A 408333-nucleotide genomic window follows, 5' to 3' on the forward strand; every position below is an offset into this window, starting at 1 on the left:
TTGGGGGGCAGCAAGCCAAAGGCGCAGCGTGGGGGCTTCCCTTTACCGCCGGGCCGCCCCAAGGTAAAAACGCCCCCTGGGGGGGCAGCAAGCCAAAGGCGCAGCGTGGGGGCTTCGACCCATTGTATTAAAGGTCTCTTTATGCCTGTAGATGATCCACTGCTCATCAGCCTGCAAGCCCTGCTTCACAGCGAACGCACGGCATCGCTAGGTACACTCAGCAACCAGGGCTTGCCGGTGGTATCCCGCGTCCCGTTTGCGATCTGCCCCGAACAGTCCAGCATCATCATCCATATCAGCAAAATGGCAGCCCACACGCGCTATTTGCTACAGCGCCCCGATGCCAGCCTGATGATCAGCCAAAGCGAACATGGACAAGAGGCCGTCCATGATTTGCCCCGCGTGACCTTCCAAATGCTGGCCCGCCGTCTGGACCGCGATCATCCGGACTGGGAGCATGCCCAACACGCTTATACGGCCCGCTTCCCTGACATGGAGTTTCTAAGCAGCTTTACGGACTTCCATTTCTTTGCGCTGGATTTAGTGCGTGTGCGCCATATCGCGGGTTTTGCGGCCGCACGCACCCTGAAGCCTGAACTGGTACGTGCTTTGCTGGCCGAGCCAGCAGCCATCTGAAACCCGACGCCTATCAAGTAGCACGCACGCCTTGAAACTGAGGGAGCTGTAGCCCAGCTACGGCCTCTTTACGCAGCGTAATACAGCGGCAAGTCATAACTTTCCTGCCCCTTGCAGACCCCAGGAATCGCCTCTTATGTTGCAGGTCCTGCAACAAAGTCGTCACTAACTGGTTTTCTGGCAAAGAAAATCAGACCTCAATTAAACGCCCCTCTTGCTAGAGAAATCACCACGCCCCCTTTTTCTGCTCCGAAAACAGCTACGCGTTTTCGCACATCTCAAACGCCAAGCATGACAAAACGTAAATTCAGCCGCTATAAGATTCAACGGCCACGACGTTAAATACGCCGAAAGGCACTCGACAGCGAGCCCTCAAAACGAGATGCCGCCGAGTAGAAAAAACACCCAGGAGAGCAAGAGATGTCGAACAAGAAACGCAGCACCTATGTGCTGGTGCAAATGGCCTTACTGAGCCTGGTTTTACCAGGCTTGGCTCATGCCGAACCGGATAGCTCTCTGGAGCAATGGCGCACTAAGGAATACAAACGTCAGCCTGGCCTGGACATGATTAATGCCGCCAAAGCCTATTCGCTGGGCTTTACAGGCAAGGGCGTTACTGTCGGTTATCTGGACTCGGGCATTGAGGCTAAACACCCTGAGTTTGCCGGCGCAATCGCGGGCGGTTTTGACTTCACCACGAATACTCCCTATGCCAACGGCCAAGGCATAGACTCCGATCCTCCGGCAGGTCACGGCAGCCACGTTGCTGGCATTATTGGGGCCCGTCGCGACGGTGCAGGCATGCATGGTGTCGCTTTTAACAGCCAGCTTTTTGTTGCCGCCTACGAAAACAATGACGACGACGATGATGATGACGCCCTTGGCAACGATCCCTTTGAACCGGACCCGCGTGACCAAGCCGCCGAATTCGACCGTGTCGCCTCGCAGGGCTGGAATTATCTGGCACAGTTCAAGCTTCCCATCATCAACAGCAGTCTGGGGGTCAACGGCTGCAACAATGCCAGTTCCCCTCCACCGTGCAATGTCCTGGACTATGGCTCGCCTGATGGTGTCTTGGATTGGCAACCACTGATTATCGACGCCTTCAAAAATAGCGTGGAGGCGGGTTCCCTGATGGTGTTTGCCACAGGCAATGAATCTCAGGATCACCCAGATTTGCTGGCTGGCTCCCCCTATTGGTTTCCCGAGCTAAAAGACAACTGGTTGGCCGTCACGGCCTTGGGCGAGGACGGCTCTCTGGCCTCCTATGCGAATAAATGCGGTGCGGCCGCCGAGTGGTGTCTAGCCGCTCCTGGTGGAGACGACAACCCAGGGATTAATTCGGTTCAGTCATCGGGCGGCTATGTAGCCTTTAGCGGCACCTCCATGGCCTCTCCACACGTTGCCGGGGGTGCTGCTCTGGTCAAAGAAGCCTTCCCCTACTTCACGGCCTATCACCTACAGCAAACGCTGCTGACTACTGCTACCGATATGGGCGACCCGAGCATTTACGGCTGGGGCCTGATGAATGTGGGCAAGGCTGTGCAAGGTCCTGGTCAATTTACCCGTCTGTTCGATGTAGACACGCTGGGCTACCACTCCACCTTTGCCAATGACATCAGTGGTACGGGCGGGCTGCACAAGCGCGGTTCTGGCTCTCTGGAACTGAGCGGCAACAATAGCTACACCGGTGACACCACCGTCAGCGGCGGCCGTCTGGCCGTCAATGGCACCTTGGCCTCTGCCGTTACGGTCGAGCGGGAAGGCACCCTGGGTGGCGCTGGTACGGTTGCCCAAGTCGATAACTACGGCACACTGGCTCCGGGCAACTCAGTCGGCACGCTGACCGTCAGCGGCGACTACACCGCTTACGCGGGTTCGGTACATGAACTGGAGGTAGGCCCTGCAGGCGTAACAGATCGTTTGGTCGTAGGCGGTGCCGCCCATATCGACGGCACACTGAAACTGGCTGGCGGCCCCTTCCGCCAGAACGTAGCCTACTCTTTCCTGGATGCTGCCAACGGCGTAACCGGACAGTACAGCCACATCACTTACGAGATGGCCTTCCTGTCACCTACGCTGATCTATGGACCCAGCCTGTCCTTGATGATCAAGCGCAATGACACGCCATTTGCTTCCTTTGCCAACACCGGCAACCAGAAGGCCGTCGCCAGTGCCTTGGATACTGGCTCGGATCAACCGCCAGCCGCGATGGCTGAGCTGTATGACACGGTACTCAATGCTCAGTCCGGCAGCGTGGCAGGCTATATGGAACAGCTACAAGGTCAAATCCATGCAGGCACCACCTCCGCCCTGCTGAGCAATGGCGACCTGCTCCCACGTACCTTGGGCAAGCAAGCCTCCGGCGCTCGAAATACTACCGGCAAAGACACCGTGTTGTGGGCCGAAGTTATCCATCAACAACGTGATCTGGACGGGAATGGCGACAGCCAGGATGTACGCCACAAAGTAGGCGGCCTGTTCCTGGGCGGGGATACCGCCGTGGGTGAGCAAGGCTGGCGCATGGGTGCTTCTCTGGGCTATCTGGAAAACCGCATCAAGCTGGATGATCGCCGTCAAACCTCCCGCAGCAATAGCTACAGTGCAGCCTTGTATGGGACCCAGGCTTGGGAAATGGGATCGGGCAGCCTGAACTTGTTGGCCGGTGGTGCTTACACCCGCCACAGCCTGGACAGCGAGCGTTCCATCTCCGTTCATCAGAGTGAAACGCTGAAAGCGGATTACAAAGCCCACAGCATCCAGGCATTTGCTCAGTTGGGTTACCGCGTGCCGGTCAGCCCTCGTTCCAGCGTAGAGCCTTATGCAAGCGTGAATTGGCACCAGCTGCGTCAGGGTTCCTTCAGTGAATCGGGCGGTCAGGCGGCCTTGCGTGCAGACTCGCAACGCCAGAATCTGAGCACCGTGACACTGGGTTTGCGCGGCACGACGGAGCTAGACCTGTCCAAAACCACGCTGTCCTTAAGCGCCGGTTTAGGTTGGCGTCATGCCATGGGTGACACCACACCCGAGCGTCAACTGGCCTTTGCCGCCCTGCCCGGCAGCAATTTCCGGATCAGCGGTGCACCTATCGCCAAGAACGCCGCCGTTGCCGAATTGGGCGCAGAGCTGAAAGCTGGCAAGAGCACTGCATTCGGCTTGAGCTACCAAGGGCAGTTCGGCCGCAACCAGGACCATGCCGGTTCTTTGTTCATGAAAGTACGTTTCTAATAAGCAGAACGACAAAAAAACGGGGCTGGCAATACACCGGCCCCGCTCTCTAACAAACAGACAGGCATGAAAAATCCCTGCGATGCAAGCAGCATGGCAGGGACACAGGCTCAATCACTAGCCAACGTGAAGTCGGCCTGAAGCGATCAGCGCTCCGCTTCGTTAAAGCTACAGACGGTGTAAACAGACAGACCGGAATCAACAACGGCTTTAGAGCCACCCAGCTCGGGCAGATCAATAATGGCTGCAGCTTCCACCACATTGGCACCCAGACGCTGCAACAGTCGTGCAGCAGCCAACAAGGTACCGCCAGTGGCGATCAGGTCGTCAATCAACAGGACGCGCTGTCCTGGACGCACCGAGTCCGTGTGCATTTCCACGCTGGCATTCCCGTATTCCAGGGAATATTCCTCTGCGACGGTATTGAAAGGCAGCTTGCCCTTCTTGCGCACGGGTACAAATCCCAGATTCAGCTCATAAGCCAGAACCGAACCCACAATAAAACCACGGGCATCCACACCGGCCACCAGATCCAGCTTTTGTCCCATATAGCGGTAGACAAACAGGTCAATCAACACCCGAAACGAACGCGGATCTTGCAGAACCGGAGTGATATCGCGGAAGGTCACCCCCGGTTTGGGCCAATCCGGCACATTGCGAATGATTTGACGGATGTACTGGGTGGGGTCAATTTGCATGTCAAAGCTTCTACAACAAAAAATCCTGACGCGAAGGGCGCTCTTGGATACGTTGCAAGTGTACACAATTGGGCAGCAGCAACAAGGGCTCGCCCGGCTTGTGCCCGTAAGTTGTACTAATACGACGCGATTGGCTTGAAATCACCCAAAACTTGACCCAAGCCACCTTTTAGTTTGGCCCTAAAGCATTTATTCAGCTAGTCGTTTTAGCCTCTAAACGCCCCATCTCAAACTGGTAAACGCGATCCACCATGGGCAACAAGCGGGTATCGTGGGTGGCCATAATGACTGTCTTTCCGCGTGCCGCGGCCAGAATATCCTGCATCAAGGCCTGGCTGGTAGGACCATCCAAACTGGCTGTCGGTTCGTCCAGAAACCAGATCTGGGCGGGCGCCAGCAGGACACGTGCCAGACAAAGGCGGCGTTGCTGCCCTAATGACAATTGCTGTCCACCTTCACCCAGCCAAGTGTCCAGGCCTTGTGGCAAATCCCGTACCACTGTATCCAATTGAGCGTCGTGCAGCACCTGCCAGATGCGCTGCTCTGACACATCCGGATCAGCCAGCAGCAAATTGTCTCGTACCGAACCCAGAAAGAGCGGTGAATCCTGAGCCAGCAAGGCGCAATGATTAAACCAGCTGGCACGTGTCCAGCTTTGGGCTGCTTGCCCTTCTATTTGGTAATGCGGCTCTGACACCGGAAATAGCCGCATCAGAATCGCCAATAAAGTCGATTTTCCTGAACCGCTAGGGCCAAATAGGGCAATGTGCTCCCCCGGCTGTACACGCAAATCCAGATGTTCCAGCACTGCTTGCGAGCCATAAGCGAAACTCAGGTCCTTCACTTCCAGCAATGCGGGCTGGCTCAGTACCAGAGCCTGGCCTTGATCCTGTGATCTGTCTTCAGGCTCATCCAAAATCGTCAAGAGGCGATTGCTGGCCGCCTGCACTTCACCCAGCCTTGAAGCACCACGCATCATAGGGGCCATAATCTCAAACAGCCCCAGCAAGGCCAGCACCAAGCCAACCCACAAAGGGCCACTCATCGCCTGCACATTGACCTGTTGAGCACCCACCAGCAAGCAGATCATCAAGGCCAAGCCCATCAAAACCTGTTGAGCAAATTGCCCCGCTATCCCCCAGCCATTGCTGCGCAAGCGCGCCTGACCCAATTCCCGGCTAAGTTGGTCCACTTGTTTCTGTACTTCATCAGCAGCAGCGAAAACTTGAATATCGGCATAAGCGCGAACCGCTTGATGCACCAGCACACGCTGACGGTTCTCCAACAGATGGACTTGTTGGGCCGCACTGCTGGCACCCCGGGCGCATAGATAGGGAATTAGACACGCCGCCATTAACAGGCAGGCCAGAATCAACCAGGCCCACCAGGACAACCAAGTTTGCAGCACCAGGCTAAAGACCACGCCTGCCACCACCGCTGTGCTCAAAGGCACCAGTATCAGTAGCAGCACCAGATCCAGTATCGCCACATCGGAAGTCAAACTGGAAGCCAACTCCCCATCACGAAACTGCGCCAGCCGGGACTGGCTGAATCGGCTCAAGCGGCCAAACACCAGACTGCGAATGCGGACCTGCAAATCCAGCGTCAACGCATGGCCAACGACGCGCTCCAGATAACGGGAGGTGATGCGCCAGAAGGACAGCCCCCGAATCATGGCCGAAGGACCAAACAGATTGAAGACAATGCCCAGAGTCGCCAAAAAGGCGCTGGTCAAAAACCAGCCGGCCACACCTAGCAAGCCAACGCCTGCCGCAACCGTACTCATGGCCAGCAATAAGGTAAACAGAAGCGCTGCACGTCGTGCACGCAAGCTTTCACCCAAGAGGCGAAACCACGCTTTCATGCCGTCAGCACTCCCTGCTCTATACGTAGCTGGTTGGAACACATCGCCGCCAACTGCTCGTCGTGAGTGACCAAGATCAAACAGCGGCCCTGACAGAAACGCAAAATATTGTGCATGACACGATCCCGAGTGGCCGCATCCAGGCGGGAGCTGGGCTCATCCAAAAGCACCACATGGGGATCTGTCAGAAATAGGCGAGCCAAGGCCAAGCGTTGAATTTGTCCGCCAGACAAACCGAATCCGCCCTCTCCCAAGGACGTTTGCAGACCATTGGGCAAGGACCGAACGAACTCGGCCGCACAGGCTTGCTCCAGAGCCTGCCACAGTTGTTCATCACTGGCTTGGGGAGCAGCAAGACGCAAACCATCGGCAATTGTGCCCATCGCTAAAAATGCCTGCTGCGAAATCAGTACCACTCCGTCGTGACGGGTCAACAAACGTCCGGCGGTATCGCTATTGCGCAGCAGAATTTCACCTTGAGCCAAGGGACGCAAGCCAATCAAACTTTCTAAAAGGCTGGTTTTTCCAGAGCCACTGGCCCCCAGAACAGCATAGGACTGGTCAATGTAGAGCTGTAAACCAGGCACCTCCAGCAAAGTCCCCTGTCCACTCAGTTGCGGCAAACGCAGTTGACGCAGCACCAGAACGGGCAAGTTGGGGAAAACGGCTTCAGCATCGCCACTGGGGGCAGCCGGAATCAAATCCTGTCCCAGGCCGGACCACAATCTATCCACCTCCAGCGCTGCCGCACGGGCGGCCGCCCGATCGTGATAATTGGCCGCCAGCTGACGCAGCGGTTGATAGGCCTCGGGAGCCAGAAGCAAGCAAAACAAGCCCTGCTGCAAACTGATGCCCGAAAAGGACTCCCCCAGATAGCCCAGGTAACCCAAGCCTATATAGACAGCGATACCGGCCACACCCAAAGCGGCGAAAAACTCCAGCACGGCAGAGGACAAAAAGGCGATACGCAGCACTTTCATCGTGCGTGTGCGCAGTTCCTGGCTGGCCAGTTCCACCCTCTTTAACTCATCCTGGCCTCGGCCCATCAAGCTCAAGGTAAAAATGCCGCGTAACCGGTCCGCAAAAAAACCGGACAAGCGCAAGGTAGTCTGTTGCTGTTCACGACTGGCCGCTTCCGCCCCCCAACCCACCAAGGCCATGAACAGCGGAATCAAAGGTGTGCTGAGCAGCAAAATCAAGGAAACAATGCCGTCTACCGGCAAGACAGCCAACACCAATGCCAAAGGCACCAACGCGGCAGCCGCCATACAGGGGATGTAGCGCGTAACGAACCCATCCAGGGCTTCGATCTGCGTAATCAGGCTGGAGGATAGCTCGCCACTATTGCTGGCCCGCAAACGGGGCACAGTGCTGCGAAACAGCCGGGAGAATAAATCGGAACGCAGCCCTTGCTTCAGTTGTTCTGAAACTTTCTGGGCACGGCGCTCGCCAAATGCGGAAACGGCGGCCCGCAACAACAAGAGCGCCGCCACCATGAAAATAGGGAAAAGCTGCCCCGTCCAAGGCAAGCCGTCCACCACAATCGCCTGCACTATCTGCGCCAGCAGCCAGGCTTGCGGAATCAATAATGCGCCAGCCAGCACCGGAGCGAGCATCGAAGCCCGCAAAGCCGTGCGGGCGCGGCTGGAAAATTGCTCCAGCCACTGTTGCGCCGACGAACTTTGCGGGGTCAATCAGGCCTCGATATCGGAATTGGCCTGAGAAGAAGCGGTGTTTTGCAACGCACTGGTCTCACGCAACTCGAACCACATCGCATTCAAGATAGAAAACGCGCAGGCCAGACCCAAACCTAAAGCCCAAGAAAAGTACCACATATGCTTTGGCCTCCTTAGTAAGAGTGAGAGGAATCGTTTACGCTGGCCACCGACACCTTGCCACGCATCACGCTATACACCCACGAGGTATACAGCACGATGATGGGCAGGAAAAACAGAGTAATCAGCAGCATCAACCACAAGGTCAGATGGCTGGCCGAGGCATCAAACAAAGTCAGGCTGGAACCCGGTGTCAAAGAGGACGGCAGCAGGAAGGGGAACACGGCAAAACCAAAGGTCAGGATGATCCCGGTCACTGCGACAGAAGACAGGATGACGGCCAGCAAACCACGGCCACGTCCTGCCAGCAAGGCACCCAGCAACAAACCCACAAAACCCAGCACAGGAGCCAGCCACAAAGCAGGCCACTGACGATAGTTGGCCAACCAGCCACCCTCCACCAACTCCACCGTTTTGCCGATCGGGTTGGACATGGCGTGAGAGACTTCCGGCCAGCTCATGCTGTAGCCATTCATGGCAGTGATCCACCAACCACCGGCGGCAAACGCCACGATGGACAGCAAACCAAAGGGCACCGCCCAGGCACGCGCCCGTCGGGCCACGTTATCACTGGCTTTCCAGGCCAAGACCACCGAACCCTGAAAGGCCAACATCAAGATACTGAGCAGTCCGCACAAGATGGCAAAGGGCTGGAACAAGCCGAAGAAATTACCTTCGTACATGGGGCGCAGCGTGGTTTCGTCAAAGCCAAAGGGCACGCCCAACATGACATTGCCGATAGCCACCCCAAACACCAAGGCACACACAATGCCGGACGCCGTCCAGATGTGGTCCCAGGTACGACGCCAGCGCTCAGACACCAGCTTGCTGCGGTATTTGATTGCCACGGGACGCACAATCAAGGCCACCAGCACCAACATCATGGCCAGGTAAAAGCCAGAAAACGCCATGGCGTACAACAAAGGCCAAGCCGCAAAGGCAACACCCCCGGCAACAATCAACCACACCTGGTTTCCTTCCCAGACAGGGCCGATGACGTTATAGAGCACTCGGCGTTCATTATCATTGCGAGCCACCAAAGGCAGAACCATGGCCACGCCCAGATCAGCGCCGTCCATGACCGCAAAGGCGGCAAGCAAGACACCCAACAGCAGCCACCAGATGACCCGTAGAGTGTCGTAATCGAGAAGAATCAAGCTATCCATGATGGTTCCCTCTCCTTAACCACGCAGCAACGGGGCGTTGCGCGAACCATAAGACAAAGCGGAAGGCGCAGGCGGCTCACCGGGCTCGTCAGGACCTTTACGTATCGAGTGCAGCATGACCTTGATACCCACCACGGCCAAAGACGCATAAAGCAACAGGAAAATAGTCATGCTGATCATCAGGTCTGTAAAGGACAGACCCGAGGCTGCATAGTAGGTGGGCAAGACCCCTTCAATCGCCCAAGGCTGACGCCCGAACTCGGCCACAAACCAGCCACATTCAATAGCGATCCAAGGCAGGGGAATACTCCAGACCGCCATTTTGAGCAAGCGTGGGTGACGCTGCAAACGATCCCGCGAGGCCAGGAAAAAGGCAACGGCAAAGAACAGGATGAAATACACACCCAAGCCCACCATGATCCGGAAACTCCAGAACAGTGGCGCAACCTGAGGCACGGTGTCCCAAGCGGCTTGCGCAATGGTGTCCGTATCAGCGCTGCTGATGTCGTTGGTGTAACGCTTGAGCAGCAAGGCATAACCCAGATCCTGCCAGTTCGCATCAAACACGCGACGTGCTTCCACATTGCCGGCATCGGCACGCACTAGCTGCAAAGCCTCATAGGCTCGCAAACCGTTGGCAATACGGATCTTGGCGTGTTCGACCAGCTCATTGATGCCCAGCATGGGAGTGGTCAACGATCGGGTGCCGATCAGACCCATCACCCAGGGAATTTCAATGGCGAAGCGGTTTTCACGAGCCTCTTGATCTGGCCAGGCCAGCAGATTGAAGTTGGCGGGGGCCTCTTCGGTCTCCCACATCGCTTCCATGGCGGCAATCTTCATTTGCTGGTGTTCAGTTGTCAGGTAACCGCTTTCGTCGCCCAGCACCACCACTGACAAGGCGGCAGCCAAGCCAAAGCTGGCGGCTACCGTCATGGAGCGTTTGGCCAAGTCGATATGTCGACCACGCAGCAAATACCAGGCGCTGATCCCCATGACGAACATGGCGCCCAGCACATAACCGGCACTGACGGTATGAACGACTTTGGCTTGGGCAACAGGGTTCAGAATGACCGCAGCAAAGTCGGTCATTTCCATACGCATGGTGTGGGGGTTAAAGATGGCGCCGACCGGGTTTTGCATCCAGCCATTGGCAACCAGAATCCACAGGGCCGACAAGTTGGTGCCGATGGCAACCAGCCAGGTCACGATCAGGTGACCAATCTTGGAGAGCCGATCCCAGCCGAAAAAGAACAGGCCGACAAACGTGGCTTCCAAGAAAAAAGCCATCAAACCTTCAATGGCCAAGGGTGCACCAAAAATATCGCCCACGTAATGACTGTAATAGGCCCAGTTCATGCCGAACTGAAATTCCATCACAATCCCGGTGGCTACACCCAAGGCAAAGTTAACGCCAAACAGCACGCCCCAGAACTTGGTCATGCGGCGCCAGATGGGTTTGCCCGTCATGACATAGACGCTTTCCATAATGGCCAGCAAAAACGACAGGCCCAGCGTCAAAGGGACAAACAAAAAGTGAAACATCGCGGTGGATGCAAATTGCAGCCGCGACAGCGTAACAACATCCAGATCAATCATGACGACCCCCAGTTTGATCAGCTTTGCGAATCTTCCCGGCGAACCCCAACACCTTCTGAACTTTGCTGCCTAAACGCATCAGATTTTGCAGGGTTTCGGGCGGTAAATGATGTACCTCGTCAAACCAAGCACAAGCTAACTCGATCAATTCCAGCATCTCGTTTATGCGCTGCTGCCCATATGCCTCTTCGTCATTGACGGGCGCTTCCATTAGGATACTTCGCAATAAAGTCAGTGTGGGATCTATCTCGCGCTTGCGCTTTTCCTCGACCAAAGTACGAAAAATCTCCCAAACATCCTTGGGGGATTCGAAATACTCACGACGCTCGCCGATCTTGTGCGTCATGCTGACCAGTCGCCAGGACTGCAGCTCGCGCAAGCTCATGCTGACGTTGGAACGGGAGATGCCTAGCGTTTCAGCGATCTCGTCGGCGTGGAGGGCTTCGGGGGCAATAAATAGGAGCGCATAGATCTGGCCCACCGTACGGTTGACCCCCCAGCGCCCGCCCATTTCCCCGAAGTGCAGAATAAAACGCTCTGCCTGTGGTCCTAGGTTCATGACTTCCTGAGCTTTCAGTAATTACTGAAATTACAAAACAGGCTGTATCTTAACCTTAAACTATTCAGGCCGCTACTGGTCCAAGCTCATCACACCTTACAATTTGCCTGCTGCAAATCTGCATGCCAAGCGCACACTTCACGTTTACAATTTCGCCATGAATACACCGGCACTTTTCGATCCCGAACACATCCTGCCCTCGGCACGTCGCACCTTCGCTATTGAAATTCAGGCACTGCAAGCGCTTGGCGAACGTCTGGACCACAGTTTTGTAGAAGCCGCCCAGTTGCTGGTGAACTGCCAGGGCCGCGTCGTGGTCACTGGTATCGGCAAGTCCGGGCATGTAGCCCGCAAAATCGCGGCCACCCTGGCCTCTACCGGTACACCGGCTTTTTTCATGCATGCCGCCGAAGCCCTGCACGGCGATCTGGGCATGATTACCAAACAAGACGTGGTCATTGCCATTTCTTATTCAGGACAGGCTCAAGAGCTGGTGACCATTTTGACGGTGCTGCGCCGCATGGGTGCCAAGCTGATAGCCATCACCGGCAATGCCCAGTCAGAACTAGCTCAAAGCGCCGACCTGCATCTGGACGCCCATGTCGAGCACGAGGCATGCCCATTGAATCTGGCTCCCACCGCCAGCACCACAGCAGCGCTGGTATTAGGGGATGCACTGGCCGTGGCCTGCCTGGAAGCACGCGGATTTAGCCGTGAAGATTTCGCCCGCTCGCATCCTGGCGGTGCCTTGGGTCGTCAATTGCTGACATTTGTGCGCGACATCATGCGCCGTGGCGAACAGTTGCCGGTCGTAGCCGCTGACACCCTGGTTCCCGATGCGCTGGTCGAAATGTCCAGCAAAGGGATGGGCATGACCATCGTGACGGACTCGCAAGGCCGCCCGATCGGCATGTTCACGGATGGTGACCTGCGCCGCCTGATTGCACGCGACGGGGACATCCGTAATCTGCCAGTATCTGCTGGCATGTCGCGTGAGCCTCGCAGCATTGCTGCCGAGGCGCTGGCCATAGAAGCCGCCGAGCAAATGGATGCCCTGCGTATCAGTCAAATGCTGGTACTGGACGCAAACGGGCTACTATTGGGAGCTCTGCACATGCATGACCTGTTGGCTGCAAAGGTAATCTGACCATGATGAATACGCCCACTATTCCACTCCACCCCGCTGAGGCCCAGATTCTGGCCAAGCTGCCCGAGAACGTACGCAATCAATTACGTCAGTTGCGCATGATGGTGTTTGACGTGGACGGAATTCTTACCGATGGACGCCTGTGGTACAGCGAGCATGGCGAAGAATTTAAAAGCTTTCACGCTCTGGATGGTCATGGCCTGCGCATGCTGGGTGAAAGCGGCATTGGTGTTGCGCTGATTACCGGCCGGGAAAGCGGCATTGTGTCGCGCCGCGCTGCCGAGCTGGGCATTCCCTTCGTCCACCAAGGTGTACGCGACAAGGTTGCCGTGCTGACGCAAATTGCTCAGGAAAACGGCCTGTCTTTAAGTGAGATGGGCTATATGGGTGATGACCTGATCGACCTGCCTGCCATGCAGCGTGTCGGTTTTTCGGCCAGTGTGCCCGACGCCCCCTTCTATATCAGTCAGATCGCCAGCTGGGTGTCCAGTCTGCCGGCTGGTCAAGGTGCCGTGCGCGAATGCTGTGACGCCATTTTGGCCGCACAAGGTCGGCTGGCTCCCTTCATTACAGGCGGACCGCTGAAAACCACGGGAGTCATTCAGTAATCATGCGCGACCGTTTACCCACCGCCATTTCTTTGTTGCTCTTGGCCCTGCTAGTGGTAGCAACACTGTGGGCGGTCGATTACACCCAAAGTTCGGTTGCCATTGATCCGCCGCGCCGCATGACCCATGAACCGGACTCCTGGGCGCGAGACTTCACCATGATCAGCACCGATCAGACCGGCGTGGCGATCAGCCGCCTGGATGGGGTGATTGCTTACCATTTCCCCGATGACGACTCCCACGACATCACGTCCCCACGCGCAGTCAGCAACCGTGCCGACTCGCCCTTGACGATAGCCACGGCCGACACCGCTCATATGAATGCGGGCGGCGACACCATCACCATGAAGGGCAATGCCCATATCCACCGTCAGGCGACTGAAGAAGATGCCGCGCTGGACGTGCGCAGCGAAGTGCTGATTATCTTGCCTGAAGAAGACGTGGTGTACACCAATGAACCAGCACTGGTCGTGAACGGCCAGTCCACCATGCGCGGTACCGGGATGCGTTACGATAATCGCGTTCGCCAATTGAACGTCATGTCGGAATCCGACGTTAAAATCTCGGGCCAACAAACACAAAAAGCGCGTTCTTCCAATAGTTCTAAGGATTCCCCTCCATGACCACGCCTGACAGCGCCCGCCTGGGCCACAAGCCCAAGCTCTCTTTTAGCCTCTTGCGTGGTGCTCTGGCCCTGTGCCTGAGTACTGCCGCCCTGGCTTTGCTGCCAACGGCCCCTGCCATGGCTCAGGCAAGCACCGAAGCTGCTGCAGAACCGGACACCTCCGTGCTGTCCGACACCCTGACCTACGACGATATTGCCAAGCAAACTATCTATAAAGGCAACATCATCCTGACGCGTGGTGCCATGACTTTGATGGCAGACCAATTGGCTATCGAACAAGACGCTGAAGGCTTCCAGCATGGCACGGCTACCGTCAGCGAACGCGCCCGTGTGACCATCCGCCAGGAAGATCCGGCCCGTTTTGAACTGATGGTCGCTGAAGGGGTCAAAGCCGTCTACAACGGCAAGACCGAAGAGGTCGAGCTACTGGGCAAGGCTGTCGTCAATCGCTACGTCTGTGGCAAATTGCAGGACACCGTCCAAGGGCAGCGTATTATTTACCGTCAAAAAGACGGTACCTATCAGGCCTTTGGTGGCTCGGACTCCGCTACCCGCGATGGCCGAGTACGCTCCGTGGCTCGTCCACGCTCCAATGCCGATGCTGCCATGGCCGAATGCCAACGCAAGTCCTCTCCTCGAAAATAGCCAGGACACCACCGAATCATGGTTGCTCCTCACAACCCGTCTACCCCTACCCGTGCCAGTCACTCGACCAAAGGCAGTCTGATTGCCGAGGGATTACGTAAGACCTACGGCAAACGCACCGTCGTTCAGGATGTCTCTCTGAATGTGGAAAGCGGTGAAGTCGTCGGTTTGCTGGGCCCTAACGGCGCCGGTAAAACCACCAGCTTTTACATGATCGTGGGCATTGTGCCCGCCGATGCAGGCCGCATTGAAATTGATGGCACGCCCATCACCGCCATGCCCATGCACAAGCGGGCGCGCCTGGGGCTGTCCTATCTGCCCCAGGATGCCTCCGTCTTTCGTCGCCTGACCGTAGAAGAAAATATCCGCGCCGTTCTGGAGCTGCAACTGGACGAGAACGCTCGTCGTATCAGCAAGCAAGACATCAACGAACGCCTGGAAACCTTGATCAGCGAGCTGCAAATTGATCACATTCGTCAAAATACCGCCCTATCCCTGTCTGGTGGCGAGCGCCGCCGCGTAGAAATTGCCCGTGCGCTTGCCAGCAACCCGCGTTTCATCCTGCTAGATGAGCCGTTTGCCGGGGTGGACCCGATTGCCGTGATCGAAATCCAGCGCATTGTGCAGTTTCTGAAAGGCCGCAATATTGGCGTGCTGATTACCGACCACAACGTGCGTGAAACCCTGGGTATTTGTGACCGTGCCTACATCATCAGCGAAGGTACGGTGCTGACCAGCGGGCACCCGTCCGAGATCATCGATAACGAAGCGGTTCGTAAGGTTTACTTAGGTTCCAACTTCCGAATGTAAGCAGGTTTTTGGCCCCGTTACGGGGCCTGCCAGGCCAAGGGTTTTCCTGCACAGGGCAGATTGATCCAAGTCATGTTATCTGGCCAACATATAGGTATACTGGACTATCCAGCATCATTAATAAGGAGCCTACAGACACCAGATTTTGCCCTTCTTGAACAAGTTGTTTGACTACTACGGAGAGCCTATATGAGCCTTAATATCACTGGCCGTAATCTTGACATAACTCCTGCTATTCGCGACTACGTCAAAAGTAAAATTGGTCGAATTGAAAAGCACTTCGACAACGTGGTTGACACCCAGGTTATGCTTTCCATCGAACGTCTGAAGCACACTGCCGAAGTGACCGTCCGAGTCCCAGGCAAAGATATACATTGCGCCTCTTCAGATGAAAACTTGTATGCCGCTATTGATCTGCTGGCCGATAAAATCGACCGCCAGGTGCTGAAATACAAGGAAAAGGCAAACAGCCATGCGCATGAGCCCGCCAAGCGGCTCGAAGTTCCGGCAGTCTAATCGTGCCGAACTAGTACAGTGGGCATAAGCCTACCAACAAACCCCGTACTTTTATGAAGTTCGGGGTTTTGTGTTTCATGGCACACTGCCCATGTGTTGTTCGCTATCCAAAAAAAGTTTAGCTAAAAAACATTCCCCCCTATAATGGCCGTCATGAATCTCTTGTCGCGTATTTTGCCTTTGTCCAACGTGGTTCTGGATCTTGCTGTTACCAGCAAGAAGCGCGCTTTTGAACAAGCCGGACTGATTTTCGAGAACCATCACGGCATTGCCCGGACAGCCGTTTTCCACAGCCTGATTGCTCGCGAGCGTCTGGGCTCTACAGCCCTTGGTCACGATGTTGCCGTCCCGCATGGCCGCATCAAGGACTTAAAGGAGCCTTGCGCTGTCTTCATGCGTCTGGCCGAGCCTGTGCGCTTTGATGCCAGCGACGGCCGGACTGCAAGCTTGCTGTTCTTTTTACTGGTTCCCGAAACGGCTACTCAAATCCACTTAGACCTGCTTGCCGAGATCGCCCGTTTGATGGCTGATCAAGACATCCGCCAGGCTTTGGCCCACGAAACGGACCCCGTTCACATTCACCAGATCTTGACCCAGACCCCTGATCTCAACGCGGAAAACTCCGATGCTGACAGTTCAAGAACTGGTCAATGACAATAATGACAAGCTCGAGGTGAGCTGGGCGGCCGGAAAACACGCCGCTCAGCGTCCTATACCCGATCTTGGCGCCTCTGCCGCCGATCTGGTTGGTCACTTAAACCTGATCCATCCAGGCCGTATTCAGGTCTTTGGTCCTGAAGAACTCTCTTTCTACAACCGCTTTGACGTCAAACGTCGCCTGCATCATCTGGACGATCTCAGGCAAGGCGGTGTCCCCGCGCTCTTCATCGCTAACGATGCGGTAGCGCCCGATGACCTGATCCAATTTTGCGAAGCCAACGGGGTTCCGTTGCTCTACACCCCGATCGATGCGGCTCAACTGATAGACCTGTTGCGCATTTATCTGGGCAAGCGCCTGGCCCCCAAAACCACCATGCACGGCGTTTTTATGGACGTACTGGGCTTGGGTGTGCTGATTACCGGCGAATCCGGCCTGGGAAAAAGCGAATTGGCGCTGGAGCTGATCTCTCGTGGCCACGGTTTGGTCGCTGACGATGCGGTCGAGCTGTCACGCACGGCTCCGAATATGATCGATGGCCAGTGCCCGCCCTTACTGCAGAACCTACTGGAAGTGCGTGGACTGGGACTGCTGGACATACGCACCATTTTTGGCGAAACCTCCGTTCGTCGTAGAATGAAGCTTAAACTAATTGTGCACTTGGTCCGCTCCAACCCGGATAGTTTCGAGCGTTTGCCAACGCAGGACCAGACCCAGGAAGTGCTGGGTGTCGACATCAAACGCGTCATGCTGCAAGTGGCGGCTGGCCGAAATCTGGCTGTGTTGGTAGAGGCGGCCGTGCGCAATACCATTCTCGCTTTCCGCGGCATTGATACGATGGGTGACTTCATCGAACGCCAGGCACTGGCTATCATGAACAGCCGCGAAGACTAGGTACCCTGACGGCTTGCCTTGTTTCTTATAAACCGCTGCCCGACGTTTGGGCAGCGACACGGAGCCCTTTGCCACGATGCTGAAAGTTGTTTTGATTACCGGCATATCCGGTTCGGGAAAATCAGTTGCCCTACGCCTGCTGGAAGATACCGGCTACCTGTGCATAGACAATCTGCCACCCCGATTTCTGGCCGAATTTGTCGAACGCTCTGCCGAGCAAGGGCTGGAGCGTTTAGCCGTTGCCATTGATGTGCGCGGCGCAGGTGATCTGGACACGCTACCCGGCGTCATCAGCAAACTGACCGAACAAGGCTACGCCCTGCGTGTGCTGTTTCTGAACGCCAGCGATCACACTTTGATGCAGCGTTACTCGGAGTCACGCCGCCGCCACCCACTGACTGACCGGCTGCGACAGGATGGCCGCTCGCCCTCTTTGCAAGAATGTATTGAGGTCGAACGCGAAATGACAGCCCCATTGCGCGAGCTTGGGCACATCATCGACACCACCGACCTGACACCGGGGCAACTGCGCGCCTGGGTTCGTGATCTGGTTCAGGCCGATCGCGCCAGCGTCGTGCTGACCTTCGAGTCTTTTGCCTACAAGCGCGGCGTACCCGGTGATGCCGATCTGGTGTTTGACGTGCGTTGCCTGCCCAACCCCCACTACGACCCTGAACTGCGCCCCATGACAGGACGCGATGAGCCAGTTGCCAAATGGCTGGCCCAGTTCGGCTCGGTCGAAACCATGGTGGACGATATTGCGGGCTTTGTACGTCGCTGGTTGCCTTTGTACATGCAGGACACACGCAACTACCTGACGGTGGCCATTGGTTGCACCGGCGGCCAACATCGCTCTGTTTACGTTACCGAACAACTGGCACTGCGTTTTGCCGATTACGCCCCCTTATTGGTGCGTCATCGCAATCAGCCGCCTATCAATCCAGTCCCATGAGCCTTTCCTCCCTACACAAACTAGGCGCCGTCTTGAGCATTCTGGCCATCTTGGCCGGATGCTCTTCCAGCCCCAAGCGTAGCAAGCAGGGGGCCACAGTTTCCGCCCCACGGGGTGGGGGCTACTACAAAGATGATGGCCCTGACGCTCGAATCCCTGCCAATCTTCAGTCCACACCGGACGCCGTCCCCCGAATAGAACCCATCGCCCGCAGCAACACCCGTCCCTATACCGTGCTCGGCAAAAGCTTTGTACCCCACACTTCACACAAAGCCTTTTCCCAGACCGGCACTGCTTCCTGGTACGGACGAAAGTTTCATGGCAAGAAAACGGCCAATGGCGAAACCTACGATATGTACGCCATGACCGCGGCTCACCCCACGCTGCCCATTCCCAGCTACGCCCGCGTCACCCGACCCAAAACGGGTAAGTCCGTGGTTGTGCGCATCAACGACCGTGGGCCCTTTCACAGCTCCCGCATCATCGACTTGTCCTATGTGGCTGCTGCCAAGCTGGATTTGATTGCTCCCGGCAGTGGGACGGTGATGGTTGAATCCATCACCCAGGAAGAAATACGTAGCGGCAGCTTTACGCGTGGCGAGACCCAGGTTGCCGAAGCGCCTGCACCCCAACAAGCACCCGCCCCTGCTGCACCGAAGTCCACACTGACCATTACCGAAAAGCTGGAACCCACACCCGATGCCTTGGCCGCCCTGGCTGAAGGTGAACTGACGGTAGAGCTGGACGACTCCCCCAGCTGGAGCAGCGACGCCAACGACCAGCAGCTGATTGTGCCCTCTAGCTCGACGACAGCCAGCAAGCCTCAGGCGCCCTCGGGCCAGAGCCGGGTCTATTTGCAGTTTGGCGCTTTTTCCGCACGAGAGAATGCAGCGGCCCTGGCACAACAACTCAACCGCCAAATCGCACAGGTGGAATATCGCAATGCTCAGGTTCAAATGCATAACGACTTGTACCGCGTGCAGATTGGCCCCTATCAAACTCGCACAGAAGCAATCAATGCCGCGTATCGCATCCAGCAACAAACCGGCTTGAACCCTTCAGTTGCCGTACGCTAAAAACAAGAGTTAACTCACGTCAAAGGGGCCGGTAAAAACCGGCCCCTTTGTGTTTCTGACATTGCTAGAAACGACTACTTGTCTTTAGGCGAATTAGCCAATCCCCAAGCGTAAAGCACATCCCTGGGTACACCAGTGGCCTGGCTGCCTATCCTGGCCGCATCACGCAGCGATACCTGCTCCAGCATGGCCTTCATCCAGCGCTCGGTCACCGCGTCCAACGCCGGAGCATCCTCGTCAATTTCCTTGAGTGCATCGTGCAGGATCAACACGAACTCGCCTTGCTCGCGGTGGCTGTCTTCATCCAGCCAAGCCTGTGCCTGCCCCAATGGCAGCGTATGGATCTGCTCGAAACGTTTGCTCAGTTCACGTGCGAACGTCAGCTCCCGCTCCGGCCCACACACTTCCTCCATATCGCGCAACGCAGCGCGCAGGCGATGGGGAGACTCGAACATCAGCACCGGCATGCCCAAACTGGACCAATGCTGTAACCATTTACGGCGTGCCACTGTTTTAGGCGGCATGAAACCGGCAAAAGCAAAAGCCGGGTTCTCGTCACTGGTGGCCCCGCTACCCATCAGAGCTGCAATCACAGCAGAGGGGCCAGGCAAAGGCACAACCTGAAAACCTGCCTCTCGTACTGCACGTACCACCCGCGCTCCTGGATCGCTCACGGCAGGCGCACCGGCATCGGACACCAAGGCGACACGCTGCCCTTGCTCCAGACGCTCAATAATGGATTGAGCAGCTTGCGCCTCGTTGTGGCGGTGGGCCGCCATCAGGGGCGTCTGTATGCCCCAGGCTTGAAGGAAAGGACGGGTCGCGCGCGTGTCTTCTGCCGCAATAATGTCGCACAGCTCCAGCGCCTGCCAGCCGCGCAGGCTAAGGTCACCCATATTGCCAATCGGAGTGGCCACCACATACAGGCAAGCCGCAGGCCAGCTCTGGCCTTTCACCTTGTCCATCATGTTTTGCCAGACCCCGACAGCCAGCGGTCGGTTTTCGGTATCACTCATGCTTGATCCTGCTCTCTCATCATCGTGTATCCCTATGAATCCCTTTGAATACGCTCGCCAGGCCCAACATCGGCAACTGCGCCGTCAGCAGCGCATTCGGCCCGCGGCCAAAAAAACCAACCCCAGGCGTTCACCCAGCCAGAAGGCGGGCGACCGTGCCGAACAACGCGCTTGCGATCATGTTATTGCTCATGGCGCACAGGTTCTGGCCAGACAGCTTGCCGCTCGTTTCGGGGAAATTGATCTGGTGCTATGGCATCAGGAGCATCTTGTCTTTCTGGAGGTGCGCCAGCGCAGTCAGAACGGCTACGGAGGGGCGCTTGCCAGTGTAAACCGGGACAAGCAGCGCCGGTTGATCCTGAGCGCCCAACAATGGCTGCCCACTCTGCGCCAACGCTACTTCCATGGGAAACAGCCCGCCTGCCGTTTTGATGTGATCGCTATCGAGGGCGAAACCCTGATCTGGATACAAAATGCTTTTGAGCAGCACTGACTATCCCTTTTTAGCCGATAAAAAAGCCGCTCAAAGCCCTGATTTCACCTGGGAGACTGCATATCGTTTCAATACCGTGGCGTTTTTTTCAACATGACACGATATGCCTGCCCCACAGCGAAATTGTCCGTGCGATAATGCGCGCTATGGACCTTATCGCCTTAATGACTTCGCATTTCGACGATTCCGTCGATACTCTCAAAGCCAGCACACGCGAACTGGCCGAACCTTTGGCCGCCGCTGTCGAGCTGTTGTTTGCCACTTTGGCCAACGACGGCAAGATCCTGGCTTGCGGAAACGGCGGATCAGCAGCCGACGCCCAGCACTTCATTGCAGAGCTGGTGGGCCGCTTTGAGCGCGACCGTTTGCCCCTGGCCGGCATTGCTTTGAACACCGACACCTCTATCATGACGGCGGTGGGTAATGACTATGGCTTTGACTCTATCTTTGAACGTCAGGTCAGTGCCCTGGGCCAGACCGGTGACATTCTGGTAGCCATCTCCACCAGCGGCAATTCGCCAAACGTCATCCGTGCCATTGAAGCGGCTCGCGAGCGCGATATGGTCATTATTGCCCTGACGGGTAAAGGCGGCGGTCAAATCGCCAGCCTGCTTTCGGATACCGACATTCATTTGTGCGTACCTCACGACCGAACCATGCGTATTCAAGAAGTACACATTGTTCTGTTGCATGCCATGTGCGATGGCATTGACGCGCTGCTGCTCGGAGATCCGCTATGAAACACCGTTTGATTCTAGCCGCCTTGCTGGCCAGTACCACCTTGACCGGCTGCGGTCTGTTAGTGGTGGGCGGCGCTGCTGCCACCACTGCCGTGGTAGCTACCGACCGCCGCACAACCGGCGAACAGGTCGAAGACAAAACCATTGTCATGAAAGCCGGTGCTGAAACACGCCGTCTGCTGGAAAACAAGGAAGGCCGCATCAACACCACCTCCTACGCCGGGGTTGCCCTGCTGACGGGCGATGTGCCGACTCAGGCGGACAAAGAAGAAGCTGCCCGCCTGGTTTCCAAAGTGGATAAAGTAAGCCGTGTCGTTAACGAGCTGCGTGTGGGCGAACCTACCGCTTTGGGTGTGCGTTCCAACGACTCCTGGATTACGACCCGCGTCAGCACTGCTTTGCTAAACGCCAAAGAAGTGCCTAGCCGCACGATCTCCACCACCACAGAACGTGGTGTGGTCTACCTGCTGGGCCGCGTCACCCGTGAAGAAGGTGAGCGTGCGGCAACAGCCGCCGCCAGCGTGCCGGGCGTGAACAAAGTAGCCAAGCTCTTTGAGTACGTCAGTGCCGAAAGCCTGGCTCAACCTTTGAGCACCAATAACAAGCAAAGCCCTGCCTCGGAGGCAGCGGCACCTGCGGCTGAGCCTGCGCCGGCCTCCTCTGTAGAAGTTATGCCAGTCCAATGAAAAAAGTTGTCATCATTGCCCTTGTTGTTGCTGTAGCCGTTGGGCTGGGCGTCTGGACCATGTCCGGCGGCTCCAAATCCAGCGCACCTGATGTGGCCTTCACTGATCTGAATGGCAAGCACTTTGAAACCAAAGACTTGCAAGGTAAGGTCGTGCTGGTCAAATTCTGGGCAACAGACTGCACCACCTGCGTGGCGCAAATGCCGGACAACATTGAAAACTTCAATGCCATGTCCGGTAAGGGCTTTGACATTGTGGCGGTTGCCATGAAGCACGACCCTATCAATTACGTGCGTAACTTCACCCAATCCCGCCAACTGCCGTTCACGGTTGTCCATGACGACAAGGGCGAAATCGCCAAGGCCTTTGGGGATGTCCGTTTGACACCCACCGCCTTTTTACTCGACAAACAGGGCAACATCATCAAGCGTTACCTGGGTAACTACGACAAGCAGGACTTTATTGCTACCGTCGAAAAAGCCCTGGCAAGCAGCTAAGAACCGGTTTCTGCCCCCAGCCACATAACCCCGGGTACCAGCAGTGGACCCGGGTTTTCTTCAAGTGAGCGCATCAATGAGCACCACAGATCCGCAGAATTATCCCTCGACCGTCAAAGCAGAAGTTTTGTCCGAGGCCCTGCCCTATATTCGTCGCTTCCACGGCAAGACCGTTGTCATCAAATACGGTGGCAATGCCATGACCGAAGAAGCTTTGCAGCGCAGCTTTGCCCATGACGTCGTCTTGCTCAAGCTGGTTGGCCTGAACCCCGTTGTGGTGCACGGTGGCGGCCCCCAGATCAATGACGCCCTCAAGCGCATTGGCAAGGAAGGCACCTTCATCCAGGGCATGCGCGTGACAGACGCCGAAACCATGGAAGTGGTGGAATGGGTCCTGGGCGGCCAAGTGCAGCAAGACATCGTCATGATGATCAATGAAGCCGGTGGCAAGGCAGTGGGCCTGACCGGTAAAGATGGCGGCATGATTCGTGTCACCAAAAAAATGCTGCCCGATGCCGAGCATCCGGGCGAACTGCTGGACATCGGCTTTGTAGGCGATATTGAAAGTATCCAGCCTGAAGTGGTCAAAGCCCTGCAGGACGATCAGTTCATCCCCGTCATTTCCTCTATCGGTTACGGCGAAGACGGCCAGGCCTACAACATCAACGCCGATGTGGTCGCTGGCAAGATGGCTGAAGTGCTCAGCGCAGAAAAGCTGGTCATGCTGACCAATACCCCCGGCGTGCTGGACAAGGCTGGCCAATTACTGCGCCGCCTGTCGGCTCAGACCATTGACGAGCTGTTTGCTGATGGCACGATCTCTGGCGGCATGCTGCCCAAGATTTCCTCGGCTTTGGAAGCGGCCCGCAACGGCGTCAATTCCGTACATGTTATTGACGGTCGTGTCCCCCACTGCTTGCTCCTGGAAATCCTGACTGATCGTGGCGTCGGTACCATGATCAGCTCTCACTAATCCGTGCGCGCTCCTATCCGTGCCCATGCCTGGGCACGGCCTTTGTCTGCCTGTCGCCCGGACGAGCCCATCTGGCTGTTTGATCTGGATAACACCCTGCACAATGCCTCCAAGGGCATTTTTCAGGCGATTGATGGGCGCATGCGCATCGGCGTAGCGGAAACGCTGGGTGTGGATATGGAAATGGCGGACGAGCTACGGGTGGAATATTGGCGGCGTTACGGCGCCACCATGATCGGCCTGCAGCGTCACCATGGTGCAGACCCGGCCGCTTTTCTGGAACATGCGCACGACTTTGACGTGCCTTCCCTGCTTAGTGCCGAGCGCGGTCTGGCAAGCCAGTTGCGTCGCCTACCCGGCTACAAGTTGCTGCTGACCAATGCACCCATGGACTATGCACGGCGTGTGCTCAAAGCCCTGAATCTGCTGCCCGTCTTTGATGGTCTCTGGTCCATCGAGCATATGCAGTTGCAAGGGCGATATCGCCCCAAGCCCTCCCCAGCCTTGATGAAGCAAACTCTGGCCGTACTCAAGTCCCAGGCTCGCGACGTTATTCTGGTGGAAGATACCCTGCGCAATTTGAAAAGTGCCCGCCAGATCGGGATGCAAACCATCCATATCTATAACGCAGGCACTCCGTTCAGCGCTTTGTATCACGGGCGCAGCTCCTATGTTGACCAGCGCATCAACCGGATCGCGCAGTTGGTCAAAAATTGGCCGCGCCCCTGAAACGGTTTAGAACGCCAGCTGACGCTCACCTTGCTGGATGGTGACCCATTTCAGCTCGGTCATGTCAGCAATCGAATAGCGGCCGTTTTCCTTGCCATAGCCACTATCTTTAAAGCCACCAAAAGGCGCGTTCGGGTCATCATCAAACGAGTTGTCGTTGATATGAACCGAGCCTGCCTCAATGCGTTCGGCAAAATCCATGGCTTTTTGCAGGTCGTTGGTCAGAATGGCTGAAGACAAACCATAAGAGGTGTCATTGGCCATTTCCAGCGCGTGTTCGTAGTCGCGCGCCTTGTAGATGGCAGCGACTGGGCCGAAAGTCTCTTCGTGGTACAGGTGCATGTCCGGGGTGACGTCGCACAAGGCGGTAGGCTGGATCACATTGCCTTCACGCCCACCACCGGCCAACAAGGTTGCGCCCTTGGATACGGCATCTTCAATATGGGACTGCACAAAATCCGCCTGCTCACTGCTAATCAGTGGGCCCACTGCCGTTTGCGGCAATCCAGGATCGCCCGTCGGAATACGGGCCACCTGCTTGGCAAAGGCCTCGCAGAAAGCGTCGTAAATACCTTGTTCCACAATAATGCGGGAGTTGGCCATGCAGACCTGACCCTGGTTGAAGTAAATCCCAAAGGCAGCGGAGCGTACGGCGTAATCCAGAGTGGCATCATCCAGGACAACCACCGGGCTTTTACCCCCAAGCTCCAGCACAATCCGCTTCTGATAACGACCGGCCAAGTCAGCCAGAATACGGCCCACGCGGGCCGAGCCCGTAAAGGTCACCAACTTGACGCGCGAATCGGAGAACAAGGTGTCTCCCAGCGCTTCGTCCGTTGTCAGCAACACGCTTAGCACACCAGCTGGCAGGCCTGCTTCTTCCAAAATCTCGGCAAACATCAAGGCAGCCATAGGCGTGTGCGGCGAGGGTTTCAGGATAAAGCTGTTGCCTGCCGCCAAAGCGGGAGCCAGCTTTTTGCCATTGAGCAGCAAGGGAGCATTGAAGGGGCCAATCCCGGCCACAATGCCCAATGGGCGGCGAATGCTCATTGAAATGCGGCCCGGCAGATCAGAGGGCATGGTCTCGCCACGAATGTCGCGGGTCTGGCCAGCCGCAATACGGAAGGTGCTGATGATGTAATCACACTCAAACATCGCCTTGCCGTAGACGTTGCCGCCCTCCTCCACCAGCACGCGTACGATGTCTTCACGACGGCGTTCCACAATATCGGCCGCGCGGCACAGAATCGCTTCACGCTCACGGGCTAAAGTCTTGCCCCAAGTACGCTGCGCACGCTCGGCACTGTTCAGGGCTTCTTCAATATCCTGTTTGGTCGCCAGGAAAACACGCGCCAAAGGCTTACCGGTGTAGGGATTGACCAAATCTTTGTAAGGCTGCCCTTCCGACTTCCAGGCTTGCCCATTGATATAGGGGTAGATCTGCTTTAATTGTTCACTCATGACTGCTCCTTTCCTGTGTTGTCTCCGGGTGCGCTGCAGGCCACCCTTCATGGTTAAACCCGATAGCCACCGAGGTGCGCCATAGCCCACCATGCAGTACTGTCTTAGATACTATTCTTGAGCCGATTGCCTCTCTGTGTCGTGGACTGGAACGCAGGACCCTCTGGACAATGACGCAGAAGACTGAAAAAAACGCATGAGCACGAACTACCACTGGGACACACAGACTTCGCCACCGGGACAAGGCGCCAAGCTTTGGACCCAAGCCATCTCTCAGTCTTTTCAACATGTGCAAACGCAATGCCACGGACAAAGTTTTCATGGCACATTGCGTTCACAACGCTTGGGAGATGTGGCCATCAACAGGCTGACGGCGCAGCCCTATCGGGTCAGCACCAGCAAACCGCAAACTGACCAGCCCTGGCTCTTTTTGAATGTGCATCAGCAAGGCCACTGCCGCCTGATCCAGAACGGGCGTGAGCAGTGGCTGCCGGCCGGCAGTTTGAGTTTGAATGTCGGCACTAGCCCTTTCACGCTGGACTTCGTGGATGAGGTCATCATGACCACCCTAAGGCTGCCTCTGGAAGGCTTGCTGCCGTATACCGGGCCTTTGAATGACGTGGTCGCCCAGCCCCTGGCTACGGGAGCCAGCCTGCCCCTGCTGGAGCATTACCTGCAAGGTCTCTTGCTATCCGCCGACGGCTTACGCGCCCATCAACACGATCAGGCTTGGCGATGTTTGCGTGACCTGCTGGCAATGAGCATTAATGAGCGGCGCACAGCACCGCTCGCGCCTACAGCAGCGCGCTTTGAGGATGCTCTTGGCTATTTGTCCGACCGCTTGGGTGATCCGGCCTTGAATATTGCGGCCCTATCCCAGCATCTGGGCATGGCGCCCCGAACCGTACAAGAGCTATTCAAGACCCACGGCACGACCTTTACCGCACAACTCATGAATTTGCGCCTGGAAGCGGCCGCGCAACTATTGCAGCGAACACCGTCCAATACGGTAGGCCAAGTTGCCTACTCGGTCGGATTTTCTGATTTGTCTTACTTTCACCGCCAGTTCCGACGCCGCTTTGGCAAAACGCCGGGCCATCTTCATCGCAATGGCCCGGAGCTGTCGTCTTAGCTAATCAACAAGTAAAAGCTCAGGCAGGATGAGAATGCTCTGCCGCCGGTCCGCATACCGGGCAAGCCGGGTCTTTGCGGAAACGAACCGTGTGCCAATTCATGGTGAAGGCATCCACACTAAGCAAACGGCCCACCAAGGGCTCTCCGAAGCCGCCTAAGAGCTTCAACGCCTCCACTGCCTGCACACTCCCAACCATACCCAGCAAAGGCGACAGAACGCCTGTGGTTGCGCAGCGCAACTCTTCGACATCATCGGCTTCAGGAAATAGGCAGTGATAGCACGGGGCTTCTGGCTGACGTAAATCGTAGGTGCTGATCTGACCAGAAAAACGAATTGCTGCACCAGACACCAAGGGCTTGCGCAGCGCCACGCATGCCCGGTTGATAGCGTGGCGGGTCGCAAAGTTATCGCAGCAATCCAAAACCAGATCCACTTGCTGGACCCAGTGCATCAGGCTTTCCTGATCCAGTCGCTGGACCACCGGAGTAACCTGAACTTCAGGATTGAGCTGTTCAATATGCAGACGGGCAGATTCCACTTTGTCCCAGCCCAGGCGATCCGTGGTGTGAGCAATCTGACGTTGCAAATTGCTCAACTCCACCTGATCGTCGTCCACCAGAATCATGGAACCCACACCCGAAGCGGCTAGATAAGCCACCACGGGGGAGCCCAGCCCCCCGGCGCCAACCACTAGAATGCGGGAGGCCAGCACCCGCTCTTGCGCCTCTACCCCGAACTCATCGAGCAGTATATGCCGCGCATAGCGCAGTAATTGCTGATCTTCCACGTCAAGAACCTTTACTTAAGGCTTCACCGGTTCGAGACCCTTGGGGGTGATTCGGAACCGCTCAACGCTGGGTTGTTCATTCAAGGGACTTTTTTTTTCAGTCGACTCGTCGCCAACTTCCTTCTCGCGCTTGGCAGCAGCTTCCTTGGCGGCAGCGACTTTGGCGGGATCATTCTTGATGACAGGGCGACCTGCCAAATGATTCAGCGCTTGCTGCAACTGGAAGTCGTCATCACCACCGAATTCAAACATCTTGAAATCCGGGCTCATGCCGAAATCAGTCTGTTCTTCTTCCGTGGTTTCCTCGACCTTGCTGTTGAGCAAGTGGCGCTTCAAGTCCACTTCACGAGGCAGACGGAACAAATTACCTTGCGCGGTATCGTCCACCACCACATCCGGCTCCACACCCGTTACCTGGATGGACGTGCCGCTAGGGGTGTAGTACAGCGCAGTGGTCAATTTCAGGCCAGCGTCTTCAGACAGCGGCACCACACTTTGAACCGAGCCCTTACCAAAGGTACGGTTACCGATAATGGTGGCACGCTTGTGATCCTGCAAAGCACCCGCCACAATTTCCGACGCCGAGGCAGAGCCTACGTTAACCAACACCACGATAGGTACGGTCTTGAGCCAGCCCAGCTTTTTCAGAACATCCGCGTCCGTATCCAGTTCACCCAGGACGGACTGCATGGATTTGACGTAGTACTCGCGGTTAGACGAAGGAATGCGGCCTTTGGTCGACACAACCAGAGCCCCGGAATCCAGGAAGGCAGAGGACACGCCAATCGCGCTTTCCAGCAAGCCACCCGGATCGTTACGCAGGTCAATCACCAAGCCCTTAGGTGCGCCTGGGCCTTTGTTCACTTCAGCCAACTGCTTGACCACGTCCGCAGCCGTGCGTTCCTGGAACTGGGCAATACGCACATAGGCCACATTGTCGTCCAGCATCTTGGAGCGCACACTGCGCACCTTGATGACGTCGCGCACCAATGTGAATTCCAGAGGTTTGTCCCGGCCTGCTCGACGAATAGTCAGCTTGATGGAGGTGTTAGGTTCACCCCGCATCTGCTTGACGGCATCGTTCAGGCTCAGATCTTTGGTGGGTTTGCCATTGATGTGCGTGATGATGTCGCCCGCCAAAATACCGGCACGGGCAGCAGGCGTGTCCTCGATGGGCGAGATCACTTTGGGCATTCCATCTTCACTGCCAATCTCAATACCCAGGCCGCCGAAGCCGCCTTGAGTCATCGCTTCCATTTCTTTGAAAGCGTCAGCATCCAGATAAGCCGAGTGCGGGTCCAGATCGGTAAACAAGCCTTTGATCGCGTTATTGACCAAAGCCTGATCCGTCAAAGGCTCCACGTAAGTATTCTTGATGGCAGCAAACACATTGGCGAACTGCTGCAGTTCGCGCAAAGGCAATGGCTCGCCGCGTTGAGCGACCGCAGTAATGCCCAGGCTGATCAAAATACCGCCCACAGCACCTGCTGCCACTAGACCTATGCTGCCAATCCTTCGAGTGCTCATGCACATTCCCATTATTTTCAGATTCAAGACGGGGCAAGCTCTGGGAGCTGGCCCGACCATGCATTATAAGAGTAGCGTAAAGCGCGTACCAGCGTGAACTGGCTTGTAGTCGCTACCCTGCGCTACAAATGCGAGCAAACGTAAATGCGTAAGCATCCACCGGGGACAAAAACAGGGTCAAGAACCCAGCCAAACCTCGGGATTAATCGGTTTGCCCTGATGGCGCAGTTCGAAATACAAGCCAGGCTCAACCTGCCCGCCCGTTGCCCCTACCCGCGCCACTGCTTCACCACGACCGACCACATCGCCAACCTGCTTGAGTGTGCTCTGGTTATAGGCATAAACGCTCAAGTATTCGCGACCATGATCAATAATCATGAGATTGCCAAAACCGGCCATCCAGTTGGCAAAGACCACCCGACCAGGAGCCACGGCCCGCACGGTCGTACCAGCTTGCGCCCGCAACACGATACCTCGCCAAACACCGCCGTCAGGGCGTTCCGCACCAAACTTGCCTTGTTTCTCGCCACGCACCGGATATGGCAAGCCACGCTTCAGACCTGGAAATCCACCTTCTGGTTCCAAAGCGGGCGCCGCGGGCTCATTGGCAGGCTCTTCCAGAGCTTGCACTTCGCGCACTTTGGGCGCGACGGGCTTGGCAATGGGTTCGCTAGGCTCTGAGCTGGCTTCCAGACTGTCTGACAGCAGGCGCTCGTTCGTAGTGGGCGGCGTGTAAGTTAAGGGCGGCCGCGGAATGGGCTGCTCAGGCTCGGGTTTCTCTGGCGTACTGCGGGGCAGAGCCGGTGGCAAAGGCGGCTGGGTGGCACGAGCCCGCTCCAGCAGTTCTCGCTCGCGCTCCAGACGCGCTTGTTCTCGGGCGGCCTGTTCCTGCTGGGCCTTGCGTTGCAACTCTTGCTGACGCGCCAGCTCGGCCTTGCGCGCTTCTTCCGCGCGCCGCGCCGCTTCACGACGACGTTGTTCTTCCGCCCTACGGGCCAGCTCGGCCTGACGGGCAATTTCTGTTTCCAGACCGGAGATCAAATCCCCCAGCCGTTTGTCATTATTTTGCAAATTGGCGGCCTGGCCACGCTGGCGTTCCAGATCCGCACTGATATCCGCGACCACTTTGGCGCGTTTTTCTTTTTGTTCTTCCAACGCCTCTTTCTGGGCAGCGGCATCTTTAGCTAACTGCTCTTGCTCTTTTTCGCGGGCAGCAACCTGAGTCTGCAAACGATCCAACCGCTCTACCGTGCGGCGTACTTTATGAACCTGCTCGGTCTGCTGGCGCGACACATAGCCTAAGTAATGCAGTTCGCGATTAATGACATTGGGGTCGTCCCCTGATAACAGGGCAGACCAGGGCGACACGCCATTGGCGTACTGCGCCCGCAACTGCTCAGCCAATTCCTGCTGGCGCTGCTCTTTAATGATGTGCTGTTCACTGATTTGCTTGCCCAGCGTTCCCAACTGCTGGTGCAACTGCTCTTGGCGCTGCTCAATCTGGGCCAAGGTGCGATCAATATCCGAGATAGCTTGCTCGGATTCCCGCAAGGCATTGGCCGCATCACGACGCGAGCCTTCGCTGGTATCAATGGTTTTACGCAGCGTTTCAATTTTTTGGCGCAGCTCTGCCTGCTGCTTTTGAGCCTGTGCCTGACGCGCGGCCAGATCAGGATCAGCAGCCAGGGCCGGAATGGTCCAGGCTGCCAGCAACAGACAAACGCTGTAGCGCCACATTTTTACTGCGCCTTGCCCTGATTGGCTACGGCTTGCATCTGCGCCTCAATGGCTGCCTGGTCACCCAGGTAGTAGTGGCGGATAGGACGCAGGTTCTCATCCAGTTCGTAAACCAGAGGCTGACCGGTTGGGATGTTCAGGTGAACGATATCCTCGTCCGAGATGCCGTCCAGGTGCTTGATCAAGGCGCGCAGGCTATTGCCGTGGGCAGTCACCAGAACACGACGACCGGAGCGGATAGCAGGTGCAATGGACTCGTCCCAGAAAGGCACCACACGCGCCACGGTGTCTTGCAAACACTCGGTGCGAGGCAACTGATCGTCAGCCACGCGCGCGTAGCGAGCATCAAAACGCGGGTTGCGTGGATCGTCCACGGCCACGGGATCAGGAGCGATCGCGTAGGCACGACGCCAGATCAGCACTTGATCTTCACCGTACTTTTGTGCAGTTTCGGCTTTATTTAAGCCTTGTAAGGCACCATAATGGCGTTCGTTCAAGCGCCAGCTCAGGCCTACAGGGGTGTGCATGGCGTCCATCGAATCCAAGGCGATCCACAAGGTACGGATAGCGCGCTTGAGAACCGAGGCGAAAGCCAGGTCGAACTCAAAACCGTTTTCTTTGAGCAAGTCACCGGCTTGCTTTGCCTGTTGACGCCCGGTTTCGGTAAGATCGACATCGGTCCAGCCAGTAAACCGGTTCTCCAGGTTCCACTGGCTTTCGCCGTGCCGCATCAGTACAAGTTTATACATGGTAAAAACAGCCTCGAGGTTGAAAAATTGGCGCCACTCTATAATCGTGTGATCTTGCCCTTTTTTCTTGCTTTTCTTGGTAATCAACAGGATTTAACGTGGACTTCATCTTAAGTCAGAATAACCTTCTAATTTTAGCAATTGCGCTGCTTGCCGGCATTATGCTGTTAATACCCAGCTTTTTCAAAGGCCGTGCGGGGCGCGCAGTTTCAAGCTCAGAAGCGGTACAGATGGTAAACCAGAAAGACGCCATCATGATTGATCTGCGTAGCGCGGATCAGTTCAAAGCGGGTGCGATTCCACAATCGCGCAACATTCCTGCCGCCGACCTTGACGGTAAAGCCAGCAGCCTGCCTAAAGACAAGCCTGTCATTCTGGTATGCGATACCGGCCGCAGCGCTTCGCGCAGTGTAGCCGTCCTGCGCAAGCATGGCATTACCGAAGCTTTCACGCTGCAAGGCGGCATTCAGGCCTGGATGCAGTCGAGCCTGCCCGTCAAAAAATCGTAAGTTCCTACTTCCCCGAGGTTCTCATGGCAAAAGTCACGATGTACTCCACAATGGTGTGCCCATTTTGTGTGCGTGCTGAAATGCTGCTCAAGCAGCGCGGCGTCACTGAAATCAATAAAATCATGATTGATCGCGAACCTGAACAGCGCGCTCTCATGATGGAGCGCACCGGCCGGCGTACCGTTCCCCAAATCTACATTGGTGACACCCATGTAGGTGGCTATGATGATCTGGCCGCATTGGACCGCGAAGGTGGCTTGTTGCCACTGCTCGCTGCCTGATTTTTTTTCTAACAATTTTTTTATCCCATAGGATGCCCCATGGCCGACCAGAACACTCCAGCCGCTGCCGAACAAGAAGCACAACAGCCTAGCTTCAGCTTGCAGCGCACCTACATCAAAGACCTGTCCATCGAAATGCCCAACGCCCCCCAGATCTTTCTGGAGCAAGAGGCCCCTTCCGTGGAAGTGTCCATCAATGTGGGCGGCCAACGCTTGGCTGACACTGTTTACGAAAGCACCGTGACAGCTACGGTTACCACTCGTATTGGCGACAAAGTCATGTACTTGGTGGAAGCCACCCAGGCCGGTATTTTTGAAGCTGCCCACATTCCTGAAGAGCAGCTGGAGCCCCTGCTGGGCATTGTGTGCCCAACCATGCTGTACCCCTACTTGCGTGCTGCCGTGGCCGATGCCATCAACCGCACCTCCCTGCCTGCCCTGCACCTGACGGAAGTGAACTTCCAGTCGCTGTACGAGCAGCGCCTGGCCCAGCAACAAGGTGCTGGTCAAGCTGACGGCCAACCTTTGCAGGCCTGATGATGCCGCACGCACACACCTCTACTCGTGTTGCAGTCCTGGGCGCAGGTAGCTGGGGTACGGCACTGGCCGCTCTGGCCAGTGTCCAAGCTCCTACGATGGTGTGGGCGCGCAAAGCTTCGACGGCACAGGCCATCGGACAGGATCATCGCAATCCTGCCTACCTGCCCGATGTCCTGCTGCCTGAATCGCTGCAAGCCAGCGATAGTCTGAAACAAACCCTGGATTTCGCCCTGGCTGACGATACCGGCCCCGCCCTGCTGATTTTGGGCGTCCCTGTACGGGGTCTGGCGCAAACCTGCCAGGATCTGGCCCAGCACCTGCCCACCACACGACGTCATCCCGTGTTGCTGGTGTGGACCTGCAAAGGCTTTCATCAGGAAAGCGGTTTATTGCCCCACCAGATTGTGCGAGAAAACCTACCCGACCATCCCTGGTTAGGCCGCGCCGTCTTGTCTGGCCCCTCGTTCGCACTGGAAGTGGCCAAAGGCCTGCCTGTTGCGCTGACACTGGCCTGCGAGCCTGCCGATATGGCTGGCATTGCCCTGGCGGCATTGCATGGCAAACAAGCCCGTCTCTACACCAGCACCGATATGATCGGCGTGGAAGTAGGTGGCGCTGTCAAAAACATCATGGCCATTGCCTGTGGCATTGGCGACGCATTGGGCCTGGGCCACAACGCTCGTGCAGCCCTGATAACCCGAGGCCTGGCTGAAATGCAGCGCCTGGGTGTCGCTCTGGGCGGTCAGGCAGAAACCTTCTCCGGTCTGGCCGGTTTGGGCGATCTGGTCCTGACAGCCACTGGCGAGCTGTCTCGCAACCGTCAGGTAGGCATGGCACTAGGTGCGGGTGAGAGCCTGGACAGCATTCTGGCCACTGGCATCACTGCCGAAGGCGTACGCTGTGCCCGTTCTGTGCTGGAAATGGGCCGCGCCCACAAAATCGAACTGCCCATTACGGCTGCGGTGTGCAAAATCCTGTTTGAAGGATTGTCTCCCCGTGAAGCCGTTCATGGCTTGCTCAGCCGCGAAGCCAAACAAGAAGGCCACTAACACCTTCCCGTCTGCTCAGCCTGACTCGTTACCCCGAGCTGCCAGGTCTGTAGTCAACCGTCTTATTATTCAGAATCAAAACAATGTCATTGCTTGCTCGTTCTCGTGATCTGCTGATCCGCTCCGTACTGGGGCTGGCCTGCACTGGTTTGCTGGCTCACTCGGCTCAAGCTCAATCCAGCTGGCCTGAGCGCCCGATTCAAATGGTTGTGCCATTTCCCGCTGGCTCCTCGCCTGACGCCCTGGCCCGCGCCATCTCCGAGCCACTGTCCCAGGCCCTGGGACAGACTGTCATTGTGGATAATCGCCCCGGCGCTGGCGGCAATATCGGCACTCGCTTTGTGGCGCATGCCAAACCAGACGGCTACACCCTGCTGCTGACCATCAATGGTCCCATGGTGACGGCCCCTACCCTGTACAAGACCTCCTTGGGCTACGATCCACTGCACGATCTGCAGCCTATCTCCATGATTGGCACCAGCCCCAACGTATTGGTGGTACCCGCCAACTCGCCCGCCAACACAGTGGAAGAATTCATTGCACTGGCCAAATCCCGCCCTGGCGCGCTGAACTACGGCTCCGTAGGCCCAGGCAGCTCTGCTCACCTGGCGATGGCCATGCTGGAACATGCAGTAGACATCCAGCTGGAGCAGATTCCGTACTCGGGCTTCCCTCAAATCCTGACCGCGATTATTGGCGGCGACATTGATGCGGCCTTTATGGTCCCCGGTATTGCCATGCCTCAAGTCGAAGCTGGCAAGGTCAAAGCGCTGGCCGTCACATCCTTGCAGCCCAGCGAACTGCTCCCCGGTCTGCCCACCATGCCGCAAGCAGGGCTGGAGAATTTTGAGGCTATTTCCTGGGATGCTTTTTTTGTACCCCACAACACCTCGGACGATGTGGTTAAGCGCCTGAATCAGGAAATCACCACGATCTTGCAGCGTGACGACATCAAGGCCAAGCTCAATGCCTTTTACTTCTCGGCCGAACCGTCTACTCCGCAAGAGCTGACCGACAAAGTAATTGCCGACAAAGCCCGTTGGGATGAAGTTATCGAACGCCTGAACCTGTCGCTGGAATAAGGACAAGGCTCAATAGAACAAACGGCTCTGCAAATTGAAGATTTGCAGAGCCGTTTTAATTTAGGTCCCACTACTAGCAATAGCTCAAGCCCAACTGCTACTTCTTCAAAAAATTGTCCTCTCAAGCTACAGCGAAAACTAAGCAAGGTCTTCACAAATACCGTTTTGCACGGGACGGATCCACCCAGGTCACCTTAGCAAGCCCCACCTTGCACCAAACAGCGGCCAGACCCGCGTAAAAGACTAGCCCCCACCTGCTGCGCACTATCAAGCGTCGGGCTGACTGAGAGCCTATACGCCCCCTTCATACCCTGCTTGCCGCCACGCATCAAACACGCAAATCGCTACAGCATTGGACAGATTCAAGCTGCGCTGACCGGCCATCATGGGCAAACGTATCCGTTGCTCGGTGGGGAAAAGCGCCAGTTGCTCGGCTGACAATCCAGCAGTTTCGCGGCCAAACACAAAGACATCACCGGGAACAAAGCTTTGCTCAGCCAGCAAGTGGCTACCGCGTGTAGTCAACGCAAAAGCGCGATCGGGCGAAGACCCGGTGGCTTGCAAGGCTTCTTCCAAGCTGTCATGTACCTTCACCTGTGCCCACTCGTGGTAATCCAGCCCGGCACGTCGCAGCTTGCTGTCCTCCAGCTCAAAGCCCAAGGGCCGCACCAAATGCAGGACACAGCCTGTATTGGCCGCCAGACGAATGACATTACCCGTGTTGGGAGGGATCTCGGGCGAAACCAGGACGATATGAAACATGAAGAACCTAAAAAGTGCAGAGAAAAGTGCAGAAAAAGCCGCGGGCAAGCGGCGAAGTATACAAGGCTAAATTAGCTATAGTTTCCAAGGTGCACGGGCCGCAACCAGCGCATAAACGGAACGGGCACCGGCCAGCCGACAAGCTCGTGCCAAAGCATCCAGCGTGGCACCCGTGGTTAATACATCATCAAGCAAGAGAATGTCTCGCCCGTCCAGCCGTTCTTGCAGGCTGAACACCCCACGCATGGCTTGCCTGCGTGCCTGCCGCCCCAGAAACTTTTGAGCCTGCTCCTGACGGGGCTGCGCAGCCACTACATGCAAACGAGCTGACAGGCCCAATTGCCGCGCCACCCGTTTTGCCAACACAGCAGCGGGATTAAAACCGCGCTGCTGCAAGGCTTCTGGCCGGGATGGCACCGGAATCACCCAGGTCTGCTCACTCAAGCCTGGTCCCCGTTGACGCCACTGTTGCACCATAAGCTCACTCAGGACCGCCGCCATTTCCAGCCGACGGGAAATTTTAAACGCATGGATCAACATATCGCCAGGATGTTCGTAATCAAATCCGGCCACCGTGGCTTGCAAGGCCAGCTGCCCCGCCCCGCAGTCCGGGCAAGCCAACAAGGCCAAAGGCGGCAACGCCAAGGCACAGCGTGGGCAACGGAAAACTTTTGCCGGTGTGGCCAAGGCCTGTCTGCACAATAAGCACAATGCGCCTGTACGCGAGCGCAGGCCACACAAGATACAGGGGCGGGCCGGCCTATGTAGCCCTACAAGACGATCGGCCGACTCGCGCCGGAACAGGGGATGCGCCATAATAGATCATTACCTTTCAGAGCCAGGCTGATCCGATCACAGCACACGCTACTGATCCACGCCAGCAACGTCCGCGCAACTATGTCCCAGTTACCTTCTTTACCTATCAACTCCGCCCACGTCGAGCAGCAATTTAATCGCCGCGCTCCCTTGGACCACGCTCAGTTTCTTTACGGTGAAGTGGCACAGCGGATGTTGTCCCGACTGGCCTTGGTGCGTTTGCAGCCCACCCATATTCTGGATGCCGGCTGCGGTGCCAGTCATGCATTGGAACCCCTGCGTTCACGCTATCCCCAGATGCATTACACCGGTCTGGACCGCAGCGATAAACTGCTGGAAGTTGCCCGTGAACGCTATCAATCCAAACCCAGCCTGTGGCAAAAACTACGTAACCAGCCAACTCCTGCTGCCAGCTGGGTGCATGCTGATATGGCTGAAAGTGGCCTGCCTGCTGAAAGCCAGGAACTGATCTGGTCGAATATGGCCCTGCACTGGCACCCAGAGCCCCATCGGGTATTGTCCGAATGGAGCCGTCTGCTCAAGCCTGAAACACTGGTCATGTTCTCTTGCCTGGGCCCCGGCTCTTTGGCCGAACTGCGCAGCGCCATGGTCCAAGCCGACTTGGGTACTCAAGCGCTGGATTTCGTGGATATGCACGACTTCGGTGATTTGCTGCTGGAAAACGGTTTTTCTGATCCTGTCATGGACCAAGAGGTCGTCACGCTGACCTATCGCAGCGCTGAAAAACTGCTGGATGATCTGCGCTTACTGGGCGGCAATCCCCACCCACTTCGCAAAGCTGGCTTGAGCACCCTGCACTGGCGTCAGCGTTTGCTCAATGCCCTGGAAAAGCAGCGCCATATGGATGGAACCCTGCATCTGAGCCTGGAAATTGCCTACGGACACGCTTGGCGTGCCCGTAGTCGTCGCAGCACTCAGGGCGAGGTCAGCGTGCCAATTTCTACCATCAGCCGCCGCCCCAAACCCCAAGAGTAAAACTAACGCTTTAGAAGCGATATTCTGCCTGCAGCCAAAAGCGTCGGCCGTCTTCCGCATAGGAATAGGCTCCGTCCGTACCAGAGTCGCGACGGCGATCGGTTAGGTTATAAACGGCTGCGCTCAAGCTCAGGTCTTTTCTGGCACGCCAGCTAGCTCCCAGATCAAGCGTGGCAATCGTCCCCATGCTTTCGCTGACTGCGCCGCCCTGCCCCCAGGAAATATTGGTTTCACGGCCCCGTACGCTCAAAGTCGAAAAGGCTGAAACAGCGTCATTGGGCGTCCAGTCCAGCGTCAGGCTGCCCATATTGCGGGGGGTTGCCACCAGGGCCTGGCCTTCAGACTGCGGGTAACCAAAGCCCAAAATAGTGGCGCTGCCATTACGAACTTTCGAATCTGTGAAGGTATAGCTACCACGCAACTTCCACTGTTCGTTGAATCGGTAAGCCAGCCCTAACTCCAGACCCTGCACGCGCGCTTCTGTGATGTTGAAATAGGTGCTGTACATGCTGTTGGTGTAAGGGTCCGGCGGCACAGGACGACCATCAGGGTAGTAGAGCTGACGCGAGCCCGTATTGGCGATCTTGTTCTTGTAGCGTGTGTGGAACAAGGTGGCGTTGCCACTCAGTGGGCCACCATCATCAAAGTACAGTCCCAGCTCTACGTTGGTGCTGACTTCAGGTTCCAGATCCGGATTCCCCCAGGTATAGGCACCCCCACGCTGCGGCAAGCCAATCTGCGGATTGCTCTGCATAATCGTGGGCGACTTGAAGCCCTTGGCAACCCCGCCTTTCAAAGTCCAATCATCGTTCGCACTCCAGACTCCGTACAGGCGCGGAGTCCAATGACGCCCATAAAATTCGTTATCGTCCATGCGCACGCCAGCGGTCAACGCAAAGCTTGGCGTCAGGCTCCATTCATCTTCTAAAAACAAAGAGTACTCACGCACAGAGGTGTCCACCCCAGCCCCGTTGGGATTGGCATAGTAGCCATCCGCTTTTAGCTCGCTCTTGCGCCACTGGAAGCCCCCCACCAACATGTGATCCGCCAAGGGCAAGGTCACCTTGCCATCAATCACCGTGTTCCGGATATCGGGACGTGCCGTCTGTGTCGGGCCGTCGCGGTAAGCCTGTTCCCGATTCAGGCTTAGCTCTGTATCGAAGCCCTGCCAGCGTCCTGTATGAGCCAGGGTGTAGGTATCGCGCACATACTCGTTTTCATTCGCCTTACCCGTCAGGGCCAGAGACTTGCCGGGCGTAGTCCAGAAATGCTGGGTGGTGCGACCGGCTTCAAACATGAATTCGTGATTGGCATTAGGCGTGGCCCACAAACGCACGGTGCCATTTTGCCGCTTGGCGCGTGCAAAACCATTCAGCACCTGGTCCTCCTGACGCTGCTTGTGATAGCCCCAGAACTGTAAACCCACCCGGCCAGGCACGATGGGGCCCGACAGATACAAATCAGCTGAGCCACTATTGCCTGCCGAACCGCTGTCTTGCAGGGTGTAGCCTCCCGTAACCGAGCCGTGCCACGTATCGGCCACCTTGCGCGTGACGATATTGATTACCCCGCCCAAGGCCTCCGAGCCATACAAGGTAGACATAGGGCCACGCACCACCTCGATGCGCTCGATCGCTTCCAGCGGTGGAATCCAGTTCATGTCCAGGCCTTCAGACACCCCGCCTTTCATAGTGATCTGACGCATATTCTGGCGACGGCCATCTATCAGGATCAATACATGCTCGGACTCCATGCCCCGGATAGAGATTGCCCCTTTATCGCCCCCCAACACACTGACGCCCGGCACAAGCCGCAAGGCATCAGCCAAGGACTCGAAGCGTTTTCCCTCTAACTCCTCCCTCGGAATAACCGTGATGGAAGCTGGTGCGTTCACTACTTCCTGAGCAAACCCTGAGGCGGTCACTGAGATGCTGCTTAACTGCTCAACCTCGTTACGTTCCTGAGCCCAGGCCGACATGCACGCCAAGGACAAGGTAGCCAGAGGCCAACACACTCCCATTTTCATTTTCATCACGGCTTCTTCCATTACTTATAATAAGAACCAAACTCATTTCGATTTACCCTTATCATGAGCCCGGTTCCTGACCGTAGTCTGATGAAAAACATTCTGATTATTGAAGACCATCGGCCTTTACTGAGCCTGCTGGCAAGCCATCTGCAAGGACAGGGCTATTCCATCCGCACCGCTACCACCGGGAGGATTGGCTTGGCCTTGCTGCAAGAGCACAACTTTGATGCCCTGATTCTGGATCTGGGATTACCGGATATGGATGGCATGGAAATTCTGGCGCTGCTGCACAACCCGGATCGAAGCCGTCGCCTGCCCTGCCTGATTCTAAGTGCCCGCGATGCTGTTCATAGCCGCATCCAAGGCCTGCGCAGCGGCGCGGACGACTACCTGCTCAAGCCTTTTGATTTGGTGGAGCTGGAGGCCAGACTGAGCGCTATCTTGCGTCGCGCAGCACCGCAGCGTTATCAGCAGCTACTGATTGCCAATTTGCGTTTTGAACCTGAAGTACGCCAGGCCTGGGTGGATGATCAGGCTCTGATGCTGCCCCGGCGGGAAAGCGTTTTATTACAAGAGCTGATGCAGGCCAGCCCGCGCTTGCTGGTCAAGGACTACTTGCTGGAGCAACTGTATAAAAGCCAGACCGATATCAGCTTGAACGCAATCGAGGCCTTGATTTCCAAACTGCGCCGCAAGCTGCGAGAACAAAACGCACACGTGTGCATAGATACCATCCGTGGTGTTGGATACCGGCTGCGCTCATTGTGAAAAAACGTGCCTTTAGTCTGCGCCGCAGACTGCTGATCAGTTTGTTATTGATGCTGGCGCTGGGGTTTTGTGCGCTGGCGCTGTCCTTGTTCGACACGCGCGATGAGTTGCGTCGCATCAGCCTGTTTCTACAAGCAGAGGAGATTGCCCGGGGTTTTCAAGCCGATGATTCGCTGGACAACTTGCCGCTTCACTATGCTGGCGGAGAAATGTCCTATTCGCTGTACAGCGCCCAAGGCCAGTTGCTTCAGGCCTCCTCCCATCTGCAAAGCCCACGGCGTCTGCGCCCTTCCCAGCCTGAGGATGAGCTATCGCTGTTTAAACAGTCACATCGAAGCGGCTTTGTTGTCTCAGTTTCCGTCACCCTACCCACGGGGGAAATTCTGATGGTCGCCAAGCGTGACCAACGGGAACGGGAATTAATTGGTGCTTTGCTGGAAACACGCATGTGGCGCTCTTTGCTGCTGTGGCTGCCTGTATGTGCAGTGGGTATGCTGCTGATTGCCTGGCTCATTCATTGGACCTTGCGACCGGTCAGGCAGGCGGCAAGCCTGGCCAGCACATTAGGTCCCTCCCAGCCGGAGCTACGCCTTCCCGTTACCGATCTGCCTAAAGAAATCCGCCCTTTGGCACTGTCCGTTAACCACAGTCTGGACCGACTGATGCAGGCCTATTATCATGAGCAGCAATTGGTCGCAGATGCCGCTCACCAACTACGCACGCCGCTCGCTGTCATGTCTTTGCGCCTGCAAACCAGGGCGCAACCCACAGACCAAGACTGGCACCTGCTGCGCGAGGACATCGCCCATTTACAGCGGCTGGTTACCCAATGGCTAAGCCTGGCTCGCAAGCAAGAACAGTCCACTGAGCTTGTTGATCAGACCGCACTGGCCCCTTTATGCCGCCGCGTCATGGGAGAGGTCTGGCCGCTTTTTGAAGAGGCAGGCCGAGACATTCAATTCCAGCAAGATTGCACACAAGATATCGTTCAAGCTTGCGAGGCCGACTTGGCCGAAGCCCTTATCAATGCCTTGGATAATGCCCTGACCCATGGTTCTGGCAAGGTGACACTGCACCTGCATAGACCGCAAGCCGACCATTGCGCCATCGACATCAACGACGAGGGCCCCGCCCTGTCACAAGAGCTGGCAAAACGCGCTTTCGATCGCTTTCACAAGCAAGACAGTGGCAGCAAGGGCGCCGGTCTGGGGCTTACCATAGTGCGTCAAATCTTGCTGCGCCACGGCGGTCAGGCCCAGTTTTTATCCGGTCCCTACTGCCGCTTGCGCTTGCTTTTACCCCTGTCGATTCAGGCCCAGCCCTGCTCTGACAAAACAACGGTTTAGGGGTACACTTCTCAGGTTGGCCTCTCCGGCCAGCTACGTTCTCAGGGCGGGGTGCAAGTCCCCACCGGCGGTAATGGCACAAGCCTAGCCCGCGAGCGCCTGACCTTCTGGTCAGGGACAGCAGATCCGGTGTGATTCCGGGGCCGACGGTCATAGTCCGGATAAAGAGAGAACGGGATACCCTCAATGACCTGTACGGGTGTGATTCCCCTATGGGCTTGATCTATCCTGCTTCCTGCATGCCCTGTTTGTTGTCTTAAAACAGGAAACCGACATGAACAGCATCACCCCAGCCAATCTTTTGGCTCCCCGCATCGCTTTTATTCAAGCTTGTTGGCACAAAGACATTGTGGATCAAGCCCGTCAGGGTTTTATCGACGAGGTCCAGGCTTTGGGTCATGACACCAGCCTGGTCGACTTTTTTGAAGTAGGCGGCGCATTTGAAATCCCCCTGCACGCACAGCGTCTGGCTCAGTCAGGGCAATACGCTGCGGTTGTGGCTGCCGGCTTGGTTGTTGATGGCGGTATTTACCGCCACGACTTCGTGGCCACCGCCGTGATCCAAGGTTTGATGCAAGTACAACTGAGCACTAACGTGCCTGTGTTTTCGGTCGTACTGACTCCGCATCATTTCCACGATGGCAAAGAGCACCACGATTACTTCCACCGACACTTTGTGCTCAAGGGGCAGGAAGCAGCACGTACCTGCATGGATACCGTCACTAAGCTGCAGGCACTGCCTGTGGCATCGGTAGCAGCTCTGTAAAATGCCAAGCGGCCGAAAACGGCCGCTTGGTTTTGCGCATCCTTGAAGCTGTGTTCAACCGCAGCTTCAAGGGGCAGACGGGCCGTGATAGGCCACGCATTTAGTAACTACTGTATCAGGACTGGTTACGCTTGCGCGAAGAGTCAATCCCCAACTGCTTCAGTTTGCGATACAAGTGGGTGCGCTCCAAACCGGTGCGCTCCGAGACTCGCGTCATGCTGTGATTTTCGCGGCGCAGATGGTATTCAAAATAAATGCGCTCGAACTCATCACGGGCTTCGCGCAAAGGCAGATCCAAAGAGATACTGCCCAACAAAGACTCATCGCGTTCAACTTCAGGCACAGCCATGGCGGGTGCCATGCCGGGCATCGCTGCCACCGCTTCCGGACGACGCTCACCACCAGTAGCCGCTGGGCGGGCTGCCGCTGCTAGCGTCTTGGGCGCGACGGTGCGCTCCAGACCCGAGGCCACGGTTTTCAGCAAGCGCTGCATGGTAATGGGCTTTTCCAGGAAATCGACCGCGCCAATTCGAGTAGCCTCTACCGCGGTGTCTACCGTGGCATGGCCGCTCATCATGACTACAGGCATATCCAGCAAGCCTTGTGATGCCCACTCTTTGAGCAGGCTGACACCATCGGTGTCCGGCATCCAGATATCCAGCAAGACCAGATCGGGGCGGCCCCGCAGGCGTGCCTCGCGAGCCTGCGCGGCATTTTCTGCCAATTGCACGGTGTGCCCTTCGTCGTAAAGAATTTCCGACAAAAGTTCCCGAATGCCGATTTCGTCATCAACTACCAGAATTCTGGCCATAAAACGTCACCTACGTGATTTTTACGCATTATCGTTTGCTCGCCGCCCAGAGTCCAGACGAATATGCTGGCCAGCAAGCCGGGTAAAGAGGATGGAAATGCGAGCCCCCCCCTCACGACGATTGGAAACATCGATTCTGCCGCCGTGCTCCTCGATGATTTTCTTAACTATAGCAAGTCCCAGACCCGTGCCGGTGGGCTTGGTGGTTACGTAAGGTTCAAAAACACGCACCAACATCTGGGGATCGAAACCTGGCCCGTTATCTGACACCACGAAACTGACCGTGCCAGAAGAATCGGAACCTTCAACCCCTGCAATCATGGTTTTAACAAATACGTGGGCCTGGTCAAGTGATTGATCCTGAGCAGCGGCTTCGCGAGCATTAGCCAGCAGATTATGGATCACTTGGCGTAACTGTGTGGGGTCCCCCAGCACCTCAGGCAGCTGCGGGTCCAGCTCCACATCAATCGCTACACTGTAGCCGTCATCTCGCACCATACCCTCTTCAGGGTCCCAACCATATAAAGTCAGCACTTCGGTAATCAGCTCGTTCAGATTCAAGCTTTGCATCTGAGTGGCCGGCTTGCGAGCGTATTCACGAAAATCTTCCACCATCTTTTTCAGTGAACTCACCTGATTGACGATGGTATTGGTATAGCGCAGCAACATGGCGGCATGCACATCGTCCAGCTGCGACTCCAGCTTCATCGCCAGGCGCTCCGCAGATAACTGGATGGGCGTCAGCGGGTTCTTGATCTCATGTGCCAGACGTCGAGCCACTTCGCTCCAGGCCACCAGACGGCTGGCGGAAATAACGTCAGTAATATCGTCAAACACCACCAAATAACCGGTAGGCTGACCATCCACGCGCAGCAAAGTACCACGGGCAAGAACGGTGACGATAGTATCACGCGCTTCGTTCCCTTCTTTCATTTCCAGCTCAAATTGCTGCTGCCAATATGGATGATCTGACCCCATGGCCTGATGCGTGGAGAACGCTTCGCGTATGACAGAGGCAAAGGTCATCGCCCCTTCCAGGGTTTCCAGCGGACGGCCCTTAATGGAACGCAAATCCACCTGCAAAATACGCTGCGCCCCTTGGTTGAACATGGTCACGCGGAACATCTCGTCAAAGGCGAGCACACCGCTGGACAGATTACTGAGCACAGACTCCAGATAGACGTTGGAGCGCTCCAGTTGCAAACGGTTTTTCTCCACCATGCGTCGGGCTTCATCCAGCTGCCGAGTCATGGCGTTAAAAGAACGGGTTAACTGGCCTACCTCATCTTTGGCGGGCGGTTCCGGCAAGGGCCGATAATCCCCCACGCCCACCGCTTGCGTACCCGCTGCCAAGGTCAGCAAAGGACGAGTCAGACGACGCGACAAGGCCAATGCGGCCGCCACTGCCGTGAATACGGCCAGTATCAAAGCCAGTGTCAGCGTAATACCGTAGAGCTTGCGCAGCCCCTGCCGAGACAGCGCTAATTCTTGATAGTCCCTGAAGCCTTGCTGAACCTGATTGGCATTGCGAGCAATTTTTTCCGGCACAGGCTGGATAACCTGCAACCAGCGCGTGTCTGCCGCCCCCGTCAAAGTAGCGGAAAAACGATTCGGATCAGCCAGAGGCAATACCGTGCGCAAACGCAGGCCCGTGGACTCGGCGGGCAAGCCCCCTTCGTCCAGATCAGTGCCGCGGGCAGGAGCATCATCATCGACTTCCGCCGCCGCATAACGGCCTGCAATACGCAGCTGATTCATCACGCTGGAAGGCGGCATATCGGGCAGCAAGGTGTCGTAACGGCTAGAAGAAAAAGCGATCAGGCGACCATTGCCAGAGAACACCATGGCCTCGGTCACACCGCTGTTTTCACGCAGGGAAATCAACAAATTGCTGTACTGCGAGTTATCCGCTTTATTAAGTGCCGACACCATCTCATTGGCACGACCCTCTAATTCATTCAGTTGCGAATCCAGCGCCGCCCGACCCAGGCTCAAGCCTGACTCCAGCGCTGAATCCACTCGCACGTTGAACCAGGACTCAATGGAGCGCGACATAAATTGCACCGACAGCAGATAAATCAGTGCGCCGGGAATAATGCCGATCAAGGTGAAATAAAAGGCAAAGCGTGCCGTCATGCGAGCGCCAAACTGGCGGCGACGTATTTGCCTGAACAGGCGAATCGTCAGCAGCAGCACCCAGGAAATCAATGTGGCCGCCAGCACTCCGTTAAGCACCAGCAGCAAGTCATATTGCTGCGCGTAGCGCGAGGCGTTACCCGTAGACCAGACCAGCAAAGAAAACAGCGCCAACGCGCTGACACCCGCTCCAAACAGAGCGGTACGCAAGACCCAGCGAATCAAGGTTGGGGCTCGTCGACGGAGACGGAAAAGGAAAATGTTTTCCATGGAGTAGCCAGTGTCCAGGCAGAACTATTGATGGCGTCCACCTGAAATGGACGGGCCAGCAAAGAGGTATCCAGGCGTAGACGCACACGACCTTGGTATTCCTGGTCGTGATCCAGATCGGCCACGTACGCCACGGCCCAGCCGCGGATATGCCGCAGCATGGCCAATGCATCATTCATGGAAGATTCGGGCAAAGAGAGATCCCCGGTACCCACGCGCCACTGACGGGTCAGCGCGTTATACACGACTCGCCACGTTTGTTGTTCTTTAACAACGTTTTTATCGAACCACCACCAACGGGGCTGTGCCAATTCCACTTCAACCGTGAAATACAGCGGCACTCCTTTTTCAGCGGCGGTACGCAGCTCGGGACTAAGTTCGAACTCGATATCGGCATCGATATAAAGTTTTTCGTCCCGAATACGAGGCTCGACCTTGACGACCCGCTCTCCTGACGTAGCGACCGGCACAATCGTATTGGCCGAGCTTAGCGCGCAGTTGGCAATCAGCAGAAAAGACAGAAAAACGCGCCACATCGTGATTAACCGCAAAAAGGACAAAGTCAGAGCCCTAATTGTGACAAGTCAAACCGGGCGCGTAAATAAGGCATAGAAAAAACCGTCGCCATCTGCCAGTGATCGTCCGGCAACACCGGGCAAAATCTGGCCAGGAGAGTCCAAGAGACGGGCTTCAGGGTGACGCGCCAGGAATGCTTCGACCTGTTGCTGCCCTTCGGCCGGAAAAATCGAGCAAGTGGAATACAAAAAGTGACCACCAACCTTCAAGGTGGACCACAAGGCATCCAGTATAGAGCTTTGCAGACGGGCGGTATCGGCAATGTCCGATTCACGGCGCAGCCAACGAATATCAGGGTGACGGCGCACAATACCCGATGCCGTACACGGCACATCCGCCAAAATGGCATCAAAAGGCTGGCCATCCCACCACTGTGCGGTTCGCGCCGCGTCACCACGCTTAAGTTCGACCTTGTCGCTTTCCAGACCCAGACGACGCAAGTTATGACCCACGCGCTCCAGACGCTCACCATCGGTATCCAGAGCCAGCAAGGACAAATCCGCTTGTTCCAGCAGATGAGCTGTTTTGCCGCCCGGTGCCGCGCAAGCATCCAGAACTCGCATCCCATCTTGCACCGGCAAGAGCAGGCCTGCTTGCTGGGCTGACCAGTCCTGAACCGACCACCATCCCAAATCAAAACCGGGTATAGCCTGCACAGGCATGGCTTTATCCAGGGTAACGGCTCCTGCGCCTGGGCTGCTGGACGCAATGCCAGCTTCCGTCAGGACAGCCTGCAAACGTTCTACCGAGCAGCGGCGCTGGTTAACGCGCAAGGTCAAAGGACCCGGGCGATTAGCCGCTTGCAACAACGTTTCCCACTCACGAGGGTAAGCGCGACGCAACTCTTTGACCCACCAACCGGGGTGGTTCCAGCGAGCTTCCGGACGGCTTTCCACTTGGGACAAAATCATCTTGCGCTCGCGCGTGAAGCGACGCAGCACACCGTTGACCAAGCCCTTGGACAGACGTAAAGCGGCTTGGCTATCTGCCGCCCGTACAGCCTGATCCACCACCGTATGCACGGCATATACCGGCACATCAGGACGATCATCAAAGGTTTCAGCGTCCTCTTGAACGCGCATAGCCGTATCCAGCAAAGCCAGCGACACCAGCAATAAGGCATCCAGCCAGGTATTGCTGGGCTGACGTGGCACCAGCGTGATACGGATCTGACGAGCATGGCCTAAACGGCGCAAAACATGGAAGCTGACAGACTGAACTGCCGCACGGGCAGGAGCTGGCGTGGCGGCCAGACTCTCTGTCAAGGATTTGCCTGCCAGCACGCCTTCAATATTGCGCGCGCTCAGCAGCATGACTTCAGACAGGGGCAAGGATGGGGAAAGATGTGTGTCGGACACAGGACAACCGCTAGAAAAGAAAAATATGACTGCGACTGTAGCACTATTTGTCACACAAGCCGGGTCTGGACGTGCAAGATACACACGCATCCGCGCATGGGGCGGTAAAATCAAGCCTATTTCCCAATTTCGAGCCCTCAAGCTCCAGAAGGACCCTCTATGAGCGCCCCCAAAGTCGGATTCGTGAGCCTGGGTTGTCCCAAGGCCCTGGTCGATTCCGAACGAATTCTTACCCAGCTGCGTACTGACGGCTATCAGATCACCCCCAGCTACGACAATGCTGATGTGGTGGTGGTCAATACCTGTGGTTTTATCGACAGCGCCAAGGCCGAATCGCTGGAAGCGATTGGCGAGGCCCTGGCTGAAAACGGCCGCGTCATTGTCACCGGCTGTATGGGTGTGGACGAAGGCCTGATCCGTGAGGTTCACCCCTCTGTCCTGTCGGTCAGCGGCCCCCAGCAATATGAACAAGTACTGCGCGCCGTGCGTGAAGCCGCACCACCTTCGCTGGATCACAACCCCTATATAGATCTGGTGCCACCACAAGGCATCAAGCTGACCCCGCGCCACTACGCATACCTGAAGATATCTGAAGGCTGCAACCACAGCTGCAGCTTCTGTATTATCCCGTCCATGCGCGGCAAGCTGGTAAGCCGCCCGGTAGGCGACGTGCTGGGCGAGGCCGAGCGCCTGGTCAAAGCAGGTGTTAAAGAGCTGCTGGTGATCTCTCAGGACACCAGTGCCTATGGCGTGGATATCCGTCAGCGCACCGGTTTTTGGAATGGCCGCCCCGTCAAGAGCAGCATGCTGGATTTGAGCGCTGCCTTGTCGGAACTAGGTGCCTGGGTGCGTCTGCATTACGTCTACCCTTATCCCCACGTCGACAACATCATTCCTTTGATGGCCGAAGGCAAAGTGCTGCCTTATCTGGATATTCCTTTCCAGCACGCCAGCCCCTCAGTGCTGCGCGCCATGAAACGCCCGGCTTTTGAAGATCGCACCCTGTCGCGCATCAAACAATGGCGCCAGGACTGCCCGGACCTGACCATCCGCTCTACCTTTATTGTGGGTTTCCCCGGCGAGACCGAAGAAGACTTCCAATACCTGCTGGACTGGATGACCGAAGCTCAGCTGGATCGCGTTGGCTGTTTCCAGTATTCCCCCGTCGAAGGCGCCTCTGCCAACAAACTCGATGGCATCGTCCCCGACGAAGTCAAACAAGAGCGTTGGGAGCGGTTCATGGAGCATCAACAAGCCATCTCCACTGCTCGCCTAGCTGCCAAAGTTGGCCGAGAAATGGATGTGCTGATTGATGAAATCGACGAAGACGGCGATGCTGTTGGCCGCTCCAGCGCTGACGCCCCCGAAATCGACGGCAATGTCTTCATTACCAGCGAACAGAAACTGGAACCCGGCCAGATGGTGCGCGTGCGCATTACGGATTCCAGTGAGTATGACTTGTTCGGCGAAACAAGCTAAGCTCGAACGTCCCCTAGTTCATTTGACAGCCGCCCGGCCCTCAAGCCGGGCGGCTTGTTTATTACATGATCAGAACACGACTAATCGATCTGGCTGTTGTTATTGCGCTGGGATATTTCCAGCATCACATTCTGCAAAACCATCTGGATTTCCTATTTCTGGATGAAACAGGGAAGTACCGCTGGTTGGCTTTGGGCTTATCCATGGCCCCACTTTTCGCATGCTATTTCCTGCTACGGGTGCTATTACCCTGTTCTGTGGCTGGAGCACTGACGGCTGGAGCCACCCTGTTACTGACTGAAGTCAGCAACACCAAGCAAGCGCTTACTACAGAGCCACTAAGCTGGACGGACATAACACGCACTGACAACCTATCCGTCATACCTCACTACATCGACCAATCCCACATAATCTATGCGTTGCTTATCATCCTCGGGATTGCGCTGTTAATTCGCCTGGATAAAACCGCACGCTTAAAAAAAATGGGCCTTACCCTGGCCATCGTTTTTTCCCTGCTATCTCTTCACCCTTATTTAAACAGCGTTGACACAAAAATAAGTCACACAGCTCAATTTGAGCTAACGCGCCAAGATGTCAGTTATATCGTCTGGGACTGGCCTCAAAATGTTCGAAAAAATGGCCTGCTCACACACTTGATCCAGACAAGTCAACGCCGTATCCCCTCAAAGCCGTCACTAGCACAACAAGAGCAATTTCGTATTTTGAAGGCCTCCTCGCTTGAGTCATCGGCCCGGCCCTCCAACATCATCGTTATCCTCTGTGAAGCGTGTTGGCATGACGATAAGCACTTTAAAACCGCCTTTGATCCTTTAGAAAAGATGGGGTTTCAAGCCTTCCGAGCTATCTCCCCAGTCTATGGCGGTGGAACAGTCAACGCTGCGTTCGAACTACTCACGGGGCTGCCAGCCAATGGCGCGCTCAACGGTGTCATCTACCAGGAATACGTGGATCTGCTATCTCCCCAAGCTTGGAGTTGGCCTCGTAGCCTTGAGCACGCAGGCTATACCAGCGTTTCATTACACAATCACAACGCCACTTTTTGGAATCGACACATCATTAATCCAAAGCTTGGATTTCGACGCTTTATTTCTCTGGAAGACATGAACTACGACGGCCCGATCTGGGCCAGCGATCAAGTGCTTTTTGAAGCGGCCGCCCAAGAGCAAAGCAACAGTGACAGACCCAGCTTTCAGTTCCTTACCACCGTATACACCCATGGCGCCTACTATCCCCAAGATGGGGACAATGGTGAGCGGTATTACTTGGATAACTTGACTCAAAGTCTGAATGAAGCAGCTGACTTCTCGGCTCGACTCCTGGCCGAGAATCCAGACTCTCTAATTTTGCTGGTGGGTGATCACAAACCCGCTTTAACACGCTTCTTCCACCAGGAGAATATCTTCCCTGATGCATTCTTTATGCACATGGGGGAAAAAAACGATGACTATATGTTCGCCCCATCAACGCCGAAAGAAATACTGGGTGACGTACCGGGCTATATTTATTATCGCGACCAGAGCTTGGCTGCCCGCCTAGAGAATCAGCCTTTTTTCTGTCTTACCCAGATTATTAATGAGGCTATCACTGGGGTTATATTGCCTGCTTTCCAATACGCTCAGCATCATGATCTTTGTTCTTCCAAGCCAAAGCTCACTTATACACAGCGCAGTGATTCCTACCCAGGCTGGCTGTATTCAGCATCCCTCTTTGACTTCTGACTTCTGTACACCCTTATGCCCATTTACCAATTAGACGACCACAGCCCCACAATCCACGACAGCAGCTTCGTTGCCGCAGAGGCCACCCTGATTGGCAAGGTCGTACTGAAAGAAAAAAGTAGCGTCTGGCCCGGCGCCGTTATCCGTGGAGACAACGAAACCATTACGGTAGGCGTAGGTTCAAACGTGCAAGAAGGCGCTGTCCTTCACACAGACCCCGGCTACCCCCTGGACATCGGTAACCACGTCACCATTGGCCATCAAGCCATGCTGCACGGCTGTACCATCGGCGAAGGCTCCCTGATCGGCATTCAGGCTGTGGTTCTGAATGGCGCTGTCATTGGCCGCGACTGCCTGGTTGGTGCGGGTGCGCTGGTCACTGAAGGCAAAGTATTCCCCGAACGCAGCCTGATCATCGGTTCGCCTGCCAAAGCCGTGCGCACCCTGAGCGACGAAGACATCGCCAAGCTGCGTCAGAACGCATCGGTCTATGCCGAGCGTGGCGGCCACTACAAAACCGCTTTGAAGCGTGTGGATTAACCACTCTTTTCAACCTGCTTTTAACTGGAAAGACCTATGGCCCAAACCATTCTTGTAACTGGCGGTACCGGCTTTATCGGCTCTCATACCTGTGTGGAGCTGATCGAGCACGGTTATCAGGTGTTGATCCTGGATAATTTGAGCAATAGCCAGAAAGGCGTCTTGAGCGCCATCAAGGCAATTACGGGCACACAGCCCGATTTTATCGAAGGCGATATCCGTGATCGTGCCCTGCTTGACCGTATTTTCCAGCAGCGCAGCATTTCAGCCGTTATCCATTTTGCAGGTTTAAAAGCAGTTGGCGAATCAGTAGCCCAGCCGCTTAAGTATTACGACAACAACATCACCGGCACACTAACACTCTTGCAAGCCATGCAAGAAGCTAATGTACGTAGTTTGGTGTTTTCGTCCTCCGCAACCGTCTATGGCGACCCTCAGCAACTGCCCATTCCAGAGACGCATCCCCTGTCGGCAACCAACACCTATGGCCATACCAAACTCGTGCTGGAACAGGCCATGGGCAATCTTCATCACAGTGAATCTGGTTGGCGCATCGCCCTGTTGCGCTACTTCAACCCTGTGGGCGCCCATGAGTCCGGACTGATTGGTGAGGCCCCCCAAGGCATCCCCAATAATCTGATGCCTTATATCGCCCAGGTCGCAACCGGGCAGCGCGAACAAGTACAAGTTTTCGGCCACGATTACGACACGCCCGACGGCACTGGCGTGCGCGACTACATTCATGTGACCGATTTGGCCAAAGGCCACGTTGCGGCTCTGGAGTATCTGGAGTCCAAAGACAGCGAGCTGCTCACCGTCAATCTGGGTACCGGCCAAGGCTACTCCGTGCTGGACATGATTGCCGCTTTCGCCCAGAGCTGCGGCCGCCCTATTCCCTATGCACTGTCGCCACGCCGCCCGGGCGACATCGCCGCCTGCTGGGCTGATACTCAAAAAGCCCGGGAGACCTTAGGCTGGCAAGCCGAAAAAGGCATCCAGGAAATGTGTGACGATGCCTGGCGCTGGCAGTCCAGCCTGGCCTGATCAAGACCATTGTGCCATCGCCGTTGGCGATGGCACGTTGACAGATGATTGATTTGCAAGGGAGAAAACGCGCCCTAGAATAAAGGCGTCAATCTAAAAATCACCTTCCCGAGACAGATCGCTATGAAAACTTACCGCATCGGCCAGATCGTTCCCAGCTCCAACACCACCATGGAAACCGAGATTCCTGCCATGTTGCAGGCTCGCTATGCCGAGTTTCCTGAAGAGCGCTTCACCTTCCACTCCTCGCGCATGCGCATGATGCAGGTGAACCCTGAAGAGTTGAAGGCCATGGACATCGCCAGCGACCGCTGTGCCGTTGAACTGAGCGACGCCCGCATGAGCGTGATGGCCTACGCTTGCCTGGTTGCCATCATGGCCCAAGGCGACGGCTACCACCGTGCTTCGCAAGCTCGCTTGCAAAACACCGTTAAAGAAAACGGCGTGGAAATCCCTGTGTTGAGCTCGGCCGGTGCCCTGGTCGATACGCTGAAAGAATTCGGCTACAAGAAAGTTTCCATCATTACCCCTTACATGAAGCCGCTGACCAAGCGCGTGGCTGACTACATCGAAGCCGAAGGCATCGAAGTGCAAGACTCCATCAGCCTGGAAGTATCGGACAACCTGGAAGTGGGCTTGCTGAACCCTGAAAACCTGCTGGAGCACGTCAAGCGCTTGAACCACGACGGCGTGGACGCTGTGATTCTGTCCGCTTGCGTACAGATGCCCTCCCTGCCTGCTATCCAGCGCGCCCAAGACCAGATCGGCAAACCCGTTCTATCCGCTGCTGTGTGTACCGTGTACCAAATGCTCAAGACCCTGGGTCTGGAGACCCGCGTTCCTAACGCTGGTCACATCCTGTCGGGTGCCAAGCCACAAGCCTAATCAAAACAGGCTTGCAGTACATAGCCCTGCTGACCTTGCGTCAGCAGGGCTTTTTCATGCTCTAACGCTGGCAAGTCATACATCATCATCCGCAGCTCTGAATCGACCAATAAACTTCGCTCCATCAACTTGAGTTCTTGGCGATAAAAAAAGACGATATGATGCGTGCATGACTTTGGATCTCCTGACCCTCAAGCTGTTTGTCCGCATATTGGAAGAAGGCACGATCAGCCAAGCCGCTGAGCGTGAGCATATTGCTGCCGCCGCGGTAAGCCGGCGGATTGCTGATCTGGAGCAGTCCCTGAACACCACGTTGCTGCTGCGCACCAATAAAGGGGTCAGCCCTACCGCCGCAGGTCTGGAGTTGCTGTATCGATCCCGCGCGCTCTTGAACAGCGCGCAAGAAATCGAAACGCGACTACAAGCGTATTCGCAAGGCCAACAAGGTCTGGTGCATATTCTGGCCAATACGTCAGCCATTTCGCAGTTTCTGGCAGAGCCCTTAGGGCAGTTTGGTCAACTTCACCCTGCCATCCCCCTGCAGCTGGAAGAACAAACCAGCCTGGACATCATTCGGGCTTTAGCAGAGGGCAAGGCTGATCTGGGTGTCTTTACCCGCTTGCCCTATGCCGCCGACATCGAGGCCTATCCCTTTCGCAGCGACAAGCTCGTCGTCTTGGTGCCGAGCAATCATCCATTGGCTATACACGAACGCGTGCGTTTTGAGCAGACGCTGGAGCACGAACAAATTACCTTGCTGACCGGAACGCAGCTGCATTACCAGATCACCAAGACCGCCATGGAAGCCAACCGTTCCGTGCGTATCCGTACCGAAGTTTCGGGCTATGACGCCATGTGCCTATTGATTAACGCAGGTATGGGTATTGGGATCTTGCCGCGCAAAAGCGCCAGCATCTATCAAATCCCGAATACACGCGTCATTGAGCTGGATGAGGAATGGAGCCAACGCGAAATCCTGATCGGCGTACGTCGCCGTAGCGACTTGCAGCCCAGCGCCGAAACCTTGCTGAGCTTTCTGCTGGAAAGTGGCGCGTAAAGTACTGCACACAGGCCCTTGCTGGGACCATGGCATTATCCAATAAACACAGCCAAGCCTCTGTCAGAAGCTTGGCATTCAAACGCGGCTCAATAAGCCGCGCCCGGCTGGACTACAGGCACCTGGACCTCATCCTTGAACTGGCTAAGCAAAGTGCTTGCCGCCTGCCGCAATAACACTGCATCTACGCCCACGGCCACGAATAAAGCCCCCAAGGACAAGTAGTGGTGCGCCGCTTCTACATTGGCCTGCAAAATCCCAGGGGCTTTACCCGCCTTGCGAATTCGCACAATCGCGTCCTCTATTGCTGACAAGACCTCTGGGTGGCCGGGCTGCGTCAGATACCCCATGCTAGCGGCCAAGTCCGCCGGGCCAATAAACACCCCATCCACGCCTTCCACCGCCAGAATCTCGTCCAGATTTGCCATGGCTTCTTGTGTTTCCACCTGACAGATCACGCACATTTCCTGATTGGCGCGCTCTACGTAATCGGTGGTAGCGCCCCAACGAGCAGCTCGTGCCAAGGCTGCGCCTACACCTCGGATGCCATGCGGCGGGTAACGTACCGCAGCTACTGCCGCCCTGGCCTGCTCCGCATTCTGCACCATAGGAATCAGAAGGTTCTGCGCTCCCATGTCCAGCAGCATCTTGATCTGTACCGGATCATTCCAGCTGGGGCGCACAATCGGCGTAATCGGGTGAGCGGCCACAGCCTGCAACTGGGCCAATAAAGTCTGCACCGTATTAGGGACATGTTCGCCATCCAGCAAGATCCAGTCATAGCCCAGACCAGCACATAAGTCCGCTACATAAGGGCTGGCCAAGCCATGCCACAAACCGATCTGGGTTTTGCCCTGCTTCAAGGCTTGCTTGAACTGATTTACCGGGTGCTTCATGTCTTCTCCTTTCTTATCCTTAGGCGTCAAACCAGCAGTGTAAGGCGAACCTCTTTCACAAACGCATTAAACAACGCCCTCAGGACTTGAGCATTAACTGCCCTACTCTTTTGCGCCGATGAAAAGTCAGTACGGCGCTCAAAGAAAGGCCGGATACCAACAAGGCTGCAATCGGCAGCAAAGTCAGTGACTGCTGGGGGAATACATACGCTAATAGAGGGAAAGCATAGACAGCGGGCATACGCATATTGAACAGTCGCAGCAACACCCACATCAGAAGCATATCAATCACCACTACCGCCACCCAATTAGGAATCAACAGGAAAAGCCCCACTCCTATTGCCGCCGATAGGGTCAGCACAGCGGTTTGCTTGAACACCATTCGCCACGAATACATCTTCATGTGCAAGGACTCGTACACCACCACCGCAATGGGGGGCAATACGGCCAAATGTATGTGCCCTATCGCAGCAGCGATGCCGATGCTGGCCAAGACAATCGCCCCATAGACGAGCAAGATCTGGGGTTGGACAACGGTCGTGCAATCCGCTTTACTGCGTAATTTTCCAAACACCACCGCCAGCATCAGCAAGAAGGTCGTCACCAAGATTGCCGCGACAAAGGAAAGCTCTGTCGCATTGGTCACCACAGGTAAAAAGCCAGTAGCCAGTGCGGGCGCAAGACTGTAGCGGAACAGAGCAAAAAACAGCAGCATCCCTACAAGCACCAGTGCCAGCTTTAGCGCAAACGGTATGACAAGCAGATTGATACCGAAACCCAGCAAGGCGGTGACGGTGGGCCATAGAAAGATTTTCTCTGGATGACGCATCCAGCTTTGCTCACGGTAGGCGAACAAAGCTACGGCCATCGCCGCAATTTCTGGCAAGACGATTTCACGATCGTCCCAAAAGCTCGCTGCCGCTACCATCGCCACAATGAATACGAACGCAGAAAAGTACGAGATGCTTTCCTGACGTGGCGTGAGTTTGGCTGATTGCATGATTAAACCCTTACAGAACAACGTCCTGCAACACTGTCGTCAGGAAGTTGTTATATCGAAAGCTGTAGTCTCAAGCTTCCCCTCATAGGAAGGTCAAGCCATGCGCTTTTCATGTGCGGATTAAGCACACTCTGGTCAGTACACAGGCCATGCAAGCAATGGAACCGGGGGCTGCCTAAAAAGGGCCCAGGCCCGGAAAGCAAAGGCCACGGCAAAAATGAAATAAGCCCTCTTGCTGATGCTAGAGGGCTTATTAGCGGTGAGTAATTAGAAAGTCTACAAGGCCTGGCCGACCTCTTTAACCAACTCTCCAAAGCGCGGGGCCGTGCGGTCGCGAGGACGTGGCAAATCAATTTCAATACGAGCACTGACACCCGCTGGACTACCGCCTAGCACAATAACGGTATCAGCCAAAAACACGGCCTCGTCGATATCGTGAGTCACAAACAGCACCGCAGCCGAACTGCGCTGCCACACTTGCACCAGCTCATCCTGCAAAGCCTGGCGAGTCAACGCATCCACCGCAGAAAAGGGCTCATCCATCAACAGTAAATCAGGTTGCACTGCCAGCGCGCGAGCTATCCCCACTCGCTGCACCTGCCCACCGGACAATTGATGTGGCCAACGATCTTTCAAATGTGCCAGACCCACCTGACTTAAAGCCGCATCCACGCGCTGCTCACGCTCTTGACGCGACAGACCCAAACCTTCCAGGCCATAAGCCACGTTGGAGGCGATACGACGCCAAGGCAATAAGCGGCTGTCCTGAAACACGAAGGCATTCGCACGACGGCCCGGGCTGTCTTGCAAGTTGGAGCGCAGATGCCCAAAACTAGGCTGACTCAGACCAGCAGCAGCTCGCAACAAAGTGCTTTTGCCAACACCCGAACCACCCACAATCGCCACAAAATGCCCTGCCTGAACTTCCAGATTCACATCTCGGATTACTGGCGCCGGTGCACCGGGGTATTGAAATCCAAACCCCTGAAACTGAATCAAGGCTGCCACTGGAGTATCCATTTATTGAAGGTCAGAAAAAGCATGTCGCAAAAGGTATAGACCACAGAGATGATCAGCATATACACCACCACTGCGTCATAAGCGCCCACCCCCGCTGCTGCATTCATTTCCTGCCCCATGCCAGGAACACCTAGCAACTCGGCGGCAATCAAGGTCATCCAAGCCTGACCGATACCCGCGCGCACACCGCTGAGCAAGCCGGGGCTAATCGCTGGCAACACCACGGTCCAGGCTCGCGAAAAATAAGAGGTATGCCCAAAAGCGGAGGCCAACTCGTAATAACGGGGGTCAACTGAACGTACTGCGCTATACGTGGCAAAGTAATTCAGCCAAAAGACGCCAATCGCAATCACAAAAGCGGCGCCGGTATGGCTGACTTTGAACCAGGCAATCGCAAAGACCACCCATGCCAAAGGCGGGATGGGACGCAGCAAACGCACCAAATACGCTTGCAGCAAATCAAAGCGATGCAAAGTCGCCGCTGCCAAACCAAAGACAATACCCAAGATGGTGCCAATGCCCAGGCCCCAAAAGTAATGCACCAAACTGGATTGAGCAGCCGGCCAGAGACGGCCAGATTCAATTTCCAGCAACAAGGCCGAAGGCAGGCTTAAAGGATCAGGCAAGGTTCCGCGAGGCGCCCAGCCATACGCGTAGGCCAAACGCCACACCAGAATAAACAGGGCCAGCCCCGCCAGCCCGTAAACAACCCGCTCCAGGCCACGACGCCATAAGGCATCCACCAAGGCGCCAGCAGGAGCTGACGCCGGTGCATTGGGCAGGCTTGCTTGCTTTGCAACGCTCATTACGGGGCAGCCTTCTCATAAAAACGGACATCAAACAGGCTTTGGACATCATCCAGCTTGGTCGCCAGTGTGCCTAAAGAAACCTGGAAGTCCTGCAACTGAGCAGTACCGTCAATAATTTTGCGTGGGTCTGGCTGGAACTGATCATGAGAGCGCTCGATAGCGGCTTGCACGATATCCTTGGGCAAACGGCCACCGCCCACATACTTCTGCACGTAAGGCGTTGCCTTGGCCGGTTCGTCACGCAACATGGCCGTCGCACGCAAATGGGCATTAACCAAGTGTTGAACCAGTTCAGGTTTGGATTCGATCAAGGATTCGCGAACCAGCAGCACAGAGCCAGGCTCATTAGGGAAAAGCTCGCCACCATGAGCCACCACCTTGGCATCAGGCTGACGCTGCAAAATCTGGCTGACGGTAGGCTCCAGGATAGCGGCGGCATCCACAGCATGATTGCTCAAGGCCTGCTGAATCTGGGCTTCACCCTGATAGATCACCTCAACCACATCAGGATCAACTTTGAGCATATTGCGCAGCCAGTACTGCAAAGCCGCCTCCGGTACAGCTCCCTTGGGGTAGCTGGCAACCTTGGGCTTATGGCCTTTTTCCTGAGTGAATTTAGCAACCGCAGCCGCAAAATCGGGCTTGTCCGCATCCAGATAAGCAGCCAAATCACCAATCGCCAAGACGCTGACCTGCTCAACAATATTGGAGGCCACCACCTTTACATCTGCCTCTTTGGCTTTCGCAACCAAGGCAGGGCCAATGCCCACGTAAGCCACATCCAACTGACCGGCGATCAAAGCCTGGGTCAGAGCGGGCCCACTTTGAAACTGGACCAACTTGGGCTCTGGCTGCCCTTCAGGCAATAAGTCACCCGACCCTAAGCTGACGAACAATTGAGCGGCAGGCATGATGGGCAAATAGCCGATCTCCAAAGCCTGCTCGGCAGCCTGTGCGGAGAAGGTAAGGGAGAGAGCCAAAACAGTGGGGGCTAAATAACGGGAAAACATAACGATCTCGGGAAACAGGCTAAAACTGAAGCTTAAACCTGTTGGAGAGACGCATCTTTATTTGCTTATAACTAAAAAGAATGAAAAATGAATTCTTTACACCACTGCTACTTCCTCGACTGCTCAACAGGGACCAAGCTCATAAGCCATGCTAAGGCTCGAGGAGGGTAGTATGCGACACCTACAAATACAAGCTCAGGTTTGTATTCGATCAAAGCCTCGCGAATCAGCAGCACACAGCCAGGCTCATCCGAAAACAGTTCGCCACAATGAGCTACCACCTTGGTATCAGTTGACACTGCGAAACATGTCTAATTGTAAGCATCAAAATAGCGCATATATCCACAGCATAATTACGAAAAACCTGCTGTGTTCGGACTTCACTCTTATAAATCACTTCGACCACACTAGGGTCCACTTCCAGCTATTGCGCAGGCAGTACTGCGAAGCCGGCCAGACACAGTCCCTTGAGGTAGCCAGCAACCTTGGGCATGCAGCAAAAACCGCTACAATTGGAGTGCCTTTCGCTAAGATCGGAGCTACGTCAAAGTAACGAAGATCTCGTTGCGATGCTCACTTGTAAGGTTTGGTTTAAGTTCGAAGCTAATGTGTTGACATTCCGCGATTAGTATAAAGGGAAGGTTACCCAGTCGATTGGGATTGATCGGAATGTCCTTTTTATCAACAGCCAAAGTATATGACCGAGGCTTTGGATCGAGATATGATCCTGTTCGGAATTCCATGACACTTACTACTCCTGACACTGCGTTTACCAGGACCCACCTCATCTGCGTCAATCTGACCGCCGCATGGATTGCTTTAGCAACGTCATGTATAGTCTGGCCCTTTTCTTGGGCTGGATTTTCCAGCCAGATTGTTGGCGCCTGTATGCTCCTGCCCTGCTTGGCAGGAGGGCAAAACTGGCCTGTGGCTGCCAAGAAATTCTTCGGTTTGGCCTGGCTACCCTATCTGCTGCTGTGCGGCATTCTGTTGCTCCACCTGATGCAAGAGGGCGAGCATTCTGAGTTATTAGTTTTCATGGCATACCTGCTCAAAATCCCCGTGCTGGGCTTGCTAACTTACGGTGCCATGCACACGCTGCAGCGCTTGGGTTTCAGTTCGGGAGCGACCATGCAGGTATTCTGGCTGGCTGTGATACTCCCGCTCATTGTGATGCTGCTCCAGCTTCTCATCCCGTCGTTTCATGAATGGAGTATCGAACAACTGGGTGGCTTCCGAGTTGAGCAAGTCATCAGCGGCAACCATCATGGTCATCCATTCCGATTTCTCGGGCCCAATGGCTTTCTTTTTTCCTCCCATGGTGTAGCCTTCGCCTTTACTGCTCTTGGTATGCTTGTCTGGCGCAGCGCCACAGGTTCTCGAGCTGTAACATATTCGTTTTTGTGCATAGAAATCGCCTGCCTGCTGGCGGCGTTGCTCAGTGGCCGCAGCGCTTTACCCCTAATAGGTATTTACATACTCGCCAGCCTGTTTCTTGCACATAGCCTACGCCAGCGGCTGTCGTTGTGTCTCGTCTACGTGGTCATCGGCTTGCTGCTCGCCCTGCTTCCTAGAGTCTCCAAGGACGGGCAGCAGCTGATCACATGGTTGCTAGAACCGATCCAGACATCACTGGAGCGAGGCACACTCGCTTCCGCATCGCTAGACGTTACGCTCGAGTCTTACCAAGGACTTTCCACCAACAGTCCTCAAACTACCAGCCAGCAGCCCAGCAGCCCTCAACCCACAAGCCAGCAACCCATCAACGAGCAATCCTTTTCATTTCATGCCGGAGACCTCCTTAAGTCTTCGTCGCTCGTTGGTCAGGGAGTTTACTTCAGAGATAATGAGCAGTACGAAGAAAGAGGGTTGGCCTACAGTGACTCTGGATTTGTACGTTTGACCTATCTGGTTGGATACCTCGGCTGCATGCTGTTTATCCTGTTCTGGTTGCTTCTTTTCGTCTCTACGTGGCGACGCTCGCGGCATTCGCGTCTGCTATCTCGGACTTACCTTACACTCTTCACTGTTTACAGCCTGATGTTTTTTGTGAAATCCGAATGGCTGTATCAAAATTTTTTCATATTCTATTTTTTCCTTCTATTCCATCACTTCGATTCGGCGGCAAATCAGAACCATGCATATCACATTCGTCAGAGCGTTGCTGCCACAACTTGATGCTCGCATGAGTAAGTATGCTCATGCCTTGAAAGCACGAGGGGACACAGTCAGTTTCATAGGATGGGATCGTGATCAGGCCAATATTCCTGCCGGCGAAGACAAAGTGTTTCTGTACAACAAAGTTGCCGCTTTGGGTGCGCGTTGGCGTAACCTGGGGGGGTTGATAGGTTGGAACATATTTATTCTCCGCACCCTCTTTCGTCAAAGGCGGCAGATCTCTGTGGTCCACTCTGTGGACCTTGACAGTACCCTAGCGGCGTGGATCTTCTGCCGTCTGTTTGGCAAACCACTAGTTTTCGACATTTATGATCACTATGCTGATTCACGTGCCATCGGCGGCCCAGTGCGCCGGCTCTTCAATAGCATCGAGGGTTTCTTGGCCCGCCATGCTGATCTGACTTTGCTGGCTGACAAATCTCGCTATCAGCAGCACTCGCTCGCTCCGGCACCCAACATCATGGTCGTGGAGAACGTACCCGCCAGTCAATTGCCTGCTCAACCACTTGATCCTCTTGAACCTGGACCCATTCGTATTGGCTACCTAGGCATTCTGGAAAAACAACATCGGGGTTTGGAAAATCTGCTGGCTGCCTGCGCGGGCTGTCCCGACGTAGAGTTGCATGTTGGAGGCTACGGGCCGTTATCAAGCCGCGTCGAGGCCGCCGCACGCGATCATGACAATATCATCGCACACGGCCCCCTTAGCCACGAAGCAGGCCTGGACATGCTGTCCGGCATGCACTGCGTCGTCGGGTTTTATTACTTGAGCATACCCAACCACAGGTATGCTGCTCCCAATAAATACTACGAACACTTGCTTCTGGGGCGAGCCTTGCTGACCACGGCAGGTACTCCGCCCGGTAAGCGCGTAGTAGAAGAACAGACCGGATGGGCGCTGGCCGAAACTACCGACGCAATTCGTGAATGGCTCGCCAACGTTACCAAGGCCGAGCTTGTGGCTCGTGGTACGCGGGCAAGGGCACTATGGGATCAACACTATCGGCAATATGCCCACGACGTGTACTCATCCCAGTACCGCAATCGATTGGAGACATTGATCCAACATGCTTGAGTCTCCCCGGGTTTCAATTGTTATGCCGGCCTATAGCGCGGCCCGTACGCTGACCATTACCAAGCGTATTGCGGATCGTGCTGCGCATATGAAGGTTTGGGCGTACCAAACTAGTCAAGGCACCTCCAAGGCACATAATCTGACCCTGGAGCACACGAAAGGTAGTTATCTTGCCTCTCTTGATGGCGATGACCTCTGGCTGCCGACGAAGCTTGCAAAACAAGTGACCTTCATGAATGCAACAGGCACCGCGATTTTTTATACGGCCTACCTACGTTTCAAAAATATCGGTCATGCATACTATCTAATTTGGCTTTTGGCACTGTCGCGTATTTCAATTGACCGCCGCATGCCAACAACCAATCCGATAACCTACTATCGTGCACAACTTAAATCCTGTTCATCGAAGAAAGTCCGGGATCTGCAGTGGCGCATCCATCTCAATGGACTAAGCTTGCCTACTCTGAAAAATGCTTGGTTGATGATGCTTTACGGGACCAGGGCAGTGTGCAAACGCCTTGACTTTTCTGCCGGCTTAGATCGCGCTGACTCACGATGAGAGTACTGCCTTTACGTCTGCGCCAGTTGTTAGCCCGTCGGGAACTCTCCAGCCTGATCTGGCTAGTTTTAGAAAAAGTGCTTCAGCTTGCATTCTCAGCGATATCAGTAGGTTTAATTGCGCGTACGCTGGGTGTTCATGCCTTCGGTGAATTCCAATATGCACTCGCCTTACTGTTTTTGTTCTCCGCCATCAGCCTTATGGCTGGCTCTGAAACAGTCGCTCCGCAACTGGCTTCAAGTAACGACCCTGCCAGCCGGAAACGCTTACTAGGCTCAGTGTTCGTCCTGCGCCTGTTAGTAGGCTTGTTAGCCAGTATCAGTATGATGGTTTGGACCGTGCTTGCAGAACCTGATTCACGACAACCGCTTCTCTTTATTCTGGCTGCATCCCTGCTCGTCGCAGAGCCCTTTAATACACTGCGTTTGATTAGAGAAGTTAGTCAGAACACCCGTGTCATCACTGCTGTCAGGCTGGTGATTTCCTGCCTGAAACTGATCTGTATTGCTGCACTGTACTTCTTGGATGCTTCTGTCACTTGGTTTATCTTGATCTACAGTGCTGAGTACTTCGCCATCGCCGCATGGTACGTCTATGCCATCCGTGACGACGGGCCGCCATGGCGTTGGCACGCATGCCAAGAATACATGACTTGGGTACTCAGCAGAGGCTTCGTTGTCTGGGTTGGCGTGTTGGCCCTTGTGTTGATCCAACGCCTAGACCGGGTCGTGCTGGAAACTCGCCTGAGTGCCGTTCTCTATGGGCAATACACAGCTGCCTTTGGGTTGATCGATAGTGGTTGGTTTTTTGGCCCAGTTGCCATTGCAGCCTTGGCGCCGTCCCTCGTTTATCGCCGGGAGTCGGCGACCCATAAGGCCTCCCCTCTTTTCATACCTGCCCTGATCATGCTTGGATTGATTCTGACCGCGGGCGTCAACATATTTGCTCCGTTACTCATTCCGTTGATTTACGGCCCTGCATTTGACCCAGCCATTGGTATTATCCGCTTGGGCTCACTCATATTGATTCCGGGATTTGCCGCTCTCAGCCTAGATGCCATCCTCATACGAGCTGGGCTGCATTATGCCGTCACAATCAAATGGCTAGCAGGTCTAGCAACGGCCGCTTTAATCCTTTTGCTAGACTTGCCTCTTTCCTGGAAACAGGGACCACTAGCCATCGGCGCAGCCTACTCGATAAGTTTCGTGATCGGTACATTGCTGCTGTATTACTCACGCGTCACACCTCAAGAGGCCGCTACACCATGAAAATCGTCCAACTATATGACAGCTATTTCATCAAAGGCGGCGTTGAGCGTGTGCTGGCGCTACTGTTGAACAGCTGGGCTGCGGACGGTCATGATGTTTCTCTACTTGTACGAGAGGGACAAGTCACCGATGTGTATCCCTTGCATTCCGACATCAAGCGCAGTAGCTTAATGCATGCCACCCAGCCTGGTCGCGGGCGGCGCTTGCTCAATTATGTACGGGATATCTTTGCTATCAGACGCCAGTCAGACGTACGCGGAGCTGACATACTGATCGCCAATGGCCCTTGGTGCGCTCTGCTATCTATTCTGGCGCTGAAGTTCCCATTCAGGCTGCGAGGCGCTCCTGCACTCATCGTATGTGATCACAACAACCCGGCTGCATTTGGCTCCCTGACCCGCTTTACTTGTCGCCTGCTGTATCGACATGCAGACTGCGTACTCTCACTGACGCAGCCCCAGGCAAAGCTCTACCAAGAGTTCGTGCACCGCATTACAGTCATTTCCAATCCAGTAAATCTGCCTACACCTGAGCAAGCGATTGACGCAGGACCCGACAATCAGGTGCTAGCCGTTGGCCGTTTAGCTTATCAGAAAGGCTTTGATTTTCTGCTGCAGGCCTGGGCATTGGTAACCGAACAACGGCCGGACGCGCACCTGACCATCATCGGTGAAGGCCCCGAACAGAGTGCATTGCATGCCCAAGCCGATCAATTAGGCATTAGCGCCCAGCTCACTTGGCTACCTTTTACTAATCAGATTTTCCAGCATTACCAGAGAGCAACCTTGCTGGCAGTCAGCTCACGCTACGAAGGCCAAGGCCTAGTCTTACTGGAAGCTCAGGCCTGCGGCCTGCCTATAGTATCTTTCGACTGTGATTTTGGTCCGCGTGAGATAATTTCTGACGGGCAGGATGGCGTATTGTGTGATCCTGCCGACCCGGCGGCCCTGGCCAAGGGGATATTGCAACTGCTCAATGATCCTGAATTATGTACTGACATGCGGAACAATGCGCGGGTTGCTGCGGCCAAATATATGCTGCCTCAGGTTCTGCAACAATGGGATGCGCTCTTTGAAAAATTGGTTACTTCTCAGAAAACAACCACCCCATAAAAAGGGCATCTTGTTCGGCTTGGCCTTGATCACCTTGTACCGCTTCGTTTTGCTTCAGACCTCAGCAGTGCGCTTCTGTATCGCATTTCATCCCTGATCTACGGGGTGGCTGCCATCACTTAGCCCAAGGCCATCCTCGTCACTGCGGCTTTCGTGATTTCTTATCGACTTGTTCATACAGGCCGCTTTAACTAACTACAGTATGGTTTTCTCTGTTATTGGCTAATCGCGATTAGAATTTCCTCACTCAGATAAAACGGGCCGTAATAAAGAAAATCCTCGCCAATCTGATCGCTACTCTTTTGTACCGATGCTCTTTTTATATCGCAGCTTTGTAATTGAAGAGCATTTGTTTATCAGCCCCTTTTTGCCTTATAAACTGCTATTTTAATTTATATGAAAATACTGTATCTCATCACGCGTGGAGACGAAATCGGCGGCGCCGGCATACATGTACTTGATCTTGCTGAACAGATGCAACGGCGTGAACATGATGTCCTAGTCCTGGCAGGAGGCAAAGAAGGAGAACTTTTCGATCGGGCTCGACAACGAGGCATCCCCATACAAAATCTGGCGGAGCTGGTGCACCCTATTCAAGTCAGATCTGACTACCATTGCATACGCCAACTCAGGCAGATACTTAGGCAGGTCAAACCTGACCTGATTCACTTGCATTCCTCGAAGGCAGGCGCAATTGGTCGCGTGGCAGCGCTATTGGCTGGTATCCCTAGCGTCTTTACAGCCCACGGATGGGCTTTTACAGAAGGGGTATCGAAAAAGAAACGAATGCTATATCTGAGCATTGAGTACAGCCTCGCTTTTTTTGCTAAAAAGATAATTACCGTTTCACAGTACGATAAGGACCTTGCTTTACGTTATCGTTTCCCCCGCCATAAGCTGCAGGTTATCCATAATGGAGTAGTAAATCAGAACCCACGTCTACCAGTGCGTTCGGCTTCGCTGGAGGCAAGGAGACCAGTCCGACTGCTTATGGTGGCACGCTTTTCACAACAAAAAGACCACAGCACGTTACTAAAGGCTCTCCACCTAATCTCCTCACTCAACTGGCGGTTGGATCTGTTAGGGACTGGCGAAACCCTAGGACAAATGCAGGAGTTGAGTCAACGCTTGAATTTGTCAGATAAAATTTATTTTCACGGTGCCTCGGATAAGGTAAACCAGTATCTGGTGGAAGCTGACATATTTGTATTGAGCACTAACTGGGAAGGACTACCGTTAAGCATTTTAGAGGCCATGAGTGCAGGCTTGCCAATTGTAGCTACCGATGTAGGCGGTGTAGCCGAGTGCGTGCAACATCAGCGTAATGGCTACCTAGTTCCCCGCCAAAATCCCCAAGCTTTAGCCGAGCACCTGGCCACGTTGATTGAGCAAGATAATCTCCGACAAAGCTTGGGAGAAGCAGCAAGACAAGATTTCCTTGCACACTTCACTGTCGATGCTATGGTGGATAAGACAGAAAAGCTGTACGAAGAATGCCTAACGCGCTCCAAACCCCGTTAACATCGTACGTAACGTTAACAAAACAATATAAAAATCCATCCTGAAAGAGCAATGCTTGATGTAGAAGAAGTCGTATTCAATTTTGATCTGCGTGGTATCAGCGTCAGCAGCATAACCGTGCCGGACCTGTGCCCAGCCGGTAATACCAGGTTTGACTACATGCCTATAACTATAGAATGGAATTTTCCGGTCAAACTCTTCTACAAAAACAGGTTGCTCTGGACGGGGTCCGATCAAGCTCATGTCCCCTTTCAAGACATTAGCAAATTGTGGTAACTCATCAATACGCAGTTTTCGAATAATACGACCAACTCGCGTAATGCGTGGATCATTCTCTCCAGCAAACTGTGGCGGAGCATCTATATCAAAACGCATGCTACGGAACTTATAAATTCGAAAGGGACGATTCCCTTTACCTATGCGTAACTGCGAATAAATAACCGGCCCTGGACTCTCCAACCTAATCAACAAAGCTGTGACTAGCCCAATCAGAATACAGAATGGAGCGGCCAACAAAACCAGTATCGTATCAATGCACTGCTTGACTCTTTCGAATACGGGTGATGGCAGAAGTGCCCCGATAGAGTTCTCTGACATACGATCTATTTTTACACGACCTGTAATAGACTCATAAATCTGCTTAGCGTTATATACTGGCACCCCTTGCAAGGCACAAGAGGTTAAAAACCGCTCTTCTTCAGCACTCAAAACTCCGAAATCTGCAACCACACCGTCATAACGCACCCCCCCCAAGACTAGAACGTTCAGAGGGCGAGCATCTACTTCAGAAAGACCTAAGAGATTCAAAGCGAAACCCTTAGGTAAAATGGCTAATTTACTGCGGTAATATATCTGAGCAACACGAAGCTCAAACAAAAAGAATAACATAGCCAATACTGCTGACATTAATAACAAAGCCCGTGAAGCTTCCACCCTAAGAAATAGAGTAATAAAAAACACAGACAGATAAATAGTAAAAACTTGTGTTAACACTAAACCGGCAGAGCGTCCTCCAGGAAAAGGCATCAGCCAATGCTTCAAACTGAAGTTAGTGCCCCAGAATGCCATTGTACTCGCCAACAAGCCTACATACTGACCTGTACTTGGGCTGAGTAAAGCATCAACATTCCAATAAATCACTGCAGGCAAAAAAACCGTGAGCAGCCACCCGATTATAAAAAACAAAATACGTGACAGCAAAATTTGCTCATACAGCCTTTTAAATCGTCGGGCCGGGATATTAGTCATGCAGAAGCAGTTCCTACTTAATAAAACCTGAAATAAAGAAAAACCCAGTAAAACACCCGAAAAACAAGAGAATAACACTAACTCTCAATCTTTTCTTTGCAATATAAAAAAATAAGAATCAGCAATAAAGATCATATCCAATCAATAATTAACTAAACATTCTTTAACTGACGCTGCCGCATAAGACCTATCAGAACGGCTAAAGTGCACAGAAAAAATAACAATGTATTATTGCGCGATAGCATGATTTGAGTTTGTCCATAAATGGCATACCCACCTACCAAGCACGCACCACTCAATGCATAACTACGTAATACTGAGTCCTCATGTCGAATATAAGATAGAAAATACCAAACTGCACTTAACATCATCGCTAACAACGCTAACAACGCCAATAGGCCATATAACACCCAAAACTCCAAAAAAGCATTATGTGTGTTAGCTAGACTTGCAGGTACGGCCCCCACTAGGCCAACTTCACTCCTCAGTTGCAGAGCTTTCCTATACTCCACCTCCCCGAAACCAAGGATAGGACGCTCTTTGAGCAACTGCCAAGAGGCTTCCCAAATCGCGAAGCGTGCTCCCAGAGAGCTCGAGCTGCTTGTCCCATTCACCTCATATTCAGCCAACTCTTGATGAACTAAAGCAATCCGCTCAGCTACTAAAGGAGACTGAGACGCAAGAAGCCCCATACCGGCTAGAAGAGCCAGCAGTACTACGCCACAAGCTAGAAAATTACTACGACGAGCATAGGCAAGCAGGAACAGCAGAACGAATAAAGGAATCGCCACCCATCCACCACGAGTGCCAGAATAATAGGAGCCTAGTAGACCACAAACCATCCCTAGCCCCAGAATCGTGAACCAGAGGCGACGGTATGTATTCGGGTGCTTTAGTAGCCAGCACAAGGCCACCATCAATAAGACAGCCATACTCAAAGCCAAGTTTCCGAACTGGATAGCACCAGTAAAACCAAATGCTTTGAAATCCCCCACCTGCCACATTTTCCACAAGGCGACAGCGAAGCCAGTAATAGCTCCAGAGCAGACCCCTAACCAGAAAACGCCTGGTTTAGGAGGAAACTTGATCATGCACAGGACTAACAGGACACCAAAAATGAATTTTACCGGAACCTCAAAACTGCGCATGTACGATCCGTGCAAGACCGTCACTACGATACTGATACCAGCAAAAGCCAGCATCGAACTTAGAATAAGTTTTTCTTTTTTTTCAAGATCTATATTTCGTAACTCAGGTATCTTCCATAAAGAGAATAGAACTAATGCTCCTGCTCCGTAAGAGTAAATGCCCTTAGTCGACAATAAAGTGGCATAGAATATAAATACCAGTATCGATACCGGACGATTACCTGGACCAAATAAAAGTGTAGAAAAAGCCATATGCAGTGTGGAGAAACGACACAAAAGAGAGCAGCACCTATGCAGTTGGAGCCGAAGATGGCGCAAGAGTCAGCATGTCGGTCCAGAGCGCGGCCCGCCAAACCTAGAGAACAAGAGCTGCCTAACTGACTACAACCAGCACAGTACAAGTAAGGGTTTTAAATATAACTTCTTCGCGTGTAACGCACGAGCTGATAGCTAGCCTGCGGCAGCCAAACAAGGTCCTGATCGTTAAGAAAGTTAGCCATACTCCTTACTTAGAAGCTGCTGCCATCCTTCTATCCAGGTTAAGGTAGGTGCTTCGCAACCAGCCGTCCAACACGGACTGCCCATCACCCCCTGTGCAAGTCTCAACAAAAACCGACGCTCATACCTAACTATGCGTATTCTTGTTACCGGAGGAGCCGGCTTTATCGGTTCTGCTCTTATCCGGCACCTGCTCCAAACTAGCGATCATCTCATCTTAAATGTTGATGTTTTGAATTATGCTGGCAACCTGGAGTCCCTGACTCGGACACTAGAGCACCCACGGTACTCGTTTAGCCAGACCAACATTTGCGAAGCTGAAGAAATATCCACGCAACTTAAACGATTCCAGCCGGATATCATCATACACCTGGCTGCTGAGTCGCACGTTGACCGCTCTATTGACGGCCCGGCTCAATTCATTCAAACCAATATTGTGGGCACCTGTACCCTGCTTGAGCAATGCCGTCAATATTGGGAAGGCCTGGTCCCACAACGCAAGCAAAACTTCCGCTTTCACCATGTGTCAACGGATGAGGTATACGGCGACCTGGGGCATACCGATGCCCGTTTCACGGAATCCACCCCCTACAGCCCCAGCTCCCCGTACTCCGCCAGCAAGGCTAGCGCTGACCATTTAGTCAGGGCTTGGCATCGTACTTATGGCCTACCGGTTGTCATTAGCAACTGCTCCAATAACTACGGTCCTTACCAATTCCCTGAAAAACTCATCCCTCACATGATTCTCAACGCTCTCAGTGGCAAGCCTCTACCCGTTTACGGTAATGGCGAGCAAGTGCGAGACTGGCTCTACGTGGAGGACCATGTCCGCGCTCTAGTTGCCGTTGCGACTCATGGCCGCATAGGGGAAACCTACAATATTGGCGGCAATCAAGAACGAACGAATCTAGATGTGACTCAAGCCATCTGCTCTATTCTTGAAGACTTACGCCCCGGCAAGCCGGCCGGATTAAACCGTTACTCTGATCTGATTACGTTTGTGGAGGACCGTCCCGGTCACGATCAGCGCTACGCAATTGATGCCAGTAAAATAGCGCTGGAACTTGGTTGGAACCCACAAGAGAACTTTGAGACAGGCCTGCGCAAGACTGTATGTTGGTACCTTGAAAATACATCGTGGTGGCAGCGCATTCTTAGTGGTGCCTACCGTCTGGATCGTTTAGGAAAACAAGCTTGAAAGGAATAGTCTTAGCAGGAGGGTCCGGTACTCGGCTACATCCCATCACCATGGGTGTCTCAAAGCAGTTGCTGCCGGTCTACGACAAACCCATGATCTACTACCCCTTATCGGTGCTGATGCTGGCCGATATCAGGGAAATTTTGATCATATGTACCCCTGAAGATCTACCCAGTTTCCAGAAACTCTTAGGAGATGGCTCCCAATTTGGTATTGAGCTGTCCTATGCCGAGCAAGCCTCCCCTGAAGGCCTTGCCCAGGCTTTCTTGATAGGGGCAGACTTCATTGGCTCTGACTCGGTTTGTCTGATATTAGGAGACAATATTTTCTACGGCTATGGTTTCAGCCAAATGTTGCGCGCTGCCCGAACAAATCCTCATGGGGCGACTATCTTCGGCTATCCCGTCAATAATCCCCAAAGCTTTGGCGTAGTGGCCATGGATGACTCTGGCAAAGCCTCTTCCATCGAAGAGAAACCAGTAAAACCAAAATCCAACCTAGCAGTGACTGGCCTCTATTTCTACGACAACCGGGTTATTAATATAGCTCGCAAGGTCCAGCCATCAGCCCGGGGCGAGTTGGAAATCACTGATATCAATAACGCCTACCTAAGCCTTGGTGAGTTGCACGTTTCCATCTTAGGCCGTGGCTTTGCGTGGCTAGATTCGGGCACACATGAAAGCCTGATGGAAGCAGGCTCATTTATCCGCACTATCGAGCACCGCCAAGGCCTGAAAGTGGCCTGCCTGGAAGAAATTGCATTCAATCAAGGCTGGCTGTCACGAGAAGGCTTGGCAAAACAGGCTGTCGCTATGGAAAAGACAGGCTATGGTCAGTATCTGGCAAAACTGCTGCAGAGTTGATATGCATACCTACACCACCAAACTTCCCGGCGTACTTATTATTGAGCCCAACTGCTTCCAAGACAATCGCGGCTCTTTCAAAGAAAGCTTCAGCGCCGAACGCTACAAAAAAATAGTCGGCATTGACACCCTGTTCGTCCAAGATAACCAGTCTTACTCGAAAGGCCCTGTCTTACGCGGCCTGCACTTTCAGAAACAACATCCACAAGGCAAGCTCATCAGCGTCACTAGAGGACGTATCTTCGATGTCGTCGTAGACATTGACCCCACGTCCCCAAGCTTTGGGCAATATGTAGGGCTGGAGCTCAGCGAAGAGAACAATCGGCAGCTGTGGGTCTCCCCTGGGTATGCTCACGGTTTTTGTGTTCTGAGCGCAGAAGCAGACGTCAGCTATAAATGCACCGACTACTACCAAGCTGATGACGAAGGTGGATTGGCATGGGACTGCCCTCGTCTGGCCATAGAATGGCCAATCAAGAATCCTATTCTTTCAAGCAAGGATAGGGCTCATCCAGGGTTAGAACAGTTCCTGCAACTATGACCTGCATCTTGGTAAGCGGAGGGGAAGGCCAACTGGCCCAAGCCCTACTAGCGGTCAGCAAGGGCTCTCTTAATAGTTCAGCTCTACCTAACTCTCCCATATCGCTAAAGCTTCCAGAGCGTAAGTTACTTGTAATCAAAAGCCGTCGAGAGCTGGACATTACTAACCCAGAATCTATTGCCAGCGCCCTGGCTCAACACCAACCAGATATCTTAATCAATGCAGCGGCTTACACCGCTGTTGATCGTGCGGAGTCTGAGCCAGATCAAGCACATCTCATTAATGGAACAGGGCCCGGTCTGCTGGCTCAGGCCTGCTCGCAGTCAGGCACAAAGCTCATCCACATATCGACAGACTTCATATTCGATGGCCAATCTGAACAGCCTTATGCAGAAGAGGCTACGGCAAGCCCTATTAATGTATACGGTCGCAGCAAACTAGAAGGCGAACAAGGTGTACTAGAGGCTTTGCCAGAAGCTGTGATTTTGCGCACTAGCTGGGTGTTCAGTCAGTTTGGCAACAACTTCCTAAAAACCATGCTCCGCCTTGGGCGAGAACGCACAGAGCTGAGAATGGTGGCCGATCAGGCGGGTGGCCCAAGCTACGCTCCGCATATAGCTCAAGTCTTGTTGCAGTTGGCGGAAAGACTGAGCGAATCAAAAAAAGGCATCGGCACGCAGCAAGCCCCTATCGGTATTTACCATTTTGCTGGGCAAGCAAGTGTCAGTCGCTATGAATTTGCACAGGAAATCTTTACTCAGGCAGTCAAACTTGGCCTGCTGTCCAAAGCACCTGTACTGATCCCTACACCTACTAGCCTATACCCCACACCTGCGAAGCGCCCCAGACAGACAGGTCTACAACAAGACAGGCTGGATGCCTTACTGGGCCAGGACAACATAGAACGAGATTGGCGCAAGGGTGTCGAAAATAGCCTTTTGTCTCTCAAAGAATCGCAGTAAGTCACAGGAATACCTCCTTGCAAGGCATCACAAGGGCAGACGTAGTAAAGCCGTCTCTGTGCGGGATCGGCTAGTCACCACAGACACACAAACTCCAGTCTCTATATCTCCTCCTCCGATGCAGCCAAAAGCAACGGCTGCTATTACTGCTGCACGTATTTCTTTCAGCAAGCTCCGGCCTACTCCCTAGAGCCTCCTGCCAATCCCCAAATGCAAAAAAGCCACCCCTAAGGGTGGCTTTTTCACGGATGCTACCGACCTGAGATTAGTGCTTGCGCACGCTACGCAGGCGTCGTGCTGCGGCAGCTTGAGCGGCCAGCATGGCCAGCTCGGCTTCCACAACAGCGATATCGGACTTGTCCTTGGTGTTGCGCAGGGCTTCTTCCGCATGTTTGCGGGCTTCAAGTGCCTTTGCTTCATCCAAGTCGTGTGCGCGAATCGCGGTATCCGACAATACAGTGACTTTCCCTGGCTGAACCTCGAGTATGCCGCCAGCGACAAAGATATGCTCTTCGCTGCCATCGACCATAACGATCTTCAGCGTGCCGGGACGAATCCGCGAGATCAATGGAGTGTGACCGGGCAAAATACCCAGCTCCCCAGCCTCGCCGGGCAGCGCCACGAACTTTGCTTCACCAGCAAAGATCGATTCTTCGGCACTGACCACGTCAACATGAAGCTTAGCCATGAGCAATCCTTATTACTGAATAGTCTTGGCTTTTTCGAAAGCCTCGTCGATGGAACCGACCATGTAGAACGCCTGTTCTGGCAGAGCATCACACTCGCCGTCGACGATCATCTTAAAGCCGCGCAGTGTTTCGCTCAGCGGTACGTACTTACCAGGCGAACCGGTAAACACTTCTGCCACGTGGAAAGGCTGCGACAGGAAGCGCTGGATCTTACGAGCACGGGCCACGGCCTGCTTGTCTTCTGGAGACAGTTCGTCCATACCCAGAATAGCGATAATATCGCGCAGTTCTTTGTAGCGCTGCAGTGTTTGTTGAACACCGCGAGCCACTGCGTAGTGCTCTTCACCCACAACTTGTGGATCAAGCTGACGGCTAGTGGAGTCCAGAGGATCCACAGCGGGGTAAATACCCAGAGCAGCAATGTCACGCGACAACACAACGGTGGAGTCCAAGTGCAAGAAAGTCGTAGCAGGCGATGGGTCAGTCAAGTCATCGGCTGGAACGTAAACGGCCTGGATGGACGTAATCGAACCTGTCTTGGTGGAGGTAATACGCTCTTGCAGCTTACCCATTTCTTCAGCCAGTGTAGGCTGATAACCCACGGCCGAAGGCATACGACCCAGCAGAGCGGAAACTTCGGTACCGGCCAAGGTGTAGCGGTAGATGTTGTCCACAAAGAACAGGATGTCACGGCCTTCGTCACGGAACTTCTCAGCCATTGTCAGGCCGGACAGTGCCACACGCAGACGGTTACCTGGAGGCTCGTTCATCTGACCGAACACCATGGCAACTTTGGACTCGCTCAGGTTGTCCAGCTGAATAACGCCTGCATCAGCCATTTCGTGGTAGAAGTCGTTACCTTCACGGGTACGCTCACCCACACCAGCAAACACGGACAGACCGCTGTGTGCCTTGGCGATGTTGTTGATCAGCTCCAGCATGTTCACGGTTTTGCCCACACCGGCACCACCGAACAGACCAACCTTACCACCCTTAGCAAACGGGCAAACCAGGTCAATCACTTTAATACCGGTTTCCAGCAGTTCCACCGAAGGCGACAATTCGTCGAACTTAGGGGCTGCCTGGTGAATAGCGCGACGCTCGTCAGACTGGATAGGACCAGCTTCGTCGATCGGACGACCCAACACGTCCATGATGCGGCCCAATGTGCCCAGACCCACGGGTACGGAGATCGGTGCGCCGGAACCGGCCACTTCCATACCACGACGCAGGCCGTCGCTGGAACCCATGGCGATGGTGCGAACTACACCGTCACCCAATTGTTGCTGTACTTCAAATGTCAGGCCTTTTTCTGCGAAAGCCGAACTTTCGTCAACGAGCGTCAACGCTTCGTAGACTTTAGGGATGCTGTCGCGGGGGAACTGAATATCCACCACGGCGCCGATGCACTGAACGATGGTACCGTTGCTCATGTTGAGTCCTTGCAATATAACTTTGATGGTGTGCCTTGCCGTGATTACACAGCAGCGGCACCCCCCACGATTTCAGAGATTTCTTTCGTAATCGCTGCCTGGCGGGTCTTGTTATAGACCAGCTGAAGATCACCGATAACGGTCTTGGCGTTGTCCGAAGCGGCTTTCATGGCCACCATACGGGCAGACTGCTCAGAGGCCATGTTCTCGGCAACGGCTTGATACACCAAGCCCTCTACGTAACGCATCAACAAGTCGTCAATAACTGACTTGGCATCGGGTTCGTAGATGTAATCCCAACCGTACTCGGAAGAATTAGCCGACGCTTCAGCTTCTACAACTTGCTCACCAGCCTGGAAAGGATCTTTCAGACCGGAAGGCAGAGGCAGCAAGCGGATGAAGGTTGGATCCTGCTTCATCGTATTGACAAAGCGACTGGCAGCCAGATAAACCGCATCAATACGGCCTTCGACGAAATCGTCGATCTGCACTTTGATCGCGCCAATCAGACGTTCCAGGTTAGGCGCATCGCCCAAACCAACTTCCTGGGATACCAGATTGGCACCCACACGTGCCAAGGTACCAGCAGCTTTTCCACCCAAGGCAGTTGTCTGAACCTTGATACCTTTGTCTTCAAACTCACGCACACGCGCAAGTACCAGACGCAGAATATTGGTGTTCAAGCCACCGCACAGACCTTTGTCGGTGCTGACAACCACAATACCAACCGCTTTAACTTCGGTGGGCTCAACCATGTAGGGGTGAGTGTAGTCGGGGTGCGCCTGCATCAGATGCGAAGCAATCTCGCGCACCTTGTCTGCATAGGGACGGCCTGCACGCATCCGTTCTTGCGCTTTGCGCATTTTGGATGCCGCCACCATCTCCATGGCTTTGGTGATCTTGGACGTGTTTTGCACGCTCTTGATCTTTGTACGAATTTCCTTGATTCCGGCCATCACACTTTCCTGTAAGGGCATTGTCGGGAGCCAAACTAGGCTGTCGACTCCCGCTAATCATGACGCCGGGGTTTCCGGCGTCTGCCAACAATGATTAGAAAGCGCCGTGCTTTTTGAAGTCCTGGATAGCTGCAACCAGCTCAGCCTCGTCTTCTTTACTCAGTTCCTTCTTGCTTTCGATACGCTCAACCAGAGCAGCAAACTTGCTGCGCAGGTGATCTTTCAGACCTTTCTCGAAAGGCAGAATCTGAGCGACTTCCAGATCGTCGAAGTAACCGTTGTTCACAGCGTACAGGCTCACGGCCAGTTCCCACACAGCCAAAGGCTGGTACTGGGGCTGCTTGAGCAGTTCGACCACGCGCTTACCACGCTCCAGCTGGCGACGGGTTGCGTCATCCAGGTCGGAGGCGAACTGAGCAAACGCGGCCAATTCACGGTACTGAGCCAAGTCGGTACGAATACCACCGGACAGTTTCTTGATGACCTTGGTTTGAGCAGCACCACCCACGCGGGACACCGAAATACCGGCGTTAATAGCGGGACGAACACCAGCGTTGAACAGGTCGGACTCCAGGAAGATCTGACCGTCGGTAATCGAAATCACGTTGGTTGGAACGAAAGCGGAAACGTCACCGGCTTGCGTTTCAATGATAGGCAAGGCGGTCAAAGAACCGGTTTTGCCTTTCACTTCACCATTGGTGAATTTTTCTACGTACTCAGCGTTCACACGAGCAGCGCGCTCGAGCAGACGGGAGTGCAGGTAGAACACGTCGCCAGGGTAGGCTTCACGGCCTGGTGGGCGACGCAGCAACAGGGATACTTGACGGTAGGCCCAAGCTTGCTTGGTCAAGTCGTCGTAAATGATCAGGGCGTCTTCGCCACGATCACGGAAGTATTCGCCCATGGTGCAACCGGAGTAAGGAGCCAGATATTGCATGGCAGCGGACTCGGAAGCCGAGGCAGCCACAATAATCGTGTACTCCAGAGCACCGTGCTCTTCGAGCTTGCGCACCACGTTACTGATCGTGGAGGCTTTTTGGCCCACGGCAACGTAAATACATTTAACGCCATTGCCCTTTTGAGCAATGATGGTGTCCACAGCCACGGCAGTTTTACCGGTCTGACGGTCACCAATGATCAGCTCGCGCTGACCACGGCCAATTGGCACCATGGAGTCCACGGCTTTCGTGCCGGTCTGCATGGGCTGGGAGACGGACTCACGGGCAATAACGCCAGGAGCCACTTTCTCGATGACGTCAGTCATCTTGGCATTGATTGGGCCTTTGCCGTCGATAGGCATACCCAGGGTATCAACCACACGACCCAACAGTTCGGGGCCGACGGGCACTTCCAGAATACGGCCAGTTGTTTTAACTGGATCGCCTTCGGAAACACCTGTGTACTCACCCAGAATCACGGCACCGACAGAGTCGCGCTCGAGGTTAAGGGCCAGACCGAACGTGTTGTTCGGAAATTCGAGCATTTCGCCCTGCATCACATCGGACAAACCGTGGATGCGCGTAATACCGTCGGTCACGGATACGACCGTGCCTTGTGTACGAACGTCAGTCGACGCACCCAGGCCTTCGATGCGGCTCTTGAGCAGTTCGCTGATCTCGGACGGATTAAGTTGCATGTTCAGACTCCTGAAATCCTGTTTACTGAATCGCGCTTATGCGGTCAGCGTATCGCGCATGCTGGCCAGCCGGGCCTGCACGGAAGTGTCGAGCACCTGGTCACCAACGATCACCCGAATACCGCCGATCAAATCAGCGTCGACGGTCACAGTCGGTTTTAGCTTCAGGCCAAACTTTTTCTCCAGCCCGGCGATCAGCTCAGCAACCTGAGCATCATCCATTGGGAAAGCACTGATAATCTGTGCCTGTGCCGTGCCTTCGAATTGGTGTTTCAATAGATCAAACTGTTCTGCAATCTGTGGCAGCAGCAAGATGCGCTGGTTATCCACCAACAATTGGAGAAAGTTACGAGCTTTTTCGCAGACCTGTGACTTAACCAGGCCTGTAAAGAGTTCGAGTCGCTGCCCGTTATTCAGGCGCGGATCGTTCAATGCCTCGCGCACATCGTGGAGACCGGCCACCTGAGCCATTTCGGACAACAGGGCCGACCACGATTCGAGACCCTGGCTATCGTCGCGTACAGCGGCGAACAGGGCTTCGGCGTAAGGTCTGGCAATAGTCGATAGTTCAGCCATGGCCTGCCTTGATGTTAAAGTTCAGCCTTGAGCTGCTCGAGCAGCTGGGCGTGCGCATTTGCGTCAACTTCGCGTCGCAAGATTTGCTCGGCACCTTTGACAGCCAACGCAGCGACTTCGCTACGCAGACCTTCACGTACACGTTGCACTTCTTGACTAGCGTCCTGCTGGGCCTGAGCAATAATGCGGGCTTTTTCGGCTTCAGCTTCACGACGAGCCTGCTCTAAAAGAGCAGTCGCCTGTTTTTCAGCGTCAACAATGCGTTGATGGTTGTCGGACTTGGCCGAAGCGTCCATCAAGCTGATACGCGCTTGGGCCTGTGCCAGATCGGCTTTGCCCTTATCGGCAGCAGCCAAACCATCAGCGATTTTCTGACGACGATCATCGATTGCTTTCGTCAGTGGCGGCCATACGAATTTCATCGTAAACCAGGCCAAAACGAAAAACACGATCATCTGAAAAAAGAGAGTCGCGTTTAAATTCACGGTCGTATCCCTTCAAGACCACGTGTGTAGGAAGCGGTATGCGTCCTGACACATGTATGTTCAAGTCGACAAGCGGTGCATGATCAAATCGAGCAACACACCGCTAACGACGACTGCCTGCCCGTCTGCCAAAAGCGACAACGGGCTCGCCTCATTACCCAACAAATGGGTTGGCGAATGCAAACAACATGGCGATACCGACACCGATCAGGAAAGCAGCATCGATCAGACCGGCCAACAGGAACATCTTGGTTTGCAGAGCGTTCATCAGTTCTGGCTGACGAGCGGATGCTTCCAGATATTTACCACCCATCAGGGCGATACCAATGCAAGCGCCAAAAGCGCCCAGACCGATGATGATACCGCAAGCAAGAGCAACGAAAGCTACGTTGGTCATGACAACTCCTTGGTTAAAAATCAGGTGTAATTCAAAAAAATCAAAGCGTTAGCAGGCTAAGCCTGCTCCCCCCAACCAGACACCATTGTCCAGTCGGAATCGGATTAATGGCCTTCGTGTGCTTGTCCAATATAGACAAGGGTGAGCATCATGAAGATGAACGCCTGCAGCAACACAATCAGAATGTGGAAGATCGCCCACACAGAACCGGCCAGAATGTGACCGATACCCAGTCCCAGGCTGGCGCCATTAAACCCTGTCCATGCGCCACCCAACAGAGCGATCAGCATGAAAACCAGTTCACCGGCAAACATATTGCCAAACAACCGCATACCCAAAGACACAGACTTGGCCGCGTATTCGATGCAATTGAGCAAAAAGTTAAATGGTGCAAGCACGACGGCCATCAGGCCACTTGCGGCGAACGGTGCAGTAAACAGCTCTTTGACAAAGCCGCCTGGGTGCTTGATCTTGATGCCGTAGTAGAACATCAGCAGCAGCACGCCCATGGACATGCCCATTGGCACGTTCAGGTCAGCGGTAGGCAAAATACGGTGGTAGTACAGGGGGTCGCCGTGTTCGGCAGCCAGACCGGTTTGAATGAAAATCCAGCCCAGACCATCAACGGGCAGCAAGTCCAGCACGTTCATCATGATGATCCACAGGAAAACGGTCAGCGCCAAAGGCGAGACAAATTTCCGGGACTCAGCGTTAGGAACGATGGATTTGGCTTGATCCTCAACCCAATCGACCAGCATCTCTACGAAAGACTGCAAGCGGCCTGGCACACCTGCTGTTGCGGCCGAAGCGGCGCGCCACAGAAAGAAGACCACAACCAGACCCATCAACAGGGACCAGAACATGGAGTCGTAGTTAATGACACCGAAGTTGGCCAGAACATCCTGTTTTTCACCCACGTTATTCAAGTGAACTAAGTGATGCTGGATGTACCCTGACTGAGGCGAAATATCACTAGCAGCAGCCATCTGTATTTACCCTGTGATTTATACGTTAAGGGACAAGCCCGTGAAACAAAAATTCGTTATGGCAGCTTGCGAAAAAACAGCAGCAGCACATAGCCCTTCAAGACACACAGCAAGCCAAAGAGCAATGCGGGCCAAACCAACCAACCCGTGTTTGCAATGGCAGCCAAAGCCAGTGTCAAAACCGCAAAACCAAGTTTGAATGCTTCTCCCCAGAAAAAGGAGAGTGCGCCAGCATTGCCGCCGCCCATCAAACCCAGCAAAAGACGCAATGCGAACAATGCGTTAGGCACAAAATAAGCAGCCGCACCGATGAGTGCTGAGGCTGCTGCATATGCGCCGGAAATCCATGCCGACAGTCCTATCGCCAACAGGCCCATAAACGCCTGGGCAACAAGTGTGCGCACAATTCCTTGCCCTGCCCGGCGAGCCATGCGGCTACGTTGCTCGGGCGTAAGTACTACGGGTTCGGGAAGTGGCGGCGTGTCACCTGCTGCCTGCACCGTGGCTGTGGTGCCTGTCTGCTGATAAATCGGCTGATTCATAGTAGGAAACAATCAGATAACGTTGTGTGGGTGGATGTACTGCAAAGGCAAAAGCCAATCCATCCGCGCAATATTATCGGCCCCTTTCAAAAGCCGGTGTCGTCAAACCCATAAAGTATAGCGTCTTTTTTTTGTTGTAAGCAAATTCAGCCTTGCTTGTTTGATACTTAATGCAAGGCTGATAAACGCAATCTCAATGGCATCAAGGGGTAAGCTTATTTTGTAACATTGCAGCGCAGCAATTTTACAACACACCCCTCGTTTTATTGACTACTGAGAAAATTAGCGATGCTTGAACTCGGGCTTGCGCTTCTCAACGAAGGCACGCATGCCTTCTTTCTGGTCGTCCGTGGCGAACAGACCGTGAAAGTTACGGCGCTCAAACAGCAGGCCTTCTTCCAGAGAGGACTCAAATGCACGGTTCACGCACTCCTTGGCCATCAACACCGACGGCAAAGACATGCTGGCAATGATCGTCGCGGCGTCCAGAGCCTCTTCAAGCAGCTTATCGGCAGGCACCACACGGGATACCAGGCCGGAGCGCTCGGCTTCTTCGGCATTCATCATGCGAGAGGTCAAGATCAGATCCATGGCCTTGGCTTTACCCACGGCGCGCGGCAAACGCTGCGTGCCGCCAAAACCCGGGATCACGCCCAGCTTGATTTCTGGCTGACCAAAACGTGCGGAATCAGCAGCAATGATGATGTCGCACAACATGGCCAATTCACACCCACCGCCCAAGGCATACCCGGCAACCGCCGCGATGATGGGCTTGCGGAAACGACGCAGCTCTTCCCACTGGCCGCCCAGATAATCCTGGGAGCTGACATCGTGGTAGTTCCAGTCTTTCATGGCGCCGATATCGGCGCCGGCCGCAAAGGCTTTTTCGTTACCGGTCAGCACGATGCAACCAATCTCGTTGTCGGCATCGTATTTCTTTAACAGGGCATACAACTCGGCGATCAGCTCGTTATTGAGCGCATTCAAAGCCTTGGGCCGATTTAATGTCAATAAAGCAACACGACCATGCACCTCTGCTTTGACTAAGGGTTCGTTCATGCTGACTCCCAGAAAAATTAAATAGAATAGGGGAATGGAACCTACACCCGTACTTTACCGCGCCGAGCCAGCTGATCTTGCCGGCCACCGCCTGACTGTCCAGATACAGATCACTTCCCCCCAAACAGATGGCCAGATTCTTAGCCTTCCGGCCTGGATTCCTGGCAGCTACCTGATCCGCGATTTCTCGCGTCAGATCGAGAGCATAGCCGCCTTCTGCAATGAGCAACCGGTTTCCATCCGCAAACTGGACAACCACCGCTGGCAGTGCGAACCCTGCCAGGGACCGTTGAGTGTGCAGTATCAGGTCTATGCCTGGGACTTGTCCGTACGCGGCGCCCACATCGATCAGACCCACGCGTTTTTCAACGGCACCAGCGCCTTTCTGGCCGTTGAAGGCCAGACCGAGCAGCCTTGCCTGCTGGAGTTGATCTCTAACGAAGAAATCGAAGATTGGCAGATCTACACCAGCCTGCCTGAAGCCACTGGCTTGCCCGGTGCGGCAGAGCGTTATGGCTTTGGCCTGTACCGCGCCAGCAATTACGACGAGCTGATCGACCACCCGATTGAAATGGGCACTCCACAGGTCATCAGCTTCTTTGCACACGGCGCTGAGCACGAACTGGTCTTTACCGGTCGTGTACCGAATTTGGACTTGCCACGTATCGCTCGCGATGTAGAAAAAATCTGCGCCGAACAAATCGCGTTTTTTGAACCCGAAACCCGCCGTGCTCCATTTCTGGATTGCAGCTCGCGCTATGTCTTTATGACCATGGTCACCGAAGATGGCTATGGCGGGCTGGAGCATCGTGCCTCTACCGCCTTGGTCGCCTCGCGCCAAGATTTGCCCACCCAAGGCCAAGATAAATCAGTCAAGAGTGCCGGCTATCAAACCTTTCTGGGTCTGGTCAGCCACGAATACTTCCACACCTGGAACGTCAAACGCATCAAGCCAGCCGCCTTTGCCCCCTATGATTTAAGCCGTGAGAACCACACTCGCTTGCTGTGGGTGTTTGAAGGCTTCACCTCGTACTACGACGACTTGATGTTGCTGCGCTCCGGCGTGCTGGACGAGCCCTCCTACCTGAAACTGCTGGCCAAGAACATCAACGCCGTTCAACGTGGCCCCGGCCGCTTCAAGCAGTCCACCGCACAAAGCTCTTTCGACGCCTGGACCCGCTACTACAAGCAGGACGAGAACTCGCCTAACGCGCTGGTCAGCTACTACAGCAAAGGCGCCTTAATCGCGCTGGGGTTGGATCTGTGCATCCGCACGCACACACAGCAAGCCAAGGGCCTGGACGATGTAATGCTCTTGATGTGGGAGCGCTATGGCCGCAACTTCTACCAAGGCAATCCCCAAGGGATTCCAGAAGAGGCCATGCCCGCCTTGATTCTGGAAGCAACGGGCTATGACGCCACGGACTTCATCGCCCGTTACGTTGAAGGGTGTGAAGACCTGCCTTTGAAGCCCTGGTTGGCTGAACAAGGACTGAAGCTGGAGTGGCAAACCTCTTCCAAGCTGCCCAGCCTGAATGCACGTCTGCGCCAAAATGCAGGCCAGTGCCTATTGGCAACGGTCTTTACCGATGGCGCAGCACATCAGGCTGGCTTGTCCGCGGGTGATGCTCTGGTTGCCATTGACGGGCTGCGTGTTAGTGACACCGCTAGCCTGGAGCATTTGCTGGCCGCATACGAACCCGGGCAGACGGTTCAAGTCCACGCCTTCCGCCGCGATGAACTACACTGCTTCACGCTGCAGTTAGCGCGCCCCGCCCTGGACGAATGCGTATTGAGCCGCCCGTCCTGACCTTCTTCACAGGCCCGCCCCATCGGGTGGGCCTGACATCTTGCTTTTGCCATGACTACTCGCCGTATATTCATCAACAATCTGGTGGTTCAAGCCTCGATTGGCATGCTGGACCACGAATTGGTTCACCGCCAGCCTTTGCATATTGATGCAGAGTTCGACACTCCCATCACGCAAGACGTGCAGGACAAGGATATTGGCACTGTGCTGGACTATCGGCTGCTGCGCGAGGCCTTGATCGAGGTCAGCACCACGGAACACACTAATCTGCTGGAAACGCTGGTCGAGCGCTTGGCCGAGCGTATTCAGAACCAATTTCCGACCATAGAACGCGTTAAAATCCGGGCCAGCAAACCCGAAGCCTTTGCCGACTGCGACTGTGTCGGCATTGAAATCGAGCGCTACCGCTAAAGCACCGGCTGCGCCCATGGCGCCGCTGCGATGACACCTTTACCTGCTTTTCCTTATGTCCCAAGACACCAGCACCCTACCCGCCTCCGAATCCGATACGCCCGTGTTTGCCACCAAGGCCGAACGCAAACAACGCGTCCATGACAACAAGCTGAGCAAGCGCATCATGCGTGAAGTGGGCCGTGCCATCGGCGACTTCAACATGATCGAGGACGGCGACAAGGTCATGGTCTGCCTGTCCGGCGGCAAGGACTCCTACGGCCTGTTGGACGTGCTGATGACCATGCAAAAACGCGCCCCGATCAAGTTCGACATTGTTGCCGTCAACCTGGATCAAAAGCAGCCTGGTTTCCCGGACCACATCCTGCCCGAATATCTGGAAAAGCTGGGTGTGCCCTATCACATCGAAACCCAGGACACCTATTCAGTGGTGACACGCGTCATCGCTGAAGGCAAAACCATGTGTTCGCTGTGCTCGCGCCTGCGTCGTGGCATTTTGTACCGGGTCGCCAAAGAGCTGGGCGCTACCAAAATTGCGCTGGGCCACCATCGCGACGACATCCTGGCCACCTTCTTTCTGAACCTGTTTTATGGCGGTCGAATGAAGGGTATGCCGCCCAAACTGATGTCGGACAATGGTGAACATATCGTGATCCGCCCCTTGGCCTATGTGCCAGAAAAGGATTTGATCGCGTACGCCAAGCTCAAAGAATTCCCCATCATTCCCTGTAATTTGTGCGGCTCGCAGGAAAATCTGAAGCGCCAGGAAATCAACCGCATGATTGCTGACTGGGACAAGAAATTCCCGCACCGTTCCTGGAACGTCTTTGGCGCACTGACCCGTGTGGTGCCTTCGCACCTGATGGACCCTAAACTACACAATTTTGCGGAATTAAAAGTTACCGGCCAAGCTGACCCCGAAGGGGATAAGGGCTTTGACCAGGACTACTTTGACGACCATCTGCCAGAAGCCCTCCTAGCAGCCGGTTTGGGAGAAGACGAGCCCCCTGCCCCACGCCAGGACGCGTTTACAGCCGCTCAACCCGCTACCGCTGGCGAACAGCAAATTGTTTTCATGAGCAAGCGCCGATCTGGTCAATAAACTGCGATACGCCGTTGATGGTAGGCAGCGAACAGGCTTGAACGCAGGCTGATGCTCACACAGTGAATATTGCTTCACCGTAAAAGCAGTTCAAACAGACAATAAAAAAACCCGATGTGTGAGCATCGGGTTTTTTCATCTAGGCAACAGGCCTGCACCATAACTTAACTAGGTTTCTGCGACCCATCCCAGCGTTCGCCCGGAACCTGAATATCAAACAGTTCCAGAACCCGCATTACCGTGTGATCGACAATATCGTCGATGCTCTTGGGACGCAGGTAGAAAGCGGGCATAGGCGGGAAAATAATCCCACCCATTTCCGTGACTGCCGTCATATTGCGCAGATGCGCCAGATTGAACGGCGTCTCGCGCACCATCATCACCAAACGGCGACGCTCCTTTAAGGTAACGTCGGCCGCCCGTGTGATCAGGTTATCGGACAGACCGTGCGCGACCGCTGCCAAGGTGCGCATCGAGCACGGCACCACCACCATACCGGCTGTAGGAAAGCTACCACTGGCCAGCGTCGCGCCTACATCACGGAAACTGTACACCTGGTCGGCCAGAGCCTGGATATCGTGTCGTCCGATATCCAGCTCGTATTTAATGTTCAACACCCCGGAAGGCGAGATCACCAAATGGGTTTCCACGTCCGGACAGGATTGCAGCACTTGCAGCAAACGTACGGTGTAGACCGCTCCGGTGGCCCCGGTCATACCAATGACCAGGCGTCGCTTGGTGCTCACTCCAGAGCCCCAGCCTCGCGCAACATGGTTTCCAGTTCGCCGTTTTCGTACATTTCGGACACGATATCCGAACCACCGACGAATTCACCCTTGATGTACAGCTGAGGGATAGTAGGCCACGTGGAAAAATCCTTGATGCCCTGACGCACTTCAGCGTCGTCCAGCACGTTGACCACAACCACTTGGCTTAGGCCAACAGCGCGCAGGATTTGCACTGTACGAGCGGAGAAACCGCACTGAGGTGCCTGGGCAGTGCCCTTCATAAACAGCACAACGGGGTTTTCCGTAACCGTTTCGCGGATGAAATCTTGAACTTCACTCATGACGTTCTCTTAAGAAAAGAATTAACATTGACCACCTGTGACCCGCCGGATTCCTGCCAGATCTTCATAACTGACAACCTGCTTGAATCCTGCCTGCCGCAGCATATTTTGCACATGGTCGGCCTGATCCCAGCCGTGCTCCATGAGAAGACTAGCACCAGGGCGTAAATACGGCCCGGCTCCCTGAACTATTGTACGCAAATCCGTCAAGCCGTCAGAACCGTCTGTTAGCGCCTGACGCGGCTCGAACCGCACATCACCCTGATCCAGATGCTCATCATCCACAGCAATGTATGGAGGGTTGGACACGATCAGGTCAAAAGGTTCCTGGCCAGCCAAAGCATCGTACCAACTCCCCAGGCAAAACTCGACTTTCCCACACAAACGCTGAGCATTTAAGCCAGCCTGCGCCAACACCAGGGTACTGATATCGCTGGCCACCACCTGGGCATCAGGACGCGCCAAAGCAAGGGAAACGGCAATCGCACCACTGCCACAGCCCATATCCAGAATGCGGGGAGACTGGATATGTTCCACACGTTCCAGGGCGCGCTCGACCAGTGTTTCGGTATCGGGACGGGGAATCAAAACGGACGGCGACACCAAAAATTCGTGCCCCATGAACTCACGTACACCCACAATGTACGCCATCGGCTCACCTGCCAGTCGGCGGGCCTCCAAAGCCAGGTAAGCCTGAATTTTGTTCAGCGGCAGCTCGTCCGTATCGTGCGCGATCAGCCAGGTGCGGCCAACACCCAGCACCTGCATCCAGAGCATGTCGCGCTCCAGACGGGGCAAAGCGCTTAACGGCTGCAAGGCCCGCAAAGTACGCGGCAAGTCGGCAGACGCCAGGGCTACAGGCTGCACGTGCTCACCGGATAAGCTCATGCTCACGCCTGCGCCAGATCAGCCAGCAGACCTGCCTGATGCTCGGACAACAAGGCCTTGATCAGCTCGTCCAGATCACCATCCATGATGTAGGCCAGCTTGTACAAAGTCAGGTTGATGCGGTGGTCTGTCATGCGACCCTGCGGAAAGTTATAAGTCCGAATGCGCTCGGAACGGTCGCCCGTACCCACCAGGCTTTTACGCTCCGCCGCTTCCTTATCGGATTGCTCGCGCTGTTGCTTGTCCTTAAGGCGAGCCGCCAAGACCTGCAAAGCCTTTTCGCGGTTACGGTGCTGGGAGCGGTCATCCTGGCACTCCACCACCAAACCTGTTGGTAAGTGGGTCAAGCGAACCGCAGAATCTGTTTTGTTCACGTGCTGACCACCCGCACCACTGGCGCGGAAGGTGTCTACGCGCAAATCGGCAGGGTTGATGACAATCTCAGTCAAGCCCTCGGCTTCGGGCAACACCGCTACGGTACATGTGGAGGTATGGATGCGCCCTTGCGCTTCCGTCTCGGGCACACGCTGCACTCGATGCGCACCGGACTCAAACTTCAATCGGCCATAAACATCCTGCCCTTCGATACGCACGATGACTTCTTTGTAGCCACCCACTTCCGAATCACTGGCAGACATGATTTCCGTACGCCAGCCGCAGTTTTCTGCATAACGCGTGTACATGCGCAGCAAATCCCCGGCGAACAAGGCGCTCTCATCGCCACCGGCACCAGCACGAATTTCAATAAAGACGTTACGGGTATCGTCCGGATCACGCGGCAAGAGCAGAATCTGCAGATCATCTTCCAGCTGAGCAATGCGCTCTTTACCCAGCTTGTATTCTTCCTCGCCCATTTCTTTCAATTCAGGGTCGGACATCATGTCTTGGGCAGCTTGCAAATCACCTTCGGCGGCCTCGTAGGCTTTGAAGGCTGTCACAACGGGATCAAGCTCGGCACGCTCGCGCGACATTTTGCGAAATTCGTCCATATTTCCGGCAATTTCAGGCTCGGCAAGCATGGCGTCAACTTCATGCAGACGGCGAGCCAATTGCTCAAGCCGACTGCGCATAGAGTCTTTCATAGGGAACAGCCTAAAGGGAAAATCAGAGGGTCTGGGTGCAGTTCATGGCCATCAGGCTGCACCGCAGAGAGGCGGTGAACAGACAGAAGCCCAGACGCTAACGCCGACGTGTGGTCGAGGGCAGTAAACGAGGCAATAAATTCAGCAGTTGCTCGCGCTCGGAACCTTCGCTGCGCGTCAATTCGGCCATAGGGCCGTGCATGTATTTCTGAGTCAGGCCATAGGCCAGCATTTCAATCACTTCGGCTGGATCGTCGCCACGGGCCAGCATGCGGCGCGCACGTTCCAGCTCGTGCTGACGGACTTTTTCAACCGACTGCTGCACATCCATGATGGCCGGCACAATCGCACGGGTGCTAAGCCAGTGCATGTAGTGCTGCACCTGGGTGTCGATAATAGCCTCGGCCTGAACCACGGCGGCTTGACGCGCATCGGCGCCGCGCTGCACAAAGCGCCCCAGATCGTCGACGGTGTACAGATACACGTCATCCAGGCGGCCTACTTCGGTTTCAATATCACGTGGCACAGCCAGATCGACCATGACCACAGGGCGGTGGCGGCGCGAGCGCACAGCACGTTCCACCATACCCAGACCCAAAATGGGCAAAGTACTGGCCGTACAGGACACCACCACATCAAAATCAGCCAGACGCTCCGGTACATCAGCCAGCTTCATGGTGCTGGCCATAAAGCGGGACGCCAAAGTTTCAGCCCGTTCCTGGGTCCGGTTGGCGACCACGATGCTACAGGGGTTCACGGCAGCAAAGTGTGTGGCGCACAGCTCGATCATTTCGCCTGCGCCAATGAACAGCACCTTGGCCTGGCTTAGATCGCCAAACACACGCTCAGCCAAACGAACAGCCGCTGCCGCCATTGATACCGAATGGGCACCAATTGCAGTTTGCGTTCGAACTTCCTTGGCAACCGAGAACGTGCGCTGAAACAGTTGGTGCAATAACGTACCCAGCGAACCGGCCTCTGTGGCGGCACGCACGGCATCTTTCATTTGCCCCAGAATTTGGGGTTCGCCCAGCACCATCGAATCCAGACCACTGGCCACACGAAACGCGTGACGCACAGCCTCGTTCTGGTTGTAGCGATACAAGTGAGGGGTCAGCTCAGCAGAGCGCAGGCTATTGAAGTCTGCCATCCATTCGGGCAGGCGTTCAGCCACGTGCGGCTCGGCCGCACAGTAAATCTCTGTGCGGTTACAGGTAGACAGAATGGCCGCTTCCCGCACACCAGTGCCAAAGGTGGCACGCAAAGTGTCCAGCGCAGGCTTTAACACATCGATCGGAAACGCAACGCGCTCGCGCACGGCAACCGGCGCGGACACATGATTCAGACCGAAGGTTAGAACATCTACAGACATGAGCAGTACAGGCTATAGCCCCGAAAAGACCAATACAGGCGACCTTGCCTTAGCAAAGCGCATGAAACTAAAGTGATTTTACGCCGCAAGCGGTGGTTTTGCCAAAAATGTTACTTGAATTGCCTTTTTGTGATTACAATTGCTCTCCTTTATGCAGCCAACTTTTCGCTGAGAAGGGCCTGCCCCTAGGGACACGACCTATTTGAAGTCGAAAAGATGCATAAAATTTTTGTTGTTCTATGCGCACAAATAAAAAAACGTGGTATAGTTCTATTTTTACCGAGCAGTACATGATGGCCTGGTAGCTCAGTCGGTAGAGCAGAGGATTGAAAATCCTTGTGTCGGTGGTTCGATTCCGCCCCAGGCCACCAACCAAATTCAAACAAAAAGCCCAGTCAAACGACTGGGCTTTTTGTTTTCTGCTCTAGCTTGATGACTACAAGCTAGAGCAGCAAGACTTATACGTAGGCAGATTCATGGCGCTTCAGCCCCAAGGTTCAAAGCGTCAAGCCAGCAATAGTAAGAGCTAAGCCACCCTCCCTACGCTTCGCACCCTTTTAGCTGCGCTGATACTGCAAGCAACGTCCCTTGTAAGACATTTCCTTGCCCTCGGGCGACATGATGGGTCTGTCCCCCAAGCACACTTGCTGCACAAGCTCGAAACCATAGCGTGCCATTTCCTGGGTGAATTTACTGCGATGCCCACGATCCGGATCAACCATCCAGACCTCGGCCCGCTCTTTGGCTCGCACATTCACCAAGTCCGCCAATTGCGCGGGGGTGCTGCGTTCATAAAGCAAATCGCTGCCCACGATCATGTCATAACGTTGATGGGCAGCACTCAAGCCTAAAGACAGCAACAACTCGGGACTGGACTGTGCGCCCCACTGTGCGTGAACATACGGCAAGTCCGACAAGCCATTCAAGGCCTGATTCAGCTTCAAGAAATGGGGAACCATAGGGTGACAATCGCTGGCGTGAATCTGCACGCCGCGCTTATGCATCAACAAGCTAGTCAGGCCTAAGCCACATCCCAACTCCAAAATGATTTCACCTGCCCGGACAGGGCGGTTTTTCAGCTTGCGCGCCAACTGAATGCTGGAAGGCCAAACCAGGCCAAATAAAGGCCACACAGCTGGATCTATCCCCAGCGCCTGTGCATGCCCCAATGGATCTGCATACTGCATATGATCGGCCAAAGAACGAATATGCAAAGATTCTTTGGGGGAGATTCGTATATGCTGAAGACGCGTTTTCAGCGTAGAAGAACTGGATGAGGTAGAACCATTTAAGTCAGACATAATCCGATGATCGGCTATATCCAGACAAAAAGCGAATTTTATTGAATTTTGCAGTGGTTTAAACTAAAGATGGCAAAAATTAAACGAATTTCGAATTTCCGCTTCATAAGGATGGCTATTGTTCAAAGACCTGATTGACGACCTGAACGACCACTCTATCGTGGAACCCGACATCTTTCTGGACGTCCCCTTCGTCCCCAGTGATGACCTGGTTATCGACACCATGTTGCAACTGGCCGGCGCCGGACACAAAGACGTGCTGTATGACTTGGGCTGCGGCGATGGCCGCATTGTCATCACGGCTGCCAAAAAATATCGCTGCACCAGCATCGGTGTGGAATTGGACCCGCTACGCATTGCAGACGCCATGGAGCAAGCCGGCCAGGCAGGCGTAGAGTATCTGGTGGATTTTGTCGAAGAGGATCTGTTCACTGCAGATTTCAGCCAAGCCAGTATCGTCACGCTCTACTTGATGGACACCATTAACGCGATACTGCGCCCCCGGCTATTGCAAGAACTGCGTCCAGGCGCCCGCATTGTGTCGCACGCCTTTGATATGGGTGACTGGCAGGCAGATGAGATTCTGTATGTGGGCGGCATCAAAATCTACAAATGGATTGTGCCTGCCCAGGTTGCGGGCGAATGGGAATGGGAAGGGCTGGACGGAACGGCTTATAGGCTGGAACTCAAGCAGCGCTATCAAAATGTTCGCGGAAAGATCTGGATGAATGACAAACCCGCCTTGATCGATAGCATCGACCTGTCCGGTGGCAGTCTGGAACTGGGCGTACAAGCGACAGAATCATCGCCGCTAATTTGGTCCACTTTGTATTTTGACCACCAAGAACTGCTCTCCGTAGAAGAGGCTGCCTGAAGACCTCAGGCAGCCTCTTTAGAAAGTCATGCCCTGGCAAACTGCCAGGGCGAATGATTTAGAACTGGTATTTCATCGTCAGCATGATCTTTTGCGGCGCACCATAAAAGCCCTGCGAATCCGACACCAAATCTACATACTTCTTGTCGAACAAATTATTCACATTCAGCTGAGCCGACAAACTAGGCGAGAAGCGGTAGTTGGCCATCACATTGGCCAATAAAACAGAACCTTGCTCACGGCGAGCCTCTACATTTGGGGCCACCGTTCTATCCACATACACGTGACTACGCCACTGCAGGCCACCACCTACGGACAATTTGCCTTCGGTGCCCGGCACCACATAAGACGTCTGCAAATGAGCTAAGTTCTGTGGACGGAAGGGCTGAAACGCTCCACCCTCGGCATTGCGCACCAAAGTGCGGCTAAAGCCCGCCGATACCTGCCAGCCTGGCTGAATTTCACCGGACGCTTGCAACTCAAAACCTTCACTGGTGATGCCTTTGGCCCCACGATAGGCAAAGTCTGGGGAGCCGGGTACGGTTTTGTCACCATCCTTCTCTGCCACATTATCTTGCTCGATACGGAACAAGGCGACCGACGTGTTGAGCCTGCCCTCAAAGTGCTCAGCTTTCAGACCTAACTCGTAGCTCTTGCCTTGTACCGGGTCCAGGTAACCACCACTGGCATCCCGATAGGACTGCGGCTGGAAGATATCGGTATAGCTGGCGTAGGCCGTGTAGTTCTCATTAATGTCATACAACAAGCCCGCATAGGGCGTAAACACATGATGATTCATGGTGTCGTTACCCGCTATGCGCTTCCAATTGGTTTGTCGGCCACCCACAATCAGTTTCAGCGAATCACTTAGCGACAAGCGCAGTGCCCCATAGACTGCATTCTGGCGGGTTTCCTGCTCTCCCAATGCCTGAAAGTCTCCCCATGCGGGCTCTGGATAAGAACCATCCCATTGGTAGATATTACCGACCGGCGTATTGCCTAGCGGCGCGTGATTGCCAAAGCTATAAAAGGCTTTGCTGCCCATCAGCCCAACAAAGGCCTCATGCTCCTGACCGAAGGCCTGAAACGGGCCAGACAACTCCAGCGAACCGCTGTTCTGGTCGAACTCTTGGTGCGAGTTATTCAACAGGCTGCTCATCCCTAGCCCGGTGACGGGGTCAGGATGTCCCATCAAATAAATCAGCTTGGAATCGTATTTGCTTTCCAGCCGGCTCACAGTGGCCTTCAAGGACCAGCCGTTCGCAAAGCGATGATCCAGACCGGCATAAAAAGTATTGCTGGTGGTGTCCCAGCGGGTCCAGTCCGCACCGATGCTGAACGAACGACGCCAATCCAGATCTTGCCCCTTGTTATCCAGAGTAGGCAGCCCGCCCCAAGTCACGCCCGTAGGACGTTTAGCCTGATGCTCTACACCCACACGGAAGGTTGTGTCAGGCGTCAGATCAGCCTCTGCCGTCGCCAACCAGGCGCGATTGCGGGTGTGGTAGCGGTCGATATAAGAATCACGCTCTTCCATCATCCCGGCCACGCGTGCCCGTACGGTGCCGTCCTTATTCAGCGGCGTAGAAAGATCAATTGTGGCGCGGTGGTGATCCCAAGAGCCAATGCCCACCGACGCCGAGCCCGTGAACACATCACTGCTGGCACGCTTGCGCACCATATTGACCGAAGCACCGGGGTTGCCAGCACCGGTCATCAAGCCGGTAGCGCCACGCACGATCTCAATACGGTCGTACAGAATAGGGTCGAAATTAGAGGTTCCAAAAAAGTCGTTTTTTGTCTCAATCGATACCCCATCGTATTGATAGTTATCGACGTAGAATCCGCGCGAGTAAATGTCCGTACGGTCAACATCCGACATCGTGGAGGCAATCCCCGTCACGGTGCGGAAGGTGTCACCCAAGGTGGTCAGATTCATGTCATCGATCTGCTGTCGGGTCACAACACTGACGGACTGCGGAGTCTCGCGAGGTGACAGCCGCAAACCTGTTGCAGCTGCTGTCGCCTGCACGGCGTAAGAACCCGAGCCCTCTGTAGACAAAGTACGACCCACTACGCGTACCGGTGCCAATTGAGTCGTATCCCCCTGCTGCGGGCGCGACAAGGACACATTACTGCCCTTGCGACGGAACTCCAGACCCGAGCCTGCCAGCAAACGGCTCAATGCCTGATCGGCCGTCAAACTACCGGCCACATTGGGGGCACTCATGCCTTTGACCAGCTCAGGCAGATAGAAAATCTGCAATCCTGCCTGCGCCCCCAGCTTTTCCAGCGCTGCATCTAAAGGCTGGGCGGCAATACTGATCGCAACCGGCGCTTCTTGCGCCTGAACACTGGGTGCGTGCAAGCCAAAGGCAAGAAACAAAGAGAAGGCGAGCGTATTTAGGCCAATCAAAGTTGTGCCTCGGCGCGTCGAGGCGGTGGAGATAGCGTGCTTGTCCAGCATGAATGGAGTTCCAAAAAATTAGTACGCGCAGGTGCGCAGATGCCCTTGGCCAAGGCTCAAAAAGGCCTTATTCCAGCGCTGGAACAGCAGGCCCCCATAAGTAAGACGCTGTGGGCAAAAAATTTCCGGAATGATTCTCACTGCCCTTTTTGATACAAAATGTATCTAAGACATGCCGCAGCAGATTGGGCTTGCAGTAGGGGCTCTAAGAAAAGACGAGTACGCTGGGACGATCAGATGACCATCAATGATTGATCTGGCTTTCCTGCTGCCAGCTTAAGAGGCAGCCAAACGCAATGCCCTAGCAACCGACATCACACACTATTGCGCCATTAACAAGGCACTGCCATCAGCCTGACGAACGACCTGTACAGGGGCAATGTCCGGCAAGATATCCAGCGCCGCAGCTGGCTCTTCAATGCTGAGCGTGCCGGAGATACGCAATTTGGCAATTTGCGGGTCAGCCACACGCAAAGCGTGGTCCAGATAACGGTTCAGCTCAGAGGCGACGGTAGACAAAGGCACATCACGAAAAACAATCCGTCCTTGCTGCCAAGCGGTCATTGCTTCAACACGCTCCTGCGGCAAGGCGGTCAGGCCATGGCTTGATGCGCGGCTTATTTGCCCCGCGCTCAGCAAGACCTTGTCCCGTCGCCACCAAGGCCCCGTAGACAATTGCACCGCCCCTTCCCGCACGGCCACCGTCACACGATCAGGGTCGCGTCGAACATTGAATTGCGTTCCTGTCACCAGCACCTGTGTCTGTCCTGCGTCCACAGAGAACGGTCGGCTTTTGTCAGGTTGCACCTCAAACAGCGCTTCACCACGCAACAGTTCCACAGTACGACTCGACTCATAAAACGCAATGTGCACTTTTGTATCGGTATTCAGATCCAGCGTAGAGCCATCGGGTAGCTGAAGCTGCCTGCGCTCTCCCCGGGCCGTGACGAATTGCTGTGAAAAAACAGGTTTTTCTGCCCACAAAGGGCGGCTGATCCAGGCACCAGCGGCCACGCTTGCGAATGTCGCTCCTGCGCCCAGCAAGACGCGCCGCCGCGTAAAGCGCTGCGGTTCCTCTGCCCGGCTATCCATAATGGCCCGCATCTGATCTTCTGGCAGGTAATCAGCCACCAGCCAGACCTGTTGCAAGGAACGATATTCACGTTCGTTCGCCGGATCTCGCGCTAACCAGACGTCCCGCTCACGCTGCTCGTGCGGCGCCAAGGCACCCAGCTGCTCCCTGGAAAACCAGTCCAGGGCTTGTTCTCGCGGCAGGTTAGAGGCAGTGACGTTATCGTTTTTAGGCATGGCTCGCGTCGCAAAGGACACAGGGCAAGAAAACGAGCCCTTCACTAATAAGACGTTTTGACATAGGGAAATCCGGAATCAATGGGGGGCATAGTTTTGTAACTTTTCTTGAAGATGCCTCAAGGCCCGTTTCATATATTTTTCCACCGAGCTGGGCGTCAGATCCAGCCTCTGTGCGATTTCCTTTTGTGTATAGCCCTCTATTTTGTTCCATAAAAAGACTTGCTGGCACTTCAAGGGCAATTCCTGCAGAGCTTGCTGCATGGCGTGGCTAAGCTGGGCCATACGCAAGTCACTGTCCGGGCCGGACTGCACCGGGTGCTCGTCCTCGCGCAAGTCGTGCAGCGGCAAAACCTCATGGCGCGCCTGCCGACGGATTTCATTAATCAATTGATTTTGCGCACTGCGGTACAGATAGGCTTTTTGATCCAAGGCCGCCGCATGCTCACCACGCAGCAAACCCTCGATCGAGTCCTGGGCTGCATCTTCCGCATCCTGTGGCACAGAGCTTTTTTTCGCCCACGACCCGATCAGCCCGCTGTACAGAGCGAGCCAGCCTTTTTTGGACGTGGGTTGGCGGGACATGGCAAATGCGAAAGACAAATATCGGATGAGTCGAACATATTAACAATAATTCTCATTTCGATATAGAAAAGTGCGTGCTATTTGCTCATCCGCCTCACTCCTCAACTGTCCTGTCTGGGGCAGCGGATACAAGGTGCCTGAAGCTGGCTCTGCCCATGTTGAGCCACTAACAAAACGAGAAGTAAGAAGCCCTCAACAAGCCTGCTTTCAAACTCAAAAAAAAGCCCTGAACCGGTGCAAACCCATCCAAACGCACTTTACTGACAAAGGGAAACGTCTCTTAACGGCAGACTGCGCATGCAATGCTAGGCTGGTCTAACACTGTTTACTCAGCAAAGGAGTCAGCCTAATGCGTTTTTCCTCCCTTCAAGCACGATGCGCAGCGGCCTTGGTCGCCGTGGGCGCGACCCTTGCCTTGTCCGCCCCGTCCTTGGCCGATGTCATCATTCCCATGAATTTGGCCAATCAAGATGGAGCCGGTGAACAGATCGGCCAAGTCTCGGTGCGTCAGACAGAACACGGTCTGGTCTTCACCCCGGATCTGAAAAAACTTAAGCCGGGCGTGCATGGTTTTCACGTCCACGAGAACCCCAGTTGTGAGCCTAGCGAGAAAGACGGCAAAGTGACCCCTGCCGGAGCGGCAGGCGGCCATCTGGACCCTGATAAAACAGGCAAGCACGGGTTCCCCTGGGGTAATGGACACCTGGGAGATTTACCCGCCTTGTATGTACAGGCTGACGGCAGCGCGGATACACCTGTGCTGGCTCCACGCCTGAAGTCTTTGGATCAAATCAAAGGGCGCGCCCTGATGATCCACGAAGGCGGTGACAACCACTCCGACCACCCTGCTCCGTTAGGCGGCGGTGCCGGGCGCGTGGCCTGCGGAGTGATTAAGTAAGCAGTCTTAACACCTCAACCCTCTCAAGGAGATGCTATGAACGAAACAACTGAGTCTTCCTTTGAACATCTGCAAGAGATCATCAAGGACATCCGTTTTGCGATGTTTGTCACCCATGCGGCCAACGGTGAACTGCACGCCTGGCCCATGACAAGCCAGAAAGCCAAAATGGGATCGGAACAAGAAGGCTACGAGCATGACAAGCTGTGGTTCTTCATGTCTCGCAGCAGTGATGCGGTCAGCAATCTGACCGCCAATCCACATGTGAATGTGAGCTACGCAGACCCTAAAAATGACACGTATGTATCGGTGTCGGGCATGGCCAGATTGGTCGATTCCATGAACCAGAAAGAACGCTTCTGGAACAGCATGACCGAAGCCTGGTTTGCCGAAGGCATTACCGACCCGGATCTGGCTCTGGTATGCGTACAGATCGACGGCGCTGAATACTGGAGCGTCAAGGAGGGCAAGCTGAACCAGATGGGCAAAATGCTCAAAGCCACCCTGATGGGCGAGTCCCTGACGGAAATCGGCGAGCATGGCAAGATCAGCCAAGGCCATAAACCCACCTTGTAGGTCGCTGCCAACCTGCAAAAACAACAAGCCCGGCCTATGTGCCGGGCTTGTTGTTAAGCCGTTTTTTTACCCCGCCAGCGCTCCAGCCTTTTGTATAAAGGCCCGGTCAAGATCAGCACACAGACCATGCGTGCCACCTGAAATGACGTCACAATCGGAGCACCCAGCTGCAACACTTTCGCGGTGATGGCCATCTCGGCGATCCCGCCGGGGCTAACGCCCAATACCAAGGTCGGGTAGGCAATATCCGACAGTCGATACAGGCCATAAGCAAAACCAAACGCCAGGCAAAGATTCAATAGGTTGCTGACAGCAACTACCGCCAAATAACGCGGCGCGCGACGAAAGAAATCCGGTCCGAATTTATCACCCAAAGCCCAGCCAATACACAACTGACCCAGGCTGGAAATCTCCATGGGCAGGCCCGAAAGCACGACATCGTTGAAGGTCAGAATACCGACCATCACCATAGGGCCCAGAACCCACGGGTTGGGCAGACGCAGGAACTGAAATAGCCAGCCCGCTGCGGCACTTAAGAGCGCCAGCAATAACAAGCCAGGAACATGTAGAAAGTCGGCCCGCGCCAGATGCCCCGCCTGCTCCCCGCTAAAGTCCAACCATTCAAAAATAAAGGGGATGCTGACCACAACCATCATCACCCGCAAACCATGGGCGGAGGCCACAAGATCAGGACGGGCACCGTAGCGTTCAGCCAGTTCGGTCATCTCGCTGGCACCACCCACCGCGCTAGCGAACCAGGCCGTCTTGAAGTCCGCATGGGTAAAACGGCTAAGTGTCCAGGCGCCCAAAGCCCCTAACAACAAGGCAAACAACACACCTAGAACAATCAGACCTGCGTTGTGACCAATCAAACGCAACATCTCGTGAGTGAAGTACAGACCCAGCGAGGTGCCAATCACCCATTGCCCGGCATTGCGCGCAAATGGGAGGCACACGCCCGGGCTGCCCGCCACTTTAGTGATGGCCGTGACAATCAAGGGCCCCAACATCCAGGGCAAAGGGATATGCAGCCAGCTGGCGCCTTGCGCGCCTGCCAAGGCAATGGCAAAGCCTATGGCAACTCGAAACCAGGTAGTCATCAACAAAAAAATAAAGCCAGTCCGTAGACTGGCATGTTCCTAAAGCACCGCTTTGTGCATCGCCGGCAAACAGGCTGGACGCATCGGTGACGGAGATTAAAAAGGAATCGGCTCTAGCGAAATAGTACACCCTCTGGCGAGGCACCCTGGCCGGACCGCCCGTTAATCTGCTCGGTCAGCTCCAGAACGAAACGTCGCAGCCAGCGGCTTTCTTCATCGTGCTCCTTATTGATGTCCCAAATCATGGACACAATAAAAGACGGCACCCGCAGCGGTACGGGCGATACAGCCAAACGGCTATTGCACTCGGCAAAAGAGTGAGCGGCATAGTCCGGCATGGTCAAAACCAAAGGCGTGTCGATCACCGCATTGATGGCCCCCGAAAAATGGGTGAAAGAGGCTTTCACCTTGCGCTGCATGCGCTCGGCATCAAAGAGCTCATCCACAAAACCTCGCAAACCATCAAACGACACCCGTCCGTGCTGGGCATGAAGGTACTCCTGCTTGCTGATCGGCGTAGAAAAACAAGAAGACTGCTTGTCGTAGACGCAGATATACGAGGCCGAAAACAGCACCTGCGATTTATGCATGGAACTTAAAAACTTGGGGCTGGAACAGATCACCAGATCGGCCCCATGTTCCACCATGCTTTGCGGCCACAGATAGCTATTGGTTTGATAGAAGGAAAAGCTGATCGTCCAGCCTTGCTCGTCCGCCATGCGGATCATGCGTTTGGCCAGCATTGTTTCCAGATCGTCAGACAAGGCGATGCGAAAAACCCGGCTGGAGCGCGCAGGATCGAAGTCTTGCTCGGAGGTAACCAGCGCCGAGATGCTTTTCAAGGCTTCGGAAATTTGCGGCGCAATCTCCAGGGCTCGGTGTGTCGGCGTCATGCCGTGCGAGCCACGCGTGAACAACTCATCGTTAAAGGCCAATCGCAACTTGCGCAACGACGCGCTGACCGCACCCTGGGTCAGGAATAAAGCATTGGCGGCCTTGGTCACACTGCGCTCGTTCATCAAACACTGAAACACCAGCAGCAGGTTCAGGTCCATTCGCCTGATATTAGCAATATTGATTGAAGCCATTTTTATAATTAGTTTGAATAATTATTTGGCTTAATTAGACTAAAAACCAGCCACAACCACAATAAGGGTCAGGTTTTGACCTGCCCTGCTCGAGGAGATAACTATGGGCACTGCTACCGTCGCCCCCTTGCATGCCAATGCAGCACCCCCAGGCCCAAAGGGCTTGAGTCGAAAACAAGTCGTTGCCGTGGGCATCGGCAACTTCATGGAATGGTTTGACTTTGCTATCTACGGCTACTTTGCCGCCGTCATCGGTAGTATCTACTTTCCGTCTGACGCCACCGGCGTTTCCCTGCTGTCGTCGCTGGCCGTGTTTGCGGTTGGCTTTATATCGCGCCCCTTTGGGGCCCTGATTCTAGGCCCGATTGGCGACCGTTTTGGCCGCAAAACCGTCTTGATGATTACGGTATTTGGCATGGGCGTTTTCACCACCCTGATTGGCCTGCTGCCCGGCTACAACACCATCGGCATTACCGCACCCATCCTCTTGGTTGTGCTGCGCTTTTTGCAAGGCATGATGGTGGGAGGAGAATGGTCCGCTGCCGGTATTTTTCTGGTGGAAAGCGCCCCCTCCAACCGCCGTGCCGCCGCTGCCAGTGTCGTGACCTTTACCGCCGGTATCGCTTTCCTGCTGGGCACCGCCACCGCTGCTGCAATCAACGCGACACTGACCGAGGCCCAAGTCTATAGCTGGGGCTGGCGCGTACCCTTCGTACTGTCCATCGTCATGACCTTCATTGCCGTGTTTATTCGCCGCAAATTGAACGACACACCGGTCTACCACGAGCTGCAAGAAAAGAAAGCCAATAACACGTTGGAGCGCGTTTCATCCAAAGACAAATTCAACGCCTTTGTACTGTCCTTCGCATTTTCCGCACTGTTTCTGGTGTCGCTGTACTACTTCATCACCTACGCCAACAACCACTTGGTTTCCGTTCTGGGCATGAGCAAGACCTCCGCCCTGTGGCTGTGCAGTGCTTCACTGGTGGTGTATTGCATCCTGCACCCGCTGGTTGGTCGCTTCTCGGACCACTATGGCCGTCGCAAACTGGCGCTATTCGCCGCTGCCGGCCTGACGATCATGGCCTACCCGATTTTCCTGATGATGAACTCCGGCAAGCCTGCCCTGATCCTGCTGGGCCTGATCATCATGGCCTTTCTGGTGGCAATTTCTGCTGTGATGAACGTGGTGTTGCTGGTGGAAGTCTTTCCCGCCTCCATCCGATCCACAGGCGCGGCCCTGGGCCACAACGTCTCGTCAGCTTTGCTGGCTGGCCCCGGCCCCTTCATTGCTGCTGCCCTGATCCAGTACACGGGTAACCCCAACGTGCCGGCCTGGTACTTGGCCGCTGTATCTCTGGTGTGCTTTCTGATCCTGTATACCCGCCTGCCCGAAACCAAAAACGTGGACTTGTCCGCAGGCTGACCCTTCAAGGAGACCTAGTTATGAGCAAAGTTGCTGTTATACAAGCGGCATCCGTTCCTTTTGACTCTGCCAGCAGTGTAGAAAAAGCCGCTGCCATTTTGCAGCGCGTTGCCGCCAACGGAGCCACCTTGGCTGTCTTTCCTGAAGCCTTTCTGGGCGGTTACCCCAAAGGCATCAGCTTTGGCAGCGTGATCGGCAACCGCCGTCCCGAAGGCCGTGCCCTGTACCAGATGTATGTGGAAGGCGCGGTTACCCTTGGCGGCCCTGAACTGGAAGCACTGGCCGATGCCGTCACCCAAACCGGCGTGTACACCGTCATGGGCGTAATCGAAAAAATGGGTCGCACCCTGTACTGCACCGCTCTGACATTGGCTCCCGGCAAAGGCGTTGTGGGCATTCACCGCAAACTGATGCCTACAGGCCAAGAACGTCTGGTCTGGGGCTTTGGTGATGGGTCCACGATGGGCACGGTGGATACCCCAATGGGCCGAATCGGTAATGTGATTTGCTGGGAGAACTACATGCCGGCCTTGCGCCAGACCATGTACGCACAAGGCACAGAAATCTATTGCGCCCCCACAGCAGACGACCGCCCTACCTGGGCCTCGTCCATGATTCACATCGCCGTTGAAGGACGCGTTTTTGTGCTGTCCGCTTGCCAGGCCATCCGCCTAGACAACTACCCCGAATCTTTCCAGAAAGAATTTGCCCTACCCGGTGAATTCGCCCCAAACAGCTACGTCATGCGCGGCGGCAGCATGATCGTCAGTCCAACAGGTGAAGTGTTGGCCGGCCCGGTGTTCGACGAAGAAACCGAGCTGTATGCAGAGCTGGACATGGACTTGCTCAAACAAGCCAATCTGGACTTTGATGTCTACGGCCACTATTCACGCCCTGACATCTTCTCGCTGCATGTAGACACCCGCGCCAAGCAGGTTGTGAAACTGCAAACCGAAGACTCGGCAGAAGAAAACCGCTAAGCCCACACCTCAAATCCTGCAAAACGGCCCCGATATGCCTGCCAGCTATCGGGGCCTAAATTTTTACTGAGTACCTGCGCATCCACGAAAACACTGTCTGAACACCGCAAGATACGCCCTGAACCCAAGATCAGGCTGGGCTAAGAGCCATAGGCTCCAACACACTCTGATAGATAGAAAGCTGCAGCTGACTTTCATCCAGCCCCATCCCCTGTGCCACCTTGCTCAATAAGATCGGGGTCAATGGCACCAGCTCTTTCTCCAGCAATCTGTATTCGGCGACGGTCATCCCCAGGCGACCTGCCAGGCGCTCACGCTTGATTTCCAGAAATTCACGCCAGGACCGGATCAAGGTCCAACGATGCTTGTGCATGTCCTTCAGCACGGCATACGGAATGCCCCGGTCTGAACGCACAAATCGCGGTGCGGCCATCAATCTGCGCACGCATTTATCCTTCATGGCATCACGCGTCAGCAAATGGGCATACAACACCGCCTGCTCGGGCAAGGAGCGAGGATCAAAATCTTCTGTGGTTAACAGGTATGTATTCATCATGGGCGAACACCCTTACGGTTTGTGAATGCGATCAATCACAAAGTACCGTTGCCGCCCAGGCCTGTCTGTCAGACTATTCTTAAAAGGGCCACTACCCCGATTCAGGTCATGAAAGCTGCTGTTCGCAAGCCTTCAAACGGCTAACACCGCGAACTCAGAAATCAAAAAATGAGAAAACCTGCTGTGAACCCCTGCGGGCCACAGGGGCGTCTTCAGTGAGGTGCCTGCATAAGCCACAACCCATGAAGACTGCCCATTAGCCATCTTCTGAACGCTATGGTCAGAAGTTATATTTCACGCCGCCAAAGAAGCTTCTTCCATTTCCCGACAAATAGGTAGGCATGGCCGCCGTTGCCGAGCGTCGAATCACATAGCTGCTGGCATACGTCTTATCGAAGATATTGTCGGCCATCAGGTACGCACTCCAGTGCTTGTCATACTGATACGCCACTTTGAAGCCCCAGATGGCATAGGCATTCTGATGCGTGCCTTCCACATTCTGATGATTGGTCGGTGTATCTGAAGCCAGCCAACGCACGTTCGGCCCCACTCGCCAGCCGCCACGGCGATACATCAACTCTGCCGCCAGCAAGTGCTTGGGCACACCGGCAATTCGATTGCCATCGTACTCGCCACCCCGGAAGCGGAAATCGCTATAGGTGTACGACACACGGTAGTCCCAACGCCCTGCTGCCGGTGCAGGGAAAGAGCCGCTCAAGCCTGCTTCCAGCCCTTGATGACGAGTACGATCGCCATAATTGAACGTCACCGACGAGGCACCCGTTGCATCACTGACTGCCATCAGCTCATCTTTGACATTGCTGCGATACACCGCCAAAGACCAATCCACTGCCGATTCGCCACTGCCCAACCGCCCTGCTCCACCCAACTCAAAACTTGTCGCTTTCTGCACGTTCAGTTCAGTCAGGCTGGTCGTTGCCGAGCGCACGTTCATCGGCTGCGTTACTTCGGCGCTAATGATTTCCCAATACGTGGGTGCCTCGTGACTGCGGCTGACATTGGCAAACACGCGCAGATCATCAGACGGTTGCCAGACCAGGCCTAATTTCGGGCTGGCATATGACCACTTCTGATTCAAGGTATCGCCTCCGCCCAAACGGTTGTTTGCATCTCGCAGTGCTTGGCTGTATTTAAGATCGCCCACCACAGTCCACTGAGGAGCAAAATTCCAGCTCAATCCCAATAGGGCATTACGGTTTTCAGCACGCAAGCGGTAGTCACCAAAATACAAAGCCCGGCTGCCATTGGCTGGATTTACCGCATACAGTTCCCGGTCCATATCGCTGCGCGCCCAATCCAGGGCAACACGGTAATCCAGCGTCCCTTCACGGCCCGCCACCTGCCATTGAGCCCCATAGGTATGGCCTTTTGTAGGCGAAGAAACCTGGGGGTTGGTAAAGGTGTCATCCACCGTCTGCCAATACAGTCCCACCGTCTGGTTAAAGTCTTCCGTGCCCCAATAACTGCGGTTGGCCAAACGGAACTGCGTGGCCTTGCGGTTCGGATCACGGTTGTAGACATTGGCCGCCATATCCTGTGGCGTACCGTAGTCGCCCATCACACTGCGCGGATCGCTATACAGCCGTTCGCGCGGAATCACGTTGGGAATATCAAACTTTAAATCCACGTAGGACAGATAGGTTCTGTTTTCGAACTGACCCCGTTTGAAGCCAATATTGCCCTGCAAATTCGTGCGTTTCGAATCCGAATGATGTCGATAGCCATCAGCCTTGTCGTGACTGATCGCCAAACGGCCATCAAATTCGTCCGTTTGAAACCCTTTGCCCGCATACATGCCCAAACGACCAAAGCTGCCACCTTCCACACTGATGGTATCGCCCTGCGTGCCGCTCATAGAGCGGAAGTCCAGTTCACCGCCCAAAGTCGTCGCCCCGGCTGACAAAGCATTGGCACCTCGTCGCACGCTGATCAAAGCACTATTGCGAGGTTCCAGAAAGCCAATCACAAAAGAGCCATCGGCCTCGTTCAACGGCAGGCCATCTTGCAAGAGCAACACACCCCGGTTGACCGGGTTGCTTTGGATACCCGAGCCTCGAATGTTCAGGCGTGGCTGGTCAATACCGCCAAAAAAATCCTGCACCACAAGGCCGGGCTGATAATCCAGCGCATCACGCAAAGTCACCAAGCGCACTTCTTCCTGTGGCTGGATCAGGTTGGTGCCTCCAGGCACCGCATCCAGCCGTGCTTTTTCTTGCCGTAAATCGGCCTGCAACACGCTTTGAGCAAGGGGTGCCTTGATGACGATGGGAGACAAGGTGGACGGAGACGGGTCGGCCCAGGCGGCGCCGGACCACAGTCCTCCCAGCGCCAGGCTGAGCGTCAACCGGCGCAATACAGGAACGTGTGACATCAATATTCTCGATAGAAAGTGAAATTACCAGTGCAGGTAGAACATGGTCTTGGCCAGGATCACGATCCCGACCATGTGACAGAACACACTCAGGTGAATGCGTTTGAAATGAATGGACTTCATGCGTCCGGTGCGCCGCAGTGTCATAGCGGTCAGGAAGTGAGCAAACACACTGAGCGCCAACAGAATCTTGATGGTCAGAAATAGGCCCAAGGTGTTGTCAAACGGATGGGCAAGAGCAGCGCGGTGATGCCAGGCCAGACCTATCCCGGCGCTGTACAGAACCAGCAAGACCCAAGGCATGATGCGACGTGCCCGATCACCAATGGCGATCTCCAGAGTACGCATGGCTTCTCGTGGAACATGCTTGCGTATGCCCTCCAGCATCAGGACTTCAAAGAACACCGTGCCGATGAAAAACAAGGCGGCAAATAGGTGGAAAAGCAAGATCACGGGATAGGCAGTCATGGCGTCAAAACCTCTTGAGTTAACAGTTGTGCATACAAAGAATCCGCCAGTCGCTCGCGTGCAGCCGCATCGCCAGGGGCTTGCGGCTCAAAGTGCTGGCCGTGCCCTTTCTGCAGTAATAGGCAAGAATCGGCTACCCGCATCAGTTCACGCGGTTGATGGCTCACATACAGCAAAGCCGCGCCGGTTTCTTCCAGGCACCGCAAGCAAACTTGCGCCAGGCTATTGCGCAAGGCCGGGTCCAGTGCACTGAACGGTTCATCCAGCAACAAAAGATCAGGCTGCAGAGCAAAGGCACGCGCCAGCGCCACCCGCTGGGCCATACCGCCCGACAATTCCCCCGGCCAGGACTGAGCCACATCGGCCAACTCAACTTGCCCCAGCCAATACAGGGCACGCTCTTTCGCTTGCTGAGCCGACAAGCCTTGCGCACGCAAGGGGATTTGCACGTTGTCCAGCACCCGCCGCCAAGGCAATAGGCGTGGCTGCTGGAAGACCAAGACCGGATGACGAAACTCGTTTCGGATCTGGCCGCTGTCAGGCCGAATCAACCCGGCCACCAGACGTAACAAGGTACTTTTCCCCTCGCCGCTAGGCCCCAGAACGCCCAGGCGCTGTCCGGCCTTCAGGGTGAAGCTCAAGTCCTGCAAAACCGGTTTTTGCCCGAACTGAAGCTGGACATGGTTTAACTCAAGCATGGGACTCCTCCCGCCACTGGCCCAAACGACGCTGCAAGGGTTGCAGCAGGATGAACTCAATCGCAGCCACCAAAGCCAGAATCAGCACCACCCAGGCATATAGCTCGGCACTGTCAAAAGTGCTGCGGGCATTGGCCAAGGCATAACCTGCTCCGCTCTCGGCGCCCAATACTTCGGCCATCACCACCAAGCGCACACCACCACAGCAGGCAATCAGCAAGGCGGCGGTCAAGGGGGCCGTCAAAGAAGGCAGATACAGGTGACGCAGACGACGCCACCAGCCCAGCCGATAAACGTGGCTCATCTCGATCAAATCCCGGTCCACCTGCAACATGCCTTTGACGGTATTGACGTACATGCCCGGCACCATCATCAGCACCGTCATGAAAATCACCATGCCCGAGCCCAGACCAAACCAGAGCATGGCGAGGACGACCACCACCACCGGCGGGATCGCCATCAGCAACCAGCGCAACGGTTCCAGCAAGCCCCGTAAGCGTGGGCTGTGCGCGGCCAGAATTCCCAGAGTGAAGCCGATCGTGCAGCCCACGCTGACACCAATGGCTACCCGCAGCAAGCTGGCGCCGGCATCGTTCAGGAAATGCCCTGATGTCACCAGGCGAGGGACGGCGCGGGCGGTTTCCAAAGGCGAAGCCATCAACAAAGGCCCCAGAAACATGGCACTGATCTGCCAGCACAGCACAATCAGCAGCACTCCCACTACCCCCCAGGCGCGAGAGCTATGGGCTGACAAATGTGGCTTGGTTTTCATGGTCCATAAAATCCGGCAGCTGGCAGACCACCACCCAAAGCCTGGGGATGCTGAGCGGCCAGCAATTGGTACAAGGCTTCCAGTTGCGGACGGATTTCGCTGGCTGGGCGGCTGTCCAGACGAGTCTGTTCAATCGCGGTTTGAATGGCAGGAACCGGGAACTGCGGCAGATACTGATGAACCATCTGCGCGCAGTCTTGCGGCTGTTGGCTGCACCAACGGGCGGACTGAGCATAGGCGCGCTCTACGGCCTGATTCAGTTCCGTGTCGTGAGCCACAGTGACATTGGCCATAACGCCTGCTTGCGGTAAAGCCTGTTGCTGCGGAAACGCTTCTCCCCAAGCCTGCTCCAGACTTTTTCCGCGATGCAGCTCCACGTTTTTCTGGCCCGCCTGCCAAAGCAGTAAGGACGCAGTGGGCTCCACCAGCAGGGCCTGATCCCCTTGTCCGGTCAACATCAGAGCAATCGCATCCTGGGCATCACGAGTGCGGCGCAGACGCACCGCCTCATTGCCGGACTGCGCTTGTTTTGCCAGCAAGGTATCCAGCAGCACGGCAGGCAGATCACGCTGGAATGGCACCAGCAGCTCCTTACCCGCCAGATCCGCAAAGCTCTTGACCGCAGGATCGCGGCTGACCAGCCACAAAATCCCCCAGACTGAAATATTCAGCTGTTTAACGGCCTGGCCCTTATTGAACATCAGGGCGGACAGATTGCTGGGCGCGGCGCTGTAGTCCACTTCCTTTTTTGCCAGCAGCACACGCAACTGATCCGGGTTCTGCCACAGGCGGAACTCCAGCTTGTCCGTGTATTGGCTAAGGGCTTGGGTTTGGGCCATATGCATCAGCGGGTACGACACCACAGCGGCGGGACCGGCCAACGTCAGCGACTCATAGCGGGTAGCGGCCTGCGCGCCTGCCGAGCAAAGGCCAATCGCCAACAGGCCCATACCCAACAACGCGTGCAATTTATGCTGGCGGTCCCCCAAAGAGGCGCTTTTTGTCTTGGGGCGGCCCGGCGATGAAAAAGACCCCCACGCTGCGCGGGCTGCTGCCCGCTGGCTGCCCCCCGCGGGGGCGCTTTTTGTCTTGGGACGGCCCGGCGACAAAATCCATCGATAGATATATGGCATGAAGATTCGTATAATGAGAACTATTATCAAGTGGGAATTCTCCCATCTTCATTCCGTCCTCCCAATGACAAAAGTCAACATGCCCGGCCCGCGTCCATCTCTGCATGATTTGCTCACCCGCCATCGTCTGCTGCAAGGCTTGCCCGCTCAGGCCGTGCTGCATCTGTGTCAGGACGCTCAGACGCAACAAGCCAGCGCCGGACAAATCTTGTTCAACGAAGGGGACGAAGCCCGGTATTGCTTATTGATAGACAGCGGCCAGGTTGAAATCCTGCGCTACAGCCAAAACGGGGACGAACGGGTCTTTAATGTGTTCGAACCCGGTCAACTGGTCGCTGAGGCGGCCATGTTCATGACCCACGGCCGCTACCCCATGTGCGCCCGGGCCAAGGGCACGGTGCAGGTATACAAGTTGTCGCGCAGCAGTCTGCAAGAGGCTTGCCGACTCTGGCCTGAACTGGCCATGAATATGATGGCTGGCCTGAGCAGCGCCTTGTATGCCCAGGTCAATAAGGTGGACTGGATTTCAGCCAGCTCGGCGGCGGAGCGCCTGGCGAATTACTTGCTGAACCTGCAAGCCCGCCAAGGAACCAATATCCAGTTGCCGTTGAATCAACGTCAGTTGGCCGCTCACTTAGGCATCCGTGCCGAAACCTTAAGCCGCCTGTTTACCGACTGGCAGGCACGCGGCTACGTCAGTGGCAAGCGCTGCGACTGGCAAGTACACGATCAAGCTCACCTGCGCCGTCTGGCCAGCCCCGCTCAACGCTCTTTTTAAGCCGTTCACCAAGCAAAGACCGACAAGTTCCACGCCCTTGTTCGGGCGGCACTCATGACTTTTGTCATTGGTAGACCCTGTCAGCAGACCGAGAATGCCGACTTCCGCTTCTCTGGTTTTTCTTGCCCCCATGACAGACTCCCACGCCCTGCCCGATTACACCGAAACCGATATTCGCCAACTGGTTACGCGCTTTTATGCCCAGGTACGGCAAGATGAGCAGATTGGACCTATTTTTGAAACCCATGTGCAGGACTGGGACGAGCATCTGGATATGTTGTGCGACTTCTGGTCTGCTATCTTGCTGGGAACTCGCCGCTTCAAGGGAGCGCCGATTGCCCGTCACGCCGCGCTGCCAGAACTGGCCTGGCCTTTGTTTGAACGCTGGCTGCTCATCTTCCGGCAAACAACGGCAGCGCTGAACAACTCAGCCCTTCAAAGCAAGGCAGATGCTATGGCAGAACGCATCGCCGCCAAACTATGGCAAACCTATCAGGCGCAAAGCAATCAACCGCGCTTGCCTGATACCTTGCCACCGGGCCTGGAACGCTACAGCCAGTCCCCTGTCTTTACCCCTGACAATCTGCCCGATGCCCTGCGCCGCGCTCACAACACCAAAGTGGGGACCTGGGGTCTGCTGCGAGTTCAAACAGGCGTGCTGCGCTTTGCTCTGGACCAAGCGCCTTTCACCGAGGTAGTCCTAACCGCGGGCCAGTGTGTCGTGATCGAGCCACAGGTTCTGCACCATGTGGAATTTGAGCTGCCAGGCAGTTTTCAGATCGAATTTCACAAACAAACTGTCTAAACAGACAAATTCCCTTACAAATAATAGGTGAATACCCGGAGCACAGGCCGGCTAGTCGTTTACGGGGTGAAAACATCAATAGAATCAAGTTGTTCTTGATCAATAAGACACGCCCTTTTGCCAGATCCCGATAAGTTCAACGCTTATACTGTTCAACTATAAAACAGGGGGCCCGCTCATAAGGCGCTCCCCCACCAATTTCAAACACGAAAACACATCCTATTGGAGAGCCGCATGGTGAACATGAATCGGCGTCAGTTCTTCAAAGTGACGGGGGCCTCGCTGGCCAGTTCCAGCATGGTTTTGCTGGGCGCTGCGCCCACCCCCGCCATGGCGGAAGTCAGGCAGTACAAACTGACCCGCATGACAGAGACGCGCAATACCTGTCCTTACTGTTCTGTAGCCTGTGGGGTGCTGCTGTACTCCCGTGGTGACGGGGCCATGAATGCTGAACCCAGTGTGGTTCACATTGAAGGCGATGCCGATCACCCCGTGAACCGCGGCACACTCTGTCCGAAGGGCGCAGGCTTGGTGGATTTCATCAAGAGCCCCAACCGACTCAAATACCCCGAATACCGTGCCCCTGGTTCGGACAAGTGGGAACGCATCTCTTGGGAAGACGCTTTCACGCGTATTGCCAAGCTGATGAAAGAAGACCGCGACGCCAACTTCCAGGCAAAGGCTGAAGACGGCACCGTGGTGAACCGTTGGCTGACCACCGGCATGCTGGCTGCTTCGGCAAGCAGCAATGAAGTGGGCTATATCACCCATAAAGTCGTCCGCAGTATGGGCGTATTGGCGTTCGATAACCAAGCACGTGTCTGACACGGCCCGACGGTGGCAGGTCTTGCCCCGACGTTTGGCCGTGGAGCGATGACGAACCATTGGGTCGACATCAAGAACGCGGATATTGTGCTGATTATGGGCGGCAACGCAGCCGAGGCGCACCCCTGTGGGTTCAAATGGGTGACCGAGGCCAAAGCACACAACAATGCAAAACTGATCGTTGTGGATCCACGCTTTACGCGTTCGGCATCCGTGGCGGACTTTTACGCGCCTATACGTACTGGTAGTGACATCACCTTCTTGGGTGGCGTCATCAAGTACCTGCTGGATAACGACAAGATCCAGCACGAATACGTGCGCAACTACACCGATATGCCCTATATCGTGCGTGAAGACTTTGACTTCGTGCAGGGGCTGTACTCGGGCTACAACGAAGAAAAACGCAGCTACGACAAGTCCTCCTGGGACTACGAGCTAGGCGAGGACGGTTTCGTCAAAACCGACCCCACCATGAAACACCCCCGCTCGGTGTATCAGCTGCTGCGCAAGCACTACGAGCGCTACACACCCGAAATGGTGGAACGCGTCTGTGGCACCCCCAAGGACAAGTTCCTGAAAGTCTGTGAAATGCTGGCATCGACGGCTTCGCCTGATCGCGCCGGCACCATTCTGTATGCACTGGGCTGGACGCAACACAGCATTGGTTCGCAGATCATCCGTACCGGTGCCATGGTGCAATTGCTGCTGGGCAATATCGGTATTGCTGGCGGTGGCATGAACGCGCTGCGCGGACACTCCAACATTCAGGGCCTGACTGACCTGGGCTTGATGTCCAACCTCTTGCCTGGCTATCTGACTTTGCCTAACCAGGCCGAGAAAGACTTCGACGGCTATATCGCCTCGCGTGCCCAGCAACCGTTGCGCCCTAACCAACTGAGCTACTGGCGCAACTACAAGAAGTTCCACGTCAGCCTGATGAAGGCCTGGTTTGGTGATGCGGCCCAAGCGGACAATAACTGGGCTTTCGATTACCTGCCCAAGCTGGACAAGCTCTACGACATGCTGCAAGTGTTCGAGCTGATGGACGAAGGCAAGATGACGGGCTACATCTGTCAGGGCTTTAACCCCCTGGCAGCGGCACCGTACAAGGCCAAGCTGCTGCGTGGTTTCTCCAAGCTCAAGTACATGATCATCATGGACCCGCTGGTCACGGAAACGTCAGAGTTTTGGAAAAACTATGGCGAGCACAATGATGTTGATTCCGCGTCCATCCAGACCGAAGTCTTCCGTCTGCCCACCACCTGTTTTGCCGAGGAAGAAGGCGCACTGGTGAACTCGGGCCGTTGGTTGCAATGGCACTGGAAAGCCGCCAACCCTCCGGGCGAGGCCAAGAGCGATATCGAGATCATGAGTACGCTGTTCACGCGTATCCGCTCGCTGTACCAGAAAGAAGGCGGAGCCTACCCTGATCCGATCCTGAACTTGTCCTGGCCCTACTCCAATCCGGATGATCCCACCGCCGCCGAACTGGCCAAGGAATACTCTGGACGCGCACTGGTGGATCTGGTCGATCCCAAAGATCCGACCAAAATCACCCGTAAAGCAGGCGAACAAGTCGATGGTTTTGCCGAATTGCGCGACGACGGCACCACGCTAAGCGGTTGCTGGATCTACGCCGGTGCCTGGACGCAGCAAGGCAATATGATGGCTCGCCGTGACAATAGCGATCCAACCGGAATCGGCCAGACGCTGAACTGGGCCTGGGCCTGGCCAGCGAACCGTCGTGTGCTGTACAACCGCGCATCCTGTGACTTGGAAGGCAAACCCTTTGACCCGCGCCGCAGCCTGATTCACTGGGACGGCAAACGCTGGGGTGGAGCCGACATTCCTGACTACAAGGCCGATGAAAATCCGGCCGATGGCATGGGACCGTTCATCATGAACCCCGAAGGGGTGGCCCGCTTCTTTGCCCGCAAGGGCATGGCAGAAGGTCCGTTCCCCGAGCACTACGAGCCCTTTGAAAGCCCGCTAAGTTACAACCCCCTCAGTCCTGACGAACCACGTGCAATCACCAACCCGGCTGCCCGTATCTTCAAGGACGACTTGGCGGCCATGGGTACGGTAGACAAATTCCCCTATGTGGGCACGACCTACCGCCTGACCGAGCACTTCCACTACTGGACCAAGCACGTGAAGCTGAACGCTATCGTGCAGCCCGAACAGTTTGTGGAAATTGGCGAGGAACTGGCCAAGGAAGTGGGCATTGTGCAGGGTGACCGCGTCAAAGTGTCCTCCAACCGTGGCTACATCAAGGCCGTGGCGGTGGTGACCAAACGCATCAAGGCCCTGAACGTGGACGGCAAAGTCGTCCACCAAGTGGGTATCCCGCTGCACTGGGGTTTTGTGGGTCTGGCCCGACCTGGATTCCTGATCAATGCGCTGACACCGCCCGTGGGCGATGGCAACTCGCAAACGCCGGAGACCAAGGCCTTCCTGGTTCAACTTGAAAAGATTAAGGAGTAAGCCATGGCCTTGCAATCACTTGATATCAAACGGCGCTCCGCAACCACCACCCCCATGCCCAGCGTGCGCGAGCCCGTGGGCGGGGAAGTGGCCAAGCTGATCGACACCAGTAAGTGCATCGGCTGTAAGGCCTGTCAGGTCGCCTGCATGGAATGGAACGATACGCGGGACGAAATCGGTCACAACGTCGGGGTATATGACAACCCCGCCGACCTGACCGACAAGTCCTGGACCATCATGCGCTTTGCGGAGTATGAAAACCCCGCTGGCGATCTGGAATGGCTGATTCGCAAAGACGGCTGTATGCACTGCGAGGACCCGGGCTGCCTGAAGGCCTGCCCCTCGCCGGGCGCCATCGTGCAGTACACCAATGGCATTGTGGATTTCCACGAAGAAAACTGCATTGGCTGCGGATACTGCGTCACCGGCTGTCCTTTCGATGTGCCCCGCATCTCGGAAAAGGACAAGAAAGCCTACAAGTGCACCTTGTGTTCGGACCGCGTGGCGGTTGGACAGGAACCGGCCTGCGCCAAAACCTGTCCTACCGGCGCGATCGTCTTTGGTACGAAGGAAGATATGCAGCACCACGCTGCCGAACGTATCGAGGACCTGAAGTCGCGCGGCTTTGAAAATGCAGGCCTGTATGACCCGGCTGGAGTGGGCGGCACTCACGTCATGTACGTGCTGCATCACGCCGACAAGCCCGAGCTGTACAGCGATCTGCCCAAAGACCCGCAGATCAGCCCCATGGTCTCGCTCTGGAAGGGAGTGGCCAAACCCCTGGGTGTCGCTGCCATGGCACTGACCGCCCTGATTGGTTTCTTCCATTACATCCGGACCGGTCCTAACGAGACCGACGAGGAGGATGAGCGCCGCGCCGACGAGGAAGCACGCAAGATCCAGGAGACTCACCATGACTGATCGCAACCGCAAGGGCTTGATTCAGCGCTACACCACCAGCCAGCGCATTAATCACTGGATCATTGCCATCAGCTTTGTGCTGCTGGCCTTGTCTGGGCTGGCGCTGTTTCATCCGTCAATGTTCTGGTTGACCAACTTGTTGGGTGGTGGCCCGTGGACACGCATTCTGCATCCGTTTATCGGTGTAGTGATGTTCGTGTGCTTTTTCCTGTTTGCAGCCCGTATGGTCCGGCACAATATGTTCACCAAAGGGGACGCAGCCTGGCTGCGCCACTTTAAAGACGTACTGGATGCCAAGGACGAGCGCATCCCCGAAGTAGGCCGCTACAACGCCGGACAAAAAATCCTGTTCTTTGCCCTGGTGTTGTTCATGCTGGGCCTGCTGGCAACTGGATTGGTGATGTGGCGCGAATACTTTTCCGCCTTCTTCCCCATCTGGGGCATTCGCCTGGCCTCGGTGCTGCACGCTGTCTTTGCCCTGCTGATGATTTGCGCAATTATCGTGCACATCTATGCAGGTATCTGGGTCAAGGGATCAGTCAAAGCCATGACCCAAGGTACAGTGACTCGTGCCTGGGCCTGGAAGCATCACCGTTCCTGGTTCCGTGAGGAAATGGAAAAAGGCCCTAGCCGTCCGGCTGAATAAGCTCGTATCCGGTTCATTACCGACCCGGCTGCCATGCGCCAATTCGGGCATGGCAGCCTTGTTTTCAGGAGTCTGTCTTGCAACGCATCCTTCCGCGCGGCGAAATCGAAAGTCTGGACCACACCTCCATCCCCCGACTGCGCCTGCCAGTGCGAGCCAGCGTATTTGCTGACCGCGCAGCCCGTCTGCGTCAGCTGGCGACGGATAATCCAGCCGGAGCCTACCTGCTCTTGATGGCCCATCTGGTTCAGGGACAACACAAACAATTGAATGCTCTGCCCCCGGCAGAGCTACCCGCCGATGTCTTGGCAACGGCCCAAACCCACGGCATGCCTCCTTTACTGGCATCCGGCTGGAAACGTGATTCCCAATGGCGCCAGATTCTGGAAAACCTGCTCAATCACATGATCAACACGGCCGATGTTCCTGCAGCGGCCCAACAGGTCTGTCAGGATTTACTGACCAAGGCGCAGTCCGAACCGCAAAAGCTGGAAGACCTGGCCGATGCCATTCTGACCGAGCAACTGCCGGATCAAGATGGTGCCTATGCGCCCTTTATCATGGCGGCCTTGCAGGTGTATTGGACGCATCTGGCCTGCTCTTTGACCGAAGGCCAATTGGCGGTCAGCAGCCCCTTTGGAGTTTGCCCATCCTGCGGTAGCCTGCCCGTCTCCAGCGTCGTGCGCGTAGGTGGCCGTGAAGATGGCTGCCGTTATATGTGCTGCCCGCGCTGCAGTGTGGAATGGCACTTGGTGCGCGTCACATGTTCGCATTGTGAAAGCACCAAAAACGTGGCTTACCACGCCATTGAAGATGGCCCGGCAGGTATCAAGGCGGAGTCCTGCGACAACTGCCACACCTACCGCAAAATCTTCTATCAGGAAAAGCAATTGGGCCTGGACCCGGTCGCAGACGACCTGGCCAGTTTGGCTCTGGATGTCTTGATGGGTGAAGAAGGCTATTCCCGCGCCAGCGGCAATCCACTTCTTTGGCACCAGTCTTAAGCTAAGATTCCCCTACGCCTTGTTGCTTCATGCACAGGGCGTAGCTGACGGACCCTGCCCATAGACTCAAATGCCTGCCTTTGAACAATGAGCCCCACTCCTGATCTCTCGCCCGCCCACATTCCTTCGCTGGACCGCCTGCTGCGCTCGCCGGACTTCGAGCCTTTGCTCACGCAATTCGGCCACACCCGCGTCAGTCAAAGCGCTCGCGAACATCTGCAAGAACTGCGCCAAGCCGCCTTAGGCGGGACACTGAGTCCCCAGACGATAGAAACCGCTCAGTTGGCCTTGACGCTGCAAACTCGCTTGAGCGAAGCATCTCGTTTGCAACTGCGCCCGGTTTTTAACCTGACCGGCACCGTGCTGCATACCAACCTGGGCCGGGCCCTTTTACCCGACGAGGCCATACAGGCCGTGATCCAGGCGATGCGTTCGCCCGCCAATCTGGAGTTTGATTTAGGGACAGGAGGCCGAGGGGACCGGGATGATCTGATCAACCCCTTGCTGTGCGAGCTGACCGGCGCTGAAGCGGCCACCGTCGTGAACAACAATGCGGCCGCTGTGCTTTTGATGCTGAGCACCTTGAGCCCACGACGCGAAACCGTGGTGTCTCGTGGCGAGCTGGTTGAAATTGGGGGGGCTTTCCGTATCCCCGACATCATGAAACGCGCCGGTGCCCGTTTGCACGAAGTGGGCACCACCAACCGTACTCACCTGGCCGACTACGAGAATGCCATCAACGAGCGTACCGCCATGTTGATGAAGGTGCATTGCAGCAACTACGCCGTCAAAGGTTTTACCAAAAGCGTATCGGTGGAAGACGTGGCGCGGATCGCCAAAAAACACGGCCTGCCCACCAGCGTGGATTTGGGTAGCGGCACCTTGGTGGACCTGAGCCAATGGGGCCTTCCCCCTGAGCCTACCGTCCGCGAAACGATTGAAGCTGGTGCAGACATCGTGACCTTCAGCGGCGACAAGCTGCTAGGTGGCCCCCAAGCGGGCCTGATCGTAGGCCGTGCTGACCTGATTGCCAAGATCAAGAAAAACCCGCTCAAACGCGCCCTGCGTGTCGGCAAAATCACCTTGGCTGCCTTGGAGCCGGTGCTGGCCTTGTACCGATCCCCCGAACGGCTGCCCGAACATCTGACAACCCTGCGCCTGCTGACTCGCCCTGCTGCTGAAATGCGCGCCCAGGCACTGCGTCTGGCCCCCGCCCTGCAAAAATGGGTGGGAACGCTTTTTACCGTTGAACCCACTGCCATGCTGAGCCAGATCGGTAGTGGTGCCTTGCCCGAGGACGTACTGCCCAGCTTTGGACTGCGCTTTGCCTACACGGGTACAGGTCGCCCGGGCCGTCATCTGACTCAATTGGAAAAACGCCTGCGTACCTTGCCCCAACCCGTCATCGGGCGCATTGCACAGGATGCTTTCTGGCTGGACCTACGCTGTCTGGAGGAACAATTTGAGTCCGCATTCAGCGCACAACTGATTTCCGAGCAAGCATGATTGTTGGCACGGCAGGACACATCGACCACGGCAAAACCACCTTAATCCGCGCCCTGACCGGCGTGGACACAGACCGCCTGGAAGAAGAAAAGAAACGCGGCATCTCCATTCAGCTGGGCTATGCCTATACACCTCTGCCCGATGGGCAGATTCTGGGTTTCATCGACGTGCCGGGCCACGAACGCTTGGTGCACACGATGGTGGCGGGCGCCACCGGGATCGATTTTGGTCTGCTGATTGTGGCGGCAGATGATGGCGTCATGCCACAAACCCGCGAACATCTGGCCGTTCTGCAACTGCTAGGCCTGGATGCGGGCGCAATTGTATTAAGCAAGGCCGACCGTGCCGATGCAGCACGTATCGCCGAAGTCAAAGCCGAACTACAAGCCGTCTTGCACGGCACTTTTTTGGAAGATGCTCCGCTCTTTGTGGTGGATGCCTTGTCAGCCGACAAGCCCGGTCTGAACGCCCTGCGGCAACATTTGCAAGATCAGGCCATGCAGTCCAGCAGACACGATGGACAAGGCTATTTCCGTCTGGCGATTGATCGTGTGTTCACCCTGCAAGGCCACGGCACTGTAGTAACTGGAACAGTGCATGACGGCACTTTGGATCTGGACGGCCCAGCGCTAGACCTGCGCCTGATGCCCCGTGGAACTCCCGTCCGGGTGCGCAGCATTCATGCCCAAAATCAAGCTTCCCGCTTAGCCCGTGCTGGCGACCGTTGCGCCTTGAACCTAGGGGGTATTGAAGTACAAGATATCGCTCGGGGAGACTGGCTGGCCGACGCGCGCTGCTTTGTACCCTCCACCCGCGTGGATGTGGAGTTGAGCCTGCTCGACAAAGACATGCCTGCTTTGCGCACCTGGTCGCCCTGGCATATTCATATCGGTGCCGCCCACCTGACGGCACACGCCGTGCCGCTGGAAGGAGAATCCTTGCAAGCAGGCCACACCGGCAAAGTACAACTGGTATTCGAACGGCCGATCTGCACCATGACGGGCGAACGCTTTATTGTGCGTAACGCCCAGGCCAGCGAAACCGTGGGCGGCGGCATTGTATTGGACCCCAATGCGCCAGACCGAAAACGTCGCTCCGCCACCCGACTCGCTTGGCTGGACGCACTGTCCCAATGGACGCGTGGTGGGCCTCTGGAACACTTGCTGGCTCAAGCCCCCTTTGGTTTGGACGAGTCCACCCTGCTGCGATTATCAGGCGGTTCCAAAGAGCGCCTGCAGGCCCCGGCGGATGCCCGCTGGCACACCGGCACACGAGCACAAAGCCCGGCAATTTTGCTGAGTAATACACGGCTGGAGTCACTGTGCCAGCATGTCGAAAACGTCATGCTGCAGTTTCACGAACGCAATCCTGACGAGCCCGGCTTAGCCCTTAGCCGTTTACGCCGCATGGCGGCCCCCACCATGCCCGATGGCCTTTGGCAGATTCTTATCGACTCTCTGCTGGCCGAGGATCGTCTTAGTCGCCAAGGTGCCTGGCTACATACTCCTGGTCATCGCATCAGTTTGAATCCGGAAGATGAGGCCCTGGCCCAAGCCCTCCTCCCCCTGATTGAGGCCGGTGCCTTTGACCCTCCCTGGACTCGCGATCTGGCCGCACAAGCGGAGCAAACGGAAGAGCGCACACGTACCGTGCTAAGACGTTTAGTGCGTCAGGGAGAACTGTTCCAGGTTGTTCATGACTTGTTCTACCACCCACGACAAATCGCAGTCCTGGCCGATATTGTTCAGGACTTGAACGGAGTCCAAGGGCTGAGTGCAGCGCAGTTTCGGGACGCTACCGGCTTGGGGCGCAAGCGCGCCATTCAAATCCTGGAATTCTTTAATCGCATGGCGTACACACGACGCGTGCGGGACCGGCACGTACTGCGTGGCGAGCCTTGGTCGCCTAACGACAGCCTGCCATCTTGATGATGTGCAGTGTCACGGGCCGTATCATTGAAGGGTAAACAGCCCTATCGTATGATAGGGCCTTCATGGAAAGCATCCGTGCCCGGTGGCACGGCCGGGCTTCAAACCCGGTTGGGGGCGTCAGACGTTCCCAGGTAGGTTCGACTCCTGCTGCTTTCCGCCAATCTTTTGGACTACTGCCCGCCTTGGCTGCCCGTCGTACCCTAATTGCAAGGACGATATAGCTATTGGCTACGCCTGCGTATCAGGCGCTGAGCGACGTCCTGCTGTCGGCCCCTTATCAGAGCATGTCACCGCCAGTACCTGTGCCTGCTGCCCCCCCAAACTAAGCACGCTGTGGGGTAGTTCCGAGTCGAAATACACCGAATCGCCTGTCTCCAAGGTCATGCTGTGCTCCGCAATCGTGACTTGCACTTGCCCTTGAATCACAAACAGAAATTCCTCTCCCCCATGCGGGAAGGTAGGCGCTGGCTGCTGTTGATCATGGGGAGGGTAGATGACGAAGGGGTCCATCAAACGAAAGCGCCGCCGCCCCGCCATGCTCTCATAGCGGTAAGCACTATGCCCCGCCACGCTGGGCAAGGGCATACGATCGTGCCGACGCACCACACAAACACTTTCGTCCTGATCCAGATCTGCCTCGCCAATCAATTGCGACACGCCCATGCCATAAGCCTGAGCGAGCTTGACCACGGTTGAGATGGACGGCGCACTAACTGCCCGTTCCAGCTTGGACAGATAGCTTTTAGTCAAACCGGTACGCTGGGCCAATTGCTCCAACGACAAGCCATGTTGGCGGCGCAGGGCACGCAGACGAAAGGGAAGATGGATCATGGATAAAACAAGAGGTGTAGCGTCCGAGGACAGCCCCGGAACGCATATGAAAAAGCAGCCCCTTATTCTACTCAAAAACATCCGTATGGCGCTTCAGTGCTTTCCGGGCGTAGTATTCAAAGCCAATCTGTGATCGACGCGGCCTTAAGATCCAATCATGCGCTTCACGCCCCAGCTCCGGCAAAATTGGCTTAATCTGCCCGGCCGACATGGCCAACAACTGCATACGTGCAGCGCGCTCGAACTGCAAAGCCAACACGCAGGCTTCCTCAATCGAACTGGCTGCGATCAGCATGCCGTGATGCGCTAATAGAATTGCCCGTTTGTTACCCAGCGCCTTGGAAATAATCTGGCCCTCCTCGTTGCCAACGGGCACGCCGGGCCAGTCCTTCAAAAAAGCGCAATCTTCGTACAAGGTGCAGTTATCCATGTGCGAGACCTCCAGCGGCACCCCCAGCATGGATAACGAGGCCACATGCAAGGGATGCGTGTGGATAATGCAGTTGACGTCCGGCCGCGCGCGATACACCCAGGAATGAAAGCGATTAGCCGGATTAGGCATACCTTGCCCTTCCAACACGTGCAAATCCTCGTCTACCAACAGGATATTGCGTGACGTGATCTCATCAAAACCCAGCCCCAGCTGCTGCGTAAAATACGTGCCGTCCTGCTCACCACGTGCGGTGATCTGACCAGCCAGGCCGGAGTCATGACCACCGTCAAAAAGGATACGGCAAGTTAGCGCCAGCTTCTCGGGAACACTACGCTCGGGAAGGTCGAAAAGGGCTTGCATCTGGTTCTGCGCCTGCTCAATCAGCACGGACTTGGGCAAGCTCATGGTGTCACTCATATCAACTCCTTTTATCAATTAATAGTCTGCTTACAACAAGGGGACATAGCCCTCGAGGGCCTGCATACGTTCCAGCCAATGACGTACTGATGGATAAGGCTGAAGGTCGTACCCCCCCTGTTCCGCCATGCAGGTATAGGGAAACAAGGCGACATCAACAATGCTTGGCCTGCCTCCGACGAAATATCGATGTGACTTCAAATGCACTTCCATGTGCGCCAAGGCTTTATTACCTTGCTCGCGCCACGCCAGCACCGCTGGGTCGTCAACCGTCATCGTTTTTCGCAGCTCCACCCAGAGCCTGGGCTGTGCAAGGTTGACCATGTGCTGAGTCTGCTCGAAAGACAGCCATTGCAGCACCTGGGCCTGCTCGATCGGGGATTCGGGCAGAAAATTCGTACCCTGCGCCAGGTACCACAGAATGGCGGCGGATTCCGCCAGCCAAGGCCCTTCTCGAGTTCGCAATACCGGCACCTGCCCCCAAGGGTTGATGCGGCGGAATGCCTCGGTATCCAGGTCACCATCCACGATAGACAAACTGCGTCGCTGCAGCGCGACTCCTAAATAAGCGCACAGCAACCGTACTTTCCAGCCATTGCCGGTATATATCGTGTCGATCAGTTCCAGAACAGGTTTAGTCATTGTCTGCCCTTCATTCAAGACTGATTTCTGCGATCTGAACTATGCGCTGCCACTTGCTGCGCTCTGCCGCAATAAAGCTTTGATATTCATCCTGGGTGCCTGTGTAGACTTGACTGCCTTGCTGCTCCAGATGAGTTTTGAACTCTGGGTGAGCCAGTGTCTTTTGCAGCGCCATCTCCAACACAGCAACTACCTCCGGCGAAGTACCAGGCGGTGCCAACAAGACGTTCCAGGAACTGATGCGCAGTTCAGGGGAGCCAAGCTCCGTACTGGAGGGCACCTCGGGCGCTGCCGAGGAGCGTTGGCTATCGGCCAAGACCAGGGCATGGAGCTTGCCCGCCCTTACCTGCGGCATGATCACGGGAATTGCATCCATCACCATGTCAGAGTGACGGCCAACCACAGCGCTGACGGCCTCTCCACCACTTTTGAAGGGGATATGCCGCACATCGACCTGCTCAGTCAGCTTGAAAAGCTCTACTCCTAAATGCGGCGAACTTCCTATGCCCGCTGACCCAAAGTTAAGCTGCCCCGGCACTTGGCGAGCGTGGGCGACAAGCTGTGTATAGCTATCGACGCCCAAGTCTGAGCGAACTGCCAGCACATACGGAGAACCGGTCACCATACCGATGGGCACAAAAGCCTGCGGGTCATAACTAATCTTGGGAAGAATCAGGGGGTTGACCACCTGAGTACCTACAGTCCCCATAAATACGGTGTAGCCGTCCGCTTTAGCATTTTGTGCAGCCTGAGCCGCAATCATTCCTCCGGCACCTGCCTTGTTTTCAACGATTACGGTCTGCCCTAGTTCCTTGCCTAACTGCTGGGCAAGCAAGCGTGCCACCAGGTCCGTAATACCTCCGGCCCCAAAGGGCACGATCAAGCGCACTGGTTGAGTTGGAAACGTAGTGGCTTGAACCCCGGCGGTCATCATCATCAAAGTCGCCCACCCGACTATTTGCACCCAAGCTGTCTTTCTCATTAGATGTCTCCTGAACTTTTTAAATTTGAATTGTTCAGGACAAATTCTTCACGCAAAGACCCATCGTGTCAATCAGGATAATTTAGGACACGAAACAATTATCGCCTAGTGAGTAAATCGCCAAATAAATCCCACAAAAAGCTTATGCAGATGGATTTCTATGCAGGCCCGCACATCACGAAAAAATAAATAAGACACTAAAAAAAACCAAAGGACACTAATTGTCCCCAGCAATCAACAATCGCCTTTTTTTGCAATGTGTTTGTGACACAACACTTCCGTCAGGCTTCTCGACACGCGTCACATTTTTAAACACAATCCGTATCGCGAACAATTCTCATTTTGTTTATCGTTTACAGGAAAGTGATTATGACTTTATTGGCGCCTTCGGCTCGCCGCCCGGTATTTACATTGGGCCTGCTCGCCACGGCTTTGGCAGCCAGCTTCAGTGCTCACGCACAAACCTCCAACGTGCGCGGCGGCGTGACCTCACTGGAAGAAATTCGCGTGCTGCCTTCTGCAGAAGAAGCCGTCAAGCAAGCTCCCGGCGTATCGACCATCACCGCCAAAGATATCGAAAAGCGCCCCCCGGCGAATGACCTGTCTGAACTGATCCGCACCATGCCCGGTGTAAATCTGACCGGTAACAGCCCCTCGGGCTCTTACGGTAATAGTCGTCAGATTGACTTGCGGGGTATGGGACCGGAAAACACTCTGATCCTGATTGACGGTAAACCCGTCAGCTCCCGCGATTCGATTCGCATGGGCCGTGATGGTGAGCGAAACACACGTGGTGACAGTAACTGGGTACCCGTGAACGCTATCGAACGTATTGAGGTTCTGCGTGGCCCGGCCGCCGCTCGTTACGGTTCCGGCGCCGCTGGTGGTGTCGTCAACATCATCACCAAAGCACCCACTGACACCTTCTCCGGTTCGGTCACGGCCTACGGCCTGATCCCCGAAGATAGTAATTACGGCTCGACTCGCCGTACCGGCTTTAACCTGTCCGGCCCGATTGCCGACAAGCTGTCCTTCCGCGTGTACGGCAATATCGCCAAGACCGATGCCGACAAGCCAGCCTTGAACGCAAAATCTTCCGGGATTGAAGTCAGCGAGAAAAACGTCCCTCCAGCAGGCCGCGAAGGTGTACGCAACAAAGACATCAACGGCCTGGTGCGCTTGGACATCAACCGCGACCACCGCCTGGAACTGGAAGGTTCGTTCAGCCGCCAGGGCAATATTTTTGCGGGTGAACGCCTGTTTTCCAACGCCAATGCCACCATTGCCTCGCTGGCCGATGAAGGCGCTGAAACCAATATCATGTACCGCCGTGCCGGCTCGCTTAGCCATTATGGGGACTATGGTCAGGGTCGTCGCTCGCGCTTGACTGTCGCTTACGAAGGCACCACCAACTCCCGCCTGAATGAAGGCATGGCAGGCGCTGGTGAAGGCAGCATTTCCAACCCAGGTGCAGGCTCTGTTTCGGAACTGCGCTCGCTAAACCTCTCGGGCGAATACAACACGCCCGTCCAGATTGCCAACAAACACGTTCTGATGACTGTGGGCTTCGAGCATCGCGATCAAAGCCTGGATGATGATTACGCCACTCGCTCTGGCCAAACCATCAACAAGAATACGGATTCCAAGAGCAAAGCCAAAACCACCGCCGCCTATCTGGAAGGCAATATCGAGCTGACGGATGCCCTGACCGTCACCCCCGGCGTTCGTTTTGATCATCACAGCAAATTTGGGGATAACTGGAGCCCCAGCCTGAACGCCTCCTACTTCATTACCGACACCATTACCTTGAAGGGCGGTATTGCACGCGCCTTTAAGGCCCCAAACCTGTATCAGTCCAACCCCAACTACCTGTATCAAACTCGCGGTAATGGTTGCCCGTACGACCCCGTCACAGGCCAACGCGTCAGCGGTCCTTGCTACATCTTTGGTAATGATGATCTGTCGCCGGAGCGCAGCATCAACAAAGAAATTGGACTGGCCTACGACAATGCAGGTTGGGCGGCCGGCATGACTTACTTCCAAAACGACTACAGCAACAAGATTGTGGCCGACATGGGGGACCAGACGATTCCTGACGCTATCTATATTGGTGGTTCGCTGGTGCGTCCATTCCAGTGGGTCAACTCTGGCAAGGCTGTGATTCGTGGCCTGGAAGGAAACCTGACTATCCCAATTCTGGGCGAGAACGGTGAAACCTTAAGTCTGAGCAATAACCTGACTTATATGATCACCAACAAGTCCAAGGAAACCAATCAGCCTTTGACGGTCATCCCTCGCTACACCCTGAACAGCACGCTGGACTGGCGCATCAACGACAAGCTGTCGATGCTGGCAACCGCCACCCTCTACGGCAAACAGAAACCACGCTCGCACAACCTGTCCAACAACTCGGAAGTGCAAGGCGAGGGGCTACGTGAGCGCGGCTCCTACGCGATCTTCGGTCTGAGCGGTGCCTACCAGGTCACCAAGTCCACCAACGTACGTCTGGGCGTGAACAACCTGTTCGACAAGCGTCTGTACCGGGAAGACTCGGGTAGCGGACAAGGTGCCAACACCTATAACGAACCCGGCCGTCAGTACTACGCGACCTTAACTGCCAGCTTCTAAACCGCCCCCCACAACTCCAGACTTCTAACGGAAGTCTGGAGTTGGTGTAGGACTTAACGTCTCTTTTTTGCAACCAATATGAGAATTCGTCTCATTGTTATTCAAGATATGGGAGATCAGCATTGAACAGATAATGAGAATCGGTATCATTATCTTCGCTGTAAGGAGAATACTGCCATCAAGAGCAAAGCAACCACAGCACAGGCTAAAAACAGACACAAATTGGAAGTCATCAATGAAATCTCTATTTACCGTAAAGCGCTTGCCGCTCATTTTGGCAGGCGTTTTTGTTGCTAGTGGTGCCGTTGCTCAAGAAAGCACGCCCGTTCAACTGAGCCCTGTTGTTGTTACCGCTTCTGGCTTTGAACAAGACATTAAAGAGGCTCCTGCCTCAATTACCGTCATTACTCGCGAAGAGCTGGAAAACAAGTTTTATCGCGATGCCTACGATGCTCTGCAAGATGTACCTGGCGTAATCGTGACCGGTGGTGGTGACCGCCGCGACATCACCATTCGCGGCATGAGCTCCAAATACACCCTGATTCTGATCGACGGCAAACGACAAAGCTCCGCCGAAACGCGTACCAACTCGGACTCTTCGGGTGTAGAAGGCGGCTGGACTCCTCCCCTCTCCGAAATTGAGCGAATTGAAGTCGTTCGTGGTCCTATGTCATCCCTGTATGGCTCGGATGCCATGGGTGGTGTGATCAACATCATTACCCGTAAAGTCCCCAAGGAATGGGGCGGTTCCATTCGTCTGGATAGCACCTTGCAATCGCACAGTCGCTCGGGCGATATTTTCCAGGGTAACTTCTCGTTAGGTGGCCCAATCAAAGAAGGAGTGCTGGGTTTACAGGTCTATGGCCAGCAAACCAACCGTAGCGAAGACGATATTTACAATGGATATCGCAAACGCAATGCCTTTGAAGTCGGCGCGAAATTGAGCTTGAACGCTACACCTGACCATACATTTATTCTGGAAGGAAGCTCCAAACGTCAAAAGTACAACTCCACATTGAATAAATCCGTGGATCCTTATGCACCAAGCTGTGGAAGTGCGGGGTGCGAAAGCTCAGAGACTGACTATCGAGGTGAAAAAGTCTCTTTGACACACAACGGCAAATGGGGCTTTGGTACCTCTGATACGTATGTCCAACAGGAAGACTTCAACAACAAGTCTCGCGCTATGCGTATCAAAAACACTGATGCACGTACTTCTTTGGTAATGCCTCTTGGAGATCACCTGCTGACGGTGGGAGGTACGTATCAACACCAAAAGCTTAATGATGAAACAGGCAATAAGCTAAAAACAGGCATACAACGCATCAAACGTACGCAGTGGGCCCTATTTGTGGAAGATGAGTGGAGCCTGACTAACAGCTTTGCCTTGACGGGCGGTCTGCGTTACGACGATGACGAGAACTATGGCGAACACTTCAGTCCTCGTGTTTATGGCGTGTGGACTGCCAACGATAACTGGACCATCAAAGGTGGTGTTTCTACCGGTTTCCGCGCACCCGATTTACGTCAAACCGTCGCAGGCTGGGGTCAAGTCAGCCGGGGTGGCAATATGTACGGAAACCCCGATCTGAAGCCAGAAAAATCACTCTCCCAAGAGTTTGGAGTGATGTATGACACGCTGGATGGTTTCTCGGCTGGAGTCACCCTGTTCAACAACGACTTTAAAGACAAAATCACTCGTATTGCGTGCCCACTCAGCAAGTGTACTGATGGTCTCAACCAGTTTGGCGCCCCCCCGACCACCTACGAAAACGTAGATAAAGCGATTACTCGTGGTATTGAGACGAACTTCAGCTGGGATTTAGCTCAAGATTGGACATTAAAAGCAAACTATACCTACACGCACTCCAAGCAAAAGAGCGGCCCCAACGAAGGTCAGCCTCTGAACCAGATGCCCAAGCATATGGCCAATGTCAGCCTGGATTGGCGTGCAACTGAGCAAATCAGCACATGGGCACGGGTGAATTTCCGCGGTAAAGAAAGTGAACCCGTAGCCACTGCCTCTTCTTCGAATACAAAAGCCCCCTCCTACACCTTCGTGGACTTGGGCGGCACCTACAAGCTGAACAAGAACGTAGACCTGTACGCTGGTATCTACAACATTATGGATAAACAAATCCGCTACGAAGACTACAGCTACGTCGAAGATGGCCGTCGCTACTGGTTGGGCGTAGGCTTGCGTTTCTAAGCCTTAATCCCTAAGGGAAAAAAGCATGCAGCTGGTCTGCATGCTTTTTAACGTCATGAGCCTGCCTGAAGGGGTACGTGGTGGCCAATGCCATGGCTCACAATCAGTTCGATCGGCAGATGGGTCTGACGCTGAATGTAAACAACGTCTTTGACCGTAAATATCTGAGCTCCATCGGCACCGTGTTTAATACCGGTTATTACGGTGAGCCGCGCAACGTGCGACTGAACTTGAGATACTCGTTCTAAACAGCGTGCGTGTTTGATTTTGGCTAGTGCTCTACCGCGCTAGCCACCGCTTGAACGCTCGCGATTGCGCTCCACAGCCCCCTCCCAAGAGCGCTAGACTAAAGCCTGTTGCTATCCATCTAGCTGGCTATAGCCTCACTACTTCGGGAGCTGATTTTGTCGTCCACTGAGCCTGACCTCGCGATCTACGCAGGCCCACGCGCCTATCGTCATATTCAACGCAACGGCCTGCACGCCAAAGACATAGACACGCTGATTGGCAGCGCAGGAGGGCCCAAAGCCTTGACTTTGACCGGACTGGATCAATATCTGTTTGGGGAATGGCTCAACACCCACGATGAGCCGCTTTGGCTGTTTGGCAGCTCCATTGCCTCCTGGCGCTTTGCGTGTGCGGCACAAGCAAATCCCCATCAGGCCTTTGCAGACTTTGCGCAGCTATACATCCACACCCCGTTTCTGCCGAAATCCACCGTGGCTGACATCACCCACTCCATGCAAGGCATGCTCCGAACGCTGCTGGGCGATTCAAACACACAAGCGGCCATTCTGAATCACCCGCGCTATCGCTTCGCCATCACGGTGGCACGCAGCAAAGGCTGGGCAGGCTCTAGTAATCAAAAGCAGCTCAGCGCGGCGTTACTGAGCTGTATGGTCGGCAACTATCTGCATCCGGCTATTCCGCACTGGTTTTTCGAGCGGGTGATTGTGCACGATAGCCGCAGCCCCCTGCCTATTCACAAGAAACATCAAACGCAGGCCCGCTACGCACTACTGGATCAAAACAATTTATTTGAAACGCTGGCTGCCAGTACTGCGATTCCTCTGGTGATTGATGGCATCAGTGCCGCCCACAATTGGCCTGCTGGCTTGTATCGTGACGGGGGCCTGCTTGACTACAATTTCTGCGCGCTGGATTTAGACGGACCCGGCTTGACCCTGTTTCCCCACTTCACCCAGAAAATTAGTGCCAGCTGGTTCGACAAATATCTGCCACGCTGGCAGAAGGCTCGCCGCCCCCATCATCTGGACAATCTGATTTTGCTTTGCCCCACCACGCGCTTCTATGAACGCTTAAAAGGCCGCAAAATCCCTGATCGGTCGGACTATAAGCGCTATTCAGATAGAGAACGCCGTCTGGCCTGGCAGAACTCCGTCGAGCAAAGTCAGCGTTTGGGTGAGCAATTCGCCCACTGGGCCACATCCGATCAGTTCGCTAAAGTCGTCCGGCCCTTGCCTTTTCCCTAAGATAAAAGCAGAGTTAGGGCGCAAGCGGTTTAGTATTATTTGATCTTCAACTTACTTTACGGGACGCGCTCATGGATACACCGATTCGTCTGACCCAGTACAGTCATGGAGCCGGTTGCGGCTGCAAGATTTCCCCCAAAGTGCTGGACATTATCCTGGCCGGCAGCGGCGCCCAGAACGTGGACCCAAACCTGTGGGTAGGCAATACCTCGCGTGACGATGCGGCCGTCTATGGCCTGGATGAAGAACGCGGCGTCGTCTCCACCACAGACTTTTTTATGCCCATCGTGGATGACCCCTATGACTTTGGCCGCATTGCTGCGACTAATGCCATCAGTGACATCTACGCCATGGGCGGCAAACCGATTATGGCGATTGCCATCTTGGGCTGGCCCATCAATGTGCTGCCCCCCGAAGTTGCCCGCGAAGTTGTACGCGGGGGCCGTGCTGCTTGCGATGCAGCAGGAATCACATTGGCAGGCGGCCACTCTATTGACGCCCCCGAACCTATTTTTGGCCTGGCCGTGACAGGCGTCGTCGATAAAGCTCAGCTAAAGCGCAACGATACCGCCACTGAGGGCTGCCAGCTTTACCTGACCAAACCCTTGGGTATCGGCGTGCTGACCACCGCCGAGAAAAAGGCCAAGTTGCGTCCCGAAGACCAAAACCTGGCTCGCGACTGGATGTGTACCCTGAACACCCCCGGCAGCCGCTTTGCGCAGCTGGCAGGCGTCAAAGCCATGACCGATGTCACTGGTTTTGGCCTGCTGGGACACCTGATCGAGATGGCCGATGGCAGTGGCCTGACGGCCCGCCTGAATTTGGATCGCGTGCCCTTGTTGCCGGGCATTGAACACTATTTGCAAGAAGGCTGTGTTCCCGGCGGCACACAACGTAACTTTGACAGCTACGGCCACCGCATCGCCCCGATCAGCCAAGATCAAATCAATATCTTGTGCGACCCGCAAACTAGTGGTGGCCTGCTGGTTGCCGTGGAGCCTTCCGCCACTGCGGAGTTTTTGGCTGCCGCCGCACAGTTGGGCCTGACACTTGAAGCCATTGGGGAATTCATCCCCGCTAAAACCCACGCTGTCGAAATTGCTTGATGCGCTCTGACACTGACCAGTACCGCGAGTTGTTCCTGAACGATGTACCTTTAATGGACGCTCGCGCCCCCATCGAGTTCAACAAAGGCGCTTTCCCCGGAGCCCTTAACCTGCCGCTGATGAACGATGAAGAACGTCATCAAGTGGGTATTTGCTATAAGCAGCGAGGCCAAGACGCCGCAATTGAGCTGGGCAACAGGCTGGTCAGTGACTCGCTCAAAGCAGAGCGCCTGCAAGCCTGGGCCCAGTTCACACAAGATCACCCCAACGGCTACCTGTATTGCTTTCGCGGTGGCCTGCGCTCTCTGATCACACAAACTTGGTTGCGCGAAGAACTGGGCATCAACTATCCGCGTGTGGTGGGTGGTTATAAGGCGATGCGCACCTACTTGATGGACAAGCTGGAGCACACCGTCAGCCGTGCCCGATTTCAAGTACTGGGTGGCATGACAGGCACCGGGAAAACAGATGTGCTGCACCAATTGAGTCACAGCCTGGACCTGGAAGGCTACGCTCATCACCGGGGCTCCAGCTTCGGTAAACATGCCATTGGCCAACCCACCCAAATCGACTTTGAGCATCGCCTGTCCATCGCCATGCTCAGGAAAGCCGCGCAAGGCCACCAGGACTTTATTCTAGAAGATGAAAGCCAGACCATAGGACGCTGCAGCCTGCCACTTAGCTTGTACCGAGGCATGCAGCAGTGGCCCATCATCTGGCTGGAAGACAGTCTGGAAAACCGTATTACACGCATCGTTCGCGACTATGTAGAAAACCTGCATGCCGAGTTCACTGAACAACACGATCCGCACACCGGCTTTGCTCTCTTTGCCGAACAACTTCGCCTTAGCCTGTCCCGTATCACCAAGCGTTTAGGGCACCAACGCTATCAGCAGCTAGCCGCCATCATGGATGCCGCCTTGCTGGAGCAAGAACGCAGCGGAGTGCTGGACGGTCATCGTGAATGGATTGGGGGCCTGCTGACGCAATACTACGATCCCATGTACGCCTATCAGCGAGAACAAAAAGCCGGGCGAGTAATTTTCCAGGGCGATGCGGCCGCGGTACTGGATTATTTGCGCTGCCAGAACTGAGGACTTACCTCAGACGCAAACCACCCATCCCCGCATTACACACAGTACAAATTGACAGACTCTGACAGAACCCGCGCGCACGGGCGTCAGAATCTGTCCTTGCGCTGACACAACGAGCAAACAAAGGGTAAGCCCTACCATCTTGCAAGAATCTTGTTGCAGGTGGTAAGAAATGACGTCCCTAGTACGCTTGGCCCGACACCTTCAGTGGCACACCTTCTGGCTTCTGTTGGTCTTTCTGGCAGCCTGTTTCAGCAGCGCCCCTGCACACTCAAGTTCACGCATTGCTCACTTTCTGCCGAACATTGCGCTTAGCGAAATCTATCCCGGCGCAACCCATGCCGGCGATCCCCAAGGCACCTTGCCTGTCGTCAAAGTTTTCAAAGATCAAGAGCAACTGGGGTGGGTGTATGTCACCAGTGACATCGTCAATACACGCGGCTACTCCAGCTTCCCTATCGACACCCTGGTCGCCTTAAGTATGGACGGCAGCATCATGGCTGCCAAACTGCTTGAACACCATGAGCCTATTGTGCTCATCGGTATCCCGGAGGCCCGGGTCGAAGCCTTTATTCAAGGCTATATCGGACAGAACTACATCAAGAATCGCCCCAAACCCGGCGCGCCTCCACCCGTAGACATCATCAGTGGTGCCACGGTGACCTTGATGGTGGTGGGGGACAGCATTATGCGCTCCTCCCAACTGGTGGCTCGGCAAGAAGGAATAGGTCAAAGTGCCACGCCAGCAATCACCCAGGCCCCTGTACAACGCAGCATCGATACCAGCAATCAGACTATTGCCAGTTGGGACGAGCTTATCCAAAGCGGTGCCATTCAGCGTTTGCACGTCAGCGTGGCTGACATCAATCAAGCCTTCATTGATAGCGGCCGCACAGAAGCCGCTGACCACCCCCAGGAAGGCGATCCACAAGATACCTTTATCGACTTGTACGCCGCCTTGGTCAGTGTCCCCAGCATCGGTCAAAGCCTGCTTGGCGAGGCGGATTACAACTACTTGCAGCAAGAGCTCAAACCCGGCCAGCAAGCTATGCTGGTCCTGGGGAATGGGCTGTACTCCTTTAAAGGTTCTGGCTATGTACGCGGCGGTATTTTTGACCGCATCGAAGTCGTCCAAGATCTGGACAGTTTTCACTTCACCGACCTGGATCACCAGCGTCTGCCCGGCGTCAAAGCAGCAAATGCACCGGACTTCAAAGAAGCGGCCCTGTTCAAGGTTCCCGCAAGCGCCACCTTTGATCCAGTGCAGCCCTGGCGACTTCAATTGCTGGTGCAGCGCGTCCTTAGCGTCAAGGACAAAGCCTTTGTCACGCTCAATCTGAATTACCAGCTGCCCGACGCCTATTTGACTGCGCCCCCTGCTGCTGCGCCGCCCCCTGCCGTCGCTGAGCTCGACGATATAGAGCCTGCCAACGCGCTCTACAAACAAATCTGGGCCGGTAAAAAAATACAGATTGCCGTGCTGGTGCTGTCGCTACTGGTCTTGGGCGGCGTGTTCTTCTTTCAGGACACGCTGACCAAGCACGAGGTTTTCTACCAGCGCTTTCGCATCGGTTTTCTGCTGTTCTCGCTATTCTGGATTGGCTGGTATGCCTCCGCGCAGTTGTCTGTTGTCAACGTGCTGACCTTCTCGCACGCCTTGCGCACGGATTTTCGCTGGGAATACTTCCTGATGGACCCGCTGGTCTTCATCCTGTGGGTGGCCACAGCGATTTCCATGGTGTTCTGGAACCGGGGTGCCTTCTGTGGCTGGCTCTGCCCCTTCGGCGCTTTGCAGGAGTTGGCCAACAAGCTGGCCCGCTTCCTTCGCATTCCCCAGATCAAGGTAGCCTACAGCGCCCATAAGCGACTGGTAGCGCTGAAATACGTGCTCTTCATTTTGCTCTTTGGCTTTGCCCTGTACGACATGGCATTGGCCGAAAAAATGGCCGAAGTTGAACCCTTCAAAACCGCCATCATCCTGAAGTTCATCCGCGACTGGCCCTTCACGATCTTTGCCGTGTTGCTCTTGATCGCCAGCCTGTTCATCGAACGCTTTTACTGCCGCTATCTCTGTGCCCTGGGTGCTGCCCTGGCTATCCCGGCCCGTCTTCGCATCTTTGACTGGCTGCGTCGCTACCCCATGTGTGGCAACCCTTGTCAGCGCTGCGCCACCGACTGCCCGGTACAGGCTATCGAGCCCGAAGGCCCAATCAATCCCAACGAGTGCATTCAGTGTCTGAACTGCCAGATGCTCTATCACCACGAGAAAAAATGTCCGCATCTGATTCAGAAAATCGCCAAGCGCAAACGCGGTAAGGCGGCACCTGTTGCGGTCGCCAGCTCGCTGCAGGACGACTCTGCTACTCGCCCTACCGTGCGTCCCCGCAAGCTTGATAACTCCGATTCCACGCCAGCCACGCCGTGAGACGGCTGGGCGCGCACCCAGCGCCAGTCGGCCACGTCATCACACACAAGGAAGATCACACTATGTCCGAGAACACGCAGGATAAACAGGGCCTGAGCCGCCGCGCCTTTCTAGGCACCGCCGCTTTATCGGGTGCTGCTGTGGTAAGCGCCACTCATATTGGCAGTGCTTTGGCCGATACCAAAAAATCCCCAACTGGCTTGAACGCCCACATTGAACCGGGAGAGCTGGATCAGTACTACGCCTTTAACTCGGGTGGTCAGTCCGGCGAAATCCGCATCATGGGCCTGCCCTCCATGCGCGAGCTGATGCGTATTCCTATCTTCAATATTTGTAGCGCCACCGGCTGGGGGATTACCAACGAAAGCCGCCAGATCATGCGGGCCAATCTAACCCCGGAAACACTGGCCTTTGCCGACACCCTTGGCGGCATTTTGCCCAACGGCGATGCCCACCACCCTCATATGTCCTTTACCGACGGGACCTACGACGGGCGCTTCATCTACATCAATGACAAAGCCAACAACCGGGTAGCACGCGTACGTTGTGACGTGATGAAGTGCGACAAGATCATCGAGATCCCTAACGCCGACGGTATTCACGGCCTGCGTCCCCAACGCTATCCACGCACCGGCTATGTGTTCTGCAATGGCGAACACATCGTTCCCTTGCCCAATAACGGCACCATCTTTGGCAATCCCAAAGAAAACTACTTCTCCGTCTTTACTGCAATCGACGGCGACACCATGGAAATTGCCTGGCAAGTCATCGTTGATGGCAACCTGGACAACTGCGACGCTGATTACCAGGGAAAATACGCTTTTTCCACCTGCTACAACTCCGAAAAAGGCCTGGATGTCGGCGAAATGAGCGCCAACGAGCAGGATTGGGCCGTCGTGTTCAACCTCAAGGCCATTGAAGACGGCGTCAAGAAGGGCGACTTCAAGGAAATGCAGGGCGTCAAAGTGCTGGATGGCCGCAAAGGCTCGCGCTACACCCGCTACATTCCCGTGCCCAACTCCCCACACGGCTGCAACGCCTGCCCCGATGGCATCCACGTTGTGTTCAACGGCAAGCTGTCGCCCACCGTCACCATGATTGACGTGCGCCGCCTGGATGATTTGTTCGCGGACAAGATCAAGCCGCGCGACTGCGTAGTAGCCGAACCCCAATTGGGCCTGGGCCCCTTGCACACCGCCTACGACGGACGCGGTAATGCCTACACCACCCTGTTCATCGATAGCCAGATTGTGAAGTGGAATATGGCCAAAGCCATTGAGGCCTACCAAGGGAAAGACGTAGACCCCATCATCCAGAAATTGGATGTGCACTACCAGCCTGGCCATAACCACACCACGATGGGAGAAACCAAAGAGGCCGATGGCAAATGGCTGGTCTCGCTGAACAAGTTCTCCAAAGACCGCTTCTTGAATGTAGGCCCGCTCAAGCCAGAGAACGATCAGCTAATTGATATCTCCGGCGACGTCATGAAGCTGGTCCACGACGGTCCAAGCTTTGCCGAACCCCATGACATGCTTCTTGTTGCGGCCGATAAAGTGCGCCCCAAGCGCGTCTGGACGCGTGATGATCCGTGGTGGGATCAGGCCCGGAAAATGGCTGAAAAAGATGGAGTCACGCTGGAAGGGGCCTCCAAGGTCATACGCGAAGGCAATAAGGTGCGGGTCTATATGACAGCTGTCGCGCCCGTGTTCTCCGTCCCAAGCTTTGAGGTCAATCAGGGTGATGAGGTCACGGTTGTCGTCACCAATATGGAGATGATCGAGGATTTGACCCACGGCTTTACCTTGTCGGGTTATGGCGTAGCCATGGAAATCGGCCCGCAGCAGACCAGCTCAGTCACCTTCACCGCTTCCCGTCCAGGCGTGCATTGGTACTACTGCCAGTGGTTCTGCCACGCACTGCACATGGAAATGTCCGGTCAGATGAACGTGAAACCCAAAGCCTGATGGTGACATGAAGCCTTTCCGCCTCCACCCTTTTCTTGCTCGCAGCGTCAGCCCAGCCCCTGGGCAAAGGCTGGCGCTTGGGCTGCTCACGGCGCTGGCCTTCATGGCGGCTAACCCTGCCCATGCTGCCATCATCCAGGTGCCTGCCGATAGCGCACTGCAAGCTGTCATCGAAGCAGCGCAGCCCGGCGACACCTTGATGCTGGCTCCTGGCAACTATCAGGGCAACATCGTCGTGAACAAGCCCTTAACGCTACAAGGACCCAGCGACCGGCAAGCGGTACTGATCGGCGAGCGTCAGGGACGCACAGTCTGGGTGCAGGCGGAAGATGTGCAGATACGCCAGATCACGGTACGCAATTCCGGCTTGAGTCTGCCGGACATGGATGCCGGTATCTTCTTGGACAAGCCCGCCCATAACGCCCTGATTGAACAGAACGACATCCTAGACAATCTGGTGGGCGTATATGTGTGGGGCCCCCACAATGCGCTGGTGCAGAACAACACCATCGTGGGCAATAAAGAGCTGCGTCTGAACGAACGCGGCAATGGCGTCACCCTGTGGAACTCCCCCGGCTCACGAATCTTGCACAACGATATTTCCTGGGGACGCGACGGCATTTTTTCCAATACCAGTCGTGACAATGTCTTCAGCCACAACCGGTTTACCCAGCTGCGCTATGCGGTGCACTACATGTACACCAACAACAGCGAAGTCAGCAGCAACCTGTCCATCGGTAACGACATTGCCTATGCCCTAATGTTTTCGCAGTTTCTGACGGTGCGCGAGAACATCAGCATCAACAGCACCCATCAAGGGCTGATGCTCAATGCTGCCCAGCAATCGACCATTACCGACAATATTGTGGACGGAGCTGAAAAAGGCATCTTTCTCTACAACGCCAACTTCAACAAGATCCGCGGCAACCTGATTCAGAACACAGAGATCGGGGTTCATTACACCGCTGGGTCCGAAGGCAACGAGATCACGCAAAACGCCTTTATTCAAAACCAGAATCAAGTGAAGTATGTTGGCACGCGCTTTCTGGAATGGTCCAGTGAAGGACGCGGCAATTATTGGAGCGATCACAGTGCCTTTGATCTGAACGGAGACGGCATTGGAGACACCGCTTATCGCCCCAACGGTTTGATTGAACAACTTGTCTGGCGTGCCCCGTCTGCACGCGTGCTCTTGAACAGCCCTGCCGTGTCCGTCGTGCGCTGGGCACAAACCCAATTTCCTGCCATTTTGCCCGGTGGAATCATAGATAGCGCCCCCTTGATGCGTGCCCCTGTGAATCCTGCCTGGGAGCGCTACAAGGCCACCCATGAATCCATCCGCTAAACCCACCGCGTCGGCCCCTGTCGCGCTAGACAATGTCAGCAAACTGTATGGCTCGCAGCGTGCCGCCAATGCCGTCAACTTTGAGTTGTATCCCGGTCAATGCACCGTTCTGGCAGGCCACAATGGCGCAGGCAAAAGTACCGTTATCAAGCTTATTTTGGGCCTGATCCGCGCCGACGAAGGCAAAGTTACTTTGCTGGACCATGACGCCAGTTCAGCACAGGCCACACGGCTACGGGCCCACATTGCTTATCTACCCGAAACCGTAGCCCTGCACCCGGCTCTGACCGGGACCGAAACCCTGGCTTTTTACGCCCGCTTGAAGGGATTGCCTGTTCAAGACAATCAGGCTCTGCTGGCCCGTGTCGGGATTGCTCAGGCTGCCCATAAGCGCGTTGGCACGTACTCCAAAGGGATGCGCCAACGGCTGGCGCTTGCTCAAACCTTGCTGGGCAAGCCCCGCGTGCTGCTTCTGGATGAGCCCACCACCGGCCTGGACCCCGCCTCCCGACTTCTGTTCTACGACATCGTGCAGGAACTGCGCGATGCGGGTGCCACCATTTTGCTCAGCACTCATGCGCTGGCTGAAATGGAACGGATAGCTGACCGCGTCATCGTGATGCAGCAAGGAAAAAAGATTGCAGACGGCACCTTATCCGAATTGCGCCAACATGCTGGCTTGCCGGTACGTATCCGCTTAACCGTGGAACAAATCCCCGACCCTGTACCACAGCACTGGGCTGTGCTCGGCACAAACCGCCTGGAACGCCATTGCATGGAGGCAGAAAAAATCCAGATTCTGCGTGATGCCCACACCCTGCCCGGTCTACTCGACCTGGAACTGGAGTCTCCCGGCTTGGACGAGCTTTATGCGCACTTTTTAAAGCGCGAGGACTACTAATCATGAACCCCGTCCTTATCATCATCCAAAAAGAAGTCCGCGATGGTTTGCGTAACCGCTGGGTGCTGGCAGTAACCCTCTTGCTGGCTGCACTGGCCCTGTCACTGGGTTTTTTAGGCAGCGCCCCCACCGGCAGCGTCAAAGTAGACCCTTTGACCGTGACGGTCGTCAGCCTGTCCAGCCTTTCTATTTTCCTGATCCCACTGATTGCCATGCTGCTGTCCTACGACGCCATTGTGGGGGAGATTGAACGCGGCACCATGTCCTTGTTACTCAGCTATCCCGTCCACCGCTGGCAGGTACTGGTGGGCAAGTTTCTGGGGCATGCCTTGATTCTGAGCCTGTCTACCGTCATCGGCTATGGCTTGGCAGGCATCACTTTGCAGCTGGCACACGGCGGTTTGGACTTCAGCGTCTGGACACCCTTTCTAGCCATGATGGGGGCCAGTATCTTGCTGGGAGCCAGTTTCTTATCTATGGGCTATCTCATCAGCACGCTGGTCCGGGAACGCGCCACCGCGGCCGGCCTGGCGATCGGCATTTGGCTATTTTTCGTTGTGATTTACGACATGGCTCTGCTGGGTATTTTGGTGGCCGACCAAGGGGCCACCATTACGGCCTCCTGGCTGAACTTCATCTTGCTGTTCAATCCCACCGACGTATACCGCCTGCTGAATCTGACGGGCTATGAAAATGTCGCCATGTTCTCAGGCATGGCCGGTTTGAGTGAACAAGCTCGCCTTCCTGTCAGCGTGCTCACGGGCGCTTTAGCTCTGTGGATCACCGTTCCTTTTTGCCTGGCAAGCCTGGTATTCAAAAAGAAAGCCTTATGAAAAAACTGCGCGCAATCCTCTTGCTCAGCATAAGCGCCCTGCTGAGCGCCTGCAGCCAAACCGAGCAAGTGCTGGCACCTCCGCCCCCAGTCACACAAATCCCCGAAACTGCGGTAGGCCATTACTGCGGCATGTACCTGTTCGAGCATCAAGGCCCCAAGGGCCAAATACTTTTGCGTGAGCGGGCCACTCCGCTTTGGTTCACCACCATTCGTGAAGTATTCGCCTACACCCTGCTTCCCGAAGAGTCCAAGGCCGTGGCTGCCACCTATGTTCAGGACATGGCACAGCGAGACAAGCAAGGCCAGTTTCCAGAGCAAGCATGGATACCCGCGCATGAGGCTTGGTATCTGATTCACAGCCGCTACATCGGTGGCATGGGGACTATCGACGCCCTGCCCTTTAGTCAGGAGCAGGCCGCACAGGCATTCCAAGAACAATATGGCGGCCAGTTGGTTCGCTTTAAGGACATGCCCGAAAACTACATCTTTGGTGCTGTCGCGCTGCCTTAAGCAGCTTGTTTTCCTGAATCCAGGTATCTGCCATGACCTCTACTCCAGTTTCCCGCCGTCGCTTTATTGGCATCGTGGCCGCAACCAGCGCCTTGTCCTGCCTGCCTTGGGCAGCAAAAGCGGCTACTGCCCCCACTTCCCTGACTCAATGGCAAGGCGTCGCCTTGGGGGCGGATGCCCAACTACACATTCATCACCCAGACCCTGTCTTTGCACAGATGCTGATCGATCAGGCGCTGACCGAAGTAAGACGACTAGAACGTATCTTCAGCCTTTACCAAGAAGACAGCGCCCTGCGGCGTTTAAACCGAGATGGCTATCTGGAGCACGCTCCCGGAGACCTGACGCGCCTGCTTCAAGAGTCAGAGCGCCTTAGCGTTCTAACGCGCGGAGCTTTTGACCCCACGGTACAAGTCTTGTGGGATCTGTACAGTGAGGCCGCCCAGCGTAGCGGCGCTCCCTCGAACCCACCCACTGCGACCGAATTAGAGCAGACCTTGCAACAGGTGAATCACCGCGCCATCCTGCTGCAGGACAACGCCATCCGTCTTGCCAGACCGGGCATGGCCTTGACTCTAAACGGCATCGCCCAAGGCTACATTACCGACCGCATCACTGAGCAGCTGAAACAGGCTGGACTGGAGCACGCCTTGGTGGATATGGGAGAAATACGCAGTCTGGGACAGGCCCCCGGCAATCGTCCCTGGAAAGTAGGCCTGGCAGGCGACCAGACAGGGGCTGCAAGCCTACTGAGTCTGGATGTGCACAACCAGGCGGTTAGCACCTCATCCGGTGCAGGAACGGTCCTGAGCCGCGACGGCTCTATCACCCACTTATTCAACCCCGCCAATGGTCAGGCACGCCCCCTGTACCGCAGCGTGTCAGTTGTGGCGGGCAATGCCACTATTGCCGATGCCTTATCTACCGCCTTTTCTTGGATGTCACCGCAAGACATCGCACAAGTCCTAAGGAGCGACCCTGGGCTGCAAGCATGGGTGCTGCCATACGGTGGCGAAAACCTGGTACAGATTCGCGTTTAAGTGTTGAGACAGGGGGCTTAGCAGGGGGAATGCTCAAGCCACTTAAAGCCTCGTACAATGGCGTTTTCGTCCACGGTACGCTGATCACTCATGCCCATGTCTACCAACAGCCTTCCCTCTGCTGCTCCCTTACCCGGCCTGCCAGAATGGACTGCGTTCTGTGAAGCAGCCCTACAAGCGGACCGCTATACGCTGGAACTGCACTGTCTGAAAGCTGCCGGGCTGCAAGTAGATTTAAGTGGACAGCGCCACTCCCCCGAGCTGCAACAAGCGGGAGAGCAACTTCTGGCTGCACGCAATTTTGAGGCTGCCCGTAAGGCGCTATTGAGCGGCGGCATCGTCAACAGCACCGAGCAGCGAGCCGCCTGGCATAGCGCCTTGCGTGCCCCTGCCCCCACTGCAGAGGTGGCCAAAGAGCGCGAACGCATGAATGAGTTTGTGCGCGTAGCCGATTCTGAACGCCGCTGGCGCAACATTATCCATATTGGTATCGGCGGTAGTGACTGGGGCGTTCGCCTATCTTTGGCCGCTTTCGGGTATCGACACAGCTGGCGCAATGTACGTTTTCTGGCAAATATCGACGGCCATGCTTTAGAGCATGCATTGTCAGGTATGGACCCTCACGACACCTTGATCGTGATCGCATCCAAATCCTTCACCACCACCGAAACCCTGAAAAACGGCCAACGCGCATTGGAATGGCTGCAGGCGGCCGGGGTCGCCAATCCTTACGAACAAATCGTTTCCGTGACAGCCCGCCCCGACACAGCTTCACAATGGGGTGTGCCACAAAAACAGATCTTCCAATTCTGGGACTGGGTAGGCGGACGCTTCTCGCTTTGGTCTGCCGTAAGCCTGACCACGGCGCTGGCAGTCAGCAGTGACGTGGTGGCTGGAATGCTGTCGGGCGCCGCCGCTATGGATCAGCACTTTCAGGAAGCCCCTATCGCCACCAACGTCCCTGTGCAAATGGCACTGGCCGGTGTAGTGAATCGCAGTGTGCTGGGCTATGGTTCGCTGAACATTTCGCCCTACGACTTCCGCTTAGGCAATCTGGTGCCCTATATTCAGCAATTGGATATGGAATCCCTGGGCAAATCGGTAACCACTAATGGCCAACCGGTCGGTGTTGCAACAGGTGCCGCAGTCTGGGGGCTGGCTGGCACTGATGCACAGCACACTTTTTATCAGTGGCTGCACCAAGGAAGTGACGGCGCTCCGGTCGATTTCATCGTCTGCCAACAGGCAGACCACCACCAGCCTGAACACCATCATTTGCTGCTGGCCAATTGCCTGGCCCAACGCGAAGCCTTGATGCGCGGCAAGACCTACGAACAGGCGCTGGCCGAATGTGAACAACAAGGCTCAAGCGAGCACGCTGCGGAACTGGCCCACCATCGTGTGCATTCCGGCGGCCGCCCTAACTCCCTGATCGTGCTTCCCCGCCTGAACCCATTCTCGCTAGGTGCCCTGCTGGCCCTGTACGAGCACAAGATATTTGTGCAGGCCCTGATCTGGGGTATCAACCCATTCGATCAGTGGGGAGTGGAGTATGGCAAAGTGCTGGCGAACGGAATTTTGCAGGAGCTGTCCGGCGAAAAAGAAACCGCTGCCGAGCATGATGTATCTACCCGGCATTGGATAGACGCCTTCAAGTCTTGATGGCTGAAGGACAAACAAGCGGCTTATTTGGGCTGTACGCCGCTTAGCTGCATCCACTGCTGCGCCAAGTCATGGATTGCAACATCCTGGCGCGATGCCTCTATCTTCGGGCCTGTGGAATTCCAAACAAAGTAATCCACATCACCACAAGGTGTGCCTAGCGCGGCGTATACCGAGGGCATGATAGGTACATGGTCGCCATACCAGCACAGGCTGGCTGGCCGCCCTGCCGTGTTCAAGACGCTGCGCAACCGCTTGAGCATGGCATCGGCGTTACGGAGGTGACGCAAGTAAATCGTCAGGTCCTCGCAGCGCTCTGGCGGAGGCTGACGATACAGCTCCTCGACATCTCCGTCCGCCACTTTTTCAAGATGCAAAGGTCCGTGATTTTCCATCGTAATGACATGGATAAAGACAGGGCCTTTTGCCTGTTCAAGCACGCTGGCCACTTTATCTGCCACGGCCTGATCACCGATATAGGGGCCTGTGCGTTCCACCTCCCCAAAGGCTTTGATATCTATAAATTCATCAAAACCGAATTGCGGAAACACGCGATTGCGTTGATAGAAACTAGCGGGGTAAGGATGAATGCAAATCGTGCGATAGCCTTGGTTTTTCAGCCAAGAGGCCAAGGTCGCAACCGACCAGCCTGCGCATACTGCTCTATAAGGATTGAAGCGATGGACGCCAAGAGCATCATTTTCAATGCCACTTAGAAAAGAGAACTCGGAGCGTACCGTGTTCGCCCCCCAGGCAGGAACACGCAAGTACCCACTAACGGCGGCCTCGGCTTTAAAGCGATCAAACTCGGCCAGAACCTCCGGTCGAATCCCATCAAAAAGTCTACGGGCATCAAAAAAAGACTCGCTCTGCACCGAAACCAGATGTGGTTGGTCCGCCAAAGAGTCAACCGTTGATAAAGTCGGAACGACCATATCAGCAAAGGGAGAGGACAAGGCCGGGCGCTGCCGTCCTTGCTGCCAGTAGCGCCAAAAACTGGCTAACAACCCTAAGGACTGAAGGTCCTTTTCAGGCGCAATTTGCACAGTCAAGCGCGCACTATTGCCCCACAGCAGCAGCCCCACACTGAGCACAGCCAGAAGGGCTAAAGCGCCCCATTGACCTGCCCAGGACGCACGGACAGCAGGGACAACTTCAAGCCACAAGCCAATACTTAGGGCTGCGATAAAACCCGTAGCGGCCAAGAAAAACTTGCCCCAACCCAAGAAGGGAATATAGAGGCGGGGATGGCGGATAGCGTCGGTGAAGTATTCGTAATCCTGAAAAACAAACGCCTCACGCAAGGCTTTGAATTTGGCATTGCTAACGACCACCAAAAGCAGGAAAAAAGCGCAGAGTAAGGCCGTCGCAAAAAGAGGCCGTCCTAAAACAAAGACCAAAACCACAAACCCCAGCCCATACAAGCCGGCATGCAAAGCCCATGCGGCTACTGGACGACGCGCACTCACTGATGGATGCAAGAAGCGTTCCAAGCCTAGCGTTAAAGCCAGCCCCAAAAGCGCCGCCAGTATTACCGTCCAGAAACCGGGCTCAAGCGTCATAGCCGATTTTGCTCAAAATAAAGACGGATACTTGAGCAGGCAACACCGCCAGGAACCAGCAGCCAAGATTAAGGGGGAAGGGAAAAGTGATTCGTGCTTTATTTGCTCTCAGGCCACGCGCAATACGTCGGGCTGCCCGTTGCGGTGACCATAAAAAGGGTTTGGGACCTGGCATGTCATCACACATGGGCGAGCTGACATAACCTGGCATCACCACATTGACCTTGATACCTTCTGGAGCCAACCATCCCCGCAAACCTTCACCGTAGGCTTTAACAGCAGCTTTGCTAGCACTGTAGGCCGGTGTTGTTGGCAAACCAAAGTAAGCTGCTAGCGAGCTCATCAAGGCGATCTGACCACGACCACGCTGACGCATGGCTGGCAAAACAGACTGGACAACACGCAGGCTGGCTTTGACATTGATATCCAACAGCAGCTCAGTATCTTCCCAGGCTTCAGGCTCGCCATTGGGACCCACATGAATGTTCATACCGGCATTGACGATAACCAGATCGAATGCAGCGCATTGCGATAACCAACTGTGCAGAGCATCCAGATCTCGCAAATCCAGTTGATGGGTTTGCACGCGTGCCCCCGCTTGGCGGCACCGCTCTGCCAAGGACTCCAGAATGGCTGCATTGCGACCATGCAAGGTCAGCTCCACGCCGGCTTTGGCATAGCAAAGCGCCAGTTCGCCACCAATGGCACTGGTGGCACCGGTAATCAGAATCCGTTCCTGCTCTGCTGGTTCAGTTACGCTCACGCGCTCTCCTTTCTTGGAAGGACCAGTACAAAACCATGCCAAAGCCTATGCACACTGTGGCATTCAGGGGTATCAGCAAGTAATTGCCCATGTCCACAGCCACATACAGCGCTAAGGCAGAGTACAGAAAGGTAAACACTTCACCGATCAACAAATACAAATTGATGCGTGGCTGTCTTGCCACCGTCTCGCCTGAACCTTTGGGCGTACGATTAAATTCCCCATACACCTTGAATGCCGCCCGCACTCCACCGACAAAATAATACCAAGCCATTGGCGGGAACATGGCGACATACAAATAGGTATGCCACAAAGTCCCCAGCACGCCAGGCCTGTCATCGAAACGAGCCCCTTTGCGAGCCCCAAAGGCATTATTCAAGGCCCAGACAGCAACCAGCAAAAAGAACAGCGGTGCGCCCCACTGCAAAGCTACATGGTCAAAATCCAGCAAATAATTCAACGGAAGGCTTAATAGAACAAGCCCATAAATAGAGGCCAGCATGACTGATGAAAACATCATGGAAAACGCATGCATGCGCTTCATCAAGGGCATGTCCTGCCGCCACATCTGCCCCAAATGCTTGAAGGCGCTATGAATCAGCCCCCGCCCCCAGCGCTCCCGCTGTACACGGAAAGCACTGATGTTTTCGGGCAAGGTAGACATGGACACAACATCGCGCAGATATGCGTACTTCCAATCGCCAAATTGCGCTCGGTAGCCCAGATCCACATCCTCAGTAATGGTGGATGCATTCCAGCCACCCAAAGCTTCCACACAGGCACGCCGCCACACACAGGAGCTACCACTTAACGAGGCCATATCTCCGTCTTCACTCAAGCCCACCGTCACATACTGCTGATGGCCCATCTCCATCGCCTGAAAACGCGTCAAGAAGGAGTGATCACGGTTTTCATAACCAATCCCCGTCTGCAGAAAACCCAGCTTCTCGTCCTTGAACGGAGGAATCGTTTTCTGCAAAAAATCTGCGGGTGGCAAGAAATCCGCATCAAAGATCGCGAAGAACTCACCCTGAGAATGTTGAATGCCATGCACCAGATTCCCAGCTTTGTAGCCAGATCGATCCTGCCGCTGGATACGCCGAATAGGTATCCCTTGACTGGCCAGCTGCTCGACCTTGCGTTGAGCCAATACAGCCGTCTGGTCTGTGGAGTCATCCAGCACCAGAATCTCTAATGCGGACACCGGGTAGTCCAGGCGACTGGCCGCCTCAATCAAGCGTTCAACCACCGATGCTTCGTTATAAATAGGAAGCAGCACACTGACCTTGGGGTAGGCGTCCAGCTGCAAGGCAGCAGGCGACTGCACGAGCTCACTTAACTTGCGACGCTCCACCCGGCGCGAGATCAGCATGACCCGCAGCTCCAGGACCACGTACAAAGCGAAGGCCCCTACCACCAACAAGAACAGCGCCTGAATCAGGTACGCAAAAATGCTCACGATCATGAAAACAGGCTCGCCCTAGAAACGGACCACATCAGCCAACTCCTGGAGGCGATGCTCCCAGGTGTGGAACTGGCGAACATATGCGGCCCCCGCAGCAGCGCGCTCACAGTCTTGCGCGGTAGGGCCCTGACGCAGACGGGCAAACAACTCACTGGCCTGCTCACGACTATGAACCACATGACAAAAGTCACGGAAATAGCGGTCAATAGCACGGCCGGGGTTGGTGACAGCAATCCCGCCACTGGCCAAAATTTCCAGCAAGCGGCGCGAGCACATGGTGTCCGAGTCCGTCACCGAATTCACGTTCAAGCACATCACATGTTCTTTGTAGATTCGGCCGGTTTCACGATGCGGCACTTGCCCATGAACATGCACATGAGTCGAGCGTGGGAAGCGAAATTCGATGTGTCGGGACAAGCGATCATGATTTCTATCATAAGCATTCAGATGCAACTGCGAGTCCTCACAGGCCCCGAAAATCATGTCCAGAAAGCGACGACGTTGACTCAAAATAAGGCGGTAATAACTGCCCGTGAAACACCCCTCTTTTCGAGTGAACTCAAAACCGGTGAAGTTATGAAACGCGGGTTGATAGGGCATGCTCAAGGTGTTCACGGGTACGTCTGGATTCAAGCGAGCGCGGTAACGCGGCAAGCAATCGCTATCAGTCGTGAACACATAGTCAAAGGCCTTGGCAACATCGATAAAGTGCTCAAAGTAAGCCCCGTCATCCTTGTTCCAGAATACCGTGGGCACACCCTGATCTTTAGCGAACTGCACTAGCTTGTAAATAGTGCGTGGAGTGCGCAAGCGAATCAGACGCGACTGCTTGGCTAGTTCGTAACGCCACACTCCACCCAAGCCATGAAAGACTGATTCCACAAAAACTAGATCCGGCTTCCAGGTAGAAATAACTGACTGATAGTTCTGCGGACTCAAAATGCGTATCTGGCACTCTGCCGACAAACAGTCTGCCGTAAAGTAATCCGAGACCAAGGCCACCTTCAACTGCCCAAAAGACCCCGTGGGCAGCCCATCTTCACTAACAGTAGGATGCTTATAGACACGCGCGCCCAAGGCCCGGATTGCGCGACCGATCATGAATTAGCCTCGGCAGGCAAAGCATGAACCACGAAGTCTGCCCAGCTACGACGCTGCACGGCCTCTTCTCGTGCCAATACTCCATCTTGCGCCAAGGCCTGCGGCCCCCCCTGAAATGCCTCATCCAACACACGAGCCAGATCTTGGACATCACCTGCTTTAAAAAAGCGTACAGAGCGACAAGCCCCAACTTCATCCTGAAATACGGGCAAATCCGGCACTACGACAGGTTTACCCATGGCCATTGCTTCGACCAACTTAATGGGAGGCACAATACGGCACACTTCGAATGGGCGTCGCGGGATACAGACCAAGGCGGCCTTAGCCTGCAAGGCACGGGCCTCTTCAGGCGAAACTCGCCCGGCAAAAACAATGTGACTTTCCAGCCCTAAGCTTTGTACCTGGGCCTGCAATTGAGCACGGGCTTCCCCATCTCCGATAATGGTCAGGGCCACCTCTTTACCACGGCCTGCTAGGTCAGCCACCGCATCAATCAAAACATCAAGCCCTTCGTAAACAATCAACGAGCCGGCGTACACAATAGTGTTGGGCTGCACATCCTGCGCAGCGCCCGGCGTGAAACGTGACGGATCGACGCAGTTAGGCATCAGCCCCATGCGGGCGGAATCAACATTCCAGTGCTCGACGGCATAACGGCCCAGCTGCTCGGAGATCACGAACAAACGGTCAGCCTGACTGGCAACTAAACCTTCCAGCTCCAGGCCTTGTTTGAAGCCTTGAGAGTCACGGAACTCCGGCATGCGGGAAGCACGGCTCAGTTCCCACAAGCCGCGCATTTCGTACTGAAAAGGAATTCCCAGCTGACGAGCGGCGATCAGGGCAGGTAAAGCGTTGACGTGGTTAGAGGCAGCATGGATGACAGCGACTCGTTGCTTGATGGCTTCCTGGGCGATGGAGACTGCGGCTTCTTTAGCGAACTGCATCACAGGCCGCTTATTGGAGGGAGTGCGTGCGTGAGCGTAAATCACACCATCTACTAGAGTCTCTTCTTGCTCTGCATCCACCAATCTGTCTTTACGATCCCACGGATAGCCTGGACGTGTCAGCACGCAAATATCCCCACCCGCCGCCTGCATGCCGCGGATGATTTCATGAGTGCGAGTGGTATAGCCACTAATGTGATACGGCAAGGCGCTGGCGGGCACATACAACACACGTCCTGGCACAGGCTCATAAGGTGTCTCACGATGCTGGCCACGACGAGTTTGGCGACGCACACTAAAGAGTGTCAAACGCCGGCTCAAAGCCATCCAAGGCTCACGTAACAGCCCACGCCATAACTTAAAGAGCATTTTCCCTAGGCCTTTTTCTTGTCGTTATTCTCTTGGTCCGCTTGCAGCTCTGCCAGCGACAAATCCACGGTATCTGGCACCACAATTTTGCCTCTAGCCTTAAGGTCCAGAAACTCCGCCGTAGTAATGACGTCATAGTCCTTAGTCAGGCGTGCCAGCAACTTGCGGTAGCCCTCCATACGGCTATCGTCACGATATTCACCCAAACCATTTTCGTCCCAAAACAGCAAGGACCAAGAGTGCAGCAGAAAAACAGCAAACGAGGGATTACCGCTTAAGGCGTTCAGCAGCAATTGTCCCCACCATGGGCGGAAGCGGAAATAACTGGACTCTGGGTAAGTGAGGCGAGCCCACCATTCAGGCTTGCCTACCTTACCCAAAATCCGTTTTTCGGTCATAGGCACTTCAAGCACGCCATTGGACCAAATAAAAGGATTGTTGGTGGGTTTGCTGTAGATGCACTGACCATTGTGTACGGCACACACCGAATTATTGAAGGACAAGGGAATACCCACCGCCTTCAAAGCACGTATCGTATCCGCATTCCAGCGAAACGACCCTGCGCGATGCGCCAGAACAGGCTTACCCGTCACACCGGACATCAAATCCGCAAAGTGCTGGAACACAAACTCGGCCCTAGCCTGATCGGTGTATTGGTTCATGTACTGCGGGCGGTTGGACAAGCCGTGCTCTTGCCAAAAACCGTCTGGCAGATACTCGGGGTGGGTGTGCAGCTGCACATCCTGGCCCTGTTCATCTAACCAACGCACCACTTCCTTGAGCTCATCCAGCCGGTCGTACGCTCCACACAAGTCCGTAAAAAACACATGTTTAATGCCGAACTCGTCACCGATCTTGCACATCTCGGCCACCCCGGCCGTCCCTTTTGGAAATCGCCCCCAGATCAGACGATTAACATGGTCGTCAGATGCGCGCTTGGGCAGCGCCTCTGTATCGACCGTAATCATTGCGTAGCGATCCCTCATAACTGTGTTTTTACCTGCTCTAAGTTAACTGTTCGCGAAAGACGGATTTTACCCCGCGCCTGCAGATCTAAAAAATCCGCTGTGGTGATCACGTCGTAATCCTTAACAACTCGTTGCATGAAAAGGCGGTAGCCCTCCAGCAGTTGGTCGTTGATGTACTGGAAGTGACCATCCTCATCCAAGGTCAGCAAGGACCAAGAATGCATCAGCACCACCGAGACCTTGGGCAAAGACCAAAAAGGGTCTTTCCAGAATGTCGTAGGCCGCGAACCATATTGAAAATAAGACGACTCTGGATACGTCAGGCTGGACCAACGATCCGGTTTGACATCAGGTATGCCAGGCGTAAAGCGCTCTGTCACCGGGACTTCAATCGTTCCGTTCGACCAGGCATAAGGCAAGCAATCAGGCTGGCCTAAAGGGCAGCGTTTCAGGAAGGCTGCGCGCATGGACTGGTTGAAAGACAAAGGAATACCAACTGCCTGTAATGCGCGAATCGAGTGTGCATTCCAGCGAAAAGAGCCTGCGCGATGGGCAAGAATGGGTTTACCGGTAACGTCAGAGATCAGCTTGCCGAAGTGGCGGAAAACGAATTCGGCACGGCTTTGATCTTTGTATTGGTTCATCAGAGTCGGCTGCGCATCCAAACCATGCTCCACCCAAAATGACTTGGGGAGAGTTTCAGGATGAGCATGTAACTGCACATCCTGGCCTTGCTGATCCAGCCAGCGAACCGCTTCCAACATCTCAGGTTGCTGCGCAATCGTGGCGCACAAGTCCACAAAGAAGACATGCTTGGCACCGAACTCGTCACCGATAGAACACATTTCGCGGATGCCGGCAGAGCCGGTGGGGTGGTCTCCCCAGACTAGGCGTTGGACGTGATTGCCCTCTGCGCGCCTAGATAGAGCTTCAGTATCTACGGTCAGCAATGTATAACGGTGTTTCATCAAAATGCCAAATCTGCAAACCAAGAGGATTCTTTCACACTGATACTACTCTCATGACTCTTCGATCTGGATTCGCTTTTTCTCGCACAAAGCCATGCACTTTCAATAAGGAGTGCCTACACCCAACTGGTATATCCAAGACAACTCGGTCATCCGGTCCATACCACTGAGCTACCACCCTCTTCCCGTCAGCCATCAAATAATACGCATACTCAACCTCACCGGAAAAGTGCACGGGATTAGCTCTGCAAATCGCATAGACAGAATGTTCTCTACGCCATGCTAGCACTCCCACAGGCTCGTGCTCCGATGGCAAAAAGCTCACAGCATGTTCAGCCATACATTTGCAGTCGTCCAACGAAACGCGCGTTCCATCGATCTCAAAAGAGTCTTGATTGATACTGAGCACAGGACGCTGCGATTTTCTGGAAAACACCCACCAGACCGCTATATTCTCAGGGGCTACAACGCTCGGACACACCGTTTGCTGCCCACGGGAGCCGGGCAATCGCTGCAGATCTCGCAGACCCAGCGCCATCTGCGGGCTCATGACATGCAACTGATCACTAGGACTTTCCTCGGACTGCAAACTCATCCCCCCAGAGGACATCCCCCAAAATAAGGAAGGATGCCCGTGCCAATACCAGCCCAACCTCGAAGGAGCATCCGATTGAACGAAATCACACACAACAACATGCTGGTCCCGAACCAGCCAAATAGCACGCCACACCCGTAGCGCCTTAGCCTCAGCGGGGTAGCACTCAGTCAAGTCCAAGATGACAAACTTAACCTGCAACGAGGAGTTAGGGAGACATTGAAGTATTTGTTTACCCTTTTTAAAACTCTGCCCTACTCCATTAATTACGGGAGAGTTATGCGCTGTATATCCAACCGTAAACTCCCGCTCTGAGCTTTCTGCATACTGTTGGTAGCCAGGATCATCAATCCACCACCTTTTACTCATCCCTAGAACTAGGGAACCATTGTCACGCTGTATGTGCCCCATAGAAGAACGGTTAAGTCCGACAGCCACAGCTAAGCCATCTACCTCATAGCCAGAGCGCAGCATCACGACATAATTAGCGCTCTCATCATTTAGCAGAGCCCTCGTATTGCCTTTCATCGCCTTCGTATCTGCCAGAACCCGCAAAGCATCAGTTCTAAATCGTTTAAAATCGCATAAAGATAATGCCCAAGCTAAAGCGGGGTGAGGTTGAAATCTTTGCAATTTAGCAATAGCTGACCATACAAACGACATATGAAATGGCTCCACATCTCCAATCGGAGCCGTATTCATCATGTCACCCGGAGCAGAAAGTGAAATTGCTTGATAGCAGATTTTATATAGCTCGGGATGATTTAAAAAATTCCTCTGCACAATAGAGGGCTGCTCTTTCAACCAGTCCAGAAAAAAATCAAGAACATACCCATCATAAGAAACGCCTTCCGTGTGACCATGCACCCTTGAATCCAGAACGGCTTGAAATAAAATATTTACTTTTTTATTTAAATCAGAAGAAGTAGGATGTTTAACAGCAGTCGCAGCAAGAGCAAGCATAACGGTGCCAATCACAGCAATATTATGCAAATACCGATCAAAGTTCGGTTGCAGTAAAATATCCTCAGGTTTTTCTATAGACCCATATTCCGCCTGATAAATCGGAAGCCCAATAGAAACCGCCCGATCCAGTCCGACAATCAATTTAGAACGAAAATCATCATTTATATAATTACAGTTATTTAATACCGAACTTAAAATACGCACAATATGAGAAAATTTTAAATCCAGCTTAGAAGAATAACGATAATCTGGCAAAGCAATTAATGCGTCGATATCCCGCTCAAGAAAATCAAAACAATCCTCAAAATCAAGAAAGGAAAATATTCTATCCTCTAAGACCCAAAGAGCCCAAATTTCATAAGGATAAGACGGTTGAAAATTCCTAATTTTTAAAAAATCATCTTTTCCTAAGGAAACAAAAGGTATATCAAAAGCTACTTTTCTTCTTATTCTATAAAAATCTACAAATAATTTTTTTTTATTTTTGTTTGTTTGCGCCCTATCTTTTATCGACAAAAAAAAGTCATTCACAATAATTTCGCCAAAAAATTAGTTCTTAAATATAATTTCAGTAATCACCTCAGAAACACTTGCAGCGTATTCGATAACTAGAACGTCTATTTCGAATTTATTATTATAACTCTTACTAGCCCAACCAAATCCAGCCTCTTCGCCCCGTCTTATGGAAATAGAATTGTAGTTATTTTGTGGTTTTAAAATAGCCAATAAATTTTCATTTTTCTTCAGAAAAACAATACCATCTTCAAAATTAGCTTTTACATCTTTTCCAAAATGAAATCTAACCTCAGAATTTGATGAAGTTTGATTATGAACAATATCATGAAGAGATAATCCACATTCCGGCTTATACAACAAACTTCTTGAAAATGAAAAATCTTCTGATTTCCTCACAGAGCCTGAGAGCCGATAAAAATCCTCTCCGAGCTCAATAGGGTCAATGCTAGCAGCGCCCAAAGAAATATCTTTAGGGAGAAAAACACGGTCACTCAAGCCAATAACATTATGGGCTTTATCTGAGACAAAATAATCACGCCAAGCACCATACTCGTATGTATATTTACCAGGATCAGTAATCAACTCCTGGCCTCTTAAGAAGACCACGAAAGAAAGATGATCTGCATGAGCATGAACATAGCTGCTGTTCGTCGCATGAAAAAGAAGAGAAAAACTATCTAAAATATCAATACGCGGATGCGTCCTAACAGCGACATAGCCAGAAGGACTAAGATCCTTGTGTACATGTTTAACTCTTGACTCAACAAGATCAAATGGACCTGCACTTTTTATAGGCCTCCCCTCCCCCTCAGAGTCACCTACTGAATAGTAATTACCATCAATACCTGTTAGCCAACCAGTAATAGCCGAACCGTCACGAATAATATTATTTATTTTCTCATCTAAACCAGGAAAAACCCCACACCTCATTCTGGATAATAACTCTACATTGTAGCCGTGATAAAAAGGCGAGTTTTCAGTATTGACCGAATATTTATCAAAACTAAGTGAGATAAGATTTTCCAATATAGAACTGCAATAACCCAAAAGCTCTTTATCTTGGCCTATAGATAAAGATAAAATCCTCAATCCCATTACCTGATATAAGGCATGATTACCAGCTGTAATATTTTTCTCACAGGACAGATTATCTATATGCTCAGCTGCCAAATCATTCAATAAAAGCAGGCTGTCGTCATCAAGAGGCAGGATATTTTTTTTATAAAGCTCTAAAAAAAAACCTAATATAATAGATCTAAGACCTACCGCCATATCGTACCAAAGAAATTGGCTTTTTTTATCTTCTGATTTTTTGTAAGATTGCCAATCTTTCACATACCCAATTGCCTCAATTAAATATGAAGCATCAGAACTTGACAAAAACTTACTAAACAATGGATTTAAAAACCGCCAAGAATGCAGAGTAAATTCCACATTTCTATCAGGATATCTCCATTTAAAGGGCAACGCTAATTTAATGGGCTTAACACCCGGGCGAGGAATAAACCCTTTTATCTTTAATTGCTCATAATCACCACCGAGTATAAGCCTATACTTTAATTTTATCTCTTTTAATATTGCCTCATCAATATTCATCATTATCCACCACCCTATTTATTTAAATTATTTTTTCTTTTATAGAAAAATTTGAATTTTTTACAACCTGAATAGCACTTTCTGTCTTAACCAAAACCAACCCAGCCAATGACCTGTTAGAAACAATTTTTTTATATAAATAATTCTCCAATGTCTCCCCTACCAAACCGGCGTCTCTCAGCAACTCTATATTTCTTTTTATTCTCCGCAACACGTAGTCACCCACTACTCTATTTTCAACAGGCGTATTTATATCCTGAGTAATACTACGCCTTTCCCTCAACCTGTTTCCGTAAACTGCTCCTCCAACAGACTCTGCCATCATACTTAACCCAATCTCTGGACCAGAAGCGGTCACTTCTCGCCCCCACCATCCCGACTGATAATCAAACATATTTAAATCAGGTCGACATTCGTTGATAATATCAAATATTATCTTTCCGTTTTTTTTCAAATTTAAATCTATTTTATTTGCGGCCCAATAAAATTCAGGCTGAACCAACGGTAGGCAAATAAACCTGCCATTTTTTGCCGCCCTTCTCTGAATACCAAAATGCCTATTATTCCTACGCAACAAATATCTATTATTCAATATCTCTTCAATATTATTCCCAGGGATTTTCTTCATGTCATATACAAAATAATCCATCGCCGTCATGAATCTAGAATCCCTAGGCAGTCCTTTCACCAACAATCTGAAAATCTTTGATAAATCAGTCTCAATAGATTGAGAAATATTTTCAAACTTAACCTTCCCATCTGCAATACGAAGCAAACGGTCATAAAGCTCTGATTTTCTTAAAACCTCACCCCCTCCCCCCATAATATCGAGATAACAATTAGCACCACCTCCCTTTATATAACTTGAAGAGGGGTAAAAATATGCAAAATAGTTATTTGAATTATGGGACATCCAATGATCTAAAGAGTCATCATAGCTACAATAAACTCTCTCTCTAAAATCCGAGCCAGCTGGCGTAATCTTATAAAAATTTCCAATAAAACTAGCTATATTAAAATCAACTTCTACTGTCTTTCTAGCCTCTTGATTTTCTATTAAGGCAGGATTTTTTGAAGCCAAAGAAAGCTCTTTATGGCCCATTGCCGCCAAATAAATCGCAAGACAGGTCCTTGAATCTTTGCCACCAGACATAGAAATCAAGTTTTGACTCGCATCAATATTATTTGATATATTTTTTATTTTAGAAACGGCTCTTTCTATACCTATTTCTAGTAGATCCTTATAACTCGATCCTCCACCCACAAAAAGCATTGATTTTTTATTTTCTCGTATAACAACCTCGTTTCTGCCAACTATAATTGACTCACCAACTCCCAATGTTTTTATAGAACTACAGCTAGTATCATCCGAATAGGGATGATTAAAAAACAAATCACAAGACCCTAAGGTTGGAAGGAGAAAATTCGAGTCTAAACTCAAACTCGCCTTATTTTTCCTCAAAAAATAAGTCAAATAATCAAATCTATTACTAATTGCGAATATACCCGCACTATTGTTTGCAGGAAGAGTATAAAAAAGTCTGTAAAAACCCAAAAAATCAGTATTGATCTTTACTTCTTGATTCTCTTTATTAAAAACCAACTTAACCCATGCACCCTCGGATTGATCCTCGATTAAATCTTCGAAATCACTCTCATCAGAATCAATCTTGAAATCAGACAAACGATCTATACGAATTGATTTTCCATTTACCAACCCATCTGCAAATAGCAAATTTTCTTTTCGAGTAGAAAAACTAAAAAATTCGTGAAAAGAAAATAAATCTTTTAGTGGCTTTGATATTAAAAAACCATCTAGCTCCATAAAACCATGATTCATCTAATTTTCCATCAAATCCATTTCTTGATTAATCATATTTTTAGATTCGCTTTGAGAGCGCACTCGTTTCTGTGCATTCCAAGACAAACGTGAGAACTGTTCTGGCGTATGATACAAATCTTCAATTGCTACCGCCAAGCCTACCGCATCCTCACTAGACACAAGAGCACCGCATTCTGAATCAACAAACTCGGGCACCGCTGAAACCGCGTTTGTAACCGGCACCAATCCTGAGGCCATCGCTTCATCCCGAGACACTCCTTGCGAATCACAGCGTGTTGGCACCAGAAATACTCCATATTTCTTATGTAATTTCGCGATCTCAGACTGGGTCAAAAACCCTCTCTCTATATGGACATTAGGAAACTCAGCTAAAGGAGCTACAGTTTCTTCAAATAGCTCTCCATCACCAATAAAGTGAAACCGCAAATCTTGAAAAAAGGGTTTTTCACTCAAATATTGCACAGCTTTCACGCTAAGATCATTCGCATAGGCACGCGCTGTATATGGCCGGATAGACAACACATACTTGCGCTGCTCAACATCCTTCTCCTGATAGGAGAACATCGAAGTATCAATAGCGTTGTGGATAATGCTGTACTTGTCTTTAGAGAGGTTGACCCCAAGGTCGGAGAACACTTCTTCAGCAAAGTACTGAGACACAAACACCATATGTAGATTTGGATGTGGAGCCCTAAAGATATCGCGCCAGAATGCGTTGCGTTGCTCCCCCAGTTTTTTCCGACGGGTAATCTCAGATTCCGCAAGTCCCTCGAACTCAAACTGACGACGTTCCCAAGCCTGGATCTCAGACCCATGTGCCCAAACAGTAACTCGGACAGTGTCCAAATACTTCTGCAGCACGCGCCACATATTGCTGTCAAGAATATGCACCAGCACATGGCGGATCTGGCCTGTGGCCAACGTGGCATCAAGCAGATCGGCATCACCATTTGCCACATCGATCCCTTCAAACTCACGATAGCCCGCAGGATCTTTACTGATCCGAAAAACATCTACCACCCGCCCTTCACGCTTGTAAGCCCGAATCCGGCTGTGTAGGAAGCCATATCTATACAAGTCATCATAGGCAGGATATTGCTTGGTCAAGACAAGATAAGGGGATCGACAAATAATGGCGGCAGGTCGTTCCGCATTGCTCCCCAAAACTAGTCGTTCAATCAATACATCACCGCCTCCCTCAATGCGCAAGCCAAAACGAATCTGAGTACAATGCGCGGGAATAGCAAGCGCATGTTTATCACCTACATGATTCATCTGATGAGAAATTTTCTTACCGTCTTTATCCTGAAACTCGAAAACGGTCTTAACAGCCAAATTGCCCTCGCAGCTAAGCTCAAACTGGCTATTAAGTAACAGATTCATTTCCTTCCGCGTTTTGACCTGTTTGGCATACAGATAAACGAACTGCCCCGGCTTCAACGTCGACACTATGCGCAGGCGATTGTCACTCACACCAAGGCTTAACCCCTCACGCGCCGCCAGCATCGTGCGCAACTCTACCGCACTGATTTGAGGAAGATTGCTGTTATCACCACTTGGCCAATAAGACGCAGCGGGCAAACATGCCGATGTCGCTGCCAGATGTTCGGCAAATGACACACCTTGATCAGCTACAGGCAGGTCATCGACCTGCGCATGTAATTCCACCGGTAAAGCTGCTCCATTTTCGATGTAGTTGAACTCATCAACCGCCAGGGCCCCTTTCAAAGCAAAGATAAACTGCCCTGGTCGAGCCAACATCTTGTCCAGCCACCCCTGTGGCAGTGCTGACAAGCGGGCGATACCCCTACGTGCACTAACTGAATCCACATAACGATACTGGCCGCTGGGAGACTCCAATACAAGCTCACCGTCGTTGACCTTGTAATGGGTGGACTTACCAAACGCAGGTGCATTGCTATAGGTACTGGCCAATGCTAGATCAGTCAGATAATGCTTGCCATAGTAATCATCATGGCTCCATACGCCTATCAACGTTTCTGAGTCCACAGTACGAAGATGCTTACGCAAATCATCCGCGCTTGCATGCAGAGTGCAATCGGAGAGGTCGATGCCTTCCATTGGTAGGCCACACACAATATGCAGCTGCTTGCAGGAATAAGCCTGCTGTCGAAAAGCCTCCACCAGGCTCAGCACTTCTGCTTGCGTCGATGCTGCCGCGACCAGAACAACAGGTGGCAATAAAGGTGAGTAAACAGTATTCGTCAACTTGGCACGTATATAGGCCAAACGGTGCGAATAGGTATGTTCCCCCATAACTTTACGCAGACCCAGCAGGCGAGTCTTACGATAAACGGCATCATCCTGTACTACATCCTGCAACCAACGTGTCAAAGTCTCGGGCTGATCTGATGACGCGACCAAATCACCAAATAACAAACGAACACCACGTGAAAAATTCGACACTACCACCGTATTCGAAGCCAACAATTCAAACACTCTTCGAGCAAACATCGTCTGTGACTGCTTGATCGTGTTCATATTGATGCCGTAGCGGTAGCCCTTATAGGCTTTATCAATTTCGGCAAATGGAAGCTTACCCAGAATCATGGGCTTGTATTCGTCAGGGAAGGTGTAATGCGGATGCGGGTTATCCGCATTCCGATCGTAGATCTCGACCGGACGCAAATCCTTGACGGCGTTGATTAACGCAGAAAAGTCACGCTGACGCTCTGGATAACGAAGATAGTAAGAACCCGCGAAATTAAAGGCATCTTTACGATCAAAAATCTCGATTGGATTATGCGTTTTGGGCTGTGCCGCAAAAGGCAAAAAATAGACCTTTTCATGGCCAACCTGAGCCTTGTATTTGGGCACACAGTCGATATCTGTCGTAAACACATAATCCACTTGCTTGGCTAAAGGGATAAAGGTGCCAAAGTGGACTGGATCCTCTTTATTCCAAAACAATGTAGGCACGCCATTACGCTTGCACCAATCGATACACGCATTAATTTCCGGACCATTCGTACTAACCTTCAGCTTCCAGAGCTGTTCAAATCCCTGCCAGGCTGACTCAATAAAAAGTAAATGTGGCTTGAACTTCTCTAACTGCTCAATGCAATGCTCTGGGTGCAATTGCAGCAGTTCACACTCGGGATCGTAGGAATGAAAAGTGAACTCATCCATCACTCCTGCTACACGCAGTTGCTTTGCTGGTAGGCTGGCCAATTCGCCATATGCTCCAGCCCCCCCTAAACGTGACTGACATAAAGCCATGTTGGCGGCAAAAAACTGGTGCCCTAACCGCTCTCCCAGTTCCTTATAGATACCCATTGCCTGCGCATAATCCCCATCTCGAAATGCCTGCGCAGCACTACTTACTTTTGATTGCAACATATCAGCCTTTCTGCTTCCCTAGCGCTTATTCCGCAAACAAACCCACAACATCGATGCACTGAGCATGCTTGCGGATTTCAGCAATTTGCTCGACGAACGGACGATGTTTGACAAGAACGCAGACGACATCAGCATCTGCAATTGCACTGCCCAAAGCCGACAGTTCAATGCCAGTACCTTGCAACTTGATTGGCAGGTCTTGAATATTCGGTTCTACGGCATGCACTTTGCAGCCTAGGCTGGCAATCTTCTTCGCGACACCAACTGCAGGGCTTTCACGCAGATCATCGATATCGGGCTTGAATGCCAGCCCCAAGCATGCAACCTTAATGTCAGCCATACATGCATCAGGGCGCAACGACACCACACCCGCAATAGCTGCTTTAACCTTCTCTACAACCCACTCAGGTTTGTAGTCATTGATCTCGCGCGCCAAGCGAACAATACGAGCTTCTTCTGGGGTCTTATCAACGATGAACCAAGGGTCCACTGCGATGCAGTGTCCACCGACCCCAGCACCGGGCTGCAAAATATTAACGCGTGGGTGACGATTAGCCAGGCTGATCAATTCCCACACATTAATATTCAAGCGATCGCAAATTAGGGACAGCTCGTTGGCAAACGCAATATTCACATCACGGAAGCTGTTTTCGGTAAGCTTGCACATTTCAGCAGTACGAGCGTTAGTCGGTACTAGATCGCCTTCGACAAAGATCCGATACAGCTCAATGGCCATATCCGTTGCTTTTTGGGTCATACCCCCAATGACTCGATCATTGCTGACCAACTCATGAACCACACGACCAGGCAAGACACGCTCTGGACAATAGGCAACCTGAATATCAGCTTCCTCACCTGCCTGCTGAGGAAAACTCAAATCTGGGCGAGCCTCTGCTAGCCACTGAGCCATTTGCTCTGTCGTACCGACGGGCGAGGTGGACTCCAAAATTACCAAATTGCCTTTGACCAGTACGGGCGCAATGGCTTGCGCAGCCTGCTCGATATAGCTCAGATCTGGTTTATTGCCTTCCAAAAACGGAGTAGGCACTGCAATCAAAAAAGCATCAGCCGCCTCAGGCTTTAAGGTGGCGCGCAAATAACCACCATGCACCGCGGCTTGCACCAACATATCCAGCTCAGGTTCAACAATGTGGATCCTGCCTTGATTGATCGTGTCGACCGCGTGGGGGTTCACATCAACGCCAATCACCGTCTTACGGCGGGAGGCAAATAATGTTGCGGTAGGCAGGCCGATATAGCCCAAGCCGATCATGGATAGAGTTTCAAACATGCTGATTTTCCGAATCAATAGATCAAAGTTTTTAAAATTTCACTAATGCGAGTGGCGGCTTTACCGTCGCCATAGGGGTTGTGCGCCCGCGCCATACGCTCGTACTCAGCAGCGTTATCCAGCAACTGCGTCGCAGCGCTGACAATGGCTTGTGTCTCAGTCCCTACTAGCCGCACTGTTCCTGCGTCCACGGCTTCGGGGCGCTCGGTGGTGTCTCGCATCACCAATACTGGTTTGCCCAAAGAAGGCGCTTCTTCCTGAATACCCCCAGAGTCCGTTACCAAAAGATCACAACGATCCATCAGGTAAACAAAGGGCAAATAATCCAGTGGCTCGATCAAATGAACATCGGAAACGTCAGATAAGATTCGACGTACTGGTTCCTGAACATTTGGATTCAAGTGCACGGGATACACCACCTGCACATCGCCACGGGAGGCAATCTGGCGCAAAGCCAGGCAGATGTTTTCAAAGCCAGAACCAAAATTCTCACGACGATGCCCCGTCACCAGAACTAGGCGTTTGGCTGGATTAATAAAAGAGAACTGCTCTTCAAAACGACGACGCAATTCCGGATCTTGACGCACGCGCCCTGCCACATCCAACAACGCATCAATCACTGTGTTGCCAGTTATGTGCACGGTCTTGGGATCCACACCCTCATGCAAGAGGTGCGCCTGAGATTGCTCGGTCGGAGCGAAATGCACATCAGCCAATACACCAGCCTGACGACGGTTCATTTCCTCAGGCCAAGGCGAGTACTTGTTGTGAGTACGCAAGCCAGCTTCAACATGCCCCACCTTTATCTTTGAGTAATACGCCGATAAAGCGGCGGCCATTGTGGTGGTCGTGTCACCATGTACCAGAATCATGTCAGGTTGCCACTGCTTGTAGACATCGCGCATACCCAACAGTACGTTGCTAGTAATGTCGTACAAATCCTGGCCTGGCTTCATCAGATTCAAGTCAAAATCAGGCTTGATAGAAAAAATATCCAAAACCTGATCCAGCATCTGGCGGTGCTGACCCGTCACGCAAACACGTGCATCAAACGCAGAATCGGCAGCCAAGGCCTTGACCACCGGAGCCATTTTGATAGCTTCCGGTCGTGTGCCAAATACAGTCAAAATCTTCATAAAATTACTTTTAATCTTTAGGGTAAACAGTTAGTAAACAGGCATCTTTTTCGAGCTTGTATTCAGTGCATGTGCCGGTGCGTCCTAATGCCTCTATCTCTGCCAGCCAGTGTTGAACCACTTGCTTTTCATCCTCGCGGATATAGTCGTCCATCAGAAAATCAATATGGGCATTGGGGAAATGAGCGACCAACAAAGGACCAGCTGGATATCTAGCTTGAGTGCCCGTGGAAGCGGGAGGGCCATCCACGATCACCAAAATGCGTTTACGAGAGGCTTGTCTTTGCTTGGCAAGTTTCACCAACGCACTTCGGCAGCTGTAATACGGATAAATCTGACCATCTGCCGACTGCCAGTCCTCAAGCGGTGCCAGCATCAGATGTACAGCTTTCTCTAACCCTGCTTGCTGGACATGGGCCAAGGTTTGCTCGTAGTACGATTCCAGGTGCTCGAAGGACAAGAACTGGGTCTGACGAGAGCCATCACGCTCAGCTATCAAGGTCAATGTCTTAGCCACAATAACTGTGGACATTCCAGACCCAAACTCAATCACAAGATCATAAGGCTTTAGAACCAATTGCTGCATCAAACATAATGCAAAGTCGGCGGATACCGGCCAGCTATGCGCCTCACTATTAAATGCAGGTAACACACCAGTCGCAAAATACTCTTGCATGCCTACAAATGACTGCAATTGGCGCACAGCATTAGCACTATTATTCTTAACCGCTGTTTCGAGATGGCGACGGACTCGTACTAAATCGTCAGATTGCTTTTTTAACAATTCCTCAATCAGGCTTGGTGCTATAACCTCATGAGCCACCAAAGCCTGAACTTGAGCACTCAATCGCTCAAGCAAGTCTGTTTCTCGTGCCGCTTGGGCTGACAACAATTGCTGCAACTCAAGCTGACGAGCCTCCAGAGCCGCCTTATCCTTTTCTAGCCTCAGCAGCTCTCTAGCCTGTTGTAACAACTCCCCTTGGCGCTGTGCGCCGAAGGCAACATGCTCATCACGAGTTTGCAAAGCCTTACTTATTTGAGACTGCAAAGCACGCTCTTCATTTACATGTTGTGCAATGAGTGCAGCCTGTTCATCTCTAGCCGCCATCAACGTTTTCACTTGGGATATCAGGGACTCTGCTTGTGCTTGCGCACCTTGTAATTGATCCTGCAATTCCTCGCGCTCTGCGACTGATGCCTTTAACTGATCTGATAAGGAGTTACTTTCCTCGCGATTTCGTTCAGCAAGAATAAGCAACTCATCATGAGCCAGAGTCAAAGCCTGGAGCTTCGACAATACGACCTTTTTGTCCTCCAAACTTATCTGGAACTCCGCCTTCAGTTCTTCGCATTGCTGGACGATCTCTGCCAAGCCGCCCTGCACAGTGACACATTGTTCAAACCACTGCCCAGCTTGCGTCTCTTTTTCACTCAGGACTTGCCCCAGCCGCTTGAGGTCTGCCTGTAAACCTAAATATTGTCCCTGACTTTGTGACCTCAGCAAGGACTCCTGCTCAAACTCGAACCTTAGGCTCTCCTCCTGTTTGAACAAGGTTTGTATATGCGCCTGCGCCTGCAGGACAAGTTGATGCTGTTGGTCTCGCCCCTGTTTACTAACTTCTAAATCCGTTTCCAACTGCTGGACTTGTGCCTGCAAGTCCCCTACAACCACGCGATGCTCTTCTTTCTCTTGAGCCAAACGCTGCGCTTCACGTCGGGCAGCAAATAATTCTTCGCGCTGCTGCTCAAGAGAGGTCACAGCCGCATCCCGAGATTGCGCCAGCTCTTCCCATTGACGTTGAAGCTTCGCATGCTGCTCTTGGACTCCAAATACAGCGTGTACTTGATCAACACGAAACTCTTGCGCCTGTTTCAACAATCGATCTCGTTGACGAGTTTCTGAGTCCGTAAACGAAACATCCTCTGGCAACAAAGACAATAGAGCCTCTGCCTCTAGCAGATCACCTGATTCGTGCAAACGAAACGCCAACCATTTTTGCCTAAATCCCCGCGGTTCCAAGGCAAAAGCACGACGCGCTAAAAAGGCGACCAATGTTGGCTCCGCCTCCATGTAGGTTCGTGCTACCGCAGTCCACGCACTAGCTTGCACACTATTTGCGACTGAGACCTGACTAAACAGGGAATCCACCTGCTGATCCCCCCCTTGCTGGTAGGCCTGAATAACCTTGTCGAAGGATTTTCCACCCAGTTCCACCGGAGATTGTGTCCGACGATTCTGACGCCATGCTTGGCGTAATTTTCCAGGCAGAGCAAGCAAAGAGCTCGTGGTCTGCACCCCCTTGATTAAAATATCGCCAAGCTGACTGGCTAAGGCATATTGGGTCCTTAACTCATGTAACTGGGCTTGTACCTTAAGTACATACTCAAGCCGAATCAATTCTGCCTGCGCCCCTACAAACCGGCTATCAACAGGGGCCACTTGGATGACAGGCGGGGGCAAAGCGCCCGTGGCCCGTGGGCTATCGTGCAAACGCGCTAGCTCTTCTTGCACGACCTGCAACTGATCAAACAATAAATGGCTTTCCTCTTCCCAACGCTTCACGCGTTCGGATGCCGACTCATCGTGACCTAGCTCAAGTGGCGTAACAGGTGACATAGACATTGAATGGCTTTCCTATATTTCTTATCAGTCCACATGATCCAACACAATGCTCTTGAGCAGTTTCAGAATCCCTGCCAGGATTAATGCCAACAGCAAGGTCACCAATGTGTTGTAAAGACGTCGCGGCTCCATCGGATACTCAGGCAAAGTCGCGGATTGCAACACTGACACTTTCTCCAACATGCGTGTTGCATCAATACGCCCTTTTTCCAGGGCGCTTAAAGAAGATTTATAAAGTTCCTGCGTGAACTGAACATTCATCTCCAAGCGATAAAACTCTTCGACATACGTGTTCAAAGTCCCGCCCGATGGCGTTGCCAACTTGAGTTTTTCTGCTTTAATTTGCGCGTCCACAGCTCTTAAAGACTGCTTAAGCATCAGGATATTGGGATGATCTCGGTCCAGAGATTTAGGCAATGAAGCCAGCTGCGTCTGCAATTGAGCACGCTGTCCTTCCAGGGCTGCCACAATGGCATTGATGCTTTCCGCAGTAGCTTGGGGCGAAAGCAGACCGGCCTTGTTTTGATAATTCAACAAGTCCTGACTGGCTTTCTGGAAACGGTCCTGGGCCTGGTCCACCTGCGTTACCAAGAAATCCACTTGCACCTGAGCCATTTCATGGCCCAGCACGTTCATGTAACGCTCGCCTTCCTGAACTAACTGTTGAGTAATAGCCTGCGCCATTTCTGGGTTATAGGCTTGGACCTTAATGCGCAATACCCCAGAAAAGTCATCGAACTCCACCTCTACCCGACGGAGATAATGACGGTGGAACCACTCTAGCGAGGCATCTTGAAACCACATCCGCGAAACCAGATCATGATCAGAGGAGCTGTAATGCGTACGTAAATCCAGGGATTCATCAAGCTTCTTGAGCATATCCACGGATAACAAGTAATCACGCAACAGCAGTTGATTCGCGCGGTCAGCGGAGGCTACACCAGATACCAGCATCCCTAGATCAAAAGAGGGGGATCCTACCGAATCTGTCTTTCGGATAATGACGTTGGCCTCGGAGACATATCGATTCGATGCAAAGATCAACCAATATGCTGTTGTCAAAACAGCCAGGATCAAAATCACACTGACCGCATGATCAAACAAGCGCAATGAAAACCACGAGCGAAGACGAGCTCCAAAAGCAGGTTTCTGTGAAATGGTCGTATCGGAAGCAACACTAGCCGCTTGCGTAGTGACTTGAGGTGTTTCTGTCATTTGGGAAGCGAGTCCTTGTAGGCATTGAGCGCGTCATCAATCTGGTCAAACCAGTGCGCTCGTCCTTGATGCAGCCAGACACCAGCCTGGCAAAATTGTCTTAGGGTTTTATTGTCATGGGCCACCATGATCAGGCCCGCCCGATTAGTCATGGTTTTAAAAGCATCCGCAGCTTTTTTACGGAATGCCGCATCACCCGCCGCCGTCACCTCATCCGAGATATAGACATCGAAATTAAAAGCAAATGACAAGGCAAACTGAAGGCGGGAGCGCATGCCAGAGGAGTAGGTATAAACAGGCTCTTCAAAAGCTCGGCCCAGTTCGGAAAAATCTTTAATAAAAGCCAGTCGGTCAGCCAAGTCCTCTTGGTGACCATGCACTCGACAGACAAACTTGGCGTTTTGACGGCCAGACAGGGTCCCCTCCAGCCCACCATTACCCATAGGCCAGGACACCCGACATAGACGTTGCACAGTCCCCTTATTGGGATGGTCCACTCCGCCGATCAAACGCAGCAACGTCGATTTCCCCGCACCGTTAGAACCGATAAGCCCGACATTCACCTTGGGAGGAATCGTTAAATTCACTCCCTCCAGCACCCAACGCCCTACACCATGCGCTGTTTTGTACCGCTTGTAGACATCACTGACGACAATCATTTCATCACCAGCTGCTGCGTAAAGCGTTTATACAAAATCAGTCCCAGAAACAGGCTGACTACCCCCCACAAGTACAGGTATCCCATACTGACACCCGGCACCATATGGTAGTAATTCGAGAACCCTTTTCGTACCAACTCCAGGCCATGCACCAAAGGATTGAACAAAAGCAAATCCCGATAAGGCTGAGGAACAGCAGAAACAGGCATGATCACCCCCGAGATCAGATACAAGGGCATCATCATGATTTTCAGTATGTGCTCAGTTTCGCGCACCAAGGCCATCAACACAGAAGCAACCAAGCCATAGCCCACCCCAAAAAGCCATAACCCAAACATCGTCACCAAAACCTGCAAAGGATCATCAGGCCGCACGTCATGCCCGAGCAAAGCCGCACCCGTCAGGATAATGGCGGACACCAAGGTCATTAAAAACGCTTCTAACACGCCACGCGCTAAAGACGTATCAAAGGGCTGCACCTGTCTATAAGCGAACAAAGGCTTATTGCTATCAACGGCATACATCACCTGCATAGCTGTACGACGAAACATAAAAAAAGCCAGCATGCCCACCACGATCCAAACGGTGACATCGATACCCCCCACCGTCCGCAGCCGAATCACTGTAAAAACGAAGGTGATAAAACTGATATGCAGCACTGGCTCCATCAAGAGCCAAAACCACGCTGCCCGCATATCAAACAGACGGTCCAAGGATTCACGCAACAGCAGCGCCCGCCAGACCGACCAAGTGACGGCCATGGGGCTGCGCACCGGCTCAGTCATTTTGCCTCCCGTCCAAGCGTCTAGTTTCAAACATGGCGAACATCAATTCACCATATTGTTCAAGGTCGTACTAGGCACGGCAACCGACACCACTAAGCGCAGGAACTTCTGGAACTCTGCAGCCGGGGAGTTGGAAACGTAAATCACGTCTTTGTCCTGTACCGGGAAGTTCTGGGTGACAAAGAAAGAGCCGGGATCACGCAAGTCGATTTGATAGACCACAGGTACCACGCCCTTCTTGTCGACCAAAGCGGACTCGGGGGCACCTTCAACCAAAGCTGCGTCTTCGAAACGGAAGATGAAGACACCACGCGCATCAGCACGGGAATTATCCAACCCCCCCGAACGCGCCAGGGCCTGCACCAGCGATATACCTTGCGCCTCGAACGGCACTTCTTCGTTCTTGCCTGTTGCGCCCAGGATGGAGAAGCTCTGGTTCTGATACAGCGCCGTAATCACATCACCGGGCTTCAACATAATGTTTTGCTGGGGACTACGGATGATCGTGTCCAGCGCCATGGTTGCCGTGTTTTGCTCGCGTGACAGTTGGATAGCGATACGATTAACCGCTTGCTTGACACCACCCCCCGCTGCCAAGGCATCCAGCAGGCGCTCGCCTTTGGGGGTTAATGGCATCAAGGTACTTTGGTTGACTTCACCCACCACCGTTACGTTAGACGTGTTGTTTTGAATGACACGCACCATAACTTGGGGGTTATTGGCTTTACCCTGAAGGCGCTTGGCAATGCTTTCTTCAATCTGTTGGGTATTGCGACCATTGACGGCAATACGCCCAGCAAAGGGCATGCTGATCATGCCATCTGGTGTCACCATTTGATGGGGAAAAGCCACGGCGTTCGTTGTCGTGCCCATAGCTTTGGTATCCAGCGAAATAGTGCCAAACAACATGGCGGGGGGGGCTTCCCACACCGACACTTCCAGCACATCACCAGGGCCGATCAAATAATTGTTCGTGCCCTTGCTGGGAAACTGAGCAGCAAAATCACCCAGACGTTTTTTTACTGCCAATTTCTTGGTCAAGTCATCCGTGACGTTGACCAGGGTGATGCCTTCGATACGCCCATCACGCCGCTCCATCACTTGTTCGCGGCTAGGGCCGTCTGCTGACATCCAATCCGGCATCGTGGCACATCCGGCCAGTACAGCGACCAGAGCGCTCGCCAAAACGGGGCGCCCCATTGCTGCGATCTTGCTAACTGCTGTGTGTAGTAATTGAGCCATGCTTATTTCTTCATAAGCGTGTGAACGGTTTCACACGCTAAATCAATGTCATCCTGGGTATGGGTGGCCGACAGGAAAAAGCGCAAACGCGCTGCTTTTTCTTCTACCGCCGGATGAATAATGGGTTGTACATTCAGGCCAGCATCAAACAGCTGGCCAGATAATCTGACTGCTTTCAGGGAACTGCCCGTAATCGCAGGAATGACGGCATAACCTTGGGCAAAGCCCGTGTTAATGCCCAGCGACCGCATTGTGTTTAAGAACTGGCTTCCCCGCTCTTGCAGGGTTTGCACGCGCTCGGGCTCACGGTGCATGATCCGCAAGGCTTTAAGGGAGGCAGCAGCCAACACGGGCGAGATACCCACGCTGTACACAAAGCCGGAGGCCGCATACTTGAGCAGCTCCACCAAGGCACGATCACCCGCGATATAGCCGCCGCAGCTTGCCAAGGTCTTGCTCAGCGTCCCCATCCAGATATCCACATCACGACCCGCCACGCCAAAGTACTCGTGCGAGCCGCGACCCGTCTTGCCCAGCACGCCCAAGGCATGCGCTTCATCCACCATCAAAAAGGCTTTATAGCGCCGCTTGATGTCAATAAATGCAGGCAGATCCGGAATATCGCCGTCCATGCTGTACAGGCCTTCAATGACGATCAGCACGCGCTCAAACTGCCCACGGATTTCGGCCAGGATGCGCTCCAAGGCGACCGTGTCGTTATGCGGGAAGGAGCGACGGGCAGCGCCAGAGAGCTGGATACCTTGCAAGATACTGTTATGGATCAGGCTGTCATGAATCACCAGATCCTTAGGGCCAAACAAATAGCCAATGGTGCTGACATTGGTAGCGTGGCCACTGACAAACACCACACAGTCGTCCACGTCATAGTTTTGCGCTAACTCTTCTTCCAGTTCACGCTGGACCCGGCGCTCACCCGCTACCAGACGGCTGGCCGAAGCCGAAGTACCGTACTGGTCCATCGCCGCTTTAGCCGCCGCGTTGACTTCAGGGTGGGCAGACAAGCCCAGATAGTTGTAATTGGCAAAGTTCAGGTAGTCTCGCCCGCCAATACGTGTGCGCGCGGAGGCTACCCCGTCGTGGCTGCGGAAAAAAGGATTGCGCACGCCCATACGATCAGCCATGGCCTTGGGCACCAGCATTTTTTCGTAGCCGGGATGACGGTCAAAGCGGGTAAAGGCTTCTGGCACATGGCTGACCGCATCCAAACGGGTGGCAGAAGAGCTAGCCATGCGGCCCTCTCCAGCGGCTTGTCCGGTTTTACGTCCCAAGATGCGCTGAATCAGTTGTGCTTTGCTGCCTGGCGCTAGATCGTTCTTACTCATTGATCAATGTTGTCCCTGTTTCTGCCAATCGCTGGACATCCTGCGCCAAACCTTGCAAGTCCGCCTCGGACATATCATCACCGTGCTGACGCACGACATCGGCCACCAAATGTCCTGTGCCCTGCTCCGCCGAGTCCTCGCTTCCTGCTGTCAGCTTGTCCACTATCCGAGCAGCCACGTTCCAGACAGTGGGAGAGTCATTTAGCACCATGGCAGGTAATTGCACCCCAAAGCGCTGCTCCAGGCCCAAGGCCAGCTCCACGGCCATCAAGGAATCCATGCCCAAATCATGCAAAGAACGCTGAGTCTCGATCCGGTCTACTTCGGTACGCAAGATGTTAGCCACCTCTTGTGCTACCCATGCTGCTACCAAGGTATGAATTTGCTCCGGCGTCTTGCCCGCGATTAAAGAATGAATATCTTGCCCATCGCTGCCAGCGTCATGCTCCTTACGAGCCCGGTTCAAGATGGCAAAGCGCTCGCTTTGAGCGGAGGCCAGCAAACGGGCCAAGGCACTCCAGTCAAAGTTAGCCACAATCGTGACTTCACCATCAGCAGCCAGCACGCGATCGAGCTGATTCAAGGCCTGCTCTGCAAGCAAGGTCGCTTTACCCAAGCGCTTGCCCAGGCTGTCTTTAACAGTTTCATTGCGAGTCAGGTAACCTGCATCACCAATTGGGCCCCAAGCAATGCACGATGCTGCCAGACCCAGGTTCTGACGCAAGCGAGTCAGGCCTTCCAAGCCAGCGTTAGCCGCTACGTAATTCGCCTGCCCTGGATTACCTATAGCCGTCGTTACCGAGGAATACAGCACAAAGTGCGACAGCGTTACCGCCTGCGTGGCCTGATGCAGGTTCCAGGCACCAACCAGCTTGGTTCGCAGCACCTTGTCCAGGCTTGCTGAATCCATATTGGCAATCAAACGGTCATCAAATACGGCAGCGGCATGCAACACACCCGTCAAAGGGGTATTGTCCTGCTGAATCTTGGCAACCACCGCTTGGACGGCTGCATAATCTGTGACGTCACATGCTTCAATCTGCACTTGGCAGCCTTGCTCCTGGAACTGCTCCAGCAAAGCCTGGGCCCCCGGCGTCTCCACACCACGACGCCCCACCAGTACCAAAGACCGAACGCCGCGCTGGACTAACCACTGAGCAGAGGCCAGACCAAAGCCGGACAGGCCGCCTGTGATCAACCAAGTCCCCTGAGCCGACAAATCAACATGCTCGGTCGAAGGAGCCTGTGGCAGGGCCGGCTGTGCATCTTTCAGGGACACAACCAGTTTGCCAATGTGGCGTGCCTGCTGCATGGCGCGGAAGGCATCAATGACATGCTCTGCAGTAAAACTGCGGTAAGGCAGTGGGAACAAGGCACCATCATGGAACAGATCCATGACTTCTTTAAACAAGCGAGCCGCCAAGGCGGGACGCCCTGTCAATAATTGGTCTGCGTCGATGCCGAAGTAGCTAATGTTGCTTTTGAAGGGACGCAAGCCAATGGGCGTGTTCTCGAAGAAGTCACGCTTACCCAGCTCAAGGAAACGGCCAAATGGGCACAGCACATCCAAACTGCGGCGCATGGCCTCACCAGCCAGCGAGTTCAGCACCACATCAACACCTTGGCCGCCGGTTGCATCCATCACGTCCTGGGCAAAGCTCAGGCTACGCGAATCAAACACACGATCGGCACCCAGCAGGGAAGCAAACACACGCTTCTCGTCAGTGCCTGCGGTGGCATAAATCTCCGCACCCAAATGACGGGCTAGCTGAATGGCAGCAATACCAACGCCACCAGCGGCACCATGAATCAGGATTTTTTCACCAGGCTGAATATGGGCCAGGTGAGTCAAGGCGTAATACACCGTGAAGAACACAGTGGGAACGGTCGCGGCGGCTTCAAAGTCCCAACCTTCCGGCATGGGAGCAATAGCATCAGCGCGCGTTACGACATGACTAGCAAAGCAGGACGACCCAAAGCCCATCACAGGCTGGCCAACTGCCAAATGCGTGACATCTGCGCCCACTTGGGTCACGACACCGGAAAACTCCAAGCCAAGACTGGCACCCGCAAAACCATTCTCCACGGCTTCATCAGGCAACAAGCCCATCAAGTACATGACGTCGCGGAAATTCAGGCCTGCCGCCATAGTGCGTACTTCAACCTGGTTCGCTGCGAGAACAGGGGCTTGAACCGCTTGCCACTCTAGATTGCGCAATTGCCCAGGAACCTGGAAGTCCAACTTGAAACGGCTTGCCTCTTGCAAATGAGCGATGCCTGCCTGCTTGGCCTCGTCCAGAACCAAGGTATAGCGAGCCTCTTGCGCCAAGACAATTTCGGTAGCACCGTCTGGCCAAAGCAACTCGCACTCCAAGCGTTCACTAATGTCGGAAGTAGTCACATCACCGGTCAAGTCGATCATGGTGCAGGCCAGGGCGGGCAGCTCGTTCATCAAGACACGGCCAAACCCCCACAAGGCTGACTGAGCCGGATTAACCGACCAGTCCAGCTTTTGATCCATGGCGGGCAAGGCACCGCCTTCTGTCACCAACCACAAGCGACTTTGCGCCTGGCTAGCCGACAAGCTTTGAGTCAAGTTCAGCAGCTTGGCACTGGCTGCGCTGGCGGCAGTAACAGAGTCGCCCCAACCCAGCATATGCACCACATTAATCAGGCCGGATTGAGCAAGCACATCTGACGCCAAGGGCCAGGCCTGCGCATTCACTGTTTGCCCAGCCGCCTGTAGACGGGCTTGCAGCGCTTCTGCCTGCATTCGGGATGCATCATCAAACAGCAGTACCCAATTACCCGCTGGTGCAGGCTCTATATTCTGCAGGGAGTCTGTCTTGGTCGCCTTCGCCAATACCAAGTAGGCCCCTTCACTCAACTCCTGAGCAGCAGGTTCCAAGGCGGTTTGCACCTGTTCAAAACCTGCTTGTTCCAGCGCTTTGCTCCAACCCTCAGGAGAAAGCAGAGAGGACGACAGGCTTGCCTGTGTATCCCCGCTTGCGTGCCACCAGCTATTGTCCAGTCCAGACAGGAAATCTGCATGCCAGTCCGGATGGCATTCGGCCAACAGCAAGATGCCGTCGGATGCCAACCATTGTTTGCTGCGTGCCAGGGCTGGCGGAACATGGACAGTGCGATGCAAGCTGTGACGCAAGATCACGACATCAAACACGGCTGCCTCGGGCTGTTCCATCTGCCATTCCAGCAGATCAAAGCCGACGACTTTAACATTCGCCATTCCATGATGCTGAGTGGACTGACGAGCCTGCAAATCAGCGTCCGGCAGGGCCAGCACGTACTCAAACTGATCTTCCCTCAGACAAGCCGCCAAAGTTTTGGGCAGCTCGCTTGGGCCGACAGACACTTCCAGGACGCGCAGACGTTGGGAGGCCGGCAAAGTAGCGGCTAGTGCACGCAACTGCGTCTCCAAGGCCAAACGGATGCCCAGATACATCGGATCGTCGTCGTACAGCACTTCAACCACTGGCGAGCGCCGCAGAGAATTCAACAAGGCAGCGCCAGACAACTCACCACGCAGCAAGGCAGGCAATTGACGACCCACCGAACCAATCTGCGTCAATTGCGGCAGGCTGTTGGGCGAATCCTGCAAAATCGTGCGCCACAAATCCTGGGCGGGCGGCATATCAGCCTGCTCCACCACGCGCCAGCCCTGTTCACTCTCTTGCAACAGATCTTCGCGGCGCAGCAGATCACTCATCCAGCGGCCGTAAGGACTGCTCAAGACAGAAGAATCAGGTGTAGAAAGCTGGGCTGAAAGACCTTGGAAGGCTTCATAAACAAAAGACAGGCTCAGCGCATCCAGCAAAGGTAAAGTTTGCTGGAACCAGCGCTCTCGATCCTGTTGCTGATCGGCCAATGCCGTCCAAGCTGTATGCGCCAGTTGCTCCGGCGTCGCCCCAAGAGCCGAACGTTGGTCACGGGGGTGGGGACGCAAGTACGGCGTAATATGCCAATTCGAGACGGCGTGGCGATCCTGGCGCAAGAAATAGGCAGCACGGAAGCGGCAAGCCTGAGCACAGGCCAGCAAGCGACCATCTGCGGCATACAGTTCAAAATCTGCCAGTACAGAACGAGCACTGCTACGACGCAAATGCGCTCTGAAATGGGTAACCTGCCCCTCTGTGGACAGGGTGAAACGCCCTACTTTCACAGGCAGCAAGGCCACACCTTGGCCTGCTTCTATATCTTCTGCAAAGAAATCTACCAAGGACTGATAACACACGTCCATCAAGGCGGGATGCAGAAGATATCCGCCTTGCTCCAGCCCGATTGGCATCTCCAGTTCGGCATTCAGGTAAGTCCCCTGAACGTGCACCGCCTTCAATCCCTGAAAGGCCGGACCATAATCCAGACCTAGGGTATGGGCCAAGCGATAGTGACGGCTACGATCGATTTGCAGATCTGCCTGCTCCAATGGCTGCAGCTCAGGCAAAGGCATACGATCATCGGAGGCCAAAATTCGGCCGCTGGCATGAAATACCCACTCGTCCTGACTTAAGCGCTGGCGGCTCTTGATCTGAAAGCCACCATCACGAGGGTTCAGAATGAATCGCAGACTACGCGCATGTTCACCGTCAAACACCAGCGGAGCCAAAATATCCAGTTCGTCGACCAGGATCAAATCCTCGCCTAGCCATTCGCGGGCGGCGGCCAAGGCCATTTCCAGATAGGCAGCCCCCGGATACACCATTGCCCCGCCCACCTTGTGATCGGCCAGCCAAGGCAAGACGACCGGGTCCAGCACGTTTTCCCAGCTGATATCGCTATCAGGCAAACGCCAGCCCAGCAGGTCATGAACACGGCGACGCTCGATGGAACGCATCCCTTCCGAACTGACCTTGTACCAATGACGTTCGCGCTGCCAAGGGTAGACAGGCAATTGCACTGGATTACCCGGCACAGCGAAGCGCGCTTTTAATTGGGTGGGCAACAAGGCCAAAGTGCGCAAGGCAGTATCGACCAAGCGTTGGGGCCCATCATCGTGTTTGCGCAGGCTGGACAACACCACACCTTGCACATCAACTTGTGTCAGAGTTTCACGGATATAGCGCTGCAAAATGGCGTGCGGGCCAATTTCCAGAAACACGCGGCAGCCCTGCTTGGCGAGTTGGACGATAGCCTGCTCAAACAGGACGGGCTCACGAATATTGCGCCACCAGTAATCCACGCCCAGCGCTTCGGGAGGTAACTCATCACCAGTTACAGTGGACACGAAACGAGCCTGCGAAGCATTCTGGCCAGGCTGCAAATCGCCCAGATTTTTTTGCAGATGCGGCAACAAGCCGTCCATATAAGGGCTATGAAAAGCGTAATCCAGATCCAGCAAACGGAAGAACACGCTCTTGCCTTCCAGCTCGGATTGAATGCGCAATAAGCCATCCAGGCTGCCAGACAGCGTGATATTGCTAGGGCTATTCACCCCCGCCACATTCACACCAAGTTCGGTACCCAGGCTTTCCAGCAGGGTATTCACGGCTTCCAGCGACAGCCCTACTACCGCCATCCGACCTTGACCACGTGTCAGGCCCTGGGCCTGACTACGGGCACAAATCACACGAATCGCTTGCTCCAGATCCAGCGCACCTGCCGCCCAAGCGGCGGCAATTTCACCCACGCTGTGGCCAGCCACAGCATCCGGAGTCACTCCATCTTCACGCAACATGCGTGTCACGATCACCTGAACAGCAAACAACAAGGGCTGCGCGACGGTGGTGTCGTCCATTTTGGACGCAGCCAGGTCTGCTTGAAGCTGATCCAGCAAAGAGAAGCCTGCCATGGGCTTCATCATGGCATCCAGCTCTTTCAGTAACGCAGCAAAGCGGGGGGATTCACGTAACAGGGTCACGCCCATACCCAACCACTGCGCGCCATTACCCGCGTAGACAAAGGCCAACTGACCTTCCTTGTCCAAGGAGTCCACAGTCTGCAGGCCCTGCGGGTCTTTACCTTGTGCGTAGGCGCGCAATTGCGCCACGCCTTCCTTGACAGTCTCGGGCTGAATAATCAAACCACGCGCTAAAGCTTGGCGGTGATGAGCAGCCGCATAGCTAACATCGTAAAAATCTTGTCGTGTTTTGCCTTGCAGCAAATCAGCATACTCGCCAGCCAGTTGACGCAATGCCCCTTCTGTTTTGGCAGAAAGGGTCAAAGGCGGCAAGCCAGATTCCGGCAAGTTTGGCGCAGAAACAGACGCAGCCACTGGAGCCTGCAGCAGTACGTGAGCGTTGGCGCCACCGAAGCCAAAAGAATTGACTCCCGCAACCAGAGGCTTGCCGTCGCTGCGCTGCAAAACACGCGCTTGGGTCAACAACTCCAGGTTCAAACCATCAAAGTCAATGGCGGGATTCGGGTTCTTCAAGTGCAGTGCAGGTGGCAAAGCTTGATGCTGCAAAGCCAATACCGCTTTGACCAGACCAGCCATACCCGAGGCTGATTCCATATGCCCTAAATTGGCCTTGACCGAGCCGATAGGCAAACGCTGCGCACGCTCCTTGCCATACACCGCACTGATGGCTGTGGTTTCGATCGGGTCACCCACCGCCGTTCCGGTCCCATGGGCTTCAACAAAATCCACCTCAGCAGCCGTCAGGCCGCTGCGCTCCAACACGGAGCGCATCAATTCAATTTGCCCTTGGCAGCTAGGAATGGTGATGCCCGTTTTGCGAGCTCCATCTGCATTGACTCCGGTCGCCAGAATGACAGCTTGTACTTGATCGCCGTCCGCCAGAGCTTGCTCCAAGGGTTTGAGCATGAGCACAGCGCCGCCTTCCGAGCGCACATAACCGTTGCCGGCCTCATCAAATGCCTTGCAACGGCCATCAGCCGATAGCATCGACGCCTTGGTGAAGCCGACAAAAGGGTAAGGGTGCAATAAAAGATTAACGCCGCCGACCAAGGCGGTAGACGCTTCACCACTGCGCAAGCTGGTGCACGCCTGGTGCAAAGCAACGAGCGAGGACGAGCAAGCGGTATCCACCGCCATTGAAGGGCCATGGAGGTCGTAAATATAAGAGAGGCGATTGGCAGCAATACTTAAGGTATTGCCGGTCATCATATGGGAGGTCAGGCTGGCCAAATCATCCAGGCCGCGCATGCCGTAATCCAAACCTGAAATACCGACGTATACGGCGCAATCACTGCCTGCCATCGCCGACGGTAAAACACCTGCGCTTTCCATCGCTTCCCAAGACAGCTCTAACAACAGTCGCTGTTGGGGGTCCAGCCAAGCGGCTTCACGGGGGGAAATGCCAAAAAAATCCGCATCGAACTCGTCGATACGCGACAACACGCCAGCAGAAAAAGTAATGCTGCGGCCCGCTTCAGAGCGCTTATCGTGCTGCAATTCTTGGGTTGCCCAACGGTCCGCAGGAATTTCAGTAACTAGATCGCGCTGTTCAATTAAAGCATTCCAGAACTGTTCGGGGTGCGACAGATCACCTGGAAAACGAAACGCCATACCGATAATGGCGATTGCACCAGAAGAAGTGTTGCTTTTAATAATATCTGTTCGGGACGCTTCAAACTCACCAGCATCCTTACCTGTATTTTGAGACACGCACCCTACCCTTTCGATCTTTACTGACTTGCCCTATCGCCCCGGAGCACGGAATAGTCATATTTGATTAAACGCTATTTTTAGACAACGACTTCTGACTCTGACGTGTCGCTGGCAGCACACCCGTAAACAAAGGCGAAATTTACACCCGGTTACCGTGGTTTACAAATCACAATTACTGTGGAAATATAAAACCCACAAGTAATTTGATAATATTTAATTCTAATTTTCAATTAAATAAAAATTAGAAAATAAAATATATAATCGAAACACTTACTGGCTATATTGTTCTATTTATTTTTAAAACAAAAAACCTAGCGTTTGAAAACAACAATGCATTGGCATATTCGCCAAGACTGCTTAATCAAAACACTAGGAAAGCATCGAAGATTGTTTTATTCCTCAGCCACCTACTGCGAAACAAACAACTTAATCCGATACTAATTAAAGGCCATGAATCGTCAAGAAAACGCGAAATTCTTAACCTTGGCCCGTAGCGCATCTAAAGGATTCGCAACTAGCGATATTACCATTACGCACTTGTTCGAATCCATAAAGAACTGAAAACAGGCCAAAGCGCACTGTAACAATCCGATGCTGTCATAAAACCTTTGCAGGTCTGATGAAGCTAGCTCCCATCCGCTTACAGCCCTGTCATAACTGCCACTTAGCCACTTCTTTTTTGACACAAAACGACTGCTTCGTCGTATTAGAAAAATCACTTTTGATACAAACAAGATAGACCTGCAACTGTCGCGACACCAATCCTGGCGCTCTTTTACGGCGTTTAAAGACCTTGTCTGACGCCGTGCCGCCACAGCAGTGTTTTCCCTTAGCGACCTCAAAAACGTCCAGATTCGAGCATTTTCCTTGGGGGTTATCCCTCATTTATAGCCAGGCTCACCTAGGCTCTATACGAATTGTCTTATGGCATGCCTGTCGCACGCCGTTACATTGAGATGGCTACATCTAATAATTAATCCACTCTGGAGACATTTCATGGGTACGAACGCGACCACCGCACCCGTCGACGAACGATTACCGAATGGCAGGCTAGCCGCACTGGGCTTGCAGCACGTTTTGGTGATGTACGCCGGTGCTGTCGCGGTTCCACTAATCGTGGGCCGAGCACTAAACCTGACGTCTGAAGAAGTATCGATTCTGATTGCCGCTGATTTGTTTGTATGCGGCATGGTGTCCATCATTCAGTCCTTGGGCTTTACACAGTATTTTGGTATCAAGCTGCCTGTCATGATGGGAGTCACCTTCGCCGCTGTTGGCCCGATGGTGTCCATGGCACAGGCCAATCCAGGCCATGAAGGTGCTCAGCTTCTGTTTGGCACTGTTATTGGCGCCGGTATTATCACCATGATCATCGCCCCCGCCGTCAGTCGGATGCTGCGATTTTTCCCACCTGTGGTGACCGGCACAATTATTGCCATGATCGGCATTACGCTGATGCGGGTAGGGATCAACTGGATTTTTGGCAATCCTGTAGGGCCAACCGCTCCAGCCGTGATCAGCCCTGATCACCTGGCCTGGTTGCAACACGCGCAATCCGCTGCCGCCATGCCAGGCTCGGCATTGCCGCCACTGCCTGAAGGTCTGGCCTTGAAAGCTACAGTGCCTAACCCACGCTACGCTAACCTGCCAGGCCTGGGCATTGCTGCCATCGTGCTGGTGTCCATCTTGCTGATCGCCAAGTTCTGCAAGGGCTTTATCGGTAACGTGGCCGTGCTGCTTGGCATTGTGATCGGTGCGATTGTTGCATCCGCCATGGGCATCATGACTTATGAAAAAGTCTCCAATGCCGCTTGGGTAGATTTGGTGTTGCCCTTTCACTTTGGCATGCCCAAGTTCGACGCTCTGCACATTGCCACCATGACGCTGGTCATGATCGTGGTGCTGATCGAATCCACCGGCATGTTCCTGGCGCTAAGCGACATGACAGGCAAGAAAGTGGATCAGAAAGACTTGGCTCGCGGTCTGCGTACGGATGGCTTGGGAACCCTGCTGGGCGGTATCTTCAATACCTTCCCGTACTCCAGCTTCTCGCAAAACGTGGGGCTGGTTGCCGTGACAGGTGTGCGCAGCCGCTTTGTCTGCGTGGCGGGTGGGGTCATCCTGATTGTGTTGGGCCTGCTGCCTAAAATGGCTGCCCTGGTTGAATCCTTGCCCACAGTGGTATTAGGAGGCGCCGGGATTGTGATGTTCGGTATGGTCACTGCAACCGGCATCCGTATTCTGTCGGGCGTGGATTACAAAACCAACCGCAACAACTCCATGATTGTGGCGATCTCCATTGGTGTTGGCATGATTCCTCTGGTCGCCCCCAACTACATGCAGTGGATGCCTCACGCTATCCACCCGCTGATTGAGTCCGGTATTTTGCTGACCTCGATTGCCGCTGTGCTGCTGAATCTGTTCTTTAATGGTGCTAAAGAAGATACGCAAGCAGCTGTGGACGCCGCAAAACACGCCGAAGCTTAAATAGCGCTCGCCGTTCTTGTTTTGAAACCGGTCTGACTCGTTAAGAGAAAGACCGGTTTTTTATTGCCTTGCGTCAAGAGGCGAAACGGCGTGCGCCTGCTACACATAAAGCAGCACCGACCGTCACCCAGATCATGCTGGCATTCACCGTTTCACCCAATAGCGCAGCAGCCAGACCCAAACCCAAAAAGGGCTGCAATAGCTGTAGTTGCCCGACGGCAGCAATCCCGCCCTGAGCCAGCCCTCGATACCAAAACACAAAGCCCAGAAACATGCTGAATACAGACACATAGGCAAAGCCTAACCAGGCAGACATCGCTACCTCGTCCAAATTCTGAGGCCAAAACCAAAGCATCATGACGAACATAAAGGGCAGTGACAGCACCAGAGCCCAACAAATGACCTGCCAGCCCCCCAGACGGCGCGACAGCCGCCCTCCCTCGGCATAGCCCATCCCGCACACGACCACAGCCGCCAACATATACAGATCACCCTGCCAGGAGGCATCCAGCCCATCCCGCGCAGCGTAGCCAACGACCATCGCACTGCCTAGGATCGAAAACACCCAGAACACAGGCTTATGTCGCTCCCCCGCCAGGATCACACCAAATACCGCCGTACATAAAGGCAGCAAGCCCAAGAACACGATGGAATGGGCAGACGTAATGTGCTGCAAGGCCAAAGCCGTCAATAAAGGAAAGCCCAGCACCACACCAAACCCCACCAGCGCCAACGACGACAGATCGGAGCGCTGCGGACGGGAGACACGACCGATCAGCAGCCAGGCAGTTGCCAGCAACGCCGCTACTACCGCTCGCGCACCTGTCAGAAAAAAGGGATCCAAACCCAGTACAGCAACCCGCGTTGCCGGTAAGGAACCGGCAAAAATTGCTACACCGATCGCACCATTGAGCCAGCTGACTGCCTTGCTATCCATCGTTTACGCTCCAACAAAGATGCTTGTCAGTACAACACAGCCATGCCAGCATACACAGGCACAGTCCAATACGGTTTTAAAGAACTGTACTGCCTATTAGACCCATACACCGTGCTCGCGCCTGACTTCATGCCTTCTATAACTCGTATCGAATACGTAATGCAATCGGTGCGCGAGCGCATCGCCGCACGCACCTACCCGCCCGGCACCCGCTTGCCCTCCGTGCGTGCGCAAGCTCAATCCGCCAATGTATCGGTATCCACAATCGTGGAAGCCTATGGCCGGCTGGCAGCACAGGGCCTGATCGAGGCCCGCCCCGGTTCCGGTTTTTATGTGACGGCTCCTTTAGCGCCGCTTAACCTAACGGCGTTGGAGCCTGCGCTGGATAGAGACATCGATCCCTTATGGATCTCCCGCCAATCGCTGGAAGCAGACAAGCACGTCTTGATGCCCGGCTGTGGTTGGCTGCCTTCGGACTGGATGTACGATCAAGGCGTGCGCCGAGGACTGCGTAAAGCGGCCCGCAGCCCCAGTACCGATTTGACGGATTACGGTTCGCCCCTGGGCCTGGAGTCTTTACGACAATTGCTGGCCCGCCGCCTGGTCCATTCGGACATTGATGTCGCCCCCCATCAAATCATGCTGACCGATTCAGGCACTCAAGCAATTGACCTGATTTGTCGCTTCCTGCTGGAACCAGGCGATACCGTATTAGTAGATGACCCTTGCTACTTTAATTTCCACGCCCTGCTGCGCGCCCATCGAGCAAAGGTCGTCAGTGTTCCTTACACACATCAAGGGCCGGATCTGCGCGCCTTTGAGGCCGCACTGCAAGAACATAAACCGCGCCTGTACATCACGAATTCCGGCCTTCACAACCCTACCGGAGCACGACTATCAGCCATGACCGCCCACAGTGTTTTGGCGATGGCACAACGTGCGGATCTATACATCATTGAAGACGATATTTTTGGCGATCTGGAAACCCGCCCAGCAACCCGGCTGGCTGCCTTGGATGGTTTAGAGCGCGTAGTGCAGATAGGCAGTTTTTCCAAAACACTATCTGCTTCGCTACGCTGCGGCTATATAGCCGCCCAAGCACCATGGATAGAAAGCCTGGTCGATTTACGCACAGCCACCAGTTTTAGCAGCAACCGCTTAGCGGCCCACATCTTAAATAGTGCCCTAAGTGATAGCGGCTACCGCAAACACTTGGAACGCATCCGCTACCGGCTATCAAAAGCGATGGACCAGACCTTGGTTCAACTGGAACAACTAGGCCTGTCACCCTGGCTACGACCACGCGAAGGCATGTTTCTTTGGGCTGAGCTGCCGCCAGGGCAAGATGCATTGAGCTTGGCGCGAACCTGCCTGCCGCATGGTGTTGTATTGGCGCCAGGCCCAGCTTTTAGTCAGGCTCCCGAGGCAAAGCGATTCTTGCGGTTCAATGTCGCACAATGCACAGACAAGCGTGTTTTTGACGTGCTGGCCCGTGCACTCAACCAGAGTTTGCCCGCTTGAGCATCCGTTCGCGTATCCAATCTGCTTTTGCTACCCCAAAAAATGTGGCCCCAGTCAAACGACGTGGGGCCACCTTAGGAGCTTTTAGGAGATTGCCACCCCTCCTGTGCCAAATACTTCCGCATGAATTCGCTCTGCGGGAACGCCGCGTTCACGCAGAAACTGGATTTGGGCATTCATAAAGCCCGTGGGCCCACAGATGTAGTAGTCGGCCTGCTCAGGCAAATCGTGCTGGGCCAAATCCAAACGCCCCAACTGATCACAGTCCGAGCCGGCCTCCACCGCTTTCTCATGCACGAACCAGGCAGACGCATCCGCCAGGTTTTGCACCAAAAAACGCACTCGTTTCCCAAAAGCCTGCACCTGCCCATGACGTGAGGCGTGGAAAAACCGTATGGGTCGGCTGCTGCGTTGGTTATGCAGATGCTCCAGCATAGCCATCAACGGCGTAATTCCCACACCAGCGCTGATCAAGACTAGCGGCCCGCTGCGGTCATCATGCAAAAAGAAGTCTCCATTAGGCGCGGCCAACTCCACATAATCACCCTCTTGCATGTGCTGATGCAGGTGATTGGACATCATCCCAGCCGGCGTCTGGGCCGCGCCATCCTCTCTTTTGACAGAGATACGCAGATGTGAACTTTTACCGGGTGCATCCGACAAGCTGTATTGCCGTGCCTGGGAGAACCCCAGGTCGGGCAAGCGCAGTTGTAAAGATACATATTGACCGGGCCGGTAGGAAGGCACTTTACCGCCATCGGCAGGGACCAGCTCGAACGAGGTTATTTCCTGGCTTTCTGCACGCTTGCTTGCAATACGAAACGTGCGCCAACCGGTCCAGCCCCCCTCCAGATCCGTGCTCTCTTTATAGATGCCTTGCTCTATACCCACGAGGATCGCTTGCAACTGCTCATAAGCCGCTGCCCATGCCTCGGTAATCTGCGGTGTTGCGGCCTCTCCTAACACTTCACCGATAGAGGCCAATAAATGCCTGCCCACCACTGCATAATGCTCGGGTCGCACACCTAGGCTGACATGCTTGCGAGATACTCGCTCCAAAACAGGCAAGAGCACAGAAGGGTCATCAATATGGCGGGCATAGGCTGCCACAGCGACCGCTAAAGCATGCTGCTGAGTACCTATGCGCTGATGCGTTTGGTTGAACACCTCCCGCAATTCAGGATTATGCGTAAACAGGCGCTCATAGAAATGGCGAGTTAATGCTACCCCTTGCACTTCAAGAACAGGGGCCGTTGCCTTGATGGTCTGCCGTACAGAAGAAGAAAGCATTATAAGCCTCCATATTAAAGATATATATTAAATAGACCTTTGATAATAGGCTGGAGTCCTTAATTTTTCTACTGCCCCATAGATGGGTAAACAACACAGACAGGATTACAATCGCCCCTGTATACGGCCCGCGCGGACCGTCGCCACTCATCCCACTCCCATGTCCCCCAAAGACCTACGCGATTTATTCCTGCTGGCTGCCATCTGGGGCAGCTCGTTTTTATTTACGCTGCAAGCGGTCCCTGAATTTGGGCCCTTTCCCCTGACGGCAGTACGCGTGGGAGTCAGTGCCTTGGCGTTGATGAGCTACATCACGCTGACAGGTCGCCTGCCGGTCTTTCTGGCGAACTGGAAACCGATCTTTGGGCTGGGCGTACTCAATGCGGCCATACCGTTTTCTTTGTATGCCTTTGCGGCCTTGCGCCTGGAGTCGGGGCTACTGGCAGTGCTTAACGCCATGGCGCCCCTATTTGGAGCGCTGGTTGCCCGCATTTGGCTCAAAGAGCGCCTGACACCCAGCCGTATCCTGGGTCTTTTTGTAGGCTTTCTGGGTATCCTGATTCTGGTTTACGACAAACTCAGCTTTAACCAGGGGGCTGAAGGTTGGGCTGTACTGGCGTCTTTACTGGCCACTGTCTTTTACGGGATTGCCGCCAACTTTACCGCCCGCTATCTGCGTGGCGTGCCACCGCAAGCGGTGGCCGCAGGCAGCATGGTCAGCGCAACCTTGGTTCTCCTACCCGCTGCTATTTTTTGGTGGCCCGCCCAGCTCCCGGGTCTGCACGCCTGGGGTGCGGCCCTGTCTTTGTCCCTGCTGTGTACCGCTGTGGCGTACCTGATCTTTTACCGCTTGCTATCCAATGTCGGCCCATCCAAGACCATCACAGTCACCTTTCTGGTGCCTCCTTTCGGAGTGCTGTGGGGCGCTCTGTTGCTGAGTGAAGCCCTGACGATTCAAATGCTGGTCGGGATGAGCACGGTTTTATTCGGCACCTTGCTGGCGACCGGTCTGATCAAGCCACGCACAAAACGTACACCCTAGGCTCAACCGTTACTGGAGCTGTTGCCAGGCCTCGAAGCGCGTATCAAGCACCTTTCTCAAGGCCTCGTAAGACTCCCAGTCATCCGGCACATGGTAGATAGACACCAGGTCCGCATCATCCAGGGTCTCTACATAGTCATCCAGATAGAACTGCTCGTAGTAAAAGTCCGAAAACTCCCGGCCTTCTGGGGACATATATTCGCTAAGGAGTACGTCTCCACAAGCGATCTCCAGCAATTGCGAGCCCTTGAGCATGTGGTCTCGGCACTGCCGAATCTCGTTGGGGTACTGATCCAGCAAGGTCGTAGACACCATGCCCCGCTCAACCAGCCACGCCAAGTAAAACCCCATATGAGTGCGGCCCCCTTCAGGCCCCAGGCCCTGGGGGTAGTCGCCTTCAATATGCCAGTCCAGATCGTCGTATTTCACATTATCGAAAGATGAGGCGTTCACGGCTTTCTCTCCTTAAAAATTCGAAAAATCGGAATACCCAATACAGCCCGGATGAACCTAGTATATCGGTCTGCCCAGCGGGAAAAAAGCATACTGGCCTGGCTTTTTCAGCGTGTAACAAGACGGCTGCCGATTGAAAGGCACCAAGCCTTGCAGAAACAAAAGGGCCACCCAAAGGTGGCCCTTTCTAAACAGGCGTAAACCCGAACAATTATGTACGCTCGAAAATGCCGGCAGCGCCCATACCTGTGCCGATACACATAGTCAGCATGCCGTATTTAAGCTGACGACGCTGCAAGGCATGGACTACGGTGGCGGCACGCATCGCGCCAGTCGCACCCAAAGGGTGGCCCATGGCAATTGCGCCGCCCAGCGGATTAACGCGCTCTGGATCAAGACCCAGATCACGGATGACCGCCAGAGACTGAGCCGCAAAAGCTTCGTTCAGCTCGATCCAATCCATCTGATCTTGCTTCAGGCCCGCCAAGGCCAGTGCATGAGGAACGGCCTCTTTAGGACCGATACCCATGATGGACGGTGGCACACCGCGCACCGAGAAAGTCACGAAGCGAGCCAAAGGCGTCAGATTGTGCTCACGCAAAGCGCGTTCGGACACCACCAGCAAGGCGCCCGCTCCATCGGACATCTGCGAGCTATTGCCTGCCGTGACGGAACCACGAGCGGCAAATACAGGACGCAGCTTGCCCAGAACTTCCAGACTGGTGTCTGAGCGAGGACCCTCGTCACGATCCACAATTTGTGTTTTGACCGAGATTTCCTGAGTGTTCAGATTAGGCTGACGGCGCGTTACGCTAACTGGCAGCACTTCACCCGTGAACTCGCCCGACTCCCAAGCCTTAATGGCTTTCTGGTGCGAAGCCAGCGCAAACGCATCCTGATCTTCACGGGAAACCTTCCACTGACGGGCTACTTCTTCAGCGGTCAAACCCATGCCATAAGCAATGCCGTAGTTTTCTTCAGACGCAAAGATTTCCGGGCTGAAGGTGGTGCTTACGCCCATCACCGGCACCTGACTCATGGATTCCACACCAGCGGCCACAATGACATCGGCCTGGCCGGAACGAATACGGTCTGCCGCAATGGCGATTGCGCTTAATCCGGATGCGCAAAAACGGTTGACGGTCATACCAGCCACGGTGTCAGGCAAGCCTGCCAGCAGGGCCGAAATACGTGCGACGTTAAAACCCTGAGGACCTTCTGGCAGAGCGCAACCAGCCACCACTTCTTCAATTGCGGAAGGGTCCAGATTAGGAACGCTAGCCAGCGTGCCACGGATTGCTTCAGCCAGCAGCTCGTCAGGACGGTAGGCCGAAAACACGCCACGCGGCGCTTTTCCAATAGGCGTACGCTTGGCAGCGACGATATAAGCTTGTTGTACAGTCATGTCTACTCCTTGATCCGCTCTAGTTACGCACTGGCTTGCCAGTGGTCAACATCCCAGTAATACGCTCCTGGGTCTTGGGGGTATTGAGCAGCTCCAGGAAGGCCTGCCGCTCTTGCGCCATCATCCAGGCTTCATCCACCAGCGAGCCCGGATCCACATCGCCCCCGCAGATCACGGTTACGACCTTCTCGGCAATATGGAAGTCATATTCCGAGATAAAACCACCCTCTTTCATGTTCACCAACTGAGCCTTCAGCGTAGCGATACCATCGCGACCGGCGACGGGGAATCGACGCGGCAGCGGTGCACGCCAACCCGAACTGGCCAATGCCTGTGCCTGACGCACAGCCACGTACACCAGTTCCTGACGGTTCATGACGATGGTGTCGGACTCTTTCAGGAAGCCCAACTGGCGAGCATCCAGCGCGGAGCGCGATACCTGGGCGCTGGCAATCGCCAGAGCAAAACGCTTCAGGTAGGCCAACAAAGGCGCATCGGGTGCGCCCATAGCCTGCAATTCAGCAGAGCGGCGAGCGGAGTAGGCCAAACCACCTGCACCTGGAACCAGACCTACACCCACCTCAACCAGCCCAATATAGGACTCGAAGTGAGCGACGCGGTGCGCGCAATGCACAGCCAGCTCGCAACCACCACCCAAAGCCAGGCCAGCAACAGCAGCGACCACGGGCACCTGAGCGTAGCGAATGCGCAGGACCATATCCTGCATGGCACGTTCGACGGGTTCAACTGCAGCCACGCCTTCTTTCTCGAACAAAGGCAGAATAGCTTTCAGGTCAGCGCCAGCCGAGAAGGGGTCGCCGTCTTGGGCAATTACTAAGGCCTGATACGAGGCTTCAGCCAACTCAACCGCTTTGAACACGCCAGTCACCACACCGGGGCTCAAAGTGTGCATCTTGGTCTTGAAGGAAACGATCAGCACATCTTGGGGATGCGGGGCTGGCAAAGTCCAGCAACGCACCGACTCATCCTCATAAACCGTGCTGGTTTCCAAGGACTCCACTTCGCCCACCAGCAAAGGGGTGCCAATGTGACGCTGATACACCGGCAGATTGCTGCGGCCTTCAAAGCGGCTTTGCGAAGGATTCCAGGAGCCGGCGGAAGTATGCACACCCTGAGCCTCCCAGACCGGACCACGCGTGGCCCAATCAGGCAGCGGCTGGCTGCTGAGCGTCTTGCCCTCTTGAATATCCTGATTGATCCACTCGGCCACTTGACGCCAGCCGGCAGCTTGCCAGATCTCGAACGGACCTTGCTTGTGACCAAAGCCCCATTTCAAGGCCAGATCCAGCTGACGGGCATTGTCGGCAATATCTTGCAGATGAATGGCGCTGTAGTGGAAAGTATCGCGTAGCACAGCCCAAACAAACTGGGCCTGAGGCTTGTCGGATTCACGCAGCTGGCGCAAGCGCTCAGCCGGATCACGTACAGCCAGAATGGCAGCTACATCCGGATCAATTTTCTGGTCAGCGGCAACGTAATCACGCTGTTGCGCATCAAAGCGCTGAATTTCACGACCTTTTTTACGGAAGAAACCGGCACCCGTCTTTTGACCCAAGGCACCAGCATCAATCAAGCCTTGAACTTCGGGAGGCAGGCCAAAATGCGCTTTGAAGCTGTCCTCAGGCAACTGATCTTGCATGGTACGGATCACGTGCGCCAGGGTATCCAGGCCCACAACGTCCGCCGTGCGGTAAGTACCCGATTTAGCACGGCCCAAGCGAGTACCGGTCAGCTCATCAACCTGCTCATACGTCAGGGAGAAACGACGGGCTTGCTCGAATACGGACAGAATGCCAAAAACACCAATACGGTTACCGATAAAGTTCGGCGTATCTTTGGCACGAACCACGCCCTTGCCCAACTGCGACACCAGGAAAGTTTCCAGGGTGTCCAGCAATTCTGGCTGGGTGTATTGGGTGGGGATCAATTCCACCAAGCTCATGTAGCGAGGGGGGTTGAAAAAGTGCACGCCGCAAAAACGAGGGCGCAGCTCTTGGGGCAACACATCGGCCAAGGAGGTAATGGACAGGCCGGAAGTATTACTGGCAATGATGGCATTCGGGTTCAGGGCTGGACCAATCTTGCGGTACAGGTCCTGCTTCCAGTCCAAACGCTCGGCGATGGCCTCGATCACCAGATCGCAATCGGCCAGACGGTCCAGATTGTCGTCATAGTTGGCAGGCTCGATCAGGTCAGCCAAGTCTGGCGTACCCAAGGGAGCGGGATTCATTTTGCGCAGATTGGCGATCGCACGCAAAGCGATGCCATTTTTAGGACCCTCGCGGGCGGGCAGATCAAACAGAACTACTGGTATGCCTGCATTCACGCAATGAGCGGCAATTTGCGCGCCCATAACGCCGGCGCCGCACACGGCGACCCGACGCAAGGTACGGGCACCGCCCGTCACTGCACTGGCTGAACTAGATGTCATAGGTTTGTCTCCAGGAAACTGAACCCCACGCACCATAAGACCTCAAACGGAGGCGCTTTGATGCGCGGCAATCGAATAATCGTACACGCACAACTGGTTTTAAGACCATAAAGTCTTTTTTATTTTCAATCAAAGATGGGTATAGATCAAATCCATCTTCATAAATCTGCCCATGACACGAGCGTAGGCCGAGCCAGAACCGACTATCCAGCCAAGTCTAAATTCAAACGATCGTTTCAATCTCTTTTATTTCAATGCATTGACAGCATAAAAAGAGAATTAAGCGGCAGATTACAAGCTTGGGATACAAGCCTCTTCAAGCAGGCACCAGACATGGCTTTGCCATTTTTTTAATTTCTATTTTTATTTATTTTATTTATCTTTTCTATTTAATTTCTATGCACAAAACCATTCATTTATTTCTTTAATTAATTCAAACAAATAGTAATCCTCCGTGATCACCCAGGAGCGAACGCAGCCTGCGCTAAAACTGGCTCTCCAGCAGTCCGCCTAGCGTTCATCCTTGCCCAAAAAGCCTCCCTTGTGCGGCGCTTACCTTGAAAGGGATCAAAAGCGGCTCGCTTTGTATGCCAGAATGTTCAAACTTCAATCTCGACGAGCCCCTCCCCTGCATTGCTTATGACCCGGCCCCAAGAACCAGCTCCTCTATCTTTAAGCGCTCTGTTTTTGATCTTTGCCCGCATTGGCTTGACCAGCTTCGGTGGAGGCTTGAGTGGTTGGTTAATGCGCGAATTTGTCGTCCAGAGACGCTTGATGAGTCAGGACGATTTTCTCAGTGGATTGGCTCTGTCCCAAGCCCTTCCCGGCATAAATGTGGTGAACCTGTCCATCTGGATTGGCTATCGCCTGCAGGCGGGCCGCGGCGCGCTGGTTGCCACGCTGGGCATGGTGATCCCACCCCTGCTCCTTGCGATTCTGATGTTGATCGGGCTGGAGCAACTGACTGACTCTGCCTTGGTATCTCATGTCATGGCTGGCATCGCTGCGGCGGCAATTGGCCTGTCTTTAGAGATGGGGGCTCGCTCAGCTCGCGGCGCAGCCAGTGGACCGGTCCCTATTGCCTTGATGATCGCCGTCTTTATCGGCATCTTCGTCATGGAATGGAACCTGATCCCCGTCATTCTGGTCTGCGCCCCCCTATCCATCTGGCACGCCTGGTTGCAGCAAGAGCCCTCGCAAGGTGAGCCATCATGATCACCATTTTGCTGCAGCTGATGCGTGTCTTCGCACCTTTGTCCTTTTTGACCATAGGCGGTGGACAAAGCATCATTCCCGAGATTCACCGACAATCGGTAGAAATCCATGGCTGGATCAGCAATCAGGAGTTCCTGGATCTGTTTGCGCTATCGCGCCTGACTCCAGGGCCCAAATCCTTGTTGGTCACCCTGGTCGGCTGGAAGGCAGCAGGCTGGGCGGGCGCACTAGCAGCGTCGATAGCGATTTTTCTGCCGTCGGCCTTGCTTATCTACTATCTGGCCACAATCTGGAAACGCTATGAAGGCACTCGCCTGATCCGTGCAATCGAGACCGGCTTGCTGCCTATCGCGGCAGGCATGATTCTGGCGGCCAGCGCCACCATTCTTAAAGCGGCTCAAGGTGGCCTGTGGGCTTGGGCCACAGCTCTGGGCTGTGCGGCTGTGTTACTGCTCAGCCGCATCAACCCCTTATGGTTGCTGGCTGGCGGTGGGCTGTTGTTTGGATTCGTACAACCGCTTGCTTAGGACAGATCTGACACCCGACAAAACACCCAGCCACTATTACGTAAGCGGCTGTATCGCAGCTCACACAAAGCGCCACACTCATGGCGTCTCGCCCGCGTACAAAGCACGCAAGACATTGAGCCGCCAGACGCGCAAGCGGTACAATAGCAGGTCCTTTTATCCCACTTTGCCCGCGACATGGCTGTAAATACTGACCAAGCCGTACTAAATCTGGATTCTGCTTCGCTGGGCTATGGTGCCTTCACCGTGCTCGCGGACGTCTCCATGTCCGTCTATAAGGGTCAGGTAGTCGCCATGATGGGGGGGTCAGGTTCCGGAAAAACAACACTTCTGCGTGCCGCGACAGGCCAAATACGAGCGCAGAAAGGTACTGTTACGGTTTTTGGTCAGGACTTGGCCAAACTCAGCCACGAAGAGCTGCGCCAGACCCGTCAACGCATGGGGGTGCTGTTTCAGCAAGGTGCCTTATTTACCGATCTGAACGTCTTTGAGAATGTGGCCTTTCCCCTGCGGGAACTCAGTCGCTCATCCGAATCCGAGATCCAGGAGCGCGTGCTGGACAAGCTTGATGCCGTGGGGCTACGTGCTGCTGCACATCTGGGCATCAACGAGATTTCAGGCGGCATGGCCCGCCGGGTGGCCCTGGCTCGCGCCATTGTGCTGGAACCGGAATTGATTTTGTACGATGAGCCCTTTGCCGGGCTGGACCCCATTTCCATGGGCATTACTGCGCAGCTTATCCGCGACCTGACGGACCGTCTGAATTGCGCTTCTGTACTGATTACACACGATGTGGCCGAATCCTTTGGCATCGCTGACCAAGTCTATATTGTTGGCCAGGGGCGTTTGCTGACCCAAGGTGCCCCAAAAGAACTGCGCGACTCTACGGACCCGTATGTGCAGCAGTTCCTGCGTGGTGAACCGGACGGCCCCATCGCCTTCAACTACCCCGTCACCCCGGCTTTTGAAGCCTGGCTTCACAATCGGACAACGCGCTCATGAGTTTCATTACCGCCCCGATTGGCGCGCTGGGTGCAGCGATACGCAATAGCATCTACGGACTGGGCGCTTTCAGCCGCCTGTTTGTGGCCCTGCTGGCGCGCTCGTCTTTGCTCTGGCGTCGCCCTCGTCTGGTTTCCCAGCAAATTCACTTTATCGGCAACTATTCGCTGCTGATTATTGCGGTATCGGGCTTGTTTGTCGGCTTTGTGCTGGGTTTGCAAGGTTATTACACGCTAAACCGCTACGGCTCTGAAGAGGCCTTGGGCCTGCTGGTTGCTCTGTCACTGGTGCGAGAGCTTGGTCCTGTTGTCACGGCCCTGTTGTTTGCAGGCCGGGCTGGCACCTCGCTGACGGCAGAAATCGGCTTGATGAAAGCGGGCGAACAGATTGCCGCCATGGAAGTGATGGCTGTCGATCCCTTGCGCCGCCTGCTGGTCCCCCGTTTCTGGGGCGGCATTATTGCCATGCCCATCTTAGCCGCGGTCTTTTCCATGGTCGGTATTTTGGGTGGCTATATCGTGGGCGTGCAAATGATCGGCATTGACGCTGGCGCCTTTTGGTCGCAGATGCAAAATGGGGTCGATGTCATTGATGATGTGCTCAACGGTGTCATCAAAAGTGTGGTGTTTGGCCTGATCGTCACTTTGATCGCCCTGTATATGGGCTGGCACGCCAAACCTACCCCTGAAGGCGTTTCTCGCGCTACGACGCGTACCGTCGTCAGCGGCGCACTGGCGGTACTGGGCACGGACTTCCTGCTCACCGCCCTTATGTTCAGTTAACTATTTAGGAATTACTCAGTCATGAATCGCGAGAAAACCGATTTCTGGGTTGGCCTGTTTGTCCTGCTGGGACTGATTGCACTGGCGTTCCTGGCGCTGCGCGCGGGTAACCTCAGCTCTTTTTCCTTTGCCAAAACGTACCAGATATCGGCCAAGTTCGATAATTTGGGCGGTTTGAAACCCCGCGCACCTATCAAGGCCAGCGGTGTAGTGGTTGGCCGTGTGGGCTCGATTGCCTTTGACAATACCGAGTTCAAAGCCGTGGTCACCCTGGATATGGACGAACACTACAAGTTCCCGGCTGATACTTCGGCCTCTATCCTGACATCCGGACTTCTTGGCGAACAGTACATTGGACTGACCGCAGGTGGCGACGATAAAGACTTGCAAAGCGGTAGCACCATTACCTATACCCAAAGCGCCGTCGTGCTGGAAGAGCTGATCAGCAAGTTCCTCTACAACACGGCCTCCAAGGATGGCAGCTCCAAATCGGAGTAATACCCCCGCCGCCCTACGCTCCTTACAGACGACACAACCATGACTACAACAACAACTCGCCGCTCTTACTCCCTGCCTCGTGGAGTCCGTTTGAGCCTGATCGGTGCCAGTGCCTTGCTCGTGGCCGGTTGCGCCAGTGTGCCCAACCCCAACCCGCAAGACCCTTGGGAAGGGATGAACCGTGGTATCTACGCTTTTAACGAAGCGGTAGATGGCGCCGTAATCAAACCCATTGCCGAAGGCTACACGGCCTTGACGCCCAAACCGGCGCGCACTTGTATCAGCAATATTTTCAACAACCTGGGTGATGCCTGGTCGGCCGTCAACAGCTTCCTGCAAGGCGAGCATGTCGACTTTTTCAACACCCTGGGCCGTGTCCTGTTTAATTCCACCATGGGCCTGGGCGGCTGTATCGACGTTGCCACGATGAACGGCTCGCAACGTATCCCCAATGACTTCGGGGTCACGTTGGGTGTGTGGGGCATCAGCTCCGGTCCTTACGTAATGCTGCCCTTCTTTGGCCCCAGCACCGTACGCGACGGCCTGGCTCGTGGCACCAGCTTCTTGGAAGGCTTCTCGGCTACTGGCCCCATCATGGCCATCAAGGACGTACCTGTACGTAACAGCATTATGGGTATGTGGGCACTGGATGCCCGTGCCAGCGTGCTCGATACAGAAAAACTTGTTAACGACATCGCCCTTGACCGCTACAGCTTCATACGCGACGCTTACCTGCAACGACGCCATGCGTTGGTTCAGGTCCGCCGTACCGGTGGCGATACCAGCCAGGACTTGCCTGATTACTCGGACGCAGACGAATAAAAACGCCCTGCCCGCAGAACACTCATCTGGAGTTTTTTATGATTTCCCGTCCCGCCTTGGGCGGGACTGCTTTGCAGTCCTCTCCCTCTCGCCTGATTTCCTGGATTCTGACCGTCTGTGCGGTCTTGGCTTTGTGCTTGCACTCGTTCGCCGCACAGGCCCAAACCGCTGACTCTAAAGCGGCACCCAATGCTTTTGTAGAAGCTGTGGGTAATAAAGCACTGGAAGTTGTCAAAGAAAGCGAATCCATCCGCAAAGGTGATCGCGCTGCCATCATGGCCGCCGTCAATGAACACATCCTGCCTTACGTGAATCTGGAAAAGACGACCCGTCTGGCTGCTGGCCGTTACTGGCGTCAAGCCAACGACGATCAGCGTAAAAAGCTGGTCGAAGCCTTCAAAGGCACACTGGTTCGCACCTACAGCGGTGCCCTGTCTCGCGTAGATAGCAAAACAGCACTGACCATCCTGCCCTTCCGTGGCGATGCCAATGCCGACGACGTCGTGGTGCGCTCTTCCCTGACCCAATCGAACGGCAGCCCGGTCGGTGTGGATTACCGTTTGGAAAAAACGCCAGATGGCTGGAAGATCTACGACCTGAACGTGGAAGGCATCTGGTTGATCCAGAACTACCGTAACCAGTTCTCTCAACAAATCGAGCAAGGCGGTATCGATAGCTTGATCCAGGCCCTGAACAAGCAAAACAGCTAAGCCAGGCCGTGGCAAACACGGTGCCTTCGGTCTGGTTCAACTAAGCAGACCAGAGTCGTACTCTATAATAAAGAGCCTGACCACCACCCAAACAGGTCTACGCCCGCGCGTAGGCCTGTTTAGTTAACAAAGACGCCTCGGCGACGATCCTCGCTGCCCCCGCTGCGTCAGGCCAACTGAAATTGCCATGTCCGCCTTCGAACTAGATAACGTCAGCAAACGCTTCGCTCCCCAAAGCCGGGGACTCAAAAGCCTGTTTTCACCACCCCGCGCCGATGCCGGCTTTTTAGCCGTTGATCAGGTCAGCCTGACCATCGAGCACGGCGAATTTTTCGGTTTGCTGGGGCCTAACGGCGCTGGCAAAACCACCTTGATCTCCATGCTGGCGGGCCTGACTCGCCCAAGCAGCGGGCAAGTCAGCGTCTGTGGCTACGATGTGCGCACCCAATATCAGAAGGCCCGCCAATCGCTGGGCGTGGTGCCACAAGAGATTGTTTACGATCCCTTTTTTACCGTGCGTGAAACCCTGCGTCTGCAATCAGGCTACTTTGGCCTGAAAAATAACGACGACTGGATCGACGAAATTCTGGCCAATCTGGCCCTTACAGATAAGGCCGACGTCAATATGCGGGCTTTGTCCGGGGGGATGAAACGCCGCGTGCTGGTCGCCCAGGCCCTGGTGCATCGCCCACCGGTCATTATTCTGGACGAACCAACCGCCGGTGTGGACGTGGACCTGCGCCGCACGCTGTGGGAGTTCATCATCCGCCTGAACCAACAGGGCCATACCATCTTGCTGACCACACACTACCTGGAAGAAGCCCAGGCGCTCTGTGGTCGACTGGCCATGCTCAAGAGCGGCAAGGTTGTAGCCCTGGATACCACGCAAGCCATTATGGAGCGGGCCGGCGGACACGATCTGGAAGATGCATTTGTGCGCATCATGCACAACGAAGGAAAAATGGGGGTTGCACTGTGAGCCAAACTAATTCGCCCAAACACTGGGGAGTGCCCCAGAACACGGACGCACCCTCCCCAAAAATTGGCACCTTGAGCCTGCCACCGCAGCCCAAAATGGGTTCGGGCTTTCCGACCTTGCTGCGCAAGGAGCTGATGCGCTTCTGGAAAGTGGGTTTTCAGACCATTGCCGCCCCCGTGCTGACAGCGCTGATGTACTTGCTGATCTTTGCCCATGTACTGGAAGGCCGCGTCACGGTGTATGACTCCGTGCCGTATACCGCCTTCCTGATTCCCGGCTTGATGATGATGAGCATGTTGCAAAATGCCTTTGCGAACCCTTCATCTTCTTTGATCCAAAGCCGCATTACCGGTAATCTGGTCTTTATCCTGTTGCCTCCCCTGTCGCACCGCGAAATCTTCGCCGCCTATTTGCTGGCCGCGATTGCTCGTGGCGTCAGTGTCGGCATCTGTGTCTGGCTGGTGTCCCTTTTCTTTGTCTCCCTGCCCGTTGCCAAGCCTTTATGGGTATTGGTCTTTGCCGTCATGTCTTGCGGCATCATGGGCACTTTGGGCCTGATCGCCGGCCTATGGTCTGAAAAATTTGACCAATTAGCCGCGTTCCAGAACTTTTTGATCATGCCTGCGACCTTCCTTTCAGGTGTGTTCTATTCCATTCATAGCTTGCCGCCTTTCTGGCAATCTGTTTCACACTGGAATCCGCTGCTCTATACCATCGACGGATTCCGCTACGGTTTTTTTGCCGCCTCGGATATTTCTCCCTGGTTCAGCCTAACCGTTGTCGCCAGCGTCTTTGTGGCGCTGTGTCTGATTTCGCTACGCCTGCTTGCCTCAGGCTATAAATTACGGAATTGATTTCATGTTGCCGACCCCCGAACAAGTTCACCAATACATTGCCGACAACCTGCCCTGTGAACACTTGCAAGTGCAAGGCGATGGCTCGCACTTTGAAGCCCTGATCGTCAGCGCTGCCTTTGAAGGCAAGCGCCTGATTGCCCGTCACCAACTGGTTTACAAGGCCTTAGGCGACCGGATGAAGGCTGAAATCCACGCCCTGTCCATGCGCACGCTTACCCCCGACGAATACAAGGCCAATCCGAATGGATAAATTACGCATTACGGGCGGAGAGCGCCTGAATGGCGAGATCACCGTCTCTGGCGCCAAAAACGCCGCCCTGCCAATTCTGTGCGCCAGTCTGCTGACTGCCGACACCGTATACCTGGAAAATGTCCCGCGTTTGCGCGACATCGACACCACACTCAAGCTGCTGGGGCAGTTGGGTGTCACACAGGAGCGCAATGGCACGCTGGCCTTGAATGCTGCCAACATCACGAATCTGGAAGCGCCTTACGAACTGGTGAAAACCATGCGCGCTTCGATTCTGGTGCTGGGCCCCTTGCTGGCTCGCTTTGGTGAAGCCCGCGTCAGTCTGCCCGGTGGCTGCGCCATTGGTCAGCGCCCGGTTGACCAGCACATCAAAGGTCTGGCCGCCATGGGGGCTGAAATCCATGTCGAGCACGGTTTTGTGAATGCACGTGCCAAGCGCTTGCGCGGTGCCGTCGTACGCACCGATATGGTGACTGTCACCGGTACCGAAAACCTGATGATGGCTGCTGTGCTGGCCGACGGCCAGACCATTTTGGAAAATGCCGCTCGCGAGCCCGAAATCATTGATCTGGCAGAACTGCTGATCAAAATGGGTGCCCATATTCAGGGCCACGGTACAGACCGTATCGTGATTGACGGCGTAGAACGCCTGCACGGTGCCACGCATCGCATTTGCCCAGACCGTATCGAAGCCGGCACCTTTTTGTGTGCCGTTGCCGCAGCGGGTGGCGAACTGACCCTGCGCAACACCGATGCCGACGCCATGGGCGCTACTTTGGACAAGCTGCGCGAAGCTGGCCTGCAGATCGAAACCGGCCCTGACTGGATCAAGGCCACCATGAACGAACGCCCCAAGGCTGTCAGCTTCCGTACCAGCGAGTACCCCGGCTTTCCAACGGACATGCAGGCCCAATTGATGGCGCTGAACACCATTGCCGACGGCACCGCCTCTGTAGTGGAGACCATCTTTGAAAACCGCTACATGCACGTGCAGGAACTGAACCGCCTGGGCGCGCAAATCGATATCGAAGGCCATATGGCCGTCATTACCGGCGCACCTTACCTGACTGGCGCCACCGTCATGGCAACTGACTTGCGCGCTTCGGCCAGTTTGGTCATTGCCGGCCTGGCCGCTCGGGGTGACACCACCGTCGAACGCATCTACCATCTGGACCGTGGCTACGACCGTATGGAAGCCAAGCTCCAAGCCGTAGGCGCAAACATCGAGCGAATCAGCAGCAAGGAAACCTAATGAGTCCCGCCGGTTTAAATCAACCTTTGACCCTGGCCTTATCCAAAGGCCGGATTTTTGACGAAACCCTGCCTTTACTGGAAGAGGCAGGCATCAAGGTGCTGGAAAGCCCCGAAACGTCTCGCAAATTGATCCTGCCCACCAATAGTCCGGACCTGCGCCTGATTATTGTGCGCGCCACGGACGTGCCAACCTATGTGCAGTACGGTGCGGCGCATATCGGGATTGCCGGTAAAGACGTCTTGTACGAGCACATGGAACAGCACCCAGGCGGTCTGTACCAGCCCGTAGACTTGAACATCGCTCGCTGCCGTCTGTGCGTGGCGGTAGCTGAAGGGTTTGACTACCATTCGGCCGTCAAACAGGGTTCGCGTCTGCGCATCGCCACAAAATACACCCGTGCTGCTCGCGAACACTTCGCCAGCAAGGGTGTGTACGTGGACTTGATCAAGCTGTACGGCTCTATGGAATTGGCACCTCTGGTGGGTCTGGCCGACGCCATTGTCGACCTGGTTTCCAGCGGCGGCACCCTGCGTGCCAACAAACTGGTGGAAGTGGAAGATATTTCGCCCATTTCCTCGCGACTGATCGTCAATCAGGCGGCCATGAAAAACCGTGGTGCCCAGTTGCAGCCCCTGATCGACGCCTTTTCGCGCGCTTCGGTGGACGAGTAACACCCTCCTTTGCCTGAAGAGGGAACATCGCTGTTGATCGTGTCCGGGCAAAAGGCGCAGACCGCCTTTTGCCTAAGCGAAATGTTATACACTGGCCCTTGAACCTTAGCTTTTTCCTATAGCGTCATGTCACTGATCCATCGCCTGAACTCCCAATCTGCCCAGTTCGATGCCGAACTGCGCACTCTACTGGCTTACGAAGCGTCCGAGGACGAGTCCATCGAGCACGCCTGTGCTGAAATACTGCATCGTATCCAGCATGAGGGAGATGCCGCCTTACTGGATTACACCCAACGCTTTGACCGTCTCAGTGTCGAGCAAGCCAGCGCTTTGGAAATTCCAAAAGAAGAGCTGTTCACCGCGCTGGACAGCCTGCCTGCGGATCAACGCAAGGCACTGGAACAAGCTGCCGAGCGTGTGCGCCGCTATCACGAACATCAGCGCACCGAAACTTGGACTTACACAGAAGCCGACGGCACGGTGCTGGGCCAGAAAGTCACTCCCTTGGACCGTGTGGGACTGTATGTTCCCGGTGGCAAGGCCGCTTACCCCTCCTCCGTTCTGATGAATGCCGTCCCCGCGAAAGTGGCCGGTGTTTCTGAACTGATCATGGTCACGCCTACACCCGATGGCGTGCGCAACCCTATCGTTTTGGCTGCTGCTGCCCTGGGCGGTGTTGACCGTGTGTTCACCATTGGTGGCGCACAAGCAGTAGGCGCGTTGGCCTACGGCACCGACACCATCCCTGCGGTGGACAAGATCGTGGGCCCCGGTAACGCTTATGTAGCCGCTGCCAAGCGCCGTGTTTTCGGCGTGGTTGGCATCGACATGATTGCCGGGCCTTCCGAAATCCTGATCATCAGTGATGGCAGTGCGCCAGCAGACTGGGTTGCCATGGACTTGTTCTCTCAGGCCGAACACGACGAGCTGGCCCAGGCCATCTTGTTGTGCCCTGACGCGGACTTCCTGGATCAGGTCGAAGCGGCCATCGAACGCCTGCTGCCCACCATGCCACGCGCGGACATCATCCGTCGCAGCCTGTCTGGCCGGGGTGCCTTGATCCACGTCCGTGATCTGGACGAGGCCTGTCGGATCAGCAACCATATCGCGCCGGAACACCTGGAAGTCTCTACCCAGAACGCCCAGGAATTGTTGAGCAAAATTCGCCATGCTGGCGCCATTTTTCTAGGCCCCTACAGTTCTGAATCGCTAGGCGATTACTGTGCCGGGCCTAACCATGTCCTGCCGACGGCACGCACAGCGCGTTTCTCGTCACCCTTGGGCGTCTACGATTTCCAGAAACGCAGCAGCATTATTCAGGTTTCAGAATCAGGCGCCCAGACACTGGGACCCATAGCCGCTACGCTGGCTCTAGGCGAGGGGCTGTACGCCCACGCTGCCAGCGCGCAATTCCGATTGAACCAATCCTGATACCGGCCTTGCCGCCGGCTCTGATATGCGTACCGCCGAGATTACCCGCAATACCAATGAAACCCGCATCCGCGTGGCTGTTAACCTGGACGGCACTGGCCGCCACTCGCTCAACAGCGGCGTGCCTTTTCTGGACCACATGCTGGACCAGATTGCCCGCCATGGTCTGATTGACCTGGACGTGCACTGTGAGGGCGATACTCACATCGACGATCACCATACCGTCGAGGACATCGGCATTGCTCTGGGCCAGGCTTTCGCCAAGGCCGTCGGCAGCAAAGCCGGTCTGCGCCGTTACGGTCATTCTTACGTACCGCTGGACGAAGCCCTGTCACGCGTTGTGATCGACTTCTCCGGCCGCCCCGGCCTGTTTTATTTTGTGCCCTTTACCCGCGCACGAATCGGCCAGTTCGATGTAGACTTGGCACGCGAGTTTTTCCAGGGTTTTGTGAATCACGCCCTGGTTTCTATGCACATCGATAACCTGCGCGGCGAAAACGCACATCACCAGTGCGAAACCGTGTTCAAAGCCTTTGGCCGAGCATTGCGTATGGCTCTGGAGCTGGACCCACGTAGTGAAGGCGTGGTGCCTTCGACCAAAGGGGTTCTGTAAACGTCCTTCGGACACACATCGTGACCACTATCGCTATTGTCGATTACGGTTCGGGCAACATCTTCTCGGTTGCCCGAGCACTCCATGCCGCCGCTCCCAGTGCGCGCATCGTTCTTGCTCAAACTCCCCAAGCCATTCTGGATGCGGACCGGGTAGTCTTACCTGGTCAGGGAGCCATGCCCGATTGCATGGCCCACCTGAACCAATCCGGTTTGCGCGACGCCTTGATGACTGCCGCCGGCACCAAACCCCTGTTGGGAATTTGCGTGGGCGAGCAAATGCTTTTTGATTCCAGCCAGGAAGGCGATGTACCCTGTCTAGGTTTGATACCCGGCCAGGTTCGACGCTTTGAAGGTCCCAACTACAAAACCAGCGAGCAATCGGCTGGGGGACTCGGGCTGAAAGTGCCCCATATTGGCTGGAATCGGGTACACCAAACCCAGGCTCATCCTTTATGGTCTGGTATTGAAGACGGCTCTTTCTTTTATTTTGTTCATAGCTACTTTGTCGATCCACAGCATATAGATCAAACTTGTGGTTCGACGCACTATGGCCAACGCTTTACCTCAGCGATAGCAAACGCTAATATTTTCGCGTTACAGTGCCATCCTGAGAAAAGTGCAGACAACGGCCTGCAACTGTTCCGGAATTTCGCCAACTGGAAGCCATGATTTTTCGAAAAGCCTCCCTAGCGTTTTCCGACTTTTTCCGATCCAGTATTTCTTACGTTTTTTACGGCTAAAGACCATGCTTTTGATTCCCGCCATCGACCTTAAAGACGGGCGTTGTGTGCGCCTTCGCCAGGGTGACCTGGACGACGCCACTATTTTCTCGGATGATCCGGCCAAAATAGCAACACAGTGGCTGGAACAAGGGGCTCGCCGCCTGCATCTGGTGGATTTGAACGGCGCCTTCGCGGGCAAGCCCAAAAACAGCGAAGCCATCAAATCCATTATTGCTGCAATCGACAACGAAATTCCCGTGCAGATCGGCGGCGGTATCCGTGACCTGGATACCATCGAGCGCTATCTGGACGCCGGTATGAGCTACGTCATCATTGGCACGGCTGCGGTAAAAAGCCCCGGCTTTTTGCAAGATGCCTGCAGCGCCTTTCCTGGCAGCATCATTGTTGGCCTGGACGCACGTGACGGCAAAATTGCGACCGACGGCTGGAGCAAGCTGACCCGCCACGATGTACTGGATCTGGCCAAGAAGTTTGAAGACTACGGCTGCGAATCCATCATCTACACCGACATTGGCCGCGACGGCATGCTAAGTGGCGTCAATATTGAAGCCACGGTCAAGCTGTCCCAGCACGTGAAGATCCCCGTTATTGCCTCGGGCGGTGTCACCAACCTGAAAGACATCGAAGAGCTGTGTGCTGTCGAGCACGAAGGCGTTGAAGGCGTCATTTTGGGTCGTAGCATTTACGAAGGCACCCTGGACTTTGCAGAGGCTCAAACCTTCGCAGACGAGTACCAGGCATGAGCCAGGACGTCGTAAACGAGTTAGCCTGCCGCATCATCCCCTGCCTGGACGTTACCGCTGGACGCGTAGTCAAGGGCGTGAACTTTGTGGATCTGGTCGATGCCGGAGACCCGGTAGAGATCGCCCGCAAGTACAACGACCAGGGCGCTGACGAACTGACCTTTCTGGACATTACGGCCACCTCGGACAACCGTGATCTGATTTTGCCCATCATCGAACAGGTGGCCAGCCAGATTTTTATCCCCCTGACGGTGGGTGGCGGTGTGCGTGAAGTGGCTGACATTCAGCGCCTGCTCAATGCCGGTGCCGATAAAGTGTCCATTAATAGCGCGGCCATCAGCAACCCGGATCTGGTGCGGGCTGCCAGTGACCACCATGGCAAACAGTGCATGGTCGTGGCCATTGACGCACGCCGCGTCAGCGCCGAAAACGAAGCACCTCGCTGGGAAGTGTTTACCCACGGCGGTCGCCGCGCAACCGGTCTGGATGTGGTTGAGTGGGCTGCTCGCATGGCGGAATACGGTGCCGGCGAACTGCTGTTGACCAGCATGGACCGCGACGGCACCAAATCCGGCTTTGATCTGGAATTGACCCGTGCTGTCTCGGAAGCCGTATCCGTTCCCGTGATCGCTTCGGGCGGCGTGGGCGGATTACAGGATCTGGCTGATGGCGTGATCAAGGGTGGTGCAAGTGCCGTGCTGGCCGCCAGCATCTTCCACTATGGTCAACACACTATTGCAGAGGCCAAGGACTTCATGGCCGCGCAAGGTATTCAGGTGCGACGCTAATGGCTGACTTACCGGCCTGGCTGGCTGAAATCCGTTTTGATGAACAAGGGCTGATTCCTGCCATTGCGCAGGATCAGGCCAGTGGCAAAATCCTGATGGTTGCCTGGATGAACCAGGAATCATTGCAAGAGACCGTCAGCACCGGCCGCGCCGTGTACTGGTCGCGTTCTCGCCAGCGCCTGTGGCGCAAGGGCGAGGAATCCGGCCATGTACAGCACGTCAGCGACTTGCGCCTGGATTGTGACGGGGACGTCATTTTGCTCAGCGTGGAGCAGATCGGCCAGATCGCCTGCCATACAGGGCGTGAAAGCTGCTTTTTCCGCCAGCTGCAAGGCCAAAGCGACGAGGCACAGTGGGTCAGTGTTGACCCCGTCCTGAAAGACCCGGAGCATATCTACAAATGAGCGATCAACCTACCGTCGAGACAATCCTCGACCACCTTGGCCGCACCCTGAAGTCCCGCTTGCCTGCCCAAGGCGGTGACCCTTCTTCGTCATACGCTGCCAAGCTGCTGGCCAAGGGGCCAGATGCCTTTCTGAAAAAGATTGGCGAAGAGGCCACCGAGCTGGTGATGGCCGCCAAAGACCAAGAGCGCGAACGCATTGTCTACGAGACAGCCGACTTGTGGTTTCACAGCCTGATCGCCCTGACCTACTACGGTCTGGAGCCCCGGGATGTACTGACAGAATTGCTGCGCCGCGAAGGCACATCAGGCCTGGAAGAAAAAGCTTCGCGGCCTAAGGATCAAGTGTAATCCTGTCATCTAGTCGCGCTACACTGTCTTGATACCTAGAATTTTGGCACTCGCATGGCGGGTGCTTCGCTACCGAGGTTGCTATGAGCGAGAACTGTCTGTTTTGTAAAATTGCTGCCGATCAGATCCCGTCCAAAAAGCTCTACGAAGACGAGGACTTTCTGGCTTTTCACGACATCAACCCAGCCGCACCTATTCATGTCCTGGTAATCCCCAAGAAACACGTCGTCTCTTTGCAGGACGTCTCGGGCCAGGATAGCGAATGGTTGGGTAAAATGATGGCTTTGGTACCTTCCTTGGCCGCTAAGGCTGGTTGTCGCCCCGGCCCCGAAGGCGGTTTCCGTATTGTCATCAACAATGGTTTGGATGGCGGACAGGAAATCAACCATTTACACATGCACATCTTGGGCGGCGAGCGCCCTTGGCAACAACGCGCAGCCATGGCTGCTTAAGGGAGATACATTATGGGTAGCTTTAGCATCTGGCACTGGCTGATCGTTTTGGTCATCGTTGCCCTGGTTTTCGGCACCAAGAAACTGCGTAACATCGGCTCGGATCTGGGCGGCGCCGTCAAAGGCTTTAAAGAAGGCATGAAAGACGTCGGTGAAGAGGAAAAAACACCTGATTCCGTCAGCCAGCGCGCTGCCGATCCTCAAACGATCGACGTGCAGGCCAAGGAAAAATCCGATCGCAGCTGATCCCTTTTGTGTGAGTCTTAATGTTTGATGTCAGCTTTAGCGAACTACTCCTGATTGGAGTGGTTGCCCTGATTGTCATCGGTCCCGAACGTCTGCCTAAAGTCGCACGTACTGTCGGTCACTTGCTTGGCCGCGCTCAGCGCTACGTCAACGAGGTCAAGACCGATATACAGCGCGAAATTAATCTGGACGAAGTCAATAAACTCAAGGACCAGATGGAGGATGCTGCGCGCTCGGTGCGCAGTTCCGTTGAAGACACGGGCAAAAGTCTAAGCCAGCCTCTAACTGAAGCTCGCGACACACTGCAACAAGCGTCGGACTCTGCGCAAAAAGCCTTTTCGGCCAAAACCGATACGACTGATCCGCAACCCGACGCCCCAGCAAGCCCCACGCTTGCTGAACCTGCGACAAAGGATGCAGCCGCCCAGCCAGCGCCCGCCGCGCCAGCCAGTGACGACGCTCCCCGTCCTACGGATGCTCCCGCCCCTACCTCTAAAGGACCTACGGCATGAGCTCCGACGCGCCTCAAGAAGATACCTTTATCTCCCACCTGGTCGAACTGCGCACCCGCCTGCTGCGTGCCGTGATCGCCGTGGTGGGGATTTTCATCGTGCTGTTCACCTATCCAGGCGCTTCTGTCATTTATGACATTCTGGCGCAGCCCATGATGAGCTCCCTGCCAGAAGGCACTCGCATGATCGCCACCGGGGTGATTACCCCTTTCATGGTGCCGGTCAAAGTGACGCTGATGGCCGCTTTTGTGCTGGCTTTGCCCGTAGTCCTGTATCAAGCCTGGGCTTTTATTGCTCCTGGCTTGTACAACCACGAAAAGAAACTGGCTTTGCCGCTGATCATGACCAGCACCCTGCTGTTCATCGCCGGCATGGCGTTCTGTTATTTCGTGGTGTTTCGCACCGTCTTTCACTTTATTGCGTCTTTTGCTCCGCAATCGATTACGCCCGCACCTGATATCGAAGCCTACCTGGGCTTTGTCATGACGATGTTCCTGGCCTTTGGCATCACGTTTGAAGTGCCTATCGCGGTCATTCTTCTGGTGAAAACAGGCGTGGTAACCGTTGCCAAGCTGCGCGAAATTCGGGGTTACGTCATTGTCGGTGCCTTTGTGATTGCCGCCATTGTGACGCCACCTGATGTGGTCAGCCAGATCCTGTTAGCCGCTCCTTTATGTATTTTGTATGAGTTAGGCATCTTGGCTGCCAGTCTGATCAAAAAGCGGGAAGCAACCACCAGCGAAGGCCGCGAACTGGATTTGTAATCGCGCCAGGCTCCTGAAAAGCCTCCGGCAGGCAATAAAAATGGCTCTCTATGCTGCTCCACCTGGGGCAAGACATAAGAGCCATTTTTTTATAGACATCACATCGAGTGTTGCTGCTTCCGCCAGCAGCGCTGGCAAAATACATACCAAGGCTGGAAAGCTACCTTGCGCCAGAACGCCCTGAGCACGCCGCCCAAGCCTTGGCATGGTGACGCCTAGGACAGGGGTGTCAATCTATTTATGTGCGCACCTGCGGCCGCATACCAACCTTCACGGCGACGTCCAGTTCCTTACCATCACGCAAAACGGTCAATGTCACTGTCTGGCCGGGTTGTACGGGGCCAATCTGATTGAGCAACCCAATTGAATCCGCCACTTGCTGGCCGTTCAAACGCAGCACAATATCCCCGACCCGCAAGTGAGCCTCCGCCGCAGGACCATGCCGCTGAACGCTGGCAATAATGACACCTGCGTCGCTTTTCAACTTAAAGGACTTAATCAAATCAGGCGTAATGTCCTGAGGCTCCAGGCCCAACCAGCCACGAGTCACCTCTCCATTGCGGATGATCTCATTCATGATGGCCAGCGCCGTGGAAGCAGGAATAGCAAAGCCAATGCCCAAGGACCCGCCTGTTTCGGAATAAATAGCCGTATTGATTCCCACCAGACGTCCGTCGGCATCGACCAAGGCCCCACCCGAGTTGCCGGGATTGATCGCCGCATCTGTCTGAATGAAGTTCTCGTAAATATTGATGCCCAGACGGTTGCGCCCCAAGCCGGACACAATCCCCATCGTCGTGGTTTGTCCCACGCCAAAGGGATTTCCGATCGCCAGGACCACATCGCCTACCTGCAGTAAGTCTTGCGCCTGAGCTTGAATGACGGACACCTTGGCCAGATCCACTTTCAGGACTGCCAGATCACTTTCCGGATCTGAGCCGATCAAGCGCGCTTTGGATTGGCGGCCATCCGGCAAGGCCACCTCGATGGCATCAGCCGCCTCAATTACGTGGTAATTGGTCAGGATATAGCCCTGCTCGTGTACGATCACGCCCGAACCCAGATTGATCGTGGAACGACGGCCCATCAAATCGGGCAGTTCGCGAAACAGACGCTGCAGCTCCGGGTCTTCCAACAGCGGGGAATTGCCTTCCAAATGCTTGCTGGTGTACACATTAACGACAGCAGGCGCGGCATTGGAGACCGCTGCGGCATAGGACCGCGGGCCCTCTTGCGCGACGGGCGCGGCAATCAAGGATGGGACGGGCGCGGGCAGAACCACTGTATTAATAGAACGGACAGGTGCTTCGGGTGCTCCTACCCACTGCGGTCGCAGCGTCACCACAATAAAAAAGCCCGCCAGACAGATCGTCACCGCTTGAGCAAACACTAGCCACAATCGACGCATAGCACTCTTTCAGATAAGGATTTCCATGAATCAGGTATCAACGACCGAACTGACCAGCTGGCTCAATAGCACCCTGGATGTCACCCGCTTCAAGGACTATTGTCCCAATGGGCTTCAGGTTGAAGGCAAGCCTTACATTAGCAAGCTCGTCACAGGGGTGACCGCCTCGCTGGCCCTCATTGATGCCGCTATTGCCCGCCAGGCGGACGCTATCCTGGTACACCACGGCTGGTTCTGGAAAAACGAAAACCCATGTATTGTTGGCGCTCGAAAAACCCGCATCGAACGCGTCCTGACAAACCAGCTTAACCTCTTGGGCTATCACCTGCCGCTGGATGCTCATCCCGAATTTGGCAACAACGCCCAACTCGCTCGCCAGTTAGGTATTGAAGTGCTGCGCGATGCAAACGGCGCAGCACGAACCTGTGGTCCGGATGGGCTGGTCTGGCTGGGAGAACTGCCCAACCCAGTTTCCCTGGAAACATTCGGCCTGACAGTTTGCAATAATTTACAACGCCAGCCACTGATTGTTGGCGATTTACAACGGAAAATTCGCCGAATAGCCTGGTGCACAGGAGGGGCACAGGGCTTTATTGATAGCGCCATTGCCGAGCAAGCCGACCTTTACATCAGCGGCGAGGCCTCAGAACAAACCTTCCATAGTGCGCTGGAAAACGATATCGCCTTCATGGCTGCAGGCCACCACGCCACAGAGCGTTATGGTGCCAAGGCACTGGGTGAAGAAATCGCCCACCAGTTTGGCATCGAGGTGGAATTCATCGACCTGGACAACCCGATCTGAGGTCAAGAAAAACCAGCCCATATGACCTTGAACAAGCTTTAACCGCCACATGGCTAGACAAGCCCAGGCCATGAAAGGCTAAAATCAGGCATCCGGCGCGGGCGAGCTTGACCCCGTCGGAAGGTTTACATAAACAAAAAGGTGCCGAAAGGCACCTTAAAGCTTTGATAAGGTTACGCTTTTATTTTCTCAGCGAATCCCTGATCTCGCGCAGCAAGATCACGTCTTCAGGGGTTGGTTCGGGTACGGCTTCTTCAGCTTCGGCCTTGGCCACCGTGGCACGCATGCGATTAATCATCTTGACCATGCAAAACACCACAAATGCCAACAGGATGAAGTTGATGAAAATAGTCAGGAAGTTACCCCAGGACAAAACAACAGCGCCCGCCGAATTCAGAGCTTCCAGGGTTTGTGGGCCGGTATAGCCTTCTGGTGTACGCAAGACAGTGAACTGATTGGTAAAATCCACCTCGCCGCCCAGTATGAAACTGATGACGGGCATGACGATGTCTTTTACCAGCGAGTCGATGATCTTGCCGAACGCAGCGCCAATGATGACACCCACTGCAAGGTCCATCATGTTGCCTTTGACGGCGAACTCCCGGAATTCGTTGAGAAAACCTCGAGCCTTGTTCATATGTTCACCTTTGATGAAGTTATGCTGCGCTGGGTAAAGCGTATAATGTGCGGTTGAATAATATACCCAGGCCCAAATCCGTAAATTGTGGTACGCCCGAGTCGGGCAGGAATAAGGATACTAGAATGAGTCAGAATACGACACAGCCCGATGCCATAGGCGCGGTTGATCTCAACCTTCCGCCCGATCCTTCGCGCCGCACGTGGGTAGCCACCGCCTGTGCGTTAGGTGGTGTCGCTGGTGTGGCTACTGCTGTTCCCTTTGTCAGCTCCTTTGCCCCTTCCGAGAAGGCAAAAGCGGCCGGCGCTCCCGTGGAAGTCGATATCTCCGGTATCGCCCCCGGTCAGATGCGCACCGTTGAATGGCGTGGGAAACCCGTCTGGATTCTGCACCGCACCAAAGAACAGCTGGACAGCCTGCCCAAACTGGACAGCCAGTTGGCCGACCCTGATTCGGATCGTCCCGGTTATACCCCTGCGTACGCCAAAAACGAATACCGTTCGCGTCGCCCTGAAATCTTTATCTGTATCGGTATTTGCACCCACCTGGGTTGCTCCCCTACCCCGCATCTGGCCGCTGGCGCTGGCGCCGGCCTGCCTGGCGGTTGGGAAGGCGGCTTTCTGTGCCCTTGCCACGGCTCTACTTTCGACCTGGCCGGCCGCGTCTATAGCAACAAGCCTGCCCCAGACAACCTGGAAATCCCGCCCTACCAGTTCTCGGCTGACGGCATGATGGTTACCATCGGCGTAGACGAAGACAACAAGGCCTAAGGCGGCTGTAACCCAATACGTACTATTTAAAAAGATAAAGGAGCCGTTTCATGGCTGGCGAGAAAACCGTCGAAACGACAGGACTCTTAGGATGGATTGACAGGCGCTTCCCCCTGACATCCATGTACAAAGAGCACATGTCAGAATACTACGCGCCGAAGAACTTCAACTTCTGGTACTTTTTTGGTTCTTTGGCCCTGCTGGTTCTGGTTATCCAGATCGTGACCGGTATTTTCCTGGTCATGAACTACAAGCCCGATGCCAAGCTGGCATTCGAGTCTGTTGAATACATCATGCGTGAAGTGCCTGGTGGCTGGATCATCCGCTACATGCACTCTACTGGCGCCTCCATGTTCTTTGTGGTGGTGTACCTGCACATGCTGCGCGGCTTGTTCTACGGTTCCTACCGTAAACCTCGCGAACTGGTCTGGATCTTTGGCGTTGCCATTTTCCTCTGTCTGATGGCTGAAGCCTTCATGGGCTACCTGTTGCCATGGGGCCAGATGTCCTATTGGGGTGCCCAGGTGATTGTTAACCTGTTCTCGGCCATTCCCTTTATTGGTCCTGACCTGGCAATTTTCATCCGTGGTGACTACGTGGTGTCCGACGCCACCCTGAACCGCTTCTTTGCGCTGCACGTTATTGCTGTGCCTCTGGTTCTGCTGGGTCTGGTTGTGGCTCACTTGATCGCTCTGCACGAAGTGGGTTCCAACAACCCCGACGGCATCGAAATCAAGAACGGCCCTAAAGACGCACAAGGTCGTCCTTTGGATGGTATTCCCTTCCACCCCTACTACTCGGTTCACGACATTCTGGGTGTGGCTGGCTTCCTGATCGTTTTTGCAGCGATTGTGTTCTTTGCCCCTGAAATGGGCGGCTACTTCCTGGAGTTCAACAACTTCAGCCCTGCCGATGCACTGAAAACACCTCCGCACATTGCTCCAGTCTGGTACTTCACGCCTTTCTACTCCATGCTGCGTGCCACCACTGCCGACTTCACCTGGGTGCTGGCCGGTGCTTCCGTGCTGGGCGCTCTGGTTCTGTTCGTCAAAGGCAAACTGCCTGGTATCTGGCGCTTGGCCGTACCCGCCGTCCTGATCGCCGTCGCCGTGTTGCTGCGTGTTATCGACGCCAAGTTCTGGGGTGTGGTCGCGATGGGCGGTACAGTTGTGATCCTGTTCTTCCTGCCTTGGCTGGACAAATCGCCTGTTAAGTCGATTCGCTACCGTCCTACCTGGCACAAAGTGCTGTACGCGATTTTCATCGTCAACTTCCTGATCTTGGGTTACTTGGGTACACAGGCCCCGAACGATCTGTTCAACCTGATGAGTCAGATCGGTACGGTGATCTACCTAGCTTTCTTCCTGCTGATGCCAGTATGGAGCCGCATGGGTACGTTCAAACCCGAACCTGATCGCGTGACTTTCCGCCCTCACTAGGCCCCCAACACGAAACGGAATGACCATGATTAAGAAACTGCTTGGCGCTCTGGCCTTATCCCTGACCTGCGCGGTGGCTGGCGCCGCCGAAGGTGGATACGCCCTGGAGCGCGCGCCCAACCGCATGAATGACATGGCGGCCTTGCAAAATGGCGCAAAACTGTTTGTGAACTACTGTCTGAACTGTCATAGCGCCAACTCCATGCGCTACAACAAGCTGACAGACCTTGGCCTGACCGAAGAGGACATCAAGAAAAACTTGCTGTTCTCCTCGGACAAGGTGGGTGATCTGATGAAGATCGCCATGACCCCAGAAATGGGTACGAAGTGGTTTGGTGCTGCTCCTCCTGACCTGTCCGTGATTGCACGTGCCAAGTCCACCAACCTGGGTCCTAGCGGCGCAGACTACATCTACACCTACTTGCGTACCTTCTACCGTGACGCATCCCGCCCCACCGGCTGGGATAACCTGGTTTTCCCAAGCGTGGGTATGCCTCACGCCATGTGGGAGCGCCAAGGTGGCACGACCTTGCACCGCACCACTGTGGCTGAAGTAGCCAAAGATGACGGCAGCAAGGAATGGGTCAAGACCACGGCTACGTACGATCCAGCCGGCTTCTCCGACGTCAAGAAAGAAGTGCTGGCCAACTACACCGGCCACGCGACTGACACGGTCAAGCTGGAACCGGTCAACGCCAAAGCCGCTGCCAAGTACGACAGCGATGTGGCTGACCTGGCCAACTTCATGGACTGGATGGCTGAACCCGTTCAGTTGGAGCGCAAGAAAATCGGCGTGGGTGTGATCTTGTTCCTGCTGTTGTTCTTTGCCGTTGCATGGCGACTGAACAGCGTTTTCTGGAAAGACATCAAGTAAAACGCTATGCTAGACGGGCAGACCACCTGGTCTGCCCGGCTTTTTATTGTTAAAACCCATTGCACGGTTTTAAATTCTGAGCCGTGAGGCTCTTGTTTTTATTTCTACGACTGGAATCTCCTATCATGATGGTGCTCTACTCTGGAACGACCTGCCCATTCTCGCAACGCTGCCGTTTTGTGTTGTTTGAAAAAGGCATGGATTTCGAGATCCGCGACATCGACTTGTACAACAAGCCTGAAGACATCGCCGTCATGAACCCCTACGGACAGGTGCCTATCCTGGTAGAACGTGACCTGATCTTGTACGAATCGAACATCATCAATGAATACATTGATGAGCGCTTCCCGCATCCCCAGTTGATGCCTGCGGACCCCACCATGCGCGCTCGCACGCGTCTGTTCCTGTACAACTTTGAAAAGGAACTGTTCGTGCACGTGGCTGCCCTGGAAGACCGCCGCAACGCCGATGCCAAAGCACAAGACCTGGCCCGCCAGCAGATCCGCAACCACTTGTCGCAGTTGGCTCCCATCTTGCTCAAGAACAAGTACATGCTGGGCGAAGAGTTCTCCATGCTGGACGTGGCGATTGCTCCCCTGCTCTGGCGTCTGGACCACTACGGTATCGAACTGCCCAAGAGCGCAGCTCCCGTACAAAAGTACGCCGAGCGTGTGTTCTCCCGTCCTGCTTACATCGAAGCACTGACGCCTTCCGAAAAAGTAATGCGTCGCTAATTCATTATGCAAGAAACCTCGACCAAGCCTTATCTGCTGCGCGCGCTACACGAATGGTGTTCCGATCACGGTTACACCCCACACGTTGTGGTTACCGTAGACGCCAACACTGTCGTTCCACGCGGCCATATTCAGGATGGTCAAATCACCCTGAATATCGGGCATCTAGCCACCAACGGCCTGATCCTGGGCAACGAGTACATTGAATTCCAGGCCCGCTTTGGCGGCGTCACTGAGGACATCTTCGTACCCGTGGCGGCAGTGTCGGCTATTTACGCTCGCGAGACAGGCGCTGGTATGGGTTTTGAAGTCGTGGAGTCCGAGCCCTACCAAGAAGGTGAGGCACCAGACGCGGCTCCCGAGGCTGCACCAGAAGCACCTGCAGCCAAGAAAGACGCTGATAAGGTATCGCACCTTAAGATCGTTAAATAAGGCGCGTTCGACGCAGACAAAAATAGAGCCCCCATGGGGCTCTATTTTTTTGGGTACAAGTCCACGTTCCTGCTTAGTGGCCTGGTTTCGGATTAGGCTCTTGCTTTGGCTTCGGCTTCGGCTTCGGCTTCGGCTTCGGCTTCGGCAGCTCGTTATCACCTGCTGCCAAAGCTGTGTTTGAGAGCCTCAAGCGCCTTTAAGCCTGCACCGCCTCCGCCTGATTGCGACGGCGACCTGCCGCCACACGCCACTCCAGCAGGCTCTTGAGCATCACCGACACCATGGCGAACACAGCCAGCAAAGCTGCAGCGGTAAAGGCGGCCGCAGCCTTATTATCGTTATTGAGCTGATCCACCAGCAACGATAAGGTCAGTGTCTGATTCATGATCGTTCCCGACACCACCGACACAGCACCAAACTCACCAATCGCACGGGCATTGGTCAGCACCACGCCATACAACAACGCCCATTTGATGTCTGGTAGGGTCACATGCCAGAAGATCTGCCAACCATTGGCTCCCAGACTCAAAGCAGCAGCCTGAGCATCGGAACCCTGCGCCTGCATGATGGGAATCAAAATACGCGCCACATAGGGCGTCGTCACAAAGATGGTGACCATCAAGATACCCGGCCAAGCAAACATCAGCTGAATATCACGGGCGCTAAGCCACTGCCCCAGGGAGGACTCCACCCCGTAGACCACCAGATAGCACAGACCTGCAACCACGGGCGACACCGCATAAGGCAAGTCCACCAGCGTACTGAGCAAGCGACGGCCTCGGAACTGATAGTGCGTCAAACACCAGGCCAACAGGATGCCAAATACCATGTTCAAGGGCACGGTCAGCACTGCCACGAACAAAGTCAGCCCGATGGCATGCAACATATAGTCTTCTTGCAGATTGCCCCACAAAGCCGGCAAACCGTCGCCCAAGGCTTTAGAGAAAATCAGCAATAAAGGCACGACCAGCAGGCCCAGAACCAACAGCACTCCTAAAGCCAGAATCAGCCGGTCGGCAGCACTTTTAGGTTTTTTTCTCAAGATGCCCTCCGTTGCCAACCCAGCAAGCGGTTCTGTACTAACTGCAGCGTGAACAAGAGCAGCAAGGATGCAATCAAAATCACTGAAGCAATTGCTGCTGCTGCCGGGTAGTTGAACTCTTGCAGACGTACAAAAATCATCAGGGACGACACTTCAGTTTTGAACGGAATATTGCCGGCAATCATAATCACGGCACCGAACTCACCCAGGCTGCGGATAAAGGCTTGGGAGGCACCGGTAACCAGCGCGGGAATCAGCGGCGGAAACACCACTTTGCTGAAGGTCTGCCAAGCATTGGCACCCAGCGTGTGAGCTACTTCTTCGTACTCGGCCCCCAGCTCTTCAATCACAGGCTGCACAATTCGCACAACAAAGGGCAAGCTGGTGAAAGTCATGGCCAACACAATACCGGGGTATTGATAAGCCACTTTCCAGCCCTCTGGCAGGAACTGGCCAAACCAACCACCTGGCACAAATAGGGTGGCCAAGGTCAACCCAGCCACAGAGGTTGGCAAAGCAAAAGGCAAATCCACCAGGGCATCAATCAAGCGACGGCCGGGGAACTCAAAGCGCGTAATAATCCAGGCAATGATGAACCCCACCAAGGTGGCAATGACCGTGGAATAGAACGCTGCACTGATGGTGACCTGATAACTGCTGACGACGCGTCGGTCAGTAATGGCACGCCAATAATCAGCCAGGCTCATGTCACTGACGTACATGAACAAAGCCGATAAAGGCAGCAGCACAATAATGGACAGGTACAGGACGCTAAAGCCAAAGCTCAGCCCAAAACCTGGCATAACGGGGCGGCGCAGAAAGAAGATGGGCTTAAGCGCAGACTTCGCCCCGGAGTTCTGCGCCTCGCCCACAAGAGTACGGCTCATAAATTACTTGGCCAGCAACTGATCCAGTACTCCATTAGCCGCAAAGTGGCGGCTTTGGATCTCGGTCCAAGAACCCAATACATCGGTAGGATTGATCAGCTTCACGGGTGCGTACTTGGACTCGAACTCTTTGGCTACCGCAGGATCTGTTACGCGGTAGTTAAAGCCGGCCAGCAAGCGCTGAATTTCAGGGGTGTACTGGAACTTCAGGTATTCAGTCGCTTCCTTGCGAGTCCCTTTTTGATCCACTACACGGTCTACAACCGCAACCGGAAACTCAGCCAAAACACTGACAGGTGGCACAACCACTTCCAGCTCATTGCCCTTGAACTCGTCGCTGGCTGCAATATTGATCACTTCGGATTCAAAAGTCAGCAATACATCGCCTTGCCCGTTCTGAGCAAAGGCCACGGTAGCGCCACGGCCACCCGTAGGGAAGCTTTCTACGTTACCCAGCACCTTGCCTACGAAGTCCTTGATCTTGGCTTCATCGCCCCCGAAAGCCTCATTGGCGTAAAGCCAGGAAGCCAAATAGGTGTAGCGTGCGTTGCCTGAAGTCTTGGGGTTCGGGAACACCAGCTTCACGTCGTCACGGGCCAGATCATCCCAAGACTTGATGTTCTTGGGATTGCCTTTGCGCACCAGGAAAGCGATGGTGCTGTAGTAAGGGGAGCTGTTGTTCGGGAATTTAGTGGCCCAATCTTTGGCGACCGCACCGCGATCAGCCAGGAACTCAATATCCGTGACCTGGTTGAAGGTCACCGTGTCCACTTTCTTGCCCTGAATAATGTCCTGAGCCTGACGGGAGGTGCCAGCGAAAGACTGATCAATCTTAATGTCTTCGCCTGTTGTGGCCTTCCAATGTTCAACAAACTTGGGATTGATTGCCGCAAAGGTTTCGCGGGCCACGTCAAAAGAAGCGTTGAGCAAGGAGACCTGGGCACTGACTGCGCCACCCAGCAAAGACGACAACAACAAGGCAGAGCCAACAACAGACTTCAATTTCATGGTGTTCCCCAGAGTTCCCTGACGCGGCATCCTGTGCCCCATCACTGATGTTCGAGTGCGTGCTATCTATATAAGCGCAGCTTGGATAGATCAGATTATGGGTAGGGGAAAAGGCATTTAAAACGACATTTTCATCATGCTCTTATAACCAGAACCTATCTATCGGCTAGGGCCGTGGCACACGAACTGCAAGAATCTTTTTCTAGCGATTGCATCTTCACAAAAAACCCGGCTATAATCGTCAATTCGCCGGCTTAGCTCAGTTGGTAGAGCAGCGCACTTGTAATGCGAAGGTCGAGGGTTCAACTCCTTTAGCCGGCACCACGAATAAGAAAAACGCCAAGCTTTTAAAAGCTTGGCGTTTTTTTATCTGCCCCAAAAGCGTCTAACCCAGCGCAAATCCTTCATATTGGGGCAAATCATCCTTGATTTCATGCCATGGGGCTTTTGAGCCCACAAAGACGTGGCAAGTGGGACGCAGGCCGGGATCATCATCCAACACCCCTAGCGCCAAGCCCAACTCTTCTGGTTTTTGATCGAATTTAGTCAGGATATTTGAGCCGCAGGTGGAACAGAAACCCCGGTGCTCTCCTGGCGATGACTCATAAAACCGAACAAGCTCCTGCCCCCGCAACCAATGGAATTCCCCGGCATTCACTTTACAGCGCGCCCGAAATGCAGAGCCGTGGAATTTACGGCACATACTGCAATGGCAATACAGCAACTCTGTCACCGCACCATCCAGTTCAAAAACCACTCCTTGGCAAAGACAGCTTCCTCTCACAAGAATACTCCCGCTAGGTTTTTCCACCCTTATCTATAGTGCCTGGTCACGGATTGAGCAAGTCCTGGAGCAACAGACTTCGTGCTGCACTACGCTATCTAGCACGTAGCGACTACACATGGCATTGAACCAAGTCCTCCGGGCATGCGGCCCCTAGCAGAACCATCGTTCGCTCCAACTCCTGAGCGATCAAAGCCAAAACTTCGGATACGCCCTGCTCGCCGCCTTGAGCCAAGCCATAGGCAACCGCACGGCCCAAGAAGGCTCCGGTAGCGCCATAGGCGATGGCTTTGGCCACATCTGCACCGCGTCTGAAGCCACTATCAATAAATACCGGCATCTGCGTTTTAACGATATCCATGATCTGCGGCAGCACGCTAATAGTGGAGGGTGCACAGTCGAGCTGACGCCCTCCGTGATTGGACACGATAAGGCCATCAACGCCGTATTGCAGCGCCTGACGCGCATCTTCGGGATGCAATACGCCTTTGATCAACACGGGGCCGTCCCACTTGGAGCGCAACCAAGCTACATCGTCCCACACCAGGCTACGATCCATGCTTCGTGCCAGCAAAGCCGCTTGTGCCTGCGCCGAACTGGCCCCTTCTGCTGGCATTAGATTGACAAACTGGGGTTGGCCCGCCCGAGCCTGACGCAACAGCCAGCGAGGCTGTGATGCCATATCCAGCAACAAGCGCGGACCTGGGCGGAACGGCAATTTGAAGCCGTGACGTATATCTTTTTCTCTGTACCCGCCAACCGGCACATCTACCGTCAACACCAGGGCCTCGAAACCCACTTGGCGAGCACGATCCAGAATGGAGTTGGCCATGCCCCTGTCTTGCATGACATATAGCTGCATCCAGCATGGTCCTTCGCAGACTTCGCGCACTTGCTCCAAAGGACTATTGGATGCAGTGGACAAGATATATGGCAAGCCGGCTTTACCTGCAGCACGGGCTGCCAGCACATCCCCATGAGGCCGAACCACATCAATCAGGCCAACCGGCGCAACCCCAAAGGGAGCGGACCAGCGCCGTCCGAAGACATCGATAGCGGTATTAACCGCCGAGGTGTCGCGCAAGCTACGTGGAGACAAGGTCAGGGCCTGTAGATCAGCCCTGTTACGGGCCAGACATAACTCGTCTTCTGCACCACCGGCCACATAGTCATAGACAAAGCGGGGCAAGCAGCGCTGCGCAGCCGTCTGGTAATCCTCGATATTGAGTCGCATGATGCGAGTGTTCTCCACCTGATGCCGGATTATTAATCCGATTCAATCTAATTGTTTAAGCATCAAGTATATGGCTGAATACAGCCGTGTCAAAGGTCTGCTGCACGAGCTCAAGACAATGTTTGGACCATACTGGCAGAAACCCTCACTCAGATAATCTGAGCGGTCCCACTTTACGTAGCAAAGCAGCAGCCAAGCCACGAAAACTACCGCTCTGCCCTGCTAAAGCAGCGGCTCACGTGATTCGCGTCAGCCACTGCTTTCTTCTCATTAAGGCTTATAGCTCGACTGGCGTGACAAGACGCCCTTCCGACAGAAAGCTCTCCACATTGCTCAACACCAGCTCGCACATGGCTGCTCGGGTTTCACGGGTTGCGCTACCCACGTGCGGCAGCACCACGACCCGTTCGTTGCTCAGCAATGAGGCAGGCACCTCTGGTTCATTTTCAAACACATCCAGCCCGGCACCGCCCAATTGGCCGTTTTCCAATGCAGCAACCAGCGCTTTCTCATCCACGACCGAACCCCGGGCAACGTTGACGAGGTAGCCCTGAGGCCCCAATGCTTTCAGAACCTCAGCCGAGACCAGATGGAAGGTTTCAGGACTTCCCGGACACGCGACGATAAGAAAATCACACCATTGGGCCAAAGCCATCAGCGAGGGCTCATGTTGCCAGGACAGCTCGGGTTTGGCCGTGCGCGTGTGGTAACGGATCTCCATATCAAAGCCGCTAGCGCGCCGCGCAATGACTTGGCCGACTCTGCCCATACCCAACATGCCCAGGCGCTTGCCGCTGACCCGTGTGCTTGGCATCGTCGGGCCGACCCGAGGCCAGTCCCCACGTCTGACGTGGCGGTCGGAGGCGGAGATACCGCGCACCACATCAATTAACAATCCCATAGCCAAATCGGCCACGCAATCGTTAAGCACATCCGGCGTATTGCTCAGCACCACGCCGCGCGCCCGGACGGCCTCCAGGTCGATGGCATCGTAGCCTACGCCCAGGCTGCAAATAGCCTTTAGATTAGGCAGCGCATCAATCAGCGCCTTGTCCGCGCCTTGCGTCCCGGTGGTGATCAGTACGGTGAACTCGCCACCACGTTCGCGCAAGAAAGCCGCTTGGTCCGGCGCATCGCTCAGGGTCTCGACCGAGCCCAAGGCAGGCAGCTTGCCTGCCAGAGGAGGCGGCAAGGGGCAGGCTTGAAGGATTTTATGGGTCATGGTCATGCCTTGCTCGTAAAGATGTCGAAATCGACTTGTTTAAGCAGCGCATTGCTCTGGCGCACAACGTGGCCTGCGGCAGAGGCTTTGCGGCGATAAGCTAACCAACGGGGATCGGCTTCCAGCGCGCTGCGACGCGCCTCCCGGTCAGCCATATCTTCGTAAGCCCATAAATGCACCACCTGATTTAGCTCGCCAACTTCCGTGGTGTAGTAACCCTGACAAGCACCCAAATGCTCAATTTGGACAGCGCGCCCTTCCGTCGCATACAGGGATAAGAAATCACGCAGCAAGCCGGTCGGGATGGTGTAGGTTCTTTGGTCGATAATCATGTTGCGAATCCTTTTATGCTTATCCAAGATATTTTGGCAACAGCAGCGAAATGACAGGGAAAGCCAGCAGCACCGCCAGACGGAAAACGTCAGCGACCACAAAGGGGATGACGCCCCGATACAGCGTGCTCATCTTCACGTCAGGCAGCAGGCTTTTCAGGACCATCACGTTCATGCCCACAGGCGGGGTGATGAAGCTGATTTCAGTGACCACCACCACGATGATCCCGAACCAGATCAGGTCAAAACCCAGGTGCTGCACCAGCGGGTAGAAAATAGGCACTGTCAGCAAGACCATGGACATGCTTTCCAGCACGCTGCCCAGAACGATGTATATCGCGCAGATCAATAAGATCACCACGATCGGGCTCATGTCGAACTGCTGCACCCAGTCTTGCAAGTCGCCAGGCATGGAGGTGAAGTTGATGAAGCTGGAGAACAGCAAAGCCCCAATCAACACCATAAAGAGCATGCCCGTAGTCCGCGCAGACTCAACCAGAACATTGGAGAGCACCTGCCAGGTCAAGCGGCCACGCAGCCACGCGAACAGGAACGCTCCGCAGGCGCCAATGCCGGCCGCTTCCGTAGAACTGAAGATCCCGCCATAAATCCCGCCCATGACGATGACAAACAACACCAGCACGCCCCAGACATCACGCAACGCCAGCAATCGCTCTTTCCAGCTCATACGCTCGCCGGGAGGCCCCGCTTTCGGGTCGCGCCATATCGTCCACCTGACTGCCAACAGATAAAAGACGATGGCCAGCAAGCCGGGCAAAATACCGGCAGCAAACATTTTGCCTATGCTTTGTTCGGTCAAGATGGCATAGACCACCATGACGATAGAAGGTGGAATCAGGATGCCCAGCGTGCCGCCCGCAGCAATCGAACCGGAAGCCAGTGCACGGCTGTAACCCAGTCTGCGCATTTCCGGATAGGCCACTTTGGACATGGTGGCCGCCGTCGCAAGGCTGGAACCACACACCGCACCAAAGCCACCACAGGCAACAACCGTGGACATGGCCAGCCCGCCCTTTCTATGGCCTAAAAAGGCGTACGCGGCGGCGTAAAGCTCCTTGGACAACTTGGCTTGAGTGATGAAATTGCCCATCAAAATGAACAGCGGCAGCACTGACAACAGATATTGAAAACCGCTTTCACGAACGACGGCGCCAGTCATCGCGTAGGCAGAAGGCCAGTTGCGCATGAGGCCAACGCCAATGAATCCCACCAGGGCCATGGAAAATGCCACCGGCACTCGCAGGAAGATCAAGAGGAGCATGGCTGCAAAGCCAATAAGCGCTTCAGTCATTCGTTGCCTCTTCTTCCAGATGTGCCGTATCTGCGCGCAGATCTCGTCGAAGCTGACTCAGCTCCACGATGGTGTTGACGAACAGCATGATGCTCATGAAATAAACAACCGGGGCCAGCGGCAGCCCCAGCAAGGTGGTCTGGTCGGCGTATTCGGCAGCCGACTCGGCTTGTGTCCAGCTGACCATCGCCAACAAAGCGCTGATTCCCGCTGCCAGCAAATGGCTGGAGACATGAACGACACGAGCGCCCTTCTCCCCTCCGGGGATAGGCATCAGATCAACGACCACATGCTCGCGCTCCATGGTTGCAAACACGATGCCGCAAAAGATGACACCTACCATTAGTATTTCGGTCAGTTCTACCGCGCCCATAACCGAGACGTTGAAAATGTAGCGCCCTAACACGTCTGCCAAGGTCAGCAAGGCCAGCGAGACCATGCATAACTCAGTCACACGTCGAAGACCTGCTCTTAGTAAAGAGACAAAGGAGTTCATGATTTGTAGCTCCGGGGCTGCTGGCGCACAGGGCGCACAGCAGGTTTAAGACAGTCTGGGTACGCTGATCAATTACCGCTTTCCCGCTCTTTAAGGTCGGCACGGAACTCTGCCAACACAGCGGGTCCGTCTATGCCCTTGGCCTTTGCTGCAGCAAGCCATGTTTGTTCAAAGGGTGCCGTGCGCTCTTTGACTGCAGCGATAAGCTCATCACTGGCAGGATGGAACTGCACATTGTGTTCCTGCAGAACTTTCATGGCCGCCGTATCAGCATCACCCCAGGCCTTGCCACCCATGCGGGCAATGTGCTCACCGGAAAGACTCATCACGATGGCGCGGTCTTTTTCAGACAAACGATCAAATGCAGCCGGGTTCATGATGATGCCGTGCAGGTCTGCATAAAGACCGCCAGGGAAAACCGTCGCATGTTTGACCACCGTATCCAGACGGAAAGACGCAACGGACTCAGGCGGGAACAGCACCCCATCTACTACGCCGGTACTCAGGAGCTCGTAGGACTCGGAAGCCGGTTTCACCACCGCGTTGACTTTCAGCGCCTTGGACAAGTCAGCCTGCATGCCGCCGCCGATACGCAACTTCAGGCCTTCAAAATCGGCAATGTTTTGCACCTGTTTTTCGGTGGTGTAGACACTGCCTGGGCCGTGACCATAAATACCCAGCAACTTGATACCGCGATGCTCTTTGGCATCTTGCAGATACTTGCTGTAGATATCCCACGCCGCCAGCGAGGTGGACTCGGCGCTATTGCCCGAAAAAGGCAACATGGCGAACTTCATCAAATCAAAGTTGCCGGGGTAATAGGAATAGGAAATAAAAGCCAGATCGACGATGCCATTACGTACTGCATCCAGATGCCCGACCGGGTTGGTGACGGCTTTAGTCAGGAAGTTGACCTTGACGCGTCCTTCGGTAGCCTGCTCCACCTCTTTGGCCCAGGGCTTCATGAAGTTAGCCACCAGAACATGGGTTTGCGGAATCCAGGCCGAAAAAGTCAGCTCCACAGGTTTATCCGCTTTCGCAGGGCCAGCCGCCACACCCAGGCTAGTTAAGGCAATACCCAACAGGCGAGAAATCCATCGGTTCTTCATGGGGGAAATCCTTTTTTGGTGGTAGATCGTTATAGGTATAGTTAAGTAGGCCCTTCAGGAAACAAGGGCCTGTTCAATCAAGGTCTTCGCATCGCCGTCGTGATACATGCCCAACTGCGTGGCGATGGCGGTCGTCAATGGCGGCCACTGGGCAAACTGCTGTTCAAACTGGGGATTGGACTGAAAGCTCAAGCCAGCATCTGCCCCCGATCCATAGCGAGATTTCGATGCCTGTATCAGGTCCGCGACCTGTAGTCGTTGAGCGGGAAGATTCCATACCCGGCCGGCGGGCAGTCGGGCCGCTTCTAGCCTGGCTGCAATCAGGAGATGCTGGACACATGCTGGCAGAGATAGCAGCCACATCCAGCCCTGCGGTCCGATAGGACAGTCGTAGGTCTTGCCGGCGGCAAGTGCGTGAATCAAGGAGCTGGCGAATGAGGACAACGCCGTTTCGGCACTAAGGGGCCTGGCGACCACGGTGGGCAGACGAACGGAGCGGCTATCCAGAAAACCATGGCGGCTGTAATCGGCCAACAGCAGCTCCACCATCCGCTTTTGGGTCCCGTAACTTAAGGTGGGTGCGGCGGCAGTATCGTCATCCACATGCTCAGGCAGCGGTGTGCCAAAGACGCCGATACTGCTGGCGTACACCACAACCGGGCATTGCCCTTGCTGCCGCAACCGCTCCAACAAGCCCATCGTGCCGTCAATATTGACGCGCAAACCCAGCGCGAAATCCTCTTCCGCTCTCCGGCTGGTCACCGAAGCTAAATGGAAAACCGTATCCGGCGCAGGCGTCAGTAGTGCCTCCAGCACCGCCTTATCGGACAAGTCCCCACTGACGCAACGCACCCCGGCGTTGTGATGGTAAGTTTTATCGTCAAGAGCAAGATCGGTCAGCGTCAGGCTTTGGATCTCATTGGCTGCCAACAGTTTGGCGGCAGCACAGGCAAGCGCTTGGCCGATATAGCCGTTGGCACCCGTAATCAAGACATGCTTCATGGCTGATCTCCAAACGGCCAGAAAGCGGCCAACAGCGTGATCGCTGCGGCGAACCTCATGCCAGCACCCCACGGTCACGCAAGGGCTGGCACCATACCAAGCCCTCTGACGGTAGCGCACGGGGCTGGTATTCGCAGCCCAGCCACGTGTCGTAACCCAAGTCAGGCAAAGCCGCGACGCCTGCAAGCAAACCATGCTGGTTCAAATCAGGCTCGTGACGCCCTTCTGCGCCAGCTATCTGTACATACCCTATCCAGGGAGCACAAGCCGCAACGCTGGAAGGCACATCCAGGCTTTCTTTGACGCAGTGGTAGTAATCGAATTGCAGCCGCAAGCGTGGAGCATTGAAATGCGTCAGCACCTCTATCGCTTGCTCGGGTAAATGGTAGAAGTAGCCAGCCATATCGCTGCGGTTAAGCGCCTCCAGCGTCAGCACCACATCATCAGCTTCGGCCAGAGCCAAGGCATATTCCAGATTGCTGTGCAGTGCGGCCTGGCAGGCCTCGTGAGCCAAACCGCTCACATCACCCGCCATGACATGGATGCGGCCACATCCGGTCGCCTGCGCAACAGCGCGGGCGCGATCAAAGGCTTCCCTGAACTGGGTTTGTGCGCCGGGAATTGCCGCCCAGCCCAGCCTACCTTGACCCTCACCTATAGGCGTATTGATGAGCGTCAGTTCCAACTTGGCGGCTTGCAGCTGGCGGGCATACCAAGCGGTGGGATGGTCATAGGGCAGCAAAATTTCTACACCCTGAAAACCATCGGCCGCCGCAGCCTCAAAGCGTTCGCTCCAGTCCAGATGTCGATACAACCAGCTGAGGTTAGCGGATAGTTGCATGAGCCCGCCTGTCTTAACCGTCTATTTGTCGAAGGAAAGCGTCGCGCTGCTCGGGCAGGACGACACTAATTACGGCGGAAACTTCAGCCTGCCCCAAGCCCATGGCGCTCGCCACGCGCAACATCTGCTGCACACTGGCCGCAACCGGCATAGGTGCGCCACTTTGTTGAGCATTGGCGATCAAGGTGTCTATATCCTTGAGCATGGTGGACAGCGCACCGATACTTTTTTCCTGGGCCTCAATCATGCGCGGCGCAAAGATCTGCAAAGGTTTGGAATCAGCCCAACCGCCCGCCAGCGCGGACGCCAGCTTATCTACCTTGATGTTATTGCGCTGTGCAAAGCCAATGGCTTCGGCCAGTGCCGCAATAGAGGTAGCGACAATGGCTTGATTACACAGCTTGGTCGCCTGCCCTGCTCCGGACGGACCCATATGGGTGATATTGCCAGCGTAGGCGCGCATGGCGGCCTCGGCCTCTGGCATATGGGTTTCACTGCCGCCTGTCATGATGGCCAGCGTACCGGCCTCCACTCCAGGAATGCCGCCGGAGACCGGGGCATCTATCCAGTCTGCTCCGCCACTTTGCGCCAAACGAGCCGCCAAGCGACGCGTGGCGTCGGGGTCGATACTGGAATGATCCACCAGCCATTTAAGTCCGGCTGCCTGAGCAATCCCTTCGGGGCCAAACACCACGGCTTCAGCCGCCTTAGCATCAAACAGGCATAACAAAACACCGTCGGTGTTTTCAGCTGCCTGGCGTGGACTGTCCACAATCTGTGCGCCGAGCGCTGCCAGTGGCTCAGCCTTTTCTCTGGAACGGTTCCAGACTTTTACCTCATGGCCCGCCTTCAGCAGGCGCTGCACCATCGCAGCGCCCATCAATCCTAAACCGCAAAAACCGAGCTTCATCTCATTCGTCCTCGTTGGTTTCCAGCGGCCATTCGGCAGCACCCGAGTGCGTCACCGCCCCCTCGTGGGTTGGACCGACCAAGCGTGAGTATTTTTCAAGCGCACCCGCCAAGCGATCACGTACATAGGGCTGCCACTGCGTCTTGCGTACAGCCAGTTCTTCTTCGGAAACATGCAGATGAATGCTGCTTTGCGTGGCATCTATCGTGATGCGATCACCATCACGGACCAGGCCAATCGGCCCGCCTGCTGCCGCTTCGGGGCTGGTATAGCCGATACACATACCGCGCGTCGCACCGGAGAAACGGCCGTCTGTTAGCAACGCCACTTTCTCGCCATTGCCATGCCCATAGATAGCGGCGGTCACGCTTAGCATCTCGCGCATGCCAGGGCCGCCTTTAGGACCTTCATTGCGGATGATCAGCACATCGCCCTCTTCATAGGCTTGCTTGGACACCACCGCCATGCAGTCTTCTTCGGTTTCGAACACGCGTGCGCGTCCGTCAAAGACCAGAGATTTCAAACCGGCAATTTTCAGCAGTGCCCCATCGGGACAAAGATTGCCCTTGAGCACCACTAAACCACCCGAGGCATGAATAGGCTGTTCGGTATCGCGCACGATACGACCATCCACATCGGGAAAATCTGCCAACGCTTCCGCCAAGGTTTCGCCCGTAATGGTCAGCACATCACCGTGCATGTGGCCGCTTTTCAAGAGTGCTTTGAACACCACAGGGACACCGCCGATCACATCCAGATCTCGGGCCAGATAGCGTCCGCCCGGCTGCAAGTCGGCGATCAGTGGCGTGCGGTTGAACACCTCGGCCATATCGTCCGTGGTGAAGCGAATGCCGACCTCATGCGCAATGGCAGGGATATGCAAAGCCACGTTGGTCGATCCGCCCGTCGCAGCCACGGCGGCCGTGGCGTTCTCCAGGCTCTTGCGAGTAATCAGGTCACGCGGCAGTGGACCGCCATTAGCCAGGATTTCCATCACACGTCGGCCAGCGCGGCGAGCCTGCGCGTGCCGTTGGCTGTAAACGGCGGGGACGGTGGACGAGCCCAGGAAAGACAGGCCCAGGGCCTCTGCCACCATGCCCATGGTATTAGCGGTGAACTGGCCCGGACAGGAACCAACCGTCATGGCACAGGTACGCTCGATACCGTGCAGCTGTTCCAGGGAAATCGCCCCGGTCTGGTAGCGGCCCACGCCTTCGATAGCGGTAAGCACCGTATTTTCAGTGCCGTCGGGCGAGTAGCCCGGCAACATGGAACCACCGTAAATAAAAACGGAAGGTACGTTAAGCCGCGCCATGGCCATCAACGTGCCGGGAAGCGTCTTGTCGCATCCGCCCAACCCCACCAAAGCATCATAGCCATGACCGCGCACGGCTACTTCCATGCTGTCGGCAATCAGCTCGCGAGACACCAGGCTCATGCGCATACCAGCGTGGCTCATAGACGTGCCGTCAGACACGGAAATCGTGTTCATGATGACGGGCACGCCACCACCTTGAGCCACACCCAGACGAACGCTGTCTGCCTGAGGGCCTAGCGATTTAGAGCAAGGCGTATTGTCTCCGGCGGTGCCGATGATAGCGACCATGGATCTGTCCAGATCGTCGTCATCTAAGCCAGTAGCACGTAGAAAAGCTCGGTGCGGGGCACGGGTTGCGCCCTCGGTAACCATTTTTGATCGATGTTTTTTTAGCATGGTCTTTGGTGGATGAGTAATTGTTAGAGGATCGATTTAATCGGCGAGGTCCAGGCGATCAAAAACCCAGGAGACATCCTCCTGAATGTATTGACGTGCCTCGGTGAAGTTTCCGGCGCGCAGCGCTTTGACGGTGGATTCATGCAGATGATCTGCGGAGTCCTTGTTGTGCAATTGCTCGCGGGTTTCACGCAGGTAAGCACCCGACTGCAGCCACAGGCTCTCGATCATGGCGAGCATGACGGGGGACTGCGCGGCGGCATAGATCGTGAAATGAAAGATCCGGTTCTTTTCAAGGCTGCTGTTCACACCTTGGGGCGTGCGGCGCTCTTGAGTAATTTCTTGCGCCAGCTGTTCCAGCCGGTCCAGTACTGCCGGGGTGAGATGAGGGCCAGCCCATTCCGTGACCGTGCCTTCGATCAGGACACGGGCGCGGCGAATATCGCTCAGGCAGGCTTTGGTAATCAGAGGGACACGCGTCGTGCCATTGGGCAAGGGCTCCAGCCCCTGCTGTGCCACAAGACGGCGTAGTGCTTCACGCACAGGCATCGTGCTTGTGCCCAGCGCATCAGCCAGGTACTGAATGCCGAGCACTTGGCCAGCACGGTACTCACCATGCATCAACTTATTGCTTAACGCTTGATAGACCGCTTCGTTGACCGATTGCCTGACGATGGGTTGAAAAGCCTCAAGCGGAGCGTTGGTGCTGGCAGCATCTGAGTGGTTCATTAAGTTCCGTCAAAAGTGAATTCGAGCAAAGATCTGTGATATTTGATCAATTCTAAGGACGGACTACGGCGACAACAAATAGAGCTAACCCTTACGCCTCTCATTCGGGCGTCAAGGGTTGGCACCGTAAAAAATCAGACGATAGAGGCCGCTTTCGCCGGTATCGGCAGCTCATTCAGGCCCTTGAACTCTTGCAAAGAGAAGCTGGTCTGCGCTTGCCGAACACCTGGCAAACGGTGCAGCTTGCGTTGCAGCAGCTCGGAATAGCTATCCAGATCTTTGGCCACCACCATGAGCAAAAAGTCCGCCGGGCCGGCTATGCCATGACACATCACCACCTCCGGAATATCGCGCACAGCCTCCACAAACTCTACCGAGCGTTTTTCATTTTGAAAGTCGACGCTGATGCTGACAAAGGCCACCACCCCATAGCCCAAACCGCGCCTATCCAGCCGTGCCTGATATGCCGAGATCAGCCCGGATTCTTCCATGCGCCGAATGCGACGCCAGCAAGGCGACTGCGATATGCCCACTTTTTGCGCCAGCTCGCTTGTCGTCAACCTGGCGTTTCGCTGCAGCTCGGCCAATAACTTGCAGTCCACCTCATCCAGTTCTATTTGCATAAAAAATCCATTTTTAGCGATTTAAAGAAAAAATTATGCGCCTATGAAAAACGGCTTGGCACAACAGCGTTAAATAAATAAGATCAAAGCATAAATTTAAGTGGGACTAAATAATGAAACCACAGACAGATTCCCCCTGTACTTCTTTACCCGCTTACTCGGGTATCCCCCACCTGCCGCTGCTGGAGACCTTGCGGCAAGATACGCAGCCAGAGAAGATCAGCTTTAGCATAAGCTGGTACTTTGAAAAGGCAGGCCGTCTGCCGCCACCGGATTTCGAGCACCCGCTTGCTCAATCATCGGCAGCGCACACCACACCCTGCCGCTATCCCCCTAAAGCGCGACGCAGCGACTTCCGCAAACGACGCGACTTTGGTTTTCTATTGACTCAGCGCGGCATGCCCGGCATGTCGCACACGCCATTATTAACGTATCGGGAACAGAACAAATGAATGCTTCCAAAGCATCGACTGACCAAGGAGTCAGCGAGACAGAGCGCATCGTTTCAGAAGAAAAGGCGCAGTTGGATTTCAGCCAATCCATGAGCTATGGTGATTACCTGCACCTGGACGAAGTGCTGGGCGCTCAGCATCCACTCTCGCCTGCCCACGATGAAATGCTGTTCATCATTCAGCATCAGACCAGCGAACTTTGGATGAAGCTGATGCTGCACGAGTTGAACGCCGCCACTGCCTCAGTCGCTGCCGACCGTTACGCAGACAGCTTCAAAATGCTTGCGCGTGTCTCACGCATCATGGAGCAACTGGTCAGCGCCTGGACTGTCCTGTCCACCATGACCCCGCCGGAATACACCGCCATGCGGCCTTATCTGGCCAGCTCCAGCGGTTTCCAGAGCGCGCAGTATCGCTGTATTGAATTCGCCCTAGGCAACAAAAACGCGGCCATGCTCAAGCCCCATGCGCATAGGGCCGATCTGTTGAGCCAAGTTGAGGCGGCCTATCGCGCCCCTTCGCTCTACGATGAATCTTTGCGCCTTTTGGCACGCCAAGGCTTCGCCATTCCCGCCGACCATCTGGAACGCGACTGGACCCAGCCCTACGTCGCCAGCCCTGAAGTCGAAGCCGCATGGCTGCAGGTCTATCGTGACCCTCATGCTCACTGGGACCTGTACCAGCTTGGCGAAAAACTGACCGACATCGAGGATGCTTTCCGTCTTTGGCGATTCCGTCACGTAACGACAGTGGAACGCGTGATCGGTTTCAAAAGAGGCACTGGCGGCACGGGAGGCGTCAGCTATCTGAGAAAGATGCTGGACGTCGTGCTGTTCCCAGAAATCTGGACTGTACGGACCGCGCTGTGACGCAGGCGCCCAACTCCTTGCTCTCGCTGGAAGAACGGGAGCGCGAGTATTCGCCCAGCTCCTGTATAGGCGGGAACTATGCCCCCTTCCTGGACGAATACGCCACGCTTAGCAAAGCGGCACTGGAAAGCGGCTCCCGGCATGTTGAGCTGGCCTATGGCAGTGCTGCGGCGCATAAGCTCGACCTTTTCCTGCCTGAGCCCAACGACTCGGATCAAATGCCTCCGCTGCTGCTGTTTATTCACGGTGGCTACTGGCAGGAGCTCTCCAAGGCCTCGTCCTTGTTCGCTGCCCCGGATTGCACGGCAGCGGGCATCGCCTTCGCTGCTATCGACTACACCCTGGCACCACAGGCCCGCGTCCATGACATGGTGCTTGAGTGTCGCCAAGCCTTGCGCTGGCTGCACCAACATGCGCAAGAGCTGGGCTTTGACCCTGAACGCATCGTCGTTGCCGGTAGCTCTGCGGGTGCACACTTGGCAGCCATGTGCTGCTTGCGCGCTTGGGAAGACGATGCTGATTTGCCTGTTGGAACGCCTGCCGCAGCGATCCTGGTTTCCGGCGTCTATGAGCTTGAACCCCTTATTGGCACCAGCATCAACGAGGCGCTCTCTCTAGACTTGGCCAGCGCACAGGCGGTCAGCCCTCAAGGGCTTGATCTGACGGGGTTTCCTCCCTCCATCATCAGCTGGGGGGAAGTGGAAACTTCGGAATTCAAGCGCCAGAGCCAGTCATTCGCCGATGCCCTCCAGTCACAAGATGCGCTGCGGCTGCCGCTTATCGAAGTGCCAGCACGCAATCACTTCAATGTCATTCTTGACTTGGCTCGTCCCAACACGAGCTTAGGCGATGCCACGCACACGCTCTTTGCGTCGCTGCCAGCCACCTCTACCCGGAGCACATGATGAAACAAGTTATCGACGTCGGACTGCCGCCTCTTGAGCAAGCTTTTTCATGGGCGGTCAAGGCCAAGGGCGACATGCTGTTCTCGGTGCACGGGCCGGTACGTCCCGATGGCAGCATAGATACAGGGTCCATCGAGGATCAGGCACGCCTGACTTTTTTCAATCTGCAGCAGGCCACGCAAGCGGCAGGCGGCACCTTGGAAAACGTCACCCAAGTTCTGATTTATATGACTGATGTTGCCGACATGGCCGCCATCGACGCGGTGTATCGCGAATTTTTCTCCGAGCCGTTTCCCAACCGGGCAAGCGTTGCCGTGGCTGCGTTAGTCGTGCCGGGTATGAAGCTGGAAGTGGTGGCCTACTCGATGATTCCCTAAGCTGAGGCCAAAGCTGGCTGTGACGCGCTTGTCATCGGCGTCACAGAGGCTGGACTACAGCGAGTCAAACGGGTCCTGCGTACTTGGCAGACCCGTATCATCACCCAGCACAAAACGGGGAATGAACTGCAAGACGTACTGGCGCATGGCCTCCACCAGGCGCACGGCATCCGGGCGCAATTCACGAGAACGCAAAGACACCATGCCCACCATATAAGGGACGTGGATATCAATCGGGCGCAACGCCACATTGGGAATGGGCAGACCGTGGGCGGTAAAGGGGTCAATCAAAGAAACACCCACGCCTTGGCTGGCCAGGACCAAGCCCTCCAGCGAGGAGGCAACTTCAATATGGCGTATATCTTCGGGGGCTTCCGGGCTGGCACGCAGCAAGGCTGTTGCCAGTGTATGGCGCAAACGGTGACGGTTCTGAATAGTGATCAAGGGGGTATCTTGAATATCACTTAACCGTACGACTTCCTGCTGGGCCAAGGGGTGGTTGACGGACATGCCCAGCAAACACGGGCTTTGCCCGGACCAGTGCAAGGTGCAGCCATCGATATCCAGCGGCAGACTGGTCACAGCCAGATCTGCCCGCCCTTCGTCGATGGCCTGCACGACTTCTTCCGGTTTGACCGTATCAATAATCAGCTTTTGCTTGAATGCCGGATCGTGCTGCTCCATGATGCCCAAAGTTTGCGGCAACAGGCCAATGGCCAGAGCATGGGTTGTCACGATACGCAGGGGCCGCAGGCCCCCACGCGCGATTTCCAGGGCACGACTTTGCAGAACCTCCAGGTTCATCAAAACGGGCCGGGCTTCCAGATAGAACTCGCGCCCCTGCTCGGTCAAAGTGACCTGCGGACGAGTGCGGGTAAACAGTCTAAAGCCCAGTTCCTGCTCTAATTCCTGGATCTGACGGCTGACCACGGGCTGAGAGCGGTCAAGCAAACGGCCGGCAGCAGTAACACTGCCTGCGGACATCACGGCTGCAAAAGCTTCTAATTGGCGAATTTCCATGTCGTTCTATGTGGATGCCGCATTTATCAACATGAAATATTCTAATGCGGAATAGTTAGCCGGACTAGCGTTTCACACCGAAACATTGATCCAATGTCGGGAAAGAGCCATCACGCACTTCAGCCGCGTATTGCGCTGCTGCTTGCGAGATCACAGCACCCACATCCGCGTAGGGTTTGGCGAACTTGGGGATCTTGCCGTGGGTCAGGCCCAAAATGTCTTCGGTGACCAGCACTTGGCCATCACATGCAGGCGAGGCGCCAATGCCGATCGTGGGGATAGCAATAGATTCAGTAATGCGACGGCCCAGACTTTCTGCCACGCCTTCCAGCACCACACCCCAGGCACCGGCCTGAGCGTGGGCTACGGCATCTTCCAGCACGCGCTGGGCGGCGGCATCCGTCATGCCCTGGGCTTTGTAGCCACCCATGGTGTTGACGTACTGGGGCATCAAACCGACATGGGCCAGCACGGGGACGCCGCGCTCAACCAGGAAACGGGTGGTTTCTGCCATGGCCTGACCGCCTTCCAGCTTGACCGACTGGGCGCCACTGATGGCCAGCATACGCGATGCATTGGCAAATGCCTGCTGGGGTGATTCCTGATAGCTGCCAAAGGGCATATCAACGACAATACAAGCGTGTTGAGTCGCACGCACCACGGCGGCTGCATGAGCAGCCATCATATCGACCGTAATGCTCAAGGTATCGGGCATGGCGTAGCCCACCATAGCGGTCGAGTCGCCCACCAGAATCATGTCCAGGTGCTCGTCCAACATCCGTGCGATAGGCGCGATGTAGGCTGTTAACGAAGCAATTTTTTGTTTGCCCTTGCAGGCGATCAAGGCGGGAACGCTGACGCGAACCTGCGTGGTATGTACGCTCATACTTACTCCAGCTGGAATCCCATCAGCAAATGCTTATATGGGATTATGAATGATGCAGATTGCAACATCTTAAGAAAAATTCCAGTCGACGCCTCTATAATCGCCGCAGGACAAAAAACAATAAGCTAATTTCCTGCCTACGTACAAGCTTCGCGTGTCCATCCCATGCGGATTCCGTCCTTTTTAGGACTTTTACTTTGACACCGCTTGTACTCTAGACCCCGATCGTTCCCAATGCGCGGTGGTTTCATCAGCCATGTCCTGGCTGTTTTGCCGTGCACCACACCGAGGAGAGACCTATGTCGACTACCCCCCCAACTATTACCTTCCATGATGATAACCGTGCGCCGCAACTAGGCCTGGGCGTCTGGCAGGTTCCTAATGAGCAAACGGCCGATGTCGTGTGCAGTGGCATCGAAGCGGGCTATCGCTTGATCGACACCGCCGCTATTTACGGCAATGAAGCCGAAGTCGGACAAGGCATTCGACAGTCCAAGGTGCCGCGCGAAGAATTGTTTGTGACCACCAAACTGTGGAATGACATGCATGGCCACGAGAACACTCGTGCTGCCTTTGAACAAAGCATGGAAAAGCTGCAGCTGGACTATGTGGACCTGTACCTGATCCACTGGCCTGTACCCAAGAACCGCCAGTACATGCAGTCCTGGGAAACACTGATCAATCTGCGCAATGAAGGCCGCGTGAAATCCATCGGCGTGTGCAACTTCCTGCCCCAGCATCTGCAAACCTTGCTGGATAAGACCGGTGTTTTGCCCGTGCTGAACCAGATCGAGCTGCACCCCGGCTTTCAGCAAGCGGAGTCGCGTCACTATCACAGCGATCACGCCATCCAGACCCAGGCATGGAGCCCGCTCGGACTGGGTACGCTGTGGGACAATACGGTGCTGAACAAGATTGCCAAGGAACACGGCCGTTCGGTGGCACAAATCATGCTGCGCTGGCAGATTCAGCTGGGCAATATGGTGATCACCAAATCCAATTCCCCAGAGCGCCAACGCGACAATATGGACATTTTCAGCTTTGAGCTGAGTGAACAGGACATGGCTGACATTGCCAGCCTGGACCAGGCCGAAGGCCGCCTTGGCCCTGACCCGGAACTGTTCCGTTTGCCCAAAGAAACGGTCTAAGGCTAGGCCTTAGGGCGCACCCGACGCGCGGGCCCTGACAAGAGGGCCGCGAGCAGGGGCGCCAAGGCAAACAGCCACAGCAGCGCCTGCGCCGACTGGCGTGCGCCCTGCACCCCGCCGGGGTCCACAAAGCCTGAGGCGGTTGTAATAATTCCTGCCAAGGCCGCGCCCAATGCCATCGTGAATAACTGCAAGGTGGTAATGGCGGCCGAGGCAATATTTTCCTGCCCCTTGGGTGCGGAATGAAACACCCGCGTCAGCAAATGTGGCCACGCCAGGCCAATCCCCAAGCCGACCCCCAGCAAAGACAGATACAAGGCCCAGGAATAATCCACGCCTTCACTCAAACCCACCCACGGGATAAATACTCCCAGGGCTGCCAGTGACAAGCCCGAGACCACGGGCCCGGCAATAATCAATCTGTCGCCCGTTTTCAAGCTACGGCTGGAACTGGCAATCGAACCCAAGGTCCATCCGCCCGACATCAAGGCCGTCAGATACCCGGCTTTTAGCGGGCTCATTTGATGGATGATCTGCAAGAAATACGGGATAAAAATTTCGGTTGCGACTGCCACGCTGACCAAGCCAATACCGGCGTACAAGCTACCCAAGGCTGTGCTGATGGAATACGTCCCTTGCGGAAAGAGCCGACTGGTGGACTTGCTGTCCGCACGCGCCATCAAATAAACCAAAATGGCCCCACCCAGCACCCCTGCCAGGTTAATGGTCCAGGAGGAAGAGAGGCTACCCGCCGACATCACCAAGACTGAAGCGGTCAAGAGCAACACCTTACCCAAGGTAGAGCCGGATTTACGCGTTTCAGGTGCGCGCGCATCGCGCAGTTGTGTCCAGACCAGAACCGCCAGCAAGGCCGCACAGGGCAACACGCTCCAAAAAGCCAGACGCCACTGCCCCATCTGCGCAAAGATGCCACCAATGGCAGGCCCCGACAAGGTCGCAATCCCCCACATACTGGATACCAAGGCCATGACTCGGGACCAGAGCCGTTCTTCAAAAACCAGTCGGATGGACGAGTAACTCAAGCCTAGCAAAAGGCCGCCGCCCAACCCCTGTATCGTACGAGCAAACAAAAGGAAGGGCATGGACGGTGCAAGAGCGCACAAGGTGGTCCCAATCGCAAAAAACAGCAGCGATATCAAAAAGCTATGCCGCAGGCCCATTTTCTCCAGCACCTGGGGCGACAAGGCAGAACCCAGGATGGAAGCCACCACAAACAGCGTCGTGTTCCAGGCGTAATACTCCAGACCACCAATATCCTTCACCACGGAGGGCAAGATTGTCGTTGCCACGTACACGTTGATGGCATGGACGGCCACGCCCCCGGCCAATGCCAGCGAGCGCAGACCATTGCGGCCCGACAGTAGTTCAGACCAAGAAGCTTCTTGGGTATTTTGCATTGTTCTTGTTTCCATGAAAGCCTGTGCGCTTGAAATCCAGCAGACGGTTCGTTCTGACCTGAACCCGGTATTTTCTCTAGCACAAGCAAGCGCTGTCTATTTGCTCAAGGACCTGCGCTGCCCCCAGCGGCGATCCTCACTTCTTGCTCAACAAAAAGCCGGCAACCATGCCGGCCTTCCAAACACACAAGTGCGTCAGCCGCACTGGGCAACTGACGCACTTGCTGGCGTGCTTGAACACGCCGTGGCCTACAGACGGGCTTAAGCCTTCAACAAGCCCCGCAGAACGTACTGCATGATACCGCCGTGACGGTAGTAATGCGCTTCGCTAGGAGTATCAATTCGGACCAGGGCCTCGAACTGAATATCACCTGCACGTACTTTTACCTTCTCAGGGATCTTGTCCTGATTCAGTACGCTAATGCCTTCAATATCAAAGACTTCATCGCCGGTCAGACCCAATGTGGCTGCGTTTTCCCCTGCCGGGAACTGCAAAGGCATTACGCCCATACCCAACAAGTTGCTGCGGTGAATACGCTCGTAAGACTCCGCAATAACGGCACGGACGCCCAACAGCACTGTCCCTTTGGCCGCCCAGTCACGCGACGAACCCGAACCGTACTCTTTGCCTGCCAGAATCAGCAGTGGCACCTGGTCACGCAAGTAGTTGCGTGACGCATCGTAAATAGTCGATACCGGTGCGCCTTCCAGCGTGAAGTCGCGGGTGTAGCCGCCCTCGGTGCCGGGGGCAAGCTGGTTACGCAGACGTACGTTGGCAAAAGTGCCGCGAATCATGACTTCGTGGTTACCACGGCGCGAACCGTAGGAGTTGAAATCCTGAGGTTTGACACCGTTATCCATCAGATAGGTCGCCGCAGGCGATGTGCGAGCAATCGAACCTGCGGGGCTGATATGGTCCGTAGTCACGGAATCACCCAACTTGGCCAGAACACGAGCGCCACGAATATCCGAAACCGGGCTAGGTTCGCGCTTCAGGTCAATAAAGTAAGGCGGTTTGCGTACATACGTGGAATCCTCCTGCCACTCGAAGCGATCCCCTTCGGGGGTCGGCAAAGAGCGCCAGCGTTCATCACCGGCGAACACATCGGCGTAGCCATCACGGTACATATCGGAAGCAATGGCCTTGCTGATCACGTCCTGCACCTCGGCTGCGGAAGGCCAGATATCTTTCAGGAACACGTCCTTGCCATCGCTGCCCTGACCCAAAGGCTCTTTGTACAGGTCGATATCCATCGTGCCTGCCAAGGCGTAGGCCACCACCAGGGGAGGCGACATCAGGTAGTTCATTTTGACTTCGGGGTGAATACGGCCCTCGAAGTTACGGTTACCGGACAGCACCGACACCACCGCCAGATCATTCTGCGTCACAGCCTGACTGACTTCGGGAATCAAGGGGCCGGAGTTACCAATACATGTGGTGCAACCGTAGCCCACCAGATCAAAGCCCAGCTTGTCCAGAAACGGCGTCAAGCCAGCACGTGCGTAGTAGTCCGTGACCACACGCGATCCGGGAGCCAGACTGGTTTTTACCCAAGGCTTACGTGCCAGGCCTTTTTCAACGGCTTTCTTGGCCAGCAAACCGGCTGCCATCATGACGCTGGGGTTGGAGGTATTCGTGCAAGACGTAATAGCCGCAATCACCACGGAGCCATGATCCAGCTGGCACTGGGAGCCGTCAGCCAAAGTGAAGCTCACACCTTCCTTACGTGGGCTTGGTGGCTCATGCGATGGCACATCAGATGCGGGGAAACTTTCTTCCAGTGCTTCGTCATAAGTGGCTACATCGTCGCCCAGCAGTTCGCGGACCGCTGTGCGGAACGACGGCTTGGACGAAGACAGGGCAATGCGGTCCTGGGGACGCTTGGGACCGGCAATCGAAGGCACGACGGTCGACAGATCCAGCTCCAGACGCTCGGAATAGCGCGGCTCGTGCAGCGGATCGTGCCACAGGCCTTGAGCCTGGGCGTAGGCACGCACCAGATCAATCTGTTCTTTGGAGCGACCTGTCAGCTCCATATAACGCAGGGTTTCCTCGTCAATCGGGAACATGGAAATCGTGGAGCCGTACTCAGGGCTCATATTGCCGATGGTGGCGCGGTTAGCCAGTGGCACCGCGCTGACGCCTGGACCGTAGAACTCCACAAACTTACCCACCACGCCATGCTGGCGCAGCATATCGGTAATGGTCAGCACCAAGTCGGTTGCTGTGGTTCCTTCCGGCATTTGTCCGGTCAGCTTAAAGCCCACCACACGCGGAATCAGCATGGAAATGGGCTGACCCAACATGGCTGCTTCGGCCTCGATACCTCCTACACCCCAGGCGACCACGCCCAAGCCGTTGACCATAGGCGTATGCGAGTCCGTGCCCACACAGGTGTCGGGGTAAGCCAACTGACGGCCTTGCTCATCGCGCGTAAAGACCACTCGAGCCAAGTGTTCCAGGTTGACCTGGTGAACAATACCCGTGCCTGGAGGCACCACTTTGAAGTTATCAAACGCACTTTGGCCCCAGCGCAAAAACTGGTAGCGCTCCATATTGCGTTCGTATTCGATCTGTACGTTGCGCTCGAAGGAGCTGGGTTTGCCAAAATCATCCACGATGACCGAGTGGTCGATAACCAGCTCTACCGGTGCCAATGGATTGATTTTTTGAGGGTCGCCACCCAAAGCCTGCATGGCTTCACGCATGGCGGCCAAATCCACAACGGCTGGCACACCGGTAAAGTCCTGCAAAACGACGCGCGCTGGCGTAAAGGCAATTTCACGATCCGGCTCTGCGGCGGGATTCCAGGCCGCCAAAGCACGAATATCATCCGCTGTAACGTCCCCGCCGTCTTCCGTACGCAATAAATTTTCCAGCAGGATCTTCAAGCCGTAGGGAAGGCTGGCAACATCCAGGCCATCTCCGCGAACCGCGTCCAGCCGATAATAGTCATAGGACTGCCCGCCCACATCCAACTGGTGCAAAGCCTTAAAACTATCTACGCTTTTCATATCGGGATCTCCATGGAAAAGTGCCGGCCGATACCATCCAATTTACCCAGCCAGCAACATACGTGTGGTAATTGTCTATTGGTCTAGACCATTGCACATCTTACACTCTGCAGTTGCCCCCTGCCGTCACACTGTCCTGCATGTGGTCTGAAGTCACACCTGCACAAGCTTGGAAACATTCTTTACGTATAATGGTTTAGGCTTCTTCTGCCCTTCTTTCTGGCCCGATCTGCTCCCTTCTTACCTCTAGCACTCGCCCATCCTCATGTTTTTTGTTGATCTGCGCCGGCTGATTCTTTTGCTGGCTACCGCCAGCAGTCTGCTGACCATGGGCTACACCCTATACGGAGCCTATTCAGCGGAGCGTACCCTGTTGATTGAGCAGTCCCTGGAGAAAAACCGGGCCTATGCTCAGAAATTGGCCAGTAGCACGGACTCTTTCATTGCCAATTTGCAGCAGCAGCTGCGCTATAGCGCAGACATACTCTCCGGTGCCCTGCCCAATGCCGCTCAAACCTTGAACGACGAGGTCCGGCGCCTGAACGAACAAAACAACAGCTTTAACTCGGTGCTGATCCTGGACGAAAAAGGCCAGGTGCTGGCCAACGCGCCGCACGAGCTCAGCCTGATTGGCACCGTTTTAAAAGGCGAAGGCACGCAGCTGGCCCTGAAAACCAAGGTGCCCGTCATCAGCCCTCCCTACCTGTCGGCAACGGGACGCTTGCTGATCTTTCTGTCGCACCCCATTTTTGATGCGAACGGCAACTACAAGGGTCTGGTGGGGGGCTCTATTTATTTGCATGAACCCAATAGCCTGAACGCCTTGCTGGGTGAGCACTTTTACCGCGACGGCTCCTATATTTATGTGGTGGACCAGCACAAACGGCTGATCTTTCACCACGACCGATCCCGTATCGGTGAGATCATCCACGGCAACCCGGCCATTGATGCCGTCAGCCAGGGTGAAAGTGATGCCTTGGCACTGCGCAATATCAAAGGCATAGACATGCTGGCCGGCTTTGCGCCCAGCAGTGATGTGCAATGGGGTGTGGTGGTGCAAAGCCCCACCAAGGTCGTGCTGGATGAACTGACGGTCTTGCTGGGTAAGGTCCTGCGCAACTCCATCCCGTTTTTCCTGGCCGTACAGATTCTGATCTGGATGTTGGCCATGTTGATTGCCAAACCCTTGCGCCAGCTGGCCCGCCAAGCGCCACACCTGGATTCAGCCAAGGCCAGCTCGCGTATCGAGCAAGTCCATGCCTGGTATTTCGAATCCCGTCAGATCAAGCTGGCCATGTTGTTGGGGCTCAAACGCGTCAACCGCAAAATGGGCGTAATGAATGTGGAACGCAATACCGACCCCTTAACCGGCCTGAACAACCGGCGAGGCATGTCCGCCGTGCTGCAGCAATGGAAGGAAACCGACACGCCCTTTTGCGTGCTGACAGTGGATATTGACCACTTCAAGCAGGTTAACGACACCCATGGGCACGATGTGGGCGATCTGGTACTGGTTTTCCTGTCCGACACCATGCGCGCCTGTACCCGCGATACCGACCTGATCTGTAGAGTCGGTGGCGAAGAGTTCTGTATTTTCTTACCCGATCAAGACATAGACCAGGCACTGCAGTTGGCCGAACGCCTGCGTATCTTGATCAGCGAAACCAATAGTCCCACCAGTTACCCGATTACCATTTCAATCGGGCTGGCCCACTGGCCCATCCATGCTCGTGAACACAGCACGGTTTTGAAACTGGCGGACGAAGCCCTGTACAGAGCCAAGCGCAATGGGCGTAACCGGGTGGAAATCAGTGATCCAGCCGCTACCTTGAACCCGGACAGCGATGTCGCTTAAAGGCGTCGTAGCACCTTAATCAGCACATCTACCTGCACATCCAGGCTCGTCAATTGACGGGCCTGCTCCAAGCCCTGCGCACTGGCCCGAAACAGATGCGGGGTCATCAAGAGCAAATCCGCAATCTGCTCTTGGGATGTCAGGGAAACGTCACAGCGAATGCGCTCGCTCGCTTCCAGACTGAAGCCGGCAGGAGGCTCGGACGCCTCTGGTTTGTCTGCCTTCAGACTGGGATAAATAATGCGACGCAGCTCCAGCAAATGGTCTGCCCCGGCCTCTACCTGCACCCAGATACCGCCCGATTTCAAGGCCCGCAAAAACTCCTCGGGTACCGCAAAGCCGAACATACACAAGAGCGCGTCCAGGCTGCCATCAGGCACCGGCAATTGAGCATTGCTGCCCACCAGCCAACGAATATCCGCTGAACTGCGGGCTGCCGCCACAACCGCCCATTTGGAGATATCCAGACCCACCAAGGCAAGTTGCCCATCCTTGTCCTGCTGCTTTAAATAGCGCGGGTAATAACCTTCACCACAACCCGCATCCAGACAGGCGTAAGGCGCATCCCCTTCCAACCCCTCCATCAAAGCACGCCATACTCCGGCCGCAATCGGTTCATAGACTCCGGATTCCAGGTAGCGACGGCGTGCCGCGACCATTTCCTTGCTATCGCCCGGATCGCGTGAACGTTTGTTTTGAACAGGAAGCAGATTGATATAGCCCTGACTGGCAGTATCGAAGCAGTGGCCAGAGGCACAGCGCCAACTGGACGCATCCAACGTAAGCGGCAAGCCATCCAGGGGGCAGCACAGCTTCTGAAACAAGGGCGGGGAAAGGTCAGACATGAGTTAATCGCTCTACGGCCACCGTGGCCAAGGCAATAGTGTAGCGCCCCGGCCTGTCTATAGCCGGAGGCTGCGTGTGAATTTACGCTTGTGTCGCGAAGGCCAGCGCGTCGCGCAGCAAGGCCTCGATCAGGGGCTGGATATTGCGGGCGGCGTCCTCTTTGTAATCAAAGGGCCACTGCTCTTCCATATAACAGCACTGTGCCATTTCCAGCTGCACCGCGTGAATATTCTGGTCCGGGCGGCCATAGTGACGTGTGATGTAGCCCCCTTTGAAGCGACCATTCAAGACGCTGCTGTAGTCTTTATTGGCCGACGCCGTTTTCATCAAGCGATCGCTCAAGTCAGGGTCGCAGCTGGCACCGTTGGCCGTACCAAAATTCAGGTCTGGCAAACGACCTTCAAAAAAGCGTGGGACGACCGAACGGATCGAGTGCGCATCCCACAAGACCACACGGCCATGCAAAGCACGCAAGCGCGTCAGCTCTTCTTCCAGTTGCTGGTGGTAAGGCAACCAGATGGTTTCACGACGCTGGGCAACTTCACGCTCATCGGGCTCTTGGCCGGGCTGATAAATCCGCTCATCGCCAAAGGTATCCAGTGGACACAGGCCGGTGACGCTTTGGCCTGGGTACAGGCTGCTGTTATCGGGTGGACGGTTCTGATCAACCACAAAACGCGAATGTGTCGCCACCAGCACCGAAGCGCCCAACTGACGGGCGCATTCGTACAAGCGAGGGATATGCCAATCCGTATCGGGCACCTGACGCGCCGTTTCCGTAAAACGCGCCAGCAAGTCCGAAGGCACATAGGTGCCGGAGTGAGGCATGGAAATCAGCAAGGGGGCTGTGCCCGGATAAAACTCAAATGCAGCACGAACTGTCATCAATAGGCTCCAGTCTTTTTCAGTACAAGATCAAGAAGGAATAGGATACAGATCACCCCGGCGGTGCTGCCAGGCCGGAAGTGACTCACGCATGCGCTGTACTCGTGCAGGGTCCAGATCGGCACAGATATAGCCAGCATGATCGGGCATGCAAGCCAGCACCGTACCCCAGGGATCAATAATCATGCTGCGACCCAAGCAAGGCATCGCCGGGCCAGGGCCACCGATTTGCGCTGCGGCCAGCACGTAGCACTGGTTTTCAATGGCACGCGCACGCAACAACACTTCCCAGTGATCGCGCCCGGTATGGACATTAAAGGCCGCCGGGACCACCAGCACATTCGCGCCACGCGCACGCAGACTGCGGAACAGCTCGGCAAAGCGCATGTCGTAACAAATGCTCAGGCCCAGGTTCAACTCCCCGACCTGCACATTTTGCAACTGCTCGCCGTGGCAGAAGTCATCCGATTCACGGTACTCCAAACCATTGACCACCGCATCGTACAAATGCATTTTGCGGTACTGCGCCACAATCTGGCCGTCCGGCGAGAAGGTGACACTGGTGTTGCCCAGGCGGTGATCATCAGAACGGCGCTCGTGCATGGAACCCAGATGAATCCAGGCGCCGGTACGACGCGCCAGGCTGGCCATATGCTCAGTGACCAAGCCCGGAATGGGCGTGGCGTTTTGCTGCAGCCATGGCGTGTCACCACGCACGTCGCTGTATTCCGGAGTCACAATCAATTGTGCTCCATCTTTGGCAGCGGCCAGCACCCAATGTTCTAGCTGATCCAGATTGGTCTGGCGGTCACGACCGCTATCCAATTGAACCAGGGCAACACGTGTCGTAGACATACTCTTATCCTTTCGGACCGGCTCAATACTGCAGGGAGCGGGCCGTTTCCAAAGCCAGGCGGGACAAAACCCCTGCCCCCTGGCCACCGTATAGGGAAGTGCTGGTGCGGCCATCGGTAAAGCCATCGGCCATGACGGCCAACACCACACTGCGATCACCCATGGTCAAAATACCGGCGTCATGACGCAGACCAGGCAAGGAGCCGGTCTTGTGAGCCAGTTGAGCAATAGAGGGCAAAATCGCTGCAAAGTGACCTCGCTCGCGCTGATCGGCCAGCATGTCCAGGCCTTGCTGACGCAAGTGTTCTGGCAAGGCCGGCGAATGCAGCAAGTACAGCAAGGTCGAGCAGGCGTCCTGGACTGTGGTCCAGTTGTCTTTGCCGGCTTCACGCGCCTTCATGTCCATCATGTGGCGCTGCAAATCCGTATGTTTCAATCCCGCCTGAGCGCTCCAGGCGTTGATGTTATCCATGCCCAGCAAGTCGATCAGGGCATTGGTGGCGACGTTATCGCTCAGGATAATCATCAGCAGCGCCAGCTCGCGCAGGCTCAGGCTGGGTACGCCAGGCAACTGGCTCAAAATGCCGGTGCCGGGGGTACGGTCGCCCTCGGGCAGAGGGTAAACCGTATCAAGCGAGAGCTTGCCCTGTGCCACCTGTTCCAGCAGACACAGCAGCATCGGCGTTTTGATCAGGCTGGCCGAGGGCATGACGCGCTGCGCATGCCACTCGAACAAGGAGGTACCGTCGGTAGCGTAGACCGCCATCGAAATACGGGCGGACTCTTGAGCCAGCAATGGTTCAAGACGTTCTTGTAAACGTTGGCGTACCAACGCTGTATCCAACAACTCGCTTCCTAAGGTAAACATGCAAACTCTCCTTCAGTACTCAGACCAAAATCATGAACAGGCCGGCGAACATCAGTAAGTTGATGGCCATGACCGCCCAGCCGTTATACAACATGTACTTGAGCTGCGTAGAGCGCGCCAGGCCCATCTGTCCGAACATGTCTGAAGAAGGGAATGGACCAAACCAGTCAATCTGCGAACTGCCCAGAATCACGGCTGCGGTAGCCGCAGGGCCCACACCAGCAGCCGCCAACACGGGACCAAAGATCTTGGCCGTAAAGGTCATCTGCGCCACGGCAGCACCGGGAATATGACCGACCACGTTAAAGGCCACGATCAACATACACAGCACCGCACCGCTGATACCGATCAGATACGGCTGCACCGAATCCAGCAAGGCGTGATACGCGTTCAGTTGGTCAACCAGAACCAGCACCGGGTTAAATAGCCAGAACAGGAAGAAAATCCAGATCAGCTTGCCCGCACCGGCATACATGGCCTGCAAAATTTCGCGTGGGTTCAGACCACCGGCCAGACCGGTCGTGGCGCCCAGGGATACCATCACAATGATGGCGTAAGCAAAACCGGCTTTGGAGGCGATACCAACAGCGGCCAGACCCACAATGGTGATGCAAAATGCCCAGGCAGCACGAACCGCTTTAGGCGACGCCTTGGCATTCACGTCGAAAGCCGCCGCACCTTGCGAGGCTTCTTCGTACTGAAAATGATCTTTAGTGATCTTTTGGATGCGACCCGACATGAACCAGCCGGTCAGCAAGGTAGCAATAGCCATAGGCAGGCCAGCAACCAGCAAGTACTCGGTGTAGCTCAGACCTGTCAGGCCAGTTACCGTCACCACGTTAGGCGTGAACGGGCCCAGAACCAGACCCGCCGAACCGGCGCTTTGGAACAAGGCAGCAACGGCAGGGGGAGACAGACGCACGGCAGCGGCAATAGGGATCACCACAGCAGCAATAATCGCGTTACCACCGGCCAAGGTACCCAGAGCGCCACAGATCAGGGTGGAAGCCACCATGATGCCCAGGCGGACGCGCAAGGGGTTGGACAGACCAATACGTTTGACAATGGCTCGCACCAACTGCTCGGCCGCCCCTGTACGGGCAGCAACCTCGCCCACCCCGGCGCCCAGCACAATGATCAAACCCACAACAGCAATAAACGAGCCCAAGGACTCGGCCAGCAGCTTGCCCATGGCAATAGGCGTTGTACTGGTCATAATGGCGCCCAGAACAATGGCGCCAATAGTAGCCAGAACAATATCCACGCCCAGCAAGGCAATAAGCGCAAACACCACTACCGGCGTCAAACCCCACAGGGAGCTTTCACCCGGCATATAGAAGTGGGTGTACAAGGCAATAGCCATGCCAATTAAAAACACCACCATGGCAGCATTGCGCTTGCCTGTTGGCATTTGTTGCTGAATGACACTCATGTCGTCTCCTTAACGATCCTTCCTGGCCAGCTTTCATAAGACTGGCCTGCATGTGATGCAATCACCCTGACCTGGTTGACGGCCCCAGACCCGGGCAACTGTTTTTTTGTCCGACGCGCCGCTTTACAGCGGGGTAATCGGCGCATCCAGGCTTTGCGCCTGAGCGGCAAATGCACGGCTGAGCACTTGGCCGGGCCGCTTTTCCGGGGCGACAGGATGAACCTGAACGCCGTTGACAAACACAGTCTGCACACCTTGAGACGGTAAGGTGGGCTCTTCCCAGGTGGCGCAATCTTGCACCGTATCGGGATTAAATACCACCAGATCCGCCCAGGCACCGACTTTCAACACGCCGCGATTTTCCAGCCCGAAAACCGAGGCAGGCAAGGCCGTCATTTTGGCCACCGCCTGCTCCAGCGACATCAGGCCATCGTCGCGTACGTAACGCCCTAAGATGCGCGTGAAACTGCCCCACAAACGAGGGTGGGGATGCGCATCCGCAGGCAATCCGTCCGAGCCCACCATGCAACATGGGTGGCTGAAAATGCGCTGGACTTCTTTTTCGTCCATCGCAAAGTAAATCGCACCGGCAGGCAGCAAACGCCGAGCGGCGGTCTCCCGGTCGCAGCCCCACTGCTGGGCAATATCAGCCAGATACTGGCCGTTGCACTCAGGGTGTGGCTCGGACCAGGTGATACGAATCTGGTCAATGGTGTGAGCGCGTTCGGGGATCAGAATCGTCGAGCTGCCCGAATAGGGATAAATATCCAGGGTGGCCTGCACGCCATCGGCGCGGGCCCGGTCGATATTGGCCAAGGTATGGCCGCTGCGGCCCCAGTTGGCCGGCATCATGCACTTGTGGTGAGACACCAAGGTGGCGCACTGAGTCTGACGACCCACGGCCAGCACTTCTTCCACCGACTCCTCAACCGTATCGCCTTCATTGCGAATATGGCTGGTATGCAAAGATCCTTTGGTAGCCGCAACGCGCGCCAGCCCTTCCAGTTCGGCCGGTTCCGCCATGCAGCCAGGCTCGTACGCCAGACCAGTACTAAAGCCCACAGCACCATGTTCCAGCGCTTGAGCCAATAACGTTTCCATCGCCTTTTGCTCATCGGCATCGGGCTGAGACAAGGGGTCTTGCATGACGGCCATACGCAAATTAGCGTGACCAACCAAAGCAGCCACATTGATCATGGGCTTTAAGTTGCGCACGGCCTGCACGTACTGCGCCATGTCTTCAAACAAGGGCGAGTCGCCCAGCAAGGCCAGGGCCGCTGCTGAATTACCCGGCAGGGGAGCCGGAAAAGCACTGACGCCGCAATTGCCCACGACAACGGTCGTAATGCCCTGACTGGTTTTCCAGTCCAGCACCGGCCGCTCGATGAACATCAGATCATCATGACCATGGGTATCAATAAATCCGGGCGCGACTACATGGCCGCTGGCATCCAGAGATTGATCGGCATGCCAGGCGCTCAAATCGCCCACGGCAACAATTTTTCCGTTACGGATACCCACATCACCACGCCAGCGCGGGGTGGCCAAACCATCAATAATCCAGCCATTGCTGATCTTGACGTCCAGCCTGCGGTCGTCTGTCTGCATATACGTCTCCACTAACCCTCCCACAAAAAGGGGAGTTGACCGCATTATCCAAAGGTATTATTAATATGAAAAATTGTTTAAGTTAATTGATTAATCAGAAATTGATATGGACAGACTTCCTAAGCACATCACGCTCAAGCACTTGAACGCGTTTGTCGCCGTGGCCCAAGAGGCCAGCTTCACCCATGCCGCGCGTCGCCTTTTTCAAACACAATCCTCGGTTACGGGCCTGATTCAGCAGTTGGAAGTTGCCCTAAATACCACTTTGTTCAATCGCACCAGCCGGCGCGTATCCCTGACGCCGATTGGGCTGGAGTTCCTGCCACGCATCACCCGCCTGCTGGCAGACTTTGACGGTGCCATCAGCGATGTCATGCGTTATGGGGAATTGAAAAGTGGCCGGGTCAGTGTGGCGGCGGCCCCTTCTGCCATCACGGATTTGATTGCGCCGGCAGCCGCCAACTTCTCGCAGCGTCATCCTGCGGTGCGTCTGTACCTGCGTGATGACAACTCCGGCCGCATCCAGCGTCAGATCGTGGCGGGGGAAATCGACTTTGGTTTGACCAGCCCCTGGGCAGATGTCCAAGGACTGGACACTGAGCCCCTGTTGGAAGACCAGTTTGGCGTGCTCTATCGCAGTGATGACAAGCTGATCAAACCCGATGCCAATGGCACCATCAGTTGGTCCGCCTTAAACGAACGCAAATTGGTCGGTGTGGTGGATGAAACCGGCATCATGGCCGTGCTGCAATCACGGCCAGACTTACCTATCGAGGCCTCCGCCCCCTTTTACGAAGCTTCCAGCACGACGTCGCAAGCAGCACTGGTGCAAAGCGGCCTTGCCATCGCCCTGCTTCCGGCCCTGGCGGCGCAACGGGTTCTGATGCCTGGCCTGACCTTCTCCTTGTTGCAGACCCCCACACTGGTGCGAACCTTATGCCTGATGTTTCATCAGGAACATGATTTGACGCCTGCCGCCGCAGCTCTGGCCGAAGAAGTACGCGCTTACGTCAAGAAGGCCCCTTTGCCACCGGGCTGCCGTGCTCTGTAAGTATGTGCAAATGTCGTGGGAGAGCGCCCCCGGCTAAGTAACAATAAGCACTGCAAGCCGTCGCCTTTTTTGCCACGACTTGGCCCTGCCTGCTCGACCCTTTCCATCCGATAGACGAACAGTAAAGCAAGACGTAGAATCGCCTCCAAGCCTCGCCTGATTAGAAAGCCATCATGCCAGTGCTCTTTCCTGGTCTGAATGGCTCACACAGGGCGAACCTGTAGCTCATCGTCCTGCTCATCAGGAGAAGCCATATGACGCAGTCCTCTTCGGCATCCAGCAACGCCAAACCGCTAGAGATTGGCGACATCACCGTTGTAGACAACAGCAAACTCAAAAAAGCCGTTACCGCCGCTGCCCTGGGCAACGCCATGGAATGGTTTGACTTTGGTGTCTACGGCTTTGTGGCCGCCACCTTGGGTAAGGTGTTTTTCCCGGATGCCTCACCGGCCGTACAAACCATTGCTGCTTTGGGTACCTTCTCGGTGCCCTTTTTAGTACGGCCTTTAGGCGGTGTGTTTTTTGGCCTGATGGGGGACCGTTTCGGACGCCAGAAGGTGTTGTCCCTAACCATTATCATCATGGCCATCAGCACCTTTTTGATTGGCCTGATTCCTTCTTATCTCAGCATCGGCCTGTGGGCTCCCATCTTGCTGCTGCTGTGCAAACTGGCCCAAGGGTTTTCCGTGGGGGGGGAGTACACCGGTGCCGCTGTTTTCGTAGCCGAATATGCGCCGGACCGGCAACGCGGTTTCCTGGGAAGCTGGCTGGATTTTGGCTCGATTGCCGGCTTTGTTTTAGGCGCAGGTTTAGTGGTCTTGCTGCAAACGTCCCTGACCGAAGAAACCTTTCAAGATTGGGGCTGGCGCATTCCCTTTCTGATCGCCGGACCGCTGGGTATTTTGGGCCTTTATCTGCGCCATGCGGCTGAAGAAACGCCTGCCTTTACCGAGCAACTGGAAAAGATGGAACAAGAAGACCGTGCCGCCCTGCAAGAGCGCCCCACCGTGTCTTTTCGCGAGATCTTCTCCAAGTACCGCAAAGCCCTGCTGATCTGCATCGGCATGGTCCTGGTCACCAACATTACGTACTACATGTTGCTGACCTATATGCCTACCTATCTATCTTCCAGCCTGGGGTACGCCGAAGAGCATGGCGTCTTCATTATTGTGGTGGTGATGATAGGCATGCTGTTTGTGCAACCTGTGGTGGGGTTTGTCAGTGACAAAATAGGCCGCAAGCCCTTCTTGCTGGCAGGTAGTTTGGGACTGTTGATCTTTGCAATCCCCGCCTTTCACTTTATTGGCAGCGACAGCAATGTGCAGATCTTCCTGGGATTGCTGATACTGGCCGTTTTGCTCAACTGCCTGACTGGGGTGATGGCCTCTACCCTGCCCGCTTTATTCCCCACACGACTGCGCTATAGCGCCCTGGCCGCCTCCTTCAATATCGCCATTATTGTGGCGGGTCTGACCCCGACCGTAGCTGCCTGGCTGGTAGAGCGCACCAACGATTTGATGGTGCCCGCCTACTACCTGATGTTTGCCAGCGTCATCGGTCTGATCACGGCCTTGTTCCTACCCGAAACGGCCAACCGCCCCTTGCGTGGTGACACCCCTACCGCCTCCAACCGCAAAGAGGCAAAAGAGCTGCTTCAGCAAGCCTACGACCATATTGAGCAGAGCGTGCAAGATGTGGAAGAAGCCATCGCCAAGGCCGAGGAAGAGCTGGAAGAATTGAAGCAAAAACGCCAGCGCTTGGTGGACCGCCACCCCGAGCTGGATTAACCCTCAGTCCTCTATATAGAATCAGCCAGCGAAACAGGAATTTCGGGACCGGCACAGAGCCACACGTACCGGATTCCTGACACGCTTTAGCCCCCTCCAAAACAGAAAAAGCCTGAATCCGGTTTGCATCGGATCAGGCTTTTTTACAGTGCTGATTGGCTCAGCTATCAGTCTAAGCTTCCGCCTTTGGAGGGCAGCATTAAACCGTTAAGCCACCAGACACTTCCAGGGTCGTACCGTTGATAAAACTGGCTTCATCCGAGGCCAGAAACGCGTACACATTCGCAATTTCCTCGGGCTTGCCCATACGGCGTAGCCAGCAGTGATCGCGGAAGCCTTGCAGGACTTTTTCGGGGATGGTCTTGAGGATGTCGGTCTCGATAAAGCCAGGACAGACCGCATTGACGCGAATGCCTTTAGGCCCCAATTCGCGTGCCCATGTCTTGGTAAATCCAATCACGCCAAATTTGCTGGCTGCATAGTTGGTTTGACCAAAATTGCCGTAAAGCCCAACCACGCTGGATGCGTTCAAAATAGCGCCGCTTTCTTGCTCCAGCATCACCGCAGCAACGGCCTGCGTGAAGTTGAACACCGCTTTCAAGTTCACATCAATCACGTCATCAAATTGCTGCTCGGTCATGCGCACCAGCTTGGCATCCTTAGTGATGCCTGCATTGTTGACCAGCACATCAATGCGCCCAAACTTTTGCTTCACATCTTCTACCAAAGCATCAATCTGCGCACGGTCAGTGACATCAACGGTGTAGGCCACTGCCGTCACGCCATTGCCGTTCAACGATTGCGCCGCCTTATTGACTGCGTCTGCATCACGATCGCACAACACCACAATCGCTCCTTCCTGGGCAAACTTCCTGGCTGTTGCCAAACCAATTCCAGCCGCCGAACCGGTGACAACCGCCACTTTATCTTTCAATCGCATTCCAGCTACCTTTTAAAAATCACTCAACGCTGTCATGTATAAAAACAAGTTTGAAAGCCGTCACCCTGACTGTTGCCTGCAGACTCATTCACACCAGCACACTGTTTTTTACTCCGATCACAAGCGGACCGCTAGTAACAGCAAATAAATGTCCGGCAGGCACAATGGCCCCAAAAGGGGCCATTAAGCGGGACAAGAAAAGCCAAAACCGGGCGAACACCCGCCTCGTTAACAGTCTGCCAAGACATCATGGCAGGCCAGCTTCATGGGCCTAGTCCGGGCAGAAGCTCCTAAAACCAGACGCGCACCACAGCTAAGTATTCGATAACAATCAGGCACTTTCCCAAGGCAAATCCGGAGCAATCAAAGGATCACCGTCATAGCCTTTCACCACACCGAAACGGGCGTCTGCTGCCCGCCAGTCACGTTGCGCTTGGGTGATGACTTCTTTGCTTTGTCCAACAAAGTTCCACCACAGCACCAGTTCCTCGGTAAAGGGTTCACCACCCAACACAATCACTCGGCAGCCTGCGCTTAAACTCAGCTGGATCTGTTCTGCACCTCGGCCTATGTACGCTAATTCATTGGCTTGAAACTGCTCCGTCTGAATGCCCACTTGCCCTTGAACCACTAAAAAGCCGTACTCGAAATCAGGATTCAAGTTCAGCGTGATATCCCCCGCTTTAGGACTGTTCAAATCCATGCCCATCATGGGCGAATACAGTTTGCTAGGAGCCTGCTGCCCGGCGTAGCTGCCTGCCAACAAGGTGAAGTCGCACTCGCCTTCACGCCAACGCGGCAAATCTGGATGATGGTCAAAAGCCGGTTCACAGGCTGCCTCTTTGGCGGGCAAGGCAATCCACAATTGGACGGCATGCAATTTGTCTTCGCCAGGCAAAGACTCTTCGGTATGGCTGATGCCCCGCCCCGCTGTCATCAAATTCACCTGACCGGGCTTGACCACCTGCACATGGCCCAGGCTGTCACGATGCAAAACCTCGCCCTGAAGCATCCAGGTGAAGGTCTGCAAGCCGATATGCGGATGCGGCCCCACGCGCAAGCCCGTACCAGAGCTAAACACAGCTGGCCCGGCATGATCCAGAAAGCACCAGGCCCCGATCATGCGTCGTTGCGAGGACGGCAATATACGGCTGACGGTAATCCCCCCGCCCACTTGTGCACTACGACCAGCAACGCGTTGAACACGCTTGTCCCCGTTCAGATCTTCAGGGCAGTCAAAGGATAAGGAGACGTCGGAACTATGCGTACTCATGGGGAAAACTCCAAAAATTGCAGGTACAGGGAACTGGATCACCACCAGCAAAAAAGTGCTGACCAACTAAATGGCCAGCACTGTGCCAAAGCGCTTACTTACCGGAGGTAAATTTGGTGTGGCTATTGATCAGGTTGCGGTAGTCGGGAATGTGATTGGAGAACAAAGCACCCAAACCTTCCACGTCATTACGCCAATCACGATGCAGTTCGCATGCAACGCCAAACCAGGTCATCAACTGAGCGCCCGCCGAGGACATACGGTCCCATGCCGAATGGCGCGTCAGTTCGTTGAACGTGCCGGAAGCATCCGTCACCACAAACACATCAAAGCCTTCTTCCAGAGCTGACAAGGCAGGAAAGGCCACGCACACTTCGGTGACTACGCCGGCGATAATCAACTGCTTCTTGCCGGTCGCTTTGATGGCTTTAACGAAGTCTTCGTTATCCCAGGCATTGATCTGGCCAGGGCGTGCGATGTAAGGGGCATCGGGAAAGGTTTCTTTCAGCTCTGGGACCAGAGGACCATTCGGGCCTTCTTCAAAGCTGGTCGTCAAAATCGTGGGCAAGTTGAAGTACTTGGCCAGATCGGCCAGTGCCAGCACATTGTTCTTGAACTTGTCCGGATCAATATCACGCACCAAAGACAGCAGGCCAGTTTGGTGGTCGACCAGCAGTACCGCAGCTTGGTCTTTATCAAGGCGTTTATAAGGGGTAGTCATCTCAGGTTTCCTCAAAAAGGATTGAAAAGATTGGGTGCCGGTCAGCACCCGGTACTGCTCCAACATGCTTGGGCTATCAGCGCTGCGAATCCAGCTGTTCCTGATTCTTGAATACGTCTTGGGCTTTGGCGTAGCTCTCGATCAGCAATTGATAAGTGGGGAAAATCTTGGTGTAAATCTGGGCCCATTCCTGAGCATCAGGACGGTTCCAAGTGCGTTGCAGTTCGGAGGCCACCGCACCCATATCAATAGGCACGACACCGGCCTGAACCATACGGGCCAAGGTGATTTCCTGCGCCATCTTGGAGTAGGTGCCCGACGCATCAATCACCACAAAAACCTTGTAGCCCTCGGCCACGGCACTGATGGCCGGGAACGCCATGCAGACGCTGGTGATGGTGCCGGCAATGATCAAGGTCTTGCGGCCGGTTGCTTTGACCGCAGCCACGAAATCCTCGTTATGCCAGGCGTTGATCTCGCCTTTGCGGGCCACGTACTGAGCGTGGGGTGCGTTCTGATGGATTTCAGGAATCAAAGGACCGTTGGGGCCTTGCGGTACCGACGCAGTGGTAATTACAGGCAGTTTGCTCAGCGTGGCAATTTTTGCCAGCGCCGCCGCATGATCACGCAAAGTAGTCATGGGCATGTCTTTCACCGTCTGGAACAGGCCGCTTTGGTGATCGATCAGCAACATCACTGCATCATCAGGGTCAATTACTGGGGCGGCACCGTTAAAGTTGGCCACGTTATTGGGAAAAGTCATCTTGGTTCTCCTGAGGGATGAAAGGCGGGGGCTGCCGCTTCGTGCAGCCCCCGCAACCTTGCTCTACGATGCCGACCCTGGCGCCGTTGCGCCAAAGCGGCCACTGCTGAAGTCATCCATAGCCTGCAAAATCTCTTGCTTGCTATTCATGACAAAGGGACCGTGTCCCACAATGGGCTCATCAATGGGTTCACCACTGATCAGCAGGACAATGGCGTCGTTATTGGCCTCAACACTGAATTGACTGCCACTACGATCCAGCACCACCAGCTGTCCTTCCCGCGCCACGCTTTGACCATTGACCAGCACCGTGCCTTGCAACACCACCAAAGCAGCTGTCCAGCCTTCAGGGCTGCTCAGCTCGGCAATGCCACCCTGATTCAGACGCATATCCCATACATTCATGGGAGTAAACGTCTTGGCAGGGCCAGCAGAACCATCCAGTTCACCGGCAATCACCCGCACCATGCCAGCAGCATCGGGCAACGCCACCACAGGAATCTGCTGATCCGTAATGGCTTGATAGCCAGCAGGTGTGCCTTTGTCCTTGGCAGGCAGGTTGACCCACAGCTGCACCATCTCCAGCGTGCCGCCCGAGCGGGCAAACGCGTCAGAGTGGTACTCCTCGTGCACAATGCCGGCACCCGCCGTCATCCACTGCACATCGCCAGGGCCAATGGTGCCGCCCTGGCCAGTGGAGTCGTGGTGCGAGACCTCGCCCTTGTAGACGATGGTGACGGTTTCAAACCCACGGTGTGGGTGCTGGCCAACGCCACGCTTGTGATTGCTGGGTGCAAACTCGGCAGGACCGGCGTAGTCCATCAGCAGGAAAGGGCTCAACTGTTTTGCGTGCGTGTGGTACGAAAACAGGGAGCGAACGGGGAAGCCGTCGCCCACCCAATGAGGACGGGGAGCGCTATAGATACCAAGAATGTTCTTCATGTCCATCTCCTTGTTTCAACATAAGAGACAGCTTAAACTCGGGACGACAACACCAGTAGCCCCCTAAATCTGCCATCTACGTTCCATTTATGGAACGATAAAACCACCATGCAAGATTTAAACGACTTGTACTTCTATGTTCAGATTGTGGATCACGGGGGCTTTGCCCCTGCCGGACGGGCCCTTGGCCTGCCCAAATCCACCTTGAGCCGCCGACTGGCAGCGTTGGAAGAACGCCTGGGTGTCAGGCTGATCCAACGATCCACCCGCCGCTTTACGGTTACCGAAATTGGTCAGACTTACTACGAGCACTGCAAGGCCATGTTGGTAGAAGCGGAAGCGGCCCAGGCAGCCATTGAGATGACCCGCGTCGAACCGCGTGGCGTGGTGCGATTGAGCTGCCCAATCACCTTACTGAACGCTCATGTCAGTAATATGTTGGCCGGTTTCATGCTGCGCTATCCACACGTGACGGTGCAGTTGGATGCCACCAACCGACGTGTGGACCTGATTGGCGAGGCGCTGGATCTTGCTATCCGGGTACGCCCGCCACCGCTGCAAGACAGTGATCTGATCATGCGTGTGCTGTCCGACCGTAGCCAGTGCCTGCTGGCTAGCCCAGACCTGATCGAACGCGTGGGCCTGCCCAGTTCGCCCGCAGACTTGGCCGACTACCCCAGCCTGGGCCTGGGCCAACCTCAGCAAAGCCATACCTGGACCTTGTTTGGTCCCGATGGCGCGCAAGCCGTGCTGCATCACAACCCACGCCTGATTACGACCGACATGACAGCCCTACGCTGTGCTGCCCTGGCTGGCGTGGGCATCGTGCAATTGCCTACCTTGGTGGTGTGCGATCAACTGGCTGACGGTTCATTGGTCAAACTGATTCCCGACTGGGCACCGCGCCGCGAAATCATCCATGCGGTGTTTTCCTCCCGTCGTGGCCAGATGCCGGCTGTGCGCGCATTGCTGGATTATCTGGCCGAGCAATATCAAGCGATGGACGAGGACTGATATCCCTAACCGCAGCCCATCCCGGCCCCCCAAACAAAAACGCCCTGCTTTTGCAGGGCGTTTTTTTATGCTGAATCAGTAATCAGCCAGGGCAATCAAGCGCCGCCGTTGAAATCGCGCACTTGCTTTTCAGCTTCTTCACGCGCAATGCCGTAACGCTCCTGAATCTTGCCGACCAGATATTCGGTATTGCCTTCTGCAACATCGACATCATCATTGGTCAATTTGCCCCATTTAGCCTGGATTTTGCCAGACAGCTGTTTCCATTTACCTTTGATCGTATCTTCATTCATATTTGCTCTCCTGTATTAAAGAAAATCAACGATTGATTATCTGTAAAAGCATTACTCTGCTTTAACTTTCAAACCAGACGAGTCGACTTTCTTGACGCCCTTGACGCTTTCAGCAGCGGCAACGGCCTTTTTCTGTTCAATGTCACTTGGCACAGTACCAGTCAATGTTGCAACACCATTGTTGGTCTCAACAGAGATATCCGTGCTCTTCAAATCCTTGGTGCTAGCCAGATCAGCTTTGATCTTGGTAGTGATCCAGGTATCGCTAACAGCTTCGCCGGTGGTGGCTGAATGGTCTGCATTCACACCTTTATCATTTGCAAGGGCGCTACCTTGAATACCCAAGCTTAATGCGCTTGCCATTAATACACTGGATAGGATGGCGGACTTTTTCATACGTTATCTCCAATATCAGTAAAAGAGTTTTTATTAAAAAAACTGCTTCGCACCTGCTATTAAAAGGAGTCCAAATTAATCAACAAGGAAATTGTTGTTTTCAATGGATGAGTCCACCGTAACATTCGCTTCAGGCCCACAAACTACAAAATGCTACGATCAATTTCTTGATGAGAATTATTTCTCAATTTTCTCCGGCTCTGGCTTCTACTGCGCGCACCCCCCGCTTTTTCGCACTGCTCAGAGCGGCCAATCTCACCCCCACCCGATACGTGGCAGCCTATGCCAGTAGGTGGTTTCAGGGGGTTCATCGAACAGCAAGACGCCCCCTGTTAACACCACTTTTTAAGCAGGCTGGCACAGCGTTCAGCTACGCCTGTCCTCCTAGGGACCAGGACGACGCTTCAGATACATTAAGTAAGGAACTAAGCAAACTTCATCAGGAAACCTTATTCCTGCTCCAGGCTTAGAGCGCTTTGCTGGACGATCCGGCCTTTCACGGACAGCGTGTAATCCTGCAGCTCAAAACCATGTTTACGGCATAGGGCTTGCACTGCCTCGCCAATCTCATCGTCATCCAGCCAATACTCGCTGCCCGACTCCGAACACACAAAGCGGTGATGGAAGTGCCTTGAGGCCAGGTAGTAATGAGCTTTGCCAGCAATGGTGCAGGTAGAAATCAAGCTCACATCCTGCATACGCCGCAGCACGGTGTAGATCGTGGAGATGGCAATATGAAAACTGCGGCGAATCAGCCGTCGCTTGATCTCTACCGCTCCCAAGGGCCGTTCTGACTGGGCGATCACAGACCAGATCGCCAGACGCGGCACAGTTGCATCCAAACCGACCGCCCGCAAAGCCTGAACACCGGAATACAGGGAATCTTCATCCATGACGCCCTGATCTAACATGGCTTGCTGATCATTCATCTTGTTCTCCTTGCAGCAACAAGACTGGCCTTGCCCCAGGCAAGACCAGTCTTGAATGAATCGCGGCCGCTACACCGTCTCCGGGTAGCGGCAGACGGGGTGCCTAGAAGCTGGCCGTCATGGTCGCAAAGTAGCGACGGCCGGGTGTGTAGAAGTTATTGCCTTCAGGGCTGGTGCCGTTGGGGTCTTTATCAAACAGGTTCTTGACGCCCAGATCGAACTTCAGGTTTTTGGAGGGCTGGTAGTTAAAGCCGAGATCAAAGATCGTGTACGCATTTTGAATGCGTTGCGAACCCGAAGAGCCGCTTTGGTTGGCCATGCGCCAGTCCAGATTGACCTGTTTGCCAATGTACTGAGCCTGCACAGACGCATTCAAAACGCTATTGATTTCAATATCCAGCGTGGAGCTGAAGGCCCATTCCGGCACTACGCTCAGCGGCGCACCGGTGTCCTTTTCTTCCGCTTTGAACATATGAGTAGCGCTGGTGCGCCACGTCAGGCGGTCCGACAAGGGAATAGTGAAGTTGGCTTCAATCCCGCGGCTAACCGCCTCTTGCGCGTTGTAGTACTGGTAAAAGTGTTGGCCGTTGATTTGACCCAGATAACCGGTTTGCAGTTTGTTCTTGAAGTCGGTATTAAAAGCGGTCACGCCAAATTCCCAGCCATCACGCTCCCAACCTGCACCAATTTCAATGCTCTTAGTGGTTTCAGGCTTCAAGTCCGCATTGCCTCGAGTGCTGCAGGGAGAGAAACCGCCCGTACAACCCGCACCTTGCGATTGGCCCACAAAGTTGGGATTGCCTTGGCGCAGCGATGGAGCTTTAAAGCCTTCCGAATAACCACCACGCAGTGTCCATTCACTGCTCGGGTGCCAGACCAAGTAAGCACGGGGGCTGACCTGTCCACCGAAGTTGCTGTTGTCATCCCAACGAGCACCCAAGGTCAGTGTCAGGTTATCCAGCAAGTACAGTTGGTCTTCCATGAACAAGGCACGGTTATAGACCTTGTTGTAGCTCAGGCCCAAAACACCCTCTGCATTGGCGACGGAGCCCACGCTGTTGGCGTTATCCAGTTCATTACGCTGCCACTGTGCGCCCACCGTCAGTGTCTGCTCCAGACCCAGAGTAAAGGGCATGGACAGGCTGCCATCAATGACCAGATCCTTGGCAATAGCTTCGGTCGGGTAAGTTGCACCGGTCAACTGGTTATCCGCAATGACCGGCGCCGTTGTGGCATTTTCATACTTGGTGCGTGTCACAGACAGCTTGGAGGTACCAAAGCTGTAGTAACCGGTATGGCTCAGGCTGAGCTCTTCACGATCCATTTGTCGCGGGCCACGGGTCGCGGTGCTGGCCAACGGGTTGCTGCCTGCGGGATTGGGTCCCAATACTGTGTTGCGACGCGAATTCAGGTAGTTCAAAGAGAGGTCATGATCCTCGTTGAGCTCCCAATCCAGACGTGCGCCAAAGGACTTGAGCTTGCTGCCTTCACGGCCACCGCCAAAGCGGAAAGCCGTGGTGCCCGATGGCAATTCACTGTCGGACTGCTGGTAGGTTTGCTCACCATTCAAACGCAGCCGAAAGCCTTTGCCCAGGCCACCGCCAATGGTAAAGCCACCAAAGTAATCATTGCCACGGATGGAGTCTTCGTTGACCTCTCCACCCACACGGAACGAACCGCCCCACTTGTCTTCGGTTTTCTTGGTGATGATATTGATCACCCCGCCCATGGCGTCCGAGCCATACAAGGAAGACATGGGGCCGCGAATCACTTCAATGCGCTCAATAGACTCCGGCGGAATCCAGTTCACTTCGTTGCGCGAATAGCGGTCAAAGGTATCGCTGGAGCTGCCCACACGACGGCCATCTACCAGAATCAAGGTGTAGCTTTGAGGCAAACCGCGAATCTGGATGCTGGTGCCGCCGTCCGGCGTGGTGGCTTGGGACAAACCAGGCACGCGGCGCAGAACTTCGTTCAAATCCGCTGCGGGGATTTTTTTGATTTCTTCAGCCGTAATGACGGAAATACTGGCGGGTGCATCTTTCACATCCAGAGCCGTCCCGGTGGCCGTCACCACCACGGTATCCAGTTGAGTAACCCCAGGCTCAGAGCTTTGTGCAGACACGCCAAAACCCAGCAGGGCCAAGGCAATTGCCGCCGTCGTCTGGTTCAGACGATGAATCGAAAACGGAACGTTCATTAGATAGAAATTCTCATCAAGCAGAATGTAGGAAGCGTGGCTTGGCTGACCCACGACGGGGCGAGATGGGCGTGTGCACGCCGCCTCAAGCAACAAGCTAATGAGAATTATTACTATTTATTGTTGTGTGAATTCGCCAGACTTAATAAACGGACAAGAGAAAGCGGCCACAATTTGCCACAATCGGCCACACTGGACCACAATCGGCAGCCCCGATCAACTGGCAAGCCGCCTGCCGCGTCGCGTGATGCTTAGGCTACAGGCAGGGTAATAACAGCTCGCAAGCCACCTTCGGGACGGTTGTACAGGCTGACTTCACCACCATGGGCACGCACACAAGAGCGTGCATTCGCCAGGCCCAGTCCCGTACCACCCATTGCTTGATTGCGCCCTGTATCCAGGCGCACAAAGGGCTCAAATACCTGCTCCAACTTGCCTGGGTCTATCCCTGGCCCCCTGTCATCCACTTCGATGCGAGGCCCCTGCTCCTGCTGGCCAGCCAGCAAACGCACCGACACGTTGCCATAACGCACGGCATTGTCGAGCAGATTATTGAAAGCACGTTTCAAATGCACAGGACGGCAGCAATAGCGAATACCGGTGGGCACATCACAACTGATTTGTCGTCCCAAAGTGATTTGATCTTCTACCGCTTCTTTGAGCAACTCCCCCAAATCCACTTCCTGCGTGGGTTCCTGGGTCGCCTCGTCTTGGGCAAAGCGCAAGGTCGCATCGATCATGGCGCTCATCTCGTCCATGGACTGGATCATGGCCATGCGCAACTCATCGTCATCAATCAGTTCGGCCCGTATGCGCAAAGAGGTCAGCGGGGTGCGCAAATCATGCCCGATAGCAGCCAGCATGCGTGTTCTGTCGCTAACGTAGCGCATCACATGTTCCTGCATATCGTTGAACGCTTCGATCACCTCGCGAATATCGTCCGGTCCGTCTGCAGGCACCTTGCCCACCCGTTCACCACGACGGATACGCCGGGCTGCAGCGGTCAGCACCTGCAATTGGCGCACCATACGGCGGCCGAAGAAAAACGCCACAATCAACAAAGGCAGCAGACCGAGCGGAATGGAAAAGCGCCAGATTCCCGCCAGCTTATTACTCATCATGGCGGGCAAATGGCGACTATGCAGCACCATGCCATCAGGCAAACCCAGCTCTATATCCATGACCCAGTTTTCGGCTCGATTCATGAACTCTGCCGTGCGATTCATCACCATCGCCTGTGGGTCCTGAAGATCGCGCTGCTTTAAATCCACCTGTACCCGCGTGTTCGGCCCCAACTCCAGACGATCTCGCAAGCGCTGCGCCAGTGCTGCTTCCTGCTCGTCCATGCTGTCACTATCAGGACTGCCCGGCGGCTTTATTTCGAACAAGGTGTCAGGAAAGCTCATCGCCTCGATCAGCTTGTTCGAGTCTTGGGGAAACTCCACCACGGCCCGATACACCGCCCCCACCCGCGCCTGGATTTCACGAATGGACAAGGCATGAACCTCGTTAGTCGTGTACATGCGATACGGCATCAGGATGGCTGACAAATGGGTGATGGTCATCGCGACCAGAAGCAGCGCAAACAGCTGCCCAACCATACTTCTAGGCAGCAATCTCATGGCTCGATTACCGCGATCCGCGCAGTAAACAAATAGCCATCACCGCGTACTGTTTTAAGCAAACTGGGGTGGCGCGGATCTTCTTCCAGTTTTTTGCGTAGGCGGCTGATCTGGCTATCAATGCTGCGATCAAAAGTCACCTTCTCAGAACGCTGGGTCAGGTCCAGCAACTGGGTCCGGCTCAAGACTCGATTGCCGTTTTCCAGCAATGCGTGCAACAAATGAAATTCAGCCGTGCTGATGGGGATCGACTGCTTTTGCGGGTTATGCAGCTCGCGCAAACCGATATTCAGACACCAGCCGTTAAACAGGAAACGCTTGTCCTGCTCCGGGGCTTGTACCGACTCTGCTGCTGGAGCCACCGTTTTGGGGCGCGCACGGCGCAAGACACTGCGTATGCGGGCCACCAGTTCACGCGGATCAAAAGGTTTGGTGACATAGTCGTCCGCCCCCACTTCAAGACCCGCTACCCGGTCCACCTGATCGCTGACCGCCGTCAATAAAATGACGGGAATGTCCATATGCTCGGCCACGTAGCGGCACAAAGACAGACCGTCCTCGCCAGGCAGCATCACATCCAGCACGATCAGTTCAAAGGAGCGTTGAGCCAGCACCTGACGCATGGCAGCGCCGTCGGCCACCGCCTCTACGTCAAAATCAAAACGTCGCAAATAGGTCGAAAGCGGATCACGAATGCTCTCGTGATCATCAACGATAAGAATGCGGGTGCGTGTACTCATAAACGGGGGGAACAGGGCCCTAAATGTGCGTCAACTGAACGCTTGGCCCCACTATTAAATGAGAAGCGTTACTAAATAAAAGCGTGGCCGCAGTTTAGCATCGTTTATCCGCGTCTGATCTTGTCATCTACGCTGGCAACACGCTTTCAAAACAGAAGGGGAGCAAGGCGCGTCCCATCGCACCTTGCCCCCTCTTGGCTTATCTACTCAGCATCAACGCAAATGGTGCACATCCTGCGTACCGTATACCTGTACAGGCAAGCCCGCCTCCCTGGCCTTAAGCTGCAAGGCCAAATACTGGGAATAATGGCGTGACTGGTGCAAGTTACCGCCATGGAACCACAGCGCGGCTTGCTGGGTCGGCTTCCACATATTTCGTTGCTCGCCTTCCCATGGACCTGGGTCTTTCGTGGTTTCTGAACCCAGGCCCCAGCATTTGCCCACCCGGTCAGCCATTTCCTGACCCGCCAGATCTGCCACCCAGCCATTCATGGAGCCGTAGCCCGTGGCGTAGACAATCAAATCAGCGGGTAGCTCCGTACCATCGCTCAGGACCACTGCATCCTCGGTCAGATGGCTGATGTCCGTCCGAGACTTAAGCTTGATGCTGCCATCAATAATCAGCTGACAAGCGCCTACATCAATGTAGTAGCCCGATGCCCGACGCAGGTATTTCATGAACAGGCCAGAACCATCATCGCCCCAGTCCAGCATGAAACCGGCATCTTCCAATTGCTTATAGAAATCAGCGTCACGTTCGCGGATCTTGTCGTAAACAGGAATCTGAAAGTCAGCCATGATGCGGTACGGCAAGGAGGCAAAGAGCAAATCAGCCTTGCGCGTAGTGACACCAGAGGCCAAGGCTCGCTCGGAATACAGATCCCCCAAGCCGATCTCCATCAAGGAGTCGGATCGCACAATATGTGTGGAAGATCGCTGCACCATGGTGACGTCCGCGCCCGCTTCCCACAAAGCAGCGCAGATGTCATGGGCCGAGTTATTGGCGCCGATCACCACGACTTTCTTGCCCGCATAGGCTTCGGGGCCTGGGTGTTGCGACGAGTGCTGCTGTTCGCCCTTGAAGCTGTACTGGCCTGTGATGGTGGGGATGTTCGCCTTGCCAGACATGCCTGTGGCAAAGACCAGTTGTTGTGGCCTCAAGGTCATGGGCTGACCATCGCGCTCAATCTCCACTTCCCAAGTCTGGCTGGACTCGTCATAGTGAACCCGCTTGCAGACTGTGCTGCTCCAGTAATTCAGCTCCATAATCTTGACGTACATTTCCAGCCAATCCCCCACCTTATCCTTGGGTGCAAAGACGGGCCAGTTCTCGGGAAATGGAATGTAGGGCAGATGGTCATACCAGACGGGGTCGTGCAGGCACAGCGACTTGTAGCGCTTGCGCCAGCTGTCACCGGGGCGAGCATGCTGGTCAATGATCAAGGTAGGCACATTCAACTGGCGCAGACGTGCACCCAATGCAATGCCGCCCTGCCCTCCACCGATAATCAAAACGTAAGGCTGGCTGGACACGCCCAGCTCTGCCTGCTCCTGCTCCCGGCGTTCCTGCCAGGTTTGTCGCCCACGCTGGATTCCGTGCTCGGCACCCATGGGACGGCGCACGCCCAAAGGCTCCTCGTGCCCTTTCAGTTCTGACATCGTGGTCAGCAAAGTCCAGATCTTGCCTTGCTTCAAGCGGATGTGCCCGTAACCCCGTGCCACCGCCGTCTCTACCTTGAACCAGCCTTCAAGCAGTCCTTGCCCATCGTCACTGACGGGTTCGGCGCTATCTCGCTCAAATTTGGCGGAGGCAACGCCCGCTTGCTGCTGCGTCAGCATGTCGCGGATCTGATCGCGACCTTCCATAGTCCGGATATTCCAGGTGAACATGACCAGGTCGCGCCAATAGCTTTCATCGGCAAACAAGGCAGCAACATCGTCTGGTGCATTGCGGGCCAAGGCATGGGTCAACTGTTCAAGAACCGTGTCGAGCTGTTGTGCAGACGGCTGCATCTCCTGCTGTGTTTGCATGATCTGTCTCCATATCGTTTTAATGTTGCGCCAGACTTTTACTGTCCAGCTGTGGAGTACAAAGCAAACTTCATGCCAAGACGTACTTGGCTATTTCTGGCGGGGTATCGCCTGACGACAGGGGGAAAACCTGTGCCAGGAGTGGCACAGGTGGTGCATCAGGTGTCGCACACTGTGTCATGTGTCGCAGGCCTAGGAATCCGGCAGCAGGCCAGCACGTTTGATATAGCGGTGCAAGGTAGAGCGGCTGATCCCAAGCTGGCGCGCCGCAGCACTGACGTTGCCACCACAAGTCTGTAAGGCCTGCTGCCATGACAGCGCATGGGCGCTGCCCTGCAAGGACTCTCTGGAGGCGCTGGCTGGCCGCAGAACACGCAAGGTCTCTGGCAAGTCATGCACTTCAATGCAGGAGCCTTCCGCCAGAGCAAGGGCCAGCACCAGCGCGTTGTCCAATTCGCGCAGATTACCCGGCCAGTCGTAAGCCTGCAGGGCCTGCCACGCCTCCGGCGACAAGCCCGGCACATCACCTTCGGACCGGCGACGACGCAGTATCTGCTGCACCAGCCACTCCACATCGGTACGCTCGCGCAAAGCCGGTAAAGGCAAAACCGCCGCATTCAGGCGGTATAGCAAATCCGCCCGAAACCTGCCTTGTTCTACCAAGGCGCTCACATCATGATGGCTGGCTGAAATCACACGTATATCAACACGTTTGCCGGCGCGTGCCCCCAAGGGCATGACTTCTGATTCCGCCAAGACCCGCAGCAGACGACTTTGCAAAGCCAGCGGCATATCCCCGATCTCGTCCAGGAACAGCGTGCCCCCGTCGGCCTCTTCGATCAGACCGGTACGGCCGCGTGCCGCGCCACCCGTGTAGGTTCCCGCCAGATAGCCGAACAGCTCACTCTCAATCAGGCTCTCGGGCAAAGCGGCACAATTGACGGCCACAAAATTCCCCCGGCGGCCACTAGCAGCATGAATGGCACGGGCCAAATATTCTTTGCCCGATCCGGTCTCGCCTTGCAACAGCACCGGCATTTCACGTGTGGCCAGACGCGCCGCTTTGAGCAGCATCGACTGCATGGCCGCATCCGTACCCGCCAAGCCGCGAAGGGCGGGAGGCAATGCGGCATCCACCGCCGCCCCATCCATTCCCACAGACCGGCTGCTCAATACACGCCTAGGCTCGATAGCATGGGCAAACAGCACACTGCCGTCGCGCGCCATCACCACCCGTTCTTGTGTCGGGCGGTGGCGCATCAGCGTGGGTAGCTGATCTACGTCCAGATGCAGAAAGCGCATCAAGACCTGCCCCAGCAAACCCGCCGGCTGACGCCAATCCAGCCCCGCTGCACGCGCCAAGATTCGGGCGCCGGTATGTGTCATTCCTTTGATTCGCCCCGAGCCATCAATGGCGATGGCCGCCTCCGGATCAATGTCCAGAAACTCAGGCGATTGAGACAAGCACAGAATCCATTCCTGACGATGGCAGGCCATCAGGTTGGCCAGTTCGATACGACGAGTCGCCGCATTGGCCAGATGCAAGGCCAGACCTTGGCTGGCCTTGGCTTCAGGAGACTGAAGCAAAGACAAATCCAGCACTGCCGCCAATTCGCCGTCGTAATGATAGATGGGTGCCGCTGTACACGACAGGGGAGCATGCATGTGATCGAAATGATCGCCTTGATGAATGGTCAGGGCTTCACCTGTCTGCAAACAAGTACCCACAGCACAAGTGCCGGCCCGTTCTTCAGACCACTCAGAGCCCATGTATAGGCCTGCCTGTCGCAACGCATCGCGCTGGCCATCCGCACCCAGGAAATCGACGGTCACGCCCTTACTGTCGGACAGCAGCAGTACGTAGTTCAGCCCGGCCACCTGTTGATACAGACGGTCCAGCCCAGAGCGCGCAATATTGATCAGGGCTTCAGACTGCTGACGATGCTCGCGCAACTGGGAGTCAGGCACGATATAGGCCTCGCAGGCCTGAGCGGGGTCGAGCCGGTGATGCTCGATGCACCGCCGCCAGCTATGGATCACGGCCTGATCGCGCCGGGACTGGTTGCCCTGCCAGACAGCCGTGATCTCTTGAACATGTGCCACATGTGAAGACTGCATCCGACCTCATCCCTAAAACAGGCCACAGCCCGGGCGGGCGCGGCCTATCTTTTAGTGTGCCGCCATGATTAGTTGCCGTACATGGAGGTTTTCCTTGAGATGCGGTGCAACAACTCAACTGCTTTGCGGCATCTCTCCATTTGCCAAACGACGATTGATGTCAGCCAGCACCTCCGGCAGATCCACAATGGTGTCGATCAGATAATGCGGGCGCGAATCGCTGAACATGGCTCCAATACGTTCACGTTCGCTTTGCAGCTTGTCAGCAGGCAATTGCTTGAATTCTTCGTAGGTCAGCCCCAAGGCATTGCCCGAACACGTCAAGGCGACCGTCCACATACCGGCGCTGCGCCCTTCCACAATACCCGGCCAGGTGTCGTCCACTTTGACGCAGGCCGCCACATCCGACACACCCAGTGCAATCACATTGGCCAGCGACTGAGCGGGATAAGGACGGCCATTCGGCACTTCGTCCGTGGCAATCACGCATTCGGCCATATAGCCATTTTTAGCGGCCAGTTCGACAACCTTATCCATCACCACCTTGGGATAACCAGAACAAGAGCCTACTTTCACGCCCGTGCTCTTCAGGTTGGACACAACCTCCAGTGCACCGGGAATCAGGGCGGAGTGTTCGGCAATTTTTTCAATTTGCAAAGGCATGAAGCGTTCGTAAATTGCGGTGACGTCCTCATCACTGGGTGTACGGCCAAACTTGGCTTTGTAGCGCTCGGCAATTTCGGGCACATTGCACAAAGTGCGGATGTGATCCCACTTGCCCATGCCCATGGGGCCACGTGCTTCTTCCAGGGATACCTGAACACCGAACTCGGCAAAGGCCTCGACAAAAATCTGAGTAGGCGCAAAAGAGCCAAAATCAACGACAGTGCCTGCCCAGTCAAAAATAACGGCCTGTACTTGTTGGGGTTGCTGATACGTCATCTTCGTTCTCCAAACGCGGAATGCTAGTTACAAGAGCTAATGGGTGGATTCCAGATCCATGAACAAATCATTAATAAGTGGTCGGTCTTTTCGTAATTCCAGACAGCACAGGTAGTAGTCGATAAAAAAGGGATGCTGCTCAAAGGTGATCAGCCGGGTGCCGGGAATATCCACGTACTCCGGAGCCGATACAAAGCCGATTCCCATCCCTTTGCGAATCGCATGCACAATGGCCTCGCGACTGTTCAACTCCATCACGCAATTCATGCTGATCTGATGCTGCTTGCAGCCCTCCTCCATAATCTGACGGGTGCGTGAGCCCTTTTCTCTGAGCACCACTGGCTCGTCCTGAAGCTGGTCCACCGACACCCGGCTTTGCGCACACCAGGGGTGCTGCTCAGGGACCACGGCAACCACCGGATAACGCTGGTAGAGCCGTGTGTACAAGCTGGGATCTAATTTGGGATGGGCCAACAAGGCCACATCCACTTCAAAGTCATACAGCTTTTCCAGCACCTCGGATGCCGAGGAAAAATACGTCTTTAACTCAACATCCGGATTGTTCTGCCCCAGCTTGAAAACCAAATCCATCGCAATAGGCGGGGACACCGCCCCTACCCGCAACAGGCCGGATTTTCGATGCTTGAAGCTTTCCAGCAACTGCACCGCTTCTTCTTCAAGATCAAACAAAGGCTTGGTGATCTCGTAGAGCTGTTTCCCGGCCGCACTCAGGACCAGCTGGTTGCCAGAGCGATAAAACAGCTCGACATCGAAACGCTTTTCCAACGCCCGGACTTGTTCACTGACGGTGGGTTGCCCAATGCTGATATAACGCGCTGCCGAGGTGAAACCGCCGGTGTGCGCCACGGCATAAAAGGATCTCAGCCATTTGTGGTACTGGTGCATGGACTAGCCTTACTCTTGATTAACGACGTATGAATAGTGCCACCACTGCGCTGCACGAGCAGGCAATCAGCACAATCACGAAAATCAAAGAGGTATCACCGGTGGAGTCCAGCACACTGCCAATCATGGGCTCGGCCAGACCTGCAAACAGATACGAGGAAAAATTCATGACGCCGGTGGCTGTACCGGATCGCTTGGCCCCCACCAGGTCCGGACACAGGGCCCAGAAACTGGATGCTGGTCCGTAGACAAAGAACCCGCACAGGAACAGGGCCACCAAACCGATAGAGCTATGAACGGGCAATGTCCACATCCACAGACTGGTCAGCGCACCCAAGGCGGTATAGAGCATGATGGCCAGGTAGCGCTTGGAGCCAAACAGGCGGTCCGAAATCCAGCCATTACTCAAGGCGCCCACCGCCATGCCGATCGGCAAGGCAATCGTGATCCATTTAGGATCGATCATGCTGTCGCCCGTCTTCCAGTCCGAACCCAGAAAATGCACGGGTACCCACACAATCAAACCGTAGCGAGCCGCATTCTGAAACCCCAGGGACAGAGCAGCAATCAGCAGGCGCTTGTTTTTCAGTACCGCCTTATAACGCTCCCAAGATGACTCCTTATCGGCCTCTAGCGCCTTGGTTTTGTCATCGGCATTGGCTACTCCGGTATCGGCCAAGGGCTGAAAACCCATATCTTCCGGGCGCTCACGGGCCACCAGATAGAACACAATGCCACCGACCAGCATCAGCAAGACAGGCAGCCTGAAAATCCAGCGCCAGCCCAGTTCCATTACATCAATCACAATGATCGAGGTAACGTAAGACAGTACGGAAGCACAGCCTGCGGCAAACACATACCAGCCAAACGCACGGCCCCGTTCGGAGACGCCCCACCAGTTGGAGATCAAACGGCTACCCGGCGCGAAACCCAAAGCCTGGAAGTAGCCGTTCGCCCCCCAAGGGATGATCAGGCTGAAAAAACCCGTCGCAAAACTGGCGATCCAGTTGGCCCCGCAAGACAGAATGGCACCAGCCGACATGATGCGGCGGCCACCATATTTATCAGCCAGATTGCCGTTGATCGCCTGGCCAATGGCATAGGCCCATAACAAGGCGGCCGATACCCAGCCTAAGGCGGCACTGCTGAAACCGAATTCTTCTTTCAGTCCGGGAATGGCAAAGCCAAAGGTTTGGCGGCCCGTATAGAAAAACAGATAGCAAAACATGGCGGCCAATAGCATGCGCCATTGGGCTCGACGAAACGAGGGCATGCGTGCTGCAACGTCCCCCGGCAGACTTGATGCGTGAGTCATAATCAGCTCCTTTCATTCCCTTGCCGCTGGCGAGCCAGGCCGCAGGAATGCTCTATTCATGCTGTATGAGAAGGGGGGGAAATCTCCTCTCTCCCTTCCTGGGTTTGTCTCTCGTATTTTTTTCTTGCTCAGGCCGCGATGAAGTTCTTTCCGCGCGCACCCTGCATGGCGTAAGTGATCATGGCCTCTTGTTCTTCTGGTCCTACGCCATAGTCCAGAAACTCCGTCTTGACGCCCACGCTAAGTAAAAATGCGCGTAAATTGGCCTGAGCCTGCTGACGGTCAGCCCCGAACAAGGTTTCAAACACGTGATCCCGTGACGGGTCACAGCCCCAGGCCAGGCCCAACACATAGGGCAAGGTAAAGGAGCAAGCGATGCCATGAGGCAGGCCGTGACGCAGCGTCATCTCATACGAGATGGAGTGAGCCAGGGCAGTCTTGGTATTGGAAAAAGCCATGCCGGCTTTCAGTGCTGCCAGCGCCATTTTGGAGCGCAGCTGGATATTACCCAGATCTTTTTGCAGCAAGGGCAAATACGTCAGGATGTCTTGAATGGCGGAGATCGCAAACGTGTCGGAGATCGGATTGGAATTCACATTCCAGATGGATTCCAAGGCATGCGACAAAGCATCCAAACCGGTGGATACCGTCACCTTTTCCGGCACGGTCAACATCAGCTCCGGATCAATAATGGCGACGGCAGGCCAGGTTTGCTCCAGATGCAAAGAGTATTTCTTCTGTGCCTGCTGATCCCAGATCGTGGCCCACGGCGTAACCTCACTTCCCGTTCCCGCCGTGGTGGGTACCGCAATCAAGGTTTTGGCCTGGACGGGCGTAAAGGGCTTGCCTGTAGACAGCAGCTCCAGCAACTCCTGAAACGTCCCCGTTTGAGTGCCGACAATTAGCGCCTTGGCCGTATCAATTGCACTGCCGCCGCCCACTGCCAGGACCATATCCGTCTGCCCGGCCTGCTGCCAGAAAGCCTCGTACACATCCTTCAGATAGCTGACATCCGGATTGGGCTGCACATCCTCCACGATGTGGATCAAGCGATCCCCCAGCAGGCCTTGGATACGTTCAATCAGACCCAGTGATCGGGCCTCGGGAAACGTGACCAGGGTGACTTTTTTATTGGCCGCCAGTGTAGAGATTTCGTTCAGACTTCCAGCCCCAAAGCAGGTCCGAACCGGATTGGAAAAATACGCCGTCATGGTTTGCCTCCTTATTGTTACCAGTCATCGTAGGGGGGCATACCGGGGGGTACAAATCGATTAATCGGCCCAGGCCATCGATAGAACCAATAGGCTTTTTGTGCGGCAACACAAATATGGCTGGGGCTCATCACGCGTACAGGGCGTACTCCTCTCTATGAACGACGGCCCCGTATACGACGCGACGACCAGCATTAAAACAGTAGCTGATCAGGCGTTCGCCAAATCAGTCAGGTGCTGGGCAAAGCCTCCTTCAGCGCCGGCTGCGTTCACGTGATCGAAGTACTCGTACCAGCCGCTGGCTTTAATACCTGCGAGCAAGGCGGCACATGCTTGCTGATCCGGAAAGCGCCAAACACCCATAAAGCGGTGTTCGCTGGCTTGGTCAATATCGTGCTCGGTGGGCGCTAGTGCCAGCACCTCAATGCCAAGATTGGATAAACCACCCATGGCCGCCTGAAGGCCACCCAGAAATTGCTGGCGCTGCTCGATAGGCAGTGCATTCCATTTTTCATTGGGGGTGTAAAGCTCGATCAGATAGTGAGACATAGAGGCTGTGTTCCTTTGGCGAAGAGCGCGCAACAAGCGCTAAAAAATTGGATAGGTGGCTTTGAGAATAGAGTCTGTCAAAGGGACAAACGCCTAGGCTGACTTCTGGTCGAGATTGCCCGCGTCCTTGGACGGCAAGCGAACAGCCCACTTGGGCTCAGCCGCCTGAGCCTGTAACAGCATTCGGAAACGGCAGGAAACCGCACCTGCTCAAGCATCACTCTGTGCTTTGCTGCTGTAGACAATCTCGGGATCTTGCTCAAGTTTCCCTACCAGAATCATCATTTGATTAGATATCTAATCTTATAGTCCGAAATTAAATTGCGCAAGCACTCTTCATGCAAGGGATATCCGGGCCACTCCTACGTTTAATAAAAAAGCCCGAGTTCAGCATGACGCCGAACCCGGGCTTTTGGCTACCGTCTTGTCAATCGGTAAACCATGCTTTCAAGCGAATAAAACTCGCTTAGAACTGAATGCGGACCATGCGCTCTTTAGTTCCCGCTTCCTTGCTATTGCCATCATTCTTGACGGACACATACAGGGCTTTTTCTGCAGGAATGTATTCCAGGCTATTAGGGTGCGGAGCCAACTCAATTGTTTGCAGCGGCTGGTAGTTCACCGTGTCAAAAATACTGACCGAACCCTTGCCTTCTTTTTCACGAACCCCACCGCGATTCGCGACAAACAGGCGCTGCGAGGCCGCATCAAAACGCACCCCGATAGGCACTTCGCCGGTAGGCATCGTTGCCAGTGTTTTGCCATTGGACGCATCCAGAACGAAGACCTGATGGCCCTTGCTGCGGCGAGCGTATTCACGTTCCAGATGCAGATTACGGGCGTCGTCACGATCAATACCCTGGTCCACCGCAAAGAGGCGATTCTGTGCCGGATCGTAAGTCAGATTCAAGAGCTGATCGGCTTCGATTTCCCAGACCTGATCAATCTTTAAGGTCTGGCTGTTCACCACCATGATCTGGCCTTGCATATTGGACACAAACAAGCGGTTATTGGCTTCGTCCAGCGTGATACCAACGACGTTGTAGCCAAAGCCTGGCATCACTTTTTCCAGCTCCAGTGTCTCCGTGTTCACCACGAACAAGACGCTATCAAAGCCCAGGCCCAAACCGGGCGCAAACACTCGGTGGTTTTTCTTGTCCACAACAAGCTCACGGGTTTTGTACTGGTAGTCCTCGGTGATTTTGAAGCGCTCCATCATCTTCAGCAAACCGTCTTTGCGCGCTTGTCCAAAATCAGCAGCGTTAATGGTGTCTTGAAAATTGATTTTATCCTGCACAGGAATGCGCTTGATGACGACATTGGTCGTGGTATCCACAACCGCGATGCTGCCGTTAAAGCCTTGGGTCAGATAGAGACGGTTGGCGCCATCATCCAGGGCGACCCCAAAGCTTTTGGCCTCCATCGGGATTTCCTGCTTGATGCGCAATGTCTTGGGGTCCAGGACCAACGTGCGGGACAAGGTTTCGTCTTTCCAGTCCGGGGACGATACATACAAGCTGGCTTGTTTGGGGCTGTAGACGATTTCCAGCACTTCGGCTGCAGTGGGTTTATCCATGATCTGTGCTTGAGTAACGGCCTGGTAGCCAGCAGGGACAGGGGTCTTGGCGTGTACGTAGCCCGTGGACAATGCCATGGCAACGGCAAGGTACAGACCACGAACCAGATGGCGAGTAGTAAACGGCTTCATAGTGTTAGGCTCAAAAAAGTAGGAAAGGAATTACCACTGGTAATCAATCGTCAGATGCACATTGCGCGGTGCGCCATAGCGTGCCCGGAAGATCACGAAGTTGTCGTAGTAACGCTTGTCGAACAGATTGTTCACGCTAAGCTTGGCGTTCCAATGGCTATTCACGCGATAGTTCGCATGCAGACCGACCAAGGCATAGCTGCTATGGGTGGCTTCCAATGGCTTGCCGTTGCTGGCGTTGTAGGGACGGCCTGCCGTCCACAGATCACGCTTGCCGAACCAGTTCACCGTGGCTCCAGCGCTCAGGCCGTGTAGCGCACCCGAGAATTGGTACATGGTGCCCAGACGGAAGGTCTGACGCGGGATGTAGGTATGAATGCGCTCGCCCTGGCCGTCTTTAGTGCTGGCGTAGCTATAGGACGCAAATACATTCCAGTTATTGTTGATCGCACCATTCAGCTCCACTTCAAAGCCCTTGGTTTTGTTGCCATCTCCGGAAGATACATAGGGGCGGCTGCCATCGGGCAATAAGAAGTCATCCGGTACTGACGGGTCCAGCACGGCCAGGTTGTTTTGTCGTGTCTCGAAGGCCGCCAAAGAGAACTGCAAGGCTTCGTCCATCAGGCTACCTTTCAGCCCGATTTCACGGTTAACACCGGTAATGGGGTCCAGGAAGTTTTCGTTGATGTCTTTGTAGCTTTGCGGCTGGAACAGACGTGTGTAGCTGGCGTAGGCCGTCAAATTCGGATTGAAGTCGTACGTCACCCCGAAGTAAGGCGTAACTTCATTGCGGTTGCGCAACTCGTTCGACACCCCCGTGAACTGGCCGGTTTTGCCGTAGTTGTCCCGGTAGGTCTTGTAGTCGGACAAACGCATGCCCATGATCACATTGAGCGGGTCAATAACGTTCAAACGTGTGCCAGCAAACAGGCCATATTCACGTGTGTTCACCCGGTTCCATTCACCTGTGCGGCTGACGCTAGGCTCTGGCATATAGCCATCCCAATCGTAAATATTGGGAATGAACCACGTACTTTCATTACTGATTTTCATGGTGTGCGTGGTGTCACGCTTGCGTGTGCCATTAAAACCAAACATCAGCTGATGTTCGCGGCCAAACAGTTCAAAGGGTCCGTTAGCCGACAGCTCCAGGTTGTCCTGATGCCGATAACCATTGGCCGCCAAATTGGCGCGTATGCCAATACCAGAACCGTCGGGACGGACAATGGGATTGACGCCCTGCCCCCAGCCGGTAATCAAAGCATCCCCATCATCGCGCTGGTGGCTGTAGCTAAGCTTGGCATTCCAGCTGTTCTCAAACTCATGCTCAACTGAGAAAAACGCGTTTTGATGGCGTTTGTCCCAGTAAGTCCAGTCCGGCACCAGCGACATGGAACGCGTCACATCGATACGCTCCCCCTCAGTGTTAAACAAGGGCACACCCATATTGGCTTCGCCGCGTAATTTGGCTTCCTGATAGTCGTAGCCCGCGGTCAGAAGAGTGCGGTCTGTCAGGTCAAATTCCAGCATGCCGGAGAGCAGATCGTTCTTGTTGCTCTGGCGATCCATGAAAGAGTCGGCCTCTTTGTGCGAACCAATGATGCGCATACGCAAACGGCCATCCTGCGTCAGCGGGCCGGTCACATCGGCCGTAATGCGCTTGTCCTGCCAGGAACCGTATTGCGCACTCAGCTTGCCGCCAAATTCGGCTTGAGGACGTTTACGAATCAGGTTGATCAAGGCCGACGGTTCACCCGTAGGCGACAAGAGCCCGGTGGCGCCACGCACGACCTCCACGCGATCGTATAAATCCATATCCAAAGAAATAGGATTGAACGCACCACGTCCGGCAGCACGGTAACTGCTTTGCACGCCATCTACCTGCACATTGCTGATATCAAAGCCGCGTGCCTGAAACTGAAAACCACCGCCCACCGCAGCCGTATTGGCGGTGACGCCAGTGGTGAAGTTCATCACATCATCAAAGCTGGTAAGACCGAAGTCATCCATTTGCTGGCGTGTCATCACACTGACCGATTGCGGCGTGTGTTGGGTATCCATGTTCAAACGAGTGGCCGTGCTGCTGGTGCCGCTTAAGGTGTACAGGCCAGTGTCTTCAGTGGGCCGGTTCAAGGTGCCCTGCACGCGTACCGGCTCCAGCTGCGTGGTTTCACTGACTGGCCACAGATTGACGGTGTCGGCAGAGCGCGAATAGCGAATGCCCGTGCCTGCCAGCAAAACATCCAGCGCTTGCGAGACGCTGTAATTGCCGCTTAGGCCCGCGCTTTGCTTGCCTTCAGCCACACTGCCCGCACCCACCAGATACACGCCGCTCTCTTGAGAGAAGCGCATCAGCACGCGGCTCAAGGGGCCGGCGGGAATGTCATAGCGCTGAGTCTTGTCGGCAGCCGGGCTGTTTTGTGTGGCCGCCTGGGTGGGCTGGGAGCTCAACACCAAGGCACTGCCCGCCATCAGCAGGTACAAAGCCATAGCCAGAGGGCGCATTGGAGCGCAAGGCAATCCCGGACCCTTGGACAGGGAAAGTGGATCGGGGCGACGACGCATAAGTAGACATCCTTCAAAGACACGGGTCAGTCAACAATAAAAACGATGAACCTGAACGATGTTCTTGCGTTGATGTTCAGTACTTAGCGGCCGCTAAGGCTCGCCTCCTGCTTCATTGGCGTCACGCCAATCAGGTCCTCTTACTGTCTTAAACAAGCGAGTCTCCAAAACCCGGAACCTGCTTTTGCACTTTTTTGTATGTTTTTGCTAAAAAGACCGACAAACCATTGAAACCAATGGGATTTTTATTTTTATAATTTTTCCTGAAAAGCTGTGATCAGGCGCCCTGTCCCATCAATTCACGGCTTCCACATTAGTCCACCAAGGCAGTGGCTGCCCGATGCGAATAGGCAAGGCTGAAGCCAGCATTTTCAGCACATGATCGGTGTCATGAAGAGGGAAGCTGCCATAGACTTTGAGCTCGGCCACGGACTCATCCACCCCCAGATAGCCTTTCCGATAACGGCTCAACTCCTGGATCACGCTGCGCAAAGAAATGTTGTCTGCCACCAGCACTCCTTGAGTCCAGGCCTCTCGTGCCTGGTCCGCATCCATGCTTTGTTTAATGTGCTGCGCATTGAAATGCACCTGCTTGCCCGCTTGGACAGTGGCGGTATTCTGACCCGTGGACGTAGACACTTGCACAGCGCCCTCATACACCGCCAACTGGGTGCAGTCCGGGTCCATACGCACATTAAATTGAGTCCCTAAAGCACGCATCGTCCCTTGAGGGGTCTGGACGGTAAAGGGGCGCGCCGTGTCTTGTGCCGTCTGGATAAAGATCTCGCCAGAAATCAGAACGATATGACGAGCCTGAGCAGTAAATTGCACATCAATGGCGGTCGCTGTATTGAGCCAAAGCTTGGAGCCGTCATCCAGCACAAGATGACCTTGTTCACCGGTTTGAGTGGAATGGTCTGCCGCCAGAGCCATCACACTGGACGGCAGCCAGGACTGACGCCAGGAAAACCAGCTTAATAAGCCAGTGCCTGCCAGTACGGCAACGCTGGCCAAAGCCCGCCGGCGCATGTGCAAGCGCTCATTGGCTGTATTCAGTTTATCCACCACACGGCGGGAATCCGGTGCTGCTCGCACGGGTTCAAAACTGCTGCTGACCTCCTCCACATAACGCCAGGCAGTACTGTGCATTTCGTCCTGCCTTAACCAATGTTGCCAGGCAGAACGCTGCGCCGCACTGGCTTTGCCATCGCGCAGGCAGGCATACCACTCAGCCGCTTGCATCAATACCGCATGAGGAGGAGGTGAAGAAGAAAAATGGGAACCGTGCTTCATGAGGGGTAACTTAATACTGAGGTTCCTGGCGCAGCTCGGCTACGGTTTGGCAGGCATGCAAACTGATGCAGCCCAGCATGGCTTGAGCGACGTACTTGCGCACCATACGGCCAGAAATGCCCATCTCTGCACCGACTTCATCGTCCGTCATCTCGCAGATAACCGCCAAGGTAAAGGCTTTGGCAGCCTTGGGCGGCAAGTCGCTAAGCATGGTGCTGATCTCTTCCAGCGCCTGCAAAATCATGGCCTGACGTTCAGCCGAGGGGTAAAAAGTTTCTGGCGCGGCAGCCAAAATATCCAGCCACGCTTGTTCAATTTCTTGGCGACGCCATAAATTGATGCACAGGTTCTGCGCGGTCTTGCGCAGATAAGCCCGGGCTTGCCCCGGACTGGAAAACTGCCAGGTAGCGCGGCTGCTTAACAAGCGTACAAACGTGTCCTGCGCCAAGTCCGCCGCCTGGTCTGCCCCCCCAAGCCGGTGATGCAGCCAGCGCTGTAACCAACTATGGTGGTCGCAGTAAAGTGACTCGACCGAATCGGCCAAAGACACCTCTGACAAGGGAAGAACTGAAGATGACACGAGGGAGCTCCGCACTGATAGCTAATGAGAATCGTTATCAATTATAGGGCGGTCAATATGAAGTTCGCTACTAGTTGTTTGGACTCAAGCTTTCAGGCAACAGCAATCACAGCACAATTTCCGACGCTGCAGCCCACACTGAAAATTCCTTCCTGCCTCGCTTACGCCTCTGGGCAGGTAGTCGAATCGAGGGCTTGCGGCACCTTCTCAAACCCATGCAAAGCCCAAAAAATTTGGGCCAGGTCCGAACAGGTCTACCGTTGTAAACCCACAATATTTCAATTCAGTTTAGGAGCAGATACGTCTTAACCTCCCCTAACTGCCGTCGGAGTCATCCCAAACCGGCGTCGGAAACTGCGCGAAAAATAGCTCAAGTCATTAAAGCCATGACTAAATGCAATGTCGGAAATAGCCTGCTCACGATAGCGGGAGCTCAGCAGTTTTCGATGGCACTCATCCAAACGACGACCCAGCACATAACTGGTAAAGGTCAGGCCACCCTGCTGAAACACTCTATATAGAGTACGCAGCGACACACCCGCCAGACCAGCAATCCTGATCGGAGACATCTCGGGATCTGTCAGATGCTCGTCCACTATTCGTAGCACCCGACGAAGCGCTGGCCCTCCACCTTGAACACTATTTCTTTCAAGGGAGGCGTACTCACCCGCAGCCACTGCCCCTGCCAGGAAATCAATCAAGGATGCATGTACGTCCAACTCATTGCCGGGCAGCTCCAGAGGATCTGTCTCATCTTCGGCCATGACGCCAGCCAAGGCTGAGACAGCCTTGGCCAATCTGCTCCGGGCGTGGCAATGCCACAGCACCATGGCATCAGGACCATCCGGATGCAAAGAGAGCAGTGAGCGGGGCACCAGCACGGACAAATGAGCAAAATCCCGAGAAAAACTGTAGTCCCAGCTGCGATCTGGGTCGGCGATAGTGATGTCTCCCGGCTGCAAAAGCAGGGATGCCCGACCCTGCCGCATCATGGCCTCCCCCTTTTTGGCGATGACAAGGAATACCGATGCATCATCACTGCCCTGCCCGGCCACTCCGTCCGTTTGAACCCGAGAAACATTGCCCGAGATAGCACTCACCAACGCCCCTGCAGAACGCCAGAAATGGCCCGAGAACAGATCAGGCCGCTCCATATTAAAAACCGTCGGGCCATAGGCTGCACAAATTGCGGCCTCCCAAGCAGCGAGTCCCGCCTCGCCCCTAAGGCCCCGGTCTGGAGTACTGATCATTGTAGGTATAGAGAGCATGGCTTCCGGTCTCGCGGCGGTCTGGAAGATGGCATTCATGGACAAGGAATTGGCGCACTACGCCAAGTCCCCAGGGAGCACTGATTCTAGAATCCTATCACGCATACTTTAAACATCAACAAAGCGATTCAAGGAGACAAAGCCATGACTGAAACCCCGGCCAAGCCTGCAGCTGCGCAAGTACGCCATCAAAAAATCAACGTTTTTTTTAATCCAGAAACACTGCCCTGGACCCCCTGGGTGATGCCCAATACCTGGTTCAAATTACTGAACATAGATCTTAAAACAGGGGGGTTCACCATCCTGCTGAAAGTAGGCCCAAACACTCAGGCTCCGCTCCACCACCACATTGGCGCTATTGAGGGTGTCATGCTGGAGGGCGAATTTGGCTATGAGCAAGACCGGGGTTCAGTTGGCTGGTATGTGTGGGAAGAAACTGGCGCTATCCACACCCCCACCACAACGAGTGGATTTGTGATGTATGCAGCCGTTCACGGTCCACTGGCTGGCTACGATCAGGACGGGAAACTATCGGGGTTGGTGGATGCAGAAATGATGTTGCAGCTAGCCCGGGAAAATAATGCAGCTGCCCATATCCGGGTGCCCACTCTGTATGAGTTCCGCTAAGCCAGAACAGGCAGATGTGCTATCGCTACCAAACACCTGCCCAAAAAACTGATTTTTCAAAAATAAAAAGGAGACAACAAAATGCTGTGGCAATGGGGACAAACACAAGAAGGCATCATTCAAATCGCATTCGTCGTACCAGACATCCATGCGGCAATGCAGCACTATGGCAGCGCTTTACAGGTAGGCCCTTGGTTTCTGGCCGAACACTTCGCTTTCGACGAGCTCAAATACCAAGGCTTGCCGGTCACCCCTGATCTGAGCCTGTGTCTGGGTTTTTCTGGCTCCATGATGGTCGAGCTGATTCAGCAAAACTGTACAACGCCTAGCCCCTATATCGACGATAACGGCCAGCCCCGCTGCGGGTTTCATCACTGGGGAGTGGCAGCCACACCGGAGGGGTATCAAGCCAAGCTCGACTCGCTCTGCGCACAAGGACTCCCCCTGGTACTCCAGGCGGTAGTTGGAATTGGCAGCCGCGCTGCCTATGTGGATGCCCGCCCTACCTTGGGGGGGATGATCGAGTTGATGGAGATAAGCCCTCCAGTCGAGGCCTTATTCACGCACATGCGTGATGTCACCAAGGCGTCGAGCCAAATCGGCCTTGTCCATCCTTTTCCAGGCCAAGCAGCCCCCTGCTGACCCACGATCTCGTCACACGGCCTGTCTTGTTTCCTAATCACCATGCCGTGTGACGTGCCGCTACTGTGGCATAGCTGCAGCCCGCTGCAGCCTTAGGCCCGGCCCCTGTTTCACAAAAAATAATCTGTCGCCCCAGAACAGCGAGGCAAGCAAGCTCCTGTCTGAAGGCCAGCGCACGCCCATACCAACTGGCCTGCCCCAAGCACCTGAAAGCGGCGACCAAAGCCAATAAATCGCGAAATTACGCGATATGGAGACACTTTTTATGACACGCCAATTAGTGCTACGCGTCGTGCTGGCGCTCGCCAGTACGATGCTGCATCCATCTGCTTTTTCTGAAGGTCACTACATCGGAGGGGTAGAAGGCACACAAGCTGCCAGCGTCCCGCCGCCCGGCGTCTACTTCATGAGCTATCTGGTGCACTACAACATGACCCGCTTCCAGGAGCCTGGTAGTCATGAACGCTTACCCACCCAAAACACAGGAACGATCAATGCGATGGCCAACGGCCTGGTCTGGATTACACCCTATCAATTGTTGGGTGCCGACTATGGCATGCAAGTGATTGCACCCCTTACACGGGCTTCCTTAAAGCTGGAGGGAGCGGGAGTCCGAGATCAACACACAGGCCTGGGAGATATCTACGTGAGCCCTCTTTTACTGGCCTGGCACGGTGAGCGTTGGGATGCAGTCACTGCGTTAGGCGCGTGGTTGGACAATGGCAAGTCTGACAGCCCCGTTATGCCCGGTAAAGGATACAAAACAACGATGCTGACGGGTGGGGCCACGTACTACTTTGATAAGGCCAAGACGATCAGTGGCTCTGTTTTGGCACGATACGAAATCAATGGCAGAAACAAAACGGGCATTCGACCTGGGGACCAGCTCACCATGGAGTGGGGTCTGGCCAAAAACCTCGGCTCAGTGCAGGTGGGTTTAGTAGGCTATAGCCAATGGCAAACCACAAATAATCAAGGGACAGGCACCTTTGGTCAACGTGGCCACCGGCACGCCTTGGGAGGCGAACTCATCTACCCGATCCCCAGTGCTGGGCTTGTCCTGAAAGGAGCCTTTTATCAAGAGGTGGACGTCAAGGCAGGGGATACGGCCCAAGCACGAGGCCAGCTACTACGGTTTACGGTGATGAAACAGTTCTAAATCACCACGGCTCAAAACGGTACATGCTCAGAGCTGGCACATAAAGCCAAGGACAAAAAGGGCCGCACACTAGGTTGCGGCCCTTTTAACACTTCAATCAAGGTCGAATGTTGAACGGATGCTGGATCACTCCACCGTCACACTCTTAGCCAAGTTCCTTGGCTTATCCACATCCGTTCCCCGTGCGCAGGCGGTGTGATACGCCAGCAATTGCAACGTCACGGTATGCAGGATGGGAGACAGCTTGCCGTAGTGTTCAGGCATACGAATCACGTGTACGCGTTCGCTGCTGCCAATACGGGTATCGGCGTCGGCAAACACGTACAACTCACCCCCGCGTGCGTGGACTTCTTCAATATTGGATTTCAGCTTTTCCAATAGTTCGTCACGCGGGGCGATGGTGACAACAGGCATGGCCTCAGTGACCAAAGCCAGCGGTCCGTGTTTCAGTTCTCCGGCAGGATAACCTTCAGCATGGATGTAGCTGATTTCTTTCAGCTTCAGTGCCCCTTCCATGGCGATGGGGTAATGCATGCCGCGGCCCAGAAACAAGGCATTTTCCTTGCTGGCAAAGCGGTCAGCCCAAGCCATGATTTGTGGCTCCAACGCCAGCACGGCGGCGATGGCGGTAGGCAGGTGACGCAGGGCTTTCAGGTAATCGCTTTCCTGTTCCTGGGTCAAATGGCCTTTGACTTGTGCCAGGGCGATCGTCAGCAAGAACAAGGCAGTTAGCTGCGTGGTAAAGGCCTTCGTGGACGCCACGCCAATTTCCACACCCGCACGGGTGATGTAGGACAGCTTGCACTCGCGCACCATGGCGCTGGTGGCCACGTTGCAGATAGTCAGGGTCTGCTCCATGCCCAAGCTGCGGGCATGTTTCAAGGCAGCCAAGGTGTCAGCCGTTTCACCGGATTGGGAAATAGTGACCACCAGGGTACGGGGATTAGGCACGCTGTCGCGGTAGCGGTATTCGCTGGCAATTTCCACGTTGACGGGGATTTTGGCCAGCGATTCGATCCAGTAACGTGCCGTCAAGCCAGCATAGTAGCTGGTGCCGCAAGCCAGGATCAGCACATTGTCGATATCCTGGAACACCTTGTAGGCCTGGTCGCCAAACAGCTCAGGCGTAACGCTTTCAATGTCTTGCAAGGTATCGCCCACAGCACGGGGCTGCTCGAAGATTTCCTTTTGCATGAAGTGGCGATAAGGGCCCAATTCGGCGGCAGCAGTGTGCAGATGCACGGTATGAACCGGACGATCTGCCGAACGGCCGTCCTTATCCACAATCCATACTTTATTGATTTGCAGATCAATCACATCACCGTCTTCCAGGTAGATGATTTGATCGGTGGTGCCAGCCAGCGCCAAGGCATCCGAAGCCAGGAAGTTTTCGTTCTGGCCCACGCCAACAACTAGGGGCGAACCATGGCGAGCACCCACCACACGATGTGGCTCGTCCTGACAAAATACGGCAATCGCATAAGCGCCGGTCAAGCGACGGATCACCTGTTGCACAGCTTCAAACAAGTCACCGTTGTACAGGTGGTCGATCAAGTGAGCGATAACTTCGGTGTCAGTCTGGCTTTCAAACACGTAACCAATGTCTTTGAGCTCGGCACGCAATTCATCGTGGTTTTCGATGATGCCGTTATGCACCAGCGCAATACGCGCTTTACCTTTGCCGGAGAAGTGCGGGTGTGCGTTATGGGTAGCGGGAGCACCATGAGTTGCCCAGCGGGTGTGTGCAATGCCAGTGAAGCCTTGCAGATTGTCTGCCTTGACCTGATCTTGCAGCTCGGCCACACGCTGAGTACTGCGTGCCCGCAACAACTGGCCCTGCGCATGAACAGCAACCCCGCAAGAGTCGTAGCCCCGGTATTCCAGACGCTTCAAACCTTCAAGCAGTACGGGAACAATATCGCGTTGCGCCACAGCGCCAACAATTCCACACATAGCCAACTCCTGTTCATGACCCTGTTTTCAGGGCCAGCTAATCAATCCAATCGCTTATTCTGATCTTAAACACAAAAAATTTTATGTCTATTTTTTTGATGAAATGAATTAAAATTTCATTTAATTATCAATACGAAATAATAGAAATACATATCTTATTTAAAGAAATTTAATTTCATAATGGATAGACAAATTTTGTCATGATTGAACTCGACGATCTGGACCTGCGAATTCTGGAACAGCTGCAAAATGATGCGTCCATTAGCAATCAGGACCTGGCTTTGCGCGTGCATGCTTCCCCCCCAACCTGCCTGCGGCGAGTGCGTCGTCTAAGCGAACAAGGGGTGATCCGACGGCAAGTGGCCTTGTTAAACCCGGAACAGCTAGGCCCTAGTTTGACTGCGATTGTGGAAATTACGCTGGACCGTCAGGGCGAAGAATACTTGCAGCAATTTGAACGCCTGATGACTCCCGAACCTGCCGTGACGCAGTGCTATCGCGTCTCTACCGGGGTGGATTTCATTGTGATTTTGCAGGTGAGCGATATGGCTGCGTATCACAAGCTGGCTCATACCCTATTCACCAGCCAGGCCAATATCCGTAATATACGCAGCTTTTTTTCGATTCATCAGGCCAAGTTCGAGACACGGATTCCCCTGCCTGCACCGAAGATCTAGTGCAGTCGAATCCCGCGTCCGGCGAGGTCATACGGCTAGAGCTCTGGCTATGGTGGTGGCTGTGGATGTGGCTTTGGCTATGGCTATTGCTATTGCAGGCACTAAAACACGAGCAAAGACCAGCACAAGAATCAAGCGTGAAACGTGCAACGACCGAGCAAACAGCCCTGCTCAGGTCCGTAGGCGTTGCTGTACCAATTGCTGATACAGGCGTAAATAACGCTGCACCATAACGGCGGGATCATGTTCCTGAACCACCCAGCGATAAGCCAAATCAGCCTGCTGACGCGCTGCGGCGGGACTGTTCAAGGTGTCGTCCAACGCCTGTGCAATGGCTTGTGCATCCCCTACCGCGCATAACTTGCCACGCCCATTGTCCAGCAGCTCGCTTAAACCACCGGCCATGGTGGCCGTAACGGGCACGCCGTATACAAAAGCGTCCAGCACGCTGGAGCCCAAGGCTTCGTGCCGCGAACTCAAGACAAAGCCGTCCATCAAACGATAGGCCTGTTCTGGGCGGGCCTCAAAGCCAGCCAATTTGTAGCAGGCTTCCAAACCTAATTGCGCGATCAACGCTTGCGCGGCCGAGGACTCGGAACCAGGCGCACCAAAATGCAGAAACACAAAATCCTGACGACGCTGGTACAGAACATGCAACGCGCGAATCAACGTTAAGGGATCTTTCTCTGAGCTCAGTGCCGCCATCGTCCCCAAGACATGCAAACCTTGCGGGTTCCAGCGTTGCCGCAAATGATTTACATAAGTCTCGTCCTGCTCCACGTATTCGATGGCACTAGGAATCAGGTCCACAGAAAAGCCCAAACGACGTGGCTCTGCCGCAGCTGCCTGACTGATTGCCACCAGACGGTCTGCCTTACGCCACTTCCAGCGAGTACGCCGTTCTTTAGAGGTCAAGGGACTGCTTTTTTGCTGCCCAGTACGTTGTTCATTGCGTTTGCGATCAACGGGAAAGGCTGTGCGGCGGGTAAAGACCACCCGCTTGGGCAGCCAAAAATGCAATAAGGCCAGCCAGCTCATGCAAGAGGCTGTTTGCGAGTGGACGATATCAAAACCACGGCCATGCAACAGCAAGTAGCGCAGCGCAGCCCCAACCGAGGCACATTCCACCACGCTCAAGCCTTGTTCTTTGGCCCGCTTGGCCAGTTCTTCATCGCGCCGGGCCAGCAGACTGACCTGATGGCCGGCCTGCTGCATATGCTGAAGACTCAACAAAGTCTGCCGTTCGCCACCGCGCCAGCCGCGTTCGAAATTAAGCTGCAGAATGCGCATGGCAACGATCCAGAATCAGCCCATCCGGGCCTTGTGCGTCAAGATTCCGCGGCGCATCTCCCCCTTTGCAAGACAGAGGGGGAGATGGCAAAGATGGGCTAAAACACATCAAGATTTACGAACCGGGCGCTTCCAGCCGGACACGCTGCGCTGTTCGGAGCGCGACAAGGTCAACTGATCATCCGGTGCATTGCGCACCAGGGTGGTACCCGCGCCAATCGTAGCTCCACGGCCCACGGTTACGGGGGCCACCAGCTGCGTGTCCGAACCGATAAAGGCATCGTCGCCAATGACGGTACGGAATTTGTTGACGCCATCGTAGTTGCAAGTGATGGTGCCCGCGCCAATGTTCACGCGTTGGCCCACATCAGCATCACCGATATAGGCCAGGTGATTGGCTTTGGAGCCTTCCCCCAGCTGCGTATTCTTGATTTCCACGAAGTTGCCCACGTGGGTGTGATTGGCCAACACAGCACCGGGACGCAGACGGGCGTAAGGCCCAATACGTGCCTCTTCACCCACTTGGGCTTGCTGCAAATGGCTGAAGGCTTCGATTTGTGTACCGGCACCAATGGTGACATCGCGCAATACGCTGTGTGGACCAACACGCACTCCGTCTTGCAGCACCACTTTGCCTTCAAATACACAACCCACATCAATGAACACATCACGGCCGCATTCCAGCGTGCCACGCAGATCAAAGCGGGCCGGGTCTGCCAGCGTGACGCCTTGCTCCAGCAAGCGACGGGCCTGTTCGGTCTGCCACAAGCGCTCCAGCTGAGCTTGCTGAATACGGCTGTTCACACCCAGCGTTTCCCAACCGGCGGAAGGTTGAGCGGCCTGGACGGGCACACCATCCGCAACGGCCAAGGCAATGATATCGGTCAGGTAGTACTCGCCCTGGGCGTTGTCATTGGTGATGCGCGTCAGCCAGTCTTTCAGACGCGCGGTAGGTGCGACCAGAATGCCGGTATTGACCTCTTTCACTGCGCGCTGTGCTTCGTTGGCGTCTTTATGCTCAACAATGCTTTGCACGGAACCGTCAGCTCCGCGGATGATGCGGCCGTAGCCGGTGGAGTCATCCAAGGTTTCCGTCAGTACGGCCACGCCCTGGCCCCGAGCGTCCAGCAAGCGGCGCAGGGTATCGGCCTGGACCAAAGGCACATCCCCGTACAGAACCAGCGTGACATCTTCCGCCTTATCGCCGCCAACCAGTTCAGGCACGGCCTGCTGCACAGCATGGCCAGTGCCATATTGGGGCTGTTGCAATGCGAAGGCCAGTTCGGCCTGCGCGAAGGTTTGCTGCACGCGCTCGGCGCCATGACCCACCACGACCACAACTTTTTCCGGCTCCAATTCACGCGCGCTGTCGAGCACGTGGGCCAGCATGGATTTGCCAGCGATAGGATGCAGTACTTTGGGCAGGTCAGACTGCATACGCTTGCCCATGCCTGCTGCCAGAATCACGATATTAAGCATAAAAAATTACCTACTAGGTTGGTCGATCAGTTTTTTTGGTACTGCTTGTACTGCTGCGCGGGGCGGCCTTTTTAGCAGCGGTTTTAGCGGCGGGTTTGCTGTCTGCCGGGGCCGATGCCTTGGCCGCTGTCGGGGCGCTGGCGGCAGCGGGCTTAGTCGCTTTATCAGCCGTACCGGCCTTGCTGGCCTGAGCCGTTTTTTGGCGATAGGTTTCTACCTGCTGCATGGACGCAGCGGTCGCCGTAGCCATCGCATCAAACTGCTGCTGCAACATGCCCCACCAGGCTTGCGCAGCAGCATTACCAGCCGCTGCCTCGCCACTTTGTTCCGCGCCCGCAGCTGTGCCTTTAGGTGTTTCTTGTTGGGCGCCGGATTCAGACTTGGGCTCAAACGCAGACGTTTTGGGGGGTTCTTGCGACTTGCCGGATTGGGCCTTGGCACTGGCTGCACCTACTTCTGAGCCAGCAGCGGCACCTGCGTTCAGGGGGTTGAAGGCCATAAAGGCGTCGAAAGGATTGGGGCCACCAGCAGCTTGAGTGCCTTGCTGCGCCATCGCCTTGATAGCAGCCAAGGTAGAGCGCTGGATTTCCAGTCCTTGAATGGTCGTGCTCAACATGGACAGGTTCAGCTGTAACCAGCTTTCCACAGCACGTAAATCACGAATGCGGCGATCCAGATCATCCGGAGACAGGCTGGGCATCATGCCCGCACCCAGATCGCTCGTGCCGCCACTGGCCATGTTCTTCCAGGCCTGGGCCATCATATCCATGCTGCGCAGCAATGGATTATTACCGCCACCCAGGGCATTGAAATCAGGTATACCAAAAGGATTCGGGTTCATGCTTTGCTCCCATCGGGTTGGTGCCTGCCCGGTGACTCCCGGGTTCAGGCAAGCTGTTCCAAATGCTGCTTGATGCTGTCGATCAGCACCACTTGTGCTTCCAGCGTGAACAGATCAGCTTCTATCATTTGCCAGGCTTCATCCAGCGTCAATAAGCGAAACTCACTAACCTCGCCGTCCATATTGCAGGGTCGAACGTCGTCAGCCAGTACGCAATCGCTGACCAAGGCGTTTTCCACCTGATAGCCTTCAGGCAAACGGCGGTGCATGCGCAAAGACACCCGCAAGGGCGTGCAATCTGCCAGCACCGACTCCGCCAGGCCCGCTTCTTCATAGCTTTCGCGTATCAAGGAGGTGTGCAGGGTCTCGCCCGCCACCGCCAGTCCACCAACCAGCGTGTCCCACATATTCGGGTCAGTGGATTTGGAAAACGAGCGGCGCGCCGCCCAGATACGGCCATCGGTGGACCAGCCATTCAAATGCACGGCCTGGGTCAAAAAGCCCAAGGGACGCACCGCACCGCGTTCGATACGGGACAGGCATTGCCCTTCTCCGACCACATCCAGCAGTTCATCGCGCCAGGCGCGAATACAACCGCCTTCCTGCAAACTCAGGGCGACCTGATCCAGGACTTGAGCCAGGCTCAAATCATGGCTGGGGCATTCGCTCAGACGCAAGACATCTTCTTCAATCGTCACCCCGGGCAAAGGCTCAATACACAGAGCCGCCTTGGGAGTAATCCACCCGGCAACGCTGCCGGCAACAGTGACGGGACGACTACCTGGAGGGGGTAATTGTTGCAGCTGACTGGTCAGGCTTGCCATGCGCTGACGCATGGCCTGAGTAAGTGATCGGTTCTGGAACAAGGTCATAGTCGGCGATTGTAATTCAAGGCTTGCCCCATTACGGCTTTTGTAGCGTTTAGTCCAACCTTGTCGTCTAGGGACATACCCTGCCCTTGAAGGCTAAAACAAGTTCTATATAATTTCCGTGAACAGATAAGCTACTAAAAACTTCGAGCGGACCAGCACTTAGCTGAGACAAGCCCGCCACTGCAACACAGCAGTTTCTTCCAGCGTTGGATTTTTCGGAGCGTTGACGCAGCCGAACCTCGGTTTGGCATGGCAACACCAAAAGAGGGACAACAATGAAGATGTGGAGAAGTTTATTTGCTCTGACCGCCTGTTCGACGGCAGGGCCCAGCCTGGCTCAGATCACCCACATGGAGGGTGGTCCGCGTGTCAATCAGCTCAATTTGCATCCGGGTGTCACCCCCATTGCCCAGGACATTGCCTGGCTGCATTGGATGATGCTGATCATCTGTACCATCATCTTCATTGGCGTGTTCGGTGTGATGTTCTATTCCATCATCCGGCACCGCAAATCCAAGGGCGCCATCGCCGCCCGCTTTCATGAGCACCTAGGCGTCGAAGTTGCCTGGACGGTCATCCCCTTTCTGATCGTGATTGGCATGGCCTTGCCCGCCACCAAGACCGTGGTGGCCATGAAAGACACCAGCAGCGCCGACCTGACGGTGAAAGTCACCGGCTATCAGTGGAAATGGGGCTATGAATATCTGGACGGCCCCGCCACGGGCGTGAAGTATCTGTCCAACCTGTCCACACCACGCGCGCAGATCGAAGGCCGTGAACCCATTGGCCCGAACTACTTGATGGAAGTGGACAAGCCGCTGGTTGTCCCGGTCCATAAAAAAGTACGTGTCATGCTGACCGCCGAAGACGTCATCCACTCCTGGATGGTGCCCGAGTTTGGCGTCAAGCAAGATGCCATCCCCGGCTTTTTGCGCGACACCTGGTTCCGCGCCGATAAAGTGGGTACGTACCGCGGCCAGTGTGCCGAGCTGTGCGGCAAGGACCATGCTTACATGCCCATCGTGGTGCAAGTGATGGAGCAAGAGGACTACGACAAGTGGGCCAAAGAGCAGAACGACTTGCTGAAAGCCCAGGCCGATGATCCCAACAAAGAGTGGACCAAAGACGAACTGGTTGAACGTGGCAAGCAAGTCTTCGCACAGAACTGCGTAGCCTGCCACCAGGCAACCGGCAAAGGCATGCCCGGCACATTCCCGGCTTTGGATGGTGACGAGAAATTTGTTCTGGCGCCCATGAAGGGGCAAATCGACACCGTGCTTAATGGGCATCCTGGCACGGCAATGGCCGCCTTCCGCGATCAGCTCAATGATGCACAGATCGCCTCGGTCATCACCTACACCCGTAACGCTTGGGGCAACGCTGGCAAAGGGCCAGACCCTGTTGTGAAGCCTGCCGACGTCAAGGCACAGCGCTAAGATCGCGCCCGCCGCCCATTACACAATCAAGCTATCCCTGACTACGGCCAGGGGGAGTGCAGCAAGGAGTCAAGCATGAGTAGCGTCACCGTCGACCATGTAGCGAACCCGAGCGGACATGATGATCATCATGCCCATGCCACCCCTAGCGGCTGGCGTCGCTGGCTGTTCGCCACCAATCACAAAGATATCGGGACCATGTACCTGATATTCTCTTTTGTGATGCTGCTGGAGGGCGGCGTGCTGGCTTTGCTGCTGCGCACCGAACTGTTCCAGCCTGGCCTGCAGTTTTTCCGGCCTGAACTGTTCAACCAGTTCACGACCATGCACGGCCTGATCATGATTTTCGGCGCGATCATGCCGGCCTTTGTGGGCTTTGCCAACTGGATGATTCCATTGCAGATTGGCGCATCGGACATGGCCTTTGCCCGGATGAACAACTTCAGCTTCTGGCTGCTGCCAGTAGGCGCGATCTTGTTTACCGCCTCCTTCTTTGTCCCTGGCGGTGCTCCGGCTGGCGGCTGGACCATGTACGCCCCCCTGTCCTTGCAGATGGGCCCAGGCATGGACTTCACCATTTTCGCGGTACACATTCTGGGCGCGTCCTCCATCATGGGGGCCATCAATATTGTGGTGACGGTATTGAACATGCGCGCCCCCGGCATGACGCTGATGAAAATGCCGCTGTTTTGCTGGACTTGGCTAATTACCGCTTACCTGCTGATTGCTGTAATGCCGGTACTGGCTGCCGCCGTAACCATGCTACTGACGGATCGACACTTCGGTACGCACTTCTTTAATGCCGCCGGTGGTGGTGACCCTGTTCTGTACCAGCACATTTTCTGGTTCTTCGGGCACCCCGAGGTCTACATCATGATCTTGCCGGCCTTCGGGATCGTGTCGGCCATTGTTCCTGCCTTCTCGCGCAAAGCCCTGTTTGGCTACGCTTCCATGGTGTATGCAACGGCTGCCATCGCAATTTTGTCCTTCCTGGTTTGGGCCCACCACATGTTCTCCACCGGGATGCCGGTAACCGGGCAGTTGTACTTCATGTACGCCACCATGCTGATCTCCATTCCTACCGGGGTGAAGATCTTTAACTGGGTAGCCACCATGTGGCGCGGCTCGCTGTCCTTTGAAACCCCGATGCTGTTTTCCATCGGCTTTATCTTCGTGTTCACCATTGGTGGCTTTACCGGCCTGATTCTGGCCGTGGCCCCGATTGATATTGCCGTACACGACACCTATTACGTGGTGGCTCACTTCCACTATGTGCTGGTAGCCGGTTCGCTGTTTGCCCTGTTTGGCGGTGCCTACTACTGGCTGCCCAAGTGGACAGGCCGCATGTACAACGAGCGTCTGGGCAAGATCCACTTCTGGTCCACCATGATCTCGTTCAACGTGACCTTCTTCCCCATGCACTTTCTGGGCCTGGCAGGTATGCCGCGCCGCTATGTGGACTATGCGGGCCAGTTCACCGACTTCCACCAGATTGCCACCATTGGCGCCTTCTGGTTTGGCCTGTCGCAACTGCTGCTGATCTACATCGTGATCCAGGCCGCACGCGGCAAGGGTGAAGTGGCCAGTGCCAAGCCATGGGAAGGTGCAGAAGGTCTGGAGTGGACGGTACCTTCGCCCGCACCGCACCACACGTTTGAAGTACCCCCTGTCATTAAGTAACACTGGAGGAGCGCCGTATGACCCCCGAACAACGCCGTCGCAACCGCCGTCTGGGACTGCTCCTGGCTGCGTTCGTCATTGCCGTCATGGCCTGGACCTTTCTGAAAGGCAGTCAATTTTTAGGACAGTGATATGGACGACGATTTTCGGGACCTTACGCGGCGCAAACTCAGCTTTTTCCAGACAATGAAAGCCATTGCCTGGGGATTTTTTGGAGTCCGTCGTGGCAGCGACCATGAGCAGGACATCGCCAAGATCAATCCGGTTTATCTGATTGTTGCCGCCTTGATCGCCACGGTCGTTTTCGTTGTGGGCCTGATTATGGTGGCCCGCTGGTTCATCGGCCAGGCAAGCTGACCGCACAGCCTGGTCCTGCGCCCCAGGGCACATGACCCGAAGGAGAACACTATGCATGTCGAGACTACGGCTCACCCGTCCAAGGCGCCGTATTACTATGTCCCCGGCTTATCGGGGCATCCCGTACGCGCCAGCTTGTCCCTGTGCCTGACGCTACTGGGCGCAGCCACCTGGATCAATAATTGGCCAGGCGGTTTTTGGGTGTTTCTGGTCGGGATTCTCAGCTTTTTGCTGGTCCTGTTCTTCTGGTTCAGCGACGCGGTGCGCGAGTCTGAGACCGGCCTGAACAGTACACGCGTCGATGTCTCCTACCGCTGGAGCATGTCCTGGTTCATCTTTTCCGAAGTCATGTTTTTTGCGGCTTTTTTCGGGGCGCTTTGGTATACCCGCGAAATTGCCACGCCGCTGCTCAGTGACCTGGACCACCGTGCCCTGCTCTGGCCCGACTTTACCGGCACCTGGCCAAACCAAGGCCCAGCTGGCACCGTCGCCCCCTTCCAGACCGTAGGCCCGCTGTGGCTGCCCACGATCAACACAGCCTTGCTGCTGACTTCTGGCGTAACCCTGACCATTGCCCACCATGCCTTGCGAGCCAGCAAGCGCGGCGGTGCCATCTTCTGGCTGTTCATGACCGTGGCACTGGGCTTTGCCTTTGTGGCCTGCCAGGCTTACGAGTACATGCACGCCTACGCCGAGCTGAACCTGAAGTTCACCTCCGGTGCGTATGGGGCCTTGTTTTATATGCTGACCGGGTTTCACGGTTTTCACGTGATTATCGGTGCCACCATGTTGACGGTGATGCTGATACGGCTGATGCGCGGGCACTTTACCGCCGAGCACCATTTTGGTTTTGAAGGTGCCGCCTGGTACTGGCACTTTGTGGACGTGGTATGGCTGGGCTTGTACCTGTATGTGTACTGGTTCTAGCGACGCAAGCACCAGGCCCGCTTTGCGGGCCTGGGTTTTCTTATCAGGCCAAGGGCACACCGGTGCTTTCAATCCATCCCAAGTAATGGGCCAGCAAGACAAACAGGAACAGGGCAACGGACAAGCCCACTCGCCAGGTCAAGGCATAGGCCATACGATTGGAGTTACCCCGGTCCCGCATCAAATACACCAAGGCCGAACCCAGCGACACAATAATCCCCAAAAACACGATCAGGACAAGCACACGCATTAAGTCTCCCCCGCTTCAGGTTGAATGGATGTCCAGCAACAATCCTCGTTCTTCTTCGACTCGATCACTGCTCGCCCTGATTTGCCTGGGTCTTCTCATGCTGCTGTTCATCAGCCTTGGGCGCTGGCAACTGAGCCGTGCACAAGAGCGTCAAACATTGGCCCAGCAAATTGAACAAGGCCGCCAGCAAGCTCCCCTTCAGATTGACTCTCGCAGCACACTGGACAAGGGCACCTTGTGGCAATCCATTGCCCTGCATGGTTCTTGGCGCAGTGATTTAACTGTACTCCTGGACAATCGCAATTTCAAAGGTAAGCCGGGCTACTGGATTGCCACCCCATTTGTGCTGGACAGGGGCGATTTGGCAGGCTCCAGCCTCTTGGTGCTACGGGGTTGGCTGGCCCGCGAACCCGGGCAAACCCCTAAGATTCCGCCCGCTCCTTCAGGTTCCGAAACCATTTCTGGCGAGCTGCTGGAGCGCGTGCCCCGCTTGTTTGAACTGGGTAGCAGTCCGCTGCCCGAGCACCTGCCCGCCCCTTCCGGCACCCCACCCGTCGTACAAAACCTGGCGCTGGAGGATTTGCGCAGCCGCATCGACCTGCCGGTACTGCCGCGTGTGCTGGCACAAACGTCCCCTGCCTCCGGCCTGCTGACCGATTGGCCCGACCCGAACATCGACTTTGAAAAGAACCGAGGCTATGCCCTTCAATGGTTCGGTTTTGCCCTGATTGCCCTGTGTGCCTGGATAGGTGTAGCGTGGAAATGGCTGCGACGATCCAGGCTCAACTCTGCTCCTACAAGGAAAACCTGACGTGGACACGACTCAATCCCCTTCCCGCCCGCGTTCCATGACCCCGCTGTACCTGCTGATAGCAATCAGTCTGGCTCCGGTGCTGTTTGCTCTGGCCGCCTACTACATGCCCTCTTTGGGTCTGCGGCCTGACGAGAGCAATGCTTATGGCCAATTGATTGAGCCACAACGCAGCGTGCCAGAGTCCAGTGCACTGACGCTGCGTACCTTGAAAGGGGAGCCTTTTGACCTGCAATCCTTGCGTGGCCGCTGGGTTCTGGTCAATGCCGATGAAAGCGCTTGCCCGGAAAGCTGCGTGCGCAAACTGTTTATCCTGCGCAACTCCCATGCCAGCCAGGGCAAGAACGTCGAGCGTCTGACTCGCGTCTGGTTTGTGACCGATCAAGGACAGCCTTCTGAGCAGATTCTGGAAGCCTACCAAGGCACGCATATGCTGCGCGCCGACCCGCAGCAACTGGCCGCTTTCCTGACCCCACAAGCGGCAGCTCAGGCGCCGGAACAAGCCTTGAAAAACAATATGTGGATCATCGACCCCAACGGCAATTTGATGATGCTCTTTCCCGGTGATGCAGACCCGCTTAAGGTCCGCACCGATATACGCAAACTGCTGAACAATTCACGGATCGGATAAAGGTATGGCCGATATCCGCCAACGCTACCGCAAGCTGGTGTACCTGACCTGGTTTTTAACCTTGGACCTGATCATGTTTGGCGCTTTTGTGCGTCTGACCGACTCGGGCCTGGGTTGCCCGGACTGGCCCGGCTGCTATGGCAAGCTCAGCCCTTTGGGAGCAGGCGCGCATATCGAGCAGGCGTATCAAGCCATGCCCTACGGCCCGGTCAGTTGGGGCAAGGCCTGGATTGAAATGATCCACCGTTACGTAGGGGCGGCTTTAGGTTTGTTGATCATTGCCATCGTTTGGATGGCATGGCGACACCGCCATACGCTGGGACATTCGGCCCGCCTGGCCGTCTTCACTTTGATAGCCGTGTGCGTGCAAGGAGCCTTTGGTGCTTGGACGGTCACCCACAAGCTGATGCCCATTATCGTGACCACGCACTTGCTGGGTGGTATGAGCGTGTTGGCCCTGATGACCTGGCTGGCTGTACGTGAAAATCCCGGCCCGCCTGTCTCGGCAGCCACCCGCCGTTGGCGACCTTGGCTGATTGGGGCCTTTGCCTTGCTGACCGTACAAATCGCCCTGGGCGGTTGGGTCAGTACCAATTACGCGGCGCTGGCCTGCATGGACTTTCCGCAATGCCACGGACAATGGATACCCGAGATGGACCTGCACGGGGGTTTCTCTGTTTTTCGTGCACTGGGTGAACTGCCCTCAGGCGAAATGATCTCCCAGGCAGCCCTGACCGCCATTCATTGGGTCCACCGCAATATGGCCTTTCTGGTCTTTCTGATATTGGGTTCGGTAGCCTGGAAGTTACGCGCCGATCCTGTACTGCGTCGCCCCTCTACTCTGGTCCTGTTGTTGCTGCTGGCCCAGCTCATCACGGGGTTAACCACGATCTTTTTCCAATGGCCTCTTTTAATCGCCGTCCTGCATAATGGGGGAGCTGCCGGTCTCGTTTTATGCTGCGTCACCCTGTTGGTACGGCTTTCCCGCAAGTCGACTGTCCCCCAAGGAATACAGTATGACAAACACCGCTACCCTGGCTCCCGCCTCGCTCCTGCGCCAGTATCTGGTACTGACTAAACCAAGAGTCACCCAGTTGGCTGTTTTCTGTGCCGTTATCGGCATGTTTCTGGCTGCGCCCGGCCTGCCCGATCCGGGCACTGTGGTCGCGGGCACGCTAGGCATCTGGATGCTGGCGGCCGCCGCCTTTGCCATCAACTGTCTGATCGAAAGCCAGATTGATGCGCGTATGCTGCGCACCGCAAGACGCGGTACAGCACGCGGCACCATTACTCCGCCCCAGGTTTTGGCCATGTCTGGCCTGCTGGGAGGCGTAGGCATGCTGGTGCTGTATTACTGGGTCAATCCGCTGACTATGTGGCTGACGCTGGCCACCTTCATCGGCTATGCCGTGATCTACACGGTGATTCTCAAGCCGCTGACTCCACAAAACATCGTTATTGGTGGCCTGTCGGGTGCCATGCCACCAGCATTGGGCTGGGCAGCCATCGCCAATGCCGTACCTGCCGAAGCCTGGCTGCTGGTACTGATTATTTTCATCTGGACGCCCCCGCACTTCTGGGCACTGGCCTTGTACCGCCAGCACGACTATCAGCGCTCCGGCTTGCCCATGTTGCCCGTCACCCACGGCCAGACCTTCACCACCTTGCATGTGCTGCTCTACAGCTACATCCTGATGGCCTCCAGCCTGCTGCCCTTTGTGATTCGCATGAGCGGCGTGCTGTATCTGGTCGCAGCCATCTTGCTGGGTGCCCGCTTTATTCAATACGCCCACCAGTTGCACCGCAACTACAGCGACGAGCTATCCCGCAAGCTGTTCCGCTTTTCCATTATTTATCTGGCGGTTTTGTTTGGGGCGCTGCTGCTGGATCACTGGGTGCGGCTGATCTGATTTCCACTTTCTACAAAAAAAGGCGAGCCACATCGGCTCGCTTTTTTTATACCTCTGCTTGCTGCGGCTCCGACGGCTCCGCCAATTTAGGAGGCAATGGCGGGCCTACAAAGTTTTCAGCCTCGCTCAAGGCGTGGGCCAGACCAAACAGTGGCGGCAGCTCTTCATGTTGGCGCTGGCCTGTCTCAAATTCCTGCCAGACCTGATAGGCCCGACGCCGCTGGCGCGCTACGGCTTCGATCTTTTCACTGAAGATTGGATCTTTGCCCCGCAAGGTATCGAAGTCCCGCTCGCTGAGCATCAGCAAACGGCTATAGCCCAAGGAGCGCGCCTCGCCCGGGTAGTCGCTATGTTCGACAACATTGACCTCGCCAATGGTCTGGCCGGTACCCAATTCCACCAAGGTGCCGTCTGGCAAGATGGTTTCCAAGGCGCCCGAACCCACAAAAAACATGACTCGCATACCGCCGTAACGCAGGTGAATTTTCTGATCCGGCAGGGCCAGACGAGGACGTAGACGCCGTGCCAGTTCCTTTTTAGCTTCTTCGGAAATACCGTCGAACATGGGCACCTGAGCAATCAGCTCCATGGCGCTCATGGCCATATCCAAGGTAGGCCGCTCTTCCAGGTAGCGCCAGCGCTGCGTAATCTGCTTGACCAGATCGGCATACATCTCGCTGGTAATCAAAGAGTGCGACAGCATGGTGCGATAGTGCGCCCGCTCTTGGGAGGCGGCCACCCGCGCCAGATAGGACTCCTGCAACCACTGCGCAAACACGGGGTATTGCAGCGTCAGGGCGTGCAAAGCATCTTCCAGCTGAGACAGGCGCAGCTGATGGGCCTGCACAATCGTACCGGTCGCGGGCTGGCCCAATAAGGGAGCCAGCTCAGTCTGTGCAAAACGAATCAGGCGTTGAGCCACCGAACGTTTGGCGATCAGATTGGAAAAGCGCTTGTCCAATTCCCGCACCAGCCAGCCTTGCATATCAAACAGATAATGCAGTCGCAAGGCTGCACGGAAGCCTCGGGAATAGCGCAGATCAGATGCTATCGCCGCCTCAAAACCCGCCAAACCGGCTAAACGCACGGTGTCATTCATACGCTCGGCCCGGCTTAGCAAAGACTCCGCAGTTTTCCAATCCACAATCTGCGATTTAAGCAGTTCGTAAAATAGTTCGACTTCACGGGTAGCCAAAATAGCCATGCCCATTTTGACTTTCTGCGCCTCAGTCAAACTTTGAATCTGACCCGAAGCCACACCCGCCTGGCTGGACTCGAATACGGTACACAGGCGCTCAATCACCTCTGGCTTGATTTCCTCCTGCCGCCCCAGCTCTTCGGTCTTGTCGCGCAATTCTTCCAGGGCCAGGCTGACGGCTTGGTCACGTAAATGGCGCTCCAGCGGTGTCAACTGATCCAGCCCCAGGCGCCGGATCAAGGGCCGCAGGCTGATCCCGTTAACAAACAAGGTCAGTAATACGAAGCCAGTAGTTGCGACCCCAATGAACTGACGCACCTCATGAGGGATGGCATGTTGTTCAGTCACCGCCAAAGCCAGTGCCAAAGACACAGCACCGCGCAGTCCACCCCACAGGATCACCACCCGATAAGGACGGCTGACCCGTGTCCCGAAACGCGTCCGTCCCAATAAGGGTAAAACGCCAAATACCATGACCGCACGCGCCAGCAGCGTCACCACAAACAGCAGGGCCACCAAACCAATCTGCATCCAGGTGATTTCTGCCATCAAACGCGGAATCAACATGGCCGCGAACAGGAAGATCAGGGAGTTCGCCAGGAACCCCATCTGTGTCCAGGAGCTGCTAAGCAGTTCAAATGTGGCAGGCGACATGCGAGTGCGGCCTGTGGAACCCACCACCAGCCCGGCAATCACCGTAGCCACCACGCCGGATACGCCTAGATAGTGTTCCGAAACGAAAAAAGCCAGGTAGGCCAGCGAGATCGTCAGTGTCACTTCAGCAGCGGGCCAACCACGCAACAGCACAAACAGCCCGCTGGCCAAACGCCCCATCAAGAATCCAGCGACACCGCCACCCAGGAAGCTGAACAAAAAGCTGCCTAACACTTTGCTGCCGCTTAAATCCCCACCGCCAGTCAGCACGGCCAGCAGAACGGAATACAAAGCAATAGAGGCGGCGTCGTTAAACAGGGCCTCGCCTTCGACCAAGGTGGACAGGCGCTTGGGTGCGCCCACTTCACGGAAGATGCCCACCACAGCCACAGGGTCGGTGGTCGCCACGATAGCCCCCAGCATCAGACATACGACCAAGCCATAAGGGGAAACCGCGTTCAGGGCATAGCCCACCGCGAAGGTACAGACCACCACAGCCACAATCGCCATCATCAAAATGGCGCCAATATCGTCGAGCAAGCGGCGCAAATTCATGGCCAGCGAGGTCTCGAACAGCAGGATAGGCAAAAAGGCGTAGAGGAAGGTATCGGAGGAGATGTCGAAGGCTTGCAAGGTGTCCAGAAAGTCCGACACCATCTTGGGAGCCCAGGCGTGCAAGTGCAGCATCAGACCCAGCACAAACCCGATCAAGGCCAAGAGCACGGAGTACGGTAGTCGCAAGCGTCCAGCCAAAGGCGGCATAAAGGCAACCAGCCCCAACAGGCCTGCCAGTCCAAAAACAAACTGCCCTATCTGCATCGCGACATCCTTTGTCATCGGCATTGAGCCAATCGGCATGTCATTAGCATCCAGGCATCGCCCGAGGCAGGCCAGATCGGCACGGAAAATCCCCCCGCTTTCCGCAAGAATCAGAATAGCGCCTTTTTGCGGCCGTACAGCCGGGGAATTTCCTTTTTCCCGGAAAATTTACTTTTTTTGGCATCCATTGATGTCAGAAACATCAGCCAACACACCTTTGCGACTGACCCGAACTGATGCAGCGCAAGATCTGCTTAAACACCGATTGCCTGCTGACATCAATGGTTATACTTTTGCATCATGAATTTTCTGCGCACCGTTTTCGCTGCAACAAACTGGCCCCATCGCTGGGGCCTGTATCTGTTGTTGCTGGCGGTGGTGTTGCGCGGCATGGTGCCAGTGGGCTATATGCCCAAACAAAGCGAGCAAGGCTATGCGCTGGAGTTTTGCTTGCCGTCCGGCCAGGCGCTGCCCCCTGAAATGGTCCGGCATTGGGCGGCTCTCCTGGGTGATGAGCCCGCTTCCCATTCTGAGGAGGCCACCACCAGCGCCAGCTGCCCGTTTTGTGTGATGTTGCAGGCGGCGCTAAGCCCGGCACCGCTCACTGTCCCCACGCCTTTGACCATTGGCCACTTCCGGCCGTTCTTGCTCCCCCCCCTCAATCCCGCCCTGGCACAGGCTTTCATTCGTGGCCCGCCTGTGGGGCAACGCGCCCCGCCCGCCTTTCTTCCTGCCTGATTCCTAGCGTTCGGCTTTGCCGCTACGCCTTTTCTCCTATGTTGCTATCGACCAAGCGGGTATGCCGCTGGCCGATGACCGCCTTTCGGAATGAAGTCATGAAGAAATTATTGACCCCCGGCCTGATCAGCGCCGGTGTTCTCGCCTGCGCCCCTACCGCCACCCTGGCCCAAACTGCCGTTGTTGAACAGCTCAGCCCCATTGTGGTGACAGGTGTTGCCCCTGAATCTCACTTGCAATTCAGCACCAATCCCAAGCTGCCTCGCCTACCCTTGCCCGCCAGCGACGGCACGGATTACCTGAAAACCATTCCCGGCTTTGCAGCCATCCGCAATGGGGGCAGCAACGGCGACCCCGTGCTGCGCGGTATGTTCGGATCACGTCTGGCCGTGCTGACTAACGGCAGTTCCATGCCCGGTGCCTGCCCAGCTCGTATGGATGCCCCAACGTCCTATATCTCGCCCCAGTCCTTTGATGAACTGACTATCATCAAAGGACCGCAAAGCGTACGTTGGGGGCCGGGAGCCTCTGCCGGGACCGTGCGTTTTGAGCGCAAGCCTCCTGGGTTTACAGAAAAAGAGGCCACGTTGGAAGCCAGCCTTTTGGGCGGCTCCAATGGCCGACATGCCGGTAATGTGGACTTCACCGCCGGGAACGCGTCCTACTATGCTCGGCTGACCGCCAACCAGGATCGCGCCCAGGATTACCGTGACGGGGATGGGGATCGCGTGCCCTCGCGCTGGAAGAAATGGAATACCGATGTGGCAATCGGTCTGACACCGGATACCGACACCTTGCTGGAACTGAGTGCAGGTACCGGCGACGGCTATGCCCGCTATGCCGGTCGCGGCATGGATGGCACCCAATTCAAACGCGAGTCCCTGGGCCTGCGCTTTAAGAAGGATATGCACGAAGGCGTATTGCGCAATGTAGAGGCTCAGCTCTACTACAACTACGCCGATCACGTGATGGATAACTACGAGCTGCGCCCCTTCAAACCCGGTGGCGGCATGTCCATGCCCATGGCTTCCAATGTGGACCGCTTGACCTGGGGTGGACGCTTCAGCATGGATTGGGCCTTGAGTGAAAACCTGAGCCTGACGACCGGTGCAGATCTGATGCGCAGCCGCCATCGCAAACGCAGTGGCATGGGAATGCAGGATTACCGCGATCAAGATTGGGTGAAAGATGCCGAGTTTGATAACGTCGGCGTGTTTACCGAGGCACGTTGGGACATGAGCGACGCAAGCCGCCTGATTGGGGGGGCTCGTCTGGACAAAGCAAGCGCTCGCGATCTACGTCCAAATTTGGGGAGCGGCATGATGAGCATGCCTAATCCCGGAGCGAACGAGCGTCGCCGTGAAACCCTGCCTAGCGCGTTTCTGCGTATAGAACATGACCTGGACTCCCTGCCCTTGAGCCTGTATGCCGGCATAGGCCATGTACAGCGCATGCCCGATTACTGGGAGCTGATCTCACCTGCTAGCGGGCCACAAGGCAGTTCCAGCGCCTTTTTGGGGATTCAACCTGAAAAAACGACTCAGTTGGACATCGGGGCGCAGTACAAGAACGAGACTGTCTCGGCCTGGGCTTCTGCCTATATCGGCCAGATTCAGGACTACATTCTGTTCGACTACTTGCCGGGCGGCATGATGGGCACTAAAACCCAGGCCAGAAACGTCAATGCCCGCATCATGGGCGGCGAACTGGGTGCAGACTGGAAAGTCAGTTCCAACTGGACGCTGGGCAGCAGCCTGGCGTATGCCTGGGGCCAAAACCGCAGTGACGGCCGAGCCTTGCCTCAAATGCCCCCTTTGGATGTACGCCTGACAGCGGACTATGAGCAAGGGCCATGGTCGGCCGGAGGGGTATTGCGCATGGTGGCGGCTCAGAAGCGCTACGCGCAAGGTCAGGGTAATGTGGTGGGCTACGACTTTGGCCCTACCGGCGGCTTTAGTACCTTGTCGCTATACGGCGGCTACAAGATCAACCGCAATCTGTCGCTGACAGCAGGTGTAGACAATCTGTTCGACAAAACCTACGGGGAACATCTGAACCTGGCAGGAAACAGCGGCTTTGGTTTTGGAGCGGCAACGCGCTTTAACGATCCTGGCCGCACCGTCTGGCTGCGGGCTGCCTTGTCCTTTTAATCACTGACGTTTAGCGAGGCCGGGGTCTGTCTGACCCGGCAACGACATAAGCCAGAAAATCAGGACAAAAAAAGGGACACCTAGCTGGTGTCCCATAAACATCCGCTTCAAAAGGGAGGGGAAGAGGAGAAGCCGAAGCGGATGCGCAAATGCTGAATTGCATAGGTGGCAAAAATCAGCAAATGTATTGTTTAGTCCGCGAAGATCAGCTTAAGTTCTACTGATTCCCTAGAAAGTTGTAACTCTTTAAAACGGCTTAAGCCGCGCCGGCCAGAACTACGCGCAACTTCTTGAAAGCCGCCACTTCGATCTGACGAATACGCTCTGCCGACACGCCAAATTCGGCAGCCAGATCGTGCAGCGTAGCGCCGCCTTCGTCTTGCAACCAACGAGCGCGCACAATGCGCTGCGAGCGTTCGTCCAGTGTATCAATGGCCTCTTCCAGGCCGCTGCCTTCCAGCATGTCTTGAGCACGACGCTCCAGTACACGCGTAGGCTCCTGATGACCGTCATCAGACAGGTAGGAGATAGGCGCGAAATTGTCATCGTCGTCGTTGGTCGGTGCTTCCAGGGCCATATCATGGCCGGACAGACGCACTTCCATCTCGCTGACGTCTTGCGGACGTACATCGAGTTCACGCGCAATCGCGTCTACTTGAGCTGTGTCCAAGGTCTGACCATCTGGACGCATGCGACGCAGATTGAAAAACAGTTTACGTTGGGCCTTGGTGGTGGCCACTTTCACCATGCGCCAGTTACGCACGACGTACTCGTGGATTTCTGCCTTGATCCAATGGACGGCAAAAGACACCAGACGCACCCCACGTTCGGGGTCAAAGCGTTTGACAGCCTTCATCAGGCCCACATTACCTTCTTGAATCAGGTCAGCATGAGGCAGGCCATAACCCAGGTACTGGCGGGCGATGGACACGACCAGACGCAGGTGCGACAAAATCAGTTCACGCGCCGCGTCCAGATCGTCCTGGTCGCGCAAGCGTTGGCCCAGCTCAGTTTCGCGTTCAGCGCTGAGCATAGGCAGGCGATTAACAGCAGAAATATACGCTTCGATCGTCCCCAGTGCGCCTGGATTAGACACGGCGGCGACGAGTTCATTACCAGACGTCAGGGCCAAAGCGTTCGCTTGTTGTGTCATGGAAAATCCTTCTAAAGTCAGCCGGTGAGAGCCAGAAATGCGGCTCTCGAACCGCACAAAACGTATTGCACTATTATCTGAGTTTAGCACTCGATGTGGCGGAGTGCTAAAAATTTTGAATACAGGAATAAGAGCGTCGCAGCAAGAAAAAGTTCACAAAAAAAGGGTAAACCGCTGCAAATAGGTGGGCAGAACGCCACAAACAGGCCAAAACTGTGGCTGTTTGAGAGTAGCGCCTTATCGCCCACCCAAAAATAACAAAGTGCGACCTTATTTATCCAGCAATCACAGCCGTTCGGCGTGAAAGTTCAGGTGATCCTGAATAAAAGTCGAGATGAAGTAGTAGCCGTGATCGTAGCCCTCGTGACGGCGTAAAGTCAGCGGCTGTTGGGCCTGTTCGCACGCTTGTTCGAACACTTCCGGATACAGTTGTTCGGCCAGAAAGCCATCGCTCAAACCCTGATCGACCAAAATACCGGCGGGATAAGGCGTGCTGGCTTGGCTCATCAGGACGCTGGCGTCATGTTGCTCCCAGGCTTGGCGATCCTGGCCCAGGTAAGCCCCAAAAGCTTTCTCACCCCAGGGGCAGCGCGTTGGGGCTGCAATCGGGGCAAAAGCGGATACTGAGCGATATTTTCCAGGGTGACGCAAAGCCAGGGTCAGCGCCCCGTGACCACCCATGGAATGCCCAAAGATACCCACACGGCTGGCGTCACCGGGCAGGATGCTGGTGACCAGATCAAACAGCTCCTGGGTCACATAGCTTTCCATGCGGTAGTTTTTGTTCCAGCCCGGCTCAGTAGCGTCCAAATAGAAACCGGCACCGGTTCCCAGATCCCAACCGTCATCCTCGCCGGCCACACCAGCACCACGCGGGCTGGTATCAGGAGTGATCAGCATGATGCCGTGCTCGGCAGCGTAACGCTGGGCACCGGCCTTGATCATGAAGGTTTCTTCTGTGCAGGTCAGGCCAGCCAGAAAAAACAGCACAGGCACACGGCCCTGGCCTACTGCATCGGCCAGACTGGCGGCGCCTTTTTGTGCACTAGCCTGTAATTGAGGCGGCAAATAGACGGAAAAACGCATGGGCAGACCAATCGTCTGCGAGGCGTGTTGGTAATAGCGCTGCCAACCATTAAAACAGCGGTGTTCGTTGAGCAGTTCCAGTGACTGAGTCATAGCCCCCTCTTGTTCTCAATTATTGACCCGGCCCAGGGCCTGTTGATACGACAAGGCCCATGAGCCGGGACGATAGGCACAGGCTTGCACCTGTGCCCCTAAATCAACAGCAATTAAAACATCACCACCGAGCGGATGGATTTGCCTGCATTCATCAGGTCAAAGCCTTCGTTAATGCGCTCCAGCGGCAAGGTGTGGGTGATCAGATCGTCGATATTGATCTTGCCTTCCATGTACCAGTCCACAATCTTGGGAACGTCGGTACGGCCACGAGCACCACCGAAAGCAGAGCCCTTCCATTCGCGGCCAGTTACCAGCTGGAATGGACGCGTGGAGATTTCCGCACCTGCTTCAGCCACACCAATAATGATGGACTGGCCCCAACCGCGGTGGCAGCACTCCAGCGCCTGACGCATCACCTTGGTGTTGCCGATACATTCAAAGGAGTAGTCCGCGCCGCCGTCTGTCAGTTGGATGATGTGGTCAACCACGTTCTCAACTTCATTGGGGTTCACAAAATCGGTCATGCCGAACTGGCGAGCCATGGCTTCGCGCTCGGGGTTGATATCCACGCCAATGATCTTGCCAGCACCCACCATCTTGGCGCCCTGAATCACGTTCAGTCCAATACCGCCCAGACCGAAAACCACGACGTTAGCCCCGGCTTCCACCTTGGCGGTGTACAGCACAGCGCCCAGACCCGTGGTGACGCCACAGCCGATATAGCAAACCTTGTCGAACGGTGCGTCGCTGCGGATTTTGGCCAGAGCGATTTCTGGCACCACGATGTGGTTGGCAAAAGTCGATGTGCCCATGTAATGGTGCACAGGTTTACCGCCGATGGAAAAGCGCGACGTGCCGTCCGGCATCAAGCCCTTGCCCTGAGTCGCACGGATGGCGGTACACAGGTTGGTCTTGCGCGACAGGCAGGATTTGCACTGACGGCACTCGGGCGTGTACAGAGGGATGACGTGATCGCCGGGACGCAGGCTGGTCACACCCGCACCTACATCCAGCACCACGCCTGCGCCTTCATGGCCCAGGATGGCTGGAAACAAACCTTCAGGATCAGCACCCGACAAGGTGTAGTAATCGGTATGGCAAATGCCCGTCGCCTTGATTTCGACCAGCACTTCGCCCGCTTGTGGGCCTGCCAGATCGACCTCTTCAATTGTTAGCGGAGCGCCCGCCTTCCAGGCAACAGCTGCACGTGTTTTCATGTGGTCCACCCTCCGGGTAAAAGTAATTATGGTTACGGCAAACTCGGTCCTTCGGGACCAAACTCTTAAAGTATAGAGAGTATTTTATAAGGCGCTGCCCGGCTGTCAGTACCTTGTATGGCTAAAGACGCACCCAGGCCATCAATACAAGGACGATTTACCCGTAAGCAGCACACCCAGCCGCAACATACCATAAGCCAGGTAATCGCCCATCCGGCTGAGCAGACCCAGCCGCTGATACTGATCTTGGGACACACGCTTGGCATTGTGTTCGATCTCGTATTCCAGCTTGGCCTGCAGGTTTTGCGCAAAGGGGCCATCCTGGATCAGGACGTTGGCCTCGCGCGCCAGCAGCAAGCTGAACGGGTCCAGGTTGGACGAACCCACCATGGAATAGTCATCGACCACAGCCACTTTGGCATGCAGATAGCTGGCCTTGTATTCGTACAGTTCAATGCCATGGTCCAGCATCTGCCCATACATGAATCGACAGGCCCGGTATTGCAGAAAATACTCGGCATGGCCTTGCAGCAATAGGCGCACTCGCACGCCGCGTTCCGCTACTTTTTCAATACGGCGTCGCAAGGTACGGCCTGGGAAGAAATAGGCATTGGCCATAATCACTTCCTTTTGCGCCTTGTCGAGCAAGTGCAGATAGGCCTGCTCAATCTGTTGCCGATGGCGCACGTTGTCGCGCAACAGCAAGCTGGCCCGTATGCCTGAAGGGGCCGAACCTGACTGCTGTGCTTGTTTGCGTGCCTGACGCCGCTGGCGACGCTCGCGCCAATGAGTAAAACGCTGCGTGAAGCTGTCCCAGTCGTTGCGCCTGCGCCAAGCCATGCGCAACCATAGAGCGTGCTGGGCGCGGACCATATCATCCACAATCGGCCCCTCACAGCGCACGGCAAAATCAAAGCGCGGCTTGCCTTCGCCATTCACCAAAGGCACATCGTCAAAATCGTCCAGAATATTGATGCCGCCCACAAAACCAATGCGCTCATCCACCACCAGCATCTTTCGGTGCAGCCTGCGCAAGCGTCGCATGGACAGGCGCGGTTCACGCCAGCCACGGGGTTTTGGGCGATAGATCCGATAGCGCGCACGCATGGTATGCAAGTGCTCGCCAATCTGCTGGGCATGCAAGTCACTGCCAAAACCATCAATCACCACCCGAACACGCACACCGCGCTCACAGGCTCGACGCAAGGCGTCCAGCACGCTGTGTCCGCTGTCGTCCAGATTGAAGATATAGGTTTCCAGATGCAGATGTTTCTGCGCCTGATCGATGGCCTCGCAAATGGCCGGAAAGAATTCCTGGCCGTTTTGCAGCAAGGTAATTTGATTACCCTCGTGCCATCGTAGATCGCGCTTCAGACTCGGCATTCTTGCTTGGCCTATGCGTTAAGAAGCCACTGAGCGGCACAGCCCCGTTAAGGCAGTTCCAGCTCAGTCAGGATAGGGGCGTGATCAGATAATTGCTTCCAGGGCTCGCCCACCAGCACACGGGCGTTACGCACTGCAAAGCCACGCTGATAGACACGATCCAGGCGTAACCAAGGGAAGGCGGCGGGGAAAGTACGGGGAGGTGGCGTCATGCGTGCTGCGCCATTAACGCCCAGCTGTATGCCTTGATCCGGCACCATCAGCCCGTTTTTACGCATGGTGCGCAACCACTGGATGGGTTGGCGCAGACGGAAGCGGTTATCAGCCTGGCCGCGCGGCGAAAACGAAAAGACTTCGTACAGATTCAGTTGCTGCACAAAGATCGGCGCCAGCCGGTTATTCCAGTCGTTGAAGTCGCCCGCAATCAGCAAAGGCTCGTCCGCTGGGACGATGCGCTTGATGCGATCGAGCAAAGCCTGGACCTGGCGGACACGCCCACCGTTGAACAGCCCCAGGTGGACCACAATGCAGTGCACCGGACGGCCACCCACATCAACAACCGCATGGAGCAAACCGCGCTGTTCCATACGGTGATCAGAAATATCCTGATTTTCGTACTGCAGAATAGGAAAGCGCGACAGCAGCGCGTTGCCGTGGTCCGTATGAGGGCGCACCACGTTACAGCCGTAGGCGGTATTCATGCGCAAGGCCGCGGCCAGCGATTCGTGCTGGGCGTCCAGACTGCCTTGCAGTTGGTTGCGCCCCTGCACTTCCTGCAAGAACAAAAGGTCGGGAGACAGCCCGTACAGCCCCAGGCGCAAATCCGCCAGGGACTCACGCTTGCCTGAAGCCGAGCGGCCTTTGTGAATGTTGTAGCTAACTACCCGTATCACTGACACGCCGTCCCCCGCTTTGTCTTACTTGTTTTCAACAGCCCGCAGACGAATGTGCAATTCACGCAGTTGCTGCTCGTCTACCGCGGACGGCGCCTGAGTCAGCAAGCACTGAGCACGCTGTGTCTTGGGGAATGCAATCACGTCACGGATCGAATCGGCACCCGCCATCAAGGTCACCAGACGATCCAGACCCATAGCCAGACCACCATGCGGAGGCGCACCGTATTGCAGCGCATCCAGCAGGAAGCCGAACTTCAGTTGTGCTTCTTCAGGGCCAATGTTCAAGGCATTGAACACTTTGCTCTGCACTTCGGCACGGTGGATACGGACCGAGCCGCCACCCACTTCCCAACCGTTCAGCACCATGTCATAAGCCTTGGCGAATGCTTTGCCGGGATCAGTTTCCAGCAAGTCTTCGTGGCCGTCTTTGGGGCTGGTGAACGGGTGGTGAGCAGCAAAGTAGCGGTTTTCGCCTTCGTCGTACTCGAACATGGGGAAGTCCACGACCCACAGTGGTTTCCAGCCTTCTTCGAACAAGCCGTTGGCTTTACCGAATTCGCTGTGACCGATCTTGATGCGCAACGCACCGATGGCATCGTTAACGATCTTGGTTTTGTCTGCGCCAAAGAAGATCAGGTCGCCGTTTTGGGCACCGGTGCGCTCCATCAACTGCTTGAGCACATCCACGTTGATGTTCTTGACGATAGGCGACTGCAGACCTTCAGGGATGGAGGCGACATCGTTGACTTTGATGTAAGCCAGGCCCTTGGCGCCGTAGATGCCCACAAACTTGGTGTAGGCATCGATTTCGCTGCGGGGCATAGCGCCACCACCAGGAACGCGCAAGGCTACGACGCGGCAAGAAGGATCGTTGGCAGGTGCGGAGAAGACCTTGAAGTCCACTTCACGCATCAGGTCAGCCACGTCCACAAATTCCAGATTGACACGCAGGTCAGGCTTGTCCGAACCGTAGCGCTGCATGGCTTCGGTCCAGCTCATGGTGGGGAACGTGGGCAATTCAACGTTTTGCACGGTACGGAAAATGTGCGAAACCATGCCTTCAAAGATCTCGCGAATCTGCTCTTCGTTCAGGAAGGAGGTTTCGCAGTCGATCTGGGTGAATTCAGGCTGACGATCAGCGCGCAGGTCTTCGTCGCGGAAGCACTTGGTGATCTGGTAGTAACGGTCAAAACCCGACACCATCAGCATTTGCTTGAACAACTGGGGCGACTGAGGCAGTGCGAAAAATTCGCCTGCGTTCACACGCGAAGGCACCAGGTAGTCACGCGCGCCTTCAGGCGTGCTCTTGGTGAGCATGGGGGTTTCAATATCAATGAAACCCAAGTCGTCCAGATAGCGACGAGACTGCATGGCCACTTTGTAGCGCAGCATCAGGTTGTTCTGCATTTGCGGACGGCGCAAATCCAGAACACGGTGCGTCAGACGCGTGGTTTCGGACAGATTGTCGTCATCCAGTTGGAAGGCAGGAGTCACAGACGCGTTCAGGATCTCGATTTCGTCACAAACGATTTCGATCTCGCCCGAGCGCAGGTCTGGATTTACGGTGCCTTCAGGACGAGCCTGGACGCGACCGGTAATGCGCAAGCAGTACTCATTACGGATACGTTCGGCAACTTCAAATGCCTGCACGTTGTCAGGATTGACGACGATCTGCGCCAGGCCCTCACGGTCGCGCAGATCAATGAAAATCACACCCCCGTGGTCGCGGCGACGATGTACCCAGCCAAACAAATTGACCGTCTGGCCCAGGTATTCTTTGGAAACCTCGCCGGTATAACACGTACGCATCTAGGATGACTCCGAAATAGTAAAAACTGCAAATTGGAAAATTCAGGTCCCAGCCAAGGGGGGTGCCCCATCGGGGCCCTCTGGCTGGTCAGAAACTGGGGGCAGAACGATCGGCTCAGTTGGGCCGACCACTCCCATGGACACGATATATTTAAGCGCCGCATCCACTGTCATGTCGAGCTTATGCACATCTGCCCGAGGCATCATCAGGAAAAAACCAGAAGTCGGGTTAGGCGTAGTGGGAACGTAGACGCTGACAAAATCGTCTCCCAATAGCTGCGCCACTTGTCCGCCTGGTGTGCCAGTTAAAAAGGCAATGGTCCAGGAACCGGCTCTGGGATACTGCACCAGAACGGCCTCGCGAAACGCCTGACCATCGGGTGCCAACACCGTATCACTGACTTGCTTGACGGAATTATAAATGGAACGCACCAAAGGAATACGCCCAAGTAGCAATTCCCAACGATCCACCACCGCACGGCCCAGATAATTGGCGGCCAATAAACCTGTGCCAAACAAGACCGCCAACACCAGCACAATTCTAAAGCCGGGGATACGCAGGCCAAACAAGGCCTGCGAGGACAGAAACTCCGGCACCACGCTCTCCAGCGTTTCGATCAGCAAGGTCAGCACCCAGACGGTGATGACCAGGGGCACCCAAATGAGCAGGCCGGTGACGAAATAACGCTTGAAGGGGCGCATAAGAAGGGTGTGGATCAGCTAGTCGAAGAGGAAGTGGGCGTGGACGGAGCCGCAGGAGTGGACGAAGAGCCACTATCAGCCGGCTTGCCACCCTGGTTACGGAAATCCGTTACGTACCAGCCCGAACCTTTGAGCTGGAATCCTGCCGCCGTTACCTGTTTGGTAAAGGTGGACTGTTTGCATTCAGGACAGACCTCTAAAACAGGGTCCGACATTTTTTGCAGCACATCTTTTTCGTATTGGCACGAGCTGCATTTATAAGCGTAGATAGGCACGACTCATCCTAACAAAAAGCCGAAACAAATTTCGAGATAAAAATAGTGGGGCCAGAACTGGCGAAATCAAGCCAGAGGCGCTTCTGCCGTGATTTTAGCCCTTTTGGCGCTCAATCGCACTGAACTTCGCCCCACGCCAGACGGGCCGTCGCCGGCGGCCATCCGGTTTAGATCAAAAACATCAGGGCCGCAACCAAGGTGGGCACGGCGGCACTCAGGAGTAATCGCAAAGGCGAAATAGCCCCATCCGGGAAACTGCCTTTCAGAATGGAGAAGCCCGCCGGGTTAGGGGCATTGGCAATTACCGTCAGACCACCCCCCGTTACCGCACCGGCAACCAGCATATAACGCCAGATATCGGAGGTGCCTTCCACCAGCGAACCCAGGTAGGTCAAGGCTGCGTTATCAGTGACCGCCGTCAAGGCAGTGGCTCCCCAGAACAGCACGGTAGGCGACAAACCGCCCAGCAGATCTTGCAACCACCATTTCTGCAAGCCACCCAGGACCACCAGACCGGCCAGAAAAAAGCCCACCATCAGGCCTTCACGCACCAGCAAGGGGTTTTGATAGTGTTTGTAAGAGTGGGCATAACCGATAAACAGCATCAGCAAGGCCATGAACACAATGGGATGGTGCGCACCCAGCACAATCGCGACCAGGAAGGCAACGTGGATCGCCATGACCGTCACGGGTACGGGGCGTTGAGTCTGCGTGCTCTCGGGCATGCCCTGCCCCATTTCCAGCAACGCCTTGCGGCAAACCAGGGTCACCAGACTGGCGTTAACCACCACTGCCAAGACGGCACGCCACCCAAAATGGCTGGCCATATACGCGGTATCCCAGCCAAAGGTGCTGGCCACCATCAAGACGGGCGGCGCTGCATAGGCGGTCAAGACCCCACCAATGGAGACGTTCACAAACAAGGCACCCACGGTCAAATACTTGAAACCGGCATGGCCCTGGTGGCGGAAATACGCTTTGTGCAGCAATAAAGCGGCCAAGGTCATGGCGGCAGGCTCAGTAATCAAGGAACCGGCTAGCGGCACCACCGACATGGTAATGAAGTAGGTGGAAATCTTGTTGGACATGGGCAGCACACGCGCCAGCACGGCCACTGTCTTGTTCACCAGCTCCAAAATGGGGCGGCTGGCCGCCACCACCATGATGGCAAACACAAACATGGGCTCGGTGAAGTTGCGCCCTTCCAGGTATTCGATCGCCGCATCCAAGCTGACGAACACCGACATATAAGCCACGAGCACACAGGCCCAGACGCCGAAAACGGCTTCGACCTCGGACAACATATGCCACAGCCCGGCGTGGCTACCACCCTTGTTGGCCAGCCGTGCGAACACCGGCACCGAGAAGGTGTGGACAATTGCAATGACGAACAGCGCCGTTGCAACGTACTCAAGAGGAGAGGCCATTCTTCAAACCTTTATAGCTTTACGTAAATTGCTTGAGTGCGTATCAAGAAAGACTGATCGTGCCAGCCAAAGCGGCCACCACCAAAAGCACACCCACCCAGATATTGGCACGGAACAAACGCAAGCCCCGTTCGGGGAAGCGCACGTCAAAATGCCGCATCTGCCAGACCAGGTGAAGGGCGATTACCGCCATCACCACGTAATAGAAAATCCGCTCGTTCAGCAGAAAACCGCCCACTAGCCAGCAGGCCATGGCAGCAATATAAAAGCCGCTGATCCAGGTTTTGCCTGCATCGCGAAAGCGCAGGGCCGTGGAATGCAGGCCCAGCTTGGTATCGTCAGCCACATCGATATAGGCATAGATGGAGTCATAGCCCACCTGCCATAACACGGCGCCTACCCACATCAATACGGCCCCAAACGGCACCATGTTCTGCGTGTCCGACCAGGCCATCAGCATGCCCCAGTTAAAGCAGATACCCAGCACCACTTGCGGCCAATAGGTAAAGCGCTTGCAAAGCGGGTAAATCATAACGATCGGGAACAAGGCCAGAGCCAGCCAACGGCTGTACTCATTGATGGCCAAAAGCAGCAAGGCACACACGGCGATCTGCGCCAGCACAAAAATCACCGCCTTTCGCATGGTGAGCTGGCCGCTGGTCAAAGGCCGGAAGCGAGTGCGCTCGACCTGATGGTCAAAGTTGCGATCCGCCATATCGTTAAAGCAGCAGCCAATGCCGCGCATCAACAAAGCCCCCAGGGAAAAGATCACCAGGCGCCACAAGGTGGGGATGCCGTCCGCTGCCTGCACCAACGCAGCCAGGGCGGGCAGCAAGGTCAACCAGGTGCCAACGGGACGATCCAAGCGGCACAAACGCGCATACGGTCCCCAGGAAGCCGGCAAATAGCGGGCCACCCAGTCATTCGTGGGGCGCATATCAGACAGATCGGGACGCGGAGAAGATTCCGATGCGGATGGAGATGTCATAGAGGTAAAACCTAAATCCAGGCGTCAGGCCATAGACTGAAAACAGGCATACCCTCTATCAAGAGGGTATGCCGTGGATTCGTAGGGCAAACGGAGCTGACTTGGGCCGCTCTGAAAACCGCAACGCTGGCCAGGCCAGCGCATGAAAAGACGCAGCACACCGTGTCTGCGTCCAATGCCTGCAAGACAAAATCAGGCTTCTTTGATGAGTTTACCCAAGATGGCGATGCCTTCGCGAATTTTTTCCTCGGGCACGGTAGCAAAGCTCAGGCGCAAGGTATTGCGCTTGACGTCGTCACCAGCGTAGAAGGGTTCGCCCGGTACAAACGCCACCAGATTCTCAATGGCTTTTTGCAACAAGGCACTGGAATTCACGTGTTCTGGCAAGGTCACCCAGATAAACATGCCACCTTCGGGGCGTGTCCACTGAGCGGTATCGGGGAAATGCTGATCCATCGCGTCCAGCATGATGGCGCACTGTTTTTGATAGATGTCGCGCACTTTAGGCAGGTGCTTGTCCAGGAAGCCATTATGTACGGCTTCGTAAACAGCCATCTGCGTCAGGGTAGAAGTGTGCAAGTCAGTGGCTTGCTTGATCTGCACCAGTTTGTCGATGATTTTTGCCGGGGCCACGATGTAGCCCAAGCGCAGGCCAGGAGCCAGAACTTTGGAGAAAGTGCCCAGACGAATGACCGTGGCACCCGCCTTGCGGCCCAAAGACAGCAAGCTAGGCAGACGCTCGCCCGCATAGCGCAGTTCGCCGTAAGGATCATCTTCAACGATAGGGATATGCGCTGCCGCACATCGTTCCACCAGATCCTGACGACGTTCCAAAGGCAGGCGCAAGCCAGTCGGGTTCTGGAAGTTGGGCAGTGCGTACAGCAAACGGGCGCCCATGGCTTCAGGGGCAGACACGTATTCAGGGATCATGCCCTGGCCGTCGGTAGGAATCGCCACAAAAGCTGGATCGTACACAGACAAGGCCTGCAAGGCGCCCAGATAGGTAGGCGATTCCACCAGCACTTTGCTGCCTTCGTCGATGAACAGCTTGCCCAGCATGTCCAGCGCTTGCTGCGAACCGTTAACCAGCAAGATTTCGTCGGGGCTGACGGCAGCGCCTTCCGCGCTCATTTGGTCTGCCAGCCACTGGCGCAAGGGCAGGTAGCCTTCAGTGGTGGTGTATTGCAACGCCACACGACCCTGTTCGCCCAATACCTTGTTGAACGCGCTTTGCATTTCCTCGACAGGAAAGCCAACTGGAGTGGGCAAACCGCCCGCAAAGGAAATAATCTCAGGACGCGCAGTGACCTTGAGAATTTCACGAATTGCGGAGCCACTCAGTTTCTGGGCACGTTGGGAAAAGGTAAAAGACTGCGAGAGGGTATCCATGATTCGGGAAAGTCCTGAAGAAGAACGATTAATACTTCATATGCGAACTTTATAGTTCACAACAATTAACGCGGAATGTCGGACGATACCGGCACTCCGCAGCTTTGAATGGCTTACAACACCTATTTATTAGCGTATACCTTGCCACCAAGCGGCCTGCAGCGCAAGTAGCCAAACCCCTGCTGCTTGGGATTAACCCTGAAAACACGCCTTGCCTACCCGGCCAAACGTCTCACTTTGTCTATACTCAGCTATTGTATATACAATTAAAAACCCGCCTGGAGCCATGCCACTATGAGCCAGCCCCACCCTGCCACTGGCTGGAGCCAGCTGAACATTAGCAGCCTGCCAATCCAGCCCTGGAAAAACGGCGGCGGCACCACGCGCGAACTGCTGTGCTACCCCCCCAATGCGGATTACCAAAGCTTTGACTGGCGCATCAGCCTGGCCCATGTCCAGACAGCCGGGGACTTTTCCCGTTTCCCGGGGATAGACCGGCACATCGTGCTGATTGAAGGCGACAGCATGCCACTGCTTCAAGGTGAACAGGTTCATGTGCTGCATCCTTTCAAGCCCTATTCCTTTGCCGGTGAAGACCCCGTCGCCTGCCTCTTGCCGCAAGGCCCGACCAAAGACCTGAACCTGATGCTGCGCCGAGGCCGAGCCCACGGCAGCCTGCAAGCCTGGCAAGGGCATCACGGTTCCGAAACACTCGCAGCAGGCACCCACTTGTTCTACCTTGCCCAGGGCAACTATCAGCTTCAAGCCGACTCGCAGCGCTGGACCTTGAGCGCCGGGCAAATCCTGACCGCCACCCTCAGCCGCCCCTTGCCGCTGGATATGCAGGCTGGCTCTGCCGATGCAGCATTGATACATGCCTGCATCACTCAAAACGGAACGAATTGATCATGAGCTACACCCTGTGGACTGACTTACGCCTGGCCCCCAATGCTGACCCCGAGCACGTGATTGAGAATGCCTGTCTGGTTGAACAAGCAGGCCGTATTGCCTGGATGGGGCCGCACAAGGCCCTGCCGGCTGAATGGGCACAACCTGCGCAACACCACCGGCTAGGCAATCGCTGGGTGACACCTGGTCTGATCGACTGCCACACCCACCTTGTTTACGGCGACAACCGCGCCCAGGAGTTTGCCCTGCGGCTGGCAGGCGCGTCCTATGAAGAAATCGCCCGCCAAGGGGGAGGCATCGTATCGTCTGTCAAAGCCACCCGCAGCCTGGACGAAGACACCCTGCTGGCCCAAGCCCTGCGCCGTCTGGATGCTCTGCTGGACGAAGGTGTTACCGCCATCGAAATTAAATCCGGCTATGGACTGGATCTGGACAGTGAACGCAAAATGCTGCGCGTGGCTCGGCGTCTGGGCCAACTGCGTGCCGTCACGGTACGCACCACCTTTTTAGGTGCCCACGCCCTTCCCCCTGAATTTGCCGGACAAGCGGATGCCTATCTGGATCTGGTCTGCGATGAAATGCTGCCCACACTGGCACAAGAAGGGCTAATTGATGCCGTAGACGTTTTCTGCGAGCGCATTGCCTTTGACCTTCAACAGTCCGAACGCGTCTTGCAGGCCGCTCGAAAATTGGGCCTGCCCGTCAAAATGCACGCCGAGCAGCTCTCTAACCTGGGCGGCACGGAACTGGCTGCCCGCTATCAGGCGCTGTCTACCGACCATCTGGAGTATCTGGACGAAGCGGGCATCATCGCCATGAAAAAGGCAGGCACGGTTGCCGTGCTGCTGCCCGGTGCCTTTTATTTTTTGCGTGAAACGCAATTGCCGCCCATCGAACTACTGCGTCAACACGGTGTGCCTATGGCCCTATCCACAGACAACAATCCTGGCACATCACCTTGTACGTCCCTGCTCTTGATTCTGAACATGGGCAGCACACTCTTTAAGCTGACCGTGCCCGAAGCCCTGGCTGCAGTTACCCGCCACGCGGCCCAAGCCTTGGGCGACCCGGATATCAGTGGGGAACTGAGCGTAGGTGCACGCGCTGACTTCGTGGCCTGGGATATCGACTCTTTGCCCGAGCTGGTCTATTGGCTGGGCCTGCCCCGCTGCGCGGTCGTTGTGCACCAAGGCAAAATCAGCCGTGATTTACGCAAGGAATCACCATGAGCATCACCCGGCAGCATGACGCGCTCTTGGCCCCCTGGGCCTATCTGAACGGCCACTGGCAGGCCAATGTTCTGCTGCGCTGGGATCAGCACGGCACACTGACCCATGTGTTGCCTCAAGCCAGTCAAGAAGATCTGGCCCACGCGGGCCGGGTCCACCAGGCAAAAGGCGCAGTCTTGCCGGGCATGCCCAATCTGCATTCCCATGCCTTTCAAAGTGCCATGGCAGGCTTGACCGAGTTCCGTGGACAGGGGCAGGACAGCTTCTGGAGCTGGCGAGATTTAATGTATCGCTTCGCCGCCCGACTGGAGCCAGAACATATGCTTGCCATTGCGCAGTGGCTCTATATCCAGATGTTGAAAGCCGGCTATACCAGCGTGTGCGAATTTCATTATCTGCACCATCAGCACGACGGCCAGAACTACGCCCCCATCGGCCTGCTGGCCCAGGGCGTCTTGGATGCGGCCAGCAGTAGCGGACTGGCGATCACAATGCTGCCCGTGCTGTATCAGTACAGCGACTTTGGCAACAAAGCTCCGCGCCAGGATCAACAGCGCTTTTTAAATAGTCCCACCCAACTGCTGTACCTGCTGGAATCCCTGCACCGTAGCCACCCCATTAACCCCGATCGGCGCTATGGCGTCGCTCCGCACTCCCTGCGGGCCACCTCCGTGGGTTCCATCGGCACCTTGATCGACGGCCTGCATAGCCTGACCTCGCGCCACCCTATCCATATCCACATTGCGGAACAAATGGCCGAAGTGCTGGCCTGCCAGCAGGCGCATGGTTGCAGTCCAGTGACCTATTTGTATGACAACTTCAATGTGGACCAACGCTGGTGCCTGATCCACGCCACCCATATCAAAGATCAGGAGCGCCAGCAGATTGCCCGCAGCGGCGCGGTAGCCGGTTTGTGCCTGACCACCGAGGCTAATCTGGGTGATGGCCTGTTTCCAGCCGCCGCCTTCCTGGCGGACAAAGGGCAGATAGGAATAGGGTCGGACAGCCACATCTGTGTGGACTGGCGCGCCGAGCTGCGTTTGTTGGAATATGGTCAACGCTTGATCAGCCAGCAGCGCAATGTACTGGCCTGTCCCGAACAGCCTTTCGTGGCCGATTACCTGTTCGAGCATTGTGTCCGTGGCGGAACACAGGCTTCCGGGCGTACATCAGGCCAACTGGCCGCCGGCCATCAAGCTGATCTGATGGTGATTGATCTGGAACACCCCAGTCTGGCGGGGCTGGACAGCGCACATTGGCTATCCGCCTTGGTCTTTTCCGAGCGCGCCCATGCCAACCCAATTCGGGATGTATTTGTGAGCGGAAAAGCCTGCATTACAGACGGCCATCACCCGCAGGAAGAAGCAGCATTAGCGGCCTACCAAGCAACGCTGGGCAGTTTGCTTAGCCAGTCCTGAACCCAAGAAAACACCAGCAATCCGCATCCACTAACTGGGCCAGCACCGGAGGTCGATGCACTGCTCTGCCACGCCCTCTGTGAACGGTTAGCTCCAGACAGAAAGGCCAAACACGATACGGCAAAGCATAAAAAAATCCCTGGCTGGATAAATCCAAACCAGGGACAAATTCGTGGAGACAAAAATAATCAGGGGGTCTTCATCGGTACTAAAACAAATCTGCTGCGGTATCCGCCAAGCTCTCATCCAGCACCAACGCTTTCAGCGCCTCGATGTCCGGAGCCAGATAACGGTCTTGGTCGTAGAACGGGACAGCCTTGCGGATCACATCCTGCACCTTTTTCAAGCGCTCGGACGTCAGCAAGGGCGCATGAAAATCGATACCCTGCGCAGCGCACAACAACTCAATTGCCACAATAACGGCTGTGTTCTGCGCCATGTCCTCCAGCCTGCGAGCCGCAAAGGTCGCCATGCTGACGTGATCTTCTTGGTTCGCAGAAGTCGGCAAACTATCCACACTGGCCGGATGCGCCAGGGATTTGTTTTCTGAGGCCAGCGCCGCCGCCGTCACATGCGCAATCATGAAGCCGGAGTTCAGCCCCGCAGAGGGCACCAGAAACGGCGGTAGGCCGGAAATGCTGGCATCGATCAGCAGTGCGACACGGCGCTCGGCCAAGGCACCAATTTCAGCAATAGCCAACGCCAAAGTATCTGCCGCAAACGCCACCGGCTCGGCATGAAAGTTACCCCCGGAGATCACCTGATCCGGCTCGCCATTCTGGCCTGGGAATACCAAGGGATTGTCTGTGACGGCATTGGCCTCGATCAACAAGATCCGCGCGTTCTGGCTGATCAAGTCTTGAATGGCTCCCATGACCTGAGGCTGACACCGCAGGCTATAGGGGTCCTGCACCTTATTGTCATTGTCCCGATGGGATTGGCGAATCTGGCTACCGGCCAGCAACTCGCGATACAGACGCGCCGCATAAATCTGCCCAGCTTGGCCGCGCACTTCATGAATACGCGGATCAAAGGGAGCATCACTGCCTTTGGCCGCATCCACACTTAAAGCGCCCGCCAAAATCGCGTTGCGAAACAAGGTCTGGGTACGGAACAAGCCATTTAGAGCCAGCGCGGTGGAAACCTGGGTGCCATTAATCAAGGCCAGCCCTTCTTTGGCAGCCAGCACAATAGGCGTGATACCTGCTTTGGCCAAGGCTTGTTCGGCAGGCATCCATTCACCCTGCCATTTGGCCTTGCCTTCCCCGATCAGGGTCAAGGTCATATGCGACAAGGGAGCTAAATCCCCCGACGCCCCCACCGAGCCTTTGCACGGAATGAAAGGTACAACGCCTGCATTCAGAATATCCAGCAAGGTCGTGACCACATGGGAGCGTATCCCGGAAAAACCGCGTGCCAGGCTGGCTATTTTCATTGCCATGATCAAACGGGCCACGGCGTCCGAAACCGGTTCGCCCACCCCTACGGAGTGCGACAGAATCAAGTTCTTTTGCAACTGCTCCAGATCCTGATCAGGAATGCGTTGCTGAGCCAGTTTGCCAAAGCCGGTGTTAATGCCATAGGCCGGATTACCTTCGCGGATGATCTTGGCCACAATCGCCGAGGACGCATCCATGGCCCCGATGGCCTGGGGCGGCAAGCTCAGAACAGCCGGTTCCTGCCAAATCTGGCGCAGCTGTGCCAAAGTCAGTTCGCCGGGAGAAAGCTCGATACTCTTGCTCATCATTCTGTCCTGTTTTCTTACTTGATCATGGGCAGTGTCAGCCCGAAATTCTTGGCGGTTTCAATAGCCAGCTCATAGCCTGCATCAGCATGACGCATCACACCACTGGCGCAGTCGTTTATCAAGACCCGCTCCAGACGGGCCGCAGCCTGCTCACTGCCATCCGCCACGATCACCATGCCCGCATGCTGGCTGTAACCCATGCCTACCCCACCACCGTGGTGCAGCGACACCCAGCTTGCTCCACCCGCCGTATTGAGCAAGGCATTGAGCAAAGGCCAGTCCGACACGGCATCCGTGCCGTCGCGCATGCTCTCTGTTTCGCGGTTAGGGCTAGCCACCGAACCGGTATCCAGATGATCGCGGCCGATGACAATGGGCGCTTTCAGCTCGCCTGTGCGCACCATTTCGTTAAAGGCTAAACCCGCCAAGTGGCGCTCCCCCAGCCCCAGCCAGCAAATGCGCGCTGGCAAGCCCTGAAACGCAATGCGTTCCTGCGCCATATCCAGCCAGCGATGCACATGCTGATTGTCCGGGAACAGCTCTTTGATCTTTTGATCCGTCTTGTAGATATCCTCTGGGTCACCCGACAAGGCCACCCAGCGAAACGGGCCTTTGCCTTCGCAAAACAAGGGGCGAATATAGGCGGGAACAAAGCCGGGGAAGTCGAAGGCATCAGCCACGCCTTCATCCAAGGCCACTTGCCGAATGTTATTGCCGTAGTCCACCACCGGAATGCCCAATTTCTGGAAATCCAGCATGGCCTGCACGTGAACAGCGCATGATTTAGCGGCCTCTTGCTGGATGCGCGCATGTTGCGCCGGATCTTTCTGCGCCGCCTGCCACTGCTCCACGGTCCAACCCGACGGCAGGTAGCCATTGAGCAGGTCATGGGCCGAGGTCTGGTCCGTGACCAGATCAGGCTTTAATCCGCCTGCCTGAGCGCGGCGCAGCAGTTCGGGCAGGACATCTGCTGCATTACCCAAGAGTCCGATGGAGACCGCCTCTTTAGCTGCCGTGTGCTGAGCAATCAGCTCCAGCGCGTGATCCAGATCCCGAGCTTGTTTGTCCAAATAACGAGTCTGCAAACGAAAGTCGATACTGCTTTGCTTGCACTCAATGGTCAACGACACCGCACCGGCAAATGTAGCGGCCAAAGGCTGCGCACCCCCCATGCCACCCAGCCCAGCAGTCAGAATCCAGCGCCCGGCCAGCGAGCCGCCAAAATGCTGCCGGCCTGCTTCAGCAAAAGTCTCATACGTGCCTTGCACAATGCCCTGGCTGCCGATGTAAATCCAGCTACCTGCTGTCATCTGCCCGTACATGAACAAACCCGCCTGATCCAGCTCGTGGAATTTTTCCCAGGTAGCCCATTTAGGCACCAGATTGGAGTTGGCCAACAGCACACGCGGCGCATCGCTATGGGTACGAAACACCCCTACCGGTTTACCGGACTGGATCAACAAGGTCTGATCCTCTTCCAGTTGGCGCAGACTTGCCAGAATCTGGTCATAGCACTCCCAATTGCGCGCTGCCCGTCCAATCCCGCCGTAGACCACCAGGTGCTGGGAATTTTCGGCCACGGCCGGGTCCAGATTATTCTGGATCATGCGGTAAGCCGCTTCGGCCACCCAGTTCTTGCAACTGAGCTGGCTACCTGTAGGCGCTTTAATCTGCCGACTGGCATCAAAACGAGGGTCTTGGCTGGCCGCCAAAGTGTGATGATCAGGCATGGTGCTGTCCTCCGTCTGAGGTGTCTCTGGATGCGCGTTGGTTCTGTCTGAGTGGCGCTTTCCGGGCGGTACGCCAGAGGTAAAGCGCCGACAAAACAACGGTTTTCTTGTAAGCTCATGCCAATGTATAGTCATTTCTTTTAATTGTCTATACATATACAAAAAGCCCTGTGGACGGTGCGTGTTCTCAGGCAGCATCTGCCCTGCCTTTGTCCTGACTGGAACGATCACACGATGGTTCAGGCAGCCTAGGTCTGCTGCCTAAGTACCGGCTAGAGCAAGGCTCCTTTCCGTATTAGCAGGCCCTACAGGAAAACGTAGCAATGGATGCGCCCCTGACGAATACCTCGTCTCCCGAATCGGCTCTGCCCGCCTATTTGCAAATCAAGAATTTCGTACTGGAAAAAATTCAGTCCGGGCAGTGGCGTGAAGGGGATCTGATTCCTACAGAACTGGCCCTGTGCGAACAGTTTGGCGTGTCGCGCATGACCGTTAATCGAGCCTTGCGCGAGCTCACCAACGATGGGCTGCTGATTCGCATCAAAGGTTCAGGCACCTATGTTGCACAGCCCAAATTCCAGTCCACGCTGATCGAAATTCGCAGCATCGCCCAAGACATACGGGAACGGGGCCATCAGCACAGCTGTCAGGTTCTAAGCATGGAGCGTTTGCAGGCCAGCCCGGCGCAAGCCCGGCTTTATGGCATTGATCCGGGCACTCCCTTGTTTCACTCCATCATTGTTCACGCTGAAAACGGCCTGCCCATCCAATACGAGGACCGCTTGGTAGATGCCCGCATGGCCCCGGACTATCTGGAGCAGGACTGGAACCAGATCACACCGAACGAATATCTGGTGCGCGTCGCGCCCTTGCCTACCGGTTTTTACACCATTGAAGTGCTGGTGCCGCCTGCCGCCATTGCACACGCTTTGCACATGAAAGAACATCAGCCCTGTCTGGTGATGGACCGCCGCACCTTTTCCAGCGAGCAATTCACCACCCACGCCCGGCTTTGGCATCCGGGGGACCGCTATAAATTCGCGGGACGGATGTAGAGAGCCCCGGCCTCTGTCGTGTTGGGGGCATCGCACATCAAGCCCTAAGACTTGGCCTGGGCTGTTTGACTCATTGCTCTGCGCTGTTTCTCAATCAAGTTGATTTCGCTTATGCCACACCCACACCATCCCTATCTCCAAGACTGGAATTTGCAGCCTGATGGCCCCGCCATTGAAACCGGCAATGCAAGCTTGCTTCCGGTGCTCTGGCAGGGGCAGGCAGCCATGCTGAAAGTCTCCAGCTCAGCCGAAGAAATCCAGGGCTACGATTTGCTGGAATGGTGGCAAGGCCAGGGCGCCGCCAAGGTGTGGGCTCGCTCAGAACATGCGATTTTGATGGAACGCGCTACGGGTGGGCGCAGTCTGGCAGGGCTTAGCCACACCGGTCAGGATGAACAAGCCAGCCGCATTATTTGCAATGTCGTGGCCCAACTGCACCATGCCGCCCCTACTTCGCAGGCTCATCCCCGTCCCCCCGCCACACTGACACCGCTGCACGAGCGGTTCCAGTCGCTGCAGCATGTTGATGTCAGCCTTCATCCCGTCCTGCTAAGTGCTAAGCGCACAGCGCACGAACTGTTGGCCCAGCCCCGCGACCTTGTTTGTTTGCATGGCGATATTCATCATCACAATATTCTGGACTTTGGGCCACGGGGCTGGCTGGCTATCGATCCCAAAGGCCTGATCGGTGAACGCGCTTTTGACTACGCCAATCTGTTCTGTAACCCGGATGCGCACACCGCCATTAATGACTATCGATTTTTGACGCGGGTAAGTACTGTCTCTCAGCATGCCCAACTGGACAGGCGACGGCTACTGCAATGGATTCTGGCTTACTGCGGCCTGTCGGCGGCCTGGCACTTTGAAGACCAGAGCGATCCTGCCATTGCCTTGCAAATTGCACAGCTGGCGCAGCAAGCCTTAAACCCCTAGACGCAGGACCGCTAAGCCGGCCCGGTTTCGATCTGCTCGTGCTTGCGATATCGCGTCAGGGACAAACCAGTTTGACGCTTGAAGTAGCGACACAGATAAGACGGGTCCTCGAAATTGAGCTGATCGGCAATCTGCCCGATCGCCAGCTGGCTGTAGGAAAGTAGCGCCTTGATCTCCAAAATCACCTGCCTGTCGATCAAGGCCTTGGGGCTGTCGTTGAAAAACTCTTTGGTCAGCTGTGACAGATAGAAGGGCGTGATGTTGAGTTTGTCAGCATAAAACTTCACATCACGATGTTCTCTGCATTGTTGGCCCACCAATTCCCAGAAGCGCCAGCTGATCATTTCCTTGCGACTGAACTGCTGACCGCCTTGGTATTCGGGCGGAATCTGCTCGGCAATACGCAAAAAGAAATTTTGCAGCTGATTACGCAGCATGATGTGCTGATACAGGGTGCGGGTTTGAACAATCTCGCGCAGTTGTACGAGCCAGGCTGCCAGCAAAGCCCTGTCTTTCTGAGGGGGGACGCATAAGGGATGGTCATGCAGGAACACAAACAGCGGGTTAGGTAACTGATACGCTACCTCAGCCGCCAAGTTCTTGGGCATCAGCAGGAAAAACACCTTAAAGCCGCGCGAGCGCCGTTTCAGTAGCGCAATCGTATCTTCGGCCAGGACCAGCACATCATCGCGCCTAACCACCTGATCTTTGAAGTTCAGACTAAGCAGCGCACGGCCCGACACGCAAATCATCAGAGTCATATAGGCATGACCAAAGGACAAAGGCATGCCCACGCCTTCGGCCAGCGTTGTCTCGCCCGTCAGCAAACCGTCTTTAGCGCTGAATAATTGTGGTATCTGATGCATGGTGCCCGTCTTCCCTTCATCACCCCGCCGCAGGAGGCGATACCTTCCAAAAGTACCGAAACTGCCAAGGTACTGCTCTGTTCCCTGACCCGGCCAAGTTCTATTCTGTTTCCTACTTAATTGTGAGTAAAGAAAATGAAACTTCAAACAGAAAGACTGATATTACGCCCTTGGCAAGACACGGACGCCGAGGATTTGTACGAATACGCCAAAGACGAACGAGTCGGCCCCATTGCCGGTTGGCCTGCACATACCAGTGTTGAAGAAAGTGCTCAGATCATCCGCACAGTTTTCAATATGCCCGAAGTGTACGCCGTCGTGCATAAAGAAAATGGCCGCGCCGTAGGCTGCATTGGCATTTTGATCGGTAAAAACAGCAACTTCGACATCAGCGAAGAAGAAGGCGAAATTGCTTATTGGATTGGCGTACCGTACTGGGGCCAGGGCTTGATCCCCGAAGCTGTGCGCGAAGTGATGCGACACGCTTTTGAAACGCTGAAGCTAAAGGCTTTGTGGTGCGGCTACTTTGCCAACAATGCCCAATCGCAGATAGCGCAAACCAAGTGTGGCTTTCGCCATCACCACACCGAGGAAAACAAGTACAACCAGTTCCTGCAGGACTACCGCACTGAGCACATCAGCCGCATTAGCGCCGAGGAATGGCTGGCTTTGCCCAAAAAGCAGTCCTAATCGCCTGTTGAGCCCGTACGCCTACGCCGCCGCTCTGGGTGTAGAACGGCCCCCAAAACCGGGACAATTGTCCCGGGCTTTTGGGGGCCGTTCACCTTCGGAAGGTGCCTTTAGTCTGCGCTTATCCGCTTATGCCGTTTGCAGGGCATTCTTGGGCTGCTTCAACAAGAGAAACAGCAGGCCAGCAATCAAGGCGGCCAGCCCAGCCAGTACACGCAATATGGTCAGGAATGAAGCGGCATAGCTATCTGCCAATTGCGCCTCCAAACCGGGCAGTTGTTGCGCCGCCAGTTGCAGTTCACCCAAGGCTGCGCGGCTTGCCGCCTCCAAAACGGCCTCCTGTGTAAACATCGTGGTGTCCACGTTCAAGCGATGCTGAATCAAGGTCGCCAGCAGCACGCTAACCACCGCAATGGCGACGCCATCTGCAGAAATACGCACGGTATTGAAGATCCCTGTGGCCATTCCAACACGGTCCGGGCTGACGACGCTGACCGCCATCCCATCCATCAAACCCCAGGGCAAACCAATGCCTATGCCAATCAGCAACAAAGGCAGATGCAGTGCCTGCCCGCCGCCTTGGGCGAAACCATGTGCCAGCCATAGCAAGCCCGCCGACACGATCAACAAACCCAGGCTGGACAAGGTGCCTGCACTAAACCAGCGTGTCAGCAAAGCAGCCAGGAAAGGGATGATCAACAAAGGCGCGGCCAACCACACCATCATTTGTCCGGCCTGCAAAGCACCATATCCATCAATACCGATAAAGCGTCCAGGCAAAATCACAATCAACACAATAAACAGGAACGCTGGCGCAGCGGCCAAGGCCTGTACACCGACGAAACCAGGGTCACGGAAAAAGCTCAAATCAATCATGGGCTTGGCGACACGCTGCTCGATCATCACAAAACCTACAAAGGCCACCACAGCGGCCAGCAGCGCCGCCATCACCCAGGTATCGGACCAACCCCGTTCCGGGATCAACAACATGCCGTAGGTGAACAAAGCCAAGGCCAAGGTAAAGCTGAACGCACCGGGCCAATCCAGAGATCCGGGCGATCCCCCTTGTTTCTGCGGCGTACTGATGAAAACCAGCGCCAAACTGAGCACACCAATGGCCGCAGTTACGTAGAAAACACCTTGCCAGTGCATTGCCTCCACAATCCAGCCAAAGAACCAAGGGCCAAAAGACAGCCCCAGGCCAAACGAGGTGCCTAAAAGACTGAAAGCCCGCGCCCGTGCCCGCCCTTCAAATAAGGGGGCCAAGGAGGACATGGCCGCTGCAAACGCAGCGGCGCCACCCAAGCCTTGCAACAAGCGCAAGATATCGACCCAGAACACCGACGGCATAAAAGGGATGGCAAAAGTAAACAGGCAAAACGAGATCAGGCCAATCAGCCAGATACGTCGTTGCCCGTAGAGATCCGTCAGGCTGCCGGACACCATCATCGCGCCGCCATAGCTCAGGATGTAGGCGTTCATGATCCAGCTTAGCTGGGCCGCACTGCCGCCCAGGTCCGCACTGATCGCTGACAAGACAACAGCCGGGCCGGTAAAGCACAGGGGAATCAACAAACCCGTGAGGCAAGCCGACAGTAACTGCAGCCGACGCATGGCCGGCGAGGAGGAAGTAGAAAGCATGGTTCTCGTTTGCTACTAAAGCGCTAAAGCCTGGCGGCGCACATGAGGAAAGCCATGCAAAACCCCAGGCAAGGTTCAAAGCTTAAGCGCCCCCTGAGAAAAGAAAAATACACTACAGTTATTAATACTTAGGAAATAAATTCTTAAATAGGACCGTCATCATGATGGATAACTTGGGCAGTATGGGCCTGTTTGTGCGGGTAGCTGAACGACTGAGCTTTTCAGCGGTAGCACGTGAATCCGGGCTTTCACCCTCTACCGTAGGCAAGTCCATTGCCCGCCTGGAAGAACGTCTGAAAGTGCGGCTGTTTCACCGCAGCACGCGCACGCTGGCCCTGACTGCTGACGGCAAGATCTTTCTGGAACGCTGCCGCCGCATTCTGTGCGAACTGGAAGCCGCAGAGCTGGAAATGTCCCAAGCCAGTGAAATGCCACGCGGCAAATTGCGCATTAGCCTGCCGCGCTACAGCGGCCTGTTCCAAACCGTCATTGCCGACTTCATGCAGCGCTATCCGGCGGTGGAACTGGATCTGGATTTTTCGGATCGTGTGGTGGATGTGATCGGTGAAAGCTTTGACGCAGCCGTACGCGCCAGCGCGCTGACTGACTCAGGCTTGATGCGTAAACGCCTGGGGACATTTCGCCGTGTTCTGGCCGCCTCCCCCCGCTACCTGAAAGAACATGGCCGCCCTCAAATAGCGATGGATCTGCAACACCATGCTTGCCTGCACTACCGCTTTTTGAATACAGGCAGACTGGAGCAGTGGCCCCTCCCCGGCGATCAGGAGCTACCGGAATTGCCACGCACCTTGATCTGCAATAGCGTGGAAATGCGTGTTCACCTGACGGTACAGGGCAAAGGCATTGCCTGCCTGCCAGACTTCACCGTGGCTGAGCACTTACGCGATGGGCGGCTTGAAACCATTCTGGATGACTACACGCACAAGCAAGTCCCCATCTGGCTGGTCTGGCCCGCCAGCCGCAATCTATCACCGAAATTGCGCGCTTTTATTGATTGCATGAGCAAGGGCATATTGAGCAGCTGAAGCGGACGTTTCCGCGACCGTTTACGCTGGGCTTAGCTCGTTACGTGTCTTGTCCTGACCTAAGGAACGTATGCGATCAAACAAGGCCTGGGCCTCATCAGCAGGCAGTGCCAACCCCAGTCGTTCCTGCAAACACTGTGCCCACGCTCCCACATCCGTGAAATGCTGCGTATGAAGTTCACCAGCATTGCCGCGCCGAGTGTAGCTGTCGTTGACCATAGACTCCCGCGCGCCAGGCTGGGTGCGGCTGATCAGCAAACTGTTCAAAAACAAGGATTGGGGGTAGGTAGAGGTGTACCAATTGCCAATTTCAAAGTCGATGGGCGCTGCAGGCTCCAGACTGTATTCGTACACGGTCTGCCAGGCAGAGCGGGTCTGAAACTGCAAGCTCAGTTCATCCTGTTTTTGAACAATGCGGTATGAGCCATGCGGTGTCGTCTGAGGCGTATCCAGCACGTATTCCAAAGGGGCGGTCTGAGTGGTCGAGCCAAAGGCGACATCGGCAAACCAGCTACGTCCGTCGATCTCCACCCGCAGCAACATATGGGTCAGACCGGTCCGCAACTGCTCGGGCACTTGCCAGCGCACACGGGCGATCAAGGGCGTGACGGTAAAGCCGATTTGCTGCAAGACAGCCAACAACAAGGTGTTGTGCTCAAAGCAATAGCCGCCGCGCTGACGCCCGATCATTTTCTCTACCAGGGCATCCAGGCTCAAGGGTACTGTCTGGCCTGTAAAGGGCGCGATATTTTCAAATGGAATCGACTGAGGATGCAAAAGGTGCAAACGCTGTAAAACCTCCAGCGTTGGCTCCACAGGCCCGCTATAAGCGATACGAGCAAAGTAAGCATCAAGCAAAGCGCTTGTAGACATCACCGTCATCTGAGATCACCGAAAATCGCAAAAAATAAAGGGGGGCAACACCCCCCGACCCACTATAAGCATGAATCCGGAGAGCCGGATCTGCCATCCCACGCGCACCCCATTGCCCGCAGTATGGCAGATCCTTAGTGGCTCAAGCGGCGTGCTGGCTGACGAAGTTCACCAAACTTTGTTTGGGCACGGCACCAACCAAGCGATCAATCACCAAGCCGTCCTTGAACAGCAAAACCGTAGGAATACTTTGCACACCATAGCGCGCCGCCAAATCGGGCGACTGGTCCAGATCGACTTCGCCAAACTGGGCCTGGCCCTGCATATCGTTGGCAATCGCGTTAAAGACAGGTGCCATCACCCGGCAAGGGCCGCACCATTGCGCCCAAAAGCGCACGGCATACACATGGGACGCCTGTCCCAGTTCGGCATCAAAATTGTCCAGATTAAGTGACTTGGGCATGAATAAAGACTCCAAAAAGTAAGAACGGCAGAGCCCGCGCCGGGCAGCCACTGATAATCGCCTAATGCATTAATCAGGCAGACGACGCCCCAGCAACTGGCCGGGCCAGTCCTCTACCTGAAATGTGGCAAGACGTTCATAGCCACACGATTCATAAAATTGCACTAAAGCTCCGGTGCCTCCGCCATAGCAGTCCACACGCAAATACGACACACCGGCGCGGCGAGCCTGATCATCCGCAAAGCTCAGCAAGCTGCGGCCCAAGCCCCGCACTTTTGGGTCACGAGAACTGATCAAGACACGCACATACACTTCTGGCTCGTCTGCAGGCGGCACATAGTCCATGGATTCGCCCAGAATCAAGGCACCCTGAACGCAACCGGCGGGATCTTGTGCCACCCAGGCTCCGGGCAAGGCACAAGCCTCGGCAATCCGCGCAACCTTATCCGGCTGAGTCGACCAGGGCTCCGTTCCCCACTGCCACTTATTTCCCATTTGAGCGAACCAGGCAATAGCCTCGTCAAACAGCGTGAGTACGGCGGGAACGTCTTGCTCCGTCGCACGACGAATCAACCATTGCCCTGTATAGACCCCGATTTTGTTCATTGATTTACCTCTGACTCTATTAACAACTCCCGGCAGTAAAACACGGCCAAGCCCTGACACTGCAAGAAGGTTTCAAGCATCCTGTTATTCAGCCCTGAAACGGCTCATCCCGGTGTGCCTCACGCATTGGCAGTCTGAGGACTCAAACGCGTATCCCACATCGCCAGCCCCAGAGAAATCAGCGCAATAATGACTCCCACCCAGGCCACCGACGCCAGGTTATAGCCCAGGCTGATCGGAATACCGGCCAATAAGGGGGCCAGCGTCAAACCCGCCTGAAACGCAGAGGCATTGGTGGCCCCAGCCAGCATGGGGGCATCCGGCGCCAAGGCGTAGACCCGTCCCCACACGGGCGGATTCAACAAGAAGCCGGCCATTCCCAACATAAACACCATGGCTACCGTAAGCCACAAGGAGGTGGCAAACACGGCGATAAGCACTGAGCTGATAATCAGGCCAATAATCCCCACCACCAACGTTGCCAGAGGTTTTCCATCTGCGGTGCGTCCCCCTATCGTCAAACCGATGAACGCACCCACACCAAACAAGATCAGCACCGCAGGCAGCCATTCGGAGGCCAGACCGCTGACCTGTGTCAGCAAGGCCGCGATATAGCCAAACGTGCCCATATACGCCGCCGTCGTGAACATGGTCGTGGCATAGGCCACCCACAAACCGGGCCGCTTCATGGCGCGTAACTCCGTTGCCAGATCGGGAGCCTGAGCATCGCTGGCACTGTGCCTGGGCAAAGCCAGCAACACCGACACCGCAGAGATCAGGGTGACGACGACTACCGCCCAAAACCCACCACGCCAGCCTGTGGCTTCACTGATGTAAGTACCAGCCGGGCCGCCCAGCACCATCGCCGCCGTCAAACCACTGACCACAATGGACAGCGACTTGGCGCGTCGGTCTGGCGGGGACAATTGCACCGCCGTGGCCGCTGCCACCGACCAGAAACACGCATAAGCCAGGCCCATGAAGAAACGACCCAGCAAGATTGCGCCGTAGCCCTGAGCCAACAAACTAATTAGCGTCGCCACAACAAAAGCCATCTGGCTGATGAATAAGGAGCTGCGAGCAGGCCAGCGCACGGCCAAAATCGCAAAGGGTGGCCCGCCAATCAGCGCCCCCACCGCAAAGGCTGAAATCAAAGTGCCCGCGGTGGGCAAGGAAATGCTTAGATCCTGCGCGATCATGGGCAAGATGCCGCCCATCAAGAACTCCGCGCTGCCCATGGCAAACAGACTAAATGCCAACAAATAAACGGCTGAGGGTATGGTTTCGCTGCTTTTAGTGCGACTCATGACGAACATCCAGATCCAAGAAACCTTAAGCCACCAGCTTGATCAGCAAAGCGCTGACATACATGCCCAGACCAAAAATGGCGTGCGTCACCAAGCTACGCAAGCGATTGATCCAAGGAGTAGGAGTACGCGAGGCCGCCAAACCGGCGCCCATAGCAGGTTGCATCACTAAAAAAGGGAAAAATACCGTGACCGCACCCACGATGACGGCGGGCAAGCAGCTAGGGGCCTGCAGCCATGCCGTGCCGTAGAGGGCGATCAACAAGAAGGCGAAGGCAATGCCCACGGCATAGTGAATGATCCAACCCAGGGCCAGCTCCCCCGCAATGGGCGCAGCCTTGCCAATATTGTTGTGTGCAATTTGCCCCCGCAGCACATGACCGGCCCAGCGGCCCACCATGGCGTAGTTCAGCGTCATCACGCCAAAAGCCTTTTGAATCAGGCCCCAGATATCCATGAACAGCGTCGCCCCGACTCCAATCAGAATCACCTGAACCCATTCACTCATCGATAACATAGGTCGTCCTTTAGCTTGATAAGCACATCGTTATTTGCCATGATAGAAGTTGAAGTCAACTTCAAGTCAACAGGTATCAGATGGATATTTCAGAAGTCGCCAAAGAGATCGGTCTGCCCTCCTCCACCCTGCGTTATTACGAGAAGCAAGGCTTGATTACGGCTATCAGCGAACCGGGCTTACGGCGACGTTTTCATCCGCGTGTACTGGATCAACTGGCCCTGATTGCCTTGGGACAAGCAGGTGGATTGAGTCTGGAGGAAATACGGGCCATGTTGCCGTCCGAAGGAACCCCGCAGGTGGACCGGCAATTGCTGCTGTCCAGAGCAGATCAGATTGACGCCACCATCAAGCGTTTACGCGCCATGAGTGAAGGCCTACGCCACGCGGCCCACTGCCCGGCCAGCAACCATGCTCAGTGCCCACAGTTTCAGCGCTTGCTCAAAGCCGCAGCCAACAGAGTCAAAAAACACAAAACCACGAACCTGAAACAGCCCGGTGCCTCGTTTACGCAAACGGGTTAAGCAGCACCAAAACAACACCGTATTTTGAGGCCGCCCCAGGTCCGACCTTATAATCGCAAGTTGGCACGATGCGCCGTAAGTTTCATCTTGAGCGCATTTAAGCGAGCCGCACAGAGCGCCGCCGCCCCTATTTTCATTTATTCACATGAGGAGCCGTCTTCGTGACGAGCGTAGAGTCAGCAACCCGATAAGCCGCAACAAGCTTCTGTCTTGTTGCGGCGTCCTGTACGACCAATCGCGCTGATTGTTAACAAACAGACGCCGCCCGATCTCTCTGTTTTCGAGCGGTATATTTGTTATGGCTTCCTCTCGCCCATCGTGGGCTTATACGCTGCCAGCAACCTTGCTGTTGATGGCGCCCTTCGACATCCTCGCTTCTTTGGGGATGGATATTTATCTGCCTGTTGTGCCCGCCATGCCCGGTCTGCTTGGCACCACTCCCGCGATCATCCAGCTGACCCTTAGCCTGTACATGTTGCTGCTGGGTGCCGGTCAACTGCTGTTTGGCCCGATCTCCGACCGCATTGGCCGACGTCCTGTCTTGCTGGCCGGAGCTGCCCTCTTCGTGCTGGCCTCAACAGCAGTTGCCTTTTCCAGTTCCGCCTGGGCGTTTGTCTGCTTTCGCCTGCTACAGGCGCTGGGTGCATCTGCCACCATCGTGGCCTTGTTTGCCACCGTGCGGGATGTCTATGCCGAACGGCCCGAAGGCGCCGTGATCTACAGCGTCTTCAGTTCCATCCTGGCCTTCGTTCCTGCACTGGGACCGATTGCAGGCGCACTGATTGCGCAATTGGGCGGCTGGCAGGCAATATTCCTGACACTGGCTGGCTTGGGCCTGATCGCGTGCTTGCATGCCGTGTTCAGTTGGCATGAAACCCTGGTCAAGCAACCCGAGCGCACACGGCAATCGTCCTTGGCAGTGCTTAAAAGCCCCCACTTCTGGGTCTACACCTTGGGCTTTTCCACCGGCATGGGGACATTTTTTGTGTACTTTTCAACTGCCCCGCGCGTGCTGATCGGCCAGGCTGGCTATTCCGAACTGAGCTTTAGTCTAGCTTTCGCCAGCGTCGCGCTGGTCATGATTGTCAGCACACGGTTCGCCAAGACGTTTGTGGCCAAATGGGGCCTTGCCGGATGTCTGGCGCGGGGCATGTTCCTGATTGCACTGGCCGCTCTCTGGCTGGCAGCAGCTCAGCTTTTGCTGGAGCCCTCGTTCCTCAGTTTTATTCTGCCTATGTGGCTGGCAGCCGTCGGCATCGTGATGACAGTCTCTGTCACGGCTAACGGCGCCTTGGCAGGATTTAACGATATTGCAGGCTCCGCCGTGGCGATTTACTTCTGCCTTGAAAGTCTGATTGTCAGTATCGTGGGCACTCTGGCAGTCACCTTGCTCGATGGCGATACTGCTTGGCCGTTGGTGGTGTTTGGACTGGGAATGAGCGCCTTGGTAGCCGCAGGCTTGCTGATGCTGGCACGCTTACCAGAGCAGCAAGGGAAAGCCAGCTAAAAGCCTTCCCTTAGCAGACGACGATCAATGGCCAGCCGGCACCCGGCCTGATCGTCGCCCTCAGGCTGGGCCACATTGCCTTCAAGACGAAGCTGATGTGCGCTCAGTGACCGGGTCTAGCTCATACGTCACCCAATCAGTTTTTGTAGCCATACCGTCATACAGCAGTTGGGCCTGGGCATTATCGTGAGCGGTAATCCAGCGTAGCGTTGACCATCCCCGCTCCTGCGCCACCTGGGCGACGGCAGCAATCAAACGCCGCCCCACACCGCGCCCCCGATACTCATCCACCACCAACAAATCATCCAGAAATCCTGAGTCACGACCCAGTAAGGTTTCCGGAACCCAGCGGTAATGAGCCAACCCGATCAGTTCCCCACTCGGCAAGCTGGCCAGCAAACCTTCTACAGGGTGATCCGCTGCCATAAGCCAGGACCAGCTACGGCTCAGGATGTCCTCATCCATGGGAACCTTGTAAAACTGGGCATAGGCACGGAAAAGACGCGCCCAGGCCGGCCTGTCGCCCGGCTCCACAGGGCGAATCAACAAGTCTGCGTCGTTCACAAGCGGTGTATTCATCGTCAACTGTCCTTACCAGGAAGTCGCGATAGTAGCTTGCTCTTGATGCGTAGGGAAATACGGCAGTACTTCCTGGGCCAGTTCCTGAATCACCTCGGCTGCGGGTCTTTCCGAAAACTGAATCCCTAGGGCCGCATGGTTCACTCCCGCCGCCTGCCATTCTTCCAGCAACTGGATCAGCCCCTTGCGACCGGTGCGCAGTGTGAAACCCCCTCTTAAGGGTGTGCGCGGGTAGTTCGGGTCCTCCACCAGATCCAGCCATTCATTCGTCATGTGAGGCCGAAAGCCACCGTCGGGGATCAACTGACGCCAGGCGCGAATCTTGGCGGCCAAGCGCTGTGGCCCCAGAAGGTTATGCGTCGAATCCGGGTAGGTCAGCCAACCATCAGCATTTCTGGCGACCCAATCCAAGGACTGGCCCGATGCACCTGTGATGATTAAGGGAATCGCCCCTGTCACCGGCTTGGGTAAAAGTTCTGCGCCCTCAAACTGCCCCAAGGGAGAATCAATCGCCAAAAGACCCGGCTGCATTAACTGCCGAAAATAGCTGACAGCCTGAGCAAAACGCTCTGCCCGCGCTGCATGCTCCAGGCCATAGGCGGGAAACTCTATGGGGCGGTCACCGGAGGCAATGCCCATCACCAAGCGGCCACCTGAAAGCTGATCCAGAGTACTGGCGGCTTTGGCCAGATCAATGGGGTGGCGCAGGGTAAAGATCGCGCTGCCCGTTGCCAGAGCCACCCGCTTGGTACGTGCCGCCAGATAGCCCAAATAGCTAAAGGGGTCGAACACCTGCCCCGCATCCCCGAACCTAGGATCAAACAAAGGTACATCCCGCAGCCATAGCGCTGCAAAATCATGCTGATCGATGGCTTCCACCAAGTCCGCCTGCCCGGCCAACACAGCCATATCGCCCTGATAAAAACGTAGGGGCAGGAAAATGCCCATGGTCAGACGGTCCGGTGCAAACATGCGTCGGTATCCAGGATGACCCTGAAAAGCAGCAAATGAAGCCCCTGCATGGCTATCCAGAGAGTGTGTTGTATTGCTCATCTCACGCTCCACGTGCCGGTTCAGGCAAGCTGACGCCTTTGCGCACAGCGGGCCGCTGCGCCACCCGTTCATGCCAGGCACTCAGATGTTCGTACTGGCTGAAATCAAAATCAATAATTCTGGCAATGTGCGTCCAGCCAAAAAGGGCGATATCCGCAATGGAATAGCTTTCGCCCGCAAAATAGGGGCGGTCAGCCAGGTGCTGATCCAACACAGCAAACAAATCCTGCGTCAGACGCTGGTAGCGCTCAATGGCAGAGGGAATCTTGTCTGCGGCGAAGAGTTCAAAATGCACGCGCTGCCCCAGAATTGGCCCCACGCTGGAAGCATGAAATTGCAGCCACTTGATGGCCTCCCACCGCGCCAAGGGCTCTTGCGGCAGCAGCCGGCCTGATTTCTCCGCCAAATACAGCAAAATGGCTGCGGACTCGAACAAGGTGACGCCCGTCTGCTGATCGTGAATTACCGGGATGCGGCCATGCGGATTCAGAGCCAAAAAATCCGGCTGCTTGTGTTCATGGTCATCAATGCGCACATGATGCAGGCGGTAAGGCAATTCCAGCTCCTCCAGCGCAATCGTCGCCTTGAAGCCGTTAGGCGAACTATCGGTATAGAGCTCAATCATGATGGGGTTCCTTAGATTACAGTCCGCCTGACTTTTACGATAAAGTTAAGCTAAACTTTCAAAAACAATGGAGCCCTTATTTTCTCTGCACTCCACAGCGAAACGAAACGATTTAATCTGCTTTATAGATTTAGAAAAACTAAACCATGAACCCTGTCTTTCCCTTGCTCGCCCTGCGTGCTTTTACTGAAGTGGGCCGCCACGGCAGCATCAAGCATGCTGCACAGGCCTTGGGCGTGACCTCCGGCGCGGTCAGCCAGCAGATTCGGCAATTGGAAGATCGCTTGGGCCTGACGCTATTTGTGCGCGGCCACCAGAAAATGAGCTTGAGCGAGGACGGTGCGCGGGTCTACCCCACTTTGCTGAGCGCGTTTAATCAGATTGAAAGCGCCTTGCAAACTTTGAAAGCCAGCAAACAGCGCAAGACCATCACCATTAGTACCGTGCCCTCTTTTGCTGCGTCCTGGCTGGTGCCCAGGCTGGGAGACTTCGCCCGCCTGCATCCCGAAATTGAAGTACGCGTAGAAGCCTCCCCCAATCTGGTGGATTTGCGTCGGGACCGAGTAGATATAGCGATACGGCATGGCTTGGGGCAGTACCCTGGTCTGCAAGCGGAGCACCTGATGGCGCCAGTGCTCCTGCCTGTGGCCAGCCCGGAGTTGATCGCGTCCCAGCCCGCTATTCATGAGCCCGCTGACTGCCTGAATTGGCCCTTGCTGCAAGATGCAGACCGGGCTGATTGGGCGCTGTGGCTAGCCGCACACGAGGTAGCCGAAGATCCACGAGCCGAACGCGGCACAGCGTTTGAGGATGACTATCTGCTGATTCGCGCTGCCATTGCCGGTTTGGGTCTGGCCCTGATCCCGCAAGAATACGCCCACGATGAAATAGCCGCTGGCCGCTTGGTACAAGTGCTTAACAAGCCCTGGCCCACCCGCTTTGCCTACTATCTGGTGACCTTACCCGACGCGCAGCAGCGCCCGGAAGTACGTGCTTTTGCTGATTGGATAAAAAAAACCCCGTCCCTAAGGACGGGGCAAAACTCAACAAGCAAGTGAAAAACGCTTAGGGCAGTTCCACCACCACCGCAGCACGGGGACGGGAACAGCACAACAAAACCTTGCCATCTGGAACCGGGTCCAGAGGCTCTTCAAAATAATCGACGTCGCCAGAAACCAACGTACACATGCAGGTGTTGCACAGGCCAGCCCGGCAATTAAAGTCCGGGCTCAAGCCCGCTTCCTCGGCCAAATCCAACAGCGAGGGACAATCCTCATGCCATTGCGCCTGACGGCCATCAGGCAAAAAAGTGACTCTCTGCGTAGCGTCCTGCTCGCCGACATTCCCGGACTCAGAAGGCTGGGCGGCCAACTCAGACGCCGCTGTGGGCGGCTCGGGCTGCGCTGCTGCGTCCTCCGCGCGACTGACAGCGGCATTCACCACGGTCTGCTCCAGCACGGTCGCAGGCCCAAAAAACTCGTAATGAATGCGGTTCTGCGCTACTCCCAAACTACGCAACACACCGTAGTTAAGCTGCATGAAGGCACTGGGGCCGCACAGGTAAAAATCGTAATCATCCAGCGGCAAGCAACGCTGCAGCTGCTCACGGGTAATCAATCCAGAAAGCTGGTGAAGACCAGCCTGCAAATCGCGCTCTAAAGGATGGCGATAGCAAAAATGCAGTTGTACCCCCTCGCGTTGCGCGGCCAGTTCACGCACTTCGTCGGCAAAGGCATGCACACTGCTGTTGTCGCAGGCATGGATAATATGCACCTGACGCTGACTACGCTTGACCAGCCGGTGCAACATGGCCAGCAAAGGTGTTTGCCCCACCCCACCACTGAGCAAGACCACGGGACGTTCGCTACTTTCATCCAGCACGAAGTCGCCCATGGGTCCAGCCGCACTGAGCACATCACCTACTTGCACGTGCTGGTGCAAGTAGGACGAAGACAGGCCATCGGCCACACCCAGATCAGCCGGCGCTTTTTCGTGTTTGACGGAAATTCGCACCCGGTCCAGACAGTCCGGATCACCCGACACGCTGTAATTGCGCAGCACTGGCTGCCCATCTACCGACAGGCGAAACACCAGATACTGCCCGGGCTGATACGGCAGCATCGGGCCCTCCACCGGTTCCAACAGGAAGGAGGTAATGGCCTCGCTTTCCGGTGTTTTTTCCAGAACGCGATAGTCCCGGAACCGGCGGCTAGTCGAGCTGTCTGCAGACAGAGGCGATTCAGTCATGCCCATTGCCTCAGGCCGAAACCGTCTCACTGGCCGCTGCCTGTTCAGCCTGAATCAGCTGGCTGATCTTGCGACGAAAGCGCAGGGGGCCAGAATCCAGTGGCAGGTCCAAGGCGGCAGGACGATCCTTCAAGCCTTGATGCACCGCTTCCAGAACAACTTTGTCTTCCAGGAAAGCATGGCGCACGTCTTCATTGAAGATCTTGGAGATGGCTTCATCATCCGGGCTGAAATTGCGCAGCTGGAACCAGAAATAGCGTGTGTGCTCTTCGTCGATGGGCGTCAGAAAGTTGTAGGAATCCATCAAGAAAACGTCTTGATGATATTGGCTGGGCTCCTCGGTCGCAGCACCGGCGGGCAAAAAGATCGCCTTGATCACCGCCAAGGATGGGAAACGAACTTCGTACTGCTGTTTGCGGTCGCAATTTCCGGCAAATTTCACGAATTGCTTGTAAAAAGGCGCAACTTCTACATCTTTGGACCAACGCGACACCGTGACGCCACTGTCTTCCACCTTGACGGTTGAAGGCAGGCCAATAATGTCCGGGCTGCCAAAAGAGCTCTGGTGTACCCAAGAAACGTGCGACGGGTCCAACAAGTTGTCGGTGACGTACAGGTAATTGCAGTCCAGCTCCATGGCATCGCCACTGTTCACGCCCCACTCCGGCTGGTCCCACTCGGGAATATCAATCAGCTTGGAGGCGTCTGCCAATTCCGGCTCTCCCATCCAGACCCAGACCAGGCCATAACGCTCCGTACAGGGGTAGCTGCGCACCAGCGCGCTTTTAGGGATTTGCGCCACGCCCGGCGCCTTGGTACAGGCACCGCTGCAATCGAAAGTCAGGCCGTGGTAGCCGCATTCCACCTGATCGCCAATCAAACGCCCTTTGGATAAAGGCAGACGACGGTGCGGACAGGAATCTTCCAGGGCGACGGGCTGGCCGTCTTCACGGCGATACATCACCAGGTTTTCGCTAAGCATACGCACGGGCTGCAAGCTGCGACCTAACTGCGTAGCCAATGCGCCTACATACCAGGCATTACGTACAAACATGATTTACCCCCAACTCTAAATGCGGCGCATGACGGCAGTAGGGCTCATCATGCTCTGTTAACGCCATGATAATCTCAATCAAATTCAGCCTACCATCCTTATCGTTTAGAATTTCTAAAGTTAAATCACCTCTTTAGACAGGGCCTGTACATCATGGATACCTTGCCTCCACTACGTGCGCTGCAGGTGTTTGAAACGCTGGGCCATAGCCAAAGCTTGCAAGAAGCTGCGCGCCGCCTACAGATCACCCCCGGTGCCATCAGCCAGCAATTACGCTTGCTGGAAGACTCCTTGGGTTGCCGTTTGACCTACAAAGAAGGCAAACGCTTACGGCTGACAGCGGCTGGCGTGCGTTTCCACGAAATCTGCACGCAAGCGTTTGAGCTGCTGCGCGACGGGCAGCAGGAAATGGAGCGTGCGCGCAACACCAGCTTGCTATCCATCAGCGCCCTGCCCTCCATGCTGAAAACCTGGATGGCTCCGCTGGCATTTCAATGGCAAGAACAATACGACCCGGAACTGACGCTGCACCTGAAAGGCAGTCATGCTGAACCCGATCTGGAAGCCGAGCAGATTGATTTTCGGATTACCTACGGGCAAGCCGCCGCACGCCCCCGCAACTTCACAGAACTTTATACCGACCGGGTCGTGCCAGCCTGCAGCCCGTCCCTGCTGCTAGGGCGGGCCGCCTTGCGCCACCCCCGCGATCTGCTGGCCTACCCCTTGCTGTCCTCGGACTGGCAACCGCGGTTTACCTCCCCGCCATCCTGGCGGGACTGGTTTGAATCATTGGATATAGATAGCGGCGAGGCGCCTTTGGATCGCTTCCGTGTCTTTTCCCTCTCACATATGGCGCTGGAGTCCGCCATAGCAGGGCAAGGCTTTGTATTGGCGCAATGCTCGATGATAGAAAAGGAAGTACATAGCGGACAATTGATCCTGCCTTTCTCCCACTCACTCCCCCTGCCCTGGCCCTATGTCTTGACCCGGCGAGCAGGCGCGTTTGAATCACCGCATAGTCAGGATTTTCATCGGTATTTATTGAATCAGGCTCGGCAGCAGGAGCAAATCAATCAGGATCTGCTCAAGCAAGCGCTGGCTTAGTTCATTTTGCTAAGTCTGGCGCGGAGGCGGGCATTCTGGGCAGGCCCGTTTGATAAGTAGCTGACCGGTTAGTGGCGACCGTAGCTGTTGGCGATGCGGATATTGTGGCGGTGTGGCGGTGTGGCGGTGTGGCGGTGTGGCGGTGTGGCAGCGATGCTAATTTTCCGCCCAATTGTTATTAGATCCACCATCGCCCAGCATTCCACAAAAAAAGCGTGCTTGCCGCCCCCGACAGGGACGGCAAACACGCTTTTGATCCGACGGAATAAGCGGCTGTTTCTTAGGCCACTACAGCAGCCAGCGACTCCGCAAAGTAATCCACATTGGAGTTATTCAAGCCAGGCACGCTGATACGGCCCGACTCCAGAACGTAAACACCAAACTCATCGCGCAGTTTCTTGATCTGCTCGGCGCTCAAGCCGGTGTAGCAGAACATACCCTGCTGTTTGACGAAGTAGCTGCTGTCGTACTGGGGAGCCAACTCTTGCAAACGGGCATGCACGCGCTGGCGCATGCTGGCGATACGTTGACGCATAGCTTCCACGTCGGCAGTCCACTCGGCCAGCAAAGCAGGCTCGGACAGCACTGTCGCAATGGCCTGACCCCCGTGAGAAGGTGGGTTGGAGTAGATGCGGCGTACCACTGCCTTCAACTGACCCAGCACACGGTCTGCCTCATCGGCGCTTTTGCACACGACCGACAAGCCACCACAGCGCTCGGAGTAGTAGGAAAAGTTCTTGGAAAAAGAGTTGGCCAGCAAGAAGGTCAAGCCCGCATCAACCATTGCGCGCACGGCAAACGCATCTTCGTCCAGGCTACGACCAAAGCCTTGGTAAGCCATATCCAGGAAAGGGATCAGCTTGCGCTGTTGCAGCACTGGGATCAGCTTTAACCACTGCTCGTCGCTCAGATCTGCGCCAGTGGGGTTATGACAGCAAGGGTGCAGCAGCACAATGCTGTGCTCGGGCAACACGGAGATGTCTTCCATCAGGCCATCAAAATCCAGACCACGTGTGGCGGGATCGTAATAGCGGTAGGTGTGTGTAGGAATGCCCGATCCACGGAAAATAGAGTGGTGGTTATCCCAGGCAGGATCACTGATCCACATTTCGCTATTGGGGTACGCATCGTGCAGGAAATCCCCGCCCACTTTCAAGGCACCCGAACCACCCAGCGTCTGGATGGTTGCGACGCGGCCCTCTGCCAGCACTTTGCTGTCCACACCAAAAATCAGTTTTTGCACTGCTTCACGGTAGGAAGCCAGACCTTCGATAGGCAGATACCCACGTGGCTGGCCTTTAGCGGCCCATTGATCTTCCGCACGGCGCGCGACATCCAGCAAAGGCAGACGGCCTTGCTCGTCGTAATACAAACCGATGGTCAGGTTCACCTTGCGCTCGCGCGGATCGGCGTGAAAGGCCTCGTTCAAACGGAAAATTGGATCGCCACCATAGGCCTGCAAATGCTCAAACATGCTTGTTCCTTGAAAAATTACGGTTGTGGGCCGCCCGGTCTGGTCGACGGACTGTTTGAATAATCATCGACCTTATACCTTGGGCATACATTAGCCAATATATTGGGGATGCTTTTGCAGCGCACGCACAGCTTCGCTCTGTTTGGATGCGTCACCAGACTTGCCCCTCCTGACTGAGCACAGCACCTGTTCTTGTGTAATCGGTGCAAGCAAGAGTCGGTCCTCATAAGGGTATCGGTTTGGCCCCCGCTTCATATCTGGGAGCAAAGGCGGCAACCTTGAATGCGAACTTGCTTGGGCTTAGTCAGCAAAGAATATACATGGCTTTTGCATCATTCAGGACAGCACAGCGGCATTCGCCACTTTTCGCGCAGGGCCAGACTTGCCAGCCAGGGCATTGTCATATGCAGATCCCGGTCAAGACCGTTAACATGGGACTTTCACCGTTTCCCAGGAGTCTGCCGTGTCTGTATCGTCGCTGCCTATCCCCGTATCCTGCCCTTTAGAAGGGGCCAGCAATTTCCGCGATATCGGCGGGTATGCCACTCACAACGGCTCCTTTCGCAAAGGGCGTGTTTACCGCTCTGACCACTTGGCTGATCTAAGCAGCCAGGATTTGAACACCTTGCAGGAACTGGGCATTGCCCGCTCTCTGGATTTTCGCGGTGCACATGAGCGCGAACGCTCGCCTTACCAGTACAGCTTTTTGACCAGTCAGCCACTGACCGTCGAACCTACGGTGCTGGCCGACTTTATGCAGATGGTGGCCAAGGGCCAAATGGACGTCAAAGCAGCGCACGACACCATGAACAAAACCTATGCCGAGTTCGTCACCGCGCACGCCAGCACCTTTGCCCGTGTATTTGACGAGCTGCTGCAAGCAGAAACCCCCGTGGTGATGCACTGCACCGCTGGCAAGGACCGTACAGGGTTCGCGGTTGCCCTCTTGCACCGGGCTGCTGGTGTTCATCCGGATGACGTCATGCACGATTACCTGCTGACACGCGAGTATTTCCGTCGCCCTAAGCTGGCCGACGACCGTGGTATCAGCGAAGAAGTGCTAGATATTCTGTGGGGCGTTAAGCCGGAGTTTCTGGAAACAGCCTTCAACACCATTGATGCCAGCCACGGTGATCTGGAATCCTTTTTCCAGAACGCGTTAAATCTTAGCCCCGCCCGACGCGAGGCCCTGCAAGAGCGCTACATCGCCTAAGCCACACCGACCTGGGTCGCTGGGAGTTCCCAGTGACCTTCCAGGCTCAAGGCCGGACCCAGCACATTGCGCCAGGTTGGCAGGTCATGCATCTGTGTGAACAAAGGCATGCAATAGCGCGGCTGCACCATGTCCACCAGCCAACGCAAATCCGTCAAACGCGGATGCACGTTCCAGCACAAAGTATGGGTGCCACGCGGCGCATGCGGGGCGACATAACCGGTATGGATCAACAAGCGTTCACTGCTGTGTTCAGCCGGGGCCAAAGCCTGATTCTGATGCTCACGAATCAGCTCCCCGGCCTTGCCTTGGCAACCGTCCGGTTCGCCCGCCAACAAAAGATGCGCTTGCGGATCGAACACAGCGGCCCGTGGCATCAACTCCCGCAAAGCCTGCTGCACTCCCGGCAATAACAAATCACTGCTTTGGCTGACCATGCGCGTCAGGTTCTCATAGCACGATGCGTCCATGCTCCAATCCGCAAAACCTTGCTGGTGACGCCACAGAGCAATCTCGATCGCTCGGCCCGAGGGTGGCACCGGCAACAAAGCCGGATGGGACTCCAGCAAAGACTCCAGAATGCTCCAGGCCACATGATGGGACTGATCGTACAAACCATAGGACGCATCCAATAAAGCCAGATGCGCAGGCGGTGGCAAATCAAAAGGAAAAAGCAAAGATTCGCAGGAGAAATCCCCGCTGTAAAACAGGCCGCCCCCCACATCCAGGTGCAGCCAGACACCGCCCAAGGCATGGCCGGACAAGCCGGTACGCACTGCAATGTCGCCAATATAGCTGGTGCCACGAGTAGGCAGTTCGCGCCAGATACGCCCGGCTGGCAAGCTGCGCGCCGTGGACGCAGTGGCATAAATAGGGATATGTTCCGGCAACTGGGACAAAGAGCCAATATGATCCTGATGATCGTGCGTCACCAGCACGGCATCCACCTCCAGACCGTGATACCAGTCGCACACCTGGCCCGGATACAAGGGACCACCTGCATCCAGCAATAGCCGCAAGCCGCATGCCTGCACCAAAATAGCAGCGGGCGCTTTGCCGCCATAGCCGCTTAAGACCGTGACCAAGGTCTGGTTCATGCTCCGTCCCCCACAAGGCATTCAGGCCATAACATCACCGAACCACACCCGGTACCCTGCGTCAGGGCACGGTTGAGCACCGTGCATATCGGCAACGTATCAATAAGCGTAATGGGCCGCAGCACAGGCTGCCGGACAGGAAAAGACATCAACTTAAAGAACCAGAGTCACCGAAGTGCCCTGCCTTGAAAGACCACGACAGGCTCAGGTTAAACAAGAGTTCTTTCAGCCCCGTTACAGATTTATGGCAGTTCGATGTCAGTATCCGCCCCTGCGTGAAGCTGGGCAAACAAAAAAAAGAGCACCGAAAACGATGCTCCAAAAGTGGGGGACTACAAACAGGAACTTAAACAATCAAAGGAGTCAGGAAAACGGCCAGAACCACGGCGGTCAACAAGCGCATCACAATGCCCAGAACCGCAGCCAGCATGACTTCTTTTTCATTCAGATCGGAGCACTCGGCCCAGACCACCGGGATCTGTCCAAAGACGGCCGACAGGGGCAAGCCCGAGGAAGCCAGGACAAACGAGCCCACCACCAGAGAAGGGTCCAGCGTCGAGGCCATTGCCTGCAACTTGCCCATCGCCAAGGTGGGGCTGACCAGCATCGCCAGCACGCCTGTTTCTGGGTGAATATTCAAGGCCAGCAAGCCGCGCTCCAGCACATCACTGATGGGAGCCCACAAGCCAATATGCTCCAGCAGACCAATCACGCAAAACACCAGTGCCACGGCCGGTATCAGGATCAGCAGCAGCAACTCCACCCCTTCCCGAGCGGCCTTGAACAACATGGGTGCAAAATCAATATTGGGCGTGAAGCGAGGGGCAGCCAAGAGATCCACAGAGCGCACATCGCGATACACCAGCCGGGACAGCAACAGCGGAGACAACAACAAGGGTCCGAAAATCGCGATCAACACCACGGCGAACACATTTACCCCGGCAAAGGTCAGCGCCATCATGCCCAGCATGAAGGTAGAAAAAGACTGCTGGGACTGCACCATGGTGGCGACCGCAATCTTTTGCTCATCTTTGGTAGCACCTGCCTGACGCAGCAAAGGCCCGGAGATGCGCCCCGCTGCATTGATGTCGCCAAAAATGTTGTAGACGCTGGGAATAATGACGGCTGGGTTGATGCCAATAGCTCGCATGGCCGGCATGAAGACCCGCATCATGGCGTCCGTGAAACCCAGTCGCTCCAAAAGGCGGCCAATAATGACGCTGATAATGACGGCTACGCCGACATGCCCGGTCAAAAACACATCCACAACCACTGGCTTGACCTTGTTGAGCACGGTGTCGAACGCACCGGACAAGGTAGCGGGAAAAAAGAATAAGGTCAGCATGGCCAGAGCCAGCAAGCTCAGGCCGACCACCTCGATACGCTCCAAAGGCCGTCTGCCAGCAGGTGGGCAATACGCGACTTTATCGACTTCTATTGTTTTGTTATCCATGTCTCTCTCCATTGTGAGAACGGGACCTACTGGAAGCTCAGCACATTCTTGCCCATCAAATGCGCGGTGGAAAAATGCTGGGCATACTCACGCAAACGGGCGCCACCCACCTCGTGCACGGGCGTGGATGTCACTCTGTCGCGAAACATCACTACCTCCACCCCATCCAGCAAGGCGCTCAGGGCGTAAGCCAGCGGCAGGCCGTTCTCCAGTATTTCCAGCACGTGGCTATTACCCACCAGAAAATTCAGACCCAGTTCGCGAGCACATTCGATCAGCGCATGGCCCTCGTAGACACGGCTGATGGAGGCCAGCACCGTATCCACGCCCGGATTCTCGGCCACGGCCTGACGCAGGTGATCGGGGCTAAAACCCGTATGCGGAAAGATGTGCAGAATGCGGCCCACGCGGCTGCTACGCTCGCCCAGACGGATGGCTCCGCGCGTCAGGGTGCTGGTCTCCAAAATATTGTCATTGCCCTTGATGTGTCGCTCTGCCTGCAAGATCTGATCCTCCAGATCCAGACCCATAAAGCCATCCAGCCTGTCCAGCATGTCGCCCAGATTGCTGACGCCTTCCAGCGGTTCGCCCACAAACATGACATTGCCATGGATCCCCCCATAGGCAATATCGCTTTTCATGACTTTGTGGCCATGCAAATAGGCAATGCCCGGGTGCAGACCGTGGAAGGCTTCGTGGCACTCCAGCGCCGCCACGCCATATAGATCCAGGTAATCCTTCAAGGTCACGCCCCCGCAACTGGCCGCATCCGCAATCGGGTGATGCGCAATGATGGCATCGACCCCTGTCGCACCCGCCAGCTCGATGCTGAGCTCGGACATGGTCATGCACACGGCGACCTTACGGATTTCTTTATTGGGATCACCGTGGATCAGCCCTGGAATTTCCAGCACCTGCTTGCCGTAGATTCCAGAGGACTTCCAGATAACGAAAGGATGGTTGCCGCACTTGACCTCATCCATACAGGACACCATGCGTCCCCCCGTAATTACATTCAATGCATCCAGCAAATCGGCTACATAGGCCATGATTTTGTCTCCAAATAAAAAAGCCGGCCTCCGGCCCTGGGAGTTCCCAGTGCCCGAGGCCGGCGGTATGCAAGCACTTCCTGTCGGCAACTTCCGCAAGTGGACCTGTCAGGGTCTGAACTTGGCACCAAAGACAAGGTGCACACAGCACACCCGGCTTTGATTGGAAGGACAACAAGACTGTCTACCAGTCAGCTTCTTTTTATCGATTTGGAATTCAGGGCAACGGTATGCACCAGTGCCACTGCATTCACACTCCTTTTTGCAACAACACCATGGTGGAGGACAATTGCGCCGCGGCATCGTAATCCTTGAAGATAGCCACGACATCCAGCCCATACTCTTCCACCAAAATCTGCTTCATCTCCTTTTTGAAGGCCTTGATCAGATACAGATCAGCCAGGTCTGCGATATGCGCGTTTTCACGGCTCAGCGTCTGCAAGGCTGGCTGGCGTTTGTGAACCGCCAACATACTGATCCTGTCATCCAGCACATCAATTTTCAGTGTCACCACACCCGATGCAAAAATACTGCTGTTGATGCGGTTGTAGTCCCGGGTCAGTGCCTGCTTGAATTCGCCTAAAGAAGAAAAGCCTGCCATTCCCATTGCCTACCCCCAACACGCTTGAATTATTGTCGTTTTTCAGTGTGCGGCAACGCTCTCCGAAGAGCGCTGGGCAAGCCTATAACGGCGATACGCCAAGCCAGCCACCGCAATATCCTCAATTGCCACACCCACTGATTTATACACGCAAATACCCTGTGCGTCGTAGCCCTGCCCATGGCTCAATTGCAACCAATCGCTTAGCTCATGCAACTTGTCTTGAATGCGGCAGTCAGGAGCCGCCAGGATCAAGTCCCCGGCTTCAGACAAGGTTTGTTCGCTCCACTCCACCACAATTTTGCTGGCACGCGTCAAGCAGGCATCATCCAGTTCACGCGCAGCCGGCAGACTGGAACCCACTGCCGCCACAAAGCAGCCAGGTTTCAAGGTATGACCGTCAAACAAGGGTTCGCGGCTACGGCTGGCTGTCACCAGAATATCCGCCTGTACGGCAATCTCGTCAGGGCGGGCGGCACGCACGGGAACACCGCAGTCCAGCTCCAGTTGACGGCAGCGAGCCTCGTCCACATTCGGGCTCCAAACCAATACACGGCGCAAATCAAAAGCCTGGCAAAACTGACGCACATGCGCTATTCCCTGAGCCCCCAGCCCCATCACGCCCAAAGTCTGGGATTGCGGGTTGGCACCGCGCTGCGCTGCCAGGACCGAGCAAGCCGCCGTGCGCCACTGCGTAATCGCCCCAGCATCCAAGGTGGCCAAAGCTTGTCCGCTACGTGCATCAAACAGCACAATCACGAAGTTAAAAGCCCCTTGCACGGTGGTGTAGATTTTTGCCCCAGCCACTTGCTGACCGGGAATGACCGCCCCCAATGTAGACAGGCGGATGTCGCTTGCCTGGGTGCGCACACGACGCTGCTGCGCCGCCTGGCCGCGCCCGAACTCAACAAACGCCTCCTCCAGCACCTGCTGCACCGCGGGGGCATCAAGCAGTTCATGTAGTTCTTGATCCGTAAAGTGCAGCATGCGCAATTCCCCTTACCAAATCACCGTGACATCACCGCGCACAAAGGTCTGGCATGCCATGCGAAACCCTTCGGCCAGATCCTGTTCGGACAGGTGTTTATGCTCTTTGGCTTTAACCTCATCGGTGTTGTCCAGGCCTGCCGTAATCCGGCATTTGCACGTACCGCAGATACCACCTCCGCACTTGAACGGAATACCGCCCCGCTCTCGGATGGACACACGCAGCAAGTTGCTGTTTTCAGCGGCGGACACCACCAAATCGTTGTTTGACGCAAATGTAATCTGAACCATATTTTGCTACCTCAGGATTGCTGCTGTACAGAAGCCTGGGCTCCTGCTTTGTCACCAGACCACTCACACTCGCGCAGCTCGGCTTGTATGCTGCCAAAGCGCGTCAATCCAGCCAGTTCTTCGTAGGCCAGCTCGCGCGTTGCAAACTTTTCCATCTGCCGGGTGGGGATATCGTTAATCGTGCCGTTTGGCGTTTCTTCCACAATGCGCACACGCGATCCCTCTTGGATGCGTGCAATGGCAAATACCGCCTTCAAACGACCCTGAAAATGGTATTCATAGGCCACCACTGCCTCCACACCAATTCCCGGCTCGGTCCGGTATTCGCCCGGCTTGCTGGTCAGTACCACATACATCACTGCACCTCCTGTATTTCAAGCTGCTCCAGGGCGATGTCCTGATTAATCCATAACTGACACGCCAGGCGCCAACCCTGGTCCAGCCGCTCCCCCAATTGTTTTTTTTCTTTCCAATTGGCTGCGGGCAAATGCTCAGCCCCTTCCAGTACACGGCAAGCACACTTGGCGCACTTGCCCATGCCACAACCGTAAGTCAGGTGCGGAAAAGGGAACTGCTTGATGCCCGCCCTGACCACCAGATTGGTGTTCTCTTGCACTTCGCCCACATGAGTCTGGCCGTTTTTATGAAAAGTAATGGTTGGCATAAGACCTCCTGCTTGCTGCCAAAAATGCGACCGGATTGCGAGCCCTGACCGCTTGAAAATCCAGAACGGTATACCAAGATAAAAAACACACCCCGCAAGCAACAGTTTTTTCTGCTTTTAGGTACAAGTATCCCTCAATTTGAGTACAAACCCCTATTGCGGTATACTTAATTCAATTAAAACAATCTATAGAGACCATCATGAAAACCTCCGTCGAACTTCGCTATCTGCAGCGTCCCGTCGGCGAGCAGTTGCTGCCTCACCTGGCTCAGCGCAAGCATCTGCGCCGTCGCATCCCACTGATCAACCTGCCTTCTCTGTCTGAGCTGTTTGGCGCTCCCAAGAAGACAGATCAAAATCCGGCTCAGGATCAACTGCCCCACAGCGCCTAAACAAGCGATGATTCTGCGGGGCGGGTGTCGGGCTGAAAGTTGAAAGCGTCGGCATACATGAACTGCTCATTGGCACCATGCTCTTTGAACAGACTGCGAGCCTGCTCAATCATCAGCGGCGATCCGCACAAGTAAATGGCATGCTCGGACAAGTCCGGCTCGTCCCGACACACTTGTTGCTGCACATAGCCTCGCGCGCCCTGCCAACTCTCATCCGCGTGGGACAACACGGGGACAAAACGAAACTCGCACAGCCGGTCTGCCCAGGATTCGATCTCCTTGGCCAGATACAGGTCTTCGGGTCGGTTCATGCCCCAGTACAAACTGACAGGCGGGCAATCGTCTTTATCCAGCAAGGCTTCCAACATGGCCTTGATGGGGGCAATGCCGGTGCCGGTGGCTACCATGACCATGGGCCGCCAATCGCGCTCGCGCCAATAAAACACGCCCAGCGGTAGCTCCAGCTGCAACTCATCCCCCACCTGTAGATCCGGCAAGCACGCCTGAGTGAAGCGCCCCCCTTCAACTTCCCGAATATGCAATTCGATGCGGCCTTGGAGAGCATCGGCATTGGCCATCGAAAAGCTGCGTGCTCGCCCATCTTCAAACAAAATATTCAGATATTGGCCGGGAAGAAACTGCACCTGCGCGCCATCTGAAAGCTGCAACGTCAGACGCCAAATGCCTGCGCACACCCGCTCCACGCACTGAACCTGCGCCTTAACTTGTTGTGTCTCTGGCAGCTCGTCCCGATGCGCCGCCAGACTGATTTCTATATCAGCATCCAGGCGGGCCTGGCAGGCGGCGGCATGACCCTGTTCGTGTTCTTCATCGGCAATGCTCATGGGCAGGCAGTCATCCTCATAGCAGACCTTTCCACGGGTGATCTGTATGCGGCAAGTGCCGCAACCGCCAAATTCGCAGTCACTGTAGATACGCACGCCTTGGCGCTGGGCCGCCTGCAAGATCGTCTCTTGCGGCTCTACCCAAAACTGCTCGCCGGTTTCTTTGATATCGACACGATGGGCCATGACCCGTCCTCCTGATGCCACTATTTCTTGATGTCTGCCTGAACCATCACGTCCAGACCCTCGGCCTTCAAGGCGTCCGCCAAGGCCTGCAGTCCTGCAACGCCAGCGGCGGTATCTTGCTCGCCATTACCGCCACTCAGACCAATGCCGCCAATTACCTCGCCATCCACCACAATGGGGTAGCCGCCCACAAAGGCTGCAAAACGGCCTTCAAAGCTCAGCTGAATCCCGAAAGCCTCGTTGCCAGGCAGGGCCGGGCCATTGGGCGCTTGTGTGAACAAGTGGGTAGAGCGTTTGTGACCGGCAGCGGTAAATGCCTTGTTCCAGGCAATCTGGGCACCAGTGATGCGAGCTCCGTCCATGCGTTCAAGCACGATGGGATAGCCACCCTCATCAACCACACATACGGTTTCCAGCACGCCAATCTCTTTGGATTTGGCAATCGCCGCGTCCACCATCAAGCGCGCTTCGCGCTGTTCGAGACGAAGGATTTTTTTCATAAGTCTTCTCAGTATTTCGAGTTAATAAAATTCAGATGCCGCGATACACGGTTTTGATCTGGGTATAGAACTCCAGACCCGCGCGGCCCGATTCACGAAAAGTGGACGTGCTGGACTGCTTCAGTCCGCCAAACGGTGCATTGATCAAATTGCCTGTCGTTGTGCGATTGATCTTGACCGTCCCCGCCTCAATATCATGGGCAAAGCGATGCGCGTACTCAGCGCTACGCGTCACAATGGCGGCCGACAAACCATATTCGGTGTCATTGGCCATGGTGATGGCCTGCTCATACGAATCGATCTCCAGCAAGGCAATCACCGGCCCGAAGATCTCCTCCCGAGCGATGCGCATCTGTTGCGTCACGTCGGTAAACAGAGCCGGGCGCATGAACAAACCGCGCGCGTAGTCACCCTCGGTCAGACGTTCCCCACCCAGCAAGTGGGTAGCCTCTTGTTTACCGATAGCCACGTATTCCAAGATGCTGTTCAGCTGGCTTTCGGTGGCGATGGGCCCCAGATCGGGATTGCCGTTCAAGCCATTGCCCACCGTCAGGGCTTTTACTTTCTCTACCAAGCGACGCGTGAATTCTTCCTTGACCTGGCGATGCACCAGCACGCGGCTAGTGCCCGTGCATGCTTGACCGCTCAGCGAGAAACCGCCTTGCACCACCAATTTGACCGCCAGGTCCAGGTCGGCATCGTCCATGACGATCAAGGGGTTTTTGCCCCCCAGTTCCATCTGGGTTCGAGTGCTCATGCGGGCCTGACGGCAAATGTCCTCGCCAGCCTGGGTCGAACCGGTAAACGAGATTGCTCGCACGTGGGGAGACTGAACCAGCGTTGGCCCGACTTCACTGGCACGTCCATGCACTAGGTTCAGCACCCCTGCCGGAATCCCGGCTTGTGCAAAGGCTTCGCACAGGTAGTAGCCCGTCAAGGGGGTATCTGAGGAAGGCTTGAAGACCACGGTATTGCCGGTAATCAGCGCCGGGGCGATTTTGCGTGCCGGAATAGAGATGGGGAAATTCCAGGGGGCAATCACTGACACCACGCCCAACGGCTCGCGCTGGGTATAGACCAGTTGCTGCGCGTCGTCCTGCGGGAACGTCTCGCCGCTGTAGGTCTGGCCTTCTACCGCGTAAAACCGCAGCGTCTGGGCCGAGCGGCCCACTTCCATCTTGCTTTGCGCCAGCGTCTTGCCCTCTTCCCGAGTCAGGCCCTGGGCAATGACTGCCACATTGGCATCCAGCCAATCGGCAGCTGCATTCAAGATACGCGCCCGAGCCGAGATAGGCGTCGCCCGCCAGCCTGCAAAGGCCGCTTGGGCTGCCGCGACGGCTGCCTGCGCGTCCTGTTCGGTAGACAGGGGGAAAGCGCCCACCACATCGTCCCGATCTGCAGGATTCAGATTGGGCTGGGTACGCCCGCTCTGGCTGGCTTGCCATTGCCCATCAATGTAATTGTCAAAAACGACGTCCTTGAGATTTTCCACCGCTGTACTTCCTTGTTTCTAAGTTGGCGGGCAGCCCATCTACCCGCCCGGCATGTGGGCTCAGGCTGCTTCCATCTGCAGCTCGTGCAGGCTGATCTCGTCTTTGACGTAATCGTTGTACAGCGCGGTGGTATACAGTAGACGCATCTCGGCGCCAATTTCACAAATTCGCAGGCAGCGCTGCTGCAGTTCCACCGTATTGGCGTGCTCAAGCACGATCTGATAGCCGCGTTCACCGTGGATCTCGTCCGACACAATGTGCAAGTCAAAAAACTCCACTTCTTCGTCGGTAAAGCCGTACTTGTCACGCAGGGTCGGAGTCTGCTTGCGGTAAATGGACGGCACTTGCGATTCCAAACCCACCACCAGACCGGCTACCGCCACTACGGGGTCTTCACGCATGGCAATGGCATAACACCAGGCCTGCAAAGCGCGGGTCGTGGCGTTCATATTGTCTGGGTCCTCGATCCGGGCACGAGTGGTGCCGCAGGCTTCCCCAAAGCGGATCAGCAAGTCGGTGTGACGGTCGCCCCCGATTTCTTCTTCATACATATTGGCCAGCAAGAAGTCTTTGGCTTCAACGTATTCAGCAGGAGTGCGGGCATACAAATAACCCAGGTAATCCGCAAAAGGGCCGACGTAGTGATAGTGGTTTTCAGCCCAGCGTGCCAGGTGCTCGCGGCTTAATTTGCCACTTGCCCAGGCAATACTGAACGGGGAAGTATTGGCACTTTTGCCTTTGATTGCGGTTTCCAGTGCGGTGCGAAATTCATCGCGATTCAGCAGTTTTTCCATGACTATTTCCTTGTTGAAAGACGTCGCCTTAGAGCAGCCGACGAAATATGAGGTTTGGATGATTTAGGTATATTGTATACCGTCTACTATTTTGATCAGTAGGGAATAACCCTGCCCGTTGACTACGCCAGAGCTACGCAGCCGTCCTTACGCGGGTCGGAAACTGCCTTTAAATCCCCGTTTGCCATGCGCTCGACAGCCTGCGCACCGCCAAAATCGCTGCGGCCAGCCAGCTCGCCCACACCTTGATCAGGTTGCCCGTAGCCCTTGTCGCGCAAAAATGCTCCGCAGCGGGTATCAAATCCCTCTTCCAGCGCAAGACGGCCTGCTCCTTCCAGCCGCCAACGTGGCCCAAACAAGGCCCGCTCCAAGGTCCAGCCATCCCGCAACACACGGGTCCATATCTGAATCTGGCCCTGCGGCTGCATCAAGCCGCCCACCACGCCCAATCCCATATGAAAACGCCCGTCTCGCAAGGCCAGCGACGGGACTACCGTGTGATAGGGGCGTCTGCCTGGTCCGGGGCCATTCACATGCCCAGGCTCGGAAAAGCCGAAGCCGCGGTTTTGCAATACAAAGCCGCAACCGGGCACGGCATAGCCGGAGCCAAAACGCTTGAAAATGCTGGACATAAAGGTGACGGCCAAACCGTCTTTGTCGACCACAACAGTACAAACCGTGTTGCCCGCCGGGTCGCAAACCACTTTGGCTGCTTGAGCCATGGCCTGCTCTGTGGCGCGAACCAGGGCCAGCTCGGCCTCGCAGTCATCTGCAGGGCGGCTCCAAGCGGCTTGGACCGCCTGCAGAACCGCCTGCCCATGCGTGTTGGGAGGACATTCGAACAAACTGAATTCCGCTAGAGACGCAGAAACAGGCTCACAAAAAAATCCCTGATGGCGTCGAAAATCCTCGGCACACAGCAGGCCTTCTATTTGTTTCATTGCCTTCTCGGCCTGCTGGGCCGGACGGCCCAGATAGAAAGCATCCGGGCCATCCGTGGCTATCTCTTGCAAAACAGCCGCTAACTCTGGATTGGCGTAGTGCTGCCCTGCTTTCGGCGGATTCCCCGCCCGGTAAAGATCTGCGCAAACCGGATCACGATGCAGTACGAAATCAAAGATCTGCCATTCCCGAGCCGCCACCGGCGCTACAGCAAAGCCTTCGCTTGCGGCCTGAATGGCTGGCTGGAACAGACGCGCCCATTCCAGGCGTCCATAGCGCTGGTGCATGTCCCACCAGCCACGCACCAAACCGGGCGTGGTGATGGACAGAACATGCCGTTCGGGAATCCGTGCTCCTGGCAAATCCTGGACCATTGCTGCCGTCAATTGCAAAGGGGCCGCGCCGCTACCGTTATAGGCCAGGGGCTGAGCCCCCGGGGACGCAATCATTGCCAGCAAATCCCCACCTATGCCCGTCGCCATGGGCTCGACGACCCCCATCACCGCATCAGCCGCAATAGCGGCATCCACGGCGCTGCCATTACGTTCCAGCATGGTCTGCGCGGCGCGCACGGCCAGGGGATGGCCAGCGGCAACGGCCCACTGCGCCCCCTGCCCCTGCTTTTCACCTGCCGTATAGGCTGTTGTACCCATGCCGATCACCCAAAAATCAGGACGGCACAAATAGTGGATAGCGCCATTCCGGACAGCACGGGTATGGTCAAAGCCCGCACCAGATCCAAGATATGCACCCGCGCAAAGCCTGCCACCGCAATCAAGGACGACCAGGCAATCAAGGTGCCACCCCCCGTCCATATCGCACCGATTTGTCCTACCGCAGCCAGGGTTTCCACTTCCAGACCGGAAACCGGACTTAAGGCCGAGGCCAATGTGCCAGTAAGAGGCAGGCCCGAAAAGCCAGAACCATCAATTCCGGAGATCACCCCCACGAGCAGAACGCCAAATGCCACCAGGAAATGATTGTCTGGGATTAGATGCTGTCCGGCAGAGATCAACTCAAACAACAAGCTGGGCGTCTTATCCAAAGGCGTGCCCAAGATTGCGGAGGTTGCTTCGCTGGCGCCCAGAAAAAAGAAACCGGCAATCGGCAACACCGAGCCCATGGCGCGAAAGGCGAATACAAAACCATCTGTCATATGGTCTGGACAGGTATCCAGCATGCGACGGGGCCCTTCAGCCATGCAGGTGGCAATCATCATCAGGAAAAAAGCCACCCCGCCCACCAGTCCAGCCGCATCACCACCACGCAAAACCGGTAAAGAGGGGATGAAACGCGGCAAAAGCATGATGCCGATCACGCCCAGAAACGCCAGCGGCGTAATAACCGCCAGAATGCGCGAATAGCGCTCTTCTTTAGGACTTAACCCCGCATGCTGAGTATGCTCGTTACCGGCCGTGCCACGGGCAATCTCTGCCTTGTCATAGGTTCCCTGAGACTCAACATCGTCCAAGGTGCTGTCCGGCGCCTGACGCATCCACGCATCCAGCAAACGGCTGTCGGCTGGTTTGAAGTGACGGCGCATCATCAAAAATGCCAAGGTCAGTGCCACTGCGCCGGTAATCCAGGACAGCACCAGCGCTCGGTCAGCCAGAATGGCCACATCTGCCCCCACCCCTGCTGCTTTCGCACTAATGCCCGGTGCCACGCCAATGATGTAATCCGAGGACAGCGCCATACCTTGACCGCAGATGGCAATGACCATGGCACCTGCCAAAGGCGGCAGGCCAGCTGCGATAGCTGCAGGCAGCAAGATGGCCGAAACCAAAGGCACAGCAGGCGTAGGCCAGAAAAACAAGGAAATAAAGTAGGTGGCCGCCGCAATCATCAGAAACGACGAGGCGCTATTGACCATCACCTTGCGAAACGGCGCCACCATTTTCACGTCCGCCTCCAGCCGCTTTAAGGAGTTCAGCAGCGCGGTCATGAACGTGATCACCAGGAAAATATTGAACAGCTCCTGGGCCGCCACGAAGCTGGCCGAAAAAATGCTGATAAAGCCCTGGATAGGACTGCCTGTCATGGCGGTGACCACCGCCAAGGTGCCAATAACGGATGGCACCACCACATTGGCCCGGAACACCATCGTAATGATGATGACCAGGACGCTGATTAAATAGGCCCAGTGCGCTGCACTGAGCACCACGTCGCTTTGCATGTATCCCCCTTCCTTCTCTTTTTTCTGAATATCGAACAGCACTAAAAACGGTATACTATCTTCAATCTTGTTTTTCTATCAGATAAAAATACCGAAAACTGGGGAAAACGTTAAGAATTCAAGGCCTGAACTATTTCAATTGAATACCTTATACAAGAAGAAAGAGAAACCTCATGACTGCACTGCTCGCTTTGGTAGACCCTTTGTCCTGGCTGCTAATGGCCTCTCTGGTTGTTCTGGCTGCCTTTTTACAAGGGGTGGGCGGGGTCGGCTTTGCCATGCTGGTAGCGCCCATTGCCGCCCTGGTGTTTCCCCAATTGGTGCCGGGGCCCTTGCTGGCCTTGGGCGGCAGCGTGTCCTTGCTGGCAGCGCTAAGAGAGCGCCAGCACATCGTGCCAAATGTGGTTGCGTGCGCCGTGGGCGGACGTGCGGCGGGCTCTGTCATTGCCGTGCTGGCCATGACACAGCTGCCAATGGAGGCAGTAAACCTGGGCTTTGCGATCGCCATTCTGGTCGCTGTCGCGCTCAGTGCCTGGGGGCTGCGCATTCTGCCCACAAGCCGCAATATGGCTTTGGCTGGAGTGGCCTCGGGCATCATGGGGACCTTGACCTCGGTGGGCGCTCCTGCCCTGGCAATCGCCATGCAAAATCTGGCCGCCGCCCAGCTACGCGCCTCATTGGGATTAATTCTGTTTCTGGGTGCGAGCCTGTCTTTATTGCTATTAATGTTCGCAGGCTTGTTCACCTTGCAGCAGGCCATGCTCAGTGCCGTGCTCTACCCGTTCATGCTGCTGGGTTTCGCGCTGTCCGGACAGCTACGCCATAAAGTCAGCCTGCCCCTGATGCGTAGGCTGCTATTAAGTGTCTGCTCCCTGAGCGCCGTCGCCCTGATCGCACGCACAATCTGGACTTGAGTGCTTAGGGGCCGAACTGTATACCATATTCAGAAAAACACGCCCAACCCGTATAATCAAGCCTGGCCCTTTTGCCCGATTGCACAGGTCGCACAATGAATATCCCCAGTTTCAGCCTTCCCAATACGTTCGCCAGCGCAGATAGCCGCCGTCTGGGCGATCAGCACGCCTCCCTGTTTGCGGTCATCCGCGACCAGCTACGCGAGCGCATCCTTAGCGGGGAGTTCCATCCCGGCGACCGCCTTGTAGAAGGCAAATTGGCAGGCGAACTGGGCGTGTCACGCATTCCGGTGCGTGAAGCCCTGCGTGAATTAGCGTCCGAAGGCCTAGTCACGATCGAACCACGGCGTGGAGCCTCGGTGGCCGTGTTATCGGCGGAGATTGCCTACAACATGGCTGAAGTGCGTGCCACCTTGGAAGGCCTGAACGCCAAGCTGGCTGCCCAGCGCCGTGACCCTGCCAATATTGAAAAGCTGCAGACCATTTTGAGCCAAGGCCATGAAGCCATGGATGCTGGCAATCTGGACCTGCTCAAGTCCCTGAACCGACAATTCCACGAAACCCTGGCCACCATGTCGGGCAATATCGTTTTGACTGAGTTGATGCGTTCTTTACGCGACCGCACCGCGCTCTTGTTTGCCCCCAGCAACTTGCAGCGTATCCGCCAGAATTGGGAAGATCACTCCCAGATTCTGAATGCCGTCGTTGCGGGCAATGGGGATCTGGCCAATTTGCTGGCGACACAGCACGTGCACAATGCCGCCAAGGCTTACCAGGACGCGCAAACCGGCTAAAGCCTGATCAGGCAGGGCGGCCTGCCAGGGCCGCTTCATACACAGTCCAGATTGCAGCCAGACGGCGGCGGTACTTGCGGGCGCCGCCAAACAGCAGCTCGCTTTGCAAGCTCTCTATCATGGCCATACAGGCGATCACCTGTGTCTCCACGTCCAGCGAAGCAGACGCCAGCGGCGAATTCCCCAAGGCCTGGCGCAGAATCTCTTCCAGATCGTCCATAAAGACATGCATGGGCTGCATGACCTGCTCGTACAAATGCACAGGCGGGGAAAACAAGATGCGCATCCAGAACCGGACTTGAGGCGAGCTATCAAAGCGCTCCTGGATTCCATGGAAATAGGCCAGCAGTTGCGCCCGGATTGCCTCCCCTCCCTGGAATACGGAACGCGCATGGGCCAGCTCGGACTCAATCATCAAAGGAATCAGGCTCATAAAGAGCTCGTCCTTATTACGAAAATGCGCATAGACCGAGGGCTTCTTGATCCCGACATCGGCCGCGATCTCGTTCATGGTCGTCGCGTCAAAGCCCTGCACAGCAAAGCGGGCCAGGGCAGCATCCTGCAAGCGTTCAGTAGTCGTTTTGCTCAAAATCCAGCCTGCTCAATATCAGAAAACAACCCAGCACTGTAATTCAAAATGGTGGCCTAAATACCGCATCAGGCCACCTCTCACGCATTATCCACGCTACTTAAGCGGCAGCCCTAGGCGTCGTTCGGCAGCGGCTGGCAATCCAGTACAGCAGCATTGCCATCAATCCGCAGCCGCCAATGGCTAAGGGCAAGGTTTGTGGGCCGGGCGAAGCCAAGCTGACCACATAACCCACCACAGCGGAAATCAGATAGTGGGACGTGCCCATCAAGGCGGCAGCCGTCCCTGCCTGAGGTCCGGCCACGTTCATCGTCAAGGCGGTCACATTACCAAACACCATCCCGAGCGAGCCCACTGCAATCGCCACCAGGGCAGCATATAAGGGCAAGCTGGCCATACCGATCTGAACCGCTATATATAAAAGCAGAGCCGACAGCGTATGGATCATAAGCCCCAGCACCAGCACTCTGGCGGTAGGCATGCCAACGCGCAGCAGATAATTGCTGACAAAGCCCCCCACAACCAGCGCAATCGAGTTGCCTGCAAACACGTAGCTAAAGACGGAGGGGGTCAGCCCGAAATGCTGGGTAAATACAAAGGCCGAGCCACTGATGTACACAAACAGCGCAGCCAAGGCGAAGCCACCCGATCCGGTGTAGGCCATGAAAACCTTGCTGCTCAACTCGCGTCCGTAAGCACGCAGAATATGGCCGGGGTTCAAGGGCACCCGCTGCGCTACAGGCAAGGAGTCCGGAATCGCCTTCATGCCCCACGCCAGTCCCAGCACACCAAGAACTGCCAAGGTCCAGAAGATGGCTCGCCAGTCTGCATGGCTCAAAAGATAGCTACCCAACAGGGGGGCCACAATGGGCGCGATCATCATCACTTGCATCAGCAAGGAAAAAATACGCGCTGACTCTTTCATATCGCACAAGTCAGACACAATGGCGCGCGGGGCCACCAAACCGGCAGCCGCACCCAGAGCCTGAATAAAGCGGGCCACCAGCAAAGCTTCGACCGAGGTTGCCAATGCGCCAAAGATGGAGCCCAGCACAAAAATAACCACCCCGATCAGCAGGGGCAGACGCCGGCCGTAACGATCCAGTAGCGGGCCGTAAAACCCTTGCCCAATCGCCAGACCAGCCAGAAAGATGGAAAGCGTTTGCTGGATCCGGCCCGGCGACACGCCCAGCTCCTGACCAATGGCAGGCATGCCCGGCAAGTACATGTCGATGGCCATGGCATCCAATGCCGTTAGCAAGGCCAACAACAGGATCAGGGCCCAGCCTAATCCACTAGAACGGGTAGCTCCACTCACGCAACACTCCAGCTACGGCAAACAGATACAACACACGTCATGATGAAAAGCTCCAAGAGATCAATCCGAAGCCAGTGCTTCAGACTCTATAAATTCGTTAACCTACCGACCGGTAGGTAGCAGGAGCGTACTCTACTCTTATTTAGCTTCAGGCACAAAAAAACCCCGACCAGGGTCAGGGTTTTTAATCAGGTCGTCACAGCTTATATATCCAGCAAATCCCCCATATCGTCAGCATGCTCTTCCTCGACCGCCATGATTTCAACCAGCATCTGGCGGGTTGTGGGGTCGGTATCGCCAATACGCTCAATCATCTGGCGGTAGGATTCAATGGCGATGCGTTCGGCAATCAGATTGGCGCGAATCATGGACTTGATATCGCTACTGTCGTCATATTCCGCATGGCTGCGCTGGACCAGGTTGGCAGGGTTAAAGTCCGGGTCACCGTTCAACTGCACAATACGTTCGGCAATACGGTCGGCATGCTCGGCCTCTTGCTGAGCGTGCTCCAGAAATTCTGCTTTGATGGGTTCGTTGTTCAGGCCGGTGGCAGTGAAGTAATGGCGCTTATAGCGCATCACACAGACCAGTTCGGTTGCCAGGGCCTCATTGAGCATCTGAATAATTTCTTCACGATTGCCCTTATACCCGGATGAAACTGCCCCATCGTCCACAAACTTTTTAGCGGCAGCTCGGATAGCAGCTACATCGATAGGGCCGTGGTCAGGATTGACAGCTTTCTGATTACTCATTGCATTCCTCCGTATTGATTCCCACCGCGAAAGCGCGGCGCTGTATCGCGCAACAACCGGAAACGAACACACTGACTTCACAACCAATAAGAGCCAGCCACAAGGACTGGCGCTTTACCTACTCCTGGGCTTGAAGTCTGCACGCTACATGTGGTTGAAACCGGTCGCGCAAGAAACTGAACAAAGTGGATAGGTCTTTTCATGGTAGCGACTGCACCCAGGATTGAAAAGCACATAAAGGCGAATTTGCGTAGCAGATGTACACGTTTTCAAGGCTGAAATCCCACAAAAACCGTTTTTAAAGGACGTGGAGAATCACAACACATGCGGCTTAGCCGATGAACTTCTGAGCTAATCATCCCCAGAGAAGCAGACCGCGTTCTGTTCAAGAGGCGATACAAGACCAAACACTTGGATACATGAATGGCCAGGGCTCCGGTGCTTTTCTCAGGCGTTTTTAAGGATTTCTTGCACAATTATTTCTCTTTTCACCAGCACACAGTTCGATTAATATGAAACGACCGTTACTTTTAATCTGTGATCATGACATCAATAAGCTGGCTGCTACTGACTTACAAAGTCCCCTCTGAACCCAGCGCTAAACGCCTGGCCTTATGGCGTCGTCTGAAAGCGCTAGGCGCGGTTTATCTGCAAAACGGTGTCTGCGTATTGCCCAAAACGGATGAGCATGTACGCCGTCTGAAAGTGCTGGAAAACGATATCGCCAGCATGGATGGCGAATGCGTCTTATTGGAGACCATTGCACTGGACAAGGCCCAGGAGGACAAAGTCATCAATCGTTTTACGGATGACCGCAACGAGCAATACCAAGAGCTGCTGGGCCGCTGCAAAGATTTCGAGGCCGAGATCGCCAAGGAAATTTCGATTCAGAAATTCACCTATGCCGAGCTGGACGAAGAAGAAACCGACCTGAAAAAACTGGAAAACTGGTACGAGAAAATCCAGAAGCTGGATTTTTATGGCGCCCCCCTGGCGCAGGTCGCTCAAGAGCGTCTGCAAGAGTGCAAGGCACGGCTGGATGAGTATGCCCAGATGGTCTATGACGCTCATGAAGAAAACCGCTGATTTGGCGTCGGCCCCTGCCACGCCCCGGGCCAAGATCCACCGCAGCGTCTGGGCACTGGGCTTTGTGTCCATGTTCATGGACATTTCTTCAGAGCTGATCCATGCCTTGCTGCCAATTTATATGGTCACCGTCATGGGTACTTCGGTCCTGGCGGTGGGTGTTATTGAAGGCATTGCCGAAGCCACGGCCTCCATCATGAAAGTGTTTTCCGGAGCGGTCAGCGACCGTTTTGGAAAGCGCAAGCTGCTGGCGCTTATTGGCTACGGGCTGGCCGCGCTGACCAAACCTATTTTCCCCTTGGCGAACTCGCTGGACTGGCTGGTGGGTGCCCGCTTCGTTGACCGTATCGGCAAAGGCATACGGGGCGCACCGCGTGATGCGCTGGTTGCCGACGTTACCCCTCCTGAATTGCGCGGTGCCGCCTATGGTCTGCGCCAGACACTGGACACCATCGGCGCCTTTATCGGCCCCCTGCTGGCAATCGGGCTGATGTGGTGGACAGCGAATAACTATCAGCTGATCTTCTGGGTTGCCGTGCTGCCTGCTTTTGCAGCCATTGCCATCCTGGTTTTCTTTGTGCGCGAGCCCAAGCTGCCTGCCAACACGCGCCCCCGCAAACTACCCTTGAACCGCGAAGACCTGGGCCGCCTGGGTTCCCGTTACTGGTGGGTTGTGGCGATCGGGCTGGCCTTTACTCTGGCCCGGTTCAGCGAAGCCTTCCTGATCTTGCGGGGCGAGGCCAGTGGCCTGCCACCCATGTGGGCTCCGGCTGTGCTGGTTGTCATGGGTCTGGCCTTTTCCCTGTCAGCCTACCCGGCAGGCGTCCTGTCTGACCGCATGCGCAAAACCGATCTACTCTTGATCGGCGTGGTCCTGTTGATTACTGCTGATCTGGTGCTGGCTTTTGTTCCCGGCCTGCTGGGCCTGGGCTTGGGCGTCGCCCTGTGGGGCCTTCACATGGGCTTTACCCAAGGCCTGTTCAACGTGCTGATTGCCGACAACGCCCCCAACCAACTGCGTGGCACAGCATTTGGCATGTTCCACCTGCTGACAGGCATCGCCCTGCTGCTGGCCAGCGTCATCGCCGGCGTGCTCTGGGATACCATCGGCTTTCAAGGCACCTTCGCCGCAGGCGCGCTGTTTGCTGGCCTGACTGGCATAGGACTGATCACCTTACGCCGCTCGGCTCAGGGCGCATTCTAATAAAAAAGGCCGACTTATTTTGTCGGCCTTTTTTCAATTCATCACTCAGCCACCGCTGCGATGCACTCGATCTCCAGCAGGAACAAAGGGTTGCCCATGTCTGCCGCAATCGTAGTGCGCGCTGGGTATTCGCCATCTTTAAAGTAAGTGCGATAGATCTCGTTCATGCGGGCAAAGTCACCGGCATTTTTCAGGATCACATTGGCCTTAACAATATGGTCCAGACTAGAACCCGCCTCTTCCAATAGCGCTTTGACGTTGGCCATGACCTGGTGCATCTGGGCGTCGAAATCGTCCTCGGCAATTTGGCGATCGTCAAAAAAACCGGGCTGGCCCGAGACAAAAACGAAACCGTTGGAACGCACAGCGGGCGACAAGGGCGCGCGCGGGGGAGTCACTTTGTCGGACTTGATAATTTCTTTAAGCATGTTCATCTCCTAAGTAGCTTGAGCTCGAGCGGCTCAATTTTGATTTTTATCGGTATTGACTGCAGTATTTACTGCAACGTGGCACCTGAGGCCTTAACGACTGTGGCCGCCATTTCCATCTCGGATTTTAAATACTCGGCAAACTCGGCCGATGTTGTACCCGCTGGTTCCAAGCCCTGTGCCAGCAAGCGCTCGCGAATCTCCGGCAAGTTCACAATGCGGACAAATTCTGCGCTCAGCTTTTCCACTATGGGCGCTGGTGTCCCAGCGGGAACCACCACTCCGTACCAGGAGTTCGAATTCATATTGTCGACCCCAGCCTCTTTAAAGGTTTCCACATCCGGGATGGACTCCAGGCGGGTGTCGTTAGCCAAGGCAATAGCGCGCAACTTGCCCGACTTCACATGCGGCAAAACGTCAGGTGTATTGGCGAACATCATGTCCACATGCCCGCCCAAGAGATCATTAAGTGCAGGGGCCTGACCTTTGTAAGGAATATGCAGCACATCAATCTTGGCCTCAGACTTCAAGCGTTCAATCGCAATATGTGGTGAAGTACCGGCGCCAAAAGAGGCAAAAGACAACTCGCCCGGTTTGGCTTTGGCAGCCGCAATTACATCCGCCAAACTTTTGACTGACACATCCGGATTCGCCACCAGCAAGTGCGGTGTGTAGGCGACCCGGCTGACCGGGATGAAGTCCTTGACTGTGTCGTAGCGCAAGTTGTCGTACAAGCTGGGATTAATGGCAAAACTGTTTGCCACCATACCCATGGTGTAACCATCCGGCGCAGCACGCGCCACGATTTCCGTGCCAATCACGGTTCCTGCACCCGGTTTGTTATCGATGATCACCGGCTGCTTGAAGTCCTCGGACATTTTCTGCGCCAGGCTGCGCGTCAGATTATCCAGCGTGCCGCCAGCCGGAAAAGGAACAATGATGGTGATGGGTTTGCCAGGGTATTCCTGCGCCGCCGCAAGCGATGGCACAGCCGTTAAAGCGCTTAATGCAGCCACGCCTGAAAGAATCATTTTGAAGCGCATAGTCGTCAACCTTACTCAATAGTAGTGACCAGCTCGCCAATCGCGGAGATGCGAGCCTTGATGACATCGCCCGGCTCCAAAGAGCGTGGGGGTTGCATGGCAAACCCGACTCCCGATGGTGTTCCCGTAGCGATAATGTCCCCCGGTTCCAATGTCATGCCCTCCGACAACTGAGCAACGATATGGGCCACATCAAACAGCATGTCCGAGGTATTGGCTGATTGGCGTAGTTCGCCATTAACTTCCAATTCCAGATCCAGCGCATTGGGGTCAACGATTGCGGTTTTCAAGGCCACTACCGGACCAATCGGGCAGGTGCCATCCAGCGATTTACCCTTGAACCACTGACCATGCAGGGCCTGCAAGTCGCGCGCCGTAATGTCATTGATCACCGTGTAGCCAAAGACATATTCCAAGGCATCTTCAACGGCGATATCCCGGCCTTCCTTGCCAATCACAATACCTAGTTCCACTTCGTAATCCAGCATCTTGGTATGCGCTGCATGACGGCTGACCAGGGCCTGGTGCCCCACCACGGTGGTAGGTGGCTTACTGAAGAACTCAAGTGCCTTGGGAAAGTCATTAGGGGCACGACCACGAGCTAAATTGCCTTCCACGATATGCGCACGGTAATTACGCCCCACGCAGAAAATATTCTTGGCAGGATTGGGGATAGGTGCCAGAAAGCACAGTTCCTGCGCAGCGTAGATAGGCGCATCGGCCTTGATGGCCTCCTCCATCAAGAGCTGCAGGCTAAGCAAAGCAGCATCCCCCAAGAAAATGGCATCAATGACTTCACTTGGAGCTTGCCTGCCACTTAAAGGATGCTCGTACATCCTCCAGGCCTGTGTCAGATCCACCACGCGATCATCATCCAGCATGCCGCCAAGCCTCGTTTCCCCTGCATCGACGAACGTCAATAGCTTCATTACAGCGAGCCTCCTGATAGGGTGTTATTGGTGATGTTCAAGATCTGCGTCAGAAGTCCTTGAACATGTTCACGAGCCAAACGATCCGCCAAAGCACCGTCCCGCTTCTCGATGGCATCGATCATTGCCAAGTGCTCTGCCAAAGACTCGTGGGCCCGCTTCAGGCGCTCGATAGTCTTGGTCTTGAGCATGTCGCGGTGCCCAAAGGACTTCCAGACTTTTTCCAATAGGCTATTGGCGGCCAAACGCATGATGGCTGCGTGAAACTCCACATTGGCTGCGGCATATTCGCTGACCCGTTCGTCCAGGTTGTCTGGAGTGAAAGGCGCAAATAAGGCCCGCAACGCATCCACATCACGCTGCGACGCGTTCAGTGCGGCCTCCCGAGCGGCAAAGGCTTCCAGCTCAATGCGCAACTTTAGCCACTCGATGTAATCCTGTTTGGTCAGCGGCGAGAGCAAAGCACCACGACGTGGCTCCATGGTCAAAATGCCTTCCTGCCCCAAGCGCAGCAAGGCCTCGCGCACCGGCGTGCGGCTGACATTAAGCATCTTGGCCAGTTCTTCTTCGCGAACCCGCACAGGCTCATCAATATTTTTCACCAGGCCAAGAACGTGAGCGCGTACAGACTCGTACACGCCATCGCTATTGCTTGCTGTTTTGATCGTGGACATTGCTTTCCTATATTGCATTCATTTCTTATGGATTGTATACAAGATTGAATACTGGTACACATTAGTGTTTGTACGGACAAAAAAAGCCCCGGCAAGCATGGGCTTGCCGGGGCTTTTACTGCGTCAGTCTAACTAAGAGCTAAACCTTAGAACGGAATATCGTCATCCATATCGGCCAGATTGTCAGACATAGGAGCTGGATTATTACGTGGAGCTTGTTGCTGTTGTTGCTGAGGCGCTGCGGGGCGTTGAGCGCGTTGCTGGGGTGCGGGAGCACCGCCGCCACCGCCGTATTCGGCACCACCCATGCTGCCGCCGCCACCCATATCACCGCCACCATCACGGCCACCCAGCATTTGCATTTGCTCGGCGATGATCTCGGTAGTGAATTTGTCCTGGCCATCCTGACCCGTCCATTTACGGGTACGCAGACGACCTTCTACGTAGACAGGGCGGCCCTTGCGCAGGTATTCACCTGCAATTTCAGCCAAGCGGTTGTAGAACACGACACGATGCCATTCCGTTTCCTCGCGCTTTTCGCCCGAGGTACGGTCTTTCCACTGCGAAGTCGTGGCAATGGAAATATTGCAGATGGCCGAGCCTTCTGCGCTGTAGCGTACTTCTGGGTCGCGGCCAAGATTGCCCACCAGAATGACTTTATTTACCGATGCCATGAAAAAATCCTGTAGTCAAAATTTCAATATCAAGCCGTATTATCGTGGATTCGTTCCTGAAAGAACACTCCTGAACCTGCTCGGGCAGGACCAATCTGTCCAGGTCAACGATCCCTATACGACGCTTTGAAGAGCGCATCAGGCTGGCCGTGAAGCGGCCCCGCCTGCTATGCCAAGCTCTTAATTCTTAAGGCCAATCCAGCCACTTTACTGGTTGCTGCTCAGCACGTCCTGGTTCAAGCGTAACAGGCAATGCCCATCAATATTTATCTTTGAAGCCGCGTGCTGTCAGCAGCCAAAGCAAGGCCAGGCCTGCACCCACCCACAATACCCACTGGATTTGCCCTTGCCCTGCCAGCACACCTCCGATCAGCCCACCAGCGAACACGCCCAGGGATTGAGAGGTGTTGTAAAAACCCAGCGCCAAGCCTTTATATTCCGGTGGTGCTACACGCGATACCAGGGACGGCTGCAACGCTTCCAGAATGTTGAAACCAATAAAAAAGAAGGTCAGCGCAGCCACCATTGGTGCCAGGGAAGCACGAGCCCAGGGCATCACCGCCAAGACCACTACCAGCAACAGAACGGCCAGTTCCAGCGCATGTTTATGGCGTTTGCGCGTTTCGGTCCAAAACACGGCGGGCACCATCATCACAAAAGACACCAGGATGACGGGCAGGTAAACCTTCCATAAGTCCTGTGTGCCATAGCCGCCCAGCGTAGCCAGAATGCCGGGCACGACAATAAACAGGGACATCAAGATAAAGTGCAGACAGAACACGCCAAAGTTCAGGCGCAACAAATCCATATGACGCAGAACCTGACCGGCGGTGACCTGAACAATAGAGGCTGGCGCTTTAGGTGCACTGGGCACGACAAAGGCAGCGACCAGCAAACAGATGAAGCCCAGCAAGCTGATGGCCCAGAACAGCCCGGACAGGCCAAATTGCCCCACCAGCACGGGCGACAGCACCAGCGATACGGCAAAAGACAAGCCAATCGAGCCGCCCACCATGGCCATTGCCCGTGTGCGCACCTCCGGACGTGTAGAATCAGCTACCCAAGCCGAGATCGCAGCAGAGACTGCGCCAAGGCCCTGAACACATCGACCAACGGTGACCCAGTCAATATTTTGGGCCATCGCCGAGATCACACCGCCAATCACGAACAAGGCCATACCGATAACGATAATTGGCCGACGCCCAAAGCGGTCCGAGGCCATGCCCAAGGGAATTTGCAAGACGGCCTGCGTCAAACCATAGGCGCCCAAGGCCAGCCCCACACGGGCAGCGTCGTTACCGCCAGGCAGGGAGTGGGCGGCCACCGCAAAGACCGGAGTCAGTAAAAACAGACCCAGCATCCGACAGGCAAACAACAAAGCCAACAAGATGCTGGCCTTACGTTCCTGCGGAGTCAGACTTAGACGCGCTGGGCGAGCCCCGGCCGTATTCATGGTTTGGTGTGTACTCATTTAATACTCTGTCACAACTGGGCTGCCAGAGAGCCCGGCTACCCGATCACATAAATCCTGACGCAACGCGCTATAGTAGCAAGTTGCCTTTTGACAAGCCTAAATAAAGCGATGGAAGCCATCCGCATTCGTGGTGCTCGTACCCACAACCTGAAAAATGTCTCCGTAGACCTGCCACGCCATCAATTGGTCGTGCTAACGGGGCTGTCCGGTTCTGGGAAATCGTCCCTTGCCTTCGACACTTTGTATGCCGAAGGCCAGCGGCGCTATGTGGAGAGCCTGTCCGCTTATGCTCGTCAGTTTTTGCAACTGATGGACAAGCCTGATGTGGACTTGATCGAAGGGTTATCGCCTGCCATTGCCATCGAGCAAAAGGCGGCGGGGCATAACCCGCGCTCCACCGTAGGAACCACGACCGAGATCCACGATTATTTGCGCCTATTGTACGCGCGGGTCGGGACTCCTTACTGCCCTGAACACCACTTGGCCCTGCAGGCTCACAGCGTGAGCCAGATGGTAGACCAAATCTTGCAGTGGGAGCCGGAGTCTCGTATTGCCATACTGGCGCCCATGCATCGCGGCCTCTTGGGTAATCTGCAACTGGAACTACGCGGTTTGCAGGCTCAAGGTTTTGTACGGGTGCGCGTGGACGGTGAAATTACCAGCATTGAAGACCTGCCCGCACTGGATGCGGAGCAAAAGCACGACCTGGATCTGGTTATAGACCGGCTGCGTGTCCGGCCCGATAGCCAGCAGCGCTTGGCTGAGAGCCTGGAAACGGCCCTGTCCACCAGCAATGGGCGTTGCCTGGTAGTCAATCTGGATACCGGCCTGGAGCAACCTTATTCCAGCCACTATGCCTGCCCGGTCTGCGATTATTCCCTGCCCGAACTGGAACCTCGTCTGTTCAGTTTCAATAATCCGGCAGGTGCCTGCCCGGACTGTAGCGGCCTGGGACAAGTGGATGTGTTCGACCCGGAACGCGTGGTGGCCTTTCCTGAACTAAGTCTGGCGGGCGGTGCCATTTCCGGCTGGGACCGGCGTAATGCCTTTACCTACACCTTGTTGACCAGCCTGGCGGCTCATTATCACTTTGATATTGAAGCGCCTTTCGAGTCCCTGCCAGCCGGGCTGCGTCACACCGTGCTGTACGGCTCCGGAACGGAAGAAATACCCTTCCTGTATCTGAACGAAAAAGGCCGCACCACGGTTAAAACTCACCCTTTTGAAGGCGTGATTCCAAACCTGCAGCGGCGCTGGGCCGAAACCGATTCCAGCGCTGTACGCGAAGAACTGAACAAGCTGCGTCGCACCCAGACTTGCCCGTCCTGCCAGGGCGCACGACTGCGCCTGGAAGCGCGCCATGTACGCATTGGTGACGACCCTGTGCCCGCTCATGCGGGATGCAAGCATCACAGTGGCACAGAGCCGCTGGCCTCAGAAACCTTGGGCACCAAGCAGGCTGCACCACAGACCTCCCAGCAACAAGGCCAAGCCAAGGGTTTGGCAATTTACGAAGTAGAAGCGCTGGCTCTGTCGGACTGTTTGAAGTGGTTCGAAGATCTATCGCTGACAGGTTCCAAAAAAGAAATTGCCGACCGCATTGTGCGTGAAATCCAGGTACGCCTGCAGTTCTTGAACAATGTGGGTCTGAACTACCTGTCTTTGGATCGTAGTGCCGACACCATTTCCGGTGGCGAGGCGCAGCGTATTCGTCTGGCCAGCCAGATTGGCTCCGGCCTGACCGGTGTGATGTATGTGCTGGATGAGCCCTCTATTGGCCTGCACCAACGCGATAACGACAAATTGATCCAGACCTTGCAGCACCTGCGTGATCTGGGCAATAGCGTGATTGTGGTCGAGCATGACGAGGACATGATCCGCACCGCCGACTATGTCATTGATATGGGCCCCGGCGCGGGCGAGCATGGCGGGCAAATTACCGCTCAAGGCTCTCCCGCTGAGTTGGCGGCTGATCCCAATTCACTGACTGGTCAGTATTTGTCCGGAAAGCGCCAGATTGCCATTCCCAAGCGCCGTCCAGTGGACGACAGCCTGGACTGGTTGCGCTTGTACGGCGCCACTGGCAACAACCTGAAGTCCGTAGACTTGGCTATTCCCGCTGGACGACTGGTCTGCATCAGTGGCGTGTCCGGCTCGGGAAAATCCACGCTGATCAACGACACTCTGGCAACGGCCTTCTCGCATTTGCTGCATCGTGCTCATGCCGAACCCGCCCCCTACGAGCGTATGGACGGTCTGGAGCATTTCGACAAGATCATCAACGTTGACCAAACCCCGATTGGCCGCACTCCACGCAGTAACCCGGCCACCTACACGGGAATGTTTACGGCTATCCGCGAACTGTTTGCCAGCGTGCCCGAGGCACGTCTGCGTGGCTACGACCCAGGCCGCTTCTCCTTTAACGTCAAAGGCGGCCGTTGCGAAGCCTGCCAGGGCGATGGCGTCGTCAAGGTAGAGATGCACTTTCTGCCTGATGTCTACGTGCCTTGCGATGTATGCCAAGGACGCCGCTACAACCGCGAAACTTTGGATATACGCTATCGCGGCCGCAACATCAGCGAAGTACTGGAGCTGACCGTTGAACAGGCGATGGAATACTTTGATGCGGTTCCCGCCGTTGCACGCAAACTGACGACGCTGATGGACGTGGGTCTGTCGTATATTCGCCTCGGCCAAAGTGCCACCACCTTGTCCGGTGGCGAGGCGCAGCGGGTGAAATTGTCACTAGAACTGTCCAAACGCAGTACCGGCCAGACGCTATACGTGCTGGACGAGCCCACCACCGGTCTGCACTTTCAGGACATCGCTGTCTTGCTGGAAGTTATCGACAAGCTGGTGGAATCCGGTAATACCGTGGTCGTCATTGAGCACAATCTGGATGTCATCAAGACAGCAGATTGGGTTGTGGACATGGGACCAGAAGGTGGTCAGGGCGGTGGGCAGATTGTGGCCCAAGGTACGCCCGAGGCCATCGCGGCTTGTGAACAAAGCCATACAGGCCGCTATTTAAAGCCTTTGCTGCAGCGATAATCCTGGCGGCCGCAATGCTTGCGGCCGCTTTTATGAACGCTACATCTTGAAGATGGCGTTGTGTTCGCGGATCGCGTGGCGATCCGTCATGCCAGCAATGTAGTCAGCAATGGCACGGGCCTGGGCGATGGGGTCGTCACGCCGATGCTCTGCCGCCAGCAGGCGCGGATCGTCCAAAAAGGCTTGGAACAGTTCACGCACGATGGTCTGGGCCTTGCTCATCATGCGCATCACCTTGTAGTGGCGATACAGATTCGCGTGCAAAAAGTGCTTCAACTCATCAGCCTGTGCGCGCAACTCTGGCGAGAAACCCGCCAGACGTGGCAGCAGACGAATCGCATCCACACTATCAGGTCTATGCTCTTCCAGCTTGGCGCGGGTGGTTTCCGTCAAATCCACGACCAGCGTATTAATCATGCCGCGGATAATTTCAGCCACCAGCCTTTGGCCCTTGAGCCCTGGATACTGAGCTTGAACGCGTTCGTAGTGATCACGGAACAGACGCAATTCCAACAGTTGCTCCAAACGGATCAAGCCCGAGCGTAGCCCGTCATCAATATCGTGATTGTTGTAAGCAATTTCATCGGCCAGATTGGCCATTTGTGCTTCCAAGGAGGGCTGGGAGCGCTCAATAAAACGCTGGCCGACATCCCCCAATTCCCGGGCATGCTTCAAAGAGCAGTGCTTCAAAATCCCCTCTCGGGTTTCAAAGCACAGATTCAAGCCATTGAATGCGGCGTAGCGCTCTTCCAGCTCGTCCACAATGCGCAGGCTTTGCAGATTATGTTCAAAGCCCCCTGCTTCGGGCCGCAACGTTTGCATGCAGCTATTAAGCGTATCCTGGCCCGCATGCCCAAATGGGGTGTGGCCCAGATCATGAGCCAGGGAAATAGCTTCGATCAGGTCTTCGTGCAGCCCCAGGTTGCGGGCAATGGCCCGCGCCAACTGGGCGACTTCCAGGCTATGCGTCAATCGTGTTCGGAACAAATCACCTTCGTGGTTAATAAAAACCTGGGTTTTGTATTCCAGCAGACGAAAAGCATTGCAATGAATAATGCGGTCGCGGTCCCGCTGAAAGGCATTACGACCCTGGGGTGCGGCTTCTGCATAACGCCGGCCGCGGGACTGTTCAGGGTGACAGGCGTAAGCGGCAAGCATTAGCATCCGCTTTACTCCTGTTCGGCCGTTACAAAGCGGGCCAGCGCCTGGCGCACCACATCTGGAGCCACCGCTTGCACCCTGGCATGGCCTAACTTATCCAGCAGTACAAAACGCAGCTGGCCGCCTTCATTTTTCTTGTCCACCTGCATCAGTTCCAGCCAGCGCTCGGCAGGCCATTGTGGCGGAGTGATGGGCGAGCCACTAGCCTGGACCAGAGCCTTGATACGGGCCACATCCTGCGCTGGCAGACCGCAAACCAAAGCAGACAATTCAGCCGCCATAATCATGCCGCAGCCCACGGCTTCACCGTGCAACCACTGGCCGTAGCCCATGCCGGACTCAATAGCGTGGCCAAACGTATGGCCAAAATTCAAAATGGCGCGCAGCCCGGATTCACGCTCGTCCTGAGACACGACCTCGGCCTTGACCTCGCAAGAGCGGCGGATCGCGTAGACGATCTGTTCTTGCTCCAGACCACGCATAGGGCCGATCTGCTCTTCACACCAGTTAAAAAAGTCCAGGTCGTAAATCATGCCGTACTTGATGACTTCGGCCAGACCCGCAGAAATTTCGCGGTCCGGCAGGGTCTTGAGGACTTCAGTGTCGATTTCAACGGCAATGGGCTGGTAGAAAGCACCCACCATATTCTTGCCCAGTGGATGGTTGATGGCGGTTTTGCCACCCACCGAGGAGTCCACCTGGGCCAGTAAAGTCGTAGGCACTTGCACAAAACGCACGCCACGCATGAAGCAGGCCGCTGCAAAACCAGCCATATCGCCAATCACGCCGCCACCCAAGGCGACGATCAGCGCCTTGCGGTCCAGATGAGCACCCAGCAAAGCGTCAAAGATCAGATTCAGAGATTCCCAGGTTTTATAGGCTTCGCCATCGGGCAGCTCAATCACATGGATAGGCTTGCCGCTTGCCGCCAGCGCCTCTTGCACAGGTTTCAGGTACAAGGCGGCCACCGTCGGGTTAGTGACAATCGCAATGGCAGACGTGTCGGCGGGTACCGTGCCTGCAAGCTGCGCCAGACGCCCTGCGGCGATATGGATGGGATACGCGCCACCCTGGGCGTCAACATGCACTACAGACATTTAGCAACCTCGTTCTTTCAACAGGGACAATAAATGGCGCACCGCATGATGGACCGGCGCCGAGCCAGTCTCAAAGCGGACATCTGCCACTTCTTCATAGAGGGGTTCGCGCGCTTGCAGCAGTTCCTGAATGCGGGCGCGGGGGTCCGCTGTTTGCAACAGCGGCCGGTTACGGTCTCGCGCAACGCGTCGGTAAAGCTCGTCTACCGTGGCGCACAAGTACACTACGATACCGCGATCCTTGATGATCTGGCGATTGGCCTCGGACAAAATTGCCCCGCCGCCCGTCGCCAGCACAATACCGGTCTGGCGCGAACAAATATCCAGCACCGCAGATTCGCGTTTGCGGAACCCTTGCTCACCTTCGAACTCAAAGATAGTGGCAACTCGCACACCGCTGCGCGCTTCCAGCTCGTGGTCCAGGTCCATAAACTCGCGTTTGAGTTCCCGCGCCAATTGACGACCAATGGTTGTTTTACCGGCTCCCATCATGCCCACCAAAATAATGGGTCGTGGGCCAGTCTGTTGTAAATGGAGCAGCTCGGCGTCTGATAAGGGATCAGGATGTTCTACAGGCATCAGCTCGGCGGGTAAAGAGTGGTTCATTTGTGTATTATCCCATTAGCCTTCCCTAAGCACAGTCCGCTTGCTAGTATTATTTTGTTACATTGATACTTAGTTTGAGGCCCAGTCCCGCTGCGTTTGGACTTTAAAATCAGCCCTAATGAGTTCTTCTTCCCGCTCCCCCAATTCAAAACCCGAGCAAAGCTCCGGTTCCTGGCTTGCCCGCCTCATCATCAAGACCTCGGTCTTCTTTGTGGGGCTTGGTTTGTGTGCCGTCCTGCTTGGGTCTTTGGCGCTGGCGCTTGCCTGGCCAAATCTGCCTGACCTAAGTGCCATGATCGATTACCGCCCCCGTGTGCCGCTGCGCATTTACACGGCGGACAAGGTGCTGATCGGTGAATTTGGTGAAGAACGCCGCAATGTGTTGCGTTTTGACGAAATTCCCGATGTCATGAAATCGGCCATTCTGGCCGCCGAAGACGACCGTTTCTATCAGCACGGTGGTATTGACTGGATGGGCGTAGGCCGTGCGGCCTTGGCCAACCTGACCCATATGTCCAAAACACAGGGGGCCAGTACGATCACCATGCAGGTAGCGCGTAACTTCTACCTGTCGTCAGAAAAGACCTATACGCGGAAATTCTACGAGCTGTTGCTGACCTTCAAGATTGAAGCGACCTTGTCAAAAGACCAGATTCTGGACTTGTACATGAACCAGATTTATCTGGGTCACCGGGCTTATGGTTTTGCTGCAGCGTCACGAACGTATTTAGGCAAGCAACTGGCCGAGATCACCACGGCGGAAGCAGCCATGCTGGCGGGTATCCCGAAAGCCCCTTCGCGCTTTAACCCGATTGCCAACTTTGAGCGTGCGAAAACCCGCCAAGGCTATGTGCTGGGCCGCATGCGCACACTGGGCTACATCACCGACCAGGAATACCAGGAAGCCCAAGCCCAGGAAATCGTTGTGAAATCGGCTTTGGGTACCCCTGCCGGTGGCTACGCCATCCACGGTGAGTACGCCGCTGAACTGGCCCGCCAATTGTTGTACGGCGTCTACCAGGACAATGTGTATTCGCGCGGTTTCAATATCTACACCACGATCAAGTCCACCGACCAGGAAGCCGCCTACCTGGCCGTGCGCAATGGTATTTTGGACTACACCCGCCGTGCGCCCTACACCGGCCCACAGGGTCAAGTAGAGCTGCCCGCCGGGATTGAAAACGATCATGCCCAACTGGACGCCATTCTGGACGATATGCAGGACAAGTACCCCGACACCGGCGATCTGCTGACTGGCGTGGTGCTGGATGCCAGCCCCAACCAGATTCGTGTGGCCCGTACCGCTCAGCAGATTATTGATGTCAATGACAAACGTGCCTTGAAGATCGTGGCGCGTGGTCTGGTCAACAATGCCAAAGCCGATGTGCGTATCCAGCGCGGTTCGGTTGTCTACCTGTTCCGCAACGGCGATTACTGGGAAGTGATCAATATGCCTGCGGTACAAGCGGCCTTTGTGTCGGTACGTCCGCAAGACGGTGCGATTCAAGCCATGGTGGGTGGTTTCCACTTCTCTGACGGGAAGTTCAACCGTGTAACCCAAGCCTGGCGTCAGCCCGGTTCGGCCTTCAAGCCCTTTATCTATGCTTCTTCGCTAGAGCGCGGCCTGACCCCTGCCACCCAGATTTCGGACGAACCCTTTGTCCTGACGGCTGCCCAGACAGGTTCCAAGCCCTGGACGCCCAAGAACTATGGCCGCACCTACGAACCCATGCTGACCATGCGTCAAGGCTTGTACAAGTCCAAAAACATGGTGTCCATCCGTATCATGCAGGCCGTCGGTCCGAAGTATGTGCAGGAATACGTCACCCGCTTTGGTTTCGACAAAGCACGTCAACCTGCCGTGCTGCCTTTGGCCCTGGGGGCTGGTAGTGTGACCCCGCTGCAAATGGCAGGTGCTTACTCGGTCTTTGCCAATGGCGGTTACCGCACTGAGCCCTATCTGATCGATTACGTCACCGACAGCACGGATAAAGTCATCATGCGTGCCAAGCCCATTGTGGCTGGCGATGCAGCAGCGCGCGCAATCGATGCCCGCACGGCTTACGTCATGAATGATTTACTGCGGGGTGTCGCCACTTCTGGTACCGGTGCTCGCGCCTCGCGTGAGCTGAAGCGCACAGACATCGGCGGCAAGACAGGTACCACCAACGACTCTCAAGACGCCTGGTTTGCCGGTTACACGCCTGATCTGGTCGGTATCGCCTGGATGGGCTTTGACAAGCCACGCAGCCTGGGTTCGGGTGAAACGGGCGGCGGTGCTTCCATGCCGATCTGGATCAATTACATGCGATCCGCGCTCAAAGACAAGCCTATCGTGCCTCCCGGCCCCGTGCCATCGGGTCTGTCACGCATTGATGGCGACTTCTACTTTGACGAATTCCCGCCCGGCCAAGCCATTGCCCGTGTAGGTCTGCCCGCCCCTGGCGACGGCAGCTTGCAACAAGGCGGCGAAGATCAAAACGATGGTATTGGCGATTTGCTGCGGCAACTGGACTCGGGGTCCGAGTCCTCAGGTGCCCAGACTCAGCCCTTCGTCCCCTTCTAAAACGTACTACCCCAACGCCGGCCTAGCCGGCGTTTTTTATGCTTTGCCCCTGCCAATGGCATAATGTTCTGCATTGTCCGCACTAGCTCAACACCATATGAATAAACTTCGCTCCTCCCGCCTGCTGGCCTTGCTGGCGCTTAGCGTTTTTCTTAGCGCTTGCGGCTATAAAGGCCCTCTGTACCATCCTCCTGCGCAGGAAGCAGCGGACGCCCAGACAGCACCACGCTGATTTCCGCCCCTGCTCGCTCAACCTTTGTTATTTGACGACACCATGACTGTTGCCCCTCACTTCCAATTCCAGAACAACACGCTGCACGCCGAGCAAGTTCCCTTGAACAAGTTGGCTGAAGAATTCGGCACCCCGCTGTATGTGTATTCCCGCCAAGCCTTGCGCGACGCCTGGGAGTCCTATCGCGTCGCCGGTCAGGACCGCAAGTTATTGGTGTGCTATGGCATGAAGGCCAATTCCAACCTGGCCATCTTGCAAGAATTTGCGCGCCTGGGTACGGGTTTTGACATTGTTTCGGGTGGTGAACTGGCCCGCGTCATTGCCGCCGGTGGTGACCCTGCCAAAGTGGTGTTCTCCGGTGTCGGCAAACAAGTCTGGGAAATCGAAGCGGCCCTGAAAGCGGGTGTGAAATGCTTTAACGTCGAATCAGAAGACGAGCTGGAGCGCGTTGCCCAGGTTGCAGAGCGCATGAAGGTGAAAGCACCTGTTTCCCTGCGCGTGAACCCGGACGTTGACGCCCGCACCCATCCCTACATTTCTACCGGCCTGAAAGACAATAAATTCGGCGTGCCTATCGAACAGGCTCCCCGCATTTACGCACGCGCTCAAGAGCTGCCCAGCCTGCACATCGTGGGTGTGGATTGCCACATTGGCTCGCAAATTACCGAAGTCAGCCCTTATCTGGATGCGCTGGACAAGCTGATCAAGCTGATCCTGGCCCTGAAAGAGCAAGGTGTGAACCTGACTCACCTGGATCTGGGTGGTGGCCTGGGTATTCGTTACACCGACGAAACGCTGGTCACGCCGACCCAACTGCTGACTGAAGTCTTTGCCGCTCTGGACAAGAACGGTCTGGACCATCTGGAAATCGTGCTGGAGCCAGGTCGCTCCATGGTCGGTAACGCCGGTGTATTGCTGAGCCGTGTGGAATACCTCAAGCATGGCGAGACCAAAAACTTCGCTATCATCGATGCTGCCATGAACGATTTGATCCGCCCCACCTTGTACGATGCCTGGCACAGCGTGGAAGCTGTAGAGCCTCGCCCGGTGACCGAGGACACCCCCCGCTATGATCTGGTTGGCCCTATCTGCGAAAGCGGGGACTGGCTGGCTCGCGATCGTCAGCTGGAACTGAAACAAGACGATTTAATCGCCATCATGTCCGCCGGTGCTTACGCTTTTACGATGGCCAGCCAATACAACACGCGCCCGCGTGCAGCTGAAATCCTGGTTGATGGTGAACAAGTCCATTTGATCCGCCCGCGTGAAACGCTGGAAAGTTTGTTTGCCACCGAACGATTGCTGCCCTGATCCCTGGCAGGAATACAAGTAACAACCATTCAGCCTTAAAGAACTCTCGAATCTGACCGTAAAACAGGCCGGGACTGTCATGCCATCAGCAGGCATAGCAGTTCCGGCCTGTTGCGTCCTAGCCGGGAAAGCACAGATTTCGCTGTCAGTGGCCAGACAGTTCGATGGTAAGCGCTGGAGGCTGTACCACCATCATGACCACCCCAGGGATACCGACACACGGCTTTGAGCCTGTTACCTCGGCCAGCGAGCGTCTGATTCGCGGCTTAAGTCTTTACGTCATCCCTTTGTTTCTGATCGTGCTCACAATATGGGCACTGTTGTTCCTGCCTAACCGCTATCCCACCGCCCCCGGCCAAAGTTTGAGCGTGCAGGCACTGGCCAGCCAGCAAGAGCATGCGGATCCAGAGTTACTGACGCAGTTAGAAAGCGCCCCTGCCCGGCCTCGGCTGCACTTGAGCGAGCCCCATTGGCTATTGCTCAATATCCCCGATACGCAGTTGCAGTCAGAACAAGTCCTGCACTTTCCAGCCTCCCCGGTTTCATCGCTGCAGTGTGAAGATGCCCATACAGGGCAGGCTCTGCGCAAGAGCGAGCTTGACCCTCCCACGCCCTTATCCCCCGCTCCCGTCAAAAGCTTCACGCTGGAACTGGGCAAAGACAAACCAGCCACCACCATTTTGTGCCGTGTCGAGACCTCTCGCCCCACCCTGCTCCAGGCACAGCTTTGGGCCAGCTCCGACATCACGAACTCCTCCATTCGACTTAGCCGTGGCATAGGGCTGCTGGAAGGTGGTTTGCTGACAATGGCCATGTTCATGCTGGTTCTGGCCGCCACCAACCGTGCCTGGATTTACCTGCTGCTGGCCGTCTGGCTCATTGGTAACCTGCGTTTGGGCTCGATGGCCATGGGTTGGGATACGCAGTGGCTGGGGCAAATCCTGCCCACGCAGTACATGCCCATACTGCGCCAGGTGACCATCGTCTGTTATTTCATCCTGAGCTACTCGCTGTTCACCGTATTGCTGGGCAATTCCATCACGACAGCCCGCCTGCAGCGTTTACTGCCCACGGTAGGCATACTGGGCCTGGCCCTATTGCCCGTGTCCTTGCTGGCCCCGCCCAGCGTGTTCCAGCCCATCATGTGGCTCAGCACCATCTATGCTCTGTGCTGCGTCTCTGCCGTCTTGCTATCCATCTTGCTGCACACCCGCTCACGCATTTTGCTATGGCAACTGGTGCTCTTGAGCATGGCCCTGTGCATGCTGATCTCGGCCATCTTCCTGGTGACTTTCGGGCGCTCCAGCTTTGTTGAGAACTTCAACGGGGTAATCGCCTTTTTGCTATCCAATCTGATGGTGGCTCTGGCGGTGGGCGAACGTCTGCGTGAAGACCGCAGCGAGTCCCTGCGAGCCCGCAACGAATTGATGGCGCACTATTTGCTGACTCCGGTGGGGATGTTCACCCTGAACGAGTCCGGCGTGTTTATGCGTATCAGCCCCATGCTGAGCCGCATGCTCAACATCGAGGACGACCCGGGCGAGAACACCATCTACTGGACCGACTTCTTCCCGGAACAAGACTGGAAAGCCGTCGCTGAAAGCACCCAGAATGGTCAGGACGTCACCATTACCCGCTACGACACCCAAGAGCAGCCCTGCCAATTTGCACTGCGAGTTGCCATCGTCAACCAGTCCATTGAAGGCTCTCTGCAAGACATCACCGCTCGTGCGGAAACCTACCGCCAGTTGCGCCTGATGGCCGACAACGACCCGGTCACCAACGTCCTGAACCAACGCGGTATCGAAAAAGCCCTGGATGGCCTGCTTAACCGCAGTCAAGACGACAAGCCTTGTCTGTTGGCCTACCTGGATCTGAACCACATCAAATACGTTAACGGCACCTTCGGCCATTCCTCTGGCGATGCCCTGCTGTTGAAAGTATGCGAGCAGCTGGAATCTGTCCTGCGCAGCAAAGACAAAATTGGCCGCATTGGTAGCGACGAATTCGTCATCATTTTTGAAGACTGCGAACCGGATCAAGCCCGGGTACTGGCCAATAGCGTACTGGAATCGCTGAACAAAACCCCGCTGCTGGCAGGCAACCGCAGCTTTAACCTGCGCAGCACACTGGGGCTGGTTGAAGTGTCCGCAGGCATGGCTCCCCAAGAGGCTATCTCCGCTGCCAGCCGGGCAGCCCGCGATGCCCGCCGCCTGCATCAAGACATGATCATCTATGAGCAGGACTCCAATGCCCTGCAAGAACACGCCGAAGAACTGCGTTTGTTTGAAGAGCTGGAAGGCGGGTCCTCCGGCGCTCTATATCTGGAAATGCAGCCCATCGCGGCCCTGCGCCGCCCTCTGGACAGTCTGAACTTCGAAGCCCTGCTGCGCGTACGGGACTCCTCCGGCCAATTGATCCCCACAGGCCGCATCATTGCCGCAGCCGAAGAAAGCGGCACCATCACCATCATCGACAAATGGGTGTTCTCCGCCACCTTGGAGTGGATGTCCAAACACGAAGCTCAACTGGCGAAAACCCAATGGGTCACGATCAACCTGAGCGGCGTGTCCCTGAACGACGACACCTTCATCGAATGGCTGTTCAGCATCCTGGCCCGCTTCCAGCACCTGGCACGCAGACTGTGCGTAGAAATCACTGAAGGCGTGGCGCTGGACGACTTGGAGCACACCCGCAACTTCATGCGCCGCTTGCAGCAAATGGGCGTGCGTATTGCACTGGACGATTTTGGAGCCGGCTACACCTCCTTCTCCTACCTACGAGAACTGCCTGCTGACGCCATCAAAATCGACGGCGCTCTGATTTGCGACATGCTCAAAAAAGAAACCAACGTAGCCATCGTTCGCACCATCGTCGAACTGGCCAACAATTTGGGCATGATCAGCATCGCAGAATGGGTAGAAGACGTGCCCACCTTAAAAGCCCTGCAAGAACTGGGCGTGGACTACGTACAAGGCTTCATCATCTCCAAAGCCTGTACCCCGGCAGACCTGCTCAAAGCAGGTGCCATCACCGATCTAGTGCACGACGAAGCAGCCCGACAATTCCTGCTGGACTCCCAAGACAAGTTCCCGCCAGCCATGTAAGAAAGATGCTCACCCAAGGCCCCCAGAGGGTCTTGGTGGCGGCCCACAAACCGCCAACCACCCCAAGGACAGTTCACATCCCAAATGCGACTGGCAGGCCCTACGAGCCTCCCGAGACCTTGGACACGAGCTCCTGAACAAGACATTCACCCGCCTGCTCCGTTTACCAGTTGCCTTCTACGCGGCAGATGCTGCACAAACGATCAGGGTAGAAAGTGCCTCTGACCGTCCTCTCCAGTACAAAGATCACTACTCCAGCCCCACAACCCCCATCAACATCACAGCAGTAAATCCATCCGCGCATCTGAACGAGGCATAGGTAACAGCCAGCCCGGACTTGCACCTCAGAGCAGATACAGCATTAATCACCAACCCAGCTCCACTTAGAAATGAAGAAGCCTGTAGAGCTGGCGGATAACTAAACACTGTGAGCAGCTGGTGTGCGCGACAGAGTGCCGGGGTGATTCAGAGTGACAGCCATAAAAAAAACCCGAGTCCGGCATCCAGCCAAACTCGGGTTTTCCATTCTCAAGCAAATATTCTGAAACCAAGCTACCAGCCTCAGAACAACAAAAAACTTACAGTTCCCCGTAGGAATGCAGCCCCGACAAGAACATATTCACGCCCAGGAACGCAAAGCTAGTAATCAGCAAGCCACCCAGCGCCCAGTACGCCGCCATCGTGCCGCGCAGGCCCTTCAGCAAACGCAAGTGCAACCACGCCGCATAGTTCAGCCACACGATCAGGGCCCATGTCTCCTTAGGGTCCCACTGCCAGTACGTACCCCAGGCATCCGCTGCCCACAAAGCACCCAGCACCGTTGCAACCGTAAAGAATGCAAAGCCCACCGCAATCGCGCGGTACATAATGTCGTCCAGCACTTCCAAGGACGGCAGCTTGCGAGAAATCGGGCCACGGAAGTACAGAATCGTACCCACGATCACACTACCAATACCGAAATACAGCATCCAGGTCGGCGACAACTCACGCGAGCCAAAAATCATGGGCTCTGCACACAGAATTGCACCCAGCAAGAACACCGGGATCAGCTTGGCACGAGAACGCGTTTCGCCATTTTCCTTGACCAGATAGGCAAAGCCCACCATTGCCGCCAAGGAGAACGTGCCGTAACCAATAAAGTTGGCCGGAACGTGCAGCTTCATCCACCAGCTTTTCAGAGCCGGCACCAAAGGCTGAATCTGATGCGCATCACGCGTGAACGAATACCACAGCAGAAAAATAACCAACGAGCTGATGGCCAGCAGCACAAAACCGCCCAAGGCACGCGTGTTGTAACGGCGCTCGTAGTACAGATAGAACAACGCGGTAATCAGCGCCAGCAGTACAAACACTTCATACAGATTACTGACTGGAATATGGCCAATATCCGGCCCCAGCAAGTGACCTTCGCGCCAGCGCACCAGCAAACCCGTCGTACCAGCAAAAACAGCGGCCCAAGTCAGGCCTGAACCCATCCAGGCGGCGGTATTGCTGAAAAAACCAGCCCAGTACATGACGGTAGCCAGAATAAACAGCGCGCACATCCACAAAATAGCGGACTGAGACGAGAACAAATACTTGAGCAGGAAAACCGTATCGGCCTTTTCAATATCGCCGGTGCTCAAACCATCGCCAGTGCTGTAAAGCCAAACCGCCAGTAGGGCCGTCAAACCACAGGCCACCGTAAGAGTGCGCAGCGGACGCCAGAGCCAACCCAGCCAAGTCACAAAAGGCACGAACGCCACCAGAATGATCTTCTCGTAGTAATCCATGCTGGTGCTATACGCATTGAGCGCATACGCTGCGCCTAAAGCCAACAGCACCAGATACAACACATCCGACCAATTCGGACGGCCACGGATACCGCGCCGGTCACCACTGGAAGCGATATTGTCTTGCCACATTGTTGGGGTGGCCGAAGAAAGGGTCTGCGCCATAGCTACACCTTGTCAGACAGATAGCCGGTTGAAAGCCGTTTTGAGGCGATCAAACTCGAGGTTAAAGTCCAAGTTGCGACGTTGAGAGGTCATGGCAGCCATCAAGCTGCTGCCCTGGTTGTGGGGCCGAATCCAGACCCACACACGGCGATCCCGGATATAGAACATCGAGAACACGCCAATAATCAAAAACAGGCAACCCAGATACACAATGTACATGCCGGGGCTACGCGCCACCTGAAATACACTGGCCTGAACCTGCTCGAAACTGCCCAGGGTCAACATGACCGGAGCAGGGTAATCAGGCAGGTTGGCAAAGGCCAGAACGGCAGACTGAATCCAGCGATTCGCATCGCTATTTTCCTGGCTGTAATCCAGTTCTGGCAAGCCTTGTTGCTGGCGTACCAAATCACGCAATTCACTCAGTGTGAACTGAATCATGGGAATCGCAAAGCCCAAAATACGTTCGCGTTCGGCCTCAGGCACGCGGCTGATCAAGCCATCAAAACCCGAGCTCACAAAAGCCTGCAAGGCCGTCTTGGACGCCGAGAGCATCAGCTCTTTTTGTTCGGGCGAAGAAGAATTACGTTCGGCAAAGCGCTCGGCAGCCTGGTTGACCAAAGCCTGATCCTGAGTTGCCGCACGCAAATCCATGAATTCTTTCAAAGAGCCCTTCTCGTCAGCGGGCAAGCGCACGTAGCGGAAAGGCTCAGCGGCGGAAAAACGCATGCCAGCCAGGAAAACCAAAGTGCCATCCAGCTCAACCGGCAACATGTAGTTCACAAACTCGCGGGACTGGCCTTGCTCGTCAATCAGGCGGTAATTCACGCTGGGACCGACGTTCTTCAAATGCTGGTCTTTCTTGCTGGCAGCACTGCCGGTGACTGCGGCCACGTGTTCAATCATGGCCTTGGGCTGAGGATCACCTTCGGACAGATTTTCCACGTTGATGGGGCGCAGTTCGGTCAGTTGCACCGTCAAGGGCTGGGAGGTCGGGCTTTCCTTGGCCGTAATTCCCAAACTTTCGCCCACCGTGCCATTCACCTCGAAAGGCTCGGAACTACGGCCCACCAGCGGGTAGCCACGCAAGTTCAAGCGGCTGCCACCATCATCAAAACCAGACTGATAAACGGTGACGCCTTTGTAGCGCAGAGGTTCATTGACCTCGATCGTGCGCTCGAAGGTGTGGCCCGTTACAGGATCGGTAACCTCGACCTCGCTCTTGAAGCTGCTGGGCATGCCGGTGGAGTAGTACTCCACCAAAAAGCGCTTCAATTCCAAAGCGAAGGGCAAAGGCTGAATCAAGACGCCTTCACCGGAGTTAATCACGGCCGTTGCCGTTCGGGCACCTTCAGGCACCAGCATATTGGCGCGAAAGCTGGGATTGCCCAAGCCCAGTCGCCCGGAATCAGGCACCTGGGAAATCAACATGTTTTCAGTAATGGGCTGCTTGGCGCCCAACCAGACTTGCAGGCGCACAGGCAATTCGCTGTCGAGCAAGCCGCCCACACAAATCACCACAATCGCCAAGTGCGCAAAAATGTAGCCCAGCTTGTTGGCACTGCCTTTTTTGGCCGCCATCATCATGCTGCCGTCATCATCCTGGCGCACACGTACCGCATAGCCCTGGGCCTGTAACCATCCCTGGACCTGTTCGCGGCTATGTTCCGGTGCACCCGCGCTTTCCAGCTCGACGCGATGCGGAAAGGCTTTCAGGCTGCCGCCACGCACATGTTCTTTGAACGTGCGCATTTCGCGGATCATCTTGGGAGCATTGCGAATGACGCACAGGGTCGTGGAGACGACCAGAAACGCCATGATGACCATGAACCATCCACTGTTGTAGACGGACCAGATCGAGAAATGATCGAACAACTCAAACCAGTACGGTCCAAATTGATCAATATACGTATTGGCGGGCTGATTTTGCGCCAGAACAGTACCGATCAGACTCGCTACGCAGATGAACATCAGCAAGCTGATGGCAAAGCGCATAGAGCCGAGCAATTCCAGGAAATCAGCCGCAAAGCGACGTACAGGGGATACTTTTTTCACAAAGGCTTGCTTAGGAGGTGGGGGGTTTCACCGGAAACATCCAGACCTGGGGCGCAGAACGCGCACAAAGTGTGATCGCTGGACAACATACCAACCCGAAACCCGGCCCAGATCGGCACTGCCCGTTGTTTAGGCACCCAAACCGCCACGACCTTCAGGAAGCTGGGGCCAAAGCGACTATCAGGCTTTAGACAGTCAGGGGGCCATTGGCCCCCTTTGACTGATTAACGCAGGCCGGCTGCGAAATCTGACACAGCAGAGATGTCGGAGTCCGACATGCGGTCAGCGATGTCATGCATCATAGGACCATTGGCACGGTCACCACTGCGGAACAGTTTGAGCTGCTCTGCGATGTAGGCAGGATGCTGACCTGCCAGACGTGGATACTGACCGGGCATACCAGCGCCATCAGGCGAGTGGCAAGCGGCACAGGCAGCAACACCACGCTCGGGCAGACCGCCACGCCAGATCTTCTGGCCGCGTTCCATCGTGTCTTCTTTGCTGGCGTTAGCAGCCTGGTCCCAATCCACTGTCTGTTGAGACAGGTAAAGAGCCACGTTCTGCATATCTTCATCGGTCATGCCAGCGGCAATCGCGGTCATCAGGCTGTTGGCACCTTCAGGGCCACGGCGCAATGGCACGGACTTTTCGTCTTTGGCACGGAAGTCATGCAATTGCTTGACCAGGTACTCGTAAGGCTGGTGAGCCAGGGACGGGTTCACCGGAATAATACTGTTGCCGCCATCCCCGTGACAGGTCACACAGGCCAGCACGCCACGCGACATCTCACCTTGCAGGTAGAGCTGCTCGCCTTTGGCGGCATCGGGCTTAGGCAGACCGGCTGCATTGGCCACGTTAGCGGTAAAAACCACAGAGCAAGCCATCGTCAGGCTGCTTGCGATAACGACTCGGGAAAGCGCACGCTTCATTTGGACCTCGATAATCGCGAATCAATCGGGGTGCCGCATGCGCCCCGCAAAAGCCACCGTAACCCGCTGGTCAGTACCCAGTGGAATACGACATTACTGTTTCAAATCGAGAGATTATACAATAGGCGCTGAACCAATATGGAATTACGCTGCAACCATGTCGATACTGCACCGCGCTCACTTCACGATTTCAGCTGCTCAGATCGATCAGCTGCCTCCTCCCGGACCTCCAGAGGTCTGCTTTGTGGGGCGCTCCAATGCGGGCAAATCCTCCGCCATCAATGTGCTGGCCAACCAACGAAAACTGGCTTTTTCCAGTAAAACGCCGGGTCGAACACGTCTGATCAATATGTTCGGTATCCCCGACCCGCTCTCGCCGGGCGACTTTTTGGGCCATCTGGTGGACTTGCCCGGCTACGGCTATGCCGCTGTCGCCCGCCACGAACGCCAGGACTGGGCTGAGATCCTGGGCGACTACCTGGTCACCCGCCCCTCTATTGCCGGCATTGTGCTGCTGGTCGATATCCGGCGTGGCGTCACAGATCTGGATCAACGTCTAGCCCAATGGATCGCACCCACCGGAAAGCCTGTACTGGCGCTTTTGACCAAAGCCGACAAACTGCCTTATGGTCAACGCATCAAGGCTGTGGCCGAGGTCCGTCGCCAATTGAAAGAAATTGGCGCTTTGCACACTCTGCCCTTCTCCTCCACCGATCGTATCGGCCTGCCCGAGGCCACTGAATACATCGAAAACTGGATTTCTCCGAAGGTTGTTCCATGACCCGTTTTATTCCTCCTGCCGACTTTCCCAATACGCGCTTGCGTCGTAACCGCCGCGATGAATTTTCCCGTCGTCTGGTACGTGAAAACCGTCTGTCCACAGACGATCTGATCTATCCGGTCTTTGTGCGTGAAGGCGAGAAGGTTAAGGAACAAGTGGGCTCCATGCCTGGCGTCATGCGCTATTCACCCGACGAGCTCATGCGCGTGGCCGAACAATGTGTGGAACTGGGCATCCCTGTGCTGTCCCTGTTTCCCTCCATTGACCCGTCCCTGAAAACGCCGGATGGCAGCGAAGCGGCCAACCCGAACGGCCTGATTCCACGCGTGGTGGCCATGCTCAAGCAGCAATTCCCGGAACTGGGTGTGCTGACGGATGTGGCATTGGACCCGTACACCAGCCACGGTCAGGACGGCATTCTGGACGAGGCCGGCCACATCCTGAACGAAGAAACGGTTGCCATGCTGATTCGTCAGGCTCAAACCCAGGCCCAGTCTGGCGTAGACATCGTGGCGCCCAGCGACATGATGGATGGCCGTATCGGCTCTATTCGCGCTGCACTGGACAAGGAGCAGTTCATCCACACCCGCATCATGGCTTACTCGGCCAAGTACGCCAGCGCCTTCTACGGCCCCTTCCGTGACGCCGTGGGCTCGGCCGCCAACCTGGGGCGTTCCAACAAGAACACCTACCAGATGGACCCGGCCAACCGTAATGAAGCGCTGCGCGAAGTAGCCGCTGACATCCGTGAAGGTGCGGATATGGTCATGGTGAAACCCGGCCTGCCTTACCTGGACATCCTGCGCGACGTAAAAGACGCCTTTGGCATGCCCACTTACGCCTACCAAGTCAGTGGCGAATACGCGATGATCAAAGCTGCTGCGCAAAACGGCTGGCTGGATCACGACAAAGTCATGATGGAATCCCTGCTGGCCTTCAAACGGGCTGGCGGTGACGGCATTCTGACCTATTTCGCCATCGAAGCTGCCACCTTGATGCGCGAACAGAACTCCTGATTCACATCAATCAGAACGCAAAAAACGCAGCCCGTGAGCTGCGTTTTTTGTTGCTTGTAAACGACGATCTACCCGCAGTTAGACGCCATTAGCGTCCATATCATCTGATTCGGGGTTTAAGCACCAGCCAAAACCTCATCCAGCACCTTGGAAAAGCGTGTTGCGTCCTGGAATCCAATCACACGCAGCTGCTCCAGTTGTTGCCCCTTGGAATCAAAAAACATGATGCCGGGAGGCCCGAATAAACGGAAATGCTTGAGCAGCTCCCGGTCCTCCGGTGTGTTGTCCGTCACATCAACCTGCAGCAATTCGAACTGCGCCATGCGTTGCGCTACGGACGGATCACTGAAGGTGAAGTTTTCCATTTCGATGCAAGAAACGCACCAGTCAGCGTAGAAATCCAGCATCACAGGACGCGTAGCTTGCGCCAAACGCTGCTCCAATTCTGCCAAGGTCTTCACGCGTTCGAACTCCACCTTGCTTTGCGCCGCAGCGACCGTGCCAGCAGACTTCAGGCCCTCCAAGGGACGGATGACACCGGGACGGCCTAGCGCAATTCCGACCAGCATCATGATGGCCCACGCAGCCAGCAAAACACCCACACCTTGTCGCAAGCCCGACCAAGGCGTGCGCTCCGCCGTGCCGCGCCCGAAAGCGCCCAGCAAGGCAGCAGACCACAGCGCTAGGATCACCCAGCCGAACACAGCAATCGTGCCAGACATCAAAGGCGACACCATCCACCACGCAGTGGCCAGCAGCAAGACACCAAAAGCGGTTTTAACGCTTTCCATCCAGGCGCCTGCTTTGGGCAAGACCTTGCCAGAACCGGCACCGACCACCAGCAAGAGCACGCCAGAGCCCCAGGCCAAGGCAAACAGCGCCGAACCGCCCAGCACCACGTCGCCCGTCTGAGAGATAAACAGCAGCACACCCGCCAAAGGCGCGGCCACGCAAGGCCCCACAATCAATGCAGACAGCATTCCCATCAAGAACACCCCGCCCCATCGACCACCGGGCAGGCGGTTCATTCTGTCATTCAGACGGGTCTGCAAACCAGCTGGAGCCTGCAGCGTAAAGACATCCAGCATGGACAAGGCCAGCAGCACCAGAATCAGCGCGAACAGACCCAATACCCAAGGATTTTGCAGCCAGCTGGCCAAGCCAGCACCCAGCAGACCGGCGGCCACACCCAATAAGGTGTAGACCAAGGACAAACCCAGCACGAAAGCAAAGGCCATCTTCAAACCATGCCAACGCGAGGGAGCAGGCTGGTTACGGCCTGCAATGATAGAGAGCAGGATAGGCACCATCGGCAGGACGCAAGGCGTAAAGGACAGCAGCAAACCGAACACAAAGCTCAGCAGCACAATCTGGCCCCAACCCGCTTCTTTCAGGTAATCCGCCAAACCCACATCGCTCAGGCTCAATGCCGACGCCATCCCGCCTGTCTCGGGCGCCGTCACCGCAGCGCCTGTGTCGGATTTCGGTTCAACCGCGTTTTGCCCTGGAGCCGGTACAGACACCACACCAAACGGTCCGGCCACCTCCCAACCTTGTCCGGTCGGGATCAAGGTGAGTGTTTGCGTAGAGGGGGAATAACACAAACCAGCATCCGCGCAGCCCTGGCTGACCACATCAATCTTCAGATCCTGACCAATGGAACTATCTGCCAGAACCGGGACCCGCAGGGTGACTGAATGTCGGTAAACCTCCATGACCTCATCAAAGGTTGGGTCATAGACCTTTTCACCATCCGGAAACTGGGGAGTCCCCAGATGCTCAGATTTGGCTGTCGAAAAGTCAAAGCGCTTGCGATACATATAGTATTCGGGCGCAATCTGGAAATGAATATCCAGTTGATCGGGCGCACTCATGGCCGCGGTCAGCACAAATGCCTGCTCCGGGTCCAGAAACTCCTCTTCAGCGTGGGCAGCCAAAGGGGCCGCCGCAAGCCAAGCCAGCATTAAAACAAAGAAGAAGGAAAAAAAGGCGCTGATAGGCCGCACGAAAAACGGAGAACGCTTCAAAGACAAAGACACAAATCTATTCCAGTTTTGTAGGCTTAACTATCTGAATCAGGTGGGCTGCGTCTGGGTTCGTACCCAATCCAGATAGGCGGTGAAACCACCAACCACAGGAAGAACAATCAGTTCAGGCAGTTCGTATGGATGCTGCTGTCGCAAGCGATCTGCCAGTTCCGGTAGCCGGGCCACTGTGGTCTTGAAAGTCAGCGTAATTTCCTCGTCGCCTTGTAACTCCCCCTGCCACATGTACATAGACAAACTACTTGGCGCAAGGTTCGCGCAGGCAACAATTCCGTCTTCAACTAAATGATGCGCCAGATATTTGGCCAGCATCATATCGGGTGCAGTGGTCTGCACAAGCACCAATTGCTGCGCATCCAGATCGGGCACAGTCACAGCAAGTTTGGGTTTGGAACTGGAGAGACTATCAGACATGCAGGGCTCCTAATCAGAGCCCCTAGTGTAGCGCCGGAAATCCGGGCTTAGAGCGTCGCACGTGATCGACTCTGACCGCTCAAGGTCTCGGAAGGTCGTTCGCCGTAGTAACGTCGGTAGTCCGCAGAAAACTGGCCTAAATGAGTAAAGCCACAAGCCAGGGCAATTTGCGTGACCGACACGCCACCCTTTAGCAAATATTGCCGTGCAGCCTCCAAGCGCATCTGTTTCAAGCGCGCCATGGGTGCAACGCCTAGATGCTCCCGAAACCCGGCATACAGACTGCGTACACTAACGCCCGCCGCCTGAGCGATATCGCCAATCGTGATGGTTTGGCTGGCCTGGCTTTCCATATAGTCCAGGGCTCGCCTCAACACATGCGGCAAGGCCGGCGCCGTTTTTTGGGCCGGTTGATTATGTTGGTGCAGCTCAAACAAGGCATAGATCAAGGTCTGCTCAAACTGGCGTACCTGACGAGCCTGATCAAACAAGGTGCCATCGGACACTTCGGCAAACTGCCAATCCAGCAGTCGACGCAAGCTGGCACCGCCGGGCTCATCCAGAGGAATGGAAGGCTGAAACTCCAGCGGTCCTCGCAAGGGCTGCGCAAAATAGTCTTGGTAATGCCGTTCCAGACCCTGACGCCCAATACGCACGAACAGCTTATCGGCCTCCAGGCTATGTTCCATGCTGAAGGCCTGGGTGGGACTAATAATGGAGGCCAAGCGCGACGTGGACGCAAAGCGGCCATGCGCTGTATGGATTTGCTCTTGTCCCGACAAAGGAATTTGCAACAGGTAAAAGTCGTCCAGCGGCTGGGGCTCTATTTGCACCTGAGCGCCATAGCGCAAGCGGCCATATGCCACATCCTGGCCTTGACGCAGGAACAGACGAGCGTCCAGACGCTGACGCGTATCCGCCAAGGTCAGGCGGTGCGGACAGAAAACCTGGGAGATGTAGTGCTGAACGCAGTCCACATCCTGCGAATGCAGCTGGGCATAGCGATTCAGTATGGTGGTCATGAGCGTCGCGATAAGCGATAAAAAAAGCTGTGCCCTAGTGTGGCACAGCCTCCCGCACTGCAACATCGAGACTATCCCTAGGCCGGCTTACAGCAAATCCACACGCCGACCAAAGGTGCCTGAACCAAGGGCTTACTGTCCTTGGAAACGGCCGAACCGTCCCTGCCAATACAGCAAGGGTGAATCCTGCTCCTCTTGCGCATGGTGCACTTGCAGCACACGCCCCAACACCAAGGCGTGACTGTGACGCTCGATCACTTCCACAATCTGGCAGGCCAAAGCAGCGGGTGCCTGACGTGCCAACCAGATGCCATGCTCAGTACGCAGCCAATCGTGACCCGCGTAACGGGCCTCGCCTTGCTCACCTTTAAAGCCTGCAAACTGCAAAGCAAGCTCAGCCTGCTCCACGCCCAGAATATTCACTCCGAAAACGCCACTATCACGCATCAAAGGCCAGGACGAGGAACTTTGGTTGACACACACCAGCACCTCGGCCGGATCGGCGGCCACTGAAGTGACGGAGGTTGCCGTCAAGCCGCTACGCTGGCCTTGATGTTCCACCGTAATTACATTGGCCGTACCGCCCAGATGGCGCATGGCCAACTTGAACTGCTCGGCAGAAACTCCCGGCGCTTGGTCCGTCGGCAAGGAAGCCAATTCCACAGGCATGATTCACCTTTTCTAATCGTATTGGGCAGCAAGGCCATAACAACCCAGCTGCCTGCTTGGCTCACGTGCACTGACTACCCCCCAGGATAGCCAGCGTATCCCTCTCTTAGCGGATACCACGTTGCTGCAACAAAGGCAGCACAGTATCACGGAAATACGGGAACTCTTTCACATAGTCCACAAAGGACAAGGTTGTTCCCCGAAAGCCCGCGGCATGCAAGGCACACAAGCCATCCGCAACTTGTTCCGGTGTGCCCACCAGCGGGAACCCGCCGTGACCGGCCGCCATGCGCTCGCGAATCTGCTCCAGCAGCTCATGCGGGAACGAGTGTGCATGGGCAAACTGCAAACGCATCAGATTGTCCACAGCACCATTGTCGATATTGTTCATAATGCGTTCCCACTCTGCCTTGGCTTGCGCTTCGGTAGGACGGCACACCACGTGCGAGAAGGTCATCACATCAACCTTGCGACCTGACGCTTCACCTTGAGCTTTCAGCTCGGCCACTTCTTTCTTGGAACGGTCCAGCTCCATGGCAGGCGTGAACAAGAAGTTGGCATTGCGGCTGGCAAACTCGCGGCCCTGGCCAGAGCCTGCCGCGTTAAAGATAGGCGGATCGAATTCGGGGCGCGGATTTCCATACACACCTTTGGCCTGGAAATATTTGCCGTCCCAGTCAAAGCGGCCATCGTGGTGCCAGATCTTCTTGATGAAATCGAACCATTCCTGGGCATAGCCATAACGGGTTTCATGGTCGTCAGGCAGTGTCACTCCCAAGGCGTCGTATTCCGGCTTGTTCCAGCCCGCCACAATGTTCAGACCCACCCGGTTGCCGCTCATATGCGCCATAGTGGCAATCTGTTTAGCGACCACCACGGGATGGTTGGCAACGGTGTGCACAGTGGCAAACACGCTGATATTGCGAGTGTTCGCCAGCAAGGCAGTGGCCCAAGTAACGGTTTCCAGCACGTAGCCGTGAAAGTCAGTTTCGCCGCCGTAACCGATCCAACGCGCAATAGGCAGCATGAAATCGATACCGGCATCGTCCAGCAACTTGCCCAACTTCAAATTGTTTTCCCACGTTGCCTGCCAACGGTCTGGCAAGGTGGATACCGTCATACCGCCACCACAGTTGGTGGCAAAGGTGCCCAGCAAAAACTTGTCGTGTGTGAGCAATGTATTCTGTGCCATCGCCAGTCTCCTGAAAATCGTCGTTCTTTGCGGGTCGCCACCATAGCGAACCTGACATAGCGCAGATTTTAGGGATCAGTATGGACGCCCACTATCGAATCACTGCTGGCTTTATCAATAACCTGCAATTATTTGAACTTTAAAGCGATGCGAATTAGTCGGCCTAGTAAAAACCCTTACATAACAGAGCCTTGCCTCGCTATTTTGTTTGTTTTTAGCCTGCAAAGTATCGCACTCTGTGCCATGAGTTTGCAGACAGGATTGCGAAGTAAGGCTCTAGTTTCCGATAGGTTCGGATTTCTGCTAAGGCTACTCCGAACAGCGGCCATTAGCTCAATGCGGCTAAGATTTCGGCCACAAAAAAACGGACTCAAAAGAGTCCGTTTTCAGTACTACGGTAGAAACAAGCGGCGCTTATTCAGCAGCGGCTTCTTCCTGAGCTTCTGGACGATCAACCAGTTCCATGAATGCCATAGGAGCGTTATCGCCCTGACGGAAACCCATTTTCAGAACACGGGTGTAACCACCGTTGCGCTCTTGGTAGCGTGGGCCAATAACTTCAAACAGCTTGGTAACTGCATCGCGGTCGCGCAGACGGGCGAAAGCCAGACGACGGTTTGCCAAGGTTGGGTTTTTAGCCAAAGTGATCAGGGGCTCAACAACACGACGCAGCTCTTTAGCTTTAGGCAGCGTGGTTTTGATGGCTTCGTGAGTCAGCAGGGACACGGACATGTTGCGGAACATGGCCAGACGGTGGCTGCTGGTACGATTCAGTTTACGTAAACCGTGACGGTGACGCATGATGATTTTCCTAAATAATGAATCTAATTGGCACGCCGCTTATGCGACATGCGTTAATCCGGTTCTTCTATCAGCTAGGCTGCGGACCAGATGGACAGCTCAAAACAATAGCATATTTTCAGCCGCCGCTGACACTGTTTTCAGGTGCAAAACACCTAAAAAAGTGTAAACGGCGTCTGGAAACTACGGTCTTGCTTACTACTTATGGACGCTCAAGACCCAGTGGTGGCCAGTTTTCGAGCTTCATGCCCAAAGTCAGACCACGTGCAGCCAACACTTCCTTGATTTCGTTCAAGGACTTGCGGCCCAGGTTTGGTGTCTTCAACAGTTCGTTTTCGGTACGCTGGATCAGATCGCCGATGTAGTAGATATTTTCGGCTTTCAGGCAGTTTGCGGAACGAACAGTCAATTCCAGATCGTCGACAGGACGCAGCAACACGGGGTCGATCTGTGGAGCGCCACGCACTGGGGCTTCGTAGGCATCGCCCACACCTTCCAGAGCGGCAAACACAGAGATCTGATCCATCAGGATGCGAGCGGACTGGCGAACTGCTTCCTCGGGCGAGATCACGCCGTTGGTTTCAATGTCCAGAACCAGCTTGTCCAGGTCAGTGCGCTGTTCAACACGGGCGTTTTCAACCGCGTAGCTGACACGACGCACAGGGCTGTAAGACGCATCCAGAACGATACGACCGATCGTGTGGGTGCGGTCATCAGCCAGAGCACGTACGTTACCAGGCACGTAGCCACGGCCTTGCTCAACCTTGATCTGCATTTCCAGCTTGCCGTCATCGGTCAAGGTGGCAATCACATGATTGGGGTTGATGATTTCAACGTCGTGCGGCAATTCGATGTCGCTGGCCAAAACTTGACCGGCGCCTTCTTTGCGCAAAATCAGGGTGACTTCTTCACGGCTGTGCAGCTTGAATACCACGCCCTTCAGGTTCATCAAGATATCAACCACGTCCTCACCCACACCAGGCAGGGTGGAGTACTCGTGCACCACACCGGTGATCTGCACTTCAGTCGGTGCATAGCCGGTCATGGAGGACAGCAAGATACGACGCAGTGCGTTGCCCAGAGTGTGGCCGTAGCCGCGCTCGAAAGGCTCCATGATCACCTTGGCGTGATTTTTGCTGATTGGTTCGACTTCAATGGAACGGGGTTTCAAAAAACCTTGAGACATTCGATTTCCTTTTCAATACCCTCGGCTCGTTACACCGATAAGGCTGACGGAAACTGGCTAAGCCAGCGGGAAAGTATCGCAAAGCCCACTTGCCGAAAAACGGGAAGTGGGCTTGGCTTTACTGCATTGTATAAGCGGTCTTCGCGTAGAAAATTAACGCGAGTACAACTCAACAACCAGCGATTCGTTGACGTCTTGAGCGACATCTGCACGATCAGGAGCTTGCTTGAACACGCCGGACAGCTTGGCAGCGTCAACTTCAACCCACTGAGGCAAGCCAATACCAGTAGCCAGATCCAGGGATTCCTTGATACGGCCTTGGGATTTTGCTTTTTCGCGGACGGAAACAACGTCGCCAGCTTTGATCAGCATGGAAGCGATGTCAGCGGTGTGACCGTTGACTTCGATAGCGCGGTGGTTAACCAGCTGACGAGCTTCGGCGCGTGTAGAGCCAAAACCCATGCGGTAAACCACGTTGTCCAGACGCGACTCCAACAACTGAATCAGCGTTTCACCGGTGTTGCCACGGCGGCGGTCAGCTTCAACGTAGTATTTACGGAATTGCTTTTCCAGCACGCCGTACATACGCTTGAGCTTTTGCTTTTCGCGCAGCTGCAGACCGAAGTCAGACGTACGGGCACCGGAGGTGCGGCCGTGCTGACCAGGACGCGATTCCAGTTTGCACTTGGAATCCAGCGAGCGACGGGCGCTCTTCAAAAACAGATCAGTACCCTCGCGGCGCGAGAGTTTGCACTTTGGTCCAATATAACGAGCCACTTTGCTTCCCCTTAGATGCGACGACGCTTGGGCGGACGGCAGCCGTTATGCGGAACCGGTGTGATGTCTGCAATGCTGGTAATTTTGATACCCAGAGCATTCAGAGCACGCACAGACGATTCACGGCCGGGACCGGGGCCCTTGATGCGAACTTCAAGATTTTTAATACCGTATTCCATGGCAGTACGGCCGGCTGTTTCAGCGGCAACCTGCGCGGCAAACGGCGTGGATTTGCGAGAGCCTTTAAAGCCCGCGCCACCCGACGTAGCCCAGGACAACGCGTTGCCCTGACGGTCAGTAATGGTGATGATCGTGTTGTTAAAAGAAGCGTGGACGTGAGCAATCCCGTCCGACACGCTTTTTTTGACTTTCTTGCGTGCGCGTGAAGCGCTGCTAGAAGCTTTGGCCATCTTCTATTCCTCGATTATTTCTTCAGGGACGCGGCGGCGCGACGCGGACCTTTACGGGTGCGAGCGTTGGTGCGTGTACGTTGGCCGCGCACTGGCAGACCACGACGATGACGCATGCCGCGGTAAGTTCCCAAGTCAGCCAAACGCTTGATCGAGAGCTGAACTTCACGACGCAGGTCACCTTCTACGGTGAACAGGCCGATCTGTTCGCGAATGCGCTCGAGTTCCGCGTCGGTCAGATCTTTGACTTTCTTGGAGTATTCAATGCCCGACGCTTCGCAAATTTTGCGTGCGCGGGTGCGACCGATGCCGAAAATCGCGGTAAGACCGATTTCGGCGTGTTGATGCGGCGGGATATTGATGCCGGCAATACGGGCCATGGTTATTCCTTGTTAAATCGGTTGCGTTTCGGCAACTTAGCCTTGACGCTGCTTATGACGTGGATCGGTGCAAATGACACGCACCACGCCATGACGTTTAATGATTTTGCAGTTGCGGCAGATCCGCTTTACTGATGCCATTACCTTCATGGGTTTGACTCCTAGGTTTCCTGTAACCGGCCGCTTATTTGGAGCGGAACACAATTCGTGCGCGGGATAGATCATAGGGCGTGAGCTCCACAGTGACCTTATCGCCCGGCAGAATCCGGATATAGTGCATACGCATTTTGCCTGAAATATATCCGAGCACTACGTGCCCATTTTCCAGCTTGACGCGAAAAGTTGCGTTGGGAAGGTTCTCAAGAACCTGTCCCTGCATTTGAATGACGTCGTCCTTTGCCATTTTCGTGAATTACCGCATCGGCAAGCTCGAGCCTTTGAAGTTAGCCTTCTTGAGCAGCGAGTCGTATTGTTGTGACATGACATAGGCCTGGGCCTGCGCCATGAAGTCCATGGTTACTACAACAATAATCAGCAAGGATGTGCCGCCAAAATAAAACGGTACATTCCAGCGCATTTGCAAGAACTCTGGTACCAAACACACCAAGGTAATGTAGATCGCACCGGCCAGGGTCAAACGCATCAAAATCTTGTCGATATAACGCGCTGTCTGATCGCCGGGACGGATACCTGGCACGAAGGCCCCACTCTTTTTCAGGTTGTCTGCAGTTTCGCGGCTGTTAAACACCAGGGCCGTGTAGAAAAAGCAGAACAAGATGATCAGCGCGGAGAACAAAGTAATGTAAAGCGGCTGACGCGGTGACAAAGCAGCCTCGATTTCACGCAGCCAACCCAAACCGGGCGTGCTGGAGAACCAATTAGCAATTGTCGCTGGCAACAGAATAATGGACGAAGCGAAGATCGGAGGGATCACGCCAGCCATGTTCAGTTTCAGCGGCAAATGCGAGCTTTGACCACCATAAATACGATTGCCTACTTGCCGTTTGGCGTAGTTAACCGTGATACGACGCTGACCACGCTCGACAAAGACGACGAAGTACGTGACGGCGGCTACTAAAACGAGGATAAACAGTGCCGATAGAATCGACATGGAATCCGTACGCACCAGATCAAGCATGCCGCCCAAAGCATTAGGCAGACCCGCTACGATACCGGCGAAGATCAGAATGGAAATACCATTACCCAACCCCCGTTCAGTGATCTGTTCACCCAGCCACATGACGAACATGGTGCCAGTGACCAGTGTTACCACTGTCGTGAAGCGAAACAGCATCCCGGGGTCAATGACTAGACCGGGTTGTGATTCTAGAGCGATGGAGATCCCAACTCCCTGGAACAAGGCCAAAAAGACCGTTCCGTAACGGGTGTATTGCGTGATCTTGCGACGACCCGACTCACCCTCTTTCTTGATTGCTTCCAGCGTGGGCACCACTGCGGTCATCAATTGCATAATGATGGACGCAGAGATGTAGGGCATGATTCCCAGTGCGAACACTGAGAATCGCTCCAAAGCACCACCGGAGAACATATTAAACAAACCCAGAATACCACTCTGGTTTTGAGTAAACAGTTCGGACAAGGCATCTGGATTGATGCCTGGTACCGGAATGTGCGTACCCAAGCGGTAGACAATCAGGGCGAGCAACAGGAAAACGAGACGACGTTTCAAATCGCCGTAGCGCGGACCCGACTTACTCTGTGCCTGAGCTTTTGCCACCGTGACCCCTTTTTATTCCAGCGAGCCGCCGGCTGCTTCGATCACGGCGCGAGCGCCGGCCGTTGCATTAATGCCTTTCAGCGCAACTTTACGGGAAAGTTCACCAGACTTGATGACTTTAGCGTAACGCACCATTTGGCCAACTACGCCAGCCTGTTTCAGTGCCTGGACGTCGATAACTTCAGCGTCCATTTTCTGCAGTTCGGACAGACGCACTTCTGCGTACAGATGGTCGTCCAAAGTGGTGAAACCACGCTTAGGCAAACGACGTTGCAAAGGCATTTGACCGCCTTCGAAACCGACCTTGTGGAAACCACCGGAGCGGGATTTTTGGCCTTTATGACCACGTCCGCCGGTTTTACCCAAGCCAGAGCCTACACCGCGACCAACACGACGTGCTGCGTGTTTGGCGCCGGCGGCGGGCTTGAGATTGTTCAATTGCAATTCAGACATCCCGATTCCTTTCAGGCTTCCGAGACCGTAACCAGATAATCCACCTTGCGGATCATCCCACGAACCTCAGGAGTATCAACCAATACACGGCTGGTGTTGACTCGGCGCAGACCCAGGCCGCGAACGGTGTCGCGGTGGCTTTGCTTAGTGCCGATGACCGAACGCACCAACGTAACTTTGATTTGTTTCTGTGCCATGACTTACCCCAGAATTTCTTCAACTGTCTTGCCGCGCTTGGCAGCAATATCAGCAGGTGTCGAGCAAGCACGCAAACCGTTCAATGTAGCGCGAACCATGTTGTATGGGTTGCTGGAACCCAGGCTCTTAGCTACGACGTTGCGCACGCCCATCACTTCGAAGATAGCGCGCATTGGGCCACCGGCAATAACGCCAGTACCTTCAGCAGCGGGCGAGATCAGAACGGTAGCTGCACCGTGCTTACCTACGACCGTGTGGTGCAAAGTACCGTTTTTCAGAGGCACTTTGATCAGACCACGACGGGCCTGTTCCATTGCCTTCTGAACAGCAACGGGAACTTCGCGGGCTTTGCCCTTACCCATGCCGATACGACCATCACCATCACCGACTACGGCCAGCGACGCAAAGCTCATGGTGCGACCACCTTTGACCACTTTGCTGACGCGGTTGACCGCAATCATCTTTTCTTTCAGGCCATCATCGCGCTCTTGCTCTGGAGCCTGTCTGCCTTGTGCTTTAGCCATTTGATAATTCCTTTAGAATTTCAAGCCGGCTTCACGCGCGGCCTCGGCCAGCGCTTTCACGCGGCCATGGTAACGGAAGCCCGAGCGGTCAAAAGCAACCGTCTCGATGCCCGCAGCCTTCGCCTTTTCGGCGACGCGCTTGCCAACCAGGCTGGCTGCCGCTACGTTGCTGCCAACGGCCAATTCTTTGCGAACTTCGGTCTCGACAGTGGAAGCACTGACCAGAACGCGGTCGCCTTCGGGCGAGATAATGCTCGCGTAAATATGCGTATTCGTGCGATGCACCGACAGGCGGTGTACGCGCAGCTCGGCGATCTTGCGGCGAGTAGCCACTGCACGACGCATACGGGATTGTTTCTTGTCCATGATTCGTCCTTGCCTGCGGGCTTATTTCTTCTTGGTTTCCTTGAGGATGACGCGTTCGCCGACGTAACGTACACCCTTGCCTTTGTAAGGCTCTGGTGGACGATAGCCACGAATTTCTGCGGCAACCTGACCAACCACCTGTTTGTTCGAGCCCTTGATCACGATTTCAGTCGGAGTTGGGCATTCGGCTTTTACGCCTTCAGGCAGTTCGTGCACGATGTCGTGCGAGAAACCAAGCTGCAACTTCAAGGCATTACCCTGGACGGAGGCACGGAAACCCACACCTACCAGACTCAGCTTGCGTTCGAAACCGGCGCTCACGCCAACAACCATGTTGTTGACAAGTTGACGCACGGTGCCGGACATTGCGTTTGCGTGACGAGTTTCGTTCGCAGCAGCAAAAGACAGCTGACCGTCTTGAAGTTCAATGGTGACGTCGCCAGTCAGAGTTTGAACCAAAGTGCCCAGAGGGCCTTTGACCGTGATCTGATCAGCGGCAATGTTCGTTTCTACGCCTTGAGGCAGGGAAACGGGATACTTAGCGATACGTGACATATGATGTTCTCCTTATGCCACGTAGCACAGCACTTCGCCACCGACGCCAGCTGCACGTGCTTTGCGATCGGTCATCACGCCACGAGACGTGGAGACGATAGCAACGCCCAAGCCGTTCATGACTTGAGGGATGTTCGTGCTGCCTTTGTAGATGCGCAGTCCAGGACGCGAAACGCGGTCGATGCGCTCGATGACTGGCTGGCCGGCATAGTATTTCAGGGTGATTTCCAGCTCTGGCTTGGCTTTTTCGCCAGCAATGCGGAAGTCTTCGATGTAGCCTTCGTCTTTCAGCACAGCAGCAATAGCTGCTTTCAGCTTCGAGGAGGGCATGCTGACCGATGTCTTGTTGACCATTTGCGCGTTACGCACGCGGGTCAACATATCGGCGATTGGATCGCTCATGCTCATGTGTATTTCTCCTACCAGCTGGCCTTGGTCATACCGGGGATCTCGCCGCGCATTGCCATTTCGCGCACTTTATGGCGAGTCAAACCGAATTTCTTGAAAACACCACGAGGGCGACCGGTGACAACGCAACGGTTGCGTTGGCGGGTCGGGTTCGAGTTGCGTGGCAATTGTTGCAACTGCAAACGAGCCTCGTAGCGCTCTTCGTCAGACTTGGACTGGTCGTCAATGGTCGCTTTCAGTTCTGCACGCTTAGCGGCGAATTTCTCAGCCAGCTTAGCGCGCTTGATGTCGCGATTGATGAGGGAAAGTTTAGCCACGTTGCGCCCCTTAGTTGCGGAACGGGAAGCTGAACGCGCTAAGCAGCGCCTTGGCCTCTTCGTCCGTCTTGGCAGAAGTAGTGATGCTGATGTTCAGACCACGCACTGCGTCGATTTTGTCGTACTCGATTTCGGGGAAAATGATTTGCTCTTTAACCCCCATGTTGTAGTTGCCACGGCCGTCAAACGCACGACCCGACACACCACGGAAGTCACGGACGCGAGGCAGAGCCACAGCAACCAGACGATCCAGGAATTCGTACATGCGTTGACCGCGCAGGGTCACCATACAACCGATCGGGTAATCTTCGCGAATCTTAAAACCGGCAATAGCTTTGCGGGTTTTCGTGACAACAGGACGCTGACCAGCAATTTTGGTCATGTCTGCTACCGCGTTCTCGATAACCTTTTTGTCAGCAACCGCTTCCGAGACACCCATGTTCAGAGTGATCTTGGTGATGCGCGGTACTTCCATAATGCTCTTGTACTCGAACTGCTTTTGCAGGTCGGCAACCACTTTTTCGCGGTAGAACTCTTGTAAACGTGTCATGTTATCCGCCCCTTAAGCCTTGGCGCCAACGGTTTTGCCGCTGGAACGATAAACACGCGTCTTCTCACCGTCGATCACCTGGATACCAACGCGGTCGCCCTTGCCGGTTTCTGGGTTGAACAGAGCAACGTTCGAGATGTGGATAGGCATAGTCTTGTCGACGATACCACCTTGCGTGCCAGCCATAGGATTGGCTTTAACGTGTTTTTTGACGACGTTGATGCCTTCCACGATAACGTGGTCTGCATCGACGCGTTGCAGTACTGTGCCACGGCGTTTTTTATCACGTCCGGTCAGCACGATAACTTCGTCGCCTTTACGAATTTTTTGCATTTTTTTCGCGCTCCTTACAGCACTTCGGGAGCCAAAGACACAATCTTCATGAACTTCTCGGTACGCAGTTCACGCGTAACGGGTCCGAAGATACGGGTGCCGATGGGTTCCAGCTTGGCATTGAGCAATACGGCGGCATTGCCACCGAAACGAATCAGCGAACCGTCTTTACGGCGCACGCCCTTAGCGGTACGAACCACTACAGCGTTGTAGATTTCGCCTTTTTTGACGCGTCCGCGCGGGGCCGCTTCTTTAACGGTAACTTTAATGATGTCACCAATTGCGGCATAACGGCGCTTCGAGCCGCCCAGCACTTTGATGCACATTACAGAACGCGCACCTGTGTTGTCGGCCACGTCCAGCGTGGTCTGCATTTGAATCATGATTTTTCCTGTTCCAACTTAATTGCAACGATCCAGCCAGAATGACCGGGTCACACAACCAGTTTTGGTCCCGTCAGATTCGGATCCAGCCAGTTCGATACCGTAAACCCGATCTCGATCTGGTCCGGCAAGCCGAACCCTAGGTTGAAATCTTGCGAGAGACAAAACGTTGTATTACCACTCCACCCCGATAGGCGGCTAAGCTGCCCCGGCCAATATGAAGAGGTAAGCCACATATACTAGCAAATAAAGTCCCGAAAAACAAGAATAAATTTGCTAAGTTCTTGGCGGGACGGCGTTTTCACGCAACAACTCGTCCAGCTGAGCACTATTGGTAGCGCGCGTCACCCGGCGCAAGCCAATTCCCAGTTCCTGCAAACTTTGCAGAAAGGCAGTCAGCAAATGGCGGCCACCCACCTCGGCTTGCAAGGTCTGGGCACGCTCATCATCCAGCACAATATACTTCAGTGCCATCAGATGCAGCCATAGAATGGACTCAGGCTGCTCCAGCACTCGGCGAAGCCCAAACTGTACGCCGTAGGGGCGCAAACTATCAACAAAGGCGACCGTTTCCGCATCGTGCTCGCTCAGGCAATAAGCGTCTAGCTCAATAATCAGACGCTTGGCCCTGTCGCCTGCTTTGGCCAGTACTTCAGCCACCTGATCGCCAAACCCCGGTTTGATCACCGAGGCCCAGGATACGCGTACGCTCAGACTGCCTTCGTGCTTGCCCAACCAATCGCAAGCCAGTTGCATGGTACGTAGGTCACACTGTCCGGACAGACCCAGACGTACCGCGACCGGAATAAATAAATAGGCGGGCAAACTGTCCTGCCCAGGCTGCTCCGCTAACAAACTTAAAGTGGCATCGTAGATTGGCCCAGGTTGGCCCCAGACCTCCACGCCAGGTTTCACGTTCAGTTCAATGCGATTTTGCGCCAGACCCCGCTCAATACGTGAATGCCACTCTTGCTCCCCAATCGACGAGCCCGCTTCATTATGGCCACCTTCGGACGGACGATACTCCACCTCTTGGTGCCCTGCCCCTTCGGCGCGCATCAAGGCATTATCCAGACGAGTCATGACTGCGCTGAGCGAATCCTGACCTTCGTAATTAGTCATCGCCATGGCCCAGCGACACAAAGTGCCATCCGGCAGCGGCTGACGCAGCTCTTGTAGCGCCTTGCGCAGTTCCTGCGCCAAGCCCATAACCTGAGGCCCGGTCTGCCCTTTGAGCAACACGATAAAATCCGACCCATTCAAGCGGGCCAGATTACTGGCATCCATGCCATGTTTTTGCAATAACTCTGCACAGCGCTGCGTGACCAGTTTTAACCAGCCATCCACGGCATCCCGCGACAAAGACGTATTCAAGGCCAGCAAGTCTCGCTGACGGAACAGCAGCACATGGCCACCCTCATCTTGCTGCAGGACCTGACGAAACAGGTTCACAAAGTATTTGCGGTTGGCCAATCCAGTAACAGGGTCGCAATTGAGCTCCAGCTGCAATTGTTCGATTCGGGCATTCTGTTCCTGACTGCTGACTCGTATGCGCTTTTGAACCGTACTTAAAGTGTGCGTGACCTCTTCCAGCTCAGGAATGATGCGGACCTTTTTACGGCTAGGGACAGATTCACTCTGATCCATTTGCTGCAGCTCGAACTGCACATGTTCACGCAAAGCGCGACGCAACCAGGCCATGACCATCAGGACAAACACGCCCCATGCAATGCCAGCACCTAATACGAGCAAAGTGACCCGTACAAAACTCTTCCACAAGCTGGCGCGAGCATACTCATCGGCAGGCTGAACTTCGATCGTGCCAATCTGGTTCCAGCCATTACTGACATGGGCCGAGGCCACAGGTACATCAATCGGCAAAGAGTTGGCGAACCACACAGGCGAAGAGCCGCTGATCTGCGTTTCCTGCTGAGCACTACGCTCCACCAAAACCGTATCAGAGGTATCAACAAAGCGAATACGCTCAAACTGCCCGGTGTCGTACAAGGCGGCAATCAGCAGTTCCTGTGTCACCGGGTCCTGGTTGCTGGGCTGTGACAAGGTCAAGGCCAACGAGGTCGCGGCCGACTCACCCTGAGCCTGCAACTGACTGCTCAAATACTGCCTTGCTGAATCGACGCTGAACCACAGCGTGCCAATCAAAATAGCAAGAATCGCGCACGAGACACTCAGCAAGAGCTGTTTAAGTAAAGACATAGCGCTTCCGTTTATTCCATAAATTCTGGTCTAGCCCACCCCGACGGGTGTCCCAGGGTTTGTCCATCACCTGCCATTACGCCAAATTGGCGGTCAGCATCACGGTACAAAACCTTCCTTACGCATTTTTTCCAGCAAACCACGCCAGCGGCTGATGCTATCTACAGAGCCTTTCTGGGTATTACCCACATACACCCCTTGTGAGTTAAAACTAAACACAGGGGTTAAATCAGGCCGTTGGCTGGCGGGCCGGATCGAGCCGCTCAAGTTATCCAGTAGCAAAGGCTCAGCCTGCGGCGTGGGATAGTAGCCCAACACCATGTGCGCAATGCTTTGACCGCCCACCTGAGCTCGTACATAAATCAATCGCAGTTTTTCATTGGGCACGCCCAGGTGCAACAAAGAAAAGTACTTGCCGATAACAAAATCCTCGCAGTCAGCAGCACCTTTGCCCAAGGTTTCTATTGGGGTTGCCCAATAATCCAGCTGGCCCCAAATATGAATATCCTCGCCTGCCATTACATTCATATTCCAGAAATCATTAACCGCATCTAACTGGCGGCGTTCACCCAAGGAACGGGCGGACTCCAGATTAGCCAGCCAGCGATCCACGGCGGTACCCGCACGGGCGCCAAAACGGGAGACGGCCGTCTGACGGATCTTTGTTGCTTCGAACTGCAAGGCAGGCGCCGACATCGGCAGCCACACCAAAACCAGCAGTGCGACCAGCACAAACAGCGCAATCTTAGATCGAAGAAAAAGGCGTAGCCAGGCAAAAGACAAGAGCACGTCAATCCCAAATAAGCAAACCCTTATAACGGCGTTCTAGCTTGCCTATTTAGTTAGTACTTGGCAATCGTCAAAGCGCTTAAAACCGCCCTACAGAAGAGTTTCTCTTAAATAGCCCGAAATCACCTGGGCCTGGGTAAAACTCAAGCCCAAATAAAGGCATATTGACGCTCGCCAACATGGTCCTGGGCCGGCTTTACGCCTGATCTTGTATCCGGCTGCGTTACGCCTTTACAAAACACCTGGCGCCAGCCTGTATCTGCTCCATAAAGCAGCTTGGTCGAGCCTAACCGAAACGGTATCCATACAGAGCATCGCAACAAAACCAACTCTTTTCTCCGATTTATCAAGATCATAGCCAGAAACCCCTGTCGCCTACTATTGGCGCTGACGACAAGCTTCGCATATAAAAAAACCCCACAAACCCAAAAAGGCTTGTGGGGCTTAGGGCACCACCCGCAGGTAGCGCCTATGTGGCAGACATCTTAGAAATCAGAAGACTTCAAAGTACCGTCTTTCAGCGAGTTAGCGATCTGAGCTGCCTTCTCCGCGTCAAAGTCGATATTGTCCAGAATGATCTTCTGATCAATCTGACCATTACCTTGAGAGCTGATACCGATTTCCATCTTGCCGCTATCCGAACGGCCTACCGTCAGGTACTGGCTCAGGTCGCCGCTATTGAGGTCATGGCCCGACAGCAGATCAGTGATATCCAAGGTGTCGGTACCCGAGTCACCAAAGTCCATCACGTAATCCACGGCTGGTTTATTAACGGTACCTTCGTCACCCTTGTTCCAGATAAAGGTGTCATCACCCTCACCGCCGAACATGATGTCGTCGCCGGCACCACCGATCAGGATGTCATTACCGCCTTGGCCGTAAAGGATGTCGTTACCCTTACCACCATCAAGGATGTCATCGCCGCCACGTTTGTCGCCATCGACATTGAAGGCTTCGTGGTTGTCCTTGATGTAGTCATAGATATCATTGCCTGTCGCTGGAGTACCACCGTTCTTCATTTGCAAGAACACTTCCAGCGCCTTCAGACCGGAGCCATCAGGCAAGTTATCAGGACGTCCACCCACTTCGTGCCATGGCAGAACTGCACCGTCAGTGTTGATCGTGTCACCGAAGATGATGTCATTGCCGTCGCCGCCAATGATGTGGTCATTACCAACAGGTGCTGGATCATTCGTTACCGAACCCCCCTTCAAGGCTGCATCCAAGTCTTCCTTGGTGTTGACGATGTCAACCTTATTGACCTCTCTCCAATCATTTGGATTACCAGAGGACAACATCGTGACGTCATCAATGTAGACCTTGTAGTTGCTGCTGCTGGAGCGATCATCCACCAGGAACTCGAAGCGGTACTGACCTTCGCCTACTGGCTTGGTCGTGATGGTGCCGCTGCTATTCACACGGTTTCCAGACTCAACAACTTCCCACTTGCCGGTCTTCTCGTTGTACTTCTGCAGCTGCCACTGGAACACGTCCTGGCTATTACGGCCGCTTTCCGAGTAGTAGAAGCTCAGCTTGCCATAGCTACCCGCAGCGACAGTCATACCTGGGCCACGAACCGTGGTCGCAGTATCGCCATTGCGGCTGTAGGTATCGGTGATTTCCAGTCGGTTGCTACCGCTCACATACTTGACGCCTACAGTACCGTTACCGTTAGCTTGGACCCAACCGTCATGACGGCCGTTGTCGAAGTTAGTAACTTCCTTGTCGCCACGGACCACGTCAACAACCTCGGTACCGGTGTTGTCGTACTTGCGCAGAACATCCACGCTCACGTCATTACCAATACCCACGGCGTAAACCTTGCTGCCCGAGGACGTCACCAAGCTGTCGTAAGCAGTTTTACCGCGTGAATCAGCAGTAGCGTCGTAGCCACTACCTGCACCTTGGCCAGTGCCATATTGGGTCGGGTTACCGTCGGTCAGGAAGTAGGTAACGTTTTCATAAGCGTTGCCGTTCTTATCAGTTGCCGGTGCATCACCAGTCTTGAACCATGCTTCAGCCGCTTTAAAGGCTGCTTCATAGTTGGTGCCACCTACATTGGAGTTCCAACTGGAGTTGTAACCATTCAATGTATCGATCGAGTTCAACAGCTTGATCAGATCAGCATGCGTCAGATCCTTGAAGACCAGAGGCGCATCAGCCTTGGTACCGAAGCCAATGATGCTCAGGTTTACCGTGCCGCCTTCATGATTGGCCAAGCTCTCGGCCAAGGTCGTCAGTGCGGCCTTGAGCAACTGCATACGGTTCATATTGTCCGTACCAGAGGCTTCCTTCATGCTGTTGGAGCGGTCAACCAAGATGGCAATGTTGTAGCTCTGGCCGTGAACGATGTTTTCTTGTACACCGCCGCGGTCGCCGATGATAACGTCATCACCCACACCGCCTTTCGGATTGCCACCACCGTTGCCATCAACAATCAGTTGATCCACATCCAGCGTGTAAGGACCGGAGTCATCGGCAGAGGCACTGTTACCAGCCGAGTCAGTTGTCGTTACCTTGGCATCGACCTTATCGTTCTTCAGCAGATCCTGTACAGGTACTGGAATCTTGAAGGTCAGATCATTGCCAACGGTACCGGTGTATTCCTTACCACCGATTGTCAGCGTCACGGTGTCGCCTGGCTGAACATCCTTGCCAACGGTACCGGTCACATCGATCGTGCCCTTGCCGTCGCCAGCTTCTTTGTGATCCAGCACACCGTCACCGGCGATCGGATCCAAAGTGATATCTGCTTCAGGCAACGTGGTTTGTACACCGTAGTCGCGATCAGCCTCAGCGCTGGCAGTGTTACCAACAGCATCCTTGGTCTCGACCTTAGCGTGGACATTGTCGTCCAGAGCCAACTCAGCGCCTGGAACATTCACGTTCCAAGTCTTGCCATCCGCATTAACGGTGGTCGTGTAGTCCTTGCCATTAACGGTCACAGTAACCTTGTCGCCAGCCTTGACGTCTTGGCCCACAGTACCTGTCAGAGTAACGTTGGACTCGGACTCAGCCTTGTTGATCACATCATCACCAGCAATGGTATCGATAGCGATCTCGGCCTTAGGCAAAGCAAGCTGAACGTCGTAGCCACGGTCGGCTTCGGCAGAAGCGGGGTTACCTGCGGCGTCTTCGGTCTCGACCTTGGCGTGAACATTGCTGTCCTTGGCCAATTCGGCGCCTGGAACATCTACGTTCCAAGTCTTGCCATCGGCGTTAACGGTGGTGGTGTAGTCCTTACCGTTCACGGTCACCGTGACAGTGTCGCCAGCCTTCACATCTTCGCCAACCGTACCTGTAATGGTCACGTCAGACTCGGACTCAGCCTTGTTGATCACGTCATCGCCAGCGATCGTGTCGATGGTGATCGCCGCTTCTGGCAACTCAGTATCCACACCGTAGCCGCGGTCGGCTTCAGCGCTGGCTGGGTTACCCGCCGCATCTTCGGTCTCGACCTTGGCGTGTACGTTCGAATCAGCAGCCAATTCGGCACCTGGAACGTCCACGTTCCAGGTCTTGCCGTCGGCGTTAACGGTGGTGGTGTAGTCCTTACCGTTAACCGTCACGGTCACGGTATCGCCAGCCTTGACGTCTTCACCCACGGTACCGGTGATGGTCACGTCGGACTCAGATTCAGCCTTGTTGATGACGTCGTCGCCAGCAATCGTGTCGATGGTAATGGCGGCTTCTGGCAACTCGGTGTCAACACCGTAGCCGCGGTCAGCTTCAGCGCTGGCTGGGTTGCCTGCCGCGTCTTCAGTCTCGACCTTGGCGTGAACATTGCTGTCCTTGGCCAGTTCGGCGCCTGGAACGTCTACATTCCAGGTCTTGCCATCGGCATTAACAGTCGTTGTGTAATCCTTACCGTTAACCGTCACGGTCACGGTATCGCCAGCCTTCACATCTTCGCCCACCGTACCAGTGATGGTCACGTCAGACTCGGACTCAGCCTTGTTAATCACATCATCGCCAGCGATGGTGTCGATCGTAATAGCGGCTTCTGGCAGATCGGTATCCACACCGTAGCCACGGTCAGCTTCAGCGCTGGCTGGGTTACCCGCCGCATCTTCGGTCTCGACCTTGGCGTGGACATTGCTGTCTTTGGCCAG

377 protein-coding genes, 3 tRNA genes and 1 riboswitch are annotated in these 408333 nt (G+C 55.2%); of the genes, 157 read left to right on the forward strand and 223 right to left on the reverse strand.

All coding sequences use genetic code 11. From position 1 onward, the window contains the following. Positions 1–141 precede the first annotated feature (141 nt). Together AC1RSM_RS14840 and AC1RSM_RS14845 are read left to right on the forward strand one after the other, a co-directional pair. Positions 142–636 carry a HugZ family pyridoxamine 5'-phosphate oxidase gene (locus tag AC1RSM_RS14840; RefSeq protein ID WP_492933315.1) on the forward strand — a complete coding sequence of 165 codons (495 nt, stop codon included), beginning with the start codon at positions 142–144 and terminating at the stop codon, positions 634–636. Positions 637–1056: 420 nt separating this feature from the next. Then, entirely contained in the window at positions 1057–3864 is a 2808-nt protein-coding gene (locus AC1RSM_RS14845; RefSeq protein ID WP_492933316.1) for an autotransporter domain-containing protein, read from the forward strand. A 146-nt stretch (positions 3865–4010) separates the two neighbouring features. On the opposite strand, the gene AC1RSM_RS14850 is transcribed toward AC1RSM_RS14845, so the two are convergent. The 7 genes from AC1RSM_RS14850 to AC1RSM_RS14880 form a co-directional block, all read right to left on the reverse strand. Next, on the reverse strand, positions 4011–4562 hold the full coding sequence (locus AC1RSM_RS14850; protein WP_492933317.1) for an adenine phosphoribosyltransferase: 552 nt from the start codon (positions 4560–4562) through the stop codon (positions 4011–4013). Positions 4563–4755: 193 nt separating this feature from the next. Next, positions 4756–6426: a thiol reductant ABC exporter subunit CydC gene (gene cydC / locus AC1RSM_RS14855; protein WP_492933318.1), complete on the reverse strand. Its 1671-nt coding sequence runs from the start codon at positions 6424–6426 to the stop codon at positions 4756–4758. Continuing rightward, positions 6423–8120, reverse strand: coding sequence for a thiol reductant ABC exporter subunit CydD (cydD, locus tag AC1RSM_RS14860; protein WP_492933319.1), 1698 nt, complete (start codon positions 8118–8120; stop codon positions 6423–6425). The genes cydC and cydD overlap by 4 nt, the downstream gene beginning before the upstream one ends. Continuing rightward, positions 8121–8261 (reverse strand): cytochrome bd-I oxidase subunit CydX, encoded by a 141-nt coding sequence (cydX, locus tag AC1RSM_RS14865; protein ID WP_492933320.1) that lies wholly within the window; start codon positions 8259–8261, stop codon positions 8121–8123. 14 nt (positions 8262–8275) lie between these two features. After that, on the reverse strand, positions 8276–9427 hold the full coding sequence (gene cydB / locus AC1RSM_RS14870) for a cytochrome d ubiquinol oxidase subunit II (RefSeq protein WP_492933321.1): 1152 nt from the start codon (positions 9425–9427) through the stop codon (positions 8276–8278). A 15-nt stretch (positions 9428–9442) separates the two neighbouring features. Next, positions 9443–11026, reverse strand: a complete 1584-nt coding sequence (locus AC1RSM_RS14875; protein ID WP_492933322.1) for a cytochrome ubiquinol oxidase subunit I — start codon at positions 11024–11026, stop codon at positions 9443–9445. Then, positions 11019–11585, reverse strand: a complete 567-nt coding sequence (locus tag AC1RSM_RS14880) for a GbsR/MarR family transcriptional regulator (RefSeq protein ID WP_492933323.1) — start codon at positions 11583–11585, stop codon at positions 11019–11021. The genes AC1RSM_RS14875 and AC1RSM_RS14880 overlap by 8 nt, the downstream gene beginning before the upstream one ends. Before the next feature lie 157 nt (positions 11586–11742). Here AC1RSM_RS14880 and AC1RSM_RS14885 point away from each other — a divergent pair, with 157 nt between their 5' ends. The 10 genes from AC1RSM_RS14885 to AC1RSM_RS14930 all read left to right on the forward strand — a co-directional run bounded on the left by AC1RSM_RS14885 (position 11743) and on the right by AC1RSM_RS14930 (position 19516). Further along, complete coding sequence (locus AC1RSM_RS14885) at positions 11743–12732, forward strand: KpsF/GutQ family sugar-phosphate isomerase (RefSeq protein WP_492933324.1); 990 nt, start codon at positions 11743–11745, stop codon at positions 12730–12732. Positions 12733–12734: 2 nt separating this feature from the next. Then, positions 12735–13340 carry a KdsC family phosphatase gene (locus tag AC1RSM_RS14890; RefSeq protein ID WP_492933325.1) on the forward strand — a complete coding sequence of 202 codons (606 nt, stop codon included), beginning with the start codon at positions 12735–12737 and terminating at the stop codon, positions 13338–13340. A 2-nt stretch (positions 13341–13342) separates the two neighbouring features. Further along, a complete protein-coding gene (lptC, locus tag AC1RSM_RS14895) occupies positions 13343–13963 on the forward strand; it encodes an LPS export ABC transporter periplasmic protein LptC (RefSeq protein WP_492933326.1) in 621 nt (206 codons plus the stop codon). Next, complete coding sequence (lptA, locus tag AC1RSM_RS14900) at positions 13960–14610, forward strand: lipopolysaccharide transport periplasmic protein LptA (protein WP_492933327.1); 651 nt, start codon at positions 13960–13962, stop codon at positions 14608–14610. Before lptC ends, lptA begins: the two co-directional genes overlap by 4 nt. 18 nt (positions 14611–14628) lie before the next feature. After that, positions 14629–15420, forward strand: coding sequence for an LPS export ABC transporter ATP-binding protein (gene lptB / locus AC1RSM_RS14905; protein ID WP_492933328.1), 792 nt, complete (start codon positions 14629–14631; stop codon positions 15418–15420). Between the two features lie 189 nt (positions 15421–15609). Beyond that, positions 15610–15936, forward strand: a complete 327-nt coding sequence (hpf, locus tag AC1RSM_RS14910) for a ribosome hibernation-promoting factor, HPF/YfiA family (protein ID WP_492933329.1) — start codon at positions 15610–15612, stop codon at positions 15934–15936. A gap of 153 nt (positions 15937–16089) precedes the next feature. Next, positions 16090–16590: a PTS sugar transporter subunit IIA gene (locus tag AC1RSM_RS14915; protein WP_492933330.1), complete on the forward strand. Its 501-nt coding sequence runs from the start codon at positions 16090–16092 to the stop codon at positions 16588–16590. Continuing rightward, a complete protein-coding gene (hprK, locus tag AC1RSM_RS14920) occupies positions 16562–17488 on the forward strand; it encodes an HPr(Ser) kinase/phosphatase (RefSeq protein WP_492933331.1) in 927 nt (308 codons plus the stop codon). Before AC1RSM_RS14915 ends, hprK begins: the two co-directional genes overlap by 29 nt. Before the next feature lie 76 nt (positions 17489–17564). Further along, entirely contained in the window at positions 17565–18440 is an 876-nt protein-coding gene (rapZ, locus tag AC1RSM_RS14925) for an RNase adapter RapZ (protein WP_492933332.1), read from the forward strand. Further along, positions 18437–19516, forward strand: a complete 1080-nt coding sequence (locus tag AC1RSM_RS14930) for a septal ring lytic transglycosylase RlpA family protein (protein WP_492933333.1) — start codon at positions 18437–18439, stop codon at positions 19514–19516. Before rapZ ends, AC1RSM_RS14930 begins: the two co-directional genes overlap by 4 nt. Positions 19517–19590: 74 nt before the next feature. Here AC1RSM_RS14930 and rsmI read toward each other — a convergent pair whose 3' ends face one another. Next, positions 19591–20532, reverse strand: coding sequence for a 16S rRNA (cytidine(1402)-2'-O)-methyltransferase (gene rsmI, locus AC1RSM_RS14935; protein ID WP_492933334.1), 942 nt, complete (start codon positions 20530–20532; stop codon positions 19591–19593). A 34-nt stretch (positions 20533–20566) separates the two neighbouring features. Between rsmI and AC1RSM_RS14940 the strand changes: the two genes are divergently transcribed. The 6 genes from AC1RSM_RS14940 (at position 20567) to AC1RSM_RS14965 (ending at position 24650) form a co-directional block, all read left to right on the forward strand. Next, complete coding sequence (locus AC1RSM_RS14940) at positions 20567–21025, forward strand: YraN family protein (RefSeq protein WP_492933335.1); 459 nt, start codon at positions 20567–20569, stop codon at positions 21023–21025. A 146-nt stretch (positions 21026–21171) separates the two neighbouring features. After that, on the forward strand, positions 21172–21765 hold the full coding sequence (locus tag AC1RSM_RS14945) for a phosphoheptose isomerase (protein ID WP_492933336.1): 594 nt from the start codon (positions 21172–21174) through the stop codon (positions 21763–21765). Continuing rightward, positions 21762–22451, forward strand: coding sequence for a BON domain-containing protein (locus tag AC1RSM_RS14950; protein ID WP_492933337.1), 690 nt, complete (start codon positions 21762–21764; stop codon positions 22449–22451). Before AC1RSM_RS14945 ends, AC1RSM_RS14950 begins: the two co-directional genes overlap by 4 nt. After that, on the forward strand, positions 22448–22948 hold the full coding sequence (locus tag AC1RSM_RS14955; RefSeq protein ID WP_492933338.1) for a peroxiredoxin family protein: 501 nt from the start codon (positions 22448–22450) through the stop codon (positions 22946–22948). The genes AC1RSM_RS14950 and AC1RSM_RS14955 overlap by 4 nt, the downstream gene beginning before the upstream one ends. 76 nt (positions 22949–23024) lie before the next feature. Next, entirely contained in the window at positions 23025–23921 is an 897-nt protein-coding gene (gene argB, locus AC1RSM_RS14960; RefSeq protein ID WP_492933339.1) for an acetylglutamate kinase, read from the forward strand. Between the two features lie 3 nt (positions 23922–23924). After that, a complete protein-coding gene (locus AC1RSM_RS14965) occupies positions 23925–24650 on the forward strand; it encodes a pyrimidine 5'-nucleotidase (RefSeq protein ID WP_492933340.1) in 726 nt (241 codons plus the stop codon). Positions 24651–24656: 6 nt separating this feature from the next. Here the strand turns inward: AC1RSM_RS14965 and AC1RSM_RS14970 are convergent, their stop codons facing one another. Further along, entirely contained in the window at positions 24657–26111 is a 1455-nt protein-coding gene (locus AC1RSM_RS14970; protein ID WP_492933341.1) for an aldehyde dehydrogenase family protein, read from the reverse strand. Between the two features lie 196 nt (positions 26112–26307). Here AC1RSM_RS14970 and AC1RSM_RS14975 point away from each other — a divergent pair, with 196 nt between their 5' ends. Continuing rightward, complete coding sequence (locus tag AC1RSM_RS14975; protein ID WP_492933342.1) at positions 26308–27243, forward strand: AraC family transcriptional regulator; 936 nt, start codon at positions 26308–26310, stop codon at positions 27241–27243. 19 nt (positions 27244–27262) lie between these two features. Here AC1RSM_RS14975 and AC1RSM_RS14980 read toward each other — a convergent pair whose 3' ends face one another. From AC1RSM_RS14980 to gpmA, 4 genes are all read right to left on the reverse strand, one after another. Further along, positions 27263–28033, reverse strand: a complete 771-nt coding sequence (locus AC1RSM_RS14980; protein ID WP_492933343.1) for a HesA/MoeB/ThiF family protein — start codon at positions 28031–28033, stop codon at positions 27263–27265. A gap of 15 nt (positions 28034–28048) precedes the next feature. Further along, positions 28049–29560 (reverse strand): S41 family peptidase, encoded by a 1512-nt coding sequence (locus AC1RSM_RS14985; protein WP_492933344.1) that lies wholly within the window; start codon positions 29558–29560, stop codon positions 28049–28051. A 177-nt stretch (positions 29561–29737) separates the two neighbouring features. Further along, on the reverse strand, positions 29738–31297 hold the full coding sequence (locus AC1RSM_RS14990; RefSeq protein WP_492933345.1) for a murein hydrolase activator EnvC family protein: 1560 nt from the start codon (positions 31295–31297) through the stop codon (positions 29738–29740). Between the two features lie 2 nt (positions 31298–31299). Next, positions 31300–32046 carry a 2,3-diphosphoglycerate-dependent phosphoglycerate mutase gene (gene gpmA / locus AC1RSM_RS14995; RefSeq protein WP_492933346.1) on the reverse strand — a complete coding sequence of 249 codons (747 nt, stop codon included), beginning with the start codon at positions 32044–32046 and terminating at the stop codon, positions 31300–31302. 161 nt (positions 32047–32207) lie between these two features. On the opposite strand from gpmA, the gene AC1RSM_RS15000 reads away from it, so the two are divergent. From AC1RSM_RS15000 to AC1RSM_RS15020, 5 genes are all read left to right on the forward strand, one after another. After that, the gene (locus AC1RSM_RS15000; protein WP_492933347.1) at positions 32208–32555 is read left to right on the forward strand and encodes a rhodanese-like domain-containing protein; all 348 of its coding nucleotides are present in this window, start codon (positions 32208–32210) and stop codon (positions 32553–32555) included. A gap of 23 nt (positions 32556–32578) precedes the next feature. After that, the gene (gene grxC / locus AC1RSM_RS15005; RefSeq protein ID WP_492933348.1) at positions 32579–32836 is read left to right on the forward strand and encodes a glutaredoxin 3; all 258 of its coding nucleotides are present in this window, start codon (positions 32579–32581) and stop codon (positions 32834–32836) included. 39 nt (positions 32837–32875) lie between these two features. Continuing rightward, a complete protein-coding gene (gene secB, locus AC1RSM_RS15010) occupies positions 32876–33373 on the forward strand; it encodes a protein-export chaperone SecB (RefSeq protein ID WP_492933349.1) in 498 nt (165 codons plus the stop codon). Between the two features lie 2 nt (positions 33374–33375). Then, positions 33376–34425, forward strand: a complete 1050-nt coding sequence (locus AC1RSM_RS15015; protein ID WP_492933699.1) for an NAD(P)H-dependent glycerol-3-phosphate dehydrogenase — start codon at positions 33376–33378, stop codon at positions 34423–34425. Between the two features lie 83 nt (positions 34426–34508). Beyond that, a complete protein-coding gene (locus AC1RSM_RS15020) occupies positions 34509–35507 on the forward strand; it encodes a Bug family tripartite tricarboxylate transporter substrate binding protein (protein ID WP_492933350.1) in 999 nt (332 codons plus the stop codon). A 291-nt stretch (positions 35508–35798) separates the two neighbouring features. Here AC1RSM_RS15020 and AC1RSM_RS15025 read toward each other — a convergent pair whose 3' ends face one another. Together AC1RSM_RS15025 and AC1RSM_RS15030 are read right to left on the reverse strand one after the other, a co-directional pair. Next, entirely contained in the window at positions 35799–36269 is a 471-nt protein-coding gene (locus AC1RSM_RS15025) for a tRNA (cytidine(34)-2'-O)-methyltransferase (protein ID WP_492933351.1), read from the reverse strand. A gap of 75 nt (positions 36270–36344) precedes the next feature. Continuing rightward, positions 36345–37085 (reverse strand): ComF family protein, encoded by a 741-nt coding sequence (locus AC1RSM_RS15030; protein WP_492933352.1) that lies wholly within the window; start codon positions 37083–37085, stop codon positions 36345–36347. Between the two features lie 81 nt (positions 37086–37166). On the opposite strand from AC1RSM_RS15030, the gene AC1RSM_RS15035 reads away from it, so the two are divergent. After that, positions 37167–38081, forward strand: a complete 915-nt coding sequence (locus AC1RSM_RS15035) for a methyltransferase domain-containing protein (RefSeq protein WP_492933353.1) — start codon at positions 37167–37169, stop codon at positions 38079–38081. A gap of 10 nt (positions 38082–38091) precedes the next feature. Here AC1RSM_RS15035 and AC1RSM_RS15040 read toward each other — a convergent pair whose 3' ends face one another. Then, a complete protein-coding gene (locus tag AC1RSM_RS15040; RefSeq protein WP_492933700.1) occupies positions 38092–40113 on the reverse strand; it encodes a TonB-dependent receptor domain-containing protein in 2022 nt (673 codons plus the stop codon). A gap of 57 nt (positions 40114–40170) precedes the next feature. Here AC1RSM_RS15040 and AC1RSM_RS15045 point away from each other — a divergent pair, with 57 nt between their 5' ends. The 3 genes from AC1RSM_RS15045 to AC1RSM_RS15055 all read left to right on the forward strand — a co-directional run bounded on the left by AC1RSM_RS15045 (position 40171) and on the right by AC1RSM_RS15055 (position 42990). Next, on the forward strand, positions 40171–40878 hold the full coding sequence (locus AC1RSM_RS15045) for a response regulator transcription factor (protein WP_492933354.1): 708 nt from the start codon (positions 40171–40173) through the stop codon (positions 40876–40878). Continuing rightward, complete coding sequence (locus AC1RSM_RS15050; protein ID WP_492933355.1) at positions 40875–42224, forward strand: sensor histidine kinase; 1350 nt, start codon at positions 40875–40877, stop codon at positions 42222–42224. The genes AC1RSM_RS15045 and AC1RSM_RS15050 overlap by 4 nt, the downstream gene beginning before the upstream one ends. A gap of 33 nt (positions 42225–42257) precedes the next feature. Beyond that, a riboswitch (FMN riboswitch) is annotated at positions 42258–42402 on the forward strand. Between the two features lie 96 nt (positions 42403–42498). Beyond that, positions 42499–42990 (forward strand): 6,7-dimethyl-8-ribityllumazine synthase, encoded by a 492-nt coding sequence (locus tag AC1RSM_RS15055; protein WP_492933356.1) that lies wholly within the window; start codon positions 42499–42501, stop codon positions 42988–42990. Between the two features lie 115 nt (positions 42991–43105). Here the strand turns inward: AC1RSM_RS15055 and AC1RSM_RS15060 are convergent, their stop codons facing one another. Genes AC1RSM_RS15060 through rsmB form a run of 4 tightly spaced genes read right to left on the reverse strand, consistent with a single transcriptional unit; the run spans position 43106 to position 48096 of the window. Then, complete coding sequence (locus tag AC1RSM_RS15060; RefSeq protein ID WP_492933357.1) at positions 43106–43801, reverse strand: response regulator; 696 nt, start codon at positions 43799–43801, stop codon at positions 43106–43108. Positions 43802–43822: 21 nt separating this feature from the next. Next, a complete protein-coding gene (locus AC1RSM_RS15065; protein WP_492933701.1) occupies positions 43823–46159 on the reverse strand; it encodes a sensor histidine kinase in 2337 nt (778 codons plus the stop codon). Beyond that, positions 46159–46743 carry a DUF4390 domain-containing protein gene (locus AC1RSM_RS15070; RefSeq protein ID WP_492933358.1) on the reverse strand — a complete coding sequence of 195 codons (585 nt, stop codon included), beginning with the start codon at positions 46741–46743 and terminating at the stop codon, positions 46159–46161. Before AC1RSM_RS15070 ends, AC1RSM_RS15065 begins: the two co-directional genes overlap by 1 nt. A 48-nt stretch (positions 46744–46791) precedes the next feature. Next, positions 46792–48096 carry a 16S rRNA (cytosine(967)-C(5))-methyltransferase RsmB gene (rsmB, locus tag AC1RSM_RS15075; RefSeq protein ID WP_492933702.1) on the reverse strand — a complete coding sequence of 435 codons (1305 nt, stop codon included), beginning with the start codon at positions 48094–48096 and terminating at the stop codon, positions 46792–46794. 204 nt (positions 48097–48300) lie between these two features. Here rsmB and rimO point away from each other — a divergent pair, with 204 nt between their 5' ends. The 5 genes from rimO (at position 48301) to AC1RSM_RS15100 (ending at position 53828) form a co-directional block, all read left to right on the forward strand. Continuing rightward, complete coding sequence (gene rimO / locus AC1RSM_RS15080) at positions 48301–49620, forward strand: 30S ribosomal protein S12 methylthiotransferase RimO (protein WP_492933359.1); 1320 nt, start codon at positions 48301–48303, stop codon at positions 49618–49620. A gap of 65 nt (positions 49621–49685) precedes the next feature. Next, a complete protein-coding gene (locus AC1RSM_RS15085; RefSeq protein ID WP_492933360.1) occupies positions 49686–51359 on the forward strand; it encodes a sulfatase-like hydrolase/transferase in 1674 nt (557 codons plus the stop codon). Between the two features lie 15 nt (positions 51360–51374). Continuing rightward, on the forward strand, positions 51375–51899 hold the full coding sequence (locus AC1RSM_RS15090; protein ID WP_492933361.1) for a gamma carbonic anhydrase family protein: 525 nt from the start codon (positions 51375–51377) through the stop codon (positions 51897–51899). Between the two features lie 36 nt (positions 51900–51935). After that, positions 51936–52943, forward strand: coding sequence for a UDP-glucose 4-epimerase GalE (gene galE, locus AC1RSM_RS15095; protein ID WP_492933362.1), 1008 nt, complete (start codon positions 51936–51938; stop codon positions 52941–52943). A 123-nt stretch (positions 52944–53066) separates the two neighbouring features. Then, complete coding sequence (locus tag AC1RSM_RS15100) at positions 53067–53828, forward strand: maleate cis-trans isomerase family protein (protein ID WP_492933363.1); 762 nt, start codon at positions 53067–53069, stop codon at positions 53826–53828. Here AC1RSM_RS15100 and AC1RSM_RS15105 read toward each other — a convergent pair. Further along, the gene (locus AC1RSM_RS15105; RefSeq protein WP_492933364.1) at positions 53825–53953 is read right to left on the reverse strand and encodes a hypothetical protein; all 129 of its coding nucleotides are present in this window, start codon (positions 53951–53953) and stop codon (positions 53825–53827) included. The two genes, AC1RSM_RS15100 and AC1RSM_RS15105, sit on opposite strands and share 4 nt — an antisense overlap. A gap of 44 nt (positions 53954–53997) precedes the next feature. Between AC1RSM_RS15105 and AC1RSM_RS15110 the strand changes: the two genes are divergently transcribed. Further along, positions 53998–54885, forward strand: a complete 888-nt coding sequence (locus AC1RSM_RS15110; protein WP_492933365.1) for a LysR family transcriptional regulator — start codon at positions 53998–54000, stop codon at positions 54883–54885. A gap of 89 nt (positions 54886–54974) precedes the next feature. Here AC1RSM_RS15110 and hpaI read toward each other — a convergent pair whose 3' ends face one another. The 5 genes from hpaI to AC1RSM_RS15135 form a co-directional block, all read right to left on the reverse strand. Further along, complete coding sequence (gene hpaI, locus AC1RSM_RS15115) at positions 54975–55781, reverse strand: 4-hydroxy-2-oxoheptanedioate aldolase (RefSeq protein WP_492933366.1); 807 nt, start codon at positions 55779–55781, stop codon at positions 54975–54977. Positions 55782–55860: 79 nt separating this feature from the next. Continuing rightward, positions 55861–56781, reverse strand: coding sequence for a hypothetical protein (locus tag AC1RSM_RS15120; RefSeq protein ID WP_492933367.1), 921 nt, complete (start codon positions 56779–56781; stop codon positions 55861–55863). Between the two features lie 276 nt (positions 56782–57057). Further along, positions 57058–57801 carry an ABC transporter ATP-binding protein gene (locus tag AC1RSM_RS15125; protein WP_492933368.1) on the reverse strand — a complete coding sequence of 248 codons (744 nt, stop codon included), beginning with the start codon at positions 57799–57801 and terminating at the stop codon, positions 57058–57060. Next, positions 57777–58607 carry an ABC transporter permease gene (locus AC1RSM_RS15130; RefSeq protein ID WP_492933369.1) on the reverse strand — a complete coding sequence of 277 codons (831 nt, stop codon included), beginning with the start codon at positions 58605–58607 and terminating at the stop codon, positions 57777–57779. Before AC1RSM_RS15130 ends, AC1RSM_RS15125 begins: the two co-directional genes overlap by 25 nt. Next, a complete protein-coding gene (locus tag AC1RSM_RS15135; protein WP_492933370.1) occupies positions 58607–59620 on the reverse strand; it encodes an ABC transporter substrate-binding protein in 1014 nt (337 codons plus the stop codon). The genes AC1RSM_RS15130 and AC1RSM_RS15135 overlap by 1 nt, the downstream gene beginning before the upstream one ends. 741 nt (positions 59621–60361) lie before the next feature. Here AC1RSM_RS15135 and AC1RSM_RS15140 point away from each other — a divergent pair. From AC1RSM_RS15140 to AC1RSM_RS15165, 6 genes are all read left to right on the forward strand, one after another. Further along, positions 60362–61798: a hypothetical protein gene (locus AC1RSM_RS15140; RefSeq protein ID WP_492933371.1), complete on the forward strand. Its 1437-nt coding sequence runs from the start codon at positions 60362–60364 to the stop codon at positions 61796–61798. Further along, complete coding sequence (locus tag AC1RSM_RS15145) at positions 61758–62873, forward strand: glycosyltransferase (RefSeq protein WP_492933372.1); 1116 nt, start codon at positions 61758–61760, stop codon at positions 62871–62873. The genes AC1RSM_RS15140 and AC1RSM_RS15145 overlap by 41 nt, the downstream gene beginning before the upstream one ends. Beyond that, a complete protein-coding gene (locus AC1RSM_RS15150; protein WP_492933373.1) occupies positions 62866–63432 on the forward strand; it encodes a glycosyltransferase family 2 protein in 567 nt (188 codons plus the stop codon). The genes AC1RSM_RS15145 and AC1RSM_RS15150 overlap by 8 nt, the downstream gene beginning before the upstream one ends. Continuing rightward, positions 63429–64700, forward strand: a complete 1272-nt coding sequence (locus AC1RSM_RS15155; RefSeq protein ID WP_492933374.1) for an oligosaccharide flippase family protein — start codon at positions 63429–63431, stop codon at positions 64698–64700. Before AC1RSM_RS15150 ends, AC1RSM_RS15155 begins: the two co-directional genes overlap by 4 nt. After that, on the forward strand, positions 64697–65812 hold the full coding sequence (locus AC1RSM_RS15160) for a glycosyltransferase family 4 protein (RefSeq protein ID WP_492933375.1): 1116 nt from the start codon (positions 64697–64699) through the stop codon (positions 65810–65812). Before AC1RSM_RS15155 ends, AC1RSM_RS15160 begins: the two co-directional genes overlap by 4 nt. Before the next feature lie 396 nt (positions 65813–66208). Further along, positions 66209–67333 carry a glycosyltransferase family 4 protein gene (locus tag AC1RSM_RS15165; RefSeq protein ID WP_492933376.1) on the forward strand — a complete coding sequence of 375 codons (1125 nt, stop codon included), beginning with the start codon at positions 66209–66211 and terminating at the stop codon, positions 67331–67333. Here AC1RSM_RS15165 and AC1RSM_RS15170 read toward each other — a convergent pair. Then, a complete protein-coding gene (locus AC1RSM_RS15170; protein ID WP_492933377.1) occupies positions 67310–68581 on the reverse strand; it encodes an exopolysaccharide biosynthesis polyprenyl glycosylphosphotransferase in 1272 nt (423 codons plus the stop codon). The genes AC1RSM_RS15165 and AC1RSM_RS15170 overlap by 24 nt on opposite strands. A gap of 152 nt (positions 68582–68733) precedes the next feature. Next, positions 68734–69981 carry an O-antigen ligase family protein gene (locus AC1RSM_RS15175; RefSeq protein WP_492933378.1) on the reverse strand — a complete coding sequence of 416 codons (1248 nt, stop codon included), beginning with the start codon at positions 69979–69981 and terminating at the stop codon, positions 68734–68736. Positions 69982–70360: 379 nt separating this feature from the next. On the opposite strand from AC1RSM_RS15175, the gene rfbB reads away from it, so the two are divergent. The 4 genes from rfbB to rfbD are packed head-to-tail and all read left to right on the forward strand — an operon-like array spanning position 70361 to position 73791. Beyond that, entirely contained in the window at positions 70361–71425 is a 1065-nt protein-coding gene (gene rfbB, locus AC1RSM_RS15180) for a dTDP-glucose 4,6-dehydratase (protein ID WP_492933380.1), read from the forward strand. Next, positions 71422–72288 carry a glucose-1-phosphate thymidylyltransferase RfbA gene (gene rfbA, locus AC1RSM_RS15185; protein ID WP_492933381.1) on the forward strand — a complete coding sequence of 289 codons (867 nt, stop codon included), beginning with the start codon at positions 71422–71424 and terminating at the stop codon, positions 72286–72288. Before rfbB ends, rfbA begins: the two co-directional genes overlap by 4 nt. Before the next feature lies 1 nt (position 72289). Then, positions 72290–72829 (forward strand): dTDP-4-dehydrorhamnose 3,5-epimerase, encoded by a 540-nt coding sequence (gene rfbC, locus AC1RSM_RS15190; protein ID WP_492933382.1) that lies wholly within the window; start codon positions 72290–72292, stop codon positions 72827–72829. Further along, complete coding sequence (rfbD, locus tag AC1RSM_RS15195; protein ID WP_492933383.1) at positions 72826–73791, forward strand: dTDP-4-dehydrorhamnose reductase; 966 nt, start codon at positions 72826–72828, stop codon at positions 73789–73791. The genes rfbC and rfbD overlap by 4 nt, the downstream gene beginning before the upstream one ends. 265 nt (positions 73792–74056) lie before the next feature. Here rfbD and AC1RSM_RS15200 read toward each other — a convergent pair whose 3' ends face one another. The 10 genes from AC1RSM_RS15200 to AC1RSM_RS15245 all read right to left on the reverse strand — a co-directional run bounded on the left by AC1RSM_RS15200 (position 74057) and on the right by AC1RSM_RS15245 (position 82550). Beyond that, positions 74057–74479: a F0F1 ATP synthase subunit epsilon gene (locus tag AC1RSM_RS15200; RefSeq protein WP_492933384.1), complete on the reverse strand. Its 423-nt coding sequence runs from the start codon at positions 74477–74479 to the stop codon at positions 74057–74059. A 12-nt stretch (positions 74480–74491) separates the two neighbouring features. Continuing rightward, a complete protein-coding gene (gene atpD / locus AC1RSM_RS15205; protein WP_492933385.1) occupies positions 74492–75913 on the reverse strand; it encodes a F0F1 ATP synthase subunit beta in 1422 nt (473 codons plus the stop codon). Positions 75914–75957: 44 nt separating this feature from the next. After that, entirely contained in the window at positions 75958–76869 is a 912-nt protein-coding gene (atpG, locus tag AC1RSM_RS15210) for a F0F1 ATP synthase subunit gamma (protein ID WP_492933386.1), read from the reverse strand. 94 nt (positions 76870–76963) lie between these two features. Beyond that, on the reverse strand, positions 76964–78505 hold the full coding sequence (gene atpA, locus AC1RSM_RS15215) for a F0F1 ATP synthase subunit alpha (RefSeq protein ID WP_492933387.1): 1542 nt from the start codon (positions 78503–78505) through the stop codon (positions 76964–76966). A 36-nt stretch (positions 78506–78541) separates the two neighbouring features. Then, entirely contained in the window at positions 78542–79081 is a 540-nt protein-coding gene (locus tag AC1RSM_RS15220; RefSeq protein ID WP_492933388.1) for a F0F1 ATP synthase subunit delta, read from the reverse strand. A 14-nt stretch (positions 79082–79095) separates the two neighbouring features. Beyond that, on the reverse strand, positions 79096–79566 hold the full coding sequence (locus tag AC1RSM_RS15225) for a F0F1 ATP synthase subunit B (RefSeq protein WP_207872361.1): 471 nt from the start codon (positions 79564–79566) through the stop codon (positions 79096–79098). 154 nt (positions 79567–79720) lie between these two features. Next, the gene (atpE, locus tag AC1RSM_RS15230; RefSeq protein ID WP_003805001.1) at positions 79721–79963 is read right to left on the reverse strand and encodes a F0F1 ATP synthase subunit C; all 243 of its coding nucleotides are present in this window, start codon (positions 79961–79963) and stop codon (positions 79721–79723) included. Between the two features lie 104 nt (positions 79964–80067). Further along, on the reverse strand, positions 80068–80949 hold the full coding sequence (gene atpB, locus AC1RSM_RS15235; RefSeq protein ID WP_207872362.1) for a F0F1 ATP synthase subunit A: 882 nt from the start codon (positions 80947–80949) through the stop codon (positions 80068–80070). A 56-nt stretch (positions 80950–81005) separates the two neighbouring features. Further along, positions 81006–81491: an ATP synthase subunit I gene (locus AC1RSM_RS15240; RefSeq protein ID WP_492933389.1), complete on the reverse strand. Its 486-nt coding sequence runs from the start codon at positions 81489–81491 to the stop codon at positions 81006–81008. 282 nt (positions 81492–81773) lie between these two features. Continuing rightward, on the reverse strand, positions 81774–82550 hold the full coding sequence (locus AC1RSM_RS15245; RefSeq protein WP_492933390.1) for an enoyl-CoA hydratase: 777 nt from the start codon (positions 82548–82550) through the stop codon (positions 81774–81776). Positions 82551–82584: 34 nt separating this feature from the next. On the opposite strand from AC1RSM_RS15245, the gene AC1RSM_RS15250 reads away from it, so the two are divergent. From AC1RSM_RS15250 to ttcA, 3 genes are read left to right on the forward strand one after another with little or no spacing between them, the layout of a single operon-like run. After that, positions 82585–84360, forward strand: a complete 1776-nt coding sequence (locus AC1RSM_RS15250) for a M61 family metallopeptidase (RefSeq protein WP_492933391.1) — start codon at positions 82585–82587, stop codon at positions 84358–84360. Between the two features lie 51 nt (positions 84361–84411). Next, positions 84412–84771: a dihydroneopterin aldolase gene (folB, locus tag AC1RSM_RS15255; protein WP_492933392.1), complete on the forward strand. Its 360-nt coding sequence runs from the start codon at positions 84412–84414 to the stop codon at positions 84769–84771. Positions 84772–84826: 55 nt separating this feature from the next. Next, a complete protein-coding gene (gene ttcA / locus AC1RSM_RS15260; protein WP_492933393.1) occupies positions 84827–85873 on the forward strand; it encodes a tRNA 2-thiocytidine(32) synthetase TtcA in 1047 nt (348 codons plus the stop codon). A 164-nt stretch (positions 85874–86037) separates the two neighbouring features. Here the strand turns inward: ttcA and AC1RSM_RS15265 are convergent, their stop codons facing one another. The 5 genes from AC1RSM_RS15265 to hemA all read right to left on the reverse strand — a co-directional run bounded on the left by AC1RSM_RS15265 (position 86038) and on the right by hemA (position 90284). Further along, positions 86038–86619, reverse strand: a complete 582-nt coding sequence (locus tag AC1RSM_RS15265) for a UbiX family flavin prenyltransferase (RefSeq protein WP_189392619.1) — start codon at positions 86617–86619, stop codon at positions 86038–86040. Then, positions 86616–86942, reverse strand: coding sequence for a Grx4 family monothiol glutaredoxin (gene grxD, locus AC1RSM_RS15270; RefSeq protein ID WP_492933394.1), 327 nt, complete (start codon positions 86940–86942; stop codon positions 86616–86618). Before grxD ends, AC1RSM_RS15265 begins: the two co-directional genes overlap by 4 nt. A 21-nt stretch (positions 86943–86963) precedes the next feature. Further along, the gene (gene prmC / locus AC1RSM_RS15275) at positions 86964–87830 is read right to left on the reverse strand and encodes a peptide chain release factor N(5)-glutamine methyltransferase (RefSeq protein ID WP_492933395.1); all 867 of its coding nucleotides are present in this window, start codon (positions 87828–87830) and stop codon (positions 86964–86966) included. Between the two features lie 2 nt (positions 87831–87832). Beyond that, positions 87833–88912 carry a peptide chain release factor 1 gene (prfA, locus tag AC1RSM_RS15280; RefSeq protein WP_492933396.1) on the reverse strand — a complete coding sequence of 360 codons (1080 nt, stop codon included), beginning with the start codon at positions 88910–88912 and terminating at the stop codon, positions 87833–87835. 97 nt (positions 88913–89009) lie between these two features. Further along, complete coding sequence (hemA, locus tag AC1RSM_RS15285; RefSeq protein ID WP_492933397.1) at positions 89010–90284, reverse strand: glutamyl-tRNA reductase; 1275 nt, start codon at positions 90282–90284, stop codon at positions 89010–89012. Positions 90285–90579: 295 nt separating this feature from the next. Between hemA and AC1RSM_RS15290 the strand changes: the two genes are divergently transcribed. Beyond that, a tRNA-Phe gene (locus tag AC1RSM_RS15290) sits at positions 90580–90655 on the forward strand. 186 nt (positions 90656–90841) lie between these two features. Here AC1RSM_RS15290 and AC1RSM_RS15295 read toward each other — a convergent pair. Then, positions 90842–91585, reverse strand: coding sequence for a class I SAM-dependent methyltransferase (locus AC1RSM_RS15295; protein ID WP_492933398.1), 744 nt, complete (start codon positions 91583–91585; stop codon positions 90842–90844). A 118-nt stretch (positions 91586–91703) separates the two neighbouring features. On the opposite strand from AC1RSM_RS15295, the gene AC1RSM_RS15300 reads away from it, so the two are divergent. Further along, positions 91704–92459: a class I SAM-dependent methyltransferase gene (locus AC1RSM_RS15300; RefSeq protein WP_492933400.1), complete on the forward strand. Its 756-nt coding sequence runs from the start codon at positions 91704–91706 to the stop codon at positions 92457–92459. 58 nt (positions 92460–92517) lie between these two features. On the opposite strand, the gene AC1RSM_RS15305 is transcribed toward AC1RSM_RS15300, so the two are convergent. The 3 genes from AC1RSM_RS15305 to AC1RSM_RS15315 all read right to left on the reverse strand — a co-directional run bounded on the left by AC1RSM_RS15305 (position 92518) and on the right by AC1RSM_RS15315 (position 96819). Continuing rightward, the gene (locus tag AC1RSM_RS15305) at positions 92518–94926 is read right to left on the reverse strand and encodes a TonB-dependent siderophore receptor (protein WP_492933401.1); all 2409 of its coding nucleotides are present in this window, start codon (positions 94924–94926) and stop codon (positions 92518–92520) included. Positions 94927–95247: 321 nt separating this feature from the next. Further along, entirely contained in the window at positions 95248–96234 is a 987-nt protein-coding gene (locus AC1RSM_RS15310; RefSeq protein ID WP_492933402.1) for a FecR family protein, read from the reverse strand. A gap of 78 nt (positions 96235–96312) precedes the next feature. Continuing rightward, entirely contained in the window at positions 96313–96819 is a 507-nt protein-coding gene (locus AC1RSM_RS15315; RefSeq protein WP_492933403.1) for an RNA polymerase sigma factor, read from the reverse strand. Between the two features lie 349 nt (positions 96820–97168). Here AC1RSM_RS15315 and sodC point away from each other — a divergent pair, with 349 nt between their 5' ends. Both sodC and AC1RSM_RS15325 read left to right on the forward strand, forming a co-directional pair. Further along, positions 97169–97717 carry a superoxide dismutase [Cu-Zn] SodC gene (sodC, locus tag AC1RSM_RS15320; RefSeq protein ID WP_492933404.1) on the forward strand — a complete coding sequence of 183 codons (549 nt, stop codon included), beginning with the start codon at positions 97169–97171 and terminating at the stop codon, positions 97715–97717. Positions 97718–97753: 36 nt separating this feature from the next. Continuing rightward, positions 97754–98293 (forward strand): pyridoxamine 5'-phosphate oxidase family protein, encoded by a 540-nt coding sequence (locus tag AC1RSM_RS15325; RefSeq protein WP_492933405.1) that lies wholly within the window; start codon positions 97754–97756, stop codon positions 98291–98293. 53 nt (positions 98294–98346) lie between these two features. On the opposite strand, the gene AC1RSM_RS15330 is transcribed toward AC1RSM_RS15325, so the two are convergent. Both AC1RSM_RS15330 and AC1RSM_RS15335 read right to left on the reverse strand, forming a co-directional pair. Beyond that, a complete protein-coding gene (locus AC1RSM_RS15330; RefSeq protein ID WP_492933406.1) occupies positions 98347–99393 on the reverse strand; it encodes an AbrB family transcriptional regulator in 1047 nt (348 codons plus the stop codon). Positions 99394–99506: 113 nt separating this feature from the next. Further along, complete coding sequence (locus AC1RSM_RS15335; RefSeq protein WP_492933407.1) at positions 99507–100448, reverse strand: LysR family transcriptional regulator; 942 nt, start codon at positions 100446–100448, stop codon at positions 99507–99509. Between the two features lie 136 nt (positions 100449–100584). Here AC1RSM_RS15335 and AC1RSM_RS15340 point away from each other — a divergent pair, with 136 nt between their 5' ends. Next, positions 100585–101907, forward strand: coding sequence for an MFS transporter (locus AC1RSM_RS15340; protein WP_492933408.1), 1323 nt, complete (start codon positions 100585–100587; stop codon positions 101905–101907). 20 nt (positions 101908–101927) lie between these two features. Next, entirely contained in the window at positions 101928–102887 is a 960-nt protein-coding gene (locus tag AC1RSM_RS15345) for a carbon-nitrogen hydrolase family protein (protein WP_492933409.1), read from the forward strand. Between the two features lie 130 nt (positions 102888–103017). Here the strand turns inward: AC1RSM_RS15345 and AC1RSM_RS15350 are convergent, their stop codons facing one another. The 6 genes from AC1RSM_RS15350 to AC1RSM_RS15375 form a co-directional block, all read right to left on the reverse strand. Beyond that, on the reverse strand, positions 103018–103443 hold the full coding sequence (locus AC1RSM_RS15350) for a helix-turn-helix domain-containing protein (RefSeq protein WP_492933410.1): 426 nt from the start codon (positions 103441–103443) through the stop codon (positions 103018–103020). A 280-nt stretch (positions 103444–103723) separates the two neighbouring features. Next, a complete protein-coding gene (locus AC1RSM_RS15355; protein ID WP_492933411.1) occupies positions 103724–105835 on the reverse strand; it encodes a TonB-dependent receptor family protein in 2112 nt (703 codons plus the stop codon). A gap of 24 nt (positions 105836–105859) precedes the next feature. Beyond that, on the reverse strand, positions 105860–106303 hold the full coding sequence (locus AC1RSM_RS15360; RefSeq protein ID WP_094197930.1) for a CopD family copper resistance protein: 444 nt from the start codon (positions 106301–106303) through the stop codon (positions 105860–105862). Further along, a complete protein-coding gene (locus AC1RSM_RS15365; protein WP_492933412.1) occupies positions 106300–107001 on the reverse strand; it encodes an ABC transporter ATP-binding protein in 702 nt (233 codons plus the stop codon). The genes AC1RSM_RS15360 and AC1RSM_RS15365 overlap by 4 nt, the downstream gene beginning before the upstream one ends. Further along, entirely contained in the window at positions 106994–107773 is a 780-nt protein-coding gene (locus AC1RSM_RS15370; protein ID WP_492933413.1) for an ABC transporter permease, read from the reverse strand. Before AC1RSM_RS15370 ends, AC1RSM_RS15365 begins: the two co-directional genes overlap by 8 nt. Beyond that, positions 107770–108741 carry an ABC transporter substrate-binding protein gene (locus AC1RSM_RS15375; RefSeq protein ID WP_492933414.1) on the reverse strand — a complete coding sequence of 324 codons (972 nt, stop codon included), beginning with the start codon at positions 108739–108741 and terminating at the stop codon, positions 107770–107772. Before AC1RSM_RS15375 ends, AC1RSM_RS15370 begins: the two co-directional genes overlap by 4 nt. A gap of 229 nt (positions 108742–108970) precedes the next feature. On the opposite strand from AC1RSM_RS15375, the gene AC1RSM_RS15380 reads away from it, so the two are divergent. From AC1RSM_RS15380 to AC1RSM_RS15420, 9 genes are all read left to right on the forward strand, one after another. Then, positions 108971–109684, forward strand: a complete 714-nt coding sequence (locus tag AC1RSM_RS15380; RefSeq protein WP_492933415.1) for a Crp/Fnr family transcriptional regulator — start codon at positions 108971–108973, stop codon at positions 109682–109684. A gap of 94 nt (positions 109685–109778) precedes the next feature. Beyond that, positions 109779–110489, forward strand: coding sequence for a TehB-like domain-containing protein (locus tag AC1RSM_RS15385; RefSeq protein ID WP_492933416.1), 711 nt, complete (start codon positions 109779–109781; stop codon positions 110487–110489). Between the two features lie 234 nt (positions 110490–110723). Beyond that, a complete protein-coding gene (gene fdnG / locus AC1RSM_RS15390; RefSeq protein WP_492933417.1) occupies positions 110724–113798 on the forward strand; it encodes a formate dehydrogenase-N subunit alpha in 3075 nt (1024 codons plus the stop codon). A gap of 3 nt (positions 113799–113801) precedes the next feature. Next, complete coding sequence (fdxH, locus tag AC1RSM_RS15395) at positions 113802–114719, forward strand: formate dehydrogenase subunit beta (protein ID WP_492933418.1); 918 nt, start codon at positions 113802–113804, stop codon at positions 114717–114719. Further along, on the forward strand, positions 114712–115365 hold the full coding sequence (locus AC1RSM_RS15400; protein WP_492933419.1) for a formate dehydrogenase subunit gamma: 654 nt from the start codon (positions 114712–114714) through the stop codon (positions 115363–115365). Before fdxH ends, AC1RSM_RS15400 begins: the two co-directional genes overlap by 8 nt. A gap of 77 nt (positions 115366–115442) precedes the next feature. Further along, entirely contained in the window at positions 115443–116369 is a 927-nt protein-coding gene (gene fdhE, locus AC1RSM_RS15405; protein WP_492933420.1) for a formate dehydrogenase accessory protein FdhE, read from the forward strand. Between the two features lie 87 nt (positions 116370–116456). Next, a complete protein-coding gene (selA, locus tag AC1RSM_RS15410; protein WP_492933421.1) occupies positions 116457–117875 on the forward strand; it encodes an L-seryl-tRNA(Sec) selenium transferase in 1419 nt (472 codons plus the stop codon). Beyond that, a complete protein-coding gene (selB, locus tag AC1RSM_RS15415; RefSeq protein ID WP_492933422.1) occupies positions 117872–119803 on the forward strand; it encodes a selenocysteine-specific translation elongation factor in 1932 nt (643 codons plus the stop codon). The genes selA and selB overlap by 4 nt, the downstream gene beginning before the upstream one ends. 67 nt (positions 119804–119870) lie before the next feature. Next, positions 119871–119966 (forward strand) — tRNA-Sec (locus AC1RSM_RS15420). Between the two features lie 68 nt (positions 119967–120034). Here the strand turns inward: AC1RSM_RS15420 and AC1RSM_RS15425 are convergent. The 4 genes from AC1RSM_RS15425 to AC1RSM_RS15440 form a co-directional block, all read right to left on the reverse strand. Further along, positions 120035–120637, reverse strand: a complete 603-nt coding sequence (locus tag AC1RSM_RS15425; protein WP_492933423.1) for a helix-turn-helix domain-containing protein — start codon at positions 120635–120637, stop codon at positions 120035–120037. Positions 120638–120704: 67 nt separating this feature from the next. Then, positions 120705–121487, reverse strand: coding sequence for an aldolase (locus AC1RSM_RS15430; RefSeq protein ID WP_492933424.1), 783 nt, complete (start codon positions 121485–121487; stop codon positions 120705–120707). A gap of 30 nt (positions 121488–121517) precedes the next feature. After that, entirely contained in the window at positions 121518–122129 is a 612-nt protein-coding gene (locus AC1RSM_RS15435) for a glutathione S-transferase family protein (RefSeq protein WP_492933425.1), read from the reverse strand. A 10-nt stretch (positions 122130–122139) separates the two neighbouring features. After that, the gene (locus AC1RSM_RS15440; RefSeq protein WP_492933426.1) at positions 122140–123111 is read right to left on the reverse strand and encodes a Bug family tripartite tricarboxylate transporter substrate binding protein; all 972 of its coding nucleotides are present in this window, start codon (positions 123109–123111) and stop codon (positions 122140–122142) included. 369 nt (positions 123112–123480) lie between these two features. Between AC1RSM_RS15440 and AC1RSM_RS15445 the strand changes: the two genes are divergently transcribed. The 14 genes from AC1RSM_RS15445 to pgi all read left to right on the forward strand — a co-directional run bounded on the left by AC1RSM_RS15445 (position 123481) and on the right by pgi (position 142326). Next, positions 123481–125739 (forward strand): FepA family TonB-dependent siderophore receptor, encoded by a 2259-nt coding sequence (locus AC1RSM_RS15445; RefSeq protein WP_492933427.1) that lies wholly within the window; start codon positions 123481–123483, stop codon positions 125737–125739. Positions 125740–125974: 235 nt separating this feature from the next. Further along, positions 125975–127948 (forward strand): ligand-gated channel protein, encoded by a 1974-nt coding sequence (locus tag AC1RSM_RS15450; RefSeq protein WP_492933428.1) that lies wholly within the window; start codon positions 125975–125977, stop codon positions 127946–127948. A 92-nt stretch (positions 127949–128040) separates the two neighbouring features. Further along, positions 128041–128196: a hypothetical protein gene (locus tag AC1RSM_RS15455; protein ID WP_492933429.1), complete on the forward strand. Its 156-nt coding sequence runs from the start codon at positions 128041–128043 to the stop codon at positions 128194–128196. A gap of 156 nt (positions 128197–128352) precedes the next feature. Next, complete coding sequence (locus AC1RSM_RS15460) at positions 128353–129441, forward strand: hypothetical protein (RefSeq protein ID WP_492933430.1); 1089 nt, start codon at positions 128353–128355, stop codon at positions 129439–129441. Between the two features lie 71 nt (positions 129442–129512). After that, entirely contained in the window at positions 129513–130547 is a 1035-nt protein-coding gene (selD, locus tag AC1RSM_RS15465; RefSeq protein WP_492933431.1) for a selenide, water dikinase SelD, read from the forward strand. Next, positions 130547–131641: a tRNA 2-selenouridine(34) synthase MnmH gene (gene mnmH / locus AC1RSM_RS15470; protein ID WP_492933432.1), complete on the forward strand. Its 1095-nt coding sequence runs from the start codon at positions 130547–130549 to the stop codon at positions 131639–131641. Before selD ends, mnmH begins: the two co-directional genes overlap by 1 nt. A 172-nt stretch (positions 131642–131813) precedes the next feature. Next, positions 131814–134066, forward strand: a complete 2253-nt coding sequence (locus tag AC1RSM_RS15475) for a 4Fe-4S binding protein (protein ID WP_492933433.1) — start codon at positions 131814–131816, stop codon at positions 134064–134066. A gap of 62 nt (positions 134067–134128) precedes the next feature. After that, a complete protein-coding gene (gene nosZ, locus AC1RSM_RS15480) occupies positions 134129–136033 on the forward strand; it encodes a TAT-dependent nitrous-oxide reductase (RefSeq protein ID WP_492933435.1) in 1905 nt (634 codons plus the stop codon). Between the two features lie 103 nt (positions 136034–136136). Continuing rightward, complete coding sequence (locus AC1RSM_RS15485) at positions 136137–137378, forward strand: nitrous oxide reductase family maturation protein NosD (protein WP_492933436.1); 1242 nt, start codon at positions 136137–136139, stop codon at positions 137376–137378. Further along, positions 137362–138279: an ABC transporter ATP-binding protein gene (locus tag AC1RSM_RS15490; protein WP_492933437.1), complete on the forward strand. Its 918-nt coding sequence runs from the start codon at positions 137362–137364 to the stop codon at positions 138277–138279. Before AC1RSM_RS15485 ends, AC1RSM_RS15490 begins: the two co-directional genes overlap by 17 nt. A 2-nt stretch (positions 138280–138281) precedes the next feature. Next, positions 138282–139112 carry an ABC transporter permease gene (locus AC1RSM_RS15495; RefSeq protein WP_492933438.1) on the forward strand — a complete coding sequence of 277 codons (831 nt, stop codon included), beginning with the start codon at positions 138282–138284 and terminating at the stop codon, positions 139110–139112. Further along, positions 139109–139624, forward strand: coding sequence for a nitrous oxide reductase accessory protein NosL (locus tag AC1RSM_RS15500; RefSeq protein WP_492933439.1), 516 nt, complete (start codon positions 139109–139111; stop codon positions 139622–139624). The genes AC1RSM_RS15495 and AC1RSM_RS15500 overlap by 4 nt, the downstream gene beginning before the upstream one ends. 32 nt (positions 139625–139656) lie before the next feature. Next, on the forward strand, positions 139657–140664 hold the full coding sequence (locus AC1RSM_RS15505) for an FAD:protein FMN transferase (protein WP_492933440.1): 1008 nt from the start codon (positions 139657–139659) through the stop codon (positions 140662–140664). A gap of 96 nt (positions 140665–140760) precedes the next feature. Beyond that, positions 140761–142326 carry a glucose-6-phosphate isomerase gene (gene pgi / locus AC1RSM_RS15510; RefSeq protein WP_492933441.1) on the forward strand — a complete coding sequence of 522 codons (1566 nt, stop codon included), beginning with the start codon at positions 140761–140763 and terminating at the stop codon, positions 142324–142326. A gap of 23 nt (positions 142327–142349) precedes the next feature. On the opposite strand, the gene AC1RSM_RS15515 is transcribed toward pgi, so the two are convergent. The 20 genes from AC1RSM_RS15515 to AC1RSM_RS15610 form a co-directional block, all read right to left on the reverse strand. Then, positions 142350–143888, reverse strand: a complete 1539-nt coding sequence (locus AC1RSM_RS15515) for an LTA synthase family protein (RefSeq protein ID WP_492933442.1) — start codon at positions 143886–143888, stop codon at positions 142350–142352. Then, complete coding sequence (locus tag AC1RSM_RS15520; RefSeq protein WP_492933443.1) at positions 143878–144651, reverse strand: SDR family NAD(P)-dependent oxidoreductase; 774 nt, start codon at positions 144649–144651, stop codon at positions 143878–143880. Before AC1RSM_RS15520 ends, AC1RSM_RS15515 begins: the two co-directional genes overlap by 11 nt. Continuing rightward, positions 144638–146116, reverse strand: a complete 1479-nt coding sequence (locus AC1RSM_RS15525; RefSeq protein ID WP_492933445.1) for a glycosyltransferase — start codon at positions 146114–146116, stop codon at positions 144638–144640. The genes AC1RSM_RS15520 and AC1RSM_RS15525 overlap by 14 nt, the downstream gene beginning before the upstream one ends. Before the next feature lie 15 nt (positions 146117–146131). Further along, a complete protein-coding gene (locus tag AC1RSM_RS15530; RefSeq protein WP_492933446.1) occupies positions 146132–147217 on the reverse strand; it encodes a CgeB family protein in 1086 nt (361 codons plus the stop codon). Continuing rightward, positions 147214–148470, reverse strand: coding sequence for a glycosyltransferase family 4 protein (locus tag AC1RSM_RS15535; protein ID WP_492933447.1), 1257 nt, complete (start codon positions 148468–148470; stop codon positions 147214–147216). The genes AC1RSM_RS15530 and AC1RSM_RS15535 overlap by 4 nt, the downstream gene beginning before the upstream one ends. 65 nt (positions 148471–148535) lie before the next feature. Then, entirely contained in the window at positions 148536–149516 is a 981-nt protein-coding gene (locus AC1RSM_RS15540; RefSeq protein WP_492933448.1) for a polysaccharide deacetylase family protein, read from the reverse strand. Continuing rightward, on the reverse strand, positions 149513–150466 hold the full coding sequence (locus tag AC1RSM_RS15545) for a polysaccharide deacetylase family protein (RefSeq protein ID WP_492933449.1): 954 nt from the start codon (positions 150464–150466) through the stop codon (positions 149513–149515). The genes AC1RSM_RS15540 and AC1RSM_RS15545 overlap by 4 nt, the downstream gene beginning before the upstream one ends. Positions 150467–150500: 34 nt before the next feature. Further along, entirely contained in the window at positions 150501–152558 is a 2058-nt protein-coding gene (locus AC1RSM_RS15550) for a heparinase II/III domain-containing protein (RefSeq protein ID WP_492933450.1), read from the reverse strand. A gap of 18 nt (positions 152559–152576) precedes the next feature. Beyond that, the gene (locus tag AC1RSM_RS15555; RefSeq protein ID WP_492933451.1) at positions 152577–154142 is read right to left on the reverse strand and encodes a heparinase II/III domain-containing protein; all 1566 of its coding nucleotides are present in this window, start codon (positions 154140–154142) and stop codon (positions 152577–152579) included. A gap of 19 nt (positions 154143–154161) precedes the next feature. After that, complete coding sequence (locus AC1RSM_RS15560; protein WP_492933452.1) at positions 154162–155979, reverse strand: hypothetical protein; 1818 nt, start codon at positions 155977–155979, stop codon at positions 154162–154164. Continuing rightward, positions 155980–159342, reverse strand: a complete 3363-nt coding sequence (locus AC1RSM_RS15565) for a glycosyltransferase family protein (protein ID WP_492933453.1) — start codon at positions 159340–159342, stop codon at positions 155980–155982. It abuts the gene before it with no gap. 25 nt (positions 159343–159367) lie between these two features. Then, positions 159368–160633 carry a UDP-N-acetyl-D-mannosamine dehydrogenase gene (wecC, locus tag AC1RSM_RS15570; protein ID WP_492933454.1) on the reverse strand — a complete coding sequence of 422 codons (1266 nt, stop codon included), beginning with the start codon at positions 160631–160633 and terminating at the stop codon, positions 159368–159370. Between the two features lie 14 nt (positions 160634–160647). Then, a complete protein-coding gene (gene wecB / locus AC1RSM_RS15575; RefSeq protein ID WP_492933455.1) occupies positions 160648–161769 on the reverse strand; it encodes a non-hydrolyzing UDP-N-acetylglucosamine 2-epimerase in 1122 nt (373 codons plus the stop codon). Positions 161770–161779: 10 nt separating this feature from the next. Then, positions 161780–164392, reverse strand: a complete 2613-nt coding sequence (locus AC1RSM_RS15580; RefSeq protein ID WP_492933456.1) for a hypothetical protein — start codon at positions 164390–164392, stop codon at positions 161780–161782. Between the two features lie 24 nt (positions 164393–164416). Further along, positions 164417–165346, reverse strand: a complete 930-nt coding sequence (locus AC1RSM_RS15585) for a KpsE/RkpR family capsule polysaccharide export protein (protein ID WP_492933457.1) — start codon at positions 165344–165346, stop codon at positions 164417–164419. Between the two features lie 257 nt (positions 165347–165603). After that, positions 165604–166266 carry an ABC transporter ATP-binding protein gene (locus tag AC1RSM_RS15590; protein WP_492933458.1) on the reverse strand — a complete coding sequence of 221 codons (663 nt, stop codon included), beginning with the start codon at positions 166264–166266 and terminating at the stop codon, positions 165604–165606. Next, positions 166263–167051, reverse strand: coding sequence for an ABC transporter permease (locus tag AC1RSM_RS15595; RefSeq protein WP_492933459.1), 789 nt, complete (start codon positions 167049–167051; stop codon positions 166263–166265). The genes AC1RSM_RS15590 and AC1RSM_RS15595 overlap by 4 nt, the downstream gene beginning before the upstream one ends. A gap of 42 nt (positions 167052–167093) precedes the next feature. Further along, a complete protein-coding gene (locus AC1RSM_RS15600) occupies positions 167094–168293 on the reverse strand; it encodes a polysaccharide biosynthesis/export family protein (protein WP_492933461.1) in 1200 nt (399 codons plus the stop codon). 2 nt (positions 168294–168295) lie between these two features. Next, positions 168296–169636 carry an aminotransferase class I/II-fold pyridoxal phosphate-dependent enzyme gene (locus tag AC1RSM_RS15605; protein WP_492933462.1) on the reverse strand — a complete coding sequence of 447 codons (1341 nt, stop codon included), beginning with the start codon at positions 169634–169636 and terminating at the stop codon, positions 168296–168298. After that, positions 169629–177221 (reverse strand): SDR family NAD(P)-dependent oxidoreductase, encoded by a 7593-nt coding sequence (locus AC1RSM_RS15610; protein ID WP_492933463.1) that lies wholly within the window; start codon positions 177219–177221, stop codon positions 169629–169631. The genes AC1RSM_RS15605 and AC1RSM_RS15610 overlap by 8 nt, the downstream gene beginning before the upstream one ends. A gap of 999 nt (positions 177222–178220) precedes the next feature. Here AC1RSM_RS15610 and AC1RSM_RS15615 point away from each other — a divergent pair. Further along, the gene (locus tag AC1RSM_RS15615) at positions 178221–179711 is read left to right on the forward strand and encodes a nucleobase:cation symporter-2 family protein (RefSeq protein WP_492933464.1); all 1491 of its coding nucleotides are present in this window, start codon (positions 178221–178223) and stop codon (positions 179709–179711) included. 73 nt (positions 179712–179784) lie between these two features. Here AC1RSM_RS15615 and AC1RSM_RS15620 read toward each other — a convergent pair whose 3' ends face one another. Beyond that, positions 179785–180648, reverse strand: a complete 864-nt coding sequence (locus AC1RSM_RS15620) for a DMT family transporter (protein WP_492933465.1) — start codon at positions 180646–180648, stop codon at positions 179785–179787. A gap of 129 nt (positions 180649–180777) precedes the next feature. On the opposite strand from AC1RSM_RS15620, the gene AC1RSM_RS15625 reads away from it, so the two are divergent. Next, positions 180778–182169: an aminotransferase-like domain-containing protein gene (locus AC1RSM_RS15625; protein ID WP_492933467.1), complete on the forward strand. Its 1392-nt coding sequence runs from the start codon at positions 180778–180780 to the stop codon at positions 182167–182169. 84 nt (positions 182170–182253) lie between these two features. Here AC1RSM_RS15625 and hmpA read toward each other — a convergent pair whose 3' ends face one another. Further along, positions 182254–183459, reverse strand: coding sequence for an NO-inducible flavohemoprotein (gene hmpA / locus AC1RSM_RS15630; RefSeq protein ID WP_492933468.1), 1206 nt, complete (start codon positions 183457–183459; stop codon positions 182254–182256). 160 nt (positions 183460–183619) lie between these two features. Here hmpA and AC1RSM_RS15635 point away from each other — a divergent pair, with 160 nt between their 5' ends. Then, positions 183620–184501, forward strand: coding sequence for a DMT family transporter (locus AC1RSM_RS15635; protein ID WP_492933469.1), 882 nt, complete (start codon positions 183620–183622; stop codon positions 184499–184501). A gap of 9 nt (positions 184502–184510) precedes the next feature. Here the strand turns inward: AC1RSM_RS15635 and AC1RSM_RS15640 are convergent, their stop codons facing one another. The 3 genes from AC1RSM_RS15640 to AC1RSM_RS15650 form a co-directional block, all read right to left on the reverse strand. Then, entirely contained in the window at positions 184511–184954 is a 444-nt protein-coding gene (locus tag AC1RSM_RS15640) for a DUF7832 domain-containing protein (protein ID WP_492933470.1), read from the reverse strand. 211 nt (positions 184955–185165) lie between these two features. Beyond that, entirely contained in the window at positions 185166–186359 is a 1194-nt protein-coding gene (locus AC1RSM_RS15645) for an acetyl-CoA C-acyltransferase (protein WP_492933471.1), read from the reverse strand. A 19-nt stretch (positions 186360–186378) separates the two neighbouring features. Then, complete coding sequence (locus AC1RSM_RS15650; protein WP_492933472.1) at positions 186379–188811, reverse strand: 3-hydroxyacyl-CoA dehydrogenase/enoyl-CoA hydratase family protein; 2433 nt, start codon at positions 188809–188811, stop codon at positions 186379–186381. Positions 188812–189450: 639 nt separating this feature from the next. Between AC1RSM_RS15650 and AC1RSM_RS15655 the strand changes: the two genes are divergently transcribed. The 23 genes from AC1RSM_RS15655 (at position 189451) to tatC (ending at position 205427) form a co-directional block, all read left to right on the forward strand. Then, positions 189451–190026, forward strand: coding sequence for a chromate transporter (locus AC1RSM_RS15655; protein ID WP_492933473.1), 576 nt, complete (start codon positions 189451–189453; stop codon positions 190024–190026). Next, the gene (locus AC1RSM_RS15660) at positions 190023–190553 is read left to right on the forward strand and encodes a chromate transporter (RefSeq protein WP_492933475.1); all 531 of its coding nucleotides are present in this window, start codon (positions 190023–190025) and stop codon (positions 190551–190553) included. Before AC1RSM_RS15655 ends, AC1RSM_RS15660 begins: the two co-directional genes overlap by 4 nt. 177 nt (positions 190554–190730) lie before the next feature. Further along, positions 190731–191555 carry an ABC transporter ATP-binding protein gene (locus AC1RSM_RS15665; RefSeq protein ID WP_492933476.1) on the forward strand — a complete coding sequence of 275 codons (825 nt, stop codon included), beginning with the start codon at positions 190731–190733 and terminating at the stop codon, positions 191553–191555. Further along, positions 191552–192337 carry a lipid asymmetry maintenance ABC transporter permease subunit MlaE gene (gene mlaE / locus AC1RSM_RS15670; RefSeq protein ID WP_492933477.1) on the forward strand — a complete coding sequence of 262 codons (786 nt, stop codon included), beginning with the start codon at positions 191552–191554 and terminating at the stop codon, positions 192335–192337. Before AC1RSM_RS15665 ends, mlaE begins: the two co-directional genes overlap by 4 nt. A 21-nt stretch (positions 192338–192358) precedes the next feature. Beyond that, a complete protein-coding gene (mlaD, locus tag AC1RSM_RS15675; RefSeq protein WP_492933479.1) occupies positions 192359–192835 on the forward strand; it encodes an outer membrane lipid asymmetry maintenance protein MlaD in 477 nt (158 codons plus the stop codon). Positions 192836–192874: 39 nt separating this feature from the next. After that, positions 192875–193657, forward strand: a complete 783-nt coding sequence (locus tag AC1RSM_RS15680) for an MlaA family lipoprotein (RefSeq protein WP_492933480.1) — start codon at positions 192875–192877, stop codon at positions 193655–193657. Between the two features lie 38 nt (positions 193658–193695). Next, positions 193696–194367 (forward strand): MlaC/ttg2D family ABC transporter substrate-binding protein, encoded by a 672-nt coding sequence (locus tag AC1RSM_RS15685; RefSeq protein ID WP_492933481.1) that lies wholly within the window; start codon positions 193696–193698, stop codon positions 194365–194367. 187 nt (positions 194368–194554) lie between these two features. Further along, complete coding sequence (locus AC1RSM_RS15690; RefSeq protein WP_492933482.1) at positions 194555–195346, forward strand: ABC transporter ATP-binding protein; 792 nt, start codon at positions 194555–194557, stop codon at positions 195344–195346. A gap of 95 nt (positions 195347–195441) precedes the next feature. Then, a complete protein-coding gene (locus AC1RSM_RS15695; RefSeq protein WP_492933703.1) occupies positions 195442–196200 on the forward strand; it encodes an ABC transporter permease in 759 nt (252 codons plus the stop codon). 4 nt (positions 196201–196204) lie between these two features. Then, complete coding sequence (locus tag AC1RSM_RS15700; RefSeq protein WP_153231292.1) at positions 196205–196453, forward strand: BolA family protein; 249 nt, start codon at positions 196205–196207, stop codon at positions 196451–196453. Then, positions 196446–197705, forward strand: a complete 1260-nt coding sequence (gene murA, locus AC1RSM_RS15705; protein ID WP_492933483.1) for a UDP-N-acetylglucosamine 1-carboxyvinyltransferase — start codon at positions 196446–196448, stop codon at positions 197703–197705. The genes AC1RSM_RS15700 and murA overlap by 8 nt, the downstream gene beginning before the upstream one ends. Beyond that, a complete protein-coding gene (hisG, locus tag AC1RSM_RS15710) occupies positions 197705–198379 on the forward strand; it encodes an ATP phosphoribosyltransferase (protein WP_189392723.1) in 675 nt (224 codons plus the stop codon). The genes murA and hisG overlap by 1 nt, the downstream gene beginning before the upstream one ends. A 126-nt stretch (positions 198380–198505) precedes the next feature. Then, positions 198506–199810, forward strand: a complete 1305-nt coding sequence (gene hisD, locus AC1RSM_RS15715) for a histidinol dehydrogenase (protein WP_492933484.1) — start codon at positions 198506–198508, stop codon at positions 199808–199810. Between the two features lie 25 nt (positions 199811–199835). Beyond that, positions 199836–200423, forward strand: coding sequence for an imidazoleglycerol-phosphate dehydratase HisB (gene hisB, locus AC1RSM_RS15720; RefSeq protein ID WP_492933485.1), 588 nt, complete (start codon positions 199836–199838; stop codon positions 200421–200423). A 20-nt stretch (positions 200424–200443) separates the two neighbouring features. Continuing rightward, positions 200444–201094: an imidazole glycerol phosphate synthase subunit HisH gene (gene hisH, locus AC1RSM_RS15725; RefSeq protein WP_492933486.1), complete on the forward strand. Its 651-nt coding sequence runs from the start codon at positions 200444–200446 to the stop codon at positions 201092–201094. Between the two features lie 76 nt (positions 201095–201170). Further along, positions 201171–201911 (forward strand): 1-(5-phosphoribosyl)-5-[(5-phosphoribosylamino)methylideneamino]imidazole-4-carboxamide isomerase, encoded by a 741-nt coding sequence (hisA, locus tag AC1RSM_RS15730; RefSeq protein ID WP_492933488.1) that lies wholly within the window; start codon positions 201171–201173, stop codon positions 201909–201911. Then, positions 201908–202699 (forward strand): imidazole glycerol phosphate synthase subunit HisF, encoded by a 792-nt coding sequence (gene hisF / locus AC1RSM_RS15735; protein WP_492933489.1) that lies wholly within the window; start codon positions 201908–201910, stop codon positions 202697–202699. Before hisA ends, hisF begins: the two co-directional genes overlap by 4 nt. Then, entirely contained in the window at positions 202699–203103 is a 405-nt protein-coding gene (hisI, locus tag AC1RSM_RS15740) for a phosphoribosyl-AMP cyclohydrolase (protein WP_492933490.1), read from the forward strand. Before hisF ends, hisI begins: the two co-directional genes overlap by 1 nt. Continuing rightward, on the forward strand, positions 203100–203453 hold the full coding sequence (locus AC1RSM_RS15745; protein ID WP_492933491.1) for a phosphoribosyl-ATP diphosphatase: 354 nt from the start codon (positions 203100–203102) through the stop codon (positions 203451–203453). The genes hisI and AC1RSM_RS15745 overlap by 4 nt, the downstream gene beginning before the upstream one ends. A gap of 83 nt (positions 203454–203536) precedes the next feature. Beyond that, positions 203537–203905, forward strand: coding sequence for a histidine triad nucleotide-binding protein (locus AC1RSM_RS15750; protein ID WP_492933492.1), 369 nt, complete (start codon positions 203537–203539; stop codon positions 203903–203905). A 12-nt stretch (positions 203906–203917) separates the two neighbouring features. Continuing rightward, a complete protein-coding gene (gene tatA / locus AC1RSM_RS15755) occupies positions 203918–204151 on the forward strand; it encodes a Sec-independent protein translocase subunit TatA (RefSeq protein WP_492933493.1) in 234 nt (77 codons plus the stop codon). A gap of 20 nt (positions 204152–204171) precedes the next feature. Continuing rightward, entirely contained in the window at positions 204172–204663 is a 492-nt protein-coding gene (tatB, locus tag AC1RSM_RS15760) for a Sec-independent protein translocase protein TatB (protein WP_492933494.1), read from the forward strand. Then, positions 204660–205427, forward strand: coding sequence for a twin-arginine translocase subunit TatC (tatC, locus tag AC1RSM_RS15765; RefSeq protein WP_492933495.1), 768 nt, complete (start codon positions 204660–204662; stop codon positions 205425–205427). The genes tatB and tatC overlap by 4 nt, the downstream gene beginning before the upstream one ends. Positions 205428–205665: 238 nt before the next feature. Here the strand turns inward: tatC and AC1RSM_RS15770 are convergent, their stop codons facing one another. Next, entirely contained in the window at positions 205666–206835 is a 1170-nt protein-coding gene (locus tag AC1RSM_RS15770; RefSeq protein ID WP_492933496.1) for a S1C family serine protease, read from the reverse strand. Positions 206836–206860: 25 nt separating this feature from the next. Between AC1RSM_RS15770 and AC1RSM_RS15775 the strand changes: the two genes are divergently transcribed. After that, positions 206861–207637 (forward strand): Nif3-like dinuclear metal center hexameric protein, encoded by a 777-nt coding sequence (locus AC1RSM_RS15775; protein ID WP_492933497.1) that lies wholly within the window; start codon positions 206861–206863, stop codon positions 207635–207637. A gap of 181 nt (positions 207638–207818) precedes the next feature. On the opposite strand, the gene mscL is transcribed toward AC1RSM_RS15775, so the two are convergent. Beyond that, a complete protein-coding gene (mscL, locus tag AC1RSM_RS15780; RefSeq protein WP_492933498.1) occupies positions 207819–208274 on the reverse strand; it encodes a large conductance mechanosensitive channel protein MscL in 456 nt (151 codons plus the stop codon). A 125-nt stretch (positions 208275–208399) separates the two neighbouring features. Here mscL and petA point away from each other — a divergent pair, with 125 nt between their 5' ends. The 5 genes from petA to AC1RSM_RS15805 all read left to right on the forward strand — a co-directional run bounded on the left by petA (position 208400) and on the right by AC1RSM_RS15805 (position 212523). Beyond that, on the forward strand, positions 208400–209044 hold the full coding sequence (gene petA, locus AC1RSM_RS15785; RefSeq protein ID WP_492933499.1) for a ubiquinol-cytochrome c reductase iron-sulfur subunit: 645 nt from the start codon (positions 208400–208402) through the stop codon (positions 209042–209044). A gap of 50 nt (positions 209045–209094) precedes the next feature. Continuing rightward, a complete protein-coding gene (locus tag AC1RSM_RS15790; RefSeq protein WP_492933500.1) occupies positions 209095–210483 on the forward strand; it encodes a cytochrome b in 1389 nt (462 codons plus the stop codon). A gap of 19 nt (positions 210484–210502) precedes the next feature. Then, complete coding sequence (locus tag AC1RSM_RS15795) at positions 210503–211357, forward strand: cytochrome c1 (protein WP_492933501.1); 855 nt, start codon at positions 210503–210505, stop codon at positions 211355–211357. A 125-nt stretch (positions 211358–211482) separates the two neighbouring features. Further along, positions 211483–212091, forward strand: a complete 609-nt coding sequence (locus tag AC1RSM_RS15800) for a glutathione S-transferase N-terminal domain-containing protein (RefSeq protein WP_042485699.1) — start codon at positions 211483–211485, stop codon at positions 212089–212091. A 6-nt stretch (positions 212092–212097) separates the two neighbouring features. Next, positions 212098–212523: a ClpXP protease specificity-enhancing factor gene (locus tag AC1RSM_RS15805; protein WP_492933502.1), complete on the forward strand. Its 426-nt coding sequence runs from the start codon at positions 212098–212100 to the stop codon at positions 212521–212523. A gap of 196 nt (positions 212524–212719) precedes the next feature. Here the strand turns inward: AC1RSM_RS15805 and cysW are convergent, their stop codons facing one another. From cysW to cysP, 3 genes are read right to left on the reverse strand one after another with little or no spacing between them, the layout of a single operon-like run. Next, positions 212720–213565: a sulfate ABC transporter permease subunit CysW gene (gene cysW / locus AC1RSM_RS15810; RefSeq protein ID WP_492933503.1), complete on the reverse strand. Its 846-nt coding sequence runs from the start codon at positions 213563–213565 to the stop codon at positions 212720–212722. Continuing rightward, complete coding sequence (gene cysT, locus AC1RSM_RS15815; protein WP_492933504.1) at positions 213562–214452, reverse strand: sulfate ABC transporter permease subunit CysT; 891 nt, start codon at positions 214450–214452, stop codon at positions 213562–213564. The genes cysW and cysT overlap by 4 nt, the downstream gene beginning before the upstream one ends. Positions 214453–214455: 3 nt before the next feature. Further along, on the reverse strand, positions 214456–215460 hold the full coding sequence (cysP, locus tag AC1RSM_RS15820; RefSeq protein WP_492933505.1) for a thiosulfate ABC transporter substrate-binding protein CysP: 1005 nt from the start codon (positions 215458–215460) through the stop codon (positions 214456–214458). Between the two features lie 248 nt (positions 215461–215708). Here cysP and AC1RSM_RS15825 point away from each other — a divergent pair. After that, a tRNA-Thr gene (locus AC1RSM_RS15825) sits at positions 215709–215784 on the forward strand. Positions 215785–215845: 61 nt separating this feature from the next. Here the strand turns inward: AC1RSM_RS15825 and AC1RSM_RS15830 are convergent. The 13 genes from AC1RSM_RS15830 to AC1RSM_RS15890 form a co-directional block, all read right to left on the reverse strand. Next, a complete protein-coding gene (locus tag AC1RSM_RS15830; RefSeq protein WP_492933506.1) occupies positions 215846–216271 on the reverse strand; it encodes a GFA family protein in 426 nt (141 codons plus the stop codon). Positions 216272–216356: 85 nt separating this feature from the next. Then, positions 216357–217478, reverse strand: a complete 1122-nt coding sequence (locus tag AC1RSM_RS15835) for an alpha-hydroxy acid oxidase (RefSeq protein WP_492933507.1) — start codon at positions 217476–217478, stop codon at positions 216357–216359. A 277-nt stretch (positions 217479–217755) separates the two neighbouring features. Continuing rightward, positions 217756–218706: a 2-hydroxyacid dehydrogenase gene (locus AC1RSM_RS15840; RefSeq protein WP_492933508.1), complete on the reverse strand. Its 951-nt coding sequence runs from the start codon at positions 218704–218706 to the stop codon at positions 217756–217758. Continuing rightward, positions 218703–219032, reverse strand: a complete 330-nt coding sequence (locus AC1RSM_RS15845) for an NIPSNAP family protein (RefSeq protein ID WP_492933510.1) — start codon at positions 219030–219032, stop codon at positions 218703–218705. The genes AC1RSM_RS15840 and AC1RSM_RS15845 overlap by 4 nt, the downstream gene beginning before the upstream one ends. Positions 219033–219051: 19 nt before the next feature. Further along, positions 219052–220344, reverse strand: coding sequence for a TRAP transporter large permease (locus AC1RSM_RS15850; protein ID WP_492933511.1), 1293 nt, complete (start codon positions 220342–220344; stop codon positions 219052–219054). Continuing rightward, on the reverse strand, positions 220337–220840 hold the full coding sequence (locus AC1RSM_RS15855) for a TRAP transporter small permease (protein WP_492933512.1): 504 nt from the start codon (positions 220838–220840) through the stop codon (positions 220337–220339). The genes AC1RSM_RS15850 and AC1RSM_RS15855 overlap by 8 nt, the downstream gene beginning before the upstream one ends. Positions 220841–220908: 68 nt before the next feature. Continuing rightward, positions 220909–221949, reverse strand: a complete 1041-nt coding sequence (locus AC1RSM_RS15860) for a TRAP transporter substrate-binding protein (protein WP_492933513.1) — start codon at positions 221947–221949, stop codon at positions 220909–220911. A 54-nt stretch (positions 221950–222003) separates the two neighbouring features. Further along, complete coding sequence (locus AC1RSM_RS15865) at positions 222004–222951, reverse strand: NAD-dependent epimerase/dehydratase family protein (RefSeq protein WP_492933514.1); 948 nt, start codon at positions 222949–222951, stop codon at positions 222004–222006. Between the two features lie 55 nt (positions 222952–223006). After that, complete coding sequence (locus AC1RSM_RS15870; RefSeq protein WP_492933515.1) at positions 223007–223792, reverse strand: hydroxypyruvate isomerase family protein; 786 nt, start codon at positions 223790–223792, stop codon at positions 223007–223009. A 13-nt stretch (positions 223793–223805) separates the two neighbouring features. Beyond that, a complete protein-coding gene (locus AC1RSM_RS15875; RefSeq protein WP_492933516.1) occupies positions 223806–224702 on the reverse strand; it encodes an NAD(P)-dependent oxidoreductase in 897 nt (298 codons plus the stop codon). A gap of 1 nt (position 224703) precedes the next feature. Beyond that, complete coding sequence (gene ilvD / locus AC1RSM_RS15880; protein WP_492933517.1) at positions 224704–226416, reverse strand: dihydroxy-acid dehydratase; 1713 nt, start codon at positions 226414–226416, stop codon at positions 224704–224706. Positions 226417–226452: 36 nt separating this feature from the next. Beyond that, positions 226453–227145 carry a GntR family transcriptional regulator gene (locus tag AC1RSM_RS15885; RefSeq protein ID WP_492933518.1) on the reverse strand — a complete coding sequence of 231 codons (693 nt, stop codon included), beginning with the start codon at positions 227143–227145 and terminating at the stop codon, positions 226453–226455. A 134-nt stretch (positions 227146–227279) separates the two neighbouring features. After that, positions 227280–227768, reverse strand: coding sequence for an Lrp/AsnC family transcriptional regulator (locus AC1RSM_RS15890; protein ID WP_492933519.1), 489 nt, complete (start codon positions 227766–227768; stop codon positions 227280–227282). 113 nt (positions 227769–227881) lie between these two features. On the opposite strand from AC1RSM_RS15890, the gene AC1RSM_RS15895 reads away from it, so the two are divergent. From AC1RSM_RS15895 to AC1RSM_RS15910, 4 genes are read left to right on the forward strand one after another with little or no spacing between them, the layout of a single operon-like run. Next, positions 227882–228220: a hypothetical protein gene (locus AC1RSM_RS15895; protein ID WP_492933520.1), complete on the forward strand. Its 339-nt coding sequence runs from the start codon at positions 227882–227884 to the stop codon at positions 228218–228220. After that, positions 228217–229089 (forward strand): tryptophan 2,3-dioxygenase, encoded by an 873-nt coding sequence (gene kynA, locus AC1RSM_RS15900; protein WP_492933522.1) that lies wholly within the window; start codon positions 228217–228219, stop codon positions 229087–229089. The genes AC1RSM_RS15895 and kynA overlap by 4 nt, the downstream gene beginning before the upstream one ends. Then, positions 229086–229994, forward strand: coding sequence for an alpha/beta hydrolase (locus AC1RSM_RS15905; protein ID WP_492933523.1), 909 nt, complete (start codon positions 229086–229088; stop codon positions 229992–229994). The genes kynA and AC1RSM_RS15905 overlap by 4 nt, the downstream gene beginning before the upstream one ends. Then, positions 229994–230371, forward strand: coding sequence for a RidA family protein (locus tag AC1RSM_RS15910; protein WP_492933704.1), 378 nt, complete (start codon positions 229994–229996; stop codon positions 230369–230371). Before AC1RSM_RS15905 ends, AC1RSM_RS15910 begins: the two co-directional genes overlap by 1 nt. A gap of 54 nt (positions 230372–230425) precedes the next feature. Here the strand turns inward: AC1RSM_RS15910 and AC1RSM_RS15915 are convergent, their stop codons facing one another. Both AC1RSM_RS15915 and panB read right to left on the reverse strand, forming a co-directional pair. Beyond that, positions 230426–231391, reverse strand: coding sequence for a LysR family transcriptional regulator (locus AC1RSM_RS15915; protein WP_492933525.1), 966 nt, complete (start codon positions 231389–231391; stop codon positions 230426–230428). A gap of 64 nt (positions 231392–231455) precedes the next feature. After that, positions 231456–232277 carry a 3-methyl-2-oxobutanoate hydroxymethyltransferase gene (gene panB / locus AC1RSM_RS15920; RefSeq protein ID WP_492933526.1) on the reverse strand — a complete coding sequence of 274 codons (822 nt, stop codon included), beginning with the start codon at positions 232275–232277 and terminating at the stop codon, positions 231456–231458. Between the two features lie 299 nt (positions 232278–232576). Here panB and AC1RSM_RS15925 point away from each other — a divergent pair, with 299 nt between their 5' ends. Continuing rightward, on the forward strand, positions 232577–233425 hold the full coding sequence (locus AC1RSM_RS15925) for an aldo/keto reductase (protein WP_492933527.1): 849 nt from the start codon (positions 232577–232579) through the stop codon (positions 233423–233425). Between the two features lie 2 nt (positions 233426–233427). Here the strand turns inward: AC1RSM_RS15925 and AC1RSM_RS15930 are convergent, their stop codons facing one another. Both AC1RSM_RS15930 and acnA read right to left on the reverse strand, forming a co-directional pair. Then, positions 233428–234843 (reverse strand): MFS transporter, encoded by a 1416-nt coding sequence (locus tag AC1RSM_RS15930; RefSeq protein ID WP_492933529.1) that lies wholly within the window; start codon positions 234841–234843, stop codon positions 233428–233430. A gap of 261 nt (positions 234844–235104) precedes the next feature. Beyond that, the gene (acnA, locus tag AC1RSM_RS15935; protein ID WP_492933530.1) at positions 235105–237858 is read right to left on the reverse strand and encodes an aconitate hydratase AcnA; all 2754 of its coding nucleotides are present in this window, start codon (positions 237856–237858) and stop codon (positions 235105–235107) included. Between the two features lie 265 nt (positions 237859–238123). Here acnA and AC1RSM_RS15940 point away from each other — a divergent pair, with 265 nt between their 5' ends. Further along, positions 238124–239713: a sensor domain-containing diguanylate cyclase gene (locus AC1RSM_RS15940; RefSeq protein WP_492933531.1), complete on the forward strand. Its 1590-nt coding sequence runs from the start codon at positions 238124–238126 to the stop codon at positions 239711–239713. Here AC1RSM_RS15940 and AC1RSM_RS15945 read toward each other — a convergent pair. The 6 genes from AC1RSM_RS15945 to AC1RSM_RS15970 form a co-directional block, all read right to left on the reverse strand. Further along, positions 239710–240558 carry a putative RNA methyltransferase gene (locus AC1RSM_RS15945; RefSeq protein ID WP_492933532.1) on the reverse strand — a complete coding sequence of 283 codons (849 nt, stop codon included), beginning with the start codon at positions 240556–240558 and terminating at the stop codon, positions 239710–239712. The two genes, AC1RSM_RS15940 and AC1RSM_RS15945, sit on opposite strands and share 4 nt — an antisense overlap. An 82-nt stretch (positions 240559–240640) precedes the next feature. Next, positions 240641–241444, reverse strand: a complete 804-nt coding sequence (gene hutG / locus AC1RSM_RS15950; protein ID WP_492933533.1) for an N-formylglutamate deformylase — start codon at positions 241442–241444, stop codon at positions 240641–240643. A 30-nt stretch (positions 241445–241474) separates the two neighbouring features. Beyond that, positions 241475–242299: a carbon-nitrogen hydrolase family protein gene (locus tag AC1RSM_RS15955; protein ID WP_492933535.1), complete on the reverse strand. Its 825-nt coding sequence runs from the start codon at positions 242297–242299 to the stop codon at positions 241475–241477. A gap of 22 nt (positions 242300–242321) precedes the next feature. After that, on the reverse strand, positions 242322–243167 hold the full coding sequence (locus AC1RSM_RS15960) for a serine hydrolase (RefSeq protein WP_492933536.1): 846 nt from the start codon (positions 243165–243167) through the stop codon (positions 242322–242324). Positions 243168–243186: 19 nt separating this feature from the next. Next, positions 243187–244599, reverse strand: a complete 1413-nt coding sequence (locus AC1RSM_RS15965) for a gluconate:proton symporter (RefSeq protein ID WP_492933537.1) — start codon at positions 244597–244599, stop codon at positions 243187–243189. A gap of 123 nt (positions 244600–244722) precedes the next feature. Next, positions 244723–246207: an N-acyl-D-amino-acid deacylase family protein gene (locus tag AC1RSM_RS15970; RefSeq protein WP_492933538.1), complete on the reverse strand. Its 1485-nt coding sequence runs from the start codon at positions 246205–246207 to the stop codon at positions 244723–244725. Between the two features lie 106 nt (positions 246208–246313). Between AC1RSM_RS15970 and AC1RSM_RS15975 the strand changes: the two genes are divergently transcribed. Together AC1RSM_RS15975 and proP are read left to right on the forward strand one after the other, a co-directional pair. Next, positions 246314–247258, forward strand: a complete 945-nt coding sequence (locus tag AC1RSM_RS15975) for a LysR family transcriptional regulator (protein WP_492933539.1) — start codon at positions 246314–246316, stop codon at positions 247256–247258. A 254-nt stretch (positions 247259–247512) separates the two neighbouring features. After that, entirely contained in the window at positions 247513–249045 is a 1533-nt protein-coding gene (gene proP, locus AC1RSM_RS15980) for a glycine betaine/L-proline transporter ProP (protein WP_492933540.1), read from the forward strand. A 199-nt stretch (positions 249046–249244) separates the two neighbouring features. Here proP and fabG read toward each other — a convergent pair whose 3' ends face one another. The 5 genes from fabG to AC1RSM_RS16005 all read right to left on the reverse strand — a co-directional run bounded on the left by fabG (position 249245) and on the right by AC1RSM_RS16005 (position 253684). Continuing rightward, on the reverse strand, positions 249245–249985 hold the full coding sequence (gene fabG, locus AC1RSM_RS15985) for a 3-oxoacyl-ACP reductase FabG (protein WP_492933541.1): 741 nt from the start codon (positions 249983–249985) through the stop codon (positions 249245–249247). 331 nt (positions 249986–250316) lie between these two features. After that, positions 250317–251258, reverse strand: coding sequence for a pirin family protein (locus AC1RSM_RS15990; RefSeq protein WP_492933543.1), 942 nt, complete (start codon positions 251256–251258; stop codon positions 250317–250319). Between the two features lie 94 nt (positions 251259–251352). Then, entirely contained in the window at positions 251353–251979 is a 627-nt protein-coding gene (gene ycaC, locus AC1RSM_RS15995; protein ID WP_026483600.1) for an isochorismate family cysteine hydrolase YcaC, read from the reverse strand. A 76-nt stretch (positions 251980–252055) separates the two neighbouring features. Then, on the reverse strand, positions 252056–252742 hold the full coding sequence (locus AC1RSM_RS16000; protein WP_492933544.1) for a hydrolase: 687 nt from the start codon (positions 252740–252742) through the stop codon (positions 252056–252058). A gap of 63 nt (positions 252743–252805) precedes the next feature. After that, positions 252806–253684 carry a pirin family protein gene (locus AC1RSM_RS16005; protein WP_492933545.1) on the reverse strand — a complete coding sequence of 293 codons (879 nt, stop codon included), beginning with the start codon at positions 253682–253684 and terminating at the stop codon, positions 252806–252808. Between the two features lie 108 nt (positions 253685–253792). Here AC1RSM_RS16005 and AC1RSM_RS16010 point away from each other — a divergent pair, with 108 nt between their 5' ends. Then, on the forward strand, positions 253793–254698 hold the full coding sequence (locus tag AC1RSM_RS16010; protein ID WP_492933546.1) for a LysR family transcriptional regulator: 906 nt from the start codon (positions 253793–253795) through the stop codon (positions 254696–254698). Positions 254699–254793: 95 nt separating this feature from the next. Here AC1RSM_RS16010 and AC1RSM_RS16015 read toward each other — a convergent pair whose 3' ends face one another. From AC1RSM_RS16015 to AC1RSM_RS16100, 18 genes are all read right to left on the reverse strand, one after another. After that, positions 254794–254991 (reverse strand): CsbD family protein, encoded by a 198-nt coding sequence (locus AC1RSM_RS16015; protein WP_492933548.1) that lies wholly within the window; start codon positions 254989–254991, stop codon positions 254794–254796. 51 nt (positions 254992–255042) lie between these two features. Continuing rightward, the gene (locus AC1RSM_RS16020; protein WP_492933549.1) at positions 255043–255387 is read right to left on the reverse strand and encodes a BON domain-containing protein; all 345 of its coding nucleotides are present in this window, start codon (positions 255385–255387) and stop codon (positions 255043–255045) included. Positions 255388–255836: 449 nt separating this feature from the next. Beyond that, positions 255837–256316, reverse strand: coding sequence for a Fur family transcriptional regulator (locus tag AC1RSM_RS16025; RefSeq protein ID WP_492933550.1), 480 nt, complete (start codon positions 256314–256316; stop codon positions 255837–255839). Between the two features lie 103 nt (positions 256317–256419). Then, a complete protein-coding gene (locus AC1RSM_RS16030; protein ID WP_492933551.1) occupies positions 256420–258516 on the reverse strand; it encodes a TonB-dependent receptor domain-containing protein in 2097 nt (698 codons plus the stop codon). 251 nt (positions 258517–258767) lie between these two features. Then, positions 258768–260117 carry an ATP-binding protein gene (locus AC1RSM_RS16035; protein ID WP_492933552.1) on the reverse strand — a complete coding sequence of 450 codons (1350 nt, stop codon included), beginning with the start codon at positions 260115–260117 and terminating at the stop codon, positions 258768–258770. A gap of 17 nt (positions 260118–260134) precedes the next feature. Continuing rightward, entirely contained in the window at positions 260135–260878 is a 744-nt protein-coding gene (locus tag AC1RSM_RS16040; RefSeq protein ID WP_492933553.1) for a response regulator, read from the reverse strand. A 213-nt stretch (positions 260879–261091) separates the two neighbouring features. Then, positions 261092–262909, reverse strand: coding sequence for an NAD(P)-binding domain-containing protein (locus tag AC1RSM_RS16045; RefSeq protein ID WP_492933555.1), 1818 nt, complete (start codon positions 262907–262909; stop codon positions 261092–261094). A gap of 192 nt (positions 262910–263101) precedes the next feature. Further along, positions 263102–265027, reverse strand: a complete 1926-nt coding sequence (locus AC1RSM_RS16050; protein ID WP_492933556.1) for a sigma-54-dependent Fis family transcriptional regulator — start codon at positions 265025–265027, stop codon at positions 263102–263104. A gap of 114 nt (positions 265028–265141) precedes the next feature. After that, positions 265142–265969, reverse strand: coding sequence for a phosphonoacetaldehyde hydrolase (gene phnX, locus AC1RSM_RS16055; RefSeq protein ID WP_492933558.1), 828 nt, complete (start codon positions 265967–265969; stop codon positions 265142–265144). Positions 265970–266005: 36 nt separating this feature from the next. Further along, positions 266006–266875 carry a LysR substrate-binding domain-containing protein gene (locus tag AC1RSM_RS16060; RefSeq protein WP_492933559.1) on the reverse strand — a complete coding sequence of 290 codons (870 nt, stop codon included), beginning with the start codon at positions 266873–266875 and terminating at the stop codon, positions 266006–266008. Between the two features lie 19 nt (positions 266876–266894). Further along, positions 266895–268190, reverse strand: coding sequence for an MFS transporter (locus AC1RSM_RS16065; RefSeq protein ID WP_492933560.1), 1296 nt, complete (start codon positions 268188–268190; stop codon positions 266895–266897). A gap of 128 nt (positions 268191–268318) precedes the next feature. Next, a complete protein-coding gene (psrA, locus tag AC1RSM_RS16070; RefSeq protein WP_492933561.1) occupies positions 268319–269401 on the reverse strand; it encodes an iron-containing alcohol dehydrogenase PsrA in 1083 nt (360 codons plus the stop codon). Between the two features lie 210 nt (positions 269402–269611). After that, positions 269612–269950, reverse strand: a complete 339-nt coding sequence (locus tag AC1RSM_RS16075) for a DUF6616 family protein (protein ID WP_492933562.1) — start codon at positions 269948–269950, stop codon at positions 269612–269614. Between the two features lie 466 nt (positions 269951–270416). Next, positions 270417–271658 (reverse strand): YncE family protein, encoded by a 1242-nt coding sequence (locus AC1RSM_RS16080; RefSeq protein WP_492933563.1) that lies wholly within the window; start codon positions 271656–271658, stop codon positions 270417–270419. A 30-nt stretch (positions 271659–271688) separates the two neighbouring features. Next, positions 271689–274223: a TonB-dependent siderophore receptor gene (locus AC1RSM_RS16085; RefSeq protein ID WP_492933565.1), complete on the reverse strand. Its 2535-nt coding sequence runs from the start codon at positions 274221–274223 to the stop codon at positions 271689–271691. Between the two features lie 294 nt (positions 274224–274517). Next, the gene (locus AC1RSM_RS16090) at positions 274518–275516 is read right to left on the reverse strand and encodes a FecR domain-containing protein (RefSeq protein ID WP_492933566.1); all 999 of its coding nucleotides are present in this window, start codon (positions 275514–275516) and stop codon (positions 274518–274520) included. A gap of 10 nt (positions 275517–275526) precedes the next feature. Next, the gene (locus AC1RSM_RS16095) at positions 275527–276096 is read right to left on the reverse strand and encodes a sigma-70 family RNA polymerase sigma factor (protein WP_492933567.1); all 570 of its coding nucleotides are present in this window, start codon (positions 276094–276096) and stop codon (positions 275527–275529) included. A gap of 305 nt (positions 276097–276401) precedes the next feature. Beyond that, positions 276402–277403: a helix-turn-helix domain-containing protein gene (locus AC1RSM_RS16100; RefSeq protein WP_492933569.1), complete on the reverse strand. Its 1002-nt coding sequence runs from the start codon at positions 277401–277403 to the stop codon at positions 276402–276404. 105 nt (positions 277404–277508) lie between these two features. On the opposite strand from AC1RSM_RS16100, the gene AC1RSM_RS16105 reads away from it, so the two are divergent. From AC1RSM_RS16105 to AC1RSM_RS16115, 3 genes are all read left to right on the forward strand, one after another. Beyond that, positions 277509–277991 (forward strand): 2,4'-dihydroxyacetophenone dioxygenase family protein, encoded by a 483-nt coding sequence (locus AC1RSM_RS16105; protein WP_492933570.1) that lies wholly within the window; start codon positions 277509–277511, stop codon positions 277989–277991. An 81-nt stretch (positions 277992–278072) separates the two neighbouring features. Beyond that, a complete protein-coding gene (locus AC1RSM_RS16110) occupies positions 278073–278633 on the forward strand; it encodes a VOC family protein (protein WP_492933572.1) in 561 nt (186 codons plus the stop codon). 265 nt (positions 278634–278898) lie between these two features. Then, a complete protein-coding gene (locus AC1RSM_RS16115) occupies positions 278899–279792 on the forward strand; it encodes a SphA family protein (RefSeq protein WP_492933573.1) in 894 nt (297 codons plus the stop codon). Between the two features lie 126 nt (positions 279793–279918). Here the strand turns inward: AC1RSM_RS16115 and glmS are convergent, their stop codons facing one another. Next, positions 279919–281745 carry a glutamine--fructose-6-phosphate transaminase (isomerizing) gene (gene glmS, locus AC1RSM_RS16120; protein ID WP_492933574.1) on the reverse strand — a complete coding sequence of 609 codons (1827 nt, stop codon included), beginning with the start codon at positions 281743–281745 and terminating at the stop codon, positions 279919–279921. Positions 281746–281945: 200 nt separating this feature from the next. Between glmS and AC1RSM_RS16125 the strand changes: the two genes are divergently transcribed. Further along, positions 281946–282422 carry an Lrp/AsnC family transcriptional regulator gene (locus AC1RSM_RS16125; RefSeq protein WP_492933575.1) on the forward strand — a complete coding sequence of 159 codons (477 nt, stop codon included), beginning with the start codon at positions 281946–281948 and terminating at the stop codon, positions 282420–282422. 171 nt (positions 282423–282593) lie between these two features. On the opposite strand, the gene AC1RSM_RS16130 is transcribed toward AC1RSM_RS16125, so the two are convergent. The 4 genes from AC1RSM_RS16130 to AC1RSM_RS16145 form a co-directional block, all read right to left on the reverse strand. Continuing rightward, a complete protein-coding gene (locus AC1RSM_RS16130) occupies positions 282594–283712 on the reverse strand; it encodes a glycosyltransferase family 4 protein (RefSeq protein ID WP_492933576.1) in 1119 nt (372 codons plus the stop codon). 108 nt (positions 283713–283820) lie between these two features. Then, a complete protein-coding gene (glmU, locus tag AC1RSM_RS16135; RefSeq protein ID WP_492933577.1) occupies positions 283821–285191 on the reverse strand; it encodes a bifunctional UDP-N-acetylglucosamine diphosphorylase/glucosamine-1-phosphate N-acetyltransferase GlmU in 1371 nt (456 codons plus the stop codon). A gap of 13 nt (positions 285192–285204) precedes the next feature. Beyond that, on the reverse strand, positions 285205–286032 hold the full coding sequence (locus tag AC1RSM_RS16140; RefSeq protein ID WP_492933578.1) for a PhaM family polyhydroxyalkanoate granule multifunctional regulatory protein: 828 nt from the start codon (positions 286030–286032) through the stop codon (positions 285205–285207). 44 nt (positions 286033–286076) lie between these two features. Beyond that, entirely contained in the window at positions 286077–286904 is an 828-nt protein-coding gene (locus tag AC1RSM_RS16145) for an NUDIX hydrolase (protein ID WP_492933580.1), read from the reverse strand. A 275-nt stretch (positions 286905–287179) separates the two neighbouring features. Here AC1RSM_RS16145 and coxB point away from each other — a divergent pair, with 275 nt between their 5' ends. The 5 genes from coxB to AC1RSM_RS16170 all read left to right on the forward strand — a co-directional run bounded on the left by coxB (position 287180) and on the right by AC1RSM_RS16170 (position 291304). After that, the gene (gene coxB / locus AC1RSM_RS16150; RefSeq protein WP_492933581.1) at positions 287180–288340 is read left to right on the forward strand and encodes a cytochrome c oxidase subunit II; all 1161 of its coding nucleotides are present in this window, start codon (positions 287180–287182) and stop codon (positions 288338–288340) included. A 75-nt stretch (positions 288341–288415) separates the two neighbouring features. After that, entirely contained in the window at positions 288416–290020 is a 1605-nt protein-coding gene (gene ctaD / locus AC1RSM_RS16155) for a cytochrome c oxidase subunit I (RefSeq protein WP_492933582.1), read from the forward strand. A gap of 17 nt (positions 290021–290037) precedes the next feature. Continuing rightward, positions 290038–290151 carry a cytochrome oxidase small assembly protein gene (locus AC1RSM_RS16160; RefSeq protein WP_492933583.1) on the forward strand — a complete coding sequence of 38 codons (114 nt, stop codon included), beginning with the start codon at positions 290038–290040 and terminating at the stop codon, positions 290149–290151. A gap of 1 nt (position 290152) precedes the next feature. Further along, on the forward strand, positions 290153–290377 hold the full coding sequence (locus tag AC1RSM_RS16165) for a DUF2970 domain-containing protein (RefSeq protein WP_492933584.1): 225 nt from the start codon (positions 290153–290155) through the stop codon (positions 290375–290377). Between the two features lie 51 nt (positions 290378–290428). Further along, positions 290429–291304, forward strand: coding sequence for a cytochrome c oxidase subunit 3 (locus AC1RSM_RS16170; protein ID WP_153231360.1), 876 nt, complete (start codon positions 290429–290431; stop codon positions 291302–291304). 43 nt (positions 291305–291347) lie between these two features. On the opposite strand, the gene AC1RSM_RS16175 is transcribed toward AC1RSM_RS16170, so the two are convergent. Then, entirely contained in the window at positions 291348–291554 is a 207-nt protein-coding gene (locus tag AC1RSM_RS16175) for a twin transmembrane helix small protein (RefSeq protein WP_042485541.1), read from the reverse strand. 28 nt (positions 291555–291582) lie between these two features. Here AC1RSM_RS16175 and AC1RSM_RS16180 point away from each other — a divergent pair, with 28 nt between their 5' ends. Genes AC1RSM_RS16180 through cyoE form a run of 4 tightly spaced genes read left to right on the forward strand, consistent with a single transcriptional unit; the run spans position 291583 to position 294906 of the window. Next, positions 291583–292365 carry an SURF1 family protein gene (locus tag AC1RSM_RS16180; RefSeq protein WP_492933585.1) on the forward strand — a complete coding sequence of 261 codons (783 nt, stop codon included), beginning with the start codon at positions 291583–291585 and terminating at the stop codon, positions 292363–292365. 1 nt (position 292366) lies between these two features. Then, a complete protein-coding gene (locus AC1RSM_RS16185; protein ID WP_492933586.1) occupies positions 292367–292996 on the forward strand; it encodes an SCO family protein in 630 nt (209 codons plus the stop codon). A 4-nt stretch (positions 292997–293000) separates the two neighbouring features. Further along, entirely contained in the window at positions 293001–294074 is a 1074-nt protein-coding gene (locus tag AC1RSM_RS16190) for a COX15/CtaA family protein (protein ID WP_492933587.1), read from the forward strand. Then, on the forward strand, positions 294013–294906 hold the full coding sequence (gene cyoE, locus AC1RSM_RS16195) for a heme o synthase (protein WP_492933589.1): 894 nt from the start codon (positions 294013–294015) through the stop codon (positions 294904–294906). The genes AC1RSM_RS16190 and cyoE overlap by 62 nt, the downstream gene beginning before the upstream one ends. Before the next feature lie 46 nt (positions 294907–294952). Here the strand turns inward: cyoE and AC1RSM_RS16200 are convergent, their stop codons facing one another. Beyond that, positions 294953–297577, reverse strand: a complete 2625-nt coding sequence (locus AC1RSM_RS16200; protein ID WP_492933705.1) for a cation:proton antiporter — start codon at positions 297575–297577, stop codon at positions 294953–294955. 300 nt (positions 297578–297877) lie between these two features. On the opposite strand from AC1RSM_RS16200, the gene AC1RSM_RS16205 reads away from it, so the two are divergent. Both AC1RSM_RS16205 and AC1RSM_RS16210 read left to right on the forward strand, forming a co-directional pair. Continuing rightward, entirely contained in the window at positions 297878–298315 is a 438-nt protein-coding gene (locus AC1RSM_RS16205; protein WP_492933590.1) for a DUF2946 family protein, read from the forward strand. 98 nt (positions 298316–298413) lie between these two features. Then, positions 298414–300465, forward strand: a complete 2052-nt coding sequence (locus AC1RSM_RS16210; RefSeq protein WP_492933591.1) for a TonB-dependent copper receptor — start codon at positions 298414–298416, stop codon at positions 300463–300465. Between the two features lie 256 nt (positions 300466–300721). Here the strand turns inward: AC1RSM_RS16210 and rpoH are convergent, their stop codons facing one another. The 11 genes from rpoH to AC1RSM_RS16265 form a co-directional block, all read right to left on the reverse strand. Further along, positions 300722–301618 (reverse strand): RNA polymerase sigma factor RpoH, encoded by an 897-nt coding sequence (gene rpoH, locus AC1RSM_RS16215; RefSeq protein ID WP_492933592.1) that lies wholly within the window; start codon positions 301616–301618, stop codon positions 300722–300724. 285 nt (positions 301619–301903) lie between these two features. Next, complete coding sequence (fghA, locus tag AC1RSM_RS16220; RefSeq protein ID WP_492933593.1) at positions 301904–302797, reverse strand: S-formylglutathione hydrolase; 894 nt, start codon at positions 302795–302797, stop codon at positions 301904–301906. A gap of 113 nt (positions 302798–302910) precedes the next feature. Then, positions 302911–304017, reverse strand: a complete 1107-nt coding sequence (locus AC1RSM_RS16225) for an S-(hydroxymethyl)glutathione dehydrogenase/class III alcohol dehydrogenase (RefSeq protein WP_492933594.1) — start codon at positions 304015–304017, stop codon at positions 302911–302913. 141 nt (positions 304018–304158) lie between these two features. Next, the gene (gene clsB / locus AC1RSM_RS16230; RefSeq protein WP_492933595.1) at positions 304159–305400 is read right to left on the reverse strand and encodes a cardiolipin synthase ClsB; all 1242 of its coding nucleotides are present in this window, start codon (positions 305398–305400) and stop codon (positions 304159–304161) included. Between the two features lie 47 nt (positions 305401–305447). Continuing rightward, positions 305448–306299 (reverse strand): endonuclease/exonuclease/phosphatase family protein, encoded by an 852-nt coding sequence (locus AC1RSM_RS16235; protein ID WP_492933596.1) that lies wholly within the window; start codon positions 306297–306299, stop codon positions 305448–305450. An 18-nt stretch (positions 306300–306317) separates the two neighbouring features. Then, entirely contained in the window at positions 306318–308105 is a 1788-nt protein-coding gene (gene aspS / locus AC1RSM_RS16240; protein WP_492933597.1) for an aspartate--tRNA ligase, read from the reverse strand. Between the two features lie 42 nt (positions 308106–308147). Next, positions 308148–308807, reverse strand: coding sequence for a DUF502 domain-containing protein (locus AC1RSM_RS16245; RefSeq protein ID WP_492933598.1), 660 nt, complete (start codon positions 308805–308807; stop codon positions 308148–308150). A gap of 14 nt (positions 308808–308821) precedes the next feature. Continuing rightward, entirely contained in the window at positions 308822–309082 is a 261-nt protein-coding gene (locus AC1RSM_RS16250) for an FmdB family zinc ribbon protein (protein WP_492933599.1), read from the reverse strand. Between the two features lie 167 nt (positions 309083–309249). Beyond that, positions 309250–310509, reverse strand: coding sequence for a putative Na+/H+ antiporter (locus tag AC1RSM_RS16255; RefSeq protein WP_492933600.1), 1260 nt, complete (start codon positions 310507–310509; stop codon positions 309250–309252). 43 nt (positions 310510–310552) lie between these two features. Further along, positions 310553–311497, reverse strand: a complete 945-nt coding sequence (ubiA, locus tag AC1RSM_RS16260) for a 4-hydroxybenzoate octaprenyltransferase (protein WP_492933601.1) — start codon at positions 311495–311497, stop codon at positions 310553–310555. A 192-nt stretch (positions 311498–311689) separates the two neighbouring features. Beyond that, positions 311690–312886, reverse strand: coding sequence for an aminotransferase-like domain-containing protein (locus AC1RSM_RS16265; RefSeq protein WP_492933602.1), 1197 nt, complete (start codon positions 312884–312886; stop codon positions 311690–311692). Between the two features lie 294 nt (positions 312887–313180). Between AC1RSM_RS16265 and AC1RSM_RS16270 the strand changes: the two genes are divergently transcribed. From AC1RSM_RS16270 to AC1RSM_RS16280, 3 genes are read left to right on the forward strand one after another with little or no spacing between them, the layout of a single operon-like run. Next, positions 313181–313792, forward strand: coding sequence for a HutD/Ves family protein (locus AC1RSM_RS16270; RefSeq protein WP_492933604.1), 612 nt, complete (start codon positions 313181–313183; stop codon positions 313790–313792). 2 nt (positions 313793–313794) lie between these two features. Then, complete coding sequence (gene hutI / locus AC1RSM_RS16275; RefSeq protein WP_492933605.1) at positions 313795–315024, forward strand: imidazolonepropionase; 1230 nt, start codon at positions 313795–313797, stop codon at positions 315022–315024. Next, on the forward strand, positions 315021–316442 hold the full coding sequence (locus AC1RSM_RS16280; RefSeq protein WP_492933607.1) for a formimidoylglutamate deiminase: 1422 nt from the start codon (positions 315021–315023) through the stop codon (positions 316440–316442). Before hutI ends, AC1RSM_RS16280 begins: the two co-directional genes overlap by 4 nt. Before the next feature lie 208 nt (positions 316443–316650). Here the strand turns inward: AC1RSM_RS16280 and hutH are convergent, their stop codons facing one another. Beyond that, a complete protein-coding gene (gene hutH / locus AC1RSM_RS16285) occupies positions 316651–318186 on the reverse strand; it encodes a histidine ammonia-lyase (RefSeq protein ID WP_492933608.1) in 1536 nt (511 codons plus the stop codon). 17 nt (positions 318187–318203) lie between these two features. Continuing rightward, complete coding sequence (gene hutU, locus AC1RSM_RS16290) at positions 318204–319919, reverse strand: urocanate hydratase (RefSeq protein WP_492933609.1); 1716 nt, start codon at positions 319917–319919, stop codon at positions 318204–318206. 323 nt (positions 319920–320242) lie between these two features. On the opposite strand from hutU, the gene hutC reads away from it, so the two are divergent. Further along, a complete protein-coding gene (hutC, locus tag AC1RSM_RS16295) occupies positions 320243–320974 on the forward strand; it encodes a histidine utilization transcriptional repressor HutC (protein WP_492933611.1) in 732 nt (243 codons plus the stop codon). Between the two features lie 111 nt (positions 320975–321085). After that, entirely contained in the window at positions 321086–321907 is an 822-nt protein-coding gene (locus AC1RSM_RS16300; RefSeq protein ID WP_492933612.1) for an aminoglycoside phosphotransferase family protein, read from the forward strand. 11 nt (positions 321908–321918) lie between these two features. On the opposite strand, the gene AC1RSM_RS16305 is transcribed toward AC1RSM_RS16300, so the two are convergent. Next, positions 321919–322773 carry a helix-turn-helix domain-containing protein gene (locus tag AC1RSM_RS16305; protein WP_492933614.1) on the reverse strand — a complete coding sequence of 285 codons (855 nt, stop codon included), beginning with the start codon at positions 322771–322773 and terminating at the stop codon, positions 321919–321921. Positions 322774–322908: 135 nt separating this feature from the next. Here AC1RSM_RS16305 and AC1RSM_RS16310 point away from each other — a divergent pair, with 135 nt between their 5' ends. Beyond that, entirely contained in the window at positions 322909–323463 is a 555-nt protein-coding gene (locus tag AC1RSM_RS16310; protein ID WP_492933616.1) for a GNAT family N-acetyltransferase, read from the forward strand. A 129-nt stretch (positions 323464–323592) separates the two neighbouring features. Here the strand turns inward: AC1RSM_RS16310 and AC1RSM_RS16315 are convergent, their stop codons facing one another. Continuing rightward, positions 323593–325104, reverse strand: coding sequence for an MFS transporter (locus AC1RSM_RS16315; RefSeq protein WP_492933617.1), 1512 nt, complete (start codon positions 325102–325104; stop codon positions 323593–323595). A gap of 164 nt (positions 325105–325268) precedes the next feature. On the opposite strand from AC1RSM_RS16315, the gene AC1RSM_RS16320 reads away from it, so the two are divergent. Beyond that, the gene (locus tag AC1RSM_RS16320) at positions 325269–326150 is read left to right on the forward strand and encodes a LysR family transcriptional regulator (RefSeq protein WP_492933706.1); all 882 of its coding nucleotides are present in this window, start codon (positions 325269–325271) and stop codon (positions 326148–326150) included. 21 nt (positions 326151–326171) lie between these two features. Here AC1RSM_RS16320 and AC1RSM_RS16325 read toward each other — a convergent pair whose 3' ends face one another. The 5 genes from AC1RSM_RS16325 to AC1RSM_RS16345 form a co-directional block, all read right to left on the reverse strand. Next, on the reverse strand, positions 326172–327023 hold the full coding sequence (locus AC1RSM_RS16325) for an arylamine N-acetyltransferase family protein (protein ID WP_492933619.1): 852 nt from the start codon (positions 327021–327023) through the stop codon (positions 326172–326174). Between the two features lie 142 nt (positions 327024–327165). Beyond that, positions 327166–327486, reverse strand: a complete 321-nt coding sequence (gene trxA / locus AC1RSM_RS16330) for a thioredoxin (RefSeq protein WP_492933620.1) — start codon at positions 327484–327486, stop codon at positions 327166–327168. A gap of 69 nt (positions 327487–327555) precedes the next feature. Beyond that, positions 327556–328092: a GNAT family N-acetyltransferase gene (locus AC1RSM_RS16335; protein ID WP_492933622.1), complete on the reverse strand. Its 537-nt coding sequence runs from the start codon at positions 328090–328092 to the stop codon at positions 327556–327558. 119 nt (positions 328093–328211) lie between these two features. Then, positions 328212–329399 carry an MFS transporter gene (locus AC1RSM_RS16340; RefSeq protein ID WP_492933623.1) on the reverse strand — a complete coding sequence of 396 codons (1188 nt, stop codon included), beginning with the start codon at positions 329397–329399 and terminating at the stop codon, positions 328212–328214. Positions 329400–329424: 25 nt separating this feature from the next. Then, positions 329425–329916, reverse strand: a complete 492-nt coding sequence (locus tag AC1RSM_RS16345) for a DUF2938 domain-containing protein (RefSeq protein WP_492933624.1) — start codon at positions 329914–329916, stop codon at positions 329425–329427. A gap of 80 nt (positions 329917–329996) precedes the next feature. On the opposite strand from AC1RSM_RS16345, the gene AC1RSM_RS16350 reads away from it, so the two are divergent. Next, positions 329997–330440, forward strand: coding sequence for a helix-turn-helix domain-containing protein (locus AC1RSM_RS16350; protein WP_492933625.1), 444 nt, complete (start codon positions 329997–329999; stop codon positions 330438–330440). Positions 330441–330738: 298 nt separating this feature from the next. Then, positions 330739–331947, forward strand: a complete 1209-nt coding sequence (gene cml, locus AC1RSM_RS16355) for a CmlA/FloR family chloramphenicol efflux MFS transporter (protein WP_492933626.1) — start codon at positions 330739–330741, stop codon at positions 331945–331947. 81 nt (positions 331948–332028) lie between these two features. Here cml and AC1RSM_RS16360 read toward each other — a convergent pair whose 3' ends face one another. The 3 genes from AC1RSM_RS16360 to AC1RSM_RS16370 form a co-directional block, all read right to left on the reverse strand. Further along, positions 332029–332526 (reverse strand): GNAT family N-acetyltransferase, encoded by a 498-nt coding sequence (locus AC1RSM_RS16360; RefSeq protein WP_492933627.1) that lies wholly within the window; start codon positions 332524–332526, stop codon positions 332029–332031. 12 nt (positions 332527–332538) lie between these two features. Then, positions 332539–333498, reverse strand: a complete 960-nt coding sequence (locus AC1RSM_RS16365) for an LLM class oxidoreductase (protein ID WP_492933707.1) — start codon at positions 333496–333498, stop codon at positions 332539–332541. 82 nt (positions 333499–333580) lie between these two features. Further along, positions 333581–334204, reverse strand: coding sequence for a glutathione S-transferase family protein (locus AC1RSM_RS16370; RefSeq protein ID WP_492933628.1), 624 nt, complete (start codon positions 334202–334204; stop codon positions 333581–333583). 146 nt (positions 334205–334350) lie between these two features. Between AC1RSM_RS16370 and gcvA the strand changes: the two genes are divergently transcribed. After that, a complete protein-coding gene (gene gcvA, locus AC1RSM_RS16375; protein ID WP_492933629.1) occupies positions 334351–335262 on the forward strand; it encodes a transcriptional regulator GcvA in 912 nt (303 codons plus the stop codon). Between the two features lie 7 nt (positions 335263–335269). Here gcvA and AC1RSM_RS16380 read toward each other — a convergent pair whose 3' ends face one another. Beyond that, positions 335270–336451, reverse strand: a complete 1182-nt coding sequence (locus AC1RSM_RS16380) for a 2Fe-2S iron-sulfur cluster-binding protein (RefSeq protein WP_492933630.1) — start codon at positions 336449–336451, stop codon at positions 335270–335272. A 10-nt stretch (positions 336452–336461) separates the two neighbouring features. Continuing rightward, a complete protein-coding gene (locus AC1RSM_RS16385) occupies positions 336462–337505 on the reverse strand; it encodes an aromatic ring-hydroxylating dioxygenase subunit alpha (RefSeq protein WP_492933631.1) in 1044 nt (347 codons plus the stop codon). A gap of 153 nt (positions 337506–337658) precedes the next feature. Between AC1RSM_RS16385 and AC1RSM_RS16390 the strand changes: the two genes are divergently transcribed. Then, entirely contained in the window at positions 337659–338609 is a 951-nt protein-coding gene (locus AC1RSM_RS16390; RefSeq protein WP_492933632.1) for a LysR substrate-binding domain-containing protein, read from the forward strand. A 280-nt stretch (positions 338610–338889) separates the two neighbouring features. On the opposite strand, the gene AC1RSM_RS16395 is transcribed toward AC1RSM_RS16390, so the two are convergent. Next, positions 338890–340083, reverse strand: coding sequence for an amino acid aminotransferase (locus AC1RSM_RS16395; protein WP_492933633.1), 1194 nt, complete (start codon positions 340081–340083; stop codon positions 338890–338892). A 463-nt stretch (positions 340084–340546) separates the two neighbouring features. Here AC1RSM_RS16395 and AC1RSM_RS16400 point away from each other — a divergent pair, with 463 nt between their 5' ends. Continuing rightward, positions 340547–341296: a tyrosine-protein phosphatase gene (locus AC1RSM_RS16400; protein WP_492933634.1), complete on the forward strand. Its 750-nt coding sequence runs from the start codon at positions 340547–340549 to the stop codon at positions 341294–341296. On the opposite strand, the gene AC1RSM_RS16405 is transcribed toward AC1RSM_RS16400, so the two are convergent. The 8 genes from AC1RSM_RS16405 to AC1RSM_RS16440 all read right to left on the reverse strand — a co-directional run bounded on the left by AC1RSM_RS16405 (position 341293) and on the right by AC1RSM_RS16440 (position 347438). Beyond that, on the reverse strand, positions 341293–342393 hold the full coding sequence (locus AC1RSM_RS16405) for an MBL fold metallo-hydrolase (RefSeq protein ID WP_492933635.1): 1101 nt from the start codon (positions 342391–342393) through the stop codon (positions 341293–341295). The two genes, AC1RSM_RS16400 and AC1RSM_RS16405, sit on opposite strands and share 4 nt — an antisense overlap. Positions 342394–342739: 346 nt before the next feature. Beyond that, positions 342740–343846 carry a hypothetical protein gene (locus AC1RSM_RS16410; protein ID WP_492933636.1) on the reverse strand — a complete coding sequence of 369 codons (1107 nt, stop codon included), beginning with the start codon at positions 343844–343846 and terminating at the stop codon, positions 342740–342742. Positions 343847–343872: 26 nt separating this feature from the next. Continuing rightward, on the reverse strand, positions 343873–344895 hold the full coding sequence (locus AC1RSM_RS16415; protein ID WP_492933637.1) for a Nif3-like dinuclear metal center hexameric protein: 1023 nt from the start codon (positions 344893–344895) through the stop codon (positions 343873–343875). A 250-nt stretch (positions 344896–345145) separates the two neighbouring features. Next, the gene (locus AC1RSM_RS16420; RefSeq protein WP_492933638.1) at positions 345146–345496 is read right to left on the reverse strand and encodes a DUF2294 domain-containing protein; all 351 of its coding nucleotides are present in this window, start codon (positions 345494–345496) and stop codon (positions 345146–345148) included. 42 nt (positions 345497–345538) lie between these two features. Beyond that, entirely contained in the window at positions 345539–346483 is a 945-nt protein-coding gene (locus AC1RSM_RS16425; protein WP_492933639.1) for an ornithine cyclodeaminase family protein, read from the reverse strand. A gap of 12 nt (positions 346484–346495) precedes the next feature. Further along, positions 346496–346774 (reverse strand): 2Fe-2S iron-sulfur cluster-binding protein, encoded by a 279-nt coding sequence (locus AC1RSM_RS16430; RefSeq protein WP_492933640.1) that lies wholly within the window; start codon positions 346772–346774, stop codon positions 346496–346498. Positions 346775–346785: 11 nt separating this feature from the next. Further along, entirely contained in the window at positions 346786–347130 is a 345-nt protein-coding gene (locus tag AC1RSM_RS16435) for a ferredoxin (RefSeq protein ID WP_492933641.1), read from the reverse strand. Further along, the gene (locus AC1RSM_RS16440) at positions 347130–347438 is read right to left on the reverse strand and encodes a 2Fe-2S iron-sulfur cluster-binding protein (RefSeq protein ID WP_492933642.1); all 309 of its coding nucleotides are present in this window, start codon (positions 347436–347438) and stop codon (positions 347130–347132) included. Before AC1RSM_RS16440 ends, AC1RSM_RS16435 begins: the two co-directional genes overlap by 1 nt. A 200-nt stretch (positions 347439–347638) precedes the next feature. Between AC1RSM_RS16440 and AC1RSM_RS16445 the strand changes: the two genes are divergently transcribed. Then, positions 347639–347830 carry a hypothetical protein gene (locus AC1RSM_RS16445; RefSeq protein WP_492933643.1) on the forward strand — a complete coding sequence of 64 codons (192 nt, stop codon included), beginning with the start codon at positions 347639–347641 and terminating at the stop codon, positions 347828–347830. Here AC1RSM_RS16445 and AC1RSM_RS16450 read toward each other — a convergent pair. The 6 genes from AC1RSM_RS16450 to AC1RSM_RS16475 form a co-directional block, all read right to left on the reverse strand. Next, complete coding sequence (locus AC1RSM_RS16450; RefSeq protein WP_492933644.1) at positions 347827–348861, reverse strand: 2Fe-2S iron-sulfur cluster-binding protein; 1035 nt, start codon at positions 348859–348861, stop codon at positions 347827–347829. The genes AC1RSM_RS16445 and AC1RSM_RS16450 overlap by 4 nt on opposite strands. 20 nt (positions 348862–348881) lie before the next feature. After that, positions 348882–349361, reverse strand: coding sequence for a GlcG/HbpS family heme-binding protein (locus AC1RSM_RS16455; protein WP_492933645.1), 480 nt, complete (start codon positions 349359–349361; stop codon positions 348882–348884). Between the two features lie 31 nt (positions 349362–349392). Next, positions 349393–350853, reverse strand: a complete 1461-nt coding sequence (locus tag AC1RSM_RS16460) for an aldehyde dehydrogenase family protein (RefSeq protein WP_492933646.1) — start codon at positions 350851–350853, stop codon at positions 349393–349395. Positions 350854–350913: 60 nt separating this feature from the next. Further along, positions 350914–351648, reverse strand: a complete 735-nt coding sequence (locus AC1RSM_RS16465) for an iron-containing redox enzyme family protein (RefSeq protein ID WP_492933647.1) — start codon at positions 351646–351648, stop codon at positions 350914–350916. Positions 351649–351770: 122 nt separating this feature from the next. Next, positions 351771–353243, reverse strand: coding sequence for a gamma-glutamyltransferase family protein (locus tag AC1RSM_RS16470; RefSeq protein WP_492933648.1), 1473 nt, complete (start codon positions 353241–353243; stop codon positions 351771–351773). A gap of 5 nt (positions 353244–353248) precedes the next feature. Beyond that, positions 353249–354766, reverse strand: a complete 1518-nt coding sequence (locus AC1RSM_RS16475) for a hypothetical protein (RefSeq protein ID WP_492933649.1) — start codon at positions 354764–354766, stop codon at positions 353249–353251. 173 nt (positions 354767–354939) lie between these two features. On the opposite strand from AC1RSM_RS16475, the gene AC1RSM_RS16480 reads away from it, so the two are divergent. Together AC1RSM_RS16480 and AC1RSM_RS16485 are read left to right on the forward strand one after the other, a co-directional pair. Continuing rightward, entirely contained in the window at positions 354940–355680 is a 741-nt protein-coding gene (locus AC1RSM_RS16480; RefSeq protein WP_492933650.1) for a sulfite exporter TauE/SafE family protein, read from the forward strand. A gap of 95 nt (positions 355681–355775) precedes the next feature. Further along, positions 355776–356474 carry a GntR family transcriptional regulator gene (locus AC1RSM_RS16485; protein ID WP_492933651.1) on the forward strand — a complete coding sequence of 233 codons (699 nt, stop codon included), beginning with the start codon at positions 355776–355778 and terminating at the stop codon, positions 356472–356474. Between the two features lie 7 nt (positions 356475–356481). Here the strand turns inward: AC1RSM_RS16485 and AC1RSM_RS16490 are convergent, their stop codons facing one another. From AC1RSM_RS16490 to AC1RSM_RS16500, 3 genes are all read right to left on the reverse strand, one after another. Next, a complete protein-coding gene (locus tag AC1RSM_RS16490) occupies positions 356482–357063 on the reverse strand; it encodes a TetR/AcrR family transcriptional regulator (protein WP_492933652.1) in 582 nt (193 codons plus the stop codon). A 100-nt stretch (positions 357064–357163) separates the two neighbouring features. Beyond that, the gene (locus tag AC1RSM_RS16495; protein WP_492933653.1) at positions 357164–358381 is read right to left on the reverse strand and encodes a multidrug effflux MFS transporter; all 1218 of its coding nucleotides are present in this window, start codon (positions 358379–358381) and stop codon (positions 357164–357166) included. A 203-nt stretch (positions 358382–358584) separates the two neighbouring features. Next, complete coding sequence (locus AC1RSM_RS16500) at positions 358585–359133, reverse strand: ferritin-like domain-containing protein (RefSeq protein ID WP_492933654.1); 549 nt, start codon at positions 359131–359133, stop codon at positions 358585–358587. 543 nt (positions 359134–359676) lie between these two features. Here AC1RSM_RS16500 and AC1RSM_RS16505 point away from each other — a divergent pair. Next, complete coding sequence (locus AC1RSM_RS16505) at positions 359677–360219, forward strand: Chromate resistance protein ChrB (RefSeq protein ID WP_492933655.1); 543 nt, start codon at positions 359677–359679, stop codon at positions 360217–360219. Next, complete coding sequence (locus tag AC1RSM_RS16510; protein WP_492933656.1) at positions 360203–361423, forward strand: MFS transporter; 1221 nt, start codon at positions 360203–360205, stop codon at positions 361421–361423. The genes AC1RSM_RS16505 and AC1RSM_RS16510 overlap by 17 nt, the downstream gene beginning before the upstream one ends. A 41-nt stretch (positions 361424–361464) precedes the next feature. On the opposite strand, the gene AC1RSM_RS16515 is transcribed toward AC1RSM_RS16510, so the two are convergent. The 6 genes from AC1RSM_RS16515 to AC1RSM_RS16540 form a co-directional block, all read right to left on the reverse strand. Then, positions 361465–361851, reverse strand: coding sequence for a RidA family protein (locus AC1RSM_RS16515; RefSeq protein WP_492933657.1), 387 nt, complete (start codon positions 361849–361851; stop codon positions 361465–361467). A 68-nt stretch (positions 361852–361919) separates the two neighbouring features. Continuing rightward, positions 361920–362894, reverse strand: coding sequence for a Bug family tripartite tricarboxylate transporter substrate binding protein (locus AC1RSM_RS16520; protein ID WP_492933658.1), 975 nt, complete (start codon positions 362892–362894; stop codon positions 361920–361922). An 11-nt stretch (positions 362895–362905) separates the two neighbouring features. Further along, a complete protein-coding gene (locus AC1RSM_RS16525) occupies positions 362906–363823 on the reverse strand; it encodes a fumarylacetoacetate hydrolase family protein (protein WP_492933659.1) in 918 nt (305 codons plus the stop codon). After that, positions 363823–364497: a GntR family transcriptional regulator gene (locus AC1RSM_RS16530; RefSeq protein ID WP_492933660.1), complete on the reverse strand. Its 675-nt coding sequence runs from the start codon at positions 364495–364497 to the stop codon at positions 363823–363825. The genes AC1RSM_RS16525 and AC1RSM_RS16530 overlap by 1 nt, the downstream gene beginning before the upstream one ends. A gap of 146 nt (positions 364498–364643) precedes the next feature. Then, on the reverse strand, positions 364644–365171 hold the full coding sequence (gene ssb / locus AC1RSM_RS16535; protein WP_492933661.1) for a single-stranded DNA-binding protein: 528 nt from the start codon (positions 365169–365171) through the stop codon (positions 364644–364646). A gap of 259 nt (positions 365172–365430) precedes the next feature. Further along, positions 365431–366642 carry an MFS transporter gene (locus AC1RSM_RS16540; RefSeq protein WP_492933662.1) on the reverse strand — a complete coding sequence of 404 codons (1212 nt, stop codon included), beginning with the start codon at positions 366640–366642 and terminating at the stop codon, positions 365431–365433. Positions 366643–366753: 111 nt separating this feature from the next. Here AC1RSM_RS16540 and uvrA point away from each other — a divergent pair, with 111 nt between their 5' ends. Further along, entirely contained in the window at positions 366754–369696 is a 2943-nt protein-coding gene (uvrA, locus tag AC1RSM_RS16545) for an excinuclease ABC subunit UvrA (protein ID WP_492933708.1), read from the forward strand. Between the two features lie 39 nt (positions 369697–369735). Here uvrA and AC1RSM_RS16550 read toward each other — a convergent pair whose 3' ends face one another. From AC1RSM_RS16550 to AC1RSM_RS16560, 3 genes are read right to left on the reverse strand one after another with little or no spacing between them, the layout of a single operon-like run. Next, positions 369736–370860, reverse strand: coding sequence for a deoxyguanosinetriphosphate triphosphohydrolase (locus AC1RSM_RS16550; RefSeq protein WP_492933663.1), 1125 nt, complete (start codon positions 370858–370860; stop codon positions 369736–369738). A gap of 5 nt (positions 370861–370865) precedes the next feature. Next, positions 370866–371954, reverse strand: coding sequence for a 3-dehydroquinate synthase (aroB, locus tag AC1RSM_RS16555; protein WP_492933664.1), 1089 nt, complete (start codon positions 371952–371954; stop codon positions 370866–370868). Next, on the reverse strand, positions 371955–372560 hold the full coding sequence (locus AC1RSM_RS16560; RefSeq protein WP_492933665.1) for a shikimate kinase: 606 nt from the start codon (positions 372558–372560) through the stop codon (positions 371955–371957). 118 nt (positions 372561–372678) lie between these two features. Between AC1RSM_RS16560 and AC1RSM_RS16565 the strand changes: the two genes are divergently transcribed. From AC1RSM_RS16565 to AC1RSM_RS16580, 4 genes are all read left to right on the forward strand, one after another. Continuing rightward, the gene (locus AC1RSM_RS16565; protein ID WP_492933666.1) at positions 372679–375126 is read left to right on the forward strand and encodes a penicillin-binding protein 1A; all 2448 of its coding nucleotides are present in this window, start codon (positions 372679–372681) and stop codon (positions 375124–375126) included. A 97-nt stretch (positions 375127–375223) separates the two neighbouring features. Next, the gene (gene lptM / locus AC1RSM_RS16570) at positions 375224–375358 is read left to right on the forward strand and encodes an LPS translocon maturation chaperone LptM (protein ID WP_080655585.1); all 135 of its coding nucleotides are present in this window, start codon (positions 375224–375226) and stop codon (positions 375356–375358) included. Between the two features lie 42 nt (positions 375359–375400). Then, entirely contained in the window at positions 375401–376669 is a 1269-nt protein-coding gene (lysA, locus tag AC1RSM_RS16575) for a diaminopimelate decarboxylase (protein ID WP_492933667.1), read from the forward strand. A gap of 194 nt (positions 376670–376863) precedes the next feature. Then, on the forward strand, positions 376864–379776 hold the full coding sequence (locus tag AC1RSM_RS16580; RefSeq protein WP_492933668.1) for an EAL domain-containing protein: 2913 nt from the start codon (positions 376864–376866) through the stop codon (positions 379774–379776). Between the two features lie 578 nt (positions 379777–380354). Here the strand turns inward: AC1RSM_RS16580 and ccsB are convergent. The 3 genes from ccsB to AC1RSM_RS16595 form a co-directional block, all read right to left on the reverse strand. After that, the gene (gene ccsB, locus AC1RSM_RS16585; protein WP_492933669.1) at positions 380355–381713 is read right to left on the reverse strand and encodes a c-type cytochrome biogenesis protein CcsB; all 1359 of its coding nucleotides are present in this window, start codon (positions 381711–381713) and stop codon (positions 380355–380357) included. 12 nt (positions 381714–381725) lie between these two features. Beyond that, a complete protein-coding gene (locus AC1RSM_RS16590) occupies positions 381726–383768 on the reverse strand; it encodes a cytochrome c biogenesis protein ResB (protein ID WP_492933670.1) in 2043 nt (680 codons plus the stop codon). 224 nt (positions 383769–383992) lie between these two features. Next, a complete protein-coding gene (locus tag AC1RSM_RS16595) occupies positions 383993–384697 on the reverse strand; it encodes a c-type cytochrome (protein WP_492933671.1) in 705 nt (234 codons plus the stop codon). A gap of 157 nt (positions 384698–384854) precedes the next feature. On the opposite strand from AC1RSM_RS16595, the gene yihA reads away from it, so the two are divergent. Together yihA and hemB are read left to right on the forward strand one after the other, a co-directional pair. Continuing rightward, the gene (gene yihA, locus AC1RSM_RS16600; RefSeq protein ID WP_492933672.1) at positions 384855–385478 is read left to right on the forward strand and encodes a ribosome biogenesis GTP-binding protein YihA/YsxC; all 624 of its coding nucleotides are present in this window, start codon (positions 384855–384857) and stop codon (positions 385476–385478) included. Beyond that, the gene (gene hemB, locus AC1RSM_RS16605; protein WP_492933673.1) at positions 385475–386494 is read left to right on the forward strand and encodes a porphobilinogen synthase; all 1020 of its coding nucleotides are present in this window, start codon (positions 385475–385477) and stop codon (positions 386492–386494) included. The genes yihA and hemB overlap by 4 nt, the downstream gene beginning before the upstream one ends. Before the next feature lie 116 nt (positions 386495–386610). Here hemB and dsbD read toward each other — a convergent pair whose 3' ends face one another. From dsbD to AC1RSM_RS16735, 26 genes are all read right to left on the reverse strand, one after another. Next, entirely contained in the window at positions 386611–388533 is a 1923-nt protein-coding gene (dsbD, locus tag AC1RSM_RS16610) for a protein-disulfide reductase DsbD (protein ID WP_492933674.1), read from the reverse strand. 36 nt (positions 388534–388569) lie between these two features. Next, positions 388570–388953: a divalent-cation tolerance protein CutA gene (cutA, locus tag AC1RSM_RS16615; protein WP_492933675.1), complete on the reverse strand. Its 384-nt coding sequence runs from the start codon at positions 388951–388953 to the stop codon at positions 388570–388572. Between the two features lie 47 nt (positions 388954–389000). Continuing rightward, positions 389001–389975: an AraC family transcriptional regulator gene (locus AC1RSM_RS16620; protein WP_492933676.1), complete on the reverse strand. Its 975-nt coding sequence runs from the start codon at positions 389973–389975 to the stop codon at positions 389001–389003. Between the two features lie 132 nt (positions 389976–390107). Then, positions 390108–390644: a flavin reductase family protein gene (locus AC1RSM_RS16625; protein WP_492933677.1), complete on the reverse strand. Its 537-nt coding sequence runs from the start codon at positions 390642–390644 to the stop codon at positions 390108–390110. Positions 390645–390750: 106 nt separating this feature from the next. Further along, on the reverse strand, positions 390751–391836 hold the full coding sequence (locus AC1RSM_RS16630) for an LLM class flavin-dependent oxidoreductase (protein WP_492933678.1): 1086 nt from the start codon (positions 391834–391836) through the stop codon (positions 390751–390753). Between the two features lie 414 nt (positions 391837–392250). Further along, positions 392251–392637 carry a 50S ribosomal protein L17 gene (rplQ, locus tag AC1RSM_RS16635; RefSeq protein ID WP_189392886.1) on the reverse strand — a complete coding sequence of 129 codons (387 nt, stop codon included), beginning with the start codon at positions 392635–392637 and terminating at the stop codon, positions 392251–392253. A gap of 202 nt (positions 392638–392839) precedes the next feature. After that, on the reverse strand, positions 392840–393823 hold the full coding sequence (locus AC1RSM_RS16640) for a DNA-directed RNA polymerase subunit alpha (RefSeq protein WP_003805337.1): 984 nt from the start codon (positions 393821–393823) through the stop codon (positions 392840–392842). Between the two features lie 153 nt (positions 393824–393976). Continuing rightward, positions 393977–394600, reverse strand: coding sequence for a 30S ribosomal protein S4 (gene rpsD / locus AC1RSM_RS16645; RefSeq protein WP_153231430.1), 624 nt, complete (start codon positions 394598–394600; stop codon positions 393977–393979). Positions 394601–394611: 11 nt separating this feature from the next. Then, positions 394612–395010, reverse strand: coding sequence for a 30S ribosomal protein S11 (gene rpsK, locus AC1RSM_RS16650; protein ID WP_003805343.1), 399 nt, complete (start codon positions 395008–395010; stop codon positions 394612–394614). 14 nt (positions 395011–395024) lie between these two features. Beyond that, on the reverse strand, positions 395025–395390 hold the full coding sequence (rpsM, locus tag AC1RSM_RS16655; protein WP_003805346.1) for a 30S ribosomal protein S13: 366 nt from the start codon (positions 395388–395390) through the stop codon (positions 395025–395027). 36 nt (positions 395391–395426) lie between these two features. Further along, entirely contained in the window at positions 395427–395540 is a 114-nt protein-coding gene (gene rpmJ, locus AC1RSM_RS16660; protein ID WP_003805360.1) for a 50S ribosomal protein L36, read from the reverse strand. Positions 395541–395574: 34 nt separating this feature from the next. Continuing rightward, positions 395575–395793: a translation initiation factor IF-1 gene (gene infA / locus AC1RSM_RS16665; protein WP_003805361.1), complete on the reverse strand. Its 219-nt coding sequence runs from the start codon at positions 395791–395793 to the stop codon at positions 395575–395577. A 9-nt stretch (positions 395794–395802) separates the two neighbouring features. Next, complete coding sequence (gene secY / locus AC1RSM_RS16670; RefSeq protein ID WP_003805363.1) at positions 395803–397128, reverse strand: preprotein translocase subunit SecY; 1326 nt, start codon at positions 397126–397128, stop codon at positions 395803–395805. Positions 397129–397140: 12 nt separating this feature from the next. Continuing rightward, on the reverse strand, positions 397141–397581 hold the full coding sequence (rplO, locus tag AC1RSM_RS16675) for a 50S ribosomal protein L15 (protein WP_094198139.1): 441 nt from the start codon (positions 397579–397581) through the stop codon (positions 397141–397143). Positions 397582–397592: 11 nt separating this feature from the next. Next, positions 397593–397778: a 50S ribosomal protein L30 gene (rpmD, locus tag AC1RSM_RS16680; RefSeq protein ID WP_003805366.1), complete on the reverse strand. Its 186-nt coding sequence runs from the start codon at positions 397776–397778 to the stop codon at positions 397593–397595. 3 nt (positions 397779–397781) lie between these two features. After that, complete coding sequence (rpsE, locus tag AC1RSM_RS16685; RefSeq protein WP_003805367.1) at positions 397782–398303, reverse strand: 30S ribosomal protein S5; 522 nt, start codon at positions 398301–398303, stop codon at positions 397782–397784. Between the two features lie 12 nt (positions 398304–398315). Then, a complete protein-coding gene (rplR, locus tag AC1RSM_RS16690; RefSeq protein ID WP_009459977.1) occupies positions 398316–398669 on the reverse strand; it encodes a 50S ribosomal protein L18 in 354 nt (117 codons plus the stop codon). A gap of 21 nt (positions 398670–398690) precedes the next feature. Beyond that, positions 398691–399224: a 50S ribosomal protein L6 gene (gene rplF, locus AC1RSM_RS16695; RefSeq protein WP_492933679.1), complete on the reverse strand. Its 534-nt coding sequence runs from the start codon at positions 399222–399224 to the stop codon at positions 398691–398693. 12 nt (positions 399225–399236) lie between these two features. After that, complete coding sequence (gene rpsH / locus AC1RSM_RS16700; RefSeq protein WP_492933680.1) at positions 399237–399632, reverse strand: 30S ribosomal protein S8; 396 nt, start codon at positions 399630–399632, stop codon at positions 399237–399239. A gap of 11 nt (positions 399633–399643) precedes the next feature. Beyond that, the gene (gene rpsN, locus AC1RSM_RS16705) at positions 399644–399949 is read right to left on the reverse strand and encodes a 30S ribosomal protein S14 (protein ID WP_492933681.1); all 306 of its coding nucleotides are present in this window, start codon (positions 399947–399949) and stop codon (positions 399644–399646) included. Positions 399950–399959: 10 nt separating this feature from the next. Beyond that, positions 399960–400499: a 50S ribosomal protein L5 gene (gene rplE / locus AC1RSM_RS16710; RefSeq protein ID WP_492933682.1), complete on the reverse strand. Its 540-nt coding sequence runs from the start codon at positions 400497–400499 to the stop codon at positions 399960–399962. A gap of 12 nt (positions 400500–400511) precedes the next feature. After that, the gene (rplX, locus tag AC1RSM_RS16715; protein ID WP_492933683.1) at positions 400512–400832 is read right to left on the reverse strand and encodes a 50S ribosomal protein L24; all 321 of its coding nucleotides are present in this window, start codon (positions 400830–400832) and stop codon (positions 400512–400514) included. A gap of 14 nt (positions 400833–400846) precedes the next feature. Beyond that, positions 400847–401215: a 50S ribosomal protein L14 gene (gene rplN, locus AC1RSM_RS16720; RefSeq protein ID WP_003805375.1), complete on the reverse strand. Its 369-nt coding sequence runs from the start codon at positions 401213–401215 to the stop codon at positions 400847–400849. A gap of 276 nt (positions 401216–401491) precedes the next feature. Further along, positions 401492–403432 carry a bifunctional diguanylate cyclase/phosphodiesterase gene (locus tag AC1RSM_RS16725; RefSeq protein WP_492933684.1) on the reverse strand — a complete coding sequence of 647 codons (1941 nt, stop codon included), beginning with the start codon at positions 403430–403432 and terminating at the stop codon, positions 401492–401494. Between the two features lie 99 nt (positions 403433–403531). Beyond that, complete coding sequence (locus AC1RSM_RS16730) at positions 403532–404128, reverse strand: transglutaminase-like cysteine peptidase (protein WP_492933685.1); 597 nt, start codon at positions 404126–404128, stop codon at positions 403532–403534. Between the two features lie 578 nt (positions 404129–404706). Further along, on the reverse strand, positions 404707–408333 hold a 3627-nt coding region (locus AC1RSM_RS16735), incomplete at its 5' end, for an Ig-like domain-containing protein (protein WP_492933686.1).

Source organism: Alcaligenes sp. GW821-FHT11D07, assembly GCF_058808495.1.

Coding starts and splice junctions, on each gene's coding strand:
- gpmA (WP_492933346.1), bottom strand. CDS start 32,046: ATGTATAAACTTGTACTGATGCGGCACGGCGAAAGCCAGTGGAACCTG.
- AC1RSM_RS15945 (WP_492933532.1), bottom strand. CDS start 240,558: ATGTCTGACCTTTCCCCGCCCTTGTTTCAGAAGCTGTGCTGCCCCCTG.
- AC1RSM_RS14915 (WP_492933330.1), top strand. CDS start 16,090: ATGAATCTCTTGTCGCGTATTTTGCCTTTGTCCAACGTGGTTCTGGAT.
- AC1RSM_RS16205 (WP_492933590.1), top strand. CDS start 297,878: ATGAATTTTCTGCGCACCGTTTTCGCTGCAACAAACTGGCCCCATCGC.
- AC1RSM_RS16465 (WP_492933647.1), bottom strand. CDS start 351,648: ATGGAAAAACTGCTGAATCGCGATGAATTTCGCACCGCACTGGAAACC.
- AC1RSM_RS16085 (WP_492933565.1), bottom strand. CDS start 274,223: ATGCGTCGTCGCCCCGATCCACTTTCCCTGTCCAAGGGTCCGGGATTG.
- AC1RSM_RS15925 (WP_492933527.1), top strand. CDS start 232,577: ATGTCGACTACCCCCCCAACTATTACCTTCCATGATGATAACCGTGCG.
- rpsH (WP_492933680.1), bottom strand. CDS start 399,632: ATGAGCATGAGCGATCCAATCGCCGATATGTTGACCCGCGTGCGTAAC.
- AC1RSM_RS16045 (WP_492933555.1), bottom strand. CDS start 262,909: ATGCAAACACAGCAGGAGATGCAGCCGTCTGCACAACAGCTCGACACG.
- AC1RSM_RS16510 (WP_492933656.1), top strand. CDS start 360,203: ATGAAGAAAACCGCTGATTTGGCGTCGGCCCCTGCCACGCCCCGGGCC.
- trxA (WP_492933620.1), bottom strand. CDS start 327,486: ATGCCCAAGTCACTTAATCTGGACAATTTTGATGCCGAACTGGGACAG.
- AC1RSM_RS15200 (WP_492933384.1), bottom strand. CDS start 74,479: ATGGCTAAGCTTCATGTTGACGTGGTCAGTGCCGAAGAATCGATCTTT.
- gcvA (WP_492933629.1), top strand. CDS start 334,351: ATGAACCCTGTCTTTCCCTTGCTCGCCCTGCGTGCTTTTACTGAAGTG.
- AC1RSM_RS16130 (WP_492933576.1), bottom strand. CDS start 283,712: ATGCGCATTCTGCAGCTTAATTTCGAACGCGGCTGGCGCGGTGGCGAA.
- cysP (WP_492933505.1), bottom strand. CDS start 215,460: ATGAAATTGAAGTCTGTTGTTGGCTCTGCCTTGTTGTTGTCGTCTTTG.
- AC1RSM_RS16360 (WP_492933627.1), bottom strand. CDS start 332,526: ATGAATACACCGCTTGTGAACGACGCAGACTTGTTGATTCGCCCTGTG.
- AC1RSM_RS15475 (WP_492933433.1), top strand. CDS start 131,814: ATGACGTCCCTAGTACGCTTGGCCCGACACCTTCAGTGGCACACCTTC.
- AC1RSM_RS15525 (WP_492933445.1), bottom strand. CDS start 146,116: ATGATCGTGAGCATTTTTGCGTACCTGATTCAGGCGCTGTTCTTGTTG.
- AC1RSM_RS15295 (WP_492933398.1), bottom strand. CDS start 91,585: ATGTCTGACTTAAATGGTTCTACCTCATCCAGTTCTTCTACGCTGAAA.
- AC1RSM_RS15120 (WP_492933367.1), bottom strand. CDS start 56,781: ATGCAATCAGCCAAACTCACGCCACGTCAGGAAAGCATCTCGTACTTT.
- AC1RSM_RS16075 (WP_492933562.1), bottom strand. CDS start 269,950: ATGTCTCACTATCTGATCGAGCTTTACACCCCCAATGAAAAATGGAAT.
- panB (WP_492933526.1), bottom strand. CDS start 232,277: ATGAGCGTACATACCACGCAGGTTCGCGTCAGCGTTCCCGCCTTGATC.
- cysT (WP_492933504.1), bottom strand. CDS start 214,452: ATGAGCCGTACTCTTGTGGGCGAGGCGCAGAACTCCGGGGCGAAGTCT.
- AC1RSM_RS15175 (WP_492933378.1), bottom strand. CDS start 69,981: ATGGCTTTTTCTACACTTTTATTTGGTCCAGGTAATCGTCCGGTATCG.
- AC1RSM_RS16300 (WP_492933612.1), top strand. CDS start 321,086: ATGCCACACCCACACCATCCCTATCTCCAAGACTGGAATTTGCAGCCT.
- AC1RSM_RS16210 (WP_492933591.1), top strand. CDS start 298,414: ATGAAGAAATTATTGACCCCCGGCCTGATCAGCGCCGGTGTTCTCGCC.
- AC1RSM_RS16160 (WP_492933583.1), top strand. CDS start 290,038: ATGACCCCCGAACAACGCCGTCGCAACCGCCGTCTGGGACTGCTCCTG.
- AC1RSM_RS16175 (WP_042485541.1), bottom strand. CDS start 291,554: ATGCGTGTGCTTGTCCTGATCGTGTTTTTGGGGATTATTGTGTCGCTG.
- atpD (WP_492933385.1), bottom strand. CDS start 75,913: ATGAGCAACGGTACCATCGTTCAGTGCATCGGCGCCGTGGTGGATATT.
- AC1RSM_RS16225 (WP_492933594.1), bottom strand. CDS start 304,017: ATGAAAACACGTGCAGCTGTTGCCTGGAAGGCGGGCGCTCCGCTAACA.
- hisG (WP_189392723.1), top strand. CDS start 197,705: ATGAGTCCCGCCGGTTTAAATCAACCTTTGACCCTGGCCTTATCCAAA.
- lysA (WP_492933667.1), top strand. CDS start 375,401: ATGACTGTTGCCCCTCACTTCCAATTCCAGAACAACACGCTGCACGCC.
- hemA (WP_492933397.1), bottom strand. CDS start 90,284: ATGTCTGTAGATGTTCTAACCTTCGGTCTGAATCATGTGTCCGCGCCG.
- AC1RSM_RS15315 (WP_492933403.1), bottom strand. CDS start 96,819: ATGTCCCGCCAACCCACGTCCAAAAAAGGCTGGCTCGCTCTGTACAGC.
- AC1RSM_RS15165 (WP_492933376.1), top strand. CDS start 66,209: ATGAAAATACTGTATCTCATCACGCGTGGAGACGAAATCGGCGGCGCC.
- petA (WP_492933499.1), top strand. CDS start 208,400: ATGAGTCAGAATACGACACAGCCCGATGCCATAGGCGCGGTTGATCTC.
- AC1RSM_RS15355 (WP_492933411.1), bottom strand. CDS start 105,835: ATGTCACACGTTCCTGTATTGCGCCGGTTGACGCTCAGCCTGGCGCTG.
- AC1RSM_RS15330 (WP_492933406.1), bottom strand. CDS start 99,393: ATGACTACCTGGTTTCGAGTTGCCATAGGCTTTGCCATTGCCTTGGCA.
- tatC (WP_492933495.1), top strand. CDS start 204,660: ATGAGCTCCGACGCGCCTCAAGAAGATACCTTTATCTCCCACCTGGTC.
- AC1RSM_RS16050 (WP_492933556.1), bottom strand. CDS start 265,027: ATGCAGTCTTCACATGTGGCACATGTTCAAGAGATCACGGCTGTCTGG.
- AC1RSM_RS16280 (WP_492933607.1), top strand. CDS start 315,021: ATGAGCATCACCCGGCAGCATGACGCGCTCTTGGCCCCCTGGGCCTAT.
- AC1RSM_RS16505 (WP_492933655.1), top strand. CDS start 359,677: ATGACATCAATAAGCTGGCTGCTACTGACTTACAAAGTCCCCTCTGAA.
- AC1RSM_RS15700 (WP_153231292.1), top strand. CDS start 196,205: ATGTTGCCGACCCCCGAACAAGTTCACCAATACATTGCCGACAACCTG.
- AC1RSM_RS16040 (WP_492933553.1), bottom strand. CDS start 260,878: ATGAGTACACGCACCCGCATTCTTATCGTTGATGATCACGAGAGCATT.
- mlaE (WP_492933477.1), top strand. CDS start 191,552: ATGAGTTTCATTACCGCCCCGATTGGCGCGCTGGGTGCAGCGATACGC.
- hutC (WP_492933611.1), top strand. CDS start 320,243: ATGGATGCGCCCCTGACGAATACCTCGTCTCCCGAATCGGCTCTGCCC.
- AC1RSM_RS15140 (WP_492933371.1), top strand. CDS start 60,362: ATGACACTTACTACTCCTGACACTGCGTTTACCAGGACCCACCTCATC.
- ubiA (WP_492933601.1), bottom strand. CDS start 311,497: ATGACATCTCCATCCGCATCGGAATCTTCTCCGCGTCCCGATCTGTCT.
- AC1RSM_RS16520 (WP_492933658.1), bottom strand. CDS start 362,894: ATGCGCTTCAAAATGATTCTTTCAGGCGTGGCTGCATTAAGCGCTTTA.
- glmU (WP_492933577.1), bottom strand. CDS start 285,191: ATGCTTAATATCGTGATTCTGGCAGCAGGCATGGGCAAGCGTATGCAG.
- AC1RSM_RS16730 (WP_492933685.1), bottom strand. CDS start 404,128: ATGTCGGCGCCTGCCTTGCAGTTCGAAGCAACAAAGATCCGTCAGACG.
- AC1RSM_RS15015 (WP_492933699.1), top strand. CDS start 33,376: ATGCCGCACGCACACACCTCTACTCGTGTTGCAGTCCTGGGCGCAGGT.
- AC1RSM_RS15310 (WP_492933402.1), bottom strand. CDS start 96,234: ATGCCTAAAAACGATAACGTCACTGCCTCTAACCTGCCGCGAGAACAA.
- ttcA (WP_492933393.1), top strand. CDS start 84,827: ATGTCCCAAGACACCAGCACCCTACCCGCCTCCGAATCCGATACGCCC.
- AC1RSM_RS16595 (WP_492933671.1), bottom strand. CDS start 384,697: ATGAAGCGTGCGCTTTCCCGAGTCGTTATCGCAAGCAGCCTGACGATG.
- prmC (WP_492933395.1), bottom strand. CDS start 87,830: ATGAGCTTATCCGGTGAGCACGTGCAGCCTGTAGCCCTGGCGTCTGCC.
- hisD (WP_492933484.1), top strand. CDS start 198,506: ATGTCACTGATCCATCGCCTGAACTCCCAATCTGCCCAGTTCGATGCC.
- AC1RSM_RS15685 (WP_492933481.1), top strand. CDS start 193,696: ATGATTTCCCGTCCCGCCTTGGGCGGGACTGCTTTGCAGTCCTCTCCC.
- AC1RSM_RS15070 (WP_492933358.1), bottom strand. CDS start 46,743: ATGTGGCGCGTTTTTCTGTCTTTTCTGCTGATTGCCAACTGCGCGCTA.
- rplX (WP_492933683.1), bottom strand. CDS start 400,832: ATGCAAAAAATTCGTAAAGGCGACGAAGTTATCGTGCTGACCGGACGT.
- AC1RSM_RS15335 (WP_492933407.1), bottom strand. CDS start 100,448: ATGGACCTGAACCTGCTGCTGGTGTTTCAGTGTTTGATGAACGAGCGC.
- AC1RSM_RS15960 (WP_492933536.1), bottom strand. CDS start 243,167: ATGTTTACCTTAGGAAGCGAGTTGTTGGATACAGCGTTGGTACGCCAA.
- AC1RSM_RS15045 (WP_492933354.1), top strand. CDS start 40,171: ATGAGCCCGGTTCCTGACCGTAGTCTGATGAAAAACATTCTGATTATT.
- AC1RSM_RS15240 (WP_492933389.1), bottom strand. CDS start 81,491: ATGAATCAGCCGATTTATCAGCAGACAGGCACCACAGCCACGGTGCAG.
- AC1RSM_RS16125 (WP_492933575.1), top strand. CDS start 281,946: ATGATTGAACTCGACGATCTGGACCTGCGAATTCTGGAACAGCTGCAA.
- glmS (WP_492933574.1), bottom strand. CDS start 281,745: ATGTGTGGAATTGTTGGCGCTGTGGCGCAACGCGATATTGTTCCCGTA.
- AC1RSM_RS14975 (WP_492933342.1), top strand. CDS start 26,308: ATGAGCACGAACTACCACTGGGACACACAGACTTCGCCACCGGGACAA.
- mnmH (WP_492933432.1), top strand. CDS start 130,547: ATGCGCTCTGACACTGACCAGTACCGCGAGTTGTTCCTGAACGATGTA.
- AC1RSM_RS14845 (WP_492933316.1), top strand. CDS start 1,057: ATGTCGAACAAGAAACGCAGCACCTATGTGCTGGTGCAAATGGCCTTA.
- AC1RSM_RS16580 (WP_492933668.1), top strand. CDS start 376,864: ATGACCACCCCAGGGATACCGACACACGGCTTTGAGCCTGTTACCTCG.
- AC1RSM_RS15875 (WP_492933516.1), bottom strand. CDS start 224,702: ATGAAGCTCGGTTTTTGCGGTTTAGGATTGATGGGCGCTGCGATGGTG.
- AC1RSM_RS14850 (WP_492933317.1), bottom strand. CDS start 4,562: ATGCAAATTGACCCCACCCAGTACATCCGTCAAATCATTCGCAATGTG.
- rpsM (WP_003805346.1), bottom strand. CDS start 395,390: ATGGCCCGTATTGCCGGCATCAATATCCCGCCGCATCAACACGCCGAA.
- AC1RSM_RS16005 (WP_492933545.1), bottom strand. CDS start 253,684: ATGAAGAACATTCTTGGTATCTATAGCGCTCCCCGTCCTCATTGGGTG.
- AC1RSM_RS15665 (WP_492933476.1), top strand. CDS start 190,731: ATGGCTGTAAATACTGACCAAGCCGTACTAAATCTGGATTCTGCTTCG.
- AC1RSM_RS15365 (WP_492933412.1), bottom strand. CDS start 107,001: ATGCTTGAGTTAAACCATGTCCAGCTTCAGTTCGGGCAAAAACCGGTT.
- AC1RSM_RS14890 (WP_492933325.1), top strand. CDS start 12,735: ATGATGAATACGCCCACTATTCCACTCCACCCCGCTGAGGCCCAGATT.
- hpaI (WP_492933366.1), bottom strand. CDS start 55,781: ATGAAGCACCCGGTAAATCAGTTCAAGCAAGCCTTGAAGCAGGGCAAA.
- AC1RSM_RS15130 (WP_492933369.1), bottom strand. CDS start 58,607: ATGAGCGTTGCAAAGCAAGCAAGCCTGCCCAATGCACCGGCGTCAGCT.
- AC1RSM_RS15930 (WP_492933529.1), bottom strand. CDS start 234,843: ATGCAAAATACCCAAGAAGCTTCTTGGTCTGAACTACTGTCGGGCCGC.
- AC1RSM_RS15890 (WP_492933519.1), bottom strand. CDS start 227,768: ATGCAAATAGAACTGGATGAGGTGGACTGCAAGTTATTGGCCGAGCTG.
- AC1RSM_RS15850 (WP_492933511.1), bottom strand. CDS start 220,344: ATGACTGAAGCGCTTATTGGCTTTGCAGCCATGCTCCTCTTGATCTTC.
- atpG (WP_492933386.1), bottom strand. CDS start 76,869: ATGGCCGGAATCAAGGAAATTCGTACAAAGATCAAGAGCGTGCAAAAC.
- AC1RSM_RS16140 (WP_492933578.1), bottom strand. CDS start 286,032: ATGAACCCGAATCCTTTTGGTATACCTGATTTCAATGCCCTGGGTGGC.
- AC1RSM_RS15380 (WP_492933415.1), top strand. CDS start 108,971: ATGACAAAAGTCAACATGCCCGGCCCGCGTCCATCTCTGCATGATTTG.
- rpsK (WP_003805343.1), bottom strand. CDS start 395,010: ATGGCCAAAGCTTCTAGCAGCGCTTCACGCGCACGCAAGAAAGTCAAA.
- AC1RSM_RS15695 (WP_492933703.1), top strand. CDS start 195,442: ATGGGTTCGGGCTTTCCGACCTTGCTGCGCAAGGAGCTGATGCGCTTC.
- AC1RSM_RS16550 (WP_492933663.1), bottom strand. CDS start 370,860: ATGCTAATGCTTGCCGCTTACGCCTGTCACCCTGAACAGTCCCGCGGC.
- AC1RSM_RS15135 (WP_492933370.1), bottom strand. CDS start 59,620: ATGTTTTCCCGTTATTTAGCCCCCACTGTTTTGGCTCTCTCCCTTACC.
- ilvD (WP_492933517.1), bottom strand. CDS start 226,416: ATGCTAAAAAAACATCGATCAAAAATGGTTACCGAGGGCGCAACCCGT.
- AC1RSM_RS15040 (WP_492933700.1), bottom strand. CDS start 40,113: ATGAAAATGAAAATGGGAGTGTGTTGGCCTCTGGCTACCTTGTCCTTG.
- AC1RSM_RS15680 (WP_492933480.1), top strand. CDS start 192,875: ATGACTACAACAACAACTCGCCGCTCTTACTCCCTGCCTCGTGGAGTC.
- AC1RSM_RS15870 (WP_492933515.1), bottom strand. CDS start 223,792: ATGCAACTATCCGCTAACCTCAGCTGGTTGTATCGACATCTGGACTGG.
- AC1RSM_RS15490 (WP_492933437.1), top strand. CDS start 137,362: ATGAATCCATCCGCTAAACCCACCGCGTCGGCCCCTGTCGCGCTAGAC.
- hisF (WP_492933489.1), top strand. CDS start 201,908: ATGAGCCAGGACGTCGTAAACGAGTTAGCCTGCCGCATCATCCCCTGC.
- rfbC (WP_492933382.1), top strand. CDS start 72,290: ATGCATACCTACACCACCAAACTTCCCGGCGTACTTATTATTGAGCCC.
- AC1RSM_RS15955 (WP_492933535.1), bottom strand. CDS start 242,299: ATGTCTACGACACGTGTTGCCCTGGTTCAATTGGATAGCGGTCGTGAC.
- AC1RSM_RS15505 (WP_492933440.1), top strand. CDS start 139,657: ATGACCTCTACTCCAGTTTCCCGCCGTCGCTTTATTGGCATCGTGGCC.
- nosZ (WP_492933435.1), top strand. CDS start 134,129: ATGTCCGAGAACACGCAGGATAAACAGGGCCTGAGCCGCCGCGCCTTT.
- AC1RSM_RS16190 (WP_492933587.1), top strand. CDS start 293,001: ATGGCCGATATCCGCCAACGCTACCGCAAGCTGGTGTACCTGACCTGG.
- AC1RSM_RS15625 (WP_492933467.1), top strand. CDS start 180,778: ATGCCTTCTATAACTCGTATCGAATACGTAATGCAATCGGTGCGCGAG.
- AC1RSM_RS15545 (WP_492933449.1), bottom strand. CDS start 150,466: ATGAAACACCGTTATACATTGCTGACCGTAGATACTGAAGCTCTATCT.
- AC1RSM_RS16530 (WP_492933660.1), bottom strand. CDS start 364,497: ATGTCCACGATCAAAACAGCAAGCAATAGCGATGGCGTGTACGAGTCT.
- AC1RSM_RS15155 (WP_492933374.1), top strand. CDS start 63,429: ATGAGAGTACTGCCTTTACGTCTGCGCCAGTTGTTAGCCCGTCGGGAA.
- AC1RSM_RS15450 (WP_492933428.1), top strand. CDS start 125,975: ATGAAATCTCTATTTACCGTAAAGCGCTTGCCGCTCATTTTGGCAGGC.
- AC1RSM_RS15250 (WP_492933391.1), top strand. CDS start 82,585: ATGGAACCTACACCCGTACTTTACCGCGCCGAGCCAGCTGATCTTGCC.
- AC1RSM_RS15565 (WP_492933453.1), bottom strand. CDS start 159,342: ATGTTGCAATCAAAAGTAAGTAGTGCTGCGCAGGCATTTCGAGATGGG.
- AC1RSM_RS15600 (WP_492933461.1), bottom strand. CDS start 168,293: ATGGCTCAATTACTACACACAGCAGTTAGCAAGATCGCAGCAATGGGG.
- AC1RSM_RS16110 (WP_492933572.1), top strand. CDS start 278,073: ATGCTGTGGCAATGGGGACAAACACAAGAAGGCATCATTCAAATCGCA.
- AC1RSM_RS15660 (WP_492933475.1), top strand. CDS start 190,023: ATGATCACCATTTTGCTGCAGCTGATGCGTGTCTTCGCACCTTTGTCC.
- AC1RSM_RS16385 (WP_492933631.1), bottom strand. CDS start 337,505: ATGTTTGTACGTAATGCCTGGTATGTAGGCGCATTGGCTACGCAGTTA.
- hemB (WP_492933673.1), top strand. CDS start 385,475: ATGACCCGTTTTATTCCTCCTGCCGACTTTCCCAATACGCGCTTGCGT.
- AC1RSM_RS15385 (WP_492933416.1), top strand. CDS start 109,779: ATGCCGACTTCCGCTTCTCTGGTTTTTCTTGCCCCCATGACAGACTCC.
- AC1RSM_RS16475 (WP_492933649.1), bottom strand. CDS start 354,766: ATGCAAAGCGACGTGGTGCTCAGTGCAGCGCACTGGGCCTATTTAATC.
- AC1RSM_RS15100 (WP_492933363.1), top strand. CDS start 53,067: ATGAAAACTTACCGCATCGGCCAGATCGTTCCCAGCTCCAACACCACC.
- AC1RSM_RS15245 (WP_492933390.1), bottom strand. CDS start 82,550: ATGAACGAACCCTTAGTCAAAGCAGAGGTGCATGGTCGTGTTGCTTTA.
- AC1RSM_RS16030 (WP_492933551.1), bottom strand. CDS start 258,516: ATGAACGTTCCGTTTTCGATTCATCGTCTGAACCAGACGACGGCGGCA.
- AC1RSM_RS16100 (WP_492933569.1), bottom strand. CDS start 277,403: ATGAATGCCATCTTCCAGACCGCCGCGAGACCGGAAGCCATGCTCTCT.
- AC1RSM_RS16410 (WP_492933636.1), bottom strand. CDS start 343,846: ATGGATAACAAAACAATAGAAGTCGATAAAGTCGCGTATTGCCCACCT.
- AC1RSM_RS16565 (WP_492933666.1), top strand. CDS start 372,679: ATGAGTTCTTCTTCCCGCTCCCCCAATTCAAAACCCGAGCAAAGCTCC.
- AC1RSM_RS14950 (WP_492933337.1), top strand. CDS start 21,762: ATGAAACACCGTTTGATTCTAGCCGCCTTGCTGGCCAGTACCACCTTG.
- wecB (WP_492933455.1), bottom strand. CDS start 161,769: ATGAAGATTTTGACTGTATTTGGCACACGACCGGAAGCTATCAAAATG.
- AC1RSM_RS15170 (WP_492933377.1), bottom strand. CDS start 68,581: ATGACTAATATCCCGGCCCGACGATTTAAAAGGCTGTATGAGCAAATT.
- AC1RSM_RS15580 (WP_492933456.1), bottom strand. CDS start 164,392: ATGTCTATGTCACCTGTTACGCCACTTGAGCTAGGTCACGATGAGTCG.
- AC1RSM_RS16165 (WP_492933584.1), top strand. CDS start 290,153: ATGGACGACGATTTTCGGGACCTTACGCGGCGCAAACTCAGCTTTTTC.
- AC1RSM_RS15090 (WP_492933361.1), top strand. CDS start 51,375: ATGCCCATTTACCAATTAGACGACCACAGCCCCACAATCCACGACAGC.
- AC1RSM_RS16015 (WP_492933548.1), bottom strand. CDS start 254,991: ATGAATGAAGATACGATCAAAGGTAAATGGAAACAGCTGTCTGGCAAA.
- AC1RSM_RS16630 (WP_492933678.1), bottom strand. CDS start 391,836: ATGGCACAGAATACATTGCTCACACACGACAAGTTTTTGCTGGGCACC.
- hutI (WP_492933605.1), top strand. CDS start 313,795: ATGAGCTACACCCTGTGGACTGACTTACGCCTGGCCCCCAATGCTGAC.
- AC1RSM_RS15530 (WP_492933446.1), bottom strand. CDS start 147,217: ATGATCGGTCGCGCAATCCGGGCCTTGGGCGCGCGTGTCTATAAGCAT.
- AC1RSM_RS15965 (WP_492933537.1), bottom strand. CDS start 244,599: ATGAGTGTCATTCAGCAACAAATGCCAACAGGCAAGCGCAATGCTGCC.
- AC1RSM_RS16625 (WP_492933677.1), bottom strand. CDS start 390,644: ATGCCTGTGGAATTGGCTTCCTTGCCGACGGACCAAGCGCCGGGAGTT.
- AC1RSM_RS15895 (WP_492933520.1), top strand. CDS start 227,882: ATGAAACCACAGACAGATTCCCCCTGTACTTCTTTACCCGCTTACTCG.
- selD (WP_492933431.1), top strand. CDS start 129,513: ATGGATACACCGATTCGTCTGACCCAGTACAGTCATGGAGCCGGTTGC.
- proP (WP_492933540.1), top strand. CDS start 247,513: ATGACGCAGTCCTCTTCGGCATCCAGCAACGCCAAACCGCTAGAGATT.
- AC1RSM_RS15035 (WP_492933353.1), top strand. CDS start 37,167: ATGTCCCAGTTACCTTCTTTACCTATCAACTCCGCCCACGTCGAGCAG.
- AC1RSM_RS15620 (WP_492933465.1), bottom strand. CDS start 180,648: ATGGATAGCAAGGCAGTCAGCTGGCTCAATGGTGCGATCGGTGTAGCA.
- AC1RSM_RS14945 (WP_492933336.1), top strand. CDS start 21,172: ATGGACCTTATCGCCTTAATGACTTCGCATTTCGACGATTCCGTCGAT.
- tatB (WP_492933494.1), top strand. CDS start 204,172: ATGTTTGATGTCAGCTTTAGCGAACTACTCCTGATTGGAGTGGTTGCC.
- rplO (WP_094198139.1), bottom strand. CDS start 397,581: ATGTCTGAATTGCAATTGAACAATCTCAAGCCCGCCGCCGGCGCCAAA.
- AC1RSM_RS16560 (WP_492933665.1), bottom strand. CDS start 372,560: ATGAACCACTCTTTACCCGCCGAGCTGATGCCTGTAGAACATCCTGAT.
- AC1RSM_RS15835 (WP_492933507.1), bottom strand. CDS start 217,478: ATGCGACTCAATATCGAGGATTACCAGACGGCTGCGCAGCGCTGCTTG.
- AC1RSM_RS15910 (WP_492933704.1), top strand. CDS start 229,994: ATGAAACAAGTTATCGACGTCGGACTGCCGCCTCTTGAGCAAGCTTTT.
- acnA (WP_492933530.1), bottom strand. CDS start 237,858: ATGAAAAGCGTAGATAGTTTTAAGGCTTTGCACCAGTTGGATGTGGGC.
- fabG (WP_492933541.1), bottom strand. CDS start 249,985: ATGCGATTGAAAGATAAAGTGGCGGTTGTCACCGGTTCGGCGGCTGGA.
- fghA (WP_492933593.1), bottom strand. CDS start 302,797: ATGACTCAGTCACTGGAACTGCTCAACGAACACCGCTGTTTTAATGGT.
- AC1RSM_RS16255 (WP_492933600.1), bottom strand. CDS start 310,509: ATGGCCTCTCCTCTTGAGTACGTTGCAACGGCGCTGTTCGTCATTGCA.
- ctaD (WP_492933582.1), top strand. CDS start 288,416: ATGAGTAGCGTCACCGTCGACCATGTAGCGAACCCGAGCGGACATGAT.
- fdxH (WP_492933418.1), top strand. CDS start 113,802: ATGGCCTTGCAATCACTTGATATCAAACGGCGCTCCGCAACCACCACC.
- AC1RSM_RS16370 (WP_492933628.1), bottom strand. CDS start 334,204: ATGATTGAGCTCTATACCGATAGTTCGCCTAACGGCTTCAAGGCGACG.
- AC1RSM_RS16265 (WP_492933602.1), bottom strand. CDS start 312,886: ATGGATACCCTCTCGCAGTCTTTTACCTTTTCCCAACGTGCCCAGAAA.
- AC1RSM_RS16395 (WP_492933633.1), bottom strand. CDS start 340,083: ATGTTTGAGCATTTGCAGGCCTATGGTGGCGATCCAATTTTCCGTTTG.
- AC1RSM_RS15305 (WP_492933401.1), bottom strand. CDS start 94,926: ATGCTGGACAAGCACGCTATCTCCACCGCCTCGACGCGCCGAGGCACA.
- AC1RSM_RS15860 (WP_492933513.1), bottom strand. CDS start 221,949: ATGAAGAACCGATGGATTTCTCGCCTGTTGGGTATTGCCTTAACTAGC.
- hisI (WP_492933490.1), top strand. CDS start 202,699: ATGGCTGACTTACCGGCCTGGCTGGCTGAAATCCGTTTTGATGAACAA.
- rfbB (WP_492933380.1), top strand. CDS start 70,361: ATGCGTATTCTTGTTACCGGAGGAGCCGGCTTTATCGGTTCTGCTCTT.
- lptM (WP_080655585.1), top strand. CDS start 375,224: ATGAATAAACTTCGCTCCTCCCGCCTGCTGGCCTTGCTGGCGCTTAGC.
- AC1RSM_RS15440 (WP_492933426.1), bottom strand. CDS start 123,111: ATGAGAAAGACAGCTTGGGTGCAAATAGTCGGGTGGGCGACTTTGATG.
- AC1RSM_RS16380 (WP_492933630.1), bottom strand. CDS start 336,451: ATGACTGAATCGCCTCTGTCTGCAGACAGCTCGACTAGCCGCCGGTTC.
- AC1RSM_RS16020 (WP_492933549.1), bottom strand. CDS start 255,387: ATGAAAAAGTCCGCCATCCTATCCAGTGTATTAATGGCAAGCGCATTA.
- AC1RSM_RS16420 (WP_492933638.1), bottom strand. CDS start 345,496: ATGGCAGGCTTTTCTTCTTTAGGCGAATTCAAGCAGGCACTGACCCGG.
- AC1RSM_RS15650 (WP_492933472.1), bottom strand. CDS start 188,811: ATGACATCTAGTTCAGCCAGTGCAGTGACGGGCGGTGCCCGTACCTTG.
- AC1RSM_RS15350 (WP_492933410.1), bottom strand. CDS start 103,443: ATGATGAATACATACCTGTTAACCACAGAAGATTTTGATCCTCGCTCC.
- AC1RSM_RS15085 (WP_492933360.1), top strand. CDS start 49,686: ATGATCAGAACACGACTAATCGATCTGGCTGTTGTTATTGCGCTGGGA.
- hprK (WP_492933331.1), top strand. CDS start 16,562: ATGCTGACAGTTCAAGAACTGGTCAATGACAATAATGACAAGCTCGAG.
- AC1RSM_RS16515 (WP_492933657.1), bottom strand. CDS start 361,851: ATGCTTAAAGAAATTATCAAGTCCGACAAAGTGACTCCCCCGCGCGCG.
- AC1RSM_RS16335 (WP_492933622.1), bottom strand. CDS start 328,092: ATGAACAAAATCGGGGTCTATACAGGGCAATGGTTGATTCGTCGTGCG.
- AC1RSM_RS16435 (WP_492933641.1), bottom strand. CDS start 347,130: ATGTATGTGGTACTGACCAGCAAGCCGGGCGAATACCGGACCGAGCCG.
- AC1RSM_RS16170 (WP_153231360.1), top strand. CDS start 290,429: ATGCATGTCGAGACTACGGCTCACCCGTCCAAGGCGCCGTATTACTAT.
- AC1RSM_RS15145 (WP_492933372.1), top strand. CDS start 61,758: ATGCATATCACATTCGTCAGAGCGTTGCTGCCACAACTTGATGCTCGC.
- cutA (WP_492933675.1), bottom strand. CDS start 388,953: ATGTCTGATAGTCTCTCCAGTTCCAAACCCAAACTTGCTGTGACTGTG.
- AC1RSM_RS16090 (WP_492933566.1), bottom strand. CDS start 275,516: ATGAAGCACGGTTCCCATTTTTCTTCTTCACCTCCTCCTCATGCGGTA.
- AC1RSM_RS15635 (WP_492933469.1), top strand. CDS start 183,620: ATGTCCCCCAAAGACCTACGCGATTTATTCCTGCTGGCTGCCATCTGG.
- AC1RSM_RS15030 (WP_492933352.1), bottom strand. CDS start 37,085: ATGGCGCATCCCCTGTTCCGGCGCGAGTCGGCCGATCGTCTTGTAGGG.
- AC1RSM_RS14875 (WP_492933322.1), bottom strand. CDS start 11,026: ATGATTGATCTGGATGTTGTTACGCTGTCGCGGCTGCAATTTGCATCC.
- rpoH (WP_492933592.1), bottom strand. CDS start 301,618: ATGACACAACAAGCGAACGCTTTGGCCCTGACGTCTGGTAATGAACTC.
- AC1RSM_RS16485 (WP_492933651.1), top strand. CDS start 355,776: ATGAATATCCCCAGTTTCAGCCTTCCCAATACGTTCGCCAGCGCAGAT.
- AC1RSM_RS15055 (WP_492933356.1), top strand. CDS start 42,499: ATGAACAGCATCACCCCAGCCAATCTTTTGGCTCCCCGCATCGCTTTT.
- rpmJ (WP_003805360.1), bottom strand. CDS start 395,540: ATGAAGGTAATGGCATCAGTAAAGCGGATCTGCCGCAACTGCAAAATC.
- AC1RSM_RS15970 (WP_492933538.1), bottom strand. CDS start 246,207: ATGCAGACAGACGACCGCAGGCTGGACGTCAAGATCAGCAATGGCTGG.
- galE (WP_492933362.1), top strand. CDS start 51,936: ATGGCCCAAACCATTCTTGTAACTGGCGGTACCGGCTTTATCGGCTCT.
- psrA (WP_492933561.1), bottom strand. CDS start 269,401: ATGACGGCGTATTTTTCCAATCCGGTTCGGACCTGCTTTGGGGCTGGA.
- AC1RSM_RS16320 (WP_492933706.1), top strand. CDS start 325,269: ATGGATAACTTGGGCAGTATGGGCCTGTTTGTGCGGGTAGCTGAACGA.
- AC1RSM_RS15840 (WP_492933508.1), bottom strand. CDS start 218,706: ATGACCATGACCCATAAAATCCTTCAAGCCTGCCCCTTGCCGCCTCCT.
- AC1RSM_RS15795 (WP_492933501.1), top strand. CDS start 210,503: ATGACCATGATTAAGAAACTGCTTGGCGCTCTGGCCTTATCCCTGACC.
- wecC (WP_492933454.1), bottom strand. CDS start 160,633: ATGTTTGAAACTCTATCCATGATCGGCTTGGGCTATATCGGCCTGCCT.
- AC1RSM_RS15105 (WP_492933364.1), bottom strand. CDS start 53,953: ATGGAGCGAAGTTTATTGGTCGATTCAGAGCTGCGGATGATGATGTAT.
- AC1RSM_RS16640 (WP_003805337.1), bottom strand. CDS start 393,823: ATGTCTCAAGGTTTTTTGAAACCCCGTTCCATTGAAGTCGAACCAATC.
- secB (WP_492933349.1), top strand. CDS start 32,876: ATGGCCGACCAGAACACTCCAGCCGCTGCCGAACAAGAAGCACAACAG.
- AC1RSM_RS15160 (WP_492933375.1), top strand. CDS start 64,697: ATGAAAATCGTCCAACTATATGACAGCTATTTCATCAAAGGCGGCGTT.
- atpB (WP_207872362.1), bottom strand. CDS start 80,949: ATGGCTGCTGCTAGTGATATTTCGCCTCAGTCAGGGTACATCCAGCAT.
- AC1RSM_RS15560 (WP_492933452.1), bottom strand. CDS start 155,979: ATGAATCATGGTTTTATGGAGCTAGATGGTTTTTTAATATCAAAGCCA.
- hmpA (WP_492933468.1), bottom strand. CDS start 183,459: ATGCTTTCTTCTTCTGTACGGCAGACCATCAAGGCAACGGCCCCTGTT.
- AC1RSM_RS16350 (WP_492933625.1), top strand. CDS start 329,997: ATGGATATTTCAGAAGTCGCCAAAGAGATCGGTCTGCCCTCCTCCACC.
- AC1RSM_RS16500 (WP_492933654.1), bottom strand. CDS start 359,133: ATGAGTAATCAGAAAGCTGTCAATCCTGACCACGGCCCTATCGATGTA.
- AC1RSM_RS16340 (WP_492933623.1), bottom strand. CDS start 329,399: ATGAGTCGCACTAAAAGCAGCGAAACCATACCCTCAGCCGTTTATTTG.
- rsmI (WP_492933334.1), bottom strand. CDS start 20,532: ATGAGTGATACCGAAAACCGACCGCTGGCTGTCGGGGTCTGGCAAAAC.
- AC1RSM_RS16310 (WP_492933616.1), top strand. CDS start 322,909: ATGAAACTTCAAACAGAAAGACTGATATTACGCCCTTGGCAAGACACG.
- AC1RSM_RS14985 (WP_492933344.1), bottom strand. CDS start 29,560: ATGAGCACTCGAAGGATTGGCAGCATAGGTCTAGTGGCAGCAGGTGCT.
- AC1RSM_RS16270 (WP_492933604.1), top strand. CDS start 313,181: ATGAGCCAGCCCCACCCTGCCACTGGCTGGAGCCAGCTGAACATTAGC.
- rplF (WP_492933679.1), bottom strand. CDS start 399,224: ATGTCACGTATCGCTAAGTATCCCGTTTCCCTGCCTCAAGGCGTAGAA.
- clsB (WP_492933595.1), bottom strand. CDS start 305,400: ATGCCGAGTCTGAAGCGCGATCTACGATGGCACGAGGGTAATCAAATT.
- rpsE (WP_003805367.1), bottom strand. CDS start 398,303: ATGGCTAAAGCACAAGGCAGACAGGCTCCAGAGCAAGAGCGCGATGAT.
- AC1RSM_RS15805 (WP_492933502.1), top strand. CDS start 212,098: ATGCAAGAAACCTCGACCAAGCCTTATCTGCTGCGCGCGCTACACGAA.
- AC1RSM_RS15150 (WP_492933373.1), top strand. CDS start 62,866: ATGCTTGAGTCTCCCCGGGTTTCAATTGTTATGCCGGCCTATAGCGCG.
- AC1RSM_RS16415 (WP_492933637.1), bottom strand. CDS start 344,895: ATGGCCTATGTAGCCGATTTGCTGGATGCATTGAATGTAATTACGGGG.
- hpf (WP_492933329.1), top strand. CDS start 15,610: ATGAGCCTTAATATCACTGGCCGTAATCTTGACATAACTCCTGCTATT.
- AC1RSM_RS15595 (WP_492933459.1), bottom strand. CDS start 167,051: ATGACTGAGCCGGTGCGCAGCCCCATGGCCGTCACTTGGTCGGTCTGG.
- AC1RSM_RS16305 (WP_492933614.1), bottom strand. CDS start 322,773: ATGCATCAGATACCACAATTATTCAGCGCTAAAGACGGTTTGCTGACG.
- rplR (WP_009459977.1), bottom strand. CDS start 398,669: ATGGACAAGAAACAATCCCGTATGCGTCGTGCAGTGGCTACTCGCCGC.
- AC1RSM_RS15495 (WP_492933438.1), top strand. CDS start 138,282: ATGAACCCCGTCCTTATCATCATCCAAAAAGAAGTCCGCGATGGTTTG.
- AC1RSM_RS16430 (WP_492933640.1), bottom strand. CDS start 346,774: ATGGTTCAGATTACATTTGCGTCAAACAACGATTTGGTGGTGTCCGCC.
- AC1RSM_RS16115 (WP_492933573.1), top strand. CDS start 278,899: ATGACACGCCAATTAGTGCTACGCGTCGTGCTGGCGCTCGCCAGTACG.
- AC1RSM_RS16025 (WP_492933550.1), bottom strand. CDS start 256,316: ATGAATGATCAGCAAGCCATGTTAGATCAGGGCGTCATGGATGAAGAT.
- hisA (WP_492933488.1), top strand. CDS start 201,171: ATGCTTTTGATTCCCGCCATCGACCTTAAAGACGGGCGTTGTGTGCGC.
- AC1RSM_RS15855 (WP_492933512.1), bottom strand. CDS start 220,840: ATGAACTCCTTTGTCTCTTTACTAAGAGCAGGTCTTCGACGTGTGACT.
- AC1RSM_RS16390 (WP_492933632.1), top strand. CDS start 337,659: ATGGATACCTTGCCTCCACTACGTGCGCTGCAGGTGTTTGAAACGCTG.
- AC1RSM_RS16405 (WP_492933635.1), bottom strand. CDS start 342,393: ATGAACCAGACCTTGGTCACGGTCTTAAGCGGCTATGGCGGCAAAGCG.
- AC1RSM_RS14940 (WP_492933335.1), top strand. CDS start 20,567: ATGAATCCCTTTGAATACGCTCGCCAGGCCCAACATCGGCAACTGCGC.
- AC1RSM_RS15515 (WP_492933442.1), bottom strand. CDS start 143,888: ATGACGCTTGAGCCCGGTTTCTGGACGGTAATACTGGCGGCGCTTTTG.
- AC1RSM_RS16000 (WP_492933544.1), bottom strand. CDS start 252,742: ATGACTTTTCCCAATAACGTGGCCAACTTTAACGGTGCCGCCCCAGTA.
- AC1RSM_RS15345 (WP_492933409.1), top strand. CDS start 101,928: ATGAGCAAAGTTGCTGTTATACAAGCGGCATCCGTTCCTTTTGACTCT.
- AC1RSM_RS15400 (WP_492933419.1), top strand. CDS start 114,712: ATGACTGATCGCAACCGCAAGGGCTTGATTCAGCGCTACACCACCAGC.
- aspS (WP_492933597.1), bottom strand. CDS start 308,105: ATGCGTACGTGTTATACCGGCGAGGTTTCCAAAGAATACCTGGGCCAG.
- rplE (WP_492933682.1), bottom strand. CDS start 400,499: ATGACACGTTTACAAGAGTTCTACCGCGAAAAAGTGGTTGCCGACCTG.
- tatA (WP_492933493.1), top strand. CDS start 203,918: ATGGGTAGCTTTAGCATCTGGCACTGGCTGATCGTTTTGGTCATCGTT.
- AC1RSM_RS15745 (WP_492933491.1), top strand. CDS start 203,100: ATGAGCGATCAACCTACCGTCGAGACAATCCTCGACCACCTTGGCCGC.
- rapZ (WP_492933332.1), top strand. CDS start 17,565: ATGCTGAAAGTTGTTTTGATTACCGGCATATCCGGTTCGGGAAAATCA.
- AC1RSM_RS15425 (WP_492933423.1), bottom strand. CDS start 120,637: ATGATCCATCTTCCCTTTCGTCTGCGTGCCCTGCGCCGCCAACATGGC.
- AC1RSM_RS16445 (WP_492933643.1), top strand. CDS start 347,639: ATGAAAACCTCCGTCGAACTTCGCTATCTGCAGCGTCCCGTCGGCGAG.
- rimO (WP_492933359.1), top strand. CDS start 48,301: ATGAGCGCCCCCAAAGTCGGATTCGTGAGCCTGGGTTGTCCCAAGGCC.
- phnX (WP_492933558.1), bottom strand. CDS start 265,969: ATGACGTATCAGCAACCCCAACAAGTACAGGCCGTTATTTTTGACTGG.
- cyoE (WP_492933589.1), top strand. CDS start 294,013: ATGACAAACACCGCTACCCTGGCTCCCGCCTCGCTCCTGCGCCAGTAT.
- grxD (WP_492933394.1), bottom strand. CDS start 86,942: ATGAGTGAAGTTCAAGATTTCATCCGCGAAACGGTTACGGAAAACCCC.
- yihA (WP_492933672.1), top strand. CDS start 384,855: ATGTCGATACTGCACCGCGCTCACTTCACGATTTCAGCTGCTCAGATC.
- AC1RSM_RS15915 (WP_492933525.1), bottom strand. CDS start 231,391: ATGGAAATTCGCCAATTAGAAGCTTTTGCAGCCGTGATGTCCGCAGGC.
- AC1RSM_RS15020 (WP_492933350.1), top strand. CDS start 34,509: ATGTCATTGCTTGCTCGTTCTCGTGATCTGCTGATCCGCTCCGTACTG.
- AC1RSM_RS16450 (WP_492933644.1), bottom strand. CDS start 348,861: ATGGCCCATCGTGTCGATATCAAAGAAACCGGCGAGCAGTTTTGGGTA.
- AC1RSM_RS15485 (WP_492933436.1), top strand. CDS start 136,137: ATGGCGGCTAACCCTGCCCATGCTGCCATCATCCAGGTGCCTGCCGAT.
- AC1RSM_RS15370 (WP_492933413.1), bottom strand. CDS start 107,773: ATGAAAACCAAGCCACATTTGTCAGCCCATAGCTCTCGCGCCTGGGGG.
- pgi (WP_492933441.1), top strand. CDS start 140,761: ATGTCTACCAACAGCCTTCCCTCTGCTGCTCCCTTACCCGGCCTGCCA.
- AC1RSM_RS15645 (WP_492933471.1), bottom strand. CDS start 186,359: ATGACTGTACAACAAGCTTATATCGTCGCTGCCAAGCGTACGCCTATT.
- AC1RSM_RS15800 (WP_042485699.1), top strand. CDS start 211,483: ATGATGGTGCTCTACTCTGGAACGACCTGCCCATTCTCGCAACGCTGC.
- AC1RSM_RS16035 (WP_492933552.1), bottom strand. CDS start 260,117: ATGGTTGGGCAGCTGTTTGCGCTGCTTCTGGTCGCGATGACCATCACC.
- ccsB (WP_492933669.1), bottom strand. CDS start 381,713: ATGGCGCAGACCCTTTCTTCGGCCACCCCAACAATGTGGCAAGACAAT.
- AC1RSM_RS15865 (WP_492933514.1), bottom strand. CDS start 222,951: ATGAAGCATGTCTTGATTACGGGTGCCAACGGCTATATCGGCCAAGCG.
- sodC (WP_492933404.1), top strand. CDS start 97,169: ATGCGTTTTTCCTCCCTTCAAGCACGATGCGCAGCGGCCTTGGTCGCC.
- cml (WP_492933626.1), top strand. CDS start 330,739: ATGGCTTCCTCTCGCCCATCGTGGGCTTATACGCTGCCAGCAACCTTG.
- AC1RSM_RS16345 (WP_492933624.1), bottom strand. CDS start 329,916: ATGTTATCGATGAGTGAATGGGTTCAGGTGATTCTGATTGGAGTCGGG.
- hutH (WP_492933608.1), bottom strand. CDS start 318,186: ATGAGCAAGAGTATCGAGCTTTCTCCCGGCGAACTGACTTTGGCACAG.
- AC1RSM_RS15025 (WP_492933351.1), bottom strand. CDS start 36,269: ATGTTTCATATCGTCCTGGTTTCGCCCGAGATCCCTCCCAACACGGGT.
- atpE (WP_003805001.1), bottom strand. CDS start 79,963: ATGACCAACGTAGCTTTCGTTGCTCTTGCTTGCGGTATCATCATCGGT.
- rplN (WP_003805375.1), bottom strand. CDS start 401,215: ATGATTCAAATGCAGACCACGCTGGACGTGGCCGACAACACAGGTGCG.
- AC1RSM_RS15060 (WP_492933357.1), bottom strand. CDS start 43,801: ATGGCCAGAATTCTGGTAGTTGATGACGAAATCGGCATTCGGGAACTT.
- AC1RSM_RS15445 (WP_492933427.1), top strand. CDS start 123,481: ATGACTTTATTGGCGCCTTCGGCTCGCCGCCCGGTATTTACATTGGGC.
- AC1RSM_RS15750 (WP_492933492.1), top strand. CDS start 203,537: ATGAGCGAGAACTGTCTGTTTTGTAAAATTGCTGCCGATCAGATCCCG.
- AC1RSM_RS15790 (WP_492933500.1), top strand. CDS start 209,095: ATGGCTGGCGAGAAAACCGTCGAAACGACAGGACTCTTAGGATGGATT.
- AC1RSM_RS16315 (WP_492933617.1), bottom strand. CDS start 325,104: ATGCTTTCTACTTCCTCCTCGCCGGCCATGCGTCGGCTGCAGTTACTG.
- AC1RSM_RS15360 (WP_094197930.1), bottom strand. CDS start 106,303: ATGACTGCCTATCCCGTGATCTTGCTTTTCCACCTATTTGCCGCCTTG.
- AC1RSM_RS15125 (WP_492933368.1), bottom strand. CDS start 57,801: ATGGATACTCCAGTGGCAGCCTTGATTCAGTTTCAGGGGTTTGGATTT.
- AC1RSM_RS15430 (WP_492933424.1), bottom strand. CDS start 121,487: ATGAGTGACACCATGAGCTTGCCCAAGTCCGTGCTGATTGAGCAGGCG.
- AC1RSM_RS14930 (WP_492933333.1), top strand. CDS start 18,437: ATGAGCCTTTCCTCCCTACACAAACTAGGCGCCGTCTTGAGCATTCTG.
- lptC (WP_492933326.1), top strand. CDS start 13,343: ATGCGCGACCGTTTACCCACCGCCATTTCTTTGTTGCTCTTGGCCCTG.
- coxB (WP_492933581.1), top strand. CDS start 287,180: ATGAAGATGTGGAGAAGTTTATTTGCTCTGACCGCCTGTTCGACGGCA.
- AC1RSM_RS15435 (WP_492933425.1), bottom strand. CDS start 122,129: ATGACTAAACCTGTTCTGGAACTGATCGACACGATATATACCGGCAAT.
- AC1RSM_RS15220 (WP_492933388.1), bottom strand. CDS start 79,081: ATGGCTGAACTATCGACTATTGCCAGACCTTACGCCGAAGCCCTGTTC.
- AC1RSM_RS14955 (WP_492933338.1), top strand. CDS start 22,448: ATGAAAAAAGTTGTCATCATTGCCCTTGTTGTTGCTGTAGCCGTTGGG.
- AC1RSM_RS16525 (WP_492933659.1), bottom strand. CDS start 363,823: ATGAAGCTATTGACGTTCGTCGATGCAGGGGAAACGAGGCTTGGCGGC.
- grxC (WP_492933348.1), top strand. CDS start 32,579: ATGGCAAAAGTCACGATGTACTCCACAATGGTGTGCCCATTTTGTGTG.
- folB (WP_492933392.1), top strand. CDS start 84,412: ATGACTACTCGCCGTATATTCATCAACAATCTGGTGGTTCAAGCCTCG.
- AC1RSM_RS16365 (WP_492933707.1), bottom strand. CDS start 333,498: ATGTTTGCACCGGACCGTCTGACCATGGGCATTTTCCTGCCCCTACGT.
- rfbD (WP_492933383.1), top strand. CDS start 72,826: ATGACCTGCATCTTGGTAAGCGGAGGGGAAGGCCAACTGGCCCAAGCC.
- AC1RSM_RS15770 (WP_492933496.1), bottom strand. CDS start 206,835: ATGCGTCGATTGTGGCTAGTGTTTGCTCAAGCGGTGACGATCTGTCTG.
- AC1RSM_RS14970 (WP_492933341.1), bottom strand. CDS start 26,111: ATGAGTGAACAATTAAAGCAGATCTACCCCTATATCAATGGGCAAGCC.
- atpA (WP_492933387.1), bottom strand. CDS start 78,505: ATGCAACTTAATCCGTCCGAGATCAGCGAACTGCTCAAGAGCCGCATC.
- AC1RSM_RS16425 (WP_492933639.1), bottom strand. CDS start 346,483: ATGCTGCACTTTACGGATCAAGAACTACATGAACTGCTTGATGCCCCC.
- prfA (WP_492933396.1), bottom strand. CDS start 88,912: ATGAAAGACTCTATGCGCAGTCGGCTTGAGCAATTGGCTCGCCGTCTG.
- AC1RSM_RS14885 (WP_492933324.1), top strand. CDS start 11,743: ATGAATACACCGGCACTTTTCGATCCCGAACACATCCTGCCCTCGGCA.
- hutG (WP_492933533.1), bottom strand. CDS start 241,444: ATGACAGTTCGTGCTGCATTTGAGTTTTATCCGGGCACAGCCCCCTTG.
- AC1RSM_RS15455 (WP_492933429.1), top strand. CDS start 128,041: ATGGCTCACAATCAGTTCGATCGGCAGATGGGTCTGACGCTGAATGTA.
- AC1RSM_RS14840 (WP_492933315.1), top strand. CDS start 142: ATGCCTGTAGATGATCCACTGCTCATCAGCCTGCAAGCCCTGCTTCAC.
- AC1RSM_RS15885 (WP_492933518.1), bottom strand. CDS start 227,145: ATGAACCACTCAGATGCTGCCAGCACCAACGCTCCGCTTGAGGCTTTT.
- AC1RSM_RS15590 (WP_492933458.1), bottom strand. CDS start 166,266: ATGATTGTCGTCAGTGATGTCTACAAGCGGTACAAAACAGCGCATGGT.
- AC1RSM_RS15500 (WP_492933439.1), top strand. CDS start 139,109: ATGAAAAAACTGCGCGCAATCCTCTTGCTCAGCATAAGCGCCCTGCTG.
- AC1RSM_RS16060 (WP_492933559.1), bottom strand. CDS start 266,875: ATGCACCAGTACCACAAATGGCTGAGATCCTTTTATGCCGTGGCGCAC.
- AC1RSM_RS16440 (WP_492933642.1), bottom strand. CDS start 347,438: ATGCCAACCATTACTTTTCATAAAAACGGCCAGACTCATGTGGGCGAA.
- rplQ (WP_189392886.1), bottom strand. CDS start 392,637: ATGCGTCACCGTCACGGTTTACGTAAACTGAATCGTACCAGCAGCCAC.
- AC1RSM_RS14880 (WP_492933323.1), bottom strand. CDS start 11,585: ATGAACCTAGGACCACAGGCAGAGCGTTTTATTCTGCACTTCGGGGAA.
- AC1RSM_RS16540 (WP_492933662.1), bottom strand. CDS start 366,642: ATGAGTACACACCAAACCATGAATACGGCCGGGGCTCGCCCAGCGCGT.
- AC1RSM_RS15845 (WP_492933510.1), bottom strand. CDS start 219,032: ATGATTATCGACCAAAGAACCTACACCATCCCGACCGGCTTGCTGCGT.
- AC1RSM_RS15940 (WP_492933531.1), top strand. CDS start 238,124: ATGTTTTTTGTTGATCTGCGCCGGCTGATTCTTTTGCTGGCTACCGCC.
- lptA (WP_492933327.1), top strand. CDS start 13,960: ATGACCACGCCTGACAGCGCCCGCCTGGGCCACAAGCCCAAGCTCTCT.
- AC1RSM_RS16200 (WP_492933705.1), bottom strand. CDS start 297,577: ATGCAGATAGGGCAGTTTGTTTTTGGACTGGCAGGCCTGTTGGGGCTG.
- AC1RSM_RS15540 (WP_492933448.1), bottom strand. CDS start 149,516: ATGAGGGATCGCTACGCAATGATTACGGTCGATACAGAGGCGCTGCCC.
- mscL (WP_492933498.1), bottom strand. CDS start 208,274: ATGAACAAGGCTCGAGGTTTTCTCAACGAATTCCGGGAGTTCGCCGTC.
- murA (WP_492933483.1), top strand. CDS start 196,446: ATGGATAAATTACGCATTACGGGCGGAGAGCGCCTGAATGGCGAGATC.
- kynA (WP_492933522.1), top strand. CDS start 228,217: ATGAATGCTTCCAAAGCATCGACTGACCAAGGAGTCAGCGAGACAGAG.
- infA (WP_003805361.1), bottom strand. CDS start 395,793: ATGGCAAAGGACGACGTCATTCAAATGCAGGGACAGGTTCTTGAGAAC.
- AC1RSM_RS16145 (WP_492933580.1), bottom strand. CDS start 286,904: ATGACCTTGTTCCAGAACCGATCACTTACTCAGGCCATGCGTCAGCGC.
- cydC (WP_492933318.1), bottom strand. CDS start 6,426: ATGAAAGCGTGGTTTCGCCTCTTGGGTGAAAGCTTGCGTGCACGACGT.
- AC1RSM_RS15585 (WP_492933457.1), bottom strand. CDS start 165,346: ATGCTGGTATCTGGTGTAGCCTCCGCTGACCGCGCGAATCAACTGCTG.
- AC1RSM_RS16080 (WP_492933563.1), bottom strand. CDS start 271,658: ATGAAGCCGTTTACTACTCGCCATCTGGTTCGTGGTCTGTACCTTGCC.
- AC1RSM_RS16470 (WP_492933648.1), bottom strand. CDS start 353,243: ATGGGTACAACAGCCTATACGGCAGGTGAAAAGCAGGGGCAGGGGGCG.
- AC1RSM_RS16010 (WP_492933546.1), top strand. CDS start 253,793: ATGCAAGATTTAAACGACTTGTACTTCTATGTTCAGATTGTGGATCAC.
- AC1RSM_RS14990 (WP_492933345.1), bottom strand. CDS start 31,297: ATGTGGCGCTACAGCGTTTGTCTGTTGCTGGCAGCCTGGACCATTCCG.
- AC1RSM_RS16180 (WP_492933585.1), top strand. CDS start 291,583: ATGTCCAGCAACAATCCTCGTTCTTCTTCGACTCGATCACTGCTCGCC.
- cydX (WP_492933320.1), bottom strand. CDS start 8,261: ATGTGGTACTTTTCTTGGGCTTTAGGTTTGGGTCTGGCCTGCGCGTTT.
- AC1RSM_RS15000 (WP_492933347.1), top strand. CDS start 32,208: ATGCTGTTAATACCCAGCTTTTTCAAAGGCCGTGCGGGGCGCGCAGTT.
- uvrA (WP_492933708.1), top strand. CDS start 366,754: ATGGAAGCCATCCGCATTCGTGGTGCTCGTACCCACAACCTGAAAAAT.
- AC1RSM_RS16245 (WP_492933598.1), bottom strand. CDS start 308,807: ATGCGCCCCTTCAAGCGTTATTTCGTCACCGGCCTGCTCATTTGGGTG.
- AC1RSM_RS15605 (WP_492933462.1), bottom strand. CDS start 169,636: ATGAGTAAGAACGATCTAGCGCCAGGCAGCAAAGCACAACTGATTCAG.
- AC1RSM_RS16455 (WP_492933645.1), bottom strand. CDS start 349,361: ATGAAAAAAATCCTTCGTCTCGAACAGCGCGAAGCGCGCTTGATGGTG.
- AC1RSM_RS15110 (WP_492933365.1), top strand. CDS start 53,998: ATGACTTTGGATCTCCTGACCCTCAAGCTGTTTGTCCGCATATTGGAA.
- selA (WP_492933421.1), top strand. CDS start 116,457: ATGAGCCCCACTCCTGATCTCTCGCCCGCCCACATTCCTTCGCTGGAC.
- lptB (WP_492933328.1), top strand. CDS start 14,629: ATGGTTGCTCCTCACAACCCGTCTACCCCTACCCGTGCCAGTCACTCG.
- AC1RSM_RS15775 (WP_492933497.1), top strand. CDS start 206,861: ATGAATCAGGTATCAACGACCGAACTGACCAGCTGGCTCAATAGCACC.
- AC1RSM_RS15990 (WP_492933543.1), bottom strand. CDS start 251,258: ATGAGTACGCATAGTTCCGACGTCTCCTTATCCTTTGACTGCCCTGAA.
- rpmD (WP_003805366.1), bottom strand. CDS start 397,778: ATGGCACAGAAACAAATCAAAGTTACGTTGGTGCGTTCGGTCATCGGC.
- cydB (WP_492933321.1), bottom strand. CDS start 9,427: ATGGATAGCTTGATTCTTCTCGATTACGACACTCTACGGGTCATCTGG.
- AC1RSM_RS15615 (WP_492933464.1), top strand. CDS start 178,221: ATGGGTACGAACGCGACCACCGCACCCGTCGACGAACGATTACCGAAT.
- ycaC (WP_026483600.1), bottom strand. CDS start 251,979: ATGACTACCCCTTATAAACGCCTTGATAAAGACCAAGCTGCGGTACTG.
- AC1RSM_RS15975 (WP_492933539.1), top strand. CDS start 246,314: ATGGACAGACTTCCTAAGCACATCACGCTCAAGCACTTGAACGCGTTT.
- ssb (WP_492933661.1), bottom strand. CDS start 365,171: ATGGCATCGGTAAATAAAGTCATTCTGGTGGGCAATCTTGGCCGCGAC.
- AC1RSM_RS16325 (WP_492933619.1), bottom strand. CDS start 327,023: ATGTCTACAAGCGCTTTGCTTGATGCTTACTTTGCTCGTATCGCTTAT.
- AC1RSM_RS16105 (WP_492933570.1), top strand. CDS start 277,509: ATGACTGAAACCCCGGCCAAGCCTGCAGCTGCGCAAGTACGCCATCAA.
- hisB (WP_492933485.1), top strand. CDS start 199,836: ATGCGTACCGCCGAGATTACCCGCAATACCAATGAAACCCGCATCCGC.
- AC1RSM_RS15555 (WP_492933451.1), bottom strand. CDS start 154,142: ATGATGAATATTGATGAGGCAATATTAAAAGAGATAAAATTAAAGTAT.
- aroB (WP_492933664.1), bottom strand. CDS start 371,954: ATGTCTGTAGTGCATGTTGACGCCCAGGGTGGCGCGTATCCCATCCAT.
- AC1RSM_RS15340 (WP_492933408.1), top strand. CDS start 100,585: ATGGGCACTGCTACCGTCGCCCCCTTGCATGCCAATGCAGCACCCCCA.
- AC1RSM_RS15655 (WP_492933473.1), top strand. CDS start 189,451: ATGACCCGGCCCCAAGAACCAGCTCCTCTATCTTTAAGCGCTCTGTTT.
- AC1RSM_RS15690 (WP_492933482.1), top strand. CDS start 194,555: ATGTCCGCCTTCGAACTAGATAACGTCAGCAAACGCTTCGCTCCCCAA.
- selB (WP_492933422.1), top strand. CDS start 117,872: ATGATTGTTGGCACGGCAGGACACATCGACCACGGCAAAACCACCTTA.
- AC1RSM_RS15325 (WP_492933405.1), top strand. CDS start 97,754: ATGAACGAAACAACTGAGTCTTCCTTTGAACATCTGCAAGAGATCATC.
- hutU (WP_492933609.1), bottom strand. CDS start 319,919: ATGCCTGATCATCACACTTTGGCGGCCAGCCAAGACCCTCGTTTTGAT.
- AC1RSM_RS16480 (WP_492933650.1), top strand. CDS start 354,940: ATGACTGCACTGCTCGCTTTGGTAGACCCTTTGTCCTGGCTGCTAATG.
- argB (WP_492933339.1), top strand. CDS start 23,025: ATGAGCACCACAGATCCGCAGAATTATCCCTCGACCGTCAAAGCAGAA.
- rsmB (WP_492933702.1), bottom strand. CDS start 48,096: ATGCTGCTGAGCGCGCGCAATATTGAAGGCGTGCTGGCAGGCAAATCC.
- AC1RSM_RS16065 (WP_492933560.1), bottom strand. CDS start 268,190: ATGACTCACGCATCAAGTCTGCCGGGGGACGTTGCAGCACGCATGCCC.
- mlaD (WP_492933479.1), top strand. CDS start 192,359: ATGAATCGCGAGAAAACCGATTTCTGGGTTGGCCTGTTTGTCCTGCTG.
- AC1RSM_RS16620 (WP_492933676.1), bottom strand. CDS start 389,975: ATGACCACCATACTGAATCGCTATGCCCAGCTGCATTCGCAGGATGTG.
- AC1RSM_RS16725 (WP_492933684.1), bottom strand. CDS start 403,432: ATGTCTTTACTTAAACAGCTCTTGCTGAGTGTCTCGTGCGCGATTCTT.